General features: G+C 32.8%; 430 protein-coding genes, 2 tRNA genes, 3 rRNA genes, 1 other RNA gene, 4 pseudogenes, 1 riboswitch and 1 other annotated feature (2 of these 442 only partly in view). Of the genes and pseudogenes, 327 read left to right on the top strand and 113 right to left on the bottom strand.

The features are described 5' to 3' along the window. The 4 genes from MHB47_RS11840 to rrf all read left to right on the top strand — a co-directional run. A 16S ribosomal RNA gene (locus tag MHB47_RS11840) occupies positions 1 to 480 on the top strand; it begins 1,073 nt to the left of the window's first position. A gap of 103 nt (positions 481 to 583) precedes the next feature. Continuing rightward, positions 584 to 660, top strand: a tRNA-Ile gene (locus MHB47_RS11835). Positions 661 to 853: 193 nt separating this feature from the next. Next, positions 854 to 3,777: ribosomal RNA gene (locus MHB47_RS11830) — 23S ribosomal RNA — on the top strand. An 81-nt stretch (positions 3,778 to 3,858) separates the two neighbouring features. After that, positions 3,859 to 3,973 (top strand): 5S ribosomal RNA (gene rrf, locus MHB47_RS11825). The 16S, 23S and 5S rRNA genes sit together here with 1 tRNA gene alongside, the layout of an rRNA operon. A 231-nt stretch (positions 3,974 to 4,204) precedes the next feature. Here rrf and pdxR read toward each other — a convergent pair. Then, the gene (gene pdxR / locus MHB47_RS11820; protein WP_340756856.1) at positions 4,205 to 5,590 is read right to left on the bottom strand and encodes a MocR-like pyridoxine biosynthesis transcription factor PdxR; all 1,386 of its coding nucleotides are present in this window, start codon (positions 5,588 to 5,590) and stop codon (positions 4,205 to 4,207) included. A gap of 100 nt (positions 5,591 to 5,690) precedes the next feature. On the opposite strand from pdxR, the gene pdxS reads away from it, so the two are divergent. Together pdxS and pdxT are read left to right on the top strand one after the other, a co-directional pair. After that, entirely contained in the window at positions 5,691 to 6,578 is an 888-nt protein-coding gene (pdxS, locus tag MHB47_RS11815; protein WP_002508592.1) for a pyridoxal 5'-phosphate synthase lyase subunit PdxS, read from the top strand. A 1-nt stretch (position 6,579) separates the two neighbouring features. Then, positions 6,580 to 7,155 carry a pyridoxal 5'-phosphate synthase glutaminase subunit PdxT gene (gene pdxT, locus MHB47_RS11810; RefSeq protein WP_340756854.1) on the top strand — a complete coding sequence of 192 codons (576 nt, stop codon included), beginning with the start codon at positions 6,580 to 6,582 and terminating at the stop codon, positions 7,153 to 7,155. Positions 7,156 to 7,400: 245 nt separating this feature from the next. Here pdxT and MHB47_RS11805 read toward each other — a convergent pair whose 3' ends face one another. Further along, positions 7,401 to 8,615: a NupC/NupG family nucleoside CNT transporter gene (locus MHB47_RS11805; protein ID WP_340756853.1), complete on the bottom strand. Its 1,215-nt coding sequence runs from the start codon at positions 8,613 to 8,615 to the stop codon at positions 7,401 to 7,403. Between the two features lie 155 nt (positions 8,616 to 8,770). Between MHB47_RS11805 and MHB47_RS11800 the strand changes: the two genes are divergently transcribed. From MHB47_RS11800 to tuf, 28 genes are all read left to right on the top strand, one after another. Continuing rightward, complete coding sequence (locus tag MHB47_RS11800) at positions 8,771 to 9,232, top strand: CtsR family transcriptional regulator (protein WP_002508589.1); 462 nt, start codon at positions 8,771 to 8,773, stop codon at positions 9,230 to 9,232. Between the two features lie 16 nt (positions 9,233 to 9,248). Beyond that, entirely contained in the window at positions 9,249 to 9,800 is a 552-nt protein-coding gene (locus tag MHB47_RS11795) for a UvrB/UvrC motif-containing protein (RefSeq protein WP_107519094.1), read from the top strand. Then, positions 9,793 to 10,803, top strand: coding sequence for a protein arginine kinase (locus MHB47_RS11790; protein ID WP_021339720.1), 1,011 nt, complete (start codon positions 9,793 to 9,795; stop codon positions 10,801 to 10,803). The genes MHB47_RS11795 and MHB47_RS11790 overlap by 8 nt, the downstream gene beginning before the upstream one ends. An 11-nt stretch (positions 10,804 to 10,814) precedes the next feature. Next, positions 10,815 to 13,277 (top strand): ATP-dependent Clp protease ATP-binding subunit, encoded by a 2,463-nt coding sequence (locus MHB47_RS11785; protein ID WP_340756850.1) that lies wholly within the window; start codon positions 10,815 to 10,817, stop codon positions 13,275 to 13,277. 344 nt (positions 13,278 to 13,621) lie between these two features. Further along, positions 13,622 to 14,998, top strand: a complete 1,377-nt coding sequence (gene radA, locus MHB47_RS11780) for a DNA repair protein RadA (RefSeq protein ID WP_340756848.1) — start codon at positions 13,622 to 13,624, stop codon at positions 14,996 to 14,998. Positions 14,999 to 15,071: 73 nt separating this feature from the next. Continuing rightward, positions 15,072 to 16,130: a PIN/TRAM domain-containing protein gene (locus tag MHB47_RS11775; RefSeq protein WP_021339719.1), complete on the top strand. Its 1,059-nt coding sequence runs from the start codon at positions 15,072 to 15,074 to the stop codon at positions 16,128 to 16,130. Between the two features lie 449 nt (positions 16,131 to 16,579). Then, the gene (gene gltX / locus MHB47_RS11770) at positions 16,580 to 18,037 is read left to right on the top strand and encodes a glutamate--tRNA ligase (protein ID WP_002508583.1); all 1,458 of its coding nucleotides are present in this window, start codon (positions 16,580 to 16,582) and stop codon (positions 18,035 to 18,037) included. A gap of 346 nt (positions 18,038 to 18,383) precedes the next feature. Then, positions 18,384 to 19,025 carry a serine O-acetyltransferase gene (cysE, locus tag MHB47_RS11765; RefSeq protein WP_031266086.1) on the top strand — a complete coding sequence of 214 codons (642 nt, stop codon included), beginning with the start codon at positions 18,384 to 18,386 and terminating at the stop codon, positions 19,023 to 19,025. Further along, positions 19,009 to 20,409: a cysteine--tRNA ligase gene (gene cysS / locus MHB47_RS11760; RefSeq protein WP_340756846.1), complete on the top strand. Its 1,401-nt coding sequence runs from the start codon at positions 19,009 to 19,011 to the stop codon at positions 20,407 to 20,409. The genes cysE and cysS overlap by 17 nt, the downstream gene beginning before the upstream one ends. Before the next feature lies 1 nt (position 20,410). Then, positions 20,411 to 20,797 carry a Mini-ribonuclease 3 gene (locus MHB47_RS11755; RefSeq protein ID WP_002508580.1) on the top strand — a complete coding sequence of 129 codons (387 nt, stop codon included), beginning with the start codon at positions 20,411 to 20,413 and terminating at the stop codon, positions 20,795 to 20,797. 7 nt (positions 20,798 to 20,804) lie between these two features. Continuing rightward, positions 20,805 to 21,554: a 23S rRNA (guanosine(2251)-2'-O)-methyltransferase RlmB gene (gene rlmB, locus MHB47_RS11750; protein ID WP_002508579.1), complete on the top strand. Its 750-nt coding sequence runs from the start codon at positions 20,805 to 20,807 to the stop codon at positions 21,552 to 21,554. Then, positions 21,551 to 22,075, top strand: coding sequence for an NYN domain-containing protein (locus MHB47_RS11745; protein WP_002508578.1), 525 nt, complete (start codon positions 21,551 to 21,553; stop codon positions 22,073 to 22,075). Before rlmB ends, MHB47_RS11745 begins: the two co-directional genes overlap by 4 nt. Positions 22,076 to 22,146: 71 nt before the next feature. Further along, on the top strand, positions 22,147 to 22,716 hold the full coding sequence (locus MHB47_RS11740; protein WP_340756844.1) for a sigma-70 family RNA polymerase sigma factor: 570 nt from the start codon (positions 22,147 to 22,149) through the stop codon (positions 22,714 to 22,716). Between the two features lie 137 nt (positions 22,717 to 22,853). Beyond that, a complete protein-coding gene (gene rpmG / locus MHB47_RS11735; protein WP_002508576.1) occupies positions 22,854 to 22,997 on the top strand; it encodes a 50S ribosomal protein L33 in 144 nt (47 codons plus the stop codon). A 130-nt stretch (positions 22,998 to 23,127) separates the two neighbouring features. Next, complete coding sequence (gene secE / locus MHB47_RS11730) at positions 23,128 to 23,307, top strand: preprotein translocase subunit SecE (RefSeq protein ID WP_002484168.1); 180 nt, start codon at positions 23,128 to 23,130, stop codon at positions 23,305 to 23,307. Between the two features lie 14 nt (positions 23,308 to 23,321). Next, complete coding sequence (gene nusG, locus MHB47_RS11725) at positions 23,322 to 23,870, top strand: transcription termination/antitermination protein NusG (RefSeq protein ID WP_002508575.1); 549 nt, start codon at positions 23,322 to 23,324, stop codon at positions 23,868 to 23,870. 398 nt (positions 23,871 to 24,268) lie between these two features. After that, positions 24,269 to 24,691 carry a 50S ribosomal protein L11 gene (rplK, locus tag MHB47_RS11720; protein WP_002508574.1) on the top strand — a complete coding sequence of 141 codons (423 nt, stop codon included), beginning with the start codon at positions 24,269 to 24,271 and terminating at the stop codon, positions 24,689 to 24,691. A gap of 231 nt (positions 24,692 to 24,922) precedes the next feature. Continuing rightward, positions 24,923 to 25,618, top strand: a complete 696-nt coding sequence (rplA, locus tag MHB47_RS11715) for a 50S ribosomal protein L1 (RefSeq protein WP_002508573.1) — start codon at positions 24,923 to 24,925, stop codon at positions 25,616 to 25,618. Positions 25,619 to 25,703: 85 nt separating this feature from the next. After that, positions 25,704 to 25,851 (top strand) — a sequence feature (ribosomal protein L10 leader region). Positions 25,852 to 25,913: 62 nt separating this feature from the next. Continuing rightward, positions 25,914 to 26,423 carry a 50S ribosomal protein L10 gene (rplJ, locus tag MHB47_RS11710; protein ID WP_002508572.1) on the top strand — a complete coding sequence of 170 codons (510 nt, stop codon included), beginning with the start codon at positions 25,914 to 25,916 and terminating at the stop codon, positions 26,421 to 26,423. 40 nt (positions 26,424 to 26,463) lie between these two features. After that, positions 26,464 to 26,832, top strand: coding sequence for a 50S ribosomal protein L7/L12 (gene rplL / locus MHB47_RS11705; RefSeq protein ID WP_002508571.1), 369 nt, complete (start codon positions 26,464 to 26,466; stop codon positions 26,830 to 26,832). Positions 26,833 to 27,091: 259 nt separating this feature from the next. After that, a complete protein-coding gene (locus MHB47_RS11700; protein ID WP_340756842.1) occupies positions 27,092 to 27,700 on the top strand; it encodes a class I SAM-dependent methyltransferase in 609 nt (202 codons plus the stop codon). Between the two features lie 199 nt (positions 27,701 to 27,899). Continuing rightward, positions 27,900 to 31,451 (top strand): DNA-directed RNA polymerase subunit beta, encoded by a 3,552-nt coding sequence (gene rpoB / locus MHB47_RS11695; RefSeq protein WP_002508569.1) that lies wholly within the window; start codon positions 27,900 to 27,902, stop codon positions 31,449 to 31,451. Between the two features lie 168 nt (positions 31,452 to 31,619). Further along, positions 31,620 to 35,216: a DNA-directed RNA polymerase subunit beta' gene (gene rpoC, locus MHB47_RS11690; RefSeq protein ID WP_198643906.1), complete on the top strand. Its 3,597-nt coding sequence runs from the start codon at positions 31,620 to 31,622 to the stop codon at positions 35,214 to 35,216. Between the two features lie 159 nt (positions 35,217 to 35,375). Then, the gene (locus MHB47_RS11685) at positions 35,376 to 35,630 is read left to right on the top strand and encodes a ribosomal L7Ae/L30e/S12e/Gadd45 family protein (protein WP_002508567.1); all 255 of its coding nucleotides are present in this window, start codon (positions 35,376 to 35,378) and stop codon (positions 35,628 to 35,630) included. Positions 35,631 to 35,725: 95 nt separating this feature from the next. Beyond that, a complete protein-coding gene (rpsL, locus tag MHB47_RS11680; RefSeq protein ID WP_002508566.1) occupies positions 35,726 to 36,139 on the top strand; it encodes a 30S ribosomal protein S12 in 414 nt (137 codons plus the stop codon). A 70-nt stretch (positions 36,140 to 36,209) separates the two neighbouring features. Then, positions 36,210 to 36,680, top strand: a complete 471-nt coding sequence (gene rpsG / locus MHB47_RS11675; RefSeq protein ID WP_002508565.1) for a 30S ribosomal protein S7 — start codon at positions 36,210 to 36,212, stop codon at positions 36,678 to 36,680. A 119-nt stretch (positions 36,681 to 36,799) separates the two neighbouring features. After that, on the top strand, positions 36,800 to 38,890 hold the full coding sequence (fusA, locus tag MHB47_RS11670; RefSeq protein WP_107510334.1) for an elongation factor G: 2,091 nt from the start codon (positions 36,800 to 36,802) through the stop codon (positions 38,888 to 38,890). A 222-nt stretch (positions 38,891 to 39,112) separates the two neighbouring features. Continuing rightward, positions 39,113 to 40,300, top strand: coding sequence for an elongation factor Tu (tuf, locus tag MHB47_RS11665; RefSeq protein WP_002508563.1), 1,188 nt, complete (start codon positions 39,113 to 39,115; stop codon positions 40,298 to 40,300). A gap of 797 nt (positions 40,301 to 41,097) precedes the next feature. On the opposite strand, the gene MHB47_RS11660 is transcribed toward tuf, so the two are convergent. Next, the gene (locus MHB47_RS11660) at positions 41,098 to 42,276 is read right to left on the bottom strand and encodes a M20 family metallopeptidase (RefSeq protein ID WP_340757329.1); all 1,179 of its coding nucleotides are present in this window, start codon (positions 42,274 to 42,276) and stop codon (positions 41,098 to 41,100) included. 191 nt (positions 42,277 to 42,467) lie between these two features. On the opposite strand from MHB47_RS11660, the gene MHB47_RS11655 reads away from it, so the two are divergent. Then, positions 42,468 to 43,658: a glycine C-acetyltransferase gene (locus MHB47_RS11655; protein WP_340756837.1), complete on the top strand. Its 1,191-nt coding sequence runs from the start codon at positions 42,468 to 42,470 to the stop codon at positions 43,656 to 43,658. A gap of 218 nt (positions 43,659 to 43,876) precedes the next feature. Here MHB47_RS11655 and MHB47_RS11650 read toward each other — a convergent pair whose 3' ends face one another. After that, positions 43,877 to 44,320, bottom strand: a complete 444-nt coding sequence (locus MHB47_RS11650) for a hypothetical protein (RefSeq protein WP_340756835.1) — start codon at positions 44,318 to 44,320, stop codon at positions 43,877 to 43,879. Positions 44,321 to 44,741: 421 nt separating this feature from the next. Between MHB47_RS11650 and MHB47_RS11645 the strand changes: the two genes are divergently transcribed. The 13 genes from MHB47_RS11645 to MHB47_RS11585 all read left to right on the top strand — a co-directional run bounded on the left by MHB47_RS11645 (position 44,742) and on the right by MHB47_RS11585 (position 61,294). After that, positions 44,742 to 47,636: a CDP-glycerol:glycerophosphate glycerophosphotransferase gene (locus MHB47_RS11645; RefSeq protein WP_340756834.1), complete on the top strand. Its 2,895-nt coding sequence runs from the start codon at positions 44,742 to 44,744 to the stop codon at positions 47,634 to 47,636. A 71-nt stretch (positions 47,637 to 47,707) separates the two neighbouring features. Next, a complete protein-coding gene (locus MHB47_RS11640) occupies positions 47,708 to 48,280 on the top strand; it encodes a GNAT family N-acetyltransferase (protein ID WP_340756831.1) in 573 nt (190 codons plus the stop codon). Between the two features lie 25 nt (positions 48,281 to 48,305). Beyond that, positions 48,306 to 48,812, top strand: coding sequence for a GNAT family N-acetyltransferase (locus MHB47_RS11635; RefSeq protein WP_056935259.1), 507 nt, complete (start codon positions 48,306 to 48,308; stop codon positions 48,810 to 48,812). A gap of 312 nt (positions 48,813 to 49,124) precedes the next feature. Continuing rightward, positions 49,125 to 51,479: a CDP-glycerol glycerophosphotransferase family protein gene (locus MHB47_RS11630; RefSeq protein WP_340757327.1), complete on the top strand. Its 2,355-nt coding sequence runs from the start codon at positions 49,125 to 49,127 to the stop codon at positions 51,477 to 51,479. Beyond that, positions 51,469 to 52,425, top strand: a complete 957-nt coding sequence (locus tag MHB47_RS11625; protein WP_340756830.1) for an accessory Sec system protein Asp2 — start codon at positions 51,469 to 51,471, stop codon at positions 52,423 to 52,425. The genes MHB47_RS11630 and MHB47_RS11625 overlap by 11 nt, the downstream gene beginning before the upstream one ends. 174 nt (positions 52,426 to 52,599) lie before the next feature. Further along, positions 52,600 to 53,304 (top strand): CoA transferase subunit A, encoded by a 705-nt coding sequence (locus tag MHB47_RS11620; protein WP_340756828.1) that lies wholly within the window; start codon positions 52,600 to 52,602, stop codon positions 53,302 to 53,304. Beyond that, the gene (locus tag MHB47_RS11615) at positions 53,297 to 53,944 is read left to right on the top strand and encodes a 3-oxoacid CoA-transferase subunit B (RefSeq protein ID WP_340756826.1); all 648 of its coding nucleotides are present in this window, start codon (positions 53,297 to 53,299) and stop codon (positions 53,942 to 53,944) included. The genes MHB47_RS11620 and MHB47_RS11615 overlap by 8 nt, the downstream gene beginning before the upstream one ends. A 9-nt stretch (positions 53,945 to 53,953) precedes the next feature. Further along, positions 53,954 to 54,730: a 3-hydroxybutyrate dehydrogenase gene (locus MHB47_RS11610; RefSeq protein ID WP_340756824.1), complete on the top strand. Its 777-nt coding sequence runs from the start codon at positions 53,954 to 53,956 to the stop codon at positions 54,728 to 54,730. Between the two features lie 108 nt (positions 54,731 to 54,838). Continuing rightward, positions 54,839 to 55,258: a hypothetical protein gene (locus MHB47_RS11605; RefSeq protein ID WP_340756823.1), complete on the top strand. Its 420-nt coding sequence runs from the start codon at positions 54,839 to 54,841 to the stop codon at positions 55,256 to 55,258. A 9-nt stretch (positions 55,259 to 55,267) separates the two neighbouring features. Continuing rightward, positions 55,268 to 56,230, top strand: a complete 963-nt coding sequence (locus MHB47_RS11600) for an ornithine cyclodeaminase family protein (RefSeq protein WP_340756821.1) — start codon at positions 55,268 to 55,270, stop codon at positions 56,228 to 56,230. A 372-nt stretch (positions 56,231 to 56,602) separates the two neighbouring features. Then, entirely contained in the window at positions 56,603 to 59,164 is a 2,562-nt protein-coding gene (locus tag MHB47_RS11595) for a CDP-glycerol glycerophosphotransferase family protein (protein ID WP_340756819.1), read from the top strand. Between the two features lie 125 nt (positions 59,165 to 59,289). Beyond that, a complete protein-coding gene (locus tag MHB47_RS11590) occupies positions 59,290 to 60,342 on the top strand; it encodes an acyltransferase family protein (RefSeq protein WP_340756817.1) in 1,053 nt (350 codons plus the stop codon). Positions 60,343 to 60,454: 112 nt separating this feature from the next. Further along, on the top strand, positions 60,455 to 61,294 hold the full coding sequence (locus tag MHB47_RS11585) for a sialate O-acetylesterase (RefSeq protein WP_340757325.1): 840 nt from the start codon (positions 60,455 to 60,457) through the stop codon (positions 61,292 to 61,294). Positions 61,295 to 61,401: 107 nt separating this feature from the next. On the opposite strand, the gene MHB47_RS11580 is transcribed toward MHB47_RS11585, so the two are convergent. Then, positions 61,402 to 61,707, bottom strand: coding sequence for a monooxygenase (locus tag MHB47_RS11580; RefSeq protein ID WP_340756816.1), 306 nt, complete (start codon positions 61,705 to 61,707; stop codon positions 61,402 to 61,404). Between the two features lie 223 nt (positions 61,708 to 61,930). Between MHB47_RS11580 and isaB (MHB47_RS11575) the strand changes: the two genes are divergently transcribed. The 3 genes from isaB (MHB47_RS11575) to cidR all read left to right on the top strand — a co-directional run bounded on the left by isaB (MHB47_RS11575) (position 61,931) and on the right by cidR (position 64,488). Next, positions 61,931 to 62,527, top strand: a complete 597-nt coding sequence (isaB, locus tag MHB47_RS11575) for an immunodominant staphylococcal antigen IsaB family protein (protein WP_340756814.1) — start codon at positions 61,931 to 61,933, stop codon at positions 62,525 to 62,527. 196 nt (positions 62,528 to 62,723) lie between these two features. Next, positions 62,724 to 63,572, top strand: coding sequence for a class A beta-lactamase (gene bla, locus MHB47_RS11570; protein WP_340756812.1), 849 nt, complete (start codon positions 62,724 to 62,726; stop codon positions 63,570 to 63,572). A gap of 40 nt (positions 63,573 to 63,612) precedes the next feature. Continuing rightward, complete coding sequence (gene cidR, locus MHB47_RS11565; RefSeq protein WP_340756811.1) at positions 63,613 to 64,488, top strand: cidABC operon transcriptional activator CidR; 876 nt, start codon at positions 63,613 to 63,615, stop codon at positions 64,486 to 64,488. Between the two features lie 831 nt (positions 64,489 to 65,319). Here the strand turns inward: cidR and MHB47_RS11560 are convergent. Continuing rightward, positions 65,320 to 66,264, bottom strand: coding sequence for a LacI family DNA-binding transcriptional regulator (locus MHB47_RS11560; RefSeq protein ID WP_340756809.1), 945 nt, complete (start codon positions 66,262 to 66,264; stop codon positions 65,320 to 65,322). A gap of 147 nt (positions 66,265 to 66,411) precedes the next feature. Between MHB47_RS11560 and eda the strand changes: the two genes are divergently transcribed. From eda to MHB47_RS11510, 10 genes are all read left to right on the top strand, one after another. After that, positions 66,412 to 67,029, top strand: coding sequence for a bifunctional 4-hydroxy-2-oxoglutarate aldolase/2-dehydro-3-deoxy-phosphogluconate aldolase (eda, locus tag MHB47_RS11555; RefSeq protein WP_002508528.1), 618 nt, complete (start codon positions 66,412 to 66,414; stop codon positions 67,027 to 67,029). Between the two features lie 2 nt (positions 67,030 to 67,031). Continuing rightward, positions 67,032 to 68,003 carry a sugar kinase gene (locus MHB47_RS11550; protein ID WP_107518959.1) on the top strand — a complete coding sequence of 324 codons (972 nt, stop codon included), beginning with the start codon at positions 67,032 to 67,034 and terminating at the stop codon, positions 68,001 to 68,003. A 29-nt stretch (positions 68,004 to 68,032) separates the two neighbouring features. Then, entirely contained in the window at positions 68,033 to 69,070 is a 1,038-nt protein-coding gene (locus MHB47_RS11545; RefSeq protein ID WP_340756806.1) for a TRAP transporter substrate-binding protein, read from the top strand. Next, positions 69,045 to 69,554, top strand: a complete 510-nt coding sequence (locus tag MHB47_RS11540) for a TRAP transporter small permease (protein WP_340756804.1) — start codon at positions 69,045 to 69,047, stop codon at positions 69,552 to 69,554. Before MHB47_RS11545 ends, MHB47_RS11540 begins: the two co-directional genes overlap by 26 nt. Beyond that, positions 69,551 to 70,846, top strand: coding sequence for a TRAP transporter large permease (locus tag MHB47_RS11535; protein ID WP_002508524.1), 1,296 nt, complete (start codon positions 69,551 to 69,553; stop codon positions 70,844 to 70,846). Before MHB47_RS11540 ends, MHB47_RS11535 begins: the two co-directional genes overlap by 4 nt. 15 nt (positions 70,847 to 70,861) lie before the next feature. Next, positions 70,862 to 72,268, top strand: a complete 1,407-nt coding sequence (gene uxaC, locus MHB47_RS11530) for a glucuronate isomerase (protein WP_340756803.1) — start codon at positions 70,862 to 70,864, stop codon at positions 72,266 to 72,268. Positions 72,269 to 72,270: 2 nt separating this feature from the next. Continuing rightward, positions 72,271 to 73,302, top strand: a complete 1,032-nt coding sequence (gene uxuA / locus MHB47_RS11525; RefSeq protein ID WP_340756801.1) for a mannonate dehydratase — start codon at positions 72,271 to 72,273, stop codon at positions 73,300 to 73,302. Further along, complete coding sequence (locus MHB47_RS11520) at positions 73,302 to 74,123, top strand: SDR family oxidoreductase (RefSeq protein WP_056936201.1); 822 nt, start codon at positions 73,302 to 73,304, stop codon at positions 74,121 to 74,123. Before uxuA ends, MHB47_RS11520 begins: the two co-directional genes overlap by 1 nt. 248 nt (positions 74,124 to 74,371) lie before the next feature. After that, positions 74,372 to 76,093 carry an ABC transporter ATP-binding protein gene (locus tag MHB47_RS11515; protein WP_340756798.1) on the top strand — a complete coding sequence of 574 codons (1,722 nt, stop codon included), beginning with the start codon at positions 74,372 to 74,374 and terminating at the stop codon, positions 76,091 to 76,093. Between the two features lie 155 nt (positions 76,094 to 76,248). Beyond that, positions 76,249 to 77,877 (top strand): ribulokinase, encoded by a 1,629-nt coding sequence (locus MHB47_RS11510; protein ID WP_340756796.1) that lies wholly within the window; start codon positions 76,249 to 76,251, stop codon positions 77,875 to 77,877. A 79-nt stretch (positions 77,878 to 77,956) separates the two neighbouring features. Here MHB47_RS11510 and MHB47_RS11505 read toward each other — a convergent pair whose 3' ends face one another. The 3 genes from MHB47_RS11505 to MHB47_RS11495 all read right to left on the bottom strand — a co-directional run bounded on the left by MHB47_RS11505 (position 77,957) and on the right by MHB47_RS11495 (position 81,660). Then, complete coding sequence (locus MHB47_RS11505) at positions 77,957 to 79,180, bottom strand: Nramp family divalent metal transporter (protein ID WP_002508490.1); 1,224 nt, start codon at positions 79,178 to 79,180, stop codon at positions 77,957 to 77,959. Positions 79,181 to 79,196: 16 nt separating this feature from the next. Beyond that, on the bottom strand, positions 79,197 to 80,141 hold the full coding sequence (locus MHB47_RS11500) for an agmatinase family protein (protein ID WP_002508489.1): 945 nt from the start codon (positions 80,139 to 80,141) through the stop codon (positions 79,197 to 79,199). Between the two features lie 274 nt (positions 80,142 to 80,415). Next, positions 80,416 to 81,660: a Glu/Leu/Phe/Val family dehydrogenase gene (locus MHB47_RS11495; protein WP_002508488.1), complete on the bottom strand. Its 1,245-nt coding sequence runs from the start codon at positions 81,658 to 81,660 to the stop codon at positions 80,416 to 80,418. Positions 81,661 to 81,944: 284 nt separating this feature from the next. Between MHB47_RS11495 and MHB47_RS11490 the strand changes: the two genes are divergently transcribed. Further along, positions 81,945 to 83,282 (top strand): amino acid permease, encoded by a 1,338-nt coding sequence (locus MHB47_RS11490; protein ID WP_340756794.1) that lies wholly within the window; start codon positions 81,945 to 81,947, stop codon positions 83,280 to 83,282. Further along, complete coding sequence (mmuM, locus tag MHB47_RS11485) at positions 83,283 to 84,185, top strand: homocysteine S-methyltransferase (protein WP_340756792.1); 903 nt, start codon at positions 83,283 to 83,285, stop codon at positions 84,183 to 84,185. A gap of 87 nt (positions 84,186 to 84,272) precedes the next feature. On the opposite strand, the gene MHB47_RS11480 is transcribed toward mmuM, so the two are convergent. Next, a complete protein-coding gene (locus MHB47_RS11480; RefSeq protein WP_002508485.1) occupies positions 84,273 to 85,280 on the bottom strand; it encodes a fatty acid desaturase in 1,008 nt (335 codons plus the stop codon). Between the two features lie 420 nt (positions 85,281 to 85,700). On the opposite strand from MHB47_RS11480, the gene MHB47_RS11475 reads away from it, so the two are divergent. After that, complete coding sequence (locus MHB47_RS11475) at positions 85,701 to 86,186, top strand: SRPBCC domain-containing protein (RefSeq protein WP_277583364.1); 486 nt, start codon at positions 85,701 to 85,703, stop codon at positions 86,184 to 86,186. Positions 86,187 to 86,289: 103 nt separating this feature from the next. Here MHB47_RS11475 and MHB47_RS11470 read toward each other — a convergent pair whose 3' ends face one another. Continuing rightward, positions 86,290 to 86,526: a hypothetical protein gene (locus MHB47_RS11470; RefSeq protein ID WP_046465040.1), complete on the bottom strand. Its 237-nt coding sequence runs from the start codon at positions 86,524 to 86,526 to the stop codon at positions 86,290 to 86,292. Positions 86,527 to 86,990: 464 nt separating this feature from the next. On the opposite strand from MHB47_RS11470, the gene MHB47_RS11465 reads away from it, so the two are divergent. The 19 genes from MHB47_RS11465 to MHB47_RS11375 all read left to right on the top strand — a co-directional run bounded on the left by MHB47_RS11465 (position 86,991) and on the right by MHB47_RS11375 (position 108,029). Further along, the gene (locus tag MHB47_RS11465; protein ID WP_340756789.1) at positions 86,991 to 87,947 is read left to right on the top strand and encodes an NAD-dependent epimerase/dehydratase family protein; all 957 of its coding nucleotides are present in this window, start codon (positions 86,991 to 86,993) and stop codon (positions 87,945 to 87,947) included. A gap of 318 nt (positions 87,948 to 88,265) precedes the next feature. Further along, positions 88,266 to 89,342: a branched-chain amino acid aminotransferase gene (locus tag MHB47_RS11460; RefSeq protein ID WP_046465042.1), complete on the top strand. Its 1,077-nt coding sequence runs from the start codon at positions 88,266 to 88,268 to the stop codon at positions 89,340 to 89,342. A 249-nt stretch (positions 89,343 to 89,591) separates the two neighbouring features. Next, positions 89,592 to 90,833 (top strand): ester cyclase, encoded by a 1,242-nt coding sequence (locus tag MHB47_RS11455; RefSeq protein WP_340756786.1) that lies wholly within the window; start codon positions 89,592 to 89,594, stop codon positions 90,831 to 90,833. A gap of 13 nt (positions 90,834 to 90,846) precedes the next feature. Then, complete coding sequence (locus tag MHB47_RS11450; RefSeq protein ID WP_340756785.1) at positions 90,847 to 92,166, top strand: ABC transporter substrate-binding protein; 1,320 nt, start codon at positions 90,847 to 90,849, stop codon at positions 92,164 to 92,166. 11 nt (positions 92,167 to 92,177) lie between these two features. Next, positions 92,178 to 93,050, top strand: a complete 873-nt coding sequence (locus tag MHB47_RS11445; RefSeq protein WP_107518433.1) for a carbohydrate ABC transporter permease — start codon at positions 92,178 to 92,180, stop codon at positions 93,048 to 93,050. Positions 93,051 to 93,053: 3 nt separating this feature from the next. Beyond that, positions 93,054 to 93,881, top strand: coding sequence for a carbohydrate ABC transporter permease (locus MHB47_RS11440; RefSeq protein ID WP_107518434.1), 828 nt, complete (start codon positions 93,054 to 93,056; stop codon positions 93,879 to 93,881). 13 nt (positions 93,882 to 93,894) lie between these two features. Beyond that, positions 93,895 to 95,154 carry a histidinol dehydrogenase gene (gene hisD / locus MHB47_RS11435; protein WP_340756781.1) on the top strand — a complete coding sequence of 420 codons (1,260 nt, stop codon included), beginning with the start codon at positions 93,895 to 93,897 and terminating at the stop codon, positions 95,152 to 95,154. A 16-nt stretch (positions 95,155 to 95,170) separates the two neighbouring features. Then, on the top strand, positions 95,171 to 95,782 hold the full coding sequence (locus tag MHB47_RS11430) for a cupin domain-containing protein (protein WP_340756779.1): 612 nt from the start codon (positions 95,171 to 95,173) through the stop codon (positions 95,780 to 95,782). Then, positions 95,779 to 96,495, top strand: coding sequence for an alpha/beta fold hydrolase (locus MHB47_RS11425; RefSeq protein WP_340756777.1), 717 nt, complete (start codon positions 95,779 to 95,781; stop codon positions 96,493 to 96,495). The genes MHB47_RS11430 and MHB47_RS11425 overlap by 4 nt, the downstream gene beginning before the upstream one ends. 9 nt (positions 96,496 to 96,504) lie before the next feature. Next, positions 96,505 to 97,266 carry an HpcH/HpaI aldolase family protein gene (locus MHB47_RS11420; RefSeq protein WP_340756775.1) on the top strand — a complete coding sequence of 254 codons (762 nt, stop codon included), beginning with the start codon at positions 96,505 to 96,507 and terminating at the stop codon, positions 97,264 to 97,266. Between the two features lie 2 nt (positions 97,267 to 97,268). Continuing rightward, positions 97,269 to 98,570 (top strand): amidase, encoded by a 1,302-nt coding sequence (locus MHB47_RS11415; protein ID WP_340756773.1) that lies wholly within the window; start codon positions 97,269 to 97,271, stop codon positions 98,568 to 98,570. A 16-nt stretch (positions 98,571 to 98,586) separates the two neighbouring features. Then, the gene (locus tag MHB47_RS11410) at positions 98,587 to 99,687 is read left to right on the top strand and encodes an ABC transporter ATP-binding protein (RefSeq protein ID WP_107518437.1); all 1,101 of its coding nucleotides are present in this window, start codon (positions 98,587 to 98,589) and stop codon (positions 99,685 to 99,687) included. A gap of 40 nt (positions 99,688 to 99,727) precedes the next feature. After that, positions 99,728 to 100,720, top strand: coding sequence for a LacI family DNA-binding transcriptional regulator (locus MHB47_RS11405; RefSeq protein WP_340756771.1), 993 nt, complete (start codon positions 99,728 to 99,730; stop codon positions 100,718 to 100,720). Between the two features lie 13 nt (positions 100,721 to 100,733). Continuing rightward, on the top strand, positions 100,734 to 102,008 hold the full coding sequence (gene hisD / locus MHB47_RS11400; protein WP_340756769.1) for a histidinol dehydrogenase: 1,275 nt from the start codon (positions 100,734 to 100,736) through the stop codon (positions 102,006 to 102,008). 35 nt (positions 102,009 to 102,043) lie between these two features. Continuing rightward, on the top strand, positions 102,044 to 102,808 hold the full coding sequence (locus MHB47_RS11395) for an SDR family NAD(P)-dependent oxidoreductase (RefSeq protein WP_340756767.1): 765 nt from the start codon (positions 102,044 to 102,046) through the stop codon (positions 102,806 to 102,808). A 265-nt stretch (positions 102,809 to 103,073) separates the two neighbouring features. After that, positions 103,074 to 104,678, top strand: coding sequence for an alpha-glucoside-specific PTS transporter subunit IIBC (locus tag MHB47_RS11390; RefSeq protein WP_340756764.1), 1,605 nt, complete (start codon positions 103,074 to 103,076; stop codon positions 104,676 to 104,678). A 288-nt stretch (positions 104,679 to 104,966) separates the two neighbouring features. After that, complete coding sequence (locus MHB47_RS11385; RefSeq protein WP_340756762.1) at positions 104,967 to 105,728, top strand: SDR family oxidoreductase; 762 nt, start codon at positions 104,967 to 104,969, stop codon at positions 105,726 to 105,728. Positions 105,729 to 105,888: 160 nt separating this feature from the next. After that, complete coding sequence (locus tag MHB47_RS11380) at positions 105,889 to 106,872, top strand: aldo/keto reductase (RefSeq protein WP_340756761.1); 984 nt, start codon at positions 105,889 to 105,891, stop codon at positions 106,870 to 106,872. Between the two features lie 416 nt (positions 106,873 to 107,288). Then, complete coding sequence (locus MHB47_RS11375) at positions 107,289 to 108,029, top strand: SGNH/GDSL hydrolase family protein (protein WP_340756759.1); 741 nt, start codon at positions 107,289 to 107,291, stop codon at positions 108,027 to 108,029. Positions 108,030 to 108,226: 197 nt separating this feature from the next. Here the strand turns inward: MHB47_RS11375 and MHB47_RS11370 are convergent, their stop codons facing one another. Then, the gene (locus MHB47_RS11370) at positions 108,227 to 108,634 is read right to left on the bottom strand and encodes an Lrp/AsnC family transcriptional regulator (RefSeq protein WP_325974474.1); all 408 of its coding nucleotides are present in this window, start codon (positions 108,632 to 108,634) and stop codon (positions 108,227 to 108,229) included. 114 nt (positions 108,635 to 108,748) lie between these two features. Here MHB47_RS11370 and MHB47_RS11365 point away from each other — a divergent pair, with 114 nt between their 5' ends. From MHB47_RS11365 to MHB47_RS11350, 4 genes are all read left to right on the top strand, one after another. Further along, positions 108,749 to 109,513, top strand: a complete 765-nt coding sequence (locus MHB47_RS11365; RefSeq protein ID WP_340756756.1) for an MBL fold metallo-hydrolase — start codon at positions 108,749 to 108,751, stop codon at positions 109,511 to 109,513. Positions 109,514 to 109,556: 43 nt separating this feature from the next. Beyond that, positions 109,557 to 109,853, top strand: a complete 297-nt coding sequence (locus MHB47_RS11360; RefSeq protein WP_340756755.1) for an ester cyclase — start codon at positions 109,557 to 109,559, stop codon at positions 109,851 to 109,853. Beyond that, positions 109,850 to 109,981, top strand: a complete 132-nt coding sequence (locus tag MHB47_RS11355; RefSeq protein ID WP_340756753.1) for a hypothetical protein — start codon at positions 109,850 to 109,852, stop codon at positions 109,979 to 109,981. The genes MHB47_RS11360 and MHB47_RS11355 overlap by 4 nt, the downstream gene beginning before the upstream one ends. 497 nt (positions 109,982 to 110,478) lie before the next feature. Next, positions 110,479 to 111,612 (top strand): MFS transporter, encoded by a 1,134-nt coding sequence (locus MHB47_RS11350; RefSeq protein ID WP_340756751.1) that lies wholly within the window; start codon positions 110,479 to 110,481, stop codon positions 111,610 to 111,612. Positions 111,613 to 111,901: 289 nt separating this feature from the next. On the opposite strand, the gene MHB47_RS11345 is transcribed toward MHB47_RS11350, so the two are convergent. Further along, positions 111,902 to 112,108 (bottom strand): hypothetical protein, encoded by a 207-nt coding sequence (locus MHB47_RS11345; protein ID WP_340756750.1) that lies wholly within the window; start codon positions 112,106 to 112,108, stop codon positions 111,902 to 111,904. Between the two features lie 173 nt (positions 112,109 to 112,281). Then, positions 112,282 to 112,596 carry an antibiotic biosynthesis monooxygenase family protein gene (locus MHB47_RS11340; RefSeq protein WP_340756748.1) on the bottom strand — a complete coding sequence of 105 codons (315 nt, stop codon included), beginning with the start codon at positions 112,594 to 112,596 and terminating at the stop codon, positions 112,282 to 112,284. A gap of 346 nt (positions 112,597 to 112,942) precedes the next feature. On the opposite strand from MHB47_RS11340, the gene MHB47_RS11335 reads away from it, so the two are divergent. Beyond that, the gene (locus MHB47_RS11335) at positions 112,943 to 113,764 is read left to right on the top strand and encodes an alpha/beta fold hydrolase (protein ID WP_340756746.1); all 822 of its coding nucleotides are present in this window, start codon (positions 112,943 to 112,945) and stop codon (positions 113,762 to 113,764) included. Positions 113,765 to 113,842: 78 nt separating this feature from the next. Here the strand turns inward: MHB47_RS11335 and MHB47_RS11330 are convergent, their stop codons facing one another. Beyond that, positions 113,843 to 114,196, bottom strand: coding sequence for a winged helix-turn-helix transcriptional regulator (locus MHB47_RS11330; protein WP_056935298.1), 354 nt, complete (start codon positions 114,194 to 114,196; stop codon positions 113,843 to 113,845). 126 nt (positions 114,197 to 114,322) lie between these two features. On the opposite strand from MHB47_RS11330, the gene MHB47_RS11325 reads away from it, so the two are divergent. From MHB47_RS11325 to MHB47_RS11315, 3 genes are read left to right on the top strand one after another with little or no spacing between them, the layout of a single operon-like run. Continuing rightward, complete coding sequence (locus MHB47_RS11325; RefSeq protein ID WP_340756742.1) at positions 114,323 to 115,288, top strand: NAD(P)H-dependent flavin oxidoreductase; 966 nt, start codon at positions 114,323 to 114,325, stop codon at positions 115,286 to 115,288. A gap of 39 nt (positions 115,289 to 115,327) precedes the next feature. Next, complete coding sequence (gene nfsA, locus MHB47_RS11320) at positions 115,328 to 116,068, top strand: oxygen-insensitive NADPH nitroreductase (RefSeq protein WP_340756740.1); 741 nt, start codon at positions 115,328 to 115,330, stop codon at positions 116,066 to 116,068. Between the two features lie 22 nt (positions 116,069 to 116,090). Then, positions 116,091 to 116,555 (top strand): steroid delta-isomerase, encoded by a 465-nt coding sequence (locus tag MHB47_RS11315; protein ID WP_340756738.1) that lies wholly within the window; start codon positions 116,091 to 116,093, stop codon positions 116,553 to 116,555. Between the two features lie 330 nt (positions 116,556 to 116,885). Here the strand turns inward: MHB47_RS11315 and MHB47_RS11310 are convergent, their stop codons facing one another. Then, positions 116,886 to 117,227, bottom strand: a complete 342-nt coding sequence (locus MHB47_RS11310) for a winged helix-turn-helix transcriptional regulator (RefSeq protein ID WP_107517271.1) — start codon at positions 117,225 to 117,227, stop codon at positions 116,886 to 116,888. Positions 117,228 to 117,409: 182 nt separating this feature from the next. On the opposite strand from MHB47_RS11310, the gene MHB47_RS11305 reads away from it, so the two are divergent. Next, positions 117,410 to 117,982: a flavin reductase family protein gene (locus MHB47_RS11305; RefSeq protein WP_340756735.1), complete on the top strand. Its 573-nt coding sequence runs from the start codon at positions 117,410 to 117,412 to the stop codon at positions 117,980 to 117,982. A gap of 438 nt (positions 117,983 to 118,420) precedes the next feature. Here the strand turns inward: MHB47_RS11305 and MHB47_RS11300 are convergent, their stop codons facing one another. Genes MHB47_RS11300 through MHB47_RS11290 form a run of 3 tightly spaced genes read right to left on the bottom strand, consistent with a single transcriptional unit; the run spans position 118,421 to position 119,928 of the window. Continuing rightward, on the bottom strand, positions 118,421 to 118,768 hold the full coding sequence (locus MHB47_RS11300; protein ID WP_340756733.1) for a MerR family transcriptional regulator: 348 nt from the start codon (positions 118,766 to 118,768) through the stop codon (positions 118,421 to 118,423). Between the two features lie 48 nt (positions 118,769 to 118,816). Further along, positions 118,817 to 119,137 carry a hypothetical protein gene (locus MHB47_RS11295; protein ID WP_340756731.1) on the bottom strand — a complete coding sequence of 107 codons (321 nt, stop codon included), beginning with the start codon at positions 119,135 to 119,137 and terminating at the stop codon, positions 118,817 to 118,819. Positions 119,138 to 119,169: 32 nt separating this feature from the next. Further along, a complete protein-coding gene (locus MHB47_RS11290; RefSeq protein ID WP_340756729.1) occupies positions 119,170 to 119,928 on the bottom strand; it encodes an SDR family oxidoreductase in 759 nt (252 codons plus the stop codon). Positions 119,929 to 120,126: 198 nt separating this feature from the next. On the opposite strand from MHB47_RS11290, the pseudogene MHB47_RS11285 reads away from it, so the two are divergent. After that, a pseudogene (locus MHB47_RS11285) lies at positions 120,127 to 120,321 on the top strand (phosphohydrolase); the annotation flags it as partial. 200 nt (positions 120,322 to 120,521) lie between these two features. On the opposite strand, the gene MHB47_RS11280 reads toward MHB47_RS11285, so the two are convergent. The 3 genes from MHB47_RS11280 to MHB47_RS11270 all read right to left on the bottom strand — a co-directional run bounded on the left by MHB47_RS11280 (position 120,522) and on the right by MHB47_RS11270 (position 121,568). Next, complete coding sequence (locus MHB47_RS11280; RefSeq protein ID WP_340756727.1) at positions 120,522 to 120,827, bottom strand: hypothetical protein; 306 nt, start codon at positions 120,825 to 120,827, stop codon at positions 120,522 to 120,524. Then, positions 120,824 to 120,946, bottom strand: a complete 123-nt coding sequence (locus tag MHB47_RS11275; RefSeq protein ID WP_340756725.1) for a hypothetical protein — start codon at positions 120,944 to 120,946, stop codon at positions 120,824 to 120,826. Before MHB47_RS11275 ends, MHB47_RS11280 begins: the two co-directional genes overlap by 4 nt. A gap of 100 nt (positions 120,947 to 121,046) precedes the next feature. Further along, positions 121,047 to 121,568, bottom strand: a complete 522-nt coding sequence (locus tag MHB47_RS11270; RefSeq protein WP_445684155.1) for a phenolic acid decarboxylase — start codon at positions 121,566 to 121,568, stop codon at positions 121,047 to 121,049. 93 nt (positions 121,569 to 121,661) lie between these two features. On the opposite strand from MHB47_RS11270, the gene MHB47_RS11265 reads away from it, so the two are divergent. The 3 genes from MHB47_RS11265 (at position 121,662) to MHB47_RS11255 (ending at position 124,030) form a co-directional block, all read left to right on the top strand. Continuing rightward, positions 121,662 to 122,204, top strand: coding sequence for a PadR family transcriptional regulator (locus MHB47_RS11265; protein WP_340756723.1), 543 nt, complete (start codon positions 121,662 to 121,664; stop codon positions 122,202 to 122,204). 663 nt (positions 122,205 to 122,867) lie between these two features. Further along, entirely contained in the window at positions 122,868 to 123,566 is a 699-nt protein-coding gene (locus tag MHB47_RS11260; RefSeq protein WP_340756720.1) for an HAD family hydrolase, read from the top strand. Between the two features lie 74 nt (positions 123,567 to 123,640). Beyond that, positions 123,641 to 124,030: a hypothetical protein gene (locus tag MHB47_RS11255; RefSeq protein WP_340756718.1), complete on the top strand. Its 390-nt coding sequence runs from the start codon at positions 123,641 to 123,643 to the stop codon at positions 124,028 to 124,030. 280 nt (positions 124,031 to 124,310) lie between these two features. On the opposite strand, the gene MHB47_RS11250 is transcribed toward MHB47_RS11255, so the two are convergent. Continuing rightward, on the bottom strand, positions 124,311 to 124,973 hold the full coding sequence (locus MHB47_RS11250) for a deoxynucleoside kinase (protein WP_002508471.1): 663 nt from the start codon (positions 124,971 to 124,973) through the stop codon (positions 124,311 to 124,313). Continuing rightward, complete coding sequence (locus tag MHB47_RS11245) at positions 124,966 to 125,583, bottom strand: deoxynucleoside kinase (RefSeq protein WP_325974517.1); 618 nt, start codon at positions 125,581 to 125,583, stop codon at positions 124,966 to 124,968. The genes MHB47_RS11250 and MHB47_RS11245 overlap by 8 nt, the downstream gene beginning before the upstream one ends. 62 nt (positions 125,584 to 125,645) lie before the next feature. On the opposite strand from MHB47_RS11245, the gene tadA reads away from it, so the two are divergent. The 3 genes from tadA (at position 125,646) to MHB47_RS11230 (ending at position 127,695) form a co-directional block, all read left to right on the top strand. Then, on the top strand, positions 125,646 to 126,137 hold the full coding sequence (gene tadA / locus MHB47_RS11240; protein ID WP_064783146.1) for a tRNA adenosine(34) deaminase TadA: 492 nt from the start codon (positions 125,646 to 125,648) through the stop codon (positions 126,135 to 126,137). A gap of 100 nt (positions 126,138 to 126,237) precedes the next feature. Continuing rightward, the gene (locus MHB47_RS11235; protein WP_107517177.1) at positions 126,238 to 127,110 is read left to right on the top strand and encodes a Cof-type HAD-IIB family hydrolase; all 873 of its coding nucleotides are present in this window, start codon (positions 126,238 to 126,240) and stop codon (positions 127,108 to 127,110) included. 18 nt (positions 127,111 to 127,128) lie between these two features. Further along, positions 127,129 to 127,695, top strand: coding sequence for an NADPH-dependent FMN reductase (locus MHB47_RS11230; RefSeq protein WP_002508467.1), 567 nt, complete (start codon positions 127,129 to 127,131; stop codon positions 127,693 to 127,695). Positions 127,696 to 127,767: 72 nt separating this feature from the next. Here MHB47_RS11230 and MHB47_RS11225 read toward each other — a convergent pair whose 3' ends face one another. From MHB47_RS11225 to MHB47_RS11205, 5 genes are all read right to left on the bottom strand, one after another. Continuing rightward, a complete protein-coding gene (locus MHB47_RS11225; RefSeq protein ID WP_002508466.1) occupies positions 127,768 to 128,112 on the bottom strand; it encodes a MarR family transcriptional regulator in 345 nt (114 codons plus the stop codon). A gap of 4 nt (positions 128,113 to 128,116) precedes the next feature. Then, on the bottom strand, positions 128,117 to 128,938 hold the full coding sequence (locus MHB47_RS11220) for a transcriptional regulator (protein WP_340756713.1): 822 nt from the start codon (positions 128,936 to 128,938) through the stop codon (positions 128,117 to 128,119). 331 nt (positions 128,939 to 129,269) lie between these two features. After that, positions 129,270 to 130,148 (bottom strand): GTP cyclohydrolase FolE2, encoded by an 879-nt coding sequence (gene folE2 / locus MHB47_RS11215; RefSeq protein ID WP_340756712.1) that lies wholly within the window; start codon positions 130,146 to 130,148, stop codon positions 129,270 to 129,272. Between the two features lie 14 nt (positions 130,149 to 130,162). Beyond that, a complete protein-coding gene (bshB2, locus tag MHB47_RS11210; protein WP_021339566.1) occupies positions 130,163 to 130,828 on the bottom strand; it encodes a bacillithiol biosynthesis deacetylase BshB2 in 666 nt (221 codons plus the stop codon). A 12-nt stretch (positions 130,829 to 130,840) separates the two neighbouring features. Continuing rightward, a complete protein-coding gene (locus MHB47_RS11205; protein ID WP_162492976.1) occupies positions 130,841 to 131,203 on the bottom strand; it encodes a YojF family protein in 363 nt (120 codons plus the stop codon). 557 nt (positions 131,204 to 131,760) lie between these two features. Here MHB47_RS11205 and hxlA point away from each other — a divergent pair. Beyond that, on the top strand, positions 131,761 to 132,393 hold the full coding sequence (gene hxlA, locus MHB47_RS11200; protein WP_021339567.1) for a 3-hexulose-6-phosphate synthase: 633 nt from the start codon (positions 131,761 to 131,763) through the stop codon (positions 132,391 to 132,393). Position 132,394: 1 nt separating this feature from the next. Beyond that, the gene (gene hxlB, locus MHB47_RS11195; RefSeq protein ID WP_002508460.1) at positions 132,395 to 132,943 is read left to right on the top strand and encodes a 6-phospho-3-hexuloisomerase; all 549 of its coding nucleotides are present in this window, start codon (positions 132,395 to 132,397) and stop codon (positions 132,941 to 132,943) included. Positions 132,944 to 133,027: 84 nt separating this feature from the next. Here hxlB and MHB47_RS11190 read toward each other — a convergent pair whose 3' ends face one another. Beyond that, positions 133,028 to 133,156, bottom strand: coding sequence for a hypothetical protein (locus MHB47_RS11190; protein ID WP_002508459.1), 129 nt, complete (start codon positions 133,154 to 133,156; stop codon positions 133,028 to 133,030). A gap of 439 nt (positions 133,157 to 133,595) precedes the next feature. Between MHB47_RS11190 and MHB47_RS11185 the strand changes: the two genes are divergently transcribed. The 6 genes from MHB47_RS11185 to MHB47_RS11160 all read left to right on the top strand — a co-directional run bounded on the left by MHB47_RS11185 (position 133,596) and on the right by MHB47_RS11160 (position 138,901). Next, positions 133,596 to 134,942, top strand: coding sequence for an alanine/glycine:cation symporter family protein (locus MHB47_RS11185; RefSeq protein WP_340756710.1), 1,347 nt, complete (start codon positions 133,596 to 133,598; stop codon positions 134,940 to 134,942). 279 nt (positions 134,943 to 135,221) lie between these two features. Further along, positions 135,222 to 136,583 carry an AMP-binding protein gene (locus MHB47_RS11180; RefSeq protein ID WP_340756709.1) on the top strand — a complete coding sequence of 454 codons (1,362 nt, stop codon included), beginning with the start codon at positions 135,222 to 135,224 and terminating at the stop codon, positions 136,581 to 136,583. Beyond that, positions 136,583 to 137,725, top strand: coding sequence for a thiolase family protein (locus MHB47_RS11175; RefSeq protein ID WP_340756707.1), 1,143 nt, complete (start codon positions 136,583 to 136,585; stop codon positions 137,723 to 137,725). The genes MHB47_RS11180 and MHB47_RS11175 overlap by 1 nt, the downstream gene beginning before the upstream one ends. Further along, on the top strand, positions 137,697 to 138,059 hold the full coding sequence (locus MHB47_RS11170; RefSeq protein WP_340756705.1) for a hypothetical protein: 363 nt from the start codon (positions 137,697 to 137,699) through the stop codon (positions 138,057 to 138,059). The genes MHB47_RS11175 and MHB47_RS11170 overlap by 29 nt, the downstream gene beginning before the upstream one ends. Before the next feature lies 1 nt (position 138,060). Then, positions 138,061 to 138,324 carry a hypothetical protein gene (locus MHB47_RS11165; protein WP_340756703.1) on the top strand — a complete coding sequence of 88 codons (264 nt, stop codon included), beginning with the start codon at positions 138,061 to 138,063 and terminating at the stop codon, positions 138,322 to 138,324. 136 nt (positions 138,325 to 138,460) lie between these two features. Beyond that, positions 138,461 to 138,901, top strand: coding sequence for an ASCH domain-containing protein (locus MHB47_RS11160; protein ID WP_002508452.1), 441 nt, complete (start codon positions 138,461 to 138,463; stop codon positions 138,899 to 138,901). Positions 138,902 to 139,163: 262 nt separating this feature from the next. On the opposite strand, the gene vraX (MHB47_RS11155) is transcribed toward MHB47_RS11160, so the two are convergent. Further along, the gene (vraX, locus tag MHB47_RS11155) at positions 139,164 to 139,334 is read right to left on the bottom strand and encodes a C1q-binding complement inhibitor VraX (RefSeq protein ID WP_002508451.1); all 171 of its coding nucleotides are present in this window, start codon (positions 139,332 to 139,334) and stop codon (positions 139,164 to 139,166) included. A gap of 238 nt (positions 139,335 to 139,572) precedes the next feature. Here vraX (MHB47_RS11155) and isaB (MHB47_RS11150) point away from each other — a divergent pair, with 238 nt between their 5' ends. Then, positions 139,573 to 140,082 (top strand): immunodominant staphylococcal antigen IsaB family protein, encoded by a 510-nt coding sequence (gene isaB / locus MHB47_RS11150; protein WP_340756700.1) that lies wholly within the window; start codon positions 139,573 to 139,575, stop codon positions 140,080 to 140,082. 76 nt (positions 140,083 to 140,158) lie between these two features. Here the strand turns inward: isaB (MHB47_RS11150) and thiD are convergent, their stop codons facing one another. After that, the gene (gene thiD / locus MHB47_RS11145; RefSeq protein ID WP_340756698.1) at positions 140,159 to 140,989 is read right to left on the bottom strand and encodes a bifunctional hydroxymethylpyrimidine kinase/phosphomethylpyrimidine kinase; all 831 of its coding nucleotides are present in this window, start codon (positions 140,987 to 140,989) and stop codon (positions 140,159 to 140,161) included. A gap of 447 nt (positions 140,990 to 141,436) precedes the next feature. On the opposite strand from thiD, the gene MHB47_RS11140 reads away from it, so the two are divergent. The 4 genes from MHB47_RS11140 (at position 141,437) to MHB47_RS11125 (ending at position 144,435) form a co-directional block, all read left to right on the top strand. Then, complete coding sequence (locus MHB47_RS11140; RefSeq protein ID WP_259335516.1) at positions 141,437 to 142,105, top strand: uracil-DNA glycosylase; 669 nt, start codon at positions 141,437 to 141,439, stop codon at positions 142,103 to 142,105. 2 nt (positions 142,106 to 142,107) lie between these two features. Then, the gene (locus MHB47_RS11135; RefSeq protein WP_340756694.1) at positions 142,108 to 142,497 is read left to right on the top strand and encodes a DUF5327 family protein; all 390 of its coding nucleotides are present in this window, start codon (positions 142,108 to 142,110) and stop codon (positions 142,495 to 142,497) included. Positions 142,498 to 142,521: 24 nt separating this feature from the next. After that, on the top strand, positions 142,522 to 142,884 hold the full coding sequence (locus MHB47_RS11130) for a DUF423 domain-containing protein (protein ID WP_107514541.1): 363 nt from the start codon (positions 142,522 to 142,524) through the stop codon (positions 142,882 to 142,884). Positions 142,885 to 142,947: 63 nt separating this feature from the next. Then, positions 142,948 to 144,435 (top strand): APC family permease, encoded by a 1,488-nt coding sequence (locus MHB47_RS11125; RefSeq protein ID WP_107514509.1) that lies wholly within the window; start codon positions 142,948 to 142,950, stop codon positions 144,433 to 144,435. A 236-nt stretch (positions 144,436 to 144,671) separates the two neighbouring features. Here MHB47_RS11125 and MHB47_RS11120 read toward each other — a convergent pair whose 3' ends face one another. The 3 genes from MHB47_RS11120 to hemQ all read right to left on the bottom strand — a co-directional run bounded on the left by MHB47_RS11120 (position 144,672) and on the right by hemQ (position 147,511). Continuing rightward, positions 144,672 to 145,124, bottom strand: a complete 453-nt coding sequence (locus MHB47_RS11120) for a threonine/serine exporter family protein (RefSeq protein ID WP_002508444.1) — start codon at positions 145,122 to 145,124, stop codon at positions 144,672 to 144,674. Positions 145,125 to 145,135: 11 nt separating this feature from the next. Further along, positions 145,136 to 145,903 (bottom strand): threonine/serine exporter family protein, encoded by a 768-nt coding sequence (locus tag MHB47_RS11115; protein WP_172457968.1) that lies wholly within the window; start codon positions 145,901 to 145,903, stop codon positions 145,136 to 145,138. A gap of 858 nt (positions 145,904 to 146,761) precedes the next feature. After that, positions 146,762 to 147,511, bottom strand: coding sequence for a hydrogen peroxide-dependent heme synthase (gene hemQ / locus MHB47_RS11110; protein ID WP_002508442.1), 750 nt, complete (start codon positions 147,509 to 147,511; stop codon positions 146,762 to 146,764). A gap of 170 nt (positions 147,512 to 147,681) precedes the next feature. Between hemQ and pta the strand changes: the two genes are divergently transcribed. From pta to MHB47_RS11080, 6 genes are all read left to right on the top strand, one after another. Further along, positions 147,682 to 148,668, top strand: coding sequence for a phosphate acetyltransferase (gene pta / locus MHB47_RS11105; RefSeq protein WP_340756692.1), 987 nt, complete (start codon positions 147,682 to 147,684; stop codon positions 148,666 to 148,668). Next, the gene (locus tag MHB47_RS11100) at positions 148,668 to 149,504 is read left to right on the top strand and encodes a lipoate--protein ligase family protein (RefSeq protein ID WP_340756690.1); all 837 of its coding nucleotides are present in this window, start codon (positions 148,668 to 148,670) and stop codon (positions 149,502 to 149,504) included. The genes pta and MHB47_RS11100 overlap by 1 nt, the downstream gene beginning before the upstream one ends. A 598-nt stretch (positions 149,505 to 150,102) precedes the next feature. Further along, positions 150,103 to 151,026: a mevalonate kinase gene (mvk, locus tag MHB47_RS11095; RefSeq protein ID WP_340756688.1), complete on the top strand. Its 924-nt coding sequence runs from the start codon at positions 150,103 to 150,105 to the stop codon at positions 151,024 to 151,026. 5 nt (positions 151,027 to 151,031) lie between these two features. Then, complete coding sequence (gene mvaD, locus MHB47_RS11090) at positions 151,032 to 152,015, top strand: diphosphomevalonate decarboxylase (protein ID WP_340756686.1); 984 nt, start codon at positions 151,032 to 151,034, stop codon at positions 152,013 to 152,015. Positions 152,016 to 152,027: 12 nt separating this feature from the next. After that, positions 152,028 to 153,104 carry a phosphomevalonate kinase gene (locus MHB47_RS11085; protein WP_021339586.1) on the top strand — a complete coding sequence of 359 codons (1,077 nt, stop codon included), beginning with the start codon at positions 152,028 to 152,030 and terminating at the stop codon, positions 153,102 to 153,104. Between the two features lie 328 nt (positions 153,105 to 153,432). Continuing rightward, complete coding sequence (locus MHB47_RS11080; RefSeq protein WP_340756683.1) at positions 153,433 to 155,037, top strand: alpha-glucoside-specific PTS transporter subunit IIBC; 1,605 nt, start codon at positions 153,433 to 153,435, stop codon at positions 155,035 to 155,037. A 67-nt stretch (positions 155,038 to 155,104) separates the two neighbouring features. Here the strand turns inward: MHB47_RS11080 and MHB47_RS11075 are convergent, their stop codons facing one another. After that, a complete protein-coding gene (locus MHB47_RS11075; protein WP_002508435.1) occupies positions 155,105 to 155,854 on the bottom strand; it encodes a MurR/RpiR family transcriptional regulator in 750 nt (249 codons plus the stop codon). A gap of 229 nt (positions 155,855 to 156,083) precedes the next feature. Between MHB47_RS11075 and MHB47_RS11070 the strand changes: the two genes are divergently transcribed. From MHB47_RS11070 to MHB47_RS10970, 21 genes are all read left to right on the top strand, one after another. Next, positions 156,084 to 157,166, top strand: coding sequence for a Gfo/Idh/MocA family protein (locus MHB47_RS11070; RefSeq protein ID WP_340756682.1), 1,083 nt, complete (start codon positions 156,084 to 156,086; stop codon positions 157,164 to 157,166). Positions 157,167 to 157,184: 18 nt separating this feature from the next. Beyond that, positions 157,185 to 157,901, top strand: coding sequence for a ThuA domain-containing protein (locus MHB47_RS11065; protein WP_340756680.1), 717 nt, complete (start codon positions 157,185 to 157,187; stop codon positions 157,899 to 157,901). Between the two features lie 28 nt (positions 157,902 to 157,929). Beyond that, a complete protein-coding gene (locus tag MHB47_RS11060; protein ID WP_340757320.1) occupies positions 157,930 to 158,967 on the top strand; it encodes a Gfo/Idh/MocA family protein in 1,038 nt (345 codons plus the stop codon). Positions 158,968 to 158,997: 30 nt separating this feature from the next. Then, on the top strand, positions 158,998 to 159,966 hold the full coding sequence (locus MHB47_RS11055; RefSeq protein ID WP_056935326.1) for a sugar phosphate isomerase/epimerase family protein: 969 nt from the start codon (positions 158,998 to 159,000) through the stop codon (positions 159,964 to 159,966). A gap of 244 nt (positions 159,967 to 160,210) precedes the next feature. Then, on the top strand, positions 160,211 to 160,552 hold the full coding sequence (locus MHB47_RS11050) for a DUF1450 domain-containing protein (protein ID WP_002508430.1): 342 nt from the start codon (positions 160,211 to 160,213) through the stop codon (positions 160,550 to 160,552). 452 nt (positions 160,553 to 161,004) lie between these two features. Next, entirely contained in the window at positions 161,005 to 161,940 is a 936-nt protein-coding gene (locus MHB47_RS11045; RefSeq protein ID WP_340756676.1) for an aldo/keto reductase, read from the top strand. Between the two features lie 263 nt (positions 161,941 to 162,203). Beyond that, positions 162,204 to 162,746: a flavodoxin family protein gene (locus MHB47_RS11040; RefSeq protein ID WP_069819156.1), complete on the top strand. Its 543-nt coding sequence runs from the start codon at positions 162,204 to 162,206 to the stop codon at positions 162,744 to 162,746. A 135-nt stretch (positions 162,747 to 162,881) separates the two neighbouring features. Continuing rightward, positions 162,882 to 163,361, top strand: coding sequence for a GNAT family N-acetyltransferase (locus tag MHB47_RS11035; protein ID WP_340756673.1), 480 nt, complete (start codon positions 162,882 to 162,884; stop codon positions 163,359 to 163,361). A gap of 17 nt (positions 163,362 to 163,378) precedes the next feature. Beyond that, positions 163,379 to 164,695, top strand: coding sequence for an HD domain-containing protein (locus tag MHB47_RS11030; RefSeq protein WP_340756671.1), 1,317 nt, complete (start codon positions 163,379 to 163,381; stop codon positions 164,693 to 164,695). Between the two features lie 158 nt (positions 164,696 to 164,853). Beyond that, positions 164,854 to 165,366 (top strand): YwhD family protein, encoded by a 513-nt coding sequence (locus MHB47_RS11025; RefSeq protein WP_021339593.1) that lies wholly within the window; start codon positions 164,854 to 164,856, stop codon positions 165,364 to 165,366. Between the two features lie 289 nt (positions 165,367 to 165,655). Next, positions 165,656 to 166,069, top strand: coding sequence for a DUF1934 domain-containing protein (locus tag MHB47_RS11020; RefSeq protein ID WP_002508424.1), 414 nt, complete (start codon positions 165,656 to 165,658; stop codon positions 166,067 to 166,069). Then, positions 166,069 to 167,736, top strand: a complete 1,668-nt coding sequence (gene argS / locus MHB47_RS11015) for an arginine--tRNA ligase (RefSeq protein WP_340756669.1) — start codon at positions 166,069 to 166,071, stop codon at positions 167,734 to 167,736. The genes MHB47_RS11020 and argS overlap by 1 nt, the downstream gene beginning before the upstream one ends. A gap of 165 nt (positions 167,737 to 167,901) precedes the next feature. Beyond that, positions 167,902 to 168,537 (top strand): endonuclease III domain-containing protein, encoded by a 636-nt coding sequence (locus tag MHB47_RS11010; RefSeq protein WP_340756668.1) that lies wholly within the window; start codon positions 167,902 to 167,904, stop codon positions 168,535 to 168,537. Between the two features lie 60 nt (positions 168,538 to 168,597). Further along, a complete protein-coding gene (locus MHB47_RS11005; RefSeq protein WP_340756666.1) occupies positions 168,598 to 169,368 on the top strand; it encodes a MerR family transcriptional regulator in 771 nt (256 codons plus the stop codon). Positions 169,369 to 169,567: 199 nt separating this feature from the next. After that, on the top strand, positions 169,568 to 170,455 hold the full coding sequence (locus MHB47_RS11000; RefSeq protein WP_340756664.1) for an ABC transporter substrate-binding protein: 888 nt from the start codon (positions 169,568 to 169,570) through the stop codon (positions 170,453 to 170,455). 140 nt (positions 170,456 to 170,595) lie between these two features. Then, positions 170,596 to 171,546 (top strand): FecCD family ABC transporter permease, encoded by a 951-nt coding sequence (locus MHB47_RS10995; RefSeq protein WP_285324981.1) that lies wholly within the window; start codon positions 170,596 to 170,598, stop codon positions 171,544 to 171,546. Positions 171,547 to 171,620: 74 nt separating this feature from the next. Further along, entirely contained in the window at positions 171,621 to 172,319 is a 699-nt protein-coding gene (locus tag MHB47_RS10990) for an HAD family hydrolase (RefSeq protein ID WP_056935335.1), read from the top strand. A gap of 3 nt (positions 172,320 to 172,322) precedes the next feature. Beyond that, entirely contained in the window at positions 172,323 to 173,120 is a 798-nt protein-coding gene (locus MHB47_RS10985) for an alpha/beta fold hydrolase (protein WP_056935336.1), read from the top strand. A gap of 132 nt (positions 173,121 to 173,252) precedes the next feature. After that, positions 173,253 to 173,759, top strand: a complete 507-nt coding sequence (locus MHB47_RS10980; protein WP_021339602.1) for an SA0570 family protein — start codon at positions 173,253 to 173,255, stop codon at positions 173,757 to 173,759. A 151-nt stretch (positions 173,760 to 173,910) separates the two neighbouring features. Continuing rightward, a complete protein-coding gene (locus MHB47_RS10975) occupies positions 173,911 to 174,621 on the top strand; it encodes a hypothetical protein (protein ID WP_340756658.1) in 711 nt (236 codons plus the stop codon). Between the two features lie 208 nt (positions 174,622 to 174,829). Then, the gene (locus MHB47_RS10970) at positions 174,830 to 175,642 is read left to right on the top strand and encodes an alpha/beta fold hydrolase (RefSeq protein ID WP_340756656.1); all 813 of its coding nucleotides are present in this window, start codon (positions 174,830 to 174,832) and stop codon (positions 175,640 to 175,642) included. A 272-nt stretch (positions 175,643 to 175,914) separates the two neighbouring features. Here MHB47_RS10970 and sarA read toward each other — a convergent pair whose 3' ends face one another. The 3 genes from sarA to MHB47_RS10955 form a co-directional block, all read right to left on the bottom strand. Further along, positions 175,915 to 176,289 (bottom strand): global transcriptional regulator SarA, encoded by a 375-nt coding sequence (gene sarA, locus MHB47_RS10965; RefSeq protein WP_021339604.1) that lies wholly within the window; start codon positions 176,287 to 176,289, stop codon positions 175,915 to 175,917. A 361-nt stretch (positions 176,290 to 176,650) separates the two neighbouring features. Next, on the bottom strand, positions 176,651 to 177,598 hold the full coding sequence (locus tag MHB47_RS10960) for an efflux RND transporter periplasmic adaptor subunit (RefSeq protein WP_340756654.1): 948 nt from the start codon (positions 177,596 to 177,598) through the stop codon (positions 176,651 to 176,653). 108 nt (positions 177,599 to 177,706) lie between these two features. Next, positions 177,707 to 178,636, bottom strand: a complete 930-nt coding sequence (locus tag MHB47_RS10955; RefSeq protein ID WP_069819150.1) for a DMT family transporter — start codon at positions 178,634 to 178,636, stop codon at positions 177,707 to 177,709. A 230-nt stretch (positions 178,637 to 178,866) separates the two neighbouring features. Here MHB47_RS10955 and MHB47_RS10950 point away from each other — a divergent pair, with 230 nt between their 5' ends. Then, positions 178,867 to 179,100, top strand: coding sequence for a hypothetical protein (locus MHB47_RS10950; protein ID WP_002508410.1), 234 nt, complete (start codon positions 178,867 to 178,869; stop codon positions 179,098 to 179,100). Between the two features lie 141 nt (positions 179,101 to 179,241). Here the strand turns inward: MHB47_RS10950 and MHB47_RS10945 are convergent, their stop codons facing one another. Further along, on the bottom strand, positions 179,242 to 179,460 hold the full coding sequence (locus MHB47_RS10945) for a DUF2922 domain-containing protein (protein ID WP_031266061.1): 219 nt from the start codon (positions 179,458 to 179,460) through the stop codon (positions 179,242 to 179,244). A gap of 16 nt (positions 179,461 to 179,476) precedes the next feature. Then, a complete protein-coding gene (gene sroA, locus MHB47_RS10940; RefSeq protein WP_002508408.1) occupies positions 179,477 to 179,683 on the bottom strand; it encodes a sigS mRNA-stabilizing protein SroA in 207 nt (68 codons plus the stop codon). Positions 179,684 to 179,831: 148 nt separating this feature from the next. On the opposite strand from sroA, the gene MHB47_RS10935 reads away from it, so the two are divergent. The 9 genes from MHB47_RS10935 to MHB47_RS10895 all read left to right on the top strand — a co-directional run bounded on the left by MHB47_RS10935 (position 179,832) and on the right by MHB47_RS10895 (position 188,731). Next, positions 179,832 to 180,383 carry a tyrosine-type recombinase/integrase gene (locus MHB47_RS10935; RefSeq protein ID WP_340756650.1) on the top strand — a complete coding sequence of 184 codons (552 nt, stop codon included), beginning with the start codon at positions 179,832 to 179,834 and terminating at the stop codon, positions 180,381 to 180,383. A gap of 23 nt (positions 180,384 to 180,406) precedes the next feature. Further along, positions 180,407 to 182,803: a DUF4040 family protein gene (locus MHB47_RS10930; protein ID WP_340756648.1), complete on the top strand. Its 2,397-nt coding sequence runs from the start codon at positions 180,407 to 180,409 to the stop codon at positions 182,801 to 182,803. Continuing rightward, positions 182,790 to 183,215 (top strand): Na+/H+ antiporter Mnh2 subunit B, encoded by a 426-nt coding sequence (gene mnhB2 / locus MHB47_RS10925; RefSeq protein ID WP_002508405.1) that lies wholly within the window; start codon positions 182,790 to 182,792, stop codon positions 183,213 to 183,215. The genes MHB47_RS10930 and mnhB2 overlap by 14 nt, the downstream gene beginning before the upstream one ends. After that, positions 183,212 to 183,562 (top strand): Na+/H+ antiporter Mnh2 subunit C, encoded by a 351-nt coding sequence (gene mnhC2 / locus MHB47_RS10920; RefSeq protein WP_002508404.1) that lies wholly within the window; start codon positions 183,212 to 183,214, stop codon positions 183,560 to 183,562. Before mnhB2 ends, mnhC2 begins: the two co-directional genes overlap by 4 nt. Then, the gene (mnhD2, locus tag MHB47_RS10915) at positions 183,549 to 185,054 is read left to right on the top strand and encodes a Na+/H+ antiporter Mnh2 subunit D (RefSeq protein WP_340757318.1); all 1,506 of its coding nucleotides are present in this window, start codon (positions 183,549 to 183,551) and stop codon (positions 185,052 to 185,054) included. The genes mnhC2 and mnhD2 overlap by 14 nt, the downstream gene beginning before the upstream one ends. After that, positions 185,054 to 185,536, top strand: coding sequence for a Na+/H+ antiporter Mnh2 subunit E (gene mnhE2, locus MHB47_RS10910; RefSeq protein WP_002508402.1), 483 nt, complete (start codon positions 185,054 to 185,056; stop codon positions 185,534 to 185,536). The genes mnhD2 and mnhE2 overlap by 1 nt, the downstream gene beginning before the upstream one ends. Continuing rightward, on the top strand, positions 185,533 to 185,835 hold the full coding sequence (mnhF2, locus tag MHB47_RS10905; RefSeq protein ID WP_021339612.1) for a Na+/H+ antiporter Mnh2 subunit F: 303 nt from the start codon (positions 185,533 to 185,535) through the stop codon (positions 185,833 to 185,835). Before mnhE2 ends, mnhF2 begins: the two co-directional genes overlap by 4 nt. Then, positions 185,810 to 186,256, top strand: coding sequence for a Na+/H+ antiporter subunit G (locus MHB47_RS10900; RefSeq protein ID WP_002508400.1), 447 nt, complete (start codon positions 185,810 to 185,812; stop codon positions 186,254 to 186,256). The genes mnhF2 and MHB47_RS10900 overlap by 26 nt, the downstream gene beginning before the upstream one ends. A 423-nt stretch (positions 186,257 to 186,679) precedes the next feature. Further along, entirely contained in the window at positions 186,680 to 188,731 is a 2,052-nt protein-coding gene (locus tag MHB47_RS10895) for a cation:proton antiporter (protein ID WP_340756646.1), read from the top strand. 933 nt (positions 188,732 to 189,664) lie between these two features. Here MHB47_RS10895 and mntC read toward each other — a convergent pair. Genes mntC through MHB47_RS10880 form a run of 3 tightly spaced genes read right to left on the bottom strand, consistent with a single transcriptional unit; the run spans position 189,665 to position 192,176 of the window. Continuing rightward, positions 189,665 to 190,597, bottom strand: a complete 933-nt coding sequence (gene mntC, locus MHB47_RS10890) for a manganese ABC transporter substrate-binding lipoprotein MntC (protein WP_340756644.1) — start codon at positions 190,595 to 190,597, stop codon at positions 189,665 to 189,667. Continuing rightward, positions 190,594 to 191,430: a metal ABC transporter permease gene (locus MHB47_RS10885; RefSeq protein ID WP_340757316.1), complete on the bottom strand. Its 837-nt coding sequence runs from the start codon at positions 191,428 to 191,430 to the stop codon at positions 190,594 to 190,596. The genes mntC and MHB47_RS10885 overlap by 4 nt, the downstream gene beginning before the upstream one ends. A gap of 23 nt (positions 191,431 to 191,453) precedes the next feature. After that, the gene (locus MHB47_RS10880) at positions 191,454 to 192,176 is read right to left on the bottom strand and encodes a metal ABC transporter ATP-binding protein (protein WP_340756643.1); all 723 of its coding nucleotides are present in this window, start codon (positions 192,174 to 192,176) and stop codon (positions 191,454 to 191,456) included. A gap of 120 nt (positions 192,177 to 192,296) precedes the next feature. Here MHB47_RS10880 and MHB47_RS10875 point away from each other — a divergent pair, with 120 nt between their 5' ends. Then, complete coding sequence (locus MHB47_RS10875) at positions 192,297 to 192,941, top strand: metal-dependent transcriptional regulator (RefSeq protein WP_340756642.1); 645 nt, start codon at positions 192,297 to 192,299, stop codon at positions 192,939 to 192,941. 105 nt (positions 192,942 to 193,046) lie between these two features. Here the strand turns inward: MHB47_RS10875 and MHB47_RS10870 are convergent, their stop codons facing one another. Continuing rightward, a complete protein-coding gene (locus tag MHB47_RS10870; RefSeq protein WP_340756640.1) occupies positions 193,047 to 193,796 on the bottom strand; it encodes a M50 family metallopeptidase in 750 nt (249 codons plus the stop codon). A 242-nt stretch (positions 193,797 to 194,038) separates the two neighbouring features. On the opposite strand from MHB47_RS10870, the gene tarA reads away from it, so the two are divergent. Next, entirely contained in the window at positions 194,039 to 194,785 is a 747-nt protein-coding gene (gene tarA / locus MHB47_RS10865; RefSeq protein WP_002508393.1) for an N-acetylglucosaminyldiphosphoundecaprenol N-acetyl-beta-D-mannosaminyltransferase TarA, read from the top strand. A gap of 78 nt (positions 194,786 to 194,863) precedes the next feature. Here the strand turns inward: tarA and tagH are convergent, their stop codons facing one another. Continuing rightward, complete coding sequence (gene tagH, locus MHB47_RS10860; RefSeq protein ID WP_002508392.1) at positions 194,864 to 195,658, bottom strand: teichoic acids export ABC transporter ATP-binding subunit TagH; 795 nt, start codon at positions 195,656 to 195,658, stop codon at positions 194,864 to 194,866. Positions 195,659 to 196,052: 394 nt separating this feature from the next. Between tagH and MHB47_RS10855 the strand changes: the two genes are divergently transcribed. From MHB47_RS10855 to tagD, 4 genes are all read left to right on the top strand, one after another. Next, positions 196,053 to 196,853, top strand: a complete 801-nt coding sequence (locus MHB47_RS10855; protein ID WP_002508391.1) for an ABC transporter permease — start codon at positions 196,053 to 196,055, stop codon at positions 196,851 to 196,853. A gap of 152 nt (positions 196,854 to 197,005) precedes the next feature. Beyond that, entirely contained in the window at positions 197,006 to 198,097 is a 1,092-nt protein-coding gene (tarB, locus tag MHB47_RS10850) for a teichoic acid glycerol-phosphate primase TarB (protein ID WP_340756638.1), read from the top strand. Continuing rightward, positions 198,094 to 199,152 carry a glycosyltransferase family 2 protein gene (locus tag MHB47_RS10845; protein WP_340756636.1) on the top strand — a complete coding sequence of 353 codons (1,059 nt, stop codon included), beginning with the start codon at positions 198,094 to 198,096 and terminating at the stop codon, positions 199,150 to 199,152. Before tarB ends, MHB47_RS10845 begins: the two co-directional genes overlap by 4 nt. Before the next feature lie 92 nt (positions 199,153 to 199,244). Beyond that, entirely contained in the window at positions 199,245 to 199,643 is a 399-nt protein-coding gene (tagD, locus tag MHB47_RS10840) for a glycerol-3-phosphate cytidylyltransferase (RefSeq protein WP_021339380.1), read from the top strand. A gap of 230 nt (positions 199,644 to 199,873) precedes the next feature. On the opposite strand, the gene pbp4 is transcribed toward tagD, so the two are convergent. Beyond that, positions 199,874 to 201,166: a penicillin-binding protein PBP4 gene (gene pbp4, locus MHB47_RS10835; RefSeq protein ID WP_340756634.1), complete on the bottom strand. Its 1,293-nt coding sequence runs from the start codon at positions 201,164 to 201,166 to the stop codon at positions 199,874 to 199,876. A 240-nt stretch (positions 201,167 to 201,406) separates the two neighbouring features. On the opposite strand from pbp4, the gene MHB47_RS10830 reads away from it, so the two are divergent. The 12 genes from MHB47_RS10830 (at position 201,407) to MHB47_RS10775 (ending at position 215,056) form a co-directional block, all read left to right on the top strand. Beyond that, positions 201,407 to 203,125: an ABC transporter ATP-binding protein gene (locus tag MHB47_RS10830; protein WP_340756631.1), complete on the top strand. Its 1,719-nt coding sequence runs from the start codon at positions 201,407 to 201,409 to the stop codon at positions 203,123 to 203,125. A gap of 389 nt (positions 203,126 to 203,514) precedes the next feature. Next, positions 203,515 to 204,744 carry a NupC/NupG family nucleoside CNT transporter gene (locus MHB47_RS10825; RefSeq protein WP_021339383.1) on the top strand — a complete coding sequence of 410 codons (1,230 nt, stop codon included), beginning with the start codon at positions 203,515 to 203,517 and terminating at the stop codon, positions 204,742 to 204,744. A 567-nt stretch (positions 204,745 to 205,311) separates the two neighbouring features. Next, a complete protein-coding gene (locus MHB47_RS10820; protein ID WP_021339384.1) occupies positions 205,312 to 206,148 on the top strand; it encodes a YitT family protein in 837 nt (278 codons plus the stop codon). 457 nt (positions 206,149 to 206,605) lie between these two features. Then, on the top strand, positions 206,606 to 207,409 hold the full coding sequence (locus MHB47_RS10815) for an ABC transporter ATP-binding protein (protein ID WP_002508383.1): 804 nt from the start codon (positions 206,606 to 206,608) through the stop codon (positions 207,407 to 207,409). A 9-nt stretch (positions 207,410 to 207,418) separates the two neighbouring features. After that, a complete protein-coding gene (locus MHB47_RS10810; RefSeq protein ID WP_002508382.1) occupies positions 207,419 to 208,420 on the top strand; it encodes a FecCD family ABC transporter permease in 1,002 nt (333 codons plus the stop codon). After that, complete coding sequence (locus tag MHB47_RS10805) at positions 208,417 to 209,433, top strand: FecCD family ABC transporter permease (RefSeq protein WP_002508381.1); 1,017 nt, start codon at positions 208,417 to 208,419, stop codon at positions 209,431 to 209,433. Before MHB47_RS10810 ends, MHB47_RS10805 begins: the two co-directional genes overlap by 4 nt. A 167-nt stretch (positions 209,434 to 209,600) precedes the next feature. Continuing rightward, a complete protein-coding gene (gene dhaK, locus MHB47_RS10800) occupies positions 209,601 to 210,566 on the top strand; it encodes a dihydroxyacetone kinase subunit DhaK (protein WP_002508380.1) in 966 nt (321 codons plus the stop codon). Positions 210,567 to 210,606: 40 nt separating this feature from the next. Beyond that, complete coding sequence (gene dhaL / locus MHB47_RS10795; RefSeq protein WP_002508379.1) at positions 210,607 to 211,182, top strand: dihydroxyacetone kinase subunit DhaL; 576 nt, start codon at positions 210,607 to 210,609, stop codon at positions 211,180 to 211,182. 2 nt (positions 211,183 to 211,184) lie between these two features. After that, positions 211,185 to 211,547, top strand: a complete 363-nt coding sequence (dhaM, locus tag MHB47_RS10790; RefSeq protein ID WP_021339387.1) for a dihydroxyacetone kinase phosphoryl donor subunit DhaM — start codon at positions 211,185 to 211,187, stop codon at positions 211,545 to 211,547. A gap of 172 nt (positions 211,548 to 211,719) precedes the next feature. Continuing rightward, a complete protein-coding gene (locus MHB47_RS10785) occupies positions 211,720 to 212,220 on the top strand; it encodes a hypothetical protein (RefSeq protein WP_002508377.1) in 501 nt (166 codons plus the stop codon). A 466-nt stretch (positions 212,221 to 212,686) separates the two neighbouring features. Continuing rightward, complete coding sequence (locus MHB47_RS10780) at positions 212,687 to 213,754, top strand: YkvI family membrane protein (RefSeq protein ID WP_340756627.1); 1,068 nt, start codon at positions 212,687 to 212,689, stop codon at positions 213,752 to 213,754. A gap of 270 nt (positions 213,755 to 214,024) precedes the next feature. Next, complete coding sequence (locus MHB47_RS10775) at positions 214,025 to 215,056, top strand: alpha/beta hydrolase (RefSeq protein WP_021339389.1); 1,032 nt, start codon at positions 214,025 to 214,027, stop codon at positions 215,054 to 215,056. A 230-nt stretch (positions 215,057 to 215,286) separates the two neighbouring features. Here the strand turns inward: MHB47_RS10775 and MHB47_RS10770 are convergent, their stop codons facing one another. Continuing rightward, positions 215,287 to 215,793: a GNAT family N-acetyltransferase gene (locus MHB47_RS10770; RefSeq protein WP_340756625.1), complete on the bottom strand. Its 507-nt coding sequence runs from the start codon at positions 215,791 to 215,793 to the stop codon at positions 215,287 to 215,289. Between the two features lie 121 nt (positions 215,794 to 215,914). On the opposite strand from MHB47_RS10770, the gene MHB47_RS10765 reads away from it, so the two are divergent. The 5 genes from MHB47_RS10765 (at position 215,915) to MHB47_RS10745 (ending at position 220,748) form a co-directional block, all read left to right on the top strand. After that, complete coding sequence (locus MHB47_RS10765; RefSeq protein WP_340756623.1) at positions 215,915 to 216,832, top strand: 3-beta hydroxysteroid dehydrogenase; 918 nt, start codon at positions 215,915 to 215,917, stop codon at positions 216,830 to 216,832. Positions 216,833 to 216,848: 16 nt separating this feature from the next. Next, positions 216,849 to 217,523, top strand: a complete 675-nt coding sequence (locus MHB47_RS10760; RefSeq protein ID WP_002508372.1) for a response regulator transcription factor — start codon at positions 216,849 to 216,851, stop codon at positions 217,521 to 217,523. Further along, positions 217,516 to 218,544 (top strand): sensor histidine kinase, encoded by a 1,029-nt coding sequence (locus MHB47_RS10755; RefSeq protein WP_340756621.1) that lies wholly within the window; start codon positions 217,516 to 217,518, stop codon positions 218,542 to 218,544. The genes MHB47_RS10760 and MHB47_RS10755 overlap by 8 nt, the downstream gene beginning before the upstream one ends. A 565-nt stretch (positions 218,545 to 219,109) precedes the next feature. Then, on the top strand, positions 219,110 to 219,727 hold the full coding sequence (locus MHB47_RS10750) for a DUF47 domain-containing protein (RefSeq protein ID WP_002508370.1): 618 nt from the start codon (positions 219,110 to 219,112) through the stop codon (positions 219,725 to 219,727). 13 nt (positions 219,728 to 219,740) lie between these two features. Beyond that, positions 219,741 to 220,748, top strand: coding sequence for an inorganic phosphate transporter (locus MHB47_RS10745; RefSeq protein WP_002508369.1), 1,008 nt, complete (start codon positions 219,741 to 219,743; stop codon positions 220,746 to 220,748). Between the two features lie 320 nt (positions 220,749 to 221,068). Here the strand turns inward: MHB47_RS10745 and MHB47_RS10740 are convergent, their stop codons facing one another. Next, a complete protein-coding gene (locus MHB47_RS10740; protein WP_021339391.1) occupies positions 221,069 to 221,881 on the bottom strand; it encodes a LysM peptidoglycan-binding domain-containing protein in 813 nt (270 codons plus the stop codon). Positions 221,882 to 222,322: 441 nt separating this feature from the next. On the opposite strand from MHB47_RS10740, the gene MHB47_RS10735 reads away from it, so the two are divergent. The 4 genes from MHB47_RS10735 to MHB47_RS10720 all read left to right on the top strand — a co-directional run bounded on the left by MHB47_RS10735 (position 222,323) and on the right by MHB47_RS10720 (position 225,125). After that, the gene (locus MHB47_RS10735) at positions 222,323 to 222,982 is read left to right on the top strand and encodes a Bax inhibitor-1/YccA family protein (protein WP_107514434.1); all 660 of its coding nucleotides are present in this window, start codon (positions 222,323 to 222,325) and stop codon (positions 222,980 to 222,982) included. A gap of 336 nt (positions 222,983 to 223,318) precedes the next feature. After that, positions 223,319 to 223,675, top strand: a complete 357-nt coding sequence (locus MHB47_RS10730) for a transcriptional regulator, SarA/Rot family (protein WP_056935346.1) — start codon at positions 223,319 to 223,321, stop codon at positions 223,673 to 223,675. A 231-nt stretch (positions 223,676 to 223,906) separates the two neighbouring features. Next, on the top strand, positions 223,907 to 224,623 hold the full coding sequence (locus MHB47_RS10725; protein ID WP_002508365.1) for a YebC/PmpR family DNA-binding transcriptional regulator: 717 nt from the start codon (positions 223,907 to 223,909) through the stop codon (positions 224,621 to 224,623). 1 nt (position 224,624) lies between these two features. After that, positions 224,625 to 225,125 carry a cupin domain-containing protein gene (locus MHB47_RS10720; RefSeq protein WP_340756616.1) on the top strand — a complete coding sequence of 167 codons (501 nt, stop codon included), beginning with the start codon at positions 224,625 to 224,627 and terminating at the stop codon, positions 225,123 to 225,125. A 110-nt stretch (positions 225,126 to 225,235) separates the two neighbouring features. Here the strand turns inward: MHB47_RS10720 and MHB47_RS10715 are convergent, their stop codons facing one another. Continuing rightward, the gene (locus MHB47_RS10715; RefSeq protein ID WP_340756613.1) at positions 225,236 to 226,348 is read right to left on the bottom strand and encodes a 5-methyltetrahydropteroyltriglutamate--homocysteine S-methyltransferase; all 1,113 of its coding nucleotides are present in this window, start codon (positions 226,346 to 226,348) and stop codon (positions 225,236 to 225,238) included. Between the two features lie 212 nt (positions 226,349 to 226,560). Here MHB47_RS10715 and MHB47_RS10710 point away from each other — a divergent pair, with 212 nt between their 5' ends. From MHB47_RS10710 to MHB47_RS10690, 5 genes are all read left to right on the top strand, one after another. Next, positions 226,561 to 227,286, top strand: a complete 726-nt coding sequence (locus MHB47_RS10710) for a DUF402 domain-containing protein (protein ID WP_340756611.1) — start codon at positions 226,561 to 226,563, stop codon at positions 227,284 to 227,286. A gap of 211 nt (positions 227,287 to 227,497) precedes the next feature. Next, positions 227,498 to 228,352, top strand: coding sequence for a LysR family transcriptional regulator (locus tag MHB47_RS10705; RefSeq protein ID WP_107514439.1), 855 nt, complete (start codon positions 227,498 to 227,500; stop codon positions 228,350 to 228,352). Between the two features lie 95 nt (positions 228,353 to 228,447). Continuing rightward, entirely contained in the window at positions 228,448 to 229,656 is a 1,209-nt protein-coding gene (locus MHB47_RS10700; protein WP_340756609.1) for a sugar efflux transporter, read from the top strand. 6 nt (positions 229,657 to 229,662) lie between these two features. Further along, positions 229,663 to 230,151 (top strand): DUF456 domain-containing protein, encoded by a 489-nt coding sequence (locus MHB47_RS10695; protein ID WP_340756607.1) that lies wholly within the window; start codon positions 229,663 to 229,665, stop codon positions 230,149 to 230,151. A 264-nt stretch (positions 230,152 to 230,415) separates the two neighbouring features. Beyond that, positions 230,416 to 231,576: an MFS transporter gene (locus tag MHB47_RS10690; protein WP_069801654.1), complete on the top strand. Its 1,161-nt coding sequence runs from the start codon at positions 230,416 to 230,418 to the stop codon at positions 231,574 to 231,576. 223 nt (positions 231,577 to 231,799) lie between these two features. On the opposite strand, the gene MHB47_RS10685 is transcribed toward MHB47_RS10690, so the two are convergent. Continuing rightward, positions 231,800 to 232,483, bottom strand: coding sequence for a DUF1129 family protein (locus MHB47_RS10685; RefSeq protein ID WP_002508357.1), 684 nt, complete (start codon positions 232,481 to 232,483; stop codon positions 231,800 to 231,802). 95 nt (positions 232,484 to 232,578) lie between these two features. Between MHB47_RS10685 and MHB47_RS10680 the strand changes: the two genes are divergently transcribed. From MHB47_RS10680 to MHB47_RS10665, 4 genes are all read left to right on the top strand, one after another. Further along, the gene (locus tag MHB47_RS10680) at positions 232,579 to 233,049 is read left to right on the top strand and encodes a GNAT family N-acetyltransferase (RefSeq protein WP_021339399.1); all 471 of its coding nucleotides are present in this window, start codon (positions 232,579 to 232,581) and stop codon (positions 233,047 to 233,049) included. A gap of 42 nt (positions 233,050 to 233,091) precedes the next feature. Continuing rightward, a complete protein-coding gene (locus tag MHB47_RS10675) occupies positions 233,092 to 233,304 on the top strand; it encodes an SA0632 family lipoprotein (RefSeq protein WP_002508355.1) in 213 nt (70 codons plus the stop codon). Between the two features lie 380 nt (positions 233,305 to 233,684). Further along, the gene (locus MHB47_RS10670) at positions 233,685 to 233,981 is read left to right on the top strand and encodes a hypothetical protein (RefSeq protein ID WP_002508354.1); all 297 of its coding nucleotides are present in this window, start codon (positions 233,685 to 233,687) and stop codon (positions 233,979 to 233,981) included. A 98-nt stretch (positions 233,982 to 234,079) separates the two neighbouring features. Beyond that, positions 234,080 to 234,655, top strand: coding sequence for a GNAT family N-acetyltransferase (locus MHB47_RS10665; RefSeq protein WP_002508353.1), 576 nt, complete (start codon positions 234,080 to 234,082; stop codon positions 234,653 to 234,655). 119 nt (positions 234,656 to 234,774) lie between these two features. On the opposite strand, the gene MHB47_RS10660 is transcribed toward MHB47_RS10665, so the two are convergent. Continuing rightward, positions 234,775 to 236,199, bottom strand: coding sequence for an aminotransferase-like domain-containing protein (locus MHB47_RS10660; protein WP_340756605.1), 1,425 nt, complete (start codon positions 236,197 to 236,199; stop codon positions 234,775 to 234,777). 183 nt (positions 236,200 to 236,382) lie between these two features. Here MHB47_RS10660 and MHB47_RS10655 point away from each other — a divergent pair, with 183 nt between their 5' ends. Continuing rightward, positions 236,383 to 237,000, top strand: a complete 618-nt coding sequence (locus tag MHB47_RS10655; RefSeq protein ID WP_002508351.1) for a LysE/ArgO family amino acid transporter — start codon at positions 236,383 to 236,385, stop codon at positions 236,998 to 237,000. 151 nt (positions 237,001 to 237,151) lie between these two features. Here the strand turns inward: MHB47_RS10655 and MHB47_RS10650 are convergent, their stop codons facing one another. The 4 genes from MHB47_RS10650 to MHB47_RS10635 form a co-directional block, all read right to left on the bottom strand. Then, entirely contained in the window at positions 237,152 to 237,718 is a 567-nt protein-coding gene (locus MHB47_RS10650; protein WP_002508350.1) for an LOG family protein, read from the bottom strand. A 2-nt stretch (positions 237,719 to 237,720) separates the two neighbouring features. Beyond that, positions 237,721 to 238,185 carry a YaiI/YqxD family protein gene (locus MHB47_RS10645; protein WP_064783108.1) on the bottom strand — a complete coding sequence of 155 codons (465 nt, stop codon included), beginning with the start codon at positions 238,183 to 238,185 and terminating at the stop codon, positions 237,721 to 237,723. A 5-nt stretch (positions 238,186 to 238,190) separates the two neighbouring features. Continuing rightward, positions 238,191 to 238,892: a hypothetical protein gene (locus MHB47_RS10640; RefSeq protein WP_021339403.1), complete on the bottom strand. Its 702-nt coding sequence runs from the start codon at positions 238,890 to 238,892 to the stop codon at positions 238,191 to 238,193. Positions 238,893 to 239,221: 329 nt separating this feature from the next. Then, positions 239,222 to 240,097, bottom strand: a complete 876-nt coding sequence (locus MHB47_RS10635) for an undecaprenyl-diphosphate phosphatase (protein ID WP_340756602.1) — start codon at positions 240,095 to 240,097, stop codon at positions 239,222 to 239,224. Positions 240,098 to 240,361: 264 nt separating this feature from the next. Between MHB47_RS10635 and MHB47_RS10630 the strand changes: the two genes are divergently transcribed. Together MHB47_RS10630 and cydC are read left to right on the top strand one after the other, a co-directional pair. Continuing rightward, positions 240,362 to 241,993 carry an ABC transporter ATP-binding protein/permease gene (locus MHB47_RS10630; RefSeq protein ID WP_340756600.1) on the top strand — a complete coding sequence of 544 codons (1,632 nt, stop codon included), beginning with the start codon at positions 240,362 to 240,364 and terminating at the stop codon, positions 241,991 to 241,993. Continuing rightward, positions 241,990 to 243,666, top strand: a complete 1,677-nt coding sequence (cydC, locus tag MHB47_RS10625; RefSeq protein WP_340756598.1) for a thiol reductant ABC exporter subunit CydC — start codon at positions 241,990 to 241,992, stop codon at positions 243,664 to 243,666. Before MHB47_RS10630 ends, cydC begins: the two co-directional genes overlap by 4 nt. A 145-nt stretch (positions 243,667 to 243,811) precedes the next feature. Here cydC and MHB47_RS10620 read toward each other — a convergent pair whose 3' ends face one another. Further along, on the bottom strand, positions 243,812 to 244,255 hold the full coding sequence (locus tag MHB47_RS10620) for a MarR family winged helix-turn-helix transcriptional regulator (RefSeq protein ID WP_021339407.1): 444 nt from the start codon (positions 244,253 to 244,255) through the stop codon (positions 243,812 to 243,814). A gap of 225 nt (positions 244,256 to 244,480) precedes the next feature. Here MHB47_RS10620 and MHB47_RS10615 point away from each other — a divergent pair, with 225 nt between their 5' ends. From MHB47_RS10615 to mdh, 5 genes are all read left to right on the top strand, one after another. Beyond that, positions 244,481 to 245,407, top strand: a complete 927-nt coding sequence (locus tag MHB47_RS10615) for a CobW family GTP-binding protein (RefSeq protein WP_340756596.1) — start codon at positions 244,481 to 244,483, stop codon at positions 245,405 to 245,407. Between the two features lie 31 nt (positions 245,408 to 245,438). Then, positions 245,439 to 246,347 (top strand): aldo/keto reductase, encoded by a 909-nt coding sequence (locus MHB47_RS10610; RefSeq protein WP_002512085.1) that lies wholly within the window; start codon positions 245,439 to 245,441, stop codon positions 246,345 to 246,347. A gap of 25 nt (positions 246,348 to 246,372) precedes the next feature. Further along, complete coding sequence (locus MHB47_RS10605) at positions 246,373 to 246,672, top strand: hypothetical protein (RefSeq protein WP_002508341.1); 300 nt, start codon at positions 246,373 to 246,375, stop codon at positions 246,670 to 246,672. Between the two features lie 59 nt (positions 246,673 to 246,731). Continuing rightward, positions 246,732 to 247,343: a DedA family protein gene (locus MHB47_RS10600; protein ID WP_002508340.1), complete on the top strand. Its 612-nt coding sequence runs from the start codon at positions 246,732 to 246,734 to the stop codon at positions 247,341 to 247,343. A gap of 116 nt (positions 247,344 to 247,459) precedes the next feature. Then, entirely contained in the window at positions 247,460 to 248,395 is a 936-nt protein-coding gene (gene mdh / locus MHB47_RS10595) for a malate dehydrogenase (RefSeq protein WP_340756593.1), read from the top strand. A 342-nt stretch (positions 248,396 to 248,737) separates the two neighbouring features. On the opposite strand, the gene MHB47_RS10590 is transcribed toward mdh, so the two are convergent. The 3 genes from MHB47_RS10590 to MHB47_RS10580 all read right to left on the bottom strand — a co-directional run bounded on the left by MHB47_RS10590 (position 248,738) and on the right by MHB47_RS10580 (position 250,454). Continuing rightward, positions 248,738 to 249,013 (bottom strand): hypothetical protein, encoded by a 276-nt coding sequence (locus MHB47_RS10590; RefSeq protein ID WP_021339412.1) that lies wholly within the window; start codon positions 249,011 to 249,013, stop codon positions 248,738 to 248,740. Then, entirely contained in the window at positions 249,010 to 249,627 is a 618-nt protein-coding gene (locus MHB47_RS10585) for a DUF1361 domain-containing protein (protein WP_021339413.1), read from the bottom strand. Before MHB47_RS10585 ends, MHB47_RS10590 begins: the two co-directional genes overlap by 4 nt. 407 nt (positions 249,628 to 250,034) lie before the next feature. Further along, positions 250,035 to 250,454, bottom strand: a complete 420-nt coding sequence (locus MHB47_RS10580) for a PPC domain-containing DNA-binding protein (RefSeq protein WP_002508337.1) — start codon at positions 250,452 to 250,454, stop codon at positions 250,035 to 250,037. Between the two features lie 195 nt (positions 250,455 to 250,649). Here MHB47_RS10580 and norA point away from each other — a divergent pair, with 195 nt between their 5' ends. The 11 genes from norA (at position 250,650) to MHB47_RS10525 (ending at position 263,989) form a co-directional block, all read left to right on the top strand. After that, positions 250,650 to 251,810 carry a multidrug efflux MFS transporter NorA gene (norA, locus tag MHB47_RS10575; protein WP_340756591.1) on the top strand — a complete coding sequence of 387 codons (1,161 nt, stop codon included), beginning with the start codon at positions 250,650 to 250,652 and terminating at the stop codon, positions 251,808 to 251,810. A 243-nt stretch (positions 251,811 to 252,053) separates the two neighbouring features. Then, complete coding sequence (locus MHB47_RS10570) at positions 252,054 to 252,794, top strand: hypothetical protein (RefSeq protein ID WP_340756590.1); 741 nt, start codon at positions 252,054 to 252,056, stop codon at positions 252,792 to 252,794. 173 nt (positions 252,795 to 252,967) lie between these two features. Continuing rightward, positions 252,968 to 253,840, top strand: coding sequence for a UTP--glucose-1-phosphate uridylyltransferase GalU (gene galU / locus MHB47_RS10565; protein ID WP_002508334.1), 873 nt, complete (start codon positions 252,968 to 252,970; stop codon positions 253,838 to 253,840). 82 nt (positions 253,841 to 253,922) lie between these two features. After that, positions 253,923 to 254,411: a Cys-tRNA(Pro) deacylase gene (ybaK, locus tag MHB47_RS10560; protein WP_002508333.1), complete on the top strand. Its 489-nt coding sequence runs from the start codon at positions 253,923 to 253,925 to the stop codon at positions 254,409 to 254,411. Positions 254,412 to 254,632: 221 nt separating this feature from the next. Further along, positions 254,633 to 255,391 carry a DeoR/GlpR family DNA-binding transcription regulator gene (locus MHB47_RS10555; RefSeq protein WP_340756588.1) on the top strand — a complete coding sequence of 253 codons (759 nt, stop codon included), beginning with the start codon at positions 254,633 to 254,635 and terminating at the stop codon, positions 255,389 to 255,391. Then, entirely contained in the window at positions 255,388 to 256,311 is a 924-nt protein-coding gene (pfkB, locus tag MHB47_RS10550) for a 1-phosphofructokinase (protein ID WP_340756586.1), read from the top strand. Before MHB47_RS10555 ends, pfkB begins: the two co-directional genes overlap by 4 nt. A gap of 1 nt (position 256,312) precedes the next feature. Then, the gene (locus tag MHB47_RS10545; protein ID WP_340756584.1) at positions 256,313 to 258,244 is read left to right on the top strand and encodes a PTS fructose transporter subunit IIABC; all 1,932 of its coding nucleotides are present in this window, start codon (positions 256,313 to 256,315) and stop codon (positions 258,242 to 258,244) included. Positions 258,245 to 258,464: 220 nt separating this feature from the next. Then, positions 258,465 to 259,622, top strand: a complete 1,158-nt coding sequence (nagA, locus tag MHB47_RS10540) for an N-acetylglucosamine-6-phosphate deacetylase (RefSeq protein WP_340756582.1) — start codon at positions 258,465 to 258,467, stop codon at positions 259,620 to 259,622. A 303-nt stretch (positions 259,623 to 259,925) separates the two neighbouring features. Then, positions 259,926 to 261,275, top strand: a complete 1,350-nt coding sequence (locus MHB47_RS10535; protein WP_340756580.1) for a hemolysin family protein — start codon at positions 259,926 to 259,928, stop codon at positions 261,273 to 261,275. A 223-nt stretch (positions 261,276 to 261,498) separates the two neighbouring features. Next, positions 261,499 to 262,338, top strand: coding sequence for an aldo/keto reductase (locus tag MHB47_RS10530; protein WP_340756578.1), 840 nt, complete (start codon positions 261,499 to 261,501; stop codon positions 262,336 to 262,338). A gap of 586 nt (positions 262,339 to 262,924) precedes the next feature. Further along, the gene (locus tag MHB47_RS10525; protein WP_340756576.1) at positions 262,925 to 263,989 is read left to right on the top strand and encodes a glycosyltransferase family 2 protein; all 1,065 of its coding nucleotides are present in this window, start codon (positions 262,925 to 262,927) and stop codon (positions 263,987 to 263,989) included. Between the two features lie 493 nt (positions 263,990 to 264,482). Here the strand turns inward: MHB47_RS10525 and MHB47_RS10520 are convergent, their stop codons facing one another. The 5 genes from MHB47_RS10520 to queC form a co-directional block, all read right to left on the bottom strand. Then, entirely contained in the window at positions 264,483 to 264,734 is a 252-nt protein-coding gene (locus MHB47_RS10520) for a GlsB/YeaQ/YmgE family stress response membrane protein (protein ID WP_021339421.1), read from the bottom strand. Positions 264,735 to 264,798: 64 nt separating this feature from the next. Beyond that, on the bottom strand, positions 264,799 to 265,392 hold the full coding sequence (locus MHB47_RS10515; protein ID WP_340756574.1) for a hypothetical protein: 594 nt from the start codon (positions 265,390 to 265,392) through the stop codon (positions 264,799 to 264,801). A gap of 239 nt (positions 265,393 to 265,631) precedes the next feature. Continuing rightward, entirely contained in the window at positions 265,632 to 266,348 is a 717-nt protein-coding gene (queE, locus tag MHB47_RS10510) for a 7-carboxy-7-deazaguanine synthase QueE (RefSeq protein WP_340756572.1), read from the bottom strand. Continuing rightward, the gene (gene queD, locus MHB47_RS10505; RefSeq protein ID WP_021339423.1) at positions 266,341 to 266,766 is read right to left on the bottom strand and encodes a 6-carboxytetrahydropterin synthase QueD; all 426 of its coding nucleotides are present in this window, start codon (positions 266,764 to 266,766) and stop codon (positions 266,341 to 266,343) included. The genes queE and queD overlap by 8 nt, the downstream gene beginning before the upstream one ends. A gap of 1 nt (position 266,767) precedes the next feature. Beyond that, entirely contained in the window at positions 266,768 to 267,439 is a 672-nt protein-coding gene (gene queC, locus MHB47_RS10500) for a 7-cyano-7-deazaguanine synthase QueC (RefSeq protein ID WP_021339424.1), read from the bottom strand. A 254-nt stretch (positions 267,440 to 267,693) separates the two neighbouring features. On the opposite strand from queC, the gene MHB47_RS10495 reads away from it, so the two are divergent. From MHB47_RS10495 to ltaS, 6 genes are all read left to right on the top strand, one after another. Then, positions 267,694 to 268,287, top strand: coding sequence for an anthranilate synthase component II (locus MHB47_RS10495; protein ID WP_340756571.1), 594 nt, complete (start codon positions 267,694 to 267,696; stop codon positions 268,285 to 268,287). Then, positions 268,271 to 269,413, top strand: coding sequence for a chorismate-binding protein (locus tag MHB47_RS10490; RefSeq protein ID WP_340756568.1), 1,143 nt, complete (start codon positions 268,271 to 268,273; stop codon positions 269,411 to 269,413). Before MHB47_RS10495 ends, MHB47_RS10490 begins: the two co-directional genes overlap by 17 nt. Then, complete coding sequence (locus MHB47_RS10485; protein ID WP_340756566.1) at positions 269,413 to 270,021, top strand: aminotransferase class IV; 609 nt, start codon at positions 269,413 to 269,415, stop codon at positions 270,019 to 270,021. The genes MHB47_RS10490 and MHB47_RS10485 overlap by 1 nt, the downstream gene beginning before the upstream one ends. A 462-nt stretch (positions 270,022 to 270,483) precedes the next feature. Beyond that, on the top strand, positions 270,484 to 271,191 hold the full coding sequence (locus MHB47_RS10480; protein ID WP_340756564.1) for a 5-oxoprolinase subunit B family protein: 708 nt from the start codon (positions 270,484 to 270,486) through the stop codon (positions 271,189 to 271,191). Continuing rightward, positions 271,179 to 272,183, top strand: a complete 1,005-nt coding sequence (locus MHB47_RS10475) for a 5-oxoprolinase subunit C family protein (RefSeq protein WP_340756562.1) — start codon at positions 271,179 to 271,181, stop codon at positions 272,181 to 272,183. Before MHB47_RS10480 ends, MHB47_RS10475 begins: the two co-directional genes overlap by 13 nt. Positions 272,184 to 272,960: 777 nt before the next feature. Next, positions 272,961 to 274,901 carry a polyglycerol-phosphate lipoteichoic acid synthase LtaS gene (gene ltaS / locus MHB47_RS10470; protein WP_340756560.1) on the top strand — a complete coding sequence of 647 codons (1,941 nt, stop codon included), beginning with the start codon at positions 272,961 to 272,963 and terminating at the stop codon, positions 274,899 to 274,901. Between the two features lie 186 nt (positions 274,902 to 275,087). On the opposite strand, the gene MHB47_RS10465 is transcribed toward ltaS, so the two are convergent. After that, positions 275,088 to 275,906 (bottom strand): ZIP family metal transporter, encoded by an 819-nt coding sequence (locus MHB47_RS10465; RefSeq protein WP_021339431.1) that lies wholly within the window; start codon positions 275,904 to 275,906, stop codon positions 275,088 to 275,090. 128 nt (positions 275,907 to 276,034) lie between these two features. On the opposite strand from MHB47_RS10465, the gene MHB47_RS10460 reads away from it, so the two are divergent. The 6 genes from MHB47_RS10460 (at position 276,035) to MHB47_RS10435 (ending at position 284,541) form a co-directional block, all read left to right on the top strand. After that, positions 276,035 to 277,918: an ABC-F family ATP-binding cassette domain-containing protein gene (locus MHB47_RS10460; protein ID WP_069820634.1), complete on the top strand. Its 1,884-nt coding sequence runs from the start codon at positions 276,035 to 276,037 to the stop codon at positions 277,916 to 277,918. 12 nt (positions 277,919 to 277,930) lie between these two features. Further along, positions 277,931 to 279,709 (top strand): DNA helicase RecQ, encoded by a 1,779-nt coding sequence (recQ, locus tag MHB47_RS10455; RefSeq protein ID WP_002508312.1) that lies wholly within the window; start codon positions 277,931 to 277,933, stop codon positions 279,707 to 279,709. A gap of 288 nt (positions 279,710 to 279,997) precedes the next feature. Next, on the top strand, positions 279,998 to 280,963 hold the full coding sequence (locus tag MHB47_RS10450; RefSeq protein ID WP_340756558.1) for an ABC transporter ATP-binding protein: 966 nt from the start codon (positions 279,998 to 280,000) through the stop codon (positions 280,961 to 280,963). Then, positions 280,960 to 282,474, top strand: coding sequence for an ABC transporter permease/substrate-binding protein (locus MHB47_RS10445; RefSeq protein ID WP_340756556.1), 1,515 nt, complete (start codon positions 280,960 to 280,962; stop codon positions 282,472 to 282,474). The genes MHB47_RS10450 and MHB47_RS10445 overlap by 4 nt, the downstream gene beginning before the upstream one ends. Positions 282,475 to 282,666: 192 nt before the next feature. Next, entirely contained in the window at positions 282,667 to 283,722 is a 1,056-nt protein-coding gene (gene hisC, locus MHB47_RS10440) for a histidinol-phosphate transaminase (protein ID WP_064783084.1), read from the top strand. A 270-nt stretch (positions 283,723 to 283,992) separates the two neighbouring features. Continuing rightward, entirely contained in the window at positions 283,993 to 284,541 is a 549-nt protein-coding gene (locus tag MHB47_RS10435; RefSeq protein WP_002508308.1) for a 5' nucleotidase, NT5C type, read from the top strand. Between the two features lie 201 nt (positions 284,542 to 284,742). Here the strand turns inward: MHB47_RS10435 and MHB47_RS10430 are convergent, their stop codons facing one another. From MHB47_RS10430 to MHB47_RS10410, 5 genes are all read right to left on the bottom strand, one after another. Then, positions 284,743 to 285,702, bottom strand: coding sequence for a diacylglycerol/lipid kinase family protein (locus tag MHB47_RS10430; protein WP_064783083.1), 960 nt, complete (start codon positions 285,700 to 285,702; stop codon positions 284,743 to 284,745). Between the two features lie 170 nt (positions 285,703 to 285,872). Beyond that, entirely contained in the window at positions 285,873 to 287,381 is a 1,509-nt protein-coding gene (locus tag MHB47_RS10425) for a peptide MFS transporter (RefSeq protein ID WP_064783082.1), read from the bottom strand. Positions 287,382 to 287,638: 257 nt separating this feature from the next. Then, positions 287,639 to 289,153, bottom strand: coding sequence for a peptide MFS transporter (locus MHB47_RS10420; protein WP_340756553.1), 1,515 nt, complete (start codon positions 289,151 to 289,153; stop codon positions 287,639 to 287,641). 290 nt (positions 289,154 to 289,443) lie between these two features. Beyond that, the gene (queF, locus tag MHB47_RS10415; protein WP_002508304.1) at positions 289,444 to 289,944 is read right to left on the bottom strand and encodes a preQ(1) synthase; all 501 of its coding nucleotides are present in this window, start codon (positions 289,942 to 289,944) and stop codon (positions 289,444 to 289,446) included. Between the two features lie 14 nt (positions 289,945 to 289,958). Then, on the bottom strand, positions 289,959 to 290,846 hold the full coding sequence (locus MHB47_RS10410) for a DMT family transporter (protein ID WP_002508303.1): 888 nt from the start codon (positions 290,844 to 290,846) through the stop codon (positions 289,959 to 289,961). A gap of 711 nt (positions 290,847 to 291,557) precedes the next feature. On the opposite strand from MHB47_RS10410, the gene nrdI reads away from it, so the two are divergent. The 8 genes from nrdI (at position 291,558) to MHB47_RS10370 (ending at position 299,850) form a co-directional block, all read left to right on the top strand. Then, positions 291,558 to 291,956 carry a class Ib ribonucleoside-diphosphate reductase assembly flavoprotein NrdI gene (nrdI, locus tag MHB47_RS10405; protein WP_002512096.1) on the top strand — a complete coding sequence of 133 codons (399 nt, stop codon included), beginning with the start codon at positions 291,558 to 291,560 and terminating at the stop codon, positions 291,954 to 291,956. Further along, complete coding sequence (nrdE, locus tag MHB47_RS10400; RefSeq protein ID WP_340756550.1) at positions 291,919 to 294,024, top strand: class 1b ribonucleoside-diphosphate reductase subunit alpha; 2,106 nt, start codon at positions 291,919 to 291,921, stop codon at positions 294,022 to 294,024. The genes nrdI and nrdE overlap by 38 nt, the downstream gene beginning before the upstream one ends. Positions 294,025 to 294,140: 116 nt before the next feature. Then, entirely contained in the window at positions 294,141 to 295,109 is a 969-nt protein-coding gene (nrdF, locus tag MHB47_RS10395; RefSeq protein ID WP_002508300.1) for a class 1b ribonucleoside-diphosphate reductase subunit beta, read from the top strand. A 330-nt stretch (positions 295,110 to 295,439) separates the two neighbouring features. Beyond that, on the top strand, positions 295,440 to 296,408 hold the full coding sequence (locus MHB47_RS10390; RefSeq protein WP_021339443.1) for an ABC transporter permease: 969 nt from the start codon (positions 295,440 to 295,442) through the stop codon (positions 296,406 to 296,408). Next, entirely contained in the window at positions 296,398 to 297,357 is a 960-nt protein-coding gene (locus MHB47_RS10385; protein WP_340756548.1) for an iron chelate uptake ABC transporter family permease subunit, read from the top strand. Before MHB47_RS10390 ends, MHB47_RS10385 begins: the two co-directional genes overlap by 11 nt. Beyond that, positions 297,354 to 298,154 (top strand): iron ABC transporter ATP-binding protein, encoded by an 801-nt coding sequence (locus MHB47_RS10380; RefSeq protein ID WP_021339445.1) that lies wholly within the window; start codon positions 297,354 to 297,356, stop codon positions 298,152 to 298,154. The genes MHB47_RS10385 and MHB47_RS10380 overlap by 4 nt, the downstream gene beginning before the upstream one ends. Before the next feature lie 105 nt (positions 298,155 to 298,259). Further along, complete coding sequence (locus MHB47_RS10375) at positions 298,260 to 299,306, top strand: ferrated catecholamine ABC transporter substrate-binding lipoprotein SstD (RefSeq protein ID WP_340756546.1); 1,047 nt, start codon at positions 298,260 to 298,262, stop codon at positions 299,304 to 299,306. 220 nt (positions 299,307 to 299,526) lie between these two features. After that, positions 299,527 to 299,850, top strand: coding sequence for a PH domain-containing protein (locus MHB47_RS10370; protein ID WP_340756544.1), 324 nt, complete (start codon positions 299,527 to 299,529; stop codon positions 299,848 to 299,850). 181 nt (positions 299,851 to 300,031) lie between these two features. Here the strand turns inward: MHB47_RS10370 and MHB47_RS10365 are convergent, their stop codons facing one another. The 3 genes from MHB47_RS10365 to MHB47_RS10355 form a co-directional block, all read right to left on the bottom strand. Then, positions 300,032 to 300,346, bottom strand: coding sequence for a CHY zinc finger protein (locus tag MHB47_RS10365; protein WP_002508293.1), 315 nt, complete (start codon positions 300,344 to 300,346; stop codon positions 300,032 to 300,034). Positions 300,347 to 300,357: 11 nt separating this feature from the next. Further along, positions 300,358 to 301,311 (bottom strand): UDP-N-acetylmuramate dehydrogenase, encoded by a 954-nt coding sequence (gene murB, locus MHB47_RS10360; protein WP_394342244.1) that lies wholly within the window; start codon positions 301,309 to 301,311, stop codon positions 300,358 to 300,360. 116 nt (positions 301,312 to 301,427) lie between these two features. Further along, positions 301,428 to 301,964, bottom strand: coding sequence for a GrpB family protein (locus MHB47_RS10355; RefSeq protein WP_340756542.1), 537 nt, complete (start codon positions 301,962 to 301,964; stop codon positions 301,428 to 301,430). Between the two features lie 127 nt (positions 301,965 to 302,091). Here MHB47_RS10355 and MHB47_RS10350 point away from each other — a divergent pair, with 127 nt between their 5' ends. From MHB47_RS10350 to MHB47_RS10340, 3 genes are all read left to right on the top strand, one after another. Then, on the top strand, positions 302,092 to 302,985 hold the full coding sequence (locus MHB47_RS10350; RefSeq protein ID WP_340756540.1) for an EMYY motif lipoprotein: 894 nt from the start codon (positions 302,092 to 302,094) through the stop codon (positions 302,983 to 302,985). A 152-nt stretch (positions 302,986 to 303,137) separates the two neighbouring features. Next, positions 303,138 to 303,458 carry a bacillithiol system redox-active protein YtxJ gene (ytxJ, locus tag MHB47_RS10345; protein ID WP_002508289.1) on the top strand — a complete coding sequence of 107 codons (321 nt, stop codon included), beginning with the start codon at positions 303,138 to 303,140 and terminating at the stop codon, positions 303,456 to 303,458. Positions 303,459 to 303,823: 365 nt separating this feature from the next. Further along, positions 303,824 to 304,942, top strand: a complete 1,119-nt coding sequence (locus tag MHB47_RS10340) for a glycerate kinase (protein ID WP_340756538.1) — start codon at positions 303,824 to 303,826, stop codon at positions 304,940 to 304,942. 160 nt (positions 304,943 to 305,102) lie between these two features. Here MHB47_RS10340 and pepT read toward each other — a convergent pair whose 3' ends face one another. From pepT to gdpS, 4 genes are all read right to left on the bottom strand, one after another. Next, entirely contained in the window at positions 305,103 to 306,335 is a 1,233-nt protein-coding gene (pepT, locus tag MHB47_RS10335; RefSeq protein ID WP_069819113.1) for a peptidase T, read from the bottom strand. An 11-nt stretch (positions 306,336 to 306,346) separates the two neighbouring features. Then, positions 306,347 to 306,847: a threonine/serine exporter family protein gene (locus tag MHB47_RS10330; RefSeq protein ID WP_002508286.1), complete on the bottom strand. Its 501-nt coding sequence runs from the start codon at positions 306,845 to 306,847 to the stop codon at positions 306,347 to 306,349. Between the two features lie 14 nt (positions 306,848 to 306,861). Further along, complete coding sequence (locus tag MHB47_RS10325; RefSeq protein ID WP_002508285.1) at positions 306,862 to 307,623, bottom strand: threonine/serine exporter family protein; 762 nt, start codon at positions 307,621 to 307,623, stop codon at positions 306,862 to 306,864. A 395-nt stretch (positions 307,624 to 308,018) separates the two neighbouring features. Next, complete coding sequence (gene gdpS, locus MHB47_RS10320; RefSeq protein ID WP_002508284.1) at positions 308,019 to 309,089, bottom strand: GGDEF domain-containing protein GdpS; 1,071 nt, start codon at positions 309,087 to 309,089, stop codon at positions 308,019 to 308,021. Between the two features lie 409 nt (positions 309,090 to 309,498). On the opposite strand from gdpS, the gene MHB47_RS10315 reads away from it, so the two are divergent. Next, positions 309,499 to 310,563 (top strand): glycosyltransferase family 4 protein, encoded by a 1,065-nt coding sequence (locus tag MHB47_RS10315; protein ID WP_002508283.1) that lies wholly within the window; start codon positions 309,499 to 309,501, stop codon positions 310,561 to 310,563. Positions 310,564 to 310,630: 67 nt separating this feature from the next. Here the strand turns inward: MHB47_RS10315 and MHB47_RS10310 are convergent, their stop codons facing one another. Further along, a complete protein-coding gene (locus MHB47_RS10310) occupies positions 310,631 to 311,272 on the bottom strand; it encodes a YigZ family protein (RefSeq protein ID WP_340756534.1) in 642 nt (213 codons plus the stop codon). A 171-nt stretch (positions 311,273 to 311,443) separates the two neighbouring features. Here MHB47_RS10310 and fakB1 point away from each other — a divergent pair, with 171 nt between their 5' ends. From fakB1 to MHB47_RS10210, 20 genes are all read left to right on the top strand, one after another. Next, positions 311,444 to 312,307: a fatty acid kinase binding subunit FakB1 gene (gene fakB1 / locus MHB47_RS10305; RefSeq protein WP_340756533.1), complete on the top strand. Its 864-nt coding sequence runs from the start codon at positions 311,444 to 311,446 to the stop codon at positions 312,305 to 312,307. 39 nt (positions 312,308 to 312,346) lie between these two features. Then, positions 312,347 to 313,669, top strand: coding sequence for a DEAD/DEAH box helicase family protein (locus MHB47_RS10300; protein ID WP_340756531.1), 1,323 nt, complete (start codon positions 312,347 to 312,349; stop codon positions 313,667 to 313,669). Then, positions 313,662 to 314,333: a ComF family protein gene (locus tag MHB47_RS10295; RefSeq protein WP_340756529.1), complete on the top strand. Its 672-nt coding sequence runs from the start codon at positions 313,662 to 313,664 to the stop codon at positions 314,331 to 314,333. Before MHB47_RS10300 ends, MHB47_RS10295 begins: the two co-directional genes overlap by 8 nt. Positions 314,334 to 314,399: 66 nt before the next feature. Beyond that, the gene (gene hpf, locus MHB47_RS10290) at positions 314,400 to 314,966 is read left to right on the top strand and encodes a ribosome hibernation-promoting factor, HPF/YfiA family (protein WP_002508278.1); all 567 of its coding nucleotides are present in this window, start codon (positions 314,400 to 314,402) and stop codon (positions 314,964 to 314,966) included. Between the two features lie 297 nt (positions 314,967 to 315,263). Beyond that, complete coding sequence (gene secA, locus MHB47_RS10285) at positions 315,264 to 317,795, top strand: preprotein translocase subunit SecA (protein WP_002508277.1); 2,532 nt, start codon at positions 315,264 to 315,266, stop codon at positions 317,793 to 317,795. Between the two features lie 216 nt (positions 317,796 to 318,011). Next, a protein-coding gene (gene prfB, locus MHB47_RS10280; protein ID WP_103170440.1) for a peptide chain release factor 2 occupies positions 318,012 to 319,128 on the top strand; the annotation gives its coding sequence in 2 pieces (ribosomal slippage) (positions 318,012 to 318,083 and positions 318,085 to 319,128; 1,116 coding nt in all). A gap of 307 nt (positions 319,129 to 319,435) precedes the next feature. After that, positions 319,436 to 320,335: a COG3942 and LysM peptidoglycan-binding domain-containing protein gene (locus MHB47_RS10275; RefSeq protein ID WP_069819109.1), complete on the top strand. Its 900-nt coding sequence runs from the start codon at positions 319,436 to 319,438 to the stop codon at positions 320,333 to 320,335. 408 nt (positions 320,336 to 320,743) lie between these two features. Continuing rightward, positions 320,744 to 321,385, top strand: coding sequence for a YfbR-like 5'-deoxynucleotidase (locus tag MHB47_RS10270; protein WP_002508274.1), 642 nt, complete (start codon positions 320,744 to 320,746; stop codon positions 321,383 to 321,385). A 5-nt stretch (positions 321,386 to 321,390) separates the two neighbouring features. Further along, the gene (locus tag MHB47_RS10265; RefSeq protein ID WP_002508273.1) at positions 321,391 to 321,621 is read left to right on the top strand and encodes a CsbA family protein; all 231 of its coding nucleotides are present in this window, start codon (positions 321,391 to 321,393) and stop codon (positions 321,619 to 321,621) included. 325 nt (positions 321,622 to 321,946) lie between these two features. After that, a complete protein-coding gene (gene uvrB, locus MHB47_RS10260; RefSeq protein WP_002512104.1) occupies positions 321,947 to 323,929 on the top strand; it encodes an excinuclease ABC subunit UvrB in 1,983 nt (660 codons plus the stop codon). Between the two features lie 5 nt (positions 323,930 to 323,934). Continuing rightward, positions 323,935 to 326,769, top strand: a complete 2,835-nt coding sequence (gene uvrA / locus MHB47_RS10255) for an excinuclease ABC subunit UvrA (RefSeq protein ID WP_340756524.1) — start codon at positions 323,935 to 323,937, stop codon at positions 326,767 to 326,769. A gap of 336 nt (positions 326,770 to 327,105) precedes the next feature. Beyond that, positions 327,106 to 328,041: an HPr(Ser) kinase/phosphatase gene (gene hprK / locus MHB47_RS10250; protein WP_002508270.1), complete on the top strand. Its 936-nt coding sequence runs from the start codon at positions 327,106 to 327,108 to the stop codon at positions 328,039 to 328,041. Between the two features lie 3 nt (positions 328,042 to 328,044). Continuing rightward, positions 328,045 to 328,881 carry a prolipoprotein diacylglyceryl transferase gene (gene lgt, locus MHB47_RS10245; RefSeq protein WP_021339458.1) on the top strand — a complete coding sequence of 279 codons (837 nt, stop codon included), beginning with the start codon at positions 328,045 to 328,047 and terminating at the stop codon, positions 328,879 to 328,881. Between the two features lie 9 nt (positions 328,882 to 328,890). Next, positions 328,891 to 329,367: an acyltransferase gene (locus tag MHB47_RS10240; protein ID WP_340756521.1), complete on the top strand. Its 477-nt coding sequence runs from the start codon at positions 328,891 to 328,893 to the stop codon at positions 329,365 to 329,367. A 24-nt stretch (positions 329,368 to 329,391) separates the two neighbouring features. Beyond that, a complete protein-coding gene (locus MHB47_RS10235; RefSeq protein WP_002508267.1) occupies positions 329,392 to 330,828 on the top strand; it encodes a tetratricopeptide repeat protein in 1,437 nt (478 codons plus the stop codon). Between the two features lie 65 nt (positions 330,829 to 330,893). Continuing rightward, positions 330,894 to 331,838, top strand: coding sequence for a thioredoxin-disulfide reductase (gene trxB, locus MHB47_RS10230; protein WP_002508266.1), 945 nt, complete (start codon positions 330,894 to 330,896; stop codon positions 331,836 to 331,838). Positions 331,839 to 332,177: 339 nt separating this feature from the next. After that, a complete protein-coding gene (gene rapZ / locus MHB47_RS10225; RefSeq protein ID WP_002508265.1) occupies positions 332,178 to 333,104 on the top strand; it encodes an RNase adapter RapZ in 927 nt (308 codons plus the stop codon). Further along, positions 333,091 to 334,089, top strand: coding sequence for a gluconeogenesis factor YvcK family protein (locus MHB47_RS10220; RefSeq protein ID WP_021339460.1), 999 nt, complete (start codon positions 333,091 to 333,093; stop codon positions 334,087 to 334,089). The genes rapZ and MHB47_RS10220 overlap by 14 nt, the downstream gene beginning before the upstream one ends. Positions 334,090 to 334,133: 44 nt before the next feature. Then, positions 334,134 to 335,081 (top strand): DNA-binding protein WhiA, encoded by a 948-nt coding sequence (gene whiA / locus MHB47_RS10215; protein ID WP_340756519.1) that lies wholly within the window; start codon positions 334,134 to 334,136, stop codon positions 335,079 to 335,081. Between the two features lie 260 nt (positions 335,082 to 335,341). Next, positions 335,342 to 336,187, top strand: coding sequence for a YitT family protein (locus tag MHB47_RS10210; RefSeq protein ID WP_021339461.1), 846 nt, complete (start codon positions 335,342 to 335,344; stop codon positions 336,185 to 336,187). A 211-nt stretch (positions 336,188 to 336,398) separates the two neighbouring features. Here MHB47_RS10210 and MHB47_RS10205 read toward each other — a convergent pair. After that, positions 336,399 to 336,470: transfer RNA gene (locus MHB47_RS10205), tRNA-Arg, on the bottom strand. Between the two features lie 153 nt (positions 336,471 to 336,623). Here MHB47_RS10205 and clpP point away from each other — a divergent pair. After that, entirely contained in the window at positions 336,624 to 337,208 is a 585-nt protein-coding gene (clpP, locus tag MHB47_RS10200) for an ATP-dependent Clp endopeptidase proteolytic subunit ClpP (RefSeq protein WP_002508260.1), read from the top strand. 70 nt (positions 337,209 to 337,278) lie between these two features. Here the strand turns inward: clpP and MHB47_RS10195 are convergent, their stop codons facing one another. After that, positions 337,279 to 338,175 carry a TIGR01777 family oxidoreductase gene (locus MHB47_RS10195; RefSeq protein WP_002508259.1) on the bottom strand — a complete coding sequence of 299 codons (897 nt, stop codon included), beginning with the start codon at positions 338,173 to 338,175 and terminating at the stop codon, positions 337,279 to 337,281. Between the two features lie 377 nt (positions 338,176 to 338,552). Then, complete coding sequence (locus tag MHB47_RS10190) at positions 338,553 to 338,741, bottom strand: hypothetical protein (RefSeq protein WP_002512176.1); 189 nt, start codon at positions 338,739 to 338,741, stop codon at positions 338,553 to 338,555. A 289-nt stretch (positions 338,742 to 339,030) separates the two neighbouring features. Here MHB47_RS10190 and MHB47_RS10185 point away from each other — a divergent pair, with 289 nt between their 5' ends. Next, on the top strand, positions 339,031 to 339,675 hold the full coding sequence (locus tag MHB47_RS10185; RefSeq protein WP_340756517.1) for a DUF4887 domain-containing protein: 645 nt from the start codon (positions 339,031 to 339,033) through the stop codon (positions 339,673 to 339,675). 339 nt (positions 339,676 to 340,014) lie between these two features. Here the strand turns inward: MHB47_RS10185 and MHB47_RS10180 are convergent, their stop codons facing one another. Beyond that, positions 340,015 to 340,248, bottom strand: coding sequence for a hypothetical protein (locus MHB47_RS10180; protein ID WP_002508257.1), 234 nt, complete (start codon positions 340,246 to 340,248; stop codon positions 340,015 to 340,017). A gap of 379 nt (positions 340,249 to 340,627) precedes the next feature. Here MHB47_RS10180 and MHB47_RS10175 point away from each other — a divergent pair, with 379 nt between their 5' ends. From MHB47_RS10175 to ssrA, 12 genes are all read left to right on the top strand, one after another. Further along, a complete protein-coding gene (locus MHB47_RS10175) occupies positions 340,628 to 341,644 on the top strand; it encodes a sugar-binding transcriptional regulator (RefSeq protein ID WP_021339865.1) in 1,017 nt (338 codons plus the stop codon). A gap of 53 nt (positions 341,645 to 341,697) precedes the next feature. Then, positions 341,698 to 342,705 carry a type I glyceraldehyde-3-phosphate dehydrogenase gene (gap, locus tag MHB47_RS10170; protein WP_002508255.1) on the top strand — a complete coding sequence of 336 codons (1,008 nt, stop codon included), beginning with the start codon at positions 341,698 to 341,700 and terminating at the stop codon, positions 342,703 to 342,705. 131 nt (positions 342,706 to 342,836) lie between these two features. After that, a complete protein-coding gene (locus MHB47_RS10165; protein ID WP_069819102.1) occupies positions 342,837 to 344,027 on the top strand; it encodes a phosphoglycerate kinase in 1,191 nt (396 codons plus the stop codon). 77 nt (positions 344,028 to 344,104) lie between these two features. After that, the gene (tpiA, locus tag MHB47_RS10160) at positions 344,105 to 344,866 is read left to right on the top strand and encodes a triose-phosphate isomerase (protein WP_002508253.1); all 762 of its coding nucleotides are present in this window, start codon (positions 344,105 to 344,107) and stop codon (positions 344,864 to 344,866) included. Position 344,867: 1 nt separating this feature from the next. Next, positions 344,868 to 346,385 carry a 2,3-bisphosphoglycerate-independent phosphoglycerate mutase gene (gpmI, locus tag MHB47_RS10155; protein WP_069820708.1) on the top strand — a complete coding sequence of 506 codons (1,518 nt, stop codon included), beginning with the start codon at positions 344,868 to 344,870 and terminating at the stop codon, positions 346,383 to 346,385. A gap of 192 nt (positions 346,386 to 346,577) precedes the next feature. Next, positions 346,578 to 347,882 (top strand): surface-displayed alpha-enolase, encoded by a 1,305-nt coding sequence (eno, locus tag MHB47_RS10150; RefSeq protein WP_021339867.1) that lies wholly within the window; start codon positions 346,578 to 346,580, stop codon positions 347,880 to 347,882. A 360-nt stretch (positions 347,883 to 348,242) separates the two neighbouring features. Further along, a complete protein-coding gene (locus tag MHB47_RS10145) occupies positions 348,243 to 348,704 on the top strand; it encodes a hypothetical protein (protein ID WP_340756513.1) in 462 nt (153 codons plus the stop codon). A gap of 68 nt (positions 348,705 to 348,772) precedes the next feature. Beyond that, entirely contained in the window at positions 348,773 to 349,006 is a 234-nt protein-coding gene (secG, locus tag MHB47_RS10140) for a preprotein translocase subunit SecG (RefSeq protein ID WP_002508249.1), read from the top strand. 118 nt (positions 349,007 to 349,124) lie between these two features. Beyond that, positions 349,125 to 349,865 carry an alpha/beta hydrolase gene (locus MHB47_RS10135; RefSeq protein WP_002508248.1) on the top strand — a complete coding sequence of 247 codons (741 nt, stop codon included), beginning with the start codon at positions 349,125 to 349,127 and terminating at the stop codon, positions 349,863 to 349,865. A 39-nt stretch (positions 349,866 to 349,904) separates the two neighbouring features. Next, complete coding sequence (rnr, locus tag MHB47_RS10130) at positions 349,905 to 352,283, top strand: ribonuclease R (RefSeq protein ID WP_002512179.1); 2,379 nt, start codon at positions 349,905 to 349,907, stop codon at positions 352,281 to 352,283. Between the two features lie 22 nt (positions 352,284 to 352,305). Further along, positions 352,306 to 352,770 (top strand): SsrA-binding protein SmpB, encoded by a 465-nt coding sequence (gene smpB / locus MHB47_RS10125; protein ID WP_002508246.1) that lies wholly within the window; start codon positions 352,306 to 352,308, stop codon positions 352,768 to 352,770. A gap of 106 nt (positions 352,771 to 352,876) precedes the next feature. Then, positions 352,877 to 353,238, top strand: a transfer-messenger RNA (tmRNA) gene (ssrA, locus tag MHB47_RS10120). A gap of 92 nt (positions 353,239 to 353,330) precedes the next feature. Here ssrA and MHB47_RS10115 read toward each other — a convergent pair. The 3 genes from MHB47_RS10115 to MHB47_RS10105 are packed head-to-tail and all read right to left on the bottom strand — an operon-like array spanning position 353,331 to position 356,088. Then, complete coding sequence (locus MHB47_RS10115) at positions 353,331 to 354,128, bottom strand: hypothetical protein (RefSeq protein WP_340756509.1); 798 nt, start codon at positions 354,126 to 354,128, stop codon at positions 353,331 to 353,333. Between the two features lie 10 nt (positions 354,129 to 354,138). Then, the gene (locus tag MHB47_RS10110; RefSeq protein WP_340756508.1) at positions 354,139 to 355,245 is read right to left on the bottom strand and encodes a site-specific integrase; all 1,107 of its coding nucleotides are present in this window, start codon (positions 355,243 to 355,245) and stop codon (positions 354,139 to 354,141) included. Between the two features lie 9 nt (positions 355,246 to 355,254). Next, a complete protein-coding gene (locus MHB47_RS10105) occupies positions 355,255 to 356,088 on the bottom strand; it encodes a helix-turn-helix transcriptional regulator (protein ID WP_340756506.1) in 834 nt (277 codons plus the stop codon). A gap of 144 nt (positions 356,089 to 356,232) precedes the next feature. On the opposite strand from MHB47_RS10105, the gene MHB47_RS10100 reads away from it, so the two are divergent. The 16 genes from MHB47_RS10100 to MHB47_RS10025 all read left to right on the top strand — a co-directional run bounded on the left by MHB47_RS10100 (position 356,233) and on the right by MHB47_RS10025 (position 366,688). Next, entirely contained in the window at positions 356,233 to 356,448 is a 216-nt protein-coding gene (locus MHB47_RS10100) for a helix-turn-helix domain-containing protein (protein WP_239232046.1), read from the top strand. A 12-nt stretch (positions 356,449 to 356,460) separates the two neighbouring features. Continuing rightward, entirely contained in the window at positions 356,461 to 356,679 is a 219-nt protein-coding gene (locus MHB47_RS10095) for a helix-turn-helix transcriptional regulator (RefSeq protein ID WP_340756502.1), read from the top strand. Positions 356,680 to 356,710: 31 nt separating this feature from the next. Continuing rightward, positions 356,711 to 356,893: a hypothetical protein gene (locus tag MHB47_RS10090; RefSeq protein ID WP_340756501.1), complete on the top strand. Its 183-nt coding sequence runs from the start codon at positions 356,711 to 356,713 to the stop codon at positions 356,891 to 356,893. A 1-nt stretch (position 356,894) separates the two neighbouring features. Beyond that, positions 356,895 to 357,203 (top strand): hypothetical protein, encoded by a 309-nt coding sequence (locus MHB47_RS10085; RefSeq protein WP_340756500.1) that lies wholly within the window; start codon positions 356,895 to 356,897, stop codon positions 357,201 to 357,203. An 86-nt stretch (positions 357,204 to 357,289) separates the two neighbouring features. Continuing rightward, entirely contained in the window at positions 357,290 to 359,632 is a 2,343-nt protein-coding gene (locus tag MHB47_RS10080; protein WP_340756498.1) for a phage/plasmid primase, P4 family, read from the top strand. Between the two features lie 392 nt (positions 359,633 to 360,024). After that, positions 360,025 to 360,306 carry a hypothetical protein gene (locus MHB47_RS10075; RefSeq protein ID WP_340756496.1) on the top strand — a complete coding sequence of 94 codons (282 nt, stop codon included), beginning with the start codon at positions 360,025 to 360,027 and terminating at the stop codon, positions 360,304 to 360,306. A gap of 27 nt (positions 360,307 to 360,333) precedes the next feature. After that, entirely contained in the window at positions 360,334 to 360,747 is a 414-nt protein-coding gene (locus MHB47_RS10070; protein WP_340756494.1) for a hypothetical protein, read from the top strand. A gap of 91 nt (positions 360,748 to 360,838) precedes the next feature. Beyond that, the gene (locus MHB47_RS10065; RefSeq protein ID WP_340756492.1) at positions 360,839 to 361,039 is read left to right on the top strand and encodes a hypothetical protein; all 201 of its coding nucleotides are present in this window, start codon (positions 360,839 to 360,841) and stop codon (positions 361,037 to 361,039) included. 12 nt (positions 361,040 to 361,051) lie between these two features. Beyond that, positions 361,052 to 361,669, top strand: a complete 618-nt coding sequence (locus MHB47_RS10060) for a hypothetical protein (protein WP_340756490.1) — start codon at positions 361,052 to 361,054, stop codon at positions 361,667 to 361,669. 13 nt (positions 361,670 to 361,682) lie between these two features. Further along, positions 361,683 to 362,156 carry a hypothetical protein gene (locus MHB47_RS10055; RefSeq protein WP_340756488.1) on the top strand — a complete coding sequence of 158 codons (474 nt, stop codon included), beginning with the start codon at positions 361,683 to 361,685 and terminating at the stop codon, positions 362,154 to 362,156. Between the two features lie 1,163 nt (positions 362,157 to 363,319). Continuing rightward, positions 363,320 to 363,793, top strand: a complete 474-nt coding sequence (locus MHB47_RS10050) for a phage terminase small subunit P27 family (RefSeq protein WP_340756486.1) — start codon at positions 363,320 to 363,322, stop codon at positions 363,791 to 363,793. 41 nt (positions 363,794 to 363,834) lie between these two features. Further along, entirely contained in the window at positions 363,835 to 364,371 is a 537-nt protein-coding gene (locus MHB47_RS10045; protein ID WP_340756484.1) for a pathogenicity island protein, read from the top strand. Continuing rightward, a complete protein-coding gene (locus tag MHB47_RS10040) occupies positions 364,368 to 364,694 on the top strand; it encodes a hypothetical protein (protein WP_340756482.1) in 327 nt (108 codons plus the stop codon). Before MHB47_RS10045 ends, MHB47_RS10040 begins: the two co-directional genes overlap by 4 nt. After that, positions 364,691 to 365,026 (top strand): sigma-70 family RNA polymerase sigma factor, encoded by a 336-nt coding sequence (locus MHB47_RS10035; RefSeq protein ID WP_340756481.1) that lies wholly within the window; start codon positions 364,691 to 364,693, stop codon positions 365,024 to 365,026. Before MHB47_RS10040 ends, MHB47_RS10035 begins: the two co-directional genes overlap by 4 nt. A 127-nt stretch (positions 365,027 to 365,153) precedes the next feature. Continuing rightward, positions 365,154 to 365,945 carry a HipA family kinase gene (locus tag MHB47_RS10030; RefSeq protein ID WP_340756478.1) on the top strand — a complete coding sequence of 264 codons (792 nt, stop codon included), beginning with the start codon at positions 365,154 to 365,156 and terminating at the stop codon, positions 365,943 to 365,945. Between the two features lie 5 nt (positions 365,946 to 365,950). Then, the gene (locus MHB47_RS10025) at positions 365,951 to 366,688 is read left to right on the top strand and encodes a hypothetical protein (RefSeq protein WP_340756476.1); all 738 of its coding nucleotides are present in this window, start codon (positions 365,951 to 365,953) and stop codon (positions 366,686 to 366,688) included. A gap of 633 nt (positions 366,689 to 367,321) precedes the next feature. On the opposite strand, the pseudogene MHB47_RS10020 reads toward MHB47_RS10025, so the two are convergent. Both MHB47_RS10020 and MHB47_RS10015 read right to left on the bottom strand, forming a co-directional pair. After that, positions 367,322 to 367,891 (bottom strand): annotated as a pseudogene (locus MHB47_RS10020) (hypothetical protein); the annotation flags it as partial. 154 nt (positions 367,892 to 368,045) lie between these two features. Beyond that, entirely contained in the window at positions 368,046 to 368,495 is a 450-nt protein-coding gene (locus tag MHB47_RS10015) for a hypothetical protein (protein ID WP_340756474.1), read from the bottom strand. 464 nt (positions 368,496 to 368,959) lie between these two features. Here MHB47_RS10015 and MHB47_RS10010 point away from each other — a divergent pair, with 464 nt between their 5' ends. Further along, complete coding sequence (locus tag MHB47_RS10010; RefSeq protein WP_340756472.1) at positions 368,960 to 369,535, top strand: hypothetical protein; 576 nt, start codon at positions 368,960 to 368,962, stop codon at positions 369,533 to 369,535. Between the two features lie 388 nt (positions 369,536 to 369,923). On the opposite strand, the gene MHB47_RS10005 is transcribed toward MHB47_RS10010, so the two are convergent. Further along, a complete protein-coding gene (locus tag MHB47_RS10005; protein WP_340756470.1) occupies positions 369,924 to 370,361 on the bottom strand; it encodes a GNAT family N-acetyltransferase in 438 nt (145 codons plus the stop codon). 64 nt (positions 370,362 to 370,425) lie between these two features. Continuing rightward, the gene (locus MHB47_RS10000; RefSeq protein WP_340756468.1) at positions 370,426 to 371,085 is read right to left on the bottom strand and encodes an HAD family hydrolase; all 660 of its coding nucleotides are present in this window, start codon (positions 371,083 to 371,085) and stop codon (positions 370,426 to 370,428) included. A gap of 101 nt (positions 371,086 to 371,186) precedes the next feature. Here MHB47_RS10000 and MHB47_RS09995 point away from each other — a divergent pair, with 101 nt between their 5' ends. Genes MHB47_RS09995 through MHB47_RS09980 form a run of 4 tightly spaced genes read left to right on the top strand, consistent with a single transcriptional unit; the run spans position 371,187 to position 372,572 of the window. Beyond that, positions 371,187 to 371,429, top strand: a complete 243-nt coding sequence (locus tag MHB47_RS09995) for a hypothetical protein (protein WP_340756466.1) — start codon at positions 371,187 to 371,189, stop codon at positions 371,427 to 371,429. Continuing rightward, positions 371,392 to 371,658, top strand: coding sequence for a GNAT family N-acetyltransferase (locus tag MHB47_RS09990; protein ID WP_340756464.1), 267 nt, complete (start codon positions 371,392 to 371,394; stop codon positions 371,656 to 371,658). Before MHB47_RS09995 ends, MHB47_RS09990 begins: the two co-directional genes overlap by 38 nt. Positions 371,659 to 371,684: 26 nt before the next feature. After that, on the top strand, positions 371,685 to 372,104 hold the full coding sequence (gene fosB / locus MHB47_RS09985; RefSeq protein ID WP_340756462.1) for a FosB/FosD family fosfomycin resistance bacillithiol transferase: 420 nt from the start codon (positions 371,685 to 371,687) through the stop codon (positions 372,102 to 372,104). A gap of 12 nt (positions 372,105 to 372,116) precedes the next feature. Continuing rightward, positions 372,117 to 372,572 carry a GNAT family N-acetyltransferase gene (locus tag MHB47_RS09980; RefSeq protein ID WP_340756459.1) on the top strand — a complete coding sequence of 152 codons (456 nt, stop codon included), beginning with the start codon at positions 372,117 to 372,119 and terminating at the stop codon, positions 372,570 to 372,572. A gap of 37 nt (positions 372,573 to 372,609) precedes the next feature. Here MHB47_RS09980 and MHB47_RS09975 read toward each other — a convergent pair whose 3' ends face one another. Further along, entirely contained in the window at positions 372,610 to 373,026 is a 417-nt protein-coding gene (locus tag MHB47_RS09975; protein ID WP_002508239.1) for a cytidine deaminase, read from the bottom strand. A 231-nt stretch (positions 373,027 to 373,257) separates the two neighbouring features. Here MHB47_RS09975 and MHB47_RS09970 point away from each other — a divergent pair, with 231 nt between their 5' ends. The 4 genes from MHB47_RS09970 to MHB47_RS09955 all read left to right on the top strand — a co-directional run bounded on the left by MHB47_RS09970 (position 373,258) and on the right by MHB47_RS09955 (position 376,541). Beyond that, entirely contained in the window at positions 373,258 to 373,431 is a 174-nt protein-coding gene (locus MHB47_RS09970) for a VraH family peptide resistance protein (protein WP_002512200.1), read from the top strand. Between the two features lie 678 nt (positions 373,432 to 374,109). Further along, a complete protein-coding gene (locus MHB47_RS09965) occupies positions 374,110 to 374,331 on the top strand; it encodes a hypothetical protein (RefSeq protein ID WP_021339885.1) in 222 nt (73 codons plus the stop codon). A 417-nt stretch (positions 374,332 to 374,748) separates the two neighbouring features. After that, positions 374,749 to 375,774 (top strand): DUF418 domain-containing protein, encoded by a 1,026-nt coding sequence (locus MHB47_RS09960; protein ID WP_340756457.1) that lies wholly within the window; start codon positions 374,749 to 374,751, stop codon positions 375,772 to 375,774. A gap of 41 nt (positions 375,775 to 375,815) precedes the next feature. Next, a complete protein-coding gene (locus tag MHB47_RS09955) occupies positions 375,816 to 376,541 on the top strand; it encodes a CPBP family intramembrane glutamic endopeptidase (protein WP_340756455.1) in 726 nt (241 codons plus the stop codon). 165 nt (positions 376,542 to 376,706) lie between these two features. Here MHB47_RS09955 and MHB47_RS09950 read toward each other — a convergent pair whose 3' ends face one another. Next, positions 376,707 to 377,018 (bottom strand): hypothetical protein, encoded by a 312-nt coding sequence (locus MHB47_RS09950; RefSeq protein ID WP_340756453.1) that lies wholly within the window; start codon positions 377,016 to 377,018, stop codon positions 376,707 to 376,709. A 516-nt stretch (positions 377,019 to 377,534) separates the two neighbouring features. On the opposite strand from MHB47_RS09950, the gene MHB47_RS09945 reads away from it, so the two are divergent. The 7 genes from MHB47_RS09945 to MHB47_RS09915 all read left to right on the top strand — a co-directional run bounded on the left by MHB47_RS09945 (position 377,535) and on the right by MHB47_RS09915 (position 381,741). Further along, positions 377,535 to 378,053, top strand: a complete 519-nt coding sequence (locus MHB47_RS09945; RefSeq protein ID WP_340756451.1) for a DNA topology modulation protein — start codon at positions 377,535 to 377,537, stop codon at positions 378,051 to 378,053. Between the two features lie 524 nt (positions 378,054 to 378,577). After that, complete coding sequence (locus MHB47_RS09940) at positions 378,578 to 378,988, top strand: CHAP domain-containing protein (protein ID WP_340756449.1); 411 nt, start codon at positions 378,578 to 378,580, stop codon at positions 378,986 to 378,988. A gap of 168 nt (positions 378,989 to 379,156) precedes the next feature. Then, positions 379,157 to 379,372 (top strand): hypothetical protein, encoded by a 216-nt coding sequence (locus MHB47_RS09935; RefSeq protein WP_002508230.1) that lies wholly within the window; start codon positions 379,157 to 379,159, stop codon positions 379,370 to 379,372. A 179-nt stretch (positions 379,373 to 379,551) separates the two neighbouring features. After that, entirely contained in the window at positions 379,552 to 379,734 is a 183-nt protein-coding gene (locus MHB47_RS09930) for a hypothetical protein (RefSeq protein WP_002508229.1), read from the top strand. A gap of 203 nt (positions 379,735 to 379,937) precedes the next feature. After that, the gene (locus MHB47_RS09925; RefSeq protein WP_340756447.1) at positions 379,938 to 380,129 is read left to right on the top strand and encodes a hypothetical protein; all 192 of its coding nucleotides are present in this window, start codon (positions 379,938 to 379,940) and stop codon (positions 380,127 to 380,129) included. A 191-nt stretch (positions 380,130 to 380,320) separates the two neighbouring features. Continuing rightward, positions 380,321 to 381,205, top strand: coding sequence for a PhzF family phenazine biosynthesis isomerase (locus tag MHB47_RS09920; protein WP_340756445.1), 885 nt, complete (start codon positions 380,321 to 380,323; stop codon positions 381,203 to 381,205). A gap of 131 nt (positions 381,206 to 381,336) precedes the next feature. Beyond that, a complete protein-coding gene (locus MHB47_RS09915; RefSeq protein ID WP_021339893.1) occupies positions 381,337 to 381,741 on the top strand; it encodes a hypothetical protein in 405 nt (134 codons plus the stop codon). A 69-nt stretch (positions 381,742 to 381,810) separates the two neighbouring features. Here the strand turns inward: MHB47_RS09915 and MHB47_RS13485 are convergent, their stop codons facing one another. Together MHB47_RS13485 and MHB47_RS09910 are read right to left on the bottom strand one after the other, a co-directional pair. Next, on the bottom strand, positions 381,811 to 382,284 hold the full coding sequence (locus MHB47_RS13485) for a DUF1648 domain-containing protein (RefSeq protein WP_426462309.1): 474 nt from the start codon (positions 382,282 to 382,284) through the stop codon (positions 381,811 to 381,813). A 145-nt stretch (positions 382,285 to 382,429) separates the two neighbouring features. Beyond that, entirely contained in the window at positions 382,430 to 382,657 is a 228-nt protein-coding gene (locus MHB47_RS09910; RefSeq protein ID WP_340756443.1) for a hypothetical protein, read from the bottom strand. Positions 382,658 to 383,194: 537 nt separating this feature from the next. Between MHB47_RS09910 and MHB47_RS09905 the strand changes: the two genes are divergently transcribed. Both MHB47_RS09905 and MHB47_RS09900 read left to right on the top strand, forming a co-directional pair. Beyond that, entirely contained in the window at positions 383,195 to 383,395 is a 201-nt protein-coding gene (locus MHB47_RS09905; RefSeq protein WP_002508223.1) for a cold-shock protein, read from the top strand. Between the two features lie 180 nt (positions 383,396 to 383,575). Then, positions 383,576 to 384,334, top strand: a complete 759-nt coding sequence (locus MHB47_RS09900) for a GolD/DthD family dehydrogenase (RefSeq protein ID WP_107517145.1) — start codon at positions 383,576 to 383,578, stop codon at positions 384,332 to 384,334. A 288-nt stretch (positions 384,335 to 384,622) separates the two neighbouring features. Here the strand turns inward: MHB47_RS09900 and MHB47_RS09895 are convergent, their stop codons facing one another. Further along, positions 384,623 to 384,895: a hypothetical protein gene (locus MHB47_RS09895; RefSeq protein ID WP_340756440.1), complete on the bottom strand. Its 273-nt coding sequence runs from the start codon at positions 384,893 to 384,895 to the stop codon at positions 384,623 to 384,625. A 278-nt stretch (positions 384,896 to 385,173) separates the two neighbouring features. On the opposite strand from MHB47_RS09895, the gene MHB47_RS09890 reads away from it, so the two are divergent. From MHB47_RS09890 to MHB47_RS09870, 5 genes are all read left to right on the top strand, one after another. Then, a complete protein-coding gene (locus MHB47_RS09890; RefSeq protein ID WP_340756438.1) occupies positions 385,174 to 385,680 on the top strand; it encodes a pyrimidine dimer DNA glycosylase/endonuclease V in 507 nt (168 codons plus the stop codon). Then, the gene (locus MHB47_RS09885) at positions 385,658 to 386,035 is read left to right on the top strand and encodes a DUF1722 domain-containing protein (RefSeq protein WP_340756436.1); all 378 of its coding nucleotides are present in this window, start codon (positions 385,658 to 385,660) and stop codon (positions 386,033 to 386,035) included. Before MHB47_RS09890 ends, MHB47_RS09885 begins: the two co-directional genes overlap by 23 nt. Positions 386,036 to 386,046: 11 nt before the next feature. Next, positions 386,047 to 386,541, top strand: a complete 495-nt coding sequence (locus tag MHB47_RS09880; RefSeq protein WP_340756434.1) for a TspO/MBR family protein — start codon at positions 386,047 to 386,049, stop codon at positions 386,539 to 386,541. 223 nt (positions 386,542 to 386,764) lie between these two features. Beyond that, on the top strand, positions 386,765 to 387,574 hold the full coding sequence (locus MHB47_RS09875; RefSeq protein WP_340756432.1) for an alpha/beta hydrolase: 810 nt from the start codon (positions 386,765 to 386,767) through the stop codon (positions 387,572 to 387,574). Between the two features lie 129 nt (positions 387,575 to 387,703). Continuing rightward, positions 387,704 to 387,886 (top strand): hypothetical protein, encoded by a 183-nt coding sequence (locus tag MHB47_RS09870; RefSeq protein ID WP_002508216.1) that lies wholly within the window; start codon positions 387,704 to 387,706, stop codon positions 387,884 to 387,886. 99 nt (positions 387,887 to 387,985) lie between these two features. Here the strand turns inward: MHB47_RS09870 and MHB47_RS09865 are convergent, their stop codons facing one another. Then, a complete protein-coding gene (locus tag MHB47_RS09865; RefSeq protein ID WP_340756430.1) occupies positions 387,986 to 388,186 on the bottom strand; it encodes a helix-turn-helix domain-containing protein in 201 nt (66 codons plus the stop codon). A 194-nt stretch (positions 388,187 to 388,380) separates the two neighbouring features. Between MHB47_RS09865 and MHB47_RS09860 the strand changes: the two genes are divergently transcribed. Next, positions 388,381 to 388,764 (top strand): VOC family protein, encoded by a 384-nt coding sequence (locus tag MHB47_RS09860; protein ID WP_340756428.1) that lies wholly within the window; start codon positions 388,381 to 388,383, stop codon positions 388,762 to 388,764. Between the two features lie 92 nt (positions 388,765 to 388,856). Continuing rightward, complete coding sequence (locus tag MHB47_RS09855; protein WP_002512205.1) at positions 388,857 to 389,294, top strand: GNAT family N-acetyltransferase; 438 nt, start codon at positions 388,857 to 388,859, stop codon at positions 389,292 to 389,294. Between the two features lie 274 nt (positions 389,295 to 389,568). On the opposite strand, the gene vraX (MHB47_RS09850) is transcribed toward MHB47_RS09855, so the two are convergent. Beyond that, complete coding sequence (gene vraX / locus MHB47_RS09850) at positions 389,569 to 389,736, bottom strand: C1q-binding complement inhibitor VraX (protein WP_002508212.1); 168 nt, start codon at positions 389,734 to 389,736, stop codon at positions 389,569 to 389,571. 463 nt (positions 389,737 to 390,199) lie between these two features. On the opposite strand from vraX (MHB47_RS09850), the gene MHB47_RS09845 reads away from it, so the two are divergent. After that, positions 390,200 to 390,430: a hypothetical protein gene (locus tag MHB47_RS09845; protein WP_021339902.1), complete on the top strand. Its 231-nt coding sequence runs from the start codon at positions 390,200 to 390,202 to the stop codon at positions 390,428 to 390,430. Positions 390,431 to 390,524: 94 nt separating this feature from the next. Here MHB47_RS09845 and vraX (MHB47_RS09840) read toward each other — a convergent pair whose 3' ends face one another. From vraX (MHB47_RS09840) to tsaT, 6 genes are all read right to left on the bottom strand, one after another. Next, the gene (gene vraX, locus MHB47_RS09840; protein ID WP_002508210.1) at positions 390,525 to 390,701 is read right to left on the bottom strand and encodes a C1q-binding complement inhibitor VraX; all 177 of its coding nucleotides are present in this window, start codon (positions 390,699 to 390,701) and stop codon (positions 390,525 to 390,527) included. Positions 390,702 to 390,937: 236 nt separating this feature from the next. Then, entirely contained in the window at positions 390,938 to 391,075 is a 138-nt protein-coding gene (locus tag MHB47_RS09835) for a hypothetical protein (RefSeq protein WP_340756426.1), read from the bottom strand. A gap of 161 nt (positions 391,076 to 391,236) precedes the next feature. Continuing rightward, positions 391,237 to 392,199 carry an arsenic resistance protein gene (locus MHB47_RS09830; protein WP_340756424.1) on the bottom strand — a complete coding sequence of 321 codons (963 nt, stop codon included), beginning with the start codon at positions 392,197 to 392,199 and terminating at the stop codon, positions 391,237 to 391,239. 586 nt (positions 392,200 to 392,785) lie between these two features. Then, entirely contained in the window at positions 392,786 to 392,920 is a 135-nt protein-coding gene (locus MHB47_RS09825) for a hypothetical protein (RefSeq protein ID WP_002508207.1), read from the bottom strand. Between the two features lie 146 nt (positions 392,921 to 393,066). Further along, positions 393,067 to 393,315, bottom strand: a complete 249-nt coding sequence (locus tag MHB47_RS09820) for a hypothetical protein (RefSeq protein WP_340756422.1) — start codon at positions 393,313 to 393,315, stop codon at positions 393,067 to 393,069. Between the two features lie 533 nt (positions 393,316 to 393,848). Beyond that, positions 393,849 to 394,031: a type II toxin-antitoxin system toxin TsaT gene (gene tsaT, locus MHB47_RS09815; RefSeq protein ID WP_340756420.1), complete on the bottom strand. Its 183-nt coding sequence runs from the start codon at positions 394,029 to 394,031 to the stop codon at positions 393,849 to 393,851. Between the two features lie 292 nt (positions 394,032 to 394,323). Here tsaT and MHB47_RS09810 point away from each other — a divergent pair, with 292 nt between their 5' ends. The 3 genes from MHB47_RS09810 to MHB47_RS09800 all read left to right on the top strand — a co-directional run bounded on the left by MHB47_RS09810 (position 394,324) and on the right by MHB47_RS09800 (position 395,733). After that, entirely contained in the window at positions 394,324 to 394,818 is a 495-nt protein-coding gene (locus tag MHB47_RS09810; RefSeq protein ID WP_340757314.1) for a hypothetical protein, read from the top strand. Positions 394,819 to 394,886: 68 nt separating this feature from the next. Further along, on the top strand, positions 394,887 to 395,093 hold the full coding sequence (locus MHB47_RS09805; RefSeq protein WP_002508202.1) for a TM2 domain-containing protein: 207 nt from the start codon (positions 394,887 to 394,889) through the stop codon (positions 395,091 to 395,093). A 424-nt stretch (positions 395,094 to 395,517) separates the two neighbouring features. Then, positions 395,518 to 395,733, top strand: coding sequence for a sterile alpha motif-like domain-containing protein (locus tag MHB47_RS09800; protein WP_002508201.1), 216 nt, complete (start codon positions 395,518 to 395,520; stop codon positions 395,731 to 395,733). A 13-nt stretch (positions 395,734 to 395,746) separates the two neighbouring features. Here MHB47_RS09800 and MHB47_RS09795 read toward each other — a convergent pair whose 3' ends face one another. From MHB47_RS09795 to MHB47_RS09770, 6 genes and pseudogenes are all read right to left on the bottom strand, one after another. Further along, positions 395,747 to 395,983, bottom strand: a complete 237-nt coding sequence (locus MHB47_RS09795) for a hypothetical protein (protein ID WP_340756418.1) — start codon at positions 395,981 to 395,983, stop codon at positions 395,747 to 395,749. Positions 395,984 to 396,539: 556 nt separating this feature from the next. Next, positions 396,540 to 396,710, bottom strand: a pseudogene (locus tag MHB47_RS09790) (IS5/IS1182 family transposase); the annotation flags it as partial. Between the two features lie 422 nt (positions 396,711 to 397,132). Beyond that, entirely contained in the window at positions 397,133 to 398,428 is a 1,296-nt protein-coding gene (locus tag MHB47_RS09785) for a CitMHS family transporter (protein WP_340756416.1), read from the bottom strand. Positions 398,429 to 398,613: 185 nt separating this feature from the next. After that, positions 398,614 to 398,880 carry a hypothetical protein gene (locus MHB47_RS09780; RefSeq protein ID WP_002508197.1) on the bottom strand — a complete coding sequence of 89 codons (267 nt, stop codon included), beginning with the start codon at positions 398,878 to 398,880 and terminating at the stop codon, positions 398,614 to 398,616. A gap of 221 nt (positions 398,881 to 399,101) precedes the next feature. Beyond that, a complete protein-coding gene (locus MHB47_RS09775) occupies positions 399,102 to 399,638 on the bottom strand; it encodes a GNAT family N-acetyltransferase (protein ID WP_056935397.1) in 537 nt (178 codons plus the stop codon). 463 nt (positions 399,639 to 400,101) lie between these two features. Next, on the bottom strand, positions 400,102 to 400,527 hold the full coding sequence (locus tag MHB47_RS09770; RefSeq protein ID WP_002508195.1) for an organic hydroperoxide resistance protein: 426 nt from the start codon (positions 400,525 to 400,527) through the stop codon (positions 400,102 to 400,104). A gap of 178 nt (positions 400,528 to 400,705) precedes the next feature. Between MHB47_RS09770 and aroD the strand changes: the two genes are divergently transcribed. Then, positions 400,706 to 401,425 carry a type I 3-dehydroquinate dehydratase gene (aroD, locus tag MHB47_RS09765; RefSeq protein ID WP_340756410.1) on the top strand — a complete coding sequence of 240 codons (720 nt, stop codon included), beginning with the start codon at positions 400,706 to 400,708 and terminating at the stop codon, positions 401,423 to 401,425. 66 nt (positions 401,426 to 401,491) lie between these two features. Next, entirely contained in the window at positions 401,492 to 402,031 is a 540-nt protein-coding gene (locus MHB47_RS09760) for a nitroreductase family protein (protein WP_021339858.1), read from the top strand. Positions 402,032 to 402,177: 146 nt separating this feature from the next. On the opposite strand, the gene MHB47_RS09755 is transcribed toward MHB47_RS09760, so the two are convergent. Then, the gene (locus MHB47_RS09755) at positions 402,178 to 402,498 is read right to left on the bottom strand and encodes a thioredoxin family protein (RefSeq protein ID WP_002508192.1); all 321 of its coding nucleotides are present in this window, start codon (positions 402,496 to 402,498) and stop codon (positions 402,178 to 402,180) included. Between the two features lie 143 nt (positions 402,499 to 402,641). Between MHB47_RS09755 and MHB47_RS09750 the strand changes: the two genes are divergently transcribed. The 7 genes from MHB47_RS09750 to MHB47_RS09720 all read left to right on the top strand — a co-directional run bounded on the left by MHB47_RS09750 (position 402,642) and on the right by MHB47_RS09720 (position 407,338). Further along, positions 402,642 to 402,995: an arsenate reductase family protein gene (locus MHB47_RS09750; RefSeq protein ID WP_002508191.1), complete on the top strand. Its 354-nt coding sequence runs from the start codon at positions 402,642 to 402,644 to the stop codon at positions 402,993 to 402,995. A 168-nt stretch (positions 402,996 to 403,163) separates the two neighbouring features. Next, positions 403,164 to 403,544, top strand: a complete 381-nt coding sequence (gene gcvH, locus MHB47_RS09745; protein ID WP_002508190.1) for a glycine cleavage system protein GcvH — start codon at positions 403,164 to 403,166, stop codon at positions 403,542 to 403,544. A 304-nt stretch (positions 403,545 to 403,848) separates the two neighbouring features. Further along, positions 403,849 to 404,241, top strand: a complete 393-nt coding sequence (locus MHB47_RS09740; protein ID WP_340756408.1) for a toprim domain-containing protein — start codon at positions 403,849 to 403,851, stop codon at positions 404,239 to 404,241. Then, positions 404,238 to 404,537, top strand: coding sequence for a thioredoxin family protein (locus tag MHB47_RS09735; RefSeq protein ID WP_021339857.1), 300 nt, complete (start codon positions 404,238 to 404,240; stop codon positions 404,535 to 404,537). Before MHB47_RS09740 ends, MHB47_RS09735 begins: the two co-directional genes overlap by 4 nt. A 55-nt stretch (positions 404,538 to 404,592) precedes the next feature. Beyond that, positions 404,593 to 404,700, top strand: a riboswitch (SAM riboswitch). An 85-nt stretch (positions 404,701 to 404,785) separates the two neighbouring features. Next, positions 404,786 to 405,811 (top strand): methionine ABC transporter ATP-binding protein, encoded by a 1,026-nt coding sequence (locus tag MHB47_RS09730; RefSeq protein WP_340756406.1) that lies wholly within the window; start codon positions 404,786 to 404,788, stop codon positions 405,809 to 405,811. Continuing rightward, positions 405,804 to 406,499 (top strand): methionine ABC transporter permease, encoded by a 696-nt coding sequence (locus tag MHB47_RS09725; RefSeq protein ID WP_002508186.1) that lies wholly within the window; start codon positions 405,804 to 405,806, stop codon positions 406,497 to 406,499. The genes MHB47_RS09730 and MHB47_RS09725 overlap by 8 nt, the downstream gene beginning before the upstream one ends. Before the next feature lie 23 nt (positions 406,500 to 406,522). After that, positions 406,523 to 407,338, top strand: coding sequence for a MetQ/NlpA family ABC transporter substrate-binding protein (locus MHB47_RS09720; RefSeq protein ID WP_340756404.1), 816 nt, complete (start codon positions 406,523 to 406,525; stop codon positions 407,336 to 407,338). 228 nt (positions 407,339 to 407,566) lie between these two features. On the opposite strand, the pseudogene MHB47_RS09715 reads toward MHB47_RS09720, so the two are convergent. The 3 genes and pseudogenes from MHB47_RS09715 to MHB47_RS09705 all read right to left on the bottom strand — a co-directional run. Beyond that, positions 407,567 to 407,728: pseudogene (locus tag MHB47_RS09715) on the bottom strand (tyrosine-type recombinase/integrase); the annotation flags it as partial. A gap of 975 nt (positions 407,729 to 408,703) precedes the next feature. Beyond that, complete coding sequence (locus tag MHB47_RS09710) at positions 408,704 to 409,732, bottom strand: hemolysin family protein (RefSeq protein WP_340756402.1); 1,029 nt, start codon at positions 409,730 to 409,732, stop codon at positions 408,704 to 408,706. A 206-nt stretch (positions 409,733 to 409,938) separates the two neighbouring features. After that, entirely contained in the window at positions 409,939 to 410,784 is an 846-nt protein-coding gene (locus MHB47_RS09705) for a DUF368 domain-containing protein (protein WP_046465114.1), read from the bottom strand. Between the two features lie 364 nt (positions 410,785 to 411,148). On the opposite strand from MHB47_RS09705, the gene sufC reads away from it, so the two are divergent. The 11 genes from sufC to lipA form a co-directional block, all read left to right on the top strand. Then, a complete protein-coding gene (gene sufC / locus MHB47_RS09700) occupies positions 411,149 to 411,907 on the top strand; it encodes a Fe-S cluster assembly ATPase SufC (RefSeq protein ID WP_002512209.1) in 759 nt (252 codons plus the stop codon). 105 nt (positions 411,908 to 412,012) lie between these two features. Further along, the gene (sufD, locus tag MHB47_RS09695) at positions 412,013 to 413,320 is read left to right on the top strand and encodes a Fe-S cluster assembly protein SufD (protein WP_340756399.1); all 1,308 of its coding nucleotides are present in this window, start codon (positions 412,013 to 412,015) and stop codon (positions 413,318 to 413,320) included. A gap of 158 nt (positions 413,321 to 413,478) precedes the next feature. Continuing rightward, positions 413,479 to 414,717, top strand: a complete 1,239-nt coding sequence (locus MHB47_RS09690) for a cysteine desulfurase (RefSeq protein WP_445684154.1) — start codon at positions 413,479 to 413,481, stop codon at positions 414,715 to 414,717. Continuing rightward, positions 414,707 to 415,156: a Fe-S cluster assembly sulfur transfer protein SufU gene (sufU, locus tag MHB47_RS09685; RefSeq protein WP_056935400.1), complete on the top strand. Its 450-nt coding sequence runs from the start codon at positions 414,707 to 414,709 to the stop codon at positions 415,154 to 415,156. The genes MHB47_RS09690 and sufU overlap by 11 nt, the downstream gene beginning before the upstream one ends. A gap of 177 nt (positions 415,157 to 415,333) precedes the next feature. Next, a complete protein-coding gene (gene sufB / locus MHB47_RS09680; protein WP_021339848.1) occupies positions 415,334 to 416,731 on the top strand; it encodes a Fe-S cluster assembly protein SufB in 1,398 nt (465 codons plus the stop codon). A gap of 1,185 nt (positions 416,732 to 417,916) precedes the next feature. Beyond that, positions 417,917 to 418,936 (top strand): hemolysin family protein, encoded by a 1,020-nt coding sequence (locus MHB47_RS09675; RefSeq protein ID WP_340756391.1) that lies wholly within the window; start codon positions 417,917 to 417,919, stop codon positions 418,934 to 418,936. A 66-nt stretch (positions 418,937 to 419,002) separates the two neighbouring features. Further along, positions 419,003 to 420,070 (top strand): NAD(P)H-dependent flavin oxidoreductase, encoded by a 1,068-nt coding sequence (locus MHB47_RS09670; RefSeq protein ID WP_340756389.1) that lies wholly within the window; start codon positions 419,003 to 419,005, stop codon positions 420,068 to 420,070. Between the two features lie 213 nt (positions 420,071 to 420,283). Beyond that, the gene (locus MHB47_RS09665) at positions 420,284 to 421,132 is read left to right on the top strand and encodes a DUF72 domain-containing protein (RefSeq protein ID WP_046465118.1); all 849 of its coding nucleotides are present in this window, start codon (positions 420,284 to 420,286) and stop codon (positions 421,130 to 421,132) included. A gap of 10 nt (positions 421,133 to 421,142) precedes the next feature. Next, positions 421,143 to 421,967: a sulfite exporter TauE/SafE family protein gene (locus MHB47_RS09660; protein ID WP_002508169.1), complete on the top strand. Its 825-nt coding sequence runs from the start codon at positions 421,143 to 421,145 to the stop codon at positions 421,965 to 421,967. Positions 421,968 to 421,989: 22 nt separating this feature from the next. Then, positions 421,990 to 423,309 (top strand): bifunctional metallophosphatase/5'-nucleotidase, encoded by a 1,320-nt coding sequence (locus MHB47_RS09655; protein ID WP_340756387.1) that lies wholly within the window; start codon positions 421,990 to 421,992, stop codon positions 423,307 to 423,309. Positions 423,310 to 423,390: 81 nt separating this feature from the next. After that, on the top strand, positions 423,391 to 423,998 hold the 5' portion of the coding sequence (gene lipA / locus MHB47_RS09650; protein WP_002508167.1) for a lipoyl synthase. The gene runs 322 nt beyond the window's last position; the window shows 608 of its 930 coding nt (coding positions 1-608); it begins with the start codon at positions 423,391 to 423,393; the stop codon falls past the right edge of the window.

Genomic DNA, 423,998 nt, shown 5'->3' with positions numbered 1-423,998 from the left:
GTCAGCTCGTGTCGTGAGATGTTGGGTTAAGTCCCGCAACGAGCGCAACCCTTAAACTTAGTTGCCAGCATTTAGTTGGGCACTCTAGGTTGACTGCCGGTGACAAACCGGAGGAAGGTGGGGATGACGTCAAATCATCATGCCCCTTATGATTTGGGCTACACACGTGCTACAATGGACAATACAAAGGGCAGCTAAACCGCGAGGTCATGCAAATCCCATAAAGTTGTTCTCAGTTCGGATTGTAGTCTGCAACTCGACTACATGAAGCTGGAATCGCTAGTAATCGTAGATCAGCATGCTACGGTGAATACGTTCCCGGGTCTTGTACACACCGCCCGTCACACCACGAGAGTTTGTAACACCCGAAGCCGGTGGAGTAACCATTTATGGAGCTAGCCGTCGAAGGTGGGACAAATGATTGGGGTGAAGTCGTAACAAGGTAGCCGTATCGGAAGGTGCGGCTGGATCACCTCCTTTCTAAGGATATATTCGGAACATCTTCCTTGAGAAGATGAAGAGGAATGACATTGACATATTGTATTCAGTTTTGAATGCTCATTAGAGTATTCTATAAATGAATGGGCCTATAGCTCAGCTGGTTAGAGCGCACGCCTGATAAGCGTGAGGTCGGTGGTTCGAGTCCACTTAGGCCCACCATTTTTTTATTTGTACATTGAAAACTAGATATGTAAGTAAAATTTATGATTTTACCAAGCAAAACCGAGTGAATTAGAGTTTTAAAAAGCTTGAATTCAAAAAAATAGAAATAATCGCTAGTGTTCGAAAGAACACTCACAGATTAATAACATTTTAGGTTTTCAACCGATTTTATCGTGTTGAAGGTCGAAAAGATTAAGTTATTAAGGGCGCACGGTGGATGCCTTGGCACTAGAAGCCTACGAAGGACGTTACTAACGACGATATGCTTTGGGGAGCTGTAAGTAAGCTTTGATCCAGAGATTTCCGAATGGGGAAACCCAACACGAGTTATGTCGTGTTATCGATATGTGAATACATAGCATATCTGAAGGCAGACGCGGGGAACTGAAACATCTTAGTACCCGCAGGAAGAGAAAGAAAAATCGATTCCCTGAGTAGCGGCGAGCGAAACGGGAAGAGCCCAAACCAACGAGCTTGCTTGTTGGGGTTGTAGGACACTCTATACGGAGTTACAAAAGAACAAATTAGACGAATCATCTGGAAAGATGAATCAAAGAAGGTAATAATCCTGTAGTCGAAAGTTTGTTCACTCTTGAGTGGATCCTGAGTACGACGGAACACGAGAAATTCCGTCGGAATCCGGGAGGACCATCTCCCAAGGCTAAATACTCTCTAGTGACCGATAGTGAACCAGTACCGTGAGGGAAAGGTGAAAAGTACCCCGGAAGGGGAGTGAAATAGAACTTGAAACCGTGTGCTTACAAGTAGTCAGAGCCCGTTAATGGGTGATGGCGTGCCTTTTGTAGAATGAACCGGCGAGTTACGATTTGATGCAAGGTTAAGCAGTTAATGTGGAGCCGTAGCGAAAGCGAGTCTGAATAGGGCGTTGAGTATTTGGTCGTAGACCCGAAACCAGGTGATCTACCCATGACCAGGCTGAAGTTCAGGTAACACTGAATGGAGGGCCGAACCGACTTACGTTGAAAAGTGAGCGGATGAGTTGTGGGTAGCGGAGAAATTCCAATCGAACCTGGAGATAGCTGGTTCTCTCCGAAATAGCTTTAGGGCTAGCCTTAAGTAATGATTATTGGAGGTAGAGCACTGTTTGGACGAGGGGCCCTTATCGGGTTACCGAATTCAGACAAACTCCGAATGCCAATCAATTTTATCTTAGGAGTTAGAACGCGGGTGATAAGGTCCGTGTTCGAAAGGGAAACAGCCCAGACCACCAGCTAAGGTCCCAAAATATATGTTAAGTGGAAAAGGATGTGGCGTTGCCCAGACAACTAGTATGTTGGCTTAGAAGCAGCCATCATTTAAAGAGTGCGTAATAGCTCACTAGTCGAGTGACACTGCGCCGAAAATGTACCGGGGCTAAACATATTACCGAAGCTGTGGATTGTCCGTAAGGACAGTGGTAGGAGAGCGTTCTAAGGGCGTTGAAGCATGATCGCAAGGACATGTGGAGCGCTTAGAAGTGAGAATGCCGGTGTGAGTAGCGAAAGACGGGTGAGAATCCCGTCCACCGATTGACTAAGGTTTCCAGAGGAAGGCTCGTCCGCTCTGGGTTAGTCGGGTCCTAAGCTGAGGCCGATAGGCGTAGGCGATGGATAACAGGTTGATATTCCTGTACCACCAAATTTCGTTTTAAGCGATGGGGGGACGCAGTAGGATAGGCGAAGCGTACTATTGGATTGTACGTCCAAGCAATGAGACTGAGTGTTAGGCAAATCCGGCACTCTTAAGGTCAAGTTGTGATGGGGAGAGGAAATTGTTTCCTCGAGTCGTTGATTTCACACTGCCAAGAAAAGCCTCTAGCTAGAATTTTGGTGCCCGTACCGCAAACCGACACAGGTAGTCAAGATGAGAATTCTAAGGTGAGCGAGCGAACTCTCGTTAAGGAACTCGGCAAAATGACCCCGTAACTTCGGGAGAAGGGGTGCTCTTTAGGGTTAACGCCCAGGAGAGCCGCAGTGAATAGGCCCAAGCGACTGTTTATCAAAAACACAGGTCTCTGCTAAACCGTAAGGTGATGTATAGGGGCTGACGCCTGCCCGGTGCTGGAAGGTTAAGAGGAGTGGTTAGCTTCGGCGAAGCTACGAATCGAAGCCCCAGTAAACGGCGGCCGTAACTATAACGGTCCTAAGGTAGCGAAATTCCTTGTCGGGTAAGTTCCGACCCGCACGAAAGGCGTAACGATTTGGGCACTGTCTCAACGAGAGACTCGGTGAAATCATAGTACCTGTGAAGATGCAGGTTACCCGCGACAGGACGGAAAGACCCCGTGGAGCTTTACTGTAGTCTGATATTGAAATTCGGTACAACTTGTACAGGATAGGTAGGAGCCTTTGAAACGTGAGCGCCAGCTTACGTCGAGGCGTTGGTGGGATACTACCCTTGCTGTGTTGGATTTCTAACCCGCACCATTTATCATGGTGGGAGACAGTGTCAGATGGACAGTTTGACTGGGGCGGTCGCCTCCTAAAGAGTAACGGAGGCGCTCAAAGGTTTCCTCAGAATGGTTGGAAATCATTCATAGAGTGTAAAGGCATAAGGAAGCTTGACTGCGAGACTTACAAGTCGAGCAGGGTCGAAAGACGGACTTAGTGATCCGGTGGTTCCGCATGGAAGGGCCATCGCTCAACGGATAAAAGCTACCCCGGGGATAACAGGCTTATCTCCCCCAAGAGTTCACATCGACGGGGAGGTTTGGCACCTCGATGTCGGCTCATCGCATCCTGGGGCTGTAGTCGGTCCCAAGGGTTGGGCTGTTCGCCCATTAAAGCGGTACGCGAGCTGGGTTCAGAACGTCGTGAGACAGTTCGGTCCCTATCCGTCGTGGGCGCAGGAAATTTGAGAGGAGCTGTCCTTAGTACGAGAGGACCGGGATGGACATACCTCTGGTGTACCAGTTGTCGTGCCAACGGCATCGCTGGGTAGCTATGTATGGACGGGATAAGTGCTGAAAGCATCTAAGCATGAAGCCCCCCTCAAGATGAGATTTCCCAACTTCGGTTATAAGATCCCTCAAAGATGATGAGGTTAATAGGTTCGAGGTGGAAGCATAGCGATATGTGGAGCTGACGAATACTAATCGATCGAAGACTTAATCAAATTTAAAAGTGTTTTGTTTGGTATTATCAAATTTTACTTACTATCTAGTTTTGAATGTATAATTTTTTATACAGTTCATTGTCTGGTGACAATGGCAAGGAGGTCACACCTGTTCCCATGCCGAACACAGTAGTTAAGCTCCTTAGCGCCGATGGTAGTCGGACTTACGTTCCGCAAGAGTAGGACGTTGCCAGGCAGCATTATAGGATGCGATGAGCCGAGACCGAGAGGTCTCTTTTTTTGTGCGCAAAAAAGAGCGGATGGTCCGATAGAGATGAGTTTAATTTAAGGATTACAAGAGCTGGTGCTCTTGTATAAGAACTACTAATTTCGCAAGCGAAAAAGTGGTTCTTTATAAATTAAGAAGTGATACTTTACTTATATAAGCGCTACTAATCTTGCTGACAAGAAAGTAACGCTTTAGATATTAGTCATGCTTTAAAATTGTCAAAGAACGAATTAGTGCATTGGTATGTCCTTCTAGTTGTGAAAAAGGTATGCCACCAAAACCTAAAATGAATTTTACAGATTGCTGTGATTTATCATATTTACTAAAAGGAATAATTTTCAATTTGTTTTCTTTTGCATTTTTTAAACATTGCGTCATAGTCAAACCATTTTTTACAGTTAGTGTAAAGTGCATGCCTGCTAATGCACCATCAATTTCTAATTGTTCTTCATAGGGTTTGAGTGCATCTAATATAAATTTAAGTTTGTCTCTATAAACATTTCTCATTTTATTTAAATGTCTCTCAAAACTACCTGACTGCATGAAGCTTGCAACCATTTTTTGTATATGTGAAGGCACTGTATTACCTTCTTTATTTTCTAGTGTGTTATATAATTTTAACAATTTTTTAGGTAATACTAGGTAGGCAACTCTGCAACTTGGGAATAAAGATTTTGAGAATGTACTAATATATATGACTTTATCTTTTGTATCTAAACTTTGTAATGCAGGAATAGGTTTTCCAAAGTAACGGAATTCCGAATCATAATCATCTTCAATAATGTATCTATTTTCAAATTGCTGTGCCCAATGAATAAGTTGAGTACGCTTTTTTAAATTCATCACATAGCCGGTAGGGAACTGATGAGAAGGTGTAACATAAGCAATATTATTATTAGATTCGTTGAAATATTCTAGTTCAATTCCTGTATTGTTCACAGGTACTTGAAGATAAGTAATTTGTTTTTTGTCTAAAACTTGTTTGATGGGTGGATAGCTAGGATTTTCAATTAAAAAGCGGCCTTTATTCAGTATATCAGTCACTAAATTAATAAGTTGTTCTGTAGAAGAACCGATAATGATTTGTTCTGGATGACATGCTACGCCTCTACTATTAAATAAATAATGCGCTATTTCTTGGCGTAATGTCCATTCTCCTTTGGGATTTGCATGTTGTAGTAAGTTTAATTGGCTATCTTCAAAAGCATCGCGCGCATATTTTCTGAATTGTTGCATAGGAAAGTATTCTGCATCTATTTCTGATAAGTTAAAGGCAAATTCATATGTTTGTTGAGTTTGATTGTCGTTATTTTGTTCATGATGTGTGTTTGATGCATGTATTTCTCTGGTAATAATTGGTAAAGTTTCAACGTCAGATACAAAATAGCCTGATCGTGGCTTGGCGAATATGTACCCCTCATCTGATAGGATTTGATAAGCATGTTCGATTGTTGTATTGCTTACAGATAAATGTTGCCCTAACGCGCGTTTTGAAGGAAATTTATCTCCTGATTTATATTGGCCTTCAATGATTTGTTTTTTTAGATTCTCGTATAGATTGATGTATAAATGCTCTTTTGTCATTACAACTGACCTCCTAAATTAATCTAGAATTGTCCCTTTTTAAATACCAGTTTATCTTTTAAAATGAATTTAATCAACTAAGTAAAGGGGTTAAATAAATATGTCTAAAGTAATTGGATCTGAAAGAGTTAAAAGAGGAATGGCGGAAATGCAAAAGGGCGGCGTCATTATGGACGTTGTAAATGCTGAACAAGCTAAGATAGCTGAGGATGCAGGTGCTGTTGCAGTAATGGCATTAGAGCGTGTGCCTTCTGATATTAGAGCTGCAGGTGGCGTGGCACGTATGGCTAATCCTAAAATTGTAGAAGAAGTTATGAATGCTGTTTCTATACCAGTTATGGCTAAAGGACGTATTGGTCATATAACTGAAGCTCGTGTATTAGAATCTATGGGTGTTGACTATATCGATGAATCTGAAGTATTAACACCAGCTGATGAAGAGTATCATTTACGTAAAGATACATTCACTGTACCATTTGTATGTGGTTGCCGTAACTTAGGTGAAGCTGCACGCCGTATTGGTGAAGGTGCTGCAATGTTACGTACTAAAGGTGAGCCAGGTACTGGGAACATCGTAGAAGCAGTTAGACATATGCGTCAGGTCAATTCAGAAGTGAGTCGTTTAACAGTTATGCATGACGATGAGATTATGACTGAGGCTAAAAATATTGGTGCACCATATGAAATTTTAAAATCTATTAAAGAAAATGGTAAATTACCAGTAGTTAATTTTGCAGCTGGTGGTGTAGCAACGCCTCAAGATGCTGCTTTAATGATGGAATTAGGTGCAGACGGAGTATTTGTAGGATCTGGTATTTTTAAATCAGAAGATCCAGAAAAATTTGCTAAAGCAATTGTACAAGCAACTACACATTACCAAGACTACGAACTAATTGGACGTCTAGCTAAAGAATTAGGCACAGCAATGAAAGGGCTAGATATCAATGAGTTGTCATTAGAAGAGCGTATGCAAGAGCGTGGATGGTAATATGAAAATTGGTGTTTTAGCCTTACAAGGCGCTGTGAGAGAACATATACGTCATATTGCACTAAGTGGTCATGAAGGTGTAGCAGTTAAGCGTGTCGAACAGTTGGATGACATTGATGGATTGATTATACCAGGCGGAGAATCTACTACGTTACGTCGCTTAATGAATCTATATGGATTCAAAGATGCTTTGCAACAATCCACATTACCTATGTTTGGTACTTGCGCTGGCTTAATTATCTTAGCAGCGAACATTGTTGGCGAAGAAGGTTATTTAGATAAACTGAATATTACTGTTCAAAGAAATTCTTTTGGCCGACAAGTTGATAGCTTTGAAAGTGAGTTAGATGTGAAAGGAATTGCCAAAGATATTGAAGGTGTATTTATTAGAGCTCCTCATATAGAAAGTGTGCATGGTGAGGCTAGTGTACTTAGCACAGTGGGTGACAAAATTGTAGCTGTTCAACAAGGCTGTTATTTAGGAGTTTCATTTCATCCTGAATTAACGGATGATTATAGAGTCACACAATACTTCATTGAAGCGATTGTTAAACCGACCGTAATTGAAAAAGTATAAAAAAGGGAGTGGGACAGAAATCTAATTTTTCTAACAAGATTTCGTCGTCCCACCCCGGCAAAGCTGACTAGAAAATGGAATACAAGAGCTAAAGCTCTTGCATAAGAACTACTTGTCTTCATAAATGAAGTAGTAGTTCTTTAAAAGCTTGATAAAAGGGCATTTTAAGTTCAGTCAGCCACTGCCAATATAATAAAAGAGCCTGAGACATGTATTTTGTCTCAGGCTCTTTTGAATATTAAACTTTAGATAAAGAACCCTGCAATGGCTGCAGAAATAAATGAAACTAATGTAGCACCGAATAATAATTTTAAACCGAATCGTGCTACCACATCGCCTTTTTCGTTGTTAAGCGATTTGATTGCGCCAGAGATAATACCGATAGAACTAAAGTTTGCGAATGATACTACGAATACTGAGATAACACCTTTTGCGTGTTCACTCATGTTTTTAACTTCACTTAGACTTTGCATTGCTACAAATTCATTTGATAATAATTTCGTTGCCATAATAGAACCAGCTTGTACAGCTTCATTCCATGGCACACCAACTAAGAATGCGAATGGTGCAAATACGAAACCGATAAGTGTTTGGAAGTCCCAAGTAATACTACCACCTGAAATACCAGTGAAAATGGCACTAACTAAGCCATTGAGTAAAGCGATAATAGCAATATAACCAATTAACATTGCGCCTACAATGACTGCTACTTTAAACCCATCTAAAATGTATTCCCCTAACATTTCGAAGAAGGATTGCTTATTTGTTTCACTTTCTTCAAGAATTAATTTATCTTCTTTTGGATCAACTTTGTAAGGGTTGATGATAGAAGCAATAATGAAACCACCGAAGAGGTTTAACACGACTGCTGTAACAACAAAACGTGGTTCAATTAACGCGAAGTAAGCACCGATAATAGATGCAGAAACGGTAGACATTGCTGAAGCAGTTAAAGTATAAAGACGTTGACTTGGAATATGAGCAAGTTCCTTTTTCAACGAAATAAATACTTCTGATTGTCCCAAAATTGCTGCTGCAACAGCGTTATATGATTCTAAACGACCCATACCATTAATTTTAGATATAACTAAACCTAAAACATTAATAATTACAGGTAAAATACGTGTATATTGTAAAATCCCAATTAATGCTGATATGAAAACAATTGGTAATAATACGTTAAAGAAGAATGGAGGATTTTCTGGATCTATGTATTCAAATCCACCAAACACGAAATTTACACCTTCTGCTGCTTGTGCTAATAAGTAATTAAAGCCTGTTGAAATACCACTAATGACTGTAATCCCAAATTGTGTTTTTAACAAAATAAACGCCATGATAAGTTGTATTACAAGTAATAACCCAACATATTGCCAGCGAACATTTTTTCTGTCGGAGCTGAAAAGAAAGGCTAACCCAAGAAATACTACAATCCCAATTAAACCGATAATAATATGCATATTTTTCATCCCTTTTAATTTTTTCTTACTACCTATAATACAATAAAAGTGAGAGCACTTACATCCTTAAACTAATATTTTTTAATCATATTGGTTGAAAAAGGTCAAAGTTGGTCATATAATATAGTCAAAGAAGGTCAAAAGAGGTGATAATCATGCACAATATGTCTGACATCATAGAACAGTACATTAAGAAATTATTTGAAGACACCAATAAAGACGTTGTAGAACTTCAACGTGCAAATATTGCACAGCGCTTTGACTGTGTGCCTTCTCAACTGAATTATGTAATTAAAACACGTTTTACAAATGAACATGGTTATGAAATTGAAAGTAAAAGGGGTGGCGGTGGGTACATCCGAATCACCAAAATTGAAAATAAAGATGAAACAGGTTACATTAATCACTTACTTCAATTAATAGGACCATCCATTTCTCAGCAACAAGCATATTACATTATAGATGGTTTATTAGATAAAAAATATATCAATGAACGTGAAGCAAAAATGATTTATGCTGTCATTGATAGAGAAACATTAAAAATGGATGTATTATCGAGAGATATTATACGGGCTAATATTATTAAACGTTTATTACCTGTAATAAATTATTACTAAAGCGAGGTGTTTAGTCGTGCTATGCGAAAATTGTCATTTAAACGAAGCAGAAGTTAAAGTAGCAGTAAAAGGACAAGACGGTGTAAATGAAAAATGGGTTTGTTCGACATGTGCTCAGGGTGGCAATCCTTGGACACAAAATCAACAGTTACAATCCCAAGATGATATTGAAGGCGCATTTGTGGTAAAACAAATTTTACAGCACTTAGCAGCTAAACATGGTATTGATTTTGATGAAATTGCTTTTAAAGAAGAAAAAAGATGTCCTACTTGTCATATGACGTTAAAAGATATTGCACATGTTGGTAAATTTGGTTGTGCAAACTGCTATGCAACTTTTAAAGATGACATTGTCGACATTGTGCGTCGTGTGCAAGGTGGTCAAATAGAACATACAGGAAAAACACCTCGATCTTCGCATAGAAAATTAGCACTAAAAAAACAAATTGAAGAAAAAAATTCATATTTAAATCAGCTTATTGAAGATCAGAATTTTGAAGAAGCTGCAATTGTTCGGGATGAAATTAAAGCATTGAAAGACGATGGCGAGGTGAAACATGATGAGTGATAATGATATTAGTGCATACATGAGTGAATGGATGCGCGATAAAGAAGAAAGCCCTGTCGTGATGTCTTCAAGAATCCGATTGGCTAGAAACTTAGAAAATCATGTCCATCCATTAATGTTTCCGTCAGAGCAGGATGGTTATAGAGTGATTAATGAGGTACAGGATGCGCTTCCTGACTTGTTTATGCAACGCTTAGATACTATGGATCAGCAAAGCAAATATAAACTTGTTGCGAAACATCTCATAAGTCCTGAATTAATCAGACAACCTGCCTCGGCAGTGTTGCTCAACGATGATGAATCATTGAGTATCATGGTGAATGAAGAAGATCATATTCGAATTCAAGCTATGGGAAATGATTTATCACTGCAAACATTGTACGAGAATGCTTCTACTATAGATGATACACTTGATAGTGAGTTGGATGTAAGTTTTGATGAAACATTAGGTTATTTAACAACTTGTCCGACAAACATTGGAACTGGCATGCGTGCGAGCGTGATGCTTCATTTACCGGGTTTAACAATTATGAAGCGTATGAATCGCATCGCTCAAACGATTAACAGATTTGGTTTTACGATAAGAGGAATATTTGGTGAAAGTTCGCAAGTTTATGGTCATATTTATCAAATTTCAAATCAACTGACTTTAGGAAAAACGGAAGAAGAAATCATCGAAAGTTTAACTGAAGTTGTACAACAAATCATTAATGAAGAAATGCAAATTCGCGAACGTATGAACCGTCACAATCACATTGAAACATTGGACCGAGTATATCGTTCGTTAGGAATATTAAAATATAGTAGACTGATATCTATGGAGGAAGCATCACTGAGATTAAGTGAAGTGAAACTCGGTATTGATTTAGGCTATATTGAATTAGAAAACTTCAAATTTAATGAGTTAATGGTAGCAATACAATCGCCATTCTTATTAGATGATGAAGATGACAGAGTAGTAAATGAAAAAAGAGCAGATATATTAAGAGAACATATAAATTAGGAGGTCATGCTATGCTATTTGGTAGACTGACAGAACGTGCACAGCGTGTATTAGCACATGCTCAAGAAGAAGCAATTCGCTTAAATCATTCAAATATTGGAACAGAACATTTACTTTTAGGGTTGATGAAAGAGCCTGAAGGTATTGCAGCTAAAGTATTAGAATCATTTGAAATTACTGAAGAAAAAGTAGTAGAAGAAGTAGAAAAATTAATCGGCCATGGTCAAGAACAAATGGGCGCTTTACACTATACACCTCGTGCGAAAAAAGTCATTGAATTATCAATGGATGAAGCAAGAAAATTACACCATAATTTCGTAGGAACAGAACACATTTTACTTGGTTTAATTAGAGAAAATGAAGGTGTAGCAGCACGTGTATTTGCAAACTTAGACTTAAATATAACTAAAGCACGTGCACAAGTTGTTAAAGCATTAGGTAGTCCAGAATTAAGTAATAAAAATGCACAAGCTAATAAATCTAATAACACACCAACCTTAGATAGCCTTGCACGTGACTTAACTGTTATTGCAAAAGATGGCACACTAGATCCAGTTATTGGTAGAGACAAAGAAATTACAAGAGTAATTGAAGTTTTAAGTCGTCGTACTAAAAACAACCCAGTACTGATTGGTGAACCAGGTGTAGGTAAAACTGCAATTGCAGAAGGCCTAGCTCAATCAATTATTAAAAATGAAGTGCCTGAGACACTTAAAGGCAAACGCGTAATGTCACTTGATATGGGAACAGTTGTAGCTGGAACGAAATATCGAGGCGAATTTGAAGAGCGTTTGAAAAAAGTAATGGAAGAAATTCATCAAGCAGGTGACGTTATACTATTCATCGATGAATTACACACATTAGTTGGCGCAGGCGGTGCGGAAGGTGCTATTGATGCATCAAACATCTTGAAACCTGCACTTGCACGAGGAGAACTACAATGTATCGGTGCAACGACATTAGATGAATATCGTAAAAACATTGAAAAAGATGCGGCACTTGAACGTCGTTTCCAACCAGTTCAAGTCGGTGAACCAACAGTTGAAGATACAATTGAAATCTTAAAAGGATTACGTGATCGTTATGAAGCACATCACCGTATTAACATTTCAGATGAAGCGGTAATTTCAGCAGCTACTTTAAGTCACCGTTATGTTTCAGATCGTTTCTTACCTGATAAAGCAATCGACTTAATTGATGAAGCAAGTTCTAAAGTTAGACTTAGAAGTCATACTACACCACCGAACTTGAAAGAATTAGAACAAGAAATTGAGCAAGTTAAAAATGAAAAAGACGCTGCAGTACATTCACAAGAATTTGAAAATGCAGCAAATCTTCGTGATAAACAAACGAAATTAGAAAAACAATACGAAGAAGCTAATAATAATTGGAAGAACGCACAAAATGGCGAGAATACTTCTTTATCAGAAGAAGATATCGGAGAAGTTATCGCTGGCTGGACTGGTATTCCATTAACGAAAATTAATGAAACTGAATCAGATCGTTTATTAAACTTAGAAGATACACTTCATAACAGAGTTATTGGACAAAAAGCTGCTGTAACGTCTATCAGTAAAGCAGTTAGACGTGCGAGAGCTGGGTTGAAAGATCCTAAACGTCCTATCGGTAGCTTTATCTTCTTAGGTCCTACAGGTGTAGGTAAAACTGAATTAGCTCGTGCTTTAGCAGAGTCTATGTTTGGTGAAGATGACGCAATGATTCGTGTGGATATGAGTGAATTTATGGAGAAACATGCAGTCAGTCGTTTAGTTGGTGCGCCTCCAGGTTATGTAGGACATGATGATGGTGGTCAATTGACTGAAAAAGTAAGACGTAAACCTTATTCAGTTATCTTATTTGATGAAATTGAAAAAGCACATCCAGATGTATTTAACATCTTGTTACAAGTGCTTGATGATGGACATCTTACTGATACAAAAGGACGTCGTGTAGATTTTCGTAATACAGTAATTATTATGACATCAAACGTTGGCGCACAAGAATTACAAGATCAACGCTTTGCAGGTTTCGGTGGCGCATCAGAAGGCCAAGATTACGAAACAATTCGTAACACAATGATGAAAGAATTGAAAAATGCTTTCCGTCCAGAATTCTTAAACCGTGTTGATGACATTATTGTATTCCACAAACTTTCTAAAGAAGAATTGAAAGAAATTGTAACAATGATGATTAACAAACTAACAGATCGTCTATCTGAACAAGATATCAACATCGAAGTTACAGATGCGGCAAAAGAAAAAATTGCTGAAGAAGGCTACGATCCAGAGTATGGTGCTAGACCATTAATTCGTGCAATTCAAAAAACAGTAGAAGATAACCTAAGTGAATTAATTTTAGACGGTAATCAAATTGAAGGTAAAAAAGTCGAAATTGATCATGATGGCAAAGAATTTAAATATAATATTCAAGATAGAAAAGAAAAAAAGAAAGATAAAGAAACAACAGAATCATAAGTTTAATCACTAAAAGTGAGCTTATTAAATTATAGCGCCTCTCAAATGTGTTAGTTCGCCTTTGAGAGGCGCTTTTTATTTAATAATAGAAAGTTTAAATCATTCTTTAAAAACTAGGATATCATTTTCATTCGATAAATTTATAATATTATTGGTAGTATATATCTATGCATGGTATTTTATAAAAACAGCTTTAATGTAAATGAAGTTAGAGACAGGTATGAGTAAATGTAATTGAAAAGACTAATCGTAAAGACCGCAGTGAGTTAAATAAGATTAAAATTTGTTTTTAAACAGGTTGAGGTATAAAATAGATTTGTTCAATGAAAGATGGAGGTGCAATAGTGGCCAAGAAGAAAGTTGTTTTTGAATGTATGGCATGTGGCTATCAGTCCCCAAAATGGATGGGCAAATGTCCAAATTGTGGTGGCTGGAACCAAATGGAAGAAATTGTTGAGCAAAAGGCGGCAAGTCCAAAACATGGCGTGCGCAGTCGTGATCGCGACAACGTTTCAAAAGTACAGAAGTTAAATGAAATTAAACAAGAAACGACACCACGTGTTAAAACTAAGTCAGACGAATTTAATCGTGTGCTCGGCGGAGGTATCGTTAATGGTTCGCTCGTATTGATTGGTGGAGATCCTGGTATAGGGAAATCAACATTACTATTACAAATATGTGCGGCACTATCACAATCGCATAACGTCTTATACATAACAGGTGAGGAATCATTAAATCAAACTAAGCTAAGAGCTGAAAGATTGGATGAAGATTCAAGCGAACTTAATGTATTTGCAGAAACTGATTTAGAAGTCATTCACGAAACAGTAAAACAATTAAAACCGGATTTACTTGTAGTTGACTCAATCCAAACGATATTCCATCCGGAAATTAGTTCAGCACCAGGCTCAGTGTCTCAAGTAAGAGAAAGTACACAAAGCTTAATGAACATTGCTAAACAAATGAATATTGCAACATTTATTGTGGGACATGTAACAAAAGAAGGTCAAATTGCTGGTCCACGTTTATTAGAACACATGGTAGATACAGTACTTTATTTCGAAGGTGACGAACACCATGCATATCGTATTTTGAGAGCGGTGAAAAACCGTTTTGGTTCTACAAATGAAATGGGTATTTTTGAAATGAAACAAAGCGGATTGAAAGGTGTTAAAAACCCATCCGAGATGTTTTTAGAAGAACGTTCGACAAATGTGCCTGGCTCGACTATCGTCTCTACAATGGAAGGCACGAGACCCTTACTCATAGAAGTTCAAGCTCTTGTTACGCCAACGACATTTAATAATCCTAGACGGATGGCAACGGGTATTGATCACAATCGTTTGAGTCTGTTGATGGCAGTATTGGAGAAAAAAGAAAATTATTTACTTCAACAACAAGATGCGTATATTAAAGTTGCAGGTGGTGTAAGATTAACAGAACCTGCTGTTGATTTAGGTATCATTGTGGCAACTGCTTCAAGCTTTAAAGATCTAACAGTAGATGGTTTAGATTGCTTTATAGGAGAAGTTGGACTGACTGGAGAAGTGAGACGCGTATCTCGTATAGAGCAACGTGTACAGGAAGCAGAGAAACTCGGATTTAAACGTATTATTATTCCAGAATCCAATATTGGCGGATGGCAATTCCCTAGTGATATTAAGGTCATTGGCGTGAAAAGTGTTCACGAAGCCTTAAAATACGCTTTGACAAAACAATAAATTAAATTCCCAAAATTTACAGATGAGAAAACATTTAATCTGTATAACTTTATAGAGAAAGGGGTGTTATAACTTGAACATGATAAGAATCATTGTTATTTTGTGTTATGTTATTTTAGGCGCTAGTTTAGGCGTATATCTTATTCCAGAAATTGCTGTGGATACTGGGTTAAGTGATTATATGTTATTAACTAATAACTATTTCAATGGACTACTTGGTATTGTTATTTTCTTTTTAATTTTTGGTTGGTTTATTAAAAAAGCGACATTATCGTTGAAAGAATTAGAACAAACTATAATGCGTCAAAGTGCTGTAGAAATTTTGTTTGCTACAATTGGACTGATGATCGGTTTAGTTATTTCTGTTATGATATCATTTATTTTTCAAATTATAGGTAATAATGTGTTGAACCATTTTGTGCCAATCATTGTTACAATTATTTTAGGTTATTTCGGTTTTCAATTTGGCTTACGCAAACGTGATGAAATGTTATTGTTCTTCCCGGAAAATATGGCGCGCTCGATGTCTATTAACGCACGTAATGCAGTGCCAAAAATTATTGATACAAGTGCTATTATAGATGGTCGCATTTTAGATATTATAGAGTGTGGTTTTATTGATGGTGAAATACTCATACCACAAGGTGTCATCAATGAATTGCAAGTTGTTGCTGATGCAAATGACAGTGTGAAACGTGAAAAGGGTCAACGAGGGTTAGATATTTTGAATTCACTATATGATACTAATCATCCTACGCGTATTATTCATCCGACGAAGTCTCATAGTGACATCGATGCAATGTTAATTAAGTTAGCACAGCACTACAGAGCACATATTATCACTACTGATTTCAACCTCAATAAAGTGTGTCATGTGCAAGGTATTCAAGCGTTAAATGTTAATGATTTATCCGAAGCGATTAAACCTTCAGTACATCAAGGTGACCGTTTTAACTTATTACTTACTAAAATGGGTAAAGAATCAGGACAAGCAGTTGGATACTTAGATGATGGAACAATGGTTGTTGTAGATAATGCCAAGAAACATATCGGTGAGTATATTGATTTAGAAGTAATCAGTTTATTACAAACGTCATCAGGAAGAATTATTTTTGCAAAAAAGATTAATTAAATAAATTACTAAAGGTTTTATATGAAATGTAGCTAAAATTGTTACAGTTTCACATGAAACCTTTTTTTGATAGTTGAATATAATTTTTATAAAATTTGTGTGCTGATCACTTTGAATTTAAGCACTGTGATTTCATATTAAGCTTTAAAGTGCTACAATAGATAGCGAAATTGTATTACTATAAAAGGAATTACGAGTGTGTAGCATGTGTGTGAAAGTACACAGTTTTTTGGATAGTGATACTTTTAAAAATTATAAGCTATGGTATTATTAATAAGCGTAGAATAACAAACTTATTAATGGTTGAGCGTCATTATTATTGTTAACGACATAAAGTTAAGTTGATACACGTTCAGCTTTTTTTGATGTGTGTATGAACGTAACAAGTGATGAAACATAAAACGCTATAAAAACATTACTAATTAATATTAAAAATGGGAGTGAACATAATGAGTGATCGTGTAAGAGTTAGATATGCCCCAAGTCCAACAGGTTATTTGCATATCGGTAATGCAAGAACTGCATTATTCAACTATTTATTTGCTAAACATTATGATGGAGATTTTGTAATTCGTATAGAAGATACGGACAGTAAACGTAATCTAACTGATGGCGAATCTTCACAATTTGATAATTTAAAATGGTTAGGCATCGATTGGGACGAATCTGTCGATAAAGATAAAGGTTACGGCCCTTATCGCCAATCAGAACGTGGCGAGATCTATAATCCGCTTATTCAGCAATTATTAGATGAAGACAAAGCGTATAAATGTTATATGACTGAAGAAGAACTTGAAGCTGAGCGTGAACAACAAATCAAACGTGGAGAAATGCCACGTTATGGTGGGAAACATGCACACTTAACTGAAGAAGAGCGTCAACAATTCGAAGCAGAAGGTCGTCAACCTGCCATTCGTTTCCGTGTTCCTAAAGACACAACGTTCACTTTTGAAGATATGGTTAAAGGTGAGATTTCATTTGATTCAGATAATATGGGTGACTGGGTTATTGTTAAAAAAGATGGCGTACCTACGTACAATTTTGCAGTAGCTATTGATGATCACTACATGGAAATTTCAGATGTTATTCGCGGCGATGATCATATTTCTAATACACCAAAACAATTAATGATTTATGAAACGTTTGGTTGGGAAGCGCCTAGATTTGCGCATATGTCACTTATCGTTAATGAAGAACGTAAAAAATTAAGTAAACGCGACGGACAAATCCTACAATTCATCGAACAATATCGTGATTTAGGTTATTTACCGGAAGCATTATTTAACTTTATTACATTGTTAGGCTGGTCACCAGAAGGCGAAGAAGAAGTTTATTCTAAAGAAGAATTCATTAAAATCTTCGATGAAAAACGTTTATCTAAATCACCTGCATTTTTCGACAAGCAAAAATTAGCGTGGGTGAATAACCAATATATGAAACAAAAAGATACTGAAACAGTATTCGAATTAGCTTTACCACACCTTATCAAAGCAGAATTACTACCTGAAAATCCAAACGAAGCAGATTTGGAATGGGGTCGTAAACTTGTTGCGCTTTATCAAAAAGAAATGAGTTATGCTGGAGAAATCGTTCCTTTATCTGAGCTATTCTTCCGTGACGAACAAATTTTAGGTGACGATGAACAAGAAATCATCGAAGGTGAACAAGTACCAGAACTAATGAACCACTTATATGGAAAATTAGAAGCACTTGAACCATTTGAAGCGGCAGAAATTAAAAAAACAATCAAAGAAGTTCAAAAAGAAACTGGTATTAAAGGTAAACAACTATTCATGCCAATCCGTGTTGCTGTAACAGGCCAAATGCATGGACCAGAATTACCAAATACAATTGAAGTATTAGGTAAAGAAAAAGTGTTACTACGTTTGAAAAACTACGTTAAATAAAGAGGGTTGCGTGCGATGATATTGTCTCAAGGTGAAAATACTTGAAAAATTACATCGAACCACCTATTATTAAAATTGAAATGGCCTTAGGATTAGTAAGCGATGAAATGTGTCAAGAGAGTGTGCGGTTGCTGTGAGCACACCACTGAAATTGCTGAATGCACCTTTGTGTTAATGAACTAAATAAACTTTAATGAGTGAAGATAAGTTGTTTTATATTTTTAACCATACTAATGGTTAAGGTAATCAACTTATATTTAAAAATAAGAGTGGAACCGTGCAAAGCACCTCTAACAAGTCAGTTAGAGGTGCTTTTTTTAATAAGGAGGTAGCAACCTTGTTTAAGATATTGAAAAGAATAAAAGATGATGTAAACATGGTGTTTGAACAAGACCCAGCTGCGCGCACTACATTGGAAGTTGTCACTTCTTATGCAGGTATACATGCAGTGTGGAGTCATTTGATTGCGCATGAATTATATAAAAAGAAGAAATATATATTAGCAAGATTAATTTCGCAAGTTGCACGCTTTTTCACAGGTATTGAAATACATCCTGGGGCTAAAATAGGCAAACGTTTATTTATTGATCACGGTATGGGTGTTGTTATTGGAGAAACATGTAATATAGGAAATAACGTCACGATTTATCAAGGTGTTACATTAGGCGGTACTGGTAAAGAACGAGGTAAACGTCACCCTGATATAGGGGACAATGTATTAATAGCTGCGGGCGCCAAAGTACTAGGGGATATTAAAATTGATTCGAATGTGAACATAGGAGCAAACTCAGTTGTGTTAAATTCTGTACCAAGTTATTCAACAGTCGTAGGTATACCGGGTCATATCGTTAAGCAAGATGGTAGACGTATTGGTAAAACGTTCGATCACCGTAACTTACCAGATCCTGTTTATGAACAATTGAAAGAATTAGAAAAACAACTTGAGAAAACAAGAAATGGAGAGATACAAGATGATTACATTATATAATACGTTAACACGTCAAAAAGAGACGTTTGAGCCTATTGAACCAGGTAAGGTTAAAATGTATGTTTGTGGACCAACAGTATATAATTATATTCATATTGGTAATGCAAGACCTGCAATTAATTACGATGTGGTAAGAAGATATTTCGAATATCAAGGATACGAAGTGGTATATGTGTCGAACTTTACTGACGTTGACGATAAATTAATCAAGCGTTCTAAAGAATTAAGTGAATCTGTAGAAACGATAGCGGATCGTTATATCGACGCCTTTTACGAAGATGTAGGTGCACTAAACGTTAAAAAAGCAACATCTAATCCACGTGTCATGAACCATATGGATGATATTATTAAGTTTATTAAAGAACTTGTAGATCAAGGCAATGCTTATGAAAGCGGTGGCGATGTATACTTCAGAACACGTAAATTTGAAGACTACGGTAAATTAAGTCATCAATCATTGAATGATTTGAAGGTAGGCGCTCGTATAGAACAAGGTGAACAAAAAGAAGACGCTTTGGATTTCACATTATGGAAACAAGCAAAACCAGAAGAAATAAGCTGGGATAGTCCATTTGGTAAAGGTAGACCAGGCTGGCACATTGAATGTTCTGTAATGGCATATCATGAACTAGGAGCAACAATTGATATTCATGCGGGTGGCACAGATTTACAATTCCCTCACCATGAGAATGAAATTGCACAATCAGAAGCACATAACCATGCACCGTTTGCTAACTATTGGATGCATAATGGATTTATCAATATTGATAATGAAAAAATGAGTAAGTCTTTAGGTAATTTCGTGCTTGTTCACGATATTATAAAACAAATCGACCCTGATGTATTACGTTTCTTTATGATTAGTGTACATTATAGAAGTCCAATTAATTATAATGTTGAACTTGTTGAAGCAGCTAAGAGTGGGTTAGAGCGTGTACGTAACAGTTATCAAGCGATTGAAGAACGTGAAGCGATTGCGACCAATATTGAAGATCAATCTGCATATGTAGAAGCAATTGATGATATTTTAAAACAATTTGAAACAGTAATGAATGATGATTTTAATACAGCCAATGCAATTACTGCATGGTATGATTTAGCAAAACTAGCTAATAAATACATCTTAGAAAACACAACTTCTACAACAGTAATTGAACGCTTTAAAGAAGTATATGAAATTTTTAGCGACGTACTTGGTGTACCACTTAAAGGTAAAGAGAGCGACATGCTTTTAGATGAACAAGTCGAAGCGTTAATAGAAGAAAGAAACAAGGCGAGACAAAATAAAGACTTTGCGCGTGCAGACGAAATTCGTGATGACTTAAAAGCACAAAATATTATTTTAGAAGATACAGCGCAGGGTGTGAGATTTAAACGTGGCTAATATGGATAACAAATTATTGAATCCTTTGACGTTGGCATATATGGGCGATGCTGTTTTAGATCAACACGTGAGAGAATATATCGTGTTGAAATTGAAAGCTAAACCTAACCGATTACATCAAGAAGCAAAACGCTATGTGTCTGCTAAGAGTCAGGCAGAGACACTTGAGTTTTTAATGGAAAACAATTGGTTTACTGAAAGTGAACAAGATATTGTGCGTCGCGGTAGAAATGCTAAAAGTTATACAAAAGCGAAGAATACAGATATACAAACATATCGTAAAAGTTCAGGATTAGAAGCCGTCATTGGTTTTTTATATCTAGAAAAAGAACATGAACGTTTAACATCATTGTTAGAATGTATCGTAAAAAATGTAGATGAAAGGTAGTGGTACTGTGGAAGAGATAGTTATAGTCGGTCGCCATGCAGTTAAAGAAGCGATTGTCTCAGGACATACAATTAATAAGATTTTAATTCAAGATACTATCAAAAAAGGTCAAATAAATGAAATTTTAAAAAAAGCAAATAGCCAAAAAATCATTGTACAAACAGTGCCGAAATCTAAAATAGACGGATTGTCAGAGTCACCTCATCAAGGGATCGCAGCATATATTGCACCATATGAATATGCAGATTTCGACGAATTTTTAGTTACGCAAAAAGCACAAGACAAATTATCTACAGTACTTATACTAGATGGTTTAGAAGATCCACATAATTTAGGATCGATTTTAAGAACAGCTGATGCCTCAGGTGTGGATGCAGTTATCATTCCAAAGAGACGTTCAGTTGCACTAACACAAACGGTAGCTAAAGCCTCTACAGGTGCAATAGAGCACATACCTGTTATTCGTGTGACGAACTTAGCTAATACAATTGATACTTTAAAAGACAATGGTTATTGGGTTGTTGGTACTGAAGCGGAGAATTCAACGGATTATAGAGAAATGGATGCAGCTATGCCTTTAGCGATTGTGATTGGAAGCGAAGGACAAGGTATGAGCCGTTTAGTAAAAGATAAATGTGACTTCTATATCAATATTCCTATGGTTGGTCATGTTAATAGTTTAAATGCGTCAGTAGCAGCAAGTCTGATGATGTATGAGGTTTACCGCAAACGTCATCAGATTGGAGATAAGAGATGAAGGATCGTTACTTAATCATTGATGGTTATAATATGATAGGGCAATCGCAGGACTTAAGTCGAATAGCAAAAGACAATCTCGAGGAAGCACGTGATCAATTACTTACAGCTATAGCGAATTACAATGCTGTAATAGCTGATGAAGTTGTCTGCGTTTTTGATGCTTATGAACAATCCGGCCCACCTACAGAATATATGTACCACGGGGTTAAAACGATATTCACAAAAGAAAAAGAAACGGCAGACAGTTATATAGAACGTTATGTCTATGATTTATACGAGAAACATACTAGACATATTACGGTTGTCACGAGTGATATGAGTGAACAGCATGCGATATTCGGTGCGGGAGCTTATCGTATATCTTCAAGAGAGATGTGGAGAGACTTAAGAGAGAACGAAGTATCTGTATCTAAAGAGCTCGATGGCTTCAACGAACAAAAGCCACGAACACGAATCGAGCTCTCTCATGAGATTCTTAAAGAATTTGAAAAATTAAGACGTGGAGATAATCACAAATAACTATTTTGCACCTTGATTTTTTTATAGCAAACTCTGTATCCTATGCTTACTTTAAGGAAAGGATTACGGACATGTTTGATAGAATTCACAACAAAGAATGTACAACTTATTCGAAGAATCGATTCCAAAATGAAATTGATGTGGAACAAATCATTGATGAAATTACACCATTGATTAATAAAAGATTAAATCATTTTTCAGTGCACCCGAGTGACAAAGAAGATTTATGCCAAGAAGTACTTTTGAAATTGTATAGTGTATTAAGCCGTTTTGATTTTACAGAAGCGACACCTTTAGAACATTATGTCAATTGCGTCATAAAAAATGTAAAAAATGATTATATACGCAAAAAAATGTATACACAACGCCGTCAAGAAGTGCTTGTGAATGAATTTATAGTTACTTATAATAATTCAAAATCTGAACAACCTATAGACAAATACATCATTGCACGGGAAATATCTTCGCAATTAAAGCAGTGCTTGAAAAGACTAACCGATTTAGAACAACGTATTATAAGTTATATTTTAATAGACTATAAACCACAGGAAATTGCACAAATTTTAAATTTAAACACCAAAGTAGTTTACAATGCCATACATCGTTGTAAAATAAAGATAAGACGTTGTTTGGAAAAATGAAAATATGTATTGAAACCAAGTTGTATGTAGTGCCAGTATCACGAAAATAGCATGTTTGAGTGGATTGCTGACAATTGACAATTGACTCAGAAGTTCTGTATAGTAGATTGGTATTATAATGAGTAAGGTGAAGTCTAATGAAAAAAGTACCACTGAATTGTGAAGTCTGTGGCAGTAGAAATTATAATGTTCCGAAACAAAGTAACCTTACATCTAGAATGACATTAAAAAAACATTGTCCGAGATGTAATGCACATACGATGCACAAGGAATCAAAATAATAAGATGACATATTAAGTAATCAGTTGAGTGAATATATCTTTCCAACTAAGTTGAGAGTATTGTATTTGCTTGATTTGTTGTATGGAATAAGCAAATAAGGAATAACGAAATAATACGGAGGTCTTGTTAATGGCTAAAAAAGAAAATTTCTTCCAAGGCGTAAAGTCAGAAATGGAAAAGACAAGTTGGCCAACGAAAGAAGAATTATTTAAGTACACAGTCATTGTTGTAGCTACAGTAGTATTTTTCTTAGTGTTCTTCTATGCCTTAGACTTAGGAATTGGTAGAATTATAGAGTTAATTAAATAGATAGGAGTGACGACATGTCTGAAGAAGTTGACGCAAAGCGTTGGTATGCTGTGCATACTTATTCTGGTTATGAGAATAAAGTTAAAAAGAATTTAGAAAAACGTGTTGAATCTATGAATATGACAGAAAAAATATTCAGAGTAGTTATACCGGAAGAGGAAGAAACACAAGTTAAAGATGGTAAAGCCAAAACATTAACTAAAAAAACATTTCCTGGTTATGTATTAGTTGAATTAGTGATGACAGATGAATCATGGTATATTGTGAGAAATACACCTGGCGTAACAGGATTTGTTGGTTCAGCTGGTTCTGGATCTAAACCTAACCCATTGCTTCCAGATGAAGCACGTTTCATCCTTAAACAAATGGGCATGAAAGAGAAAACAATTGATGTTCAATTAGATTTAGGTGAACAAGTGAGAGTTAAATCAGGTCCATTCGCTAATCAAGTTGGCGAAGTTCAAGAAATTGAGGCTGATAAATTCAAACTTACTGTTCTCGTAGACATGTTTGGTAGAGAAACACCAGTAGAAGTAGAATTTGATCAAGTTGAAAAACTGTAAATGATTACAAGTGCTAAGGCACTTGCATAAGTGACATACTAATCTCGCTAAAGCGAGAAGAGTCACTTTACATGCATTAAGAACTTCTAATCACTAAAATGATGAAAGTTTTGAGGATTACATTAGCTAAAGCTCATGCATAAGAAGATCTAATCACTAAAGTGATAAATGTTTTGAGGATTACATTAGCTAAAGCTAATGCATTAAGAACCTCTAATCACTAAAGTGATTAGAGGTTCTATAAAAAAGTTACACTTTACCATTGCGTTATCAAACGGGTTAATGGTATAATACTGTGGTCGCGCTCATAGAGCGTTCATTTCGTCACGAAATGTAGAAGAGTGGGAGGACAAAATTGAGTCCTGTGACCACATCACGATATCAAGGAGGTGCACATCGTGGCTAAAAAAGTAGAAAAAGTAGTTAAATTACAAATTCCTGCAGGTAAAGCAAATCCAGCACCACCAGTTGGTCCGGCATTAGGTCAAGCAGGTGTGAATATTATGGGATTCTGTAAGGAATTCAACGCACGTACACAAGAAGACGTAGGTTTAATCATACCGGTAGAAATTAGTGTTTATGAAGATCGTTCATTTACATTTATTACAAAAACACCACCGGCTCCAGTACTACTTAAAAAAGCTGCTGGCGTTGAAAAAGGTTCAGGCGAACCTAATAAAAACAAAGTAGCAACAGTAACTAAAGATCAAGTACGTGAAATTGCAAACCAAAAAATGCAAGATTTAAACGCTGCAGACGAAGAAGCAGCTATGCGTATTATCGAAGGTACTGCTCGTAGTATGGGTATTACAGTTCAATAATTAAAAATCAGTAATGAAAACATAGATTGACGATAGAAGCAGATGACAGAAAAGACAAACATGATGACAGCATTCAATATTGTCGTAATATGAGGAATAAATGTCATTTATTAAGGAAGTTCATTCCAACGATAAAATACAATTAAACCTCTCTGTTATCTGCTCTTAACTTGTGAAAACAAGTAAATGTGGGAGGGAATTCCGCTAAAACCACTGAAGGAGGAACATGAAATGGCTAAAAAAAGCAAAAGATATCAAGAAGTAGCTAGCAAAATCGATCGTGAAAAACACTACAGTGTTGAAGAAGCGATTGCATTAGCTAAAGAAACAAGCATTGCTAACTTTGACGCATCAGTTGAAGTAGCATTCCGTTTAGGTATTGATACACGTAAAAATGATCAACAAATCCGTGGAGCAGTAGTGCTTCCAAACGGTACTGGTAAATCACAAAGTGTATTAGTATTCGCAAAAGGCGAAAAAGCAGCTGAAGCAGAAGCAGCAGGTGCTGATTTCGTTGGTGAAGGTGAATACGTAGAAAAAATCCAACAAGGTTGGTTTGATTTCGACGTAGTAGTAGCTACACCAGACATGATGGGCGAAGTTGGTAAACTTGGTCGCGTATTAGGACCTAAAGGTTTAATGCCAAACCCTAAAACTGGAACAGTAACTATGGATGTTACTAAAGCAGTTGAAGAAATCAAAGCTGGTAAAGTTGAATACCGTGCTGAAAAATCAGGTATCGTTCATGCATCAATTGGTAAAACATCATTTGATACTGAAAAATTAGTTGAAAACTTCAGAACTTTACAAGACGTTTTAACTAAATTAAAACCTGCATCAGCTAAAGGTACTTACTTCAAATCTGTTGCTGTAACAACAACAATGGGTCCTGGAGTTAAAGTTGACACATCAGGCTTTAAACTATAATTTTTAACATAAAATATTTTAAGGCTGAAAGTCTTGCTTTCAGCCTTAAATAAATATTGACATAACACATGAAACCAGTTATATTGGTTAATGTATTATTTTACCTAAGACAGTAGGAGTTAGTGATAACTTAAAATTATATCCTGCCGAGGCTAAAATTGACTTGAACGTGAAGAATTTAGATCTTTCAAGCACTTTTTGCCACGGGTAGAAAGTGCTTTTTTTATTGAGTAATGTTTATAAGGACAATAACTCAAGATAAAAAGCACCAAACTAAATCTATGGAGGTGTCTAAATGTCTGCTATCATCGATGCAAAACAACAACAAGTTGATATCATTGCAGAACAACTTAAAAACTCAGTATCTACAGTTATCGTTGACTATCGTGGTCTAAGCGTTGCTGAAGTAACTGAATTACGTTCGCAATTACGTGAAGCTGGTGTTGAGTATAAAGTTTACAAAAACACTATGGTTCGCCGTGCAGCTGAACAAGCTGGAATTGACGGGTTAAACGAATTCTTAGTAGGTCCTACAGCAATCGCAACTTCAACTGAAGATGTAGTTGCTCCAGCGAAAGTAATCGCGGGATTCGCTAAAGAACATAAAGCATTAGAAGTTAAAACAGGTGTTATGGAAGGCAATGTTATCTCAGCAGAGCAAGTTAACACTGTTGGTACATTACCATCACACGACGGTCTTGTTTCTATGCTTTTATCAGTATTACAAGCTCCAGTACGCAACTTCGCTTATGCGGTTAAAGCAATTGGAGAAGAACAAGAAGGAAAAGAAGAAAGCGCTGAATAATTGCGCATAAACTAATAACAATTAATGGAGGAATATTAAAATGGCTAATCAAGAACAAATCATTGAAGCAATCAAAGAAATGTCAGTTTTAGAATTAAACGACTTAGTAAAAGCAATTGAAGAAGAATTTGGTGTAACTGCAGCAGCTCCAGTAGCAGCAGCAGGCGCAGCAGGTGGCGGAGACGCTGAAGCTGAACAAACTGAATTCAACGTTGAATTAACATCAGCTGGATCATCTAAAATCAAAGTTGTTAAAGCTGTTAAAGAAGCAACTGGTCTTGGATTAAAAGACGCTAAAGGTTTAGTTGACGATGCTCCTAAAGTAATCAAAGAAGGACTAGCTAAAGAAGACGCTGAAGAACTTAAAGCAACTTTAGAAGAAGCTGGCGCTACAGTAGAAATCAAATAATTTTTGCTGTCTAACAGTTAATAATTATATAGTGAAGATGATACAAGCAGCTTAATGCATCGCTACTTCGGTACGCTGATTTTAAGTGAAATGTATTTTATCTGAAATCTTTGAGAAATGAAAACCCCGTTATTAGTATAACGGGGTTTTATCTTATTTGATCTATATCTATGGTCGTTACTGTGGTTCGACCACAATGTGACATATAACATGGGTATAGTATTAATCTAAGAAGAATTAGATTAAAAGAGGTGTAGTCATGAGTCATTATTATGATGAAAATCCTGAAGTAGAAAGTAATGAGTTGCTTTTTACGTACTCCTACGATAACTGTAAATTAGAGCTAGTAACAGATTCGGGCGTCTTTTCAAAAGGAAAGATTGACTTTGGATCAGATTTATTAGTAAAAACTTTTTTGAAAGCATATCCTCCTGGCCCTACTAAACGCATCTTGGATGTTGGTTGTGGTTATGGCCCTATCGGTTTAATGATTGCAAAAACTTCCCCGCATCATGAAGTGACGATGGTTGATGTTAATCAGCGTGCACTATCATTATCAAGAAAAAACAGAAAAAAGAACCGTATAGACAATGTGGAAATCAAAGAAAGTGATGGTTTATCACAGGTAGAAACTGACGCGTATGATTTTATGCTGACTAATCCACCGATTAGAGCAGGAAAAAAAGTCGTTCACAGCATTTTAGAAGACGCATATAAAGTATTGAAACAAGGTGGCGCGCTGTATGTCGTAATTCAAAAAAAACAAGGCATGCCATCAGCAAAGCAAAAAATGCAAGACACTTTTAACAATGTAGAAGTCTTAGCAAAAGACAAAGGTTACTACATTTTAAGAAGCACGAAAGCTTGATTTAAAAGTATCAATCTGATATAGTAATAGAATGTAAAAATTTATGTTCAATAAGTGTGTACTTTTACGTGTAAATGAACAATGTATATGAGGTAAAATGGAAAATGGTGTCATTTGGTATGCTACCGTTTTCTTTTTATCTCATTATATTGGCTCATTTAGTAAAAGTAAACACGCAATTTTTGAGGGGTGAATCTGTTTGGCAGGTCAATTTGTCCAATATGGAAGACATCGTAAACGTAGAAACTATGCGAGAATTTCAGAGGTATTAGAATTACCGAATTTAATTGAGATTCAGACTGAGTCTTACGAGTGGTTCTTAGAAGAAGGTTTATTAGAAATGTTTAGAGACATTTCTCCGATTGAAGATTTCACAGGCAATCTTTCTTTAGAGTTTGTAGATTATAGACTCGGAGAACCGAAATATGATTTAGAAGAATCAAAAAACCGTGATACAACGTATTCTGCACCTCTACGTGTAAAAGTACGTCTAATCATCAAAGAAACTGGCGAAGTGAAAGAGCAAGAAGTATTTATGGGCGATTTCCCATTAATGACAGATACAGGTACATTCGTAATAAATGGTGCTGAACGTGTAATCGTTTCACAATTAGTTCGTTCACCATCCGTATACTTCAATGAAAAACTAGATAAAAATGGTCGTACAAACTTCGATGCAACAATTATTCCTAACCGTGGTGCATGGTTAGAATATGAAACTGATGCGAAAGATGTTGTTTATGTACGTATTGATAGAACAAGAAAATTACCATTAACAGTATTATTACGTGCTTTAGGTTTCTCAACTGATCAAGAAATCGTTGATCTTTTAGGTGAAAACGAGTACTTACGTAATACTTTAGAAAAAGATGGTACTGAAAATACTGATCAAGCATTATTAGAAATTTATGAGCGTTTACGCCCTGGCGAACCGCCTACAGTTGAAAATGCTAAGAGCTTATTATATTCTCGTTTCTTTGATCCGAAACGTTATGACTTAGCTAGTGTAGGTCGTTACAAAGCGAATAAAAAACTTCATTTGAAACACCGTTTATTCAATCAGAAATTAGCTGAACCAATTGTTAATACTGAAACAGGTGAAATTGTAGCTGAAGAAGGTACAGTCTTAGATCGTCGTAACTTAGATGAGGTTATGGATGTACTAGAAGCAAATGCAAACAGTGAAGTCTTTGAATTAGAAGGTACTGTTATTGATGAACCTGTTGAGATTCAATCAATCAAAGTATACGTTCCGAACGATGAAGAAGGACGTACAACTACAGTGATTGGTAATGCTTTCCCTGATTCAGAAGTGAAATGCATTACACCAGCAGATATTATTGCATCAATGTCATACTTCTTTAACTTGTTAAGTGGTATTGGCTTTACAGATGATATTGACCATTTAGGTAATCGTCGTCTACGTTCAGTAGGGGAACTATTACAAAATCAATTCCGTATTGGTTTATCAAGAATGGAACGTGTTGTACGTGAAAGAATGTCTATCCAAGACACTGATTCTGTTACGCCTCAACAATTAATCAATATTCGTCCTGTTATTGCATCTATTAAAGAATTCTTTGGTAGCTCTCAATTATCACAATTCATGGACCAAGCTAACCCATTAGCCGAGTTAACACATAAACGTCGTTTATCAGCATTAGGACCCGGCGGTTTAACACGTGAACGTGCTCAAATGGAAGTACGTGACGTTCACTATTCTCACTATGGTCGTATGTGTCCGATCGAAACACCAGAGGGTCCGAATATCGGACTTATCAACTCACTATCTAGTTATGCGCGTGTGAATGAATTTGGTTTCATTGAAACACCTTACCGTAAAGTAGATCTTGAAACACATTCAATCACAGACCAAATTGACTACTTAACAGCTGACGAAGAAGACAGCTATGTAGTAGCTCAAGCAAACTCTGTATTAGATGAAAATGGTCGTTTCGTAGAAGACGAAGTTGTTTGTCGTTTCCGTGGTAATAACACAGTTATGGCTAAAGAAAAAATGGACTACATGGATGTTTCACCTAAACAAGTTGTTTCTGCTGCGACAGCATGTATTCCTTTCTTAGAAAACGATGACTCTAACCGTGCATTGATGGGTGCAAACATGCAACGTCAAGCAGTGCCATTGATGAATCCTGAATCACCATTCGTAGGTACTGGTATGGAGCACGTGGCAGCACGTGACTCTGGTGCAGCAATTGTTGCAAAACATAAAGGCCGTGTTGAACACGTTGAATCTAATGAAATTCTTGTACGTCGACTTATTGAAGAAGATGGTCAAGAATATGAAGGCGAATTAGATCGCTATCCATTAGCTAAGTTCAAACGTTCAAATACTGGTACATGTTATAACCAAAGACCTATCATTGCTACTGGCGATGTAGTGACTAAAGGCGAAATTTTAGCTGACGGTCCTTCAATGGAACTTGGTGAAATGGCGTTAGGTAGAAACTTAGTTGTTGGTTTCATGACTTGGGACGGTTATAACTACGAGGATGCTGTAATCATGAGTGAACGTCTAGTTAAAGATGACGTATACACTTCTATTCATATTGAAGAGTATGAATCTGAAGCACGTGATACAAAACTAGGACCTGAAGAAATCACTCGTGATATTCCTAACGTTTCAGATAGTGCACTTAAAAACTTAGATGACCGCGGTATTGTATACGTAGGTGCTGAAGTTAATGATGGTGACATCTTAGTCGGTAAAGTAACGCCTAAAGGTGTAACAGAGTTAACTGCAGAAGAACGTTTACTACATGCAATCTTCGGTGAAAAAGCACGTGAAGTTCGCGATACATCATTACGCGTACCTCATGGTGCAGGTGGTATTGTTCTAGATGTTAAAGTCTTTAACCGTGAAGAAGGAGACGACACATTATCTCCAGGTGTTAACCAATTAGTTCGTGTTTATATCGTTCAAAAACGTAAAATACACGTTGGTGACAAAATGTGTGGTCGACATGGTAACAAGGGTGTAATTTCTAAACTTGTTCCTGAAGAAGATATGCCTTATTTACCAGACGGTACGCCAATCGATATCATGTTGAACCCACTTGGTGTTCCATCACGTATGAATATCGGACAAGTATTAGAGCTACACTTAGGTATGGCTGCTAAAAACTTAGGTATTCACGTTGCTTCACCAGTATTTGATGGTGCGAGTGATGATGATGTATGGTCAACAATTGAAGAAGCTGGTATGGCTCGTGACGGTAAGACGGTATTATATGACGGACGTACAGGTGAACCATTTGATAACAGAATTTCAGTTGGTGTAATGTACATGCTGAAACTTGCTCACATGGTTGACGATAAATTACACGCACGTTCAACAGGACCTTACTCACTTGTTACGCAACAACCACTTGGTGGTAAAGCACAATTTGGTGGACAACGTTTCGGTGAGATGGAAGTATGGGCACTTGAAGCATACGGTGCTGCATATACACTTCAAGAAATCTTAACTTACAAATCCGATGATACAGTAGGTCGTGTGAAAACATATGAATCTATTGTTAAAGGTGAAAATATCACTAAACCAGGTGTTCCTGAATCATTCAGAGTATTGATGAAAGAATTACAAAGTTTAGGGTTAGACGTTAAGATTATGGACGAGCATGACAATGAAATTGACATGCAAGACAATGAAGATGATGATGTCGTTGAACGTAAAGTGGATCTTCAACAAAAAGAAGCGCCACAATCACAGAAAGAAATTACAGACTAATTGCATTTAAGTTTATAAAAGAATACACCAAGTTAAGGTACAATACATGTTCGTATTTGCCTTAATCTTGGTTATTCCATTATTGATATAGAGCAATCAATCAATTTGCACAGCTAATCTAAATTGAAGGAGGTAGGCTCCTTGATTGATGTAAATAATTTCCATTATATGAAAATAGGACTTGCTTCACCCGAAAAAATCCGTTCATGGTCTTTTGGTGAGGTTAAAAAGCCAGAAACAATTAACTATCGTACTTTAAAACCAGAAAAAGATGGTCTATTCTGTGAGAGAATATTTGGACCTTCGAAAGACTGGGAATGTAGTTGTGGTAAATACAAACGTGTACGTTATAAAGGTATGGTTTGTGACAGATGTGGAGTAGAAGTAACTAAGTCAAAAGTGCGCCGTGAAAGAATGGGCCATATTGAATTAGCTGCGCCTGTATCACACATTTGGTACTTCAAAGGTATTCCAAGTCGTATGGGTCTTTTATTAGATATGTCGCCAAGAGCGTTAGAAGAAGTTATTTACTTCGCTTCTTATGTTGTTGTTAACCCAGGTCCAACTGGTTTAGAGCAAAAGACATTATTATCTGAAGCAGAATTCAGAGAGTACTATGATAAATTCCCAGGTAAATTCAACGCCAAAATGGGTGCTGAAGGTATCAAAGAATTACTACAAGAAATCGACTTAGACGCTGAACTTAAACAACTAAGAGATGAGTTAGAATCAGCAACAGGTCAAAGACTTACACGTGCAATTAAACGTTTAGAAGTAGTTGAATCATTCAGACATTCTGGTAATAATCCAGCATGGATGGTGTTAGACGTACTTCCAATTATCCCACCAGAAATCAGACCAATGGTTCAATTAGATGGTGGACGTTTTGCTACAAGTGATCTTAATGACTTGTATCGTCGTGTTATCAACCGTAATAACCGTTTGAAACGTTTATTAGACTTAGGTGCTCCAGGCATCATCGTCCAAAACGAAAAACGTATGTTACAAGAAGCTGTTGATGCACTTATCGATAATGGTCGTCGTGGCCGTCCAGTTACTGGACCAGGTAACCGCCCATTAAAATCTCTCTCTCATATGTTAAAAGGTAAACAAGGACGTTTCCGTCAAAACTTATTAGGTAAGCGTGTTGACTATTCAGGTCGTTCAGTTATTGCAGTTGGACCTAGCTTGAAAATGTATCAATGTGGACTACCTAAAGAGATGGCATTAGAATTGTTCAAACCTTTCATCATGAAAGAATTAGTTCAACGTGAAATTGCTACAAACATTAAAAATGCGAAAAGTAAGATTGAACGCATGGATGATGAAGTTTGGGACGTATTGGAAGATGTTATCAAAGAACACCCAGTACTTTTAAACCGTGCACCAACACTTCACAGATTAGGTATTCAAGCATTTGAACCTACATTAGTTGAAGGTCGTGCAATTCGTCTACATCCACTTGCTACAACAGCTTACAACGCTGACTTTGATGGTGACCAAATGGCAGTTCACGTACCATTATCTAAAGAAGCTCAAGCAGAAGCACGTATGTTAATGCTTGCAGCACAAAATATCTTAAACCCTAAAGATGGTAAACCAGTTGTAACACCTTCACAAGATATGGTGCTAGGTAACTATTACTTAACTTTAGAGCGTAAAGAATCAGTGAATACTGGTGCGATTTTCAATGATACAAATGAAGTGTTAAAAGCTTATGCGAACGGCTACGTACACTTACATTCACGTATTGGTGTACATGCTAAATCATTTAATAATCCAACATTTACTGAAGAACAAAACAAACAAATCTTGTTAACTTCAGTTGGTAAAGTTATATTCAATGAAATCATTCCGGATTCATTTGCATATATTAACGAACCAACACAAACTAATTTAGAAAATAAAACACCAGCTAGATATTTCGTATCAGCTACTGAATTAGGAGAAGGCGGATTAAAAGAATACTTCGATAACCAAGAATTAATTGAACCTTTCAATAAGAATTTCTTAGGAAATATTATTGCAGAAGTCTTCAATCGTTTCAGCATCACAGATACTTCTATGATGTTAGACAGAATGAAAGACTTAGGATTCAAATTCTCAACTAAAGCAGGTATCACTGTTGGTGTATCTGATATCGTAGTATTACCAGATAAACAAGAAATTTTAGATGAACACGAAAAATTAGTTGAGAGAATTACGAAACAATTTAATCGTGGTTTAATCACTGAATTTGAACGTTATAACGCTGTCGTTGAAATTTGGACTGACGCTAAAGACCAAATTCAGCAAAAATTAATGGGCTCACTTGATAAAACAAACCCAATCTTTATGATGAGTGACTCTGGTGCCCGTGGTAACGCATCTAACTTTACACAGTTAGCAGGTATGCGTGGACTTATGGCTGCACCATCAGGTAAGATTATTGAATTACCAATCACTTCTTCATTCCGTGAAGGTTTAACAGTGTTAGAGTACTTTATCTCTACCCATGGTGCGCGTAAAGGTCTTGCCGATACAGCACTTAAAACAGCCGATTCAGGTTACCTTACTCGTCGTCTTGTTGACGTTGCTCAAGATGTTATTGTTCGTGATGAAGATTGTGGCACTGACCGTGGTCTACTTGTTTCTGATATCAAAGAAGGTACAGAAATGATCGAACCATTCATCGAACGTATTGAAGGACGTTATTCTAAAGAAACTGTCCGTCATCCAGAGACTGATGAAGTAATTGTAAAACCAGATCAATTAGTAACTGCAGACATTGCTAAACAAATTACAGACGCTGGTATTGAATCAATGTATATACGTTCAGCATTTACATGTAATACACGTCACGGTGTTTGTGAAAAATGTTACGGTAAAAACCTTGCTACAGGTGAAAAAGTTGAAGTTGGTGAAGCAGTTGGTACAATTGCTGCACAATCAATTGGTGAACCAGGTACACAGCTTACAATGCGTACATTCCATACAGGTGGTGTAGCAGGTAGTGATATCACGCAAGGTCTTCCACGTATTCAAGAGATCTTCGAAGCACGTAATCCTAAAGGTCAAGCCGTGATTACAGAAATCGAAGGTGTCGTTGATGACATCAAGATTGCGAAAGACCGTCAACAAGAAATCGTTATTAAAGGTGCGAACGAATCTAAATCATATTTAGCTTCAGGTACTTCAAGATTGAAAGTTGAGGTTGGTCAAAGCGTTGAACGTGGTGAAGTTCTAACTGAAGGTTCAATCGAGCCTAAGAACTATTTATCTGTATCAGGTTTAAATGCAACAGAAAGTTATTTATTAAAAGAAGTTCAAAAAGTTTACCGTATGCAAGGTGTAGAAATTGATGATAAACACGTTGAAGTTATGGTTAGACAAATGCTACGTAAAGTACGCATTATCGAAGCTGGAGATACTAAGTTACTTCCAGGTTCATTAGTAGATATTCATAGCTTTACTGATGCAAACCGGGACGCATTTAAAGAACGTAAACGTCCAGCAACAGCTAAACCAGTCTTACTAGGTATTACGAAAGCGTCTCTTGAAACAGAAAGCTTCTTATCAGCAGCTTCGTTCCAAGAAACAACACGTGTACTTACAGATGCTGCAATTAAAGGAAAACGCGATAACTTACTTGGTCTTAAAGAGAATGTTATCATCGGTAAATTAATTCCAGCTGGTACTGGTATGAGACGTTACAGAGACGTTAAATACGACACAGTTGCACCAAATACAACAGTTTCAGAAGAATCAGAGCCAACTAAGATGTAATTCTTTTTACTGAATAAACAAGGTGATCGAGATATTATATTTCGATCACTTGTTTTTTATGTTTTTTGAAGAATTTATCGTATTTAAAGTTGACTCAACAGCAGCTAAGATGTTATTATTATTAAGGTTGATGCAAGCAGAACTTTGGAGGATATTTTAATGTCTAATGAAAAAGTTGCACGCTTTAACAAACAACATCATGTTATTGGACTTAAACAAACGCTTAAGGCTTTGGATAAGAACCAAGTTACATCATTGATTATTGCTGAAGACGTTGAAGTTCATTTACTGACTCGCGTGTTAAGTCAAATCAATCATAAACAAATACCTGTTTCATTTTTCAAAAGCAAGCAAGCTTTAGGAGAATATGTAGGTATTAACGTTAATGCAACAATTGTTGCGTTATTAAAATGAGATTAGTAAGAATTATTCTTACTAAATTTTATTTGCCCTTGAAATGAACCACCTGGATGTGTGGGATTATAAATGATGAGAGGAGGAAACATTCAATGCCAACTATTAATCAATTGGTACGTAAACCTAGACAAAGCAAATCGAAAACATACGGTTCACCAGCTTTGAACAGAAACTTTAACAGCAAAAAGAAAAAATACACTAGTTTAAACTCTCCACAAAAACGTGGTGTTTGTACTCGTGTAGGTACTATGGCTCCTAAAAAACCTAACTCCGCGTTACGTAAATATGCCCGTGTACGTTTGTCAAACAGTATCGAAATTAATGCGTATATCCCTGGTATCGGACATAACTTACAAGAACACAGTGTTGTACTTGTACGTGGTGGACGTGTAAAAGATTTACCTGGTGTACGTTATCACGTTGTACGTGGTGCGCTTGATACTTCAGGCGTAGATGGACGTAGAAAGAGCCGTTCAAAATACGGAGCTAAAAAACCTAAAAAATAAGTTTAAGATTCCGTAAATTTTCGCAATAAATTTTAAAAATATACTATAATAGGAAGGGAGGATTTACATTATGCCTCGTAAAGGATCAGTACCAAAAAGAGACGTATTACCGGATCCAATCCACAACTCTAAATTAGTTACAAAATTGATCAACAAAATCATGTTAGATGGTAAACGTGGGACAGCTCAAAGAATTCTTTATTCTGCTTTCGACTTAGTTCAAGAACGTAGTGGTCGTGAAGCTGTTGAAGTATTCGATGAAGCTATCGACAACATCATGCCAGTATTAGAAGTTAAAGCTCGCCGTGTAGGTGGTTCTAACTATCAAGTACCAGTTGAAGTTCGTCCAGAACGTCGTACGACTTTAGGACTTCGTTGGTTAGTTAATTATTCGCGTCACCGTGGTGAAAAAACTATGGAAGAGCGTTTAGCTAACGAAATCTTAGATGCAGCCAACAATACAGGTGGCGCAGTTAAGAAACGTGAAGACACTCACAAAATGGCTGAAGCTAACAAAGCCTTCGCTCACTATCGTTGGTAGGATAGTAGCTTTATCCCTGAGCATGTTCCACATTGATAGTTTACTATCGAAGGCGCATGCTTAGGGCATCGCCATATTTATAGTATTTATTCGCAGTTATACTGGAAGGAGAAAAATACATGGCTAGAGATTTTAGTTTAGACAGAACTCGTAATATCGGTATCATGGCCCACATCGATGCTGGTAAAACAACTACGACAGAACGTATTCTTTACTATACTGGACGTATCCACAAAATTGGTGAAACTCATGAAGGAGCTTCACAAATGGACTGGATGGAACAGGAGCAAGATCGTGGTATCACAATCACATCTGCTGCAACAACAGCACAATGGGATGACCACCGTGTAAATATCATCGATACACCAGGACACGTAGACTTCACTGTTGAAGTTGAACGTTCTTTACGTGTACTTGATGGCGCAGTAACAGTACTTGATGCACAATCAGGTGTTGAGCCTCAAACTGAAACAGTTTGGCGTCAAGCAACAAATTACAGTGTACCTCGTATTGTCTTCGTAAACAAAATGGACAAAATGGGCGCTAACTTTGAATATGCAGTTAGCACTATTCATGACCGTTTACAAGCTAATGCACAACCAATTCAATTACCAATTGGTGCTGAAGATCAATTTGAAGCAATCATTGACTTAGTTGAAATGAAATGTTTCAAATATAACAATAACGAAGGAACTGATATTGAAGAAATTGAAATTCCTGAGGATCATAAAGAAAGAGCTGACGAAGCTCGTTCAGCATTAATTGAAGCAGTAGCTGAAAGTAATGATGAATTAATGGAAAAATATTTAGCTGATGAAGCAATCACTGTCGCTGAATTAAAAGACGCTATCCGTCAAGCAACAAATGATATTGAATTTTATCCAGTTCTTGTTGGTACAGCGTTCAAAAACAAAGGTGTTCAGTTATTGCTTGACGCAGTAATTGATTACCTACCATCACCATTAGACGTTAAACCAATTGTTGGACACCGTGCTGATGACCCAGAAGAAGAAGTTATCGCAAAAGCTGATGACAATGCTGAGTTCGCTGCTTTAGCGTTCAAAGTAATGACTGACCCTTATGTTGGTAAGTTAACATTCTTCCGTGTTTATTCAGGAACGCTTTCATCTGGTTCATACGTTAAGAACTCTACAAAGGACAAACGTGAACGTGTAGGTCGTTTACTACAAATGCACGCTAACTCTCGTCAAGAGCTTAACACAGTATACTCAGGAGATATCGCTGCTGCGGTAGGTCTTAAAGATACTGCTACTGGTGATACTTTATGTGGTGAGAAGAATGACATTATCTTGGAATCTATGGATTTCCCAGAACCTGTTATTCACTTATCTGTTGAACCAAAATCTAAAGCTGACCAAGACAAGATGACTACAGCTTTAGTTAAGTTACAAGAAGAAGATCCAACATTCCATGCACACACAGACGATGAAACTGGACAAGTTATCATTGGTGGTATGGGTGAACTTCACTTAGATATCTTAGTAGACCGTATGAAGAAAGAATTTAACGTTGAATGTAACGTTGGTGCTCCAATGGTTTCATACCGTGAAACATTTAAGCAATCAGCTGAAGTTCAAGGTAAATTCGCTCGTCAATCTGGTGGTCGTGGTCAATATGGTGACGTTAAGATTGAATTCTCGCCTAACGAAACTGGTGGCGGTTTTGAATTCGAAAACGCTATCGTTGGTGGTGTAGTTCCTCGTGAATACATTCCATCAGTTGAAGCAGGACTTAAAGATTCAATGGAAAATGGTGTATTAGCTGGTTATCCTTTAATTGATGTTAAAGCTAAATTATATGACGGTTCATACCATGATGTCGATTCATCAGAAATGGCCTTCAAAATTGCTGCATCATTAGCGCTTAAAGAAGCTGCTAAAAAATGTGATCCCGTTATCTTAGAACCAATGATGAAAGTAACAATCGAAATGCCTGAAGAGTACATGGGTGACATCATGGGTGACGTAACATCTCGTCGTGGACGTGTTGATGGTATGGAACCTCGTGGTAATGCACAAGTTGTTAACGCTTTTGTACCACTTTCAGAAATGTTCGGTTATGCAACATCATTACGTTCTAACACTCAAGGTCGCGGTACGTATACTATGTACTTTGACCACTATGCAGAAGTTCCAAAATCAGTTGCTGAAGAAATTATCAAGAAAAACAGTGGTAATTCAGCAGAGTAATTAAATTTATTTTGTAAGATAACAGTCTATCTGTTAATTACATGTAATGCTTAATTATGTAGCTTACAGTTTTATCAATTGATTTTTTAGCTGAAATGCATTATAAAGGTACTATATAGTCCTTTATTACAAGTAACAAATATTCTTCTCGTGACAGTGAGTAACTGTCATGAGAGATAAATTTTAAAAATTAATTTTCTAACGAATAGGAGAGATTTTATAATGGCTAAAGAAAAATTTGACCGCTCAAAAACCCATGCCAATATTGGTACTATCGGACACGTTGACCATGGTAAAACTACTTTAACAGCTGCAATTGCAACTGTAATGGCAAAAAATGGTGACACTGTAGCTCAATCATATGACATGATTGATAACGCTCCAGAAGAAAAAGAACGTGGTATTACAATTAATACTTCTCATATCGAGTACCAAACTAATTCTCGTCACTATGCTCACGTTGACTGCCCAGGTCACGCTGACTATGTGAAAAACATGATCACTGGTGCTGCTCAAATGGACGGCGGTATCTTAGTAGTATCTGCTGCTGATGGTCCAATGCCTCAAACTCGTGAACATATCTTGTTATCACGTAACGTTGGTGTTCCAGCATTAGTTGTATTCTTAAACAAAGTTGACATGGTTGACGATGAAGAATTATTAGAATTAGTTGAAATGGAAGTTCGTGACTTATTAAGCGAATATGACTTCCCTGGCGACGACGTTCCTGTAATCGCTGGTTCAGCATTAAAAGCGCTTGAAGGCGTTGAAGAATATGAAAACAAAATCTTAGAATTAATGGACGCTGTTGATGAATTTATCCCAACACCAGAACGTGATTCTGACAAACCATTCATGATGCCAGTTGAGGACGTATTCTCAATCACTGGTCGTGGTACTGTTGCTACAGGCCGTGTTGAACGTGGTCAAATCAAAGTCGGTGCTGAAATTGAAATCATTGGTATGCAAGAGGAATCAACTAAGACAACTGTTACAGGTGTTGAAATGTTCCGTAAATTACTAGACTACGCTGAAGCTGGCGACAACATTGGTGCTTTATTACGTGGTGTATCACGTGATGACATCTCTCGTGGACAAGTTTTAGCTGCGCCTGGTACTATTACACCGCATACTAACTTCAAAGCAGACGTTTATGTTTTATCAAAAGAAGAAGGTGGACGTCATACTCCATTCTTCACTAACTACCGTCCGCAATTCTATTTCCGTACTACTGACGTAACAGGCGTTGTTACTTTACCAGAAGGTACTGAAATGGTTATGCCTGGCGATAACGTTGAAATGCAAGTTGAATTGATTTCACCAATCGCTATTGAAGATGGTACTCGTTTCTCTATCCGTGAAGGTGGACGTACTGTTGGATCAGGCGTTGTAACTTCAATTATTAAATAATAAATAATTTCTATCTTTGATAGATATTTTAGGAGCCTCCTTTATGGAGGCTCTTTTTTTATATAGAAGCCCTTATTACAACAAGGGATTAGGGCTTCTTAATGCAATAGCAAAGCTATTGTAAACCACAGAAACCCGAAATGGATTAGGGCTTCTTAATATAATTGTCTTTAGCACTTTTTATCATTATTTACGCGGACATCGCCCTAGCTTGTAGTCTTCATCTTGTAGTCTTCCCGCAGGTATTTGCGTAAATAACTGCTGTTTTAAGCAAATAGTATAATTGAATTAACGAAAATAAAAATAATAATGAAAACAAACAAGCACAATGCCAAAACGACATTGTGCTTGTTTATATAAGTAATAATAGAACGTCTGAGCTGTTGTAGTAGATCACATATGCTGAAGCATATGCGTAAGACTTACATCCAAATGAATTGGCAAGTAAGTCTTTATGCATAAAAACCACTAACGTAATAAAATTACGAAGTGGAAGAGGAACGCCTGCGTTGACACGCATGCATAAGCACTACTAAAGTAACAGAGTTACTAGTCTAGGGTTCGCCTGAGCTAAAGCTCATGCATAAGCGCCACTAACTCATTTCATTCCTAAGTGGTAAAGGATTACCTGAGCTAAAGCTCATGCATAAAAACCACTAACGTAATAAAATTACGAAGTGGAAGAGGAACGCCTGCGTTTACACGCATGCATAAGCACTACTAAAGTAACAGAGTTACTAGTCTAGGGTTCGCCTGAGCTAAAGCTCATGCATAAGCGCCACTAACTCATTTCATTCCTAAGTGGCGCTAACAATCACATTTTCGAGTTCTAGAATTTTGAGGAACTGGCTAACGGTATATTTCATTGCTTTTTCATCAATATTGAAGTTAGGACTGTGATGTGGGTGTGTTGTATCTTTTTCTGGATTACCGCATCCTGTTAGGAATAAAGCGCCTGGACGAACTTTTAAGTAATGAGAGAAGTCTTCACCAATCATCATTAATTCTGACTCGTTGAATCTTAAGTTAATATCGTTTGCTGCTTTTTTAACAACTTCATAGCTACTTGGATTGTTGTGGACAGGTAGATAGCCCTTAATGTAATCCATTGTGTATGTGATGTCGTTTGCCACAGCAAGCCCTTGTAAGAGTTTATCCATTTTAGTCATAACATGAGTTTGAACTTCTGTATCGAATGTACGTACAGTGCCTTTACAAAATGCAGTGTCAGGAATGATATTATCTGCAGATCCTGCTTGGACCATACCAAAACTTATCACTGCCTGTTTGACAGGGTCAATCGTTCTTGAAACGATTTTTTGTGCACTCATAATAAATTCAGCCATGATTACTACAGGGTCAATGGTTTCGTGTGGTTTGGCACCGTGTCCGCCTTTACCTTGAATTGTAATGTTGAATTCATCTGGTGAAGCCATCATTGCACCAGCACGTGAATAAATCGTACCTGTAGGATAACCACTCCATAAATGGTTAGCGTATATTTTGTCTACGTCTTGTAAACAGCCATCGTCTATCATTTCTTGAGAGCCACCTGGCATTACTTCTTCGCCATATTGGAAGATGAGTACCACGTTACCATTTAAAAATTGTAGATGATGCTCTATAATTTCCGCCACGCCTAATAAAGTTGCGGTGTGACCATCATGGCCACATGCGTGCATGGCACCTGGATTTTTAGATTGGTAATCGACCTCTGTAAGTTCATCTATAGGTAGTGCATCGAAGTCTGCACGTAATGCTACAGTGGGTCCGTCGCCACGACCTTTAAAAGTCGCAACGATACCATTGCGACCTACGGGTGTACGTATTTCACATGACAATTGACTCAATTGATTTTGAATATAATCATGAGTATGGTATTCTTCGAACGATAATTCGGGATATTGATGTAAGTAACGACGTACTTGTATCATTTTACTTTCTTTTTCTTGCGCTAGTTGAAACCAATCAAACAACTTCAACCCTTCTTCCTTAGTCATTTTTATCCAGTATACCATTTAAAATAACTTAACTGTACCACCAATTATTAACGGACAAATTCAATTGTGGAAAACGCTTTCTTTTTAATTATTATTCTACTTCCATGTATTTTAAAAATAGGTTATGATTAACTTAAACACAAAGACAATCCAAAGGGGGACTTGCAGTGGTACAATCACTACATGGCTTTTTAGATGAAAATATTCAGTATTTAAAGGATAACGGTTTATACAATGAAATCGATACAATTGAAGGTGCGAATGGGCCTGAAATTAATATCAAGGGAAAGAATTACGTTAACCTATCTTCGAACAATTATTTAGGACTAGCAACAGATGAAGATTTAAAGCAAGCTGCGAAAGATGCAATTGATACACATGGTGTTGGTGCGGGTGCAGTACGTTCGATTAATGGGACATTAGATTTACATGATGAATTAGAAGCAAAATTAGCTGAATTTAAAGGGACAGAAGCAGCGGTAGCGTATCAATCAGGTTTCAACTGTAATATGGCAGCAATTTCTGCTGTTATGAATAAACATGATGCGATACTTTCAGATGAATTAAATCACGCATCTATTATAGATGGCTGTCGTTTATCTAAAGCGAAAATTATTCGTGTAAACCACTCAGATATGGAAGACTTACGCACAAAAGCAAAAGAAGCAGTGGAGTCAGGTCAATATAATAAAGTTATGTACATTACTGATGGTGTATTCAGCATGGACGGTGATGTTGCGAAATTGCCAGAAATCGTTGAAATCGCTGAAGAATTTGGCTTAATTACTTATGTTGATGACGCACATGGTTCAGGCGTGATGGGTAAAGGTGCAGGCACAGTAAAACATTTTGGCTTGCAAGACAAGATTGATTTCCAAATGGGTACGTTATCAAAAGCGATTGGTGTTGTAGGTGGTTATGTAGCTGGAACACAATCATTAATTGATTGGTTAAAAGTACAATCAAGACCATTTTTATTCTCTACATCATTAGCGCCTGGAGATACGAAAGCAATCACTGAATCAGTGAAAAAATTAATGGCATCTACAGAATTACACGATAAACTTTGGGATAATGGTAATTATTTAAAAGCTGGATTAAAAGATCTAGGATTTAATATTGGTAACTCAGAAACACCAATCACACCTGTTATTATTGGCGATGAAAAGGAAACACAAGCATTCAGTAGCCGTTTGAAAGACGAAGGCATCTATGTGAAGTCAATTGTCTTCCCAACAGTTCCTAAAGGTACAGGACGTGTGCGTAACATGCCAACAGCTGCGCATACGAAAGAAATGTTAGACCAAGCACTAGCTGCTTATGAAAAAGTAGGCAAAGAACTAGGAACAATTAAATAGTAAGGATTTAAACTTGAGTCTGACGCATCAACACGTGTTTCAGACTCAACCATTATGGGAGTTGGAATATGAAATCAAATTTTGATTTCTTTTTCACTCCCGTTTTTTATGACCAGAAAAGGGAAGAAATAGTGAATAACTAAAATAGCCATGTTACTTTTTAGTAACATGGCTATTAAACATAATTATGTGAAAATGAGCAGGGTTTTCACTGTTGTTTAAAGTCCTGCTTTAGACTTTAAACGCTTACGTGTTTGTTTATTTTGGATAAATGGAATTGTGAACCATAAGATATGAAGCATACTTGATAATATAACAAGTACAATTGGAATAAATATTTCAACTATACTAATATCTATAACGAATGATGCCAGAATAAACGCAGTGATAGACGGTACTGCACAAATAATCACTACTGTTAACAGTACAAATTGTAATACTTGTGTTGCGATAGGGCTATATATATCTAGTATGACAATAGCCACATAAAATAGAGTGATAAAGGCAAGTAGTACAATAATCCAACCGAGCGCCAAACCAGTATCAGATTCAATAAAATTTTGATAGGGCGCTAAGATTGGCAGAATGAATAAAATCATTACTGATAACCATGACAGTACACCAAACAACAGAAATAATTTTTTAGATCTATTATGAGTCATAGTAACAACCTCCTTAAGATACCAAACCCATGTCATCTTATAGTTAAGAGATGTGTTTTTTACTAGAGGTAATTCTAAATGGCTAAGCACAATATAATTCATCCAATGCTTTCACTTACTCATATACCCACAAAATAGTATTTTTACACTATAACTAATAGTCTTTTTAATAACAGAAAAGTACTTTTAAATATTAATTTTTAAGAATCACTCTCAATATAATTAATAAAACTATACTTTTAGCATTAATGAGTCGATTTTTAGACAAAAATATTAATGAATTTATATTTACCTCCACACATATTTTTCTTAATATAATTGTAATATATTGTATTAGACTGCGCTCTACTTAATGATGATTTGTTAAAGTGCAATTATCAAATATTGGAGCAATTGTCGAATTTTCAGGAGCGGCTAAAATATGAAAAAATTAGTGGTTTATGGTAGTTTTTCATCAATGAATGAAATTGATGAAATCGTAACACATTGTAGAGATGAATATAAAAAAATTATTATAGCTTATCATATAAAATCTATGATACGAGCTGATATTGAAAACAGTCATGGTATTGATCTCGTACTGAAATATAAAAATTTAAGTGACTTAGCAATATTTGAAACTGAAGATATTCAAATTATAAGTTTAAATGAACTTTTATATGAAAGATATGATTTTAAAATGAGTATTGTAATACCTGTATATAATACAGAGCAATACATTGAAGAAACATTAGAAAGTATCATTAAACAAAATATGAATTTAGAGGATGTACAGATTATTCTTGTGAATGATGGATCGACGGATAATTCAGAGGATATATTAATTAAATATAGAAATAGGTATCCTAATAATATTTATTATATAAATAAACAAAATGAAGGGGTTTCTATCGCTAGAAATACAGGTTTAAAGTATGTAAGAGGTAAATATGTAAACTTTCTTGATTCGGATGACAAATGGGGACTTACAACTTTAAAGCATGTATATAATTATTTTGAGATGAATCCTACGCTTAACGTTATTTCTACAAGGTTAAGGTTTTTTGACAATATTGTTGGAGAACATCCCTTAAATTTCAAATATGAAAATAAAGTAAATAAAGTCGTAGATTTAAAACAAGATTATGATCATATTCAAATGAATGTTGCTTCTGTATTTTTTAGAACGTCAGCTATTAAAGGTGCAACTTTTGATACTTCATTAAAATATGGTGAAGATGCTAAATTTGTTTACAATGTCATTAAACAAACTTTTAAAATTGGTTTAATGAGTTACACGCAAGGTTGTTATTGGTATAGGAAAAGAAGAGACGAATCATCAGCTATAGATAAAGCATTATCTAACTCAACGTTTTATAGTCCAACCATCGAAAAATTTCATAATTACTTAATCAATGACAACCGTGACAATAATATTCCTAAGTACGTACAAATGATGATTTTATATGATTTACAATATAGATTAAGTTATCAAAATATTACGCTTTCAACCCTGAACAGTAAACAACTAGAAAAATATACAAACCAAATCATTCAGTTACTTAAACGAATGGATGATGACGTAATCTCTAATGCGCATCTAAAGCAAATTAATGCTGTGTATCAAATCGCTATTTTATCAGTGAAATATGAAGGGACAAATTTAAACATAAAGCATGAAAACGGTGAATATAAAATATATTCAAACCAGATTTTCATTAAAAATGTGAGTGATATGTATTTAAAGACAGAATATCTTTATGAAAAAAATAAACTATTAAAGTGCGGATATAGCCTACCAAACATTAATATGAATATTGATGTTATACCAGTAGCAATCATTAATAAAGAAGAAATCGTTCGACCTGTTCAAGAATCGATAATAACATCACAAAAATTTTTGAATAAAAACATCAGTTATAATAAATTTTACAGATTTGATATAAGTTTAAATGACGATATTAAGCAGATAGAATTGAAATATCTTGTGAATCATAGCAGCTTAGAAAAGATTAACCAAGTCAGTAAAACAAGGCATACGAATTTTAGTAATACGAGGATTCCATTTAAACAATATGCTAATAGAACGTTAAGAATTGAAGATAATAAGAAGATTCTCAATATCAAAAAGAAGCGGTTTATTATATGGAAAAATATACTTGGCTTACTTAAGAATAAAAAAACGAGAAAGTCAGCTATATATAAAATCATAGGCATTATTAATAAAAAAAGAAGTAATGACAAAGTATGGTTATTTGTCGATAGATTAGATAAGGCAGGCGATAACGCAGAAGCATTATTTGATTTTGTGGTAAAAAACAAACCTGACGTTAAAGCATATTTTCTTATTTATCCTTCCAGCCCAGACTTTGTAAAGTTACGTGAAAAATATGGAGATAAGATTGTTGCATTTAATAGTAAAAGACACCATATACTCATATTTAAAACAAATAAACTTTTTACATCACACTCAGAAGCATATCTGTTTAATCCGTTTGGTGGCATCAATGGGAAATTTATCAGAGAGCTTTTAGACTTTGAATTCATATTTTTACAACATGGTATCATTCAAAATGACTTATCTACGTTATTACATAAACGGAACAAACCAATAGATTATTTTATTACAAGTGCTGAAGCAGAGAAAAGAGAAATTATAGAAAAATACGGTTTTAGCGAGCAAGAAGTGATACTTTCAGGATTATCTAGGTTCGATTTATTAAGTCACAATAAAAAAAGTACTGAGCAAGTGATAACCGTCATGCCTACTTGGAGACCTCATCTACTTGAAGTAAGTGATAAACAATTCGTAGCAAGTCATTTTTATAAATCCATTTATACATTTTTAACTCATCCTAAGATTCAACAAATAGCCAAACATAAAAACAATAAAATTAATTTATGCTTACATCCGAGAATGCAAGACCGATTTTCGAAATTTTTTAAGCATATTACATATATCAACATCCCTAATCACTTTAGTTATAAAGATATCATTAGCAATACTAACTTATTAATAACAGATGTATCGTCTATCGCATTTGATATTGCTTATTTAAGAAAACCAATCATTTATTATCAATTTGATATTGATGAAATTTATACATATTCAGTGTATACTCCAGGCTATTTCAACTATGTACAAAATGGGTTTGGTCCTGTAACTTATGATGTAACTTCATTAGTAAAAGAAGTTGTTAAAGTTAGAAAAAATAACTTCAAAATGAGCAAGTTTTACTTAAGAAGAAGTGCGATGTTTTTCAAATATCATGATCAAAATAATAGACAACGAACTATAAAGCTAATATCAGAACAATCACTAAGGTATAAAGCGTAGTGAAAGATACGCTTTCATGGTGAAAAATGTTATAGTTTAGATAACAGATGGCGGTATGAAGGGGATTTTAGATGACGAAAAATTTAGGGTTGCATTTTACTACACAACGCCTTATCATTAGACCGTTGGAAGAAAATGATTACGAAACATGGTTGCGTGGTTTTGTAAACCGCAAGCCCTCTCAATTTAAATATGATAAAGGTCAAGTAGACATGTCAGAATCGACTGAACCTTGGTTTGCAGCACTTATAGTAAGGCAACAACAAGCTATTGAAGCAGATGATTTATATATCTTTGGGATTTTTGATAAAGAGATGAATCATTTAGGCATGCTTGATATTAAGAACTTGAGTCGCGACAATTTTCAGTGGGCTGAAATTGGTTATTTTATTCACAATCAGTATTGGAATCAAGGCTTTGCTTATGAAGCAGTGACAGAATTAGTTAAGCAAGCACGAGATACACTGCATTTTCACAGACTTGAAGCACATATCAATATAGATAATATGCATTCAATCGGTTTGATTGAAAAAGTAGGCTTTCAATTTGAATGTGTGCGCAAAGGTTTCATATTTGAGAATGGCGAATGGACAGATCATTATGTGTACTATTTAAATACACACAACGAAATCATAGATGAGTAATAACTTAGAAGGAAGGAGTGTCAACATGGTTGAATTTAGAGAATTAACAATGGGTGACGAAGCATTATATTGTGATTATATGAGAGAATGGATTGATCATGATGAAAAGGTAGTACCCGAGATTACAAATATTACAAAATATAGTAATTTTGAAGAAATAGTTCACGAATTAGCAGATAACAAATCGCACGATCAAACTGTAGATAATACGACATTGTTTTTAATAGATGATGATGAAATCATCGGTGCTGCCAATATTCGTCATAACTTAAACGATAGACTGAAAAAAGTCGGCGGCCATGTTGGCTACGGCATTCGCAAAAAATACCGTGGCAAAGGTTTTGGCAACAAGTTGTTGAAGAAATCTTTAGACTACTTATCAAGAATTGGTGTTCAAGAAGCTTTAATTACTTGCGATCAAGACAATGAAGTTTCCGTAGCAGTAATTAAGCACAACGGTGGTGAAGAAATCGAACCATCCACGTTGGATGATGGTACAGTCATACGCCGTTTCCAGATTGAGATAGCATAATAATAGAATAAGTTTTAGAGAGAAGAGGACGTAATTTATTACGTTCTCTTTATTTGTGTAAAATTCTTTTTAAAGAGTTATAATACAATTGTTAGGGGTTTTATTTTTTAATACTGTGTATGTTTATTGTATAAAATAAAGAATGATTTTATGTGTAATGATAACTTAATCTGATTATTATTTAAGGGTTATAGATTTGAATATTTTAGTGAAGTATAATGGTCCTAGTTTTTATATGAGCGGCAAGGGAAAATAACGACTTGAATTACAGTTGAACAAGTGGGGAATACTGAGTGAATGAAAGGTGAGAGAATGAATATTAATATTTTAGGGCATAATATTTTTGCCAAAGGAGGAACATCAAGAAGTAACATAAACTTGATAAAGTCATTTTTAAATAATGGCCATCATATAAATTATTTCAATAAATTAGATTTTAAAGATGATGAAATAACGCGTTTAATTATCCATGAAAACATTGATAATACGAATTTAAATATATTGAAATTTGGTAATTTAGATGAAATATCAGATGGAGATATGTTGATTATTACGAGAGAAGAATTATTCATTTGTGCTAAAGACGTTAAGCATAAAAATCAGGACATTAAAATTATTGGGGAAATACATGGTCCGTTAGAGTATATAGATGAAACTTTAGATTTATCTTTAGACGTCATTGATAGTATTAGAGTTAGTACCGAAGGCATAAAGAACAAATTTATCAATAAATATAATTATGAGTCGGTATTCTCTCAGTATGTTAATGCAGAACACATAGATATTAAAGAAAAGCCAATCAATACTAAAAGAAATTTCTTAATTAAAGCTAGATTTGAAGATAGTATTAAGGATATATCATATGTGATTAAGCTGATGAATTATATCGTTAAAAATTCAAAACGAAATGATATACAACTCTATATTATAGGTTACGGTCCGTCAGAGGTTTTATATAAAAATCTTGTAAAGTATTACAATTTACAAAGCAATGTTCATATTAATGAGAAAGAACCGTTTAACTATATTTATATATCTTCATCTCCTTATGAAACATTAGGTTATTCTATTTTAGAAACAATTGCTCATGGGAATAGAGCATTAGTTTATCCTGGTAATGATAATGTCTTAAAAGATGTTTATGCAAAATACTATGCAGTTCGATTTTTAGAAAAAAATATTATAGATGATAGTGAAATATTAATATCATTAATTGATAGTAAATATACACAACAAGAAAGAGATATTGATTTTGATAATTTAAATAAAGAATTTATTGATAGTGAATATAGCGAAAAATATATAGCTAATTTTAACAAAGCGGCAAAAGGTCATTCATTAGATATTAAAAAATATAAGGGCAAATATACTTTTAAATCTAAAAATAAAATAGAGAAACTGAATAGCGGTAAAGTATTATATAAAAAGTTAAAAGAAAAGCCGTTTTTAAGTAGAATCTTTAAAAATGAATTTTTCTTCAGAAGATTTAAAAATTATTATAAAAAAAGAAAAGAAAATCTAAGTAAGAAATTATTAGATAACATTAAACCTCAAGAGAACAAGGTGTTTATTGAGTCATTTCATGGTAATAATTTTAGTGGTGATCCTAAATATATTGCTTTAAGTATTCAGAAACATTATAACGACAAAGAAATTTTTGTGAGTTCTTCTAACTCATTAGTAGATATTGAAATTAGAAATTGTGGTTTCACACCAATACGATTTGGGACTCAAAATTATATTGAAAAATTCAGAAATTCTAAGTATATCTTTATGAACGGTAATTCATGGGATAAAGTGTATAAGCATAATGACCAAGTGTTTATTCAAACATGGCATGGTTTTCCGTTGAAAAAAATGGTCAACGATTTAAGTGATGACATCGAAAAGACAACGCAATTAATGCAATTTAAACCTCGTATGATGAAATGGGACTACTTAATTACTTCTTCAAATACTAATACAATGCTTCTGAAATCTGCATTTCCGTTGGAAGAAAATCCAAATTTAAATATTTTACAACAAGGTGCACCTAGAAATGAATATTTAATTGAAAATAATAATTATGAAGAAAGAAAAAGATTACAAAGAAAATATTTATTTACAGTTAATGACGATAAAAAATATGTCTTATTTTGTCCTACTTGGAGAAAAGATAAAAGAGAGCATTTGACAAGTATTGATTTAAAAAAATTACTAAGTCACTTGCCTGAAGAATATGAAATTATCATTAAACTACATCCTAATGAAGGGATGTTGAGAAGTAAATATAATAATTTAGATGCTAGAATTCACTGTTTTTATAATGAATTTGTAGATATACAAGAGCTTTATATACTATGTGAATCTATGATAACAGATTATTCTTCAACAATTTTCGACTTTGCACATTTAAATAAACCTATATTACTTTTACAAGAAGATGCAGAAATATACCAAAAAGATATTGGTTTTTATTTCGATATTTTTGAATTAGGAAATTTCCCAATTGCTTCGTTAGACGAATATAAATTAGCACTTCAAATTAAAAGTATTGACCACATAGATTATACAAATTTGATTAATCGCTTAATGGCGGACGATAAGATAGGTAGTGGGCAAAATATATTATCTGAAGTATTTAGTGACTCTACTGAAAAAGGAACTGATATGAATAATGGATACTGATATTATTTATAATATTAATGATAAAATAAAATTTGATGGTAGCAAGAGAATCCTAATTGATACAGGAAGTAAGTCTAATTATATAGAAATGGTGAGAAAGAATCCTGACTTACACGAAAAATATAAAACATTATTAAAAAATGATTATATACTATACTTTCATCAAGATACTATTTCTAAATTTTATAAAAGAGAATATGTAAATGAATTATTTCAAAGAAAAGATTTGAAAAAATATAATAATGTATTTTATACAATAGATGAGCCAATAGGTAGAAAACTAAATAACAAAGTAGAAAAAAAACTACTAGTAATATTTACTTGTATGCCTAATATAAAGGAATATGATAGTTCGTTAATGCCTAAACGTATGTTTCCAAAGTTTTTTGATGGTATAGAAAGAAGTTTAGTGAAGAACGTTTATACCATGAGAATTATGGATTTAAATGTTTCTCATGGTTCACATTATATTAGCACAAGCAATTATCCAGAATATGAAGAAGACATCCAAGAAGCAATAGTAAATGCTAAGGATCAATTAGGTATCAAAGATGAAAATATTGTATTATATGGTGGGTCAAAAGGTGGCACAGGTGCAATTTATCATGGTGCTGCTTTAGATTATAAGACACTTGCTGTTGACCCGATAGTGAATATTGGCGGAAGCTTAGCGCAAAAAGATAGAAGGTTTATGAAAGGTTTAAGAAAAGAGGATTTAATTCCTTCAATAGACTTTAATTTAAGAAAAAGTAATAAATACAAGAAGAATGTGATTTGTTGTGAAAATGTTAAGTTATACTTCGAACAAACAAATCGTATAGATGATAATTTAATAAATAAAATAAAATTAGAAGATGACTCGATTGTTAATCACCCTGATGTTTCTAGAAACAGCGTGCCTGAACAATTAATGATATTAAATGAATTATTGTTAAATAAGTCATAGTAAAAAGTAATTAATAACATTAGATAACGAAGGTGAACCAAGTTGGTAAACCTTTGTTTTTTATTTTTATAATAATGTAACCGCAAACATAAATAAAAGACTTCACTAGCAGTTTCAAGTATAATCGTTTTTAGTACTAGGTATTAAAACAATAGATAGAAATGAGGTTTATTTATGTCGAAAGTAATTAATGATATACATATAGCATTCGATGGATTAGAGAATGGCATGACTGTACTTGCTGGTGGCTTTGGGTTATGTGGCATACCAGAACATGCTATCGAAGCAATCCGTACGAAGGGTACGAAAGCTTTAACAGTAGTAAGTAATAACTGTGGTGTAGATGATTTTGGTTTGGGCCGCTTATTAGAGAAAAAACAAATTGATAAAATGATTAGTTCCTACGTGGGTGAAAATAAAATATTTGAACAACAATTAATTAATGGTGAATTAGATGTAGAATTAACACCACAGGGTACATTAGCTGAAAAATTACGTTCAGGTGGCGCAGGTATACCTGCTTTTTATACGAAAACAGGTGTCGGTACATTAATCGCTGAAGGTAAAGAAACGCGTGAATTTGATGGTGAAACGTATGTCATGGAACGTGCGATTAAGGGTGATTTTGGTATTGTAAAAGCACAGAAAGCAGATACCTTTGGTAACTTAGTTTTTGAAAAAACTGCGCGTAATTTCAATCCATTATGTGCAATGGCTGCCACAACGACTGTCGTTGAAGTTGAAGAATTAGTTGAAGTTGGCGAAATTGATCCGGATGAAGTACATATGTCAGGTGTTTACGTCGACTATATTTATTTAGGAAAGCATTTTGAAAAACGCATTGAGAAACGCACAGTAAAGGAGGCTAATCATGGATAAACAATTACAACGTAAGAAGATTATTCAACGTGCCGCACAAGAGATTAAAAGCGATATGGTAATTAATTTAGGTATCGGTATGCCTACGCTTGTGGCCAATGAAATCAATGACCATGTAGAGAATGTCTTTTTTCAATCTGAAAATGGATTGCTAGGTATCGGACCTTATCCAACAGACGCCGAAGTGGATCCTGATTTAATCAATGCAGGTAAAGAAACAGTAACTGCTGCGAAAGGTGCGTCGTATTTTGATAATGCGGAATCCTTCGCTATGATTCGTGGCGGACATATCGACTTAGCAATCCTTGGTGGCATGGAAGTCTCACAAACAGGAGATTTAGCCAATTACATGATTCCAGGTAAATTAGTCAAAGGTATGGGTGGCGCGATGGATTTAGTCGTCGGCGCACAAAAGGTCGTCGTAATTATGGATCACATGAATAAACATGGTGAATCTAAGATTAAAGCACAATGTGAATTACCACTCACTGGTGCTGGTGTCGTCAATACATTAATTACAGATTTAGCAGTATTTCAATTTGAAAACGAAGTGATGAAACTTGTTGAATTACAAGATGGTGTTACTTTGGAAGAAGTTGAAGCCAATACAGAAGCGCAATTTGAAAATCATTTGAAGTAGGTGTGTAGAATGGTCAAAGATAAAGTAGTCATTATTACAGGTGCAGCAAGTGGCATCGGTTTAGGGATTGCTAGAGTATTTTTAGAAAATGGCGCTAAAGTCGTGTTAGCTGATTTAAATAATGAAAAATTAGCTCAGGAAGCGCATGATTTGAAAGACCAAGGTTACGATTGCATGCCCGTTCAAGTAGACGTCACTGACGAAGCAGCAGTTAAGAATATGGTAGATGTAACTGTAGCAAAGTATGGTCGTTTAGACATTTTATTTAATAACGCAGGCTTACAACATGTTGAAAGTATCGAATCATTCCCAACTGACAAGTTCAGACAAATGATTGATATCATGTTAACTGGCAGTTTTATTGGTACAAAATATGCATTGCCGATTATGAAAGAACAACAATTTGGTCGTATTTTAAATATGGCTTCAATTAATGGCGTGATTGGTTTTGCTGGAAAAGCAGCGTATAACAGCGCTAAACATGGCATTATAGGTTTAACAAAAGTCTCAGCTTTGGAAACGGCGTCGGAAGGCATTACAGTCAATGCGGTTTGTCCTGGTTATATAGATACGCCACTCGTACGTAATCAAATGGCAGATTTAGCTAAAGATAGAGGCGTCGAGGTAGAGCAAGTGTTAGAAGACGTATTATATCCGTTGATTCCACAAAAACGTTTATTAGATATTAAAGATATCGCAGATTATGCATTATTCTTGTGTAGCGACAGCGCTAAAAGTGTCACCGGACAAGCTGTTTTAATAGATGGTGGTTATACTGTTCAATAAACAAAAAAATATAAAAAATATTTAATCTTAATTCAGTGATAATTTTCAATAAAAATATGTTACGTTATAGATAACTTAATATATTGATGACTTGAGGGTGAATTACTGATGAAAGGTCCAGACGCAAATGATACAAGTTGGGTATCTATTATTTTTACCATTGCTTGTCTTGCAATGTCGGAAATACTAGAAAATAGTTTGTATAATAAAATGCTCACTGCAGTTATGATTTTAATATTGATTTTTATTGTAATTCGGAGATTGAAAGTGACTTTATATGATATACAAACACAAGATGACAATATAAACACGTTTATTAGTGTGAAAGCTGACTATTGGATTTTATACATTAAAGATATGATTGGTTATGGACTGATGGCAGCAATCTTTTTTGACTTTTTATTTATAAAAAATAGTTTGGCGTGGCTTATATTATTGATAATCGTCATTTTATTTGGATTCTTAATACTATTTGAGAATAAATTTGAAAAGAGAACCGACATTATTGAAACAAATGATACGGAATAGAGGTGTTTTATGCTTTTTATAACCGCAAAAGAACAAGCACAATTATTAGATATGTCAGAAATTGTTGAAGCAGTAGCGGAATCTTTACGTGCATATTCAGAGGGCAAGACTGATACACCTTTGCGCTATTCGTTACCTTTTAACGAGGATAACCGTTATCTCGTGATGCCGGCATTGTCAGATGAATTGAAGATTGTCGGACTTAAGACAGTGACCGTGGCACCAAATAATACTAAAATTGGTAAGAAAACCATTGTAGGATCTGTTATTTTATCTGATTATGAAACGGGTGAAACACTAGCGGTACTCGAAGGCTCTTATTTAACGAAGATACGTACAGGTGCGATATCAGGTGTGGCAACGAAATACCTTTCACGTGAAGACGCTAAAACATTATGTGTCATAGGCACAGGAGATCAAGCGGAAGGTCTTATTAAAGCAGTCCTTGCTGTAAGGCAAATTGATCGTATACAGTTTTACAATCGCACGTATGAAAAAGCTGTGACCTTTGCTGAAGAAGTACAAAGTGAACATCCAAATCTAGATTTAGCAGTGTTTGATAATGTCGACGAAGCCTTAGAAGACGCGGATGTCATCGTAACTGCTACCAATGCATCAGAACCAGTATTTCATAAGCGTTTAGCGCCAGGCGTTCACTTAAATGCTGTCGGTTCCTTTAAACCAGATTTGCAAGAATTACCATCTCAAGCCATTGCAGATGCAGACAAGGTTGTTGTAGAAGCAGTAGAAGCGGCCATGGAAGAAACAGGAGACTTAATCAACCCGGTAGCAGAAGGTGTATTTAAAGCAGATGGTTTATACGGAGAACTCGGAAACATTGTTTCTGCAAAATTAGAAGGCAGACTATCAGAAGATGAAATTACAATTTTCAAATCCGTAGGCGTAGCCATCGTTGATATCGTAGTAGCCAATTACTTTTATCAAAAATTTATTAATAGAAAAAATGAATAAGAGAACTAGTTAAAAAAGAGTGCGATTAAATTCGTGCTCTTTTTTTAATTGCTAAAAATTAATATGTTTTATCAACGCTATACATTTGTATTATTATTTAATTTTCAACAATATTATTTTTATAAAATAACGTTGAAGTATATATTAGCATAGTGTAAAATGATTTAGTATTTAAAAAGTAAAGAATAAAGTTTATTAAAATATAAAAACAACATTATAATACAATGTAAAACGAAAATAATGACTGCTCAAATGTTTATCATATTTTAAATAAAACTATTTCAAAAGAGGAAATAATTTTTTATATAAAATAATATATTGGGAATATAAAAATAGTGAAAGTGATTTTATATTATATATAGGAGTGTTTATGTGCAAAGCAAAATCAAAAAATTATTAAGAAGAAAATTCGAACTCTATGATATTCAATTAATAGATGAATGTTTTGTAATGAAATTTAAGTTATATCATTTTTTAGAATTTAGTAAAAGAAGGTTTAAAATCAAAAATAAAAATGAGAATATAACTTTTGAATTTAAAAAAATTAATAGAAACGAGCTTGAAGTTAAAATAGCTGCAGAATATATTGGAACTGGTAATAATTCGTTAGAATTTTATTATAATAATAAGCAATTATGGCTAGTAAGTTATGAAAATTTAAAAGATATTTTTGAAGTCAACGATAAAATATATTTTTTGAAAGTTAATAAAAGTTTGATTTTAAAACAATATAAGACAAACCATAGCTTCACAGGAGAAAATAAATTATTACAAATAGATCAAGTTGATGATAAACATGCTCTACTTACTAATAAAGATAACTTAGATTCAATCATACTATTAAACCGTAACAAACAAATAGAAATTCAAATTGAAGATGATAAAATTAACTTAAGTTATATACAACAGTCTACTAATAAATACCATTTTAAGGTGTATGTCGTATTTAATAATGAGATTTATCGAGCAAAATTTACACAAAAATACATTACTCAGTTTCTAGTAATGAAATATATATGGAAAGATAGTGAACTTTTCACTTTATTTAATAGTACAAATGTACATAAAGTAAATGTATCAGCAATTATGAATGAGACAAAGTTGAGAATCATTACAAAAATAAAAGATAGTATAACTCCTAAAGATAAGTTTTTATCATTAGGAGTTATAGAAAATGATTTACAATCAATAGATAAAATACCTACGATTCAGGTTGGTAACACAGTATTTAGTGAACTGCCCATTGCCACGTTTAATAATATAAAGACTAAAAAATTAATTGCTATTTATGAAGATATTGATAGTGGAAATGAAAAGTATTTTGTCATGAATAGTAAAAGTCCATTGAAATTTAATAGTTTTTATAATTTTGAAGGACAAATTTACAATTTGAATATATTGAAAAAGAATGGAATAACACTATTTAGTTCAAAACCTAATATTAAAATGGGTGCTAATTTTATTAATGAAAAAACCTTGGGAATTTATTTTCAACCCAATAAAATTTACGATAATTTTCAATTTTACATTACATTTGAAGAAAGAATTTCACAAAACAAATATGAAATGCCTATATATAGAGGGGAACAGTCTATCGACATCCCTTATAATCAAATTCAACAACTAAAAACAGCATCTAAAAATATTATTGATATTTTCATAACAATATACGATGGTCAAGATGTTGTTAGAAAAGAGAAAATAAAGTATAGAGCAGGAATTTATAAAAAAGATAATTATATTACTATTAATAAAAGAAGTTTTGATAATAAAAAAGTATACTACATGTTTACATTAACACCTTTTAAAAACATAAAAATAGAATCTTTTGAGGTTAGTAAACTTGAATTAGAAATCTTAGAAAATAACGATAAAGAAAACAATGTATGGTTAATTGGTGAAAGAACAGATACTGCTCAAGATAATGGTATTAGCTTTTTTAGATGGTTACAAAAAAACACTGATATTGAAGCATATTACGTTATTGATGAAAATTCGTTGGATTATGAAAAATTAAGTGACCAAAGTAACATTGTTTTATTTGGTTCTCAAGACCATTTTGAAGTAGCATCAAAAGCGAAGGTTTTAGCTTCTACACATGATTTAGAGAATATTCTCCCTTATAAAACAGCTAGTGGGTTTTGGGGATATGAAGATACAATTAAAGTTTTTTTACAACATGGAGTGCTTGGAAGAAAAAATGTTGAATATAATAAAAAATATTATGATTTACCGTTTGATATATTTAACGTTTCTAGTACTAGTGAAAAATACGATATAGTAGTAAATCAACTAGGTTACGATGAAAAAAATGTATATGTAACAGGCCTTTCTAGATTTGATAATCTTCCATTAGAAACAAATAATAAAGTTAAGAAGATTTTGATTATGCCTACATGGAGAGATTGGTTAAATAGTGATTTTGCCTTTAATAATAGTGAATATATGAAAAAATATCTAGATTTAATAAAGGATAATAGGATGATTGAGTTATGTAAAAAATATAATGTAGAAATCAATTTCTATCCTCATTATAGATCTCAAGAATTTTTCAGATATCACTTAAATAAGACAAGTAAAGAAATACGATATATTGAATCAGGTGAACAAACTGTCCAAGAGTTACTAATTGAACATGATATTTTAATAACTGATTATAGCAGTGTTAGTTTTGATTTTTCATATATGAATAAGCCTGTAATATTCTTTCATTTTGATGTAAACCAATTTTTTAGAAAAGGGATATTGAGACCAATTGAAGAAACTTTTATTGGTGATATTGTTTATAATGAGAATGAATTACTAAATAGAATAGAAAGACTAATTAACTCATACGAAATTAAAAATGATTTAGAATTTAGCGATATTTTTGCTTATAGAGATCATTCTAATAGTGAACGTGTATACACTGCAATATTAGAAAAAATGAAATAATTGTATTTTAAGTAGATTAATTAATTTTATTAAATTATGAAGAAAGATTATAGCTTGAAAATTATGATACCTTCTAATGATAGAGGTATCATAATTTTTTATTATTCATTTAGAAAGAGGAAATTATGAAAAATTTTATATCAGTTATATTTTGGATGAGAGCAATTTCTTGTTTAGGGATTGTTGCTATTCATTCAATATCAATCACCCTAGGAAATAATAGTAATTTAGTAAAGAATGAATGGCCAACATACGTACAACTGTTTTTAATGTTTAGTACCCCAACCTTTGTTTTTATTACTGAATTTTTAAATGCACGTATTTACGGAAAATCTTTGAAAAAAGGTTTTTTTAGAAAAAGGTTACTATTTCTAGGTTTGCCATATATTTTTGTTAATTTAATATGGACCTTTGTTAGTCACAACCCAGCCAATATGTCTGAATTTATCGATGGCTTCTTATTAGTAACAATTCGTGGATATTCTGTTACATATTTTGTAGTTATTATTTTTCAATTTTATATATTGCATATGCTTTTTGGGAAGATATTATATAATATTAAACCGTTACCTATAATAATAATTTCAATAATAATTACAAGTGCTTATTGGGGGATTCGATTAATTTATCCTACACCTGATAATTTGTTAGGCGAATTAATATGGGGTAAAGAAGGACAAACGATATTTTTCGGATGGATTACATATTTTTTACTAGGTTATTATATTGGGATATATTATCAAAGTTTCATTCTTTCAATAAAAAAATATAGATATTATATTATAGGTTTATTCATAATGAGCATTATCTTTGTATTATTAATACATAATTTAGGTATCAATAGCGCCATTGGATCCAAAAGATTAGATACGCCAATTTATACAGTTTCAGTTATTTTGATGTTTTTCTTAATGAGTTCATATATTAAGCGAGTACCTAGATTCATACTATTCATAAGTAATTATTCTTTCTGTATTTATTTAATGCATTTATTTTTTCTCAATAGAATGACAGTATTAAGTGAAGTTGTTTTTGAAGATATTTTATTTAAGTTTATTGTTACGATAGTATTATCCATTTCTATTGCATACATTTTCAACTTAAGTAAATATGGTAAATATTTAATTGGTAATATAAATCGTATAGATTATGAAAAACTTCATAAAAACATATCATAAATTAACTTAGGTATTTGTTATATAGGTAAGTTACTTCAATCAAATACACACTTAAGGTATGATATTTATGATTAATAGTACATATATTCCAAAAGAGGAAAGGGAAATTTATATGAAATCAATTTTACTTATAGGGCAGTCTAATATGGCCGGGCGTGGCTTTATCGATAGCGTGAAGCCAATCGTAGATGAGCGCATTCAAGTATTGAAAAATGGTAGATGGCAAATGATGGACGAACCGATACATAGTGATCGTTCTGTTGCAGGTATAGGCCCCGCAGCATCGTTTGCTAAATTGTGGTTAGATGATCATCCAGATGAAACAATTGGCTTAATCCCGTGTGCAGATGGTGGTACAACGATTGATGATTGGGCAGAGGATCAAGTGTTAACACGACATGCGATTTCTGAAGCTGAATTTGCGATGGAAAGCAGTGAACTTATCGGTATATTATGGCATCAAGGTGAAAGTGATAGTTTAGAGGGTATGCATCTTGACTACGAAATTAAGTTAAATCAAGTTGTGGATCATTTTAGACAAGCGCTTAATGCACCTCAACTGCCATTCGTAATGGGCTTACTAGGAGACTTCTTAGGCAAAGCAGCGTTTGGTCAAAGTGCATCAGAATACACTCAAATTAATGAAGTGATTAAAACTGTAGCAGAAGCAAAAGATAACTGTTTCCACGTAACGGCACAAGGTTTAACAGCCAATCCTGATGAGATTCATATCGATGCCCAGTCACAACGCTTATTCGGTATGCGATATTATGCAGCATTTTCACAAGGTGACAACATTAAAGACCCGTTACCAGATGAAAAGAAAGCAGATTATTTATTATATAAAAAAGAATATACAAAGAGTGAACAAATGTATATGTTAGTAGCACGATTATCTAAGAATGAAATAACTTACCAAACATTTACAGAAGAAATGGCAAAGATGTATTAAAGTGATTACCTAGGAAATTTTAAAATTCACACAAAATACCCCAGCAATACCCACACTTTTCAGGTGATGCTATTGCTGGGGATTTTTAATACGCTACTGTCAAAAATCTACTCAATACGACCGTGTGTAATCTGTGTTAAACCTTCATTTATAGTGAATATTTTGGCGTTGATTTCCGTAACTCCCATAGTGTTGAGTCGTTCGCTATGCATATTTAAGTAACTTTCAGCATGCGCCTTACTGTCGAAGGCGTAAAGACCACCTGCTTCTTTGGTTGCTTCGTTCTCGGTCCAAATTTTCCATAAAAATCCTGGTTCATCATTAATCGATTTTGCTAAATCCTCGAATTGTCGTGCCATTTCATCTCCAAACGGACCATCTAAAGGAAAATCGACTTGTAAGATATGTACCATAAAAAATCATCCTTTCTAATTTCATAATCATATATTCACTATACATGTTTAATTCGTATACTGGTAAAATTTCAACTGCTTAAGTTAAAAAATCTAATTTAATTCTGATAATAATTTTAATATATAAAAGAGAAAATCCTTGCAATTAAAATAATTTGGAGTATGATGAAGGTGAATAATTACACTTGCCAAAAGGGAAACTACAAAATAGGAGTGATTTATTATGAATAAAGTAGTAAAGTTACTATCTTCCACAGTCATAGTATCAACACTTGTCGTAGGTTCTTCCGCAGCGTATATAACGAGTAATAATCAAGAAGTCAAAGCGCAATCAGAGCAAGTACAGAAATGGGGACACGGTGAAGGTGGCGCTAGTGGTGCCAACACTGAAAGTAGTGCGAGCGGTGTAGAATTAAAAGCTGAAACACCATGGTATAACTACGAAGGTTATACAACATATGATGCTTCATTTACACAAGATTACAACTTTGTAAGAGCATTAAAATATGATAATGTCTCAATCGATGGCTATAAAGTAGATCCAAAAGCAGACTCTAAAGTTGAATATAACGAAACAAGTTATGATACAACAGCATCATTTAATAAAGATGATGAAGTTGTTCAAACAACTTTCTTCACTAAACCAGATTCAGTTTCAAAGGATACGTTTAAAGATGCACACAGTTCTAATGAAATAACTGAAGAAGGAAAACTTGGTAACGAGGATGGCACGTTTGTAAAATATAAAACAAATGAAGGAAGCTACACAGCGTTCTTTGATACAAAAGATAATTTAATGGAAATGACTATAAGCCAATAGCCAAACAGAATAATGAGTTACAGTTATTATAAAGTATGACTCGTTCACTCCTCATTGTTAGTGATTATGACAATGAGGGGTTTTTATTGTAGAAGTAAAAATTTAGGGATTTATAAATAATTGTATTTTTGTAATATAATAATTATAGTTAGCATAAGTATAAGGTTATATTTAAATTAAGGGGAGATGGATATTTATGAAAAAAGTTTTTTGGGGTTTAGTGTTTAGTGCATTATTTTTCATGATGAGCAATGGTACGGTATCAGCGAATGAATTTGATAAAATAGAAAAAGATAATAATACAACAGTTGGAGTATATGGCATTAATACTGAGAATGGTAAAAAAGTTCAACACAATGCGAATGAACGTTTTGCATTTGCTTCTACTTTTAAAGCCATCGCGAGCGGTGTGTTATTAAATAATTATTCAGATAAAGATTTAAATAAAAAAATAGCAATTAATGAAGCAGATATTGTAGAATATTCACCTGTAACTGAAAATTACATAGGCAAACAGATGACACTTAAAGATTTAATTAAAGCATCTATGTTACAAAGTGATAATACGGCTAATAATAAAATAATGGAAGAACTTGGTGGCGTTAAAGCCTTTAAACATGAGTTGAAGCAATTGGGTGACAATATTTCTAATCCACAACGCTTAGAACCGGAGTTAAACCTCTATGATCCAAATAGTACAGCCGATACTACAACACCTAGAGCAGCAGCACAGACATTAAATACAATTTTAACAAGTGACCAAATAAGTGATGGGAATTTAGATTTACTGAAACAAGTTATGATTGAAAATGAAACGGGCGATAGTCTAATTAAAGCAGGTGCACCAGACAACTATATCGTTGGAGATAAAAGTGGCCAGGGCTTAACATATGCTACGCGTAATGATTTGGCATTTATCTATCCAGATAAGCATAAAAAACCAATTATTCTTGCAATTTATACAAAACAAGATGATAAAGATGGTCAGCCAGATGATAAAGTGATCGCGGATGCTGCTGAAGAAGCAATTGCACAATTAAGCTAAGTTGATAAAATGATGATAGGGCTATTCAGAGGAGCAGAATATGGAAATAAAACAAATGAAATATTTTGTAGAAGTTGTGAGAAATGGTGGAATGACACAAGCTTCAGAACATTTATATATCGCACAGTCTACAATTAGTAAAAATATTAAAAGCATTGAAAACGAATTTGACATTACTTTGTTTGATAGAAGAAAAAAACATATTATTCTAACGGATATAGGCCAGATTTTTTATGATAAGTGTGTTGAAGCATTAGCAGTCTTAGATGATCTATCATTAGAAATGGGCGACGTCACGAATTTAGAAAGAGGTCATATCCGTATTGGCATATCGGCAATTATGAATGTCAGGTTGTTTACGGAAAGCTTAAACCAGTTTCATTCTCAGTATCCCAATGTGACATATGAAGTCATTGAAGGCGGCGGGAAAGCGGTCGAATTTTATTTGAACAACGATGAAATTGACGTCGGTATTACAACTTTACCAGTGGATGAGGATATCTATCATGCGGTACCTCTATATAAGGAGAAGTTATTACTTATCGTTGATAAAAATTCTGAGTTAGCCCAACAATCATCTATCTATTTAGGTGATTTGAAAGATGAGAGCTTTATTATGTTTCATGATGACTATTACCTGAAAGATCAAATTATAGAAAGCTGTAGAAAAGTAGGATTTCATCCTAAAACAGTAGCTAAAATGTCTCAAATTACTTTTATAGAAAATATGATTCGTGATGGTATTGGCGTGAGTATATTACCTGAAAGCATCGTCAATATCTTAAATGATGGTGTTGTCGGCATTGAAATAAATGGTGCTGATGTAGCGTGGAATTTAGGTGTTATATGGAAGAAAGAAAGTTATATGAATCACGTTACGCATGAATGGATTAATTTTTTAAAGGATTTGAAATAAAAAACGTTGTTCAAGTTGAAGTATTCCACTAAGGAATGTCAAATATTCCAACTATGTATTTTAATCATAGATAAAGGCGTAATATAATAGAACTTGTAGAGGGTTATGAGTACTGATTAACTGATCATTGCGAAATGGTTATAAGTTGAGTTTTCAATATGTATGAATATCCACGTACAATCAATATATGATAGCTTTTATAATAAATGATAATTCAACTCAGGACTCATAACGGCAGAAGATAACTAAGGGAGTCCTCAAATTTTATAAAGATGGTAATCATAACGTACTAATCAGAGATGAAAGTAGGATTAGATATGTGATGCATTTGTAATATAGATACAAATGTATCGTATGTTAACCAATGCTTGCACAGTTGCGTGTTTTAGAAATTATAGTTAAAACCAATAAAATTCATCAGTTCTCCCATTAAAAAACTGAAAACAACCCCTATCTCTCTAAATATTGGTTAACTTTTTTCTGTACAAACAAGATGTGTTGTAACACGTGACTTGCAAGCAATATATAAAGCGCGCGTTATATTAACGGCATTTTAGCAAGTAGCATGTCATTGCATTATAAAGTGATAGGTGTACGCGATGTTGTATAACAGACAACAAGACAGGCACCATGCAATTTGGTAATGGCATTTCTAGATTATAAAAATCACTTGTTAGATGCCTTCATATATTTAAGAAAGCTTATGCTTCAGTTGAAGTAATATTAAAAGTAATAACCCTCTAGATAAATATCTCTCAAACAAGAGCGACTCTAACTACACTGTCCAATGTAGCTAGGGTCGCTTTGTTTATTTAATGAAATTTGCATGTATTAAATATTATTCTGTAATGATGGATGTAAATGATACGCTGCATCGGTTGGTTCATTTTTAATAACTTTATCTAATGTAGTCACGATTTGTTGAGCGATTTCAGATGTAGGAACACCGATAGCATTGACAGGATAATCTAATTTTTTAATTTGTGGAATATTATCGTAAGAGTAAATCATTGGTTGATTCTCAGGTCCAATGGCATTAATCGTCCCTACAGTAATATCGTAACTCCCGCAAATCACGCCAGGAGAAAGCGTGTCGGTTTTTAAATGTTGCTTCACGGATGCTTCTGCTTCTATCGCGTTCAATCCATTAGAATCGATAATACGGTAGGTAATGTTTTGTGCATTGCAGTAATCAGTAATCGCATCTTTTTTAGCGATTTGACGGGCGTCATCTGTATTAATGTCGCCTATGTAATCAATCGTTTGAATACCTTGTTCTAATAAGGCATTAATGGCCATAATCATCGCTTCTGCATGATTGACATTGATAATCGGGTAGGGAATATCTCTATCTACACCATATGCGACTACCGGTACGTTATTATAAATTTCAGGCGGTAAGTTTGAATTGTCACCTTCATCAAAGATAACGATACCATCACAGCCAAATTCAACAAATTTCTTTGAAGCGGCCGCAACGTCATCGATTGAAACAAACATGACATAACCGAGTGATTTAATGGCTCTATTAATTTCTGAAATGAGATGGGTCACAGCAACACGATCTACGGAAGGCCAGATTAATCCAATCGTGCCACTTCTTTTAGAAACGAGTGCTCGGGCCGAATGATTAGGTATGTAATTCATTTCAAGCGCTTTTTGTTGAATCATTTGTTTTGTTTTTGGTTTAACGAGTTGGGAATTTTTTAATGCTTTACTGACCGTGGAATAACTGACACCACAGGCTTCGGCAACGTCTTTTAAAGTTACAGCCATAAAAGTTCTCCTTGAAATAGATTGATTTAAGTTAGAATTAATTATACCATAGAGATAAGCGTTAGAATATTTTTTTGAATCTTAATAACAACGTTGTTATTTTCAGAGGTCAAACACAAAAGATGAAATTTATAAGGAGATGTAAAGATGAATTCAAGAGATACGATGAAGTATATTCAAGAAGGTCAACACATTGCAGTAATGCGTACAGACAACCCAGAGACGTTTTTAGATATTTCGAATCTAATTATAGAACAAGGGCTTAATATTATCGAAGTAACGTTAACGACACCAAACGCGATAGAAATTATTGCTGAATTATCTAAAAGAGAAGATGCGCTCATTGGTGCAGGTACTGTACTTGATAGTGTATCAGCACGTACAGCGATTTTAAACGGAGCTAAATTTATTGTAAGTCCATCTTTTGATAAGGAAACAGCTAAAATCGCTAACTTGTATGACGTTCCTTATATTCCAGGATGTATGACGGTTAAAGAAATGGTTGAATCGTTACGCTATGGTTGTAAAGTATTGAAACTATTCCCAGCAACACAATTTTCACCTAAATCTATCAAAGATTTCAAAGGTCCATTACCACAAATTGAGATTGTTCCAACTGGTGGCGTGGGTAAAGATAATCAAAAAGAATGGTTAGACGCAGGTAGTTTTGCAGTAGGCATTGGCAGTGAAATTACAAAAATTTATCAACAACAAGGACAAGAAGCTTTAGTGCAATATATTTCTGAACTAAAAAGAGAGGTATAACTATGACGGTATTTGGATTTGGAGAAGTATTACTACGCTATACTCCACCTGATTACAAACAACTGAAAGATGCCAATACCTTTGGTGTTAATGTTGGAGGTGCAGAATTAAATGCGCTCGTGACCTTATCTCAATTTGGGCACGCTACTGAAATGTTAACGGTATTACCACAACATGCATTAGGCAATTTAGCTATGAAAAAGCTGTATCAAACACAAGTAGGTACAACATTTTTGAAACAGCAAGACGGTAGAATAGGCACATATTATATGGAAGAGAGCTTTGACTTCCGAAGTGGTAAAGTCATCTATGATCGTGAACATTCAACTTTCGCAGAATATGGGTCAAGCGTCATCGATGACTTACCAATACAAAGTGGTGATTACTTTGTATTGACTGGTATTACATTGGCAGTTAATACAACAGTACGACAACATATCGTTGATGCACTAACTAAATTAAAGCAACAAGGCGTTAAAATCATATTTGATATTAATTTCAGAAGTAACTTATGGTCTAAAGAAGAAGCCGTACCAGTAATCAAGTCGATACTGCCACTTGTTGACGTACTCTTCTTTGGTAAAAAGGATGCGACGCATTTACTTGAGACAAATTCTGAAGAAGATGATATGAAGACATGTGCTGAAACGATTCAATCACAATATGAGATACCATTAATGGCTTCCAGTAATAGAGATATTGAGCAAAGTACATTACAAGGTATCATGTTATCGCAACAAAGTTATATTGAAGGCCAAGCTTATCAATATACGGTACTGAATCGCATTGGAGCCGGTGATGCATTTATGGCTGGTGTCTTACATGGACTGATTCGTAATTGGCAATTAGACGAGACTATAGATTTTGCGACGAAATGTTCAGTCTTACAACATACGACAAACGAGGATGCATTAAGTGTAGAAGAAAGTGATGTGCATAATTTATCCTCTCATTTCGGTGGGCTTAGTCGATAGAACCTTAAACAAAGGGGCATAAGACATATATGAAAAAAATTTTAACACTATTTGTAAGCGCATTCTTTACAGTGGGAATGTTAGCTTTATCACTTCCTCATAGTTATGTTAATGCGGAAGAGAAGCAAAAAGAAATTATGTTAGCGCATAATCAACCGACGAGCCATCCGGTTCATAAATCACTTGAGATTTTTAAAGAAAGATTAGAAGAAACATCTCATGGTCATCTTAAAATTAACATTTATCCGAATGGTCAATTAGGTAGTGAACGTGAAGCAATTGAAATGACGCAGACCAATGCAATACAAATGACTAAAGTGTCATCGGCTGCATTGGAAAGCTTTTCTCCAACATATTCATTGTTTAACATGCCTTATCTATTTGAATCAGAAGAGAATTATCGTCATGTTATGAAAAAACAAGAAGTACAAGATGCGTTTTTTAAATCCACTGGAGATAAGGGGTTTCTAGGGATCACATACTATGACGCTGGCGTGCGTAATATATACACGAAAGATAAAAAAATTGAAGATAATAGTGACTTAGAAGGTATAAAAATAAGAGTTCAACCAAGTAAAACGAGTGTCGATTTAATTAAGTCATTAGGCGGCACACCGACACCAATGGATTACGGTGAAGTATATACAGCGATACAATCGGGTGTGATCGATGCAGCTGAGAATAATGAAACTTCACTCACAACAAACAACCACGGTGAAGTTGCTAAAAATTATCATTATACGGAACACGCAATTGTTCCAGATATCTTGATTATGAACAAAGAAACGTATGATGACTTAACGAAACAACAGCAGAAATGGTTGAAAGATGCAGCAGCTTATTCTACTGAAAAACATGAAGTAATTTGGGATAAAGAAGTGAAAGAAGCTAAAAAGAAAGCCAAAGAAGACATGGGTGTGAAATTCCATAACGTAGATAAATCTTCTTTCAAAAAAGCATCTCAACCTCTACAAGATGAATTTAAAGAGAATCCAGATACAAAAGATGATTATAAACTAATCGAGAAGGAGGAGCAGCTTTATGAAGAAAGCAAAAAAGATCATTGATAAACTCCTCCTCACGTTAGCTGGTATTGCACTTTTTGTAATGGTTATATTATCCGTTTATCAAGTTGCTACACGCTTTATCTTTAACAGCCCAAGTACAATGAGTGAAGAAATCGTTAGATTCTTATTGATTTGGTTTGGCCTGCTCAGTGCCAGTTATGTATTTGGTGTAAAACAACATATAGCCATTTTATTTATTCGAGAAAGATTTCCTGAAAAAATACAACTTATTATGGAAAAGGCTTCAGACGTCATAATCATTATCGTAGCACTCGTACTCATGATTTGGGGTGGCTATGAAGTTGTGAATTTAACATGGTCACAAATTGCACCATCTACTGGCTTATCTATAGCAGCGATGTACGGCGCATTACCTGTTTCGGGCGTCTTTATCATTTTCTACGCAATATATAACTTGTTAGATAAAGGAGAACTTGAAGCAGTTAAAGAAGCCAATCAAGAAGATGGGGGTGAGCGTGTATGACACTTGCAGCAGGTTTAGTATTGTTCATCACATTCTTCGCTTTCTTGATATTCGGCTTGCCTATCGCATTAGCGATTATTTTGAGTTCTATCATAACGTTATTAATGATATTACCATTCGATGTAACGATTATAACGGCAGCACAGCGTATGGTTACGGGCATTGATGATTTTACAATGCTTGCCATTCCGTTATTCGTCTTGGCAGGTATTATTATGAATAACGGTGGTATCGCTTTTAGATTAGTGAACTTTGCCAAAGTGTTAGTAGGTAGATTACCTGGCTCACTGGCACATACGAATATTGTAGGTAATATGTTATTCGGTTCTATTTCTGGTTCTAGTGTCGCTGCGGCGGCCGCAATGGGACGTATCATGGGACCAATGGAAGAAAAACAAGGCTATAAAAAAGAATACTCTGCAGCGGCAAATATAGCATCTGCGCCATCTGGTTTATTGATTCCACCAAGTTCACTATTGATTGTGTATTCACTTGTGAGTGGTGGCACCTCAATAGCAGCACTATTTATCGCAGGCTATATACCAGGTATCTTATGGGGCGTTGCTTGTATGATTGTGGCTTATGTTATGGCGAAGAAACAAGGTTACAGAGTATCTGAACGCATTAGTTGGAAAGATAAATTATTTTTAACATTAGATGCTTTGCCAAGTCTATTTTTAATTATCGTAGTCATTGGCGGGATTGTGTCAGGTATATTCACAGCAACAGAAGGTGCAGCAGTAGCAGTGTTATACGCTACAGTGTTATCACTAATATATAAAAGTCTGACACTCAAACAAATACCTAACGTCATCAAAGAAACGGCAGAAATTAGTGGTATGATTCTGTTCTTGATTACAGCTTCTGCACTATTTTCACTCGTAATGAGTTATACAGGGCTACCTGAAGCCATTTCAAATGGCATTCTGTCAATGACAGATAATCCAATCATTTTACTACTGATGATGAACGTAATTTTATTAGTCATCGGAACATTTATGGATATAACACCAGCAGTGTTGATTTTCACACCGATTTTCTTACCAATTTCTGAAGTTTTAGGTTTAGATCCAATTCACTTTGGTATCTTAATTGCATTTAATTTATGTATTGGTAATATCACGCCACCAGTTGGTAGTGCACTATTTGTTGGTGCGAGTGTCGGCGGTGTTCGTGTGGAATCAGTATTCAAATATTTAGTGCCTTACTTTATCGCACTCATTATTTTATTGTTAATCGTAACGTTCATTCCGCAAATTTCATTATTCCTTCCTAAATTATTAGGATTATAGAAAAGGGGCAATAACATGGCATTAATTAATGACAATTTTTTATTAAATAATAAAACAGCAGTAAAGTTATATCAAAAGGTTAAAGATCTACCAATTTATGATTTTCACTGTCACTTAGACCCGAAAGAAATTTATGAAAATAAAAACTATGAAAACATTACGCAATTGTGGTTAGCCGGAGATCATTACAAATGGCGCTTAATGAGAGCATATGGTATAGAAGAAGGATTAATTACTGGCGATGCAGATGATTTCGATAAATTTGAAGCATTTATGAACATGTTGCCTTATTCAATCGTTAACCCAATGTATCACTGGTGTTCACTTGAATTAAAACGCTATTTTAACGAAGAAGCTGATTTAGATAAAGTGAATATTAAAAAGTTATATAAATCATTAAACCGTAAGTTGGCAAAATCATCACATACACCACAAAACTTAATTAAACAAAGTAATGTCTCTGTAGTTTGTACAACGGATGACCCCTGTGACGATTTGGAATATCACAAATTATTAAATCAAGATAAAAAAGTAACATTTAAAGTGATTCCTACGTTCAGACCAGATAGTTACGTATTCTTAAGCGAAACAACGGTTAAAGACAAGATTAAACAGCTTGATCAAACGATTGACGGTGAAATTAAAGATTTAAACAGTTATATCGAAGCACTTAAAACACGCGTTCATTATTTTAATAGACAAGGTGCAAGAAGTTCTGACCAAAGTTTTGAAAAAGCACCATTAATGTATGCGACAACAGAAGAAGCTACGGCAATCTATGAATCCATGATGAAGGGTGAAGCAGTTTCTGAAACACAACAATACGAATTAGCGGGTTACATTCTAACTGAAATTAGTAAAGTATATAACGAATTAAATTGGGTCGTACAATTCCATTTAGGACCAACTAGAAATAATAATTCGAAAATGTTAGAAGTCGCAGGTACTGACAGTGGGTTCGATAGTGTAGGTGAACAACTAAGCGCTAAAACATTGAACGCGATGCTAGATCACCTTGAACAACACAATGCCTTATCAGATACGATTATTTATCCTAATAATGGTAATGATCATCTTATGGTTCAAGCTACTGCAGGTAACTTTACTAACAGTGAGCATAAAGTGCAATTAGGTGCTGCATGGTGGTTTAATGACACGAAAGAAGGCATGGAACAGCACTTAGTAGATTATGCGAACGTTGGCTTATTAGCTAAATTTGTAGGTATGCTGACAGATTCACGTAGCATGATTTCTTATACACGCCATGAGTATTTCAGAAGAATTTTATGTAATTTCTTAGGAGACAAGATTGAAAAAGGTGAGATTGCCTTATCAGATGCAACAATTGAACAAATGTTAAAAGATATTTGCTATAACAATGCAGTGAATTTATTCAAAATAGAAGGCGTTAAGGAGGTATAACGATGGAATTATCATTTCGTTGGTACGGTGAAGATGATCCAGTTACATTAGAGAACATTAAACAAATTCCAGACATGAAGCATATCGTTTCTGCAATTTATGATGTACCTGTAGGTGAGGTTTGGACAAAAGAAAGAATCGCAAAATTAAAACAAACAATCGAAGCGGCAGGATTGAAATTTGAAGTCGTTGAAAGTTTACCTGTAAGTGAAGAAATTAAATTAGGTACAGATAAACGTGATGAACTGATTGAAAATTATAAGACATCATTAGTGAATTTAGCTGAAAATGGTGTTAAGACAGTGACATATAACTTTATGCCTGTCTTTGATTGGACACGTTCACAATTAGACTATGAATTATCTGATGGTTCTAATACGTTGATTTATAAACATGATCAGTTAAAAGATATTGATCCATTAACGACCGATTTAAACTTACCAGGTTGGGACGAAAGTTATTCGAGAGAAGAAATGAATCACTTAATTACATCTTATCGTGAAATATCGGATGAGCAATTGTGGGAGAACTTGAAGTACTTCTTAGATGGTGTATTACCAACTGCAATCGAACATGACATTGATCTGGCGATACATCCGGATGATCCACCATGGCCTATATTTGGTATTCCACGTATCATTAAAAATAAAGATAGCTATGAACGTTTACTTTCTATAAATGATAGTAAAAATAATGGTATTTGTTTCTGTACTGGATCTTTAGGTTCATTAGCAGAAAATGATTTACCAAGCATGATTAGAACGTTTGGCGCGCATATCCATTTCGTGCATATGCGTAACGTGAAACGACTAGATTCACATTCATTCTTGGAAACAGGTCATTTATCTAAAAACGGCTCAGTTGATATGAAAGCTGTTGTAGAAGCACTGCAAGATATTAACTTCAAGGGCACAATCAGACCAGATCACGGACGTATGATTTGGGGCGAAACAGGTAAAGCGGGTTATGGATTGTTCGATAGAGCATTAGGCGCAACTTATATTAATGGTTTAATTGAAGGAGTGAGCAAATGATGACTAAACAATTTGAAGGAGTCAATGTAGTAATCACTGGCGCAACAGGTGTTATTGGATCAACGTTCGTCAAAGGACTTGTAGAAAAAGGTGCCAACGTTGGTATCTTAGGACGTTCTGAAGATAAAATTGTTGAGTTACAAGATGAAATAGATAAAGAAAGACAACAAACAGTCGCATTAGTGGCAAATGTGTTGGATAAAGATGCTTTAACACAAGCGAAACTTAAATATAACGATACATTTGGTGCAGTTACAATTCTGATTAATGGCGCAGGTGGTAATAACCCGAATGCCACAACAAATGATGAAATGTATGATGAACAGGGTGATAAAACGTTCTTTGATTTAACAGAAGATGGTATTGATAAAGTATTTAAATTAAATTACACAGGTACATTTTTACCGTCTCAAGTATTTGGTAAAGATGTCGTCTCATCTGAAGCAGGTACAATTATTAATATTTCATCAATGAACGCATTTACACCACTGACTAAGATTCCAGCATACAGTGGCGCAAAAGCATCTGTAAGTAACTTTACGCAATGGTTGAGTACGTACTTTGCCGGTCACATTCGAGTGAATGCAATTGCACCTGGATTCTTTGAAACAGCTCAAAATAAAGCTTTACTTAGAAATGAAGATGGTTCTTATTCAGAACGTGCTTCAAAAATTCTCTCACAAACACCAATGAATCGTTTCGGTGTACCAGAAGATATTCTAGGCACACTTTATTGGTTGATGGATAAAGAATTAAGTGGCTTCGTTACAGGTATTGTCGTTCCTGTAGATGGCGGCTTCTCATCTTACTCTGGCGTATAGAATAGATATAAATTTTAAAATAAACTCCTTAATTCAACATTGGTTAAGGAGTTTATTTTTTGTTGCTATTTTATATAGTAAAGATGAAAAGGAATGAAATAAAAATTTATTTAAGTGTTATAAATTTACTTTTTAAAATGTCACAAATATGATTTGAATGTTATTGATAATCCATATCAATTACTCCATAATATAAAGTATATGTAAAGAATAAATAAAATATTGAATTATAGAATAGGTGGGGTGTTGTGAAAGCATTTTTTAGCTATTACAAACCATATAAAGGTTTGTTTTTCTTAGATTTTGGTTCGGCAATTGTTGTAGGTTTGTTGGAATTAATTTTCCCACTTATTACAAGTATATATATTGACCGTTTATTACCTACTAATCAATGGAATCTCATAGTGATTTTTGGAATTGCATTACTGTTTGTCTTTGGAATTGTCGCGGTACTTAAATTTATTGTGACATATTGGGGACATAAGTTAGGTACGAATATAGAGCGTGATATGCGTAATGATTTATATAGTCATATTCAGAAATTGAATTTTAAGTATTTTGATAACCAAAAATCCGGAAAGCTCATTGGTCGACTGACGAATGATTTGATGGATATTGGTGAAGCTGCCCATCATGGTCCCGAAGATGTATTTTTATCTATCATGACGCTGATTGGTGCATTTGTCATCATGTTAACGATTGATGTGAAATTAGCACTCATTACGTTCTGTGTGGTGCCTATTGTTTTTATCTTGGCTATATTTTTCAGCCAAAAAATGTCTCGTGCATTTAAGAACTTATTTACAAATGTGTCACGTTTTAATGAATTAATCGCAGATAATGTGGGTGGCATAAGACTTGTACAGGCCTTTACAAATGAAAAACATGAGCAAACGAAATTCAGAAATATAAACGATAATTTTAGAGCTACAAAATTAAAAGCATATAATTATATGTCTTGGAATATTACAATTAGTCATATTGCCCAAAATCTGACATTAATTATTGTGTTAGTAGTCGGAAGTTATTTTGTGTTGAATGGTGATTTATCTTATGGTGGTATCGTTGCATTTATCATGATTACGAATGTACTCTTTAAGCCTTTACAACAAATTAATATGATTATAGAGCTATTTCCAAAAGCGATTGCAGGATTTAAAAACTTTAGTGAAATATTAAGCATTAATCCAGAAATACAGGATGCGCCAGATGCGATTCAAATGCCGAGTGATCCTAAGACGATTCAATATAAAGATGTAACATTTGGATATGGCGAAACACCGATTCTAAAAAAACTAAATTTAGATATTCAGCATGGTGAGAAGATTGCATTGGTTGGACCGAGTGGTAGTGGTAAAACGACAATCAGTTCTCTATTGCCGAGATTTTATGAAGTAGATGACGGTGATATCTTAATTAATGGTCAAAGCATCAAATCGATTCAGTTAGCTTCATTACGTGCAGAAATTGGTGTCGTACAGCAAGATGTATTCCTATTCTCTGGTACTTTAAGAGATAATATTGTATATGGTCATTTAGAAGCTGACGAAACTGCAATATGGGACGCAGTTAGAAATGCGCAATTAGAAACATTTATCGAGGACTTACCCTTTGGTTTGGATACACTCGTAGGTGAAAGAGGTACGAAATTATCTGGTGGACAGAAACAGCGTATTTCCATCGCGAGAATGTTTTTAAAAGACCCGTCTATTATTATTTTAGATGAAGCTACAAGTGCGTTAGATATAGAAACAGAAAATAAAATTCAATTGGCATTTAAAAAGCTGTCTGAAAATAGAACATCGCTCATTATTGCGCATCGTTTATCAACAATTAAAGACGTAGACCGTATTATCTTTATCAAAGATGGCGAAATCTTAGAAGAAGGTAGTCACGAAGTATTAATGCAACAAGATGGACACTATAAACAACTTTATTTATCACAGTTTAATGAAGTTGAAACGTTTTAAAATGTTATAATGTGATTATAATAGTGAGTATTATGGGGGTGGGCAAACGAAATCAAATTATGATTTCTATCCCGCTCCCTTGTATTTTTATAGAATCTTAATTATGATTTAAGAAAGCGCTTTCTGTCGTATAGGAAGATCTGGAGGGTTAAAGTATGGCTTACAGTATAGGGATAGATTTTGGAACAGGTTCAGGTAGAGCCTTTCTTATAAATACAGAGAATGGTGAAATTGTAGAGCAATTTATTAAAACGTATACGCATGGCACGATAGAAGGAGAACTTGATGGTCAAAAACTACCTCAAAGTTATGCATTACAAAATGCGAATGATTATATGGAAGTCATTGAAGAAGGCATTCCAACTATTTTAGCAAAAACACAAATTGCGCCAAACGAAATTGTCGGTATCGGTATAGATTTTACATCCTCAACCGTGGTATTTGTGGATGAAAATATGGAGCCTATTCATAATAAGGAAGGATTTAAAGATAATCCACACGCTTACGTTAAATTATGGAAGCATCATGGTGCACAAGATGAGGCAGATGTATTATTTAAAACTGCACTTGAAGAGAAGAATCGTTGGTTAGGCTACTATGGCTTTAATGTGAGTAGTGAGTGGATGATACCTAAGATTATGGAAGTAAACAATAAGGCGCCTGAAGTGATAGCTGAGAGTGCGTATATCATGGAGGCGGGGGATTGGATTGTCAATCGACTCACTGATCAAAACGTCAGATCAAATTGTGGCTTAGGGTTTAAATCGTTTTGGGAAGCGGACACAGGATTCCATTATGATTTGTTTGATAAAGTAGATAATGATTTATCTACTATTGTAAGAGAGAAAGTGGAAGCACCAGTCGTTAATATTGGTGAAACTGTAGGTAAGGTTAGTCAGACAATGGCAGATAAACTAGGACTTTCACCAGAAACGCAAGTCAGTCCATTTATTATAGATGCACATGCAAGTTTATTGGGGATAGGTTCAGAAAGAGATAAAGAAATGACTATGGTCATGGGTACAAGTACATGTCATTTAATGCTTAATAAAGAACAACATAAGGTGCCTGGTATTTCTGGTTCAGTTAAAGGTGCCATTATTCCAGAACTTTATGCATACGAAGCAGGACAAACTGCTGTAGGTGACTTATTTGAGTACGTGGCGAAACAAACGCCGTATGATGATGTCAAAGAAGCGAAGTTACGCGATATTTCAATTTTTGAATTATTAAATGAAAAGGCCGCTAAACTATACCCTGGCGAAAGTGGACTTATCGCATTAGATTGGCACAACGGCAATAGAAGTGTACTTAGTGATAGTAATTTGAAAGGTTGCTTATTTGGCATGGGATTACATACGAAACATGAAGAAATTTATCGTGCGTACATGGAGGCAACCGCATTTGGTACTAAAATGATTATGCAACAGTATGAAGGATGGCATATGGAAGTGGATCATGTATTTGCTTGTGGTGGTATTCCTAAAAAGAATACATTACTCATGGATATCTATGCGAACGTGCTGAACAAACGAGTGACGGTTATTGATAGTGAATATGCACCAGCAATTGGCGCAGCAATTTTAGGCGCAATATGTGGTGGGGCGCATAAGGACTTTAGTGAGGCAGTCAAAGCAATGAAAGAACCCGTATTATATACTGTTGACCCTCAACCGGATAAAGTGGAAATCTATAAAAAGTTATTTAACGCATATCAATCATTGCATGACCTACATGGCTATAAAAAAGCGAGCATTATGCGTGATGTTGCAAAATTGAGGTAAGAGAATTAAACGTTAAGTAAAATAACCCAGAGGCAATATATCAGTGATGATATGTTGCTTCTGGGTTATTTTTATAAAGTTAGCCTGAAATGAAACTTGTTATAGCATCGATAAAACTATAGATACCTAAGAAGGAAACGGTTAAAACAACGAGTCCTCCGATAATATTGAGCCAAAGTGTATTTACAAAGCGGCCCATTAGATTTTTCTTATTAATAATAATAAAGATAAGTATTGCAATAATAGGTAAAATCATACCATTTAATGCTTGCGCAATAAGTAAGACTTGAAGCGGTTCAAAACCAAGTGCTGAAGTAATAATTCCAATAATGATAATCACAACAAACACAAGTTTGTATTTCTTGCTTTGCATGCCGCCTTTCCAACCGAGTAGGCTACTAATTGTTGCAGCGGCACCCGTTGGAGAAGCAATGGCTGATGACAGACCTGCAGCGAATAACCCAACACTAATCACTATAGGTGCAGCATCGCCAAGAACAGGTTCTAACGGTCCAGCAAGTTGAATGACACTTGATACTTCTTCACCTTTAATTAAAGTGGCTGCTGAAATTAATATTGCAGCAGAAATCACACCACCGACAGTAATTGAAATAATTGTATCCCAACGTGCGAATTTCAACTCCTTAACACCATTAAAACGTTCGTGTACAGCTGTTGAGTGGATAAAAAAGTTATATGGCACAACGGTTGTACCGATTAGAGCGATAACAGTAAGAATAGAGCCATCTGGTATTGTTGGAATGAAGGCACCTTTTAAAATGCCCATAACATCTGGTTTTATAACAATCATCGTAGTGATAAATATTGCGCCCATGATAACCATAAGTACAAGCATAACTTTTTCTAAAAATTTATAGTTACCAAATAATCCAATGAGTAATATAATAACGCCGATAACTGGAGCAACCCAATTTTCAGGTAAATTAAGTAAGTAAGATGCCCCAAGTGAGGTTCCAATCAAGTCACCACTAATATAGGCAGCACACCCAATGGTTACAGCAATGAGTGTGAACCACACGATGATTAGCTTACCAATTTTATTAGAAAATAAATCTTGAATTGCTTCACCTAAGCCTTCACGTGTAACGAGAGATAAACGAATAATCATTTCTTGTAACACGATCGTGGCGATGATTGAAAAGACAACTGCCCATAGTAAACTATAGCCAAATCCTGCGCCACCTTGAGTCATGGTTGTTACTGTACCAGGGCCAATGAATGAAGCAGTGATAATCATACCTGGGCCAAGCGATCGTAAAATCTTACCCGCGTGTTTAAACATTTAACCACTCCTCAGATTATTTTAATTTATTTAAATAAGCGACGTGGCCAGCAAGTACATATAATACTGCTGTAGAAACGAAATGGGCAGAATTCTGATTGGCATCTTTCATAGGATAAACTTCTACATAATCCATACCACATAGGCCGAGCGCACCAAATTCGTGGATCATCGTTAATAATTCATAGGACGTTAGACCATTGCCATCGACAGGTCCACCTGGATTATAAGCAAAATCCAATACGTCACTACATATGGTTAAATATACGACATCTACATCGGCACTTGCTTGAGCGTAAATGTCACGGGCAAACTGTTTTATATTATTTGATTCACGGATATCATTGATTGTTATCGTTACGGCACCAGCTTCTTCAGCGTAACGTCCTGTTGATGGATGATTTCTCGGGCCATGAATACCAGTGTGAATAATGCTTTCGTTACGTACACCGTCTGTTTCATAAAGTCTCATGAAAGGTGTATTACGGGCATAAGCTTCACCCTCATAATCTGGCATATTATCATAATGTGCATCTAAATGGATGATGCCGACTTTTTTACCAGTTTCTGTTAATGATTTAAGAATAGGATAAGTGACACCGTGTTCGCCGCCAAAACCAACTAAGAATTTTTCGCTTTCCCATAGTTTTTTAGTGAAATCTGTAATGTTGTCATAGCTTTCTTTATTGTCATGAGCGACAAATGGCACATCACCGACATCCCCCATAGATAAGTGTTCACTAATATCAATGTGGTTTAATTCTGGTAGATATTGACTGTAACGTGCAGAGGACAGTCTAATTTGCTTTGGACCAAGTTCTACGCCTGTATAATCTCCCCAAGTGCTTTCGCCTTCAAAAGGTACTCCATATACAATTACATCTGTATCTAAAGTATTTGATTGATTTAAATTTTTACTATTTAAAAAACATGGTGTATTCCCATAAATATTATTTTTCATAATTTATATCCTCCCCTTTATTGTAGATAATTATATAGAGTATTTTTTTATTTTTCAAATAAATCAGAAAATTCACTGATTGAATAATTCAAAATATATATGAATTAGAGGATTATTTATAAATTCTTTTAGATTATGAAGAGGAAAGGGGGGTGAAAAGGAGTAGGAAGGTTTGTTGGAAGCTGTATAGATAAATATAATAATAAAAAGCCACACCAATGAAGGTGTAGCTTTTGAAAAGACAATGTTTATTACATTGATATATTGTGAAAATTTATGCCCAACCACGGAAACGTGTAGCTTCAGCTGTACGTTTGATACCTACAACATAGGAAGCTAAACGCATATCCAATTTTCTACTTTCAGCTAAGTCATAGATTTTATTGAATGCTTCTACCATTTTTTCACGGAGTAGACTGTTTATTTCTTCTTCAGACCAATAATAGCCTTGATTATTTTGTACCCATTCGAAGTAAGAAACAGTTACACCACCAGCACTCGCAAGTACATCAGGTATAAGTAACACACCACGTTCTGTTAATATACGTGTCGCTTCTTTTGTCGTAGGACCATTCGCTGCTTCTGCAACGATGCTTGCTTTAATGTCATGTGCGTTTTCTTCAGTAATTTGATTTGATAATGCAGCTGGGATAAGAATATCACAGTCGACTTCAAATAATTCTTTATTAGGGATGACGCCCTCAAATAAGTGTGTCACTCGGCCATGTTTTTCTTTAAGCTCTACAAGCTCGTCAACATCTAGACCATCTGGATCATGTAAAGCGCCATAACTTTCAGAAATAGCTACAATTTTTGCTCCCATATCATGTAAGATTTTGGCAATAAAACTACCAGCGTTACCAAATCCTTGAATCGCAACACGAGACCCCTTGATATCAATGTTTCTACGCTTTGTTGCTTCTTCAATAGTAATTACAGCACCAAGCGCAGTGGCACGGTTACGACCTTCTGAACCACCTAAAGAGAGTGGTTTACCAGTGATGAAGGCAAAAGCATTTGAACGATTAATTTTACTGTATTCATCCATCATCCAAGACATGATTTGTGGATTTGTATAAACATCTGGTGCTGGGATATCACTCGCAGGACCTACGAATTGTGATATAGCTCTAACAAAACCACGAGATAGATTTTCAAGCTCTTGATTGCTCATTTGACGTGGGTCACAGATGACGCCGCCTTTACCGCCACCAAATGGTAAGTTAGTAATACCACATTTCATCGTCATCCACATTGCAAGTGCCTTAACTTCTTCTTTATTTACATCAGGATGGAAACGTACGCCACCTTTAGTAGGACCAACAGAATGATTATGTTGCGCACGGTAACCGGTAAAAGTTTTAACAGTACCATCATCCATGCGGACGGGTATACGGACTTCTAGTATTCTTAACGGTTCTTTGATTAAATCATACATGCCATCGTCAAAGCCTAATTTATGTAATGCTTCTTTTGTAATTTCTTGGGTAGATTTCACTAAGTCATTATGTTCTGTCATTATATTTTCCCCTCTATCTATTACTTATAATATTTGTACTTACTTATCTATAAATGTTATAGACTTTACGACTGAAAATCAATACTAGAGATTGAATTTTTATAAAAGTTTGAAAATTCAGTGAATAAATAGATGAAATTCTCTTTGAAAACGAAAGAATCATTAAAGACAATATATGAGCAGGAAGTGAATTGAGAAAAAATACATTGACTAAATTTTCAGAAATTAATAGAATGAATAATTATATTTAAAAAGTGTAGAACTTGAAGATAAGGAGAACATTAATGGAACAACCATCATTTAAACGTGCAATGAAACAACGTCATCTTATGTTACTTAGCTTTGGTGGTGTTATTGGAACAGGATTATTTTTAAGTTCTGGATATACTTTGCAACAAGCAGGTCCATTTGGAACGGTACTATCTTATTTAGTTGGTTCAATTTTAGTTTATCTCGTTATGTTATGTCTAGGGCAATTAGCGATCAAACATCCTGTTACAGGTGGATTTCATACATATGCAAGTCTTTACATTCATCCATCTGTTGGATATATCGTAGCATGGTTTTATTGGTTAACTTGGACCGTAGCATTAGGTTCTGAATTTACAGCAGTGGGTATTTTGATGCAGAAATGGATGCCTGAAACCCCCGTTTATATTTTTGCTACGATTGCAATTATATTAATTTTATTATTTAACATTATATCGACACGGTTTTATGCAGAAGTTGAATTTTATTTTTCTTTAGTAAAAGTTATTGCGATTATAGTATTTATTATTTTAGGTCTTTTGGTAATTATCGGATTTATTCACTACGATGGTTATGAAGGTTTAAACACAATTGCACATAGGTATACGAATCCTACCTTTCCTAATGGTATAGGTTCTGTGTTTTTAACAATGCTAGCTGTGAATTATGCATTTAGTGGCACTGAATTAATCGGCATTGCTGCCGGTGAAACAGAGAATCCTGAAAAAGTAATACCAAAGGCGATTAGAGCAACGTTATGGCGTCTTATTGTCTTTTTTATAGGTACAATGGTTATTATTTCTATTCTAATACCAAGTTATCAAGGTAAGTCATTAGAAAGTCCATTTGTTGTTATTTTTCAAAAAATGGGAATCCCTTATGCGGGTGACATTATGAATTTAGTGATTATAACAGCTTTGTTATCTGCAGCTAATTCAGGATTATATGCTGCGAGCAGAATGATTTGGAGTTTGTCGAATGAAGGTGTGTTTCCTAAATGGTTTGGAAAGCTAAATAAACATCATATGCCAGTGAATGCAACATTATTTAGCATGATTGGTGGCTTATTGGCTTTATTTTCTAGCGTGTATGTAGCAGATTCATTATATGTAATTCTAGTTTCAATTGCTGGTTTAGCAGTTGTTATCGTGTGGATGAGTATCTGTATTGCATATTTTAATGCTAAAAAAATTGACCGAAGCTTAAAAGTACACCAATCGATTCCAATTATTGGTTTTATATTATGCTTAATTTCTTGTGTTGGAATGCTTTTTGATTCTAATCAAGCACCTGCACTTTATTTCGGGCTACCGTTTGCAGCGATTGCGTTAATTTATTATTTTGTTAAATTTAATAAGAAAAGAGGAGAATAGATGAGACTGTTAGAAAAAGTGAAAACACAATCTCCAATTGTCTTAGATGGCGGACTAGCAACTACATTAGAACAAGCTGGTTGTGACTTAAATTCTTCGTTATGGTCTAGTGAAGTACTTAGACATCAACCAATTAAAATAAAGCAAGCCCATCAAGATTTTACAAATGCGGGTGCCGACATTATTTTAACAAGTACATATCAAGCAAGTTATCAAACATTTACAGATATAGGAATGCAGAATGAGGAAATTGATGACCTTTTTACAATAGCGGTAGAGCAAGTTATGGATGCAACAAATAATAATCAAGTGGTTGTAGGTAGTTTGGGTCCATATGGCGCATATTTAAGCGACGGCTCAGAATATACAGGGAATTATGTAATAAGTCGAGAAGCCTATTTTAAATTTCATGAACAACGCATAAACGCTTTGATTTCAAGAGGGATAAATGATTTTGTGTTTGAAACTGTTCCTAATTTTGAAGAGATTCAAGCAATTATAGAAAATATTATACCGAGTTATACTGAAGACCAAACATTTTGGCTCTCTGTAACTGTCGATGACACAGGAAATTTATCAGATGGAACAGAATTCGAGAAACTAATCGATTATATTAAACAGAAGGGCACTATTATTCCAATTTTTGGTATTAATTGTTCTTCAGTTAAAGGAATCAATCGATCATTAGACAAAGGATTAGCTAGTTTGAGTCAGACAATTGCGTTGTATCCTAATGGAGGTTCTCATTATAATGCGGATAGCAAAAAATGGGAAAATGATGCTAACAGTGATGAAATTATTGAACAAGTTCCGAAGTGGTTAATGGAAGGTGTTCAAATTATAGGGGGATGTTGTCAAACAACACCAGAGGACATTAAAAAAATTAGACATAGCATGAGTTAACTAAAATTGAAGTTTCAAAATAAGAAAAGGAGAAGTGCTTGGGTTAACAAGCACTTCTCCTTTGTTGTTTGTTTGAATATTAAGTGTTTATGATGGTTGTTTATTTCTAAGTGAAAATTCTTTAAAAGTGATAAAGCGTTTATGACTTTTATCATATAATTTGAATTTTAATGATGTCAGACTTTCTCTAAGCGTAATAGATGTTGCATGATGTAGAGGTGTAACAGTTTCATGTGTTTCCTCTAAAGAGTAGTTAGGAATTCTAGGATTCAAATGATGTACATGATGATAACCTATGTTTCCTGTAACCCAATGTAGTACTTTTGGTAATTTATAGTACGAACTACCATCAATTGCTGCTTTTACATAGTCCCATTCAGAAGCTTCTTCGAAATAAGAATCTTCAAATGTATGTTGGATGTAAAATAACCAAATACCTAACATGCCAGCAATGAAGATCATTGGTGCAAATACTGCAAAGAAATGACCTACGCCTAATAGATAAATTAGACCACCGTATACGACTAATAATAAAATGTTGTTCATCCAAGTATTGATACGTTCTTTCTTTTTAGCGTCTTTAGAATTAAAACGATTAGAAATAAATACTAAGAAGAACGGTCCTAATACAAACATCACAAGTGGGTTACGATAAATTCTATACGTTAAACGTTGGAATTTAGATGCTTCTGTATATTCTTCTACTGTCATAACCCAGATATCACCGATACCACGTTTTTCTAAATTACCGCTACCAGCATGGTGAATTAAATGTTCTCTACGCCATTTTCTGTAAGGGAACAGCGTAAGGAAACCAGTTACGTTTCCGAGTAAATCATTATGCTTTTGTTTTTTTAAATATGATCCGTGACAAGCATCGTGAAAAATGATGAATGTTCTAATTAAAAATATAGACGCGAATATACTACTAATAATTGCTAATGACCAATGCACATTATATAAAAGTCCGCTTACTACTAAAATTGCAATAAGAGGAAGTAATGTATTTATAATTTGTATTGTACTTTTCGTGTAGTTAGTTTTTGCGAAAGGTTTTACCATTTTGTTCAACATCTTTTTCTTATCTTTTTCCATATACACCTAACTTTCTTTTACTGAATAAGTTGAAAATAGAGTACATACTCTCACCAGTATTCCACTAAGTGTATATAAATAAATAGAAATTTACAAACATTTATACAAAAAAATTGAAAAATTTAAAATAATGAGAAATTTGAAAATGCAAAAAACGCATTGAATAAGGATTTGAACAGGAAAATATGGGTGAATTTAATTCTCTGTTGCAACTAATTAAATGGTCATGGATAGCGTCATTTCAGTTTTTCTTACTCATATTAAATTTGCTTAAGATATATAATAAATATATGTAAATTAGTAATAGTTTATAACGAAAAAGGGTAAAACGTATTAAATGAGTCTAGGTAAATTAGCATGAAGAATTAGTAATTTAAATTCTTCCTAGATAATCTTTGAATTGAGAGGAGAACTTTAAATATGGAAACACAATATTCAAAAGATGGACAAGGTGTTTATCAAACATTGAAAATAGATATAGATGGAGATAAGGAAACAATATTTAATTATTTGAGTACTACTGAAGGAATACAGCAATGGTTTCCACAATTGTCATTTGAAAAAAGAGAAGTGAATGGCAAAATGTACTTCCATTTAGAGGAAGAAGACGATTTGGAAATGACAATCACACATCTTGAAGAAACTAAGACGATTGGCTTTACATGGGATATTGGGACTGTGAAGTTTGAATTAAATAGCAAAGTTCAACAAACGGAACTAACATTTATTGAATATTTACCATTTGAATTTCCACACATCATCTTAGATTTTACAGGTTGGCAATTCCATATGGAAAGTATAAAAAGTATTGTAGAAACGGGGAAACCGCTCAATTCTCAAGATTATGATTTTGATAGTAAAAATGAAGCTATCGAAGCGCAAATAAAACTAGAAAATGACAAGTAAAAAAGCTGTTTATCGCATACAAAAAAGACGATCTTATAACTAAAAGGTCGTCTTTTTAAATATATTTGGAAATTTAAATCATTTTAAATTTTTATAAATGAACCTACATTGCTATTAGAATCCAAATAATACCTATTAAAACGAGTACACTGAAAACAAGTAACACGATGCCTAAGGTTAGTACTTTATGTGACTGTTGCTTTACGCCTATTCTTTCGTTTTCACTACGTTTCGCTTGTTTACTTTGGTCAATTTCAGCTTTACTTTCTTTAAAACAAAAATAACTTAAAACTAATGACATGATTAAAACAGCGAATAAAATAATGATTAAATAAGTCATTATGTCATCCCTCTCACTGCATATTTATTTACTAATAATATCAGTTATTGTCCAAAATATACATTAAAGTACTTGTTATTGAGATGAATTTTGTGAAAGTGGTATAGATGATCAAAATATCTATATTAGCAGGGTATTAAACATTATGTTTGCATAGCTAATGAACGGAACTCAATTATACTGTGTGTTCAATCCAATAATATAGTTTATAAAATGCTTTTGCTTTCATTGCTTAAAGTGTTAAGACTATGTTGGTGCATTAACCCCCTTGCTATTAATGGTAGCAAGGGGGTTTTTACGTTTGAATGAGTGTGTTTTAAATTTAAAATACTAAAACATTTAAAAATTGTACACTCAATGTATACAATAAAGCGCTTTTATTGTATAATTTAGTTGAAAATAAGGACTGTGTACGCACTAGAAAAACATTGCAGTTTCTGTAATGCACAAGGGGAGATAGAAATATGAAAAAAATTATGATTACAGGTGCTTTAGGACAAATTGGAACCGAACTCGTAGTGAAATGTAGAATGTTATATGGAAATGATAATGTTTTAGCTACAGATATTAAACAACCAGAAGCAGATTCAGCGATTGTAGATGGGCCATTTGAAATATTAGATGTTACTGATAAAGCGCGAATGTTTGAGTTAGTTGAGACATTTAAGCCAGACACAATGATGCATATGGCAGCATTATTGTCAGGCGTTGCTGAAAAAAATCCATTATTTGCTTGGGATTTAAATATGGGTGGTTTAATGAACGCTTTAGAAACAGCACGTGAACACAACTTGCAATTCTTTACACCAAGTTCAATTGGCGCATTTGGACCTTCAACACCTAAAGTGAATACACCACAAGTGACGATTCAACGACCAACGTCTATGTATGGAGTGAATAAAGTTGCTGGAGAGTTATTATGTCAGTACTATTTCGATAAATTTGGTGTCGATACACGTAGTGTGAGATTCCCAGGTTTAGTTTCTCACATAAAAGAACCAGGTGGTGGTACGACAGACTATGCGGTAGATATTTATTTCAAAGCTGTGAGAGAAGGTCGTTATACTAGCTTTATCGAAAAAGACACATATATGGATATGATGTATATGGAAGATGCCATAGATGCCATTATTCAACTTATGGAAGCGGACGGCGTTAAATTAATTAATCGTAATGCATATAACTTAAGTGCAATGAGTATTGAACCAGAAATGGTGAAAGAAGCGATTCAAGAATTTTATCCTGAGTTCCAATTGGAATATGATGTAGACCCAGTAAGACAGTCTATCGCGAATAGTTGGCCAAACAGTATAGATGTTAGCTGTGCACGTGCAGAATGGGGATTCAATCCACAATATGATTTAACTAAAATGACTCAAACGATGTTAAAGGCTATAGAAGATAAAGAAACAGTAAGATAATCTAATTTAAAGCCCTCACTCATACTGTAGTGAGGGCTTTAAGCTTGTAGTCTTCGATTAGTGCTTTTCCGCAAGAGTCGACCCAAATCTCTGCCATTTTTAAAAACAAAAAATTATTCATCAATATTTGCATAGGTATTGTTGATATACGAGTGATTTATAGACATATTGGGATATTATTAATCACAAAATACTTTTGAAAATAAATCGTGTTCATTTTTAGTATATTTGAAATTATTTGAAAATTATTGAACAGTGCCCTGTGGATTGGTATAATTTAAAGTAATACTCAAGGAAATAACATTAGGAGGAAAAATCATGTCAGAAAAAATTGAATTTGTACAACGAGAAACACTTAAAGAAAAACCGGATCCAAGTGGTTTAGGTTTTGGAAAATACTTCACAGATTATATGTTAAGTTTCGACTACGATATTGATCAAGGATGGCATGATTTAAAGATTGTGCCTTATGGTCCAATTGAACTTTCTCCAGCAGCTCAAGCACTTCATTATGGGCAAGCTGTATTTGAAGGCTTAAAAGCATATAAACATGATGGCGAAGTTGATTTATTCCGTCCATCTGAGAACTTTAAACGTATTAATAACTCTTTATCACGTTTAGATATGCCGAAAGTTGATGAAGAAGTTGTTTTAGAAGGTCTAAAACAACTAGTAGATATCGAACGTGACTGGGTACCAGAGGGTGAAGGTCAATCACTTTACATACGACCATACGTTTTCGCGACTGAAGGTATATTAGGCGTACGTCCTTCATACTCTTATAAATTACTTATCATTTTATCACCATCAGGCTCTTATTATGGTGGCGAGTCATTAAGTCCAACTAAGATTTATGTAGAAGATGAATACGTACGTGCTGTTCGTGGTGGCGTAGGTCACGCTAAAGTCGCAGGTAACTATGCGGCAAGTTTATTAGCACAAACAAATGCTTCAGCACAAGGTTATGACCAAGTACTTTGGTTAGATGGTGTAGAGCAAAAATATGTAGAAGAAGTAGGTAGTATGAACATCTTTTTCGTAGAGAATGGCAAACTTGTAACGCCAGAATTAAACGGTAGTATTTTACCTGGTATTACACGTAAAACAGTCATTGAATTAGCTGGCAATTTAGGCTATGAAGTAGAAGAACGTCGTGTATCGATTGATGAATTGATTGAATCACATAATAAAGGTGAGTTAACTGAAGTGTTCGGTACAGGTACTGCAGCAGTCATTTCTCCAGTAGGCCAATTGAAATATGGCGAAACTGAAATTGTGATTAATAACAATGAAACTGGTAAAATCACGCAAGATTTATATAACAACTACACTGGTATCCAAAGTGGTAAACTTGAAGACCCACAAGGTTGGAGAGTCGTTGTACCAAGATATTAATAGCTAACCAAAAGCTTCACTGCAGAAATTGCAGTGAAGCTTTTTTAATTTTATAGATAAAACGAATGTTTAATCTTTTTCAACTTTAATTTTAGTATTTATTTAGTAGGCATGTCATAAATGCTAGAATTATTTTCAATTTAAGAGTAAATATTCTCTTAAATTTAAATTTGACAATTGTAAGCGTTTACTTTAGTATTCTTTTTAACCTTTTGAATACGTATGCAAAAGAATAAAAAAGGTAAATTTATGGAGGTATATTTTATGACAGAAAATAAAGATTTGAAAAATGAAAATAATTACAAAAACACTAAAAGTAGTCAAAACAACGTACAGTCTTCTCTAGTTTTTTATGCAGATGCTAAATCAGTAAATATGATTGATTCAATGGATGATGAAGGATATTTAGATTTAAATCCTAAAGACATGAAAGAACAATCTATGAATGGATTTGGGGAATATAAGAATATAGTTGATTATATCGTTCAAATAACTAGAAAAATTTGGAAGGAGAAAGATATAGGTTTAATTTATGACACATATAGTTATGGTGTCCAGATTCATAGAGGATTAGTAAATAGTCATGGTGTTAATGAAGTTATTTCTGGAACATTACAAACCTTGCATTCCTTCCCAGATAGATCCGGTCTAGGATATAGTGTCATATGGTCTGGAAATGATAAAGACGGTTTTTTTACCTCACATAGAGGTAAATCAGTAGGAACTAATCTTGGTGATACTTTGTACGGACCAGCAACTGGTAAAAAAGTTATGTTTAGAACTACAGCAGATTGTTTAATCCATAACAATAAAATTTATGAAGAATGGCTAGTTATGGATACTTATCATCTAGTTGAACAATTAGGGTTTGATCCGATTGAAATTGCTAAGAGAGTCGCTAAACAAACAAAAACCTTGTCGCCGAATTTACAATTTAATATTTCTCAGTCTGCTGAAGAAGGACTACCACCAGAAAAGTATCAAAAAAAATATAGTGAATTTGAAATTGGTGATTTTATACTCGATTTATTTGCCAAGATATGGTCAAGAAAATCGTTGAACAAGGTCAAGGATTTTTATCAACAAAATTCTGTATTACATTATATTCGTAATATTGATGCTGTTGGTCATAGTGAAATACAAGGTACATTTCTGAATTTATTTTCATCAATACCTAATGGAAAAGTGTTAATTGATCGTGTTACATGTAATGAAAGAGAAGGAGAAGGTAATTGGGATGTAGCAGTAAGATGGAGAATTCAAGGGATACATGGGGGTATTGGTTATTTTGGTAAACCTAGTGGGAAAAATATTGAAATAAATGGAGTAAATCATTATAAGGTAAGGTCTGAGAAAGTAGAAGAAGAATGGATGTTATTTGATGGCTTAGATGTATTAAGACAAGTTTACACAGAGTCTGATGAAGAGGAGAAAAAGAGCGAACAAAATTCAGAAAATTTTGAAGATGGCAACTTTACTGGTGTCTCGTAAAAGGGGTAATAATATGAAAAAGTATTTTTCCTTACTTTTTATTCTTATTCTATTATTTACTACTTCTTGTGCTAATGGTGATGTAGAAGAAAAAAATGGTAAGTATAAAGAAAAAATAACCATAGCTGTTACTGAAGGGAATATAGGACAATTTAATGCGTGGCAAAAACGAAGTGAAACTTTCACAAAAGAAACAGGAATTAAGGTTGAGTTTGTGAAAGTCCCATATGAAAATTTACTGAATAGGATTACCACAGAAGGAATTTCAGGGGATTCCACGTTTGATATTGTTACATATCCAGATGTTATGGGCCCCTCAATAAAAACATTTTTGGAACCACTTAATGGATATACTAATAAAAGTTTTTTTGAAAGATTTCCAGAATCTGCAGTAAAACTCTCAACCTATGGTGATAAAGTGTATGGGATTCCATTACGATCTAATGTTCAATTACTATTTTATAGAAAAGACGTTTTCAAAAAGTTGGGAATCTCTCCACCAAAAACATGGAATGAATTTAATAAGAGCAGCAAAAAAATCGTTGAAAATACTGATTTGAAAGCAATAGCTCCTTATTATCAGTCAGGAAATAATGGTCAAAATATTTATATGTGGGCTACTTACCTTTGGGGAAATAATGGAGCTATTTTTGACAAAAATATGAAACCGATATTTAACAATAAACAAGGAGTAGAAGCTACTAATGAATATATTAATTTATTAAAAAAAGGTTATGCACCTAAAGGCTCAGTCCAATTTGCTGAACAAGATGCAAGAACCAATTTTAAACAAGGAAGGTCAGCCATGTGGATAGGATGGTGGTGGGTGTATTCAGATTTTAATGCTAGTGATTCTGCTAAAGATGTTAAAAATAATGTCGGTGTAGTCCCTATGCCTTCTTGGGATAATGGAAAAAAAGTTTCCAATGTGTCTACATTTCCTATAAGTATGATGAAAGATTCTAAAAATAAAGAAGCATCATGGAAATTTATGAAATGGCTTAGTAAGGAAGAAAATGAAAAAGAAATTGTATCTGATTCCCTTGATAAAAAAGTTCCCAAAGAAGAATTTTCTACCGATATTTCTCAGAAAAAGAATTTTAGAGATAAAGAATTAAATGAAAAAGGTGATGATTTATTTAATATTGCAGGGGACAGTTTTGAAAGTTCTAAAACACTTCCAATATCAAGAGTATGGCCGAAAATTTCAGATATTTTAAGTAGAGAAATTTCAAATATGGCTACTGGGGATAACGTCAAAGAATGTTTAGATAGAGCTGCTAAAGAAATTGAAAAATTATTAGACTCAGAAGGATATTATGACAATAAATAAGGCGTGATTGTATGAAAACAAAAAGCTTTAAATATATAACATTAATTCCAGCACTGATAATTTTGGGATTGATTACTTTTTATCCATTACTCAATTCTTTATGGATAAGTTTACATGAATGGAACTTAACGCTTAATAATACAATGGGGAAATTTGTTGGTTTTAATAACTATTTGAGGGCTTTTAAAGACCCAACCTTTTGGAATAGTTTAACTGTAACATTAATTTTTACAGTATTAACAGTAGTGATAACTATTATAGGCGCTATTTTATCAGCGTTACTTTTAAGCAAAGATAAACCATATATAACTTTTGTTAGAGCGGTTTTAATCGTACCTTTTGCTTTAAGCCCGGCGCTCGTTGGGTACTCTTGGAAATTTATGCTAAATCCAGATTATGGAGTTTTTAGTAAAATCATTGGAACAATCATACCTCCATTAGATGGTTTTATATGGCTAGGTAATCCCTTTACAGCGTTATTATCTCTAGTATCCGTTGCAGTTTGGATATGGTTACCCTTTATGACCCTAATGTTTATAAGTGGTATTCTAAGTTTGCCAAATGAAGCTTATGAGGCAGCGAAAATGGATGGTGCTAACAAAATACAATGTTTTTTTAAAATAACATTACCATTATTAAAACCAATTACTTTATTATCTACAATTTTGATGACAATGTTTGCATTAAAACAATTTGATCCTATCGTGACAATGACTGGGGGAGGCCCAGGCGATTCTTCTACAGTTTTAAACTTTTTAGTTTATCAAACTTCTTTTAAATACTTTGAAATGGGATATGGATCTGCATTAGGTTATATATTAGCAATCATCACAATAGCTTTTGTAATGGTATATACAAAAGTTCTAACAAAAGGAGATGGTTAAAAAGTGAATATAACTAGTAAAAAATTACTTTTTAATATTTTCGAACTATTAGGAATAATATTGATTGTGTTTTTCTTGTTTTTTCCTATTGCTTGGATCATCCTAACGGCATTTAAATCTGGGAATGATGTCTTTTCTTTAAAGGTTATCTTTACTCCAACATTAGAAAATTTTAAAACTATATTAGGACAATCGTATGAATTTGGAGCATATTATCTAAACAGTATTATTGTTGTATTTTTCACCTTAATTATAACTATGCCAATTAGTTTATTGGCTGCATATAGTTTATCAAGATTTAACATTATTGGAAAAAATTTGCTTTTATTCATGATATTATCGACACAATTTATACCATTAATTATAAATGCGATTCCTTTTTTTACTATATTTAAAAATTGGGGGATATTAGATACACCAATAGCTTTGATTATAGTGAACCTAGGACAGACGATTCCTTATGCTATTTGGTTAATCAAAGAATTTATTGATGGAGTCCCAAAAGGTATTGAGGAAGCTGCAGAAATGGATGGAGCTAGTAAGTTTGGTGTTATATGGCATGTAATTATTCCTATTGCGAAACCGGGAATTATTACAGCTACGGTTTTTTGCTTTGTAATAGTGTGGAATGAATTTATGTTTGCCTTAATATTAACAAACCAAAAAGCTGTTACGCTTCCTGTAGCTTTATCATATTTTGTTGGTGAAAATGGAGTTATATGGAATGAAATGTCAGCTGCTGGATTGCTATATGCAATACCAACTATTATTTTCATGTTAATTGTAAGGAAACAATTTGTGAAAGGCATGAGTGCTGGAGCCATAAAATAAAGGAGCGTCAAATATGTATATTTTAAAAAACAGGAAAAAAAATAGTGAGGATTTACATTTTAAAACAGTAGAGACTGTGCATGAAATTATTTATGATATAAAAAATAATGGAGACAAAAGCTTAAAATTTTATGAAAACAAATTTGGTGGTGAATCGAGAGAGCAATTCAAACTTTCTGATGAAGAAATAGAAAACTTAATAAGTAGTTTAGATTTTGAAACTAAAAAAATTATTGAGTTAAACGTAAAACGAATTGAAAGTTTTGCGAAGGCTCAATTGGAAACAATTAATCCTTTGGAAGGAAATTTTGGTGAAGGTATACGAATGGGACATAAAATAATCCCTATAGATAGCATTGGAGCCTATGTCCCTGGAGGAAGATATCCTTTATTATCTTCTGGACCTATGGTAATAGTACCAGCTAAAGTGGCGGGGGTAACAAATATAATCGCTTGTAGTCCTGCAAATTATAAAGGTTCGATACATCCAGCAGTAGTTTATGGTCTACAGTTATCTGGGGCTACAGAAATTTATGGTGTAGGAGGCGCTCAAGCCATTGCTGCAATGGCATATGGTACAGAAAGTATAACCAAAATTAATATGATAGCAGGACCTGGAAATAGGTTCGTTGCAGAAGCGAAAAAACAAGTTTTTGGAGTTGTTGGTATAGATATGATAGCAGGGCCTAGTGAAGTTGTTATTATTGCTGATGATACATCAAATCCAGAACTATGTGCTGCTGATCTTTTAGCTCAGTCTGAGCATGACCCGAATTCTAGAGCAATTTTAATCAGTTCTTCAAAAGATATTGCGGAAGAAGTAGTTTTAGAGGTTGAAAAACAGATACAAAGATTTCCAAGTGATTCTCCTGTTCATTATTCATGGGAAGATATGGGGGAAATTATAATAACTGAAAGTGACGAAGCGTCTATACATTTATCAAATGAAATTGCAGGTGAACATGTTCAAGTTCATTGTAAAAATTTGCGGAAATATGAAAATGAACTAAAAAATTATGGATCTTTATTTTTAGGAGAAAATAGCTCAGTGGTATTTTCTGATAAAGTTTCTGGCACGAACCATACATTACCAACTAATAAAGCTGGTAAGTATACTGGTGGTTTATGGGTAGGAAGTTATCTGAAAACTCAGACTTTTCAAGAAATAAATGAACCGGGATTAACTACATTAGCTGATCACTCAACAAAACAATCTGATATTGAGGGCTTACATGGGCATAAAATGTCGGCTTATAAAAGACTAAAAAATTAAAAAAGGAGAGATTATTATGAATGAAAAAAGAACTAATTATACACAAAGTGAAATTGAAAATGAATGGGTGGTACGATTTGATGAGATTAAAGGAAAAGCAATTCCATTAATGTTTATTGATAGTATTGTTCCCGGACATAACAGATTGAATTATGCATTAATAGGCGATACTGCTAGTGAAAATGAAAATTATAATCCTGTTATCACTCAACCCCATGGATTTCAAATAGGTATGGTAAAAGCTCCAAAAGGAAATGGTCCTGCTTTTCATACACACGAATATATAGAAACATTTTTTGTTTTAACAGGTAAATGGCGATTTTACTGGGGGAATAGTGCTGATGAAGTAGAAGGTGAAGTTATTTTAGAGCCTTGGGATATGATATCTTTACCTCCATACATGTATCGTGGCTTTGAAAATATTGAGGATGAAGATGCCTGGGTATTTTCTATACTAGAACAACATGATGTTTTTGATAGACCAGATCCTATATGGGACCCTAAAGTTGTTAAAAAGGGAGAGCAACATAACTTCTCTGTAAATGAAAAAGGGAAAATGATTCCCCCAGAAAACTTTGATGAGTTAGAGAAAAAAATGGCTGAACAATTAAAAATGGGTGACTTATGACACACAAAAATAGGATAAATAAAAATACGATTATTTTCTTGCCTGGTACTTTATGTAATGAAAAATTGTGGAGAAAACAAATAGAATTTTTTGAATCAGAATATAACATAATTATAGGTGATTTAAAAAACAATAATTCTATTGAAAAAATGGCTCAAGAAATTTTATCTGAAGCACCATCAAAATTCTTTTTAGTAGGTTTATCGCTTGGAGGAATCGTTTCCTTAGAAATAGCGAGAATAGCACCTCAAAGAGTCATCAAATTAATACTTATGGATACTACACCGTATCTTCCAACTAGCAAGCAAATGGATAGTTGGAAGGTGTTTAGGGAAATGTGTGAAAATAAACAATTTGATGATATAACAAAAAATCACTTGTTGCCTCAAATGTTAGCGAATGAAAATTATACAGAAGAATTAAAAAATGTAGTGGTTCAAATGTCTAAAGAAATTGGTATGGAATCTTACTTGAATCAATTGAACGCTTTAGAGAATAGAAAAGACTACAGTAAGTTTCTAAATGAAATATCGGTAGAGACATTGATTTTAGTAGGAGAAGAAGATGAAATATGTCCTTTATATATCAGTGAATATTTGGATGACCATTTAGTTTATTCTTCTTTAAGATTAATAAGGAAATCAGGTCATCTTCCACCTTTGGAAAATCCTGACAGCACTAATAAAAAATTAAATGACTTCATTAAGAAATGAGGGAAAAAAATGGAAATATATCATACCAAAAATAAACTTTTGAGTGATGAAAAAGTATTAGGAGGTTTTTTGAGTCTTAACTCTCCCTCATTAGTTGAAATGGTTGGTTACTCTGGATTTGATTTTATTGTTATAGACAATGAGCACGGGGCTTTTAGCAATTCAGATATAGTGGAATTAATTAGAGCTTGTAAAGTTTCAAATTTAACTCCGATAGTAAGAACAGTGAATGATAAAGATTTTATACAAAAAGTTTTAGACAGTGGTGCTCAAGGCATACAAGTGCCTATGGTTAATAATAAAAAGCAAGCAGAAACAGTAGTGAAAAACTGTCTCTTTAATCCAGAAGGGAATAGAGGTGTTTCTTATTCAATTCCAGCAGCGAAATATGGCTTATATAAAGGTAAAGATTACTTGAATTATACAAATGAAAAGTTATTAATCAATATACAAATAGAAACTTTAGAATCAATTAATAATATACAAGAAATATTAAAAGTTGAAAGAATTGATGTTGTATTTATAGGTCTTACAGATTTAGCGAATAATTTACAGTTAAGTAGTGATGATATCAAATTTAAAAGAAAGGTAGATAATTTAATAGAAGAAATAAAAAAAAGCGGAAAAAAAATAGGTATTGTTGCTAATAATGCTAATTCAGCAAAAAAGTATTTGTTACAGGAAGTTGATTATGTAGTAGTTGTTATTAATACATTGATTAATGAATCACTTAAAAACGTGATTGAACAAAAAAATGAAGAGAAGTGTTGAATATGCATAGTGTTAAAGAAATAGTTAAGCTTTATGCTAATAATGCATTAGCGCCTGAAGATATCATATGTGACTATGTTAATAATATTATTCATAATGACGAATTTAATACATTCATTACTATTACAAAAGATAAAGCAATAGAAGATATAGAAAAATATCATAAAACAGCTACTAAAGTCCATGGTATCCCTATTTCGATTAAAGATATTTATGATATAGAAGGTTATCCTACAACTAATGGATACCTATATGATAAAAATGTTACTCCTAGTAAGTCTTCAATAATGGTAAGAACACTCGAAGAAAAAGGCTTTATAATAGTAGGTAAAAATAATTTGACGCCATATTCCTCTACTGTTACTTCACAAAATAGCATATATGGAGATGTAATAAATCCTAGAAATAGGAGTTTTACTGCTGGAGGATCTTCGAGTGGTTCAGCAGCAGCAGTAGCATCTAACATGATTCCTTGTTCATTAAGTAGTGATACATCAGGATCAACTAGAATACCAGCCTCGTGCTGTGGAATTGTAGGACTTAAACCGACTTATGATAAGAATAAATTGTTTGGTATGACGCCAATTTCTAAAACACTAGATCATATAGGTTTATTAAGTAGAAACGTTGAGGATTTAGAAATAATTTTTAATATATTAAATGATATACCCACAAAGTTACAAAAGAAATTAACGATTGGTATACCTACAGATTATTTTACTGAAAATATTGATTTTGAAGTTAACGATATGATGGAAGACGTTTACACAAACTTTAAAAATTTGAGCTATTCTTTAGTCCCTATAGACACTAATTTTCTTAACAAAAATGATGTGATTATAACTTCAAGAAATATTGGTACTCCTGAAATGACAGTCCAACATAAAAAAAATATAAATAAAAAACAATATCCTGAATATTTAAAAGAAACATTTACTAAAAGCCAGAGTATTTCATCCATTGATTATCTTATTGCTAAAGAGAATAGTTTAAAAATGAAAAATGAATTTAATAAGATATTTCAAGAAGTAGATATAATACTAACTCCGACAATGCCAATTAAGGTACCACTTATAGAGGCTAGTAACATATATTATAAAGGATTAAATAATGATATTGAAGATGTCATGATAAAGTATACAACTGTTTTTAATCTGACTGGACATCCAGCTATAACTATCCCTTCTGGATATGTATCAGATAATATATCTCAAGGTATACAATTAATAGCACCATATCATAGTGAAAATATCTTATTAAATGTTGCTAAAACTTATGAAGACTTCATCAATACAAATTTTTAGTTCAAGGAGGAATTATATGCCCCATATAAGTTTATCGAATATAAAAAAACAATATAGTAAAAAGGCTGATATAATTGTCGATAATTTTAATCTCGAAATTAAGGATAGCGAATTTATAGTGTTTGTTGGCCCGTCAGGATGTGGAAAATCTACTATATTGAGGATGATTGCCGGTTTAGAAGATATAAGTGATGGTGAACTCTATATAGATAATAAAAAAATGAATGATGTGGATTCAAAAAACAGGGACATGGCAATGGTCTTCCAAAATTATGCTCTATACCCACATATGTCAGTATTCGATAATATGGCATTCGGTTTGAAGTTACGAAAAACGCCTAAAAAGAATATTAAAGAAAAAGTGCTAGAAACTTCGGAGATTTTAAATTTAGAAAATTATTTAGATATTAAACCTAAAGGACTTTCTGGTGGTCAGAGACAGAGAGTAGCATTAGGTAGAGCAATTGTGAGAGATGCAAGTATTTTTTTAATGGATGAACCTTTATCGAATCTAGATGCTAAGTTAAGAGTTCAAATGAGGTCTGAAATAATAAGACTACATAAACATTTAAATACCACTACTATATATGTGACACATGATCAAACGGAAGCACTAACTATGGCTAATAGAATCGTTATTTTAAACCGCGGGAAAATTATGCAAGTTGGTACACCTAAAGAAGTATATGATAAACCGGAAAATATATTTGTAGCAGGTTTCATTGGATCACCATCGATGAATATTTTAGACGCATATTTTAACGAAGACCATATTATTATTGAAGAACAAAAGTTTCCCATAACTCCCTCTCAAATACGTTTACTTAAAGAAAAAGGTTATGAACACAAAAATATAAAAATGGGTATTAGGCCTGAGCATATTAAAGACGAACCGATATATACAGAATCAGGTATTACCAATACGTTTGAAGCTGAGGTGAAAGTAAATGAATTACTTGGATCAGAATCTATTATTTACACTAACTTGGGTGACTATGAGTTAGTTGCTAAGGTTAATTCGAGAAATCAAAGTAATTCTGGAGATACAATAAAATTTATATTTGACATAAATAAGATACACTTTTTCAATCCTGAAACTGGGGATAGAATAAAGTGAAAATGATGATATGAAAAATATTATAGAAAGGGGATTAGCCATGAGTAAAAAAATATCCTCTAAAAAAATTGCTGAATTAGCAAATGTTTCGCAATCAACAGTTTCTAGAGCTTTTGATCCTAAATCTGGTGTTTCTACTGAAACAAGAAAAAAAGTTTTAGACATTGCTGATAAATTCAATTATAAACCCAATGCGTTGGCTCGAGGATTAATTACTAATAAATCCAAATTGGTTGGGATAGCAATGAAAGAAAAACAAAACCCTTTTTATTATGAAGCACTATCTTTATTTACTCAAAAATTAAGAGGTTACGGTTTCTCTGTATTATTTATGTACACTGAAAATGAAGAAATACAGCAAGAAGAGATTGCAAAATTTTGGGAGTATAATGTAGAAGCTATTATAGTAACAGATGCTTTATTATCCTCTGATATGGTTAAAAAATTAAAAAATGCAAACATACCAGTGGTACTTTTTAATAGAGAAGACGATGATTTACAGTGTAATTCAGTATCTAGTGATAATATCTATGCTTCTCAAGCTATAGCTCAATATTTTTATAATAAAAATATTGAAAAAATTTTATATGTTTCAGGAAAAAATAACACATCTACGAATAGAGATAGATTTTATGGTTTTAATAGCTTTTTTGAAAAAAAGAAGAAAAAGATTGATGTTATTGAGGGTGACTTTACTTTTGAAACAGCATATCAACTGACATTAGATTATTTAAAAGAAGGAAACAGACCTAATGGTATATTTGGTGCAAACGATATTACTGCACTTGGGATACTTGAAGCAACAAAAGAAATGAAAATCAATGTTCCTGATGATATTGAAATAATTGGTTTTGATGATATTAAGATGGCATCTTGGCCTAATAATCAATTAACAACGTGGTCACAACCTTTAGATTTGATGGTTAATGAAACAATAAAAATTTTATTAGAAGGTAACCTAATAAAAAACAAACGTATTAAGATTAAAGGCGATTTTAAATTTAGAAAAACAACCTCTAACAAAATTAGATAAAAGGAGTTTTTATATGGTCTATATTTTAAAATTAGGAAAAGATGATGATGAAGTAAAAGATAATGATGAAAAAGTTAGTCAAATTGTAAGTGATACGATTAAAACGATTGAAGCTGAAGGGGATAAAGCTTTACGCGATTTGTCTGTGAAATTTGATAACTGGAGCCCTGAAAGTTTTAAATTAAGTGACGAAGAAATTGAAAGCATTGTTAATGATATTCCACAACAAGTTAAAGATGATATCGCATTCGCGCAAAATAACATACAAAGATTTGCTGAAGCTCAAAAAAACTCGTTGAAAGACTTCGAAACAGAAAATTCACCTGGGGTTATATTAGGTCAGAAGAATATACCGGTTGATAGTGTAGGGTGTTATATTCCAGGGGGTAGATACCCGATGATTGCTTCTTCGCATATGAGTATCTTAACTGCCAAAGTTGCTGGGGTGAAACGTGTTATAGCTTGTACACCACCAATAGACGGTAAAATTCCAGAAACAACTGTGTACGCAATGTACAAAGCGGGCGCCGATGAAATTTATATTCTAGGTGGCATTCAAGCTATGGGTGGTATGGCGATAGGTACAGAAACAATAGATTCTGTAGACATGATTGTTGGGCCAGGTAATGCTTTTGTAGCAGAAACGAAACGCCAACTATTTGGCAGAGTCGGTATCGATCTACTCGCGGGCCCTACAGAAACATTAGTGATTGCAGATGAAACATCAGAACCTGAAATGATTGCTACAGATATATTGGGTCAAGGGGAACATGGACCAACATCTCCAGGTGCGATTATTTCTACTTCTGAAGCAATTGCGGAAGCAGCTTTAAAAGAGATAGAAAGACAATTAAAAACGTTATCAACAGCTGATATTGCAGGGGAATCTTGGAAAAATTATGGCCAAGTGATTATTGTGAAAGATGAAGCAGAAGCTGTAATAGAAGCGAATAAACTCGCTTTTGAACATGTTGAAGTATTAACTAAAGAACCAGACTACTTTTTAAATCATTTAACAAATTATGGCGCGCTGTTTCTTGGTCCAGAAACAAATGTAGCTTATGGGGATAAAGTCATTGGTACGAATCACACACTACCTACTAAAAAAGCAGCACGTTATACAGGGGGCTTATGGGTAGGTAAATTTATTAAAACAGTGACTTATCAACGTATTACATCTGAAGAACAAAGTGCAGCTATGGGTGAGTATGCAGCGAGACTATGCGGTTATGAGAATTTTGCGGGACACGCAGAACAAGCATTATTAAGAGTAAAAAAATACAAATAAAACTATTTATACTTAGTAAAGATAGGAGATTTTTAATGAAAAAAAGTTTTGATGATTTAAAAGGAAAAAATATCATAGTGACAGGTGGAAATAAAGGTATTGGTCAACAAATATCTAAAGATTTATCACAGCTTGGTGCTAATGTGATAGTTATAGGAAGGGATTCTATATCTTTGAACGAAACATTAGAAATATTAAATAGAAGTGAAGGCAAACATAGTATATATGCTTTGGATATAACAAAAATTAATGAAGTAGAAAAGACAATTGAAAAAGTAATCAAAGCTTACGGCACTATTGATGTATTAGTTAATAATGCAGGTGTAAATATTACTAAACCAGCTTTAGAAATTCAAGAAGATGATTGGGATAAAGTGTTAGATATTAATCTTAAATCCTTATTTTTCATCTCACAATTTGTAGGTAAATATATGTCTAAAGAAAGAGATGGGAAAATTGTTAATATTGCTTCCCAAGTAGGATTTGTCGGTTATTTTAATAGGGCGCCTTATTCTGCTAGTAAAGGCGGGGTCATCCAATTAACGAAATCTCTTGCTATAGAATGGGCGAAATATAATATTAACGTCAACGCTGTAGCGCCTACTTTCGTAGAAACAAATTTAACTGAAAAAATGTTTGAAGATCAAGACTTTAAAGAAGATGTGCTAGAACGTATATTGTTTCATGAATTACCTACGCCTAATGATATTTCAGGGGCGGTATTGTATTTAAGTTCTCAATTATCAAATTTTGTAACAGGTGAAACTTTAAAAGTTGATGGAGGATGGACAGCTATTTAACAAAAATTTATTAGTGTTTTATGTAGTTAAATAATAAATGTAGTATATGAAAAGTGTGATTGAACTTCATACTAGTCTCTTCGTATATATACTTCACACTTATTAATTAGAACTTAAAGAAATTCATTTGCCTTAAATTATCTCTAGAGATAAGAAATGTTAGAGACTTTCATCAAAATATGTAAGCGCTTACTTTAGTTAGAGGAGATTTATCCTTTGCAAATGCTATAACTAAATTAATGATGTTATCTAAGGAGGAATTGTTATGAATGTAATTAAACGTTTTGGAAGTGCAATGATTGTACCAGTACTTACATTTGCCTTTTTTGGTATAGTGTTAGGCATTTCCACTGTATTTTTAAATACCACTATAATGGGGAGTATTGCTGAAGAAGGAACAATTTGGTTTAAAATATGGTCTGTAATTGAAGCAGGAGGATGGACTGTATTTGACCATATGGAATTGATTTTTGCTGTGGGTTTACCTATTTCATTAGCTAAAAAGGCTGCTGCAAATGCGACATTAGCAGCTTTAATAGGATATTTTATGTATAATACATTTATTAATATTATATTAACTGAATGGCCCCATACATTTGGCGCGAATTTAGAAAAGGGCGCTGATAATGTAACTGGTTTGAAGGAAATTGGAGGTATTGAAACGTTAGACACAAATATATTAGGTGCTATTATTATTTCCAGTATTATTACATGGATACATAATAGATATTATGGAAAAAAATTACCTGAGATGTTAGAAGTGTTTCAAGGTTTAACTTATGTTGTTTCAATTTCTTTTTTTGTTACGTTAGTAGCTGCAATTATAACTTGTATTATTTGGCCTACAATTCAAGATGGTATCTCTTCATTACAAGGTTATATTATTGGATCTGGTTACATTGGCGTTTGGTTATATCATTTTTTAGAACGTGTACTAATACCTACAGGATTACACCATTTTATTTGGACACCAATAGATATGGGACCAGTAGTAATGAACCAAGGCTTAAAAGCATATTGGTTTGAACATGTAAGTGAATTTGCGAATAGTTCAAAACCATTAAAAGAACAATTTCCGTATGGATTTATGCTCCAAGGAAATGCAAAAATATTTAGTTCTATGGGTATCGCTTTAGCGATGTACTTTACAACGCCTGAAGAAAATAGAAAAAAAGTAGCTGCATTACTAATACCGGCTACACTAACTGCTGTGGTTGCGGGCATCACTGAACCTTTAGAGTTTACATTCTTATTTATTGCGCCATATTTATTTGTATTACATGCATTTTTAACAGCAGCTATGGCTACAATAATGTATAGTGTGGGCATCGTTGGACACTTCGGCGGAGGATTAATTGATTTTGTAGCTACAAATTGGATTCCATTGGGTTCGAACTATTGGCAACTCTACGTTCTTCAAGTAATTATTGGTCTTATTTTTATGGGCATATATTTTGTATTATTTAGATATTTAATATTAAAGTTTGATATACCACTTCCAGGCAGAGAAAAGAAAGAAGGAAATATTAAACTTTATAGTAAAAATGATTATAAAGAGAGTAAAAAAGACTCAAAAAGTAAAAGAAATAAAAATATACAAAAAGGAAACGAATTTGAAGATAAAGCACAATATTATTTACAAGGATTGGGTGGTAAGGAAAATATTAAAGATGTTACAAATTGCGCTACACGTTTACGTTTGACGGTTAATGATGAAAATAAAGTCTCAGATAATGATTACTTCACACAAGATAGAATGGCACATGGACTAGTTAAAAGTGGTAAAAGTATACAAGTGATTGTAGGTTTGTCAGTACCACAAGTAAGAGAAGAATTTGAAAGTATACTTCAAAATAATCAAGAATATTAAACAATCTTGATATGAATTTATATTTGCTAAAAGATAATAAATGTATGTATTTTATTTGATAAGAAATTTGGAAAATCATCATTAAGATATTGTAACTCAAAATTTCCATTGATAATTTTAATGAAAAGTATTGAAAAGAAAGTAGTTTTATCAATGTTAGTCTAAGATTCAAAGCGTTATTCTAAATGAATAGGTTGATTTTCTCACATTTTCCTAAAAATTTTTATTGTTAGACGTATACTAAAAAAACGACTACACTGATTAAACTTATGTAGAGGAGTGTGCAAAATGGATATAAAGAATAATACAATACTTATTACTGGTGGTGCGTCTGGTATAGGACTTCAGTTCACTAAAAAGTTTTATGAAAATAATAATAAAATTATTGTGTGTGGACGTAATACTGAAAAATTAAAAAGTATTAAAGAACAATTTCCAAAAGTAACAACGAAGAAATGTGATATATCTAGTGCTGAAGAACGATTGGATTTATATCATTGGGTAATTCAAAATTATTCAGATATTAATGTACTCGTAAATAATGCGGGTATTCAAAACCGTTTTGATATATTAAAAACCAATGCTACAACAAATTGGGAGAACTTAAATACAGAAATACAATCCAATTTTGAAGCAACGGTCCAACTTTCAATATTATTTAGCCAATACTTTTCTGATAAAACAACAAACTCAAATATAATTAATGTTTCTTCGGGACTTGCTTTCTCACCAATGGCAATTGCGCCAATCTATTCAGCGACCAAAGCTGCAGTACATTCATTTACAGTTAGTTTAAGACATCAATTGTCGAACACAAATACAAGTGTTTATGAGGTTATTCCTCCTGCTGTAAATACTGATTTAGGTGGGGAGAATATTCATACTTTTGGTGCGGATCCTGTTGACTTTATTAATGAAATTTTTGACGGTTTAGTTCAAGGAAAAACTGAAATTGGATATGGATCATCCAAAAAACGTCTTCAAATGTCAAAAGAAGCGTTAGATGATTATGCAGAAGAAATGTATCATACTTTAAAAAATACAATATAACTTTAATTTATACAAAAATATAAAATAATAGTTAATGCTTATTACTTTTACTAATAAAGGGTAAAGAACATGTGTAAAACATAGAATTATACAAAAATGAAATTAAGCATATAAATAGAGATAGTGAACTATTTTTTTATTTTAAGGGGAGGAAAATTTTATGAAATATCGCGAGTTAGGTAATACAGGTATGATGATCAGTGAAGTTAGTTTTGGTACATGGGCAATAGGTGGTGCATGGGGTGAAACAAATGACGAAGATGCATTAAGTGCTTTAGAATATGCCATTGATCAAGGCGTGAATTTCTTTGATACAGCTGATGTTTATGGAGATGGTCATAGTGAAGAATTATTAGCTAAGGCGACTGCAGGCAAAGAAGATGAAATTTATATTGCAACAAAATTCTGTCGACAAGGGGATATTGCTGACCCACAAAATTATAGTTATGAAACGGTAAAGTCATACTGTGAAGATAGTCTTCGTCGATTAAACAGAGATACAATTGATTTGTTTCAAATCCATTGCCCTGCTACTGAAATCTTAAAAGAGGGTAGTGTCTTTGACGTATTAGACCAATTAAAAGAAGAAGGTCTCATAAGACATTATGGGGTGAGTGTTGAGTCAGTTGAAGAAGGTTTAATATGTTTAGAATATCCTAATGTAGCAAGCTTGCAGGTTATTTTTAATATGTTCCGCCAAAAACCATTAGAGGAATTAATTCCTAAAGCTTACCAACAAGGTGTAGGCATCATTACAAGAGTGCCACTTGCAAGTGGATTGTTGACAGGAAAATTTACAACGAAAACTCAATTTGCTGAAGACGATCATCGTAAATTTAATGAAAATGGCGAAGCTTTTAATGTAGGTGAAACATTTTCTGGACTAGGTTTTCAAAAAGGGGTCGAATTATCTGATCAACTAACATGGATTAAAGAAGGTCGTCCTTCTATGGCAAGTGCAGCGTTAAGATGGATTTTAGATGCTAAAGAAATATCTTGTATTAATCCAGGGTTTAGAAATGTGACACAAGTGAAACAAAATTTAGAGGCATTAGATACTAAATCTTTCACAGAGGACGAAAATTTAAAAATTAAAAACTTTTACAAAGAAAAAGTCAAAGATGCTATCATGGGTACTTATTAATAAAGTAAATTGCCAAAATAACTGCACAGGGTTCATATGTATAAGGTAAACTAAATAAAAAATGCAGGAGTGCTTGATATTAACGCTACTTGTGTAGGATTTACATATGATCTTAATATAGCGAACGGATTTATTATTTTTGTACAAAATAAAAAGTATGAGTTATTGGTGCAGAAACAGGGTCGGAAATTACTGACTACTGAGACCGGTATATGTGTATATTATTTGGTGATGTGAACGGACTCCAATGAGTGGCAGTAAAATAAAGGCACTTTCGCTGAATTCATCTTAAAATGAATTTATGCGGAGGTGTTTTTTTCTACGAAGAAAGTAGCTAGTGCATTCAGCAGAAATTAACGACAAAATAATAAAAAGGAAATTCAAGAACAATAGCAGGATAAATAGGAGGCATATAGTTGAATAAACTCAGAACAATTTTGCAGACGACAGGCACATTAATCTCTTTAATCAAAAATACACCGAATATAATTAAAGGTAACAAAGATGAATTTGGACCAAATGAAAGTTATTTAGATAAAAACAGTAATTTGAATAATAAAAGAATATTGTTTTTAGGTTCTTCAATTACTTATGGTGCTGCAGCTAAAGGTAATTCATTTGTAGCATTTTTAAATAAAGAATATGGTGTGGATACAATTAAAGAAGCTCAATCAGGTACAACACTAGCTGGTAAACAAAAATCAAGTTATGTAGAAAGATTAAAAAGCAATGTTTCTACAGATAACAAATTAAATGCCTTTGTATGCCAGTTATCTACAAATGACGCAAGATCCAATAAGCCTATAGGATTAATCAGTGAATCTTATAGTATTAATGATTTTGATACGGAAACAATCATAGGTGCCATCGAATTTATTATTTCATATGTTAAAGAAAATTGGGATTGTCCTATTGTATTTTATACTTGTATACGTGATAAAGACCCTTATTATGAATTTTTGATTAACAAACTATTAGAAATAAAAAAGAAATGGGATATTAATATTATTGATGTATGGGGAGACAAGATAATAAACAAACTAGCTAAAGATGATAAAACGATGATGGCAGATGATGCTCATCCAACGCAAAAGGGTTATCGATATTTGTATACACCAATATTCTCTGAAAAGCTTAATGATATATTAAATGATTAAGTGATTTCTTATAAAAATAGAGATTACTTTTTGCTGATGTTTTTTTCAACTTAAAGTTTACGAGATATAAAAAAGACCCTCCAAAGATTTCACTTTTTAAGTGTCTACTTTGAAGGGAACATAATAGAAAAAAGCAGTCTCTTCTTAACATGTCTACTTATAATTATTGAGAATAAAAAATTAAATATTTGTATAACTTACAGAACAGTAGAAATATTATAGTTAGCAAAAACATTTAGGTCTTCTAAAAATGTATTCAGGTGCTTATTATTAGGGAATCGACATTCTAATAAATAACATCCGTCGCCTATTATTTTATAATTGTGTAGGATATAGTTGCTTTTTGTATCGACAAATTCTAAAAAGGGTAGGTGTGATATTTTATTCATGTAAATATTTATAAAAGCATGGATAGCACAATCTAAGCTTTCTTGGTTTACTTGAATAGTATAGTTCTGAATAACACCATCACTTTCTAGTTTAGAGACTCTTGTATTCACAGCTTGACCAGTTAAATTCACTTTTTTACCCAAGTCTTTCATTGTAATTTTAGCATTTCGTTGAAGTTCATTAATAATCATCTTATCAGTATTATCTATAGCCATATTAGTACTCCTTTTTCAAATATCAATTAAATACGATAAAACTCTTTCACTAAGTTATGTATTGTTCATACTTTTACTAATAAAATAAAAGTATCACATAAAGGAGGAATTGTAATGAATATAACTCATGTAAGAAATGCGACACTTATTATTGAATATGCTGATAAAAAAATTCTTGTAGATCCAATGTTAGCAGAAAAAGGTACTTATCCCCCTTTTCCTGACTCAATAAGACAGGATATGTATAATCCTTTAATTGAATTGCCTATGCCAGTAGACAACGTTATTAAGGATATCGATGCGGTTATCCTTACGCATCTCCATTTAGATCATTATGATGATGTAGCAAAAAATTTGTTATCTAAAAACATCAAAATGTTTGTACAAAATGAAGCAGACGCCGAAGTAGTTAGACAGGATGGCTTTGAAAATGTAGAAGTTTTACAAGAAGATACTGTCTTTGAAGGTATTGAATTAATTAAAACAAAAGGAGAGCATGGACGAGGAAACCAAGTACACGACATAGCTGGTTTAGTTTGTGGTGTTATGTTTAAACACTCAAGTGAAAAAACATTGTATATCGCGGGAGATACGGTGTGGTATGAAGAAGTTGAAAAACCAATCAATAATCATAATCCCGAAGTTATTGTAGTAAATGGGGGAGACAATGAAAATTTAACAATTGGTTCTCTCGTAATGGGTAAAGAAGATATTTATGCAGTGCATAAGTCTGCACCTAACGCAAAAATTATTTCTGTTCATATGGAAGCTGCTAATCATTGGACATTATCAAGAGAAGAATTAATACAGTTTTCTAAAGAAAAAGAAATTTCTTCAAATGTTTTTGTGCCAGAAGATGGTGAGTCTTACTCATTTTAAATGAAAGAAGCGGTTATGATGACAGGTGTAACTTACAAAGCGGTTGCCAAACAATTTTATCAATACATGCAAGAAAGAAATTTTTGAGACTTTCAAAGAATTATGTCCTGAACATTTAGTATTTTACCCACAGCGAAATAATCCGAAATACGGTGTACAAGGGTTTATAGAAACGGAAAAAGATAGTTTTGATGCTTGTCCTGATTTTAATCTCGAAGCTAAAGTGGTGTTTGCAGAAGGTGATGAGGTAGCCGTTTATTTAGAATTTGAAGGAACGCACACTGCTAGTGAGTATTTTGGTGTTCCAGCTACTGGAAAATATGTAAAAAATCATTTATGACTAAATTGCGTTTTACTAATGGTAAAGTTATAGAAAAACGGGCACATTATGATCGTTATGATGTGTTAGAACAGTTAGGTATGGATGTTGATAAATACGTACAGCAATATGTAAAAGAAGCTCTATAATACACTTTTTTAGATACCGCTTGTATTCTTATTGACTAAAATCCATATAATAAATTGAACTATATAAACATATTGTATCAAAAGCGACGTTATTAAGACGGAATTTGATTTTGAAACGATTAAGAGACTCTTTTTTAAACAAGGAGTCTCTTTTAATATCCCTGACGATAACCAGGAGTTATGTTTTTATCCAATTTACTTCCTCACTTTCAAATTCCTAGAAATTAACTTAAATATTTTTCGAATTTATATTCACTCTAAATTATACTCCGAATAGAATTAGTATATAAATGTAATCGGTGGTAATTTTCATGAAAATAAAGCATATCAAAAATGCAACAAGGATTATAAAATACGCGAATAATAGATTTTTAATTAATCCAATGCTAGGAGAAAATGGAAGCAATAAATCATTAGAATTTAAAACATGAAAAGACCAATATAGAATAAGCGTGCTAGCTTAGTTTTATGTTGATTATTTACAGAAAGGAGGAAAAATGAAAACTAAAATATGGACAAAAGATTTTATAATTTATTCAAGTATAAACTTCTTATTAATTTTAGTATACTTTCTATTAAATTCGACCATAACAACATACGCACAGATTGAATATAATGCCTCTAGTAAAATGATGGGATTAATAGCTGGCATTTTTATAGTAGGTGCTCTCATAGGGAGATTACTGATTGGGTTTTTAAAAATAACTAAGAAAATGTTTATCATGAATATATTATTTTTCACTTTAACAATAATACTCTATTTTATAAAATTGGATGAAGCTTTCTTAATTATTGTTCGTTTTTTAAACGGCATTTCCATAGGTATAACAACAACGATTGTTGGGACAATTGTTGCGTTAGTGATCCCCGAACATCGAAAAGGTGAAGGGATTAGTTACTTTGCAGTTAGCACAGCTTTAGCTACAGGCTTAGGACCATTCATAGGTATTACACTCACACAGAACTCAAATTTTATAAATATATTTTATATTAGCTTTATTTTTGGCATCATTAGTTTAATATTTTCGTTTTTAATAAATGTTCCTGAAAATGATAATCGTAAGAATTTATCATTCAGAAATTTATTAGATAAACGTACACTCCCAATAGGGTTTATAATATTCTTAAGTGCTTTTTCATTTTCAGGTATAGTTTCATATATTAATCTGTACGCAATTGAGATTGACCTTGTAAAAACAGCTAGTTTTTTCTTTATTCTATACACGATGTCAGTGTTATTTTCTAGACCATTTACAGGTAAAATTGTCGATATACATGGTCCTAATATTATCATGTACCCAGCATTTATACTCTTTTTCTTAGGGTTAATAACGTTAAGTATGAGTTACCATAGTTGGATAATGATGTTTTCTGCAATACTGATTGGTCTTGGTTTTGGTAATATTTCTTCAATTACACAAACAATTGCTGTAAGTAATGCCAACCCACAAAATATAGGCTTAGCAACATCTACTTTTATGATATTTATGGATTTAGGTAATGGAATCGGCCCCTATGCACTCGGATTTATTATTCCGCTTTTAGGATATTCTGGCATGTATAAAGTTCTTTCTATAGTTGTTATATTTACAGTTTTCTTGTATATTATTTTGAATAATAAAAAAAGCTAAATCATTCAATTTAAATCATTAAACAATAGAGTCCCTTTTAATCTTTTCTTTTAAAAACTTCAAAATAATTACTTCTATAAATTTTAATTTTCAAAAGTATGGTGGAGACAAGGGTTCTAAGAACTTAAAGTTTACAAATACATTAAGCAGTAGTATGTTTTTCAGAGAATCAATAACGATGGTTATTAAGATTTATTTTGATTTTGAAACAATAAAGAGCCCCCTGTTAAAAGGAGTCTCTTTTATTGTGTTTTGTGTTAACTATAGATTATGTAATTAATACTAATTATTATTGATACGCTTGTTGAATTTGGTTAAGTTGTTGCATCGTTAAATTAATGCCACCTTCACCAAAAAACCATGTATTTGCTTCAAATACATATACATCATTGTTTTCTATTGCTTTAGCATTATTAATAACTGGGTTTTTAAGTGCATTAGGTATACTATCATCGTTTTCATCTTGCGTTCTATTAATTACAACTTGTTTTGCCATTATTGTAGTAGCTGTAATTAGTTTTATACTGTACTTTTGGATTAAAGAAATTAAAGATATGAAGAAAGATTAATTTTGTAAAATAAACCTTATTAAGACGAAATTTACTTTCGAATCATAAGAGACACTTCTTTTTAAAAGAAGTGTCTCTTATGATAATTATCGATTATATTTTATATATCTAGTAACTCAAATTGTTTTATTTGTTTTTCAATACTTGTAGGTTTAGTATTTTCTTTTTCTTCCTTGCGCATGTTTTTATGTTCTTCAACATGTGCTGGACGTGACACCCATGCTTGGAAATACTTTTTTTCATTCCATTTCGATACAATAGAGTATGAAATTTTAGATTTTGTTTCGTTTTTCCAAATTTCCACGTCTATTAAACCATCATATCCTGAAAAATCATCTTTAGCATGGCTTACTTTGTTATCCAAAATCGCTCTATCTTCTATATTAGCTGTAAAATTAGCTTGTGCTATGAACATATATGTCATTCCTCCTTGACGGTATGAACTAATTTTAGCAAAAATAAAAAGTTAAAACATATGAAATGCATTAAATTAATATTCTGTGATTTATTTAACCAAAGTGTCTTTGCTTTATTCCCACTCAGTAGGGCAAGTATTGAATGAATCACTTAAAGTAGAGCACCCAAACATTGTTTTAGGGTGCTATTTATTTTTGTGAATTTTTAGATGAAATTGTACGGTACTAAACATTTATAGGTTTAGTGTATATTTTCAAACAATCATAGATACAATGCATATTGTTTAGGAGTATATATAAAGGCTAAAATAAATTTGAGTTAAATTTGGACAGGAGCTGGTTAAAATGTCATATACAAAAAGTGTAGTTACCGAAGGCGCAGAAATATTTTATGATGTAGAAGGGAAAGGTCCTATTCTATTAACTATAGTAGGATTTGGTGGTGATGCAGATACTTACTCCGATTTATCTTCTATTTTGTCTGACGAATATACTGTCGTACGTTACGATAGAAGATGCAATTCTAGAAGTACTGGAGATTTTAATGCAGATCTTGATGTGTCACAAGAGGTGAGAGATGCCCTTGCTATCGTTCGTGATATGAAAATTGAAAAAGTATTGTTATTTGCGAACAGTGGTGGGGCCGCTATTGGTTTGAAACTCATTGAAGATTATCCGGAGGTTATTGCTGGTGGGTTTTTACATGAACCAGCGATTATGAAAGTTTTACCAGATGCTGAGAAGTGGGATGAATATGTTGATTTCGTTTATAACACTTATAAAGAAAAGGGACCTTTTGCTGCAATGAAAGAATTCAGTAACTCACTTGTTGGTTTTAATCCTGCAGGAAACGAAAACGGTGTAATTGATGATAAAGATGGGATGATTGCAAACTCGCTTGAATATTTTTTTGCACACGAATATGCCCATATTTCGAGTGAAACACCAGATTTAGAAAAAATAAAAAAAGACAATTTGCCCCTCGTATTTATGGCTGGCGCAGACAGTAAAGATGCTTATTATGCGAGAACAGCTCGGGTACTTGCTGAAAAGCTAGATAAACCTTATGTTACTGTACCAGGGAACCACGTTTCATTCAGAACAGAGAAAAAATATGAGATGGTAGAAGCATTGAGAGATGTTTTAAATAACACAATATTAAAATAGAAAAGTTTAAAAAAAGTTCTTTTTTGACACAACCCCTCTTAATATAAAATTGAGAGGGGACACCTTTATTAGGCGGGGTTAAATGTCTCCGTATTCTCTACCATAGGCTTCCATCATATCTATAATTGGCATGAGAGCTTTACCTTTGTTTGTTAAACTATACACAACTTTAGGCGGGACTTCTGCATAAACGGTTCTATTAATAAGACCATCATTTTCTAATTCTTTAAGTTGTTTCGTTAAGGAACCTTGAGAAATACTTGTTAAAAATTTCTTTATCTCTCCAAATCTATAATCACTTTCTTTTAAATACCATATAATTAAATTTTTATAACGACCTGATAAAATATTCTGGGTATAAGCGATACCATATACATCTCGATGTTCTTCTATAACATTTTCATCAAAGCCATAATTACATATTTTAACCATATAAATCCCTCCATATCACAATAGTACGATTTTTAATACTATGTCATTATTTATTGCCTACTTCAATAATGGTTCTGTTCATATTAATATACTACATATGATATTTATTGAAAAGGAGTAATATTAATGAAAAGCAGAGTGACTGAAATATTTAATATAGAAAAACCGATTATTCAAGGACCTTTGAATTCATTAACAAATCCTAAATTTATTGCCTCTGTGAGTGAAGCAGGGGGCTTAGGAATAATGGGGCCTAATGCTGGTGATGCAAGAGTGACACGTTCGCCAGTTGAAACGACGGAGCGTATGAGAAAAGAAATTAAAAAAATTAAGCAACTCACAAATAAACCTTTTGCCTCAACAATTATGGTAAGTGAAGATCTTACTTACGTTGCATATATCGTTGATATGCTTATTGAAGAAAAGGTACCAGTTGTATTGATCAATGGACTATTAGATGAAGAAATTTTTACTAAGTTAAAAGATAATAATATGAAAATTATATTCCGACCAATTACGCCTACAACTGAAAATGCGAAAGCTGCTGAAGCAATGGGTGCAGATGTATTTGTAGCAACTGGATTTGACGAGGGAGGAACAGTACCAGAACGTGTGATTGGCACTTTTTCCATTGTACCGATGATAGCAGATGTAATTAACATTCCAGTTATTGCTGCTGGAGGCATTGGTGATGTGAGAGGTGTTAGAGCTTCCTTTAGCTTAGGTGCTGAAGGGGTATATGTGGGTAGTGTCCTTATACCTACTTATGAAAACCCAGCTGCTGAAAATGTAAAACAGTACATTGTTGATTCAAAAGCTGAAGATTTAATTCTTTTCAGAACACTTCCAGCTTATTATCGTTCGCTACCAGGTAAATTAGCAAAAGAATTAGAAATCATGGATAAAGAAGGCGCAACCAATGAAGAACTTGGACAACATATGGGTGCTGGAAGAAATATGAGACTTGGTATGGTTGAAGGAGATACAGAAAATGGTTATGTTTCTGTGGGAACGGGTATCAGTCCTATCAAATCTATCCGAAGTGTAAAAGAAGTTATTGATGATTTAATGCAAGATTTTAAACCACACTGATGCGTTCTTTATTATATAAATGAGAAGAGGAGTATTATCATGAATGAAACAATAAACTTATTAAAAAATCATAGTTCGATAAGAAATTTTGAAAATAAAGCGATACCTGAGGAACAAATTAATGAAATATTTGAAGCTGCAAACCAAACTTCTTCTTTCAGTTTGTTGCAAGCTGTAACTATTATTCGCGTGACTGATAAATCCATACGCAAAAAAATAATGAAGCTTAGTGGTAACCAAAGTTATATTGAAGAAGCTTCAGAGTTTTGGATATTTTGTTCAGATTTCAATCGTAATCATAATATAGCGCCCAATGTAGACGTAACATATACAGAATTCTTGCAAATAGGAGCAGTCGACGTTGGATTAATGGCTCAAAACACATTAACTGCAGCTGAATCATTAGGATTAGGCGGCGTTTTTATTGGTGGGATAAGATTAAATATAGAAGAAGTGACAGCTTTACTTGATTTACCAGAATATGTTGTTCCACTCACAGGTTTATGTATTGGTTATCCAGCTGGTGAAAGACCTCAATCAAAACCAAGATTACCTAAAAAAATAGTAATGCATAACAATCATTACAATGATTTCAACATGGAAGACATTGAAGCGTATGATAAAGAAATGAAAAAATATTACGAAAATAGACCTGTAGTAGCACCGTTTACTGTAAAGAAAGTGAAGGGCTGGAGTGAACATATTGAAGAACATTTGGCAAGAAGCATCCAACCTAATATGTTGGAATATTTAAACAAACAAGGATATGTAAAAAAATAACAATTAAAAAGGAGATTTAAATATGAGTAAGCATTTTAGTTGGAAAGAATTTATGGAAGATCTTACGCAAGAAAAAAGTGAATTAAATATAGCACCTACGCAGCCTTCTGAATCACATATGAAAAAAGTTATGAAAAGTCATATAGATTCAATTAATGATAAAAGCAAAAACGGTCCTACATTTGCTAAAGAATTTAAGGGAGAAGACCCTGTGGGCACTCAAACATTTTCTATAGGTGGCAATGACATGATAAATGACTTGAAAGATATGTTCAATGTACCATTCACGCCTCAAAAAGCAGAGTTAATTTCTCCTATAACAACTTCTTTTGGAAATTCTGCTGCTATGGCATTTAAATTATATGTAAATGTAAATGGACAAAATATAGCAATTGATATAATAGACGTATTCCAATTTAATGAAGAAGGAGAAGTTATTGAACAAAAAGCATATTGGGGTAAAGAAAATGTAACATTGCTTGATTAATGTCTTTATATCTTAGGGATTAGATTATTTGAAACACAAAAGAGTGTGCAGAAAGCAACCATTTTCTGTACACTCTTTTTTTGTCGAAACCCTTTATTATTGAGATACATTTTAATTTTGAAACATATAAGAGACTTCCTTTAAAAAGGGAAGTCTCTTAATGTATCTTATGATAAGCAATTATATAAATGTTTCCCCAAAATATAATTGAAGTAGTAAAGTTCATTATATGCTAAGTCGAGTCTGACAAAATGCTTTTCTATAGTAGTTAATAAACAGCAAAACAATTTCCATAAATTAAAATAACCGTTCTCTTGAAGCTTTTCTTAATTATTCATCTTCTATATGTTCTGAACCCCATTTGCAAAGCTCCTGTAAAGCAGGCATTAATGACTTACCTCGTTCTGATAAATAGTATTCTACCTTTGGCGGTACTTGCGGGTATTCGTGGCGGATAATGAGTGAATCAAACTCTAGCTCTTTTAATTGATTACTCAACATTTTGTGAGTAATGCCCTGAAGTGATCTTTTCAGTTCACCATAGCGCATGATATCTTCTGTTAACAACCAAAATAGTATGCGCAATTTCCACTTACCTCCAATGAGCGATAATGTATAATCAAAGCCTTTATTGTTAAGTACTTGTCCATTTGTAGTTTTAGAGTAATCCATATAATACTCTCCTTTTTGATAGTATCTTACTAAAAAGTGCATACTAGTATTTTTGTATCATCATATTATACTAGCAATTAGAAATAAATTGAAGATATGTCCTTTATAACTTATATAAGAGTACACTAATTAATTTTAGATGTAATCTTAAGACATATTGAAATAAAAGAGGAGAATATATAATGGCGATTAAACCTATTGATATAACTAAAGCTTACCGTTTATTACAAGTAGGTCCAACAACAATGCTTTCTGCCAAGCACGATAATGTTGAAAATGTGATGGCAGCAGCTTGGGTTGGCCTTGTTGGAAACTATAAAGTTATGGCATATATTGGCAAACAAGCCTTTACACGTGAACTCATTGAGAAAAGCGGTTATTTTGTAGTGCATATACCAACCGTTAAACAAATGGAAACAGTCTTATATGTTGGTGAACACAGCACTAAGGAAATGGATAATAAACTTGATAATATCCCTATATTTTATCAAGATGACGTTGACCTTCCACTCGTAGAAGGCAGTGCAGGTTGGATCGTATGTAAGGTAATGCCAAATGAGCAAAATGAACAAGATCACGACTTGTTTATGGGAGAGATTGTTGGTGCTTGGAGTGACGATCGTGTCTTTAATAACGGACATTGGATTTTTGACGACGCTCCTGATGAATTACGTACTGTGCACTACGTCGCTGGAGGACAATTCTATGCTATAGGCAAAGGAACAAAATTCAATCACGGTCCTGGAAAAGACTAGAGAATAAATGAAAATAATTTCATATTCATAGTTCACTTGCAAATAGAATAGATGTTTGTCATTGAGACACATTTTGGTTTTGAAAAGATGATAATTTTACAGATGAAGGAGACGTCTTCTTTTTTAAAATCTAAGTTAGTGACTAAAATATAGTAATTCATACCAAATTTTAAAACGTTCCTTATTAAGAAAATGTTTGCTTTTAATATGTGCTCTAAAAACCGATTAATTAAAAATGTGCGGTAGACCCATATAGAGCAGAAACCGAGAAAACATGCAGCTTTTACCTAAAACTTCTAAAGATATTGAATGATGTAAAATACCTTCTGAAGTTTTGTTAATAGTAGATAAAATATAAACAAATATTAAATCGAAGAATAATTCTGTCATACTGACTTCTTTTTCTCCATTTTCTCATCTCTGATACTGTACTTTCACTTATTCGCTTTCCAACAATTTAAATTTTTCTTTTAACGTTTGAAGGCCTTCATCTATAAGTCTTTTTTGTTCTATTAAATTTTTTTGATGTTCTAAAAATATATCTTTGCGTTTCATTTTGGTAGAACTTCCTTGATGGTATAATTCAGCAATCTCTTTTAATTTCGATACAGGCATATGTGTCTGACGCATACATTTTATAAATTCAACCCAATATAGGTCTTCTACTGAAAAATCTCTATAGCCATTCTTATTTCTCGACACAAATGGAAAGAGGCCTGCTTTGTCATAGTATCGAATGGTATGTTCACTAATGCCTAAATTATCGGCTACTTGTTTTACTTGCATAATTTACCTCCTGGAAAAGGGTGACTTTATAAAGTCACCCTTTTTCGTCTATTTGATAAGTTGAACTAGTAAATCTTCATAGTCATTATGAATAATAGCTTCAAACCCAAATGTTGATGCCATATCACTCTTTAATGACTCCACAGTGTTATAGCCAATGAGTTCAGGATCATCTATTTTTAAACCTATTCCTTTAATATCATTATGGAATAAATTATTTTGATGGGATAGCTCAATTATTTCTTCAGCTAAAGATTTAACGTAATTTTTACTTGGCAAAGATACATGGTTATCATCTACAACACTTTCTTCTGTAATGATTTTTATATCAGTTTCATTTTCTTTAAATATTGCTAAAAAGTAATACATATCAAAATGACCTCCTTATTATTTCAAGCTAATTAACGTGTCGTATAACCGCCATTTGCAAATAATGTTTGTCCGTTTATCCACCAACCATCTAAAGTTAAGAAAGTAATAATCGGTGCGATGTCTTCTATATTTGTAAGTTGATTGTGAAGTGCTTGAGATTTATGGAATGCCACTGCATCTTCGCCTTCTTGAGGATAGAAGAATGGTGTATCCATTGGTCCAGGAGCCACTGCATTAACTGAAATACCTCTATCCATAAACTCTGATGATGCTGCACGTGTATAATGCTCAACTGGAGCTTTTCCTCCAGCGTAAGTTGAATAAAATCCTGTATACGCAGCAAGTAATGCAGTGGCTAGAGTGATAATCTTGCCATTATCATTCATAGACTTCTCAGCATATTTAATAAAGAAATATGCTGACTTTGCATTGATATCTGCCATACTATCAAATTCTTCTTCAGTCGTTTCTGAAATAGGTTTTTTAAGTACTTTTCCTACTGTATTTATTGCGATATCAACTTTTCCAAACGTCTCTTCAGCATGTTGAAATAAAGCTTGGACATTACTAACTTTAGTTAAATCACCAGAAAATAATGTGCCTTGTCCACCTAGTTCTTCAACTTTTGAAAGTGTAGCTTTAGCATCATCTAAAGATTTTTCATTATGATGATGGATTACTATTTTAGCTCCATCTTTAGCGTAAGTAGTACTTAATAAGCCGCCAAGGTTTTTAGCACCACCAGCAATAACTACAACTTTGTCTCGTAAACTATTAAATTTACCCATATTATATAACCTCCTTTGAATATATTGCAATCATAAACCTTAGACCGCGATATCAAGCAAGTATTTATCTGATGTTTTTTGGTAGAGGAGATTTTTATAGTGAAGAAGAATTTAGAAGAAATAAATGGAAAAGTCTCTTTTGATAGCGAAGCAAATGATATCAAGAAACTAATAATGTATCTAGGTTCTGGACTTCTTGTTGCTTTACTTTATCATGGTGTTGGTATGGAGGTTATGGGTGATAATTGGAATCAATACTCTGATGAATTACGTAAAAGGATTGCTACAAAATTCCCTAGGGGAAATTTCAAATATGATGTAATACAAGTATTTTACGATGGTTTCAAACATAAACCAGAAACTACATTCGGCAATGTCAAATCAGATGTTCTTTCATAAATGCTTTAATTTCTTGAACGTCATTTTCTTTATAATGTTTAGGAATATACATCTTACGCCTCCTTTAGCAGCTTAATCATATTCGTTCAGTTATTCTAGAAGTGCTTTGTTATTTGTACTTTTCAACTTTAATCGATTTCTTTGCTTGTTCAGTATATGTTTCTCACTATATCAATTACACATAATAAATACTATTAATCAAAATACTTAAAACCTTCATTATTAAGACACATCAAGAAACAATGAAGGCGCTTCCTTCTTAAAAGGAGCGCCTTTATTGTTTCTTGATAATTACCGATTATATTTGATATATCTAATAACTTAAATTGCTTTATTTGTTTTTCAATATTTACTGAAACAGTGTTTTCTTTTTCTGACTTGCGCATATTCTTATGTTCTTCAATATGTGATGGATGTGAAACCCATCCTTGGAAATCTTCTTTTTGTATCCATTTAAATAAAATAGAATATGAAATTTTAGATTTTGTTTCATTTTTCAAACTTCAGCTTCTATTAAACTATCATATCCTGAAAAAACACCTTTGGCATGGATTACCTTGTTATCTAAAACAGCTCTATCTTCTATATTAGCTGTAAAATTGGCTTGTGCAATGAACATATAACCAATTCTCCTTAAGAATATTCATTAAGCGTAGTAAAAACCAAAGGTTAAAACATATAAAATGGATTAAATTAATATCCTCATTAATAACATTGGATTATTTATTTTCTCCATAATAGCTGCCATTTCTTATTTCATCTAGTATGCCCTCGTACGGTGCTTCATTAATTATATCTTCATTATTTTGTCCTGCATTACCAATATAAGATATTTTAGCAAATTCGGGCACTACCAATTTAGGGTAGGTATCGTATTTTTCACGTGACTCTTTCATAAGTTCAATGTGATCGTTTTGATAAGTAACTGTTATTTCTGGATGTTCTTCGACCCATTTAGGGAAGAAAATCGTCCCATGCATAATACTTTCATTAGGTAAAAAATCTAAAGCAACATCTGTACCCGTTGGTTCAGTCCATGTGATTTTGAAAACGCCATCAGTTAATCTAACGATATTAGCTTCTTGATCTCGCACCCATCTTCCTGCAACCATACCACCATGTATACGGTAATCAATTGTATTGCTATTTTTTACATACATCTCATATTCCCAACCATTATCATAAGTATAAATTAAATGTGTACCTAAAAAATCATTCAATTCATTAAAATTATTAGTCATAAAATTCTCCTCCAGAAATCATGTAATTAATTACATGTTATTTATTGCATTTATATGTTATGCTTATTATGAAAAATTGTCAAGGAGGATACCATGGCTCAAAAAAATATTTTACAGTACATATTACTAGGTCTTTTAAAAAATCAAAGTTTATCTGGATATGATATTAAAAAATCATTTGAAAAGGACATTGGAGAATTTTGGCAAGCAAAGCATAGCCAAATTTACCCCCAACTTAAAACTCTAAATGAACGTGCCTTAATTGATAAAGAAATAATAATAGCAGGAGAAAAATTAGAAAAAAAAGTATACTTTATTACTGATAAAGGGCTCAAAATACTAAATGACTGGATAGTTTCACCAACACCTGAGTTGTCTGTAAGTAAAAATGAATTTCATTTAAAACTATTTTTTATTTCTGATAAAAATGATCCAATCTTACCAGTTATGTTCCAAGAGCAAATACAATTGCATAAATCTAAGTTAATCAATTTAAAAGAACGTCGTACTATATTATTCGGGAACAAATATAATCGAGAAGTGAATTATGGGCATTATCTTGTCCTTGACTATGCGATTCAAAGAGAAGAAAACCATATAGAGTGGTTAAATGATCGCTATCACTATTTTGGATGATAATTTAATAGTTAAAAACAAGTATGGTAAAGTATAAGCTTCTCAAGAAAATAACTTAGCAAAATGGTTTGGTATCCCTTTTGCTAAACTTCGAATAAATGATTTACGTTTATTAAATTAGGAGCGTTAAATGAGCAGAGAATTAGCGTAAGCGAATTAACTGAAGATATATTCAAAATCACATATAATGGACCTTTAAAATTAATGATAAAAGAAATATGAGATAAGTAGGCTTATAGAATTAATATCGTTCGATTTTGATACAAAACTTCTTAAAGTGATAAAAAGAAGTTTTTTTGATTATTTAAATCCATAAACTTGTCTTATAATCAATGTATGATAATTATTAAAAAATATGAGCTTTAGACAGCCTAAACATAACTGCAATTATTGCAGTTATGTCTTTTATTTTGTGTTTTGTCTCTTTGAAAAAATATGCCAATTAATGTTGCAGCTACAATGATTACAAATAGATATACCATATATCATCTTCCTTTTTTATAAAAATATTAATATAAACAGATCTTTTCAACGTTCTCTAAAACATTGAATTTAAGAATATTATTCTCCCAGTTTCATTATTTGTTTAGCCTTATATCTTTATATTAAAATAAAGTGCGATATAATTTAGTATGAAGTTAATACATAGGAGCTGTTCAAGCGATGAAATGGATTTTATTTGATAAAGATGGCACATTAATATATTTTGACGGTAGTTGGATGAAGATTGGCTTACAACTCGTCGACGATTTCATGGAAGCATACAAGGACAATATACATGATATAGATGCAGCATATAAGCATTTAGGTGTCGTAGATGGAGAAATTCAACCTGGCACAATAATGGCTTCAGGCGCTTTGGAAGAAATGGTCAAAGCACTATGTGATATTGCTGGTCAGGACGTTTCTAAGTGGGCACAAAAAAGGAGCCAAACACTTGTTGATAATAGAGTGCCAGAAAATGTTCTGGTAGAAGGTATTTATGAAACGTTGGAGACGCTACAAAACCAAGGCTATAAAATGGGGATAGTAACAAGTGATTCTAAAAAAGGCGTAGAACAATTTTTAGAAGTAACTCAATTTGATCATTTCTTTGATGTAGTCATATCTACGGAAGCTAATGCAGTTGAAAAGCCTAATCCAGAAGTGCTTAATCCCTTGTTTAACAACTACGACGTATCACCACAAGATGTAATCATCGTGGGTGATACCGCCAATGATATACAAACAGGTGTAAATGCTAAGTTAGGCCTTAAGATTGCTGTATTAACGGGCGTAGGATTAGAACAAGAACTTAATAAAGCTGACCATATTGTAGATAACGCGAATGACGTTCTAGGAATATTAAATCAATATGCGTAGTTCACAAATTGTGTCATAATATACGTATCGTATATTATGACTTTTTTCTTTAATATAAACATAGAGGTGATTGTATGATTGATGGAAAATACGCAGATTATAAAGGCGAAACTTATAAAGTAGTTGAAATTGTTGGTAATGAATTGGTGCTAGCAACAGAAGACGAAAAGGCATTGAAACATGGTTTTGAAGCACAAACAGCAAATCAATCAGCGCATACATTATATTTCAAACGTATCCCGAGAGACGATGTTGATGAGCTTTATGCGTTATTTCAAGAAGCGAGATATGAAGGTGCCGTTTTTGATTTATATCAAGATACAGAACAACAACTTTATATTGGGACAGAAGATCAAGACAAAGCGAGTTCATTTGGATTAGATCAAACAGATGAACATTATTATAGTAAATATGTGACAGAAGACGAAATTGAAAAAATAATCTATCGCAGACATATTGAGTAGTACATTGTTATAGCAATGAAAAAGGAGTGAGACATAATAATTGTCCCACTCCATTGTTTTTTATAGCTGTTTTTTCTTCTTGATAATTTTTGTTTAAATGATGGCAGTGATTTGGCCAACTCCTGGCTAGTTAATAAAACGATAGTAAAAGACTACAGGCTGAGACCGTGTCCTAGGCAAGTGAGTATGAAATAAATAGAAAAGTCGAAATTGAATTTAAGAAAAATATGTACAAAAAAATGCCAACAAAGTCAGATGCTTTGTCGACACTTTATTTGTATTAGCGTTGATCTACTTTACGATGTGTCTCAATAATATGACGAATCTTATCAATGACTGGGTTTAATGAGTCTGGATCTTCATGTAAATCATATTCATTAATGTTCACACGTACAACAGGACATGCGTTAAATTCACTTATCCAGTCGTCGTAACGTTTGAATAGTTTTTGCCAATATTCTGGGTCAGTTTCCATTTCCATCTGACGACCACGCTGATTAATGCGATCAATGACTTCATCGTAATCACATTCTAAATAAATCAATACATCTGGTTTAGGGAAATAAGGTGTCATGACCATGGCGTTAAATAATTCAGAATATGTTTCAAAGTCTTCTGGGCTCATTGTACCTTGTTCTTCATGCATTTTAGCGAAAATGTCGACATCTTCGTAAATCGAACGGTCTTGGATGAAACCACCGCCATATTCAAACATGCGCTTTTGTTCTTTAAAACGTTCAGCTAAGAAATAAATTTGTAAGTGGAAACTCCAACGCTCAAAGTCGTTGTAAAACTTATCGAGGTAAGGGTTATGGTCCACGTTTTCAAATGAAGTTCTAAAATTCAGGCGTTCGGCTAAAGCTTTTGTTAATGTTGATTTTCCTACGCCTACAGTACCAGCGATAGTAATCACAGCATCTTGAGGGATACCGTATTTATTCATGCAATTGTCCTCCAATCAGTGGTTTCACTAATTCTAAAATATAATTATAGTCATCATTGTGTTTAACAAAATCAAGGCGTGTCGTGTCGATGCGAATAACGCGTTCTCCGTCAGCTTTTAACGAATTATAATAGGCATTGTAATCACGCTTTAAATTAAGTAGGTAATCATCCTCAATTTGATGTTCAAAACTGCGGTTACGTTGTGCTATACGGTCTTTTAAGGTCTCTAATTCCGCATCTAAAAAGATGATGATATTAGGCATTTCCAAGTCTTCAGTTAAAATATCATAAATTCTTGAGAATTTACTGTATTCGGCACTCGTTAAGGTATTATGTGCGAAAATTTTATTTTTATAAATGTGATAATCACTTACGATACCAGTTTCATTTGAAACAAGATCTTGGAATTGTTTGTAACGATTACATAAAAAGAACATTTCTGTTTGGAAACTCCATTTAGAAATATCTTCATAGAAATCTGATAAAAAGGGATTTTCATTTACAATTTCTTTTTCTTCATAGTAATTGTAAGTTTGACTAAGTTTGTGCGCTAAAGAAGACTTTCCGACACCAATCGGGCCTTCAACAGCAATAAATTGTTTTTTCATATTTACCGCTCCAATGTTAAAATAGACAATAAATATTGTACCATATGTGAGGTGTAAGACACATGACAACTGACCAAGATTTTATGAAAATTGCGATTGAAGAAGCAAAAAAAGCAGGGGATATTGGTGAAGTGCCTATTGGTGCTGTCATTGTTCGAGATAATGAAGTGATTGCAAGAGCACACAATTTGCGAGAATCATCACAAGACCCAACTGCTCACGCCGAGCATCTTGCAATTCAGAAAGCTGCTGCTGTCGTCGGTAGTTGGCGCTTAGAAAATTGCCGACTTTATGTCACGCTAGAACCATGCGTGATGTGTGCTGGAACGATTGTAATGAGCCGTATTCCGTATGTGATTTATGGAGCCAAAGATCCTAAAGGTGGCTGTGCAGGTAGTCTCATGGACCTGTTACAAGAACCAAGATTTAATCATCGTGCAACGGTTCAAACAGGTGTATTAGAAGAAGCATGTAGCCAATTATTAAAAACATTTTTTAAAAATTTAAGAAAAAATAAAAAAATCATACAAACAGCCGATAATACAAATCACTAAAGATTTGGTAGAATATGAGTGTGTTACAAATTTGTGGCAAATGAGAATGGTGTGTAATTAAGATTGTGTTATCGATCATAGAAGGAAACGAGGTAAATTAATGATAAAATTAATTGCAACAGATATGGATGGTACATTATTAAATGCGGCACATGAGATATCAGAAGAGAATATTAAGGCGATTCAATATGCACAATCGCAAGGCATAACAGTAGTTATTGCTACGGGACGTGCTTTTTATGAAGCCAATTCACCTGTAAATCAAACAGATTTGAAAGTACCTTACATCTGTTTAAATGGTGCAGAAGTGAGAGATGAATCTTTTAATATCATGAGTACATCTAAATTGAATCGTGAGTTAATTAATAGAATTACAACTGAGATGGATAAGGAAGATATTTATTATCAAGTTTATACAAACTTAGGTATCTACACTGAAAACCCTCAACGCGATTTAGAAATATATATAGATATTGCAGAACGAGCTGGTCAAAAAGCAGACGTAGAAAAAATTAAAGCTGGTATTCAAAAACGAATTGATAATGGTACTTTAAAAGTTGTAGATAATTATGACAAGATTGAAGATACCCCTGGAGAAATCGTTATGAAAATCCTTGCTTTTGATAGTGATTTAGAAAAAATTGACCGTGCAAGTGAGAAACTAGCACAATCAGAAAGTCTTGCAATTTCTTCTTCTTCAAGAGGCAATATTGAAATTACACACTCAGATGCACAAAAAGGCATCGCGTTAGAAACGATTGCAGAGCGTCTTAATATAGATATGGAAAGTGTTATGGCAATAGGTGATAATATGAATGATATTTCTATGCTAGAGCGTGCTGGTTACTCTGTAGCGATGGATAACGCAACGCCTGAAGTAAAAGCAGTGTCTAAGTATGCTACAGACACAAATGAGCAAAGTGGCGTCGGAAAAGCGATTATGAAATTGCTCAAAGAAAATAATGAAATTTAGTATGAGGAGAAGTGTATTATGAAAGGTTTAATCATTGTAGGGAGTGCGAAATTAGGTTCACATACAACAGCGCTATCCCAATATTTAAAAGGGCATTTTGAAGAACATGATTTTGAAGTTGAAATTTTTGATCTTGCAGAACATCCAATTCACCAACTTGATGTTTCAGGTGCTTCTAGTCCAAGTGAAACATATAAAAATAATTTAAGTACATTACAAGCTAAAGCAAGAGAAGCGGACTTTTTCGTCTTAGGATCTCCGAATTATCATGGTTCATACTCTGGTATTTTAAAAAATGCTTTAGATCACTTAACTATGGATGATTTCAAAATGAAACCTGTAGGCCTTATCGGTAATAGTGGAGGCATCGTAAGTTCAGAACCGCTATCACATTTACGTTTAATTGTACGTACATTATTAGGTATTGCAGTGCCAACACAAATTGCTACGCATGATACAGATTATAAAAAATTAGACGATGGTACATTATATTTAGATAATGAAGAATTCCAATTACGTGCTAGATTATTTGTAGATCAAATCATTTCTTTTGTTAAAAATAGTCCTTATGAACATTTAAAATAAGTTAAATGATTAAATTATACTAAAATAACTGTTAGGTTTCTAAATAGGGCCTAACAGTTATTTTTATGTATGCTATTTTGAGCTTGATGGCTTTAAAATAGAAGTTACGATTGTATGATATTGATCTAAAATCGACTTTATTTTAGGTAGGTCTATATTATGTAAATGAATGCAACGCTCATCATATGCATCTCTAGATTTTTTTAATAGCCCCAACTCAATGAGATTGTTGATTTGTATTGAAATGGGTGTGTTGTGACTATACAACAACCTTTTGAGTTCTACCGCTTCAATACTTTCTTTGTTAATATAAAGTAATTTATCCAATATAATTATTTCAGCAAATGTAAGGTTCAAATTTTGTTTTACTACTTTTTTAATTAATTTTCTCTTTTCTTCGTAAGTTATTATATTCATGTTATCACCACATTAAGTTATTTGTTCTTTGTTGTATTATTTTGAAATTTTTAATACCTTCTATAATAGGTTGTTTATTATTAAATCCATATGGGCTTACACCTTTGATTGCTTGGAAATGATATATATAATCTTTAAGTGAATGGAAGTGATACTGTCTCCATACAAAATCTAAAGTATCACCATTTAATAAAGCACATGTTGAAAAGTGAATTTTTGAAGCAATAATGTAGTTTGATAAGGTACAACACATAAGTGCTGAAAATTCACGCGATAAAAAGCTGTTATTCACAAAAAATTGATGCGCAATATCTTGGCAAATTAATTTTCTTTCACAGTTGTTATTAATATATTGAATAACGTCTCTAATCAATATATGTTTAAAATTCCGTTCAGATTTAGAGCGAGGAGTTGTATTTATAGTATTAAGATAAGTCGCTTTAATTAAATATAATAATTTTCGTTCTATATCTTTAGTGTTTGATTGATTTAACATTGATAAAATGACGTCGTTATAAAGTATTTTTAAATCGGGACTATCTTTATCTATTATATTATGTTCATTTTGAGCATGCTTATTCAAAATTTTATAATAATAGTAATTATTTATAGATAGACATAATAACGTGCCTTCAAAGTTGATATCATTAATACATTCATAGTCATGAATGTAAAATATATCTCCTGTACGATAATGTTGAAAATTGTTGTTTTTTAGTATTGTAATTGCTCCATCAAAAACGAAATAGATATTTAAAAAATGGTTAGTACGTAAACATTTAAAATTGGATGTTTTATTATTATATATCTTTAAATCATAATCCATTATTTATTTCACCACACCAATATACTAAGAAGCATCTCCTCTATAATAATTTTAATACGAAAAGTGTATATCGGACATTAACAAAATTTAACTCTTGATACACATTATTTTAAAATTAATATGCGAGTTTAGATTTTAGAGTAAATAATTTAATAGTAACGCTTAAAATTTTACTTTTTAATAATTAAAAACATAACGTCAAATAGATAATCTAGAAAAATTGAAATTACATTTACTAGAGATATTCAAATTTTGAACAAAAAAAGAGTACTAATAAATATATATTAGTACTCCTATAATAAATAAAGCGTATGAGTTAAATTGTATTTAACTATTTATGGTATTTTAATTTAGCAAAAGCATCGTGTTGGTGAATAGATTCTTCATTGCGACATTCTATTTCAAAACCATCAAGCCACTCAAAACCTACCAAATCTGCAGCGATAAGACGGATAAGGTCTTCTACAAATCTTGGATTTTCATAAGCGTGTTCTGTAACGCTTTTCTCATCGGGACGTTTTAGAATAGGATATAAAATAGAGCTTGCATTAGCTTCCATTGCATCTAAAATGACTTCTTTATAATCACCTATTAAATCAACATCTTTATTTAGAAAAGCTTTTACAGTGATAATACCACGCTGGTTGTGTGCTGAGTACTCGCTAATTTCTTTTGAACAAGGGCAAAGTGTAGTCACCGCAGCTTGGATTGTAATCTCTTTACGGGTTACATCATCTTTATCAATCGCTAAACCATAAGTTACATCGGCATGACCAACAGCTTTGATTTGAGTGACTGGGCTATAACGGTCGAAGAACCATTTAGCTGAGACATCTAAACCAGCACCGTTTTGTTCCATGCTAACTTGTAAACTACGTAATAATTGATAAAGTGCGTCAAAATTTAATTCAATGCCATTATTGTAGTGCTTTTCGACACTTTCTAATATACGGCTCATATTAATGCCTTTTTCGTCTTGATTTAAACTTGTTGAAAAACTAAAGTTTCCAGCAGTTTGGAAACGATCTACAAGTACTGGGTAAACTAAGTTTTTAATACCTACCTCTTCGATTTCAAACAAGAAATCTTTATGTGTACTTTGTAAGTCTTTCATATTTTCTTTTTCAGTTGGTTTCGTACCTTCGATAGGGTCAACAGAACCAAAGTGCTTCCATCTTCCTTCTCTAGTAGATAAGTCAAATTCTGTCATGCTATTGCCTCCACTTAAGATTCAAAGTTATAAGTCCAATAAGGTTCTACTTCTAAGAAACTGTGTGCTTCTCCAGGTACGTCAGGTGTTGCAAGTGACTCTAAGAATGGACCTGTTTGAGATGCATGTGCTTCGAATGTACGTAGTTTAACCTCTTTATAATCACTGATCTCATTTAGAATGTCTGGTGCACCTAATTTTTCATGTGCGTCATTACTAAATGCTACAAGCTGTAAACGTGGTCTTTCAGATGCTGGCATACGACCAACCGTTCTCACGACTGCTTCTGCAGTAGCTTCATGGTCAGGATGAACAGCAAACTGCGGATAGAAAGAAATGATGACAGATGGTTGTAATTCATCAATGAGGGATTTAACCATTGCATCCATTTCATCATGTGGTTCGAACTCTACAGTTTTATCTCGTAAACCCATTTTACGTAAATCAGTTATGCCTATTGCTTCCATTGCTTTTTCTAATTCTTTTTCACGAATATCTGGTAATGTCTCACGTGTAGCAAAAGGTGGATTGCCTAAATTGCGTCCCATTTGTCCGAGTGTCAAACATGCGTACGTGACTGGAACTCCATTATCGATATAGCGTGCTAATGTGCCTGCAGATGAGAATGATTCATCATCTGGATGTGGAAAAATTACTAATACTTGGCTTTCCTCTGCCATGATACGCCCTCCTTATGCTTTGAACGGTTGAGTACTAATTTCTAAAGCAGCAGCTAATTGACCTTCATAGTTAAACCCTGCTAGCAGAAACTCACCATTCTCATTCACTTCATAATGTGTTAATCCTTGGACATAGACCCAACCGCTATCTTTCAATTTAAGACCGACACGGAAAGGATCTTTGTTGCCACCTTTAAGTTGAGCGTGTTCGTAAGTCACTTGAATATTTCTCAAAAAAGTTCCCGCATTAAATACACGTTGGTCAAAGTGAGCAGCATATGCACCATTTGTTGTTTCAACATGTAAGTATACAGGTTTATGCTCATATGAAGAAAGTAATGCTTGTACTTCCTCATTATTTATTTGTTCCAAAATTTTGCCTCCTTGCTTCCAAACCCAACATTACAAAATTCAATTATTTATATTTACTTAACACAATAGATTTCTATGATATAAGTCTATACTTTAGTGTAAACCGACTCGTATACATTTTCTACCAGAAAAGTGAATTTTATATCTAAGAATTGTATTTTATATTTTGATTATCTCTTCATTCTACTAAAAAGCACAGCAGAAATGTATCACTCTGCTCAATTTTTATTAAAAAGTCTCAATTTAATAGTTAAATAGAGGTGGAATCCAATTCCTGTTAAAAAGATATAAAAGAAGTATAATGCATAAGTGTAATAAGATTTATATATAATTTGCATAACAATCAATTTATTATGACTGTAGTTTTAACAATAAAACATAGTATTAACATAGGTGTTAACGGGTATATTCATTTTAGGTAGAGGATATACAAGTGTTTATCGTGTTATTTTACTCGTTTAATATATAAAACTAAGGGTAAATAGCTTAAGTGCAACATTATATAGTAAGTTAAGTCACAACGATGGCTCTATAATTTAATTCAAGAAGGGATGATCATTTTGGAATTACAACTAGCAATTGATTTATTGAATAAAGAGGAAGCGGCAAAACTTGCGAATAAAGTTAAAGATTATGTAGATATCGTAGAAATTGGTACACCAATCGTTATTAATGAAGGTTTACCAGCGGTGCAACATTTAAATGATAATATAGAAGGCGTAAAAGTACTTGCAGACTTAAAAATTATGGATGCTGCAGACTACGAAGTAAGCCAAGCAGTTAAATTTGGTGCAGACGTAATAACAATTTTAGGTGTTGCTGAAGATGCATCAATTAAAGCAGCAGTTGAAGAAGCACATAAAAGTGGTAAAGAGTTGTTAGTAGATATGATTGCAGTACAAGATTTAGAAAAACGTGCTAAAGAATTAGACGATTTAGGTGCAGACTATATCGCTGTGCATACTGGTTATGACTTGCAAGCTGAAGGTCAATCTCCTTTAGAAAGTTTACGTAAAGTTAAATCAGTTATTTCTAATTCTAAAGTAGCTGTTATTGGTGGTATTAAACCAGATACAATTAAAGAAGTTGTAGCAGAAGAACCAGACTTGGTTGTAGTTGGTGGCGGTATTGCTAACGCAGATGATCCAGTTGAAGCTGCTAAACAATGTAGAGATGCGATTGAAGGCAGATAATATGACTGAAATTACAAATTATCGCTTAATATTAGATGAATTAGACCATACACTATCACACGTTAAAGATAGTGAAGCAAAAACGTTTTTAACACAAGTGGTTGAAGCGAATCAAATATTTGTTGCAGGAAAAGGTCGCTCTGGCTTTGTAGCAAATAGTTTTGCAATGCGTTTAAATCAATTAGGCAAATACGCGCATGTTGTGGGTGAGTCTACGACGCCGTCTATTACTGAAAATGATTTGTTTGTTATTATCTCTGGTTCAGGTTCGACAGAGCATTTAAGATTATTAGCAGATAAAGCTAAAGCTGTAGGTGCAGAAGTTGTATTATTATCGACAAACCCAGCTTCAGCGATAGGTGAACTTGCAAATGCAGTTATTGAATTACCGGCAGGGACGAAATATGATGCTGAAGGTTCAGCACAACCCCTAGGTAGCCTATTTGAACAAGCATCACAAGTGTTTTTAGATAGTATTGTTTTAGACTTAATGACTGAGTTAAAAGTTGATGAAGAAGCAATGCAACAAAACCACGCAAATTTGGAATAACCAAATATAAGTGTTAATAAAAGTAAAAAGAGAGAGGAAACTAATTTTAAGTTTCCTCTCTCTTTTTATTTCTGTATATTAAAATTAATCTAAATGAACTCTATTATGATCTTCCATACTATTTTCTTGTGTCATATCTATACATTGTTTACATGTTATAAAAGCGATTATTGCAAGTGAAACGATGATGTTAATAGTTAAAATCTTCTTCATTTTAATCATCCTAACTGTTTAAGTTTTTATATGAATTACAATGCATTAAGGTCGTTTTTGACTAGTTATTATTTTTAAAAAGGCACAATAAATATACGTGATAAAAATTTATTGTATGTTACCTTTTCCCTGATGTTTAATTGTTAATCAAACTCAACTAAAGCGTATGTGCTATAGCTATGCTAAACAGTTGATTGATAACAAAGTATAGAGTATTGAGACTTTGATACTACAATTTATTTTAATATTAAAAATAATAAATTTAAAAAATATAGAAGAAAGTTAATTAGAATCTAAAAACGAATTTTAAAATGGCAACTAATGATTAATAATAAAACAAATAGGGGATACTATAAAAAAATAGTTTAGTTACTTTTAGACTATTTTCACGTAGATCTATGACAATTTGATTTTAATACATTATTAAAGGGGAGATATAATGGAAAAAATCGTTGCTTTTTCAGATTGGCTTTGGGGGTTTCCTTTAGTTACATTATTATTAGTTTCAAGTTTATATTTAACAATAAACTTGAAATTTATTCAGTTTAGACATTTCTTTTATATGATGAAACAGACCTTTGGAAGTGTCAATAAAACGCCTAAGGGTGAGGGTACAATCACACCGAGGCAAGCATTGACCTCTGCGTTATCATCTACGATAGGCGCTGCGAATATTGTTGGTGTACCTACGGCTATTATGATGGGTGGGCCAGGTGCAGTCTTTTGGATGATAGTAATTGCATTCCTAGGCATGGCTTTAAAATTCAGTGAAAACGTACTCGGTGTACATTATCGTGAAAAAAATAAAAAGGGCGAATTTGTTGGTGGACCTACATATTATATGAAGAAAGGTTTTAAAAATAAAAAGTTAGGCGCTATTTTTTCTATCGTCTTTGCTTTTGCCCTGATGCTTGAGCTTATTCCAAGTATTATGGTACAAGGTCATTCGGCTGCAAGGACTGTTCATGATACATTTAATATACATATGGGTGTAACTGGTGTCGTTCTAGCTATTCTTGCAGCATTAGTCGTGTTTGGTGGTATTCAACGTATCGCGTCATTTACTGAGAAGATTGTGCCAATCATGGTAGGTTTATATTGTTTGTTAGGATTTGCTATTGTGGTAATGAATATCACTCAAGTGCCTAATATTATTGCACTTGTTGTTGAACAAGCGTTTAATCCTAGTGCAGCATTAGGCGGCACATTCGGTGCAGCGCTCGCAACTACCATCCGTTGGGGATTTGCGCGAGGCATATATTCTAATGAGGCAGGTCTTGGTACATCACCTATTGCTCATGCAGCTGCTAAAACGGATCATCCTGTACGTCAGGCTTTTTGGAGTGTCAGTGAAATTGTAGTCGATACGCTTGTCGTATGTAGTACGACTGCTTTCGTTGTACTTGTTTCTGGTGTCTGGACAGCAGAAGACGCAAAATCACAATCTGCAGCGCTCACAGCTAGAGCATTTGAAGATGCTTTTGGACAATTTGGCAGTATGATTGTATCGATTTCTATGGTGTTTTTCGTATTTTCAACGGTCATTGTCGTGATTTTTTACGGCTCTAGAATGGCAGAATTCTTATTTGGATTAACAGGTGGTTGGATTATGAAAGTCGTCTACGTATTATCATTAATCGTAGGTGCTTTGGGTGCAGCAACACAACTATGGAATTTGTTAGATTTAGCACTTGCAATTGTGCTTATACCTAACGTTATTGCTGTCCTTATACTTTCACCAAAAGTAAAATCACTAACTATAGATTTCTTTAACAACTATAAATAAGTTGTTCTATTAAAAATAAGGTCCCTCACTACAAAATGCAGTGAGGGATTTTTGGTACGCAGATTTTCTAAAATTGGGTTTGGATATTTTATTTCTGGAAAATTTAATGTACTAATGGGATTTGGATTGTAAGTTTCATTTAATTTTAAACAAAATTGGGAAGTAGATGACCTGAGCCTCCACGATTAAAATTTATCAGTGATTGTGTAAAGGTAAACAACTATAATTAATGTTAATATATATTATATTAAAGTTTACAATTCAAAGGGTGACATGAAAGTGGAAATATTAGAAAAAATTGATCAACACGCACAAGAACTGCCACAACGCCTTGCGTTACAATTTGATGATTTAAAGTGCAATTATAAACAATTAAAAATAAATATCGAATTAGTGCTTGAAGATATAGCGCGTATTCCTAGTCATCAATTTGTAGCAGTCATAATGAAAGACCCTATGGAAACAATCATCTATTATTGTGCATTGTTAAAGAAAAATTGTATTCCATGCATACTAGATTTTCAATGGTCACAAGCGCAGATAGACACATTACTAGATCATTATGGGATTTCTTATGTCATCAATGAGGAACAAGAAATAATAAGTAAGCATATTAAAAATAATCAATTGAAGAGGCATGATGATTTATTACATGTTGGTTTTACTTCAGGAACGACAGGCTTACCAAAAGCTTATTATCGCAATGAAAAATCATGGCTATATTCATACAAAGAAAACGAAAAGCTTTTAGGGATGCCGATTAATATACTCGTTGCACCGGGTCCTTTATCTCATTCGTTGTCTTTATATACTTGTATCTATGCTCTGTATAGTGGCAGAACGTTTATAGGACAACGTCAATTTGATGCGCCATTGCTATTACAAACGATTGAAAAAGTATCTGAAACAGTTGCCATGTTTATAGTGCCGACGATGTTAACATCGTGTTTGGCTGAAAATATTAAAATGGAGTCAGTGCGCTATATTTTTTCTACAGGTGATAAGTTACCTTTGGAAATAAGAAATAAAGTTCAACAATATATGCCACAAACTATATTAATTGAGTTCTTCGGAACATCTGAAGCAAGCTTTATAAGTTATAACTACAATAATGAAGCACCGTATCATTCTGTAGGTTTACCTTTTCCAAATGTGAAAATACACTTGGCACATCAGGATGAACAGGGTGTAGGCGTGTTGCATATTCAAAGTAATATGGTGTTTAGTGGTTATGTAAATCAAGATATTTCACGGAGTAAATGGTTGGAAATTGGTGATTTTGCATCACTTGATCATAACGGATATCTCTATTTGCACGGACGTCAGAGTGACCGCATGATTATTGGTGGTCGAAATGTTTATCCAACTGAAATTGAGCGTGTAGCCCAAGAATATGAATATTTTAACGAAGTGTGCATAGTGAGTAAGCCGCATTCGAAGTTCGGAGAGGTTGCAGTACTACTTTATACAGGTACACGATATGTGTCTTATCAATCTTTGAAAAGTTTTTTGTCATCATATTTGGCAAGATATCAAATACCATCTAAATTGATTAAAATAGATAAAATGTACTATACACAAAGCGGAAAAATAGCGCGTAGACAAATGAAGGAACGTTACTTAGGAGGAGAGTTTAAATAATGAAAGAAGCAGTCATAGTTGCAGCAAAACGTACAGCATTTGGCAAATATGGGGGAAAGCTTAAACATATAGAGCCAGAACACCTCATAAAGCCATTATTTACACATTTCAAAGAAACATTCCCCGATGTGATGTCAAATATTGATGACGTTTTTCTAGGTAATGTCGTAGGTAATGGAGGTAATTTGGCGAGAAAGTCCTTACTTGAAGCAGAACTAGATCACCACATCCCGGGCGTAACTATCGATAGACAGTGTGGCTCAGGTTTAGAAGCGATATTACAAGCTTGCCGTATGATACAAGCAGGCGCAGGTACAATTTATATGGCAGGCGGTGTAGAAAGTACGAGCCGTTCACCTTGGAAAATAAAGCGACCGCAATCTGTTTATGATACCCAATTACCAGAGTTTTTTGAACGCGCATCATTTGCACCTGAAAGACAGGACCCTTCAATGATTGAAGCGGCTGAAAATGTAGCTCAAACTTACAACATTTCAAGAACAGCACAAGATTATTATGCATGGATGAGCCATCAAAAAACAATGGCTGCATATGAACATCAAATCATTTCCCGAGAAATAATGCCATTTCAAGTTAAGGGTGAAACATTTCAGCGAGATGAAAGTATTAAACCAAAGTTAACGGAACGGACGCTGAATCGTTTGAAACCACTCTTACCTGAAGGAACAGTTACTGCTGGAAATTGTTGTATGAAAAATGATGGTGCAGTGTTATTAATGATTATGGAAAAAGAAACTGCCAAAGCATGTGGTTTTAATAGCGGGTTAGCATTTACTGATGGCTTAACTGTAGGCGTAGACCCGAATGTATTAGGCATAGGTCCTGCACCAGCAGTGACAAGACTACTAGAAAAAAATCACTATACTATTGATGAAATTGATGCGGTCGAATTGAATGAGGCCTTTGCATCACAGGTATTAGCAAGTCAAGAAATGTTGGGATTAACTAATGCGAAATTAAATGTTTATGGCGGCGCAATCGCTACAGGTCACCCCTATGGTGCAAGTGGTGCAGCTTTAGTGACGCGCTTGTTTTACATGGATGAATATCAAAGAACAATTGCTACAATGGGAATAGGAGGCGGCATGGGCAATGCATTATTGTTTGAAAGATGGACATGAAGAGCAAGAAATCATATTTAATGAAGATGATGTCATAGCTTATAATCAATATTTTAATCAATATCCATTAAATAAAGTACGTCCACTATATTGTGCTAAGTTATGGCCAGAATTTCAGTTGTTTCAGCAATATGCTAATCGCAATATTTTGCTGAAAGAAACAGAAATAAACCATACAAAATCGCTTGAAACGAATGAAACATATCTAGCGCATATGTGTATGATAGAGAAGAAGAAAATAAAATCATTTATGAAATATACTTTTAAATTAGATGTACATAAAAATAGTGAAAACTATATCACTATTAAACAAATATTTTTGGAGCAGCTATAGTATGATACAAATAACAACAGAACAAGTGAATGAATATTTAGGCTTAATTAATGATCAAAACCCAGTGCATCAATATATAGTGCCTGGTCAATTGATTGTGCAGCTAGCACTTACAAATAAAAAATTAGCATGGGTAGCATACAAAGTGAAATACATGGCATCGGTTGAAATAAATGAATCTTTAAATTTTGAACTTGTAACAAACGAAAAAATGGTTATTTCTAATCAAAGTGGTGATGTAAAAATTGTCATTGTGAAAATATAAATGTTGAATTGATTATGGTGTTCAAGGTGTATACGAATGATGAGAATATAATGCATTAGCGAGTACTTTTTTGTGTTAATTTAAAAGAGTACGATACAATAATAAGTGAAGTAACAAGTATACTAGGAGGATAACTATGACAGTAGAAACATATTGGAGATCTTTTATCGAAGCATTTCCTGAATATAAAGGTGTGCAATTTGATGCTTGGTCTTTTGGTGTTGACGAAGATGAATTAGCTGATTTAGTGAAAAAGGGCATGAAAACTGCGACGACAAGTGGATTATCGTCTTATAAAGTAGAGGAAGAAGCGTTACCACAAGTCGGTGATATCAGTGTTGTATTAAATGAAAAAGGAAACCCGCAATGTATCATTGAAACTACACGTGTTTATCAAACACCATTTAATGATGTTACTGAACATCATGCATATCTTGAAGGTGAAGGAGATAAGTCACTGGCACATTGGCGCCAAGCACATATCGAATTTTTCGAATCATATTATGCTGAATTAGGTATTCCTTTTGATGAATCAGAAATCATGGTGTGTGAAGAATTTAAGTTATTGTATGTATAAAAAAGAGCGGTACATAAGTTAGAACTGCTTCGAGTATTCTCTCCAAGCACAACAAAGGGGACAATCTTTGTCTAACTGTGTACCGCTCATAGGGTGAGTGTTTATAGGGTTGTGTTAGTCAAGGCAACATAAGGGGACAACTTATGTTGCCTTTATTCTTTTTAAACTTCTAATTTCTAAAGGGGAGTTTATTGCATATATGTTCTTCTGTAATCTGTTTAAAGCTAAATTTTGAAATGTCTTAGGTGTAAAGTAAATGTTATTAATAGGTTAATTTCATATTATCAACATCACTTTCAAGTAGAGAGAGTAACTTATATAATTCATTCATGCTGAAATTTTCATCAAATTTAACAGAAATTGTTTTGAAAGTTTTAGTGATAATTTCATATATTGGGTTACCATTTTCAAAAGCCTGTTTGTAGATAATCATGCTGTGATTCCCTCCTTTTTCTCTCTACACTTTATATACTAATAGATTTACTTGGAAAATACATGAGTCTTCAGTATCAACTTCGTATCGGTCTTATGTCGTATATGATTTAAAAAGTAAAAAGTATGTGAAAATGGTGAGTGAAGCAAAAGGGTTAGAATTGAACTTTGTTGAATTTTGGTGTAAATTGTAACTGAGATGTATCGTGTTTTAAAATTCAAGCTTGGAGTGATAATGTATGAAAAAAATTGCAAAGACTTTTGTAGCATGTAGTATTGTGTTTGGAACTACAGTAGGCCTAAGCATTGCTAACGAAGACATATCACAAAATGAAGTACAAGCAGAAACGACGCAACCTTATTATGATTATGAAGGCTACACAGCTCAAGGTGGAGATTTTGTATTAGATCAAGCATTTTATAATGGATTGAAAGCAGGTAATATTACTTTTAATGATATTAAAGTGAATAGTAAATATGATTCAGGTTCTGAGAGCAAAGTAATTTATGATCAAAAATTTGAAAAAGTAAATGGTAATAAAGCTAATTCAGTAGAATTTGAGATAGCGGAAGATGCAGTAAGTTTACAAGATATGAGAGTGCAATTTGGACAAAACTTTGAATATCAACCACCGCTTCATGGGGACAAAGTAAATAGCTCCGATGGTTTGTATGGGTATAAAGTAGGCGAAGGTTATATCGTATTTCATATGAGTGATGGTTATGTAACGAGTGTGACAGTATCATAAAGCATATTTAATATACAAAAACCAAGTAGAAATATATTTAATTTCTACTTGGTTTATTTTATTGATAGCGTTGCTTTTAAACTTCTGTAACGTCAACATCAATATGTTCAACACGGTTATATGCACCGTGGTCAACCGGTCCTACAAAGTCATTCATCTTCCAACCATTTTTAATTGCAGAAGCAACAAAAGCTTTGGCAGCAATAACTGCTTCTCTAGGTGTTTTGCCGTTTGCTAAATACGCAGTAGTTGCTGCAGCAAAAGTACAGCCTGCACCATGATTATAGCTTTGTTGGAACATATCAGTAGTTAATTGGTAGAAGTGTTCACCATCATAGTAAAGGTCATAAGATTTATCTTGATCTAATGCTTTACCACCTTTAATAATGACATGCTGTGCACCTTGTTTATGAATGATTTCAGCAGCTTTTTTCATATCATATATTGATTTTAAAGTACCTAGATTTGCAAGTTGTCCCGCTTCAAATAAATTTGGTGTTACGACAGTTGCTTTAGGTAATAAATGTTCAATCATTGCGTCAGTGTTGCCAGGATTTAATACTTCATTTTCGCCTTTACAGACCATTACTGGATCAACGACAAAGTAGTCGGCGCCAGATTCTACATATGCTTCACCAGCACGTTTGATTATTTCTTGTGTACCGAGCATACCTGTTTTCACAGCATCTGGGTGGATTGAGATTGCTGTCTCTAATTGTTTCTCAAATACATCAAATGGAATTGGCGTTACGTCATGAGACCATGTCGCTTTATCCATTGTAACGATTGATGTCAGAGCAACAATGCCGTATGTCTCTAACTCTTGAAATGTTTTTAAATCTGCTTGCATACCTGCCCCTGCACTTGTGTCTGAACCTGCAATCGTTAATGTTTTTTTCAATGCCATGAATCTTCACTCCTAAATTTCTTTTGTACATATCATACCACGTTTGTCGAGTATTCTAAATAATGACCTTTTAAATAGCGAGCAATATTTAACTACTTTGTATAAGGTAGATTAATTTTATTTTTGATGAAGAGAAATAGGGTTACCTGAGCTGGTTTAAAGGTTTACAAGTGCTAAGGCACTTGCATAAGTAGTGCTAATCTTGCTAATGCAAGAAGTGCTACTTTTACATGCATAAGAACTACTTATTCCGTGCATAATTTCTTGGACGTGGATTTTAAAAGGATTACCTGAGCTGAAGCTCATGCATAAGTGGTTCTATTCTTGTGAATACAAAGTAGAAATAATGGTTCGCCTGATCTGAAGCTCATGCATAAGATCTACTTATTCACGCGCATAATTTCTTGCACGTGAAAGTAGTTCTAATATGTTAAAATACAAACTGAGGTGAGAGGGAATATGGAATGGTCAGATGTTTTTCATGAAATTACTACACGACATGACTTTAGTGCGATGCACGAATTTTTAGAAAAAGAATATACAACAGAAATTGTATACCCAGATAGAGAGAATGTTTATCAAGCATTTGATTTAACACCATTTGAACAAGTGAAAGTTGTCATATTAGGTCAAGATCCATATCACGGACCGAATCAAGCACATGGCTTAGCTTTCTCAGTACAACCAGATGCTAAGTTTCCACCTTCGTTGCGTAATATGTATAAAGAGCTTAAAGAGGACATAGGTTGTGAAAGAACAACGCCACATTTACAAGATTGGGCGCGCGAGGGTGTTTTGTTATTGAATACAGTTCTGACTGTCCGCCAAGGTGAAGCACATTCACATAAAGAAATTGGCTGGGAACTTTTCACAGATGAAGTGATTAAAACAGTATCTGAACAATTAGAAAATGTTGTGTTTATTTTATGGGGAAAACCCGCACAACAAAAAGTCAAATTGATAGATACATCAAAACATCATATTATTAAGTCTCCACATCCAAGTCCTTTATCAGCTTATCGTGGTTTCTTTGGTTCAAAACCATATTCTCAAGCAAATACGTATTTACAAGAAAATGGTAAAGCACCAGTGAATTGGTGTGAAGGTGAGGCATAAACATGGAAAAAGATAAAGTTATACAGTTAATTGAGCAAGAATTAGTAGCAGCGGACGAAGCAAATAATAATGCTGAATTTGAAAAGCATATTTATGCTATTCATACGTTGACTTCACTTGTTACAGGGTCGACAAGTCAGCATAAAAGTTATAAAGATAATACGTATGATGTTTCTTCGTCATTCCAAACATCTACTATAGTAAGTAATGGTACTTCAAAACCCCAATCAACTTCTAAAAAACCAGCTGTATCTGCGGAAGAGATTCGAGCGATGGGCGGTAAAACATCACAACCAGTGCCACAAAATAGCGTTTCTGACAAATCACTTACATCTAACAAGTTGGTTACAGATGATGAAATAGGTAATGGAGATTCAATATTTGATTTTTAATTAAGAAGGGAAGTAAATAGCATGATGAAAGTATTTATTATATTAGGTGCATTGAACACAATGATGGCTGTAGGAACTGGCGCATTTGGTGCACATGGCTTAGAAAATAAACTATCAGCAAAATATTTATCAGTATGGGAAAAAGCAACGACTTACCAAATGTATCATGGTCTAGGCTTACTTGCGCTTGGTATCATTAGTGGTACAACTTCAATTAATGTGAATTGGGCAGGTTGGCTCATGTTCTTCGGTATCGTCTTTTTCAGTGGCTCATTATACATTTTGGCATTAACTCAAATTCGTATCCTTGGCGCAATTACGCCAATCGGTGGGGTTTTATTCATAGTAGGTTGGTTAATGCTTATTATCGGAACATTTAAATTATAAATTTTTAATTGTTATAGAATTCATCTTGTGGGTATAATACAGTCCATGAGGTGAATTTTATTTATGAGTCAAAATGATAAGCAAATAGATAGAGGAGATTTAAAACAAAACTTATCTGAGAAATTTGTATGGGCTATAGCCTATGGTTCATGTATAGGTTGGGGTGCATTTATCCTACCTGGCGACTGGATTGGTCAATCAGGCCCTATATCTGCAGCGATAGGTATTGTAATTGGTGCATTATTAATGATACTGATTGCAGTAAGTTATGGTGCTTTAGTTGAACGTTTTCCAGTTTCAGGTGGAGCATTTGCATTTAGTTTTTTAGGATTTGGAAGGTACGTTAGTTTCTTCTCATCCTGGTTTTTAACTTTTGGATATATATGTGTTGTAGCTTTAAACGCAACAGCATTTAGTTTATTAATTAAGTTCTTACTACCAGATATATTAGAAACTGGTAAGTTATATACTATTGCAGGATGGGATGTTTATATAACTGAGATTCTTATCGCATCGTTATTATTAATTGTCTTTATGTTTATAGCGATTAAAGGTGCAAGTGTATCAGGATCTCTACAATTTTATTTCTGTGTAGCAATGGTTATAACAATCTTATTACTATTTTTCGGTTCATTCTTTGGGAATAACTTCTCTTTTGAAAATTTACAACCGTTAACGAATGAAAAAGAAGGTTGGTTTACATCCATTATTATGATTGTGGCAGTAGCGCCATGGGCGTATGTTGGATTTGATAATATTCCACAAACAGCAGAAGAATTTGATTTTGCGCCGAATAAAACATTTAAATTAATCGTTTATAGTTTACTTGCCGCAGCATTTACTTATGTATTAATGATTTTATACACAAGTTGGTTAAGTAGCTCATCTACAAGTTTAAACGGTAATTTATGGTTAACAGGTGCTGTGACACAAGAAGCATTTGGTTACATTGGTTTAGCAGTGCTAGCAATCGCAATTATGATGGGGATATTTACTGGTTTAAATGGATTCTTGATGAGTTCAAGCCGTTTATTATTCTCAATGGGACGCTCAGGCATTATGCCTTCTGTATTTAGTAAATTGCATAAAAAATATAAGACACCTTATATTGCAATTTTCTTTTTAGTTTCTGTTACATTAATTGCACCGTGGCTAGGTCGTACTGCATTAACATGGATTGTTGATATGTCTTCAACAGGTGTATCAATTGCTTATTTTATTACATGTTTATCAGCAGCAAGACTCTTTAGTTTTGATAAATCAAGTAACACATACGGACCTGTATACAAAGTATTTGCGATATTAGGTTCAATCGTTTCATTTGTATTCTTACTGTTATTATTAGTTCCTGGGTCACCAGCGGCACTTTCAACACCATCTTATATCGCATTAGGCGGTTGGTTAATCATTGGTTTGATTTTCTTTGTTGTACGCTATCCAAAACTGAAAAATATGGATAATGACAGATTAAGTAAACTTATTTTAAATCAATCAGAAGATGAAATAGTAGATTTAATTAATAAAAATAAATCAGATAAAGCGAACACCTAGTTATTTTTGTGAATAATAATCATGTTTTTTGCATGTAAAATTATGTAATTCTAACATTTAAACTTGGATTATATAATTTCATATACGCCCTTCAATACAGACACATTAAAAGTGTTTATATTGGAGGGCTTTTATTATTAGAGGTTTGATTATAGAAACGGCGAGTAACAAAAAACCTGAGAAAAAGCATTATTACAAATGATTTTTCTCAGGTTTTTGATTTAGTATCATGCATTTTAAATTCTTTTTTTACGTATTTTCGTACCAGATACAATAAGCTTTGATATTTGATCAGCAAAAAGTAATCCTAAAGCGATAGCACCAGCAATTAAAGTCACTTCTAGCATCGTATTAATGGCTTTACTAAATTCTAATAGGATTAAGTTTTTTGTTGCATCGAATGCAAGGCCACCAGGCACGAGTGGGATGATACCTGGAACCATAAATATGATTACGGGTTCCTTTTTATAACGAGCCATGATGTGGCTCAGCATACCTAACGCAATACTTCCAAAGAAACTAGAATATATAGTATGGAATTGAAAACCTTCATAAAATAAAATATAAAACATCCACCCACACGCACCTACAATACCAACTGTGTTGTATAGGCGTTTTGGTACATCAAATATCACACCAAAGAAAAGGGAAGCAGTATAACTAAATATTAAATTTAAAATCCAAAACATAGACATTGCTCCTAAAAAATAATGAGTATAGTACCAACACCGGCGCCTATACCAAAAGCAGTCACTAGGGCTTCTAGTGATTTAGTGGTAAATAGTAACATATGACCGGCGAATAAATCTTGAATGGCATTCGTGATTAATACACCAGGCACGATAGGCATTACTGAAGCTATTATGATAGTAGATATTGAACCACCGGGTATTAAATGATGCCCTGAAACGGTTATGAGACCGATGACAATTGCGCCCATAAATTCTGGGATAAATTGAGCATGTAGTTTCCTTTGAAGCGTTTCTACAACAATGAAGCCAAAGGACCCAGCCAAAATAGCAGTAAGTACATCTGTTAAGATGCCACCTTGAAGATATAAAAAACTCGCTGCGATAATAGCGGCAGCTATAAATTTGAAAATTAGATCATGGTTAATGCTTTGTTCGTGATATATTTTTTGCAGTTCTTGAAAGGCATCTTCAAGTGAAATGTCACCTAAAGCAAGACGCCTAGATATGCCATTTGTTCTTGATATGCGATGAAGATTTGTATCTCGTGTTTTAATTCTGAAAATCCTAGGATAAGATTCGTTATGTAACATGAAGTTAATTACTGTATTTGTTACGAAACTATTGCTTTCTGGATAGCCTAACGTAGTTGCAATTCGAGTCATTGTATCTTCAACTCTGGAACCTTCTGCACCAGATTCCAACAGGATACGTCCTGCGAGCAAAATAACATCTTTCGCCATTCTTTCATCATAACTTTCAACTGTTTGATTGTATATTGTCATTTAATCACCAATAATAAAGTATTTAACTAAAGCTATGTTTTTGTATTCATAGCATAGGAATAAGTTATTGAGTTAATAATTTTTATTGTAACACTTTACTCTTAAAAATTGTTAGAAGAATCAGAAAGTAACTTATACGCTTTATAAAAATTAAAATATAACATTTTATACAATTTAAGTAATTTAAATATGTTTCAAATTTCGCAAATAGGCTAAAATAATATTAGTTAGCTGTTTCAGACAAATATTGAGTAGCGACAATATTTAGCAGTTAATATTAAATTAAGTAGTGATTAAAGTTCTCCCAAACACACTACACAGACTCAGGCATACTTGTTTAATAGCAAGTGTGCCTTTTTTTACTCGCTCTGCATTCAACTAGTTGAATGCTAGAGCGAGTTATGCAAGCGTAAGCTTGCGAACCTTAAGTAACAACTAGTTGAATGCTAGAGCGAGTTATGCAAGCGTAAGCTTGCGAACCTTAAGTAACAACTAGTTGAATGCTAGAGCGAGTTATGCAAGCGTAAGCTTGCGAACCTTAAGTAACAACTAGTTGAATGCTAGAGCGAGTTATGCAAGCGTAAGCTTGCGAACCTTAAGTAACAACTAGTTGAATGCTAGAGCGAGTTATGCAAGCGTAAGCTTGCGAACCTTAAGTAACAACTAGTTGAATGCTAGAGCGAGTTATGCAAGCGTAAGCTTGCGAACCTTAAGTAACAACTAGTTGAATGCTAGAGCTAGTAGGAGCGAGTAACGGGGTATGAAAATGTATAAAAAATGTCGACAAAGTTAGATACTTTGCCGACAGCTTTAAACAATTCCATTAATATGAATGTAATCGTTTATTGTATTTTATAATGAAAATAGATCTTGTAAGACATCTTTTGTGATGATATTACCTACGAAGAAACTACCAAAGTCGCCGTAGCGTGCAGTTGTTTCATCAAATCTCATTTCATAAACAATTTTTTTGAATTGAAGTGGGTCTTCTGCAAAAAGTGTTACGCCCCATTCATGATCGTCAAAACCAACAGATCCAGTGATGAATTGTTTGATTTTACCTGCATATTGGCGACCAATCATGCCATGATCATGCATAAGTTTCTTTCTATCTTCAAGTGGTAACATATACCAGTTATATGTTTCACCACGACGTTTATCCATTGGATAGAAACAGATGTATTCAGTACGAGGTAATTCTGGGAATAATCTTGGTTTAATATGAGGATTTTCATATGGATCTTCATCAGATTTTCCTGCAAGATAATTACCTAATTCTATGATAGAAACATAAGAATATGTTGGAATTAAGAAATCTGTAATTTTCAATTTATTAAATTCATTTTCAAAAGCATTTAAATCTTTCATTTCTGGACGTAATACCCATAAAAGAAGGTCTGCTTTTTGACCATTAATATTATAAAATGCATGATCTCCTGCATTATTTGTGCGTGCTTCTTCGTGCTTATCTAAAAACGATTGTAATTCTTCCACGAGAGATTGACGTTCTTCCTCTGGAACTAAACGTAAAGTAGTCCAATCAATAGCATATAATAAATGTAAACTATACCAACCGTCTAACGTTTCTGGTACTTGTGGCATTGTAAATCGCTCCTTTGTGAAAATTTCTATGTCTTCACTATAAAATTCTACCATAAAGGAACTGTTAAAACATAAGTAAATGATTACAAATTGGTGACATGGAATTCTATAAAAAAATAACGTATACTATATAGTGTAAATAAATAGATTTAAATTTCGAGGAGGCCCCTATGTCTTTATTAGATGTATTACAAGAAAAACTTTCAGGAAAAAATGTGAGAATCGTATTACCTGAGGGTGAAGATGAACGCGTATTAACAGCAGCAACACAATTACAAAATACGGAATATGTTACACCAGTAGTATTAGGTAATGAAGCTAATGTGAAGACTTTAGCTAATGATAAAGGATTAGATATTACTAACATTGAGGTTATCGATCCAGAAACAAGTGAATTGAAACAAGAATTAGTGACTGCTTTCGTTGAACGCCGTAAAGGTAAAGCGACTGAAGAACAAGCACAAGAAATGCTAAAAAATGTAAACTACTTTGGTACAATGCTTGTTTATACTGGTGAAGCTGAAGGACTAGTTAGCGGTGCAGCACATTCTACAGGCGATACAGTTCGCCCAGCGTTACAAATTATTAAAACGAAACCTGGTGTTTCAAAAACATCTGGCGTTTTCTTTATGATTAAAGGAGAAGAACAATATATCTTCGGCGATTGCGCAATCAATCCAACACTTGAAGCACAAGACTTAGCTGAAATTGCAGTAGAGAGTGCAAAAACTGCTAAAAGCTTTGACATGACACCGCGTGTAGCAATGTTAAGTTTTTCAACAAAAGGCTCTGCAAAATCAGACGATGTTGAAAAAGTAGCAAATGCAGTGAACTTAGCGCAAGAGAAAATTGAAACTGACAATATTGAAGATGTTGTTGTAGATGGTGAATTCCAATTTGACGCAGCAATCGTACCTGAAGTTGCTAAGAAAAAAGCACCAGACGCAAAAATACAAGGTAATGCTAATGTATTTATCTTCCCAAGTTTAGAAGCGGGTAATATTGGATACAAAATTGCACAACGTTTAGGCGGTTTTGATGCAGTAGGTCCAGTACTACAAGGACTTAATTCTCCAGTGAATGATTTATCGCGTGGTTGTTCAACAGAAGACGTGTATAACTTATCAATCATTACTGCTGCGCAAACATTACAATAATGGATTTAGCAAGCAAATATTTTAATGATATAGATTGGCGTTATATTGACCATTCTTCTGGGTTAGCGCCTATGCAATCATTTGCATTCGATGATACATTTTCAGAAAGTGTTGGCAAAGATTTATCATGTAATGTTGTACGTACTTGGATACACCAACATACAGTCATTTTAGGTATCCATGATTCACGCCTACCTTTTTTACAAGATGGTATTCGTTATCTTACTGAAGAACGTGGCTATAATGCGATTGTTAGAAATTCAGGTGGCCTAGGTGTAGTCTTAGACCAAGGTATACTCAATATTTCTCTCCTATTTAAAGGTAAACATGACATTACAATAGACGAAGCTTTTACAGTAATGTATTTATTGGTTTCAAAAATGTTTGAAGATGAAGACGTAGAGATTGAAACACACGAAATTGAACGTTCATATTGTCCAGGGAAATTTGATTTAAGTATTAATGGACGAAAATTTGCAGGCATTTCACAAAGGCGAGTACGTGGCGGCATTGCTGTACAAGTATATCTTTGTGTAGAAGGTGATGGCAGTGAACGCGCCGATATGATGAAGTCTTTTTATAAACGCGCGTTAAAGGATGAAGAAACAAAATTTACTTATCCAAATATAGATCCACAATGCATGGCGTCATTAGAGTCATTATTAGGCAAAGAAATCACTGTTCAAGACGTAATGTTTAAGTTATTATACGCGCTTAAAGATTTAGGTGGACGATTAAATATGGAACCTATAACAGATGATGAATGGCAACGCTATGAAGGTTATTTTGAAAAAATGATTGAACGTAACGCCAAGATGAATCAAGCAATGGATTAAATCATTATTAAGGCCAGAAACGGTACTTTTTTATTAAAGTAACGGCTCTGGTCTTTTTTAGAGTTAATATAAAAATAGTGACATAAATCTTTCTAATTGTTGAATTATAGAAACTAAATAAGTAATATAGGAAAAGTGTAGTTTAAAACTAACTAATTTAAATAAATTTCCGTAAAATCATGTTAACTTTTTGAATATAAGACTATAGAGTTTTATAATGGAAAAGTATTGATTATAATTAGTAGCAGGTATTAACTTTTGAAAAAGCACTTTCTGTTATTTAATTAAAAATAAACCAAGTAACTATGACTAGAGTTGTATGGCATAATATAAAATTTATGAGATAATGTATAATAATGTGTGTAAAATTAGTTAAGGTTGAGTATTTTCCTATAGAATACGAGCAGTCTTTTCAAATTAATAATGATAAAAGACATATTAGATTGGCTAACAACGAGACTTTAAAACACGGAATTTCCTGGGAAATTTCAAGCAGAATGCATTGTGGTGTTCTGAAATGATTAAAATCAGTGTTGTCTGTAATGTGTAGCTTACTTAAAATATAAAACTAAAGAAAATACTAAAGGTGATTGAGAATATGACACAACAAGGATATGGGGAAGCGAATGGAAAAGTAATATTAATTGGTGAACATGCTGTTACATTTGGCGAGCCAGCAATAGCGATTCCATTTACGACCGGGAAAGTGAGAGCGAAAATAGAATCTATAGAAGAACCTCTTTCTTCATGTATTAAAAGTGATGTATATGAAGGTGAGTTAATTAATGCACCTGAACATTTAAAGGCAGTAATAACTCGTTTTGTAGAAAAATATGAAATCCAAACACCTATAAAAGTTTCGATTGATACAAACTTACCACCATCTAGAGGACTAGGCTCAAGTGCTGCAATGGCGGTTGCTTTTGTGCGTGCAAGTTTCGATTACCTCAACAAACCATTATCTGATGAGTTGTTGATAGAAGAAGCTAATTGGGCGGAACGTATTGCACACGGTAAACCAAGTGGCATTGATACACAAACGATTGTATCGAATAAGCCAGTATGGTTTAAGCAAGGTAAAGTAACGACATTAAAGCCATTAGAATTGAATGGTTACATGATTGTTATTGATACTGGCGTACTCGGCTCTACGAAACAAGCAGTTGAAGATGTACATAATTTATGTAAAGAAGATAGTACGTACTTAGAACATGTGAAACATATTGGTCAACTTGTATATGAAGCAAGTGACTCTATAGAGCATCATAACTTCGAAAAATTAGCCTCTATCTTTAATTTGTGTCAAGAAAGCTTACGTACATTAACGGTAAGCCATAATAAAATTGAAACATTACTTGAGGCAAGTAAACAACAAGGCGCCATTGCTGGAAAATTAACTGGCGGCGGTCGCGGTGGTAGTATGATTGTACTTGCTTCAACCATAGAAGTGGCTGAGAAAATTGTTGAAAGTGCGCAAGACTTAGGCGCACATCACACATGGATTGAATATTTAGGAGGTTAATGACGTTGGTTAATAGTGGTAAAGCACGTGCACATACAAATATTGCGCTAATAAAATATTGGGGTAAAGCTGATGAAACTTATATTATTCCGATGAATAATAGTTTGTCGGTTACATTAGATCGCTTTTATACTGAAACTAAAGTGACATTTGATGAAAGCTATACTAAAGATACGCTTATTTTGAATGGTCAAGTAGTAAATGACGCAGAAGCGGCTAAGATACACCGTTTTATGGATGTGTTCCGCGACTTAAGTCAAACCTCAATGTTTGCCTATATTGAAAGTGATAATTATGTCCCTACAGCAGCAGGATTAGCATCTTCAGCAAGTGCTTATGCGGCATTAGCAGCAGCTTGTGATGCAGCTTTGAATCTTGGTTTAACAGGCAAAGCGTTATCTAGATTGGCACGTAGGGGCTCAGGATCAGCTTCTAGAAGTATCTATGGCGGTTTTGTAGAATGGGAAAAAGGGTATGATGATGAGACATCGTACAGTTTTCCTGTTGAAGCAGATAATTGGGAAGACGATTTAGCAATGATATTTGTAGTCATTAATAATAAATCGAAAAAAGTTTCAAGTCGTGCCGGTATGTCACTTACACGTGATACATCACGTTTTTATCAATATTGGTTAGACCATGTGGATGAGGACATAGCGTCAGTTAAACATGCAATAAATCAAAAAGATTTTAAACAATTAGGGGAAGTGATTGAAGCCAATGGTTTACGCATGCATGCAACAAACTTAGGTGCTCAACCGCCGTTCACTTATATGGTCGATGACAGTTACTTAGTGATGGACATCGTAGACCAATGTCGTAAGGCGGGTCATCCTTGTTACTTTACGATGGACGCAGGCCCTAATGTTAAAATTTTAGTAGAAAAGAAAAATAAACAAGCGGTTATTGATGCATTACATAAATCGTTTAAAGAAGACCAAATCATTGCGAGCGACATTACACGTACAGGCGTAGAAATTATTGAGTAAGGAAGAGATAAAATGATTCAAGTTAAAGCACCAGGGAAGCTATACATTGCAGGTGAATACGCAGTTGTCGAACCTGGATATAAATCAATATTAATCGCAGTAGATCGCTTTGTAACTGCTTCTATTGAAGATTCAAACGCAACTCAAGGCACGATACATTCTAAGACTTTACATCATGAACCAGTCACATTTCAAAGACGTGAAGATAAAATTGTAGTTTCAGATTTAAATGCGGCTAAACAATTGAAGTATGTCATCACAGCAATTGAAATCTTTGAACAATTTGTAAGAAGTAATAATATGCCTTTAAAACATTTCAATTTAACAATTGATAGTAATTTAGACGATACAAATGGGCATAAATATGGTTTAGGTTCTAGTGCAGCTGTCTTGGTATCAGTGGTTAAAGCTTTGAATGAATTTTATGGTATGCATTTATCTAATTTATATATTTACAAACTTGCAGTTATTGCAAATATGAAGTTACAGAGTTTAAGTTCTTGTGGTGATATTGCTGTTAGTGTTTATACTGGCTGGTTAGCTTATAGTACGTTTGATCATGAATGGGTATCACAGCAAATCGAAGATACGTCAGTCAATGATGTATTGAATAAAAACTGGCCAGGACTTCATATCGAACCATTACAGCCACCAGAGAATATGGAAGTGCTTATAGGTTGGACTGGCTCACCAGCTTCATCACACCATTTAGTGAGTGAAGTGAAACGCTTGAAATCAGACCCTACCTTTTATGGTAAATTCTTGGAACGCTCTCATTTATGTGTTGAGAAGTTGATACATGCTTTTAAAACGAATCATATTAAAGGCGTGCAACAAATGATTCGCATCAACCGTGAAATTATTCAATCTATGGATAAAGAAGCGACAGTTGATATTGAAACTGCGCATTTAAAAGTGTTGTGTTCTGTAGCTGAAAAATATGGCGGTGCTGCCAAAACATCAGGTGCAGGCGGTGGAGATTGTGGCATCACGATAATCAATAAAGGTATTAATAAACAACGCATTTACGATGAATGGTCAGAAAATGAAGTAAAACCTTTGGAGTTTAATATATATCACGGTCAATAATGAAAATGAACAGTATGAAGCTGAGGCATAAATATATGTCCTGCTCATTACTGTCTTTTTTTTGCTGAAATTGAATAAAAGTAAACTGCGAATCAACCAGACCCATAAACCAAACCCATCAATCATTGCTAATCAACTCATAATACGCAGTCGTTAGTCAGAATACATCTAAATCACTCTATGGAAAATTTACCTCTTAATGGAAATAAATTCAGTTGTAGAAATCAATTGTCTAAATGTACAAATGTTATTGAACTCATTGAGATTAAAGCATACGATCATCTTAAGAAAGCGCTTACAATAATGCGGTGATAGAAGGGTGATTATTATGAATTTCGGACGTAAGTTTGGAGATGCAATTCGTAGATTTGGTGGCGCAATGATTGTTCCAGTATTACTATTTCCATTTTTCGGGATTATTATTGGTATAGCTACACTGTTTAAAAACGAGGCGATTATGGGTCAGCTAGCTGATCCTAATGGTTTATGGTTTCAAATATGGTCATTAATTGAAAATGGTGGATGGACTGTATTTGAAAATATAGAACTTATTTTCGTTATCGGCTTACCTATTTCACTAGCTAAAAAATCAGCTGGTCATGCAGTAATGTCTTCGGTAGTAACTTATATGATGTTTAATTATTTTATAAATAGCATATTAACGACATGGGGACCTGCTTTTGGCGTGGACTTTAAGGGCGATGCTGGAGAAGTCACAGGTATTACGGAACTCGCAGGTATTAAAACGTTAGATACAAATATTATCGGTGCACTCATCATCTCAGGCATCGCGATTTGGTTACATAATCGATATTATGATAAGAAATTGCCAGAGTCTTTAGGAATATTCCAAGGTTCGCCGTTTGTTGTCATGATTGCATTTTTTGCTATGATACCTTTAGCTTTTTTAACAAGTTGGGGATGGCCTATTGTTCAAGGGTGGATTGCTTCGTTACAAGTATTTTTAGCTTCATCAAGTTATGTGGGCGTATGGCTCTTCCACTTTTTAGAACGAATTTTAATTCCGACAGGGTTACATCATTTCATATATACACCATTTGAATATGGACCGGCAGTGGTCGATGGTGGCATCAAATCATACTGGATTTCTCATTTAACTGAGTATTCGCAAACAACAAAACCACTAAAAGAAATTTTCCCTGGTGGTGGATTTTTATTACAAGGTAATATTAAAATGTTCGGTTCAATTGGTATAGCACTTGCGATATATTCAACGGCAAAAGCACATAAAAAGAAAGAAGTTGGGGCATTATTATTAGCCGCTACTTTAACGGCAGTGTTTGCAGGTATCACAGAACCTTTAGAATTTACGTTTATCTTTATAGCGCCGTTCCTATTTTTAATTCACGCTATTCTCGGAGCAACAATGGTAACAATTATGCATGGGTTTGGTCTCGTAGGTAATTTAGGTGGTGGCTTCATTGAAATTGCAGCAACCAATTGGATTCCACTATTTGGTTCTCATTGGGGGACTTACGTTGCTCAATTTATTATAGGTATTATATTCATATTCATTTATTATTATTTATTCAGATTTATCATCCTAAAAATGGATATACCTATGCCAGGTAGAGAGAAGGATGATGATATAGATGCTAAGCTTTATACGAAGCATGATTATAAGGAAAATAAAAATAAAAAAAATAGTGATAAAAATGAATATGAAACAAAAGCTGCGATTTATTTAGAAGGCTTGGGTGGTACTGAAAATATTGCTGATATAACGAATTGTGCAACTAGATTACGTGTGACTGTTAAAGATTCTGAAAAAGTAGAAGAAGCTGATTATTTTAAAACAGTAGGTGGTGCTCATGGTCTTGTGAAAAGTGGTAAAAACGTGCAAGTCATCGTAGGGCTTTCAGTTCCACAAGTGAGAGAAGCGGCAGAGCAAATTATTAAGCACGATGCGTAAGGCTACAAAATTAAATATGATGTAAAACCAACCACTATCGTTGCTTTACATCATATAATTTGTATCATTATTTGGAAATTTTATAGTTGTGATATGTTCTAGCGATAAAATCAAAAACCACATAATATGGAGTGAAACTGTAATATTCCGTATTATTAAAAAATTGCATTGGCGCACTGTTGACGTAAATATTGAATGCTGCATTTTTGGCAATATAATTGTCATGTAGTGTTGTGATAGAGACGTAATGCAATTCACGTGATTTAATGAGTTGAATAGGTTCTTTTAAATTTTTAGTTTCACCAGATAGAGAGATGATGAAAAGTAAATCTTCTGGAGACATTTGATCTATTGCTAAGCGCAATTCATTTTCATCATTAACTACAATAGAGCGTTTAGAGATAGAAAGCATATGACGTTGGGCTTCCCGAGCCACATTTTGCTGAGCCATGCCTGTACCGAATATATAGACGAAAGGTGCATCTTCTAATAAACGGTTTAAAAGTTTATAGTCGAACATTTCAAGGTGTTCTACGGTTCTTTGCACATCTTCGACAATCGGATCAGTGTTTGCTAAATGTGATGGTTGCGTGTTGTTTTCCATTTTCAAGTAAAACTTAAAGTTGCTATAGCCTTCAAACCCCATTTTTTTAACGAGTCTATGAATCGTTGAGATGGAAGTATGCGTCAATTTACTTAAATCATGAATTTTCATAGCTGACATGTCATCCATATTTTGACGTATGATATTGATGATATGTAAATCATTTTCAGTTAATTCTTCAAAGTGTTTATTTATAAGATGATCAAGTACCATATGTGCAGATTCCACCTATTCATTGGAAAATTTTCCGAAATTTGAAAATATATTCTAATGTTAATATATAAAATCTAAATACGTCAAATTTATTGGTATTTTTAATATTGTATTTTAATATGAAACTAAGTATTAAGCTTTTAAAAGAAATAAAGCGTAAATGTAATACGAAATTTTGTAAGCGGTTACTTTAAAGGTTGGATAAATTTAATATAAAGGGATGAGTCTTATGAATGTGAAAATTGGAATAATTGGATGCGGTGGCATAGCTAATGGTAAGCATTTGCCAAGTTTAGAAAAAATTTCAGAAGCAACTATGGTCGCTTTTTGCGATATAGACATAGCGAAAGCTGAATCTGCAGCGGAAACATATGGTATAGACAATGCGGCAATATATGAAGATTACAAACAGTTACTCGAAGATAAATCTATAGAAGTCATACATGTGTGTACGCCGAATAATACACATAAGGATATTACAGTAGCAGCATTAAATGCGGGTAAACATGTAATGTGTGAGAAACCCATGGCTAAAACTTCAGACGAAGCACGCGAAATGATTGATGCAGCGGAGCGAAATAATAAAAAATTAACAATTGGTTATCAAAATAGATTTAGAGCAGATAGTCAACATCTACGGAAGGTGACGCAACGTGGAGACTTAGGAGATATTTATTATAGTAAAGCACAAGCAATTCGACGTCGTGCAGTTCCTACATGGGGTGTGTTCCTAGATGAAGAGAAACAAGGAGGCGGACCATTAATTGATATTGGTACACATGCCTTAGATTTAACATTATGGATGATGGATAATTACGAGCCAGAGTCTGTTATGGGATCTACTTTTCATAAATTAGGTAAACAAGAAAATGCGGCAAATGCTTGGGGACCATGGGATCCAGATAAATTTACTGTTGAAGACTCAGCGTTTGGCTTTATTAAGATGCGTAATGGCGCAACGATTATCTTAGAATCTAGTTGGGCACTCAATTCATTAGACGTGGATGAAGCGAAATGTGCATTGTCAGGTACGCATGGTGGCGCAGATATGAAAGATGGTTTGCGCATCCATGGTGAATCATTCGGCACTTTATATACATCTCAAATTGAAGTAGATAATGCAGGTGTTGATTTTTATGAAAGTGAAAAAATCGATGAAGCTGAAGAAGAAGCACGTGCTTGGATAAATAATATTATTCATGATACTGAGCCAGTCGTAAAACCGAAAGAAGCATTTGTAGTGACTCAAATATTAGAAGCGATATATGAATCTGCAAAAACAGGAAAAGCGGTATACTTAAATAAACATTAATCAAAGGGGAGCTTACTATTGAATATTACAATTTGGAATGAATTTCGTCATGAACAAGAAAGTGCTGAAGTAAAGAAAATTTATCCAGAAGGCATTCATAAAGCACTAGCTTCTTTTCTAGAGGCTGAACACCAAGTTAAGACAGCAACACTAGACGAACCTGAACATGGCCTAACAGATGATGTATTAGCAAACACAGATGTATTAGTTTGGTGGGGGCATAAAGCTCATGATGAAGTCGATGATGTCATTGTCGAAAAGGTGAAACAATGTGTATTAGATGGCATGGGGCTTGTTGTGTTACATTCTGGACATTTCTCGAAAATATTCAAAAACTTAATGGGTACCACTTGTGACCTTAAGTGGAGAGAAGCAGATGAAAAAGAAAGGTTATGGGTAGTTGATCCAACACATCCGATTACTGAAGGCTTAGATTCATATTTTGAATTAGAAAAAGAAGAAATGTACGGAGAGCATTTTGATATTCCAGCACCTGATGAAACAGTCTTTATTAGCTGGTTTGAAGGCGGAGAGGTCTTTAGAAGCGGAGCAACTTTTAAAAGGGGTAATGGCAAAATATTCTATTTCAGACCAGGCCATGAAAGTTATCCGACATATTATAATGCCAACATCCAACAAGTCATCAAAAATGGTGTGAAATGGGCATGTAATTCCAATACACCGAAACATCAATATGGCAATGCTCAACCGTTAGAAGAAATAAAAGAAAAATAGGGTTGGGAGTTTGATTACTATGGAGAATGTGGAAAAATTGAAAATCGGGATTATTGGTTGTGGTGGTATTGCGCAAGGCAGACATATTCCTGCATTTCAAAATTTAAGTCATCTTGCTGAAATTGTGGCAGTGCAAGACGTCAATCAAACACTGGCAAAAACAGTAGCGGATAGATTCGCAATTGGTACAGTGTTTGAAAGTTATGAAGCTATGTTTGAAAAGGTTGATGCCGTAGCTATTTGCACTCCAAATAAATTCCATGCAGAAATTTCTATTGCGGCTTTAGAAGCGGGTGTCCATGTGTTTTGTGAAAAACCGATGGCGATGAATCAATTAGAATGCGAACAGATGGTTAAAGCTGCTATGCGTGCTGACAAATTATTGGCTATAGGCTATCATTATCGATTTACGGATGCTGCGATTACCGCAAAAAATGCTGTGGATGAGGGCGTGGTTGGTGATGCGCTTGTCACACGTGTACAAGCCTTACGTAGAAGAAAAGTGCCAGGTTGGGGTGTGTTTACGAATAAAACATTGCAAGGTGGCGGTAGTCTGATCGATTACGGATGTCATTTGTTAGATTTGTCATTATGGTTATTAAAAGATGTTGAACCCGTTGAAGTCATAGGTAAAACATATAACAGACTAAGCAAAACGCCGAATCAAATCAATGATTGGGGAGAATTTGATCATGAAACGTTTGATGTAGATGATCATGTCACGAGCTTCATTACTTTTGAAGATCATTCAACGATGCAATTTGAATGTTCCTGGTCAGCAAATATTAAAGAAGATACAAAACATATAAGTATTTCAGGTGTGGACGGTGGCATAAGTTTATATCCCTTTGAAATATACCAACCACGGTTTGGCACGTTTTTTACAGAACAAGCCGATGCAGCACATGATGAAGAAATTGCAGCTCAGAGACAAGCACTTAATTTTGTGAACAGTTGTCTAGGGCATGAAGCGTTAGTCGTACAACCTGAACAAGCGCAAAAAATTAATATATTAATAGATGCGATATATCAAAGCAGCACAGAAGGACATAGTATTCGATTGTAATGTTTTAAAATTTTAAGGAGGGTTTAATTTATGAAAATTGGTGTGTTCTCAGTATTATTTCAAGATAAGACTTTTGAAGAAATGTTGGACTATGTAGCCGATGCAGGTGTTGATATGGTTGAATTAGGTACTGGAGGTAATCCAGGTAATCAATTTTGCCCTTTAGATGAATTATTAGAAGATGAAAGTAAAAGAGCTGAATATTTAGAAAAAATACATCAACGTGGTTTAGGCATTAGTGCTTTTAGCTGTCACAATAATCCAATTTCACCAAATCAAGATCATGCCCAAGATGCGCATGATACTTTGTTTAAAACAATAAAATTAGCGGCTTTATTAAATGTGCCAGTGGTTAATACTTTTTCAGGTGTGGCTGGTTCGGATGAAACAGCAAAATATCCTAATTGGCCAGTAACGCCATGGCCAACAGCCTATTCTGAAATATTAGAATGGCAATGGGAAGAAAAACTAATTCCATATTGGAAAAAAGCAGCAGATTACGCAAAAGAACAAGGTGTCAAAATCGCAATTGAACTACATGCGGGATTTTTAGTACATACCCCTTATACATTGTTGAAATTAAGAGCAGCGACAAATGATGCGATTGGTGCTAACTTAGACCCTAGTCATTTGTGGTGGCAAGGTATCGATCCAGTTGCTGCAATTAAAATTTTAGGTCGTGAAAATGCAATTCACCATTTTCACGCTAAAGATACATACATTGATCAAGAAAATGTAAATATGTATGGTTTAACGGATATGCAACCTTATGGTAATGTACAAACGCGTGCTTGGACATTTAGAACTGTAGGCTATGGTCATAACCCACAAGTATGGGGAGAAATCATTAGCGCATTGAGAATCAATGGCTATGATTATGTCGTAAGTATCGAACATGAAGATCCGATTATGTCGATTGAAGAAGGTTTTACTAAAGCAGTAAATAATTTGAAATCAGTAAATATAGAAAATCCTGCACCAGATTTATGGTGGACTTAAAAGTCGATGAAGTGAACTTAGTATGCGAATATAAAAGCATATACTAAGTTCACTTTTTTATTTATAAGACAACTTGAATCAAGTCATAATAGGAAAACAATATAATTAAAAACTTGAAATTTTTACTAAAAAGAGTAAAATAATTAGAGTTGTAAATGCAAAAAATGTGAATGCATGCACATATACATATTAAATTAGCATAGGATTTTTGAGTCTGTATATTACTAGAAAGGTGAGGGTGTAGTTGCAAAATAAGTTTCTGATTTGTGATGATTGTCAGGGCGTGGATTGTAAATCATTAGAAAAAAAGTTGACGAAATTAGACCCTGAAGCTGAAATAGAGATTGGCTGTCAATCCTATTGTGGGCCAGGCAGACGAAAAACATTTGCGTTTGTTAATAACCGTCCGCTGGCTGCACTAACAGAAGAAGAACTCATGGAAAAAGTAATGAAACAGTTACAAAAACCAAGAGATCCAGAAGAAGAAGAGCGCTTGAGACAGCGTAATGAGTTGCGTAAACGCCGTAAAGAAGAACAAGATAGAAAATTGAAAGAGAAACTCGCACAGCGAAAAAGTGCGAAATAACATATAGATGCAATGTTTATATTGATAATATTTGAAAGTGAATCAGCAGTGGTGAGACTTATAAATTTAAGTTGCACTGCTGTTTTTGTGTTTTTTATAGCAATTAGTGTTGTTCTGATCCAAGCAATTTATTTAATATATTAGAATTATCATGATAAATTTTATAAAGATAGTATTATATTTGGTTTATTTGTTGATAAAAGTAATGAAATGGTCAAAAAATACAATTTATTTATGAAAACACATATAAAATGAACTGAAAAGGGTAAATACAAATTATGAAGTTAGTGAAACAATTAAATTTTAATGGTTCTTTGCACACCGGTTTTTAGCTATTGATTTATTAAGACGTGCAAAAGTTGTTCAATAATATTGCGAGGCTAACGAGCATAAATATAGAAATCGTATTTTAAAATACGCGATTCATATTTAATATAAGGAGCTGAAGAAGTTTGGCGGAAAAAGTACAATTAGGTAAATCAGATGTTAAAGTATCACCCATTGCTTTAGGAACGAACGCAGTAGGTGGTCATAACTTTTATAATAATTTAGATGAAGAACAAGGGAAAGAAACTGTACGTACAGCAATTAGAAATGATATTAATTTATTAGATACGGCATTTATCTATGGACCTGAACGTTCAGAAGAACTTGTCGGGGAGACAGTAAAAGAATTTACGAGAGAAGAATTTGCGATAGCTACGAAGGGTGCACATTATTTTGATGAAGACGGAAATGTACAAATCTCGAATGATCCGCAATTCTTAAAAGAGCAAGTGGCACAAAGTTTAAAACGTCTACAATTAGATTATATTGATTTGTATTATATTCATTTTCCAGATGAATCAACACCTAAAAATGAAGCCGTAGCAGCTTTAAAAGAATTAAAAGACGAAGGCAAAATAAAAGCAATTGGCGTTTCGAATTTCAGCTTAGAACAATTAAAAGAAGCGAATAAAGATGGATACGTAGATGTCGTTCAAATGGAATATAATTTATTGAATCGTAAAAATGAGGCGATTTTAGAATATACTTCAGAAAATAATATTACATTTATTCCATATTTCCCATTAGTATCAGGTTTATTAGCTGGTAAATATACAGAGAACACGAAGTTTGATGATCTTCGTGCTGAAAATCCAGAGTTTCAAGGTGAAAGATATCAAGAAAACTTAGAAAAAGTAGATCAACTCAGAGTGATTGCTGATAATCATAGAGTAGATGTAGTACATGTTGTATTATCGTATTATCTTACTAAACCATCATTAGATGTTATTATTCCGGGCGCCAAACGACCAAACCAAGTCGTGGATAATTTAATAACCCTTGATTTTAAATTAACAAATGAGGAAATCGAAAAAATAGAACAGTTATTTCCAATAGAATAATAACATTAAAGTAGATGAACCATGTAGTGTTTATCTACTTTTTATATTTATAAACTTTAAACCTAAAAATATAGATAAATAGTATGTTAGAAAAGTACTATTTTTGAGCAAACAATTTAATTTATTAATGTATTTTCATTTTTCTGTTTAATAATTTCATTATTTAGTGTAGGATTATTAATTAAGTTTACCTAAATAGTCAAAATGTATAATTATAAAGCTCAACAGATATATTATTAATTTAGTAGTAGAAGGAGATTATTATGATCACAGTTTTATTCGGGGGCAGTCGACCAGAGGGAAACACTGCTCATTTAACTAAAGCGGCCATAGCAGGATACGACTACGAATGGATAGATTTAACACAATATCAATTAAATCCAGTTAGAGATGTAAGACATGATAATAAGGTAATAGAATCATATAATGATGATTATAAAGAGATTATTGATAAAGTATTAGCGAGTGAGACGATTATTATTGCTTCGCCGGTGTATTGGTACAGTTTATCGGCATCAGTAAAAGCATTTTTCGATCATTGGTCTGAAACATTAATGGATCCAAATTATAAAAATTTTAAAGAAGAAATGGCGAAAAAAGATTTTAGATTAGTCATCGTTGGTGGAGATTTCCCGAAAGTTAAAGGAAAGCCATGTATCACACAAGTGAAATATAGCTTGGAATTTATTGGCGCAACGTTATCAGGTTATATTATTGGTACTGCTGAAAAGCCAGGCGATATTGAAAAGGACGTTTATGCATTAAAACGTGCACAAGAATGGCAACAAACATTAGGCCAAAAGTAAATATATTAAAGATGGTTTGAGCAAATGATTTATGTTGTTCAAACTATTTTTATTCTAGATAGATAAAGTATTTTGAATACTAAAATTATGTTATAATGTAGCTATTATTACCTATCTAAATAGGGGGAGAGCAACATGCACAAAGTAAGAAAAGCAACTGCAGAAGATGTTGTCAGCATCAGAGATGTAGCAACAAAAGCTTGGTATAATACGTATTTAAATATTTACGCAGCTAAGACAGTAAATGAATTATTGGCTGCTTCATATAATGAACAACATTTACTAAAACGTTTAGAAGATCAATTGTTTTTAGTAGTCGAAGAAGACGAAAATATTATTGGCTTTGCTATATTTATTTATGGTACTGAATTATTCTTGTCTGCACATTATGTGAGCCCATCATGGCAACACCATGGTTATGGTTCTAATCTATTGTCCGAAGGTATTCGTTATTTTAGAGATGACTATAATGAAGTTTATTTAGAAGTAGATAATAAAAATGAAGAAGCTATGACGTTCTACCAACAAAAAGGTTTTGAAAAAGTACGCTCATACACACATGTAATGTACGGTGAAGCAATGGACTTAGCGTTGTTACGTAAGCCATTAAAATGATCTGCAAAGTATAGGGTATGAACAGGAGGACTACATTGACATTTACAACTTATGCTACACAAAAGTTACCTGAAGAAAAAGTTTTTAAAGACCCGATTCATAGGTACATTCATGTCAGAGATCAAGTGGTTTGGGATTTAATTAAGACGAAAGAATTTCAACGCTTGCGTCGTATTAAGCAGTTAGGCACATTATATTTATCATTCCATACGGCAGAACATAGTAGATTTGGGCATTCGCTCGGTGTATATGAAATTGTACGTAGATTGATTGACGATTCATTTGATGGTCGCGAAGCATGGGATAATGATGACAGACCTTTAGCTTTATGTGCTGCTTTATTACATGATTTAGGGCATGGACCATTTTCACATAGTTTCGAAAAAATTTTTAACACGGATCACGAAGCATTTACACAAGCGATTATTACGGGACCTACTGAAGTAAATGAAGTATTAAAGCGTGTCTCAGAGGATTTTCCGCAACAAGTTGCAGATGTAATTAATAAAACGCATAAGAATAAATTAGTGATTTCTATGATCTCATCACAAATTGATGCAGATAGAATGGATTATTTACAGCGTGATGCATATTTCACAGGTGTATCTTATGGCCAGTTTGATATGGAACGTATCTTAAGATTAATGCGCCCATCTAAAGATGAAGTGCTTATTAAAGAAAGTGGTATGCACGCAGTAGAAAACTTTATTATGAGTCGTTACCAAATGTATTGGCAAATCTACTTCCACCCAGTAAGTCGAGGTGGGGAAGTATTATTAAATAATTGTTTAAAACGCGCAAAGCAGTTATATGAGGAAGGCTATACATTTAAAATGCATCCTACAGATTTCATACCGTTCTTTGAAGAGTCCATGACAATTGAACAATACGTGGATTTAGATGAAGCCGTGGTACTGTATTATTTAAAAGCATGGGTGAAAGAAGATGATGCAATCTTAAGTGATTTATCCCGTCGTTTTATTAATCGTGACTTATTTAAATACATGCCGTTTGACGGTTCTATTATTACAATTACAGAATTAACCGATTTGTTTATACAAGCAGGTATAGATCCAAATTATTATTTTGTAAGTGAATCGTTCTCGGATTTACCATATGATTATGATAGGCCTGGATCAGATAGACAACCTATTCATTTATTACGCCGTAATGGTAAAATACGTGAAATTAGTAGTCAGTCATTGATTATTCATAGTATTACTGGTATAAACAGGGAGGATTATAAACTATATTATCCTAAAGAGTTTATTACTGAAATTGAAGATGAAAATATAAGAAATGCGATTATCAGCATTTTAAATGAATTGAATTAGCGATTAACCAATGGTAGAAAAGTGTTCGCCATTAAATTGTCGTTTTGAATCCAACTTTTAAAAACCATTTAAGTATACATGAGATGTATTGTGGTTTTAAAATAGAACGTAGATATTACAATTAATTATGAAACTTATTTTATGGGAGGTGTTTGCTAGTGGCTGAAAGCAAAGGTTTTAAATTTAACATCATTAAGAATGACCCACTAGATGGACATAAAGGTACGAATATCGGTTCAATCAGTTTAGATAACGTAGCGCCTGTCTTTATTGATGTTCAAAATAAGGAAGCCTTTATTGATATTGGTGGTATGCATGCGCGCGCAAGTGTTGAAAAAGGTGTTAAATGGATTAAAGAAAAAGAAGTCGTTGAAGGTGAAGATGCCAAAGAGTATTGGCTATGCTGGGTTACGACTGAACGAGGCGAAAATGGCCCATACTACGCAGGTGTTACAGGCTGTTATTTAATGGTGAATAAAAGTATTCGTAGAGGATATAAAAGTATGCCCGAACACGTCAATATGATGGATAAATCTATGAAACGTCAAATAGAAATTGAACACATCGGTGAAGAAAATAAACAAGTTTTAAAAGATTTTCTTAAAGCGCATGATATAGAGATGTGGAATAATTCTGAACAAGCTTTGCATGACGCATTAAACACACAGTAAATTTAATGTAAGTAACATCTAAGCCATGTTGGTATTAGATTAAGTAGACAGCCGAATTGTTTGAATTCTGGCTGTTTTTTTTATGTGAATTCAACTTAATTGTAAGTGTTGCATGTAAAATCTATTCAGTTATTCTTATATTGCTGCTGACTTAGGTAGGTAAAAAGAAATTCTATATTTTCAGTTAGTGTGAAATTAACGCTTTGAAAATTGTTTTCGCAACTGTATTGCTTATTTCAAGTATGCTATAATTGTTTGTATTATTTTAAAGATTAGGGTGAAACGCACATTGGAAAACAATGTTAATATCCAGACGAAACAAATTGTTAAACAATTTGATAATAAAGAGAAATTTTCGCAAAATACACAAGGATCTTGGCAAAAACGCAATGCTGAATTTATCCGATATCAAGAAGAAATTAATGATGTTATTGTAAATGTTACAGTGAAAATTGAAGAATCAGGTGTCAAAATCATTCGCAACGGTGAAATTAAAATGATTCTTCATTTCGTTGAAGGTGAAGATACGATTACTTTATATGAAATTAGTGGCGGACGCATCCCACTAACGGTACGTACACATTCCATTTTACATTTTGTTACGCCTGATGGTGGCAAATTGAAAGTACATTATGATTTAATTCAAGATGAAGAGAAAATGGGATCTTATCAATATGAAATTACTTATAAGGAGACACCATAATGAACATAATTGATCAAGTCAAACAAACATTGGTTGAAGAAATTAATAACAGTATCCAACAGGCACAACTTGCTGATACGAGTGAAATTCCAGAAATCAAAATAGAAATTCCTAAAGATAAAAGTAATGGTGACTATTCAACAAATATTGCAATGGTCTTAACAAAAATAGCAAAACGCAATCCACGTGAAATCGCACAAGCTATTGTAGATAATTTAGATACAACAAAAGCTAAAGTAGAAAAAGTAGCTATCGCAGGTCCTGGATTTATTAATTTTTATTTAGACAATTCGTATTTAACTGCAATCATTTCTGAAGCAATGGATAAAGGCGACAAATTTGGCCATACTGAAGAATCTAATGGTAAAAGTATCTTAGTAGAGTATGTTTCTGCAAACCCAACAGGAGACCTACACATTGGACATGCCCGTAATGCAGCAGTTGGAGATACATTATCAAATATCTTAGAAGCAGCAGGCTATCAAGTAACTAGAGAATACTATATCAACGATGCTGGTAATCAAATTACGAATTTAGCGCGCTCAATTGAAGCACGTTATTTCGAAGCGCTTGGTGATGATTCTTTTGAAATGCCAGAAGGCGGTTACCACGGTAAGGATATCATTAATATCGGTAAAGATTTAGCTGACAAACAACCTGAATTAAAAGACCTTTCAGAGGACGAACGTATAAAAACGTTTAGACAACTGGGTGTCGATTATGAAATGGAAAAATTAAGAACAGACTTGTCTGATTTCAATACACACTTTGACAGTTGGTTTAGTGAAACATCTTTATACGAAAAAGGCGAAATTAAAAAAGTTTTAGATAAAATGACAGACCTTGGCTATACGTATGAACAAGATGGTGCAACGTGGTTACGTACGACTGATTTCAAAGATGATAAAGATAGAGTATTAATTAAGAAAGACGGCAACTACACGTACTTCTTACCAGATATTGCTTATCATTTTGATAAAATAGAACGTGGCAACGATGTATTAATCAACTTATTTGGTGCAGACCATCACGGTTATATCAATCGTTTGAAAGCATCGTTAGAAACATTCGGTGTAGAAAAAGATCGCCTTGAGATCCAAATTATGCAAATGGTTCGTTTAATGCAAGATGGACAAGAAGTGAAAATGAGTAAACGTACAGGTAATGCAATTACGTTACGTGAAATTATGGATGAAGTTGGCGTAGATGCTGCACGTTATTTCTTAACAATGCGTAGTCCGGATACACATTTTGACTTTGATATGGAACTAGCGAAACAAGAATCTCAAGACAATCCAGTGTATTATGCACAGTATGCACATGCACGTATTTGTTCGATTTTGAAACAAGCTGAAGAAAGAGGAATTAAACCTTCAAAAGAAGCGGATTATTCATATATCACAAATGCAAAAGCAATTGATTTATTGAAAAAAATAGCTGAATTCGAAACAATGATTGAAAGTTCAGCAGTTCAAAGAGCACCTCATAGAATTACGAATTATATTCAAGAGTTAGCTTCTCACTTCCATAAATTCTATAATGCGGAAAAAGTATTAACAGATGATGTTGAAAAGACAACAGCGTTAATCGCGCTTATTAATGCAGTCAAAATCACAATGCATAATGCATTAGATTTAGTCGGCGTTAATGCACCAGAATCTATGTAAGTAAAAGTTTAAAATGATAAGATTCGCTTAACGAGAGTGAGTAATAGATTTGTATGGATTATGTAGTTAGCAACTTATCCAATAACAAATTGTTGCTCGCTCTTTTTTAATAAATTAACTTACAAATAATTATAAAACTTAAAGTTGAAGAGGGATGGGGATACTATGTTGGATACAAAAACGTTATATCAACTACTATATGATCACATGGGTACACAGGGTTGGTGGCCGGCAGAATCAAAAATAGAAGTTATGTTGGGCGCGATTCTCGTTCAGAATACGAATTGGCGAAATGCAGCATATGCAATTGAATCTTTAAAGCAAGCAACACTTTTAGAACCACATCACATCTTGAATTTAAAGATAGAAGAGTTACAAATATTAATTAAATCGAGTGGATTTTATAAAAATAAGGCGCAAACAATTCTCTCTTTATTAACTTGGTTGGAGCACTATGATTTTGATTACCAGGAGATTAATGATCATTATAAACAAGACTTGAGAAAAGCGTTGATAACAATTAAAGGCATTGGCAGTGAGACAGCTGATGTACTCATTGTATATATCTTTGGAGGCGTTGAGTTTATTGCAGACAGTTATTCAAGGAGGCTATATCGAAAATTAGGATATACGCAAACAAACAGTTATGAACAATTAAAACGACACATTAAACTACCAAATGATTTTTCAAATCAAGATGCTAACGAATTCCACGCATTGTTAGATAATTTTGGTAAAAATTATTTTAACGGTAAAATAAACACAAAATATACATTTTTAGATGCTTATTTTGAAAATTAAAAAAGAGGTTGACCTTCACGTAACGTTATACTACATACTGCGTTATAGGAGGTGAGATAAATGAAACAACAATTTAGTCCGAAAGACATTGCAAATATCACGGGTATAAGTACACGTACATTACGTTACTACCATGAGATAGGTCTATTAATACCAAATCAAGTATATGAGCAAGGTTACAGATCATATAACATGGAAAATTTAACGAAACTACAACACATTTTATTTTTAAGAGCGTTAGAATTAACGTTAGAAGAAATAAAACAATATTTTGAAAGTACTATGACTGAAAAGAATGAAATTCTTAGTACTCGTTATGAAATTGTTTTAGACAAACGTAATCAATCCAATCGTATATTAGAAAAGTTAGAAGAACATTTTGAAAACCATCAATATGAGGCGCTGGAGATTAAAGATTTCAATGGATTTGATTTAACCGGACAATATGAGCGTGAAGCATACAGCAAATATAAAGATTCTAATTATTACCAAGCATTTGAACAAAATAACGCTCGAAAAACTAAAAATCAACAACAGTCTGATTATGATAAAATAGCACAGCAACTTGAAGCGTTTTTTAATAAAATGAATCAACTACAAAATGAAGGTGTTACACCTAATCAAGCAGTTGACAATATTGAAGAACTCAAATGTATTTTATCGATTCAAGTGCCTAATTGTGATAATCAATTTATCGAATATATGGCACATACGTATGAACAAGATGAGCGATTTATAAAGAATATTAACAAAAATCGAAACGATGATTTCCATCATTATTTAATTCAAACAATGCGTATATTTGTTAATAAAGAAGATAATTTAAGTTAAATTTGTCTTCCATTGAATTTGTTTATAAAATATGACATAAACGCTTAATTAGGCATCAAATGACTGATAGCAGTCGTTTGGTGTTTTTTTAGTGATTTCACCATTAAATGTGTATTTATAGAAAAAATTTAGGTTTGTTAATTAAAATTGGGCTGAATTTTGATATGATAAAGAAAAATATGAACTAGGAGATTACGACGTGAAAAGACCTCATAAAATATTTTATCTTTTTATTGTTTTAGTATTTTCATTAGCAGCTTGTGGAACAAACGAAGACCAAACGAAAGAGAAAGCACAGAATTCGGACAAACAATCTTATGATAGGATAATATCGTTGATGCCTAGTAATACGGAGATATTGTATGAATTAGGATTAGGAAATAATATTGTGGGTGTCTCTACTGTTGATGATTATCCGCAAGAAGTTAAAGATAAGCAGCAGTTTGATGCAATGAAATTAAATAAAGAATCCTTATTAAAAGCAAAACCAGATTTAATTTTAGCGCATGAATCCCAGAAATCGACAAGTGGTGATATATTAAATACGCTTAAAGATAGTGGCGTTAAAATAGTCTACGTGAAAGATGCACAGTCAATTACTGAAATGTATAGCACATTTAAACAAATTGGGCAGGTGACTGGTAAAGAGGATGAGGCAAATACACTCATTAAAGAGACAAAACAAAATATTAAAGAAGTGAAAGCATCTGTACCAAAAGATGCTAAACCACAAAAAGTGTTTATGGAAGTATCTTCTGAACCAGAAATATTTACAGCGGGTAATAACACTTTTTTTGATGATATGTTAAGCGAATTAAACGCAACGAATAGTTTTTCGAATTTAGAAGGTTGGCAAAAAGTAAGTAAAGAAGCAATTATTAAGAAGAATCCAGATATTATGATTTCGACAATGGGTATTTCTAAAGCCGAATATCAAAAAATATTAAATAATCGTGGTGGATTTAGTGACATAAAAGCAGTGCAACAAAAGCATGTTGAAGCTGTGGATGGCGATGAAATTTCTCGTCCCGGTCCACGTATTGATGATGGACTAAAAGCTTTAAAAGAAGCCATATACAAAGAGTAGCATATTTATCTCTATAACCATATTACCGTACTATCTTGAGCTTATGAAATTCCTGACATTTATAGAGGTGGGTGTAGTGTTAAGCATTAACAGATGATATTGTAATAATTGAAAGATTTCATTGAAAGCGTGGCAAAAAAATGCAGTACTATAAATCAATCATAATATGGCTAACAGTACTCATTGCTAGCATATTGCTAAGTTTATTATGGAGTATTGGGGATATCAGCAACGCACTGACCCAAACTATCCTCTTTCAAGTTAGAATACCAAGAACACTACAAGCATTGCTTGCAGGTATTGGTTTAACACTTGCAGGCCATATGTTTCAAACATTATTAAATAATCCATTAGCAGATAGTTTTACATTAGGGTTAGCGAGCGGGGCAACATTTGGATCAGGCTTGGCTGTCGTCCTAGGAATGTCATTTATTTGGTTGCCAATATTTTCAGTTGCATTCAGTATTATTACATTGATTTTAGTCCTTGCTCTAACGATAGCGATGTCGAGGGGGTATCCGATTAGAACATTGATATTATCGGGTATTATGATAGGGGCTTTATTTAACGCCTTTCTATATATACTCATTATATTTAATCAAAATAAAATGAATAATATTGTCAATTATATGTTTGGTGGATTCTCTTCAGCTGAATATAACGAAGTGGTATACATTGGCACAGTGCTACTCATTGGTGTTATTATTTTATTAAGCATGATTTCTAAAATTAAATTATTACAACTTGGCGATTTACGAGCCAAATCATTAGGTTTAAATGTTCAAAGCATGACATATAGCGTGTTGTTGATTGCATCAATTTTAACTGCAGTAATCGTTGCTTTTGTTGGTGTTATTGGGTTTATTGGTATGGTTATACCACAACTTGTACGGCGACACAGTGGTCATTATGATTTAGGGCAACAAATGATACTTAATATGATTATTGGTGGTACAATTATGGTGCTTTCAGATTGGTTAGGAAGTGTTGTTTTAGAACCATTCCAAGTGCCTGCAAGTATTATACTCGCTTTACTGGGTATACCAGTATTATTCTATATCATGATTACACAACCACGCATGTATGAATAACGAAGTATAAATAGATGAATATATACAGTTAAGCATGAATTAAAGTAAAAGTTTGAATTAAAGAGGTAATGATGATGGACTTAACACAAGTAAAAGCGGTCGTCTTTGACTTAGAAGGTACACTTTTAGATCGAAAAAAATCACGCGAAAAATTTATAGAAGAACAGTATGAAAGGTTTCATGATTATTTAGTACGTATACAACTTGAAGATTTTAAGAAAAAATTTATAGAATTAGATGACGATGAAGATCATGATAAACCAGAGTTGTACAAAGCAATTATTAAAGATTTTCATGTTGATCGCTTAACGTGGAAAGACTTATTTAATGATTTTGAAATGCATTTTTATCGTTATGTATTTCCTTATTACGACACGCTTTATACACTTGAAAAGTTAACAAGTAATGGCTACCTCACGGGTGTAATCGCAAATGGAAAGTCGAAAATTAAACAATTTCGTATGCATACTTTAGGTGTAGAAGATGCGATTAACTATTTGTCTACATCTGAAACAGTAGGTTATCGTAAGCCACATCCTAAGATTTTTGAAGATATGTTATCCCAATTAGGGACAAAACCAGAAGAAACGATGTATGTGGGTGATGATCCGTTAAATGATGTTGCACCTGCGAGAGCGATGGGAATGATTAGCGTTTGGTTCAAGGAAGACGATGATGTTGAAGTAGAACCATTACCTGAAGAAATAGATTTTACGATTAGAAGTACTGAAGAATTATTAACAATATTATCTATAGCGAAGAAAGGAAGATAATCAATGAATTTATTTACAACAAAAGATGGTGTCGCTTTGAATTACAGAACAAGTGGTGAGGGCAATGCTATTGTAATGATACACACTGCCTTAGATAATTTATCTATTTACAATGAACTTGAAAATGCTTTTAATAAAACACATCAGGTTGTGCTTATTGATTTAAGAGGCCATGGTTATTCAGATAAACCAAATGGTATTGAATTTAAAACATATGCAGAAGATATTAAAGCGTTATTAGATTATTTATATATTCCAGAATGTTCATTAATTGGCCATGAATTAGGCGGATCAGTTGCAGCCTCATTTGTTGCTCAATATCCAGAGATGGCAACGACACTGACATTAGTGAATCCAACGCTACTTAATGAAATAACACCTGAAGAACGTTTGTATCGCAAATATTCAGATAAAGTACGTAATTGGGAACAAGAAGCGCAACAAAAGTTTTTTGATAAGCATTTATATTATTCAAAACGCGCAGCTAAAAAGGTTTTAAAACAAGTAGATGATACCAATGCAATTGCTACGAAAGCTGAATTAACAGCAGTAAAGGAATCATTTAATAATAATCAAATAATGCATTATTTAGGGGAAATCCATTTACCAACTTTAATTATCGCTGGGCAACACGGTGAAAGAACAACCGTTGTAGAAGCTAAGGAAGTGGGTGACTATATCGGGGATGTTTCGTTTGAAGTGTTCGAAAAATCAGGTTTATATCCATTTATAGAACAGCAAGAAAAGTTCCTCGACGTTGTGGGAGAGTTTATTAAAGCAAATGAAAAAACAAAAATATAGAATAGCCGCACATTTATATTACAAAAGATATGAATATGTAATCTTTTTGTAACATCCCTGTTAATTACGTAATATTTATAGTACACTGTTGATGAGCACAAAATAACTTTTAAATAGAAGGAGAGAGCGCTTATGAAAAAAATGTTTGCGGCAGTTTTAGTTTCAGGATTAGCGTTTTCTGGAATTGGTGCAGGTAGTGTGGATGCGGCTTCAGGTAACTCTATCCAAAATGTTAAGGCATTACAAGAAGGAGATACAACATTAGAAGGCGCAACATTAGGCGAGTCTATTCAAAGTGTATTGAAAAATAATGATACGCCAGTCTATTCTCATCGACCTGATAACAGTGAACATTATTACGAATTTAAAAAAGACAATGGTGTACTTGTTGTAGCTACTGATGGTAAGAAAAATGAAGGCGAAATTACTCGTGTTTCTATGAGTTATAATGATACTGATGGCCCAGCTTATGATGAAGTTAAAAATGAAGTAAGCAAAGATGCGGTCGCACGTGAGCATTATAATAACGTAACTGGTAACTTTGGCTATGTGCAAGATGATGAAGTTTCATATCAATTCAGCTCATCATCTCCAAGTGATAAAAACATTAAACTATATCGTATAGATATTGGTGAATAAATATTGCTTATAGCATTTAAAAAGAATAATTTGACCGGCAAGTGTAAAGCTATATACTTGTCGGTTATTTTATTGTTAAAATAAGTGTAAGTATGAGATTATAAATTAAATTATAGTAGATATAGTTCAAATATTATTAAAGGAGCTTGTCATGAGAGTTAACGACAAAGTACTAGTGGAAAACATTAATGATTACTTCACTCATAAAGGTCTTTCACCAAATTTAATAGATGATATTAAAGTGAAATTGAAAAAATATTTTCAGAAATCTGAAGAAAAAGATGAAGATTATATTGAATATAGAAAAAAATCACCCGCTGAAGTGATTTTGACGATACAACGTAATTTATTTACATTACAATTGAATCCTATTGTGTTTTTTATACTTAATTTTATATTGCTATCGTATTTATATGATAAACAATTTGTGCCGTTCCAAGCAGCAACAGGATTGTCTATCTTTTATTGTTTAATTATCTTACCAATTTCGATTTTTATATATTTACGTATTGATTGGAAAAACTATCTTTATAGTAATAAATTCGAAAGAATAATAGGATTAGTAGTTGCAGGTGTGTCTTTTATACTCATTATTGCACACGCATTTAATATGAATTTGGGTATCGTAGCAGTAACTGTATACGGACATCAAGCTGTATTTTTTGTGGGTATTATATTTAGTATTGCTGGTCTTTATTTTAGAAGATTAGAATTTACTGGTATTGGTTTACTACTTTGTCAAAAAACAATAGACGCGATGATTAGCAGTCCTGAAATTGCTCAAATTGGATCTATCGTTATTTGGTTCTTGCTATTAATTGTTATTATTTATTACACAATACGTATTTCATCTAGGAACTAAAGTTAAAATACTTTATATAAATATATTTTTAGAACGCGCTTCAAAATGTTAACTGAAATAATTCGTTAACATCTTGAAGCGCTTTTTTTAATAGCTGGAATAGAAAAATAATAAATTTATAAACGATATATTCTGACAAAAGCAAAAATAGTAGCGTAATAAACACAAAATAAGGGTATATTACTTCTGAAAAGGGAGGTGGCCCATAATGATAAAAATCGAAACAAGTTGTAACAACGAGATTGCATATATCCGTGAGGGTCAAGGTTTTCCTGTTATATTAATACATGGACTAGATAGCAATATGGCTTCTTTATATAACTTGAAAGATGCATTGAAAAATAAATTTGATGTTATTGTTTACGATGTGAGAGGGCATGGTAAATCTTCTAAGCCGAACTCCTTTAATTTAGAAGATCATGTTGAAGATTTAAAAATATTAATGAAAAAATTAGAAGTTGAAGAAGCACATTTAATTGGACATGATATGGGTGGCTTAATAGCTAAAAGTTTTACTAACAAATATGAATCAATGGTGACATCATTAACTTTAATTGCATCTAATCTTATAGACAGTGTACACGGGTTAAATAAATTAATGATAGAACATCAAGATGAAATAGAAGGCTTTGATAAATCTGAAGCACTTATTCTATTGTTACCGTATATGTATAAAGATCAAGGAAAAGCGAAAAAGTGGTTTCAAAATCAGCTCATTTATAGTAGACAATCAGCCGAAGATAGTGCTGTTGCGACAAGAGCAATAATGGGATTTCCAGTTTTTAATAAAGACATTGAAATTGAACATGTTAATGTTCCAACTCTACTAGTTAATGGAAGATATGACCCCTTAAATATGGGAGAATCAACGGATAGATATAATCATGCGTTTCAAACTTTAACTATTTTAGAATTTAAGCAATCAGGTCATGCGCCACATATTGAAGAGCCCGATCATTTTGTGGAAGCCTATTTAGATTTTATTGATGCTTTGAAATATCAAAAGAATGATTCAGTATAAAGGGGTTTTGCAAAGTCGTTATAAAATACACGTTGCTATTTTATAGAGCATAGATACTGCAATTTTTTTATTTTTTTTATGAAATACTGTTGATATAATGTCTCAGGACTTTATCAGCGGTATTTTTTACTTTTTGTATGGAATGAAGATTTTGAAGTGGTGTTGATAACATGAAAAAGGTAAGTACATATAAAAAAGGGGAGTGGACATAAATACATGTCCACTCCCCCTTTAAAAAATAAGTTGAATATATTATAGAAATTTAAATTAGCTTAAACTTCTTTTTCGTCGTTAGCTTCTTTAATTCGACTATTAACGCGAGTTAATAATTCATTGATTTTTTTACGTTGCTTAGTGTTAACTAAGATTAATACAGTTCTTTCATCTTGCTCGTTACGTTTCTTATCAAAGTAATCTTCTTGAGATAAGTTTTTAACAGCTTTAACAACTTGTGGTTGTTTGTAATTCAAGTGATTAATGATATCTTTTAAATAATATTCTTCACTTTCGTGTTCGCTAATATATGTTAATACAGCGAACTCCTCGAAACTTACTGAAAATTCTTTTTTGATAATACCTTTTAGTTTGTCAGCATATGTGACCATAGCTAATAATTCAAAGCAATCATTGATTTTGGTGATAGCCATCCTAATTCCTCCCTATTCTAAATGCCCAATCAAATATACATATTAATAATTTTTTTGTATGATTATTTGTCTTAATTCAAAGTTAAATACAAAGTGTTTGTCATAATTTGTGGCTCGATTATATTTAAGTGAAATATATTAAAACCACTATTATTTAGTTTATTATAACTAAATAAAAATAGAAAGTAAACAAAAACATGTTTAAGCGTTACGTTAATGATTTCTATTATTAATTCAATTCTTTAAATACCAATACACTAATCGAAATTTATTTTTATATTTTTCAATTTACCATAATATGATAAAAAGGCTAAATAATATTATCATGTTTTAAAATGATAACTTTTTATAACGTGTACGTCTAATTTTTAGACAGCACAGTATCGGCATTTCTAGCTATGACATCTCCTTGATTTAATCCTTCAAGAATTAGTACATCTTTGTTATTACCCGAATTTTGTGTTTTAATAACTCGTTTTATAAATTTTTTATTTCTTTGTATAAAAACAAATTGCTTATCATATATTGCTGTTTTGGGAATTTCAATAATGCGGTTAGGTATTTCTACTGTGAAATGTTTACCAAAAACAGCGGCAGAATTTGAATTTAGCTCAACTAAATATTTGGAATTTTTAGTTGATGTGTCTATATTTATTGGAAAATTAGAAATATAATTCACTTCACCGTCAAATGTTTGCTGATTATTGTCTTTAATAGAAACTTTGTCTTTTAAATGAAGCTTATCAATTATCACTTCATCAACTTCAGCTTTGATTACTGTAGTAGGATCATAGATTTGCATAACAGGAGATTTAGTTTGATTAGACCATGATTGATTAATATGAACGATGCCAGACGCTGGAGCATAAACTGTGATACGAAGTTGTTCTTGGAGTTGTGCGATTTGATTTTGTAGACGTAATATTTCTGAATATACTGGGGTAGTGGAGGATTTATTGTTTTGCTTTAATTGTGAAAGGTATTTTTGCTTGCTACTAATTTGATGTTCAATACGTGGATTATAATATTCAAATAGAGGCTGGTTTTTTTCTATTTTGTCATGTGACTTAACGAACCAATCGTTAATATAGCCTTTATGGGGCTCATAATGAACTGGAAATCGTTGAGCAGGCTCTTGCCTTCCTATAAAGGTATAGGGTTTATTATAGGTTATTTTCAAAGTGTCAATATGATGCTCTGGTTTACTCGTGGTTATTTTAATTTTGAAATAGTAAAAACTTAGGGCGCCGATACTACAAAGTATTATCAACACAGTAAATAAAATAATGATTTTCTTCAATGATGTCACCTCTTGATGTATTGATGATTTGATTATACAGCGAAAAACAAAGGATTTGTTATAAAAAAAGAAGTCATTTACTAAATGTTAAAAGTAAATGACTCGAGTGAACAATTTTTAAAATAATCTCAATAAAATAATGCCAATCATTATAGCAATAATACCGAAAACTTTTCTCTTAGTAATTTTATTTTTGTAAGTGCCCAGCAAGCCGAAATGATCTATAATAACACCCATTAACATTTGACCTAGCATAACAATAATTGTAGTCAATGCAGCGCCTAAGTGAGGCATTAAAATAATGTTTGTAGTCACAAAAATCACACCAAGGATACCACCGATAAAGTAAATAGGTTTAAGACGACCTTCTTTAGGTGTGAAAGTAGCAAGTTTAAGACTTCTATTGAAAATTAAAGTCAAAATAAATAATACAATTGTACCTACTGTAAATGATATCAGTGAAGCCATTACTGATGAATTTATTTGTTGACCCAATGCGCTATTAATAGCAGTTTGAATAGGTGGACAGAAGCCAAATATAAATCCAATAAACAACCAAATATAAATTGAACTATTTTTATTTTTGTCTTTAGGGTTTCTGCGAACATAATTCATCAGAATGATACCGAAAATTAAAAATATAATACCCAGTACTTTAAATGCTGTGAAGGCTTCTTTATCAGCTCCAAACCAGCCAAATGTGTCGATTGTCACACCCATAATGATTTGACCAGCTACAGTGAGTACTACAGTAAGAGATGCACCTAAACGGGGTAAAAGGAGTAAGTTCCCAGTTAGGAAAATGACGCCAAGCATACCGCCGACAAACCATATGTAACTAAAAGATTGATTACTGTAAAATTGTGCTGTAAAAACATGAGGATTAGTTATAAGATTGAGTATGATTAAAAAGATTGTACCTGTTGCAAATGAGATTGTTGACGCATAGAATGAAGACTTTGTATAAAGGCTTAGTCTAGAATTAATTGAAGTTTGGAACGGAACAACCATACCTGCGATAATCCCAATAATATATAAAAGAAACATTAAATCACGCTTTCTATTAGGATAATTACATTATATAGGAAAGGTTATGCTTTTCCTATGTTTAAATTCTTTAAAAGAAAATAGCTTTTTAGTTTATTATAATGTACACAACACACAAAATATAATAGAATACGTATGTTAATGGTTTTTGGGAAATAAGATTAACAACTATGAAGTAATAATAACTTTATAATAATAAAAGCTTTTGAAGAAGTGAGTGACTAATTATATTGAAACAGCTTTCCATAATTCGACTAACAGATGAGGAAACTTTTTTTGTTGGGGCAGGAAGTAATGATGGCATTAAGAAAAATCAATTTATAGAAGTGTTGAATCCAAGAAGATCTTATAAAAATTTAGCTCAAATTGTTGAAGTGTATGATAAATATGCAATATGCAAGAAGTTAGGTAAGAAAAAGATATTTTTTGGTGATACGGTTAGATTAAGACCCTATAGAGATTAATGGTATAAATCAATAATAGTGAGATTAATTGGTGGGCTGTTTAAAACGTCAATTATTCTGTGTAAAAAGAAGGCCTGAAACAATCGTTTCAAGCCTTTTTTTAGTTAATCACCTAAGTAAATATATTTATAATAGAATTAACTAATTTTCAAAAAGAACATTGGTTGTCTTATCTATAATATGCGCAGAATGAACTTTTGTAGGGATGCCTGTTTTTGGTCTTAAAATATCAAGCGTGATTAATTTATTCATTCCTTCCTTAACTGTACCTTCGTTTACCGAATGTTCGATCTTAGGTATTTGCAATTTGATTGTTTTATTCACAGCATCATTGAAAATAAGTTCTAATGTTTGGGACATCATTTTTTTCTCCTCCTTAATTAATTGTTTCAGTTTTAATAACTTCGATAGTGTCAAAGTGCTCACCAGTAATTTGCTCAATGATAGACTTGAAGCTTTTTATTTGTTCTGGCGTTGCTTCGGTATTTAAATTTGCGAAATGACGCTTGAACTTTGAAGCTTTTCCATCTTGATCATACAAAACGCGGGTTAATGTGACTCCAAGCTGTTTGATTTGATTCATTTGCTTAACCTCCTTTCACTATATATATCGAATAAACATCCTAAAATGGTCAAAATTTTTTTGAGAAATTCGGTTTAAATACTTCCATGTGACATAAATATCATATATCATTAAATAAGAAACATTCAATTTGTTAAGAGGTGAATATATGAATCAAGTGGACCCTATAAGGGATATAAAAGAGATAAAGTCTATGTATGAAGTATTAAGTAATAAGTCGAAACGAGATTATTTATTATTCAAGTTTGCAATACATACTGGCGTTAAACTTTCCGAACTACTAAATCTTTGTGTGTCAGACGTCAAAGACGAACACGATGATATTAAGCTGTATTGGCTAGAGGACCAAGCTCCCAATATTCATATTAGATTACCCGACACGTTGAGGAATGAATTAATGATCTTTATTACTGAAGAAGATCTGAAAAATGATGAGCTATTGTTTCGATCAAATAGAACTTTAAAAGGTCTATCAAGACAACAAGCATATCGTATTATCCATGCTGCAGCTGAAGAGTTAGGCATGCTACATATTGGTTTGACGACGTTAAGAAAGACATTTGCTTATCATGCTTATCAATCTGGTATATCTATTTCTATTATTCAAAAATATTTAGGTCATCAAACAACTTTTGAAACGATGAAATTTATAGGTATTTCTGCAAAGACTACTAAAACAACAATAGCTTTAAATTTATAAAATATAATTAAAGGAGGGATATGATGAGCTTAATATATTTACTGGGTGCCTTGATTATAATCATGGTAGCGGTATTGTTCACACTAACAAATCCTAAATTCCAGCGATTTGCAGGTCAAATTGCTTTAATTGCACCGATTATTTCTTCGATTTACTTTTTATGGCAAATACCTCAAGTGATGGCAGGACATTTTGTAACGGTTAAGATACCGTGGCTGACACTCTTAGATATCAATATTGATTTTAGATTAGATGGATTGAGTTTATTCTTCAGTTTATTAATTTCACTCATTGGTTTAGCCGTATTTTACTACGCAACTCAATATTTATCTAAAGAACATGACAATTTACCACGTTTTTATGTATATTTATTACTCTTTATGCTCAGTATGCTAGGTATCGTTACTGCTAACAATACGATTCTTATGTATGTGTTTTGGGAATTAACAAGTGTATCTTCGTTCTTGCTTATTGCCTATTGGTACAATAAAGGTGATAGTCAATTTGGGGCCATACAATCATTTATGATTACAGTCTTTGGTGGTTTGGCATTATTAGCAGGCTTCATTATGATTTATACTGTAACAGGAACAAATTCAATAACTTCAATTATTGAACAGAGTGATCAAATTGCCCAAAGTGACTTGTTTATACCTATTATTATTCTCATTTTAATAGGGGCATTTACAAAGTCAGCTCAATTTCCATTTCACATTTGGTTACCGAAAGCGATGGCTGCTCCAACACCAGTAAGTGCGTATCTACATTCGGCAACAATGGTTAAAGCAGGTATATTCTTGCTATTTAGATTTACACCTGTTTTAGGTTTAAGTGATTTCTATATTTATTGTGTGACATTCGTTGGTTTAATCACAATGATTTTTGGCGCAATCAATGCAATACGCCAAGTCGATATGAAAGCAATATTAGCTTATTCTACAATTAGTCAACTAGGTATGATTGTATCAATGGTAGGACTAGGTGGAGGATTTGCTCAACATCCGACAGGTGAACTTTCTAAAATTTATGGTTTAATACTGTTCGCAGCTTTATTCCATTTAATGAATCATGCTTTGTTTAAAGGTGCGCTGTTTATGGGTGTAGGTATTATTGACCATGAGACAGGTACGAGAGATATTCGTCGCTTATCAGGTTTAAGAAAGGTATTTCCTATTACACATATAATAATGTTACTTTCTGCTTTATCGATGGCAGGTATCCCATTTTTAAATGGCTTCTTAAGTAAGGAAATGTTCTTTGACGGACTTGTGAGCGCACATCAATTACCCCAATTCAATATATTCCTTACGGTAATTATTGCGGTGATAGGCGTTGTAGCAAGTATATTTACTTTGATTTATGCAGTTTACATGATTAAGGAAGTTTTCTGGGGAGACTATCAGAAAGCAGATTTACCGATAAAAAATCCGCATGAACCATTCATGTTCACACTACCTTCTGCAATTATGATGATTTTGTTACCGATTATATTTTTTGTTCCCAATATATTTGGGCATTATATTATTTTACCGGCGTTACGAAGTATCACAATTGGAGAAAATGTAGATAAAATAGCGCCACATGTATCTCAGTGGCACGGATTTAATTTACCGTTGATTTTAAGTTTGATTGTAATGATTGTTGGCTTCACAGCAGCATTTAAAATCGATTGGAAAAAATATGCTAATAAGATTAAAGTAAAATCAATTACAGATTTATACTTAGGTTCATATAAACAATTTGAACATTATTCAGGATATGGAATCCGAAGCTTAATGAATAACCGTTTAAATCATTACATCACATTAACTTTACTTATTTTTATAATGGTTGTGGTATATGGAGTTATTCAAGCAGGATTTCCAAAAGTACAACAAATTCATGTGAGTGAATTTGGTCCGTTAGAAGTAATTACTTTAATTGTCGTATTTGTACTAGGTATTGCTTTAACATTTATACGTCAACGTTTAACAATGGTTATTTTAAATGGAATTATCGGTTATTGTGTAACGATATTCTTTATATTAATGAAAGCGCCAGATTTAGCATTAACACAATTAGTTGTAGAAACGATTACAACAATATTATTTATTGTTAGTTTTTCAAGACTACCTAACGTACCGCGTACAAAAGTTCACAAAAAACGTGAAGTGGTCAAAATTATTGTATCGCTCTTAATGGCAGTGATTGTAGTCATGCTCGTATTTATTGCACAGCAAAGTGACTCGATGGCTACAATTTCGACATTTTACCATGATGCATACGAATTAGCAGGCGGCAAAAACATTGTAAATTCCATTCTTGGTGACTTCCGTGCACTAGATACTTTATTTGAAGGTATGGTGCTCATCATTGCTGGTTTAGGAATTTATACATTACTTAACTTTAAAGAACGGAGGGGTCAAGATGAAAGAGAATGATGTTGTATTACGAACGGTAACCAAGATTGTCGTTTTTATATTGTTAACTTTTGGATTTTATCTGTTTTTGGCAGGTCATAATAATCCAGGTGGCGGCTTTATTGGTGGTCTTGTATTTAGCTCAGCATTTATTTTAATGTTCTTGGCCTTCGATGTTAAACAAGTGTTAGTCGCTTTGCCTTTAGATTTTAGAATATTAATGATCATAGGTTCATTAGTTTCTTTTGCTACTGCAGTTGTACCTATGTTTTTTGGTAAACCGTTCCTTTACCAAACTGACGCATATGTACAATTACCTTTGTTAGGTGAAGTCCATTTAACGACCGTAACGTTATTTGAAGCAGGTATTGTATTATCTGTTGTAGGTGTTGTCGTAACGGTTATGTTATCTATAAGTGGTGGTCGATCATGAATCTTATATTATTAATGGTTATTGGCTTCTTAATATTTATCGGAACGTATATGATATTATCAGTCAATTTAATAAGAATCGTTATAGGTATATCTATTTACACACATGCAGGCAATTTAATTATTATGAGTATGGGTCAATATGGCAAGAATATGGTTGAACCTTTGATAGGAGAAGGCAGTAAAAACTTTGTTGATCCTTTATTACAGGCAATTGTGTTAACGGCGATTGTAATTGGCTTTGCAATGACAGCTTTTCTATTAGTACTTGTATATAGAACGTATCGTGTAACAAAAGAAGATGAAATTGATGTATTGAGAGGTGATGACGACGATGCTAATGAGTAATTTATTAATACTACCGTTACTTCTCCCAGCAGTTTGTGCATTAGCCCTTGTCTTCATCCGTACTAACAGCAGATTGTCTCGAATTTTTTCAATTGGAACGATGGCTGTTACAACAGTTATTTCATTGTTCTTATTAATTCACGTAATGTATAACAAACCTATTGCCTTAGATTTTGGAGGATGGGAAGCACCTTTTGGTATTCAATTTGTTGGTGATTCATTAAGTTTATTGATGGTTACTACATCCAGTTTCGTTGTTACGTTAATTATGGCTTATGGTTTTGGTAGAACAGAGAAAAGAGCAATACGCTATTATCTACCAAGTTTCATCTTATTCTTAACTGTAGGTGTTATAGGTTCATTTTTAACAGCTGACTTATTCAATATATATGTCATGTTTGAAGTTATGTTATTGGCATCCTTCGTACTTATCACATTAGGACAATCAATTGAGCAATTACGTGCGGCAATTATTTATGTGGTACTTAATATACTTGGTTCATGGTTGTTACTTCTAGGTATTGGGCTGCTTTATAAACTGACAGGTACGTTAAACTTTGCACTTGTAGCACAGCGATTGAATGAGATGAATGACAAAAGTGCTATAACGATTGTGTCTATGGTCTTTTTAATAGCTTTTGGTGCTAAAGCTGCATTAGTGCTCTTTATGTGGTTACCTAAAGCCTATGCAGTTTTAAATACGGAACTTGCAGCACTGTTTGCAGCATTAATGACTAAAGTAGGGGCTTACGCATTAATCCGGTTCTTTACATTGATTTTTGATGGTCATGAAGGCATTACGCATCCACTACTGGTATTTTTAGCTTGTATTACAATGCTGATTGGAGCATTTGGCGTACTTGCTTATCGTGATATTAAAAAGATTGCAGCATATCAAGTTATACTTTCAATTGGATTTATCATATTAGGGTTAGGATCAAATACCTACGCTGGTGTCAATGGCGCTATTTTCTATTTAGCTAATGACATTGTCGTTAAGACATTGCTATTCTTTATTATTGGTAGTTTAGTCTATATTACTGGATACAGACAATATAGAAATTTAAATGGTCTAGCCAAACAAGAACCATTCTTTGGTGTGGCTTTTGTAGTTATGATCTTAGCTATCGGAGGCGTACCACCATTTAGTGGTTTCCCTGGTAAAGTATTCATTTTTAAAGGTGCTATAGAAAATGGTAATTATATTGGCTTATCTTTAATGATAATTACAAGTTTAATTGCAATGTTTAGCTTGTTCAGGATCTTCTTTACGATGTATCTGGGTAATGAGAAGAAAGCTGAAGAAACAGACTTTAAAAAGATACCTACGTACCGTAAAGGTCTCATTGGGATATTGGCAGCAGTGATACTCGCTATGGGACTTGCAGCGCCATTGATTTTTAAAGTGACAGATAATGCGACACATTTAAATATGGATGATGGACTATATGAAAAAATGGTTAACCCTCATTTAGTGAAGGAGGATAAATAATGCAACAGGTTTTGCTTAACATTGTCATTGCTTTTTTATGGGTGCTTTTTCAAGATGAAGAATCTTTTAAAGCATCAACGTTCTCCTCAGGTTATCTTATTGGCTTATTAGTTATCTATATTTTACACCGCTTTTTTGGACAGCAATTTTATCTCAAAAAAGTTTGGGTAACGATTAAATTTTTAGCTGTTTATCTATATCAACTAGTCACGTCTAGTATGACAACAATTAATTATATTTTATTTAAAACTAAAGATTTAAATCCGGGCTTGGTAACTTATGAAACAACGTTAAGTAGTGATTGGGAAGTTAGCTTTTTAACAATTTTAATTATTATAACTCCAGGTTCAACGGTAATAAGAATTTCAAAAGAAAAACAAAAGTTCTTTATACACGCAATTGATGTCTCAGACAAAGAAAAACAAAAATTGCTAAAAAGTATTAGACAATATGAAGGACTCATATTGGAGGTGGCAGAATGATAGAATCCCTTATTGATTTTTTCATTACAAGTGCACTGATTTTGTTTGGAATTGCATTATTATTAACTTTATTTAGATTGATTAAAGGACCAACAACTGCTGATAGGGTTGTTGCTTTTGATACCGCAAGCGCCATACTTATGTCTATGGTAGGTATGCTCAGTATTGTCTTTGGTACATTCTCGTTCCTTGATTCAATTCTATTAATCGCTATTATTTCATTTGTAAGCACCGTTTCCATTTCTAGATTTATAGAAGGGGGGCACGTCTTCAATGCAAATAACAAGCGAAATCGTTAATTTAATCGCAGCATTTATGATGTTTTTAGGAAGTATTATCGCATTAATAAGTGCAATAGGTTTAATAAAATTTCAAGATGTATTTTTACGAAGTCACGCATCGACTAAAAGTTCTACACTTTCAGTATTACTGACACTTGTAGGCGTTATTATCTATTTTATTTCTTCACAAGGTTATTTAAGTGTGCGACTTATTTTGGCATTGGTGTTTATTAATTTAACGTCGCCAGTTGGAGGACACTTAATATCACGTGCCGCTTATCGTACAGGGGCATACATGTATCGTAAAAGTGACGCGCCAAGACAAACAAATATATTGTTGAGTTCTAAGGAAAATAATACATTTGATATGTTGAAAAAACGTGCAGAAGATCGTGAAGAACGTAGACGTAAAACATATGAAAAAGAACACGATTACTAATATATAAATTCTAAAAAATGATGAAGTTGGGACATAAGTATATGTCGCAGCCTCATCATTTTTTAGTTGTCTCGAACGCGTATGCATCAGAACTATTTTGTATATACATTCTATTGTGATTCTAATATTAAATTAGGCAATACTATTTAATTGTGCATTAGACTGTATATGAGAAGTTGTAAAAGAAAATTCAACTTCCCAAGTGTAATACGTTTAAGCAAAGGGTAAAAAAATGATAAAATAATATATATTTGTAATTGTGTTAATTTTAAAAATATTAATCAAATAGATGATAGGGGTTATACTATTTGTTATTAGGTGTAAGAGTTTGAGACACAGTATGTTCATTTAAAAAACGATATTATTTATTGTTTCAACCTCAACAATTATGAAAAAATAATTAAGTTGAAAAGAGGTGAAACCTTGCAAATATTTGAGACGATACTCATTTTTTTAGCACTAGTAATCGTTAGCTCACTTGTACACATTTTTATACCGAAAGTGCCTTTAGCTTTTATTCAAATTATACTCGGTATGTTGGTGTATGTGATTCCTGTACCTGTTGAACTTCATTTTGATTCAGAACTGTTTATGGTTGCATTAATTGCACCATTACTTTTTGTAGAAGGGGTTAAAGTTTCGCGTGTCCACTTAAGGCGTTATATTAAACCGGTACTAATGATGGCATTAGGTTTAGTCATTACTACTGTAATTGTAGTAGGGCTTTTTGTTCATTGGATTTGGCCGGAATTACCAATGGCTGCAGCTTTTGCGCTTGCTGCGATATTATGCCCTACAGATGCTGTTGCAGTTCAAGCTATTACAAATGGGAAAGTGTTACCAAAAGGATCTATGACAATTTTAGAGGGTGAGTCACTTTTAAATGATGCTGCGGGTATCATATCTTTTAAAATTGCTGTAGCAGCACTTGTTACAGGTGCGTTTTCAGTGACGCATGCTGTTGAACAGTTTCTTGTTTCTTCAATAGGCGGTTTTATTGTTGGGCTTCTTATTGGGGTAGCTTTAGTAAGATTTAGAGTAACGTTATCTAGACGTGGTATTGAAAATATTAATATGTTCACTTTTATACAGCTTGTTACACCTTTTGTGACATATATAGTGGCAGAAATGTTTCATGCATCAGGTATCATTGCTGCTGTAGTGGCAGGTTTAGTACATGGTTTTGAGCGTGACCGTATTGCTCAAGCACGTACGAGATTGCAAATGAGTTATAACCACACCTGGAATATATTAGGTTATGCATTAAATGGTTTTGTATTTTCTATTTTAGGATACTTAATACCTGAAGTAGTAGGAAGAATTATAGAAAATGAACCTCATAATTTAATTTTCTTAATTGTCGTTACTTGTTTAATTGCACTTGCGATATATTTATTTAGATTTTTATGGGTATTCATATTATATCCTTACTTTTACTTACCAGTCAGTCCATTCCAAAAAATGATTTCTTATAATGAAGATAATCAGAAACCGACAGAAGCACCTCCAAAACGTGGCATGTATGCGTTTGTCATGACGGTGTGCGGCGTTCATGGCACAATTTCGTTAGCAATTGCCTTAACTCTACCGTATGTGTTAGCAGATCATCATTCTTTTATTTTCAGGGATGATTTACTTTTTATAGCATCTGGAATGGTGATTATTAGTTTGATTGTTGCGCAATTGGTTTTACCATTAGTTACACCAAATGCTGAAAAACCGAAACAAAAAGGAATGAGTTTCAAGCAGGCACGTGTTTTAATATTAGAAAAAGTCATTGATAATTTAAATCAAATGTCATCTGTGGAATCTAGTTTCCAATATGGTAATGTAATCAAGGATTATCATGAGAAATTAGCATTTTTAAAAACTGTGGAAAACGAAGATGAAAATACGAAGGAACTTCAAAGACTACAAAATATTGCATTTGCGGTTGAAAATAATACATTAAATGGTTTAGTAGAGAATGGTGATATTACTACTAACGTTCTAGAAAACTATATGCGTTATTCTGAACGTACGCAAGTCTATAAGCAAGCTTCTTTACTTCAACGTATAAAAGTCGAACTTAGAGCAATGATATTAAAACGCAGAATTAAACGTAAAGTTAAGACCAATGCAGCTACTTCATTATCCATCATTGACAACTTGCGAGAAATCTCTAATGTTATGCGTACAGTACATTATCGCGTCGTAAGTCGTTTAGCTAAAGAAACAACTGAAGATAATAAATTAGAGGTAGGTATGATTTGTGATAGTTATCTTATACGTATAGATAACTTAACGCCGTCTAATTTCTTTAATGCAAAAAACGAGAATTCAATAACAAAAATTAAATTAGCGGCACTTAAAGAACAACGCCGTCTATTGAATCAAATGGTTGAAGATGAAGAGGTAAGCGAAGTTACTGCTTTAAAAATACGTGAAGCAATAAATTATGATGAAATGATTATTGTAGATAGTTTAACGGATTAATGAATGATTCTTAAATAGAATGAGGGAGTGGGAGAGAAATCTAATTTTTCTAACAAGATTTCGTCGTATGAGCCAACCCAGCAAAGCTAACTAGAAAATGGAATACAAGAGCTTAATATAACCGCATTTTCAGTTCAGTCAGCCACCGCTAATATAATAATTGAGACTGAGACATGTATTTTGTCTCAGCCTCTCAGAGTGTCGACAAAGTCTCCGACTTTGTTGGCACTTTTTTTGTACGCTTTTCACGGGCATAGCTTGTAGTCTTCGGCTCAAATTACTGACATTTTTTAAATAGTAATAATATATTTAAATTAAATAATGGAAAATCATCCATAGACCCTGTAATACTAATGTATATATTACTTATTCAAAGGTTATTTAGAATAACATCAATGAGTTAAACGATTGCGTAATACATTAGCAAAGGCGAATGTATAAGCGAAACTAATTTCTTTGTAGGAGAGAAGGAACGCCTGAGCTGTTGTAGTGGATCACATATGCTAAAGCATATGTATAAGACTTACTAATCGCAATGAATTGGAAAGTAAGTCTTTATGCATAAAAACACCTAAACACTAAAGTGAATTTTTAAGAGGAATACTTGCGCTATGGCGTATTAATAAGAGGCACTATCTTAACAGGGAGATTAAGGAACGCCTGAGCTGTTGTAGTGGATTACATATGCTAAAGCATATGCGTAAGACTTACTAATCGCAATGAATTGAAAAGTAAGTCTTTATGCATAAGCGAAACTAACTTCCTTTTAGGAAGAAGTTTCGCTAAAAAAGCTCCATCAATGGGGGAGGAATCTACCATTGATGGAGCTAAGGAGATGATTTAAGGCTTGAATACCACCATGCCGTACGTTATAAGGAGGGTAACGAACGACATGGGGCTATTCACCTATAATAGGTTAAATAGCCTATCGACTTATTCCATGCTGCCATGTACTGTTTCGATATTTTCTTTCATCATATTGTAATAAGAATCACCTTTAGATCCTTTTTCACCGATTGAATCAGTAAATACTTCGCCAATGATGTCTTTTTTCGTTTCTTCGCTTAAACTTTGCATACTCTTCTTATCAACGCTTGTTTCAACAAGTAAATGTTTCAAATTATTATCTTTTACGAATTGAACTGCTTGTTTCATTTGCTCAGGTGTACCTTGCTTTTCAGTATTGATTTCCCAAATATAACCAGGTTTGATGTCATATTGTTTAGAGAAATATTTGAAGGCACCTTCACTTGTGATCATTGCGCGTTGCTCTTTAGGAATATCATTGAATTTATCATGACTTTCCTTATTAAGTTGTTCTAGTTCTCCAAGATACTTTTCGCTTTGAGCTTTGATTTCGTCATTATGTTTTTTATCGTGTTTTAATATTGTATCTTTGATTGTTTCAACATATTTAATACCATTGTCTAAACTTAACCAAGCATGAGGGTCTTGTTTTGATTTATCACCTTCGCCACCTTCTAAATACAATGGTTTTACATTTTCAGAAGCTCTTACTACAGAATCATCTTTAGTTGACTTATTGGCTTGACTTAATGCTTTTTCAAACCAACCATTTCCTGTTTCTAAGTTCAAACCATTATAGAAAATTATATCTGCATCAGTTAATGCTTTGATGTCTTTAGGCTTAACTTCATATTCGTGAGGGTCTTGGCCAATTGGCACAATACTATGTATTTCAACATTATCACCAGCAGTATTTTTGACCATATCGTATAATATTGAATTTGTCGTAACAATTTTTAATTTATCATTTGAGGCTGTATCGCTTTTTTCATTGCTCCCATTGCTACATGCACTTAAAAAAAGGATGAAAATGAGTGCAATTGCTATTATTTTTTTCATATAGTTTGTCCCTTCTTATTAAAAATTTGTAATTTACTTAGTATAAAAATAACGATGTAAATCAAGAATGCACATAATACAATTGTTGCGCCACTTGGCAAATTATAAAGATAGCTGAAATAGAGGCCAACAATCGCGCTGATTGTACTAAAAAGACTTGATATAATCATCATTGTATGTAATTTTTTGGCAATTAAAAACGCTGCTGAGGCTGGCGTAATTAATAGCGCGACAACTAAAATAATGCCGACAGTTTGAATACTCGCTACAGTTACAAGTGATAGTAATAGCATTACAAAATAGTGAGTTATAGTGGTGTTTAGACCGCTCATTCGGCTAAATACTGGATCAAATGTTGAAACCATTAACGGTCTGTAGAATAGTATGATTAATATCATAACCAGTACACCAACAACAATTGTTGACCAAAATGTTGATTGAGTTACAGCGAGTAAATTACCAAATAATATATGGTATAAGTCAGTGGTACTGTTAATCAAACTGATTAAAATAATACCCATCGCTAAAAATGCTGTAAAACTGATACCGATAGCAGCGTCAGGTTTGGTTTTACTATTTTTCGTAATAAAGCCAATGAAGATGCTGGCAATCATACCTGTGACTAATGCCCCAATAAACATAGGTATATTGAATAAGAAAGATAGGGCGACACCAGGTAACACAGCATGACTCATTGCGTCACCCATTAGCGAAAGTCCTCTAAGGACGATGAGACAGCCAACTGTACCACATACAATTCCAACTACGATTGAAATAATTAAGGCATTGCTTAAAAATTTATAATCGAGTAAATGTTGAACGAATTCCATAATAAATTTATCTCCTTTCTGTTGTTTTAAGTCGCTTCAATTTTTGAGTTTGAATTTAAAAATGTACTATTTAAATTCTCTGGTAGCATTGCAGTACTACTGTCACCGAAATAACGAATTGTTTTGTTTAAAAGTATGACACGATCAAAATACTCTTCAGTTTTTGATAAATCGTGATGGACAATTAAAAGTAATTTACCTTCACTTTTCAATTTTTGTAGTTGTGTCATAATGATTTGTTCACTATGGAAATCAATACCGACAAAGGGCTCATCTAACAAATAAAGTGTACTTTCCGTCATTAGCGCACGTGCGACAAGTACACGCTGTAATTGACCACCACTTAATTGTGAAATTTGACGATGACGTAAACTTTCTAATTCCAAGGTTTTCATCAATTGATTTAACCTTTTTTTAGTTTCTGACGTTACCCATTTAATCCAACCAATATCTTTGTATGCGCCTGATATAACAACATGTTCGACATCAATTGGAAAATCTAAATCAATATGTGCTTTTTGTGGAATATAGGTGATAGATTTTAATGAATTATGTATGTAATCATCGTTTAAGTGGGCGGTCCCAGTAGATTTAAACTCCCCAATAAAAGATTTGAGTAAAGATGATTTCCCAGCACCATTTGGCCCCATTATGCCAATAATCTCGCCTTTTATAGGAATGTTTAAATTAATGTCTTTTAAGACATGTTTATTCCCTAAAGTTAGATTTAGGTTTTTAACTCTTAACATATTAGACCTCCTTAATAATATTTTTAGGCTAACCTAATTTATCTTATAATATACCATGAAGATTTAGCGTGTCAAGTCGATTCGTGATACAATGAAGTGAATGAGTTGAGAGGTGAGATAATGCTAACTGAAGAAAAAGAAGACTATTTAAAGGCGATTTTAACGCACAATGGTGATCATTTTTTTGTTTCAAATAAGACACTATCCCAATATTTAAACATCAAACCACCTTCAGTCAGTGAAATGGTTCACCGTTTAGAAAAAACTGGGTATGTTGAAACAAAACCATATAAAGGTGTGCAGCTTTCAGCTAAAGGTTTAACATACACGTTGGATATCATTAAACGTCATCGTTTAATTGAATTGTTTTTAATAAAAATATTGAAATATAATTGGGAAGAAGTACATCAAGAAGCAGAAGTTTTAGAGCACAAAGTATCTAATTTGTTTGTAGAACGTTTGGATAAACTATTGGATTATCCAATTACTTGTCCACACGGTGGCGTGATACCACGTGATAGTAAATACAAAGAACTTTATACTACGAATTTACTTTCATTTGAGGCTGACGATAAGGTGACAATTAAACGTGTTCGTGATCGTACTGAATTACTCATATATTTATCGAGCAAAGATATATTAATTGATGAAGAAATTAAAATCATTAATAAAGATGATACAAATAAAGTGATTATTGTTCAAAAAGACGAAAATGTGACAATTTTAAGCTATGATAATGCAGCGCATATTTACGCTGAAATATAAATGATATTTATGGAGTGGGTAGCTTTTAGCATCCACTTTTTTTGTTTGAAAAAAATAAAAAAAGCTTGAGGTAGATGTTAGAAACATCATCTCAAGCTCAGTGATTTAAGTAAAAAAGTACCCATGAAATAATTGATAAATTGTGAAGATATTAATCGCTATCCATATCATGCTGTAAATAAAGGTGGGGACATGTGTTAACTCTTTTAAAGTACTACCATCCCAAGATACAGGTTGTTGTGAAAATGTCAGTTTAAAAATAGTGACTGAAGATTGCAAGACTTCGCCTAATAAGACACCCAATATAAAGTGAGATGTAAGGCTCACAATGTAAAACATCATCAATTGATTATCACTTTGGAATAAAAAATAGAGTAATGCAATAAGTAAAATAACAATGAAGATTGGCAGTATCTTTCTTGAGGTTAGTATTAAAAAATAAATAAATATAACTAAGTATGCACTTATAAATAAACTAGGGTATTGAAATTCAATAGCTAAGAAACCTAAAAATAACATGAGTGGTGGCATGATATAACCACCAAATGTAGTAATAGATTGACCGAAACGACTTTTTGATTGAGTCACAGCGAATCCTTGTTGCGACGTAGCAATACGTTCAGTAGGCGATGCAACAATAACTAAATCTTTGGCTTTCCCACCACTTAATTTATTGAATAAAATGTGTCCAAATTCATGTGTTAATACAGGGATGTAATTTAAATAAATATCCAAAATTCGGTTTATCGGTTTATTACGATAATTATGAATGATTATATAAAGTAGAGCTATAATCATAAGCCAATATAAATTGAGCTGGATAGCTGAACTGAAAAATTCATGTATTTTTGTCATATGATTACCTCGATTTAATATTTCAACAACCTCATATTCATAAAAAAAGTAAGGTTGTCATAGCATAATCTATAGTATAAAGTAATTTAGACAAGAAAGCATTTAGACTTTTGATGTATATTATAAGAATAAAAGTAAGAACAGTTTTAAAATATCTGTAAAACGCGTAATGTGTTAATATTGCAATAATAACTAAATGTTAAATTACATTTGATGTATTTTGAGTTAGGAGATCACCAACAATGACGGAGAGCAACAAATTAAATAAAGTAAATGTCTTATCGGTATATTTTGATAATGTTACTTTAAAGGACATGCGAGAGAATGTTAAACATTTTTTCTTATCCAATAGTCCAGAAAATTTATTTATTGTTACTGCAAACCCAGAAATAGTGGATTACGCTACGGATAATATTAAATATCGTAATTTAATTAATAGCGCGAATTATGTTATTCCAGACGGTACAGGCGTTGTAAAAGCGTCTAAGTTACTTAGAACGCCCTTGAAAGAACGTGTGCCTGGCATTGAACTAATGGAAGAATGCTTAAAAATCGCTAATGCGAATTATCAAAAGGTCTTTTTACTAGGTTCTAATAATGAAGTTGTTATCAAAGCACAACAAAATTTAGCACAAAAGTATCCAAACATTCACTTTGACTTTCATCATGGCTTTTTCGATTTAACAGATGAAATGGTCTTAAGACAAATCACCTCATTTAATCCTGATTATGTTTTTGTGGGGATGGGATATCCTAGACAGGAACACTGGATTGAACGACACATGAATAAATTTACTCAAACAGTATTGATGGGCGTAGGTGGCTCAATAGAAGTGTTTAGTGGTACGAAGAAAAGAGCGCCCGCATTATTTAGACGCTTGAATTTAGAGTGGGTTTACCGTCTGATTATAGACTGGAAACGCTTAGGAAGAATGAAATCAATACCTCGATTTGTTTTTAAAGTAATTAAAGAAACCCGTAAAAAGTAATAAAAGCGTAAATTGCAGTTTGAATTCTCTGCAATTTACGCTTTTATATTTTTCATAAAACTAGTTGTGAGCCTACTGTTATTTAACTACAAATCTAGAATTATCTAGATCACTTCTAAATTTCTTTTGATCTGCTTTAGAACGTTTTTTAAAATCATTTAAGAATTTTTCATATTCAGGTAATACGTCGTCTAATTCACCGAATTTTTTAAGTTTACCTGCTTCAATCCAAGCAATCTTAGTGCAAAAATCACGGACTTGTTTCATATTATGGCTTACGAAGAAGATAGTTTTTCCTTGTTTTTTATATTCAAATATTTTATCTAAACATTTTTGGGCAAACGTTTGATCACCAACCGATAAAGCTTCATCGATGACTAGAATATCTGGGTTAGTAGTGATATTTATAGAAAAGCCTAATTTTGCACGCATCCCGCTAGAATATTTTTTGACGGGTTGATAAATAAATTCTCCAAGTTCACTGAATTCAATGATTTCAGGGGTTAAATCTTTGATTTCTTTCCTAGTAAAGCCCATGCATAACATTTTGAATTCGATGTTTTCAACACCTGAAAGTTGGCCATTTAATCCTGCACTAATAGCGATTACACTTACATCGCCTTCACGGTTGATACCGCCACTCGTTGGTGACAATGATCCACCAATCATATTACTCAGTGTAGATTTTCCGGAACCGTTGATACCAACAAGACCTATGACATCACCTTCGTATGCTTTTAAGGACAAGTCATTTAGGGCATAAAAAGTCTTGTTCTCGTGAAAAGGAAGAAGGACATCCTTTAAGCGTTCTTTGTTATTACGATAAATTCGATATTCTTTAGTCACATTTTTAATGTCAACCGATACATTCATAATTTTACCTTCCTTATTTACAGTTACTCTTATTGTATTATATATTATATTAGTTGTTAAATTTATAAACCTATTGTAAAGTAAGTGAGTACAATTTAACGAAGTGAAGTTTTATACAGTTGTTAAATTTTACTGAACTTACGTTATAAAATCAACTATAAAGATAAATTAATGAAAAATATAAAGTTACGATAGCTTATATCTCATTTTTCATTAACGTTGTTTCATCACTTAGTATACAAAAATATATCATTTATAGCACTTTTTAGCTATTCTGATTTACGATAGTAAATGAAAGTTGTTAAGATAGACAATAAAGCGTATATTAAATTTAAGTGTAACATCGCAAATGGAATGTGATAAGGTAAATCGATTGAAAGTGTGGTTTATTAAAATGAATGCAGTGTGGGTAGTTTTTAGAGAGCATTTTAAAAATTTCTATCTTATTCAGAGATTGGCTCAGTTCCAAATGAAAATCACTAATACAAACAACTATTTAGGCACGGCCTGGGAATTAATTAATCCAGCAATGCAAATTATGGTTTATTGGTTCGTGTTTGGTTTAGGAATTAGAGATAACGGCCCAGTAGATGGTGTACCATTTATTTATTGGTTGCTCGTAGGTATTAGCATGTGGTTCTTTGTTAACCAAGGTATATTAGAAGGTACAAAATCAATAGCGACTAAATATAATCAAGTGGCAAAAATGAATTTCCCACTATCGATTATCCCATCGTATATTGTAATGAGTAGATTCTATGGACATCTTGCGTTACTTGTTGTAGTTATTTTACTTTGTATGTTAGCAGGTTACTATCCTACGATTTATACGTTGCAGCTGTTTTTATACGTGCCATTCGCACTAATTCTTACAACAGCAATTGCATTATTTACTTCAACGCTTGGTGTACTTGTAAAAGATACACAACAAGCAATTCAAGCATTAATGAGAATGGTGTTCTTTGCATCTTCTATTTTGATTGTGCCACCAGAAGGTATTGTGAAAGATGTAATGAAATTAAATCCTATATATTATCTTGCAGAAGCATATCGTTCTGCAGTGCTACATAAAGAATGGTACTTTATCACGCATTGGGAACTAACGCTTTACAATATGTTTATTATTATCTTCTTATTTGTAATAGGTTCTATTATGCATATGCGTTACAGAGATCAATTCGCAGACTTTATGTAAGTCGAAATTTAAAATACTAACTCATATTATTTGAGCTGACATGAATCCTTTAATGACTGAAATAGTTGTTAAAGGATTTTTCTATAATTTTTAGTGCAAGACAGATATAATGTAAACAATAAGAGTCGAAATTTAAATTGGCGGTGGAATTTGTGAGACAGATAATCAAAAAGCTTTATATGTTTATCATTAGCTTATTAAATTTAATTTATAGTAAAAAAAAGCTGAAGAATAATCATATCGTGGTCATGATGACATTTGCAGAAGATGTATTGCCCATTGTAGAAGCGTTAAATAGAAAATTATATAAAATTACAGTAATAGGTAACGAAGAAAATAGAAAATATATACAACAATTTGAAAATGTGACATTTCTACCTGCAGGTAATAAAAAAGTATTTCAACATATTAAAGCATTAAGCACTGCCAAGGTGATAATAATTGATACGTATTATTTAATGTTTGGTGGTTTCAAGAAAAAGACGAATCAGACAGTGATTCAAACGTGGCACGCTGCTGGTGCACTTAAAAACTTTGGGCTCCAAGATCACCAAGTGGACTTATCGAATAAACCAATGGTCAATCAGTATCAAAAGGTTTACCGAGCAACAGATAAATATTTAGTTGGTGGAGAACCAATGGTCACTTGTTTTAAAGATGCATTTGAAGCCGCCGACGAACAGTTTTTAAAAACAGGCCTGCCAAGATTAGTACCTTATACATTATTAAATGTTGAAAAAAGACAGCAAGAGCTTAAGAAACAATATGGTATAGAAGGAAAAGTAGCAGTATATGTGCCGACATATAGAGAACATAAGCAATCTAACCGTAATATTGATAAAGTGAATTTTGAAACTGCACTGCCGAACTATACTTTATTGAGTAAATTACATCCCTCTATAGCAAACGATAATCAAACAACGATTAACTTGCAATCTCTGATGATTATGGCAGATGTGATTATAAGTGATTATAGTTCATTGGCAATTGAGGCAAGTATTTTAGATAAACCTACATTATTTTATGTGTACGATGAGAAGCAATATGAAAAGGAGCGCGGTTTGAATTCATTTTATTATGACATACCCGCCCAATATAAAGCTTATAGTGAAGATGAGTTAGTGTGTAAACTACAAGAAAATAGTATAGTATGGTCTCCACTATTTGAAACTTGGCATGAGTACAATGCTAAAGATAGTTTAACGCAAGTCATTCACTATATAGAGGAAATGGTGAAACTATGAAAATATCAATAATAATTCCTGTATATAATGCAGCAAGTACAATTCGTAGAGCGATTGCATCGGTAGATACGAAACAAAATCATGAAATTATCTGTATCAATGATGGCTCTACCGATGAGAGTAGAACAGTTCTAGAGCAATTACAAAAAGAGTACCCAAATATTACGCTAATTAACCAGGAGAACAAAGGTGCAGCTGCAAGTAGAAATAAAGGACTTGCGCATATGACTGGTGACGTATTTATGTTTTTAGATGCTGATGATGAATTTTTAACGAGTAGAATTGATTTTATGGCAGATTTTTATCAAAAAGCGGAAGATGTGGATATCGTTTTAGGTCAAATAGCTAAAGGTAAACATGGTGAGTGGCAACCAATATATACGCATCAAGAAATTCAAAAGCTAGAGAAGATAGAGTTAGCGCAATGCCCTGATATCATGCAGTCAATTGGTCCAGGTGGGAAGATGTTTAGTGCACAGTTTGCAGATTTAAGATTTGATGAAGACGTTGTTTTTTGTGAAGAACATTGTTTTATTATAGCAGCATATAAAAAGGCGGAAAAAATTCAATTATTACCTAATATTGTATATGGATACAATGAAATAGAAGGATCTGTTACAAATCAACGTGCAGAACAGTTTGAATCTTACATGTTAGATGCTTTAAAAGTGAGAACACGTGTAATGGACATGTTGTCATCTAAAGATGAAAGAACGTATTATAGCTATCGAATGGATGAATTAATAGTAAGTTATTTACTACAAGCATATATCGAAAAGAATAATGTGATTACTAAAAAATTATTAGATAGTGTAACAACATATATCAAAGCAATGCAAAAAACAGATTACTCTGGTAAGGCTATGTTTAGAATAATTAAAGTAGTTGAGCAAGGGAGTAAAAAATGGAATAAAGCACTTTATCAACAATGGAGAGAAACACTATTAAGTGTTGGAATCGGTAGACCTAATTATTATCGTTTTAAAGTAGAAGTACTGCCAAAGCGTGTGAAATCAAGAGGAAAGATGAAATTAAAATATTATTTAAAACGCTAAAAAATGACAGAATTCGTAAACTTTTGAGCAATATGCTATAATTTTTAAAAATGTAAAATTTAAATTAATATTCTGTAAAGGGAGATATACTTATGAAACGTGTGATTACTTATGGTACGTATGATTTATTACATTACGGACATATAGAATTATTGAGAAGAGCGAGAGAAATGGGCGATTACTTAGTTGTAGCATTATCAACGGATGAGTTCAATCGCGTGAAAAATAAAAAATCATATTACAATTACGAACAACGTAAAATGATGTTAGAATCAATTCGTTACGTTGATTTAGTCATTCCTGAAGGCGGTTGGGGTCAAAAAGAAATCGATGTTGACCGTTATGAAATAGATACATTCGTTATGGGCCACGATTGGGAAGGTGAATTTGATTTCTTGAAAGAGAAATGTGAAGTCATTTACTTAAATCGTACAGAAGGTATCTCAACAACTAAAATTAAAAAAGAGCTTTATGGTGACGCAGAAAAATAAAGTGAGTTTGATATAGATTTTTTGTCGAAAGCATCACTTTTTAAAACTGAATATTAAAGTTAACTAACCCAAGTCATCTCGTTTTTGTGTTTACACAAAATTGAGATGACTTGGGTTTTTATATTGAAAAAACCACTTCCATATAAATTCAATTTAAATCGAATTTAATGAAAGTGGTTTTAAGTTAAATGTATTGAATAGGAGCAGTGCTATTCAACGAGCAAGACTAATTATTTACGTTTTGATTTTTTTCTGAATTTATCTAAAATGAGATAAACAATAATTGCAAGTGCAGTAATGATTAAGACCGTGCCCAGCAATGTTAGTATTGGATGGTCATCCCATGATGATTGGACAACTGTAGTTGTTTTATGAACGAGTGGTTTTTTCACACTTACTGTTGGTGGACCATATTTATCAGAAATAAATTCTCGATCATAATCAACATGTATTTTGCCATCTTCTACCACGAGTTTGTAATCATTTTTATCAAACTCTTTTGGTAACACATCATAAAGGTCTTTTTCTACATAATACGTATCGCCATTAATGTCTTGTTCACCTTTAGATAATATCTTTTCACGTTTATATTGATCAAAGGACATATTCATTAAGGCGTTCCCAATCTTATTACGTTCTTTCTCTCCACCGAGCGACTTATAATCGCCGGCCCCCATGATAGCCTGATTAATTCTAAAACCATCACGTTCGGTTGTAATGGTGTGGTTGTAATCTGCGATGTCGCTTGAACCAGTTTTCAAACCGTCAGTACCTTCTAAACTCATATCAGCACCTTCAAGTGAATGGTTAAAGGTATAATAAGTAACGCCGTGTTGTGTAGGTGCAAGTTGTTTTGTAAAGTGTAGGATTTTTGGTGTGTCTTGAACTGCACGTTGTGATAAAATAGCAAAATCTTTCGCTGTTGATGTAGAACTCTGTTGATCTTTATATTTCTCTGGCGTAAAATCCTTTAACAGAGTGTTTTCTGCGCCTGTTGGGTTAACGAAATGAGTGTTTTTCATGCCTAGAGATTTTGCTTTTTCATTCATCGCGTCTGTAAAATCTGAAACATTACCAGAAACTTCTTTTGCTAAAATAAGTGCAGCAGCATTACTAGAGTTTGAGACTGTTATTTGAAGTAATTCTTTGATAGTGTATGTCTCACCTGGATATAGTTTCGTGTTGCTAATTTTTGGTAAAGTGGACATTCGATAATGATCTTCTGTAATTTTTACAGTATCATCTAAAGATAACTTTCCTTTATTGACTGCATCAAGTGTGAGGTACATTGTCATCAGCTTGGTCATTGAAGCAGGGTACCAATCTTTATTCATCTGATACTGATAAAGAATTTGACCTGTTTGTGCAACATTAACTGCACCTTCTGGTTGGTAGTCTTCGGAAACACTTTGACCATATTGGTTTGCCGCTTGAGTAGGTGTTACTGTTTCTGCATCGGCAAAAGGTGTTATAATTGTACCAACAAAGAGTACAGTTATGATTGTCAGAATTAACTTTCTCATAATTACATTCCCTCTTAATATATTCAGTTTTAGTGCAATAGAAATATCTTAGCACATTTAGGTCAATAATAAAATGTTATAACAATGGTTTTTAGCCTTGTTGTGCTATAGATAAATGATTGTATGAAACCTTGTTGTGTGGAGTTGTATACGTAACATCTGTATTACTATTATGCTGAACTGCTCATTTTCATTAAATAGTAACTGAATTTCAAAATAATTTTAGAAGAGGTAATAAACATGAAGCAAGAGAATCCATTGTTCTACTTATTTAAAAAATTATCTTGGCCAGTGGGGCTGATTGTGATTGCTGTAACAATTTCTTCATTAGGTAGTATCACAGGACTAGCCGTACCTTTTTTCACTGGTAAACTTGTTGATGAATTTTCTTTTGAAGATATTAACTGGATGTTCATTGCCGCATTTATAGCTATATTTATCATAAATGCGTTACTGAGTGGTTTAGGCTTATATTTATTAAGTAAGATTGGTGAAAAGATTATTTATGCCATTCGCTCAGTCCTATGGCGACACATTATTCATTTGAAAATGCCATTCTTTGATCAAAACGAAAGCGGTCAATTAATGAGTCGTTTAACAGATGATACAAAAGTAATAAATGAATTTATCTCGCGTAAATTGCCCAATTTATTACCTTCCTTATTAACAATTATAGGTTCGTTAATTATGCTTTTTATAATGGATTGGAAAATGACATTATTAACTTTTATCACAATCCCATTATTTATTCTTATCATGATACCTTTAGGTAAGATTATGCAAAATATATCTAAAAAAACGCAATCAGAAATTGCTAACTTTAGTGGTTTGCTTGGCCGCGTATTAACAGAAATGCGCTTAGTTAAAATATCAAGTACTGAAAAGCTTGAATTGGATAATGCGCATAAAAATTTGAAAGAAATTTATTTTTTAGGTTTAAAACAAGCAAAAATTACAGCTATCATACAACCTATAACTGGAATGATCATGTTACTTACGATAGCTATTATTTTAGGTTTTGGTGCGATTAGAATTTCTACTGGTGCGATTACGGCTGGAACATTAATTGCAATGATTTTCTATGTTATTCAACTTTCTGCGCCACTCGTTAATTTATCTACTTTAGTGACGGATTATAAAAGAGCAGTAGGTGCTAGTAGCCGTATTTATGAAATTATGGAAGAACCTACCGAACCACTGGAGTCAAATCAAGGAAGCGAAATCATTGATGGTAGCCTAACATTTGCAAATGTTGATTTTAAATATGGCGTTAAACCGATACTTTCAAATGTCTCTTTTGATATACCACCAAGCAAAGTAACAGCATTCGTTGGGCCATCGGGGTCAGGTAAAAGTACAATCTTTAATATTATAGAACGTATGTATGAAATTGAAGAGGGTCACATTACATATGGTGGTAAATCTATTTACGATATCTCACTAGGAGATTGGCGTGAGAAAATTGGTTACGTTATGCAATCTAACGCATTAATGAACGGTACGATTAAAGATAATATTTTGTACGGTATCAACCGTGAAGTGACAGAGGATGAGCTAATCCATTATGCACAGTTAGCCAATTGTCATGAGTTTATCGAACACTTTGATGATGGCTACGATACGATAGTGGGTGAACGTGGTTTGAAATTATCTGGTGGACAGCGTCAACGTATAGATATTGCACGAAGCTTTGTTAAAAATCCAGATATTTTATTACTAGATGAAGCTACTGCCAATTTAGATAGTGAAAGTGAACGTAAAATTCAGGATGCATTAGAAGGACTAATGGAAAATCGTACGACAGTTGTTATTGCACATAGACTTTCTACTATTAAAAAAGCAGAACAAATTATCTTTATTGATGGTGGTGAAGTTACAGGTAAAGGAAGCCATCAAGAATTAATGGAAAATCACGAAAAATATCAACAATTTGTACGCACGCAAAATTTATCAAAATAGTAAAAAGCGAAAAACACATTTGAAAACCACATTGATGTATTCGCTTTCATAAGAAAACGCGGACATTTCCCGTTTGAAATTATGTTTCTCACTGTGATAATCGAACTATAAAATTGTTATTTTATATAAAGTCCATACATGCTATAATTATTGTGCATTATTAAGAAACGATGACTTGAAAAGTATATAACTAAATATATAAATAACTGAATTAACTAAACAGGGATAAGTAATATAAAAGTAAACACATTAAGGATTGTTATAAATGTGCCATTATCTGCTTTGACAATCATTTAATGTGTTTGCTTTAGTTATCCCGATACATAGCAACAAGTTACTTTTAGAAGTTCATTGTTATCATCGATTTAAAAAGGAATGGTGGGTGTATTATGTTTTTAGTGATTAACATAATTGGATTATTTGTTTTCTTAGGGCTTGCTGTACTATTTTCTAGAAACAAAAAAAATATCCAATGGAAATCGATTGGGATATTAGTCGTTTTAAATTTATTCTTAGCTTGGTTCTTTATGTCTTTTACTTGGGGCAAAACAGCTGTACAAGGTTTAGCAAATGGAATTTCTTGGGTAATTGATTCTGCCCATGCAGGGACTGGCTTCGCTTTTGCGAGTTGGGTAGAACCTGGCGCGATGGATATGGCAGTAAGTGCGTTATTTCCTATATTATTAGTTGTTCCATTATTTGATATTTTGATGTATTTCAATATATTACCAAAATTAATTGGTGCAATTGGTTGGGTATTAGCTAAAATTACGCGCCAACCTAAATTCGAATCATTCTTTGGGATAGAAATGATGTTTTTAGGTAATACTGAAGCACTTGCAGTATCAAATGAACAATTGAAACGAATGAAAGAAACGCGTGTACTAACAGTCGCAATGATGTCGATGAGTTCAGTATCTGGTGCGATTGTAGGTGCATATGTGTCTATGGTGCCGGGAGATTTAGTATTGACGGCAATTCCATTAAATATCATTAATGCGATTATTGTGTCTTCAATTTTAAATCCTGTATCTGTAGAGGAAAAAGAAGATATTATTTACAGTATTCGCAATGATGAAATAGAGCGTCAACCATTCTTCTCATTCTTAGGAGATTCAGTTTTAAATGCTGGTAAATTAATTTTAATTATTGTTGCATTCGTTATCAGTTTTGTAGCACTTTCTGATTTGATTGATCGCTTTATCAACTTGCTAACAGGTATTATAGGTGGTTGGGCAGGTCTTAAAGGAAGCTTTGGCTTAGATCAAATATTAGGTGCATTCATGTATCCATTCGCATTACTGCTTGGTTTACCGTGGGATGAAGCATGGATTGTAGCACAACAAATGGCGAAGAAAATTGTAACGAATGAGTTTGTAGTAATGGGGCAAATTAAAGATGTAATAGATTCTTATTCTCCTCATAGACGAGCTGTCATTACGACATTCTTGATATCATTCGCGAACTTCTCAACAATCGGTATGATCATAGGTACTTTAAAAGGTATTGTTGATAAAAAAACATCAGACTTCGTATCTCAATACGTGCCAATGTTATTACTTGCAGGTATTTTAGTGTCATTAATGACTGCAGGGTTTGTAGGATTGTTTGCTTGGTAAGAAGTTGTAGATAAAATATAGTTTCAGAATGCCAATAAAGTCGGAGACTTTGTTGGCATTTTTTTATGCACGCTTTTACAACGAGTGGTTTATCAATGTTATAAAATTATAGTCAATAAAACTTTGTGGGTAGTTTTTACGTTTTTGAAAATACTTCATAGTTTAACATTTCACATAAAAATAAAGCCAAGTAAATGAAGTGAGGAGACACATTCATCATTACTTGGCTTTTACGGGAAATGAATTAATTATATACTAATAGTAAGGACTAGGTACCATTAATATACTCGAGCAAAAATTGTTTTGTTTGTTACTATAAACAACACAAAGGAGATGGCTTCTTATTGGCTATCAATAAGAAGATAGATTTTATTATAGCAAAGGAATGCGCTAAAGTAAACCGAAAATTCAGAATTTTTAAAAATTGAAAAACTTAATTTTATAATTCACTTTATAATTGCTTTTTGAATATAATTTTCATGTGTTTTTATGCTGGTGGATGTTGTGGTATTGGTCATTTTTTGCTAACATTCAATTGATTGAAGCAAATACAAGGGGGTCGTGTAGGTGAATAAAACAGTACGTGATTTAATATTAGTCCTATTTGGATCATTTGCATTCTCGGCAGGGGTAAATACATTTATTATATCTGCTGATTTAGGTGAAGGAGGAGTGACTGGTTTAGCAATCGTACTATACTATGCCTTTCATATTTCTCCTGGTATTACCAATTTTGTATTTAATGCTGTGCTTATTGCAATTGGTTATAAATTTTTAAGTAAAAGAAGTATGTATTTAACGATTGTGGCTACAATATTAATATCGATATTTTTAGAATTAACAGCAAGTTGGCAAATTGAAACTGGAAATATACTAGTTAATGCGGTATTTGGTGGTCTATGCGTTGGTTTGGGTATAGGTGTTATTGTACTTGCTGGTGGTACAACAGCTGGAACAACGATTTTAGCAAGAATTGCTAATAAATATTTGGATATAAGTACACCATATGCATTGCTATTCTTTGATTTAATTGTAGTAGCAATTTCACTAACAGTAATTCCAATTTCTAGCGCGCTAGTAACAGTTATTTCATTGTATATTGGTACTAAAGTAATGGAATATGTAATAGAAGGTCTAAATACGAAGAAAGCAATGACAATTATTTCAAGCAATCCTGACGAAATAGCAAAAGTCATTGATGAACAAGTTGGGCGTGGACTGACTATTTTAAATGGTAGAGGTTATTTCACTAAACAAGATAAAGATATACTTTATGTTGTAATTACTAAAACACAAGTTACCAAGGCGAAGCGTTTGATAAGAAATATAGATGAGGAAGCCTTTTTAGTTATTCATGATGTGCGTGATGTTTATGGTAATGGTTTCTTGATTGATGAACATTAACTTATTTTAAAATATAAGTGCTTGAAATATAAATAAAGATTTTTTTACTGCCATGAAGTCTCCTGACCTCATGGCAGTTTTTTAAGTACGCCTTTTGCGGTCACAGCTTAAACCTGTAATTTATGGGTTTTGTTAGATTATCTAGATAGCTGTCTAGTGGATATTGAAGTTATTATATTAATGGTGAAACAACTAGTTATTTTTACCGTAATTTAACATTATATAAGATTATAAAAGGGATATTGTTTCTTTTTAATGTATATTAAATTAATCAAAAAGAGCGTTAAAAAGGATGAGATTTAATAGTCATAATATATAAAAAATGATATAATACCATCTGTGATAATGATTATCATTTATTAAATTGAATTAATGATATTTACGATGAATTGAGACAAATTAAATGTAAAAACATATATAGTGCATTATGCTTATTTATATAGGAAGAAGGGAATTTATGAGTCGCTTAGAAGGAGAACAAGTTACTATCGGTTATGGGGAAAATGTAATTGTTGAAAACTTAGATGTCCATATACCTGACGGTAAAATCACATCAATTATAGGGCCGAATGGTTGTGGGAAATCGACATTATTGAAAGCATTATCGAGATTATTACCTATTAAAAGTGGCGAAATTAAGTTAGATGGTGGGAACTTACACGCACAAGCAACCAAAGATATTGCCAAAAAAATTGCGATTTTACCACAATCTCCTGAAGTTGCGGATGGTCTTACAGTGGGAGAATTAGTATCCTATGGACGTTTCCCTCATCAAAAAGGATTTGGACGTCTTTCAGCAGAAGATAAAAAAGAAATCGATTGGGCGTTATCAGTTACAGGCACATATGAATTCAGACTACGTCCTATTAATGATTTAAGTGGAGGCCAGCGTCAAAGAGTATGGATAGCTATGGCATTGGCACAACGTACAGATATAATCTTTTTAGACGAACCCACGACTTTTTTAGATATTTCACATCAATTAGAAATTTTAGAGTTAATTACACAATTAAATAAAGAACAAGGTTGTACTATTGTTATGGTGTTACATGATATTAACCAAGCGGTGAGATTTTCAGATCATTTAATCACTATGAAAAATGGAGATATTATTGCTAATGGTGAGACTGAAGACGTATTAACTAAAGAAATTTTAGAAAAAGTATTCAATATAGATGTTGAAATTAGCACAGACCCAAGAACAGGGAAACCTATGCTAGTGACGTACGATTTATGTAGAAAAAGTTATTCGGAAGTTTAGAGGCTAATTATGACCACAAAGAAAAAGGGTAAGTTGAATTTTACAACTACATTTATAATAGTGTTTATATTACTAGTAGTTGCTTTAATTGTGTCGATTCTATATGGAGATGCAAAAATCCATATATCTACTATATTCGAGGCAATCTTCAATTATAATCCTAAAAACCAACAGCATAATATTATAAGTGAAATACGTATTCCAAGAGATCTCGGAGCAATCTTAGTAGGGGTTGCCTTAGCAACTTCAGGCGCTGTAATTCAAGGTGTTACTAAAAATGGTTTAGCAGATCCAAGTTTAATTGGTCTAAATGCTGGTGCCTCATTTATGTTGGCGCTTACCTTCGCATTTTATCCATCAGCACCATTCATCATATTGATGTTAGCAGGCTTTATTGGTGCACTCATAGGTGGCTTTTTCGTTTTAATGATAGGAAGATCAAGAAGCGATGGCTTTAACCCGATGAGAATTATATTAGCCGGAGCAGCAGTTAGTGCGTTACTAACAGCCTTAAGTCAAGGCGTAGCGCTATTATTTAGATTGAACCAAAGTTTGACGTTTTGGAGCGCTGGCGGCGTATCTGGAACAACATGGAATCAGTTGATGTGGGCAGCACCTTTTATTTTGGTGGCGCTTATCATTATGGTTAGTATGAGTAAACAGTTAACGATTTTAAATTTAGGTGAAACATTGGCTAGAGGCTTAGGACAGAATGTGGCGTTTACACGTGCTATCACTTTAATTTTATCTATGGTGATGGCTGGTGTAGCTGTTGCTATGGTAGGCCAAATTGCATTTGTTGGCTTGATGGTGCCACATATTGTGAGATATATAGTCGGTACAGACTACGCCCGTGTTATTCCACTCACAGCATTGGTTGGTGGCTTGTTGATGCTTGTGGCTGATACGGTTGCACGTATGTTAGGTGAAGCACCAGTTGGAGCTATTATTTCCTTTATAGGTGTACCTTACTTCTTGTATTTAGTTAAAAGAGGAGGTCGCTTCTCATGATAGATCCAAAACTGAGACATAAACAATGGTTAACAATGGTGATTCTGATTATACTTGTACTGCTAGCTTGTGCGTGGAGTATGACTTCAGGTGAGTATAAAATGTCGATAGGTACATTTTTCAAGACTTTAGTTGGTCAAGGCGCATATACCGATACATTGATATTAATGGAATTTAGAATGCCACGGATGATTATTACGATTTTAGCTGGTGCAGCATTAGCTATGAGTGGTGCGATTATCCAAAGTGTTACCAAGAACCCATTAGCTGAGCCAGGTATATTAGGAATTAATGCAGGTAGTGGTTTCGCCATAGCGCTATTTATGGTTATAGGAAATGTAGATGCTGGAAATTTTGTCTACGTACTACCAATCGTAAGCATGATTGGTGGCATCTTAACAGCATTTATCATCTTCTCATTTAGTTATAATAAAGGCGAAGGAATTACCCCTGCAAGTATGGTACTTGTTGGGGTAGGTATGGCTACTGCGTTAAGTGGTGGTTCAATGACTTTAATGTCCACATTTGATGAAGCTCAGTCAGAGTTTATTGCATCTTGGCTTGCCGGTAATATATGGGGAGATGAATGGGCATTTGTCATTGCATTTATACCATGGGTTCTCATATTGATTCCATTTTTATTATTTAAGTCTAATGTTTTAAATTTATTAAATACACATCAACATATAGCTCAAGGTGTAGGTGTAAAAATTGGCAGAGAACGCATCGTATTATTGCTTGTTGCAGTTATATTATCTTCTACTGCTGTTTCGGTAGCTGGTTCAATTGGCTTTATTGGCTTATTAGGACCACATATTGCTAAATCGATTGTTGGTCCAAGACACCAACTCTTTCTACCTATTTCAATATTAATAGGTGCATTTTTACTTGTGTTAGCAGATACGTTAGGACAAGTGATATTACAACCTTCAGGTATCCCAGCTGGGATTGTGGTCGCAATCATTGGTGCACCTTATTTCTTATATTTAATGTATAAAACCAAATCAGTATAAATTAAATGAAAAAGGAGCTTGGGCATAATTATATGTCTCAAGCTTTTTTATTTAAATATTTTTGATAATAATTTCAAAAGAAATCATTATCAATTTTCATATGTTAGCGTTTGCATTCATGTGTAGGGTATACTATAAATGAACATTCAAATTAGGAGGTCATCTCTATGAAAAAACTAATTAAAGATAAAACACAATTTTTAACAGATATGTTGGACGGACTTTCGTTAACGAATAATGAAATTGAAGTCATTGCAGATACTGTTGTTGTAAGAAAAGATAAGAAAAAGCAAGGCGTTGCTCTAGTTTCTGGTGGTGGAAGTGGTCACGAACCTGCACATGCTGGCTATGTAGCAGAAGGTATGCTCGACGCCGCTGTTTGTGGTGAAGTATTCACATCACCTACACCTGATAAAATTCTAAGTGCAATTAAAGCAGTTGATAATGGAGACGGTGTTTTACTTATAGTGAAGAACTATGCTGGTGATGTTATGAATTTTGAAATGGCACAAGAAATGGCAGAAATGGAAGACATACAAGTGGCAACAGTCATTGTTAAGGACGATATTGCAGTAAGCGATGATGATAAAAGAAGAGGCGTTGCTGGTACAGTATTAGCACATAAATATGCAGGTTATTTAGCAGACCAGGGTGAGTCATTAACTAACATTAAAGAAAAAGTAGACCAATTTTTACCAAGTGTTAAGACGTTGGGAATGGCTTTAACTGCGCCAATGGTACCGACAACTGGGCAATATGGATTTGATATTGAAAGTGATGAAATGGAAATCGGTGTAGGTATCCATGGAGAAAAAGGATTATCTAGAGAAAAAGTAGAAACTGTAGATCAAATTGTCGAGCGATTAATTAAAGCTTTAATGGAAGAAGTAAGCTCAGAAAAACTTATCGTTATGGTGAATGGTATGGGTGCTACACCATTATCGGAACTTAATATAGCAGCAAAATATGTAGCAGAAAATTTCCAAGAGAAGCACATTGATGTTGTACATTGGTTTGTGGGAGATTATATGACTGCATTAGATATGCAGGGCTTATCCTTAACATTAGTCCCATATACTGAAGAAGTGTTAACAGCATTAACTCAGTCTACAGCAAGTCCTTACTTTAATTAATAGTTGATTAGTCATAGATACGATAAGGAGTTGAACGCAAATGAATGTAAGTGAATTAAAGGAAAGATTACTTAATTTAGTAGAAGTGTTTGAAGAAAAAGAAACATTATTAACAGAATTAGATCGAGCAATAGGCGATGGTGACCATGGTGTGAACATGGTTAGAGGATTTAAAGCATTACCAGAGAAAATAGATGATAGTTCCATGCAAAATTTATTGAAGTCTACAGGTATGACTTTGATGTCTAATATTGGTGGCGCTTCAGGTCCATTGTATGGTTTTAGTTTTGTGAAAATGTCTCAAGTTGTTGGCGATGAGTTAGACGCTACAAACTTAAAAGAAGTATTGAATTCTTTTTCTGAAGCGATTAAGCAAAGAGGTAAAGTTGAATTAAATGAAAAAACGATGTATGACGTTATAGAACGTGCAAATGAAGCGGTACAACAAGGCGAAACTTTAAATGCAGATGTACTACAAACATACGCAGACGAAACAAAAGATATCGTTGCTACAAAAGGAAGAGCATCGTATTTTAAAGAAGAATCGAAAGGTCACATTGACCCAGGTGCACAGAGTAGTGTTTATATATTAAACGCATTGATTGGAGATGAATAATTATGACGAAAATTGTAATTGTGAGTCATAGCGAAGATATTGCAAACGGTACAAAAGCATTATTGGAACAAATGGCAGGAGATGTTTCAATATTAATACAAGGTGGCGTTGAAGGTAAAATTGGAACATCTTACGATCATATTCAAGAAATGATTAATGATTTAGACGATGATGCACTTTGTTTCTATGATATTGGCTCCGCAGAAATGAACTTAGATTTAGCTATTGAAATGTATGAAGGTAAGTATCAAGTAGTAAAAGTGGATGCACCAATTGTTGAAGGTAGTTTTACAGCTGCTGTTAAATTATCAGTAGGCGGTTCTATCGAAGAAATTGTCGAAGAATTGAAACGCAATTTCGGATAAAAATTCACTTGTTCATACCGATAGATTATTGATATAGGTTAGGTAATTATAATATTATAAGGTCTTCAATTAATATGGCAAAAAGATTCATTTTTATATGAATATATAAATGGTCTGTGGTAGAATAGAACCTAACTGTTATAGAAATCTGGATACCTAGGAGGACATTGCCATGAAAGATTTAATACAAAAGCATGTCTTAAACGGCGAATTCGAGTCAGTAAAACGTTTAATGTCCCAGACAGATTTTATGGAATTTGAAGAGGCTTACATTTCAAGTGCACATGAAGTAGAAAGCGTCATGTTTTATACATGTATTTTAGATATGATGAAAGTAGAAGAAACTGCAGAAATGCATGATTTGGCTTTTCTATTATTAGTTTATCCATTAAGTGAATTACAAGGTGCATTGGATTCAGCTTATTATCATGCAGAATCATCCATAAAACTTACGGACAGTAAAGAAGTGAAAAGTTTATTACAAATGTTATTGTTACATGCAGTTCCCGAACCAGTCATTTCTGATAAAAAAGCATTTGATGTGTCTCGACAAATACTTAAATTAGATCCGTCTAATAGTGTTGCGCGTAATGTGCTAAAAGAAACGGCTAAACGTATGGATAATGTCGTTGTAGACTTCAATGAATTAAATCGCTATAAAAATGCACATTAATTAACATGCTTAGCAATAAAACATATTTAACCGAAAAGCTCAGTTTTTAATTGAGTTTTTCGGTTTTTAATTTTGTTTTTCTATAAAAATTTATTAATTATAATATACATAATAAATTTTCACTGAGATTATAGAAATACAGCGACGATTTAAATGCTATGACATGTAGTTAACTTGAAAGCAATAAAAAATTAAAAAAATTTAGAGTTTTAAAATAGTGATAATAAGTGTATGGTAAATGTATAAAAATTCAAAAATAAAAGCTTTAATCTGTTTTAAACCCGCTAATACAGAATTTTAATTTATATTTAAAAATTAAAGTGAATTTTTAAATGTATGTAAATTCACTAGATGATTAGTGTAAAAAATAATTAATAGTGTTAATTTAAATTTTGTCGTGTTGCAAAATAATGACAGTGCGTTATAATAATTCAATGTGTTAACTTAAGAGGAGGTTATAAATCACATGGGCTTGAATAAAGAAGCTATAAAAATTGGTTTCGCTTATGTTGGTATCGTAGTAGGTGCTGGCTTTTCAACGGGACAAGAAGTAATGCAATTCTTTACTCCTTATGGGCTTTGGTCGTATCTAGGAGTTATTATATCAGGATTGATATTAGGGTTTGCAGGTCGACAAGTTGCTAAGATTGGTACTGCATTCGATGCACAAAATCATGAATCCACTTTAGATTATTTATTCGGTGGTGTATTTAGTAAGATTATTGATTATTTACTTATCTTCTTCTTATTTGGTATCTCAGTCACAATGATTGCAGGTGCAGGATCAACGTTTGAAGAAAGTTTTGGCATACCAACGTGGTTAGGTGCATTAATTATGGTGATTGCTATTTATATTACATTATTAATGAACTTTAACAAAATTGTACGTGCATTAGGTATGGTAACGCCATTCTTAATTATTTTAGTTGTTATCATTGCAATATTTTACTTATTTAATGGAAATATTTCCTTTGCAGAAGTAAACCAAACAGTTCCAGAGGCGAGTATTTGGAAAGGTATTCTTTACGGTATTATTTATGGTGGATTAGCATTCGCAGTTGGTTTTAGTACAATTGTTGCAATCGGTGGCGATGCTTCGAAACGAAAAATATCTGGTGCAGGTGCGTTATTTGGTGGTGTTGTATACACAATATTACTAGCGCTTATCAACTTTGCATTACAATCAGAGTTTACGACAATTAAAGATGCTTCTATTCCAACACTAACGTTAGCAAATGAAATTAATCCATGGATTGGTTTTGTATTATCGATTATTATGTTAGCAGTTATGTACAATACAATTCTTGGTTTAACGTATTCGTTTGCTGCAAGATTTACAGAACCATATAGTAAAAATTATCATGTGTTTATAGTTGCAATGGTGCTCGTAGCTTATGCATTAAGTTTCGTAGGTTTCGCAGATTTAATTAACTTCTTATATCCAATCATGGGTGTAATTGGCTTAGTTGTAGTTATTGCAGTACTTATTAAATACTATTCAAGAAAAAATCAAAATAAAGATCACATAGCGTAATCGTGATGAAATAAAGTATAAATAAAATTAGGATATAAATCCTAGATTTAATAAATGGCTGTTAGAATCCTATTGGATATCTAGCAGCCATTTTTGTTTTAAAATATGATATTAACTTATATAGAGAAAATTTTATAATTATTAATGGTAGTTTATTAATGTGGTTTTAAAATAAAGAAAATAGCAGTTTTATCTAATATAATCGTTCAAATAAATACTACTACGTACTAATTAATTATGATACAATGCATGCGAAAGGGAAGGTCGAGCATGAAGAAAAAACATAAATGGACAATTATCGCTATTGTTGTTTTTGTTATCGTTGCAATTGTGATTGCAATATTACTAAAGCAACAATATGACCGACAAAATGCCCAAGAATTTAAAGAAAAAGTACAAATTAATAATGAAAATGTAAATGCATTTACTAATATAACTTATAGTAGTGGGATACCCAATAGCCGCTTAGATATTTTAACACCTACTGAATTAGATCAAGATAATAAATTGCCTGTCATTTTTTGGTTACATGGTGGAGGATTTATTGCAGGAGATAAACAATATAAAAACCCGTTATTATCAAAATTTGCTGAACAGGGTTATATCGTAGTGAATATTAATTATGCACTTGCACCTGACTATAAATACCCGACACAGTTAAAACAAATTGATCGCGCAGTTCAGTTTATCAAACAGAACAAACATGAGTTACCTATAGATTTTGATCAAGTTGTTTTCGGTGGTGATTCAGCAGGTGCCCAATTATCCAGTCAATTTACAGCTATCCAAACAAATGAATCATTACGAGAAGATATGGAGTTTAATCAACAATTTGAACCAGATCAAATCAAAGCAGCAATCTTTTTTGGTGGCTTTTATGATATGAAAACTGTGAAAGAAACAGAATTTCCAAGAATACAGCTCTTTATGGAGAGTTACACTGGCAAGAGAGATTGGGAACAACAATTTAAATATATCAGTGAAATGTCTACGATAAACCAAGTGACAAAAGATTATCCACCAACATTTTTATCAGTAGGGGATGCAGATCCATTTTATAGTCAAAATATTGATTTTTATAAAAAACTAAAAGAAAAAGATGTTCCAGTGGATAAACTGTTTTATGATGGATCACATAATTTAAGGCATCAATACCAATTTCATATGCAATTACCAGAGTCACAGCAAAATATGAAAGATACGTTGAGTTTCTTAAGTAGAAACACAAGTGCTTCTGGTGTAGAGAGGGAATTAAAACCTGAATCAAAAAATCCTGATGGCGTTCAATTGAATCCTTACTAATGTGTTAAGTTAGCTAGAAGTAATAAAGTTATATAAATAAATTCAAAAAACAGCTTATAGCTCTCCTGTAATGGATACTATAAGCTGTTTTTAGTTCTAGTCTTCTTTGTCAGACTTAATTCATATAACGAAATGTTATTAGAAAAATTAGATTTCTGTTCCATTCCCATTTATTAATTTATAATTAAACTATAATAATGAAACGTTTAATATATAAACATTGAGGTAGACTAAAGTAATAACTTAGACATTATATATTTATTGAAATAACGTCCATCGATATAAAGTTTATCTCGAAGTTCGCCGTCAATCTGATATCCAGCAGCTTTAAATAAAGCTACTGCTGTTTCATTTTCAGGGACTACAGAAACTTCGATTCGGCGAATGTTATGGTTTAAGCACCACGCTTCAATAGAATTAATAAGTGATTGACCAAGCCCTTTTTCTCGATAGTGTCTAATAACACCCATGGAAAAATTGGCTTCATGACGTGTACGTTCAAATTTTTCAGTTGTTACGATTGAAAACCCAACAAGTTCACCATTATTTTCGGCAACGTATATTGCATTGGACGGTGATGTTATATAATGTTCCAAGTTTAAAACAGCATCACTGTTAGATGGAGCATACTCACCAGGATTATATATTAAATATTCAGATTCATCATAGATAGTAGTTAATAATTTTACAAATGGATCTATATCATTGATACCAATTTCACGAATTTGATGAACCATAAGTGTCCACTCCTTATTTCTATTTTGCTGATACTCAGTTATAGTATAACTTAACATCATTAGCATGATTTTACTAGGAGATATTTGAATTGGGCCAAATTAATATAAAGGAAGTATAACTATGAAACCTAATATTTTATTAGCAGGTGTAACAGGCTATATAGGAAAAAACTTAATACAATCCATTAAAGATGACGCAACGCTTTTTACGATGTCGAAATATCCTAAAGAAGATGAGTTTCAAGAAGTAACATGGTTAAAAAAAGATATTTATAATTATAATGATGTCCTTGAGTCAATGGAAGGTATGGATATGGCCATCTATTATTTAGATCCAACCAAGCATTCAGCAAAGCTGACAAAAGCAACAGCTAGAGATATGAATTTAATTGCTGCTGATAATTTTGGGCGTGCGACGGCAAAAAAAGGAATAAAAAAAATCATTTATATTAGTGGTAGTCGTTTTGATAATGAGTCAATAGACCGATTGTCGGCGTATGGAACGCCTGTCGAAAAAACAGAAGTAAAAGTTTCACGACCTCATGTTGCAGTCGAGTTACAAGTTTCAAAGTATGATGATGTACGCAGTGCACTTAATGTACAACTGCCAATGAACTGGACCTTAAATCAGATGGTGGAATATTATTTTGATTGGTTGAATAAAACTAAAGGAACGATGTTACATACTTATAATGAGGGCGATAATTTTGTTGTTTATATAAAAGATAAACGCAATCCAATACTTGTACTTCATAAAACGATAACAGAAAGTGATATGATTACATTAAATTTAGTAGGTGGATCGATAGTGAAACCGAATTTAACGAAACAAGGAAAGTTAGAATTTCGAAAACTGGAAGGTACACAAACTGTAATTGTTCATTTATATGATTATATTCCTAAACTCATTTGGCCAGCGTATTACTTGTTCCAATCGCCATTTCAAGATTTGATGATGAGAGGATTCGAAATAGATTGTCGTATTAAGCATTTCAATGGTCGTATACAGTCAGGAGAAGAAATAAAATATACTAAATAATTGAAAAGGTGATCATGTGGACATTTTATTAGTAGAAGATGATATGACATTATTTAAAGAACTGAGCGAAGAATTAGAGCAATGGGACTTTCAAGTGCATGGCATCAGTGATTTTAATGATGTTATGTCAAAGTTTGAAGCAGTGAATGCTGCAATTGTAATTATGGATGTTAAATTGCCTAAGTATGATGGTTTTTATTGGACTCGAAAAATTAGAGAGGTCTCCAATACACCTATTCTTTTCTTATCTTCACGCGATAATCCAATGGATCAAGTTATGAGTATGGAATTAGGCGCAGATGACTATGTCCAAAAACCATTTAATACGAGTGTACTTATTGCCAAACTACAAGCTATATATAGACGTGTTTATCAATTCAGTATTGAAGAGAAGCGTGTACTGTCTTGGCAAGAAACGACTTTAGATTTATCTAAAGATAGCATTAGTAAAGGTGATGCTCAAATCTATTTATCTAAGACTGAAATGGTTATTTTAGAAATGTTAGTGAAAAAGCAAAATCAAATCGTTACTAGAGATACTTTGATTACAGCATTGTGGGATGATGAAGCATTTGTAAGTGATAACACGTTAACTGTAAACGTGAATCGTTTAAGAAAAAAATTAGCTGATATTGATATGAATGATGCGATTGAAACTAAAATAGGCAAAGGGTATATGGCGCATGGCTAACATTAAATGGTTATTAATTTTCCTTCGTTCTCGATTAAATTGGATACTTTGGCTCATATTATTACATTTCATTTTTCTATTTATTGCATATTTAGATTACGATATCAGTGTAAGTAGTATTTTTTATATTATTATTTTGAATTTAGGAATCTCAGTGATTTTTTTGTTATATACATATATAAAGGAAGTAAAATTTTTCAAATACTTGTACAATAACATCGAGCCTGAAGAACTAAAACATAAATCTCTTGCTGATACTCCCTTTCAACAAGAGATGGTAAATTATTTATATAATCAAATTACTAGTCAGAAAAGGTTAGTTACAACTCAAAAACAACAAATTCAAACAACTGAAGCGTCATTAACTGATTTTGTGCATGACATTAAGACACCAGTAACAGCAATGAAGCTACTTATTGAAAAAGAGCGAGATGTAGAGAGAAAGTACGCCTTGCTTTATGAGTGGTCAAGAATTAATGGAATGTTAGACAGACAATTATTTTTAACGAGATTAGAATTTCAAAATAATGATTTATACTTTGAACATGTAGCATTAAAACGTCTTATTATAGAAGAAATACAAATCACAAGGTATATTAGTCAATCTAAAGGCATTGATTACGATCTTGATTTTGAAGCGGACTACGATGTCTATACAGATACAAAATGGTGTCGGATGATGATAAGACAAATTTTATCTAATGCCATCAAATATAGTGAAGATAGTACAATTCACATTAAAGCCCATATAGTTAATAAACATATAACACTTGAAATTATAGATGAAGGTAGAGGAATCAGTAAGAAAGATTTGCCGAGAATTTACGATAAAGGATTTACTTCCACTGCTTACCGTAATGAGACGACTTCATCGGGCATTGGTTTATATTTAGTAGGTAACGTTAAAGACAAATTAGGAATACGAGTAGATATCACTTCCGAAGAACAAATAGGAACTAAGGCTACATTTATGTTTCCTAATCAAAATGAACTTATTGCAAGACTATCTGAAAAGCATTGATAAAGTCTTACGGCTTTTGGAAGTAATTTGTGTACACTTTCCGTCAGCACAGTCTCAGCTGGGAGTCTTCGTCTAGTGCTTTATTAACTAAGATGGACTTGAGCCCAATCACTTCCATTTTCAAAGAAAAGAATACAATTAATCGTAATTGTCCTTGTTCTGAAGCATTGAAGTTTTTTAACTTTCAATGCTTTTTTTATTATGAATATAAAACGTTAATTATGGAATTCGCCAATTTGAAATGGGGACTATAATATATTTTAGATGATTATATTTTGTAAGAATATTTTATTCTTACAAGTTCTAAATGTTAAGAGATTGTAAATTTAATTGTGGAATTGTAAATTTTGTGCTATTTTCATATAAGGACAAATCAACATTTGCGAGATTTTTTAACCGGTATAGAAGCAAAGACTCATTTTCATGAAGGTAAGGGCACATTAAGTAATGAAATGATGAGTGAATTGTAAATCTTGCCAATTTTAATTTGTCTTAAAAGAGTTTTGATTTTTTAAATTTATTGAAGCTGATTGGAAACAGTCGCTGTAAATGGAGGATTTTTTGGATGTTTAACAAGAAAAAAGATAAGTTCATGGTGCAACTTGAAGAAATGGTCTTTAACTTAGATCGAGCTGCAATTGAGTTTGGGAAAATGGATTTTAATACGCACTTAGATCTGAAAGCTTATTCAGACAATATTAAAAAATATGAATCACACGGTGATGAATTAATGCATCAAGTGATTTCCGATTTAAACCAAACCTTCATCACACCAATTGAACGTGAGGATATCCTTTCATTATGTAATGCAATTGATGATGTTTTAGATGCAATAGAAGAAACGTCAGCGATGTTTGAAATGTATTCAATTGAATATACAGATGAATATATGGCTGAATTTGTTGATAATATCCAAAAAGCTATTGCAGAAATGAAATTAGCTGTTGGTTTACTCGTTGATAAAAAATTATCTCATATGCGTATTCATTCTATTAATATTAAAGAATTTGAAACAAATTGTGATGGCATTTTACGTCAATCAATCAAACACATTTTTAACAGTGAAACAGATCCAATAACGCTTATTAAAATAAAAGAAATTTATGAAAGCATGGAAGAAATTGCAGATAAATGTCAAGCTGTAGCGAATAACTTTGAAACTATAATTATGAAAAATAGCTAAGGAGTCCTAACTAATGGAATATATTTTAATCATCACAGTAGCTATTGTTATTTTTTCACTTATCTTTGACTTTATCAATGGTTTTCATGATACAGCCAATGCTGTCGCTACTGCTGTTTCAACTCGTGCATTAACGCCTAGAACTGCTATTATATTAGCATCAGTTATGAACTTTATTGGTGCATTAGCTTTTACTGGAGTTGCAGGTACAATAACTAAAGATATTGTAGACCCATTTAAATTAGAAAATGGGCTTGTTGTGGTGCTGTCGGCTATCATTGCAGCGATTTTTTGGAACTTGCTTACTTGGTTTTATGGTATACCGAGTTCATCTTCGCATGCGTTAATTGGTTCCATTGCAGGTGCAGCTATCGCATCTCAGGGGTCATTTGCCGTATTACACTATGAAGGTTTTACAAAAATCATTGCTGTTTTACTTATATCACCAGTAATTGCTTTTTGTGTAGGTTTCATTATGTATTCAATTGTTAAAGTCGTATTTAAAAATGCAAACTTAACAAAAACAAATAGAAACTTTAGATTCTTCCAAATTTTCACAGCGTCGTTACAATCATTTTCACATGGTACCAACGATGCTCAAAAATCAATGGGTATTATTACATTAGCTTTAATCGTAGCTAACTTACAACCAAGTGGTACTGTTGAACCACAATTGTGGGTTAAAATTGCCTGTGCTACTGCTATGGGGTTAGGGACAGCTGTTGGTGGTTGGAAAATCATTAAAACAGTTGGTGGCAATATAATGAAAATTCGTCCGGCTAATGGTGCTGCGGCAGATTTATCATCTGCTTTAACAATCTTTGTAGCATCTTCATTACATTTTCCGTTATCAACGACACATGTTGTTTCTTCATCTATTCTAGGTGTAGGTTCATCTAATCGTATTAAAGGTGTGAAATGGAATACTGCACAACGTATGATTGTTACATGGGTTATTACAATGCCGATTTCTGCAATTGTTGCTGCCCTTGTATATTTCGTTGTGAATATCTTCCTGTAAGTAGGCATGGTATAGCATGATTAGCCTTTGAAATAATAAAAGAGTTTGGACGTGATTGTCTATTCTCAAAAATAGGAACACCAAATTATTACTTTTTATAATTTGGTGTTCCTTATTTATAGACATCAGTGGCTTTGTTATGAGCATTTTATAAGTTATATTAACAAGAGGTAGTAAAGATATTTGTACGCTCATAAGACGACTGAGTGAGCTTATGAATGATATTATATGTAATTTTCTTTAAAATTTTTCAAATTAAAAAGCAGTTAGAGTTCAAAAGAGAAGTCTAACTGCTTTTTATTCAATATTATATTCATAGATTAATGAATATAATTATAGCTTGAAGCTTGTGAAGCTGGGATTGTACGATAATCCACTGTCCCTGGTGCTGTATTATAATTCATTTCTGAAATTAAAATACTACCATCTGGATTAACTTGTTCTACATAAGCCACGTGACCGATAGGGCCTTCGTAATTTTGCATAATTGAACCAACGCTTGGTGTATTATTTACAGTATAACCATCTGCTGCTGCATTGTTTGCCCAATGATCAGCGTTCCACCAATATGTGCTGATTGGTTTGCCAGTCTCAGCTCTACGATTGAATACGTGCCATGTACATTGACCCCAATCGTATAGATTAGCATCACTTGCTGATGAACTACCTGTATTTGGATTTGGTGTTGTTGTACCACCAGAACCGCCAGAACCACCAGTTGCACCTGGAATTGTTAACGTTTGATTAGGATAGATTATGTATCCACTCAAATTGTTTGCTGATATAAGTTCATCTACTGAAACACCATAATTATTGGCAATGATGTTTAGTGACTCACCAGATTCTACAGTATGCGTTGAACCACCAGATGATTGTGAAGAAGAGTTTGAACTTGAGCCTTGCTCTTGTGAACCACTTCCACCAATTTCAATAACTTGTCCCGGAAATACGATATTGTTATTGATATCATTACTTTGTTTGATTTCATCTACTGATACACCGTATTGTTGTGAAATTGTCCAAAGTGACTCACCAGATTTTACTGTGTGTTGTGTTGATGCATCGGCTTCATGATTGGAAATAACCGCTGCAGCGCCTGAAGCAGCTGTTACTGCAAATGCTAACTTTTTCAAAAAGAACTCCTCCTTCAATTCTTATATATCCCAAAAGCAGATATGTATTAAATATATGTGATAGTTTCTTTAATCTCAATTCACGTTCCATACTATCAAAAATCAGATGTTTTGTGGGTGTTGTTATAAAGATGTAATATTATTAACATTTGAGTACAAAAAGGATGAAGTGCCTTTAAGACGTTTCTTGTGCGATTTATAAGACATTATAAAGAGATAATTGTATTGAACTTTTTCGTGTTTGTAACAATTAAGTTGCTTGTAGTTATAAATAAATAGACTCAGCTAAAGAGATTTGGAAAATTATGTGGTTCATGTTTGGTATTGTTTGAAATAGTGAAAGTTAAAGTATTACGCTTATTGAAAGATTATAGTATGTTATTAATGTTATTATAATATTCAAGTATTTAAATATTTTTTTATAGTTAAGGAGTGAATCAATTGGCTGAAACTGCACAACATATAAATAAGCATAAACAACAGTCTAAAGATAAGTCTAAGTCTCATGCTTACGGAAAAGTATGGCTCTTTTTTGTCTATTACTGGATTATTTTTGGCATTGGTTGTTACTTCGGACAATACTTGCCGTTGGAATGGAGAAGACCTTTATCTTTCGTGTTACTTGGTTTAGTTCTTATCACCGTTATTTTTAACAGAGCGCGTAAATATGGTTTAGTAATTTCTCATATATATGCAATTGTAGTAGGATTGCTATCATTCGCAACATTTACGACATATATGCAAAATTTAGGACCTGAAGTATTCTATAAAAATGTGATTCTTGCCATTGCAGGATTTATGGTGTTTGGTATTATAGGCTTTTTTGTAATTGGCAATGCCGCAAGTATGGGTAAATACTTATTTGTAACATTAGTAGCCCTAATTGTTGCAAGCTTGATTGGTATGTTTATTCAAAATTCATTGTTCCACACGATTATTACTGTGGTAGGTCTATTATTGTTCCTGCTTTACACCTTATACGACTTTAACCGTATGAAACGGGGGCAATTCTCACCAAGAGAAATGGGCTTTAATTTATTCATCAATTTATTACACATTATAAAATACGTTTTAAGACTAGCGAATAAATTTAGAAAATAAAATATGAAGTAAGTACAGATAAAGTACTTGGTTTTTGATAGTTAATTATTTAACATGTTAACACCCTTAAAGTAGATTTTAGTAATCAACTTTAAGGGTGTTTTTTATATTGCCATTATATAGTGATGACACGATTTAAAAAAGAGCAATCTAATTAGTTCTTATTATAATTTAGTTAAATTAATGAAAAAGTGTTGACAAATTTAATTATTTTATTCAAAATTGCGTAAAGATAAAAGTATGTTGATTCAAATAAAAAAATACAAAAATAAAACAGTGTTATTTTTGTAAGTGTTAGAAACATTCATCATAATTTCATGTGGAGGTGTGATAGCAATGAATGAAGAGAAAAAGGCTCAATTTTTAAATGTTTATAAAAAATATAAAAGTTTAACGCATTACATAGAACAAAAATATAAATTGACAATAAATGATGTAGCAGTTTTAGAATTGGTTCAACAAAATTGTAGTGAAAAACATATGTTGATGCAGCCATTTTTAAAAATAGCTACTGCGGAATTGGATTTGAGTAGAACCAAAGTGCTTGCTTCAATTCGTCGTTTGATTGATCAAGATAGAGTGAGTAAGCTACGTTCAACAGAAGATGAACGTAAAGTATATTTATTAATGAATGAAAAGAACGCTGCACATTACGAAGCATTATTAGATGAAATTGAATCCTATACTGAATAAAACATATAGTTTCAAGTAAAGAAATGTCCCTTGTTGATTCATAATTTAAGATGATTTAAAAGACTAGTGGTACACATGAAATTCTATTGTGTATGGCTAGTCTTTTTTATTATGTAATATATAAGGTGCGATTATTTGTCATTTATATACGTAGTTCTATGTAATAGAGCGAAATTATTGTATAATATATCATGTTAATAAAAATATTTTTCGAGAAAGTGTGATGAAAGTATGGGACGTAAGTGGAATAATATTAAAGAGAAAAAAGCGCAAAAGGACAAAAATACAAGTCGAATTTATGCTAAATTCGGTAAAGAAATTTATGTAGCGGCTAAATCAGGTGAACCAGATCCGGAATCAAACCAAGCGCTAAGATTAACTTTAGAAAGAGCTAAGACTTATTCTGTACCGAATCATATTATTGATCGAGCGATAGAAAAAGCTAAAGGAGCAAGTGAAGAAAACTACGATGAATTAAGATATGAAGGTTTTGGACCAAATGGTTCAATGATTATCGTAGACGCATTAACAGAAAATGTGAATAGAACTGCTTCTGATGTACGGGCAGCTTTTGGTAAAAATGGCGGTAATATGGGAGTTTCAGGCTCAGTTGCGTATATGTTTGATCATACGGCTGTGTTTGGTATTGAAGGCAAATCAGCAGACGATACGTTAGAAGCGTTGATGGAAAAAGATATCGATGTGAGAGATATCGTTGAAGAAAATGGGTTAACTATTATTTACGCTGAACCAGATCAATTTGCGCAAGTTCAAGATGCTCTACGTGAAACAGGTGTCGAAGAATTTAAGGTTGCTGAATTTGAGATGTTGCCACAATCAGATATAGAATTATCCGAAGAAGATCAAGAAGCATTTGAAACACTAGTTGATGCTTTAGAAGATTTAGAAGACGTTCAAAACGTTTTCCATAATGTGGATTTGAAGTAATATGGGTAAAAATATCCAGTATTGGCTTAATCAACTAGATTTACAACCCCATCCAGAAGGGGGCTATTATAAAGAGATTATCAAAGCTAAATCAAATAATTTAAATGAAAGAGCAGTATATTCAAGTATTTATTTCTTGTTGACACATGACAATATATCGCATTTTCATCGTATCGATGCAGATGAAATATGGTATTACCACGCTGGAGATTCTTTAACAGTGCATATGATTCATTCAGATGGACGTTATCAAAGCGTGACAATAGGCAAAGACCTTGAAGCGGGTGATGTTTTACAATATGTAGTTCCAAAAGGAACGATTTTTGCTTCTTCAATTGAAGGTGAAAATGGTTATGCACTTGTAGGCTGTATGTGCCAACCTGCATTTGAATTTGAACATTTTGAACTATTGAGTAAAGAATGGTTGAATAATCAATTTCCAAGTTTAAAAGATATACATGAACGTTATGCTTTATCCGAAAGTGATATAGCTGGAAATTAATTGTTCTTTAATTTAAAAAATTAGATATTAATAAAGGCCTATCAGATTTTTAAGTCTGATAGGCCTCTCAATTTTAATGTTAATACTTCTTACGAGTTAGTAAAGTATGTTTATTTTGCTGTTCCAAAGACTTCGTTTGCAATTTCTACAACGTAAGCTAGTTTTTTCCATTGCTCATCTTCAGTTAGTTTATTGCCTTCTTCTGTTGAAGCAAAGCCACATTGTGGACTTAAACAAATTTGATCTAAATCAACATATTGCTGTGCTTCTTTAATACGCGCAAGGATGGCAGATTTATCTTCTAAGTCACCTGTTTTTGAAGTGAAAAGACCTAATACAGCTGCTGAATTTTCTTTAGGGAAAAAGCGTAATGGCTCAAAATCACCTGAACGATCATCGTCATATTCTAGGAAAAAGCCACCTAAATTTTCTTTGAATAAATAAGGTGCGACTGGCTCATAGCCACCTGAAATTGCCCAAGTTGATTGATAATTACCACGACAAATATGTGTAGTAATGAGTAGATCTTCTGGTAAATCTTGGACTGCTTCATTTACAACACGATATGCAAGCTGACGTGCTGCTTCTTTGTCTGCTTCAGTACGGTCACGGCCACGTGTTTTCTGAGAACCAGAAGTTAGGTTAGCCCAATAAACATCATCTAATTGAATGTAACGTGCGCCTAATTCATAAAATTTGAGCAAACTTTCACGATATGCCTGAGCCACATCATGTGCATAATCCTCGATATCAGGATAGATGTCTTCATTTAAGATATTTGGATGGAATAGCTGGTTTGGACTTGGGATAGATACTTTTGCTGTTGCACGCCCATTAACCTTGTCATATAAAAATTTGAAGTGTTCAAAATGTGGATGATTTGGGTTAAAAGCGACTTTACTCTCAACTTTAACATTATGATTTCTAGTTTCAACGCCTTCAAATGCTAAACCACGCTCAGAAGTATAGCCATTGACACCGTCTAAATTTTCCAAGAAATCGAAATGCCACCAACTTCTGCGGAATTCACCATCAGTGATGCTATGTAAACCTACTTCTAGTTGTTTCTCTATGATGTGCTCAATTTCTTCGTCCTCTATATCTCGCAATACTTGTGCATCGATGACTTCATTTTGATAATCTTTACGTGCATCTTTTAGGCGTTGTGGTCTTAATAAACTACCAACATGATCCGCTCTAAAAGGTCTTTGAATGACTGCCATGTTACTATCTCCTTTATTTATAGAATTTTCAGAAAAATATAGATAAAATCTATCAAACTTTATTATAATTGTCAATTTCGCTTTTACACTATGAAATATAGTACAATAATAATAATTAAATTCGTGATACAAAATTGGAAGACGTTCAGTATAATCCATAAGATGACATAAAGTAAACAGTTTTATATAATAATGACAAGGAGTTGGTGACAGTGAAAGTAAAATATATTGATAAGCGTCACTGGCGTCGTATCATTGACAAAGAGTATACAGAAGTCAAAGTAAACAACAACAAGTTCAAGGGTATTATTGGTTTGGTGACGATGAAAAAAGTACGTGAACCATTAGAGGTGACAGTAGTGGGCCAAAATATTATTGTTGCGGATGATAACTACCAATGGCTACAAATCTTGCCCGAAAAAAAACGATATAGTATTACAGTGATGCTAGATGACAAGGGCAACCCATTAGAATATTACTTTGATATAAATATTAAGAATGTTACACAAAAAGGAAACGCACGTACAATAGATTTATGTTTAGATGTACTTGTATTGCCAAATGGGGAATATGAACTTGTAGATGAAGACGATTTACAACGTGCTTTAGATCAAGGACAAATTACTAAAAAGCAGTATCACGAAGCATATATTATTGCGCATCAATTAATGATAAAAATTGAAGCTGATTTTTCAACGATGAAAGATAAAATCATGTATTGTTATTACAAGATTAAACAAAAATCAAAAAATCAACACCACCCATCACATGGTAAAGCCAAATATAATGAGCAAAAGCATAAACATAAACCATACAAAGCTAAACAACACGATCATAAACATCCAAATAAGCATATTAAAAGTGAAAACCACAATCAACAAAGTCGCAATCACAACCAAAATCATTCAACACATCGCGACTCAGAACCAGAACTTTAAGATAATTTGTACAAATTTAATTGAATGATACATGTATTATGAATCAGTGTATGAGCATCATGTGAATCATGTTATAGTGACACTGCTAGATGATAAATGTTAAAAACGTATAATTTGAAATTTGAAATTATATTATGAACTGTTTAGTGAACATGAATAATAACCAATTAATGAAATGATTAAAAGTGCTTTTAAAATATAGGGGGATAATATGAAGATTGACGATTATCGCTTGTTAACCACTTTAGATGAAACAAGAACACTAAGGAAAGCAGCAGAAATATTATATATATCACAACCTGCAGTAACACAACGTTTAAAATCAATTGAAAATACTTTTGGTGTAAATGTTTTTATACGTACTAAGAAACAATTGATTACTACAACAGAAGGTTCGATGATTATAGAGCATGCAAGAGATATGCTGAACAAAGAGCGTTTATTTTTAGATAAAATGCAAGCGCACATTGGTGAAGTTAACGGTACGATTTCAATCGGTTGTTCTTCATTAATCGGACAAACTTTATTACCGCAAGTATTAAACTTATTTACACGCCAATTTCCTAATGTAGAAATTCAAGTTCAAGTAGGTTCGAGTGAACAAATTAAAGCAAACCATAGAGATTACCATGTGATGATTATACGTGGTAATAAAATTATGAACTTAAGTAACACACATTTATTTAATGATGAGCATTATTTTATTAATCCTAAAAATCGTTACGATGATGTTGATAAAATGCCATTTATTGAATTTCAAGCAGATCCAATTTATATTAATCAAATTAAAGAATGGTATGGGAGTCAAATAGGTCAAGATTATCATGCTATGATTACTGTCGATCAAGTGGCCACGTGTAAAGAGATGTTGTTAAATGGTGTCGGTGTAACAATTTTGCCTGAGATTATGATGAAGCATCTAGACCGTGACCAGTTTGAATTTAGACGCGTAAATATAGATGAAAAACCATTGATTCGTTCCACATTTTTAAGTTACGATTCTAGCATGTTACAATTGCCTCAAGTAGAATCATTTATCAATTTAATGATGGAATATGTTGAATAACACCAATGGGAGCTAATACATAATCATTTATACATTGCCTATTTAAGTGATATACGAGAATTGACACCTAATTTAGTAGAATAGAGGTTTGTTATATGTTTAGTGCTTTATTACATATTAAGAATTACAAACTATTTGTAGTCAATATGATGCTTTTAGGTATGGGAATTTCAATCACTGTACCTTATCTTATTTTATTTGCGACCAATGATTTGGGTATGACTTCTACACAATATGGTCTGCTATTAGCATTAGCAGCAATCAGCCAATTTATAATGAACACGATTGTTGCACGCTTTTCTGATACACACAATATAAATAGGAAAGTCATAATCATTACAGCATTGTTAATGGGTGCTGTTAGTTTTTCTATTTACTTCTATATTCATGAAGTATGGATATTTATTGTTATGTATGCCGTTTTTCAAGGGTTTTTCGCGCCCGCAATGCCTCAAATGTATGCTTCAGCTAGAGAGTCTATCAATGTTTCGGCTTCAAGAGATAGAGCGAAGTTTGCTAATGCCGTATTGCGTTCCATGTTCTCATTTGGATTCTTATTTGGTCCGTTAATCGGCGCTTTATTATTAGGTGTTAATGGTTACGCAGGGTTATTTACTGGAACTGTTACCATTATTTTATTTACACTGATGTTACAGGTATTCTTTTTTAAAGATATCAAAACAAAACAAACCACAACTGATGTGAATCACATTGAGGCGAAAGCACCTAATATGTTACATGATAAGGCATTATTCGTTCCGTTTTTAGCCTTTATCTTATTACATATTGGTCAATGGATGTATACATTGAATATGCCGTTGTTCGTCACTAAATATTTGAATGAAGCTGAAGGGTATGTAGGTGGTTTAGCCAGTCTATGTGCCGGTTTAGAAGTTCCATTTATGGTCGTGTTAGGTATTTTATCTGCGAAACTCACGACACGTGTGCTACTGATGTTAGGTGGATTGTTTGGTGGCCTGTTTTACTTTAGTATTGGCGTGTTCGAAAGTTTGGTGATGATGTTTGTCGGCCAAGTATTTTTAGCTATTTTCTTAGCAATATTACTTGGTTTAGGCATCAGTTATTTCCAAGATATTTTGCCAGATTTTCCAGGATATGCATCTACACTTTTTGCTAACGCAATGGTGATAGGTCAGTTATGCGGGAACTTATTAGGTGGAATTATGAGTCACTGGGTAGGTTTGGGTAATGTATTCTTTGTATCAGCGACAGCTATATTTTTAGGTATGATATTAATATACTTTACAAAAGATCAAAAATTCACAGAAGAAAGTATGGAGTAGATAAAAATGACAGTAATTTTATGGATATTAATTATCGCATCATTTGTCTTAGCATTTGTAGGTTTAATTAAACCTATTATTCCATCAGTGCTTGTATTATGGGTAGGATTTTTAATTTATCAATTCGCATTTCATAATGGCAATTTATCATGGATATTCTATGTATCAATGATTTTATTCACCGTGTTTATTTTAGTAGCAGATTTTATCATGAATAAATATTTTGTAAATAAATTTGGTGGTTCTAAACTTAGTGAGTATGCGGCGCTCATTGGTGTAATCGTAGGTTGCTTTGTATTTCCACCATTTGGAATTATTATTATTCCATTTATCGCGGTACTAGTTGTTGAAATGATACAAGAACCTAACTTTTTAAAGGCTTTAAAAGCAAGTTTTGGATCCATCGTAGCATTTTTAGCGAGTGCTGTTGCACAAGGGATTATCATGTTTATCATGGTAGTGTGGTTCTTTATCGATGCATTACTCATTAATTAAAATTAGCGAGTTAGCTATTGTCATAAGAAGGGTAATTCAGTGTTCTAAACACTGTTAACTTTTTTTGGCGATTGCTAACTTTTTTAATTTTCTTAGTAGTATTATGATGTAAAGTAATTTATTAAATGAATACAGCTAAATTAAATGTAAGCGAATTAATTTTAAAAATAGGAGAAAATCAAGCAACTCCCTTGTTTTTGGCAACTGTATTTTAGTATAATCACAAACATGTGAAAAAAATATGATTTCGGAAGGGGGTCAAAAATGAAATATCCAATTGCTATATGGATGCTTGCAATCGGTGCGTTTGCAATAGGTATGACAGAATTTGTAATTATGGGATTATTACCTAATATTGCACGGGATTTTGACGTAACTGTAAGTCAGGCAGGACAATTGATAACTGGTTATGCATTAGGTGTTGCAATCGGTGGGCCTATCATAGTTATGTTGACGATTAAATGGAATAGAAAATATTTACTGCTAGCCTTAATGGCTATTTTTATATTAGGGAATTTTGCTGCTTCATTTAGTACGAGTTATGGATTTATGATGACAAGTCGTATCATTACATCGTTGGCTCATGGTTCATTCTTTGGGATAGGTTCTATTTTAGCAGCGAATATGGTGCGGCCAGAGAAACGTGCAAGTGCGATGGCACTAATGTTTATGGGATTGAGTTTAAGTAATATTTTAGGTGTACCATTCGGGACATTAATAGGTCAAAACTTTGGTTGGCCGATGACGTTTATTATTATTTCTATTATAGGAACACTAGCACTTATAGGCATTATTATTTTTGTGCCTATGCAACGTGATACAGTAAAATCATCAATGAAAAAAGAACTACAAATTTTAAAAGAAAAACGTTTGTGGTTAACTTTAGCAGTGACATTATTTGGTTTCAGTAGTGTATTTGCATACTTCACTTATATTTCTACAGTATTGACTGATGTATCAAATGTACAAGAAAACTTGATTTCATATCTGTTAATTATTTTTGGGGTAGGTGTTACATTAGGTAACGTCGTTGGTGGTAAACTTGCGGATTGGAATTTAAATAAAGCATTACAAATTATTTTCTCAATCTTTATCGTTTACTTCTTACTATTATACTTTATACAAATGAATGGTTTCTTAATGGTAGCAGGCATATTCTTCTTTGGTTTAATCGGCTTTAGTATGAGTCCATCATTACAATTTAAAAGTACGATTATTTCTAAAGATGCGCCTACGCTTGCAAGTACATTAAACCAATCTGCATTTAATTTAGGCAATGCGCTTGGTGCCTTTATTGGTGGCGTTGTCGTGACGAATTTACCGATAGCATCATTAAGTTTAATTGCGCCAATACTAACTGCAATCGGTCTGATATTCTTGTTTATTAGTATCGCTGTGGAAAGAAAAGAAGGCATGGCACCATAGACGTGACAATACGTACAAGAGTCTAAGATATATTATCCAGACTCAAAAAAAGATCTTATCATTAGTATTTAAACTAGTGATGAGATCTTTTTGTTTTAAAATATTTCACTTTTGAAAGTGGGTGCTAGTTGGTACGCAAAATTAGTGGTTGGAGATATAGCATAGCACTTTATTAATAGGTTAGAGACTGTACCAAATAGCCACTATTATTTAAACAACAAGATTATAAAGATGTATTTGTATCTTTATTTGTATAATGATGATCAATAAATAAAGCGATGGGTATAACGATAAATGAGATTATAATAAAGGTCCAATTACTTATTAATATATAAGGCCCAAATGCTAAAAATGATTGAGGAATGAAAAATACATAAAATATTGCATATAATAGTAATAAAATGACGACATACGTTAATATCCATGTCCAATGTGATTTTGTAAAACACTGCATTTGTACAGTTCGGAAGATCATCCATATAAATAGAAAAATGATAAAAATTCCTACTAATACAACAAGAGGAAATGAATATAAATATAATCGCTTCGCACCAATGAAAAAGCCAATAAATCCTTTAAGGAAACAAAAAATACCAAATAACAAAAAGATGTGCTGAATTATGTATTTGAATATATTTAAAATTGTTTCATTTGGTAATTTTTTAAGTTCCTTTTTGGCATGTGACTTAGGATCATGTTCAAAGAAATCCATGGCGAGTATACCTTCTTTTTCAGCTTCCAATAATTGATTTAAAATGCGATTCAACATTTTTTCAGAATCGTGAGGATTAACACTTAAATCTGCTCGGACGTATGTCATGTAATTTTCGAATGCATCTCTATCTGTATTATTTAATCGCAAAGCTTTTACATTATTTTCTCGCATTAATTTGTCAGTAGATTTCATTTGAATTTCGCAGTCCTTTTTATAGAATGTAATGATAAGGCTTATTATGACGAATATAACATTATAAATCAACATTACTTTTTAAAGGAGAAAATATGGAAAAACTTTCACTTAAACAAAAACAATATATTACTGAAATTGCAGACATACATGAAAGTGAACTTGCAAAACAAAATGAAGATTATAGTAAAAGCCGGTTATCTGTTGGATTACGTGAAGAAATGATAAATCATGGGCTGAAATATAATACAGATTTAGTATGGCTCGAAACACAGAAGGAAGAACTTATAGGTTTTATTTGGGCACGCTATTTGAAAGATTATAATAAAGTGATAATAGAAATGCTATATGTTAATGAAGCATTTCGTAAGCAAGGGATTGCTACGCGTTTTAAAAATGAAGTCGAAGCATGGGCAAGAGCAGTAGGCGCTCTAAAAATTGAAAGCACAGTGGACAGTCACAATGTTCAGATGCAACAATTAAATCGAAATATGGACTATCAAATAAGTAAAGTCATAATGACTAAAAATTTAAGGGTAAATAATGAAGATAATAGAGAAAAATGATAAAATTAATTTATTATAATTGCATTAAAAAGGAGTATATATATGAAAAAGTGTTTAGCACTCATATTAGCATCGACGATTGCATTAACCGCTTGTGGTAAAGATGATGAAAAGGCTTCTTTAGAAAAAGATATAGATAAATTAGAGAAGAAGAATAAAGATTTGAAAAAAGAAAAAGAAAAACTGGAAAAAGAGCAAGATAAATTACAAGATCAGTCGAAAGATTTAGAGAAAGAAATCAACGCTGAAACATAAAATATACGATGCTATGGTGTTTGTTGTTACTATACCTAGGCATTTACCATAGTAATAAATAGTGTATTTGATACAAAATTGACGAACAAATTTCTCGAAAAATGAAATATTATTTGTATAACATATAGAAATCACATTTAATGCTATTTCAGATGATATTTCTTTATTTCCTAGGAAATCATTGTATTATGGTTTTAGTAATTGGTATAATGGGTATCATTAAACATAATAAAGATTAATATAAAACATACAAAATAATTTTTTAAAATATGAATTTTGGAATATAGGTCGATTATTATTCAGTGATTTTCACTTCATAGGGCAACTGTAAGAATGAAGTAGATTAATAAGTCGTCTATATAGAAAGAGAGGTAAGCATTATGCATGAACAAGATTTTAATTTATTAGAAGGTCGTTCAATTACTTTACCTGAACTAGGTAGAGAATTAGAAAATATTACAGGTAGAGAAATAAAAGATTCAACAGGTGAAATCAAACGCGTGATTGCGCATTTACCTAACTTTGAATCTGATACAGATACGTTTGTTGCTACTTATAAATTAAACCATAAAAATGATTTTATCGATGCAACATTTACTGCACCGAAAAGTGAACGTAATCGCTTAAAAGAAGTAGCTGTTAATCTTGAATTAATTAGCTATATTACAAGAGCATAAACAAATTATAAAAAACAGTATGGTAGCGCGATATGAAAAGATTCATAACGCGTTACTTTTGTATAGAAAATTATTTTTCCAGTATAGAGGTGTAACATATGACAGTTTATATTGAAACTGAACGTTTAAGGTTACGAGACTGGCAAGAGGAAGACTTATTATCATTCCAACAAATGAATGCGAATCAACAAGTTCGTAGATATTTTCCGAGCTTATTAAGTTATCAACGTTCAGAACACGATATGAATAAAATGAATGAAATGATATTAGATGATGGTATTGGTTTGTTTGCTGTAGAACTTAAAGAAACTAATGGGTGGTTAGGTTTTATAGGCTTGAATTATGTGACAGAAGAGAGCAAGTTCCCATTTGAAGAGTTACCATTTTATGAAATTGGTTGGCGACTCATTCCGGAAGTTTGGGGCAATGGCCTAGCTACTGAAGGTGCAGAAGCGGTACTGAAGTATGCGAAACAACAAGGTTTAAATGAGGTATATGCTTTTACTTCGGAAAGCAATGAGCCCTCACTCAAAGTCATGGAAAAACTAGGTATGGAAATTTATGATTATTTTGAACATCCAGAATTAAGCAAACATCATCCGCTTAATAGACATGTAAGATATTATAAAAATTTAGCTATGTTAGATGATGAAAGCTTAAAATCAAGTAGTTAAATGCGAAAATTTGTGAATACACATGGATTTAGTGTATAAATAATCTTCTTTAAAATAATAGATCTCATCATTAGTATTGAACCTAGTGATGAGATCTTCCTATGTTAATTTTACTTAATTTAAGCAGTAGGTGTTTGAAATTGAATTAATTCGCTTAATTTTTTTAATGCTTTGTCTATATCGTTGTTATCTATATATGAATAAGAAAAGCGTATATAATTTTTGGATTTTGTATCATATATTTCTCCGGGATTTATTAAAATCTTGTGTTTTATAGCTTCGTCAAACAATATTTTCATATCAACAGGTTTATTTAATTTAAACCATATATAAAAGGAGCCTTTTGGTTTTTTCCAAGTTCCTAAAAGACTTAAGTGCTTGTCCAGTGAATGTAAAAAGACATCTCTTTTATTTAAAAGTTCTTGCTTCAATTTTATTAAATGACTTTCATGATAGGAAGACGCATTTAGCCATTCAGTCGCAACGAATTGTGAAAGTGAACTTGCTCCATAATCATTTTGCATTTTTAAGTCGGCTAAATGTTGTACTACTGAAGGTTTTCCAATAATCCAACCTATTCTCAAGCCGGGACTCACAGTTTTAGACAAACTATTGAGATATAAGATATTATCATTATCTGCAAAAGACTTTAAAGGAAGTGGGCGTTCATCATCAAAACATAAATCACCATATACATCATCTTCTACAATAGGTATTCCAACTTCTTTACATTGGGTGATTAATTTTTGTTTTTCATCTATTGTATAGGAATTTGTAGTTGGGTTATGTAATGTAGGAATACAATAAAAAATACTATTATTGTATGCTGATGTTGCATTAAAAATATTATTAATATTTCTTTTTATTTCAAAAATAGGTATATGTTTAATATCTGCTCTAATATTATGCCAAGTACGTATAGAATTAATGTATGATGGCGTTTCTATAATGATTTTCGATTGTGGGACGAGTAAGCCATCAGCAATTAACTTCAGGCCTTGCAAAGCACCGGAAGTGATACAAATATTCTCCTCATTACATATTATGCCTAATTTTTTTACATGGTTTGATATCGCTTGTCTTAATTTTAAACTACCTTGTGGGTGCTCATAGTTTGTATTAAGTAAGTCTTTTTCACTTGTAGAAAGAATTTCTTTGAATTTTTCATTTGGAATTAAATCTGGACTAAGTTCTCCAGTGCTTAAGCGAGTTAAATTAGATTCAAACTCTAATTTGTTAATCATTTGTATAAAGTATTGGTTATTTTTTGAGCTACTATTACTAATATACTTTTGCCAATTTGTATTGTTATTTATATAAGTGCTCCACTTGTTGTCTGGAATATAAAGTCCACTTCTTTCCTTTCCTTCTATAACACCATAGCTTTGAAGAATATCTAAAGCTTGTATAATAGTTGAACGGTTTACATCGTAGTAGTTTGCCATTTTCCGCTGAGATGGCAATTTCATACCACGTTCAAATGTCTCATCATTTATTTTTGAAATGATATCATCGATGATTTTTTTGTATTTGGGTTTGAACATATAAACGCTCCTATATAAAATTTGGTTGGTATTTTTATTGGTTTCTGGTTGGTCCGATTTTCTTGTATTTATTATAGTATAGTACTTATAGACCTTATATTCATACATTTTCAATGAATAAAGATTTTGAAAATTGGTCTGGTTTATTTTTGGAAATTTAAAATTGAGGAATGAGGAATTGACATGTTACAACCGTTAGCTCATGGGTTCTTACTCGCATTGGGATTAATCTTACCATTGGGTGCGCAAAATGTATTTGTATTTAATCAAGGTGCCAACCATAAGAGTATATATAAAACGTTACCCGTCATTATTACAGCAGGTCTGTGTGATACATTTCTTATTGTGTTAGCAGTATTAGGCGTGTCGGTTATTTTACTCTCATTTCCCATGCTGCAAGTTTCTATCTATTGTATAGGTTTAGTTTTTTTAATATATATGGCTTGGTCGTTATGGAAAGCAAGGCCAGATAAATTGAAGCGTTATCGACCAATGACAGCGAAGAAGCAAGTTGGTTTTGCGATTTCTGTATCGCTACTGAATCCACATGCAATTATGGATACAATTGGTGTCATTGGAACGAGTGGGGCAATATATGATGGTACGGATAAAGTCTTGTTTACTATTTCAACTGTAGTTATATCATGGGTTTGGTTTTTCTTTTTAGCAATTTCTGGAAAAATGATAGGCAACATTGATAAAACAGGAAAATACATTATGATATTAAATAAAGTATCTGCTATTATAATTTTAATTGTTGCGGTTATGATTCTAAAACAATTAATAATGCTTTTACTGTAGTGTAATGAGTGTTCAAATTTTATAATTAGAAAGTGCATAATAACATAAGACGGGGAGTGGGGCGGAAATCAAATTTTGATTTCTGTCCCACTCCCCGTCTATTGAAGTTTAGGATTTATATCCCAACGTTTTGTTTTTTAATACGATATATTTAATCATAAGTTCTAATACCAAGTGGTTTATAATTGTTTATCGCTTCGAATAGTGATTCTTTCGTATTGCACAAAGGAGCAAGGTTTTTGTATTTAGAATCTATGAAACCTTCTTGAATCATGTGATCTAAAAGTGCTTGTAAGGGCTCGAAAAACCCATTGATATTGAACACGGCAATAGGTTTTTCGTGAATACCAATTTGGGACCAACTATACATTTCAAAAAATTCTTCTAATGAACCTGCGCCACCTGGAGCCATTACAAAAGCATCAGCCAATTCAGCCATTTTATTTTTTCTTTCATGCATAGAATCTACTAATATCAACTCGCTTAATTTTCCACTTGTAATTTCTTTTTCATTTAACATATTAGGCATGATGCCTACAGCACGACCGCCATGATCTAATACGCCGTCTTGAATAGCGCCCATGATACCTACAGAACCAGCCCCAAATATTAATTCATAACCTTGTTCAGCCATATACTTACCCAACTGATAAGCTTCAGTAATATAGGTTTCATCGTTTCCTTTACTGGCACCACAATACACCGCAATGCTTTTCATATTTATTCCTCCTTGCTCGACATCTGATTCGCAATGATAGACGAAAAGATAGCTTCAAATTCAGCTACATCTTGCTCAGTAAAAGCTGAGGGACCTTTTGTACGTCCGCCACTTCTTCTAAATTGAGCACTCGCATGACGTTGCTCTAATAATGTATCAATGTTTTGTTGCGTATAGATGTAACCTTTATGATGCATAACTATTTTCGTCTTGTTTAAAAGTAAGCTAGCTAAGCCATAGTCTTGTGTGATCACAATGTCACTAGGGCGTACCAGTTTTACAATTCTAAAATCAACAGCGTCTGGTCCATCGTCTACATAGATAATATTCACGTGGTCTGGTTGTACTACTGTAGAAAAATGACTGAAGCTGCGAACAACGGTAACAAAAATGCCTGTCCCCTCAGTCAATTCAATTACTGAATTGGTTACAGGACAAGCATCTCCATCAATAATGACTTGTGTCATTAGGGTTATTTACCATTTTCTTCTTTGTTTTGTTTAACAACACTTTTGGCCACGTAGTCTTTATATTTTTTGAATTCAGATAAGCGTGCTTTTTTGTTTTTCTCTTGCACTTTTTCTTCTTCTTTATGACGTTTGTCTATATTCTTTTGCAGTAATTTATCAAGTTTGCTTACTTCTTTGCGATTTTCTTTTTCTAGCTTTTCGCCTTTTTTCTCTGTTTCATCATCAAGTTTACCTGGAGTTAATCCAACTTTTTCCATGTGTTTATTTGATTTTTTCATGTCTTTGATACGTTGTTTCTTATTATCTTGACGTGCTTTTTCTTCTTCTTTATGACGTTTGTCTATATTTTTTTGCAGAAGTTTGTTCATTTTGTCTGCTTCTTTGCGATTTTCTTTTTCTAATTTTTCGCCTTTTTTCTCAATATAGGCTGGATCATGTTCTTTTGCGATACGTTTAAGTTCACGTTTTTGATCCATGTCATGTTTTTTATCTGCAACGTAGTCTTTTGCGTGAGAAGATTTTTCTACAACATTATCTTTAACACGTACAGATTTATCTGCAACTGTTTTAGAAGCACTAACTGTTGCGTCACTTGCTTTTTTCACATCAGGATGATCCTTAATACGTTTGCGTTCAACGATTAGCGGTACTAAAAACACAGGTGCTACTGTGATGATTGTTTTGATTAATTGCTTTTTGTCCATACTCGTTGCCTCCATTTAATTTTATACTATCTACATATTACCCTATAATACACGAAAATAAACGCTAAATACAGTCTATACAGAAAGATAAACGTCATTTAGCATAGCGATAATAAAAAGAAGAGGCTAAGACAAATATACGCCTTAGCCTCGATTATTAATTTGGTAGTAGCTGACTGAACTAAAAATACACTTGCATTCTTTTGCTAGTCAGCTTTATTAATTTGAGTTTATACAACGAAACTTTATTAGAAAAATTAGATTTCTGTCTCACTGTTTCAAAACATTTAGTTATATTGATGCATAAGCATATATAGTTCATTGAAATATTATTCGCCTGTAATACCTTGTCCAATACCGAAACCGAAATAAAGGATAGCGATAATAATAACTAAAATAATTCTATATATAGCAAAAGGAATTAATTTAACTTTACTAATTAAGTACAAGAATGTCTTAATTGCAATTAAACCTACAACGAAGGCAGCGATAAAGCCTAATGCATAAAAACCAAAGTGGTCTAAATGAATATATTCAAAGTTTTTAACGAGTGACAAGCCACTAGCTGCTAACATAACAGGTACAGCCATAATGAAAGTGAAGTCTGATGCTGATTTGTGATCCATCTTCATTAATACACCCGTAGATATTGTAGAACCAGATCTACTGAAACCAGGCCACATTGCAATTGCTTGTGATAGCCCAATTACAAATGCTTGGATATAATTGATTTGGTCAACTGATTGTGGATTTGTAACTTTTTTACTATAAATATCAGCTATGATCATATATATAGCACCAATAAATAATCCAATCATTACAGTTGGAACACTGAATAAGTATTTTTGAATAACGTCATCAAATAATAATCCAAGAATACCTGCAGGAATCATACCGACAATAATATGTAGTAAGTTTAAGCGATTCGGTTTTTGACCAACGCCATCGATAGAAGATGCTTTGTACTTACCAATATGAAGCATTTCGAAATAACGTTCACGGAATACCCATGCACCCGCAAAAACAGAACCAAGTTGTATTACAATTTTAAAGGTGAAGGCTGATTCTGATCCTAAAAATTCACTTGATTTTAACCACATGTCATCGATAAGGATCATATGACCTGTTGAAGAAACAGGTGCAAACTCTGTTAAGCCTTCAACAATACCTAGAATAAGTCCTTTAATCAATTCAAGTATTAACATAATTTACCTACTTTCATATTACTAATTAAATTTCATAGATTTTCATTTTATAATGATAGCACAATAAAAATGTAATGCGCCACATATAAATGTAATTTTAGACTAAAGACTGAGATTAATATAATAAAAGGAATTTAAGCGTTGAAAAAAGAAAATCCTAATTATGTCTGAAATATGAAATTAGCATAAAAAATTACTAATAATAATGAGCGAATTCATTTAATTTTCAATGAATCAGTTTATAATATGTGGCAGGTGATAATTGTGAAAAGATTAACAAATTTAGCATTTAAATATAAAATATACCCAATGTTTATGTTTGTAATCAGTACATTATTAGCTATTACCGTAGTCGTTCAGAACATTGCTATTGCAGAAATTTTAAATGCAATGTTACTAGAAACGAACCAAAATTTGTTAATATTATTACTGTTTACATTATTTATTTTAATCGGACGCGCAACATTTAATACAATAAATCAAATGATCGGCAATCGCATGTCTACAAAAGTGAAATATGATTTGCGACGCCAACTTATATTCAAACAGTCAAAAGAGCCAATTGGCGTTCAAATGAATACTTTGACTGAAAGTATTGATGGTATTGTTCCATTTTTTAATAGTTATTTCCCACAAGTATTTAAATCAATGATGATTCCATTGTTTATCATTGTTGCTATGTGTTTTATTCATTTAAATACGGCTTTAATTATGATAGTCACTGCACCATTTATTCCTCTTTTTTATATTATTTATGGATTAAAAACACGTGATGAATCTAAAGATAAAATGACCTATTTAAACCAATTCAGTCAGCAATTTTTAAACAAAGTTAAAGGACTTATCACTTTAAAACTTTTTAATAGAACAGCTCAGACAGAACAAGAATTATATGAAGAAAGTACGACATTCAGAGATTTAACTATGCGTATTTTAAAAAGTGCTTTTCTATCCGGACTCATGCTTGAATTTATTAGTATGCTAGGGATTGGTCTTGTAGCTTTAGAAGCTGGATTAGGATTGATTTTATTCAATAGTATTGATTTTAAAACAGCTGCGATTGCAATCATATTAGCGCCTGAATTTTATAACGCTATTAAAGATTTAGGGCAATCGTTTCACACAGGAAAGCAAAGTGAAGGATCGAGCGATGTTGTGTTCGATTTATTAGATAAACAAGAAAAAGCGCTGAAACCTGAGATTTGTACAAATGGACAACAATCTGCATTAATTAAATTGGAGAATGTTAGCTTTAAATATGATGATGCACAACAAAATGCTTTAAATAATATTAATTTGAATATTTCTAGAGGAGAGCAAATTGCGCTCGTCGGGAAAAGTGGTGCGGGTAAATCAACACTTGCACAGGTTATTGTACAACGTTTCGATGCCCAGTCAGGTGAAGTGACTTATCAAAATGCTAATTTGAAATTAGGTTTTTTAAGTCAGATGCCTTATATCTTTAATGCCTCTATACGCGATAATATTACTATGTTTCAATCGATGGATGAGAATAAAATATTAAAAGTATTAGATGATGTTGATTTAAAAGAAAAAGTACTATCTTTAAAGGATGGATTAGATACATGGATTGGAGAGGGTGGTGAGATGCTCTCAGGCGGTCAAATGAGACGTGTTGAACTATCTCGAGTACTAATGATTCAACCAGACGTACTTATCTTTGATGAGCCTGCTACTGGCTTAGATGTGAAAACAGAAAATATTATACAAGATATAATTGCACAACAATTTGTGGATACAACTGTTATTACGATTGCACATAGAGAAAATACTATAAAAAATGCTGATAGACGTATATATATTGAAAATGGCTATTTGACATCGATAGATACACAAGAGAGAAGAAACAATGATAAAGGTGGTGACGTAACATGAAGCCACATATTCAATTTAAAATAGATAGAGATTTGATACTTTCGATTATTGTGGGAGTTATAGGGAGTTTAGTAGCACTTAGCATGTTCTTTTTAAGTGGTTATATGGTAACGCAAAGTGCACTTGGCGCCCCGTTATTTGCATTAATGGTTCTGATAGCTTCAGTTAAATTATTTGGATTTATAAGAGCAATTGCCAGATATATTGAAAGGTTGTTATCACATAGAGCGACTTTTACAATGCTTAGAAACGTTAGGGTTCAATTTTTCAAACATTTAATTCCGGTCGTTCCCGACGTATATCGAAAATTTAATTCTAGTGATTTAATCGCACGAATGATTGGCAGAGTTGAAGCTCTGCAAAATATATACTTGCGTGTTTATTATCCACCTGTAGTAATAGGTGTTACAGCAATCATTTCTACAATCGTAATGATTTACTTCTCATATGTACATGCAATTATCATATGTATTAGTATGATTGCTACCTTAGTAGTTATACCGTGGTTAAGTGCTAAGCGTGCACGTATACTGAAAAGACAAGTTAACAAAGTTCAAGGCGATTTTTTAAACCAATTTTATGATTATAAAGAAGGTTATGAAGAGTTGGATCGTTTTGGTCGAACAGAATTTTATAAAAAACAAGTGCTTCATCAACTGGATGACTATGAAGCAGCTCAAGCAAAAGAGCAACGATTTTTATCACTATACGAATATAGCTTAAATATTGTTTCGATGATCGCACTATTTTTCACACTGTATTTGGGTGTAGTTCAAGTACAAAATCAAGAATTAGACGTTGTTTATTTAACAAGTATCGTATTAATGATGCTGACGCTTTTCGAACAAGCAATACCTATGAGTAATGTAGCTTACTTTAAAGCGGATACTGACGAAGCTTTCCATGATATTGATGAAGTGATTGCTCATCCTATGAAGCAGGGCGTGGAAGCAATGCATTTAGAAGTCTTACCTACCGAGCCGTTGTATGAGGTCCGAGACCTCAACTTCAAGTATTGGAACCAATCAAGTTATGTATTACAAGATATCCAATTATCAATTGATAAAGGCGAGCATGTTGCTATTATTGGACCTTCAGGATCTGGTAAAAGTTCGTTAATGCAACTCATGTTAGGTTTGTATCAAAGTGATAAAGGTGAGATATTATTAAATCATCAAGATATTACAAATATCGTAGATGAAGAAAAATATAGTCAAATCAATGCCCTATTACAAACACAACAGTTATTTGACGGTACAGTGAGAGAAAACTTGTTTACTGACAAAGATGATGTTGAGCTACGCAACGTTCTAGCTAATTTAGGTTTGGATCATATCGATTTAGATCGATACATTACCATATCTGGTAATACATTATCAGGCGGTGAAATACAGAGACTTGGTATTGCAAGATTATTATTAAGAGATGTACCGATTTGGATCATGGATGAACCTACTACAGCACTCGATATATATCATACAGATAGTGTAATGGACATCATTCATACCAAAGCTCAAACCCTAATTGTTGCAACACATGATTTAAGGTTGCTACCGTATTTTGATAAAATTGTAGTTATGAGTGAAGGAGAAATTGTAGAAAGTGGAAGTTATCAGTCTCTAATTACAGAAAGAGGCTATTTATATCAAATGGTTGAAATGAATGTTTCTTAAACGAAACGTTACATTATTTTGCTTATAAGTTAAAAAAATGGAGCTCAAACACATTTGTGTTTGAGCTCTCATTATAAATCAAGTATATTTAATGAATAAATTTAGATAGAAGAACTATCTAATGTTTACCATTGCCATTGAAAAATTATTTTGCTTTTTCTTCTGTGAAGGCAGTGATTACTTTTGAAAGTAATCGATTTAGTTCTTTAGATTCATCTGAGCTTAATGAAGATGCTACTGCAACGTCTTGACAAGCTGTATCTAATTCAGGGCGAATTGCTTCGCTCTTATCAGTTAAATGAATGAATACTTCACGTTGATCGATTTCAGAACGCTCGCGTTTGATTAGGTCAACTTGTTCCATTCTTTTAAGTAATGGAGATACCGTACCTGTATCAAGTGCCAATTCAGTAACGACTTTCTTAACATTGACAGGTGACTCAGCCCATAAGATTGTTAAAACTAAAAACTGTGGATAAGTCAATTTGTATTTCTTAAAGACATTATTTGAGTAATAGCGATTTACTTGTCTTTGAGCATTATACAAACTGAAACAAAGTTGTTCTTTTAAATTAAGTGGTTCAGACATAAAGTTCTCCTCCAGACATTCTATCCGTTTTCTTCTGTATCGGACTTGAATCCGTCTTATGATGTGTGTGTGACACTTCCTCAAAACACTTTTGTACTGTGCCATGCTAAAATGTAGTGTACGTATAAAGTTTAGAAGAAATTTAAAATTTTATCAAGTAAAAGTTTAATTATGCGAATAATTGTACTTTTATGCAGACATTTGTATCAAGAAATGAGTGGTTATATGAAAAAAATTAAAAATCCAAAAACATCAATTACAATCATAACAGGTTTTTTAGGTAGTGGAAAAACTACATTTCTCAGTAATTATGTAAAATATTTACTAAGTAATGATGAAAACCCGAGTATCATCGTAAATGAATACGGTAACTTAGATGTAGATAGCCGTGCAATTAGCGATGATATTGAGGTTGCGTCAATATTAAATGGTTGCGTATGTTGTGACTTGCAACAAGATTTAATAAAACAATTAAAACATTTTCTAAACAAAAGTGCAATGCACCATATTATTATTGAAGCGACAGGTATAGCACACCCAATCGAAATAATTGCGGCATGTCAAGATCCTGAAATCGTCGCAAGCGTTAATCCACCAGTGGTTATTGGCTTAGTCGACGCTCCAAGATTTTTAACCAGAGCCCAATATACTCATAGTACAACACAATTGATGGAAGAACAATTATATGCAAGTCATACAGTTGTAGTCAATAAAATGGATTTAATTGACGAAAAAGAGAAAGAACGTATAAATGAAATTTTTGAAATTAATCCATATGCACCGACATTTTATTCGAGTTATGCAAATTTAGATATGGAGCAATTAATTTCAGTAACGCAAAATAAAGGACAAAATATAGAACAACATACACATCATCATGGGATAAATAGTATGCAATATCAGTTTTCTGGACCAATAGATAGGCAACTATTCTATCAATTTATTTTACGCTTGCCAGATAATGTTTTAAGATTAAAGGGATACGTAAAGTTTCGTGATATGCCGAATGATACATATGAATTTCAATATGCGTTTGGTTTGCCAGACTATCAAGTTACTGATGCATCCATGCCTTTAACAATTGTGCTTATAGGCGAACAAATAGATGTTAATCGCATACGCAATCAATTAGACATGCTACAATTCACTTAATTTTTTAAATATTAAAAGGGGTGTTGGTAATATGGATAAAGTAAAGATTAATCAACATGTTTCATTTTCAAAAGTAATACAAGGATTCTGGAGAGCAAAAGATTGGCAGTGGACACCACAACAATTAAATCGTTACCTTAATGAATTAGTAGAACGAGGTATTACTACTATGGATCATGCTGATATATATGGTGGGTACTCATGTGAAGGTATATTTGGAGAAGCATTGAAATTATCTCCTCAATTACGGGAACAAATGGAGATTGTTACTAAATGCGGTATTGTGCTGCCATCAGAACGTATACATGAAGCAGATGGTCACCGTTATGATCATAGTAAGCATCATATTCAAAAGTCTGTAGATCGTTCTCTACAAGAGTTGCAAGTAGATTATCTGGATTCACTACTTATTCATAGACCGTCACCTTTGATGGATCCACAAGAAGTGACTGAAGCAATCACTGCTTTAGTTAACGAGGGGAAAGTGAAATCATTTGGTGTTTCTAATTTTAATAAATCAGAATATGATTTATTGAGCAAACATCTTGTTTCTGATAAGTTGCATATTACATTAAACCAATTAGAAATTTCGCCATATACTATAGATGTACTTGAAAATGGCCTTATGAATCATATGTATAAAGATAATGTTAAAATGATGTCATGGAGTCCTATGGCAGGGGGTAAATTATTCGATTTAGAAGATGAAAAATCTGTTCGAATTATGGCCGTGATTTCCCCATTAGCACAAAAATATCATACTAGTGTGAATGGCATTGTAATGGCATGGTTAAATAAACATCCAGCAACAATAATGCCTGTATTAGGCACTCATAAAATAGAACGTATTGACGAAGCAATAAAAGGTTTAGAAGTTACAATTACAGATCAAGAATGGTTTGATATTTATACAGCTTCCCTAGGCCACGATATCCCTTAAAGTACATATTGAAGGAGCGTAACTAATGAATACACAGAACGAACAACATCAAAGAAATCAACTTAAATTTCAACGTAATTTTATTAATTTCCCATTTTTAGGATTTGCACTTGTCATCGCAATTTTAAATTTAGCATTTCCTGATATAACTTTAATGATGACGCTATTTGGACTGTTTTTCTTTTATAACGCGGGTATTTTATTTGTAGCGTTTATAAAACATTACAAACGTACTGCAATATTAGCGTTAATATTAACGATTTTATCTATGGCATTATTCGGTGCATCACTTTATTTATATGCAGCGGCAAATAATTTACTTTAATTTATGAACGTCTAGAGTAATAAATATTAAGTATTATCGAACAAAATAGGAGGAAGTAAATGGAACAGTGGATTACACAATTTATGGAGCAATATGGATATTGGGGCATAGGCCTACTTATCTTTTTAGAAAATATATTTCCACCAATTCCATCTGAAATCATTTTAACGTTCGGTGGTTTTATGACTACCCAATCTGGATTAGGCTATACTGGTGTTCTAGTTACCTCAACAATTGGTTCTGTAGTCGGAGCGATTGTGTTATATGGTATAGGCGCTTGGATTGGTGAACGTAATCTCTACCGTATTGTAGATAAATATGGAAAGATTTTACGTTTGAAGACGAAAGATTTAGATAAGACAATTCAATGGTTTGAAAAATATGGTTATTGGACAGTCTTTTTCTGTCGCTTTGTTCCTTTATTGAGAAGTTTAATTTCAATCCCAGCAGGTTTAACACGTATGAATATCCCCTTATTCATACTATTTACTACGGTAGGTACTATCATTTGGAACGCAGTGTTAATTTATTTAGGCCAAGCCGTAGGTGGTAATTGGCACACAATTGTTTATTATATGGATATATATTCTCGTATTATTTATATTATTTTAGCTATTTTAATTATTTTTGTCATTTGGAAATGGTTCAAACGACAAAGAACGCAAAAATAAGATTGGTATTTTCCCCAGATTAAATTTTAGATTCTTATGATTTAAATAGCGCGATACATATTTTGAATGTTATAATAAACAAACAATATGTATTGACGATATAGGGGGATTGCATTATGACAAAGCAAAAAGTTTCGATAATAGGTGCTGGAAATACTGGCGCAACATTAGCTTTTATTGTGGCCCAACAAGAACTCGCAGATGTCGTACTCATTGACCGTCCAGAGAGTGAAGGCCTTGTGAAAGGAAAAGCACTAGATATATTAGAAAGTAGTCCGATATATGGTTTCGATGTTAATGTAACAGGTACTATTGATTATGCTGATTCAGCGAACTCTGATGTAGTTGTCATCACTGCTGGTGTGGCACGCAAACCTGGTATGAGTCGTGACGATTTAGTTCAAGTCAACGAAGCTGTGATGCATGATGTAACGAAAGAAATTGTAAAATATTCACCTAAATGCAAAATAATCGTACTTACAAATCCTGTAGATGCCATGACTTATTCTGTATTACAAGCCTCTGGTTTTCCAAAGGAACGTGTAATCGGACAATCGGGTGTCTTAGATACAGCTAGATACCAAACATTTATTGCAGAAGCACTTAATGTATCGGTTAAAGATATCAGAGGATTGGTGTTAGGCGGCCATGGCGATACGATGTTACCTTTAATAACATCAACAAATGTAAACGGCGTGCCTCTGAATAAACTTCTGAACAATTCGCAAATTACACAGATTGTAGAGCGTACGCGAAAAGGGGGCGCAGAAATCGTAGAATTACTTGGAAATGGTTCAGCGTATTATGCACCTGCATCAGCAGTCTACAGTATGGTTGAAGCAATTTTAAAAGATCAGAAGCGTTTATTACCAAGTATTGCATTATTAGAGGGAGAATACAGTTTCTCTGATATATGTTTAGGCGTACCAACAATTTTAGGATCTAAAGGTATAGAGCGTATCGTAGAATTACAATTATCTGAAGACGAACAGGCACAATTACAAGTTTCTGCAAACGCAGTTACAGAAGTAAAAAAATCACTCAAACAATAAACAATAGTGAAATATACTAAGAAAGATTATTAGAACTATGAGGCTGAGACAAAATACATGTCTCAGCCTCAATCATTAAATTAGCAGTGGCTGAGTGAATTGAAAATGCCCTTTAGTTCTTATGCAAGAGCTTAAGCTCTTGTATGCCATTTGCTAGGCAGACTTGTGGGGCGGGCATATTAGGTCAAATTACAACTTTTGATTTATGTATTACCATCCGATTTTATTTCAATATAAAAAAGGCTATTAAGGTTCCGTTATGGAACCTTAATAGCCCTTTATTCAACTTAAAATTATGATCTAGATTTACTTACTTATACTTATAATCCAAATTCGAATTAATTACAATCTAAAAATACAGATGTATAAAGCAACATATTCAAAGAATGTTAATATATACATGTATTTTAGTCTTACTCTTACATTTTTTGGTACGTCCCAATTAGGGAAGCGGCGTTCGTAATAAAATAATTGTAAATAAAATAATCCAATACCTAAAGGGAGACACATGAGTATGATACTACGAGTATATGAAAATCCTATATCATGCAATAGATGTCCAATAATTAATTGAAATACGATAAGCACAATAAGCAAAATTATAATGTTAAATGTCATCTTGCACTTCGTACCCCTTTCGCAAATAAAATTAATATGCCTTGTAATACTACAAGCAACAGCACAAAGCATATTGCTTCAAGATTTAAATTTGACCATACTTTATTGATAATGCGAAGCGGTTCATTAATAAGGTAGACTGAATGTAAACGTAAGAAACGTCCAATATAAATGCCTAAACCGTTTAAAAACATCATTGCAATGATTATTGTTCTGTTTAACCAGAGGTAAGGCGTGAATTTTTCCATTTCTAAAAACATTAAAATTAATAAATACAATGCAAGTAACACTGCTGATACTAGAAAAGTGAAATATGCCCATTCTACTAATATTAAACCTTGATAGAAATTGAATGTAAATTGATTTAAGTGAATTAAATCTGTAACCATATAAAGTGTGTTAGGCACCATAAATAAGAAAATAAGAGCAAAAATAATAAATAGTGGCCATTCATATTTATGTACAGGTTTAAATAGATTTAAGAGTAAGCATAGTTCAAATGGCACATATGCTAGAAATAAATTTAAAGTCATAAATTGATAATAATCATTAAAGAAAATAGAAATAATGATTAATATTAGAAATACAGTTCTAGCGATATAACGAGCCTTCATAAATACACCTACTTTCTTTCTGAATAAAGCATTTAAATATATTGTGAAAATTACTAGTAATAGCAATTTTATTGAAAAAATGCCAATAAAAATTCCCTCTCTCAATATTAAAAAAGCTAAGGGAAAATTAACTCGTATTTTTGAATATGAGATTATATAATACATTTTTTGAATGTAAATATCAATGATAATGATGAATTGTTATTAACTAAATGATTTACGGTTGAATAAAAAAATAATAATTGTAGTTATAAATACATTTTAAAAAAACGACTAAATGAAAGGTTAATTATTTTAGCTAGAAAAGAAGTAAAGACTGATGAATCCATATATGCGGAACCTTTCATCAGTCTTTAATGAGTCGATAGTGCAATTAATCTACGTGCGATCCACTGGTTAGGATGCAGTTATAAATTTAATAAATTAAGTCCAATTGCTTCATCATGTTTACGGTTAATATCTAAGTCGGTCATAGTGATTACAATTTCGGCTGTAGCTGAAACGACCGCTTTCGTTAAATGACCACTAAGTGTTGCGTAAGTATTAGTCCCAAAGGTTGCATGTAAATGCGCAAATGGTTTGTCATCGATGTGAGAGATATTACCTAAAAGACTAATTAATTCTAATGGTTCTTCAAAGGATTTTTTCTCATAAGTTTTAGTGTCGATGTTATAAAAATTAAGTTCTACATCATCACAAGCACCAATGCCACTTACTGTACCGAATTTACCGCCTTGTTCTTTAGCTATATCTGTCACTGCTTCTACGATGTCTTCGCCACGTTCTAAAACAAGCACAATTGTCTTTCCGTCAACTTGATATACCATGTGAAACCTCCATTCTTAAAATTGATTACAACTATAGTATACAAGTTCTTTTTTATAGTTTATATAAAAGTGTTTAGATGAACAAAATTTTCTATTGTCTTTTGATGTATAAATGTTATAAAATACTCTAATATTATATATATATTAAAAGAACGTATCATGATATGAATGGTATAAACGAATGGAGTGAGAAACGTGAATAAGCAATTTGTAATTTTATATTTTAATATTTTCCTAGTCTTTTTAGGTATTGGTTTAGTTGTTCCAGTTCTTCCTGTTTATTTGAAAGATTTAGGATTAAAAGGTAGCGATTTAGGGGTTCTTGTTGCCGTCTTTGCATTAGCCCAAATGGTTATTTCGCCATTTGGTGGGACGTTAGCAGATAAATTAGGAAAGAAATTAATTATTTGTATTGGGTTAGGACTTTTTGCAATATCAGAATTCTTGTTTGCCGCTAGTCATACTTTCTCACTCTTAATTGTGTCTAGAATTCTTGGTGGGTTCAGTGCTGGTATGGTTATGCCTGGTGTTACTGGAATGATTGCAGATATTTCAATAGGTAAAGATAAAGCTAAGAATTTTGGCTATATGTCAGCAATTATTAACTCTGGCTTTATTTTAGGGCCAGGTATAGGTGGCTTTCTTGCAGAATTTTCTCATAGGCTACCATTTTACGTAGCAGGATTTAGTGGCTGTTTAGCATTACTGCTTTCTATTATCTTGATTAAAAATCCTAAAAACGAAACACAAGATGGATTTACAGTGTATCAACCTGAATTACTTACAAAAATTGATTGGAAAGTCTTCCTTACACCAATCACCTTAACACTTGTGCTCGCTTTTGGATTATCAGCATTTGAAACATTATTCCCATTATATACAGCAGATAAAGCACATTATTCACCTTTAGATATTTCATTTGCAATTACAGGTGGGGGTATATTAGGTGCTGTATTCCAAGTATTCTTCTTTGATAAATTTATGAAACATTTTAAAGAACTCACATTTATCAATTATTCGTTGATATATTCAGCAATTGTATTACTCGCTTTGACATTTGTGGATGGTTATTGGTCTATCATGGTAATCAGCTTTATTGTGTTTATTGGTTTTGATATGATTAGACCTGCAATCACGAATTATTTTTCTAATATTGCAGGAGATCGTCAAGGTTTTGCAGGTGGTTTAAATTCCACTTTTACGAGTATGGGGAATTTTATAGGACCTTTAGTGGCTGGGACGTTATATGACGTTAACTTTGAATATCCTTTATATATGGCAGTTGCAGTAATGATACTTGGTATGTTTGTTATACTAGTTGAAAAAATAATAAGAACGAATCTTAGAAAATCATAACTTCAAAAGATAAATAAAATAGAACGTACGTAGCCTAATTCACGTACGTTCTTTTTAATTTATATAATTTTAGCGTTATATGACTCGCAATATGACATTAAGATTAAATAAAGTCATATTGCGTAATATTAATGTTACAGAGATTACGATTGGTTTAAATTGTGGTCTATATAAGTTTTAAGTTAATAAAATATGCTAATATGTAGGAAATATTAAAAAAGTAATGTAAGTAAGGGGATGAATTTGAAAAATTTAATTTTATCAATTATGGCATTCCTTCTTGCTTGTTGTTTATGTTTTCTCTTATTTATAGCTACAAATCAACAAGCACTAGCAAAAGTTCATGAAACAATTTCTAGTTGTTCAGACAATGATAAACGAACTGAAACTAAAGGTGACGACAATCACAACAGTGATAATACTATTAGTGCAGCAGTGAAAGATGTTGAACAAGAAGAACCTTATAATGCCGAAGCATATGTACCAATAGCTAAAAAAACGACACACAATTTAAAAAATAATGAAATCGGGAATTCTAATTTACCCAAGTTCTCCGAAGCACAAAAAGAAGCACAAACACTTGTGAATAAAGATAATAACGCTGCTAATGCATATAATGATTATGGTATTGATCGCACATGCCAAGGTGCCTATTATTATATTTTTACTTTTGAAAACAAAGAACAGCCCAACACTTTTTATAGAGTTACAGTAGATAAAAATAATAAAGCGCACATTTTTGATAAGTCATATCGCGTGAAAGAGCAACAAACTACTAATACACCTAGTATTTCACCTCAAGAATCAAAAGTAATTTCTGAAAAGTATGCTAAAGATGAACTCGGTGAAAATGCAGTTCTCAAAAATGTTAAAACATCTAAAGAAGGCATGTTTTATACTTTTTATGAGTCTAAAACAGGAAAAGAATATAAAGTGGTAGTAAACAAAGTGGGTGACGTAGTTCGTCAGCCATCGTTAAATTAAAAGTAAAATATAAGTCGCGTAAACTGATGATAAAATGGAGTTGCGCGGCTTTTTTATGCTATGAAATTAGTATAAAGCAGTAAGTATCAATGTTATGATAATATTATCAATTGAAATGAGTGCAAACTATATAAACCAAGGTTAAAATATTTTAATGAAAAGGATGAGCATTTTTGAAAAAGATAAAAAAAGCAATCATACCTGCAGCTGGCTTAGGAACAAGATTTTTACCAGCTACGAAAGCTATGCCAAAAGAAATGTTACCTATATTAGATAAACCTACAATCCAATACATAGTAGAAGAAGCAGCACGAGCAGGCATCGAAGATATCATTATAGTTACTGGTAAACATAAACGTGCAATTGAAGACCATTTTGATAATCAAAAAGAATTAGAAATGATTTTACAGGATAAAGGAAAAACGGACTTACTAGAAAAAGTTAAATATTCTACAGAACTTGCTAATATATTTTATGTAAGACAAAAAGAGCAAAAAGGTTTAGGTCATGCTATTTATTCTGCACGCCAATTTATAGGTGATGAGCCATTTGCGGTGCTTTTAGGTGATGATATTGTTGAATCTGATAATCCAGCCATTAAGCAATTGATAGAAGCTTATGAAGAAACTGGAAAGTCTGTAATCGGCGTACAAGAAGTAGAAGAAGACCAAACACATCGCTATGGTATCATCGATCCATTAGAAAAATCAGGTAGAAAATATGAAGTGAAAGAATTCGTTGAAAAACCAAAACAAGGCACTGCGCCGTCTAATTTAGCAATTATGGGTCGCTATGTTCTTACAGCTGATATTTTCGATTATTTAAAAACTCAAAGCAAAGGTGCAGGTGGAGAAATTCAACTTACGGACGCAATTGAAAGATTAAATAAACACGATCAAGTTTATGCTTACGACTTTGAAGGTGATCGATTCGATGTAGGTGAAAAATTAGGTTTTGTGAAAACTACAATTGAATTTGCTTTAAAAGATGAATCTATGCATGAAGAATTAACTCGTTTTATAAAAAACTTAGACTTAGATAAATAAATCTTAGATTTTAAATAAAAGTATGAATGATATCAGTTATAACTTAGTGAACTATTACTAACATATGATACGAGGTGTTGTAATGAAGGAAGTTAAAACAAATGCAATGCGTATGCTCGATCGCTTGAAAATTGAGTATTGCGTCAATACTTACGAGGTATCAGAAAGTCATATGGATGGAAAGACTGTAGCTGAAAAGGTCGGCGTAGATGTATCACAAGTTTATAAAACACTCGTGTTAGAAAATGCTAAGCATGCGCACTTTGTATTTATTATTCCTGTAAATGCCTCTCTTGATATGAAGTCAGCAGCGCAAGCAGTTAATGAAAAGAAATTACAGTTAATGCCACTTGATGATTTAAAAAAAGTGACTGGCTACGTCCGTGGCGGTTGTTCCCCGATTGGTATGAAACGGCAATTCCCAACAATTATTGATCGACAAGTTGAAGAAATAGATGCTATCTATGTTAGTGGTGGAGCACGTGGTACACAAATTAAAATAGATGTAGCGCATTTAATTAGAACAACACGAGCAAAAGTTAAAAAAGTGACGCATGATGAACATAATTAAATATTATTAAGCTAATGACCATAAAGTAACGGATTATTTCTTGCTTTATGGTTTTTTGTTTTATGAAATAAAAAACTGGTTTGATTTTTAAAACAGATAGCTAAATGAAGGTATTTTTTAAAAATGCGGCATATTTTTGATTGATTTTGATTGTTTTTGGTAAATAATGATTGAAAAATGAAAACGGAAACATTATAATGGTGTTGAGATGAGGTGAAGCGATGATCACGGAAAAACGCCACGAGTTAATATTGGCTGAATTGTCACAAAAAGACTTTTTAACACTACAAGAATTGATTGATCGAACAAGTAGTAGTGCCTCAACAGTTCGTCGCGATTTATCAAAATTGCAACAAATGGGAAAGTTAAAAAGAATACATGGTGGCGCAAAGCTAAATCAATCATCTTTGTTAGAACCTAATTTGGCTGATAAAAGAAGTACTAATCTAAGAGAAAAACAAGAAATTGGGAGATTAGCAGCGAGCCAAATAGATGATGATGATTGTGTGTTTTTAGATGCGGGTTCAACAACTTTAGAAATGATTCCATATATTAATGCAAATGACATTATTGTAGTAACAAATGGTTTGACGCACGTAGAAGAATTATTAAAACGAGGTATTAGAACACTCATTCTTGGTGGAGAAGTGAAAGCAACAACATTTGCGACAGTAGGTGCGAGTGCACTGAAGACGCTGAATCGATATCGTTTTGATAAAGTGTTTCTCGGTATGAACGGTATTGACATGAAATATGGACTGACTACACCAGATGAACAAGAAGCAATCATAAAGCACCATGCTATGGAATTAGGAACGCAAGTTTATGTATTAGTAGACCATGCTAAATATGAAAAAGTATATTTCGCACATGTGCCTTTACTAGAGAATGTGGCGTTAGTCACTTCTGCAAAAGCGATGCAAGGCGTGACTTTTCAATATTATGCTGAAAAATATAATTTTATTGGAGGAACATTATGATTTATACAGTAACTTTTAATCCTTCTATTGATTACATTATGTTTTCAAATGAATTTGAACTTAATGGGTTAAACAGAGCAACTGAAACAAATAAATTTGCAGGTGGTAAGGGCATAAATGTTTCAAGAGTTTTAAAAACATTAGGTGTTCAATCTACAGCGTTAGGTTTTACTGGGGGATTTCCAGGTCGATTTATTGAAGAAACATTAAAGCAAGCAGAAATTGATACAGATTTTGTGCATGTTGATGAAGATACGCGTATTAACGTCAAATTGAAAACAGGTCATGAAACAGAAATTAACGCGCCAGGACCTAATATAACTCAATTACAATTTGAAGCCTTATTAACACAAATCAGCAATACTTCAGAACACGATACAGTTATTGTTGCGGGTAGCATTCCTAAAAGTGTACCTGCTAACGCATACGAGCAAATTGCGGAAATCACACAAGATACAGGCGCGAAACTTGTCGTTGATGCTGAAAAAGAACTCGTTGAATCTGTTTTAAAATATCATCCTTTATTTATCAAGCCAAATAAAAATGAATTAGAAGTGATGTTCGATACGACTATCAATTCAGATAAAGAAGTAATGAATTACGGCCGTGAAATTTTGAAAATGGGCGCGACTTCAGTCATTATTTCTCTCGGTGGAGATGGAGCTGTATACGTAGACGAGCAACATAGTTACAAAGCACTTGTACCAAATGGTCAAGTAGTAAATACAGTAGGCTCAGGGGATAGTACTGTAGCGGGGATGGTTGCAGGGCTAAATTCTGGTTTATCTATTAAAGAAGCATTTAAACAGGCTGTATCGGCTGGGACGGCAACAGCATTTAACGATGACTTGGCAACGAGGACGTCTATTGAAAATATTAAATCACAAGTAATGATTACAACATTAGGTGGGAGTGAATAAGATGAGAATAACCGAGTTATTAACAAAAGATACAATTGCAATGGATCTTTCTTCAACAGAAAAAAATGGTGTTATTGATGAGTTAGTGAATCAACTCGATAAAGCGGGCAAACTCAATAATGTAACAACGTTTAAAGAAGCGATTCATAATCGTGAATCTCAAAGTACTACAGGTATTGGTGAAGGTATCGCGATACCCCATGCAAAAGTAGCAGCAGTAGACACACCGGCGATTGCATTCGGCAAATCAAAAACAGGTGTTGATTATCAAAGTTTGGATATGCAACCTGCACATTTATTCTTTATGATTGCAGCGCCAGAAGGTGGGGCACAAACTCATTTAGATGCATTAGCTAAGCTATCAGGTATTTTAATGGACGAAAAAGTGCGTGAAGATTTACTTCACGCAAATTCCCCACAAGAAGTGCTTCAAATTATAGATAAAGCAGATGATGAAGCGACCGAAGAGGAAGAAGCAGAAACACAAGCAGCTGCGACTACATCAGCAACAGATTCGGATGAACCCTATATCTTAGCTGTTACAGCATGTCCGACAGGTATCGCACATACTTATATGGCTCGTGACGCTTTAAAAAAACAAGCTGAAAAAATGAACGTAAAAATAAAAGTTGAAACGAATGGTTCAGGTGGCATAAAAAACCACATTACTGATGAAGATATTCGTCGCGCAACTGGTGTCATTGTTGCAGCAGATGTAAATGTGGAAACAGACCGTTTTGATGGTAAAAATGTTGTGGAAGTACCAGTTGCAGATGGTATTAAACGCCCTGAAGAACTGATCAATATAGCACAAGATACTTCTCGTAAACCATTTGTAGCCAAAGGCAATCATAAAGCATCAAATCAGTCCGGAAGTAATGAAAAGCAAGGATTTGGTAAAACAATTTATAAACACTTAATGAATGGTGTTTCCAATATGTTACCGCTTGTTATTGCCGGTGGTATTTTAATGGCAATCGCTTTCTTATTTGGACCAAACTCGTATGATCCAAATAGTTCTGAGTATAATGCATTTGCAGAACAATTATGGAATATTGGTAATCAGAGTGCCTTTGCGTTAATTATACCAATTCTCGCTGGTTATATTGCGCGTAGTATTGCAGATAAACCAGGTTTTGCAGCTGGTTTAGTTGGTGGTATGTTAGCAATTTCAGGTGATGCAGGTTTTATCGGAGGTATTCTTGCAGGTTTCTTAGCAGGTTATTTAACACAAGGTATTAAGAAACTTGTAAGCGGGTTACCTCAATCATTAGAAGGTTTGAAACCTACATTGATTTTCCCAGTATTATCAGTAACAATCACAGGTTTAGTAATGGTTTATGTATTAAACCCTCCAGCGTCGTGGTTGAATAATTTACTACTTAATGGTTTAGAAGGTTTATCAGGAACGAATATTATGCTCTTAGGATTAGTTATTGGTGCAATGATGGCTATCGATATGGGTGGACCATTTAATAAAGCAGCATACGTATTTGCGACTGCAGCGTTAACAGAAGGCAATGCTGCACCAATTACAGCGGCAATGATTGGTGGTATGGTACCACCAATCGCAATTGCAACAGCGATGTTAATTTTCCGCAAGAAATTTACTAAAGAGCAAAAAGGTTCTATCGCACCAAACTATGTAATGGGATTATCTTTCATTACAGAAGGAGCAATTCCGTTTGCAGCAGCTGATCCGCTAAGAGTCATTCCATCAATGATGGTGGGTTCAGGGGTTGCAGGTGCAATCGCATTAGGACTAGGTTCTTCAATTCAAGCGCCACACGGTGGTATCTTTGTGATAGTAGGTACTGATTTCAGTCACGTGATACAATCACTTATTGCAATTGTTATAGGATCAATCGTAGGTGCAATCATTTATGGATTGTTAAAACCAAAAGTGACGGAAGACGAAATACAAAGTTCTTAAGTTACAGCTAACTAGTGTATAAAGTTTTATAAAATGAATAAACTTAGAAAAAACCAGTAGAAGCTCACAAGTTAATGAGTATTTCTGCTGGTTTTTATTTATATGTAATACTGAAATTCAAAAACTTTTGAATATAATAAAAGACTTAAGTTTGGTAAAATAAAAAGCGAAGTGTTGAAATAGACACATTGCGTAAAACAAAGAAAAGAAGGTAGAGAAAATGGCTGAATATGTGATTGAAAATGGGAGAATTTATACTGAAGAAGAAATAATAGAACGCGGATATATTATTGTTAAGAACGATAAAATTACTGACGTAGTCAAAGGGGATTATGAAGGTGCGTTAACAACTTATGATGCTCAAGGTCAGCATGTTTTACCAGGGTTTATAGATATTCATATGCACGGTGGCTATGGAGAAGATGCGATGGACGCATCATATGATGGATTGAAACATTTAGCAGAATCACTATTATCTGAAGGCACAACAAGTTTCTTAGCCACAACAATGACACAATCTGACGAGAATATTACAAAAGCATTAGAAAACATCATCGAATATCAGAAACAACAGAACGTTCTAAAAGCAGCCGACATCGTAGGCATACATTTAGAAGGACCATTTATTTCTGAACATAAAGTAGGAGCGCAAAACCCAGCCTATGTGCAAAGACCCTCTATAGAAAAAGTACAACAATTTCAAAAAACAGCTAACAACCAAATTAAAGTGATCACATTTGCTCCTGAGGTTGAAGGTGCCCACGAAACATTAGAGGCGTTACATGATCAAATACGTTTTTCTATTGGTCATACGGTTGCAACTTTTGATGAAACAAATGAAGCGGTAGCACGTGGCGCTAAACATGTGACGCATTTATATAATGCTGGAACTCCATTCGAGCATAGAGAACCAGGTGTTTTTGGTGCGGCATGGACCAATGATAGCTTAAGTACTGAACTTATCGTGGATGGTATTCATTCACACCCTACAGCGATTCAAATTGCTTATAAACAAAAGGGAAATACACGCTTTTTCTTAATTACTGATGCAATGAGAGCAAAAGGTATGCCAGATGGTGAATATGATTTAGGCGGACAAAACGTTATAGTAAAAGGTTCTGAAGCTCGATTAGCATCTGGCGCACTGGCGGGTAGCATACTGAAAATGAATGAAGGACTGAAAAATCTAATACAATATACGGGTGATTCACTAGATAATTTATGGCGAGTAACAAGTTTAAATCAAGCAATCGCATTAAATATTGAATCGCAAAAAGGGAGTTTGAAGGTCGGAAAAGACGCAGACATCGTTATAGTAGATGATGAAATTACAGTCCAAACTACTATAAAAGCAGGCGAAATACACAAATTTTCTTAATAACAATTTGAAATTTAACTCACTTTAAAACGTGTTATGTAAAGTGTAAATTGAATCAAAAAGTTGACGCGACTTAAAATTTGCGTTTAAATGTTAAGTTAGAGAAATAAAATTTCGTACGTACAAATTACATGATGACTTAAGATTGTGATAAAATAGAAGAAATGCGTATTTTTCGGGAGGTGTCACAAATGGGAAGGATTTAGTATATAATATGAAAATGCAACATAGCGATAAATCTTATGTACGGTCACCTATTGTGACACGATATTTGGAGGTGAATCCCTAGAAATAGGGAACTAATTGGAAACTGTGACCATAATAAATTTAGCATTATTTGTTTTTTTAATAGCATTAACAACGGTATTCGTAGGATCGGAATTTTCATTAGTGAAAGTCCGCGCGACAAAAATTGAACAACTCGTAGCAGAAGGCAATGGTAATGCACGTATAGTAAAAAAAATGATTAAAAACTTGGACTATTATTTATCAGCATGTCAATTGGGTATTACAGTGACATCTTTAGGATTAGGTTGGTTAGGTGAACCGACCTTTAGTAAATTATTACATCCATTATTTGAAGCAGTTAATTTACCTGAAGCCTTAACAACGACAATTTCATTTATTGTCGCATTTGTCATTGTGACATACCTGCACGTAGTACTCGGTGAATTGGCACCAAAAACCTTGGCCATTCAACATACTGTGAAAGTAGCATTGATATATGCTAGACCATTGTATTACTTCGGTGCAATTATGAAACCGTTGATTTGGCTAATGAATGGTTCTTCAAGAATGATTATACGTATGTTCGGTGTAGATCCTGATGCGAATAACGATGCAATGTCAGAAGAAGAAATAAAAATTATAATAAACAATAGCTATAACGGTGGCGAAATAAATCAAACAGAATTGGCTTATATGCAAAACATCTTCTCATTTGATGAGAGACAAGCCAAAGATATCATGGTGCCTCGTACACAAATGACTACATTGAACGAACCGTTTAATGTAAATGAGCTATTAGACACAATTAAAGAACATCAATTTACACGTTACCCGATTACAGAAGATGGGGACAAAGACCATGTGAAAGGTTTTCTTAATGTAAAAGAGTTTTTAACAGAATATGCTTCAGGCAAACCTATTAAAGTAGGTAATTACATTCATGATTTACCAATGATTTCTGAAACAACACGTATTAGCGATGCGTTAGTTCGTATGCAACGTGAACATGTTCATATCAGTTTGATTATTGATGAATATGGTGGTACAGCAGGTATCTTGACGATGGAAGATATTTTAGAAGAAATCGTTGGCGAAATTCGTGATGAATTTGATGACGACGAAGTAAACGATGTTGTAAAAGTAACAGACAGCAGATATCAAATCAGTGGTCGTGTATTATTAGACGATTTAAATGATGAACTCGGCATTGAATTTGCTGATTCTGAAGACATTGATACAATCGGCGGTTGGTTGCAAGCACATAATACAAACTTACAACAAAATGATTATGTTGATACTGAATATGATCGTTGGATTATATCAGAAGTCGATAACCATCAAATCATTACTGTTTTATTAGAAGTTGAATACAATGCAACACGTCCTACACCTGAAGATAATGAAGACGATGAAGATAACGATTAATCATTGTCTTATATATTTAAAGCTATCGATAAAGTCTCTGATTTTGTCGATAGCTTTTTTGTATATGTGTTTCACATGAGAAGGATTAGATTACTACCATAATAGTGGTGGCGTTGATATTGAAACAATTATGCGTGATACATGTATTACGTATTGCTATAATGATTAGAGTATAATGATATATCTTTATAATAATTTCAACTTAGTTGAAGGGGGATTAATTATGTTAGAAGACGTGTATTATTTAAATAATGGTTATCCAATGCCGAGAGTGGGTCTTGGAGTGTATAAAATTGCAGATGAAGAAATGGCACCTGCAGTAACAGCTGCTTTAGAAGCGGGTTACCGTGCATTTGATACTGCTTATTTTTATGAAAATGAACTAGCGTTAGGCAAAGCATTAAAACAATCTGAAATATCGCGCGAAGATTTATTTCTTACATCAAAAATTTGGAATGATTACCAAGGTTATGACAATACAATCGAATTTTTCACAAAATCGATAGAAAACCTAGGGACAGATTATTTAGATTTATTTTTAATACATTGGCCATGTGAAGCGGATGGTTTATTTGTTGAAACTTATAAAGCAATGGAAAAATTATATGAAGAAGGCAAAGTCCGAGCAATTGGTGTCTGTAACTTTAATGCGCACCATTTAGAAAAATTAATGTCGCAAACTAACATCGTACCTGCTGTGAATCAAATAGAGGTGCATCCATATTTTAATCAACATGAACTACAAACTTTTTGTAATAAGCATGATATCGCTGTGACAGCATGGATGCCATTGATGAGAAATAGAGGTTTATTAGAACACGAATTGATCACAGATATGGCAAGTCGCTATGGTAAAACACCAGCCCAAATTGTATTGCGTTGGCATTTGTCACATGATCGCTTAATTATTCCGAAATCAAAAACACCAGAACGCATTAAAGAAAATTACGATATCTTCGACTTTAATTTAGAATTGACAGATATTGCTGAGATAGATCGTTTGAATTGTGATGACCGTCAAGGAAATGATCCAGATAAAGTACGTATAGGTAGTTTGAAATAAGAATTGATACAACAACCTAGAGCATAAATATTTCAAGCTCAAATAGAAAGCATCAATCTATTAGTTTTTTCTAATGGCTTGGTGCTTTTAATTTTTTGATGTTTAAAAGTACATGCTTGTTTAATTTTTATAATATGGATTGAGCCAGTAGTTCTGACTTATACTATTTCTTATGCGTCAGTACTTTTAAAAAGCGATGTGTTATATATGTATAATAATAAGTGGTATTGAAATAGTTCTAGTAGCGATAATAAAGGGTTTTGTTTCCAAATTCATCAAATAGTTGATAGACTAAAGTTACAAATTATAACTTTTAATGATTTTAATACTGAACAACATTAGTAACCATATTTAAATTTCAACGTATTATCTTATTTTGTAACGCTTAAATCATTTTGCTCTGTTTTTTAAGAACTATCTAATTTAAATGATTATATATTTTAAAAAAATAAGTTGCCTAAGTTAAGTTTGGGCAATGAATATTAAGGCTATATAAAGATTGTGTAAATCTAATTGGTTAGTATAGCATTATAGTGATAAAAATTGATAAAGTGAAATTGAAGTAATTGAAATGAAGGTGTTTAATATGCAAATAAGAGTTATAGTGCCCTGTTATAATGAAGGTGAAGTAGTATTAAAGACTTATCAACGTTTGACTGAGATATTATCAAAAGATAGTCAACATCATCAATATGACTATGATTTACTATTTGTAGATGATGGTAGTAAAGATCAAACAATAAAATTTATTCAAGATGTAGCGACTAAGGATAATCATGTGAAATTTATTTCGTTTAGTCGTAATTTTGGAAAAGAGTCTGCGATGATTGCAGGTTTCCAAAATAGTAAAGATTGTGACGCAGCAATTATGATAGATGCTGATCTGCAACACCCGCCTGAATTAATACCTCAAATGATTGCTGGCTATATGGACGGTTATGATCAAGTTGTTGCGAAGCGTGACAGAAAGAATGAAAAGCCAACTAGAAAATTCATGACAAGATTGTATTACAAAATGATTAATCGTTTTGTAGAAGATATTAAATTGGAAGATGGTGTCGGCGATTTCAGATTGCTGAGTCAACGTGCAGTGCATTCATTGACTGATTTAGATGAATACAACCGTTTTTCAAAAGGGCTATATGAATGGATTGGTTATAACACCAAAGTGTTTACTTATGAAAACGTAGAAAGAGAAGACGGAGAATCTAAATGGTCATTTGGTAAATTGCTAAATTACGGTATTGATGGCTTGATATCTTTTAATAACAAACCCTTACGTGCAATGATTTATCTTGGTTTTATTGTGTTCTTTATCAGTCTGATGTATATCGGTTATAGTTTTGCAGGAATTGTGTTTAATGGTATTGAAACACCAGGTTATTTCTCAACTATTGCTGCAATATTACTATTAGGTGGTATACAAATGATTTCAATTGGAATCGTTGGTGAATATATTGGACGCATTTATTATGAGGTCAAACAACGACCGAAATATATTGTACAGGCATCGAACTTAAATTGTTCAAGTCAACGAGTGGAACGTAGCTTTGAAGAAACTATGAATGAGCGTTTTAAACAAGATCATCAAAATTATGAAAGTAAGATAAATGAAAGCGAAGAAGAGAAAAAACTTGTTAAAAATAGATAATAATTTAAAATTAGATGTTTTAAAGTGCGAGTAGGACAAAAATTTATTTTTAAATAAGATTTCGTTGTATGAGACAAGCTCGGCAAAGATGACTAGAAAATGGAATACAAGAGTTTAAGTGCTCGCATAATAAAAACTTATCTTTATAGATGAAATAGTGGTTATTTAAAATATTGATATGAGCGCATTTTCAATTCAGTCAGCCACTGCCAATTTAAAAAGTGAGGTTGAGACATGTATTTTGTCTCAACCTCACTTTTTTGTACACTTTCTGTAGGCGCAGTATCAGCATTTAGTATCCGTCTAGTGCTTTATTAACTAGTATTTAGGAGTCAATCATCATCAATAGCCTTTTCAATTGGCATTAAATAATGAAATTAATAAACACAGATTGACTCAAGAGAATTAATAGCTATAAAAAATAAACCAAGTGCCTTTGCAGCATTTGGTTTATCGCCTTGATTTAAATTATTAATGTTTTAGATTAGTAATTTTATTTTTTACGTAATTTACCGAAAATAAATGAAACAATTGCTACTAGAATAATTGTCCCAATAAGTGCTGGGAATATTGCGATGCCACCTAAATGCCAACCCCAATCACCAAGTAACCAAGAGCCTAGTGCGGAACCTACAATACCAGCGATAATATTACCTAAAATACCACCTGGTATATCTTTACCTACGATGCCACCAGCTATCCAACCGATTAAACCACCGACTATTAACATAAGTATAAAGCCCATATTGTTTTGCCTCCTTTATTATTCGTTCGACTTCTAATCTATACCACGAAATATAAAAGGTTAATCATTTATGTGAAGAAAATATATTCTGCCATAATAAGAATGATATAAATAATAAATGAATAATTAAAAAAGCATACCAATAAGGCGTTAATAGTGTCATTACTGATGATGATGCAATAATTAATATTTGGCCCACAAAAATAGGGCGTCGAATACGATTCATAAATTTAAGTTGTTCTTTTTCCTTTGGTTGAAATGTGCTATAAAAAAGCATGATAGCGCCTATGATAAAAATGGCTGGGGCTAAATAAGGAATAGACATATAAAATGAATCATGACTTGTACTATAAGTAAGTATTAAGGATGTACTCATTATAATAGTAAGAACAATCGCAATAAATTTTTGATCTGTTATAACGTATACAGTTACTTTTCTATTTATATACAATTGTAATATGGTCCAAATGATGAGTTGCGCACTTGTATAAAATGCGATGTAGTCATATTCACCGATGAGAAATAAATTGATGAGACCATTTACAGATAAAGCAATGAGTATAGAGCTAAACTTAAGTTGTTTGAAATTCTGACGATATAAATCAATTCCAAGAATAATTAATACCGCAGCTATATTTATAATTATATTTATTAGCATGTTGCTCTCCTAACCTAGATACTTCACTGCAACATTATACCAATTAATATTACGTTAATCATTTAATAACAATTAATTATTTAAATTTACATAAAAATATTAGGTCAAATAGAAATAAATATGTTTTCCTTATATATATTAGCAGTGATAGTTATCCTAACGATTTAAAGTCACTAAAATGAGTGACACCGTTATGTGGATAAGAAGCATTATACAACGTATCGTACGAAATACTCAATTTAAACCCCTTTTTTATTACTCCATAACAATGTGTGTAACTGTGGTAAGACGTAAACATTATTCATATCACTGCTTGCCATTACACGATCGACGAGTGTTTCATATAATGATAATAACTTTTCAGTATGTGATTCAACGTAATCGCCATCTAGATAAGGATTACCTACTTGTAAATAAAAAGGAATCGTAGGGTATCTATGGTGTATCATTTTAGCAAAATCGTAATCCTGGTCATCAAAAATTACTACTTTTAAATTTAAAGAAGCAGGTATACAATTTTCAATAACTTCATCTAATATTGGTAGATTAGGTTTCATTTTTGAACTTGGGGGTTTCGGACTAATAGTTAAGTCATCAATTTGTGTCATCCAAGGTTGGAATTTACTCCCTTGAGTTTCTAATGCGCTATAAATGTTTTTAGTTTCAAAAAGATCGACTAAATCCTGAATACCTTTTATAAGAGCAGGGTTACCTCCAGAAATTGTTACGTGATTAAATGAGTCACCAGCAATTTCATAAAGTGAGTTGTATATTTCCTCAGCGGTCATCATGCGTATATCTTCTTTAGCACTACCATCCCAAGTGAAGCTTGAATCACACCAACTACAACGATAATCGCAACCAGCTGTGCGAACAAACATCGTTTTTCGTCCAATCACTCGGCCTTCACCTTGAATTGTTGGACCGAAAATTTCTAAAACAGGAATTTTACTCATATTTGGACTCCTTTGGTCTATAGACCACATAACTTGTTGGTGTTTCTCTAACATAAACTTGTAGACATTTCGGCTGGTTGTCTCGTTCATTTAATGAAGTTTGCACCATTTCATAAATAGTCTGTGCAACGATTTCTGTTGATGGACTCTTGCCTTTGAATTGAGGTAAATCATTGAGTAAATGGTGGTCGAATTGGTCATGAACTAATTTTTTTAAGTCGCTAAAATTCACTAAAAAACCATTATGATCTAATGTGTCGCCACCAATTGTTAAATTTACGAAGTAGGTGTGACCATGTGTACGCATACATTTTCCAGCATCTTCACTAGGAATATAGTGGGCTGCAGAAAAGTTGAAGTCTTTATTAAGCTCAAAGCTATAAGGATGTTGAACGTTAGGATAATTTTGTTGGAACACGTTATTCAGCTCCTTTTTCTTTTAGATAAGCGTCTAAACCTCGTGCTCTTAATTCACAAGCAGGGCATTCTCCACAGCCTTCACCGATAACGCCATTGTAGCAAGTGAGCGTATTGTATCTAATATAGTCTAGTACGCCAAGTTCATCGCTTAGTGCCCAAGTTTCTTTTTTATCTAACCACATTAATGGTGTGTGTATAACGAAATCTTTATCCATAGATAGAGATAAAGTAACATTCATTGATTTTATAAAACTGTCTCTACAGTCAGGGTATCCAGAAAAATCAGTTTCACAAACGCCAGTAATAATATGTTTCGCGTTTGTTTGATATGCAAGCGCACCTGCAAATGATAAGAATAAAAGATTTCTGGCCGGTACAAATGTATTTGGCACGCCGTCTTCGCCAACTTCAATATCCATATCATGCTGCGTTAATGCGTTTGGTGTAAGTTGAGAAAGTAAGGACATATCTAATATGTGATGTTTTACATTTTGTGTTTCAGCAATTTGCTTAGCTACTTTAATTTCTGTATCGTGCCTTTGTCCATATTCAAATGTCACTAATTCTACATCATCGTAATGTTGTTTAGCCCAAAATAGGCAAGTCGTGCTATCTTGTCCACCACTGAAAACGACGATGGCTTTATTACTGTTTAAAGATTGTTGCGTCATAATATCTTGCACTCCTTAATAATGTCATACTAGCTTTGACTCATTTTCGCTATGACACCATAAAAAAACGCCTATCCTTATAAAAAAGATAGACGTTGTTTACGTGTCTAGTTTTTTATAGAGGGTGTCAGCTAGGAACCTCTTTATATTCATTTATACGGTGATAAGAATAATACATTTAAACTGTAAAATCAAGTTGAGATTTGGGATAATGAGTATAATAGGTAGTGAAAGATACATAACGAGGTGAAGAAATGATACTAATCATTGATAATAAAGATTCATTTACATACAATATTGTAGACTATATTAAGCAAAGTTATAGTGGGGCAGTTAATGTAGTAGATGTTGAAGAGATTACTACTGAGAAGATTACGCAAATGTCTCCAGATGCTATAGTTATTTCTCCAGGACCAGGATCACCTGATGATTATCCTATATTAAATGAAGTTATAAAAGTTTTTTCAGAACAAGTTCCAATTCTAGGTGTATGTCTAGGATTTCAACAAATAACGACTTATTTTGGCGGAGATATTATAAAAGGTGATAAACCGATTCATGGTCACACAACTCAAATTCAACATGATAACAGTGGTATTTTTAAAGGTTTAGCCGATACATTTTATGTTATGCGATATCATTCTTTAATTGCTGATACTAAGACATTTCCAAAAACATTAAAAGTTACTGCAACAAATCAAGAAGGTATCATTATGGCGTGTGCACACAAAACGTTACCTGTTTTTGGTGTACAGTATCATCCTGAATCTATCCTGAGTGAATATGGTAGTGAACAAATAAAATTATTTATAGAAATCGTGGAGGGTTCTCATGCACATACAATTTAATTATCGTTATTTATTAGACGAATCAGAATATGAATCCCATCAATACCAATTTACGCAGTGTAAAGATAAATTAATCGCATATCATTTAGACGAAGTAGGCAGCGTTATACAATTTGCAGAAATGCATCAACACCAAGGTAGCTATGTAGCTTTGTATTTACCCTATGAAGCGGCACCTTTTTTTAATGAACAGATGGCCACAATACAAATACAGGGTGAATATGTTTTTGCAGCTGCTTATGTTTTTGACAAAAAGGAAGATATAACATTAACTGACAAAAAAGAGCAATATATACCAAAATGTGATTTTAAATTTCAATTAAATAAATCTCAATTAATTACTCATATTAAAGCAGTTCAATCCGCAATTATTGAAGGTAATACATATCAAGTGAATTATACGACACGTTTGACTGATGACATTCATTATCCGATTGCTACATTATATGAAGTGTTACAGCAGCAAAATCATGGTTTTTATTCTGCTTTAATCGATACAGATGAAGTACAGTTAGCTTCTCTTTCGCCAGAATTATTTTTCCAACGTGGTCCGTTTGAAAATCGAAAAGATGTATTATTAAGCAAGCCCATGAAAGGTACTATAGCTAGAGGACATTCAGAAACGCAAGATCAGCAAAATTTACATACGTTAATGAATTCAGTTAAAGATAAAGCGGAAAATGTCATGATTGTGGATTTGTTACGAAATGATATTAGCCGTATTGCAGAAACAGGAACTGTAAAAGTCTATAAACCATTTCATATAGAACGCTACAGCACTGTATTTCAAATGACGTCGATGGTCACAGGGACGTTACATCAAAAGACTAAACTCATGCATATCTTAAAAGCATTATTTCCGTGCGGTTCTATTACAGGAGCACCAAAAATCAATACTATGAAGTATATTAAAAAGTTAGAGCAAACCCCAAGAAATGGTTATTGTGGTACAGTTGCCTTGTTGTTGCCTGAAGGGAAGTCCATTTTCAACGTGCCTATTCGAACGATTCAATACATGGATAACCAAGCCATATACGGCGTGGGTGCAGGTATTACTATAGACTCTAAGCCTGACGATGAAGTGCAAGAATTTAAGGATAAAACAAAGATATTGGAGAGGTTATAATGCAGTTATTTGAAACGATGCGTTTGGAAGAAGGAAAGTTTCCGCGCCTGCCTTATCATAAAAAAAGAATAAAACAGTCTGCTGAGCAACTTAAATTTAACTTGGATGAAGCAAATTGGAATCAGTTAATCGAAATGTTAATGAATGATTATCCAACAGGTGCGTATCGCATAAAAATATTATTAGACCAAGATGGATCGCTGGACTATGTTGTTGCAACCTTATCTGATAAAAATAAATTTACAGCAAAATTAGTACCTTTACCAGATAATGTAAATAAACCTGAATTAATAAATAAGACAACTGTTAGAAAACATTTATCACATAATCATCAGACTGACCTTGTGTTGTTGTATGATTCAAATGGAAAATTATTAGAATTTGATATTGGAAATATCATGATAAAAGAAGATGAATGCTATTATACGCCTCTATATAATGAAGATTTCTTGCGTGGTTGCATGAGACAATCACTTATAGATGATGGGAAATTATCGCAAAAAAATTACGATATAAACGATTTTAAAGATAAAATATTGAAAAACCAGATACAGGTTTTTCTTATAAATAGTTTGCGAGAGGTTGCCGAGGTTGAAATTTATCTATAGAATATAGAAAGTATAAACATTGGGTTTACCATGAATTCAGAAATGGGACCTATTATAGAAAACCGTCAACGTGAAAATATGAGAGTTGTGACAAATTAGCCTTTGATTTACATAGGTAAAATAAGGCGTATCATAGTATTAAATTTAGTGATACACAAGCATTCCCAATAGACTATATACAAGGGTGCACTTAAATAATTACGTAATAAATTATAAACAGCGAGTGGGGCATAACGATGATATTAGTTTGGATACTGACAATGATTTTAATAACCTTGCTTTCAAAATGGTATGTAAATCGTTTGCTGAAGAAACAACAGATTTATATTGCAAGATTCGTAATTACCATCTCTTGCATGGTTCAATTTGTAATAGTCTATTTTCTAGTGAAAGCACTTGTGGGTTATTTGGTACAAGGGTTAAACGTGTTTTATCATTAGTAAGAATATAAGAGGTGAGCCTATGAAAATATATAGCCAAGGAGACCAAGCAATTGTAGTTTCTATTGAAAAAGAAGTCTCTAAGGATTTAACAGAAGATTTATTAGCATTAAAAACGTATTTATTAGAAAAAGATTATCCTTTTATAACCGAAATTGTACCTACTGAATCAGATATGATGATTTGTTATGATGCGCGAGACATGATCAAACACTACAATATTAAATCACCATTTTTATATATGAATGCATTAATGCAAACCGTACAACTAGAGATTATATACGAAGAGCAAGCGATTGAACCAATGGAAATTCCAGTTGTTTATGGTGGAGAATTTGGGCCTGATTTAGCGGCTTTATTAACGCATTATAAATTAGATTTTGATAAATTTGTGAAGCTACATACGAAACATACGTATTTTGTCTCAATGATGGGTTTTACACCTGGATTCCCTTATCTTACCGGAATGGATAAGCGTTTATTTGTTAACCACACAGGTGGCAAAAAAACATTTATTCCAGCAGGTTCTGTCATAATAGAAGGGAAAAAGACAGGTATTACTACAATAGATACTTATGGCGATTGGTTAGTCATTGGCTATACACCTATTCGTTTGTTTGACCCAGAACTAACAGATTTTACTAAGCTAAAATTAGGCGATAATGTTAAATTTAAAGCAATAACAGAAGAAACGCTGGATCTAGGAGGCTTCGAACCATGTCAATCATAATAGAAGGTGAAGGATTATTCTCAAGTTTCCAAGATTTTGGTCGTAAAGGCTACGAGCACAACGGTGTTATTCCTGGTGGCGCACTAGATCCATTATCTCATGAAATAGCGAACAGACTCGTTGCAAATGATAAGCGTGAAGCTACGTTAGAGATGACAAATAGAATGGCGAGCATTCGCTTTACTGAATCGACATTGATTGCGTTAAGCGGTGGTAGTTTTAAAGCTAAAACAGAGCATATGAAAGTATTACCAAATAAATTATACTTAATGGAAAAAGGTGACGTACTTGTATTTACAGAGACAAATCGCACTTCTAGAGTATATTTAGCAATCGGTGGTGGTTTCGAATTAGATGAATGGTTAGGTTCAACCTCCACCGACTTCAAAATCAAAATTGGCGGTTTTCATGGACGTAAATTGCAAAAAGGCGACGAAATTAATATGAAACGCGACTATACTGAACGTCACCTTAAATTGTTTGAAAATCTAGAAGAAAAACATCAAACAGACTGGGGTATTGATGGTTATGCACTTTCCTTTAACTATATGTCCGATGTTTTTCATGTCATTAAAAACAAAGGGACAGAAGACTTTGAACAAAAAGCGTTAAGTCACTTTACGCTTGGAGAATATAAAGTCACGAGTAAAGCAAATAGAGTCGGGATGTATGTAGAAGGACAGCCCGTGAAGGCTTTTTATGAAGATATGCCGGCACATCAGTCTGTTCAAATAGGGACGATACAAGTTAAAAGAGATGGCACACCGATTATTTTACTCAATGACCATTATACAATAGGCAGTTACCCACAAATTGGGACAATCGCGAGTTATCATTTAACTAAGTTGGGTCAAAAGCATCAAGGTACAAAATTAAAGTTCCAATTTATAGATATTGAAACTGCAGAAAAGAATTTAATTAAATATACGAATTGGTTAAACCAATTGTTTCATGGTATTGAATATAGAATGCAGTTAGAGATGTTGAAATAAAAAATAGCAAGTCTATATATTACTGAATGAAGGATAATATATAGACTTGCTGATCAGCTGTAACGCCTCAAGTTAAGTTTTCGAGGGTTACAGCTTTTTATATTGCGTATATTTAGATATATAACTTTTGAGTTTTTGTAGAAAGCTTTCTAGAAGGGCATTATTATTTCGTGAAATATTAAAATAAAAATTCATTTCATATACGACTCTAGTCCGATTAATATAAAAACCAAGCAGAGTATAATTAAAAAGCATATTATTTCTTAATGATATATTCACAGCCGATTAACAAGCCTTTAACAAAACGGTGGCAAAACGTTAAATTATGTTTGAAAGTGTGTTTTTACTTGAAATTTGACCGAAATTGCTTTATATTTATACATTGAACTATATACGTTTTGTTACGGAAACATTACAAAATGATAAAAACTGTGAAGATGACGTTAAGCAATAATCGAAAACGTTAACACAATTTACACTATATAGACAAATGAAAAGTTTCTAATTAGAATATATAAAATTTCAAAAATTATAACTTTAATTCACAATTGAACAAGCTAATAAAATTCTAGTGTATAGAAATTTAAATTACATACACAGCTGTTCAGGATTTTAAAGAACTTAAACCTAAAGAAGATAACTTTTGCCAATAACGACCTTTGTTTAGTTAGGGATACTAACATCGCTAACAACATATTGAACACAGTAACTTTGCCAATTTTTTACTAGGTATGGATTATTTTCCAACCTATATTAATCTATATCGGGGGAACAAACATGAGTCTACACAAAAAGAAATTAACTCTTTTTGCGTTTTTTATTCTGACCGTGCTTACTGTCGCATTTAAAACGTATTTTTCATATTATGTTGATTTTTCTTTAGGTGTTAAAGGGTTAGTACAAAACCTAATCCTATTAATGAATCCATACAGTTTAATCGCTTTAGTATTAAGTATTTTCTTATTCTTTAAAGGGAAGAAAGCATTCTGGTTCATCTTTATTGGTGGCTTTGTTTTAACTTTCCTACTATACGCGAATGTTGTTTACTTCAGATTCTTCTCTGATTTTATAACGTTTAGTACATTGAACCAAGTTGGAAATGTTGATTCAATGGGCGGCGCAGTGACAGCTTCATTTAAATGGTATGACTTTGTATACTTTATTGATACAATCATTTACCTTTTTATCTTGATATTTAAACAAAAATGGTTAGATAAACGTGTATTCAGTAAAAAGTTTGTGCCAGTAGTTATGGCAGCTGCAATTGCCTTATTCTTCCTGAATTTAGCTTTTGCTGAATCAGATCGTCCTGAATTATTAACACGTACTTTCGATCACAAATATTTAGTGAAATATTTAGGACCGTATAATTTCACTGTCTATGATGGTGTGAAAACAATTCAAAATAACCAACAAAAAGCTTTAGCTAATGAAGATGACTTAACTAAAGTATTAAATTATTCGAAACAAAAACGAGTTGAACCGAACCAAGAGTATTTTGGTGCAGGAAAAAAGAAAAATGTTATAAAAATACACTTAGAAAGTTTCCAAACTTTCTTAATTGATAAAAAAGTCAACGGAGAAGAAGTAACACCATTCTTAAACAAATTATCATCAGGGAATGCAGGTTATAGATATTATCCAAACTTCTTCCATCAAACGGGTCAAGGTAAAACATCAGACTCAGAGTTTACTATGGATAATAGTTTGTATGGTTTACCTCAAGGTTCAGCCTTTTCATTGAAAGGTGATAACACTTACCAAGCATTACCAGCAATTCTTGATCAAAAACAAGGCTATACATCTAGTGTAATGCATGGTGATTACAAAACATTCTGGAACCGTGATCAAGTATATAGACACTTTGGTATAGATAAATTCTATGATGCGACCTATTATGATATGTCTGAAGAAAATCTTGAGAATCTAGGTCTTAAAGATAAAGAGTTCTTTGATAAATCAGCAGATTACTTAGCTAAAGAAAAAGAACCATTTTACAGTCATTTAATTACATTAACAAACCATTATCCATTTACTGTATCACCAGAGGATGCAACAATAGAATCACCAAATACTGGAGATTCAACGGTAGATGGCTATGTTCAAACAGCTAGATATCTAGATGAATCGTTAGAAGAATTTGTTAATGAATTGAAAGAAAAAGGTATTTATGAAGATTCCGTTATAATGATTTACGGTGACCACTATGGTATTTCTGAAAACCATAATAAAGCTATGGAAAAATTATTAGGTGAAGAAATTACACCTGCTAAATTTACTGACTTAAACCGTACAGGCTTCTGGCTGAAAATACCAGGTAAGGAAGGCGCAGTAGATGAAACGTATGCTGGTCAAGCAGACGTTATGCCTACACTGCTTCATTTAATGGGTATTGATACTAAGAATTACCTAATGATGGGTACAGACATGTTATCGAAAGAACATAACAACACAGTGCCATTCAGAAATGGTGACTTTATAACGAAAGATTATAAATATGTTAATGGTAGAATTTATGATAATAAAACGAATGAACCAGTAACAGAAAAACCTAAAGATTTTGAAAAACGTAAACAACAGGCTGAAAAAGATCTACAAATGAGTGACGATTTGATTAATGGTGACTTATTGAGATTCTATGACAATCCAGATTTCGAAAAAGTGAAACCTTCTGAGTACGAATATAAGCCAGGTCCAAAAGGAAAAGAGAAAAAATAATAGTTAATTTATAGAGCTAATATACCTAATTTAGGTGTATTGGCTCTTTTTAAATTTTACTTTAGATTCATTCAACTTCATATTTAAAAAATGACACAAAAATAGCTATGGTACTTTTTCAAGTGCCATAGCTATTTTTCTAATTAGGTTTATGTCTAAACCATTTTTATTACAAAATTTACGTCCTTATCCAAGTGCGACATCAAGTATCATCATGATTGTGAATCCTAACATTAGACTTAACGTTGCAAGGTCTGTATTATTACTTGCTTGAGAATCTGGTATAAGTTCTTCAACCACAACGAATATCATTGCACCTGCAGCAAATGCTAAAGCATATGGTAACATAGGGGTGATCATTATCACCGCAGCAGCGCCGACTACAGCAAATATAGGCTCGACGATGGCTGATGCTTGTCCATAATTAAAAGCTTTCCATCTTGATGCACCTGCAGCGCGTATTGGCATTGACAATGCTGCACCTTCTGGAATATTCTGTATCCCGATACCGATGGCTAATCCAACAGCGCCTAAAAATGTTGCTTGGCCATTACCAGAAACAATACCACCAAAGGCTACACCTATAGAAAGACCTTCTGGAATATTGTGTAACGTAATTGCCAATACAAGTAATGTATTTTTGTTGAGTTTTTTAGTACCTACACCTTCATGAAATTGATTAGTGTCTTTGGTATTTGGATGTATATGAGGAATAACTAAGTCTAATCCACGAATAAATAATCCACCCAATAAAAAACCAATAGCAGCAGGCAACCATGGGAAAGCTGTGCCTTCACCATAAGCAATGGCTGGCTGTAATAATGACCAAAAACTTGCAGCAATCATAATGCCTGCAGCAAAACCTTGCATTGAGTTCAATAACTTATCGTTAACTCTTTTGAAAATAAATACCGATGCTGCTCCTAATGCAGTAAGTAGCCATGTGATAAGACCAGCTATTAATGCTTGGATGTAAGGAGGTAAGTTTTGGAAAAATTCCGACATAAGCTTCTCTCCTTTGTATCATTTGAGTTCAAAAAGGTGTATAATATATAGAACTGAAATTAAGTTTAACAGATATAATTACTATTTTCGATATTTAAAAATTTCGATATTAAAAAGGATGTAGAATGATGGAAGCATACAAAATTGAACATTTAAATAAGTCATATGCTGATAAGACTATTTTCGATGATTTACATCTCTCTATTTCTGAAGGAGAAAAAATAGGACTCGTTGGTATAAATGGGACTGGCAAGAGTACTTTGTTAAAAGTAATAGCAGGACTAGACGAAGATTACGATGCGGAAATATCACATCCCAATTCGTATCGCGTCCGTTATTCTTCTCAAAAACAAGATTTTGATCGAAATATGTCTGTTTTTGAAGCAGTACTAACCTCAGAAACTAAAACACTTCAAGTTATACGTGCATATGAGTCTGCACTGAATCAATATAGTACGACCCAGAGTGAATCAGATTTACAAAAAATGATGCAAGCACAAGATGCAATGGATGCGAATCAAGCATGGGATTACAGTGCAGAAATTAAGACGATACTTTCTAAATTAGGTATTCATGATACGACAAAAGAAGTAAGTGAACTTTCAGGCGGTCAACAAAAAAGAGTGGGTCTTGCGAAAACACTTATTGAACAACCTGATTTATTACTTTTAGATGAGCCTACTAACCACTTAGATTTTGAATCTATCAATTGGTTAATCAATTATGTGAAACAATATCCACACACGGTGTTATTTGTCACACATGATCGCTATTTCTTAAATGAAGTATCCTCACGAATCATCGAATTAGACCGTGGGAAATTACGCACTTATGCTGGTAATTATGAAGCTTATATAGCACAACGTGCAGAAAATGAAATTATCGAACAAAAACAACAATCGAAACAACAATCTTTATATAAAAAAGAACTTGCTTGGATGCGTGCGGGTGTAAAAGCACGAACTACAAAACAACAAGCACGTAAAAATAGATTTAACGATTTAGAACAAGACGTCAAAAATCAGCATCAACAAGATAAAGCATCTTTAAATCTTGCTTATTCAAGATTGGGTAAACAAGTTTTTGAATTCGATGCTCTGACTAAGCGCATAAATGATAAGACATTGTTCGAAGACATCACTCAAATAATTCAAAGTGGTCAGCAAATTGGTATTGTTGGGCCTAATGGTGCTGGTAAAACAACATTGTTAAATATATTGAGTGGCGAAGATCAAGATTTCGAAGGTAATCTGAAAATTGGGCAGACCGTAAAAGTTGCTTACTTTAAACAAAGTGAAGAGCGATTAGATCGTGATGTAAGAATGATTGATTATTTAAGAGAAGAAAGTGAAGTAGCTAAAGAAAAAGATGGTACTTCAGTTTCAATTACACAATTACTCGAACGCTTCTTATTTCCAAGTTCCACACATGGTAAAAAAATATATAAATTATCAGGTGGCGAACAAAAAAGACTATATCTGTTGAGATTATTAGTCCATCAGCCGAATGTCTTGTTATTAGATGAGCCAACAAACGACTTAGATACTGAAACGCTCACAATACTAGAAGATTATATTGAAACATTTGGCGGCGCTGTAATCACAGTAAGTCATGATAGATATTTTTTAAATAAAGTAGCCCAAGAATATTGGTATATTCACGATGGTACAATGGAACGTATTATAGGGACATTTGAAGATTATGAAGCATATAAAAAAGAACAAGATAAAGCCCAAGCACAGCAAAAGCAACAGAAACAACAAACGCATGTAAAACAAAATACGAATAAGAAAAAAGGGCTATCTTTTAAAGAAAAGCAAGAATATGAAACAATTATTGAACGTATTGAAACCACTGAGCAAAGATTAGAAAGCATCGATGAAGAAATGATTGCAGCAAGTTCAGATTATGCTAAAATCAAAGAATTAACTGAAGAACAACGTCGTCTTAACCAGACGTACGAAGATGATATGGCAAGATGGAGTGAACTAGAAGAACTAAAAGAACAATGAGGGATTGTTAACATGGAATCAACATTATCGCATTATTTTGGCTACGATACATTTCGTCCGGGTCAAAAAGAAATTATAACAAAAGTAATGAATCATCAAAATGCGCTAGGTGTATTACCTACTGGCGGGGGAAAATCAATTTGTTATCAAGTTCCGGGATTAATGTTAGGCGGTACGACAATCGTTATCAGTCCATTAATTTCGCTAATGAAAGATCAAGTTGATCAATTAAAGGCCATGGGTATACGCGCGGCGTACTTAAACAGTAGTTTAACTCAGAAACAACAAAAAGAAATAGAGGCACAACTTAGAAAAGGTGAAATCCAATTTCTATATGTGGCGCCTGAACGTTTCGATAATGCTTATTTTGTTCAAATGGTGCAACAATTAAATATACCATTAGTTGCTTTTGATGAAGCACACTGTATTTCAAAATGGGGGCACGATTTTAGACCGAGTTATCGAGATGTGATTCATAAGGTATTTGCATTACCACAAGATTTTACAATTGTAGCACTTACTGCAACTGCGACAATTGAAGTTCAAAAAGACATTATGGATCGCTTGAATATTAATAAAAATGACGAGATTAAAACAAGTACAAAACGTCGAAATCTAGTCTTTCAAGTCAATCCTACATATCAACGACAAAAATTTGTGTTGGAATATGTTAAAAAATATCAAAAAGAATCCGGCATTATTTATTGTTCAACACGAAAACAAGTTGAAGAATTACAAGAAGCGTTAGCGATTAATGATATTAAGAGTACAACCTATCATGGTGGACTATCGAATAAAGAGCGTGAAGCTGCCCAAAATGATTTTGTTTATGATCGTGTACGCGTAGTTGTAGCTACGAATGCTTTTGGTATGGGTATCGACAAATCCAATGTAAGATTTGTTATTCATTATAATATGCCTGGTGATTTAGAATCATACTATCAAGAAGCAGGTCGTGCAGGTCGTGATGGTTTAAATAGTGATTGTATTTTATTATTTAGTGAACGTGACATCGGCTTACATCAGTATTTTATATCTTCATCGAAAGCAGATGATGATTATAAAGATAAGATGGGCGAAAAATTAAATAAAATGATACTTTATACAAAAACTAAAAAGTGTTTAGAAGCAACACTTGTTCATTATTTTGAGCCGAATGAAAAGCTTGAAGAATGTGAACAGTGTAGTAATTGCGTAAGAGAAAATAAAACGTACGATATGACAAATGAAGCAAAAATGATTGTGAGTTGTATTGCACGTATGAAACAGAAAGAAAGCTATAGCGTCATTATACAAGTATTAAGAGGCGAAGAATCTGATTATATTCGCTACTGTGATTATAATGAATTGTCGACACATGGTATTATGAAAAACTACACTACATCAGATTTAAGTCATCTTATTGATGAATTGAGATTTAAAGGCTTTTTAAATGAGTATGATGAAATATTAACTTGTGATAACTCTGTGAAAAGTTTATTGAGTGATCAAGTCACTATATTTACGACGCCATTTAAACGTAAAACTACAGAAAAAGTTAATATTAATACCGTTGAAGGTGTGGATCGTGCACTATTTGATGAACTTATAGCTGTACGTAAACAGCTAAGTGAGGACTTGAGTATTCCGCCAGTAAGTATCTTCTCTGATTTTACACTAGAAGAATTTGCTAAAAGAAAGCCAGAATCAAAACAAGATATGATTTTAATTGATGGCGTCGGTAGTTACAAATTAAAACATTACTGTCCAATGTTCTTAGAAACCATTCAATCATATAAAGCAAAAATATAATCAAGTTAGTTGTTGTAGTGCCACATAGCTTTCTGCTTTTAATAAATATAACCATAACCGCGAAGTTAAATTTCAAATTTTAATATACTATGTAACAAAAACATAGGTATATTTTTGATTTGAGTTAACTTCGCTTTTTTGTAAAAACAAGTTATTAATGAAGTAAAACAAAAACTTTGATAATTGCTTGATAAATACATGAATTATATGAAAATAGGGAATAGTTGTAGTAAATGTGAATTTAATCTAATTTTTTAAAATAGAGGACAGTAAAGTGAAGGTGACAAAGTGATAGAATTTAAAAATGTAGTGAAAAAATATGGAGATAAAACTGCAGTCGATGACATCAGTTTTAATATAAAAAAAGGCGAATTTTTTGTGTTAATTGGTCCTTCAGGTTGTGGAAAAACAACGACCTTAAAAATGGTCAATCGCTTAATTTCGTTATCTGAAGGATATATTTATTTTAATGATAAACCAATTAGTGATTATTCTATTTATGAAATGCGTTGGGATATTGGCTATGTACTGCAACAAATCGCACTTTTCCCCCACATGACAATCAAAGAGAATATCGCTCAAGTACCACAAATGAAAAAGTGGAAAGAAAAAGATATTAATCAACGCGTGGATGAATTATTGAATATGGTGAGTTTAGAACCTGAATTATATAAAAATCGTAAACCAGATGAGTTGTCAGGAGGTCAGCAGCAACGTGTAGGCGTGGTTCGTGCATTGGCTGCCGATCCGCCAGTGATATTAATGGATGAGCCATACAGTGCGCTAGACCCGATTAGCCGGGAAAATTTACAAAATGATTTAATTGAATTACAACAAAAAATTAAAAAAACGATTATTTTCGTAACACATGATATTCAAGAAGCAATGAAACTGGGCGACCGTATATGTTTATTAAATGGGGGTCGAGTTGAACAAATTGATACACCAGAAGGGTTTATTAAAAATCCTAAAAATGACTTTGTGAAACAGTTTATGGGAGATAAAGTAAAACGTACGGTTAATGATATGAAATTATCTGAACTGGTTAGCAATTTACCAAACAATAAATCAGAAATGGCTCATGAAAGTTATCCCGTTGTACAAAGTGATTATTTTGTACGCGATATTTATGAGCATTTAATTGACCATGAAGCAATTATTGTCGATGACGAAGCAGCTTCTACACAACATGTGCTAAAACGAGAAGATATATTTAAAGTTTTGTCAGAAGGCAAAGGAGGTCATAATGGATGAATGAATTCATTAACACTCTTGTAGAGCGCAAAGGTCAATTATTAACAACTATTTTTGAACATATGCAAATATCATTTATTGCTTTATTAATAGCGACTCTGATTGGTGTTCCCTTAGGCATTCTGCTTACAAAAACGCGTAAACTTTCTGAAGTCGTGATGAATATTGCTGCTATACTACAAACGATACCATCACTTGCTTTACTCGGTTTGATGATACCGCTATTTGGTATAGGTAAAGTGCCAGCCGTGATTGCTTTAGTCGTTTATGCTCTACTACCTATTTTGAGAAATACATACACGGGTATTAACGAAGTTGATGCTTCGTTAATAGAAGCAGCAAAAGGTATAGGTATGAAACCAGGACGCCGTTTGAGTAAAGTAGAATTGCCAATTGCGATGCCGGTAATTATGGCGGGTATTCGCACAGCTATGGTATTAATCATTGGTACGGCAACATTAGCAGCTTTAATTGGTGCAGGTGGTTTAGGGGACCTTATATTATTAGGTATCGATAGAAATGATACGTCATTAATACTTATCGGTGCCATTCCAGCGGCCTTGCTCGCAATCTTATTTGATTTAGCATTACGCTTTATGCAAAAAATGTCATACAAAAAATTACTGATTGCATTAGGTGCTATCGTATTAATCTTATTATTGTTTATAGTTGGTCCGTTGTTAGCGCAAAAAGGAGATAAAGTGACTTTAGCAGGTAAGCTTGGTTCAGAGCCTTCAGTGATTACCAATATGTATAAAATTTTAATTGAAGAAGAAACAGATCATACTGTTGAAGTTGAAGACGGATTGGGTAAAACAGCTTTCTTATTTAACGCCTTAAAATCAGATGATATAGATGGTTATCTTGAGTTTACAGGGACAGTGCTCGGTGAATTAACGAAAGAAGATCTACAGTCTAAGAAAGAAGACGAAGTATACGAACAAGCTAAATCGAGTTTAGAAAGTAAATATGATATGACGATGTTAAAACCAATGGAATACAATAATACGTATGCCTTAGCAGTGAAAAAAGACTTTGCAGAAGAGCATGATATTAAAACAATTGGTGATTTAAATAAAGTCAGTAGCAAAATCAAGCCTGGGTTTACATTAGAATTTAATGATCGTGAAGATGGCTATCCAGCTGTGAAAAAAGCATATGACCTTGATTTAGGAGACGTCAAAACGATGGAACCTAAATTACGTTATCAAGCAATTGAAAGTGGCGATATCAATTTAATAGATGCATATTCAACAGATGCTGAATTAAAACAATATGATATGGTCGTTCTAGAGGATGATAAAGATGTCTTTCCACCATATCAAGGTGCGCCTATGTTTAAAGAATTCTATTTAGAAGAACATCCTGAAATTAAAGCACCGCTAAATAAATTAGCAGGTAAAATTTCAGATGAAGAAATGCAACAAATGAACTACGATGTGACTGTGAAAAAAGAAGACCCATATGAAGTTGCAAAAGCATATCTAGAAAAGCATAATTTAATAGATTAAACATTAACTCTTTTATTACGGGTTCGGATGATGAGCGATAAGAATAACACGCTTAATTTATCTGAACTCGTTTTTTTACTAATTACAAATCAAACTGTTTGATGAGGACACATTGATTTTAAACTATTATTGGGTTTATAATAGTTATTAAGTTTTGAAATTTCTGTAAATTTAAGGAGGCCCGAAGCAACAATGAAAAAGCAAATTGAACAATTATCAGCATATGAACCAGGTTTATCGCCTAGAGCATTGAAAGAAAGTTACGGGATTGAAGGTGAATTATATAAATTAGCTTCAAATGAAAATTTATATGGTCCGTCACCAAAAGTTAACGAGGCGATTCAAGCACATTTAGATGAATTGCAATTTTATCCTGAGACCGGTTCTCCATTAATCAAAGAAGCAATCAGTAAGCACTTAAATGTTGATGCATCACGCATATTATTCGGGGCAGGCCTAGACGAAGTCATTTTAATGATTTCACGTGCGGTACTCACTCCTGGAGATAAAATAGTAACAAGTGAAATGACGTTTGGACAGTATTATCATAATGCAACCGTAGAAGCTGCAAATGTAGCACAAGTGCCTATGCAAAATGGATGTTTTGATTTAGAAGGTATATTAGCAGAGATTGACGATGATACGAAACTCGTATGGTTATGTAATCCAAATAATCCAACAGGCACTTATTTTACGCATGAAGAGTTACAACATTTCTTAACACGTGTACCAAGTCATGTTCCAGTAATTATAGATGAAGCCTATGTAGAATTTGTAACTGCGGAGGATTTCCCTGATACATTAGCCTTACAAGAGCAATTTACAAATGCATTTTTATTACGCACATTCTCTAAAGCATATGGCTTAGCAGGCATGCGTATTGGTTATGTCGTTGCAGCTAAAGAAGCGATCGAAAAATGGAATATTATACGTCCACCATTTAATGTAGGACGCTTATCTGAGTATGCAGCGTTGGCAGCATTAGAAGATCAAGAATACTTAGCATCTATTCGCGAACATAACGCGCAAGAGAGAGCAAAATTCTTTGAATTAGCTGTAAGTGATAGATTTTATCCAAGTCAAACAAACTTTGTCTATATCAATACAGACAAACCGCATGATTTATATGAAGCATTTTTAAATGTTGGTTGTATTACAAGAGAATTTCCTAAAGGGGTTCGAGTGACAATCGGTTTTCCAGAACAAAATGATAAAATGATCGAAGTACTTAAAAGCTTTGAATTTTAATTATAATCAATGATGATGACGTTCAACGAGACTAAAGTGTGTATGTAAAGATAAATATAATAAACCAATTCATTTAAGATGATGAGAAGTGTTATGTGAATAGCATTTAACATGGTTTAAATTATATTTATAAGTACAATTTTGGTTTAGTTGAACGTTATTTGCTATACTTAGAAGTGAAAAAAGGAGTTATATGTAGTCGCTTTTTACATAGTGTTTAGGCTATATATAATAAAGATTGAAGCTATTGAAAAGGGAGTAGAGTAGTAAATGACGAGAAAATCGATTGCTATTGATATGGATGAGGTACTTGCTGATACAGTAGGTGCATTACTTGATGACGTGAATAAACGCACGGATTTAGGGATTACATATGAGATGTTAGACGGGATAAAATTAAGACATGCAATGCCTGAGCATGATGGCTTACTAACAGAAATTTTAAGGGAACCTGGCTTTTTCAGAAGATTACAAGTTATGGATGATGCACAAGATGTCGTTAAAAAACTAACTGAGCATTATGATGTATATATTGCAACTGCGGCAATGGATGTACCGACTTCATTCCATGATAAGTATGATTGGTTAAGACACTTCTTTCCATTTTTAGACCCTCAGCATTTTGTATTTTGTGGTCGAAAAGATATTGTTAAAGCGGATTATTTAATCGACGATAATCCTAGACAGTTGAGCATCTTTACTGGTACACCGATTATGTATACTGCAACGCACAATATCAATGATGACAGATTTGATCGTGTGAATAATTGGAAAGATGTTGAGAATTATTTCCTAGGAGATAGTGAGTACAACATTTAACCATTTAAGTGTTTGAGATATGCGTTTTAGATACAAATATATAACAACATAAAAACGGTGTTTTCTACTTTATTTCACGTAGAAAACACCGTTTTTTAGTTAATTGAGAAACTTATATCTCAGCCACTTTGCTAGTTAAAATATAACGATTTTTGAAACTAAGTGGTTGTTTGTAATTTAAAACATCGCGTTAAAGCTTAATTATTCTGATTCAGTATCGGTCACTTGTTTATGTTCTGGAAGTGTTAGTATTTGAATAGCATCAGGCACAACTTCGATTTGAAGCGGTGTTTTTAAGTCAACTTCACCATCAATGTCAACTTTCATCTGTGGGTCAGTAGCGATGGTGATTTTCTTCGCTAATACATGTTTAATACCATCCGTCATATTATTCCAATTCATACTGTCACGTTGCTTAAATATATCGTTTAAGACACTGGTTCTTTCTTCTGTGAAGATAAATGTATTTAAATAACCATCATTAGGAGATAAATCAGTTAAAGGTATACGACTGCCACCTATGAACGGGCCATTCGCTACTACAAGCATTGTGGTATTACCTTCAATTTCATTTTCATCGACAGTTATTTTATAGTCAAAGTGTTCTGGATTAAGTAATGTTTTCACTGTAGAACCAACGTAACTTAGTTTACCAAAGACATCTTTGTTACCGTTTTGTACATTCTCTGCGTTTTGTACAATCAGCCCCATGCCTACAAAGTTTAAAGCATATTCATCATTTACTTTCATAACATCATAAGATCTTAGCTCTGCTTCTTTAAGTTGTTCACTTGCTACTTTATGACGTGGGTGCAAATTTAATGTTTTTACAAAATCATTAAACGTCCCGCCAGGTATAATACCGATTGGGATATCGAGCTGACTTTGCATCATGCCATTAACGAGTTCATTTACCGTGCCGTCTCCACCTAAAATAAAGATAATATCTACATCATCACTATAACTTTGTTCTTTTATTTTTTTACAATAAGTAATTATGTCTCCTTCATTTTCACTTAATTGGATAGAGAGATGTTTACAAAATGTTGTCAGTGAGGATGCTACATCTCCGAGCCCGTTATATATATCTTTTATACCTGAGTGTTCATGGTAAAATAATACGCCGTGTTTAAATTTTGATTGTGTCAATTTATTCACCATATTTCTTAGAATTTTGATTTACCTATTAAGTTTACCCGATTTTCAATAAAAATAAATAAAAAAGAGCGGAGAATACGAAATCAAAACTTGAAATTTGATTTCGTATTCCCGCTCTCATAGGGCTGACTAAATATCGGGCAGCTACTGTGCAAACTTAAATCATTAAATTATTATTTAACCCCGCGCATACCTTTGACGATTTTTGGTACAAAGGCAAGGATGATTAGGCTGACTACAATCGCAATTACTCCTAGGAATAGGAAATAATTTTTATAGCCAAGTGGTTCGATAAGTTTTACTAAGGTACCGTTAATGGCTTGAGCACAGGCGTTTGTTAGTAACCATAAGCTCATCATTTGTGTGTTAAAGGCTTTAGGTGCAAGTTTTACTGCTGCACTATTACCAGTAGGTGATAAACATAATTCACCAATTACACAAATAACATATGACAAGATAATCCAGTTTACACTTATCATTGCACCACCGGATGAAATGCCAATTAAGCCAATCATTATGTAAGAAGCCCCAGCTAAAAATGCACCTAAGACAAATTTCGTAGCTAAACTTGGCTGACGTCTTGCCATTTTAGCCCAGATAATTGAAAGTACTGGCGCAAGTAATACGATGAATAGAGGATTAATAGATTGGAACCAGGTTGGTCCAAAATCTGTTGTCCATCCAAATATATTTAAAGACATATCACTACTTTCAAGCGCGAAAATGTTGAGCACATTTGCACCTTGTTCTTGAATTGACCAGAAAACCACACCTAAAATAAATAGGGGGATGAAGGAAATGACACGTGAACGTTCATCAGATGTAACTTCTTTACTGCGAATCATAATTGTAAAGTAAATGATAGGTAACGCGACCCCAAGTATCAATACAGTGGTACTTACAATGTTAAATGAAAGTGTTCCAGTTAATCCAGTGATGATTAATACGGCTGCAATAACTATGGCTGAAGCTGCGAATATTAGACCGTATTTCTTTTTCTCACTTTGATTTAAAGGATTCGTAGGCTTCGTTCCTACATCGCCAATGTTTTTCTTATTGAAGATCATATACCAAACTAAACCTAGTGCCATACCCACTGCTGCAATTAAAAAGCCAGCATGGAAATCGCCTGATTTAACAAATTGATCTAATATTAATGGTGAAAGTAGCCCACCTAAATTTACAGACATATAGAAAATAACGAATCCAGCATCCATACGTGTATCATTCTCAGGATATAGTCTACCTACAATATTAGAAATACTTGGTTTCATTAATCCTGAACCCACGATAATAAAGAACATGGAGATGAATAAACCGACGATATCTAACGGTAAACTTAAGAATATATGTCCAATGATGATCAATACGCCACCGTAAAATGTGGCTGAACGCGTACCAGTGATTCTATCAGATATCCAACCACCAAGTACTGAAGTCATATAGATTAGAGCACCATAAACAGCCATGACTGATTGTGCAGTACCCTTGTCCATGCCGAGTCCACCATCTTTGATTGCGAAATACATATAAAAGATAAGTAACGCGCGCATCCCGTAATAACTAAATCTCTCCCAAAATTCAACGAAAAATAAAACCCCTAGACCTTTAGGGTGACCAAAGAATCCTTTTTGTGGAATGGATTGGATGGCTTGGTCTTGGGTTTTGTCCTGATTTTGCATAAAAATTCCCGTCCTTTCTTGCTCCCAATAAAAAAATGTATAAAATAGATTTTACTCCTAATAAAACTAAATTTCAATAATATTCTCACAATAACAATATTCGGAAAATTCTGTTAATATTTTAAAGTTATTTTATTTGATTTTAATTTTAAAGCATTAACATTTAGTAAAATTAGTCTTTGTTGATAATGTACACAAAAAAGTAGTGGCACAATGAAGTGACACTACTTTTTTAAATCGTATTTAGTTTTGATTGTTTAGTAAACGCCTTTCATAGCACGTCTTACTTTTGGTGAAATCATAAGTAATAGAATACCAATGATTACAGCGATAAGACCTGAGTACATAAAGTAGTCACTTTGATTCATCTTTGTATAGACAACAACAAGTTGAGCGTTAAGCCCTTGTGCAGTTGCATTACTTAGCATCCATAGGCTCATCATACGTGCAGTGAACGTTAGTGGTGCTAATTTAGTAGTTGTAGATAAACCTACTGGTGAGATACAAAGTTCACCAATCGTAATCAATAAGAAACTTAGTACAAGCCATAATGGATTGATTAACGCGTTGCCTGTAGCTAATGGAATAATCATAATTAAATAGGAGAGGCCCGCGATAATCGTGCCGATAGCAAATTTATGTACGGTAGGCGGGTTGTACTTTCCTAATTTCATCCAAAGTGTTGCGAAAATTGGCGCCAAGAGCACAATGAAAATTGGATTTAATGACTGCGCCCATGCTGCAGGTATTGAAAAATCAATTAAACCATTTGTTAATTCTGACATTTCTAATTGTGTTTTTTTATCTGCAAATGTTGCAAGTATCGTTGAACCTTGTTCTTGAATCATCCAGAAAGCCACGGAAGTGATATATAAAGGTACATAACTATAAACACGTGAACGTTCATCTTTTGTTATATTCTTACTTAATATCATATTAAGGAATATGTATACCGGTAATACAATACCTAACAGTGTAATTAAGAAACTAAAGTTACCTAATGTTAAGGCATTATTTAAATGTAGAATCCATAAATATATTAAGAATAATACGATAACGCCAACAGTAATAAGTACGAATTTTTTGATTTCTGGTCTTGTTAACGGTATTGGCACATTGCGACCAGCTAACCCTAAATTCTTTTTACGTTTGAGTGCAAAAACGATTAGACCAAAAAACATTCCAATTGCTGCTGCTAAAAAACCAGCGTGGAAACCAATTCTAGTTTGCAATTGCCCAGTAATTAAAGGTGAAAGCAAAGCCCCTAAATTAATCCCCATGTAAAATAACGTAAATGCTGCATCACGTCTTGGATCATTGCGTTCGTATAATTCACCAACGGTAGTAGAGATATTTGGTTTTAATAACCCTGTACCTGCGATAATTAGAAGTAAAGCTATCATTGCTGCTGTTAAATTACCCGGAATGGATAATAGGATATGTCCAAACATGATGAGGAACCCACCATAGAAGACGGCATCTTGCGTTCCAGTAATCCGATCTGCAATCCACCCTCCGATAAGACCAGACATATAAATTAAAGTTCCGTAAATAGCAACAATTTGCATAGCAACTGCTTGGCTAAGCCCGAAGCCACCGTCAGCAACACTATAATATAGATAGAAAATTAATATGGCTTTCATACCATAGTAACTGAATCTCTCCCAAAACTCAGTCAAGAATAGTGTGCTTAGTCCTTTTGGATGTCCGAAGAAACCTTTGTTTGGAATGCTTTTCATGATTTCTTCGTGACTATGATTAACTTTTTTCATAATTTCCCTCCCCTTAAATGGTTGGATTTATTCTATACTGTTTCCATAAAAAAAACAAGTGTGTCCCTGAATTATTCAAATGTAAGTAAATTTTACACTATACATTTGAAAATTATGAAAATAGGGTGAGAATATCATATTAAAGTTTAGTAATTTATCCCCGTGAAAGCATACAAAAAACCATCGGCTAAATCATGTGACTTAGTCGATGGTTAAATGATGGTAGACATATATTAATATCCCAAAATTTCAATCCTTGTAGGTGAGGAGTAGAAAAAAATAGTAATTTATTATCTATTATCTATTTTTTCTGGATAAAGGTCATGATTCATTAAACGATGTTCTGCCATTTTTTCATACTTAGAATCAGGACGGCCATAGTTTGTATATGGATCTATTGAAATACCACCACGCGGCGTGAATTTGCCCCAAACTTCAATATAATGTGGATCCATTAAATCAATTAGATCATTCATTATAATGTTCATACAGTCTTCGTGGAAGTCACCATGGTTTCTAAAACTAAATAAATAAAGCTTTAACGATTTAGATTCTACCATTTTAATATTAGGAATATAAGAAATATAAATCGTTGCGAAATCAGGTTGGCCTGTAATAGGGCATAATGATGTGAATTCTGGACAATTGAATTTCACAAAATAATCGCGTCCAGGGTGTTTGTTATCAAATGATTCTAAAACATCAGGTCTATAATCAAAATCATATTTATTGTTTTGATTACCTAATAATGTAATATCTTCTAATTCTTCTTTATTGCGTCCTTCAGTCATTGCATATCGCTCCTTTAGCGTTTAGGTTTTTGTTCTTCTTTTTGAATTGTAAGTGGTTGTCGACGTGCTTTTTCAAACATATAGTAACTGGCACCTATAATAATAATATAGCCTAAGATAGCGAATGAATCTGGTGTTTCGCCGAATAATATAAAACCAAATACTGCGGTAAATATAATAGATGCATACGTGAATATTGAAATATCTTTAGCTGGTGCGTAACTATAAGCCAGTGTTATACCAATTTGTCCTGCAGCAGCTGCTAATCCTGCACCGATTAAATAAACAACTTGCATCATAGACATGGGTTCAAATGTAAACACAGTAAAAGGTATCAATACTATAATGGAAAAGAATGAAAAATAAAATACAATAGTGTAAGGTGCTTCACGTGTACTCAATGCTCTGACACACGTATAAGCACTTGCTGCAAAAATACCAGAGAATAACCCGCCCAATGCAGGAATCATAGTGGAGGAGAATTCTGGTTTAACAACAAACAACATACCAAAAATGGCTACAATCATAGCTACAAATTGATAATTACGTACTTTCTCATTTAAGAAGATAATACTTAGTAGTATCGTCCAAAATGGGTTGAGCTTCATTAATGTATCTGCATCACTTAAAAGCATGTGATCGATAGCGTAGATATTAAGTAACACACCAATCAATCCCAACGTTGAACGAGAAATCAATAAAGGCTGACTACTTAATTTGCCAAATAAGGGCTGTTTATACTTTAAAATAAAATATAATGGTATAAACATTGCTACTAAATTTCGAGCGAGAGACTTTTGAAATACAGGCAAGTCACCGGCTAATCGGAAGAAGACAGTCATAAAACTAAAGCCAACTGCTGAAACTAAGATAGCAATGATACCTTTAACTTTAGGATTCACATGTATCGCCTCAATTTTTAATTTTTAACGTATTCATATTAGCATATATGCTCTGAATATGTATATATGGTTGAAAATCGAAGAGAAATATATTAAGATATAAATACGAACAAACGTTCTATTATTTAGGGTGAATCTTTTACTTATAAGAATAGAATATATGATAGTGACACATTGTATTTCACACAATGTATAAAATGATTTTGTGTAAAAGACGACACATCAAGCATTGCAAGATTTTTATGAAAAGCAAATAATAAAACCTTAAAATCACAAAAAAATATTTTTTGATTCATGAATATCACTTTAAGGTTGAATTGGTGCCATTTCTATTGATTATTCAACATTTTGTCGGAAATAAAAGCCTTTTAATAATCTTCTGAGTTATGTATAATGAAACACATAATATAGTATTGATGACCAGGACGAAACACAATATATAGTGTTTTATTACGTGGTCAATTTATTTATAATAAATCAAAATTTATGTAAAATCACACTGTTTTAGGCTCTTAAACATGACAAATCAAGCATTAATACTTAATTATTGAGTTTTTACATAACTACATATAGATATAGAAATTACTATATATTGTGGTTAGTTCGAGAAACTAAGTTATTTTGATTTTTTCAAAGTGCCTTTAAGCATTTAAATATAATACATGATTTTATCATAATAAGATAAATATATTTTAGAAAGTAGGTGATCCGATGAAGGTTGTATATTTTTCATTTTCTGGCAATGTGCGTAGATTCATAAAGCGAACTGAACTTACCAACGTAATGGAAATCACACAAAATAATTGTTCTGAAAGAATGGATGAGCCTTTCATATTGGTCACTGGAACAATAGGGTTTGGCGAAGTACCGCCACCTGTTCAGTCATTTTTAGATATTAATCACGACTTATTACAAGCTGTTGCAGCTAGCGGAAACCGAAACTGGGGACAAAATTTTGCAAAAGCTGGACGATCTATTTCGGAACGGTATCAAGTTCCATTATTAATGAAGTTTGAATTACATGGCACAACGAACGATATAAGCGAATTTAAAGATAAGGTGGGGCATTTCAATGAAGATTATGGACGAGAAGAAATACAATCATATTGAATTAAATAACGAAGTTACCAAGCGCAAAGAAAATGGTTTTTTTGATTTAGAAAAAGATCAAGAGGCATTAGCAGTCTATCTAGAAGAGATACAGGATAAGACAATTTATTTTGATACTGAACTTGAACGTCTTCACTATCTCGTTGATAATGATTTCTATTTTGATGTATTTGCTAAATATTCAGTGGCAGAATTAGAAGAAATCACTGATTATGCTAAAAGCATTCCATTCAATTTTGCGAGCTACATGTCTGCAAGTAAGTTTTATAAAGATTATGCATTGAAAACGAATGATAAAAGTCAATATTTAGAAGACTACAAGCAACACGTTGCAATTGTTGCATTATATTTAGCAAATGGACATAAAGCTACAGCTAAACAGTTTATTTCTGCAATGGTTGAACAACGTTATCAACCTGCAACACCAACATTCTTAAACGCTGGACGCGCACGCCGCGGAGAACTTGTATCTTGTTTCTTACTTGAGGCAGATGACAGTTTAAATTCTATCAACTTCATTGATTCCACAGCGAAACAATTAAGTAAAATTGGTGGCGGTGTTGCGATTAACTTGTCTAAATTACGTGCGCGTGGTGAAGCAATCAAAGGTATTAAAGGTGTAGCAAAAGGTGTACTACCTGTTGCAAAATCACTTGAAGGTGGCTTTAGTTACGCAGATCAACTAGGACAACGCCCAGGTGCTGGCGCAGTATATTTAAATATCTTCCACTATGATGTTGAAGAGTTTTTAGATACGAAAAAAGTAAACGCTGATGAAGATTTACGTTTATCTACAATATCAACAGGTTTAATCGTGCCGTCTAAATTCTTTGATTTAGCAAAAGAAGGTAAAGATTTCCATATGTTTGCACCACATACTATTTTTAAAGAGTATGGTGTGACATTAGATGATATTGATCTTGATGCATATTACGATGAACTTGTCGCAAATCCAAATATTGATAAAAAGACAAAAGATGCACGTGACATGTTAAACACAATTGCTCAGACACAATTACAATCTGGTTATCCTTATTTAATGTTTAAAGATAATGCTAATAAAGTTCATGCAAACTCAAACATTGGCCAAATTAAAATGAGTAACTTATGTACTGAAATTTTCCAATTACAAGAAACTTCAATTATTAACGATTATGGCACAGAAGATGAAATTAACCGTGACATCTCTTGTAACTTAGGTTCGTTAAATATCGTTAACGTAATGGAATCAGGTAAATTCAAGAATTCAGTACACACGGGTATGGATGCATTGACTGTAGTAAGTGATGAAGCAGACATTCAAAACGCACCAGGTGTAAGAAAAGCAAATAGTGAGTTACATTCAGTTGGTTTAGGTGTAATGAACTTACATGGTTATTTAGCGAAAAATAAAATCGGCTATGAGTCTGAAGAAGCAAAAGACTTTGCTAATATCTTCTTTATGATGATGAACTATTATTCCATTGAACGCTCAATGGAAATTGCTAAAGAAAGACAAGAAACTTATAAAGACTTTGATAAATCAGATTATGCCAATGGTAAATATTTTGAATTCTATACTTCACAAACATTCGAAGCGAAATTTGAAAAAGTACGCAAATTATTTGATGGTTTAGAGATACCATCTCCAGAAGATTGGAAAGCATTGCAAAAAGAAGTTGAAGCAAATGGTTTATTCCATGCATATCGTTTAGCAATTGCGCCAACACAAAGTATTTCTTATGTACAAAATGCGACAAGCTCTGTTATGCCAATCGTCGATCAAATTGAACGTCGTACTTATGGTAATGCTGAAACATTTTATCCTATGCCTTTCTTATCACCAGAAACAATGTGGTACTATAAATCAGCATTTAATACAGATCAAATGAAATTAATCGATTTAATCTCAACGATTCAAACACATGTGGACCAAGGTATTTCTACCATTCTTTATGTTAATTCAGAAATATCAACGCGTGAACTGTCTCGACTATATGTTTATGCACATCACAAAGGATTAAAATCGTTATATTATACTAGAAATAAATTGTTAAGCGTTGAAGAATGTACAAGTTGTTCGATATAGAATTTTAAGTAACGGATAAGCAATGTGGTTTTTTACAAGCAGCCTAGTCTTTTATATAGATTAGGCTGTAAATCACTGCTTAATTAAATTTTTACTGGATAGGGGAATTTATCTAAATGAAAGCAGTCAATTGGAATACGCAAGAAGACATGACAAATATGTTTTGGCGACAAAATATTTCACAAATGTGGGTAGAAACAGAGTTTAAAGTATCAAAAGATATTGCAAGTTGGAAGACTTTATCTGACGCAGAAAAGAACGCCTTCAAAAAAGCTTTAGCAGGTTTAACAGGATTGGATACACATCAAGCAGATGACGGTATGCCACTTATCATGTTACACACAACGGATTTACGTAAAAAAGCGGTCTATTCATTTATGGGTATGATGGAACAAGTCCATGCTAAAAGTTATTCGCATATCTTTACAACGTTACTACCTTCCAGTGAAACGAACTATTTATTAGATAAATGGGTTTTAGAAGAACCACATTTAAAATACAAATCAGATAAAATTGTAAATAACTATCACAAACTTTGGGGTAAAGATGCGTCTGTATATGATCAATATATGGCACGTGTATCAAGTGTATTTTTAGAAACATTCTTATTCTATTCTGGTTTCTATTATCCACTTTACCTTGCAGGACAAGGAAGAATGACAACATCGGGTGAGATTATACGTAAAATCTTATTAGATGAATCTATCCACGGTGTATTTACAGGTATGGATGCACAAAGTATGCGTAATGAACTGTCAGAAAGTGAAAAACAACAAGCAGATCAGGACATGTATAAGTTGTTAGATGACTTGTATAAAAACGAAGTAGCGTACACACATTCACTATATGATGAAGTAGGAATAGCAGAAGATGTACTAAATTATGTTAGATATAATGGTAATAAAGCATTAGCTAACTTAGGCTTTGATTCATACTTTGAAGAAAAAGAATTTAACCCAATTATTGAAAATGCGTTAGATACTTCAACGAAAAACCATGACTTTTTCTCAGTTAAAGGTGACGGTTATACGTTAGCGTTGAATGTTGAAGCATTAAAAGATGAAGACTTTGTATTTGAAGATTAAAATAAAATTGTTGCAGTTATGTAATTTGGTTAAGTCTGTTTAAGACTGCCCAGATAACATGACGCTACAAGAAAATACTAGGAACAATGCTTCCTATTTTAAGAGCTGCTAGATTTTCCGAAAGGAGAATTTGGTGGCTTTTTATTTGGTGAAAATAATTTGGAAGGTCATTTTTTTACATAATTTACGAATACTTTTACTAAAATGGCCTATTGCTATTGAATTTACCGCCAAAAATGTTAAAATTTTAATATAACTATTGATAATGATTATCAAAACCAATAGTGTTTATGAATTCATTGTACATCGAAAGGATTAGGTTACCTCATTATGAAATTCTTACTTAATGGTATTGTCCTATTTATTATTTTATTATTATTAACTATCCTTTCTCTATTTATTGGTGTCAGTAATGTTTCAATTACAGACATATTCCACTTATCTAAAGAGCAAATAAACATAATTGTATCTAGTAGGATTCCGAGAACGGTAAGTATATTAATCTCTGGAAGCACGTTGGCACTTGCGGGATTGATTATGCAACAAATGATGCAAAATAAATTTGTTAGTCCAACAACTGCAGGAACGATGGAGTGGGCTAAGTTAGGTATTTTATTATCGCTGATCCTATTTCCAGAAGCAAATATTATTATTAAATTAGTATTTGCGGTCACGCTAAGCATTGGTGGCACCTTCCTGTTTGTGAAATTAGTTCAATTTATTCGATTTACTGATGTCATTTTTATTCCACTCTTAGGGATTATGCTCGGTGGTATCGTTTCTAGTTTCGCTACATTTATTGCCTTAAGAACGAATGCGGTACAAAGTATCGGAAACTGGATGAATGGGAATTTTGCCATTATTACAAGCGGGAGATATGAAATATTATACTTAAGCATTCCTTTATTAATACTTACATATATATTTGCGAATCAATTTACGATTGCTGGGATGGGGAAAGATTTTAGTAATAATCTAGGTGTTAATTATGAAAGAATAATTAACGTCGGTTTATTTATTACTGCAACAATTACTGCATTAGTAGTTGTGACAGTTGGAACACTTCCATTTTTAGGTTTGATTGTTCCCAATATCGTTTCTATATTCAGAGGAGATCATTTAAAAAACGCATTGCCACATACAGCAATGTTAGGTGCTATTTTTGTAATGTTTTCAGATATAATCGGCAGAATTGTTGTGTATCCTTACGAAATCAATATTGGATTAACAATTGGTGTTTTTGGCACTGTTATTTTTATAATCTTGCTGATGAAAGGACGACATAACTATGCAAACTAGCCCTAAAACAAAACTATCTATTTTATTTGCAGTAACAGTGGTAGCTGCAGCTCTTTACCTTGTGATAGGTATTGATTTTGATATTTTCCAGTATCAATTTTCTAGCCGATTAAGAAAATTAATACTGATGATATTAGTCGGAGCCGCAATCGCAGCTTCAGTAGTGATATTCCAAGCGATTACAAGTAACCGGTTACTAACACCTTCAATTATGGGACTTGATTCTGTATACATGTTTGTGAAGGTTCTAATCGTGTTTGCATTTGGCGTACAGTCTGTATTTGTTACTAACTTGTATCTCAGTTTTGCAATTTCATTATTAGTAATGATTGTTTTTTCATTACTTTTATTTCAAGGTATCTTCAGAATTGGTGATGTTTCTGTTTATTTCATCCTACTCGTAGGGGTTATACTCGGGACCTTTTTCAGAAGTATTACTGGATTTTTAGAATTAATAATAAACCCAGAAGATTTCTTGGCTGTACAAAGCTCCATGTTTGCAAACTTTGACGCATCTAATACTAAATTAGTAACGCTCTGTGGTGTTATATTAGTTATTCTCATTTTGATTACGATGCGGGCTATACCATATTTAGATGTGCTTTTATTAGGAAAAGATCAAGCAATCAATTTAGGTATTTCATATAAAACGTTAACGAGATTATTGCTAATACTCGTTTCAGTGCTTGTATCTGTTTCAACAGCACTCGTTGGTCCGATTACATTTTTAGGATTATTAACTGTTAACTTAGCACATGAATTGATGAAGACATATGAACATAAATACATATTACCAGCAACTATTTTAATGAGTTGGCTAAGTCTATTCATAGCACAAGGTGTAGTAGAGAATTTATTCCAAGCAACGACGCAAGTAAGTATAATTATTGATCTAGTAGGTGGAAGTTACTTCATTTACTTATTAATAAAAAGGAGACATGCGAATTGATACGAGTACAAGGGCTTAATAAAAATATTCAAGATAAAGAAATTTTAAAAGATATTAATGTTGATATAAATAAAGGACGACTCACTTCTATGATTGGACCAAATGGCGCTGGGAAAAGTACATTGTTAGCCGCAATTACACGCCTAATGGACTTTGAAGATGGCTCTATAGAAATCGAAGGTAAATCAATTAGTGATTATAAAAGTAATGAATTAGCTAAAAGATTATCGATACTTAAACAATCTAATCATACAGAACTCAATATTACGGTAGAGCAATTAGTCAATTTTGGACGATTTCCATATTCTAAAGGTCATCTCAAACAAGAAGATAAAGAACAAGTTGAATATGCGTTGGAATTGTTACATCTTAAAGAGATTAGAAATCGCTATATAAAAACACTATCTGGTGGGCAACGTCAACGTGCATATGTAGCCATGACAATTGCGCAAAATACAGATTATATCTTGTTAGATGAACCATTGAATAATCTTGATATGAAACATTCAGTTCAAATTATGCAAACATTACGACAACTCGCAAAAGATTTAAATAAAACTGTAATCGTTGTTATTCACGATATTAACTTCGCTTCTTGTTATTCAGACGATATTATCGCTTTAAAAGACGGTGAAGTTGTCAAAGCAAGTACAAAAGATGAGGTTATTCAAACAGATACATTAAAAGCTTTATATGACATGGATGTAAGAATTGAAGAAATCCGCGGTCAACGCATTTGTGTGTATTTCGATGAGCTCACAGCAACTCAAGATTTAGAGCTCGCATACTCAATGTAATTCCATTCGTAACATTTGAAGGGAGTGATGCAACTGTAACGTGGTTATACTTTTTAAGGGCATAAAAGGAATACATCATTAGGAAAATCAGGAGGCGTAAGAAACATGAAAAAATTATCTTTATTATTAGTTGTAGGTTTAATGTTTTTATTAGTAGCATGTAGTAATGGTGGATCAGAGGATAAAAAATCATCTGATGCAAAATCAGAAAGTGAAGGTTCAAATAAAACTGTAAAAGTTGAAAATAATTATAAGGCTAGTGGGGAAAAACGTGATGGCAGTGATGCTAAAACGGTTAAAGAAACAGTAGAAGTGCCAACAAACCCTGAAAAAGCAGTTGTTTTTGATTATGGTACATTAGATACATTGAAAGAATTAGGACTTGAAGATAAAGTTAAAGCACTTCCTAAAGGTGAAGGAGCTAAGTCACTACCTGATTTCTTAAGCGATTTTAAAGATGAAAAATACTTAAACACAGGAAGCCTAAAAGAAGTTAATTTCGATAAAGTTGCAGAAGCTAAACCAGATGTAATTTATATTTCTGGGCGTACAGCAAATCAAAAAAATCTAGATGAATTCAAAAAAGCAGCACCAGATGCAAAAGTTGTATATGTTGGCGCTGACGACAAAGACCAAGTGAATTCAATGAAGAAAAACACTGAAACATTAGGTAAAATTTACCAAAAAGAAGACGAAGCAGAATCACTTACTAAAAAATTAGATGATAAAATTGCTGGCATCAAAGAAAAAACAAAAGACTTAAAAGATGAAAAAGCATTATTCTTATTAGTTAACGAAGGTGAATTATCAACATACGGTGCTGGAGAACGATTCGGTGCAATGATTTTTGATACAATGGGCTTCACAGCTGCAGATGAAAATATTAAGAGTAGTAAACACGGTCAAAACGTAACGAATGAGTATATAGCAGAAAAAAATCCTAATATCATCTTTGCTATGGACCGTGGACAAGCAATTGCTGGTAAGTCAACAGCTGAACAAGCTTTAGGTAACGACGTTATCAAAAATGTAGATGCTATAAAAGAAAACAAAGTTTATGAATTAGATCCAAAACTTTGGTACTTCGCAAGTGGTTCTACAACTACATCAATTAAACAAATTGAAGAAGTAGAAAAAGCAATTGAAAAATAATATTTAAAAAGGATAATCGTGGGGGATACAATTCCTTTCAGAAAGTCGACAAAGCCATATGGCTTTGTCGACTTTTTATGTTTCAAGAAGATAGTTTGGGGTGGCTTGGAACTTTAGATTAAACATTTTCTTTGTTATGCTAAAAATGAATTGATTAAGTACGTGAAAATTCATTTTTAAAACTTGTATAATATACTAAAGAAAAGGGTGAGTGAAGTACATGATTTTAGATAATGTAAATCCAAGTGATTTATTTCCAACTGAGAACAAGGGGCCAAGTGTATTAGGTACAATAGAATATTCAGTTCAAGGTTCTTCAGAATTTGAAGGTGCTTTTATTGCAACAAATGAACGTATTATTTTAAATGTTGATATGAATGGGGAATTTTATTACAGAAGTATTGCTTATAAAGAAGTAGAACAAATTAGTTACGATGGTGAAAAAATTGATTTTACTTTTAATATTGGACCAATGCCAATGAAGCAAATACAAAAAGGTGATGCAGAAGCCTTTGTACAATTTGTAAAAGAACAAATAAAATAGTGTGTGAATTTTAAAATAAAGTACATAGTGCCAAGCCTTAAAGTTATTTTATATTTGTTTCCCTAGTTAAGCTTGTACTTGAAAATCGGTATAAGTTTATTTTTAATATAAAAAGGTACTAATCCATTAATTAACGGATTAGTACCTTTTTCAATTCATTAATAAGCATAACGCATGAAGTTTATATAGAAAAATAAAGATGGTAATGATATTTACAACGATTATTAAAGTGGCCATCACACTTAGGACAGGCTTCAATCATCATATATTCATTGATTGTCATTTCATGTCTACATACACCACATAAAATTGCTTTTTCATTAAATTCACTAGAATCCCATCTTTTTATAGCATGTGATTCATGTTCGTTATGACATTTATAGCATGGATAGTATTTACCGCAACACTTAAATTTAATTGCGATGATGTCTAATGGTGTTGGATAATGCGTGCAACGTGCTTCATTGTCTACAGTAGAACCATATATATTAACCATAATCAATTCTCCTAATTATCGTTTGGGTGTTCGCCAATAATTCTAACTTCTCGATGTAGTTCAACATCAAATTTCTCTTTTACTACTTTTTGAACGTGGTGGATTAGATCTTCATAGTCTGTTGCGCTTCCATTGTCTACGTTCACCATAAAGCCAGCATGTTTCTTAGACACTTCGACGCCACCAATACGATGACCTTGTAGTTCAGCATCTTGAATCAATTTACCGGCAAAGTGGCCAGGAGGACGTTGAAACACACTACCACATGATGGATATTCTAAAGGTTGCTTAGATTCTCTTCTTTCCGTTAAATCATCCATTTTTTCTTGGATATCTTGTTTGTCACCAGGCATTAAAGTGAATGCTGCTTCGAGAACGACTAAATGTTCTTTTTGAACAATACTATTACGGTAATCTAACTCTAAATCTTTATTAGTTAATGTAATGAGTTCACCTTTATCATTTACACACAGCGCATAGTCAATGCAATCTTTGACTTCGCCGCCATATGCACCAGCATTCATAAAAACAGCGCCACCAATTGATCCTGGGATACCACAAGCAAACTCTAAGCCAGTTAGCGCATGGTCTCTAGCAGTACGAGATACATCGATAATCGCTGCACCACTGCCTGAAATAATAGCATCATCTGAAACGTCTATATAATCTAGTGAGAGTAAGCTAATTACAATGCCTCTAATACCGCCCTCACGAATAATAATGTTTGAGCCATTGCCTAAATAAGTGACCGGGATATCATTTGTATATGCATAGTGAACGATAGATTGGACATGTTCATTTTGGGTAGGTGATAAATAATAGTCTGCTTGACCACCAGTTTCAGTATATGTATAACGTTTTAATGGTTCGTCTATTTTAATAATTTCTTTTGGAACAATTGCTTCTAATTCTTTTAAGATGTCATCTTTATGCAAGTCTAGAACATCCTTTCCTGTTGAATTCATTTTGTTTATTATACCAATGATTACCCGTCTTTGCTAAATAGTAAAGCAATTTATTAAAGGTTTTATAGTTTTATTCAAATTTTAAGCTGTTGATTAAATTAATAAGTCATCATAAATCATTTTAATAATGACTTGTGGTCTGTTTGTTCAATTAATTGTTGAAATAGCATTAGTTTGTGTTTTTCATAATCACGAATGGTTACGTTATGACTTGCTAAACGTTGTTTTATATTATTAAAATGCATGGCAATCATACTGTTTGAAGCCAGTAAATTATTCATCTCTAAATAATCAGTGTAGAGTGGCGTGTCTGTTTGAATAATATGTAGTCGTGTGATTTGTTTTAACTCAATAAGATTGTTAAATTGAGCCATGACTATTTTTTTCTTATATGGATGGTGTAATCGATATAAGCCTTCATAATTCAAACGCTTTTCGTCTAAAGAAGTCACGTCATGTAAATTATTTACCCCAACTAAAATATCTAATATAGGTTCAGTAGGATACATGAAGTGTCTTGTGCCTCCGATGTGATGTGTTGATTTAACAGGTGTATCCAATAAATTGAATAAAACGTTTTTGAGATAATTATATCGCTGGGTGAAATGATTGTTATTATCTTCAGTTATAAATAATTGTATGCGTGAATACATATAGGTTGACCACTCCTTTAAATGTTATTATATAACTGTTAAACTGTAAATTCTGAAACAATATATCATATATCATTTTCAAGTTAAATAAGTTTCTGTATAATATGTAATGATAAGGAGTTCAGAAATGAAAAAAATACTGTACATTGTTTTATTAGTTTGTTTTTCTATTTCACTAGCTGCCTGTAACAACGAAGGAGAGAACGAATTCAAAGATTTTGATAGTTCGTTAAATGATGTGAAAAATAAAGAAAAAGAACTAAGAAATGTTATGGATGACATACAATTAAAACGTTTAGATAATTTGAGTAAGACAGATATGACAGATAAAAACAAGAAAGCATTTAATGATTTGCAAAATGAATTAAATAGCAAATTGATTCCTAAACTAGAAGAATACGAAACAGCAGCAAAAAATTTACCAACGGATTCAAATGAAACAAAAGAGCTTAAATCTACTTATTTAGATTCAGTAAAAAAGAAAAAATCAGCAATCAATGAGTTGAAAACGTTTGTTGATCTATGTAATCAATCGATTAAAGCAAATGAAGATATCTTAGAATACACAAAACTATTTGAAAAAAACAGATCACAAGTAGAGGACAATATACAAAAAGCTAGTACAGTTGGTAATAGTACAGATGTTACTAATTTTAAAAATAAATTAGAACAAAACAATAAAGACTTAAAAAACACTGCAGAAGAAGAGGCTGATTCTACAGATTCAAATGAAATAAAAAAATCTATTAAAGAGCAAATTATGCCATTAATTACTAAGCAAATTAGAGACTTGAATAAAGCTGAAATAACAGATGCCTATGTCAATGACGCTCGAAAAAATGCTATTGAGATGTATTATAGCTTGCAAAATTATTATGAAACAAGAGAAGAAACTATTGAAATTAGTGAGCAATTAGCGAAAATAGATTACAATAAGTTACCTCAAAAAGGTGAAGAACTAGAACAGTATGAAACTACTTTTAATAAGAAATATCAGAAAGCTAATGATAACTACAATTAATAGATGTATAAGTTAAGTTATAAGAATTTGAATAAACTGTTAACAATAAAAAGAGAATTGTGTATAATTGGAAACAATGATATGAGAATATCGTGGAACTTTCACACTTGGTGAGACTTAGGGTGTGTTAAATATTTTTAGAGGTGAATAGAATGGCTATAAAGCTGAGTTCGATTGACCAGTTTAAGCAAATTATTAAAGAAAACAAATATGCATTTGTATTGAAGCATAGTGAAACATGTCCGATTTCAGCAAATGCAATGGACCAATTCAACAAATTTTTATATGAAAGAGATATGGATGGTTACTACTTAATCGTACAACAAGAGAGAGATTTATCTAATTATATAGAAGAACAAACAGATGTGAAACACGAATCGCCACAAGCATTTTATTTTGTTGAGGGACAAGCAATTTGGAATGCAAGTCATGATAAAATTAATGTTGCTTCTTTGGCAAACGCTGAAGAGTAAAAACAAATTTAATTACATTTAGAAACGCTTGTTAATCTTTTATCAACACTAAGAGATTAGCAAGCGTTTCTTTTAATGTGAAAAATTTCCTAATGGCATGTATAATAAATAAGTGAATGAGAAATATAGACTGCTATTTGGTAGTGAACGAATTTATAGAGCTAAACTTTATAATTTATAGCGTTGGTTATGAGTTAGAACGCTTAATTGCAAAGCAAGTGTGTTTTAAATGCTCGCATAGGGATATAAACCAACATATGTACTATTATAATAAATAAGTCTACAGAGGGAAGATGATTTTCATAGAGTTATGTATAATCATCATAAAATAACAGTTATTAACAAAATAATTTGAGGTGACAAATATGAAAGTTTTAGTAGCGATGGATGAATTTAATGGTATTATATCTAGCTATCAAGCCAATCGTTATGTGGAAGAAGCGGTAGCTAGCCAAATAGAAAAAGCAGATATTGTTCAAGTGCCATTATTTAATGGTCGTCATGAACTTATGGATTCTGTCTTTTTATGGCAGTCAGGTACGAAATATAAAGTGCCAGCACATGATGCAGATATGAATGAGGTGGAAGCGGTTTATGGCATTACTGATAACCATATGACCATTATTGAAGGTAACTTGTTTTTAAAAGGGGACAAGCCAATCATTGAGCGTACAAGTTATGGTTTAGGCGAAATTGTGTTAGATGCATTAGATAATGATGCAGAACATATTATTATGTCTTTAGGTGGCATAGGCAGCTTTGACGGTGGTGCAGGTATGCTACAAGCACTTGGAGCTAAATTCTATGATGATGAGGCTCAAGAAGTGGATTTACGTCAAGGTAGTAAGATGTTGAAATATATACGTAAAATAGATATTTCTGGCATTCATCCACAATTGAAAAATGTACGTTTTCAGTTAATGTCTGATTTTGACAGTAAACTATATGGTAAAAATAGTGAAATTATGCAAACATATGAACTTTACGGAATGACACGTCAAGATGCTGCTGAAATAGACAACTTACTGTGGTATTTAAGTGAAATTTTCAAAAGTGAGCTAAAACTGACAATGGGTCCTGTTCAAAGAGGTGGCGCAGGTGGTGGTATTGCTGCAGCCTTAAATGTACTTTATGATGCCGAAATTATGACAAGCCACGAACTGGTAGATCAAATTACTCATTTAGATAATTTGATACAACAAGCGGATTTAATTATATTCGGTGAAGGTGTAAATGAAGCAGACCAAATCTTAGAAACAACAACAGTGCGTCTTGCAGAGTTAGCAACCAAACATAATAAACCATCTATTGCCGTATGTGCAACAGATGACAAATTTGATTTGTTTGAATCAATGGGTGTTACTGCTACATTTAATACGTTTATAGAAATGCCTGAAAGCTTTACAGACTTCAAGATGGGTATTCAAATCAGACACTATACAGTACAAGCAATTAAATTATTGAAAACACAATTTGAAGTGTAAACAGGTAGATGTTAAACATTTCAAACACATGCTAAATAAACGACTGTAAGTAGACAAGGAACGAATATAAGTATATATGAGTAATAGAAAAAGCGTAGATTTCTCAAAGTGAGGAATCTACGCTTTTTTATTGAGCATGGATCTATATAACAAATTTATTTTACTTTTTATAAGTGTTTACGACTTCTTGCGCAATGCCAATAATAACATCTACAGCTTTTTCCATAACATCAATGGAAGCATATTCAAAAGGTCCGTGGAAATTAGCGCAACCTGTAAAGATATTAGGGGTTGGTAGTCCCATATATGAAAGTTGAGACCCGTCTGTTCCACCACGAATAGGGGCTGTATTAGCAGGGATTTCTAACTTTTCAAAGACACGTTTAGGTATATCAATTACATGTGGGTTTGGTTCGATTTTTTCACCCATATTATAGTATTGATCATTGATTTCGATTTCTATCGGTGCATCAGTATAATGCGTATTAATATCATTTTTAATCTCAACAAGACGCTTCTTACGTAATTCAAAATGATTTCTATCATGATCACGAATAATATAGTGTAATGTCGTTTTTTCAACATCACCGTTCATTTTCATTAAATGATAGAAACCTTCGTAATCTTCTGTTCTTTCGGGTACTTCATTTTGTGGTAATAATGAATTGAATTGTTGACCCAAGAGAATAGCGTTAATCATAGCATTTTTAGCAGAACCAGGATGTACATTGACACCGTGACACGTAACGATTGCTTCTGCTGCGTTGAAACTTTCATATTGTAATTCGCCCAATTCACTACCATCCATAGTGTAGGCGAAATCCGCATTAAAGCGCTCAACATCAAAGGCATGAGGGCCTCTGCCAATTTCTTCATCTGGCGTAAAAGCGATACGAATAGGTCCATGTTTGACTTCTGGATGTTCCGTTAAATACTTCATTGCTTCCATGATTTCAACGACACCAGCTTTGTCATCAGCACCTAATAGTGATGTGCCATCTGTGACCATTAACGTATGACCTTCTACGTGTTTCATAGCAGGAAATACATCTTGGCTCAATATACGACTCGTTTCACCTAATTTGATAGGTTGGCCATCATAATTTTCTATAATTTGTGGATTTACCTTTGATGCGTTGAAATCAGGCGAAGTATCAACATGTGCCAAAAAGCCAACGGTAGGTAAAACTTCGTCAACATTACTTTCTAATGTTGCGAATAAATAACCTTGTTCATCAATGTCAGTTTCTAAACCTAAATCCGTTAACTCGTCATTTAACAAATTTAGTAAATCCCATTGCTTCTCAGTAGAAGGCGTAGTATTAGACTCTGGATCAGATTGTGTATCTATTGTTACATATCTTGTTAATCTATCAATTATATCAGTTTTCAAAAAAACACCCCTTAAGCTCTATTGTTCATATTGTAAGATTTTTTATATGTTTTACCATTCATTCTACCATAATGTTGTTTAATCCGTGTATTGAGATGATAGATGATTTCTGCACATAGAATACCAAAAGCAATCGCGCCTGAAATCAACGTGACTTCAAGAAATGTATTTGTAGCGAGTGTATATTGATTACTAACTAAATAACGCGTCGCTTCATATGCTAAACCACCTGGTACTAATGGGATAATCCCTGGAACAATAAAGATAATAACAGGTCGTTTGTAACGTCTACTCATTACGTGACTCATAATTGCTAAAATAAAGCTTCCTAAAAATGAAGCCATTACTTTACCGAAATCCAAGTCCACAGTAAGTTTGAAGATAATCCAGCCCATTGCGCCAACGAAACCACAAGCTAAAAGGAGTCGACGTGGTGCGTTAAAGATAATAGAAAAAAGCATTGTTGCTAAAAAGCTGACAATAAATTGTAAAACATAATAGCCGATGAGCATATAAGCACTCCTTTTTAAAATATTAATAAAACAATGGCAACGCCGGCACCAATTGCAAATGCTGTGAGAGCTGCTTCAACGCCACGAGACATACCAGCAATCAATTCTCCAGCCATTAGATCACGAATAGCATTAGTGATTAATATTCCTGGTACAAGAGGCATGACGCCAGCTATGGTTATAAAGTCTTGGTTTTCTGCCAGACCTAATTTAGTGAATGTGGCGGCGACCGTTATAACAACTACTGCACTAAGGAATTCTGAAAAGAATTTAATTTGAATATAGCGTTGTACAAAATCAAAAGTTAAAAACGCACCAGCTCCGGCAATAATTGCGAAAAAGAAGTCGTTAATTCCGCCGCCAAACATGATTAAGAAGAATCCACATGCGACTGCTGCTGCGAAGAATTTTGTAATAGATGAAAATTGTAAAGAAGCGTGATGCAAATGTATGAGCTCTGATTTTGCCTCGTCTATATCTAATTGATTATTTGAAATTTTACGCGATAAACTATTGGTTAAGGCGATCTTTTCTAAATCAGTCGTTCTTTCACGAATACGTACGAGTCGTGTGTTCGTACGATCATTAAGGGAAAAAATAATTGCTGTAGAAGTTACAAAGCTATATGTATCATCTAAACCATAATTGGCAGCAATTCGTGTCATCGTATCCTCGACACGATAGGTTTCAGCGCCACTTTCTAGCAAAATTCTTCCCGCAATAAGTACGACGTCAATCACTTTGTTTTCATCGATGATAGTGATTGTATCTGACATAGTTGGTCACCTCCTGAAATGATTTTATAACAATTGAAAGTTTACAGCGTACAACAGTAACTTTCAATAACGATTCATACTATGTTATTAATTTTTGAACTTCATTATATATTGTAACAAACATAATTTTGCAATTGTTGTTTTTAAGTTAAAAAATTAACAATTGAAATATGCGCTTGAATCTAGATTTTAATTTTAACATATAGATTCTTTGAGTGTTGACTGTGTCTGTTTTAGACGTATTTATTTTTTTGAAATTGGAGAGAAATTACATAATTTGAAACGTCTCTACAAAAAGCGAGCACAAAAAAAGAGTGTATGTATGAAATCAAAGATTGAACCTTGATTTCATACATACACTCCCAGTTTGAACAGTGTTAAATTTGGTAATGTTTTTATAATTTAACAATTGGATTAAACATAACTTGATTACGACCTTCATTTTTTGCCATATGCAGCATGTCATCCGCAATTTTGAATACTTTACGTTGAGATTTGTAATCTTCTTGAGTTAAGTAACCTACACCAATGGATACAGATAATTTGATGACTTCTTTATTTGGCATATGGAAAGTAGATTGTTCAACCCCTGCACGAATATTTTCACTGAGTTTTACACATTGATCTAAAGTATAATCGTATAAAACAATTGAAAATTCTTCGCCGCCATTACGATAAATACTAAATTGTTGAGGTACATAATTTTTTAATAGTTGAGCTACTTGTCTAAGCACGGCATCGCCAGATTTATGTGAAAATTTATCATTTACATCTTTGAAACCATCTATATCAATGAGCAATAATCCTAAGCTCTCATTGTTTTCTTCAGCGATACGCGTCGTTTCATTTAGATGTCTGTCAAATTCTTTAACATTTCCCAAGCCAGTTAAATAGTCCAGTTTATCTTCATTTTCGTAACGATTAACTAATGAGAAAAAATGCCAAATATCAACAAATGTGATAGAAGAAGTAATCGTTAAAATAAAGGATAAGGGTATTAAGAACAACACTTCTGTTAATTCATAATAAGGGCTAATAAGTGATAAAATAACCAAAATAACTAATGTAATTGCATTAAGGATTTGTAATGAAACAATGTCGCTTTGTTTTAAGAATGGTCCAACTGCACCGACTACGATGGCTATAACAATGAGAATCGTAGCAATAATAATAGTGAAATCACCAATTAGCACATTGACTACAGAGACAATGACTGCGGCTAGAACGGTGTATACCATATTTGTGTATCTACCTAAGAATAAAATAGGTACAAATGATAAATAGAGTGCGTATTCATTGAATAGTGGCACTGGATAGGCGGATAGTAAAAGTGCTACTATCGTCATTAAAATAGTGACGTATTCTTTTGAAAACACCATGTTTTTATTTTCTGAATACTGTAAGCGATGGAATAAGTAAATTCCTGCCACAATAACAGAGATGTTGTAGATAATAGCTTCAAACATTTAACGTTACACTCCTTTGAATAAACACTTAGTTATTGTAAGTGAAAACTTACATTTTGTCATCACTATAGAAATAGAAATTGATAACATTCACTTAATATTCATGTTAAAATATTTGTCTGAGTGATTATATAAAAATCACTTAGTTTATAATTAAAAATCAAAACGAATTCGTTTATAGAATATTAATTATCTCATTACTATTTGTATAAGTAAAAGCGTATGAGGTATTATAGTATTAAGTGCATAAATATTTAGATATGGTAGGTGTGCAATTTATTAGAGTTGCATCAACATCACAGACCATTTTATAGATAATATAAATTTGCAGTTTAAAGTTAAAATTATTTTCAATGTAACGACTTTGAAATTCAAAATAATCAAGAATTATATTAATGAAGGTGAACTGATGTATACATTATTATTAATCATTTTTTCAATGATTGTCAGTTTAATACTAACACCAATAATTATAAAGGTTTCTCATAAACTAGGCATTGTAGATAAGCCAAATTTTAGAAAAGTACATACAAAACCCGTTTCTGTATTAGGCGGAACTGTAATACTTTTTGCGTTTCTATTAGGGATATGGCTAGGACATCCGATAGAAACCGAAGTTAAACCGCTTGTTATTGGATCAGTATTAATCTATTTGGTGGGACTTGTAGATGATATCTATGATTTGAAACCAGTTATAAAATTAATTGGCCAAGTAATTGCAGCACTCGTCGTTGTCTATTATGGAGTGACGATTGATTTTATCTCCTTACCAATTGGGCCTACGATACATTTTGGCGTATTTGGGATCCCTATCACAGTGATTTGGATTGTAGCCATCACTAATGCAATTAACTTGATCGATGGATTAGATGGATTAGCGTCTGGTGTATCGATGATTGCCTTGATGACAATTGGCTTTATAGCAATATTACAAGCAAATATTTTTATTATGATGATTTGTAGTGTCTTAATAGGTGCGCTTTTAGGATTCTTATTCTTCAATTTCCATCCAGCTAAAATATTTTTAGGTGATAGTGGTGCATTACTTGTAGGATTTATTGTAGGATTCCTATCATTACTCGGATTTAAGAATATAACTTTCATTTCACTATTCTTCCCGATTGTTATCTTAGCAGTGCCGTTTATTGATACGTTGTTTGCGATGATACGTCGAGTGAAGAAAGGTCAGCATATTATGCAGGCAGATAAATCGCATTTACATCATAAATTATTAGAATTAGGTTATTCACATCGCCAGACCGTAGTACTTATATATTCTATAGCATTACTATTTAGTCTTGCTAGTATTATATTATATTTATCTCAACCATGGGGTGTACTCATGATGCTCATTCTTATTTTAGTTACAATTGAGCTTATTGTAGAATTTACTGGTCTCATTGATGATGATTACAGACCTTTAATGAAATTAATTGAAAACAAACAACAGAACAAAGACGATGAACATCATTAATAAAGAGGCTTCCAAGACGGAGGCCTCTTTATTTTATACTCACATACGTAGAATTTGGATTTTAAGATTAGGAAGTAGGAATATCGAAAGGTAAGCGTACCACTTCATTTTCTATTAAATCGTAATTCCCTGAAGTATTACGATTTAAAAAATCTATAAATTGATCGTAGTCTGTTTTAACAACATCAATGTGATAACTTACTTTATCGGTATAATTTGTTTCGCGTAATAAGTAAGGTGTGCTCGCGAGTTCATATTCAAACTTACCCGTTAAATCATAAGCAATGGTAACCGTTGTAGGTATAGCAGGACGCATAGCAACTCTACCAATATCATAAATTACATCTCGTACTGCACCACTATACGCACGTATTAATCCGCCACCGCCTAATTTAATACCACCAAAGTAGCGTGTAACAACCACGGCAGCATTATGTATCTCTAATTTCTTTAAAATATCGAGCATAGGAACTCCCGCTGTGCCACTCGGTTCGCCATCGTCGTTTGCTTTTTGGATATTCATTTGGTCTCCAATTGTATATGCTGAACAATTATGAGTTGCTTCTCGGTGTTCAGATTTCACTGCGTCGATAAAAGCTTTAGCTGCATCTTCAGATTCAACAGGTTTAATGTGCGCTATAAAACGTGATTTACTGATTATATTTTCAATTGTATGTTTTTGTTTAACTGTGATTATTGCATCATCCATTTATCGTCACCTCATCTTTGTATAGTCAGACAGTCATTTATGTATGTTTTAAAAATTCATTAATTACACATATTATACACTGTATTGTATTATAGATTAAATACAAAAATAAATTTTCTTTTTACTTAAAATAGGGTATCATAGTTGTGAGTATAATTGAGGAGGATTAAGATGAAGATTGCTGTCTTGACAGATTCAACGAGCTATCTATCTCAAACACTAATAGAAAAATATAACATAAGAATTGCGCCGCTAAGCGTAACTTTCGATAACGGTGAAAACTTTGTGGAAAATGCAACAATATCAACGGAAGCATTTTATAAAAGAATGGAAACTTCAAATACAATTCCTACGACGAGTCAACCTGCCATTGGAGAGTTTATAAAACATTTTAAAGAACTCCGAGATGAAGGTTATACAGATGTCATATCTGTTTTTATATCATCTGGAATTAGTGGCAGCTATCAAACAGCTACGCAAGCAGGAAAAATGGTGGAAGGAATCAATGTGCATACATTTGATTCAAAATTAGCTGCGATGATAGAAGGTGGTTATGTACTACTTGCAGTTGAAATGATAGAACAAGGATATGAGCCCCAAGATATTATTAAAGAGCTTGAAGCTATGCGTGAAGTGACTGGTGCAATCTTAATGGTAGATGATTTGAAAAATCTACAGAAAAGTGGTCGTATCACCGGAGCGCAAGCATGGGTAGGTACAATGTTAAAAATGAAACCTGTTTTAACATTTGATGACGGCAAAATTGTACCAGAAGCAAAAGTTCGTACTAAAAAACGTGCACTCAATGAAATAATTAATAAAGTTACCGCTCAAGTGAAAAATTATGATGAAGTAACATTATATATTATTGAGGGAGATAAACCAGAAGATGCAGATTGGATGGAAAAGGAATTACACGAAAAATATCCACAATATAATCTTCACCGATCTAAGTTAGGACCTGTTATTGCAGCGCACTTAGGTTCTGGTGGTATGGGACTAGGATTTACAGGGAGAAACATACGTTTAACATAAATATTAACTCGTTTAAAGACATGTTGTGCCAAGAATGGTATGCATGTCTTTTTTTATTGGAGGTTATTTGAAATAAAACATTATGGAAAATTAATCATCGAAAAAAATATGTTATCAGATGAGAAAATCAGACATATTTCCCCTGGTGTGATAAACAAAAAAGGATGTTGGTATTGTATACAGTGTCATACACAAGAGAAACGTCATTTTTACAAATACTTTTCAACATTATTAGATAAAGAAGTTGTGTATTGTAGAAATTGTATCAATTTGGGCAGAATGGATAATATTAACGAAGTATATATTACTGAAACAAATGTAAATATGTCCCAAGGAATATATCATTTACCATTTGAATTGTCAGAACAACAACGTTTTGCTTCAATTAAAATTTTAGAAGCGGTTAAAAATTTAACGTCTATTTTATTATATGCTGTGACAGGCGCAGGTAAGACAGAAATGATTTTTGAAGGTATTAGCTTTGCGAGAAGAGCAGGCTATAATGTTGCGGTTGTATCGCCCAGAGTTGATGTTGTTATAGAAGTGAGTTTGCGTATTAAAGCAGCTTTTCGAGATGAAGCAATAGATGTACTCTATCAAGGTCAGAGACAATGTCATAATGGACACTTTGTGATTGCTACGGTGCATCAATTATATCGATTTAAACATCATTTTGACTTGATTATTGTAGATGAAGTTGATGCATTTCCATTATCAATGGATCCAATACTCTTTGATGTCATAACACATGCTTCAAAAGAACATCATGTCCACATTTATATGACTGCAACGCCGCCAACTAAATTACTTAGAAAAATGAAAGAAGGGTCTATAATAACACTACCCGCCCGTTTTCATAGGCAACCTTTGCCAGTTCCTCAGTTTAAATATCACAAAATAAAATTTCATAAAATACAACGCTTTCTAATGAAACTATTGAAACAACAAATTGAAGCAGATAGATATACGCTCGTGTTTTTTAATGACATACAGCATATGAAACAAATGTATCATTATTATAAAACAGAAATAACTTCATTGACCTATGTGCATAGTGAGGATGTACTTCGTTTTGAAAAAGTGAGCGCTTTAAGAAAAGGTGAATATAAAGTTATGTTTACCACTACAATTTTAGAAAGAGGATTTACTATGGCAAATTTAGACGTTATCGTGCTCAATAGTCATATGTTTGAAAGTAGTGCACTTGTTCAAATTGCTGGAAGAGTGGGGCGTAAATTAGAGTCACCATCAGGATTAGTATTATATTTACATGAGGGAATTACGATGGACATGCTTAAAGCACGAAAAGACATTAAGAAAATGAACGCATTGGCGCATAATAGGGGATGGTTAGATGGCTAGATGTATCCAATGTCATCATACTTTTTCTGAAGCGTTTAATGCTTTTACATTTTATAAAAAAGCATCTAAATTATGTGAATCATGCATAGAACAATGGGATGATATCAATATTAAACCCCTCAATCGCTGTGTCAGATGTTTAAAGAAATTAGACGAAAATGAGAAGAATTGCTTAGACTGTTTATTTTTAGCAACAAAATATAACTTAATGAATCAGTTATATTGCCAATACCAATATAAAGGTATGTTGAAGACGCTTATTCATCAATATAAATTCAAGAAAGATGTCGCAATCTGTGAAATATTAGCAACACAGCTTCAGTTCCCTAAAATATCATATGATTACATTGTACCTATACCGTCACCGTTAGTTAGAGATAAGGAGCGAACGTTTAATCCCGTGCTGGCCGTGTTAGATGAAATGGGTGTGGATTATGAGCCTTTACTATATACGCGAGTCCGTCCAAAGCAATCACTTTTAGGAAAACAATTACGCGCGCAATCAAAAAATCCATTTGAAATCGTAAAAAATATAGATTTAGAAAATAAAAATATTTTACTTGTAGATGACATTTATACTACAGGATTAACAGTTCATAATGCCGCAGAGTTGCTTTTTGTTAGAAGAATCAGAAAATTCGATGTGTTTACGTTTGCACGGTAGGAGAAACGTGGTATTATAATAATAAGCAATATTACCAATATAGAGGTTTTAAAGGAGTCGATTATTATGATCAGATTTGAAATTCACGGGGAGAACCTCACTATTACTGATGCGATTCGCAACTATATTGAGGAGAAAATTGGTAAATTAGAAAGATATTTTAACGATGTGCCAAATGCAATCGCACATGTTAAAGTAAAAACGTATCAAAATTCGGCAGCAAAAATCGAAGTAACTATTCCATTGAAAAACGTTACTTTAAGAGCTGAAGAACGCCACGATGATTTATACGCTGGTATTGATTTAATTAACGGTAAACTTGAAAGACAAGTTAGAAAATACAAAACGCGTGTAAATCGTAAAAATCGAAATCGTGGAGAACAAGAAGCATTTGCATCATTACCACAAGAAAGTGAAGCAGAAGAAATTCAAAATGATGACAATGAAAGTGATATCGAAATTATTCGTTCAAAAAATTTCAGTTTGAAACCTATGGATTCAGAAGAAGCAGTATTACAAATGGATTTATTAGGACATGATTTCTTTATTTTCACAGATCGTGAAACTGATGGTACGAGTATTGTTTATAAAAGAAGAGATGGAAAATATGGTTTGATTGAAACAACTGAATAATTTGTTTTAATTAAGTCCAATATTAAACTAACCGTAGCGTTCATGATTGAGTTAAATCATGGACGCTCATTTTTTGTTGTGTTACTATGAAATAATTTGAAAGTTAGGTAAGATCTTGTGTATATTTTTATTGGATAAGAGATAAAATAAAAAAAGAAAACTATTAATAAATAAAAAATAGCATTAACAAGCGAGAAAACTGTTTAAATGGAAAGTTAATAAGTGTAAATTTAAGCTTATAAATGATATCATAAATTGTTGTAAGCAAAGAGTTAAAAAGCTAAAGGAGCGAACAAAATGGGTTTTTTATCAAAGATTGCAGATGGCAATAAAAAAGAAATAAAACGCCTTGGTAAATTAGCCGACAAAGTCCTTGCGTTAGAAGAGGATACGTCGATATTAACTGATGAAGAAATTAGGGAGAAAACAAAAGTATTTCAAAAACAATTACAAGCAGAAGAAGATATAAAAAAACAATTTAAAATGCTCGATGATATTTTACCGGAAGCCTTTGCGCTCGTAAGAGAAGGTTCAAAACGTGTGTTCAATATGATTCCATATAAAGTTCAGGTTATGGGTGGTATTGCAATTCATGGTGGCGACATTTCTGAGATGAGAACAGGTGAAGGTAAAACGTTAACTGCAACAATGCCAGTTTATTTAAACGCATTGTTAGGCCGTGGTGTGCATGTTATTACAGTAAACGAATATTTATCTAGTACGCAAAGCGAAGAAATGGCAGAATTATATGAATTTCTTGGGTTATCTGTAGGATTAAACATCAACAGTATGACAACAACTGAGAAGCGAGAAGCATACGCAAGTGATATTACGTATAGTACGAATAATGAGTTAGGATTCGATTATTTACGTGATAATATGGTGAACTATGCAGAAGAACGTGTTATGAGACCTTTAAACTTTGCTATCATTGATGAAGTTGACTCAATTTTAATTGATGAAGCACGTACGCCACTGATCATTTCAGGTGAAGCTGAGAAATCGACTTCGCTTTATACACAAGCAAATGTCTTTGCTAAAATGCTTAAAAATGAAGACGACTATAACTACGATGAGAAAACAAAAGCTGTTCAATTAACAGAGCAAGGTATTGATAAAGCAGAACGCATGTTTAAGATTGATAATCTATATGATGTGAATAATGTGGATATTATTAGCCATATTAATACTGCGTTACGTGCACATGTAACATTGCAAAGAGATGTGGATTACATGGTGAATAATGGTGAAGTCTTAATTGTTGACCAATTTACTGGTCGTACAATGCCAGGACGTCGCTTTTCAGAAGGCTTACACCAAGCCATAGAAGCGAAAGAAGGCGTGAAGATTCAAAACGAATCTAAAACAATGGCCTCTATTACATTCCAAAACTATTTCAGAATGTACAACAAACTTTCTGGTATGACAGGAACAGCTAAAACTGAAGAAGAAGAGTTCAGAAACATTTATAATATGACTGTAACTCAAATTCCTACTAACAAACCGATACAACGTGTGGACAAACCAGACTTAATATACATTAGTCAAAAAGGTAAATTTGATGCAGTTGTTGATGATGTTATTGAAAAACATAAACTAGGACAACCTGTACTATTGGGTACAGTTGCAGTTGAAACCAGTGAATATATTTCTAATTTATTGAAAAAACATGGCGTACGTCATGACATTTTAAACGCTAAAAATCATGAACGTGAAGCAGATATAGTTGCTAATGCAGGTCAACGTGGAGCGGTTACTATCGCTACGAACATGGCAGGTAGAGGTACAGATATTAAACTTGGCGCAGGTGTTGAAGAAATTGGCGGCCTTGCAGTAATCGGTACAGAGCGACATGAATCTCGTCGTATTGATGACCAATTACGTGGTCGTGCTGGACGACAAGGTGATAAAGGGGACAGTCGTTTCTACTTATCACTACAGGATGATTTAATGGTACGTTTTGGTTCGGAACGTTTACAAAGTATGATGAATCGTTTAGGTATGGATGATTCTACACCGATAGAATCTAAAATGGTGTCACGTGCCGTTGAATCTGCTCAAAAACGTGTAGAAGGTAATAACTTTGATGCGCGTAAACGTGTACTTGAATATGACGATGTATTACGTAAACAACGTGATATTATCTATGGTGAACGTAACCGTATTATTGATAATGATGAAAGCGGAGATTTAGTAAATGAAATGCTCCATTCCACATTAGATAGAAGCGTTCATTATTATATAAATGAAGATGAAGAAGATCTAGATTACGAGCCATTTATCAACTATATTGATGATGTATTCTTAAATGAAGGCGACTTAAAACTAGAAGATATCAAAGGTAAGGATCAAGAGGATATCATTGATATTGTTTGGTCGAAAGTTGAAGTCGCTTTAAAAGATCAAAAAGAGAAAATTGGTACGCAATTTGATGAATTCGAGCGTATGATTTTACTTCGTTCAATCGATTTACATTGGACAGACCATATAGATACAATGGATCAATTACGTCAAGGTATCCACTTGCGTTCTTATGGTCAACAAAATCCATTACGTGATTATCAAAACGAAGGACACCAACTTTTCGATACAATGATGCAAAACATCGAAGAAGATGTCAGCAAATATATCTTGAAATCAGTAGTTACAGTTGAAGATGACTTAGAACGTGATAAAGCAACAGATTTCGGTAAAGCTGAACACGTATCTGCAGAAGATGGTAAAGAAAAGGCTAAAGCATCGCCTTATGTTAAAGATGAACATATCGGTAGAAACGATCCTTGCCCTTGTGGTAGTGGAAAAAAATATAAAAACTGCCATGGTGCATAATTTGAAAATGATTTTAAATAAAACCGGAAGCCTTGATAAAGTATATATCAACTTCCGGTTTTTATTTATCAAAATTAAAATTAACTTGTTTTGATAAATAAAAATAGCGGCAGAGTTGTAATTAAACTTCAAACTTTTGTAGAATAGATATATTGAATAAAATGACATAAATTAATAGTAGTATTTCAATCGTACGATAACAGGAGAGATGCAGTGATGGAACTATCAGAAATTAAACGTAATATAGATTATTATAATGAAAAATTAGAGCAACTTAGGGGGTCTCTTTGACTTAGAAGAAAAAGAGACAAATATTCAAGAATACGAAGAAATGATGGCTGATCCTACTTTTTGGGATGATCAAGATAAAGCACAGGAAATTATTGATAAGAATAATGCTTTAAAAACGATTGTAAATGCATATCGAGGATTAGAATCTGAAATAGAAGACATGGAAACAACAAGAGAACTATTATTAGACGATGACGATGATGATATGAAGTCAGATTTGGAACAGAACGTATTAGATTTTAAAGCAAACTTAGATAAGTTTGAACTACAATTATTACTTGATGGTCCATATGATGCGAACGATGCCATTATGGAACTACATCCTGGCGCAGGCGGCACAGAATCGCAAGATTGGACAAATATGCTTTTAAGAATGTATCAACGGTATTGTGAACAGAAAGGGTTTAAAGTTGAGATTGCAGATTACCTACCTGGTGATGAAGCGGGCGTTAAAAGTGTTACACTAATTGTTAAAGGTCATAATGCCTACGGTTATTTGAAAGCTGAAAAAGGCGTGCATCGACTTGTCCGTATTTCACCGTTTGATTCGTCAGGACGTAGACATACGTCATTCGCTTCCTGTGATGTTATACCGCAATTCAATAATACAGAAATTGAAATCGATATCAATCCAGATGATATTAATGTTGATACATTTAGAGCATCTGGTGCAGGTGGTCAACATATTAATAAAACAGAATCAGCAATTAGAATTACCCATCAACCTACAGGCATTGTAGTAAACAACCAAAATGAGCGCTCTCAAATTAAGAACAGAGAAGCTGCAATGAAAACATTGAAAGCCAAGTTATATCAATTAAAAATTGAAGAACAAGAGCAAGAAATGGCAGAAATTCGTGGCGAGCAAAAAGAAATTGGCTGGGGAAGTCAAATAAGATCTTATGTTTTTCATCCTTATGCAATGGTTAAAGATCATAGAACAAATGAAGAATCAGGTAAGGTAGATGCAGTTATGGACGGAGATATAAGTCCATTTATAGAAGCATACTTACGTAGTCAAATGGATCATTCAGAAAGTTAAGCAAATGAAAATTAGAAATCTCGTCATTAGTATTTATACTAGTGACGAGAATTTTTTTAAAAGAATAAATAAAAGCATGTAAAATGCAATTTTAAATATTACACGTTAGATTTGAATGATGTATGTATATAGCTTCTGGAAGGTTGTAATATCAATGTTTTAAGTGACATTTAAGCTAATTGAATTGACCCATATTAAGTATCAATTGTCTATTACATTACAGTATAATAACAATCGCAAAAGACGAAATGTTTTATGCTATATTATGATTGATTAAAATTTAAGACAGTAAAGGGTTGAACATGTAATGAAGAAGGGATTAACATTTTCTGTAACATCGGCAGCATTGTTTTTTGGTTTTAATGGTATTGCATCAGCAGACCAAATTCACACAGTAAAAGAAGATGCTAAATTATCTGATATAGCGCATGCATTTGCCACAACAACAAATGAAATTCAGTCATTAAATCAATTGAATGAAAGAGTAACTGTACAAGCAGGAGAACAATTAGTACTTCCAGACAAAGATATAGTAGAAATAAAACAAGGAGATACAGTTTTAAATATTGCTGAAAAATATCAACTTAATTTAGAACAAATTTATCAGTTAAACCCAAATCTAGGTGAAGTTATTTACCCAGGCCAATTAGTGGCAGTATCTGAAAAGGGATCAGCACATTTAAATAACCAGCTTCATAGTATTTTTAACGAACAACAAGTACAGAATGAAACAAGAGAAGGTAATGATGTTCCAGTAACATCAAATAACCTTGTACCAACGACACAACATACTTGGAATTACGTGGAAAAAGAAGCAGCAAATAATCAAAATGAAAGTAAACAAATGTATTCTAGTCAATATAAACCAACACAAGTCGCTTCAAATGGTAGTAATTATTATAACTGGGGACAATGCACATATTATGCATTTGATCGCCGTCAACAATTAGGAAAATCAGTAGGTAACCTTTGGGGTAATGCGAATAATTGGGCTTCAGCAGCTAGTAATAGTGGCTACAAAGTTAACCATACACCTGAAGTGGGTGCTATTATCCAAAGTAATGCCGGTAACTATGGCCATGTAGGTGTTGTAGAACGTAAAAACCCAGATGGCTCAATTGTAGTATCAGAAATGAATTGGCAAGGTGTAGGACAAAAATCTTATAGAACGATTCACAACACTGGTCAATATAATTATATTCATTAGCAAATCGTAAATTGGTATATACCTACAATATCATCTGAATAGCTAAAGAAAAGGTGCTTAATAGTGAGATTATATTAGAGGTAAGTTTTGCTGAGTATAATAAATGGTACATCATAGAACCACTCCTGCATGTTTTGGAGTGGTTCTATGTTTATAGCTCAATGTATTTAAATAATGTCATTAATAAGGTAATGGGACAGAAATATAATTTTTCTAATAATATTTCGTAGTATATGCTCAGCCAATTACTGTCAAAATAACAACGGAAGCTGAGATATAAGTTTATGTACTAGACACCCCATAAATTGAATTAGTTAAATTCAATTACATTGATAAGACATTTTGATTGTTGAATGATATTATAAAATTAAGTATAATCATTCATTAAACAAACTAGGAGGCGATGTCATGGGAGTACATCAATATTTTAAACGCTTGTCTGATTTAGAAAAATTAATTAGATTACCGGGAAAATTTAAATACTTTGAGCATAATGTCGCTGCGCATTCATTTAAGGTGACAAAAATTGCCCAATATTTGGCTACAGTAGAGGAATACCATGGTAATGAAGTAGATTGGAAAAGTTTATATGAAAAGGCGTTAAACCATGATTTTGCTGAAATTTTTACGGGTGATATTAAAACACCAGTTAAATACGCAAGTGGCGAATTAAAAAAACTCTTCTCACAAGTAGAGGAAGAAATGGTAGATCATTTTATAAATGAAGAAATTCCAGAAGCCTATCAAGATATATATCGAGAAAGACTTCAAGAAGGTAAAGATGACTCATTAGAAGGTCAGATACTTTCTGTAGCTGACAAAATAGATTTATTATATGAAACATTTGGAGAAATACAAAAGCGTAACCCCGAACAACTATTTTTTGAAATATATGAGATGTCCTTAGAAACGATTATGCAATTTGATCATCTAAGTTCGGTACAAGATTTTATAGATAATATTATTCCAGAAATGTTAACGGAAAAATTCATCCCAAGATCAGAATTACGTGAAACAACAATGGCTATTTTAAATAATAGGAATGGGTGAAGTGAATGATTTGGTATGTGCTCGCATCCTTTTTTCCATGTATTTTCGTGGTATTTTTCAGCGTGCTAACACGAAGTAAATGGGTAGGAACGATTTTAACATTAATTATAATTGGTGCATCCGTTCAAAAAGGTTTTTTTCATAATGAATGGATCATTTTTATAGATGTCGCCTCGTTGCTGGCTGGTTACCTTATTATCGATCAATTAGAATTTCATAAAAAAGAAGATGACTGAGTAATAAGTATTAAGCAACTTAATTGCTATAGTTAAATATGCATTTTATAATTGTATGACTTCAAAAATATAGTTTATTTTAGAATAAACAAATACAACTTAGGCAAACATGGTGACAGAACTATGTTTGTTTTTCTTTATATATAGTAAGATAAAAGCGAACAAATGTTTGTTTTTTCATTTGTAAATCTGTTAAAATATGTAACGAGAATATGAATCTGCAAACTTGATGCAGACACACAGCAACAGTGGTATATACATTTTAAACATAGACACATCAGGTATGTTCGTATCGTTAGAAATTATATAGGAGGCATGTGTCACTATGGAACATCATCAATTTAAATTACAATCTGATTTTACACCTCAGGGTGATCAACCAGATGCGATAAAGAAAATAGTTGAAGGCGTTAATGAGGGCAAACGTCATCAAACCTTACTCGGTGCGACAGGTACAGGTAAAACCTTTACGATGAGTAATGTTATTAAACAAGTAGGCAAACCCACACTCATTATCGCCCACAATAAGACATTAGCAGGTCAATTATATAGTGAGTTTAAAGAATTCTTTCCAGAAAATAGAGTAGAATACTTTGTTAGTTATTATGATTACTATCAACCAGAGGCATATGTGCCATCAACTGATACATTTATTGAAAAAGATGCTTCAATAAATGATGAAATTGACCAATTACGACATTCAGCGACAAGTTCACTTTTTGAAAGAGACGATGTCATTATTATTGCGAGTGTCAGTTGTATATACGGTTTAGGTAATCCAGAAGAATATCGAGATTTAGTAGTCAGTGTTCGTGCTGGTATGGAAATGGACAGAAGTGAACTTTTAAAAAAATTAGTAGACGTTCAATATTCGAGAAATGATATTGATTTTAGACGTGGTACATTTCGTGTAAGGGGAGATGTAGTTGAAATTTTCCCTGCTTCGAGAGAAGAAATGTGTATTCGTGTAGAATTTTTTGGTGATGAAATTGATCGTATCCGTGAAGTAAATTATTTAACGGGTGAAGTTTTGAGAGAGCGTGATCACTTTGTGATTTTTCCGGCATCCCACTTCGTAACACGTGAAGAGAAAATGAAATCTGCAATACAAAGAATTGAAAATGAATTAGAAGAACGCTTAACAGAATTACGCTCAGAAAATAAATTATTAGAGGCACAACGACTAGAACAACGTACGAATTATGATTTAGAAATGATGCGAGAAATGGGCTTCTGTTCTGGTATTGAAAACTACTCTGTGCATTTAACACTAAGACCAATGGGTTCAACGCCATATACGTTATTAGATTATTTTGGCGATGATTGGCTTGTAATGGTTGATGAATCACATGTGACATTACCTCAGATTAGGGGTATGTATAATGGAGACCGTGCACGTAAACAAGTGCTTGTAGATCATGGTTTCCGTTTGCCGAGCGCTTTGGATAATAGACCTTTAAAATTTGAAGAATTCGAAGAAAAAACCAATCAACTCGTTTATGTATCTGCTACACCTGGTCCATTTGAGTTAGAACATACAGATGAAATGGTACAACAAATTATTCGTCCAACAGGTCTATTAGATCCTGAGATTGAAGTACGACCAACGGAAAATCAAATTGACGATTTAATAAGTGAAATCCATGAGCGCATTGAACGTAATGAACGTGTGCTAGTTACAACATTAACTAAAAAAATGAGTGAAGATTTAACTACTTATTTAAAAGAAGCTGGCGTTAAGGTCAATTACCTACATTCAGAAATTAAAACATTGGAGCGTATAGAAATTATTCGTGATTTACGTATGGGAACTTATGATGTCATTGTTGGAATTAACTTATTAAGAGAGGGTATCGATATACCAGAAGTATCTCTTGTTGTTATTCTTGATGCTGATAAAGAAGGTTTCTTACGTTCACATAGATCACTTGTTCAAACAAGTGGACGTGCAGCACGTAATAGTCGCGGTGAAGTTATTATGTACGGTGACAAGATTACAGATTCCATGCGTTATGCCATTGATGAGACAGAGCGACGTCGTACAATTCAAAAAGCATATAACGAAAAACATAACATTACGCCTACTACGATTAATAAGAAAATTCATGATGTTATTAGTGCAACTGTCGAAAATGATGAAACAAATGAACAACAACAAACTGAAGTACCTAAGAAAATGACGAAAAAAGAACGCGAAAAAACAATCGCAAATATAGAAAAAGAAATGAAACAAGCAGCTAAAGATTTAGATTTCGAAAAAGCAACAGAGCTTAGAGATATGTTGTTTGAATTAAAAGCAGAAGGGTGACAAATATGAAACAACCATCCATTGTAGTAAAAGGGGCTCGTGCCCATAATTTAAAAGGTGTAGATATTGAAATACCGAAAGATAAACTCATCGTGATGACGGGACTGTCTGGATCAGGAAAATCTTCACTTGCCTTTGATACAATATATGCTGAGGGTCAGCGTAGATATGTAGAGTCATTAAGTGCTTATGCAAGACAATTTTTAGGTCAAATGGATAAACCAGATGTTGATACGATTGAAGGTTTATCACCTGCGATATCAATTGACCAAAAGACTACAAGTAAAAATCCAAGATCAACTGTAGCGACAGTAACTGAAATATATGACTATATACGGTTGCTCTACGCACGTATAGGCAAACCGTTTTGCCCCAATCATGGTATTGAAATAGAATCGCAAACTGTACAACAAATGGTAGACCAAGTGATGCAACTTGAAGAGCGTTCTAAAATCCAATTATTGGCTCCTGTGGTTTCTCATAGAAAAGGTGCACAAGAAAAACTCATAGACGACATTAGCAAAAAAGGCTATGTACGTGTACGTGTTGATGGTGAAATTATGGATGTAAACGAAGTGCCAAATTTAGATAAAAATAAAAATCATACTATCGAAGTCGTAATAGATCGCTTGGTGGTTAAAGCAGGTATTGAAGGACGTCTTGCTGATTCTATAGAAACTGCGATTAGACTTGCTGAAGGTACATTAATCGTTGATATAATTGGGGGAGAAGAATTAAAATTCTCGGAAAACCATGCTTGTCCGATATGTGGTTTTTCAATTGGTGAACTAGAACCTCGTATGTTCAGTTTTAACAGCCCCTTTGGTGCATGTCCAACATGTGATGGTTTAGGATTGAAATTAAAAGTAGATTTAGATTTAGTGGTTCCTGATACAAACAAAACTTTAAATGAAGGTGCAATCATAGCTTGGGAATCTTCAAGTTCTGATTTTTATCCAACATTATTAAATCGTGTTTGTGAAGTATATAAAATTAATATGGATAAACCATTTAAAAAATTAACAGATAGACAACAAGATATCATTTTAAACGGTTCTAAAGGTAAAGAAATTGAGTTCACTTTTAAACAACGCAATGGTCAAACACGTAAACGAACAATGGAATTTGAAGGTGTGATTAATAATATTAATCGTCGTTATCATGACTCACCATCTGAACTTGTTAGAGAGATGATGAGTAAATATATGACTGAGCTACCTTGTGAAACTTGTAATGGTAAACGTTTAAGCCGTGAAGCGTTATCTGTATATGTTTCTGGTCAGAATATTGGTGAAGTTGTTGAACATTCAATTAAAGATGCTTTGCATATGTATGAACATATTGAATTGTCAGATCAAGATAGAAAAATTGCAGATCAAATATTAAAGGAAATTAACTCACGTTTAGAATTTTTATACAACGTTGGTTTAGAATATTTAACACTCAATCGTGCATCAGGATCATTATCAGGTGGGGAAGCGCAGCGAATTCGTCTTGCTACACAAATTGGTTCTAGACTGTCAGGTGTACTTTACGTGTTAGATGAGCCTTCTATCGGACTTCACCAAAGAGATAATGATCGACTTATAAGTACATTAAAAGAAATGCGTGACTTAGGTAATACTTTGATCGTTGTAGAACACGATGAAGATACAATGCGTCAGGCTGATTATTTGGTTGATGTAGGCCCAGGTGCAGGTGAACATGGTGGCGAAATTGTCGCGAGTGGTACACCTAAACAAGTAATGAATCAGAAAAAATCACTCACTGGTCAATATTTAAGCGGGAAAAAACTGATAGAAGTACCTGAGGAACGCCGTGAAATAACTGATCGTAAAGTCAGTGTTAAAGGCGCAAGAAGTAATAACTTAAAAGATATCGACGTAGATTTTCCATTATCAACAATGACAGTAGTTACAGGTGTTTCTGGTTCAGGTAAGAGTACGTTAGTTAATGAAGTGCTGTATAAATCATTAGCAAAACACATTAATAAATCAAAAGTAAAACCAGGTGATTGTGACGAAATTCAAGGAATAGAGGAACTTGAACGTATAATCGATATTGATCAATCACCTATTGGAAGAACACCGAGATCAAATCCAGCAACTTATACAGGCGTATTCGATAATATTAGGGATATCTTCGCGCAAACAAACGAATCTAAAGTAAGAGGATATACTAAAGGCCGTTTTAGCTTTAATGTGAAAGGCGGTCGTTGTGAAGCTTGTAGAGGTGACGGTATTATAAAAATTGAAATGCATTTCTTACCAGATGTGTATGTACCGTGTGAAATTTGTGGTGGTTCTAGATACAATAGAGAAACGCTAGAAGTCACTTATAAAGGTAAAAACATTGCAGATATTTTAGCAATGACAGCTGAAGAAGCGACTAATTTCTTTGAAAAAGTACCTAAAATTCATCGTAAATTGAAAACATTAGTTGATGTTGGACTAGGATACGTTACACTCGGACAACAAGCAACAACACTTTCTGGTGGGGAAGCACAACGTGTTAAACTCGCATCTGAATTGCATAAACGTTCTACAGGTCGCTCCATCTATATTCTTGATGAACCAACGACTGGTTTACATGTTGATGATATTGGTCGATTATTAAAAGTACTCAATAAACTAGTAGAAAATGGTGATACTGTGGTTATTATTGAGCATAATTTAGATGTTATTAAAATGGCAGATCATATTATTGACTTAGGTCCAGAAGGTGGCGATGGGGGCGGTACGCTTGTAGCTACCGGTACGCCAGAACAAATTGCAGAAGTAAAAGAAAGTTATACAGGACAATACTTAAAGCCTGTGCTAGAAAGAGATACAGTAAAATAAACAATATAAGTATGTAACTCCACTCAAAAAGGTGGGAACATAAGTATAAATGGCTCTCTTCAAGGTAAGTACTTTAACGTGCAAACTTTGAAGGGGGTATTTTTGTATTTATTACCAACAAATCCCTAGAAAATGATTTGTAGTAAATTAAATGAATAAATTGAAAATATAATCAGTCACTGGTGTGTGATATCGTTTATAATTGATATAATGATAGATATTATAGATATGTGTTGAATTATCGATCTTCTACACTTTTTGATATGGATTATCATTTCTTTTTGATATGATAATATCATATTGCAAATGTAAGAGAAATATTGATAGAGGTGAACTATGTTAACTACCAAGAGTTTAGTAGACCGCTTTGAACTTGATCTTATTGTTGGAGAAGCAGGTTTAAACAAACAAATTAAAAATACAGATATTTCAAGACCAGGTTTGGAAATGGCAGGTTATTTTTCTCACTATGCTTCTGACCGTATTCAATTATTAGGTACGACGGAATTATCTTTTTATAACTTATTACCAGATGAAGAACGTAAAGGTCGTATGAGAAAGTTATGTCGTCCAGATACACCAGCGATTATTGTGACGAGAGATTTAGAACCACCAGAGGAACTTATCGCTGCAGCAAAAGAACTCGACACGCCTTTAATTGCGTCGACGATTGCTACTACACAATTAATGAGTCGTTTAACTACATTTTTAGAACATGAACTCGCACGAACAACATCACTGCATGGAGTACTTGTCGACGTTTATGGTGTAGGTGTACTGATTACTGGTGATTCTGGAATCGGTAAAAGTGAAACGGCATTAGAATTAATAAAACGTGGTCATAGATTAGTAGCAGATGATAATGTGGAAATTAGAGAAATTAGTAAAGACGAATTGATTGGGAGAGCACCTAAATTAATAGAACATTTATTAGAAATTAGAGGCTTAGGTATCATTAATGTAATGACATTATTTGGTGCAGGTTCGATTTTAACTGAAAAACGATTGCGTTTAAATATTCATTTAGAAAACTGGCATAAAGACAAATTATATGATCGAGTCGGCTTAAATGAAGAAAAATTACGTATCTTAGATACTGAAATTACGAAAAAAACAATTCCTGTACGACCTGGACGTAACGTAGCGGTTATTATTGAAGTTGCGGCAATGAATTACCGACTGAATATTATGGGCATCAATACAGCAGAAGAGTTTAATGATCGCTTAAATGCTGAAATATTACGAAATGGTAGCAATAGTGAGGAGAAATAGGTAATGATGACATTAAATTATATCAATCCAATTGCACTTGAGCTTGGGCCTATTTCAGTACGTTGGTACGGAATTATTATCGCTGTTGGGATACTCTTGGGTTATTTTATTGCTCAAGAAGGTGTGAAACGAATTGGCTTTGATACAGATACATTAGTTGATATCATTTTTTGGAGTGCAATATTTGGATTTATTATGGCGAGACTTTATTTTGTTGTATTCCAGTGGCCGTATTATATTCAAAACCCAATTGAAATTCCGATGATATGGCACGGTGGTATTGCAATACACGGTGGCTTAATAGGTGGATTTGTTACAGGGATTATCATCTGTAAACAAAAAAATATTAACCCGTTTCAAATTGGTGATGTCATTGCACCAAGTATGATTTTAGGCCAAGGTATTGGAAGATGGGGCAACTTTATGAATCATGAAGCTCATGGCGGTCCTGTTTCAAGAACATTCTTAGAAAACTTACATATTCCAGATTTTATTATTAATAATATGTATATTAACGGCAAATACTACCAGCCAACATTCTTATACGAATCTATTTGGGACATTTTAGGCTTTGTTATACTAATCTTGCTTAGAAAACATTTACGTATAGGAGATACTTTCTGTCTATATCTGATATGGTATTCAATCGGCAGATTTTTCGTAGAAGGCATGCGTACAGATAGCTTGATGTTAACTAGTGATATTCGAGTAGCGCAGTTAATGTCTATTATACTGATTATAGTAGGTATTGTGATTATGATTATAAGAAGAGTGAAATATAACGCACCAAGATATAAAGATGTTGGTCCGTTAACTTGGTCAAATCAAAAAGTGAAGTGATAAAATATCATGCGTAATTTAAAAAGGGTTAAAGTTAAAGGCAATAACCCACTCTGGCATATGTATCGTTATATTAGATACTTTAAAATATTTAAACAAACGATAATTATTGAAATTTGCAGGTACTTGCCTCATGTGAAATTAAAACATTGGGCGTATCGCAATTTATTGAAAATGAATATTGGTAAAAACACAGCATTTGCTTTTAAAGTAGTTCCCGATTTATTATACCCAGAGTATATTTCCATAGGTGAAAATTGTGTGATTGGCTATAATACTACAATTTTGACTCATGAATTTCTCGTTGATGAATTTCGAACGGGGCGTGTGCAAATTGGTGATAATACTTTAATTGGCGCGAATGTTACAATATTACCAGGTGTAAGCATAGGATCAAATGTTAAAGTCGGAGCGGGTGCTGTTATTTCAAAAGACATACCTGATTCGGCATTAGCATATGGAAATCCCATGCAAATAAGAACTTAATTAATATTTAGGAGGTGATAATGGATGGCGCATAACGGCAAAGTAATACCAATGAAATTAGATAGTCAATTTTATAAAAAATTGGGAGACCAAAAATTTCTGCACCAAGATTATAAAAAAGCAGCAGAATATTATGGCAAAGTGCTGGATATGTCACCTCAAGATTTTGATGTAAAAGTAAAATACGCGGAATGTCTTGTGAATATAGGACTAAGTGGTAAAGCAGAGCATCTATTTTATGAAAGTATTGCGCAACAAGAGTTAGTAGAAGAAAGTTATTATCAGCTTAGTCAATTAAACATTACATTAAATGAAGCAAATAAAGCATTTTTATTTGGTATAAATTATGTCACGATGTCTAACGATGAAGATTATAAAGAAGAACTTGAAGAAATGTTTGAAGTTTCTTATAATTCAGCTGAAAAAATAGAGATAGAAAGTCAGCTATTTGCAGTACAACTTATTTTCCAATACCTATTTTCTCAGGGAAGATTACCCGAAGCACGAACATTTATCTTAAATCAAAACGATGAAATTCAAGAACATCGCGTAGTGCGTAATTTACTTGCGATGTGTTATTTATACATGAATGAATATGACATTGCTAAAGAAATGTTTGAGCGATTGCTTAGTGAAGATAATACGGATGTACATGCATTATGTCATTATACTTTATTACTTTATAATACGAATGATAAAGAAAAATACCAACGCTATTTAAAAATTTTAAATAAAGTCATGCCGATGAATGATGATGAATCATTTAAGCTAGGCATCGTTTTATGTTACTTGAAACAATATGAAGCTTCGCAAAAAATATTACAGCCACTTTATAGAAAAGGAAAATTCCTTTCCATCCAAATGTACAATGCGTTAAGTTATAATAGTTACTATTTAAATAATATTGAGGATAGTAAATATTATTGGTCGAAGTTGCAAGATATGACTAAAGTAGATGTAGGTTATGCTCCTTGGGTTATTGCAGAGAGTAAAATGTATTTCGATGAACAAGTATTACCATTATTACTCCATGACGATAGCCATCATAGGTTATATGGTATTTTCTTATTAAACCAGTTAAAGGGACGCGAAGTGCTTTTGACACAAGAAATTTGGGCAGTTCTAGAATCTATGGAAGATTACGAAAAGCTATATCTTACCTATATTATTCAAGATTTAAAATTAAACAAATTAGATTTCATTCATAGAGGCTTATTGATGTTGTATGGTGTGAAATCATTGAAAAATAATGAGGATTTATTTATTGTATGGATTGATCAAGCAGAAGCGATTATATCTGAAAAAGTAGATTTAACAAATGTAAATGAATATATTGCAGCATTTGTGTATATGTATTATCGTAATGCTGATAGTAAAATAACAAAACAACAAGTAATCGAATGGTTTGATATATCTTCTTACCGTTTAAATAAAACGATAGATTATTTAGTGAGCATATAAGTTTAAGAAATGCAAGAAATCATATATACTGCGCATAATGAATTATTAAACAGGAGGCAATTTAAATGGCTGAACAAGTGGATTTTGATGTGGCAATTATAGGTGCCGGACCAGCAGGAATGACTGCTGCAGTTTATGCATCACGTGCTAATTTAAGCACAGTAATGATTGAACGTGGTATGCCAGGTGGACAAATGGCAAACACAGAAGAAGTTGAGAACTTCCCAGGATTTGAAATGGTAACAGGTCCGGACTTATCAACGAAAATGTTTGAACATGCGAAAAAATTTGGTGCTAAATATCAATATGGCGATATCAAATCAATAGAAGATAAAGGTACTCATAAAGTGATTAACCTTGGTAATAGTGAAATTACAGCTCGCGCCGTAATCATTTCAACAGGTGCAGAATACAAAAAAATTGGTGTACCTGGTGAACAAGAACTTGGCGGTCGTGGTGTAAGTTATTGTGCCGTATGTGATGGAGCATTCTTTAAAGGTAAGAAATTATTTGTTATTGGTGGCGGAGACTCAGCTGTAGAAGAAGGAACATTCCTTACAAAATTTGCTGATAGCGTAACGATTGTTCACCGTAGAGATGAATTACGTGCTCAAAAAATCCTACAAGATCGTGCATTTAAAAACGATAAAATTGATTTTATTTGGAGTCACACTTTAAAAACAATTAATGACAAAGATGGCAAAGTTGGTTCGGTAACATTAGAATCAACAAAAGATGGCACAGAACAAACACTAGATGGTGATGGCGTATTTGTGTACATTGGTATGAAACCATTAACAATACCTTTCCAAGATTTAGGTATTACTAATGAAGTTGGCTATATTTTAACGAATGAAGACATGAGTACAAGTGTACCTGGTATATATGCAGCAGGTGACGTACGTGAAAAAGGATTACGTCAAATTGTCACTGCAACTGGTGATGGAAGTATTGCTGCACAAAGTGCCATTGCATATATCGAGCATTTACACGATACAATTGAAGCATAAATAAATTGAATCATTGATGGGATAAAGTCATAGATTATAAAAGATTTTATAAAATATCATAGATAAATTCAGTCATAGCTAGAATGTCATACTTACGATCTATAAGTAAGTTATAACATTCTAGCTTTTTTACATAATGAAACAACTATAGCGTTATAATATTGATAGATAAAACTACTACCTTAGTCGTTTTTCATGTAAAATATAATGTGATAATATTAACTCGTTAGACTTATATTGAGAAAAATGAAAGATATTGTATAAATGCCAATATAAATAAGCTATTAACAGCGTAGAACTAATTTTGCGATTAAAATAATCAATGGATGGTGTAAAGAGATGCAACGAGAAGAAAAAGAAATAGTAAAGAGTGAATTGTTGGTTGTAACTGGTTTGTCAGGCGCTGGAAAATCTGTGGTCATTCAGAGTTTAGAAGACATTGGATATTTCTGTGTAGATAATTTACCACCGATTCTTTTACCAAAATTTGTAGAATTGATGGGTCAAGGAAATCCTTCTTTACAAAAAGTAGCGATTGCTATTGATTTAAGAGGTAAGGAACTATTTAAATCTTTAATTAAAGAAATGGATCAAATTAAGAGTAACTCAGATGTTATTGTTGATTTAATGTTCTTGGAAGCATCGAATGAAAAACTGATTTCTCGTTATAAAGAAACACGTCGTGCACATCCTTTAAATGAAAAAGGTCAACGTTCATTAATTGAAGCTATTGAAGAAGAACGTGAGTTGTTGACTGAAATACAAAGTTTAGCGAATTATACGATTGATACATCGCAAATGACACCGAAAGAATTGCGCAAACGTATGGGAGATTATTTTAATCAAAGTAACTATCAAACATTTAATATTAATGTAATTAGCTTTGGTTTTAAACATGGTATACAAATAGATGCGGATCTTGTATTTGATGTAAGATTTTTACCTAATCCGCACTACGTTGATGAGTTGAGACCATTAACTGGCGAAGATGAAGCAGTATATAAATATGTAATGAAATGGAAAGAAACAAATATTTTTTATGAAAAATTAATGGATTTATTGAAATTTATGATACCAGGATATAAAAAAGAAGGAAAATCTCAACTTGTTATTGCAATAGGTTGTACTGGTGGCCAACATCGTTCTGTCGCACTAGCCAAACGTATCGGAGCAGAACTCAGGGAGAGTTTTGACTATAATGTGTATGTACAACATAGGGATGCACATGTCGAAAGTGGCGTGAAACAAAAAAATGAAAAGAATTAAACTTGTACTTATAGGTGGAGGTACGGGTTTATCCGTTTTAGCACGTGGTTTAAAGGGTTATCCGATCGATATTACGACGATTGTCACAGTAGCTGATGATGGTGGTAGTACGGGTAAAATACGAAGCGAAATGGATATACCTGCTCCAGGAGATATACGAAACGTTATTTCGGCATTAAGTGAAACAGAATCAACAATAGAACAATTGTTTCAATATCGTTTTAAAGAAAACCAAGTCGAAGGTCATTCTTTGGGTAATCTACTCATTGCTGCATTAACCAACATCAATAACGATTTCGGACATGCAGTGAAAGAACTAAGTCAAATTTTAAATATTAGAGGGCGTGTTATTCCTTCTACCAATACGAGTGTACGTTTAAATGCGGTGATGGAAGATGGAGAAATTGTATATGGTGAATCTAATATTCCAAAAAAGAATAAAAAGATTAAACGTGTATTTTTAGAACCAGAAGATGTTGAGCCAATGGAAGAAGCAGTTGAAGCAATAGAAGAGGCAGATTTAATCGTATTAGGCCCTGGCTCACTTTATACGAGTGTGATTTCTAATCTATGCGTGAAGGGTATTTCTAATGCACTGTTAGGTGGAGACGTTCCTAAATTATATGTTTCAAATGTTATGACACAACCAGGTGAAACAAATAGTTACACTGCAATCGATCATGTGAACGCAATACATGATCATGTTGGTCAGAACTTTATCAATTATTCTATCTGTAGCACCCAATCATTTACTGAAGATGTGTTAAAGCGCTATAGGGAAGATGGAGCATCACCAGTGAAATGTAATATGGATCATATGGAAGAACAAAATATTAAAGTATTTACACATCCTAATTTAGTAGAAGTTTCTGAAGAATACTACGTGCGTCATAATACTGAAGTATTATCTAAAATGATTTATGAAATAGCTATGAGAGAAACTGACACGATTGAATTTACGCGTGAGAAAGAAAATGATAAATAATAACTAAGTGATTTCATTTAGTTAAAGAAGGGACTGATTAATCTATGAGCTTTGCATCCGAGATGAAAAATGAACTGACTAGAATAGAAGTAGATGAAGAGAATGCAAAAGCAGAGCTCAGTGCGCTTATTCGTATGAATGGTGCACTCAGTCTTTCCAACCAACAATTTGTTATTAACGTACAAACCGAAAATGCTACTACGGCAAGACGTATATATTCGTTAATTAAAAAAGTATTTAATGTTGAAGTGGAACTACTTGTGAGAAAGAAAATGAAATTAAAAAAGAACAATATTTATATCTGTCGTATTAAAGTACGTGCCAGAGAAATATTGGATGAATTAGGTATTTTAAAAAGTGGTGTCTTCACGCACGAAATTGATGAAGCATTGATTCATGATGATGAAATGAGAAGAAGTTATTTACGTGGTGCTTTTCTTGCTGGTGGCTCTGTAAACAATCCAGAAACATCATCTTATCATTTAGAAATATTTTCATTATATGAAGATCATTCTGAAGGTATAACGCAGTTAATGAATAAATATGAATTGAATGCAAAGCACCTCGAACGAAAAAAAGGTAGTATTGCCTATTTAAAAGAAGCGGAAAAAATTTCTGATTTCTTAAGTTTAATTGGGGGATATCAAGCACTTTTGAAATTTGAGGATGTCCGTATCGTACGTGATATGAGAAACTCTGTTAACAGATTGGTGAATTGTGAAACTGCTAATTTGAATAAAACAGTAAGCGCTGCTATGAAACATGTAGAAAGTATTCGTTTAATTGACCAAGAAATTGGTCTGGATAATTTACCTGAAAGATTACGTGAAATTGCAAAACTCAGAGTAGATCACCAAGAAGTGTCTCTTAAAGAATTAGGAGAAATGATGACTTCTGGCAATATATCTAAATCTGGTGTGAATCATCGATTAAGAAAGTTGAATGAAATGGCGGATAAATTGAGAACTGGCGAACCAATTGAACTGAAATAATATACTTTACAGTTTTATATTTTACCTTGGACTCTTCAATTCTGCCTTCGAGAAATATTAGTGGCATTATTAAAAATAAATCTAGTCATACGTGAATTAGTTATGCTAGTATTATTATAAAATAATTGTATAATTTAATTTTGATTATTAACGCCTCTATAAAGAGGTGTTTTTTTATATAATTAATACAATTTGTGATGCGTAATAGCAATAGAATTTTGCTTAAACCCTATTGTTGTTGGATTCGAAGGAGTGAGTTAATGTCAAAACTGTTTAATAAGCATTCTAAAAATATTATTCTTTGTATAATAGGTACGTTTATTAACGCAATAGGTGTCAATTGTTTTTTACTTGGATCTAACTTAGGAGACGGGGGCACTGTCGGTATATCTTTAGCACTATTATATTCATTTGGATTGTCGCCGGCTTGGACATCATTAATTATCAATACACTCGTTGTATTAATTGGTTGGAAATTTTTGAGTAAAACAACTGCAGTCTATACAGTTATAGCAAATACGTCACTTTCACTGTTCTTACATTTAACTGAAAATATAAATCTTGGTGTGGATAATTTCGTGATTAATGCTGTGTTTGGTGGGGCTATTATCGGTATTGGTGGAGGTTTAGTTATTGCGACAGGTAGTACACTTGGAGGCACATCAGTTATAGCTAAGATAATTAATAAATACTCAGAAATTAAAACATCGCAAGGCATCTTTGTGTTGGATGCACTCGTCGTTCTATCTTTTTTGATGGTACTTCCTTTACAAAATGTGTTATTTACAATCATTATGCTATTTGTGACCGAAAGAGCGACATCGTTTATCATAGAAGGATTTAATCCTAAAAAAGCAGTTACGATTATATCAAGTAAAAGTGAAACAATTAGCGATAAAATTAATGCTTTTACAGGAAGAGGCTCTACGATATTAACTGGTAAGGGTGGCTATGCTAAGAGTGAGACGCATATGCTATACGTGGTAGTGCCACAGTCTCAAGTGACGAGAGTGAAAAAGCTTGTTAACGAAGAAGATGAAAACGCCTTTTTAGTAATCCATGATGTGAGAGATGTTTTAGGTAGTACTTTTATAAATGTAAAATAAATTTATAAAAGTATTGATTTAAAAAAGAGAAACAATTGTCTTGCATAGATTTTTAGCATATTATAGACTACATAGATTACTAGATATATTGAAAAAGGGTATATGGTAAAAGTGGTTAATGAGTTGAGTGTTTTTAAAATAAAAAATAAAACCCGATACCATAGATATATAACGTATGGCATCGGGTGAGGTTTAGAAAATCTTATTCAAGTCCCCTCGAAGGGAATCGAACCCCCATTTTAAGAACCGGAATCTTACGTGTTATCCATTACACTACGAGGGGTTAAAAAACACGCTAATACAAGTGTACAAATCTTAGAAGTAACGGTCAATAAGAATAATGTAAGTTTCGTGAAATTTCGAGCTTTAATTTTTGACCATATTTGACTTTTGAGTTAAAATAAATTTATCAATTAGAAATGAGGAGGCAATATTAATGAATTTAATACCTACAGTAATTGAAACAACAAACCGTGGGGAACGTGCATATGACATTTACTCACGTTTATTAAAAGACCGTATTATTATGTTAGGTTCACAAATCGATGATAATGTAGCAAACTCTATTGTTTCACAATTATTATTCCTACAAGCACAAGATGCTGAAAAAGATATCTATCTTTATATCAATTCGCCAGGCGGAAGTGTGACGGCTGGATTTGCAATTTATGATACAATTCAACACATTAAACCAGATGTACAAACAATCTGTATTGGTATGGCTGCCTCAATGGGTTCATTCCTACTTGCAGCAGGAGCAAAAGGTAAACGTTTTGCTTTACCAAATGCTGAAGTAATGATTCACCAACCACTTGGTGGTGCGCAAGGTCAAGCAACAGAAATTGAAATTGCTGCGAATCATATTCTTAAGACACGTGCCAAATTAAACCAAATTTTAGCAGAGCGTACTGGTCAGTCAATTGAAAAAATTGAAAAAGATACAGATCGTGATAATTTCTTATCAGCTGAAGAAGCTAAAGAATACGGTCTAGTTGACCAAGTTATGGTTCCTGAAGCATAACGCTAAAATTAATATAAAAGCTTAAGAAAAAAAGACAAGCCACATCATGTGGCTTGTCTTTTTTTTATCATTATTCTACTAAATCTTCTAAAGCTATTTTTAAATCTGGATATTTAAATTTAAAGTCTATAGCCTGTAATTTATTTGGTATTACTTTTTGTGTGTCCAATACAACTGTAGACATTTGGCCTAAAGCTAATCTTAAGGCTAATGCAGGTACCCAAGTGAAATGGGGACGATGTGTGACGCGTGCCAATGTATAGCCAAATAAATTTTGATGTTCAACAATAGGCGCTGTAAAGTTGAAAACGCCATGTGCATTTCCGTTGTTAATTGTATAGAGTATGGCTCTTGTTAAATCATCCAAATGAATCCAAGAATACCATTGTCTACCTGAACCGAGTTTACCACCAAGGTAAAATTCATATGGTAGTTTCATCAAAGGTAAGGCGCCTCCATCTTCTGCTAGGATCATGCCAAATCTACCAATCACAACACGTGTGCCTAATGATTCAAACTGACGTGCGCGACGTTCCCATTGGTAAACTACTTCTGATAAGAAATCAAAAGGGAGCGATTTATATAATTCTGTATAAGTTCGATCGTAATCTGGCTTGTAATAACCAACTGCACTCGCATTAAAGAATACTGAAGGTTTTTGTTTGCGGTTTTTAAACAAGTCGAATAATGCTTGCGTAGACTGTAAGCGGCTCAACATAATTGCTTGTTTATGTTCTTTTGTCCAACGTTTCATTAAGCTTGCACCTGCAAGATTAATAACGATGTCAATATCAGGAATTTGAGATTCCCAATTCGTTTTAGACCAATTAACGTATGTTATTTTTGGGTGTGAAGTTGATTTGTCTTGTCTAGTAAGAATTGTTATATGCGCGTCACTTTGCTTGATAGCTTCAACGAGTTGGGTACCAACCATACCTGTGCCACCTGTTATTAAATAGTGTTTCATTATATCACCTCATAAAATAGTAATGCTTTAGACTGTAATGATTAAAAAACGACTCAAGCTAAATTTTTCTGACATAATTCTTTCGAAAATTGTTCAAGAATATGTCATTTAGTCATCTTAAGAAGTATTTAAAATAATATTGGATACCGTTATAATAAGGGTACCTTCGATATTAATTAATCATCTCTTAATTATTTCGAGTATACCCCATAATATACTAACGAAGGTAAAATTTTGACTCCCTTTAGTAGTGGCCTATGCGATTATCGTATAGGCCTATATTTATATGCTAACGTAATTAAAGATTTATAACTATCTTTTTATTTATAAATTGCTTATATAAACGTATCCTTAATAAATTTTTTAATGCTTTACTATTAGATGAAAAGAAATATTAGACTGAAAATAACTAATAGAAGGAAAATAATAAAACTAAAGAAAAGATTACGTTTTTTGGAAGTAGGCTTTGGTTCATAGTTGTCATTTTCAACCATCATCTGACGAAGGCCTTTTTTGTTAGGGTGACCCTGCTGCTCAAAATCATTTAATAAATCATGTTTATTCATATTTAGCTCACATCCTGTTATGATAATAGTGAAACATGTAAAGTAAAAATTGAAATTAAATAAAAGTATTGAAAATATAGTTTGATTTAGATTAATATTATACTAAATCATAAAATGTTAAAGCATAGTTGCATTTTACAACAGATATGACATCAAGATAACAGCCATATTAAAAAATAGTTAATCGGTTTGATTAGTATAAAAAATAGTGTAAAATATACATTTGTTAATGAAAGTACATTTAGAATAAATATAAAAGTTATGATATAAATTGAAGTGAGGGGAGCTTATGCCAAAGCATAATCAAAATAACAAGAAAATGAGCAGTTTTGCAAAAATTGTGAGTGCGATTATTGTCTTGTTATTAGTAGGTGGATTAGTTTTTGCCATTTTTGCCTTTGTAGATCATTCGAAACAAGCCGACGAACGTTTAGCTGATCAAAAGCAAGAAGAAAAAGATAAGAAAAAAGAAAAGACTAAAGAAGAAAAAGATAAGAAAAAAGAGAAATCAACAGAAGAGTCACAAGAAACGCAACAAACCCAACAACAAACTCAGCAAGTTCCAACTACGCAACAAACACAGCAGACACAACAAACTCAACAACAAACACAACAACCTGCAACAGCTGAACGTACAACAGAAGAAGAAAAAGACTCTCCTGAGAAAACAAAAGAAGCAACAACTGAAGAGCGCTCTACCGAAGAGCAAACTACAGAGGAACGTACTACAGAGGAACGTACTACCGAAGAACGCACGACTGAAGAGCGTACAACAGAGGAAAAAACACCTGAGCCATCTACAGAAGAAAAAACTTCAGAACCTTCAACTGAAGAGCAAACACCTGAACCTTCAACAGAAGAAAGAAGTAGTCAAGCTGACACACAAGAAAGATCAACACAAAATAGTAACTCGAATTCATCAGAAGAAGATTAACATTGTTCATAACGGTTTAGTAAATATAGTTGTATAAGCTATATAAAAGAAGCACTCGTTCTCACGGGTGCTTCTTTTATATTGTCAACAAAGACTACGACTTTGCTGGCGTTTTTCTACACTATTTCTGCAGTCATAGCCTTAGTCTATAGTATTCAGCTAGGATTTTTCTTGAAGGAGTCAGACCAAAGCGTTGTCATTTTTTAAACTAATCAATCATTCATCATTAGTAATTAGTTGACCCCTTATAAAGACAAACGCAGAATTTATTTTAATGAACTTGAAGCGCAGGGTGCTTATAATTTCAAAAAAATAAAAGCTAATGTGAATCAGATTGAATTAAAATAGGAAGTTTAATAAGAAAGTAAGGAGCGATGACAAGAGTATTAAGGTAATGCAACCACTCAAACAACCGAATGGGCCACAACCACAACCGATATTTTTTGTATAATTATATGATTGGTGTTGGTGTGTACCAGCGTACGGTTTTTGACTATGCTTATTAAAATGATCTGGGTCCTTATATCGTTGGTCATCCGGATCGATAACCTCTGGTTGATCTTTTTGTGACATAGTTTTTCCTCCAAAATAGTATTATAAAACTATTTTAATGATAATAGGACAACCATTCAATCATTCACGCTTGTAAAAGCATAAGAATGTGAATAATATGTGTTTATATTATAATATGTACTATTAAAAAATAATAAGTATGAATGATTAATTGATGTTTTTAACGGGTATTAAATTATTGTAGGTAGTTACAAAAGTAACAAAATTTTTAATGGTCAATAGTTAATAATTAATAGATAGGTATTTCTCTTGCAATTTTAAAAATATAGTAGTAGTATTGCTGTTATAAGAGGTTATATTTTTTTGTCCCACCAGGGACGTAAAAAGTCAATCTATGGTTAGAACTTGACCCTTTAAATGGAAATGGAGGTGGATAGTAGTGAAGGACTTGATAAAAATTCAACAAAAGTTAGTTCCAGAAATTGTTGAAAAGATGTATCGTCGTTTTTCAATACTCACTACTATCTCCAAGCATCAACCCGTAGGTAGACGAAGTTTAAGTGAATACATGGATTTGACTGAACGTGTACTGCGTTCAGAAACAGATATATTGAAGAAACAAGAACTTATCAAAGTTAAACCAACAGGTATGGAAATAACTGAAGCAGGTGAAACAACGATTCGTCAATTGAATAGCTATTTCAATATTTATTCAGACGATCATCATCTTGCGCAGGTTATTAAAGAGCAGTACAACATCAAAGAGGTTTACGTCATACCTGGCGATTCAGATGCTGATAAAACAGTTAAGATTGAGTTGTCACGTCAGGCGGGACAACTTGTAGAAGATGTTCTTTACGAACATGCAATAGTTTCTGTGACTGGTGGTTCAACGATGGCATATGTCAGCGAAGCCATGCACAAGCAACCGTACAACGTATTATTCGTACCTGCACGTGGAGGACTTGGTGAAAATGTTGTATATCAAGCGAATACGATTGCTGCAAGTATGGCGCAGCAAACGAACGGTGATTATACAACACTATATGTACCAGATAATGTAAGTGAGACAACATATAATACGCTTATGTTAGAACCATCAGTTATCCATTCACTTGAGAAAATTAAGGAATCCAATATTACGATCCATGGCATTGGTGATGCGCTGAAGATGGCGCGAAGACGTCAATCACCTAGTGAAGTTATAGAGAAACTTCAACATCACAATGCCTCGGGAGAAGCATTTGGATATTATTTCGATGATCAAGGTGACATTGTCCATAAAGTGAAAACGATTGGACTACAATTAGAAGATCTTGAGTCGAAGAAGTTTATCTTTGCCGTAGCTGGGGGTAAATCAAAAGGAGAAGCTATTAAAGCTTACCTTTCAATTGCACCCAATAACACTGTATTAATCACAGACGAAGCTGCGGCAAGAGTAATCGCAAAACAATAGTAATAAAAGGTGAAATACACTTTTTAAATATCATTTTAAAGGAGGCCATTATAATGGCAGTTAAAGTAGCAATTAATGGTTTTGGTAGAATTGGACGTTTAGCATTTAGAAGAATTCAAGACGTAGAAGGTATTGACGTAGTAGCAGTTAACGATTTAACAGATGACGAAATGTTAGCTCATTTATTAAAATATGACACTACACAAGGTCGCTTCACAGGAGAAGTTGAAGTAGAAAAAGACGGATTCCGTGTAAATGGACAAGAAGTTAAATCATTCTCAGAACCTGAACCAAGTAAATTACCTTGGAAAGACTTAGACATCGATGTTGTTTTAGAATGTACTGGTTTCTTCGCTGATAAAGAAAAAGCAGAAGCTCACATTGACGCTGGCGCTAAAAAAGTATTAATCTCTGCACCAGCAACAGGCGACTTAAAAACAATCGTTTATAACACTAACCACAGTGAATTAGATGGTTCAGAAACAGTTGTTTCAGGTGCTTCATGTACTACTAACTCATTAGCTCCAGTAGCTAAAGTTTTAAATGACGACTTCGGCTTAGTTGAAGGTTTCATGACTACTATTCACGCATATACTGGTGACCAAAGTACTCAAGATGCTCCACACAGAAAAGGCGACAAACGCCGTGCACGTGCAGCTGCTGAAAACATCATCCCTAACTCAACAGGTGCTGCTAAAGCAATTGGTTTAGTAATCCCTGAAATCGATGGTAAATTAGACGGTGGCGCTCAACGTGTTCCAGTTGCTACTGGTTCATTAACTGAACTTACAGTTGTATTAGAAAAAGACGTAAGCGTTGAAGATGTTAATGCAGCAATGAAAAATGCTTCAGACGAATCATTTGGTTACACTGAAGACGAAATCGTTTCTTCTGACGTAATCGGTATGACTTACGGTTCATTATTCGATGCAACACAAACTCGTGTTATGACAGTTGGAGATCACCAATTAGTTAAAATAGCTGCTTGGTATGATAACGAAATGTCTTACACTTCACAATTAGTTCGTACTTTAGAATATTTAGCTGACCAATCTAAATAATTCGGATTAAAAAATTAATTTAACAAGCTTAAATGTTGTTAAATTTAAACAATAAGCTTAGGAGTAAGCGGGGAGCACATCGCTTCTCCGCTTATTTTACTTTATTGTTCCATTCAGAGGAGGAAGCTTATATGGCTAAAAAAATTGTAACTGACATAGAATTAAAAGGTAAAACTGTACTTGTACGTGCAGATTTTAACGTACCAATGAAAGACGGCGAAATCACTGATGATAACCGTATCGTTCAAGCATTACCAACAATAAAACATATTATTGAGCAAGGTGGAAAAGTAGTATTATTCTCTCACCTAGGTAAAGTTAAAGAAGAAAGTGATAAAGCAGAATTAACTTTAAAACCAGTGGCTACAGCATTAACAGAAAAATTAGGTAAAGATGTTGTGTTTGTACCTGAAACACGCGGCGAAAAACTAGAAGAATCTGTTAAAGCACTTAACGAAGGTGATGTACTTTTAGTTGAAAATACACGTTATGAAGACGTTGATGGTAAAAAAGAATCTAAAAATGATTCTGACTTAGGCAAATACTGGGCTTCACTTGGCGATGTATTCGTAAATGATGCTTTCGGTACAGCTCACCGTGAGCACGCGTCTAACGTTGGTATCGCATCTAATTTAGAAACAGTTGCAGGATTCTTAATGGAAAAAGAAATTAAATATATCGGCGGCGTAGTTGAAAACCCTGATAAACCTGTAGTTGCAATTTTAGGTGGCGCTAAAGTTTCTGACAAAATTGGTGTCATCACGAACTTATTGAAAATTGCTGACAAAGTACTTATCGGTGGCGGAATGTCGTACACATTCTTCAAAGCGCAAGGTAAAGAAATTGGCTTATCATTATTAGAAGAAGATAAAGTTGACTTTGCTAAAGAATTATTAGACCGTGCTGGCGATCAAATTGTATTACCAGTAGATTGTAAAATTGCTAAAGAATTCTCAAATGACGCTGAAATCACAGAAGTATCTATTGATGATATCCCAGCTGATCAAGAAGCAATGGATGTTGGTCCGAAAACAGTAGAATTATTTAAAGAACAATTACAAGGTGCGCATACAGTTATATGGAACGGACCAATGGGTGTATTTGAATTAAGTAACTTTGCTAAAGGTACGATTGGTATTTGTGAAGCAATCGCTGAATTAAAAGATGCTAACACAATTATCGGTGGCGGCGATTCAGCTGCAGCAGCAATTTCATTAGGATATGCAGATGACTTCAGTCACATTTCAACTGGTGGCGGCGCTTCATTAGAATACCTTGAAGGTAAAGAGCTACCGGGCGTTATCGCAATTGCTAACAAATAATTGCACGACTAAATATGCAAGACATGATTATAGCGTTTAAAATATTAATCATAAATTACTAATAGGAGTGTTATATAATGAGAAAACCAATTATCGCAGGTAACTGGAAAATGAATAAAACAGTTCAAGAAGCTAAAGATTTCGTTAATGCATTACCAACATTACCAGATACTAAAGAAGTAGAATCTGTAATTTGTGCACCAGCAATTCAATTAGACGCATTAGTTACTTTAGTAAATGATGGTAAAGCACAAGGATTACAAATCGGTGCTCAAAATGCTTACTTCGAAGATAATGGCGCATTTACTGGTGAAACTTCTCCAGCTGCATTAGCAGACCTTGGTGTTAAATATGTTGTTATTGGACATTCAGAACGTCGTGAAATCTTCAAAGAAACTGACGAAGACATTAACAAAAAAGCACATGCTGTATTTAACCATGGCATGACACCAATCATTTGTGTTGGCGAAACTGATGAAGAACGCGAAAGTGGAAAAGCAAACGAAGTTGTAGGCAACCAAGTGAAAAAAGCAGTAGAAGGTTTATCTGAAGAGCAATTACAACAAGTAGTTATTGCTTATGAACCAATCTGGGCTATCGGTACTGGTAAATCATCAACTTCTGAAGATGCTAACGAAATGTGTGCATTTGTAAGAGAAACAGTTGCTGAGTTATCTAGTCAAACAGTAGCAGATGCAACTCGTATTCAATATGGTGGTAGTGTTAAACCTAACAACATTAAAGAATACATGGCTCAATCAGACATCGATGGCGCATTAGTAGGCGGCGCATCACTTAAAGTGGATGATTTTGTACAATTGTTAGAAGGTGCAAAATAATATGGCGAAACAACCAACTGCATTAATTATTTTAGATGGTTTTGCAAACAGAGAAACAGAACATGGTAATGCTGTAAAACTAGCTAATAAGCCTAATTTCGACCGTTACTACAGTAAATATCCAACAACGCAAATCGAAGCAAGTGGTTTAGATGTTGGTCTTCCTGAAGGTCAAATGGGTAATTCAGAAGTTGGTCATATGAATATTGGTGCTGGACGTGTAGTTTATCAAAGTTTAACGCGTATCAATAAATCTATCGAAGACGGTGATTTCTTTGATAATGAAGTATTAAACAACGCAATTCAACACGTTAAAGACAATAATTCAGCGCTACATCTCTTTGGCTTATTATCTGATGGTGGTGTTCATAGTCATTATAAACACTTATTCGCATTATTAGAATTAGCTAAAAAGCAAGGTGTTGAGAAAGTCTATGTTCACGCATTCTTAGATGGACGTGACGTAGATCAAAAATCATCACTAAAATATATCGAAGAAACGCAAGCTAAATTCGATGAACTTGGCATTGGCCAATTTGCATCTGTTTCAGGACGTTATTACGCAATGGATCGTGATAAACGTTGGGATAGAGAAGAAAAAGCTTATAATGCAATCCGTAATTTTAAAGGTGAAACTTTTGAATCAGCTAAAGCTGGTGTCGAAGCTAACTACGAGAAAGATTTAACAGACGAGTTTGTTGAACCATTTATCGTAAAAGATCAAAATGACGGTGTGAATGATGGCGACGCAGTTGTTTTTTATAACTTCCGTCCAGATAGAGCAGGACAACTTTCTGAAATATTTACAGACAAAGCTTTCGAAGGTTTCAAAGTTGAACAAATTGACGATTTATTTTATGCAACATTTACAAAATATAACGACAATGTGAAAGCAGAAATCGTTTTTGAAAAAGTTGATTTAACAAATACTATCGGTGAAGTTGTTCAAAACAATGGTTTAAAACAATTGCGTATTGCAGAAACAGAAAAATTCCCACATGTCACTTATTTCATGAGTGGTGGACGTAATGCTGAATTTGAAGGTGAACGTCGTCGTCTAATCGACTCACCAAAAGTTGCAACTTACGACCTTAAACCAGAAATGAGTGCATACGAAGTTAAAGATGCATTAATTGAAGAATTAAATAAAGGTGACTTAGATTTAATCTTATTAAACTTTGCTAACCCTGACATGGTTGGACATAGTGGTATGCTTGAACCAACGATTAAAGCAATAGAAGCTGTAGACGAATGTCTAGGCGAAGTGGTTGATAAGATTACAGAAATGGGTGGTCATGCTATCGTCACTGCAGATCATGGTAACTCAGACATGGTATTAACAGATGATGATAAACCTATGACTACACATACGACGAATCCAGTTCCAGTTATCGTTACTAAAGAAGGCGTAACATTGCGTGAAACGGGTCGTCTAGGTGACTTAGCACCAACATTATTAGATTTACTCAATGTAAACCAACCAGAAGATATGACTGGTGAATCATTAATCAATCATTAATTTAATGAATTAAAATTTAGAGTGAAAATTGGTGCTATAAATTAAGATAGAAGGCTTTCTTATTCTGATAATTTATAGCATCTATAAACAACACAAGAGAATTAAATTACTTTGTATTTATAGTATTTAAAGCTATAATGAAGATGAAATTTAATATTTCTAAACTACTTATTTATAAAGGAGATTATAAACATGCCAATTATTACAGATGTTTACGCTCGCGAAGTCTTAGACTCACGCGGTAACCCAACAGTTGAAGTAGAAGTATTAACTGAGAGTGGCGCTTTTGGTCGCGCATTAGTTCCATCAGGTGCCTCTACTGGTGAACACGAAGCAGTAGAATTACGTGACGGTGATAAAGACCGTTACTTAGGTAAAGGTGTTATTAAAGCAGTTGAAAATGTAAACGAAATTATTGCACCAGAATTAGTTGAAGGTGAATTTTCAGTTCTAGAACAAGTATCTATCGACAAAATGATGATCCAATTAGATGGTACTGAAAACAAAGGTAAATTAGGCGCTAACGCTATTCTTGGTGTATCACTAGCAGTAGCTCGTGCAGCAGCTGATTTATTAGGCCAACCACTTTACAAATATTTAGGTGGATTCAACGGTACACAATTACCAGTACCAATGATGAACATTGTTAATGGTGGTTCTCACTCTGATGCACCAATCGCATTCCAAGAGTTCATGGTATTACCAGTTGGAGCAGAAACATTTAAAGAATCATTACGTTGGGGCGCAGAAATTTTCCACAACTTAAAATCAATCCTTAAAAACCGTGGTTTAGAAACATCAGTTGGTGACGAAGGTGGATTCGCTCCTAAATTCGAAGGCACTGAAGACGCAGTAGAAACTATTTTAGAAGCAATTAAAGCAGTTGGTTTAGAACCAGGTAAAGATGTATTCTTAGGCTTTGACTGTGCATCTTCTGAGTTCTTTGAAGATGGCGTTTATAACTACGCTAAATTCGAAGGCGAAAATGGTAAAAAACGTAATGCTGAAGAACAAGTTGACTTCTTAGAAGAATTAGTTAACAAATATCCAATCATCTCTATTGAAGACGGTATGGACGAAAACGACTGGGACGGTTGGAAAGTATTAACTGAACGTATCGGTGATCGTGTACAATTAGTAGGTGACGATTTATTCGTTACAAATACTGTTAAATTAGAAGAAGGTATCGAAAAAGGTATCGGTAACTCAATCCTAATTAAAGTTAACCAAATCGGTACTTTAACTGAAACATTTGAAGCTATTGAAATGGCTCAAAAAGCTGGTTACACAGCAGTTATTTCTCACCGTTCAGGTGAAACAGAAGATACTTCAATTTCTGATATCGCTGTTGCAACAAATGCTGGTCAAATCAAAACAGGTTCATTATCAAGAACAGACCGTATTGCTAAATACAACCAATTATTACGTATTGAAGATGAATTATACGAAACTGCTAAGTTTGACGGACTTAAATCTTTCTATAACTTATCTAAATAATACCGCTTAAAAATTAAAGAGTTCACGTGCTAACACGCAAGTCATTTATGACTTGCGTGTTTTTTAAAGTCCTACTTTTTCAATGAAATTGAGATTAGTAGGACTTATGCAATAGCTTTAGCTATTGTAATCCTCCAGAAGCCCACTTGAGTGGTGCGAAGTTAATGAATACGTCTACTTAAACGGAAGTATGAAGGTAGATGAAATGCTAAACGAACAAGATTTATAGTACTTCCTAACAATATGACTATATAAATTATGTCACATAATTTATATAGTAAGACTTGCTTAAATTGTTCATCTTTCACTATGAAACTGATATAATTAAAGATGTAAATCATAGAAGGAGCCTTAATTTATATGGATGTAAAACCTAAATCAAGAGAAACAAAAACGGCTCATCTGATTGCTTATAGTTCATTAATCATCGCTATTCTTTATGCAATACATTTATTTGTTGTTTTAGATGATAGTGTAATTAAACAATTACTTTTAAATAGTGAACAAAAGCCATCGGAAAATGCTGTTGGAACAATTAAAAATAGTTTTCAATTTACAGGCGTAATGTACATATTTGCTAACTTAGCAGGTATCATCGCCATCTGGAATAGACATACTTATTTATGGTGGTTTATGTTTGCTGTATTCCTCTCACAAATCTTGTATAATGTAGTTAATATCGGTCCAGTATATGGAGCAATATTAGATGTTAAAGCAGGAATTAATTTAATTCCATTAACGGTTGTATTGATTATGTCATTTGTATTAGCGATTTATATGTTAGCTGTTTCTATTAAACGTAAGAGTACGTTCAATAGATAGTAGTTTGCTAAAGAAGACGAACGTGTGGTATAATGCGATTCGTATATAATGAATGGAGGACAATTTTCATGCATACAGTAGTAATGATTATTTTAGTTTTAGTATGTATTGCATTAGTAACTGTTGTATTACTCCAAGAAGGTAAAAGTAATGGACTATCAGGTGCGATAAGTGGTGGCGCCGAACAGTTATTTGGTAAACAAAAGCAACGCGGTGTCGATTTATTCTTGCATAGATTAACAATTATATTGTCTGTCATTTTCTTCTTGTTAATGTTAGGCATAAGTTATTTTGGTTTATAAGGTCCGACAATGTTAAAGTCGGGCTTTTTTATTTATAATAGATATGTTGTACGCTAAAAAGAAATTTATAAAAATTAATTAACTCGAAATCAAGCATAAGCGAAAGGGTTGAATCACGATGCAAATCAAACTTCCAAAGCCATTCTTTTTTGAAGAAGGCAACCGAGCTGTGTTATTATTACATGGTTTCACTGGGAATTCATCAGATGTAAGACAATTAGGCCGATTCTTACAGAAAAAAGGGTACACATCTTATGCGCCTCACTATGAGGGACATGCTGCACCCCCTGAAGAAATATTAAAATCCAGTCCTTTTGTATGGTTTAAAGAAGCATTAGACGGTTACGACTTTTTAGTCGAAAAAGGATACGATGAAATTGTAGTCGCTGGTTTGTCACTTGGTGGCTGCTATGCATTAAAATTAAGCTTAAACAGAGATGTAAAGGGTATTATAACTATGTGTTCACCTATGTACATTAAGACAGAAGGGTCTATGTTTGATGGTGTGCTAGAATATGCCCGCAATTTTAAAAAGTATGAAGGTAAAGATGAAACCACAATTAATAAAGAAATGGACGTTTTTCAACCTTCAGAAACTTTAAAAGAGCTTCAAGGACAAATCCAAGATGTAAGAGATCATGTGGATGAAGTAATGGATCCATTATTGGTCGTTCAAGCAGAACAAGACCAAATGATCAATACAGATTCTGCAAACATTATATACAATGAGAGCGAATCTGATGAGAAAGATATTAAATGGTATGCGAATTCCGGACATGTCATTACAATTGATAAAGAAAAAGAATTAGTATTTGAAGATGTATACCAATTTTTAGAATCATTAGATTGGTCTGAATAAAAATTATAGAATTATTTAAAAAAAGAAAGGAGGGGCATAATGAATTTAAAACCAGCCATTGAAGAAATTATTAAACAACCAGATTATGAACCCATGTCTGTATCTGATTTTCAAGACGCATTAGGTTTAAATAGTGCCGACTCATTTAGAGACTTAATTAAGGTGCTTGTTGAATTAGAACAAACAGGTTTAATTCAACGTACAAAAACAGATAGATATCAACGCAAGGAATCTAACAAATCCCAACAATCAAAATTGGTGAAGGGTAAACTAAGCCAGAATAAAAAAGGCTTTGCATTCTTACGTCCAGAAGAAGGTGAAATGGATGATATCTTTATTCCACCTACAAAAATTAATAGAGCCATGGACGGTGACACGGTCCTAGTAGAAGTACAAAATTCAAAAGGTGAACATAAAGGTAAGCTAGAAGGCGAAGTGAAATCGATAGAAACGCATTCAGTCACACAAGTGGTTGGTACGTTTAGCGAAGCACGCCATTTCGGTTTTGTATTACCAGATGATAAACGTATTATGCAAGACATCTTTATCGCTAAAGGACATAACTTAGGTGCTGTAGACGGCCATAAAGTACTTGTACAGATCACGAAGTACGCAGATGGTACAAATAATCCAGAAGGACAAGTTTCGGCTATATTAGGCCATAAAAACGATCCTGGGGTAGATATATTATCAATCATCTATCAACATGGCATTGAAATTGAATTTCCAGACAATGTTTTAGCAGAAGCTGAAGCAGTGCCGGATGAAATTGAACCATCACAAATTGAAGGTCGTCGCGATTTACGTGATGAACTTACAATTACAATTGATGGCGCGGATGCAAAAGATTTAGATGATGCAATTGGTATTAAAAAGCTAAGCAATGGTCATACGCAATTGACAGTCAGTATCGCTGACGTTAGTTATTATGTCACTGAAGGATCAGCCTTAGATGAAGAAGCATATAGTCGAGCTACAAGTGTCTATTTAGTTGACCGTGTGATTCCTATGATTCCACACCGCTTAAGTAACGGTATTTGTTCTTTAAATCCAGACGTTGATCGCTTAACATTAAGCTGTCGCATGGAATTTAATGAACGTGGAGAAGTCGTTAAGCATGAGATTTTTGATAGTGTGATACATTCAAATTATCGTATGACATATGATGAAGTGAATGAAATCATTACAGATCAAAATGCAGACACACGTGAAAAATTCAGTGAAGTCACGCCAATGTTAGACTTAGCACAAGATCTATCACAACGCTTAGTTAACATGAGAAGACGTCGTGGAGAAATCGACTTCGATATTAGTGAAGCAAAAGTAATCGTTAATGAAGAAGGAATCCCAACAGATGTAGAATTAAGAAAACGTGGAGAAGGAGAACGCTTAATCGAGTCATTTATGCTTGCAGCAAATGAAACGATTGCAGAACACTTCGATCACTTAGAAGTACCATTCATATATCGTGTTCACGAACAACCTAAATCAGAACGTTTACGCAAGTTCTTTGATTTTATTACGAATTTTGGACTAATGATTCAAGGTACAGGAGAAGAAATCCATCCTTCAACATTACAAAAGATTCAACAAGAAGTTGAAGGTCAACCAGAACAAATGGTTATCTCAACAATGATGTTACGTTCAATGCAACAAGCACGTTATGATGATGTAAATTTAGGACACTTTGGCTTATCAGCTGAATACTATACACATTTCACGTCACCAATACGTAGATATCCTGATTTAATCGTACATAGATTAATACGTAAATATATTGTAGAACAATCTATGAACAATAAAGAGAAGTCAAAATGGGAAGCACTGTTACCAGAAATTGCTGATCATACATCTCAAAGAGAACGTAGAGCGATTGAAGCAGAACGTGATACAGATGAACTTAAAAAATCAGAATATATGGTACAACATGTTGGCGAAGAATTCGAAGGTATTATAAGTTCAGTTGCTAATTTTGGTATGTTTGTGGAATTACCAAATACGATTGAAGGCATGGTACACGTTTCGAATATGACAGACGATTTTTACCATTTCGATGAACGTCAAATGGCAATGATTGGTGAACGTCAGGCTAAAGTGTTCCGTATAGGCGACCCAGTTCAAATTAAAGTCATCAACGTGGACGTAGATGAGCGCATGATCGATTTCCAAATCGTTGGTATGCCATTACCTAAAAATGAACGCAGTCAAAGACCTTCACGTGGTAAGACAATCCAAGCTAATCCTCGTGGCCAATCATCAGATAAGTCTAAAGGTGACAGCAAAGGTAAAACGAAACACAAACAACGTCGAGGTAAAAATCAACGTAACAACGATAAATCAAATAGTGGTAATACAAAACACAAACCGTTTTATAAAGATAAAAATGTGAAGAATAAAGCACGTAAGAAGAAAAAATAACTCAACAAAGAGGTGAAACTCAATGCCAAAGAAAAAATCACCAGGAACACTAGCTGAAAATCGTAAAGCCAGACATGATTACGTCATTGAAGATACGATTGAAGCGGGCATTGTGTTACAAGGGACTGAGATTAAGTCAATTCGTCGTGGCAGTGCCAATCTTAAAGATAGTTATGCGCAAGTTAATCGCGGTGAAATGTATCTTAATAATATGCATATTGCTCCGTACGAAGAAGGTAATCGCTTTAACCATGATCCTCGCCGTTCGCGTAAACTTTTATTGCACAAACGTCAAATTGAAAAATTAGGTGAGCGTACGAGAGAAGTAGGTTATTCGATTGTGCCATTGAAACTCTATTTAAAACATGGACACTGTAAAGTATTGCTAGGTGTTGCACGTGGTAAGAAAAATTACGATAAGCGACAAGCATTGAAAGATAAAGCAGTAAAACGTGACATGGATAGAGCGATGAAAGACCGTTATTAAGCGGATATATTGCCAAAGACCCTAATCTTTGGTAATATAATATGTGCTTTCTAAAAAGCTGAGCGATAAGCGTGAAGTGGACAGGAAGTGCATTTTATACTATTTAGGGGGCGTTTTTGGATTCGACAGGGGTACCATGAGCAGGTTAAGCGTGTCGGAGGGTTGTCTCCGTCACTAACACACACAGTTATAATAACTGGCAAAGAAAACAATAATTTCGCAGTAGCTGCGTAATAGCACTCTGCATCGCCTAACGGCATCTCCTATGTGCCGTTAACCGCGATTCAACCTTTAGTAGGATACGCTAGGCACTGCCGTTTGAAGTCTGCCTAGAAGAGATTAATCAAACTAGCATAATGATGGCCGTCTATCACTTACCATTATGCGAAACTCAATGATAGACTACACACGTAGAAAGATCTGTATCAGGACCTCTGGACGCGGGTTCGAATCCCGCCGTCTCCATCCTTGAGCCTTTAACCTTAGTGGTTAAAGGCTTTTTATTTTTGGGTGCACAGATAGTGCACAGAAAATGCACATATAGAAAAATGATTGGTTATTTATTTCCTATTATTTTTTATATGTTTAATATTTGTAATAAGAAAATATACATTAAAGATGAATATAAAAATAGTGGTACCAACTGTAAATAATTGTAAAGTTTGAGAAGAATTATTTATTAAGTTACTTATTGTTGCTAAAGATATAAATGTAAAGATATTTAATATTAAAATAGCCAAGCATATAATAAATAAAGTAACAAAAGGTCTTTTTTTGAATTTAGGAGTTAAATTTTTGTATATATTAAATAGTTCATTGTTCTCTTCGTAATAATAATGTAATTGGTGTTTTTCTAGTTCAGAAAGTTTGATGAAAATTCTTTTGCTATTATATAGTTTATCAAGTGTGCAAATATAATATTCATTCTGTTTTTGTAAAAGAATTAATTTTTCACAAGTAATACCAATTTTAAAAGAGTCCTCTTTTGTTAGATAATAATATTTTTCTCGCGTATTGCTTAATGAAGCATAAACTGCAGTACAAACTAAAGTAATCATAAAATTAACAATCATACAAGTGAATATTAAAAGTAAAGTTTGTGTTGTATTTTGAAATATTTGGTTTAAATTAAATTCTTTTAGGTTATCCGACATATCAGTCAAAATAATAATTTCTATCATAAAAACGAGGAAAATAAGTAATAGAACACCGAAAATTTTATTAGTCGCAAAAAATTTATTTTTTTCTGTCAGTTTTATAATTATATCTTGAGAGAGTGATGTTATAACTAAAGAAACACCTCCAATAATTGAAATTACTATTGAAAATATTAATATTATTATTTCGTAGGTTTCCATAAAGTCTCCTTTATAAGTATTTAATTATTTCTTTCTGTGTACTAGGGTACAAATGACCATATCGTGATGTAACTTCTTCTGTAGATGAATGACCTAATCGTTGCGCTATTATCATAGGACTAGCGCCATGATTCACAAGCATAGACGCGTGACTGTGACGTAGCTCATGGATAACGATACGTGGGAAAGTTTCACCATCTGGCAAGGTATCATCTAATACCTTTAATGTACCAGTGAACCATCTATCAATCGTAGATTCACTTAGTGCCTTAAAGAAAGTACCAAACAATACATAATTATCTTTAAAAATGTTATTCTCTTTATACCAAGTTAAATAATTTCGTAAGTCGTCCATCATGTGAGTAGGTAAGTATATATCACGTGTGGCTGCTTTCGTCTTAGGGGCTGTCACTTCACCGTGATAGTCCGTTTTGTTTATATGGAGATAATCATCGTCAAAATTGATATCTTCCCATGTGAGTGCTCTAATCTCGCCTTTACGTGCGCCACTATAGAATAATAGCTTGAAAAATAACTTCTGTTGTATATTGGGCAAGGCTTCATAAAATTGATTGAATTGTTCTAATGTCCAATAGTTTAAACGCTTTTTAGTCTCAATTTCAAAGTTACCTACTAATGATGCAACGTTACGCCCTAGATCATGATACTTCATAGCATGGTTCAATAAAGATACTAAGAATACATGCATCTTCTTTAAATAGTCCCCTGAATGACCTTCTTTTAATTTCTGTGTTTGAAACTTCATTATCATTTTTGTATCAATATTGAATACGTCCATTGACTTAAAGAATGGTAATAAATGATTGTTGGTATGTGTCTTTAACGCTTTAACACTTGATGATTTGCGTCTAGCTGTATACCAATCAACATATTCCTCTACTAGCTTATCAAAGGGCAATTTATTAATCTGTCCTATGCCTTCTATTTCGTCCATATAAGCGTTACAAGATTTTACAGCTTCTTTACGCTGCTTAAACCCTTTACGAGTTATAAACTGACGAGTATTCGTCTTATCATAGTATGTGATACGGAAATAATATGTACCACGTTTAGCATCTTTATATATATTGTGGGATATCTTTAAGTCGTGTTGCATGGGATTCACCTACTTTTGTTCGGATAAATATCGGTTTAATTCATTTATTGAAGTAATTCTAACAAGACGTTGTATTTTTATAGCATCTTGTTTTTCTACAGCTTTTTTAATTTCTTCGTGATATTCAGTTACATCAAATATTTCTCTATTTTTATCAATATTCGCTAAACGGTTTACAAAATCAAATGTACTATTAATATTTTTGTTTAGTAAATCAAATATTAAGTCATACTCCGCAGAATCATTTATCAATTCGTCCATTTCTCTTTTAGTTTTTAACATCTGTTTTGTTGAAATTACACTACTTTGAAAATTTGCAACAAGCGACATTAAACTTCTTTGATCTTCTTCATCTAACTTCAAAGGTTTACCGTAAGTATTGCCATCATCGTCAATTAATACTTCATCTTCTTCATATCCTAAATATATATTGAAATCTTCTTGTTCTACTAACCACATTAAATTCATGTACGGTTTATCTAAGAAAACTACAGAGTTATCCTTCTTATTTACACGATAACGCATTTCAGAAATAACGGAAGCATCAAATTTATTACTTTCTTTAAAACTCCTATTTAATTCCGTTATATATTTTTTAAATTCTTCTTTGGCCTCATTATTATCATATCCAGCAGATTCCAATAGTTGAGTATAAATATTTTCTTCACCTTCAGGATCAAATGCATAAGCTATTTTTATTAACGTCTTTTTAGTTGGTTTTTCTACCTTACCACTTTCAATAGTTGATATATAAGAACGTGAAATATCAACTTTATTTGCTAATTCTTGTTTATTTAAACCTCTTGATTCTCTTAATTCTTTTAATAAATCCTTTAATAACAAGGTTTATCACTCCTTTTTAATTCTTAATATTAATTTTAACACAAGTTACGCTTGCACCGTAAGTAAAAGTAGTGTATATTTAGGTTAAGTTAGTTACGCAACTTACGTAATTAACGTAAATTAGTTAATTGGGTGGTGAAAAAAATGAGTGTTGCTATCAAAAGAATGGCATTTAAATTTTCAATAGTCAAAAAAGGGTGGAATGCTAAACAATTAGCAGAACATGTACCTATGGATTACGTTTACTTAAATAAAATTATTAATGGTAAAGCAAATCCTTCTGATTTAATGGCTATAAAAATTTCGAATGCACTTGAAGTTGATGTGTCAGAAATATTTGAAATAAAAGAAAAAGTATAAGGAGGGAACAAAATGACAAACTTAGCATATCCAATGTTATACATTGCAAGACGTGAGAAAGGTGATACGCAGAAAGCAATTGCAAAGAAACTTAGCATTTCAGCTCAACGTTATCAGTTAAAAGAATCAGGTAAAGCGAATTTCACACTGCCAGAAGCAAAAATTTTATCTGAATTATATGAAATGCCTATCGATGATTTATTCAGTAATTCAATAACAGTAGGATCATAACGGACATTATGAAATTTTAAGGAGAGATAATATGAAATTATTTAATAGTTTAATTGTAGGAAGCGCAGTAACGTCATTTATAACTGGATATATCACAAATGATGTGTTTAATAGTATAGCTTTATATACGCCGTTAGCAGCTATATCATGGGCAATATCAGAATGCTTTAATGAAAGAAAAATAAAAAAACAATTATTAAAGGAGAGTAAATAATATGAATTATTCAGAAAAAGTAGAAGAAAGTGTTGAATTTGCAGATTTAAGAAACAAGGTACAATCTATAATCGATTATGTGAGTACAGAAACAACCGAGTTACAAGATGATAGAGAATTTGCAATGCAAAGCAATCAACCAATCGTACACCAAATGATTAATAACAACATTAAGCAAAATTATGTAATTGAAAGTACATTACTAGCGATTAGAAGAGACATCGAGAACATGCATGATGATATTCAAGCTAATATTAAGCAAGAAAAAAGCGCATCTGTAATGTCGGCAAACGGAACAGATAACGCTTAAGAATTTAAAGTTTATTAAATTATTTATATCTCTATTATACCAAAAATAATGGTACGTATCTACAAAAACAACATGAGGGGGATTTGATGGCTATAAAAACTAAAGATTCAATACTAGATGTGAATGAATTAGAAATACCGAATGAGCTTAAAGAATTGGATCAATGGGTACTGTGGCGTGCTGAATGGAATGAAAGCCGTCAAGAATACACAAAAGTACCTTATCAAGTAAATTGTGTAAAAGCTAGCTCAACAAACAAGGGCACGTGGGGTAACTTCCATGATGTTCATTCACTTTATGATAGTAGCAATCAATATGAAGGTATTGGCTTTATATTAAGTGAAGAAAGTAAATATATTTGTCTTGATATAGACAACGCTGTAGATGCTGAAACACATCAGTTACAAACAGAATTAGGAATTGAAATGACAGAACTCACATACTGTGAATTAAGTCCAAGTGGCACAGGTTTACATTGCTTTTTCAAAGGTACATTACCAGAAAATAGGAAAAGTAAGCGTACCGATTTAGATATAGAGTTGTATCATACTAGCAGATTTATGACATTTACTGGTTACACTATCGGAGGTTCAGAAATTAGCGATGATCAAGGTGTGATTGATAATTTAGTAGAACGATTCTTTAAAGCAGAACCTAAAAAGCAAAATATAAGAATTGCTAAAACTGGTAGCAGTATTTTTACAGATGATGAAATTGTTAGAATGATGACTAAAAAAAGTAAATATAAAAAATTGCTTGCTGGTGAGTATGAAGGTATTTTTGATAGTCCTAGTGAAGCAGTGCAAAGTTTGTTAAGGGTATTAGCATTTTATACTGGTAGAGATAAGACGCAAATGGAAAGTATATTTTTAACGTATAACAACCTTACTGATAAGTGGGATGAAACTCGTGGTAATTCAACTTGGGGGAATAATGAACTAGATACAGCAATAGCAAATCAAGAAACAATTTATGAGCCTAATTCGAGAGGGACAGGGCAATCACTTAGATATACGATATCACTGATTCGTAAAGAAGAATTAGCGTTTATGAAAGCAGAATTTGAGAAGGCGAAAGAAAATGGTGAAGCGTCAGGTAGACCACCACAAACGATTAGCTCAAATAGATGTGCCGTATTACTTAATGATGTAATAAAATTTGTGATATTTGATTTAGAAGAAAATACAAAAATTGCAATGTACCAAAGCGATAAAGGTATTTACACACAAAATACTGCAATTATTAAACGTATTATTTCTTGGTTAGAACCTAGACATAATGAGAAAAAGGCATTAGAAGTTATTTATCATTTAACTAATATGGTAGACGTAGTAGACAAAACAAACGAACCACATTTAATACCGGTTAATAACGGTGTGTTTAACAGAAAAACTATGAAATTAGAAGCTTTTACGCCAAAGTATATATTTACTACTAAAATTTCAACGAATTATTTTGATAATCCTAAAGCACCAGTAATTAATGGCTGGAGTTTTGATAACTGGTTAGATGAAGTTGCATGTGGTGATAGAGAAGTATTCACATTATTATGGCAAGTTATTAATGATTCATTAAATGGAAACTATACACGCAAGAAAGCAATATTTCTTGTAGGTGATGGAAACAATGCTAAAGGTACTTATCAAACGTTGCTTACTAACTTAATCGGTTTCGATAATGTAGCAAGTCTTAAAGTTAATGAGTTTGACCAAGAGTTTAAATTGGGCGTGCTGGAAGGTAAAACACTTGTGATTGGCGATGATGTGCCGGTAGGCGTAAATATTGAAGATAGCTCGAACTTCAACAGTGTTATTACAGGTGATCCCGTGCTTGTAAATATAAAGAATAAACAACCATACCGAACTGTTTTCAGAACTACTGTGATTCAGTCAACGAATGGCATGCCTAGATTTAAAAACAAAACTGGTGGTACAAATAGGCGACTTTTAATAGTACCGTTTAACGCAGATTTCAACGGTAAAAGAGAAAATCCAGATATCAAAGAAAAATATCTTGCTGATAAAAAGGTGCTCGAATATGTACTTCACAAAGCTATAAATTTAAATTTCAACAAATTTATTGTTCCTAGAGCATCAGCTGAATTATTAGAAGAATATGTTCAAGACAATGACCCAGTATATGATTTTAAAGTCACAGAGTTTGATAAATGGAAAGTTGATAAAGTACCTAAAACGATTGTCTATTATAAATATAAAGTTTTCTGTGAACGTAGTGGTTATAGACCCCTTTCTGAAAGGAAATTCTGTAAAAGTTTTGAACGCTATCTTGGTAAAATTTGGAAGGTAGACAAACCTAGATATTATTCAGTGAATGACTTACAAGCAAAGGTAGGATATTTTGACCCTACACTTTTACCACATGGGGAACAAAAGCAATCATATATAAATACTAATTTAAAAGTAGTGTGAATGAAAGTGTGAATGGAATGGTGTATAAATAGAAATTTCGTTCACACCTATTTAAAGTCGATATAACAGGGTTTACAGTACGTTTTAACACAACTTTTTGTACTACTGTGAATGAAATGTTTTCGTTCGTTACCACCTTTAAAGTGTTGTTATGACAGTATTTGTTGACTAAACTGGTAATGGAATTTCAATTTTCAAGAAGTTAATATATAAAACAACTAAAAAGTAGGAGATTAATATATAAGAAGTTTTTTCTTGATTTTCGTTCTTTCATTACCAGTAAACTACTAAAACTGTTGTGGCAGTAAGTAAAATAGGTGGTAATGAACTGGTAACGGTGTGAATGAAATGGCGTTTTTGGTAACGAACTAAATACAAAATATAAAAAAGGAATGATGAAAATGAAATTAACACAATTCGATTTACTAAAGACATATGCAGACAAATATTATGACGGTCACTTTACGGTGATGAAATTTACAACGAATTATAGGGTGGCATTTGGGACTATTCATGCAAATGACTATGATCAGTTACGTGAAGGAATTTCAAGAATGGCAGAAGGTAAAAGTTTAGAATCAGCATGTTTAAATTGTATAAAAAATGAAGTGTCTTTATATGAAGTACCGTTATCAGATACTAGCGTTTTCGAAACGTTAGATTTAACAAACTAGTCAAAAAAAGAATAGAGGACAAAGAAAATGAGATACCTATACAACAGTGGCAATAGATATGGAACAGTAATAACTACCGAAACAGGTCATCGTGTGATTACAGAATATCCACGTGAAGTATTTAACTTTAACGACGATGAATTGCAGGAGTATATGTTAGATAACAACTTAGGTTTTAATGCAATTGATTTTAACGATATGACAATGCAGCAACTTGAAACAGTATTAATGTGGTGTAAACAGTTAGAACCTATAAAATCAGTTAATTACAATTGTTCTAGTTATAACTTAAAGCATATGTTTGAACGTGAGTCTTATGGCTTTTATATATCAAATGGGAACATGAAAGAAGTCATGGCACTTGCTGGATTTAAGCCTAAGAGTGCAGACGATCTCAATTGGTTTTATCCGATAAGTAAGCGTAGTATTAAACAACTTTAAAAATAAGATGTTCAATTGAAATTGTATAGCTACAAATCATTAACAGATATTAAAGATTGTTTATATCTATATTATTAAAGGGGATATGCACATGTGGTATAGAGATGTGGTTAATCAAATTGTTGCCAGATTACCGACCGATATAAGTAATGTATCAGAAAGTTATTTAGATACTGTAATCAAGCGATATGTAACTAAGCATGAAGATATTGAAGAAGTGAAACAATGTATTAATGATATGAAACAAAGTAAGGAAATTAAAACATACAAATATTTTATGACTAAACAATAAGGAGTTTTTTAAATGGCTAAAGTAAATGAAAAATCAATCGAAGTATTCAACAAGGTAATTGAACCAAAGGTAGAGAATAAAAAATATGTAGCGTTAGAAAAAATTAAAGTAACTGACAAACTTAAAGAGTTCGATTTTAAAATGTCGCACTATCGCAATGAAGAAGATTTTGCAATGATTGCATCACTTAAAAAGGAACAAGGGAAACTTGAGAATGAGATTGTGGCATTACATGAGCAAAGTGAAGATGATAATCATAAGTTGTTAGATAAAGATATTAAAGACTTTAACAGCACTTATGAAAAAGAGGTTAAAGAATTAAGCGATATAAATAGTAAGTTAATTCAAGACTTCAATAACAAATTGCAAGATGCATATGAAGTATATGAAAAGATTGCAGCTAACAAAGTAGAAGCTATTCGTAGAGCGTCAAGACGCAATTATATGAATAGCGCAATTAGTAATCCAGATCAATGGAGATTGAGTTTACAACGCAGCACAAGTTTAGTTGATGATCCATTCAGAACAGATACAGACCCAACTATCTTAGCAAATACTTTTAAAGAGAAATTATTTAATATTAACAGTCGTGCAGATTCAGAATACAATAACGGAAACCAAAAGTGGTAGAGGGGGAATTTAAATGAGTTATACAGTATTAAGTCCATTAGAACAAAATTATGCATTAGGTTTTGATGAAAAGAAAAACACTATAATTTTAAAACCATTATATTCAGATTCGAAAGTCGGCATTGCTAAATCAGAAGGATTAACTAATTCTAATGTGAATTATAAAAACGGTTCTATAACAAGAAGAGCGTTTAAAAACTTTAAAGATTCTGACGGAATAGATATTGTGTTGAATAACAATGAAAGTTCATTCGTTGCTAACAGTCAAGATATTGGCGTACTTACTGTTATTAAAGAAGAATTTATAGGCTTTGGTATTCAAGTTGATAAGGTGAAAGATAAAGGTGAAGGGCTAAAAGAATTAGTAGACATAGCTAAGAATAAGCGTTCAGTATCAGTACAATGCTATGCCAGTACATTAGGTATGGATGGTACAACGATTGGTAACATTGATAAGGTTGAATTAATATCTATCAACACAAAATAAATAACTTATAAAATAGTATTGTTATAATATGGTTTGTGTAGTATAATGTAAGTAGGTAGAAATCTACCTTGAATGCTTTATAAATCATTCAGTCAATTCTTCTGGTATCAATTAATCGCTTGTTCTTGAAAGCAGCATACAGATAAACTCTTCCTTTATACGCCATCATCACTTGTCATGTTCTTGAACTTGTGGTGGTGTCTATTTTAATATCAAGAGTTCATACAGACATATACAGTTTGATAGATCATACATTCATTAAGTATATCTAACATGTGATGGATGTGTGATTAACAGATTGATGTAGAACATTGTTAAAACAAGAGAATGATTATAAGTTGTTGTGATGTTAACAAGATAAGTATTCAAGTTAGATAATGATTGAAGATATATTGAATGATGAATAAGTAATTAGTTCAATGATGATAAAGAATGAGTAAATCAATAATGATAATGAGATAAGTAAATGTAATCAATTGAATGATTAGATCATAATGAATTCATTTATATTATCAAAAGAAGAATGATTAACTAAATAACTTTGATGAACAAACTTAAAAGATAAATGATTACAAAATGTTTTTGTTCTTCAACTTAAAATTAAATTCAAAATAAATTATTAAAATAAAAAAAAATAAACATTCAACATGAACATCAATACAATAAGTATCTTCATACTTATTCAATAGGTTAAATGCTTAATAGTGTTAATAGGTTTATAGCAAATAGATAACTAATACAAAGGTCATAACAGTTTAGCGATATCAATGTGAATAGATTGGTTAAGTACTCATAAAGCGAGTGTAATAGCTTATCTAAATACAGTTGAAGCAGCTAGTAATATACATGATAAACAGAGCAATAAAATGCTTAATATCAAGACTTCATACAAGGCATTTAGAGCCTGTTTCAGAGCATGTTATAACACTGTGATTAAGGCTTAGTAAATAATAAATGCACGTCATATTAGTACGGATATTACCAATTGAATAGGAGTAATTAAAAAGGGAGGCATCCTATAGGCGCCCACCATATTTTTAATCTTTTTAAATCGATTGACTCTTAATCTTGACCGATTGTTGAAAATAAAAGTCGAAAATGTGTAAAGTTCACAAGCTTTACGTAGGTTAAATACTAAAAATTATATGAAAAGGGGAAGTAAAATGGCTCAAAGAAAGTTACTGTCACACCAAAAGTCTAGATTAACTACAGAAGCACAGGAAACAAAACAAGCTACAGAAGAAGCATTGAAACAACTTACTAAATTACAACCAGAGCCACCTGAATGGTTAGATAATACAGCTACAAAGGAATGGCATAGAATATTCCCGTTACTAGAAGAATTACCAATAGCAAGTTTAGATTTAGCCCTTGTTTCTGCATATTGCACAGCGTATTCAGACTATATCAATGCAACTATACGAATGAAGAATGAAAGTGCAATTATAGAAACGGAACGTGGCACAAAGCTTAATCAAAATCATGCTATTAAAAGGGATTCACTATCACAATTAAATAGTATTGCGCCTAAGATAGGGCTAACTGTGGAATCAAGATTAAAAATACTAGATCCTTCAAAAGAAAAGGTGACTGGAAAATCAGTTTTTGACATATTCGGTATGGATGATGACGACTAATAAATAAATTTGTTTCATTAAAAGTGTCTAGGAGGGCTACTATGATATTAAAACGTTGTAAATCAGTTTTGTGTTATAAAGAAGAAATGAAAATTACTGAATATGAGTTGCTAACTAATTACAATCCACAATTCATTAATAGTAAGATTCGAGCAATACAAGAACAAATCAATGCAATGTATCATCTTAATACATCGCATACAGTGTGTGATGAAATAGCTGGTGTTATTACAGTTTCATATCCATTAGATAAATTAGTTATATGGATAACTGACCAAAAGGATGAATTGAATCGTTTTAAAATTAATAGTACCAAGAAACTCAATTTATTGAAGAAACTTATTAGAAATTACACGCCTAAGGAACAAAAAGAAGTGATGAGATACTTTAAATCTAGTGGTAGCGACAAGCCGATTAAAACGATTGATAAGTTACAGGAAGATTTATATAAGATACACCACAGTAAGCGTGTAGAACGTAATGAACAGCGTGTAAAAGAGAATGAAGTTATATATCAAAACTTTGTAGTAGAAGTGAAAGAATCATTAAATAATGAGCATGAGGAGTTGGTTGTGTGATTAGAGGATTAGATAAAGTAGATTATCCAATATTAGAAAAATACATGCGTAATTATCATAGCATGGTTGATACTTATAAGAATAAACCTAGTGATATGGACGAATTGAAGTATATGAACCTAGAGTCGATTGTAAAGGGCATTACAGAAGTATATAACTCGGCAGAAATTAAAACACAACAGGTTATAAAATTAACGTGGTGGGATGATAAGAATTACACAGATGAAGTTATCGCTGATGTGATAGGTGTAAGCAATTTCACATTAAGACACATAAAAGACATCGTGTTAAAAAGAGTTGCAGAAGCAATTGATTACGTATGAGGTACGATAAAGCAACTGTAAAAGAGTTTATATTGAATTACCACAAGATACAAGATAATAGTGTTTCATGTGATGAAGATGTTGGTATTGATGACTTTTTCAATGTGAACGATCAAGCAGAAACTCATAAGATAGATAATAGCAATGTTGAAGATGTGATATTTTTTAATGAATTAGAAGCTGTTATAGAAAGAGTAGCGACTGAAAAGGAACATAATTTATTTTTGTTGCTTAGTAATGGTGTAAGTTTTGAAAAGGCTGGCAGTATATTTGGTGTGAAAGAACAAAGAGTTAGACAGATGTTAAATCAGTTGTTGGATAAGGTGTCATAATTATACTAAGGGTAAGTGTCGTCATGCGCTTGCCCTTTTTTTTATGTTCGCTTTTATGTTCTGTCTATTATTTTTTTTATAAATTGTGTATTATATATATAATTGTGCTGATTAAGTGGGGGATAAAGTGGAAAAATTGACCGAGATAACAAGTATGGTGGGCAATGGGGCTACAACACCATATTATGCAAGAATTGGTTCTTTAGCCGTAGTAGTTAAATCAATCAATAATAATGAAAGTTTTTATGCCTTGTTTAATGAAGCCATGGGCTATTATATAGCAGAGAGTTTAGATTTCTTACATCCAGATTTTGGATTCGCACAATATGAAACTAATTTAACAAAAAACCACATACCAAACGATGTAAGTTTTTATGATAAGGAAGTATTTACATATACAGTTTTAGAAAACTCTATTATACCAATTGATACACCTGGTATGCTTAATACAATTGACAACAAAGATATAATTGAATTGATTATATTCGATTCTTTTATTTCTAACACCGACAGAAATAAAGGGAATATATTAATAAAAATGCCTAAAAAAGGAAAAAGAGCAAAGCTATTCCCATTAGATTATACGCACATATTTCCAGGTGAGTGTATTTGGTTTGATGTTTTAAAAAAGGGAAACCCAGCAATAGAAGAAATGATTGATGGCATTTTTCATACTGAAAATTATCAATTACTAATAGAAAATAAAACTTTTAATTCTGCAGAAATATGGCAAGTAGGTTTTGAATTTAAGAATAAATTAGTGAATATTGACATAGATGATATAATCAACTCTATACCGAATGAAATAAAAAATGGACATGAAAAACAAGACATTAAATTATTGAAAGAGTTTATTGAAAGAAATAAAAATGAATTTGATGATATAATAGAAGAAATAGAAAAACATTTAGTGAGGTGAGGAAAATGTATAAAGTAAAATACTCAAGTTTCAATTATTACCCAGATATCCTTTTGATTTCTAACATCGCAGTAGGCGTTATTTTTCAAATTGAAAGTAATAATAACTATTATGAAAATAAATTTAATCTTATGCAAAAGAAAAACAAACTTTTTAACTTTGACGAAGAGCTTGATCCAGATTTCACGAAAATGTTTTTGAATGGAATTAGAGAAAACTTTCTTAATTTTAAAGGAGATATAGAAGAATTCACAAGATTTTATGTGAATAATTTTAAATTCACTAATATACAAATTAGAAATTTCAATAGTTTAGACGAAGCCAAAGTATTTATAAAAGATACAACTAGATACATTCTACATCCAACCCAAGAATCTAAAAATAAAATGACTGAAACAGAGAAGAAAGAATATATAAATAATTATTTGGTGAAAAAATTCAATACTGTACAAAAATCTTATGTGTTTGAAGGTAATAAAAATCAGGACAAAATAACTGTAGATTTTATGGTTAAAGACCGAATTGGAAAAAAAATAGGTTATAAAGTTGTAAACAAATCTCCTCAAGCTATGTTTAATATTAGATCATATATAGCTCATGCTTTGATAAATGATGAAAATTTAACTTTTATTTTGGATGATAACATGGAAAAAGAAAAAGAATATATATCTGGTTTAAATAGTGATATAAACAGGGAATCAGAAATAAATGCTGTGCTGAAAAAGGATTTAGTAACCCAATAAAACGCTCGCCAATTGGTGGGTGTTTTTTTATACAAAAAACCTAGAAATTAATCTAGGTCAGTTATTTATCCTCAATTGTTTTTCCTTATACTCTCTACTTATTTAATTTAATAACTTTTGGATATACATTATTTTTGCCTGTAGCTATCGTATTTCCTACCGGGGAGTTTTCCACAACAAAACCACTATGTTCTCCAAGATAAACAGTATATTTTTACCATTTTAAAACTAAATATTATAATTATCTTCTAATTTATAATACTTAGCCTCTATTAATTTTTCTTTTAATCTTTCAATAATTGCTTCGGTTTCTTCTACTAAATCTTCTTTTATAATATTGATTTTTTCTGATTTAAATTCATCTGTAGCATATCCTGTAGTTCTACCAAATTTATTTAAACTTAGAAAGAAAGCAAGGTCATTAAGAACTTCCGCCCTTGATAATTTTTTATTTGCTTTAAAATTAAATATACTATATCTATTTGAGTACAAATTTTCTTCTTTGATTATGAAACCTTCATTATCATCAAATTCTGCACGAGTAATATTTAAATTTTGCATATGTCTTTGCACTCTTTTTTCATAAATTAAATCTCGTTCTTTACTTATTCTCTCTAATTTTCTTTCACTTTCTTCCAGTTCTTGATATGTTTCAACATCAATTAATTTTTCATCGATATTTGAGAATAGTTTTAAAATGTAATGCTTTGATAAAGAAGCTTTTTCTTTGGCAACCTTCATCCATTCTTTTTTAGGTTCATATTCATCTATATACCATTCTTTTATAGTTGGTTTTAAGTATACACAAAGTCCTCTTACTCCATATTCACCTTTTGTTTCTTTGGTTATCAAAACATGTAATATTAAATGCTCAATTAAGTCACAATAAACTAAATTTTCTTTTTTATGATATTCATAGGGATATTTAAAGTGAGCTATAAAATCTTTGCTAGATATATTTTCATATTTATTTTCAAGAATATGGTGACAATACAAACCTTCTTTTGCTCTTGAATACTTACCACGAGTAATGCTTTTAATTTCTTTGTTTAAAAACCTTTGATATGATTTCTCTCTATAGAATTCGTCTAATACTTCACCATATTTCTTTATAAGATATTGAACGAGTTGAGAATATGATAAATTTAACAATTCCATATAATAAGTATATTTTTTTTCATAAGTATTATGTTTGGTTGACATAGCGTACTCCTTTAATTGAATTATATGTATAATAATTTAATGTCACATTACTATTAAGTCTATAGAAGTATTCTCTTGTTTTTTATAGACAAAATGTTCGTTGTATAGATAATGCATTTTATATTGTCTCTAAAACAATATTACCTACACTAGATCACTCTTGTACCTCTTGATTATAATCGACTTTATTACCTTGCATTTCTTTGTTAGCTTTGTCTAACAACGCTTGCTGTTCGTCAACGGGTAGGGAAGTACCAGGTGTGAGTTGCTTTTGTTGTTCTTCTGTCAAAGTTTCTTTATACTCTTCAGGTGACGAATAGTAGTTACCATCATTGTATTGTTTCTTTTCATTAATGTTTTCAGTTGTTTCACTTGTTGTAACATTACTTGATTGGTTAGTGTTTTGTTGCTCTTGTTGTTGCGCTTCTTCATACGTTGGATAGTCCTCGACAGTTTCATTTTCAGTTGTTTTACTTGGTTTTGGTTTATCGTCTTTTTTAAATGACTTCATTTCCTTTTTATTTTCCGATTTACTTTCTTCTTTATTCCCACATGCTGCTAATACTAAAAAACTTGATATTAATAAAAAAATGACCTTTTTCATTATGCATTTCTCCCTTAATAATATTTATATATTTAAAACAGTAAATACTGTTATTCCCAATTATGATGTTCATAATTCAAGTAATGATGCAAATTAATTAGACATATTTTAAAATAATTAATAACTTGATTGTACTATACCTAAAAAATAAAAGTGATAATAAAAAGTTATGATTACAATTGCAATTCGGTGGTTTTTCTTATGATTAACAGTAATATAAAAGTGACTATATAGCGCTAATCGAACAACGTTGCGTAAATCTGTTTCTCGATGCAGCACAGAGTGGATGTCAGAGTTATAATCAATTAATAATTAATTACACACAAAAAAACTTGATTTAAATTTCAATAGTGTGGATAATTACATTAAAATAAAAATAGTAGGTGTGAAAAATAGGTAAATATAAATGGCATATATTCTCTGGTATGTTGGGTTGTTTAATAATATTAATAGTATTTTATTTAATGAGGATATACGATAATCAAGTAGAAGCAATTAAAGTTTGTATCTCTTTTGTATCTATTTTTGCGACCATTGGAGGTGCTTATTTAGGAGCGAAGGTTTCAGGTAAAAATGCAATAGAACAATATAAATTGGATCAAACAAGTAAATCTAATAAGGAAGTAATGAAATTATTAATAGAAATTAAAGGAACATGTGAAAAAATCAGGGAAATTAATACAGGAAACATTTTAATTATAGACTCTATACAAAATGGAGGAGAACGAGTAGACTTTGAAACTTATGAAGAAAATTATAAAAATTGGGAAAATATATACGATAGATTAAAAGTTGAAATTATATCCACAACAATAAACTTTGATGATATAAAAAATCTGCAAGAACCTACAATGTTATTACCATATTTGGAGGTAAATACTGATTATGTTTTTGAAGAAGGAAAAGGAGAATTAATTAACCCTGAAGGTACCGATTTTAATGAAGCAATAAAAATCGCAAATGATTATTTGACACAAGAAGTTCCAAGGAATATAGAAAAAATTGAGACAATGATAGAGGAAAACTTAAAAAAAGTTTAAAAGTTTAAGTTTATTTAATTAATAAAAATCATAACATTTATATAAAAATAAAATATGTGATTATAGGAGATTATTCAATAAATTTGAGAAGAACTATAAAACTAAGAATAAACAGACGAATCTATAGTGCACAAATTTTTGTTGTTTTTGCAATTTTAACATTTTACACTGATATACTAAGACAATGTAAACATTGATATATCAATACTTATAGCGATTTTTAAACGTATACATAAACGGTATAATGAACTCCCGCCGTCTCCATATCAAAAGGCTTAGCCATTGTGGCTAAGCCTTTTTTGTATTTAATTTGATACATATTTCAAATCTCAATGTTACACGTAATTGATATTGTTTATTTTGATCCTAATTGTACCTGTTTTTTTAATCATAATTCGAGTTCCATTATGATTCCTTCGTTTGTTTTTATAAATCCATTTTTTGTATAAAAATTTGCTGCTAGTTCTCCACCTGTAATTAGAAAAATTTTATATATTCCACTAAGTTTGAGTGAATTAGAGACAGAATTTATTAATATTTTACCTATACCGTTGTTTTGGAATTCAGGAACGACATGAAATTCGTCTATGCAAAATTGGTTCATGCCACTAAAATAATAGTCTATTCTACCTATGCACATGGCTATTATTTTGTGATTTTCTTCAATGATATAACCTCTAGAATTAAAGCCGCTCATTGTAGCTTCAATTCTAAGTAATGCTTCTTTTTCAGACCAATTATTATACCATGGAGGTCCCTTATAAGCCGAAACTAAATTTTTTGCACAATTATTGTAATCTTCACTTTGAATTTTTCTGAATTCCATACGTATCCACCTTTTCATTTTAATTATAAATATATAATATTAACGAATAATTTATATGGACTCATTAACATTTTTTAATAATACCAGTTAGTTCATACAAATTTTGAATACTATCAGTTACATTAGGAATATCATTTTCTCCATTAAATCTGTATATACTATGCATTCCTGCTAATTTAGATGCCTCATAATCGTTTTTAAAACTATCACCGATGAAAATACACTCACATAAATCTACTTCTAATTCTTTAGCTGCTTTTTCAAAAATAAGAGGATTAGGTTTTTTGATGTTTTCCTTTTCCGAAACTAAAATTACATCCATGTATTGTTCGATTTGTAATGCTTTAATATTATTGTATTGGAAAGGATATTTTCCGTTTGTGATAATACCTATTTCGTAATTCTTTGAGACAAGTATATCTAACAATTCTTTTAGATTTGGATATGGTAAACAATGTTTTCTGAAATTGTTGATATAGTCATTTAGAAAAATGTCAGCGGTTATATGATTAATATTAAAGATATCTATTAATTGTGTATAAACTTTATCCTTCCAAACATAACCATTTTGATCCAACTCAATAAATTTCCTTTTGAAAGTATTTTTATCAATATGGTTTAGATAGTTAATAAATTTGTCATATTGATAATCCATAAACTTATTTAACGAAGAAGGTCGATCTAAAATTGTTCCATCTAAATCAAATAAAATTGCTTTTATCATAATTTTAATACTCCCTAATTTTTATTATTTGAATATTCAATCAATTTAAACAATGATATCATATAATTCAAAGTATTTATTAGGATAAGGAGGAATTAAATATGAGTCTTTACTTAGAAAACATGAATCAGCAAACTTTCAAAGCATTTTATGAGGAAAGTATAATTGAATATCCTACAGAACATGTTAAAAGTGGTGGTTGGGAGAAAGATGGATCAATTGAAAGAGCGCGTACAGAATTTGAAAATTTACTGCCTGAGGGGTTAAATACAAGTAATCAATATTTACTATCTGTGATTTATAATAATGTTAGATATAGGTTATTTATGGTTACATATATTTAATGTTAAAGAACAAAAGAAATGTTTTATTTATGATATTAAAATTAAAGATACATATACAGGGCAAGGTTTAGGTACAAAAACGATGGAATGTATAGAAGAATACTGCAAAAATAAAGAAGTAGAAAGTATTGGTTTGCATGTATTCGGACACAATAAGCGAGCTGTATCTTTAGATAATAAAATGGGTTTCGAAACTACAAATTATCGTATGGAGAAAACATTGAAGTGATTATATAATATGAAAGGATTTTTTTTATGATTCAATCTATAAACCACGTGACTTATTCAGTATCGGATATTAAGACATCTATTGCTTTCTATAAAGATATATTAAAAGCTAAAATTTTAGTAGAGAGTGGCAAAACAGCGTATTTCACATTAGGTGGTCTGTGGCTAGCGTTAAATGAAGAAAAAAATATACCTAGAAATGAAATTCAATACTCATATACACACATGGCATTTACAATAGATGAAAGTGAATTTGGCGACTGGTATCAATGGTTAAAAGATAACAATGTTAATATATTAGAAGGACGTAATAGAGACGTAAAAGATAAACAGTCAATATACTTCACTGATCCAGACGGCCACAAGTTAGAATTGCATACAGGTACGTTGCAAGATAGATTAGAATATTATAAAGAAGAAAAGCCACATATGAAATTTTATATATAAATAGGTTATATTATGACAATAGAAACAAGGTTATTTGAAGAGAATGACATTAATCGGATAGATGAACTGCTAGGTTTATATAAATATTTAGGCTATCCAACAACAAAAGAATCATTAATCAGTCGTTTGAAAAAGATATATAATCATACAGATTATTATTTGTTACTTTTAATTAAGAATGATGTAATAATCGGCTTGAGTGGTATGTGTAAAATGCTTTTTTATGAAAAAGATGGAGAATATATGCGTTTACTAGCATTCGTAATTGATTCTAATTATAGAGAAGAAGGATATGGAACACTTTTATTAAAAGAGTCAGAAACGCTAGCAACTCAATTAGGCTGCAAAACAATCACTTTAAATAGTGGAAATAGAGAAGAAAGGGATAATGCTCATAGTTTTTATAAAAATAATGGTTTTGAGAACAAATCATCTGGATTTTCGAAAAGTATAGATAATATAAAATAAAACCAACTAAAAATAGTTGACTTAATGTTTATTAAATTTATTCTGAGAATTCAATGTCATCGTAAGCTTTAGTCCAATGGTAAGGCTGTAAATCATTTAAAAATTTGTATTGTGGTTGCTTATTATCAGTTGTTACACCGACTTTAATTTTATTTCCCCAATATAATAGTCTTTCTTGACATGTACCACAAGGTGTAAGTATTTTAAAATTACTATATTCATCATCTCTTACAACGCAAATTGAATGAGTAATAATGTCTTGATATTTATGTGCATCTAATATTGCCCCTGTTTCAATACACAAAGCACTAGAGGCATTTATAATCTCTGGCGCAACAGATGTATAAGTGTTTCCATTTTTTGAATACATTGCAGCTGCACCACCCCATCCATTTGGATATCTTTCTTTTATCAAGGTTTTAGCATCTTCAAAAAGTTTCTGTTCAATATTCATAAACGTACCTCCGAAAAATATTTATATAAATCCATACTACTATAACTGGAAATGATTAGGGGATATTTCTTATGAAAGAAGGAAAGTTATTGAGTTATTAAAACTAACATTTGAAGTAATACTTTTAAGTTAAAACCTCATATATAAATATGCGGTTTGTATTATAGTGTGAGTGTGATAATATATTTTTAAATAAAAATATATTGGTTGGAACATAGAGGTGATTTTTTAATGAGTTTAAAAGAAATGTGGCATTATTTATTAAATAAAAAATGGGAATCTGATGATGTTTGGATGCTAGTTTTTTATATCATTATAGCAAGTATATTTGTAACACCATTATTAGGTGTACCAATAGGTGTTATAGCATTTTTAATCTTAAATGAGGATGTTTTAGAGAAATAATAACTCTATGAGAATGTCTGGATTACATTGGATAACATTGGATAACATAGAAAGGTGTGCATTATTATTGCGAAGTATCTCACTTCTAATAAAGTAGTTATATATTTATTGGTTATAGTAATTTTACAACCAATTGTATTTAGTGTTTTTGATTTAGATAGATTTATTTTATTGGAAATTATAAGTCATAGTATATTCATAATGATTGGGCTAATATTTATATTTTTAAATTTTTATTTCCGTAAAAAGCAAAATAAAAACCACGATAAATAAATGTAATAATAACAATAAAGAAAAGTGAAAATACGATTATAAATTTTAATGAATTGATACATAAATGCTTTAATGAACTCCCGCATCTCCATATCAAAAGGCTTAGTCACAATGGCTAAGCCTTTTTTGTTTGTGAGTATTAAGTATAAGTTGAATAAACTGTACTATACTTAAAAATGAATAGTGAAACTAAATTGTTAAGATTAAGTTAAGTATCATTATAAATGTAGAGGGATAGCTTTAAATTATGTTGCAATTAGATGACCTTAATTACTATAAAAACCATTAATTGTTATACGATTATATAACAATTAAATTGTATAATTAATAATAAATTTTGATTATCAAGTAAAAAATTACATTTTGATGTATAATGAAGGTAATGAAGAAAAGGAGATTTATAAAATGAATATAAATATAGTAACTGATTTATTGAAAGAAGAAAACGTTGTAAGTATAGATTTATTATTGGTAACTGGTAAATTAGAACGTGCTAAAGAAATTGATGTTGATAAATCATCCGAGAATTTATTATTTGTGACAAAACCAAAAAATAAAGTAATTAACTTAAATCATGTTGTTAAAATAGAAACTGTACTTAAATTTGAAGGTAATGTCACTTTTTAATAATTACCTAACACAAGTATGAAAAATGAATATGTACAAAGTGCAACGACTTATGTTGTTTTTGTGATTTTTATATTTTAGACTCAACTCGTAATGCAATGTGAGTCTTGATTTAGTAACACCTATAGCGGTATTAAATGATGTAATTAACTCCCGCAGACGTTAGATTATAAGGCTAAGCCATTGTGGCTTAGTCTTTTTAGTTTGTGTTGATTTAGTATTGTCGAATATAAGCTTGTTGAAATATGGTGCCTTATACAAATAATCTTTTTGTTGTAAGAAGTGGTATGTTTTTAAATTTAATGAAGTGAAGTGTGACAATAATGTAAGTTGTATTAATACCCGCCTTTGTTAAAATTATCTTTGGCTTAATGAAAGTCAACTTTAAAAAATAGATATTTAATTTAGGAGGATAATATGAACGAGGGCGTAAAATACAATAGAATTTCAGAATTAGATTATATGAGAGGTTTCGCCTTACTAGGAATAATTCTAACTAATATAATTTCAATATTTGTCTTGCCAGCACCAAGTAACTACGATCAGGCTAGTTATTTAAAGTTCATTGATTTTTTTGTTGAAAGTAAATTTTTTACAATATTTACATTTTTATTTGGAGTCGGGTTTTATATATTTATTCGCAATGCTAAAGCAAAACAATTAAATAGTAATATCGTGTTTATAAGAAGGTTAGTAATCTTAGCGTGTTTCGGTATATTGCATCAAATGCTTCAACCAGGAGAAGCATTACTATTGTATTCAATCATTGGCTTGATCTTATTACCTTGTTTTTATTTTAAAAGATCTATCAATTTAGTCATTGGCTTAATATTATTGGCTATTTGTTTATACATAGGTAGTAAAACAATATTACCGATACCATATTTCATATTAGGACTGGCAGCTGGTCAATTTAATATTTTTGAGAACCTTAAGACTAAAGTGTTAATTGTAATAGTAGGTGCTTCAGGTGTGATGTCTGCATTAAGTTGGATTTTGCTAAATAAGTCATATGTATTTCCTACATATAAATTTTTAGAAGATAATTCGAACAATGAATTGATTAATAAATATATTCAAAATAAAGATTTGTATGATCAATTAATCGTTGTTACTAGTCCATTTATAGCGTTATTTTATGTCTCTCTATTATTATTAATTATAAAAGTACGAAGCTTTGCTAAAATCTTAAGCCCATTACGATTATATGGAAGAATGGCGCTTACAAATTATGTAGGACAAACTTTATTAATTTGGCTGGTTATATTATGTGTGGATAGTGATCAAGTAGATTATATGGATACTTTATGGATTTGTATTGCAATCTATATTTTACAATTGTTATTCACAAGTATTTGGCTGAAATACTTTGAATATGGACCACTGGAATATATATGGAGAATGGGAACTTATTGGAAATGGTTTAGCTTGATAAAAAAATAGGTTAAGTTTTTAAAATTACACTAATGAGAGAGTGGAATAAGATGAAAAATAAAAGAAAGAAAGTTTTACTTTTTGTATTGATTATTACGTTAATTATGGCATTAGCTATGTCAACAATGCATTATATTTTTGACTATAATTATGAGAATTCTGAAATGGTTAAAGTATTGATTTACTTTGAAATTATTATGAGTATACTTTCCATATTTATGTATAAAAAACTTTTCTCAACACAAAAATTATTTAACATACGGCTTTCTTTTTGGTTTTTACCTCTTATTATTCTAATCATAATTACATTGGTTGTATTTTTTATAAATGGAGATTTTACCGGCAAAATACCAATGATTTCTTTAATATTAGTAACAACACTTTTAGTTGGTGTTAGTGAAGAAGTAGTATTTAGAGGTATAGTGTTGCAAACATTTTTACAAAAGGGCGGAATAGTAACAGCTATTTTAGTTAGTGCGATATTATTTTCCTTATTTCACGCAGTTAATATTTTTGGCGGATCATCAATAGGTGAAGTGATAAACCAAATGATTGGGGTATTTTTAGGTGGAATAGTGTATGCTTGCCTCTCAATAAATTTAAAGAGCTTTATACCACTTATTATATATCACTGTTTATGGGATTTTCTAATCTTAAGTAATGAAATAGTTAGTGCTAATATTGAAGTGTTCATTTTCATTATAGGAACATTAGAATTTATTATTTTAATTCCAATATTTATTTACACAGTCATTAAATTTAATAAAGGGGCTTAAATAAAGTTAATAGGGAATGAACATTGCGCAAAGAGGCTGAGACATGTGATATGTCCCAGCCTCTACTACTTGTTATGATATTTAAAAAACAGAAATAGAATAATGTTAATTTATACTAGTGAAAGATGGAAATATACAGGGGTTACGAGGTTAACCTGTGATTGTTTAATCAAACTCTATTTCGTATAATGATTCGTTTATTTGTTCGTACAGCTCATATTTTTCTAAATAATCAATCCATACATCATTCGGTTTCTTTTCTCTTTCTTCAACTAAAGATTTAATTTTTTCATATATACCTTTCATCAAATCTTTATACATCCCATTTGCTGCTCTTTCTATTTTTGCCTCTGACCAGCGCTTTTTCGGTGGACGTCTTTTATCCTTTTCTAGTTGATAGTTGATAGCTTTGTCGTAAAAGCTATCTAACGCTGGTAATTTATCTTCTATATGTGCTTGAAATTCGTTTAAATTCATAAATATTCTCCTCTTTTAAAAAACAACGTTCTACATAATTCTAACAATAATAGGGTAAATTAAATACCTGATGAATAATTCATTTATTTTATAATGGACTGAATTGTTATTGAATAACTCAGTATTTGGACTAATTGATTATTAGAATAATATTTGTCAGTTGATAGTGCTATCACTATTAAGTATACCAGTCTATTCATGCTATTTAGTTACTTTTCTATAAGTTTCTATTTTTTTCTTGGTCAATAGGTTCATTTTTAAATATATGAATCTAAACATTGATATTCGTTATTCCTACTGAACATGTAGCATGTTTATTAAATGAATCTATTGTAATATTATTTTCTTAAGTATCAGTGGTAATGTTAAATATAAAGAGTTGAGCGTTTTACATATGATTTAATTAATAAACTACATGAATTATACTGTAATGAATATAAGTAACTGCTAAGAATGAAAGTAATCAAATTATTGTATAGTGAATGAAACTCATTTAAATAGATTGGTGGTAAATATATGGAGAAAATAATGGTTATCGGGTCTTCGGGTTCTGGAAAATCAACGTTATCAAGACAACTAGGTCATGCTTTAGATATACCTGTTTTTCATTTAGACGTATTATTTTGGAAACCTAATTGGGTTATGACAAGTTCTGATGAACAAAAAGAAATTCAAAAAACATTATTGCAAAAAAAGAAATGGATTATTGATGGAAGTTATACTGGTATCTTAGATGAAAGATTAAATGCTGCAGATAGTGTGATACTTTTAGATTTGCCAAGAAAAATTTGTTTTTATAGAGTTTTTAAGAGATTGTTTAAAAATATTGGTAAGACTAGAATTGATATGGGCGAAGATTGCAAAGAAAGGATCAATCTCACATTTTTAAAATATATTTGGAATTTTCCTAAGCACAGAAAACCATATTTATTACAAAAAATTAAGGCAAATAAAAACGATAAAAAAGTATTTGTTTTAACCAATATTAAAGAAATTGAACAATTTAGAATGAATGTGGAAAAGAACGACATTTAAATCTAAAAATTACTATGGATTGTTTTTAAACTGTTACAGAAATCGTAGAGGTTTGGTCTGACGCCTTCCTAGTTGATGAAATATTAGCCGAAGACTACAGGCAGTTTCTGTGATTGTTCAAAGCATGCACAAAAAGCGCTGACAAATTTGGATTCTTTGAGACGCCTTAATTAAGGTGTCTTTTTTTGGTTATTGAGATAACTTTATAATGAAATTAATTTGAATATTACAGATTAACCAAAAAAATTAAAATGGAATTAATATTAGTGTAATCGACAATTAAAAACCACATGATATATTATTCTAAGATTGAATTATTTTACACTTTAGCTTACAAGTCAATGACAATATTGCTTGTATAGTTTATTCAGTAAAATAACACTTAGAAGGGAAGATTTATAATTAAACGATACATATATATTTTTACATTTTTTATTATAGGGGTTTTAAGCATATTAGGATTTACACATTTAAACACTGCATCTGCTGTGACGGCTGCAACTCAAGAGGAATCCATAAGTCATATGAACACGTTAGAAGGTAAGGGATGGGATTATGATGATGAATATGGCTGGCAATGTTTTGATTTAGTGAATGAGCAATGGGATTATTTGTATGGTCACGGATTAGAAGGTGACTATGCAAAAGAAATTCCAACTAAAAATAACTTTGAGGGTGAAGCCACGGTATATAAAAATCATGAGGGATTCCAAGCACAAGCTGGAGATATCGTTGTATTCAATGATGAATTTGGCAGTGGTGCAGGTCACACAGCAATCGTTACGGAAGGTAATTATAATGGCGCTAGTGATAAATTTGAATCATTAGATCAAAATTGGGACGGCGGTGGCGCTGAAAAAACAGAAGTAGCTCACAGAGTAGTACATGATTATGAAACTGAAATGTGGTTTATACGTCCTCATTATGCTCAATAAATTACTTCATGATTAATACATTTGTTTATCATTGGAACGGTTGATCAGAATTTTGCAAAAGAGTGTCTTGATATAAATAACTTCACATTGTGTTGCAACCCTAACTCATTAGGTGGATAATAGAGTTAACGTATGAGAACCATAAAATATTAATTAGGGTGACAACACATGAGTGATGTATATGTATTCATAATAGAATGTAGCGATGGTAATGTTTATCGTGAGTATGTGGAGAATATATGGAAAATTGATAAGGCATTAGCACTTAAAAGATTTGAAAAAGGTATTCATAGATATAATTACTTTTATCTAAAAGATTGTGATAGCTATGTAAATGTAGCGAAGATTACTTCTATAAAGATTGATGATGCACACAACACTTGATCAATTACTCATTCTTATTTAATTAATAAAAAGTTAACAGATTATAATTTAAGGCGAGCGCAACGTTGCGTTAGCCTTATTTTTATATCTGAAAAGTGTAAAAAGGCGGTTTACGATACTAAATATAAATAATAGAATGGTCTAGTGTGGTATTTTTGGGATTTAGTGAGGGAGTATAAATGTTATTATACGTTAAGGCTCTTGGGATGAGCATCTTAATTGGGATTTTAATCTTCTTATTAATGTTTATAGGCACAGGAAAAGATCAACTGCTTGGTAGTGTGATTATGGCACTATTAGGCTTTTTTGGAAGTTTTATTTCTTTCTTGTATGAAAAAAAGCATAATAGGGAGGCTAAATAGATTAATAAAAAAATAAATAGAAGGTAATCCAGTTGTTTAAACAAGTTTGGCTCGACTTCACGTATCCACGCTTGAAATTGATACTCTATTCATTTTCTTCTAATCTAAATGTGATATTTGAGAAGTAAACTGTTTTAACAGTTACTTCTTTTTTTGTTTACAAACAAGAACAAGTGTTCTATTATATCTTTGAGGTGATAAATATGGAGCCAAATTTAAATTGGAAAAAAGATTTTCAAGAATTCCAAGAAATACTAAATTCTGACATTAATCCTGAATGGTTATATAGTGCTAAAGCGAATATGATATTGAACCCTGCATATACTGGAGAAGGCAGACAATTCTTTTTTACAAAAGATATTATGAAAGCGAGTAAAACAATTCCATTCTTTTAATGTGGTTAATGCTATTAATATCTAAAAATAATTAAAAATATATTGCTTTAAGTAATATTAATATAGATATAAAGTTAAACGCTAGGTAGCCATAGATACCTAGTGTTTTTTTCATTTTCTGATTTCCAGTTTTTTGGATGCATGATACGCTTATAAAAACTATTAAGTTATAGAAAAATGGGGGAATATAGATGAAATCGATAAAAGTGTATCATTATGATGCTTTTAGTAAAAAGCCAAATAAAGGTAATCCTGCTGGAGTTGTTTTAAATGGAGATGACCTAACAGAAACGGAGATGCAAGACGTTGCTTTTAAAGTAGGGTTTAATGAAACAGCTTTTCCAATAGCATCTGATAGAGCAGACCTTAGAATACGCTATTTTTCACCAAAACAAGAGATGGAACTTTGTGGCCACGCAACAATGGCAACCATTTATGCGTTAAAGACAAACGGATGGTTAGAAAATAAAACAGAGCTAACTATTGAAACCAATGTAGGGGTCTTACCGATACGTATTACAATGAATGAGCAAAATGAAATACATATAACAATGAAACAAGCATTACCACAATTTAAAAAATTTGAAGGATCCAGATATGATTTAGCAAAAGCAATTGGCATTGAAGAAGCGGATTTTGTCGATGAGTTACCCATAATGTACGGAAGCACTGGGACATGGACACTTTTAATACCTATAAAGTCACTTGATATTCTTAATAAAATGGAACCAAATAATAAGGTATTTTCTTCAATTTTAAATGAAATACCAAACGCGTCGGTACATCCATTTTGCCTTGAAAGTTATTATGAAGAAGTGGATATGCATGGTCGTCATTTTTCTTCAACTTTTTCAGGAACAATAGAAGATCCGGTGACTGGCACTGCTTCAGGTGTAATGGGGGCATATTTTGCCAAGTATATAAAAAAAGAGTGTAATATGCCTATCAATCTTATTGTAGAACAAGGACAAGAAATCAATAAGGATGGCCAGGTGATAGTGAATGTTGCAGAAAATAATGAAATCGAAATAACTGGCAATGCTGTTTACGTAGAAGAAATTGATATATCATTTTAGAAATAAGCGTTTTTTAAAAAGTATGCGCAGAACTTTATGCTTTATAACAATAGTGAACAGATACTTTTGTATTTGCTATATGGGTATAGTAAAGTTAGTCCAAATGAGATATTTAGAGAGGTTGGATAACTATGGATTTAAATAATGTCATAAATACCTACAAAGTAATACTCTCGAATGCTTCTACAACAAGTAAAAATGATAAACGAAGAAACGGTGTAGATAAAATAATTGGACTGTTTATTAAAAACCCTGAAACGAAAAGTGAAGGGTTAAATTTTCTGGAAAGTTTAGATACAGAAACATTCTATAATTTACTTAGTGCTTGGGATATAGGTCGAAGTGTCCTCACAGCGCCAGACTGTTTGAACGATGATATCAGGATTAATGGAGGCAAGACAAATTTAATGAAAGAAAATGTTAAAACATTAAAAAATAATTTGCCTATCCAATATGAAGCAGCCATCTATTTTAAAGATAAAGACTGTATTTTTGTAAAACAATGCCTCATAGCATTTCAGAAAGAGTTTATATAATAATATAAACACCACTTAAAAGACGAGGAATAACTTTTTTAAGTGGTGTTTTACTATAAGTAGTAAACTTTAGAAATATTTGTGTTTATAGCACTTGTAGAGGTGCAAAATAATTGTAGAAAAAATAACTACTAAAATGATGACAAATTGAAATATACCTATATCAATATTTCCGCCAGTAGCGTTATATACGTCTTTAATACCCATGAAAGATAGAAGCGTGGATAACTCGAAATTTAATATAGTAATGAATCTTCTATTGAAATTTATAGCGTCTTTGGATATTGTTTTATTCTCAAAAGTGGATTTAAAATTTTCGAATTTTACGTAATACTTAAATAAAAGATACATGAAAATCCATAAAGCTAAAATTATTATTGGAAGAATGAATATTTCTTTTTTGTATCCCCACGCATCTGGGTTACTATATAAATCAAAGTGCACAGGTACTTTCTCTGGCAAACTATTGTAATTAATAGAAGTATATAAAAAAAGTAAAATAATAAAAATTAAACCAGTGAAATTCAAGGTTTTGTTGATCATGATATGTCCTTTCAAAATTGGATGATTCACGACTAACGTCGCATTATGAAGAAATTGCTCATAAAAAAGAACCAAATGCTTTTATAACAAATGGTTTGTTTAGGTTCTAAAATAAAAACCTGGAGTGTTTATTATCTTTTATATTTTATAATAAAATTATAGAAATTGCAAAAAATACGGCTGATAAAATAAATAAGATAGCACCAAAAAATAAGAGTTTTCTAGATTGTTTTTGAATACCTAGCTCATGGTTATTGTCTAAGTTTTTTTCGTTGATGATTTTGCGCTCATTATTAAATTCATAAAATGAAAACAAACTAATAATCAATAGAATCAAACTAATTATGAAAGTAATAATGATTAATATGCCCATTTATGAGTTAGCTCCATCTACATTATTTGATAAAATTTCTAAGTAGCGATATATATTATTTGAAGTGGTATCTTTCGGTAAACTGTGAGTAAATACATGTCCGTTTTTAGTTTCAACAGTATAAGTGACGTGGTCAAGATTGATATTATAATTAATGATTTGCATAAATTTCTCCTCGGAAATTGAATTTATTATACAATGAATGCGTTCGTAATTTTTCGTGACTTTTTAATTGTTTTGAACGATGTATAACTAATTATATCTAATTGTACTACATATAAAGTTAATTTGTTGTAAAAAAGGTAATAAAAGCTAATTTAATTTTATATTTACTAAAATCTGATAGTTTAATTAAACTGTAGAAACACAAACTTTTATAGAAGATGTTGACAAAGCGTTATAACCATAGTATATTTGTATTCAAGTAATTTTTCATTCGGAAATTTTAAAAGTAGTCTTATTCATTGAATTTTACTCCTTTGGATTTTTTAATAACAAGTTACAAATATATGTGCTAAAGCACACGGAGGTTTTCATATGAATAAAGGTACAGTAAAATGGTTCAATGCAGATAAAGGTTTCGGTTTCATCGAAGTAGAAAATAACGACGACGTATTCGTACATTTCTCAGCTATCAATTCTGAAGGTTACAAATCATTAGAAGAAGGCGAAACAGTTGAATTCGACATCGTTGATGGCGACCGTGGTAAACAAGCTGCTAACGTTAACAAAGCATAATTTAAAATAATAAATTATCTTTAACACTCACCCTACGGGGTGGGTGTTTTTTTTTTGTTAAAAATTAAAAGAATTAATAGCAATAAATTATAATGAATATTTAGAAAAGTATAAGAGGATTATTTTGTAAGCGTTTAATTTAACTAGTATACTTAATATATAGTTAAAGGAGCGGATATTATGCAAAATTATAAAGGATTTGATAAAGATTTTAATATTACAGATAAAGTAGCTATTATTACTGGGGGGAACAGTGGTATAGGTAAAGCAATTTCCGATTTTTACATAGAAAAAGGGGCTAAAGTTGCAGTATTAGATATAAAAGATAGTGTAAAAGAATTGAAAGGTGATCACATTCTAGGTATTCAATGTGATATAACAAATGAACAAGATATAGATAATGCGATTGAGTTAACAAAGCGGACTTTTGACCGTATTGATATATTGGTGAATTCTGCAGGTGTTGCGCTTTTAGATAAAGCGGAAACAATGTCTAGCGAGATTTGGCAAAAACAAATTGATTTAAATTTAACTGCCTCGTTTAAAATGGCTCAAAAAGTTGGTAATGAATTTATTGAACAAGGTGAAGGTGGAAAAATTATTAATATGGCAAGCCAAAATGCTTTAATAGCATTAGATAAACATACTGCTTATGGAGTAACAAAAGCTGGAATTGTTAATTTAACTAAGAGCTTGGCATTTGAGTGGGCAAAATTTAATATTAATGTTAACGCTATTGCGCCAACAATTGTTGCAACAGAATTGTCTGATAAAGCATGGGTGGGTAAGGCAAGAGAAGACGCTTTAGCTGGTATCCCTTTAGGAAGATTTGGTGAACCTGAAGAAGTAGCAGCAATCGCTTTATTTTTAGCAAGTGACGCGACCAATTTTATGACCGGAGAAACCATTGTATTAGATGGTGGAAATACGATTAAATAAGTGATGTTAATATATATTTAGTGAAGATATTTTATAACTAATGAATAATAATAAGTAAATCCTATAAATTAATATTTATAGGATTTACTTATTTTGTGTATATAACTGAGATAGTAACGATTTTATAAAGTGCTGACGCCTAGGGGAATAATATGAGCGAGAGACTACAGGCTCGAGCCATATCCCAGGCAAGCAGGCACTTTAAAATCGTATTAATATGATTTACTAGCAAGAATTATTCCATGAAATTTATATAAATAAAAAACACATCAGTAATTTTGGATGTGTTTAATCATTAAGTATTTGCAAGATTTCATCGTATTTTTGTTCGCTCAACATACCTAATGGACTTTCTTCAAATTTAAATATTAAAAAATCATCGTTTGAATTAAAAGAATTTTTAATACTTTCGTATATTTCATTTCTTTCTAAATCACTTTTTAAAAGCCATAACCCTCTATAAATATACAAAGCATTACCCAAGGCATTTAATTTAGCAGGCAATTTTTCATAACCATATGAAATAGAATTCAAATTATACGACAATATGTATTTTGACATTAATATCAGCCTCCTATATAAGCATATCATTAACTGTAAAATAAAAGTTGGACAAAGGTTGATATTAAGCGAATTTAGAGTAAGCTTTTACAAGAATTATAAAAAGTATTTAATTTAGTGTTCTATTTACTGAAGCTTAATTCATTTTAGAGGTAATTTAAATTGAAAGAAATAGCTCTCATTTGCATATAAATATTTAAAAGTGAATACTGTATGTAGGGATTTAAAAATGACTTTGTTAGAGAATTCATAATCTATATAAGTAAGGGAAGATGCATATGCAAATTTTCAGAATAAGCTCAGACCATAAGAAAAGTGCACGTTTTTTAGATAATAGAAGGCTATCGAAGCAAGTATTAGAATTATATCAAATTATTAGAGTATGTTTAGCAAAGTTAAACCTTGTTGATGTAAACAGTAATTATATTAAACATCCAATTGTTGCTCATGTTTATAACAATGGCGAACCATATATTATAGATACTTTCAAAATTTTAGAATGTATGAACGAAGAGCATATTCGACGAGGAGGAAAACGGTCTGTAGGTTTTAAAAATGATATAGCACGTTTGAGAGAAATTGTTTATAAAAAAGAATATCAAAAATATTTTTCACATGAAAAACTACCTCCATTTTATGTTTTTGGTGATTATAAAGTACACGGTGAAGATGCATTTGAGTTATATCAAACATTATTATTCAATAAATGGAAAAAAGATAAAATACCGCCACGATGTGGTATTAAAAAAGGTACGGATAAATATGACACAACGTTATCAAATTGAACAGTTATGGCGTCAATATAAATATGAAGTGTTGTGGCACGACCAAAATAGTTACAATAAAATTAGAGAAACAATGAAACAAAATCCGACATATGGAGATATAGTATCTTTGATTTCATATGCGTTAACATTAAAGCCAACTGAAGGTTCTATTATCAATGCTTATGATCATATGTGGGGGTATTTTAAAAAAATACGTAGTTCATCAGAAAATGAATTCCAGAAAAGTTTAAAATATCAATTTCAACAACATAAAATAGATGAAACTTATCTTTTAGAATTTCTCAAAAGTATGGCTTGTTTTTACAACGTTGATTATATAAAACAATCTTCAATTATAAAAAATTTGAAATAGGAGGAATTATAATGGGAATGATAAAAATGTTAACGAGAACATTATTACCTTTTGTGGGTGGAAATATTATAGGCAAAATAACTGCAAAAGAAGCACCAAAAGATTATGGCAAATTTGAAAAACCACCGTATTCTCCACCACGATATGCGTTTCCTATTGTTTGGCCAATATTATATTTATGCATGGGTGTAGCTTATAATTTGGTTAAAGGCAATGGAACAAATACCAAAGCAGCAACTGTTACGCATTATACTCAGCTTAGTTTGAATTTTCTATGGTCATTATTGTATTTTAAAAAGAAAGTAAGGGGCATCGCATTGATTGAGAGCTTTATTTTATTAATAGCAGTAACGACTAACGTTGTTGTATTTTTTAAAAACAAGACTATTTCAGGTATCTTGCTTTTCCCTTATGTTCTTTGGTCTAGTTATGCTAGCTATTTAAATACTGGCAATTGGTTGCTAAATAAAGATAACCCAGAGTATTCAAATGGTCTCTGTAAATAAGATTTTAATTTAGAGTGTCAACAAAGTTTCTGACTTTGTTGACATTTTTTAATTAAACCATTTCTATATACTATGGAAAATAAAATATATTAGAAATTTAGGGGTATAGATATAATATGTTAATACTCATACGTGCATGAATAATCATACAGTCATGTTGTTTTAAAGAGTCGTTAAAATAAAATTGTTGAGGTGCAATAATTTAAATGAAAGGGTGGATTTTATGAATTATATAAAATATTTAAATTCTCAAGATAGTACCCGAATTTATACGAAGATTAATGATGTTGAAGAAGCACAAGCAAATATCATCGTAGTGCATGGATTAGGAGAACATTTAGATCGCTATGATGAATTAACAAGGCATTTAAATTTAAATAAATTCAACGTCATTCGATATGATCAACGAGGACATGGACGCTCGGAAGGACGTCAAACGTATTACAGTAATATGAATGAAATAGTGGAAGATTTATCAGCAGTAATTAATTATGTGGAATCGAATTTTGAGGGTGAAGTATACTTGATTGGCCATAGTATGGGAGGCTATACAGTGACATTATTTGGTACGCAATATCCCAATGCAGTAGATGGCATAATCACTTCGGGGGGATTAACACGTTATAATATTAAATTATTTGGTGAGCTAGATAGAAGTATGTCTTCATATGAATATGTAGAAAATGAATTAAGTGATGGATTATGTTCTGACCAAACAGTTGTTGAAAAGTATAAATTAGATGATTTAAATGCGAAACAAATATCCATGGGGCTCATTTATACATTACTTGATGGTGTTGAGTATTTAAAAAATAATGCAAAGCAGTTCAAGGATAATATATTAATGTTACATGGTAAAGAAGACGGTTTAGTTAGCTATAAGGACTCAATTCAATTATATAATGAAATAGGCTCAGAGCATAAATCTATTCATATTTATGACAGGTTGCAACACGAAATATTTAACGAATCTTCTTATAACAAAAGTATATTTAATGAAATTGTAGATTGGCTAAATTATGAATTAAAATAGCTTTGGAATTTTAAAGTATACATCATTATTATTGCTCAATACTTTATTAACTATCAGGAAATGTTTGTTTTGAACTATTGAACATTTTACAATAAGTGTAGAAGTCATGTTTAAGGAGAGAAATTATTTATGATGATAAAAACATTGCATATGCAATATGAAGAGGGTTTTGAAGCTTTCGATGAACGAGTGAACGAATTCCTACAAGAAGTTAGTGAAAAGCAACATTGGGATCTTGTGAGCGTTACACCATCTGTTACAAATAGTTTGGAAGGTGTAGATTATTTTATTACCGTCGTATTTAAAAAATAAAAGTGGAAAACGATTGTTGTTTTCCACTTTTATTATAACTAAGAACGTTATTCGAATTTCTGTCCCTTAATGCGTACTTAGCTTAATATAACAATATCATTATGCATTAAATGTCTGCTTAGAAACATTAAAATAATCTGCGAGAATGGCAATATCATTTTCTGAAACACTACGGTATCCATTTTCCCAATCCCAAACCTGACAAATTCTAAAATCTTTGCCATAGTTATTATTTAAATTAACAACTAATCTAGAGATACTTAAATTATATTTTTCACGTAAATCATTTAGTACTTTCACAATTAATCACTCCCAAACGAGTTGTAATAAAATCCGTATTTAATTGTAGTATACACACTATTTATTTTCAAATCAGTGAACTTATAAAGGCGTTATCATATACTGGTATTATGCAATTTAGCTTGTTAAATAAGAGAAGGATTAGAATGTATTAATAATAAAAAATTCGAAAAAGAGAGATAAGGTGGATTCATATGAAAATTATTGCTATGAGTATTTTTGTTGATAATCAAGATAAAGCGAAACAATTCTATACTGAAAAATTAGGATTCGAACTGAAACATGATATTGAAATGGGCGGGGAATTTAAATGGTTGACCGTAAAAGAAAATAATTCTAATAATCCAGTTGAAATAGTGTTAGAACCTAATGTGAGTGAGATTGCCAAAAATTATCAAGAAGGTTTATATAGTGCTGGTATACCCGTAACTATGTTTGGTGTTGAAAATATGGAAGCATCACATGAGCGTTTAGTTAATTTAGGTGTCGAGTTTCATACTGAACCTAAGGTAGTTGATGGCACCAAACTTGCGGTTATAAATGATACTTGTGGCAATTTAATTCAGCTTATAGAATAATAATATATGATGAAAGACACTGTAACCGACTACTGAACTATTACCATTAATATTAATTTAGTTTATTTTCTAAGAATTATAGGAGGTGTTTTATGGAATTAGTAGTTAAACGGACAAAAGATTTATCAAATATTGAACTATTACACATTTTAGAAGAAAGGATAAAAGTATTCGTAGTAGAGCAAAAATGTGCATACCAAGAAATAGATAAAGACGACGAGGAAGCTTTGCATATTATATTGAAGGATGAAAACCACATTGCTGCATACACGCGTATTGTTGATCGCCAGTCGCATATCAGCTTCGGAAGGGTGCTAGTGGCACAAAACTATAGAATGCGAGGCTTTGGGCGTAACATTGTGCAGAAAACAATAGATATTATTAATGAAAAATATAGTGGATCACTCATCAGTATTTCGGGGCAAGCCTATTTAAAATCATTTTATGAATCATTTGGTTTTAAAGGTGTTTCTGATATTTATTTAGAAGACGATATTCCACATATTAAATTTGAAATGATGGCAAGATAATAAGAAAGTTTAATAAACGAAATGTGTTGGAACTGTTTAAATTTAATACAAAACGGATTAGATAGATTTAAAAAAAGTAGCTTCCGAAATGGAAACTACTCTTTTAAATTTAACTAGGGTTTACCTAGATGTAATTTCGGTCTTTTTGAACTCATCGTCTTTAGAAAAATCATTTAGAAAGACTTTTTTTAAACAAATGTGATAGCCCCTTAATGTTTGTTTGAATATCTCCGGTTGATACACCAACTTAAATGCATATCCTTTAGCTTCTGATTTATTGTTTTTTCATTTTATCAATATCTTGAGAAACTAACATTAATAATTCTTCAGTTTCAGAGTCCGTTAAATCATCAGAACCTTTAATTCTTATAACAGAACCTTTATCTGTTTTAACATGATAGATAGGCTCGTCATCTTTATAAACTTTGCGTAGTACTTCCATTTCATCACCCTTTTTTATCTGAAACAATTCAATATAATTAGTAACACATAATGGTTAAAAATAAAGAATTGAGTTGTTATCGTAACTAGCAATCATTTTTATAAAATAAATTGCTATTTATTAATACTTTAACTATAGGATAACTTTTTGTTGGATTCATTTCCAACAGTATGATTAATTTTATTTAAATTTATTAATATTTACATATATTGCTATATTCTTCATTGATAAATCAATTATAAGTTCAAATAAATAATTTGAGAACGATTTACACAATTTAGTTATTTAGGTTTTTATTATATAAAAACGGGTAAATATAACTAAGCACAAGAAGTCCTCCAAACTTTAGTGTGGAATATATTTTCGATTCGAGATTTCACGCCACTTTTCGAAGTGGCGTATTTCTTTTATAATAGCGATAAGTTATATTAATAGTATCATTTAAATTAAAAGGATGTAAAAGATGAAATTACTCAATATACTATCATTGGTTTGTAGCATATTTATAGCATTGATCATTGTTTATGGTGTGATTATGATGGTTGGTGATGCCATGGGTATTACAACTTTTAATGGTCAATTACTCATTGTAGGGCTATCATTAGTCTTACTTAGTGGATTAGTCGGAAAGCAAAAACCTAGATTATCTATGCTTATATTATTTGTAGGTTTTATTATAGTTGTTATGAATTAATGAATATAAAGATACAGTCCAATAAGTTGAATTTAATTCAATTTATTGGACTGTATTTTATTTGAATAAACACGAGTGGTGTATAGCTTTTCCGTTATTCAATATTATTTTTTAATTTTTCGTCCATGTCTTTAGCAACGGCAGTTAATAAGTGAGTTATTTCAGTTTTATTCGATTTGTCATCAGTTTTGACTTTAATTAATAGACCTAAGTTTGTCTTTATATGATAAATAGGTGCCTTGTTTTCATATACTTTTCTTAGAATTTGCATCTTTATCACCTCATCAAATAGAAATACGAAAGTGCAAGAAAGAGGAAATCAAAAACTTTTGAGTGTAAAATGTTACCTAGTGATTATATTAAAGCATTTTTGATCAAATAGGAAATAATTGGATTTTAAAAATGCTGATTAAACGATATAAAAAAGACTGAGAAATGTATATATGAACTCAGCCTCGGTTTATCTATTTCTAAAATGATTTGATAGAATTGCAATGTTAAAAATGATTAAAATTGATCGTTTGTTCTATCTTCTTCAACAATATATTCATCTGTGCTGTAATCAGTAGATGATGTACTTAATATAGATTTTACTAATAGCGCAAATGAAACAATACCTAATAAGACTAATGCAATTTTTTTCATAACATCAAGCTCCTCTTTGTTAGATAGTTTACCATACAGCAATACTAACAAACGAATATATATATGATGAGTTTGTTAGCATTTTTATTAATTATACTAAAAAATGAGTTGTTAAATATTTAAATATAGGATTAGCGACACCAATATTCAATTTTAATTGTTTATTTTATAAGCTTAGGAATAACTTTAATGTAAACAAGCTCACCAATGAGTTCGGTTAATGTTTGAGTAATAATGACTGTTGTAGTGATGGTTACCCAATGATTTGGTAAGGAAAGGGCAAGAGGTAACACAACCAATGCGTTTCTCGTACTAGTACTGAAAGCTAATGTTCTTAAATTCAGAATATCTAAACGGAATAACTTTCCACAAAATAAGCCTATTATAGGTGCAATAATCATAAAACAGATATAAATAGGCACAACAGTTAATACAATATTTAAATCATTCGTAATCTTGTTTATTTGTGAACCTACGACTGAAAAAAGTACGAGTGACATAAAGAGTTCCGGTAACCATGCAGTAAGATTTAAGACACGATTCATAGAGTTAGATTTTTTACTGAGCAGTTGTAATAATAATGCGAGCATCAAAGGAATAATGATGAATGTGAAAAAAGCATTAATAAATGGTGCTACTTCAATGATTGATAAGATTTCATTATTTAAAAAAATAGTAAAATAAACGGGCAGTAGAATAATTTGTAATACAAATAATATAGGTGTAGAAATAAGCATATGCTGTGCATTTCCTTTTCCTAATGCGGTGAAGACGATAACGTAATCAATACACGGTGTTAACAGTACGAGATATAGCCCAATTAATATTGGAGCAGAACTAACTTCAAATAATTGTATTAAAGCAAAAACAAAGATAGGTATGATTATAAAGTTAGATAAAATTAATGCAATTATATATTTCGTGGTAAAAAGATTTTGGCGAATATTGAAAAAAGGAATTTGTGAAAACATGCTAAACATTAAAATGCCAATAAAAATTGAAACCACAGACTCTAGAAAAATAGAAAATATTTGTGAGGATAAACCAGCTAATATACCCAGCACAAGTGCTACAAAATATATATAAATTTGATAGTGTTCAATTTTACTTTTAAAGTGTTGCATAATGACCTCGCTTTTAGATGATGTATAAAAATTAATTATAACTTAATGTGATACTCTATGAAATTTAATATACGCATTTGACGATATAATAAGTTTTTGATTGTATAGGCAACTTTTATTTTGATATAATAACCAAGGCATGTCTTAGGGCATGATAGAATTTAACGGAGATGGGTTTTCTACGTGTCCTTTGACATGTGAAGATTCATAACTCCCGTTATAGTCAAAAGCCCCTTTAATTAGGGGTTTTTTTAATGGTCAGCAAAGCCTTGTGGGTTTTGTTGTTTTTTAATTTTTAATCCTCAATTTATAAATTCGCAGTGGCTGATTGAATTGAAAAATGGGCTTATAGCAAACCTTTAAAGAACTACTACTTCAATTATGAAGACAAGTAGCTCTTGCATTCCATTTTACAGTCAGCTTAGCCAGGCTAGGTTCATACGACGAAATCTTGTTAAAAAATTAGATTTCTGTCCCACTCTAAAATACTATTATGATTTTAAAGTAAAAAGTTTAAGTTTTAACACAAAAACTCATAATCGCTAAGCTATATTAATAGCGATTATGAGTACAGTTAATTTCCATATTAAGATTTTTGTTTATCTTGTATGCTAACTTTATTTTCGACTTTTTCGTCAGTTGAGTTGTCTACACTTAATAATAATGCTCGTACTATAAGTGCACCAGTTAATAGTAAAAGTAAATTTTTGAATAATTTCATAATTATCACTCACCCGTCTTTATTAAAACGACTTAAATATAGCAACACATTCCTAATACATAATTGCCTTATTGATATAATACCCTTTCTATAATATTGTAATTGGTATTTTACACAAATTGTAGAAAGGGCTAAGTCTAAAAAAATTAAACGTCGATGATTTTAAGTTGTGATTGTGCTTCATTAATTTCTATTTTTAGATTTTTACTATTATTTTCTACAGTAGTACTAATTACTTCACCATTTTGTATAGAAAAATGAACTTGGCTTAAGATACCCATTGCATAGTCATTAATTGGACTGACCAATGAAATAGAATTGGCATCTTCCTGTATTACAAATTGTTTCTGACTCTGATTAATAATCTCCCATTGAGGTAAGTATGTTAACTTCAAAATTAACCCTCCTAATTGTTGTTTTTCAAAAGTTATTATTTAATTTTCATTATAAACTATATTGCTGAAAATGGTATTAAACACAACTGAAAGTAAATGCGACTCATTTAGTTAAAATGTTAATTACAGGGAATAACAATATTGAAGAAATTGTTTAATAGAGGTGATGTTATGAATATTCTGATAGCAATAATATTAAGTCTTGTATTCGCATTTTTAGGAACAATGCCATTTTTATTTGTAAATACGAGGTTGTACGAAAATGTTAACCATTCAAGTGAAGAGGTTCGTCATGAGAAAAGGAGAGCGTATAAGCGCTTTATATACTTTTTTATTTTAGGAATTGCTATGTTAACAATTTATCATTTTCTTACTGATTAATTACGATTACACCAGATTTATATCGAAAATTTAGTTTTGTAATTGTACATGTAAATTAGGTTTACAATTTTATGAGAAATTAAAAAAGTCCTGGTCACGATATATAATAATCTTTAAGGGATTATTCTCGTTGTGATCAGGACTTAATTTGATTAACTGAATATAATTGAGCATAAAATACCAGCGACACCTATAATAATTAACATAAATGTTGCTCCAAGTAATGATTCTTTAGCTTGCTGAGATTTTTTGTTTTTGTAAGTGATAAGTAACACGATACCACATACTAGAAAAACTAATGATAACCAGAATATAATCATGAAATGTAGACTCAAAGCACTAGACCTCCTTTAATATAAAAGTTGAATTGCAATGATTTAAGATATAATATTATTGCTTTTTGTAATTTTAAATGTAGTAAATATAATTTTTATTATAACATTATCAGTTTATCACTAAATACTTAACAGCAATAGTGTAAATATTTATGTAAAATATATTGAGTCACAATTAAATGGATGAACAACGTTTGATTAATTAAAAGTTTCAAAAGCTCAAATTAGGAAAGATAATACTATACAATTTAAATAACGATTTTCTGGAAGGGGTGGTTATATATTGGAAAATATGAATGTGAACTTAGAAGAAACGAAAGAAGCAGTTAATAGTTTAAAGTCCAAGGATTACTCTGATAATAAACAACAATATGATAAAACTGAAGAAAAAATTATAAAACAAAAAGACTATATACGAAATAAGCTCATGCCTGATAACAAACAAGAAGATGAACGTATCAAAGAAATAGCGAGTAAACTTAGTTCGCATATAAAAGTAGCCTTTGATGAATTTGACAATATGGATGACGTTATTGATTATTTAACACCGACGTTTCAAAGGGGAAAAGTTGATAAAGCATATGGACGTGCATTATTACTTATGGAAGAAAATACATTGATTGAGCAAGTGAAAGTCCATTTTGACGACCATAAAATAAATGCTAAATTGATGGATTATATTTTGACTGAATTAATAGAGTTAAGTAATGAAATAATGCCAAATGAATATAGTGAAATTTTGACAATTGAGAGGTCGTATTTTGAACTATTATATAGCGATAATTAATATTATTTAATTAATTAAGTAGTTTGATGTATAATGAAAGTAAATTAAATAAGCGAGGAGATTTGGCTATGAATGAAGTAAATAAAGTGATTTACATTGTATTAGCAGTGTTTCTAGGTAGCTTTGGTATTCATAAATTCTACGCTAGGAAAACGGGCGTAGGGATTTTATACCTAGTATTTTGTTGGACAGGTATTCCTCAAATATTAGCGATTATTGGTGCTATCCTTACATTATTGAAACCAGCTGATCAGAACGGTAATGTATTAGTATAAGTATTATGAATATAAATAAGTCTAGGCTAGCAATCCTAGACTTATTAAATGGCTGTTAGAATTCTACGGAAATCTAACAGCCATTTTTTAGTTCAAAATATATGAGTATAATGACTGTAAAAGGGTGTTAACTCTAATTCTCGTCATATCATAAAAAGTAATAATTTATTTTTTTAAGTAAAAAAAACTGCCTGCAAAACACGCAATTTTGCAGGCAGTTTATAATGTTTACTTTAAATTAAAAAAACTTTATAAAGTTTACATTTCCGAATTAAATATAGCCATAACAACAATTCTTTTTAATTTTTTAAATAATAAAAAGAATCGTGGTAGACAAATAACTTATATTTGATATGATTAGACAAAAGTACGATATGGTAAATCAAGTAACGATTTAAAAATATATAAAATCGAGGTAATGCTTATGACATTTTATGATTTTGTAATTAGTTTTATAGAAGACGATACACCTCTTGGACAACTCGCTCACAAAATTAAAAGGGATAATAATTTCCCTAAAGATGCAACTAGCTATAATGAATTAAACTCGTATTTTTATAGTAATTATATAGATCATGAAATGTTAGCTTCTGCTAAACGGGCGCTGAGTTTATATCTTAATAATATAAGCATAGCTTAATATATTTAGTAATCTATGTTTCGTAATACCAGTTTTGTTTGTTTAAAGCATCTTTAATATCTTTCGTTTTAAAATTAATTTCATTATTTCTAATAGAGAATGGTTCAAGTATACTTTGAGCCATCCATGAATTAATAAGCTCTTTAGGTAATCCATCTAATTCCATATCAGTCTTACTGACGACAAAACATTCCCAATCAAGTGAAACTTTCGAAGGATTAATATAATTACACTCTTTGAGCTGATTCATAAATAACACTCCTTAATATTGTAAATCCGACATTAAGTTTTACCCATGTATGATATGGGTAAAACGATAATTGTGAAATAAATGAAATTTAATCATATTTTCTAGCTATATAATTTTAAAGTTAATAAACAAGTAATTCAAATAAATAATGCTTGATGATGTGTAACGCAATGGGTTATGCGTTTTCTTTTTATATACCCGCTTTTTAGTATGTGCTAATCAAAAAATATGAATATTACTAAATAAAAAAACTGGAAGCACTCAAAAGAGTGTTTCTAGTCATAGCGTTGAAAAAATTTACGATTTTATGGGCAGCTTTTTGTGCATGATTTCCGTGGGCCTCAGCCTGTAGTTTTCGGCTAGTGCTTTTCCCGCAGGAGTCAGCCCAAATCACTGCCATTTTTAAACAAAAATAAAACGATAGATTATTCATTGATTGAACTTATATAAAGGGCAATATAGATACTAATGAAGATAAATGAATTAATTACAAAGATTATATCAACGAAAAAATATAAAAATAAACCAAATGCTTTTATAGCAATTGGTTTATCTACATTTTAGGGTGATAAGAGGATGCACCATTTAAGTGATTGAATTCGTAGAATTCTATTTCTGGAATTGTATTAATAATTTGATTAACTGTATGTGCGATATCATTGTTATGGATCAAAGTTTCAGTTTCCATTGGTAGTGTTAGTTGAGTCATATTGTAATTTTTATACATAAGACAGTTCGTTTTAAAGTTATGTTAGAGTGATTTTAAGAGTAACTTTAATTATACGAAAGTTGCTTATTATTTTGTATGAATTTATATAATTGTACCGATTTTGTAAAGCGCTGACGCCTAAGGGAATAGTATGAGTCTGTAAAACAAATAATATCTCAACTCTATTGCTATATTGGCAGTAGATGACTGAAGTGAAAACGCGCATAATATTAAGCTTGTTTCACTCCTAGTCATCTTTGCCGGGGTGGGACGACGAAATCTTATTAGAAAAATTAGATTTCTGTCCCACTCCCATGCCCCAGGCAAGAATACGCTTTCAAAATCGGAATATTTTAACATAGAAAAGCAGCAATCCATTAGAAACTAATAGATTGCTGCTTTTAATTTCAAACGTTGTTATACACGTCAAAAAAATAATTCTACCAAGGTATAATACCGAGAATACAAGCGACTAGAATCATAAATAAACTTGATCCTATTGCCCATTTGATAACAATACGTTGGTTTTGTCCATATTCAATATCTAGCATACCGACTAGTAAATAACCGGCAGCATACAGTGGACTTAATACGTGAAGCGGTTGTCCTAATACTGAAGCTCTGGCCATATCTACTTTAGATATACCAAATTGTTGTGCTGATTCAGCAAGAATTGGTAATACGCCATAATAGAATGGATCGTTAGCCATAAAGTAAGTGAAAGGCCCACTTAATATGGCAGTAATTAAAGCAAAATGATTACCTAAAGCATCAGGAATAATTTGCACTAATGTATTTGCCATTTCATCAACCATATGTGTACCATCCATAACACCCGTAAAGATACCAGATGCAAAAACAAGGCTTATTACTGATAATACATCGCCAGCATGCTTTTTAATTACTGAATTTTGAATACTTAGGTTTGGATAATTGAGTACAACTGCAACACCGAACCAAAGCATGAACATAACTGGGATAGGCAACAGACCAATCACAAGACAAACAATTAATGAAATTGTTAAAATTGCGTTTGGTATGAGCATTTTAGGTCTTTTTAATAATGACTCTTCTTTCGAATCTGTAGGTCTTACATCATCTAAATCTATATGTGTATTAGAAGTAATGTATTTTTTTGCACGTTTACCTAGTATGTATGCTACGGCAAAAGCAAAAACGATACCTGCAATCATTGCAGGTATAATAGGTATGAAAACTTCCTCAGTGGTAACCTGTAAAGATGAAATTGCTCGTGCTGTCGGGCCACCCCAAGGTAACATGTTCATAACCCCAATTGATAGTAGTGCTAAGGTTGAAAGTGTATATAAGCTCATGCCAATTTTTTTATATAGTGGCATCATTGCAGTTACAGTTATAATGAATGTAGTAGTGCCATCGCCGTCTAATGCGACCATAGAAGCTAGGACAACAGTACCCATTGCAATTTTAACTGGATCCCCTTTAACTACTTTAATAATTTGATTGATGACAGGTTCGAATAACCCGGCATCGATCATGACACCAAAATATAAAATGGCGAACGTGAGCATAATACCTGTTGGTGCAACTGTTTCAATGCCTTTAAGCATGTATTCGCCAAGACCAGAGTAGAAACCGCCAATCAAAGCAAAAACAGTTGGTACAACAATCAATGCTGTTAATGCTGACATTTTACGTGACATGATTAATATCAAGAAAACGATAATCATAATGAAACCTAATAAAGCTAAATTCATATGTTTGACTCCCCCCATCTGTCTAATTATAGCGCTTTCATTTGATTTGTAAAATGAAAAATAAAAACTTATATAAAAACTTTTAAAAAGTTAATTTTAAAATAAAAGTGCATCTATTGATAAATTTGAATTTAACAATAGATGCACTTGATAATAAATAGATGAAGTTATGTATAAAAAGAAAGTTAACCTAAAAAACCCATTACATATGTTTTCCACATTGGATAACTCATTAGAATAAATGCGAAGATGGATACGAACATAGCAAAGATATTAGCTACACGATCGCCACGTATACAAGCGTATAGGTTAAATAATAAAACACCTAAGATAAACAAAGCGCCTGCTAATATTGCCATATCGCCTTCTATCACTTTGTTAACAGCTAGTAAAGGTGTAGCTAAAGTGATTAATGATAAGAACAAAGATAGTAATGTAGTAGCATATTTCAATTTGTTCAGTCCTTTCTATAATTGGAAAGATGATATTTTAATGTGCATATGTAGATTGTAAGTATGACTTATTAAAATAATATTTCTAAATGCTTTTGATTGCAAGCCATTATAGGAAAACTTTTGAAAAATTACTTTAACTAGATGATTTTGCTACATAAAGCGAGCTATTGTGATTATGAAATAAATATAACGTTATTTTATATACAGGTATCAACTATTTAATTAAATAGTTCTAAATCATTGCCTTTAAAGTAATATATTAACCAATGTTCATCGACGTAATAGTCCTCATATTTTCTAGCATGTTCCTCTAAAAAGAGTGTGTCAAAGTTGAGATTACTGAAAAATACTTTTCCACTAATGTTATTAGAAATGAGTGAAGTTAATAAGATTTCTATTTCTTTGTCATGGCATATTTGGAAAATATGGCGCATTAACAATTTAGAGATATAATCTCTGGAATGATCATCATGACCTTGGACACACATGTTTTCCATTATTGCTTTATGAGATAAGCTATATTTTTGTTTGTGAATTAAAGTAGCCGCACCAACTAATTCATCTTGTTCAAAGGCACCAAGCACTGCATAATCTGATGTTTGTGAAGAAAGTAATTTTTGTATATTTAATTCAACTAAGCATTTGTCATTTTGCAATTTCCATGCAAATACTTCAAGTTCTTTGTGGATGCCCTTTAATAAAAAAGCGCGATAAATAGATGAATCTTCACTTGTTAAGTAACGTATATCTGTCATTGAATGCCTCCTAAACTGTACAAAGTATATATAATAAAATAATTAATATTCTGATATTTTATTTATAATACTATAGTAAAAGAAGTGATTGGGCAACTTTTCCATTTGCTTATGTCAAAAATATAATTAACTTAAAATTCCTTGGATTAATAAATTTATCGCTTTAAATTTAAAGAATTGAAATTCATTTGATGGATTATGATATAATATAGTGGTGTATACTAAAGTGGAGGCAAGACTTTTGGAGGCATTAATTATAATTATTGTTTCTCTGACAGCACTTATCCTGATTTCTTTTGCAATTTTAGTTGTTTATTTTTTCACTCAATTTAGTGATGATGACAATTAAATACCTAGACAGAGAATACTAAAGACATCAAGAAATAAGAGGGCAGAAACATCAAAGCACAAAATAACCCCTAGGCTCGAAATAGAGTCTAGGGGTTAAATATTATATTAAATACTAGTCAACAACTTCTACGTTTAAATCAACGTCAATGTTGCCACGTGTAGCTTTTGAATATGGACAAAATTCGTGCGCGTCTTGTAAATATTTTTCAGCGTCTTCTTGAGATAATACGCTTTTAACTTTAGCATCAATTGAAACGCTCAATTTAGGGCTTTCAGCATCTGGATCATCTTCTAAACGTACAGTTAGAGTTACTTCTGGTTCAGCATCTCTCACTTTGTTTTGTTTTAAGATTAAATCGAATGCACCGTTAAAGCATGAGGCATAACCTGCTGCGAATAATTGCTCAGGGTTTGTACCTTTTTCAGCGTCAGCTTGTGCTGGTGGAATAACCGCTACATCAATTGCTTTATCATCTGTTTGAACGTGTCCGTTACGGCCACCTGTATTTGTTGCTTTAGTTTCATAATTTACTGCCATTTTATTACCTCCTTAATGACTTACTATTACTGTATACCCGAAGAATTATTTTTAAATCATATAAAATTCATTCTTTGATTAATACTGCCATTTTATAAGTTAATGTATATTGATTGTTTTATTTTTGAAAATTGTTATACAATTATTTTAATCATATTAGATAAAGGAAGTAATAAAAATGACTGAAGTTGATATAGCTGTTACGATAGCGCCAGAAAACGAACTTTCACAATCTACTATAAAAGACTTAATTAAATTTCAAGATTCAATAGAAATCATTGAACTTAGAATAGATCAGTGGGTGGATTTTGATGTGAAGCATGTGTCTAAAGTAGTAGACAATATCTATAGTTTAAATTTAGGGAAAAAAATACTCGTTACTTATCGTACTTCTTCACAAGGTGGAGACGGTACGTTATCACAAGAAGCATATTTAAATGCATTAGCTGAAATGATCAATTTAGCACATATTGATTTAGTTGATATTGAATTTGAACCCGGGAAATCAACACAACCTTTAATAGATTTAATTGAACAATTTAAAAACAAACAAATCCAAGTGGTATTGTCCTATCATGATTTTAAAAAAACACCGGCATTAGAAGCTTTAAAACATCTTTATTTTAAAATGCATCAACTTGAACCAGATTATTTAAAAGTTGCAGTAATGCCTCATGAAAAACAAGATGTGCTTAATTTATTAAGTGCGATGTCAGAAACGTCTGATTCAGTCACTCAACAAGTAATAGGCATTGCAATGTCAAAATTGGGTGTTATATCAAGGACTGCGCAGGGATTATTTGGAGGCACTGTAACGTATGGCTGTCTTGATAGTCCTAAAGCACCAGGTCAAATTCATGTTGAAGCGTTAAAACAACAATTAAAGTTATATGAGTAGTTTGAAAATAATCTCGACCTGTCTTATAATTGAAAATAATTATCAATAGTGAAAGGGCGATATTATATGGAATTGCAAGAAGCAATAGCACAACGTCGTAGTATTAAAGTGTTCAAAAGAGATATGAATATAGACGATGCTGCTTTATATCAAGCTATTCAACAAGCTACTGATGCACCTAATCATGGTATGAGAGAGCCATGGAGAGTTGTTCATATTGCTAAAGATAGATTAGGGGATATGAGTAAACAACTTACCAAAATCGCTTTTCCTAATCTGAAGAAAAAACAAGAAGATCATTATAATGTAGCAACAAATCTTGGGGGAATGCTAGCTTTAGTCTTAAAAGAAGATCCAAGACAAAAACAAAATTTAGAAAATTATATGGCATTTGGAGCTTTCACTCAGAATTTAATGCTTCTTCTACATGAAGTTGGCATTGGTACGTGTTGGAAAACGCCAGCATATATTTTTGAACCTGAAATGCGTGCGTTATTTGGAGTGAAAGACGATGAGAGCTTAGTTGGATTTTTATATTTAACTGATTTAGAAGACGAAGTACCACATAGAGAACGTCATCTAAATAATATAATAGATAAATTTTAACTGTCATATAATAATTGTAAAGTGGGTAAGCAGTCATTTGAATGATTGTTGAGATAAATATATAAAGGCCGCATTGGAATTAAAATTCAATGCGGCCTTTATACTTAAATGTATGCCTTAGATTTTCATCTGCAACATTTTATGATTTATTTAAATGTTTCTGCTAAAAATGATTCAACTTGTTCTGGAGATTTTGCATTTGCTGAATGTAAATGAGCTAGTTTTTCTCCATTTTTGAAAACTAACAAGCTAGGAATACCCATTACATCATTGTCAGACGCTACGTCTTCTAATTCATCACGATTTACAGTGAACCATTGGTAATCATTATATTTTTCAGTGATTGGATCAATCCACATGTCCATCGCTTTACAATCTGGACACCAGCCTGCTTCAAATTTAACAATGACAGGATTATCACTTTGTATTGTTTCTTTAAAATTGTCTGTAGAATTTATTGGTTGCATAGTATAACTCCTTTATTTTAGATATTATTAACTTTATTATAACTGACAATTAGCCATTATTAAAAAAATCAGCTTGATATTAAGAGCGTTTTAAGTAGAAATTTGATATATTAGTGTTAACTAGACATAGGAGGTACAGCATAATGATAAAATTTTACCAGTATCCTAATTGTACAACTTGTAAGAAGGCAGCTAAGTTCTTACAGGAGTATGGTGTTAGTTTTGAACCAATTGATATCGTTCAACATACACCTACTAAAAACGAGTTTAAAGATATTATTGAAGCGACAGAAATTGATATTAATAAACTTTTTAACACACATGGCGCAAAATATCGTGAGCTTGGATTGAAAGATAAGTTGAAAGATCTAACGAATGATGAAAAGTTAGATTTATTGGCTTCAAATGGTATGTTAGTTAAAAGACCACTAGCCATTTCAGGAAATAAAGTTACAGTTGGATTTAAAGAAGACCAATATAAAGAAACTTGGTTATAAAATAAATTTTAAATTCATAATTAAATAAGTGGTTACAATAGTGATTGTGGAAACGCTTCATCTATTGCTGTGAAAACATCTGATTACATTACGGTATCAGGAAATAGTTGCTTGAAAGCTTTTCATATGGCATCATTAATATGTAAAATCATTTAGGAGGGGATTCTTGTGGCAGTACCGAGTGAATTTAAATATTCTAAAGAACATGAATGGGTTAAAATTGAAGGAAATACAGTAACAATTGGTATAACTGAATATGCTCAAGGTGAATTAGGAGATATCGTATTCGTTGAATTACCAGAAGTCGACGATGAGATTAACGAAGGTGAAACTTTTGGTAGTGTTGAATCAGTAAAAACAGTTTCAGAACTATACGCACCTGTTACTGGGAAAGTTGTCGAGTCTAACGAAGAATTAGAAGACAGCCCAGAATTCGTAAATGAATCACCATACGATAAAGCATGGATGGTAAAAGTTGAATTAAGTGATGAAAGTCAATTAGATGAATTACTATCAGCTGAGCAATACTCAGAAATGATTGGTGAATAAAAACAAAGTATGAACTCCATGATATAGATTATCTTGGGGTTTTTTTATGAGAATAATCTATTTTATGTGGTTTTTAGTCAAATTAAAAGATGCATAAAGTGAGCTATAGTAAATCATAGCTTAATAGTACTAAAAAACAGTTATTATATAAGATAATGAATATTTAATTAGATGTCTTTAAATGACAAAAATTATTTTCAATAATAAGATAAGATTAGGAATATGTAAATTATGTTTATAGTCGCTAAGTATTGTGAAGAACTAAGTAGATTGAACAACTATCAACATTTAGAGGGTGGATGTCATGACGATACTAAACCAAGTTATCATTGTCGAAGGCAAGTCAGACAAGAAGCGGGTAAAGCAAGTTATTGATCAGCCAATTGATATCATATGTACAAACGGTACTATGGGCATTGATAAAATTGATGCAATGGTTGAAACTTTATATGATAAACAAGTGTATATTCTTGTTGATTCAGATAAAGAAGGTGAAAAGATACGGAAATGGTTCAAACGATATCTCAGTGAAAGTAAACATATACGCATAGATAGACAATATTGTGAGGTTGCTAGATGCCCTAAACCATATTTATCCAGAGTACTGCGAAAACATGGTTTTTCTGTAAAAGACGCAGAAAAAGTAGCTAAAGCAAAATTAGATTATATAGCTGAAAGGGTAAGTTTATTAACATGAATGTAACAAGTGAACACCGTGCAGATGTGCACGAACATGAAGAAAAAGAAAAATATTTAATATTTGGTTATACACCAACGTGTGGAACTTGTAAAGTTTCAGAACGCATGTTAGATATAGCAAATGAAATTTTAAAACTACCAATTACAAAAATAGATTTGAATTTTCATCCTGATTTTAGCCAAGCGCAAGAAATACAATCTGTACCTGTGCTCATGTTGATGTCTAAAGGTAAAGAGCAGAAAAGAATTTACGCATTTCAATCTGTTCCTTATTTGTTAGAAAATTTAAAATAGTTATTGACGAAACATGAGTGCGATGATAGGATTAAAAATAATTAAATAAATGATACTCTTATCAAGAGTGGTGGAGGGATGTGCCCTTTGAAGCCCGGCAACCGTCTGAATCAGAAATGGTGCCAATTCACATGAAGTTACGATTAACTTTGGGAGATGAGAGAAGCGATTAATGCTTTCTCTTTTCTTCACTGAATAAAAGAGGAAGCATTTTTTAATTGATAGTGTAATACAAGGAGGCAAGTGTGATGATTGAATTAAATCAAATAGTCAAAAGGTACAAGACAAAAAAACACGACGTACTAGCTGTAGATCATGTTGATTTAAGCATTCAATCAGGCTCAATCTTTGGAGTAGTTGGTTTTTCAGGAGCAGGGAAAAGTACTTTAGTAAGACTCTTGAACAATCTCGAGCAACCTACTTCAGGTGACGTAATTATTGATGGAGATAAGATTGGTGATTTATCTAAATCAGATTTAAGAAAAAAACGTCAAAAAGTGAGCATGATTTTTCAACATTTTAATTTACTGTGGTCACGAAATGTATTAAATAATATTACATTTCCGCTAGAAATTGCTGGTGTTTCCCGCCGTGAAGCGAAGCAACGTGCTTTAGAACTAGTGGAATTGGTAGGACTAAAAGGAAGAGAAAATGCATATCCATCGGAATTATCAGGCGGTCAAAAGCAACGTGTCGGTATCGCGCGTGCATTAGCTAATGAACCTACTGTATTGCTTTGCGATGAAGCAACAAGTGCGTTAGATCCTCAAACGACAGATGAAATTCTAGAATTATTATTAAAGATTAAAGAAGAACGAAATTTAACAATCGTAATCATTACACACGAAATGCATGTCATTCGACGTATCTGTGATGAAGTCGCTGTTATGGAAAATGGCCGTGTAATTGAACAAGGCAAGGTTACAACTGTCTTTGAAAACCCACAACATGAAGTAACAAAACGCTTTGTGAAAGATGATTTAGACGATGATTTTGATGAATCTATCACAGATTTAATAACATTAAATGAAAATGATTATGTAGTTCGCTTGAATTTTACAGGAAGCAATACTACGGAGCCGTTAGTATCATACATAACTAAGACGCATAATATTGATGTAAATATATTGGAAGCTAATATTAAACATACGAAAGACGGTTCAATCGGCTTTTTAGTAGTGCATTTACCAATAGTAAATTCAGAAAAATTCGAAAAGTTCAAAAATGATTTAGAAGCGCAACACGTTTCAGTGGAGGTGTTAAAGCATGGGTAATTCGTTTGGTGACATACTCCGTGAGATGGTTACTATGCCAAATATTAGTTGGGACGAAGTTTGGTTAGCAACATATGAAACAATTTATATGACTGTAATAGCAACAGCGTTTGCTTTTGTTTTAGGACTGATTTTAGGTGTATTACTCTTCTTATCAGCTAAAAGTAAATCACCAGTGGCAAGAGTCTTTTATAGTGTAGTTTCATTTATCGTAAACTTATTCAGAGCGATACCTTTCATTATTCTCATACTCTTGTTGATTCCATTCACAAGTTTAATATTAGGAACAATTAGTGGACCAACTGGAGCTTTACCAGCATTGATTATTAGTGCTGCACCGTTCTATGCAAGATTAGTAGAGATCGCATTTAAAGAAATCGACAAAGGCGTAATCGAAGCGGCTTGGTCAATGGGCGCAAATACATGGACAGTAGTGAAAAAAGTCCTTTTACCAGAAGCAATGCCAGCTTTAATATCCGGTATTACAGTGACTGCAATTGCTTTAGTTGGATCAACAGCAGTTGCAGGTGTAATTGGTGCAGGTGGTTTAGGTAACTTAGCGTATTTAACTGGCTTCACACGAAATCAAAATGACGTCATATTTGTATCAACAGTTTTAATACTGATTATTGTATTTATCATTCAATTTATTGGTGACTGGTCTACAAATAAAATAGATAAACGATAAATTTTAAAAGGGGACTTTATTATATGAAAAAAATATTAAGTTTAGTTTCTGTAGCTGCTTTAGCACTTTTATTAGCAGCATGTGGCGGTGGCGGAGATGAAAAAGATAAGACAATTACAGTCGGAGCTTCGCCAGCACCGCACGCAGAAATATTAGAAAAAGCAGAACCATTGTTAGAAGATAAAGGTTATAAGCTAAAAATCAAAACGATTAACGATTATACAACACCGAATAAATTATTAGATAAAGGTGAACTTGATGCGAACTTCTTCCAACATACACCATATTTAAAAACAGAGAAGGAAGACAAAGGCTATAAAGTGGAATCAGCAGGAAACGTTCACTTGGAGCCTATGGCAGTTTACTCTAAAAAATATAAAAGTTTAAAAGATTTACCAAAAGGCGCAACAGTATATGTTTCGAATAATCCAGCTGAAGAAGGACGTTTCTTAAAATTCTTCGTAGATGAAGGACTTATTAAATTAAAAGATGGCGTTAAAACAGAAGACGCTACGTTTGATGATATTGTAGAAAATAAAAAAGACATCAAATTTAATAATAAACAATCTGCAGAATATTTACCTAAAATTTATCAAAACGAAGATGCTGATGCTGTAATTATTAATTCAAACTTTGCAATTGATCAAGATTTAAGCCCTAAAGATGATTCAATTGTTCTAGAGAAAGCAAAAGACAACCCTTATGCGAATTTAATTGGCGTAAGAGAAGGTCATAAAGATGACGAGAAAATCAAAGCGCTAATTGATGTACTCCAGTCTAAAGAAATTAAAGACTATATCAACAAAGAATACGATGGTGCGGTCGTACCAGCAAAATAACACCAAATTTCATGAAGAATCCTTTAACCACAACGGTTTGAGGGTTCTTTTTTATGGTTGTAAGAATTGAAAAAGGGCAGTATGTAAAAATTATCGAATATAAAGCATGAAAAATACGCCCAAATTTGGACGTGTTAACTAAGTTTTACTTATTCAAGGTTGTTCATCATTCCCTTTTCTATTTGTTCTATAACACTTTTTAAAGATATGGCTACGACTTAATATTTATGAAGATACTTCTTTTATAATCTCTTCATCTTTAACAGACGTTCTTAAAAATATGTAAAAGCGTCTAAGTTGTAAAGGATTGCCTTTGTGATTCGTTAACACAAAATTGCTATTTAGGTAATAATTGTCATTCCATTTTGACTCTTTCTTGTTTTTAATTAATACGATAATAAAAAATTAAAGTTGAGAATATGCGTGTAGAGGGCTTTATTATTATGAAATAGGCACATATCATTTAAAGTAACTTATGTATATTGCAAAGATAACTAGAAATGTAGCAAATATTCCATGTACGATTAAAAGTAAATAATACTGTTTATCAGTCATGGGGGTAAAGTTGTTCCGCTTAACTCTTCTATTATTTTCCCAGCGAAATATAAAAGCCCAAAAATAAGCGTAGACAGGTATGAAAATAATCCCTAATACAATAGCAGCTAGTAACCCCATAATAAATCTCCTTTTTACTTAAGGATATCATAAATTCTATATTAGATTATCAAAATATATAAATGCATGGGTATGTACTTTTGACGTTTGGACAATATAAGGCAATCATAAAAAAACTGTAAAATATAGTTGTGTATAGAATTTATAAAGTGAATTGTAATAAATAATTGAAACATGTGATGCACGCTTATCTCATATATTTGAAATAGTGGTCTCAGGTGAGTAAAATAAGAGAATGGAAATAGATTGATTGAGAAAAATCAGTTTAATTTTCAATGGGAGAACTAACAAATTAATGGTAAGCTTTCTATAATAATGGAAGGTTTATATATTGATTATATATAGAATCACTAAAATATCACTTTCGCTGTTGATATTTTATTTAATAGCTCGGAGGTTATGGGATGCTTTTATATCATAAATGATTTAAAAGTGATGGGACATATACTTCCGGGTTATTTTTTAGTGCATTTATCTGGATTCTTACAAGACGCATGAGCAAATGGGGCTAATTTAGTGCTTGCAGAATACTTCAATACGTAAATATGTAACCGTGTCTGAGCCAAACGCTTCTGACATATAAAATAATAAGATTGTACTTAAAGAACTACAAAAAACCACCGACAAAGTTGCTTAACTTCGTCGGTGGTTTGTCTACGGTTGAAATACTATTTTAATTAAAGTATATATTTAGACTAAATCATGCTCATCTTTAATATCGCCAACTATATTTTCTAAAATGTTTTCCATGGTAATTATACCAATAGGATCAAGGTTTTCATCTTCGACAAGTGCGATGTGAATTTGATGTGTTTTCATCAGCTCTAATACATGATGGTATTTAGTATTAAGACTTACTTTTAGAATATCGTTTGTAATATCTTCAAGTGTCGTTAAATCATCATTTAAAAAATCCTTAGCATGTAAGTAACCAACAATTTGAGTTGGGTTATCTCTAAATACAGGGAATCTTGTGTAATTCGCATTATTTATATAAGCTTTTGTTTCATCTACATCATTTTTAATATCGATAATTGAAACTTTGTTGAGAGCAATATAACCATCATTAACCGTCATTTCATCAAAGGCAAATGCACGATTGATATGTGTTAATTCATTTTCAGAGATTTCTCCGCCTTCATGACTTTCTTTAATCAATAATTTTAATTCTTCTTCGGAATGATAGAGTTCACTTTCTTTAGCAGGTTGCATACCAAACATCTTCAAAATTAATCTCGCTGAACCATTAAGTATATATATAAATGGATAAAATAATTTGTAAAACATGATCATTGGTTTAGCTATAATTAATGTGATTTGTTCGGCTTTTTGTATCGCAACTGTCTTAGGAGCCATTTCGCCGACTACAACGTGTAAATAGGTTGCAATTACGAAAGCGCTAATTAAAGTGAAGACATGTATCATCGAATCTGACAAACCTAAACTACTGAAAAGCGGGTGTAACATAAACTCGAAAGTCGATTCGCCGACCATACCGATGCCTAAAGCGGTGATTGTAATACCTAATTGACAGGCGGCTAGGTATTCATCTAAGTGTGTTACTACCTTTTGTGCTGAAAGTGCATTTTTGTTATTACCTGTTGCAAGCGAGTGGATTCTTGATGTTCGAACTTTGACTATTGCGAACTCTGAAGCGACAAAGAATGCAGTAAGTATTAATAAAATGATAAACGTGATTAAACTAATAAGGGTTCCCAAATATTAATTAATTCCTCCAATATTTTCTGATTCAATCTAAAAATGATTGAAAGTTCATTATATAAAAAATGAGTGTAGTTATCCACTATCAAGATTTACAGAGTTTAAAAAAATGAATTTGTTTTTTGTGTCATCGAAAAATTTGAGAAAGTGTATTTAAAAACGCCATCGAGCAATATCGACGGCGTCTCAAACATATATTGATTTTAATCTTTTGTAGTGCTTCCTAATTTATAACTAATAATAAAGCCACAAATTATCGTTATGATTGAAATTATCCATATTAAAATAGAATCCGGGAGGCCAGGAAATACTGCGTAAAGCGAACCTACTACGAAACCAATAATTAATGCATAGGTTAAGTAAGTATGGTAAGTCAGTAAGTGTTGAATGATTTTACTAGCAAATAAGAAACCGGCAATAACGCCTAAACCAACAGAAATCAATACAGGAATGGCATTAAAGTTTAGTGAAATAAATTCTGAGAGAGCATACATTACTGTGCCATATACTCCAAACACTAATAACATAAATGATCCTGATATACCTGGAAGTAACATAGCACTAGAAGCACACGCACCAGCAATAAAATATTTTATGAAAAGACCAGTTGAAAGTTCTAGTGTTTCACCTGCATGCTTGTCGCCGTTATTTAATAAAGTAATAACAACAATTATAATGATACCCAATGCTACAAGAGAGTAATGTTTAACATTAAATGTTTGTTTAAATCGAGAAGTTTTTAATAAATATGGAACGATTCCTGCGATTAACCCAACAAAAAAGAACATCGTGGGTACTGTGTGTTCATTAAGTAAGTAATTAATAACTTTACTTAATAAGCCAATAGCAATTACCATCCCTAAACCGATGGGTATTAAAAATTTTAAACTTTCCCAAAAACGTTTTGAAAAAAGACCACTAACAGAACGAATAAACTCATCATAAATACCGAGTAAGAGGGCGATTGTACCTCCACTCACTCCTGGAACTAAATCAGTTGTTCCCATAGCAAATCCTTTCCAAATATTTGACCATTTTATTTTTGACATGACAGTCTCCTTTTGATTAAAAATATATAAATGATAATAGCATAAAAGTAAGCGTGATAATATTAAAAGCAAAATAGAAAAGATTATTGTTTATCACATATAAATGAACTGAGACTCTAATTTAAAAGAATATAGGTATTGAGAACAAAGATGATATTATTATCAGTTACAAAAATTAAAGAATCCCTATCGAAAATGATTGTGTTTTAATAACGATTTTAATTTAGCTCCTGAAAAGGTTTATATTCGAATATAACTACGTTATAATTAGAAGATGTAAGAAAGGCTCAGTCTTTTGACTGTAGATTAAAATTATTATAAACTAGATAAGAAAAACATATCATATAATACGGAGGGAATATGTATGCCATCAACATTAGAAATTAAAGACCTACATGTGTCTATTGAAGATAAAGAAATTCTTAAGGGTGTTAACTTAACAATTAACACAGACGAAATACACGTTGTAATGGGACCAAATGGTACTGGTAAATCAACATTATCATCAGCAATCATGGGACACCCTAACTACGAAGTAACGAAAGGTGAAGTTTTATTAGACGGTGTTAACATATTAGAACTTGAAGTTGACGAACGTGCAAAAGCTGGACTTTTCTTAGCTATGCAATATCCGTCAGAAATCACTGGTGTTACAACTGCAGATTTTCTACGTTCAGCAATTAATGTTAAACGTGGAGAAGGTAATGAAATTAACTTGATGCAATTTATCAAAAAATTAGATAAAGAAATGGATCGTTTAGATATCGATCAAGATATGGCGCAACGTTATTTAAACGAAGGATTCTCTGGCGGCGAGAAAAAACGTAATGAAATTCTTCAATTAATGATGTTAGAACCAAAATTCGCAATTTTAGATGAAATTGACTCTGGTTTAGATATCGATGCTCTAAAAGTAGTATCTAAAGGTATCAACTTAATGCGTGGCGAAGAATTCGGTGCATTAATTATCACTCACTATCAACGTCTATTAAACTACATTACTCCAGACCATGTACATGTTATGTATGCGGGCAAAGTGGTTACTTCAGGCGGACCTGAATTAGCAAAACGTTTAGAAGAAGAAGGCTATGAATGGGTTAAAGAAGAGTTCAACGCTCAATAATAAGTCTCAAATCATATGAAAACATTAATTTAGATGAAGATTTAAGGTTTTGATTTATACCAATGAATTAAATCATACAATCATCAAATGGGAGGAAAAAATAGTATGACGACTGAAACTTTGAACATTTCTGAAGCTCAACTTGTTGAATATTCACAAGCCCATAATGAACCTTCTTGGTTAACTGAATTACGTAGAGAAGCGTTGAAATTAACTGAAACTTTAGAAATGCCAAAACCAGATAAAACAAAAATTAACAAATGGGATTTCGATTCATTTAAACAACATGAAACAGTAGGTAATGTTTATGAATCAATTGAAAATCTACCTGCAGAAGTAAAAGAAATTATTGATGTAGAAAACACAGAGAACTTAGTAATACAACATAATAATACACTTGCTTTTACAAAGGTTTCTGATTCTGCAAAAAACGATGGCGTAATCATCGAAGGATTATCAGATGCGTTGAAGAATCATCCTGATTTAGTAAAAAAATACTTTATGAATGACACAGTAACTGTTGATGAACATAGATTAACAGCATTACACACAGCGCTTGTTAATGGCGGTATGTTTGTATATGTACCTAAAAACGTAGTGGTTGAACATCCAATTCAATACGTTGTTTTACATGACGATGCTAATGCAAGTTTCTATAATCACGTTATTATTACTACTGAAGAAAGTGCAGAAGTAACGTATGTTGAAAACTATTTGTCAAATACAAGTGGTGAAGGTAACCAACTTAACATCGTTTCAGAAGTAAGTGCTGGTGCAAACTCGAAAATCACTTATGGTTCAGTAGATTATTTAGACAAAGGCTTTACTGGTCACATTATTCGTCGTGGTATGACAGAAACAGACGCAACAATTAACTGGGCATTAGGACTAATGAATGAAGGTAGTCAAATTATCGATAATACTACTAATTTAATTGGTGATCGCTCAGAAAGTGAATTAAAATCTGTTGTCGTTGGTACGGGTAGTCAAAAAATCAATTTAACGTCTAAAATCGTACAATACGGTAAAGAAACAAATGGATATATTTTAAAACATGGCGTTATGTTAGAAAGTGCTTCAACAATATTTAATGGTATTGGTTACATTAAACATGGCGGTACTAAATCAAACGCGCAACAAGAATCACGTGTACTTATGCTTTCTGAAAAAGCACGTGGGGATGCGAACCCTATTCTATTAATAGATGAAGATGACGTAGAAGCAGGACATGCAGCATCAGTAGGTCGTGTAGACCCAGAACAACTTTATTATCTAATGAGTCGTGGTATTTCACGTCGCGAAGCTGAACGTTTAGTTATTCACGGCTTCTTAGATCCAGTTGTACGTGAATTACCGATTGAAGATGTAAAACGCAAATTACGTGAAGTAATTGAACTTAAAATTAATAAATAATTAACGATATTAATTACGTTAAGGCCAGTAGTAATTCAAGTGTTAGGAATGCGAATAATTCTTGTTAAGTACGTTTTAAATTTGAATTAAAAAGTGGTCTTCCTAACTATACTAAGGTCTGATTATAGATTTTTAATTAAGAAAGGTCTGTGGATAATTTGACCGAATCATTAAATGTTAGTGAAATTGTAAAAGATTTTCCAATTCTTAAGCAACAAGTACATGGTAATAGACTAGCTTATCTAGACTCTACAGCAACAAGTCAAACGCCTACTCAAGTGATTGATGCGATTGATGATTACTACAAACGATATAACTCTAATGTGCATCGTGGTGTTCACACACTTGGTTCATTAGCAACAGATGGTTATGAAAATGCACGTGAAACGGTAAGACGTTTTATAAATGCGAAATACTTTGAAGAAATTATCTTCACACGTGGTACTACAGCATCAATTAATATTGTTGCACATAGCTATGGCGATGCAAATGTTAATGAAGGTGATGAAATCGTTGTTACTGAAATGGAACATCATGCTAATATCGTTCCTTGGCAACAACTAGCGAAGCGTAAAAAGGCAGAATTGAAATTTATTCCATTGACTGAAGATGGAGAATTAGCGATTGAGGATGTTAAAGCGACTATTAATGAAAAAACAAAAATAGTTGCTATAGCTCATGTTTCTAATGTATTGGGCACTATAAACGATATCAAAGCTATTGCCGAAATTGCACATGAACATGGTGCAATTATCAGTGTGGATGGTGCACAAGCTGCCCCTCATATGGATATAGATATGCAAGACTTAGATGCTGACTTTTATAGTTTTAGTGGTCATAAAATGCTTGGTCCAACGGGTATAGGTATTTTATATGGTAAACGCACATTGTTAAATAACATGGAACCAGTTGAATTTGGTGGAGATATGATAGATTTTGTTGATAAATATGAAGCTTCATGGGCAGATTTGCCAACAAAATTCGAAGCAGGTACGCCACTGATTGCACAAGCGATTGGCTTTGCAGAAGCTATAAAATATTTACAAAATTTAGGGTTCGAAGCAATTCATCAACATGAAGCAACGTTAACACAGTATGCTTATGACAAAATGTCAGAGATAGAAGGTATCGAGATATATGGTCCAGCAAAAGATCGTCGTGCGGGTATCATTACTTTCAATATGACTGATGTTCATGCGCATGATGTTGCAACTGCGGTTGATACTGAAGGTGTAGCTGTTCGCGCAGGGCACCACTGTGCTCAACCACTAATGAAATGGTTAAAACAATCTTCTACAGCCCGTGCAAGTTTTTATATTTACAACACGAAAGAAGATATTGACCAATTAGTTGAATCCTTGAAACAAACGAAGGAGTTTTTCTCATATGAATTTTAATAATTTAAATCAGTTGTATCGTTCAGTGATTATGGATCATTATAAAAGCCCTAGAAACAAAGGTACTTTAGATAATGGATCTATGACAGTAGACATGAACAATCCAACGTGTGGGGATCGTATTCATCTTACGTTTGATATAGAAGATGGTTTTATCAAAGATGCTAAATTTGATGGAGAAGGCTGTTCAATTTCAATGTCTAGCGCCTCAATGATGACCGAAGCGGTTAAAGGCAATTCGTTAGCTGATGCTATGAAAATGAGTCAAGAATTCTCAAAAATGATGCTTGGCGAAGATTATGAAATCAGTGAAGACATGGGAGATATCGAAGCACTGCAAGGTGTTTCACAATTTCCTGCAAGAATTAAATGTGCCACGTTAGCTTGGAAAGCCTTAGAAAAGGGTACAGTTGAAAAGGAAGGCAATGCAGAAGACTAATTCGAGTCGAACCATTGACATTGTGTAAAATCCCATTCAAACTAGTAGGAACAACATGAAATTTTATGAACGTTTATAAATGAAATCATTATTCTTATAGCAGACAGTTAAAAGAGAATAATACAATAAATGAACTTGCACGTAAGTCGTTTTTAATATATAAAAGGAGTGATTTAAATGGCTAAAAAAGCACCTGATGTTGGGAATTATCAATATGGTTTCCACGACGAAGATGTTTCCATTTTTAGATCAGAACGCGGTTTGACAGAAAATATTGTCCGCGAAATTTCGAATATGAAAAGTGAACCTGAGTGGATGCTTAATTATAGATTAAAATCATTAAAACAATTCTACAAAATGCCTATGCCTCAATGGGGTGGAGATTTATCAGAATTAAACTTTGATGATATCACTTATTATGTTAAACCATCAGAAAATACTGAACGCTCATGGGATGAAGTGCCTGAAGAAATCAAACGTACGTTTGATAAGTTAGGTATTCCTGAAGCCGAGCAAAAATATCTTGCTGGTGTTTCAGCACAATATGAATCAGAAGTTGTTTATCACAACATGGAGAAAGAACTTGAAGACCAAGGTATCATCTTTAAAGATACAGACAGCGCTTTAAGAGAAAACGAAGATTTATTCAGACAGTATTTCTCAACAGTTGTACCTGCTGCAGATAATAAATTCTCAGCGTTAAACTCAGCTGTGTGGTCAGGTGGATCATTTATTTACGTTCCGAAAAACGTTAAATTAGACACACCTTTACAAGCTTATTTCCGTATTAACTCTGAAAACATGGGTCAATTTGAGCGTACTTTAATCATTGCTGATGAAGGCGCATCTGTAAACTATGTAGAAGGTTGTACAGCACCAGTTTACTCAACAAGCTCGTTACACTCAGCTGTTGTTGAAATCATTGTACACAAAGACGCGCATGTACGTTATACAACGATTCAAAACTGGGCGAACAACGTATATAACTTAGTTACAAAACGTACTTTAGTATATGAGAATGGTAATATGGAATGGGTTGATGGTAACTTAGGTTCTAAGTTAACTATGAAATATCCAAACTGTGTACTTTTAGGCGAAGGAGCCAAAGGCAGTACGTTATCTATCGCATTTGCTGGTAAAGGACAAGTACAAGATGCTGGGGCTAAAATGATTCACAAAGCGCCAAACACATCGTCTACAATTGTTTCTAAATCTATTTCTAAAGATGGCGGTAAAGTTGTTTATCGTGGTATCGTGCATTTTGGCCGTAAAGCAAAAGGCGCACGTTCAAACATCGAATGTGATACTTTAATTTTAGATAACGAGTCTACTTCAGATACTATTCCATATAATGAAGTATTTAATGACAATATTTCGTTAGAACACGAAGCAAAAGTATCTAAAGTTTCAGAAGAACAATTATTCTATTTAATGAGCCGTGGTATTTCAGAAGAAGAAGCGACTGAAATGATTGTAATGGGCTTCATTGAACCATTTACAAAAGAACTTCCAATGGAATACGCTGTTGAAATGAACCGTTTAATCAAATTCGAAATGGAAGGATCAATTGGCTAGTCTTAGCTAGTGATTCAACAATTTCTTACAAAATAAAAGCACGAGAGATACGAATTCAATATCATTTATTCTTTAAATGTTATCGAAGTTTGCGTATCATCTCGTGCTTTTTTATACATAACTTTGCTATTTATGCATAATTTTAAAAAATTAAAACCTTCCATATTGGAAAAGTAAAAATAAGTAGTGCTACTAGTGTTAATAAACACAGTAAGCTATTTACGATGCGGTCACCATTGATAGCTGAAATAATATTAATCATAATTAATATTATGATTATAAAAAATCCACTATAAAAATATAAGTTACCATTAAATACTTTGTTAAAAGATAATATTGGTATGAGATAGGCGACTAATGTAGCGAAAGCAGAAACTAAAGTCATATAATACTTAATAAAAAACACCCCTTTTAGTAAAGAAACAACTTTATGCGCTATCAAAATTTCAAAATACAAGGGAAGTTTATAGCATTGGTATACACCAATCATACTATTTGTGACATATTTTCTTGAAAATAGAAGAAAGCAAAGGTATATTTCAAACTTTTCACCATTAATAGGGTGAGGGTTTGACGAATTTCAAGAAGGATAAGAAAACAAGTGCCCAGCCATATGAATTGGTTGGGCACTTGTGCTTATGTATAGCTAGTACCGTATTGGAGCGTACTGATATTTTCTCTTCGCAAGTCTGCACCTGTTCTGTACAAAACGATAATTGATAAGAGCAGTATCATTACTGTACAAATAATAATCCATTTTCCCAGTTTGCTAATATCAAAAAGGAGACTGAAAATTATTATTAAGAATAATATACAGAAAAAGGCAAAAGCCGTATACATCATTAAATTTCCCATAAATAAAACATTCCTTGTAAAGTTAGCTTAAAAAACTCACTAATATAAGTGAGTTTGTGAAGAGTTTCCCGAATTTAGCGTACTTAAGTGTCACGCTTATCTTAATTTTAGCATAGCTATAAAATTCATAATATATATATGATAGGAAATAGTACTAAAGGATGATATTTACTAATTAACTTATTTAAAATTTAATTTAGTTAATTCATCACAATTAGATGATTCAAAATCCTAATCCTTTTGTAATGTTTATAAGTTTTGAAAGAAGGGAATCAAATTATAACTTATAAATTTTTTTATTATAAATTATACTAAAGGAGTAATGCATATATGATTATAGCTATAATCATACTTTTGTTTGCTTCATCTTTCTTTTCAGGCAGTGAAACCGCATTGACGGCAGCCAATAGGATGAAGATGCAAACACAAGCTCAAAAAGGCGATAAAAAGTCTAAAAAATTATCGCAATTATTAGTTAAACCAAGTGAATTTATTACCACTATTCTTATTGGTAATAATATAGCAAATATTGTTTTACCTACATTAATAACAATTTTAGCTGTTGATTTAGGAATTAGTGTTAGTATTGCAACAGCTGTGACAACAGTAACGATTATTGTAATATCTGAAGTCATTCCCAAATCGATTGCTGCTACATACCCTGATAGAATTTCACGTTTAGTTTATACACCGATTTCATTCTTTATTATTTTATTTAAACCAATAACGTTAATCTTAAATAGTATGACTGATGCGATAAATAAGTTTCTTTCTAAAGGCAATGAAGACCAGCAACGATTTTCAAAAGAGGAAATCAGACAGATGGTTTCGATTGCAGGTAGTGAAGGTGCATTTAATGAAATGGAACGCAACCGTATACAAGGAGTTATGGATTTTGAAAAATTAAAAATTAAAGATATTGATACGACACCTAGAATAAATGTTACAGCGTTTTCATCAGATGTGTCTTACAAAGAGGCATATGATACAGTTGTTTCAAATCCCTATACCCGCTATCCAGTGTATGATGAAGATATAGATAATGTTATTGGTGTTTTCCATTCAAAATATTTATTAGCTTGGAGTCGTGAGCCCGATAACAATATGACACAATATACTTCTGAAGCTTTATTTGTAAATGAGCATAATAAGGCTGAGTGGGTGCTAAGAAAAATGACTGTATCACGTAAACATTTGGCGATTGTATTAGACGAATACGGCGGTACAGAAGGTATTGTATCTTATGAAGATCTAATTGAAGAGATGTTAGGTATGGAGATAGAAGATGAAATGGATGAAGAAGAAAATGAAAAAATCGAAGAACAAATGAAAGCATACAACAAGAAATAACGTTTTAATAACACTTTTATACTCATTTTGTAGTTAAATATAAGTGTTGAAAAAGGGGTGTGCTATATGAAATTATCATCAAGAATTACTGAGGTTTTAGGTATTAGATTTCCGATTTTGCAAGCAGGTATGGCAGGTAACACAACGCCTGAATTAGTAGCAACTGTGAGTAATAGTGGAGGATTGGGAAGTATCGGTGCAGGTTATTTCACACCTGAGCGACTTGAAAAAGAAATTACCTATGTACAACAACTGACTGATTTACCTTATGCCGTTAATTTGTTTGTACCTAGTCAGAAATTATATATTCCAGATAAAGTAGAACATATGAATGCTTGGCTAAAACCATATCGGCGTGCGTTTAACATTGAAGAGCCAGTATTGAATATGGATGAAACACATCAATTTAATCATGCAATTGATGTTGTTATTGAAAAGGGCGTACCGGTGGTTACTTTTACTTTCGGTATTCCTGATCAAACAACCATTGCAAAATTAAAAGAAAGAGATATAACAATTGTGGGTACCGCAACCTCTGTAGATGAAGCAATCGCTAATGAAAGTGCAGGGGTAGATGCTATTATTGCACAAGGTAGTGAAGCAGGCGGTCATAGAGGTTCATTTACGGTGACTGGAAGTAACCAGACGCCATTAATTGGAACAATGTCACTCGTCCCTCAAATTGCTGATGCAATTGATATACCAATTATTGCGTCTGGCGGTATTATGGACGGTCGTGGACTAGTGGCAAGTATCGTTTTAGGTGCAGAAGCAATTCAAATGGGAACTGCATTTTTAACTACTGAAGAAAGTGGTGCATCATCACTATATAAAAATATGATACAACAAAGTAAAGAAACAGATACTGTAATCACTAATGTATTTACTGGAAAGCCCGCTCGCGGTATTTATAATGATTTTATCCATAAAATGGATGAATATAACGATGACATACCGGACTATCCAATTCAAAACCAGTTAACGAGTGCGATTCGTAAAGAAGCAGCTCAAAAAGGGGATGCACAGTGGACACATTTATGGAGCGGTCAAAGTCCACGTCTTGCTCAAAATGTTTCCGCTACATTGTTAATTCAACGTATAATTAATGAATCAAAAGCACTATTGAATAGTTAAATTGTTATATCAATAACATAGATGCCTTACGCTAAACGATTGCTCGTATCCTTATATTATGAGCAATCGTTTTTTATAATATAGAGATGAGTAAATTAGGCTAAGTGTACTCTGTATATTATAGAAATCTCTTGTTTTTTAAAGTTATAGTAAATTAAATTTAATCAAGTGAATCCAATAAAACATATATGGTATCATTACATTGGTGATACTATGATAAATATTGGATTAACGGGTTGGGGCGATCATGATTCATTATACGAAGACTTGCAACGAAAAGCAGATAAACTAGTGACATATGCAAGTCATTTTCCGATAGTAGAATTAGATGCTACTTATTATGCAATTCAACCTGAAAGAAATATAAGAAAATGGATAAGAGAAACACCTAAACGCTTTGAATTTGTCGTAAAGATACATCAAGCATTAACTTTGCATGCTGATTATCATGATTATGCAGAAACTAGGCAAATCCTATTTGATCAATTTAAAGCGATGCTAGAGCCATTAAAAGACGAAAATAAACTGGCTATGGTATTAGTACAATTTCCACCATGGTTTGATTGTACAGTTCAGAATATTACATATATACGCTATATTCGTGAGCAATTAAAAGCATTTCCTATGTGTGTAGAATTTCGTAATCGATCATGGTTTAATGATGCTTATAAAGAAGAAACATTAGCGTTTTTAACGCAGCAACAAATAATACATTCCGTGTGTGATGAACCACAAGCAGGTCAAGGTTCGATTCCGTTAGTTAATCGCATTACGCATGAAACTGCGTTTGTTAGGTATCATGGGAGAAATGTTCACGGCTGGACTAAAAAAGATATGACGGATGAAGCATGGAGAGATGTAAGGTATTTATACGATTATAATGAACAAGAATTAAAAGATTTAGTTAGTAAAGTGAAAGTATTAGAACACAAAGCTAAAAATATTTACGTTGTTTTTAATAATAATTCTGGTGGCCATGCTGCTCAAAATGCAAAAACTTACCAAAAAATATTAGGCATTGATTATCAAGGGTTAGCACCGCAACAATTAAAATTATTCTAGGAGAGATTACATGTTAACAATTATATTATTGATTTTAATTGGAGGGTTATCAGCAATTTTAGGCTCTATTGTGGGCATCGGTGGCGGTATCATTATCGTGCCTACTTTGATATATCTTGGGGTAGAGAATAACCTATTAGAAGGTATTACGCCTCAAATCGCTATAGGAACATCTTCCGTTATTTTAATAGTGACGGGGTTAACTTCAACGTTAGGTTATTTAAAAACAAAGCAAGTAGATGTGAAAAACGGATCAATATTTTTATTTGGCTTATTGCCTGGTTCTTTAATTGGAGCGTTACTAAGTCGCTATTTAACGTTAGAATCCTTTAATTTATATTTTGGTATATTCTTAATCATTGTATCCATCTTACTTATTATAAGAAATAAGATTAAACCATTTAAAATATTTGATAAACCCAAATATGAGCGTAGTTACGTCGATGGTACTGGTAAAAAATATCATTATAGTGTACCGCCGCTAGTAGCATTTATTGCGACACTATTTATTGGTACTTTAACTGGATTATTCGGCATTGGTGGCGGTGCATTAATGACACCATTAATGCTTATTGTATTTAGGTTCCCGCCTCATGTAGCAGTTGGTACAAGTATGATGATGATATTTTTTACAAGTATAATGAGTTCAGCAGGACATATTGTACAAGGGCATGTCGCGTGGTCATATGCTATCGTCCTAATTATTGCGAGTTATTTTGGTGCTAAACTAGGCGTGAAAGTGAATCAATCCATAAAATCAGATACAGTAGTCTTTTTATTACGTACATTTATGTTAATTATGGGTATATATTTAATAATAAAATCATTCCTATAAAGTAAGAGGAGGGAAATTATATATGAAACTAACGATTTATCATACAAATGATATACATAGTCATTTACATGAATATGCACGAATTTCAAAATATTTAGCCGAAGATAGACCGAAACTAGATCATCCCTCACTCTATTTAGATATTGGCGACCATGTTGACTTATCTGCGCCAGTTACTGAGGCAACGATGGGTACAAAAAATGTTGAACTGTTAAATAAAGCACAGTGTGATATTGCCACGATAGGAAATAATGAAGGTATGACAATTTCACATGAAGCTTTAAATACACTTTATGATGATGCGAACTTCGAAGTGACATGTGCCAATGTTTTTGATGAACAAGGACAATTGCCAAATCATATATCACCATCTTTAATTAAAGTTATAGATGGTGTACGCATTTTATTTATTGCAGCTACTGCACCATTTACGCCTTTTTATAGAGCACTTGATTGGGTAGTAACTAATCCTTTAGAAGCAATAAAAGATGAAATTAGTGCTAATGAAGGGGAGTATGATTTATTAATTATTATGAGTCATGTTGGTGTTTTCTTCGATGAAAAGTTATGCCAAGAAATTCCTGAAATTGACCTTATTTTAGGTAGTCATACTCATCATTATTTTGAAAATGGTGAAATGAATAACGGTGTATTAATGGCAGCAGCAGGTAAATATGGCAATTTTTTAGGTGAAGTTACCCTCGAAATTGAAAACAAACAAGTTGTTAGAAAAGAAGCTACGATATATCCAGTTGAAACTTTGCCTGAAGTTGAAACAGATTTTGAAGCTGAAGGTAAGGTACTTTTAAGTGAACCTATTGTCGATCGACAAATCGAGCTGCCACGTAGAACAGATGTTATTACGCAAACGGCGCATATGCTTGCTGAAAGTATATTTGAATTTACGAATGCTGACTGTACGATTATCAATGCTGGATTAATCGTTAAAGGTGTCATTGCTGATCAAGTTACTGAATATGATATTCATCAGATGCTACCTCATCCAATTAATGCAGTAAGGATTAAATTAAGTGGACAAGAATTGAAAAACGTTATAATAAAAAGCCAGAAACAAGAATATATTTATGAGCATGCACAAGGTTTAGGCTTTAGAGGTAATATATTTGGTGGATATATATTATATAATTTAGGTTTTATAGAATCTGAATCACGTTACTTTATTAACGGTGAAGAAATTGATGATGAAGCGCCTTACATTTTAGGGACAGTTGATATGTACACATTCGGTCGTTATTTCCCAATGTTAAAAGATGAGGCTATAGATTACTTAATGCCTGAGTTCTTAAGAGATATTTTCAAGGAAAAATTACTAGAATTTTAAAAATTAACAATATACGTTTTAATTTATTGAAAATTTCGTTATAATGATTACAGATTTCAAACTCAGGAGGATTGTGCGGATATGGCTACTAAAAATGAAGAAATTTTACGTAAACCAGATTGGCTGAAAATAAAGCTGAACACTAATGAGAACTACACTGGTCTGAAGAAAATGATGCGCGAAAAGAATTTGAATACAGTTTGTGAAGAAGCAAAGTGTCCCAATATACATGAATGTTGGGGTGAACGCCGTACTGCTACATTTATGATTTTAGGTGCAGTATGTACACGTGCTTGTCGTTTCTGTGCAGTTAAGACAGGGTTACCTAACGAGTTAGATTTAGATGAGCCAGAACGTGTGGCTGAATCTGTTGAATTAATGAACTTAAAACATGTTGTTATAACAGCAGTAGCACGCGATGATTTAAGAGACGCTGGTTCAAATGTTTATGCTGAGACGGTACGTAAAGTGCGTGAACGTAATCCGTTTACTTCAATAGAAATATTGCCATCAGATATGGGTGGAGATTTTGAAGCGTTAGAAACATTAATGGCTTCAAAACCAGATATTTTAAACCACAATATCGAGACAGTCCGCCGACTAACGCCGACAGTTCGTGCAAGAGCAACGTATGATCGTACGTTAGAGTTCTTAAGACGCTCTAAAGAGTTACAACCCGATATTCCAAC

Source organism: Staphylococcus sp. FSL K6-3157 (assembly GCF_038005145.1).
GTDB lineage: Bacteria > Bacillota > Bacilli > Staphylococcales > Staphylococcaceae > Staphylococcus > Staphylococcus equorum.
The sequence above is the reverse complement of the archived record's forward strand: the minus strand, read 5'-3'. Positions and strand labels throughout refer to the sequence as shown.

Bases quoted from the DNA above. Each gene is read 5' to 3' on its own strand.
- MHB47_RS11785 (WP_340756850.1), top strand. From the start codon at position 10,815: ATGCTATTTGGTAGACTGACAGAACGTGCACAGCGTGTATTAGCACAT.
- MHB47_RS10385 (WP_340756548.1), top strand. From the start codon at position 296,398: ATGCAAACTAGCCCTAAAACAAAACTATCTATTTTATTTGCAGTAACA.
- rplL (WP_002508571.1), top strand. From the start codon at position 26,464: ATGGCTAATCAAGAACAAATCATTGAAGCAATCAAAGAAATGTCAGTT.
- MHB47_RS10060 (WP_340756490.1), top strand. From the start codon at position 361,052: ATGGCTAAAGTAAATGAAAAATCAATCGAAGTATTCAACAAGGTAATT.
- MHB47_RS11370 (WP_325974474.1), bottom strand. From the start codon at position 108,634: ATGGCTATAGATAATACTGATAAGATGATTATTAATGAACTTCAACGA.
- MHB47_RS11275 (WP_340756725.1), bottom strand. From the start codon at position 120,946: ATGTTCATTGCACAAGCCAATTTTACAGCTAATATAGAAGATAGAGCT.
- hxlB (WP_002508460.1), top strand. From the start codon at position 132,395: ATGACTGAAATTACAAATTATCGCTTAATATTAGATGAATTAGACCAT.
- fosB (WP_340756462.1), top strand. From the start codon at position 371,685: ATGATTCAATCTATAAACCACGTGACTTATTCAGTATCGGATATTAAG.
- gap (WP_002508255.1), top strand. From the start codon at position 341,698: ATGGCAGTTAAAGTAGCAATTAATGGTTTTGGTAGAATTGGACGTTTA.
- MHB47_RS11080 (WP_340756683.1), top strand. From the start codon at position 153,433: ATGAATTTCGGACGTAAGTTTGGAGATGCAATTCGTAGATTTGGTGGC.
- MHB47_RS11500 (WP_002508489.1), bottom strand. From the start codon at position 80,141: ATGAAAAATAATATTTATGGGAATACACCATGTTTTTTAAATAGTAAA.
- MHB47_RS10050 (WP_340756486.1), top strand. From the start codon at position 363,320: ATGGCTCAAAGAAAGTTACTGTCACACCAAAAGTCTAGATTAACTACA.
- MHB47_RS11605 (WP_340756823.1), top strand. From the start codon at position 54,839: ATGAAAGGTCCAGACGCAAATGATACAAGTTGGGTATCTATTATTTTT.
- MHB47_RS11520 (WP_056936201.1), top strand. From the start codon at position 73,302: ATGACTAAACAATTTGAAGGAGTCAATGTAGTAATCACTGGCGCAACA.
- MHB47_RS10900 (WP_002508400.1), top strand. From the start codon at position 185,810: ATGCAAATAACAAGCGAAATCGTTAATTTAATCGCAGCATTTATGATG.
- MHB47_RS10310 (WP_340756534.1), bottom strand. From the start codon at position 311,272: ATGGATGATGCAATAATCACAGTTAAACAAAAACATACAATTGAAAAT.
- MHB47_RS10580 (WP_002508337.1), bottom strand. From the start codon at position 250,454: ATGGTATATCAAGTTGACGGAAAGACAATTGTGCTTGTTTTAGAACGT.
- MHB47_RS11260 (WP_340756720.1), top strand. From the start codon at position 122,868: ATGAAATGGATTTTATTTGATAAAGATGGCACATTAATATATTTTGAC.
- MHB47_RS11805 (WP_340756853.1), bottom strand. From the start codon at position 8,615: ATGCATATTATTATCGGTTTAATTGGGATTGTAGTATTTCTTGGGTTA.
- MHB47_RS10975 (WP_340756658.1), top strand. From the start codon at position 173,911: ATGAGAGTTAACGACAAAGTACTAGTGGAAAACATTAATGATTACTTC.
- MHB47_RS11560 (WP_340756809.1), bottom strand. From the start codon at position 66,264: ATGGCTGTAACTTTAAAAGACGTTGCCGAAGCCTGTGGTGTCAGTTAT.
- MHB47_RS10660 (WP_340756605.1), bottom strand. From the start codon at position 236,199: ATGTTCAAACCCAAATACAAAAAAATCATCGATGATATCATTTCAAAA.
- MHB47_RS10465 (WP_021339431.1), bottom strand. From the start codon at position 275,906: ATGTCGGAATTTTTCCAAAACTTACCTCCTTACATCCAAGCATTAATA.
- MHB47_RS09945 (WP_340756451.1), top strand. From the start codon at position 377,535: ATGGAGAAAATAATGGTTATCGGGTCTTCGGGTTCTGGAAAATCAACG.
- argS (WP_340756669.1), top strand. From the start codon at position 166,069: ATGAACATAATTGATCAAGTCAAACAAACATTGGTTGAAGAAATTAAT.
- MHB47_RS09740 (WP_340756408.1), top strand. From the start codon at position 403,849: ATGACGATACTAAACCAAGTTATCATTGTCGAAGGCAAGTCAGACAAG.
- MHB47_RS11420 (WP_340756775.1), top strand. From the start codon at position 96,505: ATGGAAATATATCATACCAAAAATAAACTTTTGAGTGATGAAAAAGTA.
- MHB47_RS11255 (WP_340756718.1), top strand. From the start codon at position 123,641: ATGATTGATGGAAAATACGCAGATTATAAAGGCGAAACTTATAAAGTA.
- rpoC (WP_198643906.1), top strand. From the start codon at position 31,620: ATGAAAATAGGACTTGCTTCACCCGAAAAAATCCGTTCATGGTCTTTT.
- MHB47_RS11600 (WP_340756821.1), top strand. From the start codon at position 55,268: ATGCTTTTTATAACCGCAAAAGAACAAGCACAATTATTAGATATGTCA.
- MHB47_RS11650 (WP_340756835.1), bottom strand. From the start codon at position 44,320: ATGACTCATAATAGATCTAAAAAATTATTTCTGTTGTTTGGTGTACTG.
- MHB47_RS10300 (WP_340756531.1), top strand. From the start codon at position 312,347: ATGCATGTCTTTTTTTATTGGAGGTTATTTGAAATAAAACATTATGGA.
- MHB47_RS10530 (WP_340756578.1), top strand. From the start codon at position 261,499: ATGTTAGAAGACGTGTATTATTTAAATAATGGTTATCCAATGCCGAGA.
- MHB47_RS09955 (WP_340756455.1), top strand. From the start codon at position 375,816: ATGAAAAATAAAAGAAAGAAAGTTTTACTTTTTGTATTGATTATTACG.
- MHB47_RS11220 (WP_340756713.1), bottom strand. From the start codon at position 128,938: ATGGATTATGATTTAAAGATATATAATAATAAAACATCCAATTTTAAA.
- isaB (WP_340756700.1), top strand. From the start codon at position 139,573: ATGAAAAAAATTGCAAAGACTTTTGTAGCATGTAGTATTGTGTTTGGA.
- MHB47_RS10075 (WP_340756496.1), top strand. From the start codon at position 360,025: ATGATGAAAATGAAATTAACACAATTCGATTTACTAAAGACATATGCA.
- MHB47_RS11040 (WP_069819156.1), top strand. From the start codon at position 162,204: ATGATCACAGTTTTATTCGGGGGCAGTCGACCAGAGGGAAACACTGCT.
- MHB47_RS10545 (WP_340756584.1), top strand. From the start codon at position 256,313: ATGAGAATAACCGAGTTATTAACAAAAGATACAATTGCAATGGATCTT.
- MHB47_RS11620 (WP_340756828.1), top strand. From the start codon at position 52,600: ATGTCGAAAGTAATTAATGATATACATATAGCATTCGATGGATTAGAG.
- MHB47_RS11245 (WP_325974517.1), bottom strand. From the start codon at position 125,583: ATGAAAAAACAATTTATTGCTGTTGAAGGCCCGATTGGTGTCGGAAAG.
- MHB47_RS10720 (WP_340756616.1), top strand. From the start codon at position 224,625: ATGGGTAAAAATATCCAGTATTGGCTTAATCAACTAGATTTACAACCC.
- pdxS (WP_002508592.1), top strand. From the start codon at position 5,691: ATGTCTAAAGTAATTGGATCTGAAAGAGTTAAAAGAGGAATGGCGGAA.
- MHB47_RS09855 (WP_002512205.1), top strand. From the start codon at position 388,857: ATGGAATTAGTAGTTAAACGGACAAAAGATTTATCAAATATTGAACTA.
- MHB47_RS10270 (WP_002508274.1), top strand. From the start codon at position 320,744: ATGGGAGTACATCAATATTTTAAACGCTTGTCTGATTTAGAAAAATTA.
- MHB47_RS09875 (WP_340756432.1), top strand. From the start codon at position 386,765: ATGAATTATATAAAATATTTAAATTCTCAAGATAGTACCCGAATTTAT.
- MHB47_RS10185 (WP_340756517.1), top strand. From the start codon at position 339,031: ATGCCAAAGCATAATCAAAATAACAAGAAAATGAGCAGTTTTGCAAAA.
- MHB47_RS11160 (WP_002508452.1), top strand. From the start codon at position 138,461: ATGACAGTAGAAACATATTGGAGATCTTTTATCGAAGCATTTCCTGAA.
- hpf (WP_002508278.1), top strand. From the start codon at position 314,400: ATGATCAGATTTGAAATTCACGGGGAGAACCTCACTATTACTGATGCG.
- secE (WP_002484168.1), top strand. From the start codon at position 23,128: ATGGCTAAAAAAGAAAATTTCTTCCAAGGCGTAAAGTCAGAAATGGAA.
- MHB47_RS13485 (WP_426462309.1), bottom strand. From the start codon at position 382,284: ATGATCAACAAAACCTTGAATTTCACTGGTTTAATTTTTATTATTTTA.
- MHB47_RS10010 (WP_340756472.1), top strand. From the start codon at position 368,960: ATGAGGATATACGATAATCAAGTAGAAGCAATTAAAGTTTGTATCTCT.
- MHB47_RS10870 (WP_340756640.1), bottom strand. From the start codon at position 193,796: ATGACAAAAATACATGAATTTTTCAGTTCAGCTATCCAGCTCAATTTA.
- MHB47_RS11030 (WP_340756671.1), top strand. From the start codon at position 163,379: ATGAACAGGAGGACTACATTGACATTTACAACTTATGCTACACAAAAG.
- MHB47_RS09890 (WP_340756438.1), top strand. From the start codon at position 385,174: ATGCAAATTTTCAGAATAAGCTCAGACCATAAGAAAAGTGCACGTTTT.
- MHB47_RS09825 (WP_002508207.1), bottom strand. From the start codon at position 392,920: ATGAAATTATTCAAAAATTTACTTTTACTATTAACTGGTGCACTTATA.
- MHB47_RS10640 (WP_021339403.1), bottom strand. From the start codon at position 238,892: ATGGACAAAAAGCAATTAATCAAAACAATCATCACAGTAGCACCTGTG.
- cysS (WP_340756846.1), top strand. From the start codon at position 19,009: ATGATTACATTATATAATACGTTAACACGTCAAAAAGAGACGTTTGAG.
- MHB47_RS11310 (WP_107517271.1), bottom strand. From the start codon at position 117,227: ATGGATTACTCTAAAACTACAAATGGACAAGTACTTAACAATAAAGGC.
- MHB47_RS10220 (WP_021339460.1), top strand. From the start codon at position 333,091: ATGAAAAGAATTAAACTTGTACTTATAGGTGGAGGTACGGGTTTATCC.
- MHB47_RS11070 (WP_340756682.1), top strand. From the start codon at position 156,084: ATGAATGTGAAAATTGGAATAATTGGATGCGGTGGCATAGCTAATGGT.
- MHB47_RS11450 (WP_340756785.1), top strand. From the start codon at position 90,847: ATGAAAAAGTATTTTTCCTTACTTTTTATTCTTATTCTATTATTTACT.
- MHB47_RS10775 (WP_021339389.1), top strand. From the start codon at position 214,025: ATGAAGAAAAAACATAAATGGACAATTATCGCTATTGTTGTTTTTGTT.
- MHB47_RS11385 (WP_340756762.1), top strand. From the start codon at position 104,967: ATGGATATAAAGAATAATACAATACTTATTACTGGTGGTGCGTCTGGT.
- MHB47_RS11790 (WP_021339720.1), top strand. From the start codon at position 9,793: ATGAGTGATAATGATATTAGTGCATACATGAGTGAATGGATGCGCGAT.
- MHB47_RS10825 (WP_021339383.1), top strand. From the start codon at position 203,515: ATGTTTTTAGTGATTAACATAATTGGATTATTTGTTTTCTTAGGGCTT.
- tadA (WP_064783146.1), top strand. From the start codon at position 125,646: ATGACAACTGACCAAGATTTTATGAAAATTGCGATTGAAGAAGCAAAA.
- ytxJ (WP_002508289.1), top strand. From the start codon at position 303,138: ATGGCTATAAAGCTGAGTTCGATTGACCAGTTTAAGCAAATTATTAAA.
- secA (WP_002508277.1), top strand. From the start codon at position 315,264: ATGGGTTTTTTATCAAAGATTGCAGATGGCAATAAAAAAGAAATAAAA.
- MHB47_RS11135 (WP_340756694.1), top strand. From the start codon at position 142,108: ATGGAAAAAGATAAAGTTATACAGTTAATTGAGCAAGAATTAGTAGCA.
- MHB47_RS11615 (WP_340756826.1), top strand. From the start codon at position 53,297: ATGGATAAACAATTACAACGTAAGAAGATTATTCAACGTGCCGCACAA.
- vraX (WP_002508212.1), bottom strand. From the start codon at position 389,736: ATGGAAGTACTACGCAAAGTTTATAAAGATGACGAGCCTATCTATCAT.
- mnhC2 (WP_002508404.1), top strand. From the start codon at position 183,212: ATGAATCTTATATTATTAATGGTTATTGGCTTCTTAATATTTATCGGA.
- ltaS (WP_340756560.1), top strand. From the start codon at position 272,961: ATGAGTCTACACAAAAAGAAATTAACTCTTTTTGCGTTTTTTATTCTG.
- hisD (WP_340756769.1), top strand. From the start codon at position 100,734: ATGGTCTATATTTTAAAATTAGGAAAAGATGATGATGAAGTAAAAGAT.
- MHB47_RS10670 (WP_002508354.1), top strand. From the start codon at position 233,685: ATGCATGAACAAGATTTTAATTTATTAGAAGGTCGTTCAATTACTTTA.
- nusG (WP_002508575.1), top strand. From the start codon at position 23,322: ATGTCTGAAGAAGTTGACGCAAAGCGTTGGTATGCTGTGCATACTTAT.
- MHB47_RS11480 (WP_002508485.1), bottom strand. From the start codon at position 85,280: ATGGAAAAAGATAAGAAAAAGATGTTGAACAAAATGGTAAAACCTTTC.
- MHB47_RS10520 (WP_021339421.1), bottom strand. From the start codon at position 264,734: ATGGGCTTTATACTTATGTTAATAGTCGGTGGTTTAATCGGTTGGATA.
- MHB47_RS11035 (WP_340756673.1), top strand. From the start codon at position 162,882: ATGCACAAAGTAAGAAAAGCAACTGCAGAAGATGTTGTCAGCATCAGA.
- MHB47_RS11490 (WP_340756794.1), top strand. From the start codon at position 81,945: ATGGAACAACCATCATTTAAACGTGCAATGAAACAACGTCATCTTATG.
- tagH (WP_002508392.1), bottom strand. From the start codon at position 195,658: ATGAATGTATCGGTTGACATTAAAAATGTGACTAAAGAATATCGAATT.
- MHB47_RS11495 (WP_002508488.1), bottom strand. From the start codon at position 81,660: ATGACAGAACATAATGACTTAGTGAAATCTACCCAAGAAATTACAAAA.
- MHB47_RS09975 (WP_002508239.1), bottom strand. From the start codon at position 373,026: ATGAATATTGAACAGAAACTTTTTGAAGATGCTAAAACCTTGATAAAA.
- MHB47_RS10370 (WP_340756544.1), top strand. From the start codon at position 299,527: ATGATTTTAGATAATGTAAATCCAAGTGATTTATTTCCAACTGAGAAC.
- MHB47_RS09830 (WP_340756424.1), bottom strand. From the start codon at position 392,199: ATGCAACACTTTAAAAGTAAAATTGAACACTATCAAATTTATATATAT.
- gltX (WP_002508583.1), top strand. From the start codon at position 16,580: ATGAGTGATCGTGTAAGAGTTAGATATGCCCCAAGTCCAACAGGTTAT.
- MHB47_RS11250 (WP_002508471.1), bottom strand. From the start codon at position 124,973: ATGAATAAATACGGTATCCCTCAAGATGCTGTGATTACTATCGCTGGT.
- MHB47_RS10080 (WP_340756498.1), top strand. From the start codon at position 357,290: ATGGCTATAAAAACTAAAGATTCAATACTAGATGTGAATGAATTAGAA.
- mvk (WP_340756688.1), top strand. From the start codon at position 150,103: ATGACACAACAAGGATATGGGGAAGCGAATGGAAAAGTAATATTAATT.
- MHB47_RS09930 (WP_002508229.1), top strand. From the start codon at position 379,552: ATGTTATTATACGTTAAGGCTCTTGGGATGAGCATCTTAATTGGGATT.
- mnhF2 (WP_021339612.1), top strand. From the start codon at position 185,533: ATGATAGAATCCCTTATTGATTTTTTCATTACAAGTGCACTGATTTTG.
- MHB47_RS10515 (WP_340756574.1), bottom strand. From the start codon at position 265,392: ATGCTAATAAATATAATTATAAATATAGCTGCGGTATTAATTATTCTT.
- MHB47_RS09775 (WP_056935397.1), bottom strand. From the start codon at position 399,638: ATGACAGATATACGTTACTTAACAAGTGAAGATTCATCTATTTATCGC.
- MHB47_RS10135 (WP_002508248.1), top strand. From the start codon at position 349,125: ATGCAAATCAAACTTCCAAAGCCATTCTTTTTTGAAGAAGGCAACCGA.
- mdh (WP_340756593.1), top strand. From the start codon at position 247,460: ATGACAAAGCAAAAAGTTTCGATAATAGGTGCTGGAAATACTGGCGCA.
- MHB47_RS11335 (WP_340756746.1), top strand. From the start codon at position 112,943: ATGTCATATACAAAAAGTGTAGTTACCGAAGGCGCAGAAATATTTTAT.
- pta (WP_340756692.1), top strand. From the start codon at position 147,682: ATGTCTTTATTAGATGTATTACAAGAAAAACTTTCAGGAAAAAATGTG.
- trxB (WP_002508266.1), top strand. From the start codon at position 330,894: ATGGCTGAACAAGTGGATTTTGATGTGGCAATTATAGGTGCCGGACCA.
- MHB47_RS11430 (WP_340756779.1), top strand. From the start codon at position 95,171: ATGAATGAAAAAAGAACTAATTATACACAAAGTGAAATTGAAAATGAA.
- MHB47_RS10645 (WP_064783108.1), bottom strand. From the start codon at position 238,185: ATGACACAAGTCATTATTGATGGAGATGCTTGTCCTGTAACCAATTCA.
- MHB47_RS10705 (WP_107514439.1), top strand. From the start codon at position 227,498: ATGAAGATTGACGATTATCGCTTGTTAACCACTTTAGATGAAACAAGA.
- tuf (WP_002508563.1), top strand. From the start codon at position 39,113: ATGGCTAAAGAAAAATTTGACCGCTCAAAAACCCATGCCAATATTGGT.
- MHB47_RS11415 (WP_340756773.1), top strand. From the start codon at position 97,269: ATGCATAGTGTTAAAGAAATAGTTAAGCTTTATGCTAATAATGCATTA.
- MHB47_RS10610 (WP_002512085.1), top strand. From the start codon at position 245,439: ATGGATAAAGTAAAGATTAATCAACATGTTTCATTTTCAAAAGTAATA.
- MHB47_RS10690 (WP_069801654.1), top strand. From the start codon at position 230,416: ATGAAATATCCAATTGCTATATGGATGCTTGCAATCGGTGCGTTTGCA.
- pdxR (WP_340756856.1), bottom strand. From the start codon at position 5,590: ATGACAAAAGAGCATTTATACATCAATCTATACGAGAATCTAAAAAAA.
- MHB47_RS11745 (WP_002508578.1), top strand. From the start codon at position 21,551: ATGAAGGATCGTTACTTAATCATTGATGGTTATAATATGATAGGGCAA.
- MHB47_RS10190 (WP_002512176.1), bottom strand. From the start codon at position 338,741: ATGAATAAACATGATTTATTAAATGATTTTGAGCAGCAGGGTCACCCT.
- MHB47_RS10600 (WP_002508340.1), top strand. From the start codon at position 246,732: ATGGAACAGTGGATTACACAATTTATGGAGCAATATGGATATTGGGGC.
- MHB47_RS10195 (WP_002508259.1), bottom strand. From the start codon at position 338,175: ATGAAACACTATTTAATAACAGGTGGCACAGGTATGGTTGGTACCCAA.
- MHB47_RS11230 (WP_002508467.1), top strand. From the start codon at position 127,129: ATGAAAGGTTTAATCATTGTAGGGAGTGCGAAATTAGGTTCACATACA.
- MHB47_RS10805 (WP_002508381.1), top strand. From the start codon at position 208,417: ATGATAGATCCAAAACTGAGACATAAACAATGGTTAACAATGGTGATT.
- rnr (WP_002512179.1), top strand. From the start codon at position 349,905: ATGAATTTAAAACCAGCCATTGAAGAAATTATTAAACAACCAGATTAT.
- MHB47_RS10980 (WP_021339602.1), top strand. From the start codon at position 173,253: ATGAAAAAAATGTTTGCGGCAGTTTTAGTTTCAGGATTAGCGTTTTCT.
- MHB47_RS09735 (WP_021339857.1), top strand. From the start codon at position 404,238: ATGAATGTAACAAGTGAACACCGTGCAGATGTGCACGAACATGAAGAA.
- MHB47_RS11075 (WP_002508435.1), bottom strand. From the start codon at position 155,854: ATGGTACTTGATCATCTTATAAATAAACACTTTGAAGAATTAACTGAA.
- MHB47_RS10605 (WP_002508341.1), top strand. From the start codon at position 246,373: ATGAATACACAGAACGAACAACATCAAAGAAATCAACTTAAATTTCAA.
- MHB47_RS10435 (WP_002508308.1), top strand. From the start codon at position 283,993: ATGACGAGAAAATCGATTGCTATTGATATGGATGAGGTACTTGCTGAT.
- rpsG (WP_002508565.1), top strand. From the start codon at position 36,210: ATGCCTCGTAAAGGATCAGTACCAAAAAGAGACGTATTACCGGATCCA.
- MHB47_RS10005 (WP_340756470.1), bottom strand. From the start codon at position 370,361: ATGGAATTCAGAAAAATTCAAAGTGAAGATTACAATAATTGTGCAAAA.
- MHB47_RS10165 (WP_069819102.1), top strand. From the start codon at position 342,837: ATGGCTAAAAAAATTGTAACTGACATAGAATTAAAAGGTAAAACTGTA.
- MHB47_RS10755 (WP_340756621.1), top strand. From the start codon at position 217,516: ATGGCTAACATTAAATGGTTATTAATTTTCCTTCGTTCTCGATTAAAT.
- MHB47_RS10810 (WP_002508382.1), top strand. From the start codon at position 207,419: ATGACCACAAAGAAAAAGGGTAAGTTGAATTTTACAACTACATTTATA.
- MHB47_RS10780 (WP_340756627.1), top strand. From the start codon at position 212,687: ATGGGCTTGAATAAAGAAGCTATAAAAATTGGTTTCGCTTATGTTGGT.
- MHB47_RS10615 (WP_340756596.1), top strand. From the start codon at position 244,481: ATGAAAAAAATTAAAAATCCAAAAACATCAATTACAATCATAACAGGT.
- rpsL (WP_002508566.1), top strand. From the start codon at position 35,726: ATGCCAACTATTAATCAATTGGTACGTAAACCTAGACAAAGCAAATCG.
- MHB47_RS11755 (WP_002508580.1), top strand. From the start codon at position 20,411: ATGGATAACAAATTATTGAATCCTTTGACGTTGGCATATATGGGCGAT.
- thiD (WP_340756698.1), bottom strand. From the start codon at position 140,989: ATGGCATTGAAAAAAACATTAACGATTGCAGGTTCAGACACAAGTGCA.
- MHB47_RS10970 (WP_340756656.1), top strand. From the start codon at position 174,830: ATGATAAAAATCGAAACAAGTTGTAACAACGAGATTGCATATATCCGT.
- MHB47_RS09795 (WP_340756418.1), bottom strand. From the start codon at position 395,983: ATGAATCAGCTCAAAGAGTGTAATTATATTAATCCTTCGAAAGTTTCA.
- MHB47_RS10945 (WP_031266061.1), bottom strand. From the start codon at position 179,460: ATGTCCCAAACATTAGAACTTATTTTCAATGATGCTGTGAATAAAACA.
- uxuA (WP_340756801.1), top strand. From the start codon at position 72,271: ATGGAATTATCATTTCGTTGGTACGGTGAAGATGATCCAGTTACATTA.
- tpiA (WP_002508253.1), top strand. From the start codon at position 344,105: ATGAGAAAACCAATTATCGCAGGTAACTGGAAAATGAATAAAACAGTT.
- MHB47_RS10100 (WP_239232046.1), top strand. From the start codon at position 356,233: ATGAGTGTTGCTATCAAAAGAATGGCATTTAAATTTTCAATAGTCAAA.
- MHB47_RS11460 (WP_046465042.1), top strand. From the start codon at position 88,266: ATGTCAGAAAAAATTGAATTTGTACAACGAGAAACACTTAAAGAAAAA.
- MHB47_RS10445 (WP_340756556.1), top strand. From the start codon at position 280,960: ATGAATGAATTCATTAACACTCTTGTAGAGCGCAAAGGTCAATTATTA.
- MHB47_RS11055 (WP_056935326.1), top strand. From the start codon at position 158,998: ATGAAAATTGGTGTGTTCTCAGTATTATTTCAAGATAAGACTTTTGAA.
- MHB47_RS09705 (WP_046465114.1), bottom strand. From the start codon at position 410,784: ATGTCAAAAATAAAATGGTCAAATATTTGGAAAGGATTTGCTATGGGA.
- MHB47_RS11305 (WP_340756735.1), top strand. From the start codon at position 117,410: ATGGCGATTAAACCTATTGATATAACTAAAGCTTACCGTTTATTACAA.
- secG (WP_002508249.1), top strand. From the start codon at position 348,773: ATGCATACAGTAGTAATGATTATTTTAGTTTTAGTATGTATTGCATTA.
- MHB47_RS09860 (WP_340756428.1), top strand. From the start codon at position 388,381: ATGAAAATTATTGCTATGAGTATTTTTGTTGATAATCAAGATAAAGCG.
- nagA (WP_340756582.1), top strand. From the start codon at position 258,465: ATGGCTGAATATGTGATTGAAAATGGGAGAATTTATACTGAAGAAGAA.
- mnhB2 (WP_002508405.1), top strand. From the start codon at position 182,790: ATGAAAGAGAATGATGTTGTATTACGAACGGTAACCAAGATTGTCGTT.
- MHB47_RS11545 (WP_340756806.1), top strand. From the start codon at position 68,033: ATGAAAAAAATTTTAACACTATTTGTAAGCGCATTCTTTACAGTGGGA.
- MHB47_RS11635 (WP_056935259.1), top strand. From the start codon at position 48,306: ATGGTTGAATTTAGAGAATTAACAATGGGTGACGAAGCATTATATTGT.
- MHB47_RS11295 (WP_340756731.1), bottom strand. From the start codon at position 119,137: ATGTATTACTTTTTAGCAATATTTAAAGAAAATGAAACTGATATAAAA.
- MHB47_RS11590 (WP_340756817.1), top strand. From the start codon at position 59,290: ATGAAAAATTTTATATCAGTTATATTTTGGATGAGAGCAATTTCTTGT.
- MHB47_RS11100 (WP_340756690.1), top strand. From the start codon at position 148,668: ATGGATTTAGCAAGCAAATATTTTAATGATATAGATTGGCGTTATATT.
- nfsA (WP_340756740.1), top strand. From the start codon at position 115,328: ATGAATGAAACAATAAACTTATTAAAAAATCATAGTTCGATAAGAAAT.
- MHB47_RS11175 (WP_340756707.1), top strand. From the start codon at position 136,583: ATGAAAGAAGCAGTCATAGTTGCAGCAAAACGTACAGCATTTGGCAAA.
- MHB47_RS11685 (WP_002508567.1), top strand. From the start codon at position 35,376: ATGTCTAATGAAAAAGTTGCACGCTTTAACAAACAACATCATGTTATT.
- isaB (WP_340756814.1), top strand. From the start codon at position 61,931: ATGAATAAAGTAGTAAAGTTACTATCTTCCACAGTCATAGTATCAACA.
- MHB47_RS11740 (WP_340756844.1), top strand. From the start codon at position 22,147: ATGTTTGATAGAATTCACAACAAAGAATGTACAACTTATTCGAAGAAT.
- MHB47_RS10485 (WP_340756566.1), top strand. From the start codon at position 269,413: ATGCAGTTATTTGAAACGATGCGTTTGGAAGAAGGAAAGTTTCCGCGC.
- MHB47_RS10420 (WP_340756553.1), bottom strand. From the start codon at position 289,153: ATGAAAAAAGTTAATCATAGTCACGAAGAAATCATGAAAAGCATTCCA.
- MHB47_RS09720 (WP_340756404.1), top strand. From the start codon at position 406,523: ATGAAAAAAATATTAAGTTTAGTTTCTGTAGCTGCTTTAGCACTTTTA.
- nrdI (WP_002512096.1), top strand. From the start codon at position 291,558: ATGAAGGTTGTATATTTTTCATTTTCTGGCAATGTGCGTAGATTCATA.
- MHB47_RS09910 (WP_340756443.1), bottom strand. From the start codon at position 382,657: ATGGGCATATTAATCATTATTACTTTCATAATTAGTTTGATTCTATTG.
- MHB47_RS09980 (WP_340756459.1), top strand. From the start codon at position 372,117: ATGACAATAGAAACAAGGTTATTTGAAGAGAATGACATTAATCGGATA.
- dhaM (WP_021339387.1), top strand. From the start codon at position 211,185: ATGACGAAAATTGTAATTGTGAGTCATAGCGAAGATATTGCAAACGGT.
- MHB47_RS10430 (WP_064783083.1), bottom strand. From the start codon at position 285,702: ATGGTGAATAAATTGACACAATCAAAATTTAAACACGGCGTATTATTT.
- sufB (WP_021339848.1), top strand. From the start codon at position 415,334: ATGGCTAAAAAAGCACCTGATGTTGGGAATTATCAATATGGTTTCCAC.
- MHB47_RS10590 (WP_021339412.1), bottom strand. From the start codon at position 249,013: ATGACATTTAACATTATAATTTTGCTTATTGTGCTTATCGTATTTCAA.
- MHB47_RS10390 (WP_021339443.1), top strand. From the start codon at position 295,440: ATGAAATTCTTACTTAATGGTATTGTCCTATTTATTATTTTATTATTA.
- uvrB (WP_002512104.1), top strand. From the start codon at position 321,947: ATGGAACATCATCAATTTAAATTACAATCTGATTTTACACCTCAGGGT.
- vraX (WP_002508210.1), bottom strand. From the start codon at position 390,701: ATGCAAATTCTAAGAAAAGTATATGAAAACAAGGCACCTATTTATCAT.
- MHB47_RS11225 (WP_002508466.1), bottom strand. From the start codon at position 128,112: ATGAATATAATAACTTACGAAGAAAAGAGAAAATTAATTAAAAAAGTA.
- MHB47_RS10095 (WP_340756502.1), top strand. From the start codon at position 356,461: ATGACAAACTTAGCATATCCAATGTTATACATTGCAAGACGTGAGAAA.
- MHB47_RS10745 (WP_002508369.1), top strand. From the start codon at position 219,741: ATGGAATATATTTTAATCATCACAGTAGCTATTGTTATTTTTTCACTT.
- MHB47_RS10090 (WP_340756501.1), top strand. From the start codon at position 356,711: ATGAAATTATTTAATAGTTTAATTGTAGGAAGCGCAGTAACGTCATTT.
- MHB47_RS10055 (WP_340756488.1), top strand. From the start codon at position 361,683: ATGAGTTATACAGTATTAAGTCCATTAGAACAAAATTATGCATTAGGT.
- MHB47_RS09880 (WP_340756434.1), top strand. From the start codon at position 386,047: ATGGGAATGATAAAAATGTTAACGAGAACATTATTACCTTTTGTGGGT.
- dhaK (WP_002508380.1), top strand. From the start codon at position 209,601: ATGAAAAAACTAATTAAAGATAAAACACAATTTTTAACAGATATGTTG.
- MHB47_RS11380 (WP_340756761.1), top strand. From the start codon at position 105,889: ATGAAATATCGCGAGTTAGGTAATACAGGTATGATGATCAGTGAAGTT.
- MHB47_RS09725 (WP_002508186.1), top strand. From the start codon at position 405,804: ATGGGTAATTCGTTTGGTGACATACTCCGTGAGATGGTTACTATGCCA.
- folE2 (WP_340756712.1), bottom strand. From the start codon at position 130,148: ATGACAGAATTTGACTTATCTACTAGAGAAGGAAGATGGAAGCACTTT.
- rpmG (WP_002508576.1), top strand. From the start codon at position 22,854: ATGAAAAAAGTACCACTGAATTGTGAAGTCTGTGGCAGTAGAAATTAT.
- MHB47_RS09755 (WP_002508192.1), bottom strand. From the start codon at position 402,498: ATGCAACCAATAAATTCTACAGACAATTTTAAAGAAACAATACAAAGT.
- MHB47_RS09660 (WP_002508169.1), top strand. From the start codon at position 421,143: ATGTTAACAATTATATTATTGATTTTAATTGGAGGGTTATCAGCAATT.
- MHB47_RS09915 (WP_021339893.1), top strand. From the start codon at position 381,337: ATGGATTTAAATAATGTCATAAATACCTACAAAGTAATACTCTCGAAT.
- cydC (WP_340756598.1), top strand. From the start codon at position 241,990: ATGAAGCCACATATTCAATTTAAAATAGATAGAGATTTGATACTTTCG.
- uxaC (WP_340756803.1), top strand. From the start codon at position 70,862: ATGGCATTAATTAATGACAATTTTTTATTAAATAATAAAACAGCAGTA.
- MHB47_RS10935 (WP_340756650.1), top strand. From the start codon at position 179,832: ATGAATCAAGTGGACCCTATAAGGGATATAAAAGAGATAAAGTCTATG.
- dhaL (WP_002508379.1), top strand. From the start codon at position 210,607: ATGAATGTAAGTGAATTAAAGGAAAGATTACTTAATTTAGTAGAAGTG.
- MHB47_RS11300 (WP_340756733.1), bottom strand. From the start codon at position 118,768: ATGCAAGTAAAACAAGTAGCCGATAATTTAGGCATTAGTGAACATACC.
- sufU (WP_056935400.1), top strand. From the start codon at position 414,707: ATGAATTTTAATAATTTAAATCAGTTGTATCGTTCAGTGATTATGGAT.
- MHB47_RS11475 (WP_277583364.1), top strand. From the start codon at position 85,701: ATGGAAACACAATATTCAAAAGATGGACAAGGTGTTTATCAAACATTG.
- MHB47_RS10490 (WP_340756568.1), top strand. From the start codon at position 268,271: ATGCACATACAATTTAATTATCGTTATTTATTAGACGAATCAGAATAT.
- MHB47_RS10675 (WP_002508355.1), top strand. From the start codon at position 233,092: ATGAAAAAGTGTTTAGCACTCATATTAGCATCGACGATTGCATTAACC.
- MHB47_RS09950 (WP_340756453.1), bottom strand. From the start codon at position 377,018: ATGAATTTAAACGAATTTCAAGCACATATAGAAGATAAATTACCAGCG.
- nrdF (WP_002508300.1), top strand. From the start codon at position 294,141: ATGAAAGCAGTCAATTGGAATACGCAAGAAGACATGACAAATATGTTT.
- hisD (WP_340756781.1), top strand. From the start codon at position 93,895: ATGTATATTTTAAAAAACAGGAAAAAAAATAGTGAGGATTTACATTTT.
- sufD (WP_340756399.1), top strand. From the start codon at position 412,013: ATGACGACTGAAACTTTGAACATTTCTGAAGCTCAACTTGTTGAATAT.
- MHB47_RS10460 (WP_069820634.1), top strand. From the start codon at position 276,035: ATGGAAGCATACAAAATTGAACATTTAAATAAGTCATATGCTGATAAG.
- gdpS (WP_002508284.1), bottom strand. From the start codon at position 309,089: ATGTTTGAAGCTATTATCTACAACATCTCTGTTATTGTGGCAGGAATT.
- MHB47_RS10000 (WP_340756468.1), bottom strand. From the start codon at position 371,085: ATGATAAAAGCAATTTTATTTGATTTAGATGGAACAATTTTAGATCGA.
- mnhD2 (WP_340757318.1), top strand. From the start codon at position 183,549: ATGCTAATGAGTAATTTATTAATACTACCGTTACTTCTCCCAGCAGTT.
- queE (WP_340756572.1), bottom strand. From the start codon at position 266,348: ATGAGTAAAATTCCTGTTTTAGAAATTTTCGGTCCAACAATTCAAGGT.
- rplJ (WP_002508572.1), top strand. From the start codon at position 25,914: ATGTCTGCTATCATCGATGCAAAACAACAACAAGTTGATATCATTGCA.
- MHB47_RS11505 (WP_002508490.1), bottom strand. From the start codon at position 79,180: ATGTTTAAACACGCGGGTAAGATTTTACGATCGCTTGGCCCAGGTATG.
- clpP (WP_002508260.1), top strand. From the start codon at position 336,624: ATGAATTTAATACCTACAGTAATTGAAACAACAAACCGTGGGGAACGT.
- MHB47_RS10845 (WP_340756636.1), top strand. From the start codon at position 198,094: ATGAAAATATCAATAATAATTCCTGTATATAATGCAGCAAGTACAATT.
- MHB47_RS09990 (WP_340756464.1), top strand. From the start codon at position 371,392: ATGTTAGATATAGGTTATTTATGGTTACATATATTTAATGTTAAAGAA.
- MHB47_RS10785 (WP_002508377.1), top strand. From the start codon at position 211,720: ATGAAAGATTTAATACAAAAGCATGTCTTAAACGGCGAATTCGAGTCA.
- sarA (WP_021339604.1), bottom strand. From the start codon at position 176,289: ATGGCTATCACCAAAATCAATGATTGCTTTGAATTATTAGCTATGGTC.
- queC (WP_021339424.1), bottom strand. From the start codon at position 267,439: ATGACGCAACAATCTTTAAACAGTAATAAAGCCATCGTCGTTTTCAGT.
- MHB47_RS11165 (WP_340756703.1), top strand. From the start codon at position 138,061: ATGATACAAATAACAACAGAACAAGTGAATGAATATTTAGGCTTAATT.
- MHB47_RS10880 (WP_340756643.1), bottom strand. From the start codon at position 192,176: ATGTTAAGAGTTAAAAACCTAAATCTAACTTTAGGGAATAAACATGTC.
- MHB47_RS11010 (WP_340756668.1), top strand. From the start codon at position 167,902: ATGTTGGATACAAAAACGTTATATCAACTACTATATGATCACATGGGT.
- cidR (WP_340756811.1), top strand. From the start codon at position 63,613: ATGGAAATAAAACAAATGAAATATTTTGTAGAAGTTGTGAGAAATGGT.
- MHB47_RS09675 (WP_340756391.1), top strand. From the start codon at position 417,917: ATGATTATAGCTATAATCATACTTTTGTTTGCTTCATCTTTCTTTTCA.
- MHB47_RS11395 (WP_340756767.1), top strand. From the start codon at position 102,044: ATGAAAAAAAGTTTTGATGATTTAAAAGGAAAAAATATCATAGTGACA.
- MHB47_RS10855 (WP_002508391.1), top strand. From the start codon at position 196,053: ATGAATGCAGTGTGGGTAGTTTTTAGAGAGCATTTTAAAAATTTCTAT.
- MHB47_RS11645 (WP_340756834.1), top strand. From the start codon at position 44,742: ATGAAAAAATTAGTGGTTTATGGTAGTTTTTCATCAATGAATGAAATT.
- MHB47_RS09870 (WP_002508216.1), top strand. From the start codon at position 387,704: ATGATGATAAAAACATTGCATATGCAATATGAAGAGGGTTTTGAAGCT.
- MHB47_RS10985 (WP_056935336.1), top strand. From the start codon at position 172,323: ATGAATTTATTTACAACAAAAGATGGTGTCGCTTTGAATTACAGAACA.
- MHB47_RS10725 (WP_002508365.1), top strand. From the start codon at position 223,907: ATGGGACGTAAGTGGAATAATATTAAAGAGAAAAAAGCGCAAAAGGAC.
- MHB47_RS10715 (WP_340756613.1), bottom strand. From the start codon at position 226,348: ATGGCAGTCATTCAAAGACCTTTTAGAGCGGATCATGTTGGTAGTTTA.
- MHB47_RS10830 (WP_340756631.1), top strand. From the start codon at position 201,407: ATGAAGCAAGAGAATCCATTGTTCTACTTATTTAAAAAATTATCTTGG.
- MHB47_RS09935 (WP_002508230.1), top strand. From the start codon at position 379,157: ATGAGTGATGTATATGTATTCATAATAGAATGTAGCGATGGTAATGTT.
- hisC (WP_064783084.1), top strand. From the start codon at position 282,667: ATGAAAAAGCAAATTGAACAATTATCAGCATATGAACCAGGTTTATCG.
- mntC (WP_340756644.1), bottom strand. From the start codon at position 190,597: ATGAAAAAAATAATAGCAATTGCACTCATTTTCATCCTTTTTTTAAGT.
- MHB47_RS10875 (WP_340756642.1), top strand. From the start codon at position 192,297: ATGCTAACTGAAGAAAAAGAAGACTATTTAAAGGCGATTTTAACGCAC.
- MHB47_RS11540 (WP_340756804.1), top strand. From the start codon at position 69,045: ATGAAGAAAGCAAAAAAGATCATTGATAAACTCCTCCTCACGTTAGCT.
- MHB47_RS09785 (WP_340756416.1), bottom strand. From the start codon at position 398,428: ATGAATTTAGCTTTATTAGGTTTCATTATGATTATCGTTTTCTTGATA.
- MHB47_RS10665 (WP_002508353.1), top strand. From the start codon at position 234,080: ATGACAGTTTATATTGAAACTGAACGTTTAAGGTTACGAGACTGGCAA.
- MHB47_RS11290 (WP_340756729.1), bottom strand. From the start codon at position 119,928: ATGGGTAAATTTAATAGTTTACGAGACAAAGTTGTAGTTATTGCTGGT.
- MHB47_RS09665 (WP_046465118.1), top strand. From the start codon at position 420,284: ATGATAAATATTGGATTAACGGGTTGGGGCGATCATGATTCATTATAC.
- rapZ (WP_002508265.1), top strand. From the start codon at position 332,178: ATGCAACGAGAAGAAAAAGAAATAGTAAAGAGTGAATTGTTGGTTGTA.
- MHB47_RS10930 (WP_340756648.1), top strand. From the start codon at position 180,407: ATGAGCTTAATATATTTACTGGGTGCCTTGATTATAATCATGGTAGCG.
- MHB47_RS11610 (WP_340756824.1), top strand. From the start codon at position 53,954: ATGGTCAAAGATAAAGTAGTCATTATTACAGGTGCAGCAAGTGGCATC.
- MHB47_RS11455 (WP_340756786.1), top strand. From the start codon at position 89,592: ATGGAGGTATATTTTATGACAGAAAATAAAGATTTGAAAAATGAAAAT.
- uvrA (WP_340756524.1), top strand. From the start codon at position 323,935: ATGAAACAACCATCCATTGTAGTAAAAGGGGCTCGTGCCCATAATTTA.
- MHB47_RS11190 (WP_002508459.1), bottom strand. From the start codon at position 133,156: ATGAAGAAGATTTTAACTATTAACATCATCGTTTCACTTGCAATAATC.
- MHB47_RS09920 (WP_340756445.1), top strand. From the start codon at position 380,321: ATGAAATCGATAAAAGTGTATCATTATGATGCTTTTAGTAAAAAGCCA.
- MHB47_RS11325 (WP_340756742.1), top strand. From the start codon at position 114,323: ATGAAAAGCAGAGTGACTGAAATATTTAATATAGAAAAACCGATTATT.
- MHB47_RS10770 (WP_340756625.1), bottom strand. From the start codon at position 215,793: ATGGTTCATCAAATTCGTGAAATTGGTATCAATGATATAGATCCATTT.
- MHB47_RS10620 (WP_021339407.1), bottom strand. From the start codon at position 244,255: ATGTCTGAACCACTTAATTTAAAAGAACAACTTTGTTTCAGTTTGTAT.
- MHB47_RS10065 (WP_340756492.1), top strand. From the start codon at position 360,839: ATGTGGTATAGAGATGTGGTTAATCAAATTGTTGCCAGATTACCGACC.
- MHB47_RS10375 (WP_340756546.1), top strand. From the start codon at position 298,260: ATGAAAAAATTATCTTTATTATTAGTTGTAGGTTTAATGTTTTTATTA.
- MHB47_RS11345 (WP_340756750.1), bottom strand. From the start codon at position 112,108: ATGGCAAAACAAGTTGTAATTAATAGAACGCAAGATGAAAACGATGAT.
- MHB47_RS11130 (WP_107514541.1), top strand. From the start codon at position 142,522: ATGAAAGTATTTATTATATTAGGTGCATTGAACACAATGATGGCTGTA.
- MHB47_RS09970 (WP_002512200.1), top strand. From the start codon at position 373,258: ATGAGTTTAAAAGAAATGTGGCATTATTTATTAAATAAAAAATGGGAA.
- MHB47_RS11425 (WP_340756777.1), top strand. From the start codon at position 95,779: ATGACACACAAAAATAGGATAAATAAAAATACGATTATTTTCTTGCCT.
- MHB47_RS11120 (WP_002508444.1), bottom strand. From the start codon at position 145,124: ATGTTTTGGATTTTAAATTTAATATTTAGTTATACTGCTTCCCTTTTC.
- MHB47_RS10265 (WP_002508273.1), top strand. From the start codon at position 321,391: ATGATTTGGTATGTGCTCGCATCCTTTTTTCCATGTATTTTCGTGGTA.
- MHB47_RS10680 (WP_021339399.1), top strand. From the start codon at position 232,579: ATGGAAAAACTTTCACTTAAACAAAAACAATATATTACTGAAATTGCA.
- MHB47_RS10730 (WP_056935346.1), top strand. From the start codon at position 223,319: ATGAATGAAGAGAAAAAGGCTCAATTTTTAAATGTTTATAAAAAATAT.
- tarA (WP_002508393.1), top strand. From the start codon at position 194,039: ATGACGGAGAGCAACAAATTAAATAAAGTAAATGTCTTATCGGTATAT.
- MHB47_RS10025 (WP_340756476.1), top strand. From the start codon at position 365,951: ATGTATAAAGTAAAATACTCAAGTTTCAATTATTACCCAGATATCCTT.
- MHB47_RS10350 (WP_340756540.1), top strand. From the start codon at position 302,092: ATGAAAAAAATACTGTACATTGTTTTATTAGTTTGTTTTTCTATTTCA.
- fusA (WP_107510334.1), top strand. From the start codon at position 36,800: ATGGCTAGAGATTTTAGTTTAGACAGAACTCGTAATATCGGTATCATG.
- queF (WP_002508304.1), bottom strand. From the start codon at position 289,944: ATGACTGAAGGACGCAATAAAGAAGAATTAGAAGATATTACATTATTA.
- MHB47_RS10495 (WP_340756571.1), top strand. From the start codon at position 267,694: ATGATACTAATCATTGATAATAAAGATTCATTTACATACAATATTGTA.
- recQ (WP_002508312.1), top strand. From the start codon at position 277,931: ATGGAATCAACATTATCGCATTATTTTGGCTACGATACATTTCGTCCG.
- MHB47_RS09960 (WP_340756457.1), top strand. From the start codon at position 374,749: ATGAACGAGGGCGTAAAATACAATAGAATTTCAGAATTAGATTATATG.
- MHB47_RS10015 (WP_340756474.1), bottom strand. From the start codon at position 368,495: ATGAAAAAGGTCATTTTTTTATTAATATCAAGTTTTTTAGTATTAGCA.
- MHB47_RS10700 (WP_340756609.1), top strand. From the start codon at position 228,448: ATGTTTAGTGCTTTATTACATATTAAGAATTACAAACTATTTGTAGTC.
- MHB47_RS09940 (WP_340756449.1), top strand. From the start codon at position 378,578: ATGAACACGTTAGAAGGTAAGGGATGGGATTATGATGATGAATATGGC.
- MHB47_RS10955 (WP_069819150.1), bottom strand. From the start codon at position 178,636: ATGTTTCTTTTATATATTATTGGGATTATCGCAGGTATGGTTGTTCCG.
- MHB47_RS10325 (WP_002508285.1), bottom strand. From the start codon at position 307,623: ATGTCAGATACAATCACTATCATCGATGAAAACAAAGTGATTGACGTC.
- MHB47_RS11350 (WP_340756751.1), top strand. From the start codon at position 110,479: ATGAAAACTAAAATATGGACAAAAGATTTTATAATTTATTCAAGTATA.
- hemQ (WP_002508442.1), bottom strand. From the start codon at position 147,511: ATGCCACAAGTACCAGAAACGTTAGACGGTTGGTATAGTTTACATTTA.
- MHB47_RS10995 (WP_285324981.1), top strand. From the start codon at position 170,596: ATGCAGTACTATAAATCAATCATAATATGGCTAACAGTACTCATTGCT.
- MHB47_RS11585 (WP_340757325.1), top strand. From the start codon at position 60,455: ATGAAATCAATTTTACTTATAGGGCAGTCTAATATGGCCGGGCGTGGC.
- MHB47_RS09810 (WP_340757314.1), top strand. From the start codon at position 394,324: ATGAATGTGAACTTAGAAGAAACGAAAGAAGCAGTTAATAGTTTAAAG.
- MHB47_RS10555 (WP_340756588.1), top strand. From the start codon at position 254,633: ATGATCACGGAAAAACGCCACGAGTTAATATTGGCTGAATTGTCACAA.
- MHB47_RS11640 (WP_340756831.1), top strand. From the start codon at position 47,708: ATGACGAAAAATTTAGGGTTGCATTTTACTACACAACGCCTTATCATT.
- MHB47_RS10180 (WP_002508257.1), bottom strand. From the start codon at position 340,248: ATGTCACAAAAAGATCAACCAGAGGTTATCGATCCGGATGACCAACGA.
- bshB2 (WP_021339566.1), bottom strand. From the start codon at position 130,828: ATGGCAGAGGAAAGCCAAGTATTAGTAATTTTTCCACATCCAGATGAT.
- MHB47_RS11185 (WP_340756710.1), top strand. From the start codon at position 133,596: ATGGAAAAAATCGTTGCTTTTTCAGATTGGCTTTGGGGGTTTCCTTTA.
- MHB47_RS11390 (WP_340756764.1), top strand. From the start codon at position 103,074: ATGAATGTAATTAAACGTTTTGGAAGTGCAATGATTGTACCAGTACTT.
- MHB47_RS11535 (WP_002508524.1), top strand. From the start codon at position 69,551: ATGACACTTGCAGCAGGTTTAGTATTGTTCATCACATTCTTCGCTTTC.
- MHB47_RS11365 (WP_340756756.1), top strand. From the start codon at position 108,749: ATGAATATAACTCATGTAAGAAATGCGACACTTATTATTGAATATGCT.
- MHB47_RS09670 (WP_340756389.1), top strand. From the start codon at position 419,003: ATGAAATTATCATCAAGAATTACTGAGGTTTTAGGTATTAGATTTCCG.
- MHB47_RS10210 (WP_021339461.1), top strand. From the start codon at position 335,342: ATGTCAAAACTGTTTAATAAGCATTCTAAAAATATTATTCTTTGTATA.
- MHB47_RS11470 (WP_046465040.1), bottom strand. From the start codon at position 86,526: ATGACTTATTTAATCATTATTTTATTCGCTGTTTTAATCATGTCATTA.
- MHB47_RS10355 (WP_340756542.1), bottom strand. From the start codon at position 301,964: ATGTATTCACGCATACAATTATTTATAACTGAAGATAATAACAATCAT.
- MHB47_RS09750 (WP_002508191.1), top strand. From the start codon at position 402,642: ATGATAAAATTTTACCAGTATCCTAATTGTACAACTTGTAAGAAGGCA.
- MHB47_RS11550 (WP_107518959.1), top strand. From the start codon at position 67,032: ATGACGGTATTTGGATTTGGAGAAGTATTACTACGCTATACTCCACCT.
- MHB47_RS10295 (WP_340756529.1), top strand. From the start codon at position 313,662: ATGGCTAGATGTATCCAATGTCATCATACTTTTTCTGAAGCGTTTAAT.
- MHB47_RS09925 (WP_340756447.1), top strand. From the start codon at position 379,938: ATGGAGCCAAATTTAAATTGGAAAAAAGATTTTCAAGAATTCCAAGAA.
- MHB47_RS09655 (WP_340756387.1), top strand. From the start codon at position 421,990: ATGAAACTAACGATTTATCATACAAATGATATACATAGTCATTTACAT.
- MHB47_RS11625 (WP_340756830.1), top strand. From the start codon at position 51,469: ATGGATACTGATATTATTTATAATATTAATGATAAAATAAAATTTGAT.
- MHB47_RS10115 (WP_340756509.1), bottom strand. From the start codon at position 354,128: ATGGAAACCTACGAAATAATAATATTAATATTTTCAATAGTAATTTCA.
- MHB47_RS10085 (WP_340756500.1), top strand. From the start codon at position 356,895: ATGAATTATTCAGAAAAAGTAGAAGAAAGTGTTGAATTTGCAGATTTA.
- MHB47_RS09760 (WP_021339858.1), top strand. From the start codon at position 401,492: ATGGAATTGCAAGAAGCAATAGCACAACGTCGTAGTATTAAAGTGTTC.
- ybaK (WP_002508333.1), top strand. From the start codon at position 253,923: ATGAAGGAAGTTAAAACAAATGCAATGCGTATGCTCGATCGCTTGAAA.
- murB (WP_394342244.1), bottom strand. From the start codon at position 301,311: ATGAATTCAACAGGAAAGGATGTTCTAGACTTGCATAAAGATGACATC.
- MHB47_RS10425 (WP_064783082.1), bottom strand. From the start codon at position 287,381: ATGCAAAATCAGGACAAAACCCAAGACCAAGCCATCCAATCCATTCCA.
- MHB47_RS10070 (WP_340756494.1), top strand. From the start codon at position 360,334: ATGAGATACCTATACAACAGTGGCAATAGATATGGAACAGTAATAACT.
- eda (WP_002508528.1), top strand. From the start codon at position 66,412: ATGAATTCAAGAGATACGATGAAGTATATTCAAGAAGGTCAACACATT.
- MHB47_RS09730 (WP_340756406.1), top strand. From the start codon at position 404,786: ATGATTGAATTAAATCAAATAGTCAAAAGGTACAAGACAAAAAAACAC.
- MHB47_RS10585 (WP_021339413.1), bottom strand. From the start codon at position 249,627: ATGAAGGCTCGTTATATCGCTAGAACTGTATTTCTAATATTAATCATT.
- MHB47_RS09770 (WP_002508195.1), bottom strand. From the start codon at position 400,527: ATGGCAGTAAATTATGAAACTAAAGCAACAAATACAGGTGGCCGTAAC.
- MHB47_RS11410 (WP_107518437.1), top strand. From the start codon at position 98,587: ATGCCCCATATAAGTTTATCGAATATAAAAAAACAATATAGTAAAAAG.
- MHB47_RS11270 (WP_445684155.1), bottom strand. From the start codon at position 121,568: ATGACTAATAATTTTAATGAATTGAATGATTTTTTAGGTACACATTTA.
- MHB47_RS09900 (WP_107517145.1), top strand. From the start codon at position 383,576: ATGCAAAATTATAAAGGATTTGATAAAGATTTTAATATTACAGATAAA.
- MHB47_RS10145 (WP_340756513.1), top strand. From the start codon at position 348,243: ATGGATGTAAAACCTAAATCAAGAGAAACAAAAACGGCTCATCTGATT.
- MHB47_RS10240 (WP_340756521.1), top strand. From the start codon at position 328,891: ATGCGTAATTTAAAAAGGGTTAAAGTTAAAGGCAATAACCCACTCTGG.
- MHB47_RS10990 (WP_056935335.1), top strand. From the start codon at position 171,621: ATGGACTTAACACAAGTAAAAGCGGTCGTCTTTGACTTAGAAGGTACA.
- MHB47_RS11330 (WP_056935298.1), bottom strand. From the start codon at position 114,196: ATGGTTAAAATATGTAATTATGGCTTTGATGAAAATGTTATAGAAGAA.
- mmuM (WP_340756792.1), top strand. From the start codon at position 83,283: ATGAGACTGTTAGAAAAAGTGAAAACACAATCTCCAATTGTCTTAGAT.
- MHB47_RS11340 (WP_340756748.1), bottom strand. From the start codon at position 112,596: ATGTTCATAGCACAAGCTAATTTTACAGCTAATATAGAAGATAGAGCG.
- vraX (WP_002508451.1), bottom strand. From the start codon at position 139,334: ATGATTATCTACAAACAGGCTTTTGAAAATGGTAACCCAATATATGAA.
- aroD (WP_340756410.1), top strand. From the start codon at position 400,706: ATGACTGAAGTTGATATAGCTGTTACGATAGCGCCAGAAAACGAACTT.
- fakB1 (WP_340756533.1), top strand. From the start codon at position 311,444: ATGAAGATTGCTGTCTTGACAGATTCAACGAGCTATCTATCTCAAACA.
- rplA (WP_002508573.1), top strand. From the start codon at position 24,923: ATGGCTAAAAAAAGCAAAAGATATCAAGAAGTAGCTAGCAAAATCGAT.
- MHB47_RS10045 (WP_340756484.1), top strand. From the start codon at position 363,835: ATGATATTAAAACGTTGTAAATCAGTTTTGTGTTATAAAGAAGAAATG.
- MHB47_RS09845 (WP_021339902.1), top strand. From the start codon at position 390,200: ATGAAATTACTCAATATACTATCATTGGTTTGTAGCATATTTATAGCA.
- MHB47_RS10035 (WP_340756481.1), top strand. From the start codon at position 364,691: ATGAGGTACGATAAAGCAACTGTAAAAGAGTTTATATTGAATTACCAC.
- MHB47_RS11800 (WP_002508589.1), top strand. From the start codon at position 8,771: ATGCACAATATGTCTGACATCATAGAACAGTACATTAAGAAATTATTT.
- tagD (WP_021339380.1), top strand. From the start codon at position 199,245: ATGAAACGTGTGATTACTTATGGTACGTATGATTTATTACATTACGGA.
- MHB47_RS10695 (WP_340756607.1), top strand. From the start codon at position 229,663: ATGACAGTAATTTTATGGATATTAATTATCGCATCATTTGTCTTAGCA.
- MHB47_RS09965 (WP_021339885.1), top strand. From the start codon at position 374,110: ATGAATATAAATATAGTAACTGATTTATTGAAAGAAGAAAACGTTGTA.
- MHB47_RS10275 (WP_069819109.1), top strand. From the start codon at position 319,436: ATGAAGAAGGGATTAACATTTTCTGTAACATCGGCAGCATTGTTTTTT.
- MHB47_RS11700 (WP_340756842.1), top strand. From the start codon at position 27,092: ATGAGTCATTATTATGATGAAAATCCTGAAGTAGAAAGTAATGAGTTG.
- MHB47_RS11580 (WP_340756816.1), bottom strand. From the start codon at position 61,707: ATGGTACATATCTTACAAGTCGATTTTCCTTTAGATGGTCCGTTTGGA.
- MHB47_RS10525 (WP_340756576.1), top strand. From the start codon at position 262,925: ATGCAAATAAGAGTTATAGTGCCCTGTTATAATGAAGGTGAAGTAGTA.
- MHB47_RS10480 (WP_340756564.1), top strand. From the start codon at position 270,484: ATGAAAATATATAGCCAAGGAGACCAAGCAATTGTAGTTTCTATTGAA.
- MHB47_RS09995 (WP_340756466.1), top strand. From the start codon at position 371,187: ATGAGTCTTTACTTAGAAAACATGAATCAGCAAACTTTCAAAGCATTT.
- MHB47_RS10655 (WP_002508351.1), top strand. From the start codon at position 236,383: ATGTTACAACCGTTAGCTCATGGGTTCTTACTCGCATTGGGATTAATC.
- MHB47_RS10650 (WP_002508350.1), bottom strand. From the start codon at position 237,718: ATGAAAAGCATTGCGGTGTATTGTGGTGCCAGTAAAGGAAACGATGAA.
- MHB47_RS09885 (WP_340756436.1), top strand. From the start codon at position 385,658: ATGACACAACGTTATCAAATTGAACAGTTATGGCGTCAATATAAATAT.
- MHB47_RS10635 (WP_340756602.1), bottom strand. From the start codon at position 240,097: ATGTTAATACTTGAATTGATTAAAGGACTTATTCTAGGTATTGTTGAA.
- MHB47_RS10340 (WP_340756538.1), top strand. From the start codon at position 303,824: ATGAAAGTTTTAGTAGCGATGGATGAATTTAATGGTATTATATCTAGC.
- mnhE2 (WP_002508402.1), top strand. From the start codon at position 185,054: ATGCAACAGGTTTTGCTTAACATTGTCATTGCTTTTTTATGGGTGCTT.
- MHB47_RS11315 (WP_340756738.1), top strand. From the start codon at position 116,091: ATGAGTAAGCATTTTAGTTGGAAAGAATTTATGGAAGATCTTACGCAA.
- whiA (WP_340756519.1), top strand. From the start codon at position 334,134: ATGAGCTTTGCATCCGAGATGAAAAATGAACTGACTAGAATAGAAGTA.
- MHB47_RS11085 (WP_021339586.1), top strand. From the start codon at position 152,028: ATGATTCAAGTTAAAGCACCAGGGAAGCTATACATTGCAGGTGAATAC.
- MHB47_RS10110 (WP_340756508.1), bottom strand. From the start codon at position 355,245: ATGCAACACGACTTAAAGATATCCCACAATATATATAAAGATGCTAAA.
- MHB47_RS09895 (WP_340756440.1), bottom strand. From the start codon at position 384,895: ATGTCAAAATACATATTGTCGTATAATTTGAATTCTATTTCATATGGT.
- MHB47_RS10750 (WP_002508370.1), top strand. From the start codon at position 219,110: ATGTTTAACAAGAAAAAAGATAAGTTCATGGTGCAACTTGAAGAAATG.
- MHB47_RS10475 (WP_340756562.1), top strand. From the start codon at position 271,179: ATGTCAATCATAATAGAAGGTGAAGGATTATTCTCAAGTTTCCAAGAT.
- nrdE (WP_340756550.1), top strand. From the start codon at position 291,919: ATGAAGATTATGGACGAGAAGAAATACAATCATATTGAATTAAATAAC.
- bla (WP_340756812.1), top strand. From the start codon at position 62,724: ATGAAAAAAGTTTTTTGGGGTTTAGTGTTTAGTGCATTATTTTTCATG.
- lgt (WP_021339458.1), top strand. From the start codon at position 328,045: ATGATGACATTAAATTATATCAATCCAATTGCACTTGAGCTTGGGCCT.
- sufC (WP_002512209.1), top strand. From the start codon at position 411,149: ATGCCATCAACATTAGAAATTAAAGACCTACATGTGTCTATTGAAGAT.
- MHB47_RS09835 (WP_340756426.1), bottom strand. From the start codon at position 391,075: ATGAAAAAAATTGCATTAGTCTTATTAGGTATTGTTTCATTTGCGCTA.
- MHB47_RS11265 (WP_340756723.1), top strand. From the start codon at position 121,662: ATGGCTCAAAAAAATATTTTACAGTACATATTACTAGGTCTTTTAAAA.
- MHB47_RS09905 (WP_002508223.1), top strand. From the start codon at position 383,195: ATGAATAAAGGTACAGTAAAATGGTTCAATGCAGATAAAGGTTTCGGT.
- MHB47_RS10685 (WP_002508357.1), bottom strand. From the start codon at position 232,483: ATGAAATCTACTGACAAATTAATGCGAGAAAATAATGTAAAAGCTTTG.
- MHB47_RS11630 (WP_340757327.1), top strand. From the start codon at position 49,125: ATGAATATTAATATTTTAGGGCATAATATTTTTGCCAAAGGAGGAACA.
- MHB47_RS11170 (WP_340756705.1), top strand. From the start codon at position 137,697: ATGCATTATTGTTTGAAAGATGGACATGAAGAGCAAGAAATCATATTT.
- MHB47_RS11405 (WP_340756771.1), top strand. From the start codon at position 99,728: ATGAGTAAAAAAATATCCTCTAAAAAAATTGCTGAATTAGCAAATGTT.
- MHB47_RS11005 (WP_340756666.1), top strand. From the start codon at position 168,598: ATGAAACAACAATTTAGTCCGAAAGACATTGCAAATATCACGGGTATA.
- pfkB (WP_340756586.1), top strand. From the start codon at position 255,388: ATGATTTATACAGTAACTTTTAATCCTTCTATTGATTACATTATGTTT.
- pdxT (WP_340756854.1), top strand. From the start codon at position 6,580: ATGAAAATTGGTGTTTTAGCCTTACAAGGCGCTGTGAGAGAACATATA.
- MHB47_RS11510 (WP_340756796.1), top strand. From the start codon at position 76,249: ATGGCTTACAGTATAGGGATAGATTTTGGAACAGGTTCAGGTAGAGCC.
- hprK (WP_002508270.1), top strand. From the start codon at position 327,106: ATGTTAACTACCAAGAGTTTAGTAGACCGCTTTGAACTTGATCTTATT.
- MHB47_RS10765 (WP_340756623.1), top strand. From the start codon at position 215,915: ATGAAACCTAATATTTTATTAGCAGGTGTAACAGGCTATATAGGAAAA.
- smpB (WP_002508246.1), top strand. From the start codon at position 352,306: ATGCCAAAGAAAAAATCACCAGGAACACTAGCTGAAAATCGTAAAGCC.
- MHB47_RS09800 (WP_002508201.1), top strand. From the start codon at position 395,518: ATGACATTTTATGATTTTGTAATTAGTTTTATAGAAGACGATACACCT.
- sroA (WP_002508408.1), bottom strand. From the start codon at position 179,683: ATGAATCAAATCAAACAGCTTGGAGTCACATTAACCCGCGTTTTGTAT.
- MHB47_RS10330 (WP_002508286.1), bottom strand. From the start codon at position 306,847: ATGCTCATCGGCTATTATGTTTTACAATTTATTGTCAGCTTTTTAGCA.
- gpmI (WP_069820708.1), top strand. From the start codon at position 344,868: ATGGCGAAACAACCAACTGCATTAATTATTTTAGATGGTTTTGCAAAC.
- MHB47_RS11465 (WP_340756789.1), top strand. From the start codon at position 86,991: ATGAAAAAAATTATGATTACAGGTGCTTTAGGACAAATTGGAACCGAA.
- MHB47_RS11235 (WP_107517177.1), top strand. From the start codon at position 126,238: ATGATAAAATTAATTGCAACAGATATGGATGGTACATTATTAAATGCG.
- MHB47_RS10235 (WP_002508267.1), top strand. From the start codon at position 329,392: ATGGCGCATAACGGCAAAGTAATACCAATGAAATTAGATAGTCAATTT.
- MHB47_RS11125 (WP_107514509.1), top strand. From the start codon at position 142,948: ATGAGTCAAAATGATAAGCAAATAGATAGAGGAGATTTAAAACAAAAC.
- MHB47_RS10365 (WP_002508293.1), bottom strand. From the start codon at position 300,346: ATGGTTAATATATATGGTTCTACTGTAGACAATGAAGCACGTTGCACG.
- MHB47_RS09805 (WP_002508202.1), top strand. From the start codon at position 394,887: ATGAATGAAGTAAATAAAGTGATTTACATTGTATTAGCAGTGTTTCTA.
- MHB47_RS10815 (WP_002508383.1), top strand. From the start codon at position 206,606: ATGAGTCGCTTAGAAGGAGAACAAGTTACTATCGGTTATGGGGAAAAT.
- eno (WP_021339867.1), top strand. From the start codon at position 346,578: ATGCCAATTATTACAGATGTTTACGCTCGCGAAGTCTTAGACTCACGC.
- MHB47_RS11355 (WP_340756753.1), top strand. From the start codon at position 109,850: ATGACTAAATTGCGTTTTACTAATGGTAAAGTTATAGAAAAACGGGCA.
- MHB47_RS11445 (WP_107518433.1), top strand. From the start codon at position 92,178: ATGAAAACAAAAAGCTTTAAATATATAACATTAATTCCAGCACTGATA.
- MHB47_RS10315 (WP_002508283.1), top strand. From the start codon at position 309,499: ATGTATACATTATTATTAATCATTTTTTCAATGATTGTCAGTTTAATA.
- pbp4 (WP_340756634.1), bottom strand. From the start codon at position 201,166: ATGAGAAAGTTAATTCTGACAATCATAACTGTACTCTTTGTTGGTACA.